Here is a 370,905-nt window from a genome sequence, read left to right on the forward strand (position 1 = left end):
ACATCTTAACCAAGCCAAGGTAAACGATAATGAACTTCACAACAGTCGGCATAAAACAGAAATTCATTCATTCTGTGGCACTTTTAGTACTAGCGGTTTCACCTGTTTTCGCATCGGCCGCCACGGCACAGCTGCCCGGAAAAGGGGTATCAATCACTCCCATTTTCCCGTCAATCGCCGAAGAGCGATTCCGCGGAGAGATTGCAATGGCGGGTCTCAAGGAATTGGGCTACGACGTTGAGACACCCAAGGAAACCGAGTACTCCACCATGATGGTAGCGATTTCCAATGGTGACGCTGATTTCTCAGTACATCTGTGGGAAGAGCTGCACAAATCTTTCTACCAGAAGGCCGGCGGCGATGAGACGATGGTGAAAACCGGCGACATTATGCCGGGTGTGTTGCAGGGCTACATGATCGATAAGAAAACGGCTGATGAGTATCACATCACCAATATCGAAGATTTGAAAAAGCCAGAAATTGCCAAGCTGTTCGACAGTAATGGCGACGGTAAAGCCGACCTGACAGGTTGCAACCCCGGTTGGGGCTGTGAGCTGATCATTGCCCACCATATGAAAGCCTATGGCCTGGAAAAAAGCGTCACAAATAACCAGGGCTCCTACTTTGCATTGATGGCTGACACCATCGCTCGTTATAAACAAGGCAAGCCGATTCTCTATTACACCTGGGTGCCTCAGTGGATCTCCGGTGTTCTGGTCGAAGGCAAAGATGTTGTCTGGTTAACCGTGCCGCGTACTGATCTTCCAGGTGGCAAAAACGATGTCAACACTACCTTTAATGGTAAAAACCTTGGTTTCGCCGTAGACAGTGTCAAAGCGGTAATCAACAAAGAGTTCGCCGAGAAAAATCCGGCTGCCGTGAAGTTCCTGTCTGAAATGCAGATCACTACCGACGATGAAAGCGCGCAAAATCTGAAAATGCACAACGGTGAAAAAAGTGCAGCTGACATAACTCGTCACGCCAAAGAATGGATCGCAGCCCATCGCGCGAAGTACGACAGCTGGCTGGCTGATGCACGAGCCGCGGCTAATACCGCCACCGTAAAAAACTAGTCCCTTCATTTAAATCTGCATAAAAGGTTGCCCTTCCCCGGCAACCTTTTATCCGTTTGGGCGTTCATCATTCAGGAATCATGAAATGCAGTTGTATTCATTCGTCCAGAATTTCAGTTACAAGGACGCGCCCCTGCATACACGCGAGCTGGTTAAAACTTGCCTGCTCGACATCATTGGTGTGGCCGCCGGTGCCCGCAACAATCAAACCAGCGTGATGCTCAAAACTTACGCTGACACCCACTACTCTGCCAACAAGCTGTCCAGCCGCCTCTGGTTCGACGGCAGAGCCGTACATCCATTGGGCGCCGCGTATGCAGGCGGCTTCTGCGTTGATAGCCTGGATGCACATGAAGGTCACTTCACCTCCAAGGGGCATGCGGGTGCAACCGTAGTCCCGGCCATTGTTGCATTGGTAGACGCGTATCGCAGTCAGGGCAAAGACATCAGCGGCGAGGAATTCCTCAGCGCACTGTGCATCGGTTACGAGACCGCCTTGCGGGCGGGCCAGGCATTGATGGCCACGGCCCCTGAATATCATGCCTCAGGCGCCTTTTCCGGGATCGGGGTCGTTTGCGCTGGCGCCCGCTTGCTGAAGCTTGATGAAACGACGTTCCGTCATGCACTGGGTATCGCGGAATACTTTGGCCCCAGGTGTCCGATGATGCGCCTGGTGAGTTTTCCGACGATGTTGCGTGACGCTCACGGTGCCGGGGCGTATGCCGGACTGAACGCACTACTGATGGCACAGCTCGGTGTCACCGGCGCTCCAGCCGCCACCGTTGAACCTTTGGAGATTTCCACTTTCTGGCGGGACATCGGAGCCCGCTGGGAGATCGACGAACAATATTTCAAACCGTGGCCGGTATGTCGCTGGGCGCAACCGGCACTCACGGCCATGACCGATTTGATGCGAGCACATCCGGTCATCACTGCTGAGTTGATCGAGGCCATAGAGGTCGAAACATTCCATGAGTCTGTGTGCTTGCAGGGGCATTTTCCGAAGAATGCGGACGAGGCCCAATATGCGCTGGCGTTCCCGCTGGCAGCCTTGATCGTTCGCGGGAAGCTGGGGCCAAAAGAGGTCACCGGCGATTCTATTCATGCGCCAGACATCTTGAGTATCAGCGAGAAAATAACCCTTCATGAGGCGCCTGACCTGTCTGCCAGGTTCCCAGAGGAAATCCTCTCCCGCGTCACGGTTACCCTGAAAGACGGCACGCGTCTTACGAGCCCAACCGCGACGGCCAAGGGCGACCCCGGCAACCCTATGTCGAGTGACGAACTCACTGCCAAGTACCATTTACTGGCTGATGACAGCTTGGGAACCACACTCAGCAATGCCATCAAGAACAGTGTTGAAGCATTGCCCGGTAGTGAAGACTGCCAATCATTCTTTGATTTGTTGCTGTCCGCTCCAAAAGCCGCTGCCTAGATTCCGCATCGGCTTCTTAGCTATTCGTTCAGGTGTCAAAGAGGATTTATGCCATTCGTATTCGAGAGCGTGCTCAAAGACAAGAACATGGGGTACTCCTATACGGCGGAGAAACCAATAAAGCCGCAGGCGGTGACTCGTGTAGCTTTCGTGCTTTTGAACAATTTCTCGATGATGTCATTTACCGGTGCTATCGATGCGCTGGTGACCGCCAACCTGATTAGCGAAACACCGGCGTTTGAGGTGTTGACTGTCGGCATCAAGAGCCGTTTGGTAATGAGCGATCTTGGAATTGCGATTTCAGCAGACCTGGAGCTATCACAACTACCGGGTCGTATCGACGTTCTCATCGTCGCCGGTGGTTTGCGAGTGAAGCTGGTCAGCGACCCGCTATTACGGCGCAAGCTACGTAACGTCGCCTCTCTTGGCGCGACCATGGGCGGTTTGTGGAACGGTGCATTTTTCCTGGCGGAAGCTCAGCTGATGGACGGTGTCGAGTGCGCCTTCCATCCAGATGGGCGAGCGATGATGGAGGATGTTTTCCCCAAAGTCCTGGTCTCTTGTCGAACTCACGTAATAGACAGAAACCGTATCACGTGCGCTGGCGCCAGCAGCTCGTTACGCATGATGCTGGAGCTCATCACCGCTAAACAAGGTGTGTCGCTGACCCATGCTGTCGAGGAAATACTCAGTTGTGATCAAACCACTGAAGTCTCTGGGATATCGACTGTCATAGTTGACTCTGACCCCACCTTGCCACAAACCCTGAAGCTCGCTTTAGAACTGATGCAAAAGAACATCGAAGAGCCCTTATCGATCGACGAACTGGCTGAGTGTGTGAACATTTCCCGACGACAATTGGAGCGTCGCTTCTGCCGTTTCGTGGGTGCCACGCCCACACGCTACTACCTTGAGCTGCGCTTGACTCGAGCACGACAGCTTATTCTGCAGAGCAATCGGCCGATCACCGATATCGCGATTGCGACCGGCTTCTGTAGTTTCGCCAACTTCCATATGCGCTTTCGTGACTTCTTTGGCGTCGCGCCAAGCAGTTATAGAGCAACGTATGAGCGCAGACGTTAAGTTTTCCGATACCCGGGCTCGCGACAAACATACAAAACCCGCACCGTCTAAGCCGAGTAAACGATGGCTAGCATCATCGATAAGGATTACCGAGAATTATGAATGCTCCATCGCCGGTGTTGGTACCCACGGCTAACCACAGCGAGCGGATGTCTACACGCATCGCCTTCCTTATCGCGGGCTTACTCATGTCCGCATGGGCACCTCTGGTCCCATTGGTTAAAGCCCGCGCTGGCCTGGACGATGGTGGCTTGGGGTTGCTGCTGCTTGGCCTGGGCGGTGGATCTATTGTGGCCATGCCCTTCGCTGGTTATCTCACTGCACACTATGGATGCCGCCCGATCGTAATCTGGGCGACGATTGTCTTGTGCGCCGTTTTTCCGCTGTTGAGCACCGTGGTCTGGCTGCCCGGCCTGGTCATAGCCGTCATTATCTTCGGTGCCAGTATGGGCATGCTTGATTGCGCCATGAACATACAGTCCGTCATCGTCGAGAAAAACAGCGGACAGGCACTTCAATCCGGCTTTCATGGCCTTTACAGCGTCGGAGGCATATTGGGCGCCGGGGCGATGACTGCTCTACTGACCTTCGGCCTGGATCCGTTGATTGCTGCGCTCTGCATCGTTGCCACCGTTTTGGGAGCGCTTTACAAGGCAGCGCCTGCTTTTCTGACTTATGGCACCGAACGGGGTGGGCCATTGTTCGCGGTGCCCAGGGGTATCGTGCTGTTTTTAGGGGCGCTCTGTTTCATCGTCTTCCTCACTGAAGGCGCAATCCTCGACTGGAGCGCGGTTTTCCTTGTCTCGAGCCGAGGGTTAGAGCCGAGCATCGCCGGCTTGGGCTACGCATCCTTCGCCGCTGCGATGACGCTGGGCCGCCTGACAGGAGATGCCATCGTCAGCAAACTAGGCGGCGTGCGCGTCGTTTCGCTTGGCGGACTCTGCGCAGCCGCAGGCATGATCGTGTCGCTTGGAATCGATGGTTGGGCCGCGTCCTTGATTGGCTACGCGCTGGTCGGGGCTGGATGCTCAAACATTGTCCCTGTGCTCTTTACCGCTGTAGGCCGCCAGCAACGTATGCCACAGACGGTAGCCATCCCCGCTGTCATCTCGATGGGCTACGCGGGCATTCTGATCGGTCCCGTATTTATCGGAGCGGTCGCCCATCTGAGCACCTTGTCATTCGCTCTTGGCTGCGTAAGTGTTCTGCTGGTTTTTGTCAGTACGACAGCTCGATTACTTCGCAATTAACCGAGTTTTTTCAGGCGTGATTCAGCATTGACCATTGCGAATCGAGCTCAATCGTTCAGAGCCGGGAGACATCTCGATGGATGTTTCACTGAATTCTGAAAAGTGACCTGCCCTTACCTGAAACCCACGGTAGTGCAGGCATTGACTGATGCTCCCCCAAAGGAACGGGACTTCAAGATTTTACTATCGGCGCTTGAGGTCCTGCTGTCCAGTAGTCGCTCGATACAGCGATCCGCTTCAGAAGCGGACGATGACGCGTTCGAAGAAAAGCACCGACATGTGCTGATTCTCGGCAACGGCGCGCTGTTTGAATGTTCAACTATGACTGTGGGGTTGGCGGTGATGGAGCCCGGACTTTGTTATCCGTACCACAAGCATCCTCCGGCATAGTGTTATGTCGTTTTATCGGAAGCTTAAACGGCAAATAATTGGAGTGAAGTTTGCCACCGACATACCTGACAACCAGCACCGAACCCCGCCCTCCACTTCGATACAAGGCGCCTATGTCTCGTTTGATGCCATCACCGGCGCCCCTGTTCCCGTGTTCGCGAGCCGCCATCATTAGCTATAAAGGTAAAGTTGCTCCCCGAGAAGCAGTGCAACGAATTCCGCTATCGAGGGTATGAGTTTTCAGCAGTCCGCTGAGTTTGTAAGTTGTCGTGTCGCCCGCCAGCATATGAGCGAACCGGCAGTTACCAGCAGCGCGCCCTGCCAAAACTGCGCTTTTAAATCGACCCCCAGCCATACAGCCGCGAATGCCGATGACAAGACCGGTGCGGAGTACGACAAGGTAGCCAGCAACGTGAGATCTCCCCGCGAAATACCAACGTTCCATAGAGCGTAACCACCTGCCATAGCGATGCCAGCGACAATCAGCTCCAAGCTACTGCCGATAGTGAAAGCGGAAATCTTCTCACTGCTAAAAGCGTACTTCAGCCAAAGTATGCCCGCTGTCAAAATGAAAAACAAAACGACAAGATTCGCCCCTCCCCCATACTTTCGTGTGACATTGCAGTACAAAGCAAACGTAATCGCGCACGCTAATGCGAGGCTGTAACTGAGAGGGTTGGACTCAACATTAGAAACGAGGCGAGGCAGTGATGCCCCATCGCCACTCACCACCCACACGATGCCGAAAAGAGCCGGCAGCGTACCTGGAACGATAATCCAGCGTGTCTTTTGTCCGTTCATGATGATGGCAAGCAGAACGGTCAGACAAGGCCACAAGTAATTCACCACACCCAGCTCGATTGCTTGTGTTCGATTGCTGGCAAAGCCTAGAGCGAGTGAAAGGCACACCTCGTTCGCAACAAAAAGGGCGCTTCCCACTATGAGATAAAACGTGGATGTCGAACGCAACTGCGGTCGTCCCAAAAACCCAAGAAACATGAGTGCACCCACTGAAAAGATCATTGCCGCACCGCCCACTGGGGCAAAATCTTCGCTGACGCTCCTTAAAATTCCGGGGGCAGTGCTCCACATCGCTATCGCCGCTAATCCACACGCAGTGGCTGCACGCTCACCTCTAATCTGCATCTTTCCCTCTCGCTCTAATAGCGGTGAGTCTATGTGTTTTGCTTTCCTGTGGTCGCCTAGTTAATGGAAACTAAAGGCCACTTTTCCAGACAGATCGACGGTCTATGGGAATGCAGTGCCCATTCGGGCGCAACTTCAACCCCCAACAGGCGCAATATCGCCTATGAAAAGCTGGATTTAGAAACGCCGAAGTCGGCATGCTGAATCGACGGCACGGCGGGCGGGACCCTCTTGATATGCTCCGAAGTCTTCACCATCACCGGTCGGTTTCGCCCGACTACCTGATGCTCAATTTCCCGCCAGATGCCGCTGAACGTCACCCCGGAAATGGGGTGAGTATCGTGCGGAGCAAGCATGGAGATCGGCAGCATGACGTAGGGACTTTCGACAAGATCACGTCTTGGCAAAACACCCCCCTTGAATTCACCGACATAACGGCCGTACAGAAGCACGTCAATATCAATAGGCATGACCAGGAATGGCTTACATCGACGGAGGTATTTCGACTCGAAGCGTTTTATCACTCGAGAGAGTTTTTCCAGCGATAGATCGGTTTTCCCGCACATCACCAGATTGAAAAAAGCACGACCGCGTGCACCCACCGGCGCGGAGGAGTACACCGGAGAACATAGCCCATCACTCAGTAATGCAAAGAGAAAATCCAGCGCGTACTGCAGGTTCAATTCCCGTTCGTGATTACTGCCCAACCCCAGATACACCAGCGTCGACATGGCAGTGAATTTCCTCGTAGGTGTTAGGTTTCGATTCTTACTTGCCCAGCCATTTATTCAGCGCTTGCCAAGCCCATCGGTACACAGCGGCCATACAACAGCCACTGCGATTTAATCGACTTGTTTTTTGTCTGTCACGCTCACTGCCCCGTTCACCGGGACAGGACAGCGCGAATATGTCAGCACTTGATGTTTGTCATCTCTGGATCATAGAAAGCGCGCAGGCTGGCTTCTACCTCGTATTTTTGCGCCGCAATTTCAATTTCATACTTGCCCTCCTTGACCCAATCAGCACTCACACCTGTGCCATTACACACATATCCCATCGCCACGTTGCCGCCGATGAAATGACCGTACATTCCGGACGTGGTGCGGCCTACGATTTCTCCGTTTCGGAAGATCGGCTCCTCGTGGTAACTGGTGGCCTCGGGGTCCAGGAACTTAAACAACACCATACGTTTTTTAACGCCTTCGGCTTTCTGCTTGAGCAACGCTTCCTTGCCAATAAAACCACCCGCCTTATTGAAATCAGAAGCGAAGGACAGGCCGGCCTCAAGTGGGGTGTCTTCCTCCATCACGTCGTGACCGAAGTGGCGATAACCCTTCTCGATGCGCAACGAGTTCAACGCATGGTAGCCACAGAGTTTCAGACCATGCGGTTCACCGGCGGCAACGATACGGTCGAACACATCAGGGGCAAATTCGGTAGGGATATAAAGCTCCCAGCCCAGCTCACCCACGTAAGTGATCCGCGAGGCGCGTACTCGGGCGTAGCCCAACTCGATCTCTCGCGAGGTCGCGAACGGGAACCCTTCATTGGAAAGGTCATCGGTGGTAAGTGGTTGCAACAGATTGCGGGCGTTGGGACCCATGACACTAATTACAGCCATCGATGAGGTGACGTCGGTGATCACTACATTGGCCTCCGCCGGCGTATTGCGGCGCAGCCAATTCAATTCACGGCTCTGTGTCCATGGGCCGGTGACGATCAGGAAAGACTCTTTCTCCAACCGTGTTACGGTCAGGTCCGCTTCGATGCCACCGCGTTCGTTGAGCCACTGGGTGTAAACGATCTTGCCGGGTTCGACATCGATATTGTTACTGCAGATGCGGTTCATGACCGACATTGCATCACGCCCTTGCACCAGGATTTTGGCGAAGGAACTCTGATCGAACAACCCCACGGTCTTGCGCACTGCCAAGTGTTCGGCAGCCGACCAATCGAACCAGTTCTGCTTGCCCCAGCTGTAGCCGTATTCAGGCTTCACGCCTTCAGGGGCGAAGAAGTTTGCGCGCTCCCAGCCGACCACTTCGCCATAGCAGGCATTTGCAGCGACGAGGCGATCGTGAAGGATACTCTTACGGGCGTTTCGAGCGGTTTCAAACTGACGGAATGGCCAATGCATCGCATAGAGCAATCCGAGGCCTTCGGTGGTGCGGTCGTACAAGTATTGCGAGTTGCCCTGGAACGGCAGGTTGCGCTTGATATCCACGTCCCACAGATCCATCGGCGCATGGCCCTTGGCGATCCACTCGGCCAGCACTTTGCCGGCGCCACCTGCCGACTGGATGCCGACCGAGTTGAAACCGGCAGCGACAAAATAGTTACGCAGTTCCGGTGCCTCACCCAAGTGATAGCGATCGTCCGGAGTAAAGCTTTCTGGCCCATTAAAGAATACTTGCAGGCCGGTTTTTTCCATTGCCGGAATACGGCGGATGGCCGCTTCAAGATAGGGTTCAAGATGGTCAAGATCAGGGGGCAGCTCATCGAAGCAGAAGCTGTCGGGAATCCCTTCGTGGCCCCAAGGTTTGGCGTTCGGCTCGAATGTACCCACCAACAGTTTGCCGGCGTCGGTCTTGAAGTAGTTATAGTTATCCAGGTCGCGCAGTGTGGGCAGCATGATGCCGTTGATTTCCGGCATCGGCTCGGTCACGACATAGAAGTGCTCCGCCGCGTGCAGTGGGATGTTGACTCCGGCCTTCTTGCCAAAATTGCGTGCCCACATACCGGCACAGTTGACGACGAACTCGGCGTCGATATCACCTTGAGCGGTCACCACACCTGCGGCTTTCCCGTCCTTGATCTTGATGTCCAGAACCTGGGTGTTCTCGATGATCCGCGCACCGCCCATGCGAGCTCCCTTGGCCAACGCCTGGGTCACGTCCACCGGATTCACTACGCCGTCCAAAGGCAGATAAACACCGCCGACGATGTCATCGATGTTCAGTAGCGGCCACAGATCCAGCGCTTGCTCAGGGTTCACCACCTCGCAAGGGAAGCCGCACAACTTTGCCATCGAGGCGCCACGCTTAAGCTCGGTGAATCGCTCCTGGTGGGTGGCGATGCTCAGCGAACCATTGCGAACGAAGCCAGTTGCCTGCCCGGTTTCCGCTTCCAGGCCTTCGTACAAGCCGGCACTGTATTTGGCCAGCATGCTCATGTTGTAAGTCGCACGCAGAGTCGGCACCAGGCCGGCCGCATGCCAGGTGGTACCGCAGGTCAGCGTCTTGCGCTCCAGCAACACCACATCTTTGATGCCCAGTTTGGTCAGGTGATAGGCGACGCTACAACCGATTACCCCACCACCGACGATGACTACGCGAGCTGAGCTCGGAATATTATTGCTCATGTAAAAACTCCATGGTCGGCGCCCTCAGCGGGCAACCGACTCGACGATTGGGGTTACAAAACGACGGTTTTATTGCCGTACACCAGTACGCGGTCTTCAAGATGGTTTCGAAGCCCTCGCGCCAGTACGGTTTTCTCGACGTCCTTGCCCAGCCTGACCAGGTCATCGACGGTTTGCTCATGGCTGACCCGTGCAACGTCCTGCTCGATGATCGGCCCTTCATCAAGCTCTTCGGTGACGTAGTGACAGGTCGCACCGATCAGCTTCACCCCGCGGCGAGAGGCCTGGTGGTAGGGCTTGGCACCGATGAATGACGGCAGAAAGCTGTGGTGGATGTTGATGACCTTGTGTCGGTATTTCTCGCACAGGTTTTGCGGAAGAATTTGCATGTACCGCGCCAATACGATGCAGTCGGCGCGGTACTCATCGATCAGTCGTTCGGTCCGGGCAAAACCTGCTGACTTGTTGTCCTTGTCCACCGGGACGTACTCGAAAGGAATGCCGTACCACTCCACCAGGCTGCGCAGGTCTTCATGGTTTGAGATCACGCAAGCAATGTCACAGACCAGATCGCCGGTCTTCCAGCGGTCCAGCAGGTCAGTCATGCAGTGCGAGCCTTTGCTGCACATCAACACCACACGTTTGCGTTGATCACTGTCCACCAGCCGCCAGTTCATGGTCATTTCCTGAGCCAGTGGTTCAACCTTGCGGCGTAGTGCCTCCATATCAAAGGGCAGCGAATCGGCTCGCACCACCATACGGCTGAAGAAGCGGTTGCTTTCTTCATCCGAGAACTGAGAAGCCTCTTCAACCCAACCGCCGTGGTTGGCAAACAGACCGGCAGTGCGGGTGATGATCCCTACACGATCAGGACAATCGAATGCGAAGGTGTAGGTACGCTTAGTATTCATTTCAGGCTCCTCAAGACAGTGCAGCTTCAAGCGCGGGGACGGCTTCAAACAGATCAGCAACCAGGCCGTAGTCGGCGATACGGAAAATCGGTGCGTCTTCATCCTTGTTGATCGCAACGATGATTTTTGAATCTTTCATGCCCGCCAAATGTTGGATGGCGCCCGAAATACCCACAGCGATGTACAGCTGTGGCGCAACGATCTTGCCGGTCTGGCCGACCTGCATGTCATTGGAAACAAACCCGGCATCGACGGCGGCCCGGGATGCTCCAACCGCCGCGCCGAGCTTGTCGGCAACTTTTTCCAACAGGGCGAAATTCGCCCCACTGCCCATTCCACGACCACCCGCAACGATGATCTTGGCGGAGGTCAGCTCGACCCGCTCAGACACGCTGAAGTCGGCACTGACAAACCTGGAGAGGCCAGTTTCGTGGGCAAGTGTGAGAGCCGTGACAGCAGCGCTGGCTGTGGATTTTTCTGCTGCCGCAAATGCCGTGGTGCGTACCGTCAGAACTTTTACCGGATCAGCACTTTCAACGGTGACCAAGGCATTGCCGGCATAAAACGGACGCACAAAGCGACTGGCTGAAATGATTTCCACCACGTCGCTGATCTGGGCCACGTCGAGCAACGCCGCTACGCGTGGCAACAGGTTTTTGCCAAAAGCGGTTGAAGCGGCCAGCACATGGCTGTAGGCCGACGTTGTCACCAGCTCAGTTATCAGTGCCGCCACGTTTTCGACACCTTGGTCAGCGTAGGCAGGGGCATCAGCGATCAACACCTGATTGACTCCGGTGAAGGTTGCGATTTCTTTCGCAACGCGACCGGCATGCTTTCCGGCGACCAGAACTTCAACCGACGCGTCAAGGCGTGCAGCGGCGGTCAATGCATTCAAGGTTGCCAGCTTGAGCACTCCATCGTGATGCTCAGCAATCAACAAAACAGCCATCAGATCACCCCCGCTTCGTTCTTCAGCTTTTGGACCAGTTCTTCCACGCTACTCACGCGAACACCTGCCTTGCGCTCTTGAGGTGCACTCACCTTGATGACTTTCAGCCGTGGAGCAATGTCGATCCCCAGCTCATTGCCCTCGATAATTTCCAGAGGCTTTTTCTTGGCCTTCATGATGTTGGGCAGCGATGCGTAGCGTGGCTCGTTCAAGCGCAGGTCAGCAGTTATCACGGCAGGCAGATGAAGGCTCCGGGTTTCCAGGCCACCGTCGACTTCGCGGGTCACGTTGACCCATTCCCCGACCACCTTGATGTCCGAGGCGAAAGCGCCTTGAGAACTGCCCATCAAAGCGGACAACATCTGGCCGGTCTGGTTGTTGTCCCCATCGATGGACTGTTTACCCAACAGCACGATGCCGGGTGCTTCGCGCTTGACCACTTCGTTGAGCAACTTGGCGATGGCCAGCGGTTCAAGATCGCTCGCCGATTTGATCAGCACGGCGCGGTCCGCCCCCATGGCCAGCGCTGTACGCAATTGTTCCTGGCAAACATCCGGTCCCACGGAAACTGCGATCACCTCACTGGCTTGCCCGCTTTCCTTCAATTGCAACGCCGCCTCGACCGCGATCTCACAAAAGGGGTTGATCGACATCTTTACGTTGCTCAACTCCACGTCAGACTCATCCGTCTTGACCCGGACCTTGACGTTAGCGTCCAGGACCCGCTTCACCGCCACCAGCACCTTCATATCTACCTCCGAATAAGTCCATGACTGCTTCAGACGGATGCTATAAGCCTCAATAACCTCTTACAAACGATCTATCTAGCACTCATGAATAAGGTGTGCTTATTCATATTGCTGGTGCAGCGCGCAAAAAAAACCCGGCATACGCCGGGTTAAAAGCCATCCAATCCTCTCGTTTTCACAACCCTCTCTCGCGATATGCGAAGCGTCTGATTTCCTTACATGCTGGTGTAATTAGGGCCACCGCCCCCTTCGGGAGCGCGCCAAGTAATATTTTGGCTCGGGTCCTTGATGTCACAGGTCTTACAATGCAAACAGTTTTGCGCATTGATCTGGAAACGCTTTTGCTCCGCATCCTCAACCACCTCGTACACCCCGGCCGGGCAGTAGCGCTGTGCGGGTTCGGCATAGGTCGTCAGATTGAAAGCGATCGGCAGCTGCGCATCCCTGAGCATTAAATGGCAGGGCTGATCTTCTTCGTGGTTGGTGTTAGACAGATAAACCGAAGAGGTCTTGTCAAAACTCAGCACATTGTCCGGTTTGGGGTAGTCAATGGCCTTCGCTTGATCGGCGCGCACCATAGTCGAGTAATCGGCACGCGTGTCACGCAAGGTCCAGGGTGTTTTTCCCTTAAGCAGATTTAAGTCGAACCACGCATAAGCCGCGCCGATCAGGCTGCCGAAGCGATGCAATGCGGGACCAAAATTACGTTGCTGGTGCAACTCCTCATGAATGGAGGAGTTTTTGAATCGGATCGCATAGTCTGCCAGATCCTGGCCAGCCGCCTCATCAACGAGCAGGGCTTCAAAGATTGTCTCCGCGGCCAGGATTCCGGACTTCATCGCCGTGTGCGAGCCTTTGATTTTGGCGAAATTCAAGGTGCCAGCGTCACAACCGATCAACAAACCACCCGGAAAATGCATCTTGGGCAGCGACTGCAGCCCGCCTTTGGCAATCGCTCGGGCACCGTAGCTGATGCGCGATCCACCCCGCAGGAATTGCTCATAGAGCGGATGGTGTTTGAGTTGCTGCAGCTCGTCGAAAGGAGAGAGAAATGGATTGCGGTAGTTGAGGTCAACGACTTGGCCGATCACGACCTGGCGATTGTCGAGGTGATACATGAAAGCGCCACCTTGGGCGCCACTCACGGTCAAGGGCCACCCGGTACTGTGAATCACCAAGCCCGGGACATGTTGCTCGGTCGGAATCTCCCAGACCTCTTTGATACCCAGACCGTAATGCTGAGGGTCAGAATCAGCGTCGAGCCGATATTGATGGATCAATTGTTTGCCCAAGTGACCTCGGCAACCTTCAGCAAACACCGTCTGCTTGCCAATCAACTCGATACCTGGGGTGAAACTCCCTTTTTGATTGCCGGATCGATCGACGCCCATGTCAGCAGTGACCACGCCCTTGATTCGTCCCTGCTCGTCATACAGAACATCGGCGGCGGGAAAGCCGGCAAACACATCGACTCCCAGTGCTTCAGCCTGCTGACAGAGCCAACGACAGACGTTCCCCAGGCTGACAATGTAATTGCCTTCGTTGTGCATCGTCTCGGGAGCCAAGACACCCGGCACCCTGATCGACAGGCGCGACGACGACAGATAATAAATCTCGTCCGAACTCACCGGCGATTGCAGCGGTGCGCCCATCTCGCCCCATTCGGGAAACAACTCGTTGAGAGCCGAAGGCTCGAACACAGCGCCGGACATAATGTGCGCACCGATCTCGGCGCCCTTTTCCACCAGACACACAGAGAGCTCTCGCCCTGCTTCCAGCGCCAGTTGCCGCAGGCGAATCGCGGTGGACAACCCAGCGGGTCCGCCACCCACTACGACTACATCGAATTCCATTGCATCGCGTTGCATCACAGCCTCCAGGCATTGAATCGTGCCTCTGGAGCCCATGCTACGAGCGCCTCTGACGTCGCAACAAACGATGTATCCATCACTGATTAATAAGCGGAGCTAATTCGTTACCGAAGTTCAGATTCCAGCCAGGTACAAAATGCCTGGGCTGCTCCCGACAGGGGTTTGCTAAGTGGCTTGAGCAAATAGAACCCCGCCAGGCTCTCGATGCTCTGGTCCAGCGGAGAAACGAGTTGACCGCGAAGCCTGGACTTCTCGACCAGTTCCTCATTGAGCAAGCACACACCCGCGTTTTCGATGGCCATGCTGGCGGCAATGGCATAGCTGTCTACATAGAACCGCTGGTAGTTCTCCGCCTCGCCCTGGGGATGCGAGGCCAGCCAATCGCTCCAACCGTTGGGCGTACCCAATACATCGATAAGCGCCAGGCTCAGCAGGCCGCCCGCGCTGCGCAGCATGGCCGCAACATCCAGTGAGCAGTAGGGCCGCAATTCGGTGGAAAGCAGTTGCTGGACATCATATTGCTGCCAGTTGCCGGAGCCGTAGCGTATCTCAAGCTCTGCGCTACTCGGCGGCGCATCGGCTTCCCAGTTCACGCCATACATGCGCAGTGAGATTTGCGGATACAACTCGGCAAATCGCTCCATTCGCGGTGCTAGCCAGAGCTGCGCGAAGGAGTTGTTCACGCTGATCTCAAGAACGCCCTGCGCCACCGAGCTGAAGATATTGTTCATACCCTGATGCATGTGCCAGAGGCCCTCTCGAACCACCGCCAGGTACGCTCGGCCCGATACGGTCAGTTGAATCGAACGGGTCTGACGCTGAAAAAGCGGCTTGCCGAGCTTGTGCTCCAGCAACTTGATCTGTTGGCTGACTGCCGACTGACTCATGTTCAACTCGATGGCCGCCGCGGAAAAGCTCAAATGACGACCTACCGACTCAAACGTTCGCAGCCAGTTCAGCTGAAGGTTGGTCAAAGACATGGACAATCTCCCATTAGCCCTACTTATAAATATAGGCCGTATACATCGTTTGTAGCGGCTACTCAACCACCTTAGCATTCACCGCACCTGCCCTGATCGCCAGCGACGGTGTTTTCCAACCACCCTCTCAAAAGATGGCATTGGGTTGCCTCTTCGGAGGAGCTAGCGGCTCTGGGAAAGGGAACTTGCCGTGCAGATATTGAGTGAAACATATCCGGCAAAGATGATTCGTGGCTGCCTGTATGACTCAAAGGGCAACGCCTGAAGGCTTGAATGCCGTTTTTTCTGACCGCTGACAGGATAGGACAAGATGAAGATGACTCAACTATTGGATCAAACCCTAAGCCCCCAGGCCCATATCATTGACGGCAAGGGTTTTGCCGAAACGCTGCGCAAATCAGTTGCCATAGGTGCGCGGACGTTTCGCGAAAAACGCGGAAGAGCTCCGGGTCTTGCTGTGGTGCTGGTCGGTCAGGATCCTGCCAGTCAGGTCTATGTCAAAACGAAAATGAAAAAAGCCTTGGAATCCGGTATCGACTCATTTCCACACTTGCTTGACAGCGCGACATCGCAAGCTGAGCTACTGCAACTGATCGACAAACTGAACAATGATCGCTACGTCCACGGGATCCTGGTGCAGTTGCCATTACCCGCCCATATCGATGAATCGAAAGTCATTACCGCGATCGATCCAGCAAAGGACGTCGATGGTTTTCACCCGATTAACGTTGGACTGCTAGGCCAGGGCAAAGCGTCCCTCATTCCATGCACACCGCTGGGTTGCTTGATGATGCTCAGGGACCAACTGGGTAATTTGAGCGGAAAAAAAGCAGTCATCGTGGGCAGGTCGAACATTGTCGGCAAGCCGATGGCCAATCTGCTTCTCCAGGAAAACTGCACCGTGACGATCGTGCACTCCAGGACCGAGGACCTGAATAGCGAATGCCGTCAGGCTGATATTTTGATCGTTGCCATGGGTAAGGCGGAGTTCATCAGTGCCGAGGCCATTAAGCCGGGTGCCATCGTGATCGATGTGGGTATCAACCGTGTTGAAAAGGATGGGCGCTCAGTACTTGTTGGCGACGTCGATTTCGAGTCGGTCAGCCCCGTCGCAGCGGCCATTACGCCTGTGCCTGGGGGCGTCGGCCCCATGACGGTGGCATGTCTGATGCGTAACACGCTGGTTGCGGCTGAAGCCATCGAAAGCGACAGGGCCGACCGCTATTGAAGTGCGTAGGTTGAAAAGCGTGGCCTGTGCTAGCTGCACAAGCAGCGAAGCGTTTAACAAAACTTACTGACTGGTTGCCCCCCCGCAGTGCAGTGGCCTCGGCCTCTCTCTTCAAGCAGCTTTGACCTTAATTTCGAGGAACGACGATGACGACTATCGAACATTTTATTAATGGCGAATCTTTCGCCGATGACGCCCGCACCAGTGACGTCTTCAATCCCGCCACAGGTCAGGCGATCCACAAACTTGGCTTGGCCTCCCGCGCCACGGTTCAACACGCAATAGATGCGGCCAAAGCTGCGTTCCCGGCGTGGCGCAACACCCCACCGGCCAAGCGTGCCCAGGTCATGTTTCGGTTCAAACAATTGCTGGAGGCCAACGAGCAACGCATTGCCTTGCTGATCAGCGAGGAGCACGGCAAAACGATCGAAGACGCCGTGGGTGAACTCAAGCGTGGCATCGAAAACGTTGAGTTTGCCTCGGCCGCGCCGGTTATCTTAAAGGGCGAATACAGCCGCAACGTCGGCCCCAATATTGACGCCTGGAGCGATCTGCAACCCATAGGAGTCGTTGCCGGTATTACTCCGTTCAATTTCCCGGCCATGGTGCCGCTGTGGATGTATCCACTGGCCATCGCCTGTGGCAACACCTTCATTCTCAAACCGTCCGAACGCGATCCGAGTTCTACGCTGTTGATCGCTCAATTGTTGCATGAAGCTGGTTTGCCAAAAGGCGTACTCAATGTGGTGCATGGCGACAAGGAGGCGGTCGATGCACTTATCGAAGCTCCGGAGGTCAAGGCATTGAGCTTCGTCGGCTCTACTCCGATCGCTGAATACATTTACTCAGAAGGCACCAAACGTGGGAAGCGCGTGCAGGCGTTGGGTGGTGCAAAAAACCACGCAGTGTTGATGCCCGACGCAGACCTGAATAATGCCGTAAACGCGCTGATGGGCGCTGCCTACGGCTCGTGTGGTGAACGCTGCATGGCAATCTCTGTAGCCGTGTGCGTCGGGGACCAGGTAGCCGATGCGCTTATCGCCAAGCTGGAGCCCCAAATAAAAGCATTGAAGATCGGTGCGGGATCCTCCTGTGGACTTGACATGGGACCTCTGGTAACGGCGGCTGCTCGGGACAAGGTGGTCAGCTACATTGACGATGGTTTGAATTCGGGGGCGACACTTGTGGTCGATGGTCGCGGCTATCGTGTCGCCGGCCACGAAGATGGGTATTTTCTCGGTGGTACGTTGTTCGACAATGTGACCCCGGAAATGCGTATCTACAAAGAAGAAATCTTCGGCCCGGTACTGTGCGTCGTGCGAGTTAGCAGCCTGGAAGCTGCCATGCAACTGATTAACAGCCACGAGTATGGCAACGGCACCTGCATTTTCACCCGCGATGGTGAAGCTGCTCGTCTGTTCTGCGATGAAATTGAAGTGGGCATGGTGGGGGTCAACGTACCGCTGCCGGTGCCCGTCAGCTATCACAGCTTCGGTGGCTGGAAACGCTCTCTATTCGGCGACTTGCATGCCTACGGTCCGGATGGTGTTCGATTCTACACCCGCAAGAAAGCCATCACTCAACGCTGGCCAAAGCGCACAAGTCATGAAGCCGCACAGTTTGCCTTCCCTAGCAACAGCTAGGGGTAATGCGTTTGAGCAGCGTTGCCATCAACTCTTCTGTCGGGGAAAGAAGATGGAAGCGCGGCTTCCACCGTAGAGGGTTTACGGTTGACTCAGCCCCCCTGGGAACGGGGCTCGTGTTCGTCATTACTGAGCTTTCGTCGATAGCCTTGGTCGGGCTTGAGACCTGGCCGCTTGCACACTGGCGGCCTTCTTTTTTCAGCGCGTTAACGTACTGCGCATGCTTGTGCATCCATATCTATTGCAAAAGACATAGTCAAAACCAGTTGGCGCCTTGTACCTAACCATGGTGCACGCCAATCCTAGCCCCAAGAACCAGACCCAAGTGGTAAGCAAGTGTTCCGATACGATGGAGACCCCTTTCTCAGAGCCGCCATCGCACCGGACAGTCATCCCTTAGCTGAAAGTACGATGTGGGTCGATGACAAATTTTTTCGGCACTCCGGCATCAAATTCACCATACCCTGCCGGCGCCTGATCCAGACTGATCACCTGCACGCCCACCACCTCAGCGATATTGATACGGTCCCACATGATGGCCTGCATTAGCGCGCGGTTGTACTTCATTACCGGAGTCTGGCCGGTGTGGAAGCTGTGGGATTTCGCCCAGCCTAGGCCAAAGCGAACGCTCAGGGCACCGATCTTCGCGGCAGCATCCACCGCACCCGGGTCTTCAGTGACGTAAAGGCCAGGAATACCAATTTTGCCAGCCACTCGAACCACGCCCATTAACGAGTTGAGCACAGTGGCCGGAGCCTCATGCTTCACGCCGTCATGGCCGTGACCGCGTGCTTCAAAGCCTACAGCGTCGACGGCGCAATCCACTTCCGGTTCGCCGAGCAGTGCAGCGATTTGCTCGTGCAGCGGTGTGTCCAGGGACAGGTCGGCGATTTCGAAACCCTGGGCCTTGGCGTGGGCCAGGCGCACGGTGTTGACGTCACCGATGATCACCACCGCCGCCCCCAACAGGCGCGCGGAAGCGGCGGCAGCCAGACCGACAGGGCCGGCACCAGCGATGTACACGGTGCTGCCTGGACCAACGCCGGCCGTCACCGCGCCGTGGTAACCGGTTGGTAGAATGTCGGAGAGGCAGGTCAGATCGCGGATTTTTTCCATTGCGCGATCGCGATCTGGCAATTTCAGCAAGTTGAAATCGGCGTACGGCACCATCGCATATTCCGCTTGGCCACCTGTCCAGTCGCCCATGTCGACATAACCATAAGCACCGCCTGGACGGGCCGGATTTACGCTCAAGCACACGCCGGTGTGCATTTCCTTGCAGGAACGGCAGCGCCCGCAAGCGACGTTGAACGGCACGGACACCAGATCACCGATTTTCAGGTTCTCGACGTCACTGCCCTTCTCGATCACTTCACCGGTGATTTCATGACCGAGAACCAGACCGACCTGCGCGGTGGTGCGCCCACGTACCATGTGCTGATCAGAGCCGCAGATGTTGGTCGAGACCACCTTGAGTATGACGCCGTGTTCGATCTTCTTGCCGCGTGGGTCCTGCATTTTGGGGTAGTCGATATTTCGCACCTCGACCTTGCCAGCGCCCAGGTACACCACCCCTCTATTATTTGCAGTCATGTGTTTCTCCGCGTCAAATTATGCTCACAGGTATCTGCGAGCTGTTTTTTAACTCACTCGCCAATTAAGGCCTTTTGTCATTTGCATTTGATTGTTCGTGCGGTGTGGTGCGGTGCGCTTGGCCTTACGACCACCATCGACCGTCCAGACCTGTTCGGTCGCTTCGAGAGCGGAAAGCGAGTTGGGAAAGTTGTCAGAATGTGTTCGCACGCGTCATTCAGTTCACGCTGGGTGGGTGAGCACGATGCCCCTTCTACGTCATCCTGCGCGCGATCAACTGGCCAATACCATGGCCGCCCCGCGTACCCACTAGGCAACATGCCAAGCCTGAATGACCTTGTCTGCTTTCAGGTGTGCATCAATCCCCACAGAGCCAGGAGCGGTCCCGTGCCCGCTTTCACCGCATGTCTGATCGACGGCGGGTTGTAAACCACTCCGCCAGGCCCCGGCCTAAACCAACCGGCGCCCTCCTGATACCACTCCCCCTCCGAGAGCACGAGGTAAAACTCTCTGGGAGGATGATTGTGAAAGGGATAACGGACATCGGGTGCCATGACCATCAGCCCCAGCGTAATTGAGTCACAATGAACGACGCTTCCTTTGCCAATGAGCAATGCGTGCCGGTGCATATCCACGAAGTGATCGTCTTCATTCGAGGCCGCATGTCGCTTGATCCATACCGCATCAGGTAACAGCCGTTCAATGCATTCCAACAGTGCGCCATCAACCAGCGAAGACTCTTTTGCGTTCGCCAGGCTTTCCATCAACCAGCCACGAATACAACTGTCGTCTTCGATGTGCGTCTGAAGATCCGAATTGAGTGATAATTGCGCGGACTGAACAGATTGTCGGCTCGTGGAAATTTCGTGCGCCCAATCTTGCCCGCGATAAGCCCCGAGATTTTCGGCCACGCGAGCCATGAGCTGATGAGCATGATCCAAATGCCCAGCGTCTTGGCGTCGGGATTCAGCAAAAACCATGGGGACCTCCATCCTCAATGCCTTGAGTAAGCAGATAACCGCTCCGGTGATCAGAGATCGATGACAAGGTCAGACGTGGGTCTGCTGCAGCAAAGCAACCGAAATCCTTTGTCAATTTCTCGTTGTCGAATGCCTCCGTTCGCTTTCATGTCGACAGAACCTTCCAGGACTGCGGTTTTGCAGGTGCCACAAATACCTTGGCTGCATGAGCTGGGGACGACCGCTCCGGCGCGCTTGGCCGCCGAAAGGATTGTGTCGTCGCCGGTCATCTGAAAGGTTTTCCCCGATTTCGCCAGCGTGATGGTAAACGCGTCTACTGACGCTACCAGCGGAGGATCTACGGGCACCACTACCGGACTCGATGGCTCACCCAGATCGAAGCTTTCCTGGTGGTAATGATCCATGTCGAACCCTGCACCGGCGAGCAGCGCTTGCACGGCGTCCATGTAGCCTTTAGGTCCACAAGTGAAGACCTCGCGCTCCAGAAAGTCAGGAACAGATTGTCGCAAGATCTCTAGAGTGAGGCGCCCAATAGGGCCGCTCCACTCGCGTTCGGTTTCGGTAGTTTCGCAGACAGCAAGTACCTGAAGGTTGGGTTTAAGCGACTCGAGTAACTGCAGCTCTTTCCTGAAGACGATGTCGACCGGAGACCGCGCACTGTGGACGAACGCAATGTCGACATCCGCCGCAAGATCATGACTTGCACGCGTCATCGACATCAGGGGTGTGACCCCCGACCCTGCCGAGAGATACAGCAGCTTGCGGGCGTCGCTGCAGGTCGAAGTAAAGGCCCCGGCAGGACCGTACGCCGTCAGTTGGCCACCCGTATGCAAGTTATCGTGCAACCAGTTCGATACCAATCCGCCAGGCACACGTTTCACCGTAATCGAAAAGGTGAATGGCCGAGCTGGAGAGGATGAAAGCGTGTAGCAGCGTGAAATTGCTTGCCCGTTGATACTGGGCACGATCGTGATGAACTGCCCAGGTTCGAAAGCCAGTGCCTGGAAGTCGCCGCACTGGAATGTGAAGGTCTTCACATCGTGGGTTTCATCCCTAACATCACAAACCGTCAGGGTTTTCGGCTCACCACTGCTCCAACCGGTATCGAACGCAGACCACACGTCAACATCATTGAAGCGCAGCTTTTTCATCGGCACAGAAACTGTCTGATAAGTACTCATCGAACCATCTCCCATTCAAGCACTATGCGCAATGAGTCGTGCGGTGTACCAGCGGGTGAACTGGTGAACGTAGGCTTCGACGAGGTGTGAAAACGGGCCCGGCACGTACGCTGGATCCTGAGTGCCACTGTAGGTAATTTTGACCAGACTGGCATCCTGCTGATTGGTCGCGATCCACACTTCGGTCAAGCGTTGCAGGTCGTAATCCTTGCCCTCGACCGCGTCTTTGTGTACCAGCCACTTGGATCGCACCAGTGTCTTGCCTGGAGACAGCGGGATCAGCCACGAAATGACGGCATGGTCGCTCATTACATGGGTCCACGAGTTATGCGTCCAGAAGTGCGTGTCGCCCAGGTCGGGACGGTTCAGCTCGCCGAATAGCTTCGTGCAGGCGACGCGGGTGTCCAGGGTCTGTGATTCGCCATGACCAGAGATCACCAAACGTTGCGCACGGAATTGAGTGACAGCGTCCTCATCCAGATACTCGATGGCGTCACAGATCAACCCTTCGCTTTCCCAGCTCTCTTTGGCGATTACGCTTTTCGCCTTGTGAGCTTCCAATGCACGTAGTGATTCCTCGGTCATGCCCTCGGTGCTGCCGGCAAAGTCTTCAGGCAGGAATGAAACATTGAGCTCTGGATGACCTGCCGCGCAGTGATAGCACTCACGGTTGTTTTCGATCACCAACTTCCAATTGCCCTCCTCGATGATCTCGCTTTCATAGGCAATTTTCGTGTTGGTCAAATCGTAGGGGGCAAAACGCGGCGCCATATTCTCGACCAGAAAATCGATGTCGGCAGGCGGTTCATCGCTGAGACATGCCAGAATATGTGCACCCACGACACGACAGGCTACAGGGATAAGACTGCGACATTCGGGGTCAAAGTCTTTACCCATGTCACGCGTGTGCTTGAGAGAGCCATCGAGGTCGTAAGTCCATTGGTGATAAGGGCATACCAACATCCCAACGGTAGAAAGCCCAGCCTCCTTGAGGCGAGCGCCGCGATGACGGCAAACATTACGAAATGCCCTGACCTGCTCGTCATCATCTCTAACAAGAATAATCGATGACTTTCCAATGTCGACGGTGGATACATCACCTGGCTCAGGGATTTCGGTGGTGACACCAACAACTATCCAGTGCTTGTGAAAAAATATATCCAGGTCATTTTCGAATATGTCTTCGCGTCCAAATACAGCGCCATCCAGAGCGGTCCACGGAGCACGTTCCTTTACAACTTCAAGATGGCTTTTTTGTTTTAAGTTATTCATAGACACCTCACGAGCAGGCCTTATTGCCAACGATGCGTGACAGTATCTAAACACCTATAAACATTGGTCAATGCGGTTTATTTTCAAGTTACCATGAGTCAAAGTTATAAGTCGTCGGCTACCCTAGCGAGGCTCGATATCGTCGGCGCGCAGGCAATCCATCAACTGGTCTATGACCGCTGTTTTAGGCCGTCCAGCAGCGAGAAAAATGTAGTAAGCATCACTAGGTACAATGACGTGACTGGATACACGAACGAGCCGACCGGACGCCAGGTGGTTTTCCAACAGCCGCCCCCAACCCAATGCAATGCCGTGCCCCTGAACCGCAGCGAGAACTGCGTCGCCGTACATCGCGCAACGGAGGCTGAACTCCAGCTTGGGCGGTGTATACCCCAGAGCCCGAAACCAGGTATTCCACGTCATCCAACCCTCCAGCGTTGCGTCCGTGTCAATGAGCTGGTTATGGGCAATCTCCTCCAGTGAGGTCGGTGGACAATGCCGAGCGAGCCACGACGGAGAACACACCGGGAAAATCTCCTCATCGAACAGAAAAACTGCTGTGCCATCATCCCACTTGCCGTGACCGAAGCGGACCGAAAGGTCGGCATCACGATCCGAGGGTGTGGTGAGTCGCAAACGGAGTTTCGGTAACTGCTCTCTCAGAAGATGTAAACGCGGCATGATTCGCAGGTTTGAGAAATCAGCAGTACTGGCCAGTGCGATAGCCTCCTCGCCTTGCCCTTCCGCATATTTGTCGAACACGCCGGCAATACTCTGCATTGACTCAGACATCGCGCCGTAAAGAGCAATGCCCTCTGTTGTCAATTGATTGGAACGGTGCAGGCGATAGAAAAGCTGAGCGCCGAAAGTATCTTCAAGAAACTTTACGTGTTTGCTAACCGCCGCCTGGGTGACGCCCAGCTCCTGTGCCGCAATAGTGAAACTGCCGTTTCGAGCAACCGCCTCAAATGCCACAAGCGCGTTCATCGACGGGATGATCCGGCGATATCCCTTATGTTGTCGAGTTTTCAACGGCTGATTCATTTTGACTCCCACTGATACTATGCCAAACCGGCGCCTGCAATCAGCCGGCGCCGGTAACGTGGGCATTGTAAAGGTGCCTCCTCTACATCAAGCAGGATCACGGCCAGACGCTATCACTTCCCGGACATGACGGCCCATTGATTGATCAGCTTGGTGTTGGCGTCCCACCATTTTTGTACGGCTTGTTCCATGCTCATCCCATCATTGATAGACAGGTTGATGGCCGTGATGTCATCGAGCGGTACAAAGACGCTTGCGATAGCTTCCCGGGCCCGAGCGTTGTCGTTGGAAAAGCCTTTCTTGGCGATCCAGTAATAGCTTTGCGGCGCAGGGAATACACCTTTTGGATCTTCCAGGTAGCGGACCTTGAATTTCATGTCCATCCAGGACGGCTGCCACAACATGGTAACAATGGGGGCCTTGCGTTCAATGGCCGATTGCAATTGGGCAACCATTGCGGCGGTGCTGCCGTCAACCAGGGTGTACTGCAAGTTGTACTGTTTGATGGCGTCAGCGGTCTGCTGCATGAGGCCGGCACCCGATTCGATACCAATGATCTTTCCACCGACCTGATCCTTGATTGAGTTCAACTCCTCAATCGACTTGATCGGCATGTAGTCGGGTACCACAATCCCCTGGTGCAAGCCGTGGGAAGCAACCGAGACCTTTTCGAGACGCTGGTAGTTTTTCTTCCAATAGTCGGCGGTAATGTTATTGATGTGCGAAACCATCAAGTCGACATCCCCCCTCGCGAGTGCAGCGAAGCCAATCCCCCAATCCGGAAAGGTCGTCAGCTCGACAGTAAATCCTTGTTTTTCCAGAAATTTCTGGGTAATTTCGGAGATTGGCATAACATCTTCCCAAGGAAGCGAACCAATCTTGATAGTTGTTTTTTCCGCTGCGTGGCTAAAGGAAGCGAACAGACACATCAGTGAAACGGCCAGGACCTTCAACAGCTTATGCATAGTTTGACCCTTTTTTTGTGCATGAAATATAAGCGCAGATTCTTCTGCAGCTATTGGTTTCGATATGGCGTTGCTGTCCCTACCTGCTCCAGGTGGGGCCACGTCCCTGTGTGGTTGCCCCTCCTACAACTTGGGGCACACCTGGCAAGTCGAACCGATCTCGCCAGAATCATGGTTTGCGCATGCGACAGACTCAGCTGCTGCCTAATGCGGCTCTCTGAGAATGATTCACTCCACTAACGGCGAGCTGGGCATGCGCGGTCAGCGGCAAGGAATGTGAAAGGCCACAGCCCCCGTTCTCTGAGCCACTTGGTTCAAGCCAAGGTTGGCTGAACTCGAAATCCAGGCGCCTGAGAAATTTTTCGTGCAAGGTTGCGCAAAGCGCGCGTAAAGGAAGGATGAAGCTTTTCGTTATCGTCACTGGGCACCCTCTTTTTGTTATTGGAGTTAGGCCACACGTTGAACACCAATTAGACGGACACAACTTGTGATGGAGATCCGATTGGTGTCGATTGCATCACTTCTTAAAGTGGGACATTAAGCCTTTTCCACGGCGTACTTATATTCACAGGAAGCGACGAAATTCCGATATTGCTCGGTACTTATCGCTAGCGCTTCATCGCTCAGACTCTCCAGTCCACACAGAAAGAAGCCAGGTTGATAGAGCATCTCAACTCGGAAGGCCAGCACCTCAAACGGACTGGTTAACTCGTCAAGCGTGCGACCATAGCGGCCGCCTTTTTGATAATCAGAGGCCTTGGAATAAGTGGAGACGGCAATGCACAAGGTCTTGCCCGCAACCGCCCTGCCACCGCCATAGGCCCAGCCAGCGGCGAAGACATCGTCGATCCACTGCTTGAGCAATGGCGTGCAGTTGTACCATTGCATCGGAAACTGCAAGACGATGCGATCATGCGCCTCAATCAATCGCTGCTCGGCAACGATGTCGATCTTGCCACTTGGGTATCGCCCATACAGATCAATCACGGTCACACCCGCGAGGCTTTCGATGGCCTTGCACCAGGTGGCGTTGATACGTGAGCTGGACAAGTCCGGGTGCGCCACGACTACCAATGTGTTCGCCAAAACTGACCTCCTCGTGCCCAACGGTCGCCGAGCTTTTCAACCTGGATAATGGTGACGGCCGCGTGAGGACCATCGAGTGGTAAAACTTACTTGATATACCAACCCCAAGGATCCCGACTCACATAGGCGGTGACCTGCTTGGTTTCGAGGTAATTATCCAGGCCCCACTTGCCGAGCTCACGGCCGATGCCGGATTGCTTGTAGCCTCCCCATGGCGCTTCGGTGAAGGTCGGCTGAGAGCAGTTGATCCAGACAATGCCCGCACGCAGCGCCGCTGAAACCCGATCAGCGCGGGCGTCATCTTTTGTCATCACCGCAGCAGCCAGGCCGTAACGGCTATCATTGGCCAGACTCAACGCTTCGCTTTCAGTGGAGAAACGACGAACGCAGACCACCGGGCCGAAGATCTCTTCCTTCCAGGCATGGCTGTCCAGCGGCACCTCGGTGAGGATGGTCGGTTGGAAGAAATACCCTTGGCGTAGCTCCTCAGGCCTACGGCCGCCAGCAACCAGTTGCACCCCATCCTCCTGAGCACGCGCCACAGCAGCAATGACCTGTTCATGCTGCTGTTTGGACACCAACGGCCCGAGAAGAATGCCGTCCTCCAGACCATCACCTATGGTGATCTTGTTTGCTTCCTCGATCAGGCGCGCCAGTAGCTTGTCGTAAACGCCATCCTGCACCAGCACTCTCGATGTAGCTGAGCAGACCTGCCCCTGGTTCCAGAAAATGCCGAACATGATCCATTCGACGGCGCCCTCGATGTCGGCATCGTCAAATACAATCAGTGGCGACTTGCCCCCCAGTTCAAGGCTTATGCGTTTGATGTCCTTCGCCGCCTCGGCCATGATGTGCGAGCCGATGCGACCTGACCCTGTGAACGCCAACTTATCCACCTGCGGATGGCTAACTAACGCCTGACCGGCTTCACCGCCGAGGCCAGTTACGATGTTCAGCACGCCTGCCGGCAGCTCCGCTTCCTGTGCGATTGCAGCCAGTTCCAATGCGGTCAGTGAAGTGTTTTCGGCGGGTTTGAGCACGATGGTACAACCAGCTGCCAAAGCCGGAGCGACCTTCCAGGACGCCATCAACAGCGGGTAGTTCCACGGGATGATCCCGCCGACTACGCCGACCGCCTCCCTGCGGACCTTCGTGCGGAAGCGGTCATCGGAGATAGCAAGATCTGCAACACTGGTGTCGTCGAGTTGCTCGGCAAGGCCTGCGTAATACTCAAAGCAACCAGCGGCGTCACCGATGTCCCAGCGCGCCTCAGGCAGCGGCTTGCCATTGTCCAAAACCTCAAGACGCGCCAGCGCCTCGGATCGCTCGCGGATCAGCTCAGCAATGCGTCGCAAATAGGCGCCACGCTGGGCGCCTGTAGTGTTCGGCCAGCCGTCCTTGTCAAATGCCCGGCGAGCTGCTCTGACGGCCAGGTCGACGTCTTCAGCAGTGCCTTTGGGGATGGCATGAATGACTTGCTCGGTGGCTGGGTTGATAACGTCCAGGCTGCCTTTATTGACCGGATCGGTCCATTCACCGTCGATGTACAATTGAGTACGCATGCTCTCTCCAAATCTTTCTTGTCTATGAACAACCGCTACTGTTTTTCGAGCCAGCATTGATCAGTGTTTAAGAAAGCGTGCCGGAATTGTCCCGCGGCACACCCGGTCAATGATCAACGCAAGGATCACAATGGCGAGGCTTGCGCGCACGCCCAAACCAAACTCCATGCGGCTCAATCCACGAGTCACCTCAGAACCAAGCCCGCCAGCCCCGACCAGCCCCGCCAGCACTACCATCCCCAAGGACAACAGAACGCATTGGTTGACGCCGACCAGCAGGGTCGGCAATGCCGAAGGCAGTTCGATCTTCCAAAGGATTTCCCGTGGGCTTGCGCCGATCGCGGCGCCGAGCTCAAGTCGATTCGCTGGGATCTGGCTCATCGCTAAAATGGTCAGGCGAATCATTGGCGGGATGCCGAAGATGATGGTGGCCAGCAAGGCTGGTACCGCGCCCAGTCCGAACAGCACCACCGCTGGCACCAGGTAGACCCACGGCGGCATGGTCTGCATGACATCCAGAATCGGTCGCGAGAAGATCTTCAGTCGCTCGCTACGTGACAACAGCACACCTAAAACCATGCCGATCGACAGCGAAAACGCCACGGCGATAATGATCAGCGCAATCGTATGCACTGCCGGAGCCCACATCCCCAGCGCAAAGCAGCAGGCAAGACCAATGAGGGTCATTAGCCCTACCCGCCAACCCGCGACCAGCACACAGATTAAGGAAAGGCAGCCAATGACTACTTCCGGCGAGCCAAGGGAGAGCAGAGTGACAATGCCACCAATCAGTACATCAAAGAACTGCGCAATGGCCATGAAACCGTCATGGAAATTGCTGTTCAGGTAGCTTAGAAATGGTGCAACTATAGAGCCGGGAGAGATGCTGAAGTCCATCACACTGCTCCTTTTTCAGTGGTGCATACGGCCTGGGAGATGCGGTCGAGAATGATCGTCAGCACCACGATGGCGATACCTGCATTGACGGCCAGATCGATCTTCAGGGTTCGCACAGCCTCATAAATGGTCTGCCCCAACCCGCCAGACCCCGCGATGCCGGCAATCACGACCATGCCAAAGCTCAACATCAGACTCTGGTTGATCCCCGCCAGGATCGAAGGAATAGCGAATGGCAGACGAATCTTCAAAACCTGCGACACGGGTTTCATGCCCACGGCCGAGCCCAGTTCACAATACTGCGCCGGCGTCATGAAAATGCCATGTGCGGTAAGACGTAAAGCGGGTGGAATCGCCACCAGGCAAGTCGCCCAGATTGCTGTCGCGGATCCATATCCAAGTAAGGCGATACCCGGCAACAAGAAGATGTACGGCGGCATAGTCTGGATGAAGTCCAGCACAAGCTCGGCACTGTGCTTCCACCTCGCCGACAGCCCCACCAGCACACCCAGCGGAATAGCGATCAACAGTGCAAGCAAGGTTGAGCTGAACACCAGCGTGAGCGTGGCTATGGTCTCGGTCCACAAGCCCATGGCTTGGCACAACCAAAGGCCCGCCGCGGCGGTAATTGCGAACAACACACCATTCACTCGCCAGCCGATCAGAGCCACGACCAGGACCACCACCCACCATGGGGCGAACATCAACAGGGTATTAAGCGCACCATAGGCAGCTTCCATACCCGTGCTCATCGCTCCGAAGAACCCAGACGCCTCATCGATCAGCCAAGCCAGAGACGTATCGACGATGGCGTCGAATGCCTCGATGATTGTATTCATACTCTCCTCCCAAAACCCGTTCTAGGCTTCATGACTCAAGCCAGATCGAGGCCGCGAACGGCCCTGAGCAATGTTTCACGGCACACGGTGCCGACGATCTGGCCATCCTGCTTGATGGCAACCACGTCTTCGCGTTTATCCACGGCTACATCGATCAGGGTCTCGAGATCGTCATCGATGTCGACACTGGCCAGAGCGTCCAGCGAACGCCCACCAAACTGAGTGAGGTCATGACCGTCGATACGCTTGAGCATTGAGCGCGCCTTGAGCAGCTTCAGCCGAGAAATACCTTCCATGAAACTGGCGACGTACTCGTCAGCCGGGTTGAGCACCACTTCTTCCGGGGTACCGATCTGGATCATCTGGCCCTCTTTCATGATTGCGATGCGATCACCGATACGAATGGCTTCGTCGATATCATGAGTAATGAAAATGGTGGTCTTGCGTAGCTCAGTGGAGAGCTTTTTGAATTCGATCTGCAGTTGCTTGCGGATTAACGGATCGAGCGCACTGAACGGCTCGTCCATCAACAACACATCAGGATCGGCGACCAATGCTCGCGCGATGCCTACGCGTTGTTGCATGCCTCCGGAGAGTTCCTGTGGGTATCGATTAGCCCAATTGCCCAGGCCAACCTTGTCCAGTGCTTCCTGACTCTTGCGCACGCCATCGGATTTATTGATGCCTTGCACTTCAAGCGGCAGCATCACGTTTTCAAGCACCGTGCGATAAGGCAACAGAGCAACGTTCTGAAATACCATTCCCATTTTCCGGGAACGCAGGTCTCTCAGGTCGCCAGCCCCCATCTTGCAGATGTCTTGGCCATGGATCAGTACCTCACCACAGGTAGGTGCGATCAGTCGGTTGAAATGCCGAATCAATGTCGATTTGCCGCTACCCGACAAGCCGATGATGCAGAAAGTCTCACCCTGCTGCACGGTAAAGGTCGCATCTGCGACCGCTACGACTGAGCCGTGTTGCTTCAGTAACGCATCCTTGCCTTCGGTAAAGCGCTTCGCGGCGTCTATTGCCACAGGGCTCTGATTGCCGAATATTTTCCAAACGCCGCGACACTCCACGATTGGGGCTGCGACTGCTTGAGTAGGTTGAGTAATCATGTTCATAGGCCTATCCGGAAGCTGATTATTGTTTTTCGGCCGAGCGCCATCAGTTGCGTCAACCGGGCATCGTCTATTGCCTGACATCTGCGCCCACTTTCCGGCGAGCTCCCCGTTTATCCTTCCACCAGGTATCAATCGCCCGTTTCTTTTTACCGACAAACGAGGGGGCCTAGCGTGTCGTCCCAGACCATCGCGCCGACTTAAATTTTCTCATCGGCGCTCACGAGGCTGAAAAACCATAGAAAATCAGTACTGCAAGCAATCTTCAGACAACGCAAAGAGTGGTCTCTGGATGACTGCAAGGAACCGATTTTCAGTGCTCCAGCCCTCCGAATTAGCCATTGAGAAGCGGCTGAAGAACGGCTTTGAGTACAGTCGCTTCCTGCTCGGTGATGCGCCGTTGCGGTTTGCGCAAATTACCGGTGCCGAAGCCCCGCAGGTGTGCCGCATACAGCACAGACGGGATGTAGTTGGTGGTCTGAACCAGCAGCAACGACGGCAACATACGGTTCCACAGGGCGAATGCGTCGTCGTAGCGCTTTTCCTGAACCAGGTTGTACAGATCCACCGATTCGCGGGGCATGTAGTTGGCAGCGCCCCAGATGGCGCCCTTTGTGCCCGCCAGAAAGGCGTACAAAGTGAGGGTGTCGCCACCGTTCAACACCCCGCCTCCACTTTGAAGGTACTGCTGCTGAACGGTGAAATCGCCGCTGCTGTCCTTAATATAGTTAAAGTTTTTTAACTGCTGCAGACGACTGAGGAGCTGCGGAGAAATCGATATCTGAGTAGCGTATGGAATGTTGTAGCCGATAATGTCGATATTTACGGCTGCGTCGATCTCGCTATAAAACTCGAACAGACCATCCTCATCGGTCGGACCTTCCAGGTACGGCGGCAGAATCATGAGCGCATCGGCGCCTATGCTCTCGGCATGTTTGGATCGGCGCACGACTTCATCGATATTCAATGCCGAGGTTTGGCAGATGACGTTGACACGACCGTTGATGCGCTTGATGCCCACTTCATAAAGTTTGTTGCATTCGGCTTCGGTCAAATAGGGGTGTTGACCGGTACCCGCACCGAGTACCAGACCATGTACACCCGCCTCGATGTATTGGTCGATGAGATTCTCGAACGCGGCGTAATCGATCTCGCCGCGGTCGTTAAAAGTGGTTTGCATCGCAAGGTTGATGCCGGCCAGATTTGCCATTGCAAGTTCTCCTGTTTTTAAATTTCTTGTCCAGCTTCTTTGAAGCGACGTCCGGTGACGAACTTCACACCCAACGACGTAATGATTTCCGGATAAGCTCGTGAGGGAGCCTTACGGCGCTTGAGGATTTCGATGGTGGTGGAGTTCATGCCTGAGGCGAGTTCGGCCAGAGCCTTCCCGAATGCAGTGCCGCGGGACACGCCCGTACCGTTGCAGATACCCGTACCGTAAACATTTTCGGCCAGTTCACCCCAGATCATTCCGCCATTCTGGGACAGGGTCAGCAGCCCCCCCCAGCTGGACTCGAACCCCATGGAGGCGAGTTCTGGATAGCGCCTGTCGAAAGACACCTGCTGCTGCAGGCTTGCCTGATGCACATCATCGGTCGTGGTTTTGTACTTCTTGGCGTATGAATAAACGTTGCGAAAGATCAGTCGATTGTCGTTGGTTCGGCGGACTGTAGTACCAAAGCTGTTTGCCGGAATAAGCCCGAACGGACCAGCTCCGCAGCCCGCGAGCTCCTTCTCGGTCAGCTGACGCGTCATACTGGCAAATGTGTAGACCGGGATTGCCGAGTTCTTGTAAAAACCGAAGTTGGTCAGGTAGCCCGATGCGCAAATGATCACTTTATTCGCTTTGATCACGGCGTTCCGGGTTTCGAACACATGGTGCGGCTTGCCGAATTTGGCAGACGTAATAATGGTGTTCTCGTGAATCCTGACGTTTTTTGGAAGTGCGCGCGCCGCATTCATCAAGTATTTGGCCGGCTGAAGAAGCACAGTACCGGGGTGATGCAAGCCTTTGATGTAATGCTTGCTACCGGTCAGCTCGCGCATCCCCTCGGACTCGACCCAGCTGTACTTCTGCCCCATAACGTCAAGGGCTTTGGAGAAATGTACGAGGTCAGCCACGCCGTGCTGGGTTGCCGCACTGTGATATTTGCCCTGAGGATCCCAGTCGCAATCCACACCTGCTTCAACCGCACTCTTCATGTATGAGGTGCCTTCCAGGTTGACGTGAAGTTCTTCCCGGTTGCCTTGTAAATCTTCGACAAAGTCACGCTTACGGGGGTTGTGTGCCAGGTCAATGGCAAAGCCCATGCATCGACCGGACGCGTTGTTGCCAATTCGACCGGCATCCACCAACAGCACTTGGGCATTGGGATTGAGTTCGGCGTAGCGACGTGCAGCATGCAACCCCATCCAGCCCGCACCAATCACCAGGCATTCACATGTCACATTTGTGGTGAGCGGATTGAGCGGCAGTTCCACTCCGCTAGCCAGGTACCAACCTGAATCGGTCGGTTCAACCTGAGGCGGCGTCACGTCGATGCGTTTATCAGATGAAGAAGCCACTTGTGTATCTCCTGAAATAAGAAAACCGTCGTATCGACATCTGTTTAATCGAACTTTCGATTCGAGTAGGCAATTTTATTGAGCCCCACTCTGTACAGAGCCTTTTCTTTTTATACACTTACACCAAGCGCTTTATTTCAGGTCTAGAACTTCAGCGCCATTCTTGATTTTGTTTAAGCCTTAGGCTGCGCCTGACAAATTATGGATGCACGAACCCACAACCCTGATAAAGGGACGTTTCAAACGTTACTTATTACCTCTGCAACTTGTTGATACGACAAATGATCAGTAGGTCGGTGGAGCTATCACCCAGAGAATCTTAACTTCTGTGTCGCCGGTATTGACCCAGCAGTACGATTCACGAACTATTCGAAAACTATCACCCGCTTTCAGGCTGTACTTATTCCTGCCCAACCAGATATCGAATTGCCCACTGATAACGTAGAGCTCTTCCTCTGTATTACGCGGCGTCGCTGGCGGGCGAACTGCACCTATCGCAAAGCTGGTGAGAAACATTTCGAACATCCCACCTATATCCGGCGACAGCAGTTCTTCGGTAATACCATCGAGAAATCCGCCTAAGCGTCGACGACTATCGGCACGTACAACACGCCCCATCTCTGCGGCTGGCTTGCTATCGGCGGTAAAAAACCAACCCAGGGTCACACCCAGTACCGTTGCAAGTTTTTTTAAATCTGTAATGGAAATCTCGGTGTTTCCGCGCTCTAGCTGACTGAGGAAGCTGGGCGATCTACCTGTTGCCAATGCAAGCTCGACAAGTGTCTTACCACGTGCTTTACGGAGCTTGCGAATTTCATTGCCCCAAGCGATGCGGTCCCCAGGCGTTTCCATCCCAAGATCCATTTTCGCTATGCCAGCGACATCATTCACCTTCAGACCCTCATCTCAACCCTGCAATTACCGTCTGTAATTTTTCTCTCAAAAAACTTTATGACCTGATTATGCATCCTGAAAAAATTAATGCACTAAATTTTTTATTAGAGCGAAGCATTGATCGATAGTCCCGTTCAATGGGCATGCTTCAGATAGGGCCATTGCTGTCGACGCAGGTCGAACGGGCCACGAAGGAATTACGTGAGATGCCCGCTTCGAGGACAGCGCGAATCGAGGGATTGCCAGGTCTCTTTAGCGAACGATACGCGGACCTGTGGGAAGCGACTTCCACACCTGCCCTCGACCCTATTGTGCGTCGAGGCAGTACATCCACTTTGGAGATTTGAAGAGACGAGGATAGAGCGCGTGAGATGAGTCAACTCTCCGAACAGCCCCAGACTGCCAGCGTTACTGACCCTTTACACCAAAATGAAATAGCGGTTGCCCCAAGCAATCTGTTAGAAGGCTGGCGGTGCAATAACCCAAATGACAACGGCATCGATCTCACCGGGGTTTTCCCAGCGATACGGTTCATTGGCGATGCGAAAACTGTCTCCTGCACTCAGACTGAAAGGATGCTCACCTATCCAGAGATTGAGCTGTCCAGAAACCAGAAAACCCTCTTCTTCAGTCCCGCGGGTGCTCTTGGCTTCGAAGGTGGCACCGGGACCAATCGTACTGAGGAACATTTCGAACGCGCCTCCGATAGAGGGTGATAACGATTCCTCCGTCAGCCCGCCGGCCACCGAACCCAACCGTCGACGACCACCTGCACGAACCACTCTCCCGGTCTCTGCCGCTGGCTGCTCATTTGCCATGAAGAACCAATCCAATGGCACCCCAAGAGTAAGTGCGATGCGCTTCAGATCGGAAATTGGAATTTCAGCACGACCACGTTCTAGCTGGCTTATGAAACTGATCGACCGGCCAGTGGCCAAGGAAATTTCGGCCAAGGTCTTTGAGCGAGCTTTGCGCAATTTGCGAATTTCTTCGCCCAACGCAACGCGATCCCTAGTGGAATCAAAATCGCCATCACCTGAATCAGCGTTGTCGATCGGCATTTACTTTCCCTCTGGCCGTAGAGCATATTTAGGCAAAAAATTTTGCCCATCATTGTCCTTGAATAAAAAAAAAACACTATTTTTTTGGTTGAGCATGTGAAGTATTTGGCAAACACATGATGGAGTCATTTCTCCGTCCTGTTGATAGCGAACCCAGAGCACTACGTCGTGATGGTCCGCTTGCGGATTGCCCGAGACCGTCGCAGCGTTTCAGGCCCAGACTGAGGCGTTATTTAGTCTGATCAAGCCAGAGAATACCGGCTGCTGTTCCCATCACTGTGTTCGATGCCGTGCTGACGGTTGTTGAGTGAGCACTTGAAACAAGCGTTGTGAGCGCTGGCCGCATCCTGAATGTTCTGGCTCGACCGCCAACGAAAGCAGCACCTCGCCCAGTGTTCTAACGTGAGGGCTTGCCGCCATAGACGGCAGACCGCCGAACGAAAGCCACCCAGACGACGTGGTGGGCAAGTTGAGTCAGGCTTGGCTGCAAATGGGTGCGAACGTTGTTTATGACATCGATTTGTGCCTGAGGCTCACCGCCGGTGATTGAAACTATGACAGGTGATGAATGATCGCCTTCCAGGCCCGGGTCTCTGGCATCAACCTCGATTGGCCAGTCAGGTGTTTCAAGCTCAAGCAGCACTCGTTGCTCCTCAACCGGTATTGAAGCGGCGCGCCCGTAGTCAGCAACCCATTGTGTAACTGCCGGATGGTCATGGCGGATCATCCGCCCGCATTGGCTGTGCGCGGCGAACACTGGATCGGCGCCACCATAGGTCAAGCAGTCCACCACACCCGGTTGCTGTCCTGCGGTTTGTTCCGTAACGCTGATGGGCCGTTGTTGCTCGTCGAACTCGGTATGAGGCTGACTGCCCCACGTATTCCAGAAGGAACAGGGCAACCCTGCCTAACCAGCAACCCCAACTGCCACCCGGTATCAACACTGTCTGTCAGCCACGCATGACCTTTCAAGCCATAGAGAGTTGTCAGGTTCGGCATCGGCGCCGCGCCCTCAAGCGTGGATCCCAGGATTGAGTCAAACGTCCCGCCACATCGAAGCGTTGCCGAGTGATGCGCGGATCGATGACCGACAGCATGAGTGTCGCAGTTTGGGGGTGAGCCTTCACGGCGTTGACGGTCCATAGCTTTCACTGGCGAAAGACTGGCCCTTTTGGAGCCGGACCGTAACTGTAAGAAGTAACAGGTCGGCGCCTTTGAAATCGTCTTCGCATGCAGGCCCGCTCCCGCACTTGACCGCGCCGAACAAAAGATAGGTGCTCGCCACCGATCTACTATGGGCTTGCTCGCGTAGAGGCCGGCACATTCAATGAAGATGCCACCCGCCCCACCGCCTTCGCGAGCCAATCGAACCGTCGCACCGCCGCCCCCATAGCTTTTGATCTTCAGTGAACAACACTTCTGCGCTCTCCATGTTTCGCCCGTGGTGCCGGTGCTGCGGTTCCCTGATCAATCTGCGCCATGCTCAAGTGCGCCGTTTCCCTCAAGAAGAACGAGCAAACCGCCACAATCGCCAGCGCCACCGAACCGTATACGGCAACGCCGAGTGCATTGTGATCGGTGGCAATCAGGATCGCCGTGGCCACGCTCGACGCCGTACCGCCGCCCAGTGCAGCGCCGATCTGGTAGGCCGCGGACATCCCCGAATAGCGCATTTCCCTGGGGAACTGTTCCGCGAGAAACGCGGGGATCGGTCCCTGGGTCGCGCCCATGAACGCACCCACTGCGATATAGGCCAAGGTTGAAACAAGCAGGCTCTTCATGCCAACCAACGGGAAGAAGGTAAAGAACCCGATGGCCATGATGATTGCGCCGAGGATCATAACCTTGCGTCGGCCGATCCGGTCGGACAGCAGGGCAAACAGCGGCGCGGTCACCACAATTGCCACGGACAACGAAAAGTCGAAGAGCAGTGCGTCCGTGCTGCCGTAGCCGAGTTGGGTGGCATACGACAAAAAGAACGTACTGCCGATGTAGGCGATGGTCACGTAGCCAAACGCGATCCCGGTGCACAGCAGCATTTCCCTGGGGCGCGCCCGCAGTGCCGCGACCAGCGGAATGCGTGCCTGTGTCTTGTGTTCGACGGGTTGCGCCACGGGCTTTTGTAGCCGCGCATAGAGCCCGATCAACACCAGCACACCGCCCAGCCAGAACGGAATGCGCCAGGCGAAATCGGCGAGGTTATCGTTGGAGACGACACTGACGACGCCGAACACGGCCGCGCCGAGGATGCCGCCGATGCCGATGCCCATGCTGGTGAAACTGCCCCACAGCCCTCGTCGACCGGGGGGCGCCGATTCGATGCCGAACAGCGCCGCCCCGCCCCATTCGCCGCCGGCCGCGAAACCTTGAATCAGTCGCAACAGCACCAGCAGTGCCGGCGCTGCCAGGCCTATCGACGAGTAGCCCGGAAGGCAACCGATCAACAAGGTGCTCAGCCCCATCAGCAACAAGGTGATCACCAGCATTTTCTGCCGACCGATCCTGTCACCGTAGTGCCCGAACACCATACCGCCCAACGGACGGGCAAAAAAGCCCGCGCCAAAGGCGCCGAAGGCAAACAGCGTGGCGGTGAGCGGGTCCATCTGCGGGAAGAACACCTTGGGAAACACCAGCGCCGCCGCCGTGCCGTAGATAACGAAGTCATAGAACTCCAGCGCGGTGCCCATGCCGGAGACGAAGAACGCTCTGAGGGCGGATTGCGAACCCGCCGTGGAGTTTCCGTTACTAGCCATATCGAGTGCTCTTTTTGTTGTTATGGAGGACGTCGGTTCAGAAACGCTGGAAGCCGTTGCGGGCCAGCAGCATCGGGTTGCCGGCGGCGTATTCGAGGACGCCGTGTTCGCTGTCGATACCGATGGTCAGCAGGGTTTCCCAACGCTCGGTGGCCGGCATGCTCAGGTCCGGATGGAAACAGATCGGCGCATCGTCGCCGGCGGCACCGCACATGGCCGCTGCCCGGCGATTCAGGTCTCCATGGATCATGTCGAGCCGCGCCGCATTGACATGGGCCAGGCGTGCGTAGGTGGTCGACGCGTCCGGCGTTCGCTCGCCAAGGCTCAGTGTCGCGTCGAGGAAGTGGTTGGTGTGGGTGATCCATCCGTCTTCGCCAGGCAGCACCACGGCGGTGCCGGCGGCGGACATTTCAATGCTCGCCGCACGGGGCGATGCATCGCTGCGGGAGAACACGGTTAGCACCGTCGAGGCACTGACCCGCGCCGATCGCGCCAGGGCAATGGCCTCTTCAACACTGCTGGCCTCTTCCAGGATCCGCCGGGCAATCGCGTGCACCGGCACCCCGACAACGGCGTTATCGCTGGCGTGGTGGAGGATGTTGAAATGCAGCCCGATGCCTGCGCTGTTAACGCCGATCTTGCCGAGCATGCCGAACTCGGTGAACAGCTTGACGGTCATGCCGGAGCCGTTCGTCAGTTGCAGCAGCATGCCGTGGGGCACCAGTGAATCGTGCCAGTCCCAGGTCTGGATGGTTTTAGGTGCATCAGGCCCCGACGGTGCGAAGACCGCCGTCGAGCATTCGCCTTCGAGCGATGCCGGCATCACCGCGAGGATTTCCGTGCGGGCGTTCAGGCTCGCCAGTTGCCACAGGGGAATCCCGGTGCCTTCGGCCGTGGCCACCAGTTCCTGGGCCAGGCAAGGGCTCCAGTCTGTGAGTGCTTGCAGGCTGGCTTCGCCGATCGAGCGAACCTGTTCGGGCGCAACACCGACCTGATTGAAAAAATCGAGATAGAGCGCCACCGTCTTGCCGATTTGAGCCGCCCAGGTTTCGCCGATTTGCTGGCCTCGAATCTGTGGGTTGTGGGTGTCGGTGACGAAGCAATGCAGTTTCACGAGCGGTGTTCCTTTTTTACGTTGGTATTGAACGTGTAGGAGCGGGCTTGCCCGCGAAGAGGCAATCAGCTTCAACATCGAAGCCAGCTGACACACCGCTTTCGCGAGCAAGCTCGCTCCTACAGTTTTTTGCTCTGTGGGGATCAGGGATTGCGGGCGTAGATCTCGCGGCCGGCGAACCAGGTCTGCAGCACCCAGGTATCGCGCAGGGCTTCGGGCTTGACGGCAAAGACATCGCGGTCAAGGACGATCATATCGGCCTGCTTGCCCGGCTTGAGCGAACCGATCCGGTCCTCGAGGCGCAGGGTGCGGGCCGCGTTGAGGGTGTAGGCCTGGAACATGGTCTGGCGGTCGATGTCTTCGGCGCCGTTGAGCACACCTTTCGGGCCTTTGCGGCTGACCGCCTGGTAGATCGCCTTCCACGGATCCGGCGTGGTGATCGGCCAGTCGCTGGCGCCGGCAATGGTCGCGCCATTCTTGAGCAGCGAGCGGGCCGGGTACGAATACATGAAGGCCATGGCGCTGACATAGGGTTTGACCAGGTCCATGCTCGACTCATCGGCCATGGCCCAATACAACTGAATCGAGGCAATCACGTTGAGTGTCTTGAAGCGGGCGAACTCCTTCGGATTGACCATTTGCAGGTGCGTGATGGAGTGCGGGATGCCACTGTGCCGATCCTTGCGCGCCTGCTCGATGCCGTTGAGTGACTCGCGCACCGCGCGGTCGCCAATCGCGTGGATGTGCACCAGCCAGCCGCGGGCGTCGGCGGCGCTGACCAGCTCGCCGAAGTGCGCGGGGTCGATCAGCAGCTCGCCGGACTTTTTCGAGTTCTTGTAGGGTTCCAGCATGGCGGCGCTTTGTGCCGGGACTTCCGCCACGCCATCGGCAAACACCTTGATCCCCGGCAGGGTCAGGTTGGGCACGCCGAGAAACTGCTGACGAACCTTGTCCAGTTCATCGAGATCGGCCGGCGTGGCTTTCGAATCGGCCATCAGCAGCGCGGCCACATGAGCAGTCAGCTCGCCGCGCTCGGCCAGCGCCTTGTAGATCGGCAGTACACCCACCGACTGATTGTTCACATCGCCGCCAGGGATTTCGTTGGCAATCGGGTCCATCCAGCCGGTGATGCCCAGGCTCTTGTAGTAGTCCAGTGCTGCGCGCGCGCCCGCCATTAACTCTTCGGTGGTCGGGGGTGGAAGCAGCGCCTGCACTGGATACAGGCCGGCATCGACCAGGAAGCCATTGGGCTGTCCATCCTCGTGATGACCGATCGTGGCCTGCTCTTCGTCCTTCAGCGCCTTGACCCGCGCGGCATCGACCCCGGCTCGCTGGAGCATGGCCCGGTTGGCCCAGCCCGTGTGCAGGTCCCAGCCCAGAAAGAGAATCGGCATTTCCGCCCATTCGCCCTGATTGAAACGCTGCTCAAGGGCCTCGATCTGGCTCCAGTAAATCGATGGCAAGCCGCCGACACTGAGGACGTCACCGCGTTTGGCCTTGCCGTCTTCGCGCCACTGACGCAGGCGCTTTTCCAGCTCGTCGAGGGGCAGCAACTCGCCGTCCAGGTTGGCCTGACGCAATTGCAGGCCCCCCTTCACCGTGTGCGAGTGCGAGTCGATAAACCCCGGCATCAACACCTTGCCGCCAAGGTCGACGATGCGCGTGCCCGGCTGTTTGAGGCGCAGCACCTGGGCATCGGAACCCACCGCCGCGACCCTGCCGTTCTCGACCGCGATGGCCTGCTGCAAAGTCTGGCCGGGTTCGGCGGTGTATACCCGGGCGTTGTGCAGGATGAGATCGACAGCGGCCATACTTTCCATCGAGGAACAGGCCAGAGCAAGCGACGCGGCCAGGGTCAGAAGCTGTTTCATGGGATAGCTCTTTATTTTTATTGGTCTGTAGCCAAGACTATCCACGCTAAATCGAGAACTGAATGCCTGCTCCCGCACAACTTCTGTGCCTATCAGGAATAGATAAATGGACAAAATGAGTGCCCTGACCATGTTCGTCGCCACCGCCGAACAGGGTAATTTCAGCCGCGCCGCCGACCTGCTCGGCAAAACCCCCTCCGCCCTGACCAAGGCCGTGGCCCAACTGGAGGAAGAACTCGGCACGCGCCTGTTCGACCGCACCACCCGGCGCATGGCGTTGACCGAAGCGGGCCGCATCTATCTGGAAGGCGCACGCCAGGCGCTGATGCAACTGCAACTGGCCACCGAGGACGTGGAGCAGTTGCAGCATGAACTGCGCGGCGACTTGCGGATCACCGCCCCGCCCTCCTTCGCGCCGGCATTTCTCAACCAGGTGTGCTGCCGTTTTTTGACCGCGCATCCGCAGGTCAAACTGGAAGTGGACCTGAGCGATAACTTCGAAGACCCGGTGGATGGCGGCTACGACCTCGCGCTGCGGGACGGCCCCATCGACTTGCCCGGCGTGATCGCACAGCCGCTGGTGGAAAACCAGATGTTGCTGTGTGCCAGCCCGGCTTACCTGGCGCGCAAGGGCGAGGACGTTTCACTGGAAAATTATCAGCAGCATGACTGGCTGATCTTCCGCCATCCGCTACTGAATCGTCACTTCTGGTGGGCCAAGCAAGGCGAGCAACGGATACGTCTGACCCAACCGACGCCGCGGGTGGCCAGTGATAACTACGACTTTCTCCTGGCCTGCCTGCTCGATGGCCAGGGCTTGCAGTTCATTCCGCAATGGAGCGCCGCGCCCTATCTGGCGCGCGGCGAGCTGGTCGAGCTGATGCCTCAGTACTGGCGCGAACCGAGCGCTTTCGGTCCATGGATCTATGTGCTGTACCTGGCTCACCGGCGCAATACGCGCAAGGTGAAAGTGTTCATCCAATACCTCAAGGCGCATTGGCAACAGCCCAACCCATGACCGTTCAGCGCGGCCGCAACACCAGCGCAAACTACTCGCCATGCCCGTTGACGTTGAGCTTGCGATAGAGGTTGCGCCGATGCACTTTCACCGTTTCCGGGGAGATGCCCATTTGCTGGGCGATGGCCTTGCTGGAAGAGCCCTGAAGGATCAGGCGCGCGGTTTCGATTTCCCGCAGGGTCAGGCGTGCATCGAAGCGATCGAGCAAGGTCGCCAGCCGGTGATTCGGCTTCCGGTCCTTCCAGCGGCAGTAAATCCAGGTGCCGGCGCATCGTCGCCAGCACCCAATCACGCACGCACAGCAGGCGACCCTGCTCCTCAAGGCTAAAGCGCGTCGAGTGACCAAGGGACAGGCCGAGCACGGCGCCGTCGACAATATGGGATTTCGCGCCAACCTGGCGGTGTCGCTGTCGGCCTTTGCCGTCGAAGCCATGGCCACCCTGCTCACCCTCCAGCCCCAGGCCGACTACCGAGCGAGTGTGGACGCGGATCTGGAGCAAGGTCAGGAACGGTCAATGATCACACACCACAAATCCCTGTTGGAGCGGGCTTGTTCCGGGCGGCGTTCCGACGATGGGGTCATCACATTCAACATCAATGTTGCCTGACATACCGCTAGTTTCGGTACGAAGGTAGTGATTCCGGCTTGCTCGCAGGCAAGTATTTCCAGCTCCTTGTAATAGCCTCGGTCGGCGACCACCGTTAAACGATTCAACACCGATCTCCTCACACGCCCAATCGACCATAATGCTGATCTACGCTCGGTCATTTCAAACAGAGCGCTCAGCCAAACATAAAACTTGCTCAATTCCTGAACTGTACATCGCAAGCGCTGTACTCCACAGTGCCGAGGTCATTATCCACAGAGTTACCCACCCTTTTTGTGGATAGCTTTAAGGGGAATTTGCGCACATAAAAAGCACAATTCAGAGCAACACTGAAGGATGCACAGGGAAGCTCCGTCAGTCATCGGTCATCGGGCAACCGCTGTCGCTCACCAGGTATATGCGAGCAAGGCAAAGGACTAGGAAGCAGCTTGCGAAGAACTCCGATCAACGCCGTCAAAACTTAGTGCGCCAGATTGAGTTCCTCAACCAAAACGTCGACCATGCGCACTGATTTTTGGGGACTTCATGTGGACGTAAATGTGGTGAGCAAACAGATGGGTGATCGCCAGACCCGATTCAAAAACCGCAGGCCCTCTTAAGACGGCGCAGTTAAAGTATCAATGGAGAAGCCAACAAATAGTACACGAATTGATCTGTATATCGGCGCTGATTGAAAATTAACTCCCTTCTCACAAACCGCTCTCACTCCGCCCTGCCACCCAGCAGAAACAGTAAAGACACTAACATCAGAATAACCCACACGAGCAGTTAGCTTGCTATAACGAGCAAAACGCTCTATGCAACAAGCTATTTGCCAACTGGCACCTGTGTATTGGCGGTGTAGCATTGAGTGAACAACATGACACCAACTACCACTACAAAAAAATAACTCAAAGAATGAAATAATGAAAATAATATCTTCTCACTTTGTTGCTGTTGGCTTACTTACACTCGGCACTCAGGCTTTCGCTGCACCGCTGCTACAGGAGTACAATTTCAAGCAGGACGTGAATGCAACAATAGGCCAAACAAACGCCTGGTTAGAGATCAGTAAATCTGCTTTCAAGCAAAATATCGAATTCGTAAAAGGCGGATTATCGAAAGGCAGTAGTTTGTGCGCTGTGATGAAAGCAGATGCTTATGGTCACGGTATTGCATTATTGATTCCGACGATCATGGAAGCGGGTATTAATTGCATCGGTATTGCGAGTAATGAAGAAGCGCGAATTGCCAGAAAAGAGGGCTACACAGGAAAAATAATTCGTGTTCGGCAAGCCACGGAGGGAGAAATCGTCAGCGCATTGCCTTATGACATTGAAGAGCTTATCGGCAATGCACAGGTAGCCCGAGCCATCAGCACGCTGGCAGAACACAATGGCAAGCCCATCAAAATTCATCTCGTTACCAATGCAGGCGCCATGAGCAGGAATGGCTTGGAGCTTGCCACCGAGCAGGGCAAAAAAGACGTACTGGAAATCACCTCAATGAAGGGACTGAAGGTCACCGGGATCATGACGCACTTCGCCGTCGAGGATAAGGCCTTCGTCATGGAAGCCTATGACAAGTTCATGTCGGAGCAGGACTGGATCATCAAGACAGCCCACTTGAACCGTGACGAAATCACCGTTCATTGTGCCAACTCGTTCGCAACGCTTGACGTCCCGGCAACACACTTGGACATGGTGCGTGTAGGAGGAGCCCTTTACGGCGATTTGATCGGCCGTGCCGAGCTGAAACGCGTCATGTCACTCAAAAGCAAGGTTGCTGCGGTCAACACCTATCCTGCCGGAAACACAGTGGGTTATGACCGCACCCTCACACTGACTCGAGACTCCAGGCTCGCCAACATCCCAGTAGGTTACTCAGATGGCTACCGCCGAGTGTTTACCAACAAGTCTTTTGTCGTCATCAATGGCGTGAAAGTGCCCACGGTCGGAAAAATCTCGATGAACACAGTTATGGTAGATGTGACCGACATAAAAAACGTCAAGCCCGGCGATACCGTAACGCTCTATGGCAAACAAGGCGATGCCGAGATTACACAAGCTGAATTGGAAGACATCAATAACGGTGCACTGCTCGCCGATGTTTACACCATGTGGGGCACCTCAAACATTCGAATACTGGTCGACTAAAGCAAGAGGCCCGTAGCATGTGATGAAAAGCCACCTCATCAGGGTGGCTTTTCATTGCGGAGTTGCACTGATCCGCCAGTTGGCCAAAAACCGCACCAGAGTTCAGTTGGCAACGGAGCTTCGGCCTGGGCAGCGGTCATGGTTTTTTCAGGACGTCTGTTCCGTCTTTCAGCTGGCGGCATTTTTATCCGATGCACGCTGCCTCGTTAGGGCATAAGCACCATCGCCACACAGCGCGATAGCAATCAGCACCGCCGTCCAGAATGCTGGGTACTCCCAGCCCCCGCCGGTACTGCTGAACAGCCAGCCATTACCCGAGTGCGCCCAGGTGGCACCCAACAAAACAGGAATGGCCGCCAAGGCCGCATAGCGAGTTTTAAAGCCCAGCACCAGCATTGCACCCGTGGTGACCTCAACTCCGAGAACCAGCCACGCCAACACACCCGGCAAGCCAATCGACTCAAAAAAACCTGAAGTACCTGACATTGTAAAAACGAAAACCTTTAAATACAGAGAGTGCGCCAGCAACGCAATACCAGCTGTCAGGCGAAGCAATAAAACACCATAGGAGATACCTTTATAATCGTCCATACAACTTCCAAAATAACACTGACAGTGCACGTTGCGCTGCCTTCCGAATATATTGTTGCGAGTAATCAGCAACCCTACAATCTGCAATTTAGCTATTACGGACTGCATATATGCACACTTGGGACTGGGACGATCTGCGCCTGATACTTGCCGTTGCCGAACACAAGTCTTTTGCCGCTGCCGGACGCGCACTTCATCTTAATCACACCACCGTGCTGCGGCGTATCAATGCGTTCGAAAAACTTCATGCATTTCGACTATTTGATCGCCTCTCGACCGGCTACACAATGACTGACGCCGGAGAAGAATTACTGCAGACAGCACAAATCATGAATATCGCCGTCAGCGAACTGTCCCGCAAACTCGAAGGCAAGGATCTGCGATTGGAGGGCATACTCCGCATTACCACCTGCGATACTTTAATGGCATCCATTTTACCGGAGGCACTTGGAGGATTCAGTGAACTCCATCCCGAGATATCACTTGAAGTCACCACCGGCAATTTCATCAGCGATTTGGCCCAACGGCATGCAGATGTAGCAATACGAACCAGTGACAGTCCTCCCGACGCATTGATCGGTAGGCGTATCGCCGATGTCGGGTTTGCCGTTTACGCTGCCAGGGGATTTTCTGAGCGTCATGGGGGCGTTGATCCAGCACACTTCAATCGATGGCTTGCCCCGGATCTCGCGCTTGGTCAAATGGATATTGCAAAATGGCTGCGTGCCAGCGTTCCTGCAACGTCCATTGTTTTCAAGGCCGACTCTTTGGTCACCCTTAGGCAAGCAGCACTGGGGGGCTTGGGAATAGCCGCACTTCCCTGCTATTTGGGAGATTCAACCCCCGGGCTAGAGCGGGTCCCGTTCGTAGGACTCAACGCCCTCAAAACGGGACTTTGGGTCCTCACCCATCAGGACCTGAGACATACCGCTCGGGTGCAGGCCTTCACCCGCTTTGTGAATGAAGCACTTCAACGTTCCTGGCCTGGACCGATAACCACATGACCATTGAGCAGAGTGACGTACTTCAGATGGGACGTAACCTTGCGTACCTTTCAATTGCGATTTTTCCGGACAGTTTTACTTTCTTTATTCATGGGAGTCTTGCCGGGGAGGCAATCCCTGGTTGTCACCAGTGCCGTAATCATTGCGCTGGTGACTGAGCTGCTCCTGTTTCTCACTCACAAATGGTGCTGGATCGGGTAAGTACCACCTGATCTCAACCGACTCAAACCAGAAACTGTTCAACTAACCGAACCCAGTAACTAGCCCCCGTCCCCAGGCAGTCATCGTTGAAGTCGTACCCAGGGTTATGCACCATGCACCCCCCCTCCCCATCACCATTACCGATAAAGAGATAGCTGCCAGGACAATGCTCAAGCATCACTGCAAAATCTTCACTGGCAGCAATAGGTGCCATGTCTTGAATCACCCCCTCTTCACCCAACCAATCAACAGCGACCTGACGGGCAAACGCAGTAAGCTGAGGATCATTGATCAAGGGTGGCAACGATTCTTCCCTATCAACCTCCACGCTGACACTAGCGCCGAAGCTAAGCGCCTGAGCTTGGGCAACCTGGACAATCCGCTTGAGAAGGTCGGCTCGAACGATAGGCTTCAAGGCGCGAACACATAGTTGGAGTACTGCATGCCCCGGAATGACATTGGGCGCCTCACCAGAATGAAAGGAGCCCACAGTGATCACCGCCGTCTCCAGAGGATCCGTATTGCGCGACACAATACTCTGCAGCGCCATGACAATTGCCCCTCCAGTAAGTATGGGGTCAATGGCTTTGTGTGGCATTCCACCATGCCCCCCCCTACCATCAATTCGAATTTCCACAGTATCGGTGGAGGCCATGAACGGCCCGGCCCGAAAACCCAACTTCCCTACTGGCAACCCAGGCATGTTGTGCATGCCGAACAACGCATTACAGGGAAATCGCTCCAGGAGACCATCATCCAGCATTTTCTGCGCGCCCCCATCGCTTTCTTCGGCGGGCTGAAAGATGACCACCAGCGTACCGTTGAACTGCCGGCAGTTGGCTAGGTGCTGCGCGGCAGCCAGCAGCATTGCAGTATGGCCGTCATGACCGCAGGCATGCATGGCGCCTGGATGCTGGCTCGCATACGGCAATCCGGTCTGCTCCAGAATGGGCAACGCATCCATATCTGCCCGAATACCAATGACCTTACTTCCACAACCTTGCTGCAAACGCCCTACGACACCAGTCCCCCCAAAGCCACGATGCACCTCAAATCCCCACGACTCGAGCTTGGCAGCAACCAGATCTGAGGTTTTGAACTCCTTAAGGCTGAGCTCCGGGTAAGCATGAAGCTGGCGGCGCAACTCAATCATTTCAGCTTCAATGGCACGGATACCCGGCAGCATGGGTCGAACAGTCATGGAATTCACCTGTTTCATGTAAGGGAGGCTCGCCTGCAAAGGGCGAGGATATAAAGCTCATCAACGTTAAGTGCTGCAAACTCTGCTCAATCACAGGCAGGCAGCTGCATTGTCTAGGGAGTCGTGAAGCGCATCATGACGCGCCCACCTCGAGCGAGTTTGTAGCGCGCATTGGCAAATACCCACGCCGTCGCTGGTTGATCTGGGAGGTACGTTTCGCGCCTGCTATGCACGGCCAACAATACTTCTTGCAGCAAGTCCTCGATTTCACTTGGTTGACGCTGAAGTCTATTACGCAGAAATCTACGCGCATGAACACTTAGCTCCGACAAAAACGTGAGATAGGCTTTGTCGTTTCCGCCCAGGCCTGCGAGGAACAATGCTTGTAGGTGAATCTCTCGGCTGCGCAAGGCTTCATCATGTGTAGTTCGTTCCATCGTCAACTCTGGTTACGCGGAGGTCGAATATTGTTGATCAACTGGTTAGATTTGAATGCTTTGAGATAACTCCAATTGCTCATGGCTCTTCCGAATTGACCTCGTTTTTAGGCGAGGAGATACATCCGAAACGCGATGCGATTCAGTTTGCTCAATGTGCCCTCAGTATCAATAACTCAGGGTTCCCACTGAGCAGGAAAAACTATTAATAATCAGCAGCGCTTGATGTATTCAACTTAAGTACGGAAGCTATCCACCAGATACTTGAGTCGACTGGCTTGTTGCTCAAGGTCATCACAGGCGAGCAAGGTGGCCTGGAGATTCTCCACGCCTTCCTGGTTGAGGGATTTGATCTCGGTGATGTCCATATTCAGCGAGTCGATTACAGCGGTCTGCTCTTCAGTAGCAGTGGCTACAGACTGATTTATGCCATCAATTTCGCCAATACGCTGAGTAACGCTCCCTAGTCGCTCGCCAGCCTGGTTGGCGATAACCACACCTTCATGGCTATAGCGCTCGCTTTCGCTCATGGTGCAAACCGCCTCACGGGCGCCGACCTGAAGCTCCTCAATCATCGTATGGATTTCTTGTGCCGATGTCTGAGTGCGGTAGGCAAGACTGCGTACTTCATCCGCCACCACAGCGAAACCGCGACCTGCCTCGCCCGCCCGCGCAGCCTCGATAGCGGCATTGAGCGCTAGCAGGTTGGTCTGTTCGGAAATGCCCTTGATCACTTCAAGGATCCGACCAATGCTCACCGTCTTACCATTCAGCGTCTCTATGTTGCTGCAGGATGCACGAATTTTTCCTGACAACTCGTTCATGGCGTTGATCGTCTGTGCTACCACTTGCCGGCCACCCTCAGCCTGAAGGCGTGCATCTGACGCCTGAAGTGAGGCATCACCGGCATTACACGCGATTTCCTGAGCGGCTGCACCCAGCTCGTTGATCGCTGCTGCAATGCTGTTGGTGCGATTGGCCTGTTCGTCAGAGTTTGCTATGGATGAGCTGGAGGCAAGCATCACTCGCTTTGCCACTTCGTTGACTTGTTCGGTCGCTGATGAGACTTCGCGTATTGAATGTTGGATTCGCTCCACGAAAAGGTTGAAGTCGCAGGCCAATTCTCCAAACTCATCTTGAGAATGCACGGCCAAACGTCGGGTCAGGTCCCCCTTCCCCTGGGCTATATCGCGCATGGCTTTGCCCATTAACCTCAGAGGTTGCATCAGTACGCGGATTAGCATGCCCAATAGAAGTAGCGTGATTAGCACGGCTATCAGAGTGGCGCAAATAGCTGAAGCGCGAAAATCACCTAACGCCTCGTAGGCTTTTTTCTTGTCGATGGACAAGCCGATATACCAGTTGACCGAGGGCAGTCCCTTGACCGGAGAGAACATCAAAATATAAGGAACACCCGCCAGCTCAGTCTCACTGAAATGGGTGCTGATAGTGGGCGTGTCTTGCGGATAGATATCGACAAGTTTTTTCATCACCAGGTCTTTATCCGGGTGGGCAAGTATCTTGCCGTCGGCACTGACCAAGAAGGCATAACCGATGCCGCCCAGATCGAGCGAACTGACAATTTTCGCCAGGGTATCCAAGGTCAGGTCACCACCGACCACACCGAAAGGTTGGTTTCCATGGTGAACCGGAGTAGCGATGGTCATCATCAACTGGCCAGTGGATGCATCCAGGTACGGCTCAGTCAAAGTCGTACCACCATCTGCCATCGCATCCTTGTACCAAGGCCGGGTACGCGGGTCATAATCGGCGGGCAATTCGTCTTTTGGTCGCATCGCAAAGCTGCCGTCGATACCGCCAAGATAGGTGAAGTTAAATGTTGAAAGCAGCGTCTTCTGTTCCAGTAGGCGCACCACACTGTCCGGCGTATTGTCGTTGGCAACAGTCTGAGCGATGCTGTCTATCAGCAAAACACGTCCAGACAGCCAAGCCTGGACATTGCTTGCAGCAATTTTGCTCATCCCCTCAAGGTGGCTTTCGAGGTTTGTACGTATAGCGTCGCGCTGAAAATAATCGTTGTACAGTGTGAATAATGAGAATGCTGCAATGACTACGAGCGATGCGGCGAGCAGAACTTTGTGGCTGAACCTTAAGTGGACAGTCATTGGCAATTTACCCGAGATTAAAAATTTCTGTTTTTATTATTTAACTCCAACGGCAGTCTTTAAGACCTGCGCCAGCTCATCTCATGCGTAGCCCGTATCTTTTACACTGCACCGCTAGTCGTGGTGTGTGGACGAATGCTTAACAACAGCCAATTCAGGGTAGGCAACCAGTTTGTCGATACACAGGTCCTCATTCTCCAACCAAACTTCCGTAAGCGCACGATAGTGCTTCATATCTGTACAGTGCATACGCAGGCTGTAGTCGAACGGACCACTGATAAGATGGCATTCCAAGACCTGAGGACAGCTATCTACACATGCTTCGAAGGCTTTTTGTGCAGTGCGCCGATTCTGGCTCGATATAGCGACCAATACCTGTAGTGACAATCCCGGTGAGACCTTTTGCACATCGATAAACGCACCATAACCGCGAATCACCCCTAGCCTCTCCAACTTGCGTACGCGTTCTTGGCAGGGGCTTGCGGTCAGGTGCACAAGTGTTGCTAGTTTCTGGTACGTGATGCGCCCGTCATGGCGTAATACGTCAATGATAGCCTCATCAATACGCCCCAATGCTCGTGAAAAATCGGGATTTTTTTCCTTCCTTTTCATTGTTAACTCTATTCACTTCAGTCCATTAGACAGAAACTGTTGAAGGCGCTCGCTGCGCGGATTATCCAGAATCTCTGCCCCTCCCTGCTCCTCGACTCGGCCTTGATGCAGAAACAGTAACTGGCTCGACACCTTGCGGGCAAAGCTCATTTCGTGGGTCACCATGATCATGGTCCGGCCTTCTTCGGCCAGGCCCTGAATCACCTTTAGTACTTCGCCCACCAGTTCCGGATCCAGCGCCGACGTCGGTTCGTCGAACAGCAGTACCTCCGGCTCCATCGCTAATGCTCGTGCAATCGCCACTCGCTGTTGCTGACCGCCAGAGAGAAATGCTGGAAACTGCTCCGCAACACGCGCTGGCAGCCCCACCTTGTCCAGATAACGTCGGGCACGATCTTCAGCATCTTTTTTGCTGACACCCAGCACCCGGCGCGGGGCCATCGTGATGTTTTCCAGAACGGTCATGTGGCCCCACAGATTGAAGTGCTGGAAGACCATGGCCAGACGGGTGCGCAGCCTTTGCAACTCAACGGCATCGGCCACCTGCATGCCATGATGTTTTTTGACCATGCGAATCTGCTTGCCGTCCAAGCTCATGGCTCCGTCATTGGGTGTTTCGAGAAAGTTGATGCAGCGCAGGAAGGTGCTTTTGCCTGACCCACTGGCGCCGATCAAGCTGACCACATCACCGGTTTTGGCTTTCAGAGATACGCCCTTGAGTACTTCGTGGTTACCGTAACTCTTGTGCAGTTCTTCAACAGTCAATTTGTACATGTGCGCAATCATCCTCTAAGGGAAAATGTGGCGTCGCTGTGCAGCTGTGACAGCCGGCGACAAAGCCCGAGGCCTAATGAGCGGCCATATGGAGTACCAAGCCCTAATGAGCCGGACCAAGGAAAGCCAACCAACGGCGCTCGGCGATGCGAAATAGTCCGACAAGCGCGAAGGTAACCATCAGGTAAATCAGCGCAGTAATACCGAACGATTGAAAGGTCAGAAAGGTCGCCGAGTTGGCGTCGCGAGCAACTTTCAGAATGTCCGGGACGGTTGCAGTGAAGGCCACAGTGGTCGAATGCAGCATCAAAATTACTTCGTTGCTGTAGTACGGCAACGAGCGGCGTAACGCCGATGGCATTATCACGTAGGCATAGAGCCTCCAACCCGTCAGGCCATAGGCCTTCGCAGCTTCAACTTCGCCATGGGCCATGTTGCGAATTGCTCCGGCGAAAATCTCCGTGGTGTAAGCGCAGGTGTTCAGCGCAAACGCAAGGACGGTGCAGTTCATCGCGTCGCGAAAGAATGCATCGAGCACCGGTTGTGCACGAACTGCAGCCAGGCTGTAGATCCCGGTGTAGCAGATCAGCAACTGGATATAGAGCGGCGTTCCCCGAAACAGGTAGGTGTAGAACTGTACGGGCCAGCGTAGGTAACACTTGGATGAAACCCGGGCAATGGACAACGGGATCGACACCAAAAAGCCGATGAAGATTGAGGCACTGAGCAACCACAAGGTCATGGCCAGCCCCGTGATCTGGTGGCCGTCGCTATAGAGAAAAGGCTTCCAGTAATCTTGCAAGAGTTCGATCATCGTACAGCCTCCCGGGAACCTGCCGCATAACGCCGTTCCAACCAACGCAGGACATAGTTTGAAGTACTGGTAATCACCAAATAAATAAGCGCTGCCAAGACCAGAAAATAGAACAATTGATAGGTGCTTTTACCAGCGTCCTGGGCTGCCTTTACCAAGTCAGCAAGGCCTATGATCGACACCAGTGCAGTGGCTTTGAGGATGACCATCCAGTTATTGCCAATACCCGGTAAAGCAAAACGCATCATTTGCGGGAAGACCACAAAGCGAAAGCGCTGAGTGCGACTTAAACCATAGGCGGTGGCCGCTGCCACCTGTCCACGGGGCACAGCTAGCATCGCCCCGCGAAAGGTCTCAGTGAAATAGGCCCCGTAGATAAACCCCAGCGTGATGATCCCGGCAACAAACGGATTGATCTCTATGTATTCCCAATCCAGTGCCTGCGTGATCCCGGTCAACCAGGTTTGCAGGCTGTAAAAGATCAGTAGCATCAGCACTAGGTCCGGCACCCCGCGAATCAGGGTAGTGTAGAGCTGTGCTGGGATTCGCAGGAGTTTGACACTGGAAAGTTTGGCACTGGCCCCGATAAGACCAAGCAGCACGCTCAACAGCAGCGAGAGTATTGACAACTTGACGGTCATCCAGGCGCCCTCCAGCAACAGAGGACCGAACCCTTTCATGCTGTATGTGGGGAGCCCAAGGGCCTGCAACAGTATTTCGAACATAATTCAGGAACCTATCGCGATAATAAAGCGCCCGCCCCGAGGACGGGCACCGGGGCCTTACTTGCCGCTATAGAGATTCAGATCACCGAAATGTTTTTTCTGGATTAAGTCATAGGTACCGTCATCGTGTAACGCTTGGATGCCCTTATCCAAAAAGGCCTTGAGGTCTTTGTTACCTTTAGAGATACCAATAGCTGTTTTGGCTGGCAGTAACTCGCTGTCAACGGGCTTACTGACTTCATAACCAGTGCCTTGGGGGGAATTCAAAAAACCCAGCTGCGCTTGCAGCATGTCCTGGATCGCCGCATCGAGGCGACCGGAAACCAGGTCGTAATAAGCCTGATCCTGGTTCTGATAGGCCTGAGTTTTGACACCAGCCTTATCTAGAACCGCTTTGGCATAGGCTTCCTGGATACTTCCTTGCAAATAGCCTACGGTCTTACCCTTAAGGGAAGTAACCTCTTCGCTCAGACCAGAATTTTTCTTGAACACGTAAGAGGTTGCGCCGGAGAACAGCTCATTTGAGAAGTCGATGACTTTCTCGCGGGCAGGGGTCACCGTCATGGAGGAGAGAATGCCGTCAAACTTGTTGGCCTTCAGGCCAGGAATCGTGCCGTCGAAATCGCTCTCGACCCATGTGCACTTGACCTTCAATTTGGCACAGATCGCATTCCCCAGATCGATATCAAATCCCGTAAGACTGCCATCTGCGGCTTTAGACTCGAATGGTGCGTAAGAAGCATCAACGCCAAAACGCAGTTCTTTGTACTCCTTGGCCAACGCTACATTCGCGCAAAGAGGAAAAAGTGTAAATACGAAGAGCTTTCGAAGCGAAATCATATGAGAATCCCTAGATGTTGTAGTTTGATTTAAGGGCAGTTAACAATTTGACGGCTTTGACCATGTTTTTTTGGCAACTACTGTTCGGACATAAATCCTCAATAGTCGTACTTTACTGCTACCCGCCGACTGACGGACTACTGACAAACACTTCCCAAACACTTAGCAATAAAAATCCCGCTGCACCTCCATTTTTTTAAACATTCAAGAATTTTACATCCAGTCACGACAGGTATTTCACGGCCTCGTACTGGCTACGGAAATAGTACGCCGATGATCAGCTCAGCCAAATATGGCAAACAGATCAATATCATGAGCAAAACGCTTGCAACAGAGAGCAATTTGCTTGACTGAAAAACCATTTCGTAAAGCCAAACGAAGAAATAGAAACAGGGGATAGGCGGTCTCTATTGTTCCCGAGGGCGTAGCCTCCGCAAGGAACGTGTAGGCAAGCTCTACTCCTGCACGGTTGGCCCCTTCAATGAAGCCTCCCACTTGATGGTTTGCCCCCGAGAACGCATGTGCGATTTCATGTCCTCGATAGTGTTCGAATGCCGCAAGCGTCGTCAGTCCGGCGAATTCTGTAGCATAGGTATTTGTCTCATGGATAAATCCTGCTACTGCCAAACGGATTTTCGAGTCATTGGAAGTCAATGGTGTTACCTCTGTAAAAGATGTGCGCTTAGCGATTGACCTGTTTGGGATCAAAGCTCAATGAGATGAGCGTGCTAACCAAGAGACTACCCGGGATGAACAAGATAGCGGGAGACGAGCTATGGAGTGTGTCGAGAATCCAGCCGATCAAATAAGGACTCACGAACGGAACAGTAAATAATTCCGCACGCACAAACATCCACTTCCATCCTGCGTAACCGCCCACTTGATGGAGATGTCCCATGATCCAGATAGATAACGGACTACCTATAAGGTCAGCAAGCGGGATGACCGTCAGGAAGAAGGCGGTAATCTTTGCCCGATGATGACTGGGAAACCGGTACGTCAGATAGAGGATGACGCCAGGATAAAACCCTGCCTCGACCCAAAAAAAACACAATGTGTATAACTGACAAGGAGCGATGACCATGAGCGCGGAAAGCAATCCGCATGACACCATGATGCGAGCGCATCCACACCCGTACCTCGATCCCACGCATGATGAGGTTGCTCGGCACCTCAAACAGCATATAACCGATGAGAAAAAGCCCAGCGCCCAACCCGTAGGCGGCTTCGCTGAACTGCAAGTCAGTCAGCATATTCAGTTTTGCAATACCAATATTGATGCGGTCCAGGTACGCAACAACATAACAGACCATTAATAATGGAATGAAATGCAACCCTGCGGCATAGGGCATTGGCATTGACTGCTTCGGTAGGGGGTGGTGTGCAACGCTGGAGGCTGCGGCTGTTCTCTGGCTCATGGATAAGGGTCATTGTTTTTATAGTTTTATAAGGTTGATTAGTCGACCCAAAGCCATTTCGGGCGGGCGCTTCTTGCGATCAGTGAATATTCAGCAGGACAGGTCCTTCGCACGAGCCTGGAAGCTCACGTGTTCCTCCGGTGGCACCAACGACCCGCCCGTCGCCCAGATCAAATGCGTCGCGTCACTGATGTCGAGGTTGTTGTCACGCAGATATTTTTGCCCTTCGGATGTATGTTCCAGCCAACTTGGACCACCGATACCCGCTGCAGCGGAGGGCTCGAGCGAAACGTCAAGGGCGTGCTTCGTCTCGAGCAGTTGAGCGTAAAGTTGTTCGTCGCTGATGGTGAACACCCCGGCCAGCTGCGCAGCCATCAAAGGGCTTACGAAGCAAGAGGCTTGCCCGACTGCTAACCCATCGGCTTCTGTGCGATTGTCCAGGCCGATGTCGTAAACCGAAACCGGTTGCTCATTTCCGGCTGCCAATTGAACGAGCATACAAGGCGAAGCGACCGGTTCTGCAAAGAAACAATGCACGTTCGGCCCATACAACGCTTTCAGGCCATAGGTGATGCCCCCAGGAGCCCCCCCCACACCGCAAGGGATGTAGACGAACAAAGGGTGGGCGGCATCAACTGTGCGACCGGCTTCGGCCAATTGCTCGGCCAAATGCCCAGCACAGGCTGCATAGCCGAGGAACAGCAGGCTGGAGCGTTCATCATCAACGAAATGGCAGCGCGGTGTACTCAAGGCTTCCAAGCGCCCAGAGGCGACCGCTTGGGCATAATCGCCTTCGTGCTCAACCACGCGTACGCCGCGATTCCTAAGGCGGTCTTTCTTCCAAAGCTTGGCGTCGGTAGACATGTGAACCACTGCTTCAAACCCGAGGGCTGCGGCGATGACGCCGATGCTCAGCCCCAGATTGCCAGTGCTGCCGACTGCAACCACGTGCTTGGAAAACAATTCTCGAGCGGGCAGCGAGGCAAGAATGCGCCGGTCGCCGAGCTCCCCTAGCAAACCGTGCTCGATAGCGATGGATTCGGCGTGTGTCAGTATTTCATGGATACCACCGCGCGCTTTGATGGACCCTGCAACAGGCAACTCATCGTCACGTTTGATGAACCATTTACCTTGACTACATCCCAGGTTCTTTTGCAACTCGTCCGCAGGCATCAGTCGGGACTCGATCTGCCCGCCAGTGCTCTCAAGCTCGGGAAACAGCATCGCCATCAAAGGTTCGCATTGTTTGAGTCGTACTTGTGCGGAGGTGATCTGATCTGCTGATGGGGCGTCTTCGGGCAGGGGCTGCCCTACATTGGGATTGAGCCACAGAAGTGGTTCTCTCAATTGTAGTTTTTCTAATAAGTCAGTAGGTTTGAGCGCGAAGGTCATTGCGGTTGGCCTTTTTGTTGTAGATTCTGGCTGTTGAGCAAAATACTAGAACCGTTGACGTCGCAAAAACAACGTTATTTTTTAATGACTTCATTAGCCGGGCTAATATCTATGCACCTCTATTCTTCCATCCTTGGTGCGCTGAAATGCTTCGAAATGGCTGGGCGGCAGCTGAGCTTTACCAAGGCCGCTCAAGCGCTCAACCTGACCCAAAGCGCGGTTAGCCAGCAAATTCGTCAACTGGAAGACCGCCTCGGCTATCCGTTGTTCGTGCGTCAGGCACGGGGTATACAGTTGACTAGCAAAGGTCTGGTGCTCTTCGATACCACCTCGAAAGCATTTCTCGATATCGACCAGACGCTTCAGCAACTCAGTCTGTCGAATACACCATTGCAGGTAAGCTGCTTACCGTCACTAGCGTTGCAGTGGTTGTTGCCGCGTTTGACTGAGTTTCATTTCCAGCAACCAGACGTCTCGGTGCGCCTGAAAGCCGAATTTCAGATACTGAACCAACATGCGATGAACATCGACGATATCGATGTGGCCATCCGTTACGACCCGACCCATTACAGCCAAATACAAGCTGACATCATCCTTGATGAGTATCTTATTGCCGTGGCGAGCCCCGAGTACCTTGCACAGCATCCATCCTTCGCAAACGGCGAAAACCTGAATAGCGTCACACTGCTACACGACGCGGCACCGTGGATGGGAGCCCCCGAATTTGTCGAATGGCGCACGTGGTTAGAAGCGGCCCGCCCCGAGTGGATTGAGCAAATGGACGGGCTGCAATTCAATCTTTCCAGTCTTGCCATCACAGCGGCATTAAATCATCAGGGGGTAGCAATGGGCCGTACCGCCCTGATTTACGATGAGCTCAAAAGCAAGCGTCTCGTCAATGTATTCGGGACCTATGTGAAGGCGCCCGCCCGTTATGTGCTGTTGTCCCGTCAGCCGAAAGACCCACGCGTTATGGCTTTTACATCGTGGCTCAAAGCCGAGTGCAAGCGTTTCGATGGGCTAAGGAAGCTACTGCAATCAGCATGACAGGGATCCTTATCGTTCGAATCCCGCCTGTCGAGTGAACCGAGACTAACGGATTGAACTCAGCCTGAAACCGGCTATCGTCACAGTGGATGCCATGGCATCGACAGGTAAAACATCTGCCTTTCCGGACCCGATTTGGCAACGCAGATCCGACAGGCATAAGCAGGAAGGTCGCGCGAATTACCCTGGGAGATCTGCAGGTTTGCCATTGTGCTACCGAGCGTCGAGAGGCGACGGGATGAGCCTGCAGAAGTCAGCCGAGGCCGTAGTAAGTGGCGAGTAACCACGCCACCAAGGGCCGAACAGGTTATGCCGCCAGTAGGCGCCAGAGTCTCGTTGAATACCGAAATGCAGAAATTTCTCCCAGAGAAGACTGTTACCCGAGTCCCGGACAGAATCCGAGGACGACGGCTGACAGCGCACAGGTATCGGCGGTGTCTGTGACGTGGACGAACGCGGAGCCGGACACGCTGATGGCGCGGGTGCTTGCACCGGCCAACCTCAAGCGTGCGTATCAGCGCGTGGTCAGCACAAGGGTGCGCCGGGTGCCGATGGCCGGACGGTCGACGAATTGGCGGGCTACGTGAAACAGTATTGGCCGACCCTCAAGGCTCGGTTGCTGGCCGGCGAGTATCACCCGCAAGGTGTACGTGCCGTCGAAATCCCCAAGCCCAAAGGCGGGACAAGACAGCTGGGCATTCCCAGCGTCGTGGATCGCCTGATCCAACAGGCGCTGCTGCAACAGCTCACGCCGATCTTTGATCCGCTGTTCTCGGATTACAGCTACGGTTTTCGTCCGGGCAGAAGCGCCCACCAAGCCATCGAAACAGCCCGTGCCCATGTGGCGGCGGGTCACCGCTGGTGCGTGGAACTCGATCTGGAGAAGTTCTTCGATCGGGTCAACCACGATGTATTGATGGCCTATGTGCAGCGTCAAGTTGAAGACAAACGGGTGCTCAGGCTCATTCGCCGTTATCTCGAGGCAGGCGTGATGTCGGGCGGGATCGCCAGCCGACGGCAGGAAGGGACGCCGCAAGGCGGCCCGCTCTCGCCGTTGCTGTCGAACATCCTGCTCAACGAACTCGACCAAGAGCTGACACGGCGCGGCCATCGTTTCGTGCGTTATGCCGATGACGCGAACATTTGTGTGCGTAGTCAGCGGGCTGGCGAACGAGTGATGGCAAGCGTCGAGCGGTTCTTGAGGCAGCGTCTGAAACTGACGCTGAATCGGGAAAAGAGCCGCGTGGCACGGCCTTGGGTCTGTGACTATCTAGGTTACGGGATGAGCTGGCATCAACAACCGAGGTTAAGAGTAGCGACGATGAGTCTGGGTCGCTTACGCGACCGACTCAGAGACCTGCTGCGCGGAGCGCGGGGCCACAAGATGGCGAACGTCATCGAGCGGATTAACCCCGTACTGCGCGGCTGGGCTGGCTACTTCAAACTCAGTCAGAGCAAGCGACCCCTTGAAGAACTGGACGGCTGTCCAATCGGGTGATTTGCGAAGTGCAGCGATCAAACCAAACAAATTGTTGAATGGCTGTCCTGGCTTTACCCCTCGTAGTAAATCCGAGGCATTGAAAACCACCACTGTATCTGACAGGCCACAACGATAGACCGACCAAGCTTTCTAACGGCAAGCACCGGAAGTCGTACCCCATCGCGAAACCGGTGTGATTCTTGGCGTAATGAGCCCAAAGGGGCAAGGAATCCACGCGCTCAGTGAGCGAGCAGATTTTGTAAGAGTTTTGGAGCTGTCTGTTCATTCAGTGACGATCTTGGCGAGATGCCCTGCGTGACTATCCTTTATCCAAAGCCCTTCAAAGCCCAAGTCGTCCAGGAATGCCTGCAACCGGGCGCCTTTGTTGCCAGTGTCTCGATGAGTCACGGCATCAACGCCAACGTCGTGCGAAAATGGTTGCCGCTTTACCGCGATCAACAGCTCACGGACTTGCCCGCTTTCTTGCCGGTGAAGCTGGAACAAAACATTCAGAACGAAAGTCCGTCAGCATCGAGTTTCCGCATCTACTTGTCGCTCATTGCTCGCAAAGTGGGCACGATAAGACCCATTTCGTCCAGTTGAAATATCAAATCTTCCGTCGTACGCGAACACCTATTAGTCGGCGATCCCAAACAGAGAAAAGTGTTCGTTGCCCCTAAGTGACTGACTCTCCCCACCTCCCCTGCCCTAGTCGCACGGAACACCGTTTCGTGCCGCCGCTGTCGGATTGAGCCGTTGGTTTGAGCCGTTGGTTTGAAGCTCTTACCGCAGCAATTCGCGGCTTACGAAGCATCAAAAATCCTCACGAGCGGCGCTTGTAGATGTTTTTTATTGATGTTAGATTGATTACATCGAAGATCGAAATGTAACAATAATGGTAATTCGATAATCTTCAGGAGCACTGCCAATGAACACCTACGGATAACCAGTTTTGCGTTCGACCTGAGGCCCACCCAGCCTTCAGGGCTTCAAAAATAAAAAAAGACAAGCATCAGAAGCGTTTTTTCTGACGATGACTTGTGTCCCTCAGTGTGCGTTTGCACCACTGCCGTTATCTGATTTTCATTCGGAATAACGAGGAAACTTGCGATGACTCGTATGCATCTTGGCAGCTCCTGCTCTACTCCCAAATTTCGCATTCACCTGGCCTTTCTGTGTTTTGGCTTGCTACTTCAACCGACTGTCTTCGCCAGCAATGCGACTGATACTTTGGTCATCGGCAAAACCGTGGATCCATTGACTATTGACCCAGCTGTCACATTTGATACTAATGATTGGACGATTACCTATCCAGCCTATCAAAAGCTGATGCGTTATCAAGAGAAAGACGGCAAGGGCCTGACCAGCATTGAGGGTGACCTCGCACAAAGCTGGACCACAAGCGCAGATGGATTGATTTGGGAGTTCAAGCTAAAACCCGGCAATAAGTTCGACGACGGTGCTGCAGTCGACGCTGACGCGGTGAAGTTCTCGTTCGACCGCCTGATGAGACTCAAACGCGGTCCTTCGGGAGCTTTTCCCGACGATATGCAGGTCAATGTGGTTGACCCGATGACCGTACGTTTCACTTTGAGCAAACCCTACGCACCATTCGTCTTTACGTTGGCTACCAACGGTGCGGGCATCGTCAATCCCAACATATCAAGCAAGGGAGATGCTGATGCTTATCTCTCAAACCACACCGCTGGATCCGGTCCGTTTCGCCTGGCTGAATGGAAAAAAGGACAAAGTTTGACCATGCTGCCGAACAGCCATTTCGCAGGGCCAAAGCCCGTATTGAACAAGGTGGTGATCAGAATCATCGGCGAAAGCTCGGTACGTCGCCTACAACTTGAACATGACGACCTCGACATTGTTGAGAACATGCCGGAAGACCAGCTCGATGGAATGCAAGGCAAGCCCGGAGTAACGGTTTTTCGCGCACTGTCTCAACAAGTGTCCTATCTGTACCTGAACAACGGAATAGCACCGTTAAGCAACCCGGATGTGCGCCGTGCAATCGTCAGTGCGATCGATTATGAGGGCATCGTCAGTGGCATTCTTAAAAACAAGTCCCAGCGTCTGACCCAACCTATACCGACGGGTATGTGGGGCAACGATCCAAGCATCATCGCGGTAACCCAGGATTTAATCTCGGCTAAAGCCGCATTGGCCAAGAGCGGGCAATCCGTCAAAACGCTGACCTTCATGTACTCCGACAAGGATCCAACCTGGGAGACGATTGGCCTGACAATACAAGCCAATCTGGCCGAATTGGGCATCAACTTACGCTTGGAAAAACTGGCCAATGCACCCATGCGTGAGCGGCTCGACAAAGGCGACTTCGACATTTCCATCGGCTATTGGACCCCGGATTTCTCCGATCCTTTCATGTATATGAATTACTGGTTCGACTCCAGTAAAAATGGCTTGGCCGGCAACCGCTCCTTCTATCACAACGCAAAAGTCGATGAACTGATCCGCAAGTCTGCATCGCTCAGCGATGTGGAGGAACGCACGCGCCTGTATCAGCAAGCACAAAAAATCGTTATCGACGAGGCAGCCTACGCCTATTTGTACCAGAAGAATTATTCAATGGCGATGCGCGACTCAGTCAAGGGGTTCGTGTTCAACCCAATGCTTGAGCAGGTGTTCAACATCGGCAGCATCAGTAAGTAACTCTGCGTTTCCGGGAGCGCTGCGCTCCCCACCTACGACTATATTTTTATGAGGTCCACATGGGCTTTCTTACGTTGCTGCGCAAACGCCTGACAGGTTTGCTGTTGGTGTTAATCGGCGTCTCGTTGATAACTTTTTGCATCTCACATTTGATACCGGGAGATCCGGCAAGACTGATTGCCGGCGATCGGGCCAGCGAAGCCGTCATAGAAAGCATCCGACATCAACTCGGTCTGGATTTACCCATCTACGAACAGTACGGCCGCTATATGCTTGAGCTATTCAGCGGGGATCTCGGCACCTCAATCCGTACCGGTCGACCGGTGTTAGAGGATTTGCAAGTTTATTTCCCAGCGACTCTGGAACTGGCCCTGACCGCACTGCTGTTGTCGATCCTGATCGGCATTCCTTTAGGAGTATTGTCCGCTGTTTATCGTAATCGCTGGATCGATCAAGTGGCGCGGGCAATCTCCATCATTGGGATTTCGACGCCGACCTTTTGGCTTGCTCTCGGTCTAATCATGCTCTTCTACGGGCATCTCGGCTGGTTGCCCAGTGGTAGCCGAATTGACCCCGAATTCACGCCACCGCCGACCATAAGCGGCTTCTACCTTATTGATTCCTTGCTCGCAGGTGACTGGGCGCTGTTTGCCAATACCTGGCTGCATCTTCTATTGCCCGCAATAACGCTGGCATTGGTAAACCTTGGCGTTATTGCGCGGCAGATCCGTTCGGCAATGCTCGAACAACTCGACGAAGACTATATCCGCACCGCGCGTGCTTATGGGTTATCACGGCGAACAGTCATTCTTCGCCACGCCTTGCCTAATGCCATGATCCCAACAGTAACGGTCATCGGCCTAACTTTAGGCGACCTTTTATATGGTGCCGTACTGACTGAAACAGTATTTGCATGGCCGGGAATGGGTGCCTACGTGGTCGATGCGATTCAGGCCTTGGACTTTCCCGCAGTCATGGGCTTCGCGATTTTAGTGTCACTGGTCTATGTGCTAGTCAATCTACTCGTCGACGTGCTGTACGGCTTGATCGACCCACGTATCCGCGAGGTAAGCTGAGATGTCCGTAATCCCCACGTTTCTTATCTACCTACAATCCGGCCGGCAACGCCACAACGAACGTCTGAAGTACACCTTGCATCGGCTGCGGCAAAACCCGTTGGCTATGATCGGCCTGAGCATCGCATTATTGGTACTGTTCTGCGTGCTGTTTGCGCCATGGCTGGCGCCATTCAATCCGAATGCCATGAGTTTGGCTGAACGCCTGCAAGCGCCTTCCCTGAAGCATTGGTTTGGCACCGATGAGATCGGACGTGACCTGCTCAGCCGCGTGCTTTATGGCAGCCGACAATCCGTTGGAGTCGGTCTTTTCGTGGCCTTTGTTGCCGGAATCTCTGGTGCCCTGCTTGGCTGCATGTCCGGACTTGTCGGCGGCAAGTTCGACAGCATGATCATGCGCCTGATGGATATTTTGCTTTCGGTACCTTCGCTGGTATTGATCATGGCAATGACCGCTGCACTCGGCGCGAGCCTGTTCAATGCAATGCTTGCAATAACCCTCGTACGTATCCCGTTTTACGTGCGACTGGCACGTGGCCAGGCGCTGTCCATTCGAGAAATGGCTTATGTCAAAGCCGCTCGCACTTTCGGCGCTGGGCACATGCATATCATCAGCTGGCATGTGCTGCGCAACGCCATGGGGCCGTTGACCGTGCAAATCACTCTGGATATCGGCAGCGCCATTTTGATGGCCTCGGCCCTCGGTTTTATCGGACTGGGGGCTCAACAACCAGATGCCGAATGGGGCGCGATGGTTGCCAATGGTCGCAAGTACATTCTCGATCAGTGGTGGTATTCGACCTTTCCCGGTGTGGCGATTCTGATTACTGCCGCCGGTTTTAACCTGCTCGGTGACGGCATTCGCGATCTGCTCGATCCTCGGCAACAGGGTAAATGATCATGAGCGACCAAACTGTATTAAGCATCGACGATCTGAGTATCGAATTCCCGGCCTATAAAGGCAATGTTAAGGCCCTTAACGGCGTCAGCCTTCATGTAAATCCCGGCGAGATCGTCGGTGTGGTTGGTGAATCCGGCTCAGGTAAGTCGGTTACTGCCATGCTCAGCATGCGCTTATTGGTTCCTGGCAGCTATCGAGTCCGATCCGGCAGTTTGACGATGCTTGGCAGGGACATGCTAGTCGCCAACGAACAGGAGCTGCTGAAAATTCGCGGTCGCGATGTGGCCATGATTTTTCAAGAGCCAATGACCGCTCTGAATCCAACGCGGCGCATTGGCAAGCAGATGCTCGACGTGATCCGTCACCATCAATCGACTGACACCACGACAGCCAAAGCCAAGGCACTGGCCCTATTGCGCGATATGCACATTGCCGATGCCGAGCAAGTAATGCAGCGTTATCCCTTCGAGCTATCGGGTGGCATGCGCCAGCGCATCATGATTGCGCTGGCATTCTCCTGCGACCCCAAACTATTGATTGCGGACGAACCCACCACCGCACTCGACGTGACCGTACAGCGCCAAGTACTACTGCTATTGCGAGAAAAAGCTCGTCAGCGCGGTACGGCAATCTTGCTGATCACCCATGATATGGCGGTGGTATCGCAATTCTGCGACAGGGTATATGTGATGTACGCCGGCGCCGTAGTCGAACAAGGGCCTACCGCCGAGCTCATGGCGGCTCCACGACATCCTTACACCGCCGCGCTATTGCGTGCCTTGCCTGACCAGGCCCAGCCGAAAACACCTCTGCACACAATTCCTGGCCAGGTTCCCAACCTTTCGAACCCGATAGTGGGCTGTAGCTTCCGGGAACGCTGCGGGTATGCCAGCACTGTATGCGCAGAACGTCCATCTCTACAGGTACAGGTCGCGGGTGAAAAGCGCAGTACTGCTTGCTGGGTAGACACTCTGGAGATCATGGCATGAACCAGCCCGCAACCGCTGACGAGATCGTACTGAAACTCAACGATGTGCGAGTTCATTTCCCTGTTGACCATAATTGGCTGGGACGACCCACAGCCACCGTACATGCGCTCAACGGTCTCGACCTCGAATTACGCGCAGGCGAAACGCTCGGCATCGTTGGTGAATCCGGGTGCGGGAAAAGTACCTTGGCGCAATTACTGATGGGCCTGCAACACCCAACTCAAGGCAAGTTGCAATGGCGAACCCGGGAAGACCAGCGTAGTAACGTCCAGATTGTTTTCCAGGACCCTCAAGCGTCGCTCGATCCGCGTTTGCCGGTATGGCGAATTATCACCGAGCCTCTGTATGTACAGCGCCCCGCGCCGCGCGAAGAAATGCTTCGTAAGGCCCGAGCTGTTGCGTTGCAAGTCGGTATTCGCCCCGAATACCTCGACCGTTACCCACACCAGTTTTCCGGTGGCCAGCGCCAACGAATCGCGATTGCGCGAGCTTTGGTCAGTGATCCCGACGTTATCGTACTGGATGAGCCGACATCCGCACTCGATATCTCCGTACAGGCGCAAATCCTCAATCTTCTCGGCGAGCTGCAACGTAACCGGCAACTGACCTACGTGCTGATCTCGCACAACGTTTCAGTCGTTCGTCATATGAGCGATCGGGTAGCGGTGATGTATCTGGGCCAAATCGTCGAATTGGGCGACACATCCCAAGTTCTCGCACATCCACGACACCCCTACACAAGATTGTTACTGGATGCCATCCCCCGATTGGGAGGAGCCATGGATGCAGGCACCAGTGCGGAAGCAACCGACCTGCCCGGCAATCGTCGATTGCCCCAGGGTTGTTTCTTTTACGACCGCTGCCCGGACCGCACCGAGGGATGTGAGCACCCGCAAATTTTAGCGGCCAGTGATGATCGCCAGGTACGTTGCCATTTACAGACATGCGGGCATGAGAACGCCGCTGACCCAATTATTAAGTCCATTATCTAACCCGAGGAATATCATGCGCGCAAGAGATCTAGGCATCCGTATTGGAAATCTGAAACCCGGTCAACTGAACGCGATAACCGACGTCATCGGTGTCCGTGTCGGTCACCACACGCTCACTGCGGAAGTCGCAGGGAAAGACGTTCGTACCGGTGTCACCGTCATTGAACCGAGGTCCGGGAACGCACGGTTTGAGCCATGCTTCGCCGGGTGTCATGTACTTAATGGTAACGGTGACGCAACTGGACTGGAATGGGTGCGCGAAGCTGGATTATTGACCACGCCTATTGCTTATACAAATACCCACAGTGTTGGCGTGGTACGCGATGCACTAGTAGCAGCCGAGCGAGGATACGCCGCACAGGACAGATACTGGTGCATGCCCGTCGTGTTGGAAACTTTCGACGGCTTGCTCAATGACATCTGGGGTCAGCATGTGACCGCAGAACATTTGAAACTTGCCCAGTCAGCGGCAAGTTCCGGGCCAGTACAGGAAGGATCGATAGGTGGTGGCACAGGGATGATTTGTCACGAATTCAAGGGTGGTATAGGCAGTGCATCCAGAGTGCTTGACGTTGAACAGGGTGGCTGGACTGTCGGCGCGTTGGTACAGGCTAACTATGGCAAAAGACCGTCACTGCGTATCGCCGGTTATCCGGTGAACAAGCATCTTGAAGACCTGCATTCGCCGTTCGACCAAGGCGCCAATGCAGGCGACGCCGGTATGGGATCAATTGTCGTCACCATCGCTACTGACGCACCATTATTGCCGCATCAATGTACCCGCCTCGCTCAACGCGCAAGCATTGGCCTGGCTCGAGTAGGCGGTGGAACCGAGGATTCGAGCGGAGATATTTTCATTGCGTTCTCCGTAGGTAACAGTACTTTGCCAGTGGTGCGTTATGGCCATATCGGTAAACCCACCACGACAGTAGATATGGTTAACAATGACCATATCTCCAACCTGTTCACGGCGGCAGCTGATGCGGTGGAAGAGGCAATCATCAACGCGATGCTGGCCGCAACCGACGTCGAAGGCAATGGCAGCTGCGCCATCGCATTACCCCATGATCGACTGCTGTCCGCCCTGCGCGAATCGGGTTGGCAGCCATCGTTTTCCTGAGCCACTCAACGCGCTGATCACTCCTTTAGTGACCAGCGCATCGTACTGCAGAACAAGGTCATCATCTGGCTTGGCCAATTCTGAACCTTGAGCTCGGCGACTGGAGGCGTGTACTCAAAATCTTGAACACACGCTTTCATCGTGTTGTAGCTCTAAATCGATGATGTTAGCTTGATAACATCATCGATTGGATTGGCATTCAAACAGTGCAGGACGACTTATTTTGAGCAAACATACAACCGGGCTATTGGCCCAATTGGAAGAACGCTTCACCACACTGACACCAACTGGAAAACGCATAGCTAATTATCTGCTGGCCAATCCGGAGCATCTACCCTTCGCCACGGCGGACAGCATAGCTCAGCAGGCCGGGACCACGGGTGTGACAGTTGGACGCTTTCTGCGCTCACTTGGATATCGCAACTTCGAAGATGTTAAAGCCAGCCTACGCGGAGGGTCGACCTGGCTGATGACCGACCGACTCGGTGCATTCCGCCATCACAACGATCATGGCGACGGACTGGATCGCTCTTTAGCCAGTGAGCTTGAAGCCATCAAGCACGTCTATGCATTGGCCCGTACCCCTGTGTTCGCCACCATCGTTGAACATCTGGCCGAAGCCGAAGTCGTTTTCATTGTCGGTTTGCAATTAACGCGTGGCATTGCCACCGTACTCTCAAGTCACCTGGAGTTTATCCGACCCAAGGTTTTTTTTGTCGATGGACTCTCTGGGACTTTTGCTGAATCTCTGAATTCAGGTTTCGACCGTCCTTACGTTTTGTTCGCTGATACGCGAGCTTACTCGTCGACTACCCGAAAATATTGCGAACAGGCCAAGGAACTAGGTATTCCAATGGCTTTAATCACTGACTACCACTGCACTTGGGCACGTGACTACACTGTCGATCTACTGCAGGTCAAAATGGATGTAGGTCAGTTCTGGGATTCACTTTCTCCGTTAGCCTGTCTATTCAATCTCATGGTCTCTGGAGTGGTCGAGCGAAACAGCGAGCATCTCGAGTCCCGCTTGAAAAACAACAAACATCTGCAGCAAGTCTTCGGGCAATTCGAGTTGTAGGGCAGGTAAGGTCCCCTGATTCGGGGCAACGACGCCGGGGTCGAGACCCTCCTCATCGTCGCCAGTGCCCTGCCGACACTGGCAGCGATACTGGACGCACATCGATCAGAACAGTCATCGCGGTTCAGCCCGGCGACACCCTGGGCGAGCCGGCGGCCGTGCACGAGATCGACATCCAGGCATTGCCTGACCTGCCGTTGACTCGCTTCGTCGATGCCTTGCGCGAGGGCGGCACGCTGGCGTTTACACCGGTCGAGCTGACGGGCGATGACTTGCTCTTCCTGCAATACACCGGCGGCACCACCGGCCCCTCAAAAGGTGCCGCCCTGTCGCACCGCAACCTGATCGCCAACATCCTGCAGGCGCGCGCGTTTCTCCCTGACATGTTCGACACGGTCGGTGACAACGTCGTGGTCACGGCGCTGCCGCTGTTCCACGTGTTCGCGCTGACGATCAATCTGCTTTTCGGCCGGGGCCGAGAATTGGCTGATCGCCGATGCGCGCAACAGTGATGATCTGGTCGACACGCTGATCAAGGCCCGGCCGACGCTGCTGACGGGGGTCAATACCCTGTACGGCGCGCTGGTGCGCCATCCGCGCATCGGCGAGGTGGATTTCTCGCGCCTGCGCCTGGCCATTGGCGGTGGCGCCGCGGTGCTGCCGGCTACCTCGACGCAGTGGAAGACCATCACCGGCCAGGAAATCCTCGAAGGCTACGGCCTCTCCGAGACCTCGGCCATCCTGTGCCTGAACGTCATGGGCCGCAGTAATTTCTCGGCAGCAGTGGGTTTGCCTTTGCCTTCGACCGACATCGTGCTGCTCAAGGACGATGACCCACACGCTGTCACTCTCCATGTAAACAAAGGAACCGCACCATGATCGACTCACGCACCGCTCCGTATGCCGCACTGGTTATGCGCCTCGCCCTCGGCATCATGTTTATCGCTCACGGATTGACCAAAGTGCTTGTGTTCACCCCGGCAGGCACTGCAGGCTTTTTTGAATCCATCGGCTTTCCGGGCTTTCTGGCTTACCCAGTCATGGCCTTTGAAGTCGTCGGCGGTTTGATGCTGGTACTGGGTGTCTACTCGCGCTGGGTGGCCGCTCTGGCGGTGGTTCAACTGTTCATTGCCGCGACTGTCCACTTCGGCAATGGCTGGAGCTTCACCAACGCTAATGGTGGCTGGGAATATCCTGTCTACCTGGCGGCGACAACACTGGTCGTCGCGTTGCTGGGTGACGGCGCCTTGGCGACAAAAGCATCCAGCAAAGCGTAAGTCACTGCTGGCTCAAAGTCTGCCGACGTTCTGGGGGCTCCAGCGCGCCGGCAGTTCGCGTTCTTGATTCACCAGATCTTTATGGTACTCACAAACGAAGAGAGCTGCGGAAGGCTCCCTCCGTACATGTCGGTTCAATTCGTCAGGCGAGCGCTCGCCAACCCAACTGGGCGCGAGCCTCTTGAAGGTCGGACTGCATATCGTGATTCCACAGCCAGTCGAAACGCTCGGCGAGGGTTTTGCTCAGCAACTGTTCGTCATCGGCCACAGCTGGATCACGCAGTTCATAAAGCTCCCCGGCTTCCCAGGATGTGCGCTGCACACGGCAGGCACGGGGACGACGGATTGCGTCGTAAGCCGCGAGCACCGCTTGTGGCTGGCTATCCAGAACCTGCAGATCGGCCAGCAATCGCGCCAGAAGCCAAGCGTCTTCCAACCCCTGACCTGCGCCAGCGCCCTGGTGCGGCAACATGGCATGCGCAGCATCGCCGATCAGCCCTACGCGACCGTGCACGTAGCCTGGCAACTCATCGAGTTCATGCAGAGCCCAAAGGGTGGGTGCCGGAATGCATTCGAGCAGCACCCGTGCAGCGTCTCCCCAATGATTGAAGGCGGAGAGCATTTCTTCCTGGCTGGCATTGCGCACCCATGGAGAATTGCTTGGCCAGGTTGGATCTTGCAGCGGCGATTTCAGAGCGGTGCAGACCCAACGATGGGCAAAGATTCATAGCCCTTATGAGCGCGCAATCTGCACGAGGCGTTATGGAATTACGTGAGCTGGATCTCAATCTACTTCTGGTGTTTAACCAACTGCTCATTGACCGCAGGGTATCAACGGCGGCGGATAGCCTTGAGTTGACCCAGCCCGCTGTCAGCAACGCGTTAAAGCGATTGCGTGTCGCTTTGAACGACGAGCTTTTCGTTCGCACTTATCAAGGAATGGAGCCCACGCCCTATGCCCGGCAGTTGGCTGAGCCGGTTGCACTGGCCATTCAGACCTTACGTGATGCACTGAGCCGACAGGACACGTTTGACCCGCTCAACTGCAATCGCAGGTTTACGATGGCGATGACCGACATTGGTGAAATCTACTTCATGCCGCGGCTGATGGACGCTCTGGCTGAACGCGCTCCGGGTTGCTCGATCAGTACACTACGCAACACCTCCAATACCTTGGCTGAAGGGTTGCAGAACGGTGCGATTGATCTCGCCGTTGGATTACTGCCGCACCTGCAAGCTGGATTTTTTCAGCAGCGCCTGTTTCACCATCGCTACGTCTGCATATGCCGTAAGGACCACCCGGCTACCAGGGAGCCGTTAACGCTTGAGCGTTTTTGCAGCTATGACCACGTTCGCGTTGTAGCGGCGAACACGGGTCACGGCGAAGTAGATACGTTTCTGGCGCGGGCCGGCATCGAGCGCAACATACGCCTCGAGGTTCCCCATTTCGTCGCAGTCGGCCACATCCTTCAACGCACCGACTTGATGGCAACAGTGCCTGAACGATTCGCCAGCAGTTGCAAACAACCCTTTGGGCTCGCGGTTCTACCGACGCCGGTGGTACTGCCTAACATCGAAATAAATTTGTTCTGGCATGCACGCTATAACAAGGACCCAGCCAATCGTTGGCTTCGCCAGCTGATGTTCGAGCTATTTTCTGATTGAGGCGTGCCCTCAGTCCCAGTAACTTCTCAGTCTGCGCCAGGCAGGCGCGGTACTAATTCCAGGAAAAAGCCTTCTATAGATAGTTGAGGGCTCCTCATGAACATAAATCTGTGAACAAATGCACCTCTATTTGACCGTTGAGCCCACGGTGCTAGAGGCTTTGGACGACTCATGGACGTTCAACATCGCCCATAAGTTAAAAGCCCGCCTTGGCTCTACCGCCGTCGTCGAAGACGAATGGAAGACGTAGCTTTTGGTCGAGCGCAGTCATGGTCGGTGGTATCCCCTGAGCTGATTACTCGGTCGATAGATAACACCTTCGGCGCAGCCCTGTCGCCGTTTTTGGCGGCTGCATTTCCATCGGCCATCCTGCGATGAAGGTGCCTGCCTGGTCATGAGCATCGCTTATCGATTACCGGCAGTAGCCACAGCGAGTGCCTCCCAACATACTGTTCATATGTACAGCTAACAGGTTGCAATCATGACCCGCGAATTACCGTCCTTCGAGACGGTCACGAAAACGGAACTGCGTACCCTCTGGAAGCAGCACGCCGACCCCGACATACACCGCCTGATCCTTGAGGTCGTCCGCTATCGCGAGGTGATAAAGGAAATCGATGAGCTTTACAAAAGCACCCATCAAGCGTGGCGCGATCAGGTCGGCGGCAATCTAGTTGCCCTCCACATGCTGTTGCAGATAATGACCATCGAACGTCAACGACTGCCCTGAGTGGTGCGCAGCGCAAAGTTGTGGCCCGCATGTGCTGGCACTACAGTCGTGGTTTACCTGTTGACGCCCATATCGGGCATATCGACCGGGCAACCGGCCCGATACTCCTTCAACCCGCAAAGAGCGCGGTGGACTGCCGCAGGATCGCACTCATCACGAATTATCAACGTCATAGCTTCAATAAAGACTTGAGCCTTGCGCTGTTCGAAAGTCATTTTCCGAAACTCGCCATAACACGCGAACGAGGAACGCTGGTACGGAGTACCCAATCGCTGTTTATCCGGCCATGGCACAAGTGCAACGCTGGCGGTTCCCGGCGTCCAACAAAGCATGACCTCAGTTGCATCAAATACTTTTGGCATCTTGATTCCCGATCAGACTGGACGCAAAACCACGCCCTGGTACTGCATTTCTGCCGAAGCCCGAAGGACGGGGCAGTGGTGTGGCTTTTCCTGTTACCTGTCCCATTTTTTTGCGAGCAGTTCATTTTCATATTCAGGAGCTAGGTCGGATTGGTCTACTTCATGGCAGCGCCTAACAATCTCAACACAATCAGGACAAGTAACCTGCCCCAATCCTTCTTCAATGCCTTTGATTTCTGGGTGAAGCTCACGGGAGCACAGCGCGAACAACTCAGTATCCGTCGCATGCGTTCTCACCCAAGCAATCCCAGCTGTGTTGACTACCCGCTCTACAAGTATGATTGCCATTTTTTTTCTATCCAGCGGTAGTGTCTTAGTGAGTCTTGTCGCCCTGGCTGGCAGCAGCTACCAAGCCCATTGGCGCGGTAGGCTTTTTCCTATGCGCCGCCGCTGTCGCGGTAGCCGCCGATCCACCATGCCCGCAGTGGCGCGATTCACTGGCCTCAATTTCAATCGGGTTGGAATGTGGCTGAATCAGCTATTACTGAAAATACATAACCTGTTTGCTCAACTATCTCACTTTCAGATAATTCAGAATTTTCATCCTGTACAGATTTGATATAACTCTTAAAATCCAGATCACTAGTGCCTTCTACCTCATAGGCAGCGGCCCCATCATATATTTTCGGCAATACCTTCTCTATCTCACTTGAGTCGATGGTATTTTTTAGTATAGACATAACCTCACATAGTCCAGGCTCTGATTTATCACTTGCCTTATTCATACAATGAGCTTCTGTAATCATTGTAGACAGCTGCATGCTCGCCTTAGAGACGGAGATGGCAAGCTGCGGATTTTGCAATGAAAGAGCAATGGTTGGTCCAATAGTTTGTGAAGCATGTGCTCCGACGCTAATTAAGAATGCAAAACCAAGAATCGCTCTCATAAAATACTTCCTGTATTGAAATGGATAGTAGCTGTTTCACTTTCAGGTATAGCAGATAATGGTCATTTTGATTTGAATCACCCACTTTTCACTGTTGTTCATTGTGCGTTTTCCGTGATCAGTTCTGTGGTTGTGTGAGGTTGCGCGTTATAGCTCTAGCGATCACGTTCACCGGTAGCTTGCCTCTGTTGTCGCTGGTGTTCTCCAACCCAAGCATCGAGCACCCGACAGATGCCGCGTCGTCGTTTAGCTGCTGCTCACTCACAGAACCTGGTTCGTCACGCACGATTCTGAAACCGTGCTGACGTAGCTTGCGGATGGTTACGGCAATATCTTCCGCCGCCTCATTAATGCACCGAATATCCATGGCAACCCTCTCAGTGTTGTGGACGCAAACCACGTCCTGGTACTGCCAAAGCCCGCACTTGGGCGGGCTGAAATTACAGCGGCTTTTCCTCGATCACTTCGGCTCGGAGGTCAGGTTTTTGATTTGCACATCGGCAAGCCTGGAAAGCACGTCAGCAGCGCGCTCCTGGTTGCGTTGTTTGAATTTGATCGCGTCGACTCGCGCCTTACGCACTTGGTCCAACAGCACGAATATTTCGGCTTCCGGATCAGCCTCACTGGCAGAAACCGTTTCGAGCGCGGTTTGCAGTTCATCCAATTGGTCAAGGGTGAAATCCAAGCTATAGCGGGGTTCAATCATGGGTCGATTACCCTCAACTGAATTCCCGTCACCGCCCTTGGGGTAAAGCCGCTCCAGCTCTGCTTTATCCTGAGTGACGGTTTGTACACGCGGCGGAAACGTCTTGTGCATCTGCGCGGCGGCCTGGGCGAATACGTCTTGCTCGTTGTCTTTCATGGCGAGTTTCCGTGATCAGTTTGTCCGGGGGCTCGAAGCGGTATTATCAGCATCAAAAGCCACGATATTTCCATCTTGAAGCCCCGCGTGAACGCATGGCGTTTCATCTGCGCCTCCGTACCAATTAAGATCGATGATTACAGGGACAACTCCGGCAATAGATTTTTTGAGTTGCTGAGCTTCACTGATCCAGGTAGCCAATAAACTCTCATCACCCGGCAAGGTGAACAGTTCAACAGCAACATCAAGATCGCTGTTTGGCTGATGCGTGCCGCGAACCCGGCTGCCGAAGAGATACGCCTTCCGAATAAGCGGCTGGGTGCTGGCCCATTTCGCGACGGCAGCTGTCATAGCCTCGATATCCATGATTAATTTTCCCTCAACTGGTCATTCTTCAAATTCGGTGTACTTGCGTGGCTCCGGTGGGGTATCGCCGTTGTATCCGTCAACCTCATCGTCACGCGGCAGAACGTACAGCTTCTGGAATTTGATCAGGTCGGTAATGGTCGCGTAGCTGCCTACCGTCATGCCGTGAATCGCGTACTCCTCCGCGTCCCCGACCGGCGATTGCTCCAGCATCGCGTTTACCTGATCCTGAATATCTGACGCGTCCAATGTAGCGTCGATCCATACGCCGTGAAGGTATCCGCTGTTATAGGCGGCCAGATCAGCAACGTAAATTCTGGGTTCGGTGGTCATGGTCTTGGCTCCTTTCAGGGCTTCGGGTGCTGTGCGTGAGGTCGCACATGCACCCCTGCCCGTCCGCGAGACCGGGGAGGTAACGCAAGGGCTCGATGAAGGGAGGGGGATCACCCGGCCTGCACAAACCCATGCTTTTTATGGGTGCGGAAGGCCGGGGACACCCTTCATCGGGGCGAAGCTTTACCCTTGCGTTGCGCCAGGGGCAGCGCCCCTTGAGCCTCTTTTCGTTCTTGCGAAAGGGATCGTCACCGGATGGCCGGGACAAGGCTTTCCATTGGCCCGGTGCGCATTAAGCGCATAGAGCCCGGTCTGCCGGAGCAGCCGTCAGATTCGCCCATATTTTTCCTGGTTCTGATCTCGTTACCAGAGCGTTCATTTTTCTTTCTTCCTATCGGCACACCTCCCGCCCTTTGGTTTGAGCTGTAGCACTGCTCGTCTCCTCCAGCAGCAAGTCATGAATGACTCCTTCTCTCACGTTACGGCCCAGTTGGGGTGCTGCGTGGCCGACGCCTGTGCTGGCACAGCGTCACAAGGCCGCGAAGGGTGGCCGAAGACGTAGGAGACTTGAAATGAAACTGATGACGATCTTTGAACTGGCCACAAAATCTGAAAGCGAACTGCGTGTGCAACCGGGAGGTCTTCAATGTCGCAGTACGCGGTGACCGGGAAAGCCTGGAGCATCAGAATGCCCTGGCCTCGCTGGAAAATATCCACCGCGCGATGATCTCAAGGGCGTTGCGCCCTTGATGCTCCTGAAGTACTACGCCCTAGCGAACAGCATATCCCCTAATGGGAGAGCTCTTGATAGCTGGCTTTCAAAAACTTCGCAGTCTTTGTAAAGGCAGCGCGCTTCAACTTCTCCATATTCAACCGAAGACGCGAATGTATGTCTGCATCATATATTTTGTCGCTATTTAGCGTCAGAATGTATTGCTTTCCTGCCAAAGTTTTTTCGTTATCGCCGATATAGTTAAGGCTCTTTATGAGAGTGTCATAGTCAACATCAAAAATATTGTCGTGAACCAATAGTCCAGGGTGACGTTTTGCCGTTTCAGTGTTCGTCAATAGACCGATATCGTATAGGAATACCTTTTCGCGCTCATTGCTGTGGCTACCATCATCATAAATACGGAGCTCAAATTTAACGATTTCTTTTTTCTTCGAGACTTCTACTTCGAAGGAACTGAGACGGTTTCCAGCAACCACCTCATGTATATCGAGTATAGTTTGCTCAAGAGAATCTATTATGTCGGATGAGTTGGACACAAAGCTGTCGAGCAGAAAGATAAGCCCATCCCTCTCGTTAGTTTTTTCTTTTTTCTCGCGCTCGTAATCTGTGTGCTTCTTAATAAAAGCGGAAAGAGAGGCGTGATCCTCTACCTTCTTTTGGTATGTCGCAATAGTCTGACGAAGATTTTTCAAAGCGCCTTTTTGATCGATGAGCGAAAGTTTTTCTTTGTATAGCCGATCGAGACGGGTGATATTCGCGTCAATTTCCTTCAGGCTATCCCCAAGCTCTTTGCGCCGCCCATCAATAAGGGTCTTCTGGAAGTTATCAATCTTCTTCTTGAATGCAGTTACTTCTTCTATTTGCTTTTTAATTAGGTCGCCGAGGCCTGCCTTGAACTGGTTGTAGAGCTCAGCAACCTCCTGTTCATCAATATAGTTATCGCCACGGAAAAGCTTGATTTTTGAAAGCTCAGTTTTGATGACAGGGCGCCAAGAGATGCGGGAACATCGCTCTAGCCCATGAGGGTTAAGCCCGCACAATTCCCCCCCCGTTAGAGCGCCTCCTTTCGACGACTGATCCGACTCTGAAAATTAAATGGAGCCTGGCCAAGAAAAATTTAAGCTGACGCGAGCTTCATCATCACAAGCCCACTGATGATCAAAATAGCTGCAACCACACGCATAAGACTAGCCGGCTCGCCCAGGAGAATGATACCTACTGCAAACGCTCCAACAGCCCCAATGCCAGTCCATATCGTATAGGCAGTACCGAGAGGTAGGCTTTTCATAGAAAATGACAGGAGCGCAAAACTTGCCATTACCATTACCAAGGTAACAATAGTTGGTCCAAGCTTGGTCATACCTTCAGATTGTTTCATCGAAAAAGCCCAAACAACTTCAAGTATCCCTGCAAATATTAAACATATCCAAGCCATGACAAGCCTCCATTGAAAGATCCGTCGCCATTCAGACGAACAAAACCTACATGTATTGGGGCCGCGCCCCTAAAAAACAGAAATAATTGATCGTGCTCTTAAAAAAGCCCCCGCTGGTACGGGGGCAAAGGAGGGTTACCGACCAGACCAAATTTTGAGCAATGCCGTAAATTCAAACCTAAAGGTGGTACCAATTTTTAGGCGTTCAGATCATTTGAATGTCTCGTCCAAGGCTACGGAAATATCTTTGATCAAATCGTCCGGATCTTCGAGCCCTACCGAAAACCGAAGGTGACCGTATGTGCGAAACTCTTCAGGGTACTTGTCAAAGCCGCCTCGGCCCTCGGCCCCCACATGAACGATGAGGGACTCATCGTGCCCAAGGGATACTGCAGAAGTGATGATGCGTAGATTAGAAACGAACCGATTCTGAGTATCTGGATCGCCCTTTACTGCAAAAGCCATCATCGCCCCATATCCCTTGCCTGCGAATTGCCGACGAGCTAATTCATGCTGGGGGTGGGACGGAAGCCCAGGATAGTAGATATAGGCTATACGATCATCCGAGTTGAGAAACTCAGCCAATTTTTCAGCAGTATTTAGAAGTTGCTTCAGACGCAGAGGCAGAGTGACTGAACCGCGCATTATCATCCAGGCGTTAAATGGAGAAATAGTCGCGCCGAGGTCAACAAGAGCATCATTCTTGATCTTGGTAATCATCTGAGTGGAACCGATAACCACCCCGCCCATGGCATCACCATGGCCATTGATATACTTCGTCAGAGAGTGGACGACCAGATCGACCCCGTGCTGACTGGCACGGAAAAACGGAGGTGGAGTGAAAGTAGCATCGACGGAAATCAGTGCGCCGTGTGCATGAGCAATTTCAGCCAGTGCTGCGATATCTGCAACCTTAGTAGTTGGATTAGCAATCGTCTCGGTATGGATGAGTTTAGTATTTGGACGGATCGCTTGGCGCACTGCCTCTAGGTCACCTACATCCACGAATGTAGCTTCAATGCCATAACGCTCAGGTAAAAGCTCCGCGAAGAGACGCCATACGGCCTGATATGTAATATCACTGACAATGACGTGGTCACCGCTTTTCAAGAAAGAGAAAAACACTGAATGCAAAGCGGCAACGCCGGTAGCAAATACAACCGCAGCCTCGCAGCCTTCGAGTGCAGCAAGTTTCTTTTCAAGGCATACCTGGTTATGCCCCTGGTTCCGCGTGTACACAAGGCCGTCTGGGCTAGACCAGTCCATCGTGGCCGGATCTTCAGGCAAGAGATAAGAGTTAGCCATCACCAGCGGAGTGCGAACAGCACCAGTAGTGGTGTCGGTTACGTTACCACCATGAACTGCGAGTGTAGCCGCCGAAAGTGTGGACAGATTCTTTTTGTCAGGACGCATGTCTATTTCCTCCAAAGTTATTTTTTTGTTCGGTGTCATTGATTCTGAAGGTGAGTGAAAGAAGGACGGTTGGTCTGAACTGATCGGACCAATTCTTGATTTTCGTCAAAGACTAATTCACCACTCTCAATTGCACGAACACGGCCACGAACCATGTACCAACCAACAACAAGGGCGGCGGCATAAAACGGCAGCGAAGCAATCGAGTACGTACCTACGGGATAATCGAATGCGATCAGAACCAGAACCAAACCGAAGAACCCCAAAGTGGCGTAACCACTGTAAGGCGCAAACGGCATTCGAAATCCCGGACGCTCCAGATCACCTTGCTGGGAGTATTTGAAGAGCTTGATCTGACACAGGACGATTGTTGACCACGAACCGATCAACATAACGGCAGTGAGTGTCAGCGCGATTTCAAAGGCTTCCCCCGGAACAATGGCGTTAAGTACGACACCAATTAGTGAAGCAACGGTCGTCAGCATGATGCCAGCGAACGGAACACCTTGACGGTTCATCTTGGCCAGGAAGCTAGGGGCTGATCCGTTGATTGCCAGCGAGCGAAGCACCCGGCCAGTGGAGTAAATGCCAGCGTTCAGAGAAGACACGGCCGCGGTAATCAAGACCATGTTCATAATCGCGTCTGCACCCTTGATCCCCAGCGAGCCGAAGAACGTCACAAACGGGCTTACTCCCGCCGAGTACGCGGTGTGGGGGAGCAGCATTGCCAACAGCAATACAGAACCAACGTAAAAAACAATAATGCGGAAAACAACTGCCCGAATTGCTTTCGGCATGACTGTAGCGACGTCTTGGGCTTCGCCAGCTGCAGTACCAACCAACTCCACACTGCCATACGCAAATATCACCCCCTGGATCATGATTACGGCGGGCAAAAGGCCTGATGGGAACCAACCGCCATTGTCAGAAATCAGTTTGAACCCGACCTCATGGCCTGGCAGCGGAGTGCCGAACAAAACCATGTAAATGCCGATCCCAAGGAAAGTCGTTAATGCAGCTACCTTGATCAGGGCAAACCAGAATTCAAGTTCACCAAAAATTTTTACCGAGACAAGGTTAATCGCAGTAACAAAACCCAGTGCTCCTAGTGCCAAGGACCATTGAGGGATGTCGCCCATGAAAGGGACATAGGCTTTGAAGAAATTCAGGTAGAGCGCTGTCGCTGTGAGATCTGCAATGGCAACCATTACCCAGTCAGTCCAGTACATCCATCCCACGGCAAAAGCCCATTTCTCACCGTAGAACTCTCGAGCATAGGAGACGAACGAGCCCGAGGATGGGCGATACATCACCAGTTCGCCCATAGCCCGAATGATGAACCACGCAAAAAAGCCACAGATTGCATAGACAAACACAAGTGAGGGTCCGGCTTCAGCGAGTCGTGCGCCTGCGCCCATGAATAGACCGCTTCCGATTGCCCCCCCTATGGCAATCATCTGAACCTGGCGAGGCTTGAGCACTTTTTGATAGCCAGCATCTTCTGCGCTGAAGTCTCTCTTTCGAGTTGCACCAGACGATGGCACGCGTGTGGGATTAAGATCATTCACACTCATTTTGTTACCTTTTATTGTTGTATTGGGCAAGGCTCTACCGACCAGAAGAGCCTTGCCGAGGACCCGATTTAATCCTAGGGATTCACATCGATCCTTTAATCAACTTCCGCCAACACCGTTTAAGCAAATCACTTTTGGTTGTGTCATATCTTCATATGCAAAACGCACACCTTCACGCCCCATGCTGCCGTATTTGGAACCACCAAATGGCATTGCATCAAAACGATAGTCAGATGAGTCATTAATCATGACGCCGCCGGCTTCGAGCCGTTTAGCTGCTTTCATGGCGACATTCAAATTGCTGGTAAAAATACCCGCATGCAAACTGTACTCTGGCTCATTGGCCAGCGTCAGCGCCTCATCGAGCGAGGCCACGCTTTGAAGAATGACAACCGGACTGAATACTTCCTCACACCAAACTTTACAGCTTTGGCTAACATTCTCCAGGACCGTCGGTGAGTAAAGCGAGCCTTGGCGTACATTACCAAATAACAGGCTAGCCCCTTTATCGATTGCCTCGACGACTACTTCTTCAGTGCGTTTTGCAGCAGCTTCAGTAATCATTGGCCCAACATCCGTGCTTTCGTCAGCAGGATTTCCCACGACTAAAGCACTTGTCTTCACAACGAATTTCTTTTTGAACTCTTCATATATTGTCTCTTCAACAAGAATTCGTTGGGTACCGATACAATTTTGCCCGGCAGCCCAAAAAGCGCCTGATACACAGGACTCAACGGCTTCATTCAGATCACAATCGCCCATGACGATAACCGGGGCATTGCCCCCCAAATCCATCGCCAGTTTTTTAAGGCCTGCATTGCGAGAGATCTGCTCACCGGTAACAAAACCGCCCGTGAAGGAAACCATACGTACCGCTCGATGAGCGACCAGTGCCTTGCCCAGCGCGGCCCCTCCAGTTGCAATGGACACGACCGCAGGAGGGAGACCCGCAGCGTTCAGGCAGGCCACCAGCTTAATGGCAGATAATGGAGAGAGCTCAGAGGGTTTGAGTACAACAGCATTACCGCCAGCGATCGCAGGCCCCAACTTGTGAGCGACCAAGTTGAGTGGGTCGTTGTATGGGGTAATTGCAACAATTACACCCAAAGGCTCCCGAGTAAACCATCCTTGACGGGACTCGGATCCTACATAGGAGTCAAACGGAATCACTTCGCCAGCATTACGTTTGGCCTCCTCAGCGGACAGTTTCAGCGTATTGACGCAGCGTAAAACCTCCTTTCTCGCCTGCTTGATCGTTTTTCCCGACTCGGCAACAATCAGACTGGCAAACGCCTCCTTGTCGCTCTCGACCAAAGCAGCGGTTTTTTCCAGTATGCGAGCACGTTCATGCCTTGGAAGTTCTTTGGCGATCAGCGCACCAAGCTTCGCCGTATCAATGATCGCAGTGGCAAATGAAGCGGGTATGTCCGTCACCTCTCCAACTGCAGCGCCATCATACGGGCTCAAAACTGTTATGGTTTTATAATCAACAGCGAGCGAAAGACTCAAGCTATTCATGATCATTTACCTATCTTAGTTTTGTTCTTGTGAATGCTGACGATATCCGAGAGCAAGGCGAATGCTGTTTCAAACCGACCTGCACCCGCTCCGACAACCGTTACCGGCCCCAGAAGGTTAGTAGTGAAGGTAATTGCATTCGTTGCACCACTCACACCGGCCAGTGCGTCCCCCTGAGGTAACAATTGAGGACTAACAGATGCAGTGATGGAGCCATTGCTCATTTTTTCCGCGCTGCCAATTAGTTTCCACCGGGCATTGGCTTTCGTTGCTTCGGCGATATCTTTTGACGTGATCCCCGAGATGCCTTTGCAAAGGACATCGCTCGGAGTCAACTTCGCCCCCAAAAGCTCATTCGCCAAAATGACTACTTTAAGACGAACATCATGCCCTTCCACGTCTGCGGTGGGGTCAGCTTCTGCGTAACCGAGTTCCTGAGCCTTGGCGACTGCATCAGAGAAGTCGAGACCTTCTTCCATGCTAGAAAGTACGAAATTGGACGTACCATTCAAGATGCCCTTAAACCCGCTGATTTCCGAGCCGGCCAGCGACTCTTTAGCCAGACGAATGACAGGGGTGCCGCTCATTACCGAGCCTTCAAACTCGAATTGGGCACCGGTGCTTCTGGCCAATGCTTTCAGGCTTTCAGCGTGCAACGCCACCGGCCCTTTGTTGGTGGTGACCACACTGATACCTTTCTCCAGAGCCCAGCGACAGAAAGTCGTAGCTGGCTCTCCGTCTACAGGGTTGGTGAACGTCGCCTCGGCGATAAGATCGGCCCCCGAGAAACGGATAACCGTCTCATTGGCAGGCTCAGCACTGCCCGCTGGCAATGCTCTAAACCCCCCTTTTACAGCAGGAACTGCGGCCAATTCGTGGGCATCCAACCCGTTCTTGTTGATAATGGAGCCAAAGTAAAGATCACTAACACCAACAATTTTTAGCTTAAAACCAAATTCATTAGCCCAGTGCTCGTTCTTATCTGCAATGAGCTGCGTCAACGCACGGTTTACACCACCAAAACCAAGCAAAGCAATTTTATATTCAGTCACGACATGGGCCTCATTGTTATGTTTTCGGTACTGAAATACTAAACTGCAGCAGTGCTCATACGAATATGGCAAACCGATCATTGTTGCGAGCAAAATGCTCGAAGGAGAGAGCATTTTGATTTCCTAGCAACCTACTTCGTGCAAGACAATACAAATGACGTAACCGTATTCAGAACTCCTGGCAACGTGGATACGTCGCTCCAGACCCGATGAATACAATCCGAACTTGCCGCTTCAACTGTCACTACAATATCCAGGTCACCACTCATTACATTGCAGGACACGACCTCAGGCATTGAGACAATTGAACGCACTACTTCAGCACCGCGCATTCGGTCTTTTCGATACACAAAAATAAGGGCATTAATTGGCGCAACCTCGGAAGGTGGCCCACCTTTGATTATGGTATAACCCCTGATATATCCGTCCCGCTCCAACCGTTCAATCCTGAGCCTGACAGCATTCCTAGACAAATTAACTTTCATGGCAATATCGTTATGCGCAAGTCGAGCATTACGAGTAAGCTCTTCCAGTATTCTTTCATCCGTCTTATCTAAAACGCGTTTCATCTCTAACTCCAGGATTATAGCGAGCGAGACTTCGTGTCTTGGGATATCGCCTTGATGAGTTCCGTAAGGATGCCAACATCATTGGAAATTGAAATGCATTCGTCATTAGAGAAGGGGTGAGCACTCACCACACTCATTGGAGATTGAACATCGGCTTCAGCCAGAACAGACGCAGAGCTTGAAGGATGCGTCGTGGCCAAGCAGATCATTGGTGTCAGTAAGCTACGCCTGTTAATTCGCGCAGCTCGTAATCCAATCGCGGTATTAGGACTGATCAAGTAACCACTTTTAACAAAGACTTCATGAATACAGGAAAATGCCTCTGCATCCTCTACCGCCAAAGAATCAAATAGCTTTCGCGCCTCTAACCACTCATCCTGTTCCAGTTGAATTTGGCCATCCATCTCTAGTAGCTCCATATTTCTAGCCACTTTATCACTGCACCTATTGAGAATACTCCATTGCAGCCGCTCGAAATTAGAGGCTAACGACACATTCATGCAAGGCGTGTTGGTAGTACGAATCTCATTACGCCTATAGAGGTTAGACTGAAGAAAGTTATGCAAACCCGCGTTGGTATTCGTTGCTACAATTAGCTGCCTGATGGGCAACCCCATTTCCCTTGCAATATAGCCTGCATAGAGAGCACCAAAATTTCCGGTAGGCACACTGAACGCCACCTCTCTTTTAGGCGCACCTAATTGAAGCGACGAGTAGAAGTAGAAGGACAGATGCGCCAGCACCCTAACCCAATTCACCGAATTGAAAGATATTAATTGTTGACCTGTTTCGTTAATGCCTCTGTGAAATTTTTCGCACAGCTGATGACAATCGGCGTAATCACCCTCAACCAAAATATTTACAACATTTTCTTCGGCAGCGCCTAATAAGCGCCGCCGATGCTCATCTGTTATTCCTCTGGAAGGATGCAGAACAATCACAGTCACACCTTCCATGCCATTGAAGGCTTTGATGGCTGCGACACCCGTGTCTCCACCAGTGCAACCAACGACAAGCGCTTTCTTTCCGGACTTTAGTAAAGAGTATTCAACCAGACGAGACATCAATTGGAGACCGAAGTCTTGATAGACCCCTGCCGGACCATGGAATAGTTCTAATACCCACTCATTGGTAGCCGTCTGGTAGAGCGGCGCAACAGCGTTACTTTTAAAACGGTCAAATGTCTCCTCAAGAATTCGAGACAGTTCATCTTGAGGGATATAGCCACCTAGGAACGGCTCGATTACATGACGTGCCAGTTCGTGAAATGGTAGCCATTCAAGCTTCAGGAGATCTTCGCTTTTGAAGCGAGGAACGTTGCGAGGAACGAAAAGCCCACCATCCGGTGCGTACGCCCCCATGAGGACCTCGCTGAACTCGAATTCTTTACCAGGCGTCCGTGTGCTGACGTACTTCATGATTTGAGACACCCTCTCGCCATCTCTGAGCCTGCCACCCGTAAGGCGGCGCCCTTCTGAAATTCAGTGCTGCAGTGAGCCTTTCCTGTGCAGTGCAGGCCTTCTTCTGAAGCGTTGAGCGAGATCATCGTCATCTGCAAACGCAGATGGTGAGGGATCGCACATCGCCCGCACCAGGCCAATCACCCTTCACTCGGCTACCACATGGCCACTTTCGTCGCTTGCCATTCAAACTATCAGCTATTGACTAAAAAAGTCAATATACTGACCATTCCACCCATCCGACCATGCATGGCTATCCCCCTGCGGGAAGGAACCCTATCCGCACTCCCATCAGAAGGTCCAGGGCAGCCAGAAAATTAGAAAACCAGGAGAACACCATGAGTGCCACGAACCTTCTTCATTCGCTTTACAAATACAAGGCATGGTCTGAGGAGGAGCTGTTCAAGTGCTTGAAAGCCCCCGCGGCAAAAAAATTTCCAACGGAAATGGAGGAAGCACTCTACTGGCTAGCCCATATCAATATTGTTGACCAGCTGTTCATTGCCAGACTGCAGGGAAAACCGGATGAATTTGACTCCATCCTGACCGAACAGAAACAAGACCTGGGTCGACTGGAAGAGTGCTTTTCTTCAGCGAATCAATGGTTTGTGAACTACACCCAGTCGATCACTGCAATCGAACTGTCTGATCCGGTTGCGTTTATTTTCAAGGATGGAAACCCAGGCAACATGACGAAAGAGCAGGTTCTTGCACACGTGCTATCACACGGATTGCAGCATCGAGGAAGTGTGGCGACTATCTTGCCTCGTGAGCTCCTGCTGGATCACAAGGACCATTTCACAACGTTTTTGAAGCTCTAGGCACTGATGGGCCGGCCCATGTATGGCGATGATACGTAATAGGAAATCTTTCGATGATCTGCATACCCGATCAAGCATCAGTTGCCCCCAATATGACGAGCGCTGGATGCATAAAAGGAACCTGAGACAATTCCGCTCAAATGTCGAACGAGGCTTCGGTGTGATTCAAACTGAGTAAGCCGGCCCGCCGGCCCGAAGCAGCGATCTCAAAAAAATGCCTCAGCAAGCCACCTTCTTCTGACGCGTCCTCACTGCAAAGACAATTCATAAGTGCCGACGATTTTTATGAGGAGCGTCACGAATAGAAGTGCTCCTTTATTTCAGGAGGCGCCTTTTTGTAAGTGGGAAGGAAGATGCTAAATGTCTTTATTATCAGCGCACTCAAGCATGGCTAATCCAATTCCTCGCTCATTACGCGAGACCAAAGCATAGCCAGCACCTCGGATATCACGGGCTTCCTCATCCTGACCGAGCTTGAATTTCCCCGCTAGCCTCGTGATTTCGATCTCGACCCCTACAATTTTTTTCAGCATGGCATCTATGTACTCCTTGGGACTATCGGTCATTTTCCAAGGCGTGGGCTGAGTTGCTTCATGAGACTTGGTCAGCTTTGCTACGACACGACGCACGTACTGAGCATCATCGTGAAACGTCACACGACCAAATGCGTGCACGACCCGGTAGTTCCAAGTGGGGACTTGCTGATGGAAATCCTGTTTGCTCGGATACCATTGCGGCGATATATACGCATCTTGAGCTCGAAATATCACCAACACCTCGCTGCCCTGGGCGACTTCATGCCATAGGGGATTATTCCGCGCCACATGCGCCTGCAGCACCCCAAGCGCTCCGCTGCGGAGTACAAGTTCAAAAGGTAGGTGATTGGCGTCAATCCCATCACCCGAACAAGTGACAAGTGACCCAAGCGGATTTCGCATAATGACTTCTTGCAAAACGCCAACACGAGACTCTTCGAACTGAGGGGGGATGTACATTCACTTTGCTCCTATAACTGATCTGCTCGCCCAATATTAGGGTCACTGCGCCGGTCAAAGCCGACTCAACATCGGCCCTACCGCACCTGCTGAGCTGTATCATTGTAAAGACGCAGCTCGGCGTATCGGATGCGTTCGCAGCACTTACTGCTCAGCTCAGTTCGAGCTCGTCGATCACCGCAGCAATTTGCTGACGCCCTGCTCCACTTATGGTTCTGAGTGGCAATGGCAAGCTCGGAGAGTGGGTGAATCCACGAAGCTCGGCCGCCGTTGCAACAACGCGGAAGCTTCCCCCAAATTGTGTGAAGAGGGCCCATAGGGGCTTCAAAGATTCGGAAAGGCGAGTCGCTTCTTCGGCGTTACCCGACAACGCAGCACGCGTGATTGCCAGGGCTGTTTTCGGGAACAAGCCCCCAATGACGGAGTACCAGACCTCACAGCCTGCGTTCAATCCAGTAGCAGCAAATACATCCCCGCTTACCCCAATCGTTACGTGCTCCGGAATCAGTGCCCGAAGGCGATCGACTCGTGCCCTGGCCTGATCTGGTGCTTCGGGAACGCCAGGGATCTTGATCGAGTGCACATTCGGCAGGCGGGCAATTCGCCCGTGAAGCTCATCAGTAAATTCGAAATGGGTGGTGCCGGGGTTGTCATAGACGCATAGCGGGACGGAGATATTGGCGGTGACCGTTTCGTACAGCGAAAAAACATCTTCAGCTGATAGCTTCTGATAGGAAACGGGCGGCAGCAACAATGCTTTGACTCCCGCCTTTTGCGCATCTTCTGCCAACAACAGCACATCACGTGTACGCAGCGATCCTATGCTTACCATGACGGGAACATTCCCGGCTGCCTCTACTGCCAACTGCGTAACTCGTGAGCGTTCAGTCCGAGAAAGGTACGCATAGCTTCCTGTAGACCCGAGCGCACCGATAGAATCTACTTTCGCAGCCACCAGTTGCTCCACAAGGCGAGTAAATGCTCCTTCATCCACACCCTGCTCATTCATTGGCGTCAAAGGAAATGCGCTAAGACCGGTAAACATAGTTCATGACTCCATTGTGTGATTCTGCAATTAGATCACCACAGGACGGACTGACTCCGAAGCATACATCGCTCAATAATCGACACCATGCGCTATGGAGATTTCTTCGATTCAGCTGCAGGCTTTTCCAACGTGATGTGGTTGGGCATGATTGCCGCCGATCAAAAAGGCTGCGTGCGAGGCAAGATTGGACATAACCCCGTATGCATCCCCACAAGCAGCCCGTGCCGTCTCGCTTATTTACTAATTGGCACCTGGACCGATAAGTACACTCTCAATCTGAGCGCCTGGCATCATCAGTTGCAGGCCTTCTATCAGCTTGTCACCCGCTTCAGTCAATGCCTCGAGCGGCATTGTCGGCAGACTTTCCAGAATGAACCACATGTGCTTCGCATCTGCACTGAGCCGTGTTCTGACGCCCTGGCGCCAATTCCAACGACGGCAAGTCACCCCCTTATCGTCCCGCCAAACAACCTCGCCAGAATCAGGATATTCGTGGGCTGGAGCACCTTCTTTCATGGTGTCGAAAGGTTCCGACCCATCAGCTACAGCGAGTCGCGGCGAGCCCACATAGGCTTCGACGTTCTCACCGCCAACAGGAACTGCATACTCAATGCTGATGGCGTTATAGAGATCAACCACTGGATCGATACTCGGCAGACTACCGTCACGCAGGACTCGTTTGCGAAGAGCTTCAGCTGAGCAAGGAGTGCGCTGCGGCTTGGCACCGAATTTTCGGAAGAGATCCGCCCAAGCGGTCAGGTGAGCTTCCGCCCATAGAGCACCACCCGCCGTGACTGATTGACAGGCTCGAGACAAAGCGTCCTTGCCAATATCTGGATTGGCGATTGGTGCAGCTTCGACCACAATGCTGAGCGCTCTGAACTCAGGTGCCAAATTGATTACGTCTTGGTCGATTGACGGCAGTACGGACAGCATCAGAGAATCCCTTTAATCCTAAAATTCATTTCATACTAGCGACCAATGACCAAAATAGTCAATATACCGACCAACACCGGGGCCGACGTTCAAACCGTTAGCGAGGCAGTTTCCCGTAGGCTCAAAGAGGAACGAAAGAAGCGGAAAATCACTCTCGACGAGCTTTCCCGTCGCTCCGGTGTCAGCAAGGGCATGGTGGTCGAGATAGAGAAATGCACGGCTAACCCAAGCATCGCGATCCTTTGCAAAATCGCTGCTGCTTTGGGTCTTTCAGTTGCTGATGTCGTGAACGTGTCCGACGCCCCATCTGCCCACCTCATCGAAAGTAAGGATATCCCCACACTCTGGACAGGAAACTTGGGGGGGACGGCTCGGCTCCTGGCTGGAACCAGTGGTCCGAACATGATTGAGCTTTGGCGCTGGGAAATGTTTCCCGGCGAAACTTTTGCCTCCTCAGGGCATCCTCACGGCACAACTGAGCTATTTCACGTGGAGAAAGGGACACTTCACTTCACAGTAGGTGATACCGAACTGAGCATTTCTGCGGGTTGCTCAGCCGTAGCAAAAACAGACGTACCTCATGCCTACTCAAATAATGGCAAATCAAAACTGATATTCACCATGTCTGTAACGGAGATCCACCAATCCGGGCGTGAAATATAGCGTTCAGACAGCATCGCACTGAGGCTTACAGAGGAGTCCGCGCGGGTCGGCTCTTGTGGTCGTCCATCATCGCCCCGTCATAGGACTGCTAGCAACAGAGCCGCTGACTGGCATAGAACTTCGTTAAGGGGCTTTTAATGTCATTTGATTACCACCATCTCCTCCTCGTATTCACGGCCTATATTGTTGGAGCGGCGAGCCCTGGACCGAGCAACATGCGGATAATGGGCGTCGCGATGAACCAAGGCAGGCAGCCTGCGCTCCTGCTAGCAGCGGGTGTCATCAGTGGTTCGATTTTCTGGGGATCGATGGCAGCCACGGGCGTCTCAGCGGTCCTGGCACAATATGCGCAAGCGCTGGGCGTCTTAAAAACGGTTGGCGGTGCTTACCTGCTCTTCCTTGCCATCAAAGCAGGCCGCTCTGCTCTAACGTCCAATGAGCGGCTCGAGAAAGAGCTAGCGGCCGCGCCAAAAGTCTCGGGGTTCAGCCTGTATCAGCGCGGCTTGCTCATGCATCTCACAAACCCCAAGGCACTACTCGGTTGGATCGCTACCATGACCCTTGGCTTGGGGCCGCAAGCTTCGCCAAAAACAGTCGCGATTATTCTGGCCGGTTGCGCCGTGCTTAGCGTCACTATCTTCTGTAGCTATGCGATCGTCTTCTCCACCGCGCCTATGATTCGGGGATATCGCCGAGCACGCCGGTGGATCGAAGGCACCCTTGCGCTAGTTTTCGGAGCGGCTGGAGTAAAGCTGATGTTCTCCCACTCCTAGCCTTGGTCTCGGCTAGCTGCTGACGCTCGTCAATAAATAACGGAAGCACATTGGACGATCGCACCTTCTGCTGACTTTCCCCAATGAATCACGCGAATTACTTCTGGTTGACTGGAGCGTCTTCGCCCCTCCATACAACGCTCCCAAGACCTCACAGATCGACGCCAACGGCTCACTTGGTGATTTACTCTTAACTCACCCGATTATTGGTCCTTTGCTGCGGCGGAACAGAAGAGCAAGGATGCAACTGTTCCCTCCCCCATGCAGACCTGCCACCGGACGACTGAAAGTCATGCTGTCAACGAAAATTTTGGACATTCTGGACTCAGCATCACTTGCGGGACCGGCTTTACACGCATGACCGCAGAAGTCGCGCCCGGTCGCATCGGCATTGTTCTTAGGCTCGAGATCTCTCGCCTGGCGTGTAATAACGCTAACGGCGGCCAACTGTTCGACCATGGCCACGCATGCCCACGCCGCCGAAGGCGATTACCGCCTGGGCACTCAGGGCGAAGTGCTCGATGGCCGAGTGATGTACACCATCGGTGGTGACTCCGCAGTGGGTAGGCGTACGCCAATCAGGGCGTGACCTTTTTCAAGTGTCGCCGAGATTTCCCAATCGATGTAATTCCGCTTTGAGCTTTCCGCGCCAACAAATGCGATCGTACAAGACGTGCCGGTGATGTGATTTTCCCGAATACGGCGCATCACGTAATTGACGTCATCGCTATCGATGCTGCGCTCAAGGGAGTTGTCGTAGATCACATCGCAGGTAACATGAAATGCGTTTGAAAAAGCGTTGTAGCAAGCCTGGTCACTGTGGTGATGGTAGCTCACGAATACTTTGTGTTTCACCGGCGCCCGGGGGCGGTAAGCGCCACCGAAAATTCCATAACTCATCAGTGCTCCTTGGCATTTACCGTCGATGGTGAAATGCAATTTCGCACGTTATTCCCCCATGCCCATTCTAGAAGCAGCATTCGCAAAGTACCCCTACCGGCGGTAGACATCCTGTCCGCCGCCTGGCCCATAATAGTGATCAGCTCCACCTAATCACGAAGCTGCTCAGCATTGGCTGCCAGATATCCGAACCAATAGGGATCGTGGCTTAGCGGGAATTGCAGCGCAGTTGATGGACGATGCCGATCAGTGCGACGAGGATCCCCGCACCACCTGTAGACACAACCAGGACTTGGTATTCAGGCATGCAAGCCATGATCACGATGCACGCCAGAATGAACACAATCACTGCCCAGGTAAGCCAAGGATAGAGCCACATTTTGAGCGGGTTATCTTGGCTTTGGTCCTTCAGCTTGCGACGCATTTTAAGCTGCGAATACGCAATCACCAGATAAACCAGCAAAGCAATCATGCCGGTAATGTTCATCAGCGTATCGAGCACATCTTTGGGGCGCAGAGTTTCGCTGAAGTTAATGAGCGCTAGAACCACGGAAATCGCGCAAGAACCGATGACGGCATAGATAGGCACACCGGTTTTTTGCCAGGTAATTTTGAAAATAGCCGGTGCGTCACCACGACTCGCGAGCGAAAACAGCATACGGGACGCCGTGTAGTGGGCTGAGATCATGCAACTGCTCACAGATGTCAGCACCACAACATTCATAATCAGCTCAGCCCCAGGGATGCCAAGCAGTTCGAGAGTACGGCGGTACGAGCCGTAGCCGGATTCGCCCAGCATTGGGTCATTCCACGGCACCAGGCATACAATCAGGAAGATGGAGCCGACATAGAACAGTGCGACACGCCAAATCACCGATTTAGTGGTCTTAACAATTTGATGCGACGGGTTGTCAGACTCCGATGCTGCGATAGTCGCGATTTCCGCACCAAGGAAGCCGAACATAACCCCGAGCATGGCACCTACTACGGGATCAAAGCCATTCGGCATAAACCCGTGTTCGGTTAAATTGCTGATTCCGCTAACAGTGCCGAAACTCCAGATATTGAGTACTGCAAGGCTGCCAACTACCAGGAAGCAGAAAATGGCCACTACCTTGATCAGGGCAAACCAGAACTCGAATTCTCCGTAGTTTTTGACATTGAAGAAGTTGATGCTGATAAGCACCAGAGTCGTTGCCAGCACGAAGACGTTAACGCTTATGCCGGGTGCCCAGTTGTGCAGGATCTTTCCGGCCACGTAGGATTCCCAGGCCATGAGGATTACCCAGTAACCCCAATACAGCCAACCGATGGTGAATCCCGCCCAGCGCCCGATAGCGCGGTCGGCGTAGGTAGAGAACGATCCAGTATCGGGGGAAGAGGTTGCCATCTCACCGAGCATCCTCATGATGAGCATCATGAGAATCCCGCCAGCAAGATACGCTAGAACTGCCGCGGGGCCGGCACTATGAATGACGCTACCAGAACCCACGAACAGAGAACCGCCAATAACACCCGCGATAGACATCATCGTCAAATGTCGGGGTTTTAATCCCGCCTTCAGGCTGGTCTCCTGGCCCTGATCTTTACTTACAGCAAAACTTGTATCCATCGTACTACTACCTCTGATTGTTGTATTGGTAGGAGGTCAAGCCCATACATGTTTGGCACCGTTACCAAATTGAGTCAGGCAACTTTTAAAAAGACCTCTACAAGGAATAACTAATACCCCTTGGAGAGACCGACTTGATTTGTAAGCGCTCGACCTTCAAGAGCAAGTTTTATGTTCTTTGCCATTTGCTGGGAGGCACTATTCGGAGTTGAAAGTCCGGCAACGTGCGGAGTGATCAAAATGTCGGATCCCAAGGGGGGCTTTCTGCGGATAAGGGTTCGACAGAAACTACGTTCAACATCGCCCCGGCAATCAGTCCTGCGTGCAGGTCATACAGCAGGTCAGCTTCCACCAGGTGCGCACCACGCCCAATATTTATGAGCTGTACTGGACGTTTGAAGCACTCGAACAATCTGAGATTAAGAATTCCGTGTGTGGCTGGAGTCAGCGTTAGCACATTGATCAGCATGTCAACATTTGCAGCCAACTCTTCGAGGTCGTTAACTCCAGAATAGGACGTGATTTTTGGAAGAGATTTTGACGTAATGCTCCATCCCAGTACTTGGAATCCACCTCCGATGGAACCGACTGTTTTTTTCCAAGAGATGGAGCTCACGGTGACTCGGTGCCACTGGTTACTTGCTGGCCCAGGACATGAAGCGTTGCTCCAGGGATTCGCCGTTATCGGTCCAGAATTCGACGTCCATTTGCAACGCGTTCTTCATGTTTTCCGGATGCGTCGGCAGCTCACTGGCGAGCTTCTTATCGAGCAGTGCCGCAACTGCAGTGTTGGTCGGGCCGTACGCCATTTTTTCGGTGTACAGCTTCTGTTGTTCCGGCCGCATGGCAAACGAAATGAATTTGTAAGCCGCGTCCAGATTGGGAGTCCCTTTCGGAATGGCCCATTCATCGAACTGGTAGAGGTTGCCGTCCCAGACGATCTTCAGATTGGCCCCGTTCTGCTGAGCGACGTGGATGCGGCCGTTATAGGACGAGCTCATCACTACGTCACCGGACATGAGGTACTGCGGCGGCTGAGCGCCAGCTTCCCACCACTGAATGTTCGGCTTGATCTCATCCAGCTTCTTGAAGGCACGATCGACGCCCACCGGCGTGGAGAGCACCTTGTAAATATCAGCCGGAGCTACGCCATCCGCCATGAGGGCGAATTCAAGGGCGCCGCGCGCAGACTTGCGCAAACTGCGCTTGCCAGGAAACTTCTTCAGGTCCCAGAAATCTTTCCACCCAGTGGGCGCGACCTTGAGCTTGTCAGCGTTGTACGCAAGCACATTCGACCAAACGAAAATACCTACGCCGCATTCGGTCTGCGCGCCGTTGACCAGAGGCTCCTTGATCCCTAGACGCTTGTAGTCGAGCTGCTCGAACAGCCCATCGCCACAACCCCGCGCGAGATCGTTGTCCTCCACGTCTAGGATGTCCCAGTTCACGCTCTTGGTGTCTACCATGGCTTTCACCTTGGCCATCTCACCGTTCCACTCACCGGCGATCACTTCCGTACTGGCTTCCTTCTCGAACGGCTTGTAGAAAGCCGTGATCTGAGCATCCTTACTCGCCCCGCCGTACGAGATAACGGTGACGCTCTCTGCCATCGCATTCCCCGCGATTGCCAACCCACTCAGTGCCACAAGACCCAGTACTTTTGCGTTCATTGCTGCGCTCCTATAAAGCTGCAAGTATTTGTTTTAATTAGCAAAAAGTAGATTTTGAAGACAGGAAGATCTCTTGTTGTGAGTTGAAAACCTATTTTTCTCACGGCAGCTACGACAGAGATCTGGGTGGCACTGAAGCGAATAAAATTGCTTGCAGAAACCTAACTGTCCCGGTTGATCGTATTCAAATTATCTGGGGAGCAACCACGTACCTCCGTTACTAGACAGTGACCAAAATTTCCTAGGCGAAGTGGGAACATTTCGCGCCCCCACTCCGGCCTTGGCAGCGCTTACTTGAGATCGCCAAGTACGCTGTCGAGGGTTTCGATGAAGATGTCCGCCTGCGCTCGCTGGAAGATCAGCTGAGGACGAACCTTCAGAATGTTTTCCATCGGACCGGCAGAACTGATCAGCACGCCGCGCTCACGCAGCCCGTTGACCACCTGGCGCGTGGCGTCGGCATCGGGGGGTTTGGTGGAGCGATCGCTAACCAGCTCAACCCCTAGGAACAGGCCTGCGCCGCGAACGTCGCCGATGACTTCGTAACGCTTGGCAAGCTCCTCGATTCCAGCCTTCAGGTAAGCACCGACCGACGCGCAGTTGCGCAGCAGTCCTTCGTTCTGGATGACGTCCAACACGGCATTAGCCGCAGCACAGGACACCGGGTTGCCACCGAAGGTGTTGAAGTAGCGAGCGGTACGGCCGAACTCTTCGACGACATCAGAGCGCATGACCGCGGCGGCGATCGGCTGACCATTGCCCATGGGTTTACCCATGGTCACGATATCGGGCTCGACGCCGTGGCGCTGGAAGCCCCAGAGATGGGAGCCAGTGCGCCCGAAGCCGGATTGGACTTCGTCGGCGATGTACAGCAGGCCTTCCTGCTTCGCCAGGGCGATTGCATCCTTCGCAAAGCCGGCAGGGTCGGACAGTACGCCATCGCTGGCAAAAATGCCGTCGAAGAGAATGGCCGCAGGCTTGATGCCATTGGCGCGCATGTCATCGATGGCCGCGCGGACATCCTCCGCGAAGACCCGCGCAACATTTTCGACGCCTAGGCGGTAGGCATCAGGTGCGCGGACTTTGCGGACGAACGTGCCCAGCTCGACGCCTGCTCCCAACGAGGGAGAGACAGCAGACACCAGGTCAGTGATGCCGTGGTAGGCGAGTTCGGTGACGATCACGCCAGTACCGCCGGTGTACTGCTTGGCGATTCGCAAGGCCAGGTCGTTCGCTTCGCTGCCGGTACAGGTGAACATCACGTGATTCAAGTACGAAGGGAACGTCGCCAGCAGTTTGTCTGCATAGTTCAGGATGCCCTCGTGCAGATAGCGCGTATGCGTGTTCAGCACCTTCACCTGCTCGCAGATCGCGTTGACCACGTGCGGGTTGCAGTGACCGATCGATGCGACGTTGTTGTAGGCGTCCAGGTAGCGCTTGCCGTCGGCGTCGTAGAGCCACACGCCCTCCCCCTTCACGATGTGCAGGGGACGCTCGTAGAAGAGGCGATATGCCGGGCCGAGGGTCTGGTCGCGGCGCGCGATGAGCCCGCGCTCTTCCTGGGAGAGATGTTCGGCGTCGGTCGCCGTGAAGCCATTAACCATTGTCATGCCACTGCCTCCTTCGAGCAGATGCGAGCGATTTGTTCTTGAGCGAGTCCACGGGGAATGTTTGAGAAGCCACGGAGGCCGACCCACGCGGATGGGGCATTGCGCAGGATGTACGCTCGGTTTTCCGGATACATCGTCGCGCGCCAGTTCGTGATGGCGACGGTCATCACCATGCGTGCAGCAATGAGATCGAAGAGGATCTCCTGCTCAACCTCTTCCAGCGGGCATACGCTGTTGTACGCACCGATGAAGGGCAGCGCCTGGGATAGAACGTGCTCGCCAGCGCCCAACTGGTAGGAGGCGCCCACGGCCAGATCGTTTATCAGCGGCGCATGCACCATGTCGCCGAAGTCAAGGATATTGCGGATGTTCTCCGGACGATCACGTTCAACGATCACGTTGTGGAAGTTGAGGTCGTTGTGAATGACCTGACCACGGAGACCTTGAAGACGTGGGAGCGCGTAGGTTTCGAAGTTCTCGAGGAACCGGGCTACCAGGCTCCGGCCTTCGAGATCGGGAATCAGATCCAGCAAACTGCCCATGCGCGAACAGTGCTTGATGTCCCACAGAAGCTCATGGCCGGCAGCCGGATGGAAGAAGCCGCGCAGGGCAATGCCCAAGCGAGCCAGGTGTACGCCCAGGTTCTCCCTCAGCATTTGGCTGGGAGCTTCGATCCTGTTGAGCGGTACACCCTCGACGAAGGAGAGCAGGCGCACCAGGACCTGTTGTCCACCCAGTTCGACCGGAATCTGATAGGTGCCGGACTGATTCGGATAAACACGCGATACGGGCAGGGTGGGGTCCGTGCGCTCGACGTGAAGAAGCGCCTTGTTCTGGAAGTCGGCTACGTTGACGTCCTCTGCTGAGTTGGAAACCTTCAGCAGGAACTGACGGCCATCCTGGCAGCGAAGATGGAAGTTCAGGTCACGTTCGCCGGCGAGCAGTTGTGCCTGGCAGTGCAGACCGAACTGCTCCAACGCCACGGCCTGTGCCTGCTCGTCAGAGGCCTGCGGAACAGCAGCGGTGAGGACATGATCATTCGGCGCATTGGTTTGAGTTTTCACGGATCGTCACTCTGAATAAACATCGGAATCAGCGGCTGCTCTGCGCAGCGGAAGTGACGATAATGCAGATTGGACTGAAGTATTAGAGCCAGAGTTATCTAGCTTATAAGTCCACTTTTAGATCCCCTTCGAAAAGCGCCGGCACAACCTAAAGACAGTTCAGGCTGAGGTCCGGTTACCGGGGCCAGGATGCGCATGAGCGCGAGTTCCGGGCCGATTTTGAAATACAGGGCTGACATCGCTCGCTATTGGACTTACCTTTAAGGCGCAAATACTTGCTGAGCTTGGGTCCAGTTTATGAGCGCGCGAATCCACGACTTCTTGGTTGGGAAGCTTGATAGGAAGCCGAGTACACAGCAGCTCTGCTTTCGCGCCGCGGCTTGGCGATAACGTCCAGGGTCACTGGCCTCGCCAAGGCAGGTGGCGCCTTCGTGCCTGGTGTAGCCGATGCAGACCTCTTCCCCTTTCACATCTGGAAACGGCTGCAGAACAGGTACTTCGGGAAAAACCGTATGGAGCTCACCGGGTACGTTGAGCACGGAGGATACCGCCGGCTTCGTGAAGCGCTCGCCTCCTACCTGTACGCATCCAGAGCGGTGAAGTGCAGATCCGAGCAGATCATCGTCACGATGGGCACCCACCAGTCATTGGACCTAGTGGCAAAATTGTTGAGTGATCCGGGTGACAGCGTGCTGATCGAGACGCCTTGCCACTGGGGAGCTCCAGTCGTCTTTTCAGCCGCCGGCCTCGCTACTCAACCCATTGCAATCGACTCGGATGGGGCCTGCCTTCCTGAGTTGGCCAACGATGCTAATCCCCGCTTCGCGTTCATCACGCCATCGCATCAATACCCCACTGGCAACATCATGTCGCTGCAGCGCCGCCGGGAGTGGCTTGCGTTCAGCGATGCGCGGAACATCTGGATCCTCGAGGACGACTACGACAGCGAGTTTCGCTACGACACCGAGCCTCTGCCATCACTGCAGGGGCTCGATACCAAGCACCGAGTTATCTATCTCGGGACCTTCAGCAAGGTGGCTTTCCCTGGTCTGCGCTTGAGCTACCTGGTGGTACCTGAGCCCCTGGCTGACGCCTTCAGCAAAGGGATGACCCAGCTGTATCGCCCAGGCCTCCTCCCCGTCCAGGCAGCTATGGCGGACTTCATCCAGGAGGGGCACTTCGCGAGTCACATTCGGAAGATGCGGACCGTGTACGCTGGAAGAAGAAATCTCTTGCAGAGAAGTCTGCTCCAGCAGTTTGGCTCTAAGATTCAGTTCTCCGCAGGCGCTGCGGGAATCCACCTCGCAGTCACCGTTACCCCCAAAGGCATTGCCCGGGAAATGATTCGTCGTGCACCGGAGTTTGGCCTGACCCTGAGGGGCTCCTACCAGCTCGATGTAACCGTCGATGATGATCTTCTGGTGCTGGGGTACGGAGGCATCAAGGAGCCGGATATCGCCCCGGCGGTTCAGCGCCTGAGGCAGCTCTACGACTCGATAACAGCAGGATAAGTTCATGGATTCAATCGGTAGTCGGCTTCGAACGGAGCGCAAACGCATAGGCGCCAGCCAGCAAACGCTAGCGGTGCTTCTGGACGTATCGAGACGAACCCAATGCAGTTACGAGTCCGATGCCAGCGACCTGACTTCAGCGAAGCCGGAATCGAACTTTTCTCTTTGTTATTGAAAATAAAGGGAAATTTTGAGTTCGAAAAATTTTCTACCTCTATGTGTACCCTCAGTCTGCGAGCAGACTCGGTATTGAACATTGCTACCGGTTTCCACCGCGTAATCGCCATGGAAAATTCGGGTGCGGTCATCGACACGGAAGGGTCGTTCGGTGAGTGGATTTTTCCAATGGTACGACTGGAACGCAGTAGAGCACCGCATGAACGACAGCGAACCTAACTCCGGTTGGACCAGAAACGGGTCGCAGACCACCGATCTCATCGGATTTGATCAGCAGGGAACGGATCCTATCTGCGTTTGCAACCCACTATTTCAGCAAGCTTCGTCAGCTCACAGGACACTCTCAATGGTGCTTCCGCGAAGCATCATAATTGGCATGTCGATCTCCAGGTCGTCAGCAAGCAGGTTGGGGACCGCCAATCACGCTTCAAAAATCGCAAGCCGTTAGCACGTCGCCGACATGATGACACCCTGGTGCTGTCTGGTGGTTTGAATGGGGAATGGACACCGCATGACCTACGCCGTACGGGAGCAACCATGATGCAGGCCTTGGGTATCAGCCTGGACGTCATCGATCGCTGCCAAAATCATGTACTGGCGGATTCACGAGTGAGACGCCACTACCTGCATCACGACTATGCCGAAGAGAAGAAAAGCGCCTGGAACCTGTTGGGCGATCGACTGAGTGCCGTGTTGTCCTCAACTTACGAGCACGCGCCAATCAAGTCGATGTTGTCTTTTCCAGCGTACGCGGCGACAGAGACGCGGACACCCACGCCGATCACTCATTGTGCTCATGCTCAAAATTAACGCAGGAGCAGTTGGAAACTTGCATCAATTGTTGATCCCGACAACGCACCGAGAAACCTAATTTCTAACCATAAAACAAGGTGCTTACCAACCCCCCTTAGAGCGCTGAACTACTCGACATCTATCGGAAGCTCAAATCCAGCCTTCACCCTGTCCATTACTACTAATGTCTTGAAACTTTTAATGTCCGAATTCTCGTAGAAGAATCGCCTGGTGAATCGTTCGTAATCCTCCATATCCTTGGAGGTTATAACCAGTACGAAATCAGAGTCTCCTGTTACGTAGTAACCTGTCATAACCTCCGGAGTGTTACGGATAGATTTTTTGAATTTATCAATGATATCGGCTCGCTCTCGCTCTAGAGAAACAAGCACCAACATAAAGACGTGACGCCCCACTGCCTTAGGCGACACGATTGACACATCACCTTCGATAACACCGTCCTTTCGCAACGCTTTCAGTCGCCGTTGGCATGCCGTCGCAGACAAGCCCACAGTGTTGCCCAACTCCTCGGAAGTTATTCGATTATTTTTTTGGACTACGCCCAGTATGCTCGCATCAATTCTATCCAAAGAAATCATGCAGTTTTTCCTCCAGCATTCGTCATATAACGCGGCAAAAGCTAAAATATCAACAGAAAACGCCGCGATACATGCTCAGGATCTCATAAACCAATCTTTAGGGCAACGCCGCGTTTAGACCATAATATTGCTCATAAAATGCGCAAAACGGTTATAAACAGCTGTTTTTCTGCGTCAAAACATCCATATTGAATCAATTGGAATTGCGACACCACTAACCATAGCTGAGGCTGGGAAATTGGTCCCTTCGTCTCGCTTCACTTTTCGAAAATCGTAGTAAAACGCCTGCCACTGGCACGGCCCTCTGTCAGCTCACGGAGGTCTATCTGACTATTAACTAAGACACTGCGTTATTTACCGGAGTATGATTTCCGTGTAAATGCAATGAAACTCAAAACAACAAGGAGAGATTGATTCACAATTGCTACAAACGGTTGAAATATCATTTATTTCACGAATCATAGCGCAAATCAGTTTCTGTACCACAGGTGGTTCTTTATCCACGCTCGGGATGCAATACGTACCTTGGCAGCGCGCCCTATCGGCATCATTGCGGCAACTCACCAAATTTAATTGAACGAAAGCACAGGTAATCGACATCCCCTGACGGGTCAATTGACGCGTCGTCTTCGCCGAAAGACTAGCGTTTTTATTAGCGCGCCAACTCGGGGAAACGGCATAGAAATGGAACTATTGGCCTTGCCAGGTTAGGAACTACTGGCGCAGTAACTCCAACTACCAACTACTGAAAAGTCTAAAAACTTTTACCCAGCGCTCGTACCAGAACAACATTTGAAAGCTGACCCAAAACCTCTAGGGGGGGGGGAGGACGCAGTCCTCATTTAACGGATATTTTTGAACTTAAAACAATGCCGCCGCCGCCAACTAAACAAACCCGGTGGACTGATGGCATCGGCTTAAAAATGGCGGAAGGCGCGAACCGATAAATGGTTCAGCGCCTCCTTAAGAATCAGCGCAGAGCGCCTTCAGCAGTCAGTTCTTTGATAACTTTTTGTACCGCTTGATGGGCAAGATCAATAATCTGATCAACTTCTTTTTCGGTGGTCACCAGAGGTGGAGCGAAACCCAAGATCTCGCCATGAGGCATTGCCCGGGCAATCAGGTTCAGATCACGAGCAGCCTTAGAGACACGAGCACCTACTTTCAGGGCAGGATCGAAGCGCTTCTTAGTAGCCGGATCCGCGACAAACTCTAGTGCCGCCATCAAACCTACGCCACGAACCTCTCCAACAATCGGCAGGCTACCAAACACTTCCTTGAGGTTGTTCTGCAGATAAGCCCCTACTCGAGCGGCGTTGCCGGGGATATCTTCTTGCTCAACGATGTCCAGGACAGCATTTGCCGCAGCGACACCAATTGGATGGCCAGAATAGGTATACCCGTGAGAGAACGCACCGACTCGATCAGCCCCCTCCTCCATTACCTTGTACACTTTCTCGCCGACGATAGCTGCAGACAGCGGGGCGTATGCCGAAGTCAAACCTTTTGCGACAGTGATAAGGTCTGGCTCGATGCCGTACTTATCGCAGCCAAACATGGCGCCAGTGCGACCAAATCCTGTGATCACCTCGTCAGCAATCAGAAGGATGTCGTACTTCTTAAGGACTGGCTGGATCGCAGCCCAATAGCCAGCAGGTGGTGGAGTGATACCACCCGTGCCCAGCACGGGTTCAGCAATGAAAGCACCGATGGTGTCCGGATCTTCACGCAAGATCAGCTCTTCCAGCTCCTGTGCGCGACGAGCGGAGAACTGCTCTTCAGTTTCGCCTGCTTCAGCCCCCCAGTAATAGTGTGGAGCCCCGGTACGCAGGATGCCGGTGACAGGCAAGTCCATGTAATCGTGGTAGAAGCTCATCCCGGTCATCGAGCCCGAAATTACTGAGCAACCGTGATAGCCACGATCACGGGTAATGATTTTTTTCTTCCTTGGCAGACCACGCAGGTTGTTGTAGTACCAGACCAGCTTGGCTTGAGTTTCGTTAGCGTCCGAACCCGAAAGGCCGTAAAACACCTTGCTCATCTTGCCGGGTGCCATGCGTACAAGGCGATCGGACAGACGAGCCAGCTCGTCCGTCGTGTGAGCAGCATAACTATGGTAGTAGGCGAGCTTGTGAGCCTGGCGAGAAATGGCCTCAGCCACTTCAGTACGACCGTAACCAACGTTCATGCAATACAAGCCGGCAAAACCATCAATGTATTCACGACCGGTGGAGTCAGTGATACGGATGCCCTTACCAGACTCAACGATGGTGGGATCACCCAGTTTGCCAGTGGCGAAATCTTTCAGATTGGTAAACGGGTGCAGGACGGTATTACGGTCCTGAGCTGCAATCAAATCATGTGTTTGCTTATTCATATTGTTTCCTCAGTTCTCACAAGTTGCCGAAGCAGACGTATTTGAGTTCCATGTATTCAGCGAGGCCGTGTCTGGAACCTTCTCGGCCCAGGCCGGATTGCTTCCAGCCGCCGAATGGAATGGGGGCACCAGTAAACTTCGGAGTGTTGAGCGCGACCATGCCGTACTCCAATCGATCAGATAACCGAAGTGCCCGACGCAAATCATTGGTATAAACGTAGGCTGCAAGGCCAAATTCGGTTTTGTTAGCGCGACGGAGGACCTCCTCCTCTGTATCAAAAGGAAGAATCGCAGCCACTGGCCCAAAGGTTTCTTCGAATGCGATGTCCATTTCGTCGGTGACATCTGATAGTACGGTTGGAGTTACAAAGTTTCCCTGAATAGCCGCGCTACCAACCACAATGCGCGCACCTAAGGAGGTAGCGTTCTCAATATGGTCGCGGCACTTAATAGCGACCGAACGACGAGTCATTGGGCCGATATCGACACCTTTCTCAAGCCCATGCCCCACCGTCAACTTGTTGGTAGCAGCAGCGAAGGCTTCGATGAATTTTTCGTAATGGCCACGCTGAACATAAATGCGGTTGGCACCGAGACAGTCCTGCCCTGATGTTGCGAATTTGGCACCCATGCAGCCCGCAACCGCCTCATCAATCGACGCGTCATCAAATACGATGAAAGGCGCATGCCCGCCCAATTCGAGCGACACTTTTTTCACTGTGTCACCGGACTGCTTCAGCAGCAGCTTCCCTACCTCGGTAGACCCGGTGAAACTGAATCCACGTACCTCAGCGCGCTGCAACAGGCGAGCAGAGTGCTCGATCGCGTCACCGGTCAGGACCTGGAATACACCGGCAGGAATACCAGCCTCCTCCGCGAGCTTGGCCAGAGCCAGAGCCGATAGCGGCGTCTCAGGCGCCGGTTTCACGATCATCGTGCAACCTGCCGCCAATGCAGCACCCGCCTTACGAGTAATCATTGCGCTGGGGAAATTCCAAGGGGTGATCGCGGCGGTCACTCCGATAGGCTGCAATTTCGTCAGAAGCTGACTACCAGCCAAGTGGCTTGGAATGGTCTCTCCGTAGCAACGCTCGCCTTCAGCAGCGAACCAATCCAAGAACGCCGCACCATAGGAGATTTCCCCCAAGGACTCCGCAAGAGGCTTGCCTTGTTCGGCGGTCATGATCACCGCCAAATCCTGGGCATGCTCGCGAGTCAGTGCCGCCCATTTACGGAGAATTAGTCCCCGCTGAACTGGTAGCAAATCGCGCCAGGCAGGGAATGCTGCACCGGCTGCTTCAACGGCGCGATCAACCCAGATGACTTCACAATGGGCGACTTCCGCGATTTTTTCATTGGTGGCCGGGTCGATAACAGCTAGGCGAGAATCAACATCAATCCACTCTCCATTGATGTAGGCACGTGTTTCCAGGAGATCTGGGCGGGCAAGGTGACTCAGAGCACTTTTGGCAAGATTTTTCATGGATACCACTTGAGCATAATGTTGTTGGTACCAGTTTATTGATCTGAAACAGTGCCAAACATCAATAAACATCTGCCAAGTGGATAATTACTGCGTTTTTATATGTGACATCGATTATTTTATGCGCATCGGTTTTTCCCAAGGCAAACATGCTTGAGACACCGTGCATTACCAGAACTGGAGGTACGATCGGGGGTACAAGGGGGAACGGCAGCAACATCCGTACTAATACAGCAATAACGTCGTCGATCTACCGCGCCAACTGATCACAAAAGCGCCTGCGGCTATGCGGACGGCAATAGCGCCAGCACTATGTGTTGCGACCTATAGTTTAACTTGGGTGAGGAGTGCGCCGTTGGGCAAAGCCTATATGCTGGCCTCGGCCCCGACCTGTCGCATTTGGAGAAAAGCCTCAAACGCAAGCCGTCATACTTGCGCCACGTAAACCTTATTCGTGGTCTGCAAGATAGTACGCTGCGTCATAACGAATTGGCGACATTGATATCGTCGAACATTGAGGGGGTTGGCGCGCTATATTATCGAACATCAGAATTACGTGGCGCTGGCATCAATGTGTGAGCAGACGCCTTTAGTCGGCGTCCAGCACGCTACAACGACGCGTTTATCCGAGCAACTCGGCCTAAATCGTTACGACGGGCTGCGTCAACTCTATGCTGATGCCGTTCACAATAGATATACGGGATTGGCTGGGTCAGTTTTCGGTCAGCGGCAACAGTCCCAGCTCATCCGCGCATTGCTTATCTGCTACTTCATGGTCATTCGCTAGGTTTGTGGGACAAGGCCTGTGATGTAGCCAGCTTGCTGGGTGAGCACGATATTTTGCGCGGAGCAGGTGCGGACGTCAAAGCCCGCCCTACAGCGGGATAGTGGGGTATTCCCGGTCAGATAAAGCTTTGTTTCAGTGATGCTTGACTGTGGCAAGGCTGATATTCAGTTCTTTTGTGTAGTAACGATCTGTTTTGCTGCGCCTCTATCACTGCGCCTATCACTTGATAGTCGATCACGCTCGTGCTTTTGGTGGAGGGCGAGATACTCGTCCACATCTTCCTGCGTGCGATGATCCTGCCCCAAAAGCGACTCACTCAAGCAATTGAACCGCATTGACTCCTCGAGCGTCAGGCCAGCAAATACTTCGTTGCCCTGAAGGTCTGCGCTAAGGGCTCGTATTTTTTTAAGGTATGCGCGCTGCATGTCCGTAAGCACAAGCATTTAGACCTCCTATAAATTGGCAGTGTAAAGGTGTGCCGCAATACGCAGGGCCGAATAGATTTTGGCGATAAATATCATCCAGTGGCCCCTAGTGATAATTCAAGCTGAGTGCAGAGATGAACACGCATTTCAGCCGGCCAAGTTAAAGTGATCGCTGGTAGCGCGGGGCGCAGTTCTTAATGTTCAACACCTGGTCTTGGGCTGCCGTCATTCAAACTCGGCTAGGAATACAAATGTATCAAATTGACGCGGGCAAGATCAGCACGGCTGACGCTACTGCCTCCAGGCTAAGCCTGGCCGGACACTTATAACCCAAGAACAATGAACGAGCTAAACACCAGGGTCGACTAATAGACTAAAGACGAAATACGATGCCTTGAACGTGCCCGCAAATCAGAGACCCAACGCGCCTCAGATGTAATCTCTTTAAACATACGCAGCTACGCGAACACCGCCGAACGCTTACCCCCCTTAAAATGTAGCCATCGCCTGTGCATTCGCCAAAGTCGACGAACGCAGCTTAGCCACAAACGGACTGGGAGATTGCGCTCCTAGATTACCGTGAATCAAGGCTCCGGGAACGGCAATGGCACATCGGTGCCGCGGCGCACCGCAAACACGTTCAGGGTCATTGCCACCAATGCGTAGTAACCCAACACCCCGACCAACTCGACGACCGCTGGCTCGTTAAAGGTTTCGATGGCCTGCGCATACAGCGCATCATTCACACGACGATCCTGATACAACGCTTTGGCGACGCGGTAGACCACACGTTCGTCTTCCCGCTCAAAATCAGGCTCGGCTTGATGTCGTAGTGCTTCAATGACCGCATCGGTGACACCCGCCTGGCGAGCGATAGGTTCGTGGATCTGCCATTCGGCCTGGGACTGCCACCAACTAGCGGTGAACAAAATGGCCAACTCGGTCAGACGTAATTCCAGGCGCGTGCTGTAGCGACAAAACGCACCCAGTCGCTGAGCATGGCTGGCCAGTTCCGGACTATGAATCCAGGCAAGGAATGGACCATCGAGGTTGCCTCGAGGGCCACTGAGAATCTCCGTGAGTACCGCCCGCTGAGCATCATTGATCTGATCGTCGGCAAGTGCAGTGAGACGCGATTGAACGAACATCGGCCAAACTCCTTAAAGGTCCTTGAGTGTGAGGCGAATGGCATTCACCAGTTTGCTGGCGATCTCATCCAAATGACTGTCCTCGAGAATAAATGGCGGTGCCAGCAGGATGTGGTCGCCATACTGACCATTGACAGTTCCGCCCATTGGATAGCACATCAGTCCTTCTGCCATGGCGGTTTTTTTGATTTTCGCGTGTAGCTTGAGCGACGGATCAAACGGTTTTTTGCTTGTCCGATCGGCCACCAACTCCACCCCCTGAAACAAACCGCGACCGCGAATATCGCCTACGTTCGGATGAGTGCCCAGTAACTCGATCAGGCGATCCTGCAATCCCCGACCTAGTACATTGACCCGCGCCAGCAAACCGCGTTCCTCTATAGTTTTCTGCACTGCGAGTGCCGCCGCGCACGCCGTGGCATGGCCGATATACGTGTGTCCGTGCTGGAAAAATCCAGAGCCATTGGCGATGGCGTCGCGGATTTTCTTGCTCACCAGGGTCGCACCTATCGGTTGGTAACCGGCGCCCAGTCCTTTGGCAACGGTAATCAGGTCGGCGCTGATCCCTTCCTGTTCGGCAGCGAACAATGTCCCGGTCCGGCCCATGCCGCACATCACTTCGTCGAGAATCAATAGAACCCCATAGCGGTCACACACTTCGCGAATCGCCTTGAAGTAACCGGGTACCGCCGTCACTGCACCCAGCGTCGCCCCAACGACCGGTTCCGCGACAAACGCCATGACATTTTCGGCGCCCAAACGGAGAATTTCCGCCTCCAATTCCGCCGCCAGACGCAGGCCCATTGCTTGCTGTGTTTCGCCTTCGCACTGCTCGCGGTAGGCATAGCAAGGACTAACATGGCTGACATTGATCAACAGCGGTTCGAACTGTTTTCGACGCCACTCATTGCCGCCTGTGGCCAGAGCGCCAAGGGTGTTGCCGTGGTAACTCTGACGGCGCGCAATCAGATGCTTGCGTTGCGGCTGACCGATTTCGACGAAGTATTGCCGGGCCAGTTTAAGTGCTGCCTCCACTGCCTCCGAACCGCCCGAGACGAAATACACCGAGTCAATACCCTGCGGCGCACGAGACACCAGAAAATCGGCCAACTCCTCCATGACCTCGGTGGTAAAGAATGAGGTGTGAGCGTAAGCCAACTGTCCGACCTGCTGGCGGATCGCATCGATCACCTGAGGATCGCTGTGGCCAAGGCACGAGACGGCCGCCCCGCCACTGGCATCCAGATAGCGACGCCCAGCACTGTCGATAATGTAAGGGCCATCGCCCTTGACGGCGACAGGGTAATGTTGCGTGAGGCTGCGGTGAAATACGTGGCTCATGTTTCCCTCCGGTGCTTTATGCAAATAATAAATGCATTTAAATAATATGCAATTATTATTTGCTCATTATTCCTCGCCCTACTGGCAGGAAAGTCCAGATCTGGCTCCAAGGGGCAAGAGCTTCATGCGGCGCCGGTCATGTTGGACGACACAAAAGCACTTTTCTATTGCGGCATCTGCAAATGCCTGTGTACCTTGCCGAAAAGCATCGGGTTAGTGCATAACGCCTCCTGATGCCTTTCTCTTATCGTGAATGGACTGTCCAAATGACGAACACCCCGCCCCCCCTGCCCGATACCATCACCGGGTTGAAACAGCTGCTGGATTCCATCGAGCGACGCGAGGTGGACATTGCATTGGGTAGCAGCTCAAGGCGGGTGCTGATGGCGCTGATAGAATCACCACAACGGACAGCCGTGTCGTCCATCAGCGAATTGGCGCAACAATTGGCAGTCAACGCATCGACGTTGTCCCGGTTGGCCCAGCGTCTGGGCTATGGCGGATTCAGCAAGCTGCAGGATGTGTTTCGTCGAGAAATGACTGAGGGCAAACACTTCTACAGCGATCAGGCTTCGCGACTAGTGGTGAGCACTGGTGACATGGATAACATGAATCAGCTGACCCGCCTGGGTCGTCAGGAAAGCGCGAACATCGCCAGCATGATCGAGCAGGTTGACCCGGCAGTGTTCGTGCAAACGGTGGAGCTGCTGTCCAGTGCCCGCCGGGTTCGAATCCATGGCATGCGCCAGTTCAATTCCCTAGCAATGTTCATGTCCTACGGTCTGGGTATGCTGCGCCCGGATGTCTCGACCCTGGACAACAGCCGCCAAGGCGTTGCAGATGCCTTGGCGCAGATGGACGAAGGAGACCTGCTGGTAGTGTCCAGTTGCTTCCCCTACACGCCCAGTGTGCTGGCGACCGCGGAAGTTGCAGCGAAGCATGCAATAAAGGTGATTGCCCTAACGGATTCCGCCAGTTCCCCCCTGGCGAAGGTTGCTCTGTACAGTTTCTATGTGCCCAACCACAGTCTGTTTTTCAGTAACAGCATGTGTGCGTTTATGTTATTGGCCCAAGGCCTGCTGAGTGCCGTCGCCAGCAATCTGGGCGAATCCTCGGTGTCCGCCCTCAAATACCGCGAAACCCTTATCAGCGAGCTGAACACCTCCCTCTGACCCCCCCCCCCGGCGGATTGGGTCCGTCAAGGTGCCATGGGGGCCGTTTTTTTTACCCCGCTGATTGGTCTATTTGCCCCTTTATCGATTGCCCCGACGACCACTTCACCGGCATGGTCATGTACAGAGACCGACGTAAGCGCCCAGCTCTTCCGATCAGCAGAAACAGTTTGCCAAGCCCCAGGGGGTCTTTGCTTATCTCCCCCATGATTAGATGCAGAGTATGGCAGTAGCATTACCCACCACGCACCATAAGTCAGGATATTCTAGGCTGGGGCACCTTCTTTCATGGTGTCAACAAGGTTCAGAGCCATCAGCAATGACAAGTCGCGGTGAGCCCACTATGCTTCGACATCCCCCCCGACAGGAACTGCGTACTCAATACTGATTGCGTCGTAGAGATCGACCACGAAATCAAGTCTCAGCAGACTACCGCCCCGCAGGCCCCGTTTGCGAAGCGCTTCAGGGCGTTTCGGTACGAAGCTCAGGCCCACGCCATCTTCAAGGCCGCGGGCCTGAGCCAGCCGAGTCGGTAGAACTGATCAGGAACCAACTGCAGTACACCGGTCAGTAATCGCACCCCGGGCGGGTGCGATCATAAAACCTCCGCCCGGCGTATCTTTCTGAGCAAGTACCAAATAATGCATCAATCCCGACAGCTCGCTCACCTGAGTTTCGCCGCTTCCGAAATCAGCTCGAGGGTAGCGGCGCGGTATTTGTCTAAAGAGTCTTTTTTCAAACCAATGACGCTAACAGACATATTCAATGTCGGCGCGTATGCTACATATGCCCCCCACGCGCCACCATGCACATACACGGTAATATCTCCGACTTTCATGATCCGCACGCCATGACCATAGAGCTCCGCCCCCGGATCTCGGGGAGTAGCCGTATTGAAGACGGATGTCATGAGATTGATCGTTTCTGCCTTCTTGAAAACTTGCCCGTTAAACAAAGCGTAGAAAAACTTTGAGAGGTCCTTTGTGGTCGACACCATCCCCCCACCGCCGAACAGATCAAACGGAGTAGTGTCATAGATGTCCCAGCCGTTGGCTTTCGACGCTTTAGGGTCAGTGTACAGGCTATAACGGTATTGATGCGCCCGCGGTAGCACGCCTTCGGGCTTCGTTTCAAGCACTTCCCACCAAGTGTCGACAAGCCCAAGACGTTTGAAATCGACAAGCTTGCGCGTTGCCTCCGCCATGGATTGGCCTGTTGCCTTCTCAAGGATCGCGCCGAGCAGAATATAGCCGGTGTCGGAGTACTCAAACCTCTCTCCTGGCGCAAAACGCGGTCCGCCCTCCATCGCCATCTTAAGTTGCTCATCCACAGTGAACCGATGCTTGAGCTCGCCAGACATCAGTCTTTGCTCAATCTCAGCGTAGGCGCGTGTATCGAACACATCCAAAAGTCCGGCAGTATGCGATAGGAGTTGCCGGACGGTGATAGCATTAACATCGTAGCCGCCATCCGTAAGAATTTTTACCTGCGTCGGAGTAATATAAGAACCAATCGACTGATCCAGTTCGATTTTTCCGCTCTCCCACAACCGCAATATTGCAGCGGCCACGAAGGGTTTCGTAACACTTGAAACGACAACTGGATGATTAGTTGTCAATAGCTCATGTCCACCCTGTTCTGTCATGCCGGCCACCTCGCCGTACTCCATACAAAATTTAGGTGCTTCGACATACACGGCAGCTCCGAGAGCCGCATCGGGTCCGCTAGTGATTGCGGAAATGAGTGAGTGCGCCTTCGCTCGAAGCAACTCCCCGTTGTGCTGCTCAACGTCGCCCCCAACACATCCCGCCACCGCGTAAGGTACCAATAGCGCCGCCGTGAAAGACACCAATAACGGCGCTACGAGTCGCCGCATCATTCCCTTTCTTGTTAGTCGATCGGAGCTGATTTTCCCGGGTGTTCCATGAACATCTCGATTTTTTTTCATTTTTGTTGTTCTCCGGTTTTTTGAAGTTGGCCAGCTCGAGGTCACATCGTATTCGGTTGCAAGCCTAGTATTTATTAGCTGAAGGCTTTGCATATAAGTTGCAAAATTGAATGTTGAGCTAAAGCAGGCCAAAGGAAGGATCGGAAGATTCGCTTAGAGCGTGTCTAATACATGCATCCGAATCCAGGTCATGAAGAAAATGCCCGGATAAATCTATACGGGCATTTCCGCTATCGTCGTCACAGAACAATGCCCACTGCAAAAGCTGCCTTCAGAATAATCGCAGTGCCGACATTGTCTGACTGAAAATTCTTAACTTTCATTTGCGTCTCCTTTTTGTTTTTTATTTTTGTTTGGCGGGATAGCTTGATATGTTGCGCCTCGCCGCTGCAAAACTTTAGCTGCAAAGCAAAGTCATAATCCGTAAAAAAAACTATATGAGTGAAGTAAAAATGCGTTTTTCTTAGCTATAACGCATAATTACTTAGTAGGTTAATGCTAAGAGTTGCGATAAAGCGTCCTAGCGGTCTTCGGCTTCAGCGAGTTTCGACTCAATTGCTTGGCTGCATGTCACGGTTGATCCGGAGGTCAATGCGAGTAAAATCAAGCTTCGCGGCGGGAGACAATTTTCATCGCCGATGCCCCCACCAACCTATCCCCGTCGAGCGTTTTGGAAGTCTGGCCAGTCCCATGGAGCCCTTGCCTGTTTACTTCAAGGAAATGCCGTAACTAATGAGGAGACGATTTTCGCCAGTGCCACGGTCGAAGTCGGAACGATCGCTTGCGTTGCGCCACAGATGCCGAGGTTCGTCAGCGGTCCATCTTGGACGATGTACTGCAGCTCGATGTTGTGTTCCCACTCCTAGCCCTCTCAGTCGAGCCCTGGTTGCGGCGGACATCCTGATACGCCATCCACACCAGCGGCTTCGGTATCTCGAATGCTTTTCGCTGCACTAAAACGTCATCCTCGTTTGAGTTGTGTCCCGCACAACGAATGTGATCCCCACCCCTTCGCTCCAGCCCCATTACAGGTCTTTCATCACAACTACGGGTGAGTCCGTCCCTATCCCCACGATACGTGCCGAGGATAGATTCTCACGCCTCCCAAAATGACCTGGCTCAGGTTCTTGCTGCCTTAAAACGGGTGCCGTGCAGTCGGTAGACAGGTGTCCTCTGCACTTCTCGGGGCCCGGCTACACAAGCCCGTTTTGACACCAGTGGAGATTCGTCGCTTCATCAGTCAGTTCACTTGCGTTCACGATAGCCATTGAGCAGGCGTGTCGGCACCTCCTGCGCGCGGCTGGTGGAGTAGTCAAAAAGGATCACTGGTTTATCTGGCGGGCCGCCGGTTTGCACCCACATCCAGGACTGGCTGCTTGGGTCTCGGTCAGGCTCTTTCAACACCTGTAAGTTCCTGGACGGTCAGAACGATCGCCTCGTCGGTGGCGCCAGGCGATGTTTTGAATCGTTCGGACTCAAGGCGCTTGAGCCAAAGGCAGAAGCCGTTGCGCTCCCAACATAAAATCTTCCGATTGCGAGGCTTGTTGAGGAAAACGAAAAGCACGGGGTCAAATACTGCGACTTTAATATCCAGCTCGACTAGCGCAGCCAAGCCGTCGATGGTTTTTTGGAAGCTGACCGGCTTGGGGTACAGATACACTTTTTCGACTTTGGCATTGGGTCGCATCATGGCGAGCTGGCTCCTGAGGGAATCGGGAGCACAGCATCCGGAATCAGCTAAGCGCTTTGAATGTGGGGTCTATGGAGCGCTCACGAAAGACCCGGTTGGACTGAAAGATCCTGTAGATTTGGAGGGATAATAAACTGGGGGCGCTGATTACATAGCCACGAAAGTTTTTAAAAATGCGTAAAACAGCGTCTGCAGAAAGCAGCCGTTCCCTTTAGGAACCTGGAGCGAACAACAGATATGTGATTCAAGGCCGGGGTGTAGTGCTTCACCTAGTTGTTGCTTGCGACGAAGTCGATCTGTTACACATTAATTGCACCGCAAATATGTAGCCCCGACGGCAAATAGGTTTTCTATTCTATTTTTCAGAAATGTCAACTCTTGAGCAATCGGGGCGTTCGCCTTTATCTTAGGCCCTCTATCTATCAGACAGCCTGAAGATTCTCGTACTTCGTGGCTTCAACATAGCACTAAATCGGAGAACTCAGTGCCTCTAAAGCCTGCCTATGTACTTGGTGTGCTCGCCAAACAACCATTTCCTTCCAATCTATTTTCTGAGGATAGAAACAATGCTTGGTCGCCTGGCGAATTTTGCGCCCTAATGGCGCGTCAATCTCCTCAGGACGATACTTGTATAGCCATAGGTCATCGCGCTGTGCCTTGCGTACTGTATCGATGTCACAGGTACCAAATTCTAAGCAGACATAAGTATGTCGAGAACCTAGGAGCCGCTCCCAAAATTCATCCTGCGACCCGTGCAGCGGAACGGAGGTAGATGTACCGACATCAGGGGAGGTGGCGGAAACGCCAAAAATGTCGGTGGCGCGCTCATATCCTGCGATCCCTGAAACTTGCTCGCATTGTAGCTCGCCGTAACCATACGGACCCAAGCCTGTGTGGTAATCGATGATAATTACACGCTCCCTAGATGCAACATCGAAGTCGGTTGCAATTCTTTCTAGGGTTTGTCGTGCTTCGGACGGGGCTTGGCCTCCATAGGACATGCCGCCGGGCCTCGTAAATTGCCCAGAACTGCGAGCCTGCTGAAACTTCCGTCTGCCATGTTTTGAACAAAATTCTGCCACAGCATCTTCTGCTAAAGCTACCCCCTCTGCACTAATATCGACAGGGACAATATAATTAGCCAACTCTTCGTATGCAGAACTATCTGGTAATGGGAGCGTAAAATCGATGAAGTTTCGATTGAGATCTATGCCTTCCGCTGTGACGATACGATCCCAGGCAAATCCGTAGCAATTGAGTGCATGGATAATTAGGACGGCCGTATTATCAGGAAGCTGTTCATGCAATCTGGAAGCAATGAAGACGTTTTGACCGGCGGACCCACAATAACCTTCTGCACCATGAGTTCCAGAGACTAAAACCAAAAGATTTTTTGCCGTATTAGAACCGAAATAGGCGACGTCAGTATAGAGATCCTCGCCTGCTGGTCCTTTTGCACCGCAGGGGTAAGGAATAGCGTTAGGCGTCGCACTCAAAAACTTTCGCCGGGATTCAGCGTATGAGTCGGAAAATACTAGCGGGGCAAGCTCTACAGCGCTTTCTAAAGTCATTTGTTATACCTTTTTCGCTTGTGCAAATTGCTCAATAGAATGAGCTATTAGGCTATTCGAGAGAAATCCATACTGGCTAATTATTGCTCATATAATAGTAAAATTTTCATGTTTTTCATGCATGCTGCGCATTTTTTCGGCGCGAAATTTTGAATCAATGCAGATTACACGCGCCTCAAGGGGCTGCCACCTTAGAAAATTGGCACGAACAAGCACTATATTCGCAAATAATAGTAACGGTACGCGATTCTTCCAGCGAAGCTAAGTAGACACTAAACGGCTGCGATCGCAGCCCAAGAGGGATTGCAATAGTAGTAGACTGGCTGTTGGCGAATTGCTCTTTATTTCGCCTGCCTGAACACTGGTGCAACAAAAGATTCATTAACGCGAAAAAGATTATTCACAGAAAGCCGATAAAAGGATAGTTTTTACGGTAGCGGCATGTTTTAAGCGCGCAGGTGCTAGCTATTCAGCAGTGGTGCGACAAACTAAGTCTGCAGACTCAAACGATTCGTCAATCTTTCATGGCCACATGAGTAGCTGCAATGTGCGACAATAATCTGATCCAAGCGATGCTTTGAACTCATACCAACGTCTAGCACAAGCGTGCCCCATATCATCACTCGCTACGTCTCCCTCCACAGTCGCTGCGTGTCCTTATTGAGCACTAAGTTGTCCTTCCGCCCACCCGGAAATCCGGGGGGCGGGCGCAAGCTTATTTACACGCGATCCCCTGAGCTCCGAGCTTTCAAGATCGAGGCCCAGAACGCCAGGGGAATCGCGAGCGGGATCATCAGCATCAATAGTTCAATGGCTGAGGCGACTGACAATCTTAGTCGATCACAATAAGCTGTCGGGGTACTTTCGAGAGGAACTCCACACCATCCTCGGTCACCAAAAAGCTCTCGGTGATTTCAATGCCCCAATCGTCGTACCACAAGCCTGACATCAGGTGGAACGTCATCCCTGGCTGCAGCACCGTTTTATCGCCATCACGGAAGCTCGCAGAGTTTTCACCCCATGCAGGGGGGTAACCCATCCCAATCGAATAACCGGCCCTGTTGGACTTTTCTAGACCGTGTTTGGCCAAGACCCGCCCATACGCCTGAGAAATATCCTCACAGAGATTGCCCGCAATAGCCTTCTCGAGGCTGGCCTCCATGCCTTCAAGGACAGCCTTTTCGGCATCTAGCATGTGAGTCGTTGGCTTGCCCAAATAGTAGGTACGCGACAAGGGGCAGTGATAGCGCTTATGAACGCCGGCGAGCTCGAAAAAGATACTTTCATTGGCCCGAATGGGCTTATCTGTCCAAGTGAGATGAGGCGCCGACGCATCTGCTCCTGCTCCAAGGTTCGGAACGGCAGCAGGGTAATCTCCCCAAAAGCCGTCGACTCCGCGAGTGCCTACATACGACAGTTCAGCGATGACATCTGACTGTTTAACACCTGGGCGTAACACTTCAGTAACTCGTTCGTACATCGCTTCGACGATCTTGCCTGCCCCTCGCATATACTCGATTTCGCGCGGTGATTTGACAATTCGCAGCCAGTTGATTAATCGCATGGCATTTTTGAAGCGAGCATTAGGAAGCGTTGCCGTCAGTGCTTCAAAACCTGCCGCAGAAAAATAATAACTATCTTTTTCAACACCGATTGTCGCGGCACCATAACCTTCTTCGATGATAATTTGGCCCAGAACTGTCATCGGATGCAGGTGATCGGATTGCACGTAGTGGTCGGCGTATGATTTGATCCGGTCCTCGCCGATGTAAGCTGTGCGTCTACAGCCATTTGCATCCTGGCCTCGACCAAACCACAATGGATCTTTGTCTTTACTGACCACGACGCACTGCGGCACATAGAATGAGTTGCCTTCGTAGCCCGTAAGCCACCCCATATTGGCTGGATCGGTCACTACAAGCAGATCTATCCCGGCCTGCTCCATCGCTAACCGTGCCTTATCCAGACGCGTTTTATATTCGGACAACTCAAATCTCATAAACTCGGTATTCATTTTCGCTCCTGCCTAATTTTTAAAGCTGCTTATGAAAAGCAGTTTGCTCGACAGCTTTTTTTCGTATATTTCACAAAGCCGATCATCTCAAGACTTTAGGTCCTGAGTGACGCTAGCGTTAATCGGCAAAGATCGGTAATGTCGAAAACTGGCAAGCCAGTTGTGCGCCGCACCGCGGGAGCAACGCATGGAAACCCTGTGCACTCAAAAAGCACGGTACCTATCTCAGGATGTTCAGCACGAAGTTTGTCAATGCAAGCTTGCACTTCTAGCTCAATTTGCTCAACATCGGTTCGAATAAATGGTCTGGCCAGTGTGTTACGCACATAAATGCCACCCTCGATGCCGCCAATTATCACGCGAGCTAAGTCTGCAGGGTGCTCCACGCCTAAAATTTCTTGCGTGCAGTATCTAGCATCGGCAGTGATAACTGCCAACTTTGCGGAAGACGGCAGTAGCCTTAACAAAAGAGGGATCAAGAGAAGGCTCGATGTTGCGACTGGGATATCTACAACGGCACTGATCGCAGCTTGGTGACGAATGAAGAAGCCACAATCAGCAACTATGACCTGTGCACCGCGCTCCCTCAATCGTCGAGCCGCTGAAATACAATTGGCCTCAAGGGCCGGTTCGCCTCGGATGATGACTTCTGCAGTCGCTCCCTCAACCATCTCGGTGATAATCGGTCTGCCAAAGCTGGCGGGATCTAAAAGCGAACCAGCCCGAGGTGTCGCGTTGGGGCTGTCGGGTAGGATGCCTTCATCTAGTTCAAGGATGCCCAATGCGTGACCAGCCGAGTACATTAGTGACACTCCTGCTATTTCACAAATAGTTGACGTGGTGTATTGGTCAGTGGCTCAAAGCCGGTCTCTGTCACAGCGAAACTCTGAGTGATCGTTACGCCCATTGTGTCCAACCACAGACCAGGCATAAGGTGGAATACCATTCCCGCTTGCAAGATGGTTTCATCCCCCTTGCGAATGCTGGCAGTCCGCTCACCCGAAGCGGGGGGGAAGCTGATTCCAGTGGGATAGCCCACACGTGACTCTTTTTCCATGCCGTGACGAGCCAGGGCTTTCCTGAATGCGGCCTCGACATCAGAGCAGGTTAGACCAGGCCGGATACTCTCAAGACATGAGTTCAAGGATTCGACGGCAATATCTGCTAACTTCTGGAACGCGGCTGTCGGTTTACCCACGCAAATCGAGCGAGCCATGTTTACTTGGTAACGATGGCGGACGCCTGACAACTCAAGATTGACTACCGCCCCTTCTTGAATGGGACTGTCCGTCCAAGCCGCATGAGGGGCAATAGCCCGCTCGCCTACGCACAAATCCGGCGGACAGGCTGGGTAATCGCCACCAAAACAGACCTGTCCTGCAATTTGATGGTAGTAGATGACAGCTGCGATGTCGCATTCACGAACACCGGCCTCGACCATCTCGACCACACGCTTCATTGCTACATCAGCCAATCGGCCTGCTTCTCGCATGACAGCTACCTCCGCCGGGCTCTTTACCAGACGAATCCAACCCACCAGCAAATCCGCGTCGATGAACTGGGCCTGTGGCAATGCTCTTGTCAGGTCGGAATGAGCGCGTGCGGAGTAGTAGTATCCGCCCATCTCGACACCGATACGGGCTCGGTCGTTGCGTATCTCCTTGAGAATATCGGCAATGTACGCGTAGGGCGAAAGAGTGTTTGACTGCACATAAGTATCTGGATATGCCCTAATGTTTTCGTCATCCAAATACGTAGTCATGACGGCCGAGATACGATCCATGAACCGTCCCACCCATATCGGTTGATCATGATCTAGGGATACAATAACCATCTGGGGGGTATAGAAGGAATATGCATTATATCCAGTTAAATAGTTCTGGTTGCTGGGCTCGGACAGCAATAGAACGTCAATATTTCTGGCAGCCATTTCGCGCCTGACAGCAGACAGGCGCATTCCAAATTCTTCTAGTTCAAAATGCAGTTCTTTGATCACTTTGTCACCATCGTCCGAGTTGCTTGTGATACGTGAGATGGAATCACCTAACTAAAAATTTCCCAGCCTCTCAGCGGCTTATAATTCTCGTGCCGATAAAGGGCAAGTATGTTTCCTGTTATAAAGCTGTTGGCTTGCGGTATTTGATGCGCAACGCGAGAGCGATTTCTGAATGGCTTGCTTTGAAGTGCCGTGAAAATATCCCCGCTTATGCGTCACGAGACCCTAGCCACTAGTCATTCCGAATTGCGGCTTACGATGCTAACTAAGGTCACACTAATCACAATGTCATTATATGACCCCACCACTCAAAACCGTCACAAGGCGACGCGAGCCTCCTCATGACGTGGCTATTAGTGGCGGAGAATCTGACTAAGGAACAGTTTAGTTCGTTCATGCCTAGGATTGGTGAAGAAGTCTTGAGGAGCGCCCTCTTCTATAATTCTCCCAGCATCCATGAAAATGACACGGTCAGAAACAGAACGCGCGAACCCCATTTCGTGTGTGACGCAGACCATGGTCATGCCATCGCGAGCCAAGCTGGTCATTGTCTCGAGAACTTCGGCGACCATCTCCGGATCGAGTGCAGAGGTCGGCTCATCGAACAGCATGACCGCAGGCTCCATACAAAGAGAACGGGCTATGGCGACGCGCTGCTGCTGTCCTCCTGAAAGCTGAGCCGGATATTTATTCGCCTGCTCCGGAATTCGAACGCGCTCAAGGAACTCAAGAGCAACTTTTCTCGCTTCGGCCTCGGGAACACCCTTGATCCACATCGGCGCCGCCATGCAATTCATTAGGACCGTCATGTGCGGGAATAAATTGAAGTGCTGGAACACCATGCCGACATTTTTACGCACTTCGGAGATGTTGCGCATTTTGCTATGTAAGTTGATTCCATTGACAATAATCTCGCCCTCCTGATGCGCTTCAAGCCGATTGAAACACCGGATCAGTGTCGATTTCCCCGATCCGGACGGTCCACAGATGACGACACGTTCGCCTTTGCGGACGGTGAGGTTAACGTCGGTCAACGCTCTAAAGTTGCCGTACCACTTTGAGACGTTCTTTACTTCGATAATTTTGTCCGCGTTCACTACCGCGTGCTCCTTCCGAAATCGCGCCTGATCCGGAGTCAATCCAGTTCGGGTAACATCGGCATTTATGACCTCGTCAGTGCTTTGTCGCTTTGTGACGTTCGTCGATTCAAATGTGTTCAAGCTCATCTTGCCTTACTCCTGCCCAAATATTGCCAGATCGAAGTCGATTTAAATCGCGAAGCGTCAGTATTCACCGTGGTGAGTCTTTGCCACTTTGTAAACTTCGCCGCTTCGCGTGCACCCTCGTTCATCGCGTCTTATTCCGGGCGTAATGACTTTCAATCCTGGACTGAATTATTTCAAGGCAAACGGATAGAACCCAATACAGAATAGCCACAGCAACCAACATCTCCATGTGATTAAAGGTGCTCTGACCGAGCGTGCGCGCGAGAAATGTAAGCTCCCATACACCGAGGACAGAGACGAGTGAGCTATCTTTAAGCATTGAGATGAACGTGTTTCCCATTGGGGGAATGATGATAGGCAGCGCCTGCGGCATGATAATCTTGCGCATGGTGAGCCCAAAGCCGAAACCCAGTGAGCGAGATGCCTCCCACTGACCGCGATCAATGCTTTGGATACCTGAGCGAAAAATCTCCGTCATGTATGCACCAACGCACAACGAAAGCGCCAACACACCTGATGGCACAGCATCCATCACAATACCCAGCTGCGGCAACCCGAGATAGATGAGGTAAATCTGCATAAGTAGCGGCACGCCGCGGAAGAACGAAGTGTAAAAGCTAGCAATGCCGTAAGCGAAACCGTTAGTTGAAAGTTTTGCGACAGCCGCCGTAACTCCGAGAATTGATGCAAAGACAAGTGAAATCGCCGAAACATAAATTGTAGTAACCACGCCCTGCGTGATCAGGAAGGGCAGTTTTGTCCAAATAAAGGGTAGGCTTAGATCAAACGACTTGAAGAAGGCGAGAAATAAGAGAAGCAATTCAGACCACACAATACCGATTTGCCATATCAGAGAGACACAACCGATCAGCACGATGTTGATACATAATAGGAGCGCAATAACCAAGGCTGTTGCGAAACGCCCGTACAAACCGCTATTCAACGGATCGCCAATGACCGGTCTCATGAGCTCACCCATAGTGGTACCGGCAAGATTGAACACAAAGAAAACCACGAACACAACCGCAAAGATCAAGGCAACAAACCATGGGTTATGTACCAGCACCCTTGATTCAACTGTATCTTTATAAAGCATGAGAAATCCTCATCAAAAAAACGGCCCGACTAGCCTTGGACCGCTATGACATTATTATTTTTCGACAGAGAAATCTTCGCCGTACCACTTCATCGTCAGCTCAGAGAGCTTACCGTTATCCCTGATACCTTTGACGGCTAACGCAATCTCGTCGCTAAACTCCTTGTCGCCATGGAGAATTGCAATTGCTGCCGGGGCGGCGAACAAGGTCCCGGGAAGGATCTTTAATGGGTAGCCGGCTTTTATCGCATCCTGCGCTATCGGTGTGTCAGCGACGACTGCATCAAGCCGAACACCATCGCCAAGTCGAAGGTCGTCAAGCGCAGTAATGGAGCTTGAATAGCTCTTCACCTTTCCAGCTGTGAATTTGAATTCTATTGGCTGAGCGGCGACCCAGTTCGGTGTGAAAGTATGGTTGACATAGGACTCCGCCGAGGTGCCTGCCCCAACGCCAAACGCCTTGCCATCGAGATCAGAAAGCTTTGTCGCCTTGCTGTTCTTGTGAACAACGGCAGATACCGGCCCGTAGAAGTAGATAGCCGGGAAGTCAAATACTTTTGCACGCGCCGCGGTCGGGGTCATCTGACCCATGGCCATGTCCCAGCGACCCTGCCATTTGCCTCCGGCGATAATATCCCAGCCCGGTGTCACGAATTTCACCTGCACCCCCAAGTGGTCAGCGATGGCCTTTGCAACGGCTACGTCAGAACCATCGAGTTCTTGCTTGTCATTCAAAAATGACATCTTGCCCCAGTCCGTCCCAACCGCCACTGTGAGGGTTTTTGTGGCCAGCACGTGGTCGAGCACTTGACCGGCATTGGCTGCGGTCGACAGTACTGTAGACACAACTGTAAGCGATGCTGCCACTAACATCATGAGCTTGCGCATACTTGAGTTCCTTATATTTATTCTATGGTTTAAATCATCGAGCCCAGCACATCTCCGCACCGCAGGATCGTCTAAATCCAAGTACTTCGATTTGCCTCTTAGCGCATCCCTGCCATCGTTAATTTTTTACCCCTATCCTCCACGCGATACAACATATGCTTCTTATTTACCATTGAGATCCAGGTGGATCATTTCATCGCGATCGGCATTAATGAGCGTTTGGATCGCGAGGATCGAAATGGGCCGACGAGTACAGGTCTCGGTAACAATATTGACCCAATCGAGTAGTGAAAATGCTGCATTTTCTATAGATTCATGCATAAATACTGCACCAATACAGCGTTTTCTGCAGTTCACGGTCGATTCCGGGCGGCAGTTTAATTTTTTCTCCAGCCACCGCAGGCGGCAATCCAACATTGAATGAAACGGGCCCGGTCCAGTCGCGACAGCGCATCAGGTAATCCGGTAATCCGGTAATCTGATCCTTGGTTGCACTTTCAGGATTGGTAGGGGCTAAGACCGTCGGAGTGATATTGCTATCGGATCCCAGACGCCGAAATCCTGCAGCTTGCTCATGCCGCCAAGATGGCGGGCTCTCGGGGCATTGCATGTCGCGGCTTGTACCGGAAAACGAGGCGGCAGAAGTCGACCGCTTGATCGCAGAGCGCGGCCTTGTAATGGTCACCTTTCGATGATCCGAATGCAGGTCAGGCCGATTTCCGCCGGCCCCGCATCATCGGTGCGGCATAGGCCGTCAAGCGCTTCGAGGGATTGGGCATTCCGGCTCAATGTTTGCAGTTACAAGTTGAGCACCTGTGTATCCGAAGCCGACTGTTGATGTGCGTGGCCAACAGTCGGTGTGCCGGGTTATTTCAAGCTGCCGGTAAGGAACTGCTGCAGTCGCTCGGACTGAGGCCTGATCAGCACTTCGCGGGGGGTGCCGCCTTCTTCGACCCGGCCCTGATGGAGGAACACCAACTGGTTCGACACCTCGCGAGCAAAGCCCATTTCATGGGTCACCACCATGGTGCGGCCTTCCTGGACCAGGTCCTGCATCACCTTTAGCACTTCGCCGACCAGTTCCGGGTCGAGCGCCGAGGTCGGCTCGTCGAAGAGCATCACCTCCGGCTCCATCGCCGGCGCCCGGGCAATCGCCACCCGCTGCTGCTCGCCACCGGACATATGTGCCGGATAGGCACCCTTGCGGTGTGCGACGCCGACCTAGTACAAGTAGTGTTCGGCTTTTTCCCGAGCGTCTTGCTTGCTCATCCCCAGTACATGCGCCGGGGCATCCATGACGTTTTCCAGGGCGCTCATGTGCGACCACAGGTTGAAGTGCTGGAACACCACCCGCCTGCTGTGGCGCAATAACAACCGGCGGGAGCACCCGGTTGTCTATCGTTGGCTTGAGTCTGGCACTGAGAAAACGGGACTTACCCCGATGCAATCCCTGCAACAGACTTGTGAGCGGATCGGCCATCACCATTGCTCGAACAAAGGAATCGAGAATGGTAGTGGAAACGCTTGGGGGCTAAAGCTCCCAATAGGCAGAGGTCCCCATGGTTTCCGCAAAGGCTGTTGGCCGTCAGATCGCGATGATTGTTTTCGTTTCACTCGAACGAGATCGGACTGCTGACATTATCGATCGGCTCAAGGCCGCAAAACGTAAGACGCGCGCGGTGCGATCAAGTATTACGTCACGGGAACACGGATTTTATCCTCGTAGTGACCACCAAAGACCACTGTGGTCCAAGAGACAAGAACGATTTCAAGGCCTCCTCCCGTCACGCCTCGCAGTGGTAAAGATGTTCGTATTTTTCCAGCTCAAGTTCTGTCAATGTGAGGTTTGAGCGGCATATCGTCGCGGACCGGCACGGTTTGTCGTTCAATCTTGTGGTTGGTTTTGGGTGGGCAATCACCTCGGTGCAGCGCCTCGAGGCGCGCCACGATTTCAGCGTCAGCGTGCGTCAGCCTCTGATTATGGCGCACGTATTCGACCCACGTGGATACGTGATAACTCTCGGTCCACATTTCAGGCTTTTCCAGGTTGCGGAGCAGCTTCCATTGTCTGGCACCATCTCGAAGTCGCGCTTTTCGCCGGAGTGCCATTACGTTTAGAAGCTCGGCAACATCTCCCTGATCAATTAAATAATCCACTGTCACCGAGATTGGTCCTCTGCACGATCGCAGGTCGATTTTCAGCACCGGCTCACTGAATTTGTCAGTCGGATCGAGATTGTGCGCCTCAAAATCCGGCTGGGGAAGAATGATGCCGATCAGCCCACCGAAGACAAGAGCAAGGCTTGCAATGAGCAGGGCACCGGTAACACCCTGCGTGTCGGCCAGTTCGCCCCATATCCAACTCCCTGCAGCCATGCCACCGTATGTGGCCGTTTGGTAGAGTGACAAGGCTCTTCCGACAACCCACCGCGGCGTCGAAAGTTGGACCGTCACACTGAAGAGCGATAGTGCCTGTACCCATGCCACACCAGCAGGCATGAGAAGCAGACAGCTCAGCCAAACATACTTGCTCCATACCAGAAAGAAGCAACAGATGGCCAACATGAAAAATGCGCCGCGAACGACCCACTCATTGCTGAGGACTTCCTGAACCCGTCCAATGAGAAACGCGCCGCAAATCGCTCCGAAACCGAAGAAACCGAGCATGATTCCGTAGGTCGTGGCAGTCCCCCCAACCTGATCACGGGCAACGACGGGCAGCAGAGCCAGAATAATGATGGCGGTGAAACCGAAAACGAGGCTCCGAAACATCACCTTGAGAAGGTTCGGCGACAAGAGTACGTAGCGGAAGCCCGCAGCCATCGCGTTACTGAAAGGTTCTCGCGGGAGCAATTGATGCGCAGGCTCCGTCTTCCATCGCCAGAGCGTGGCGATCAAGGGAAGATAACAAAAGACATTGAAGAGGAAGGCGAAGGCCGCACCGGCTGTTGCGACAATCATGCCTCCAATCGCCGGTCCGATGCTGCGCATAAGGTTATAGCTCATGCTGTTGAGTGCGACCGCGCTTTGCAAATTTTGACGGGGAACTATGTCACCCATCGACGCGGACCATGGCGGGTCGAACAGTGCCGAGCCGCAGCCGATCAGGAAGGTCAGGCTCAACAGAACCCAGGGTGTCACTGCCCCCGCATAGACAAGAAACGCCAGGCCGACAGATACGCAGAACATCAGCAGCTGAGCCGCCAGCATGATCTGCCGACGATCAAAGTTGTCCGCGAGCGCCCCAGCTGCGAGCGAAACAATCACGACCGGCAGTGTGGTCGATGCCTGGACGAGTGCCACCAGTCCATGAGACGTGGAAATGCTTGTCATCAGCCACGCCGCACCCACCCCCCTAACGAGGCTGCCGAGATTCGATATAAGAGAAGCTGACCAGAGGGAACGGAACGTCTTATATTGAAATAGTTCGAGCGGGGAGATTCTCTTAGGCATTTTGGAGGTCGCAATACGAGCATTTTGGTGTTGTTGTGGGTGGTGCCGGATTGCCATGGATGCCGCCTCAAAAATTGCCGCATAGAGCATTGCTCGCGCAGAATTCCGCAGGGGGGGGAGTAATCATCCTCTCGGAGCCAGGCAAGCTGTGGCAAGATACTGCGGCATGGCCCATGCTCGTCTAGCATGGCAATGCGTTCTTCCACAGACGCCTCTCGACAATGAACGCTCCGCTTTCTACGGAGACTCCATAGCCCCTTCCCGAGATACTTGTGAAGAACAACTGCGAACCATTGCAAGCAAGGTACTGGTTTCACCATTGCGGCTTACGGTGTTTTTAAGCGGACTCATGCAGAATTCCTGCATCCTATCTAATAGCTGACATAGTTGATGGCTCCCAAGTGAGCGCAGCCTCAACGTGGCTCACATCAGCAACCGCTGTCTCCGGTCCTGAGCTCGACCAGCAGCACCTCATGTACTAACTATCTCTTTGCGCCGAATCTCATACCAATCGGTATTATTTCAGGCGCTTGAGGGTTCACAAAGTGCGATGAATCTGAATCCCTAGTGCAAACAGACGGCTTGGCATGGGGCAGCACGTTTGGCTTCGCACGGATGACATCGGCGATGACCTGCGCAAGTCGGCGCAGCTATCGAAGGAGGCTGCCCAGACGCTGTGGCTTCTGGCTTTTGCGCAGATTTATGATGGGGTGATGCTGGCGAGGCCGCTAGAATTGGTGGCGTGAACGTGCAGATTGTGCGGGACTGGGTCGAACGCGTTAACGCGCAGGACCTCGGGGACTTTTAAACGTCAAGGCTCCGGGCAAGCGTTCGCAACGGGCGCTGACCATAAAATACTGTGCCACCTCGGCATGGAGCCCGACCGTCAGTTCCAGTCACGATTGCGACTACATTGCGAGGGAGCGGCAATCGGTAAACCCCTGGCTTTCTGTCGGCTCTACGAATGACATCGATGACTCCCTGTCGATCTTGTTGGTTTGCTTTCGGTGCTATGGATATTCTCTGCCTCCCCTGTGGAGCGAGCCTGTTCGCGATGACGAAACGCTGGGTACGCGGAGTAAGCATCTGCCACTTATTGCTCTAGCCGTTGAGGCTGTGCCTCTGTCCAATTAACGCTGCTCATCGCAGCCTAGGTATGGCGTTGGGTAAGTGAGCACGGGGCTCACCCATCTCAGTCGCCTTGCGCTCGCGCTCAAAGTGACCAAACTCATTCAGCCGTTCTCGACCAGCCAAGCCCAACAGTCATGCAGTTGCCCACCCCTCCGTGCAATCTAAATGACCAACTGCGGATCATTCAAGTGCCTCACCAGCCGGCGAGCGAGATGAAATATCACATCGTCCGATACCACCGGCCACCAATATCAGCGCTGGCGTAAGAGGATATGAAGCGGGACGGCAAACTAACCTGAAGCGCAACTTGACGTCCACCTCATCTTGCGGACGTACGCTAAAGCGGTTGAGATCACCGTATCGATAGAGCTCGTCGGAAAACGCATCCAGCAGCCAATCTAGTGATGAGCCAGGATTGAACGTCGCAAACTGTCGAGCTGGTAATCCGGACTTGTCAGACACAGCTCACAGCATTCAACCACAAAGTCATCCTGTCGCGTGCTGGCCGCTTACCAGCCGGAACATTGTACATGATGAGGGAAACGCCTTTCGCTTCCCACTCGACGATCTTGCGATGTTCTTGTCCAGGTTCACAGTCGCCCAATGCCCTAGTTTGCGGCGCAATTTCGCCCAACATCGGTCGGCGGCCAGCGCATCCATCATGCAGCGCGGGAGCGCAACACTTGATCATTGATGCTGCACCCAACGAAGCGCACCACGTAGTTGCGAAAAAGCTCGCTCACGAAGCGTGCTGCCCAGCGTTCCATGAGATAGCCAAACCGAAATCGCCACCGGTCATTACCAACCAGTTTAATACTGCGTCATCTACTTTTTCGGCAGCAGGCTGTGGTGATAAACGAGACTGTTCTTTGGCATAGGTAGCATAGTCGCAGCCTACCCATGAAACGCTTGCCTCGTTCGCTTGGCTGCGGCCTTCTGCGGCGGCAGGCGCGTGAGTACGGAGGGTATGCAGGATTTTGTGTTACCGGGGTGAGGCTACTGTGGCAACCTGTCCTCGTAGATGCTCTCCAGCGCAGCCTTCCCGTTTCGGATCGGCATCGTCCATTTGCAGATGTGCGTGCTGCGTCTGCGCGATCAAGTTTCTGTTGCTTTCGAATCCTGAGGTTGATGAGAAAAAATGCAGGATTTTGTCATGCCTTCGCCCCATTGCGCCGCAAATCAACGGTCCAGCTGCCATACACTTCTGAAAAAGGTATTTACTGGGATTTAAAAAATGCAAGGTATTGCAAACATTGCAGTTCGCGCATTCAGATGGCCTGACCTTCTGGAAAAGTGCGCATTTCTTAACGGCGAATTGACTTCAGAATTTCAAACACTTCCAGTCATTGCCCCTGAAACCGGTGAAGATTTTGGATAGCAGACTGTTTGATATACAACCAATGTTGGTGATGTTGTCCGCTTTGGGAAGGCACCGTTCCTTAACTGCTAAAGCAGAAGAGAAAATGTCCATCGTATCCACTCGCAGCACCAACGCAACGGATGCCGAGGCGGTCGACCGTTTCATGCTCGATGAGCTCTCCAGCGGGAAAGCGCCCCCCCGACGTCGTCAGACAAAGGGCGCAGACAGTGCTTGCCGGTGCTGGCGTGGTCGCCGTGGTCACAAGTGCAGATGGCGAGCCGGTCGACATCATGGTACTGAACGAATGCATGACGATCCATTCGGGAGACAAGTTCGGAAAGTTTTCGGAGCTTTATGTTTGACCGGACATGCGCTCCGACGGGATTGCCCTCATATGCTTGAGGTCGCCTTGCAGGAAAGCCGCGCTCGTGGATGGACGCGACGGGAGTTTGAGCGCCCGGGCAATCAAAATGGAAGCGCACTCTTGATTTCTATGTGCGGAACGGGTTCGAGGAAGTCGGCTCTCGGCTTCGTCAGATGATGTAGGGATACTCATATGGAGGCCTTCTCGGGCTCAGTCAATCATCATGCTAGCGTGTGGCCCGATATGCAGGCAGACAAGCCCTGTGAGATCGGTGAGTCGCTACAGCTAACTGGATATCATCACGCAAGGTGTAATGCCCAGACGCTTACCCACCATCACGGTTCACGGTACTTCAGGTGGCACAGGATGGTGTCGCCCGAACCTTTCAGCACATTTGCCTGCTCAATGCCTGAAGGGGGCCGAAAAATGTCATGGTCGGCTGCCATGTGCGCCCCTGGCAACGGTCTGTGGGCGGTTTTGAGCCGTCATCGCAGGGCCCTGGAAGAAGAAGCGCAAACAGGTGAAATCGCCTACCGCTTGTTCAAATATGCGGCCATTGCGTCATTCACCGATTATCGCGTCGACAGTTTCGTCTACAGCCCACCAACTGGGCCTGAAATCGCCCGAGCCCTAGCCTCCGAGCCATGCTCGCTGGTCCTCGACGAGCCGTCCGCCGAAATGAATACCAGCAAAAAAAGCCCAGTTGTGCGGCCTGCTGGAAAAGATCCGTGACGATGGCCACACCCTGTTACTGATCAAACACCAATTTTACTACTTGAACCTTACCAGACATTTACCGTCTGGAATTGACCTGCGCCCCACTTTGCCCATATCCACATACCTCTCTGGTGGTGAATGGACGAGGTAAGCAGCTAGCGTCGTATCAAGGAAAAACAACGAATCAATAGGTAGATGGACTGACCTCACCGAGTGCCGAATCCGGAAGTACAGCTCCTGCGCTCAGCCTGGCTGACATAGTGATGCTCCACGGGAGGCCGGACCATCGGAAACGGAGGTCCGTTCGCATATGTCTGTATATATTTTCAATCCACAAACTAAAACCTTCTATAGACCGATTGAAGCAGCATTACGTTGGTGCAACCTCATTCGTCATGAAGCAGAAATAATAGGAGCTGATGAGATCTGCCCAGAGAGGCTTGGAAAAATATTCCCACAATGGCCGTGCCTGCGCGCGACTACTGAAGCAATTTATGACGCTGTACGTAACGGTGAGTTGCCTTATGGGTGTCTCGGTATTTCGGTTCGCATGGGGACTTACGTAGAACCTTTTCAGCTGACAGTACGCCACTCTGATCTGCGCAACTGGATGCAGGTTCACTATCCCGATCAAAAGCCTAGCTTTCTGTTTGAGCCCAGTAAGGATGCTGATGAAAAAGTCAGCCTAGGAACCTACCTAGCACTTAAAGCTGATCGGGATGTCATCCTGCAAGAGCTGGAAACGCTGCGGCGGCACCATCAAGATTTTTTAAAAGACCTTCAATCAATCGGGTTAGAGCGAGATGAGCTCAAAGCATTGGTCAAAACGCATGGCCACATCAGTGAGCGTAGCGAAATCACGTATCAGAATATTATTGGTGTTTTAGTCAACCTGCTGCTGGGCCATTCACCCGCTGGAAAGCCTCTCTCCGTATTCAAGAACCAAGCCGCAATCGTCGATGCTGTTCTCGCACGCTACAGAGATGTGCCTGGTCTCAGCAAACGAACGCTAGACGAAAAATTTGCCTCAGCCAACCGTAGTCTCAAGAAACACAAGTAATCGATGCATTGCACTGCAATTCCTTTGATTGCAGTGCAATGACTACCTCTGTTTTCTGCTATTCAATTCAGGTCACTTCCCACCACGCGCCAATCAGCGCCAGGAGTGACCAGCATGCCCAGCCAATCCTCACCCATCGTTGAAGTACCTCAACTGCAAGTAGAACGTCACATCATGCGGCGTGACGAGGTGGAGCGAAAAACCGGCTTCAAGCGTGCGCACATCTACAACCTGATGAAGGAAGGAAAATTCCCTCAAGCTAAGCGCATTGGATTGCGTGCCGTGGGCTGGGATTCGTTGGAGATCGAGCGCTGGGTCGTTGAACGCTTAGGTCAGCAGGCCTGATGTCATGCGTGTGGTATCGGTGGTATCGACTAAAGGGGGCGTGGGCAAGACCACGGTGACCGCCAACCTCGGCGGCCTTCTTGCAGATGCGGGCCTGCGCGTCCTTCTATTGGACCTGGATAGCCAGCCCACTCTCTCCAGCTATTACGCCTTGAGCCAGAAAGCTGTTGCTGGTGCGTACGAGTTCATAGCACTCAACCTGACAACTCCTGCACAGATTGTTTCCAGAACGGTGATTGCAGGGCTCGACCTGATCCTCTCCAACGATGATCAAGGCCGACTGAACACTTTGCTGCTGCATTCCCCCGATGGGAGATTAAGGCTGCACAATTTGCTGGACAATTTCCGTCTCAATTATGACCTGCTTTTGATCGACACTCAGGGCGCACGTAGCGTGCTGCTGGAGATGGCCATCCTCGCCTCAGATCTCGCCCTCTCTCCCATCACCCCGGAAATGCTCGCCGCCCGCGAACTGCACCGCGGCACCTTGAAGCTGCTCAGCGACCTCGAACCGTTCCGCCACCTGGGCATTCCACCGCCACCGTTGCGACTGCTTCTAAACCAGGTGAATTCCATTCGAGTGGACACACGGATGATCATCCGTGGCCTGCGCGAGACTTTCACTGGGGCTTACAACATCTCGGTTCTAGACACCGTCGTTCCAGACCGAGTGGCGTATCTCAATGCCGCCTCCCTTGGCCTGCCGGTCCACCGAATCGAGACGCGTCGCTTACGAGAACGACTAACGCCATCGGCGCTGGAAACCATACAAGCACTGGCCATCGAGTTGTTTCCGGAATGGCGCGAAGCGATCTCTACGGTGGGCAGGCGCGCGGAGGATCAATGAGACGAATCGATAATCCCACATTTCTCACCCCGTCATTGTGTTTGATCGACCTTGAGGCCAACAGTGTTTGGCAAGGAGTCTTTTGATGTTGGATCAGCTTCCCACCATCGTTCAGCCCCCCCTTCGAGCCCACCGTCCACCTTGCGACGAGTATTGCACCGTAGTCTTTCGCCTGCAGGGTGGGCGCTCGACCATGGGGTGGTTCCTCGCAGAACTCTCCCGACATTTCGAAGGTTCGGGCACTGCCGAGATCGTCAAATTCGAGGTCGGTGACCATTTGCGCAACCGGCGTTAACGGAGGTTGGTCAGATGAAGAGGCTCAGTCAGGAGCAGGTCACCGACAAGCTGCACCAGGACCACTTCCTACGAGGTCCAGAATTGGAGCGGGTATCCGATCCACTTACTGACACGCCGATGCTGGTCACTCTGGAGCAGTTGCGACCCTACGAACACAACCCACGCTTCATCCGTAATCCGCTATACGACGATATCAAGGCTTCGATCCGTGAACGCGGGCTGGATCAACCGCCACCAATTACCCGCCGCCCGGGTGAAACCTATTTCATCATCCGCAACGGCGGTAATACGCGCTTGGCGATTCTCGGCGAGCTGTGGCAGGAAACCCGCGACGAGCGCTTCTTTCGCATTCATTGCCTGTTCCGTCCTTGGACCAATGAAATCACCGCCCTACTCGGCCATCTGGCCGAAAGCGATCTGCACGGCCAACTCACCTTCATCGAACGTGCTCTGGCGGTAGCCAAACTCAAAACCATGCTCGAACCGGAGGGGACTGTGCTCTCACAACGTGAGCTGGCACGACGTCTTGCCGCTGGAGGCTATCCGATTTCGCAGTCGCACATCAGCCGGATGCTGGACACCCTTGAACACTTACTGCCCGCCATTCCACAAACCCTGTATGCCGGTTTGGGCAAGCCGCAGATCGAACGTCTAATCACTCTGCGTAGCCAGGCTGAACGTACCTGGAACCGTTATCCAACCGCCACCGTTGCGTTCACCGATTTTTGGCTCGAGACCCTGAGCTACTTCGATGCCGAACCTGAATCCTTCGATCTTCAGCAGCTCCAGGATGAACTGCTCGAACGCATGAGCCGCTTGCTCGGACAGTCCTACCGCATGTTGGCCCTGGAGCTGAGCGATACCCAACGGATAATCTCGACGCCTGGCGTTGTCGTCAGCACGCCCTCAGTGAACAACCATCTACCGAACGTTGATGAAGCCGCGTCAGGACCTCACTCCTCCGAGTCCCGCCCCCAATCAACTGTGACCAAGCCACAGAGCGAACCAACGCGAGAGGAACTGCTTTCACCACCTAAAACGAATGTCGTCTCAGCGGTCAGCCCTCCGTCACGTGTTCAACAGATTCGTGAACAAATCGAGCGCGACACTGCCACTGGAGTAACACCGACCGTTGAAACCTGTGCGATCGACGACGTCTGGATCATCGCACCAACACTGGATAACCCCGAACAACTGCGCTCAGCCATTGCTGGACTGGCGCGGGAAATGGCGGCCTATGCCGGACATCCCGAGAGCATCATCGATCAGCAGCTTGGCTTGGGCTACGCCCTGAACATCGAGCACCTTGATCTTGCTACACCGCGAGCGACCGGTATTCACCTACTGCTCCTGGCCCTATTACGCGCTCAAGACGACGTGAACTGGGAGGATCGCCAGCAACTGCCCTCCGCCCTGTTTGGCCAGCTGTTGCTGGGAATCTATCAACTCCCTCTGACCGATCGTCCCGCCGTGGACGTAGGACTGGAGCGGCTGCCCGACAGTTTGTTACTCAAGCTGTATCGCCTAATCCGCTTGGCTCGTCGTCTAATCGACTTAACGCTTGCCCCTGAAGACGACTCACCGGAGAAATTGCCATGAGCCCGTCCTTCAATGTGCTCAACCAGGCCATGCTGACTCAGGTGCTACACGAACTGCGCCTGGGTAATCTACAACGCTGTAAGGCACTCGGACTGGGTGAGGACGACATCTACCTGTTGCAATCCTTACCACCCACCACCCTATCGCGCCTGGCCCATGCCACCGTACCCTGGGTTGAGGTCAAGATTGACTCGCCGGTGCTACATCGGTTGATCGAGCAAGCCGAACGCGACGAGCAGAACGAACGGTTGATCAACCGAGCGCTCAAGCTAGGCGCCAGCAGCACCATCATGTATCAATGCTTCGGCTTGGCGCATTCGGAAACCGCCCTGCGTCGACGTCTGCTCAAGATAGAAACCCGTAAGGGCCGTCCTCAGCATTTGAGCGAAGCGCAGGAACATGCACTCTGGCAGCGATGGTGCCAGCTACGCGCTCAGGACGGTACCGAGGATCAGCTCGACGCCATGATGATGCTGGCCGAAGAACAACAGATCAGTTTGACCATCGTTTGGCAGCAGATTGACCAGTACAGCAATGGAACATGAACACTGCCCCTTCCAGTCGCTGGCAGCGTGTCCTGCAGCAATGTACCCAGCAGCTGAGTGAACGCTGGCCCGCACGCCCTACCACCGAACAACCGTCCAACCAGGCTCTGCAGGCTGGTTTTCTGTTCAGCGGCCAATCACACGAAGTCGTGCCGCGTCGCCTGCTGTTGGATAATCGTCTGACACCGTTGGAACGGAATGCCTGGCAGGTGTTTCGACTCATGCTGCAAGGCCAGGGTGTGGTGACTCCGCGCTATGAGGATTTGCAGCCTTACCTGTCCAGCGTGCCCTATGGTGCGTCAGCCTCCCGCGAAACCATTGCTCGCGTCTTGACGATGCTTAGGCTCACACGCTGGCTCAGCTTGGTGAGTCGTGGCCGCGATCAGCTCAGCGGGCGCCTACAAGGTTCGCTGTACGTCCTGCACGATGAGCCGTTAACCCCCGCCGAAGCCATGGAGCTGGATCAGGATTACCTGGAGCTGGTCGGACATGCCCTCGGCCATGCAACGAAGGCTGTGCGCATTGTCGCGCAGCATGTTCTGGAAGAAATTCGCCAGGACACCCGTATCGATTTAGGTCAGCTCCCCACCCGGCTCGACAGCTGGGGTGAACACTGGACGCAGCAAGGATTGGATCAGACAACTGATACCACTATGCACGATTCCGAACTGGGGGAAGATCACCTTGTTCGGAATCGTGCAAGCCCTCGTTCGGATTCCGAATCGGGTCTAAACGCCAGCATTTCCAGCGCAGTTCGGATTCCGAACGCCGCCTGTACTGTATTAAAAGAAAGTATATGTACTGTACCGCACGCGACCCCAGCGGTGGATAACCTGCACTGGCCCGATTCGCTGCACCTGAGTCCAAGCGAGCGTCAGGCCGTCGCCGTGGCGCTGAACAAGCTCAAACCAGCGGATCGTCAGGCGGTGCTCAACGAAGCGAGCGCACGCTGTACGGCAGGAGGTATCCGCAAGCCAGCGGCGTATCTGATGGGCCTGATCCAGCGCGCACTGAAAGGCGACTTTCGTCCTTGGGCAGGTCAGACAGAACCCTCACCCGTTGCAGAACCGCCCCCAACGGCATCCTCGCGCCCATCCCGAAAACAGGGCGAACCCGCCTCCGTCCTCGCCCAAGCGTGCCTGAATGAGCTACGCCAATTGCGCGGCAAACGCCCTGGACGTCAGTAGATTTGATGCCAGTGGCATCAAATCTACTGAGTTCTAATGTGAGATCGCAAAGGGCCGAACCTGCGCAATCCGAGCGCCATCGCCATCGCCATCGCCATCGATGGAAATGATGCCACTGGCATCACTCACGAACGTCTCTAAAATTAACCCTCTCAAACCGAATAGACCGCATTCAGCTTTTTGGCTGCCCTTGACCCTCATCTGTCGCAACGTTCCCGTCCAAGCTTATGCGAGGACAACACCGTGGCCGATCACTATCAACTCAACCTGGGATCATTGCGCAGCAGCATCACCCTGACCCTGCACACTCACCACGCCGCCCGCATCTGGCAAGGTCGGGCCGCACGCGAAGGCGTCCACTCGATCATGGGCATGGCCGGCTACATCAGTGTCACCAACCTGATCAAACAAACCGCGGCCCAGGACGATCCCTATGCCGACTGGGCCATCGTGCAACTCGAAGAAAAACTGATGCGGGCCAAGGCCGGGATGCTGGAACTGACCCAACAGCTGGATCGGATCAGACAAGAGCTGCCGACCCAGATCGACATGGGCGACAACCTCAACATCCACCCCGTCACCTTGCCGTTGTACATCGGCAGCCAGCTGGGTTTTCTGGCGGTCTACCTGTTGACCGACTACGACACCCTGGTGCGTCGGACCCTATTGACCCATCACACTGCCTTGATCGGTCGCAGGGACATGGAAGCCTGGATCGATGACGGTGCCCATCTGCTGCGCAGCCTATTCGGCCAGGCACAGCGCTATCGGCATGCTGGCGTCACGCGTGATGACATGGCGGCGAACAACGCCCGTGCCCTGGCAGCCATCGATAAATTGGGTTTGCCCCCCATGGACATCCTTGAAGGTCATCGCCGCTCCCAGTTTGCGCCACCGATCATTCGTCGTGGTGCTGTGGCAATGGATGACGGCAACGCGTTGGCAGAGCAAGAAGGAGAGCCGCCTGTGACGGTGGATGAGCCGGAGGATGAAGCATGAGTCCGATGATCCAGGCTCAGCCAATACGCCTAGAAGCGTTGACACCGGATGCCTATCGACAGCTCGAACACGCACCCTCCCTAAAAGGCCTTTTAAAGCCCTTTAAGGGTAAGGGAGAGTTGGAGCACCTGGCGCAGGTGGCGAGAGAAATCGAGGCGCAGTTATGTCACCTGATGGAGGCTGTGGTGCAGCAAGCCGGACAGCCCCCTTACTCACACTTGGATATTCGATTGGTGCTGCAGAACACCAGCGCGGGCAGCACCTTTTTGCGTTGGCGCACCCGTGACTTCGCCCGTATGGGGGTTGCGGTCTGGGAACGCCAGGTCAGCAACCAAGCCCTGCCGCAGGTCGTGCGCGAGGGACTGTACCAATTCGAATGCAACCGCATTGCACTGAACCTGCAAATGAGCGGGGTGCATTCGCTCTACCGCCAGGCATCAACCTGCGCGATCAAAATGGCCAGTGCCGAACGGTTACTGCGCCAATTCACAACCGCAGTGGAGGTATCAGGATGAGCACTTTTTTTGTCGGCGAAGGCAATATCGGCAGTGCGCCAGAGTTCCAGGAATTTCCATCAGGCAATGACGAGCCACGGCGTTTGCTACGGCTGAATGTGTACTTCGACAACCCCGTGCCACGCGAGGGCAGCTATGAAGATCGAGGCGGCTATTGGGCGCCGGTTGAACTCTGGCACCGCGAAGCTGAGCACTGGAGCACGCTGTACCAGAAAGGCATGCGCGTGTTGGTCGAAGGCCGCACCGTGCGCGATGAGTGGGAGGACAGCGAAGACAATGCGCGGGTCACCTTCAAGATCGAGGCCCGTCGAGTCGGCATGCTGCCTCACCGGATGCACAGCGTGGTCATGCGCGAACGCTCCAGTGAACCAGCGGCATCTGCGACACACGTCGGGCAAAACACAGAGCAGGCCAGCTCACCTGCGTCGAAACCCAAAAAACGCAGAGGGCCGCCATCTACGGACTGACAGACTTCAGGCATAAGAATTGCGCCTTTGCGCGAAGTTGCTGAGCTGTTTTTTTACTCGCTGCTCGTGAAGACCCACCTGTCGTCCACACTACAAGCCGCCCCGGCCCATTCAAGCCTGCCCTCACCGACTAATATGAGGAACCTGTCATTCAGGTTTCTCATATCTCGCCACTGCTGTTTCCAACCACGCTGCTCCGAACTCAATCCGGAGCAGTTCTATGCGCCTCTTCCTCTGCGAGAAACCTTCCCAGGGTCGGGACATCGCCAAGGCACTCGGGGTCAATCGGCGTGGTGATGGTTGCCTGATCGGCACCGACTCAATCGTCACCTGGTGTATCGGCCACCTGCTGGAGACAGCACCGCCTGAAGCCTATGGCGAGCAATTCAAGAGTTGGTCGTTGGATCATCTACCGATCATTCCCGCGCAGTGGCAGGTCGAGGTCAAACCCAAGACCGCAGCACAGTTCAACGTCATCAAGCGTCTGCTCAGCGAAGCCACCAGCGTCGTCATCGCCACCGACGCCGACCGCGAAGGTGAAATGATTGCCCGCGAGTTACTGGAACTCTGCCGGTATCGAGGCCCCGTTCAGCGCCTCTGGTTGTCCGCACTCAACGAGGCGTCGATTCGCAAGGCACTGTCCTCGCTGAGGTCTGGGCAGGAGACCTTCTCGCTCTACCACTCAGCCGTCGCCCGAAGCCGCGCCGACTGGCTAATCGGCATGAACCTCAGTCGTTTATTTACCCTTCTCGGTCGGCGGGTGGGTTACGACGGCGTACTATCGGTTGGACGTGTCCAGACACCCACTTTACGTCTGGTGGTCGATCGGGATCGTGCGATTGCCAGCTTCGTCTCGGTGCCCTACTGGGAAGTGGAGGTGCACCTGTCCTCAATGGGGCAACCATTCATCGCGTCGTGGTTACCACCCAGCTCAGGGCAGGACGAGGTAGGTCGTTGCCAGCAACAAGCGCTGGCCATTCAGGCGGCCCATGAGATTTCTAGCGGTAAGACCGCCACAGTACTCTCGCTGCAGACTGAGCATTTCCGAGAACCGCCGCCCCTGCCCTTCGACCTGAGCACACTGCAAGAAGTCTGCTCGCGCAAGCTGGGACTCGGCGCTCAGGAAACCCTAAACACTGCCCAATCCCTGTATGAAACCTACAAAGCCACCACCTATCCACGCAGCGATTGCCGCTATTTGCCGGATAGTATGTTCAACGAGGTTCCCGCGGTATTCGATGCCCTGCTCAAAACGGATCCCGCACTACGGCCCGCACTCGGAAGCGTCGATCGATCATTGCGCTCACGGGCATGGAACGATGCCAAGGTCACCGCGCACCACGGCATCATCCCCACCACCGAACCCGCGAACCTTGCGCGGATGTCTCAACAAGAGCGCAATGTCTACGAGCTGATTCGTTACCACTACCTCGCGCAATTTCTTCCGCATCATGAGTTTGATCGAACCCAGGTCGAACTGGAGTGTGGCGAAGAACGATTGACCGCTGCTGGCAAACAGATTCTGGTTCAGGGCTGGAAAGGCTTGTTCTACGAAAACACCGAGGAGGATGAGCCCAGTCAAAAGCATCAAGTATTGCCCGTCTTGCAACAGGGTACTCGGTGCGCAGTGAACGACGTCGAACTCAAGCCCATGCACTCCGCCGCTCCCAAACCGCTGACCGAGGGCGATCTGATCAAGGCGATGAAAAACGTGGCCAAACTGGTCAACGACCCCCGCCTGAAACAGAAACTTCGGGACACCACCGGTATCGGTACCGAAGCCACGCGAGCCGGCATCATCAAGGGATTGATTGATCGCGGTTATTTGCTGAAGAAAAAACGCGCCTTGATGGCCTCTGCGGCGGCCCATACCCTGATCGAGGCGGTACCCGCTGCAATCGCAGATCCGGGTATGACCGCGATCTGGGAGCAGGCCCTGGACGAAATCGAAGCAGGGCGTCTGACTCTGGATGAATTCGTCGCCAAGCAGGCGAGTTGGATTGCGCAATTGGTCGAACACTGTGGAGCGCTCACCTTGGCGTTACCGGTAGAAACCGGTCCAGCCTGCCCCATTTGCAACGCCTCAATGCTCAGACGTAAGGGAAAATCAGGGCCGTTCTGGTCGTGCTCCCACTACCCGGACTGCAAGGGCACTGTGCCGATCAGCAAAAATGTGCCTCGTCCATGACTCATCATTGAAGATCAACTTGAATATTGGGGCGACCTTTAAGTCAACGCACTCTGCCTTGACGTCATCCCATCCTCTCTGCTGTAGTGCCTCAGGATCATCGCCAATGGCGACCCAAGACCGATTCGCTCCGGGTAGTTCGGTCGGACTCCTAGAGTTCGGGGCCATTTCTTCTGGGGAATTTCGTTCCCGATTTGTGCTCGACCTGATCACGGCGGCGGATGACCACTATTGCCTCTGCCAGGCAATAGTGGTCATCCGCCTCGGCGATCGTATTCAGCCCCGGAGCCCACCGGGGAAACATTGGGCACCCTTTGTGCGCGGATGCGTGCCAACAGCTTCCGACCCAGGCCACGACAAGGGTCGGTTGGCGAATCATGGCGCAGTTAAACCAAGTTTTGCGAGGAGCTTGTCGACTGCGTAAGACCGCCAAAGGTGGCTTTTCTCTTCCTCGCCTGGCGACCCGTCAGGCTCACTCTTCACTTTCTTCATTCCAGTGACTGCCACTGAATTCCGGCCATAAAAAACTGGGTTGCAGCGTCTTGACGCTCCCCTGGGACAGGCTTATACAAAGGGCGTGGTTCGCTGTCGTCGACAGCCCAGCCCAGGTAGCTTGAACCTTCAAGGCTACGCCACGTTCGTGGTGGTTTACCCAAGTGCGATCAGCGTTCGGAAGCCCGCACGGTTACCGCTTCAGCGGTGATGAATGCTCACTACCCCATGTTTGCGGACCACTACCGCAGACACTCCTCAGTTGCACCGCTTTCCCCGAGATGCAACGTTCTGATCGTCATCGGCTTGCCAGTGGCGAGTCGTTCATTGCTCGCCTTCACCATACCCACCCTGACGGGGGCTCACTTCCCCATCAGGGGCTGTGCGTCGCCGTTTTCCCTTGAAACAGGAGAACCACCATGGCCCACGCCAACCACTCCCAAGAAGCGACCACTTACTTCAATCTGCACACCGTCGGTATCGGTTATCTCAACCGTGTTCGTGAAGTACAAGTCCGCCGCGGCCAGCCATTCATGGCTTGCGATATCGCAGCCCTGCACGGTGCCACCGATGCGGTGGAGTACACCCGCTTCGACTGCAAAGTCGCTGGGGGCGAAGCTGAACGCTTGATTCGTCTCTATATGGACGCCGTCAAGGCCGAGAAAAAGGTCTTGCTGTCGTTCCGTATCGGCGACCTGTGGATCGATCCGTTTCTCTACGAGAAAGGCGATAAACAAGGTCAACCGGGCGCCAGTCTGAAAGGTCGTTTGCTGTTCATCGACTGGATCAAGATCGACGGCACGTTCGAGTACAAAGCGCCCGCCAGGCAGGAAGCAACAGCACCTGCTGAGCAAGCGCCCACCAGTGAGTCATCCCCATCATCGGCTGATGCCGAAGTTGAGGAGAGTGAAAACCCAATAGAAACTCGGGTCGAACCTGAATCTCCAGCTGCTCCCCGCACGGCCCGCCGTGATGCCACCCGTACCGTTCAGTCCGCCTGAACAGTCCACGATGTTCCCCATCAAGGCGCTCCGTCGAGCGCCTTTTCTTCAATCCGCACAGGGGAACCCTCATGGAATCCTTCTGGCTTTGCGACGACTGCCTGTTCGCTGTGGCTTACGAGGACTACAGCACGTTATCGCTCTACTACACGGCGGATGAAATCGAGAAACGCATTGCAGCGATGCAACGTGGGCTGGTTCGGTTGATGCCCATCAGTGCCGACTTCGATCCCGAAACCAGCCGGGGAATAAGAACCTTTTCCTCATCGCCCTGCGACGGCTGTGGTTCACCCCTGCACGGCCAGCGCCATCGATTCACGCGGCTGTAAACAGCGCGCCATCGACTAACGCCGGCGACTTCTATATCCACCTCGGGGACACCGTTCCCCACGGGCGTGTACCCCCTGATTGTTCCCTTCGGAGGTACCCCCATGAGCACTCAACTCACGCTGATTGAAACCTCGGATGTCGAGGCTGATCGAATCAGCCAAGAAAACCAGGTGATCGACGAGGCACTGCATATTCTAGATCGTCGGCTGTTCGCCCGCGGCCCTAACCTGACGTCACCTGGCGCCGTGGCCTCATACCTAAAACTGCACCTTGTGCAACAAGAGCATGAAGTCTTCGGTGTGATTTTTCTCGATGCCCAGCACCGCGTGCTGGCGTTCGAAGTCCTCTTTCACGGCAGCATTGATGGCGCCAGCGTTTACCCCCGACAGGTCATTAAGAGGTCCATGGCCCATAACGCGGGCGCTGTCATTTTGGTTCATAACCACCCCTCAGGGTGTACGGAACCCAGCCAGGCGGATCGCGTCTTGACCGCACGGTTGAAGGAGGCCTTGGCCTTGATCGAAGTGCGCGTACTGGACCATTTTATCGTGGGTGAAGGTCGTCCCCTCTCTCTGGCCGAACATGGCTGGCTTTAACCCTAACAGGCGCCTTCGGGCGCCTTGTTCATTTTCATTCTGGAGAACCCTCATGAACCCCACATACCTAGCCCCAGCCCTGCTGGCGTGCTCAAACCCATTTGCTCGCGGCTACGACAACCTGCATATCGAACGGCTGCTACTGATCACCTACGAAGACGACTGCCCTCCCTGCTTTCGCCCCGTGCACGACTCACAGGCCCATCTGCCCGACCATGAGCTGCAACTGTTCCCCTGTCTGTTCTATGACGATTTCGCCTTGATCAGCGAAGGTCAATCCATTCCGGATGATTTGGATGAGCGCTGCCCGTCCAACGGGCTGGTGCGCCAAGTGATCTACGCCGTGATGGGCGAAATGCTCAACGAGCGGCATCACCTCGGTGACCTGTACTCCCTGGAAGAGGCCCAAGCCATGGTCCATCGCTTGCGCTTCGAAACAGGACACTACAGTCGAGCCTGGGAGATCAGTACCGCACACCTTCCTGCAGAAGCGATGTTCTATCTGGAGGAGTGGGTCAGTAATACCGCTCCGAGGCAAACCGGGCTCTTGTTCGAGCTTTTCGCGTTGCCGGATTGCCACGGAATCGGTTGCAAACTGATCGGCACTCCATGGACAGACGACAACCTGCTGAGAATTGAGAGCAAACCTTATACAAGCCTGAGACAAGAACAACTCGACGCCGGTACGCCGGAAGCCTTGATCAACGTACTGTATCTGGCGGCATTGGCGGATGTGCGATTGTTGATCTTCGATCCCGACGCTGCCGTCTTGGATGGGCTCGCCATTTTTGATGAAGAGCAACACGTTCTGCTTTAACACGACCCATCGTGAATCACCTTTCTCACTGAATGGCTCCTTCACCTCATGTCAGGTTCTGCACTGAATCTGACATGAGGTTTTTTCCATGGAGCGTTTTTTCACGCCTGTCTGCCTGCTGGGTTTGATGAGCGCCTGCACCGCGCAAATCCCCAACCCATTGCCGACCCATCCAGAGATCGACAGTGGCTCCAATCGAGCCCAATTCTCGAAGGGCACAGCCGCAGGAAGCCATCCGGCAGAACTCCGCTATGGCCGCTATACGATGGCCAGCACCGAGCCCACCACGGAACAACGCGATCTCCTCGCTCAAATCATTGACGTGAGCATCCCGTCCAGCCTGAGCCCCTCAGTGCAGGATGCGTTGCAGTACGTATTGCAGCGCTCGGGCTATTCGCTCTGTCCCGATGCCGCGGCGGTGAAGGTGCTTTTTACCCGGCCTCTGCCCGCAGCCCATTACCGGCTCGGCCCGATCTCTTTGCGCCGCGCGCTGCAAGTGCTGGCGGGCCCCGCCTGGCAACTCACAAATGATGAAGTCAGCCGTTCGGTTTGCTTCGCACAGCTGAAAACAGTGGCCAGCGTCACGCCAACCACACCCATCTCGCCCCATCAGTCGGAGGCACGCCCATGAAAGCCTCGACGTTTCAAACCCTCATCATTGGGCTGCTGTGCCTGGCGGCCGCCGGGCTGAGTGGTGGTTTGTATAACCAGTTTCAGCGCGTGGCCGAGCTACACAGCACGAACACCCAATACCGACAAACCCTGGACACACTGCAACGTGATTCAAACGCCCTCAAGGATACGCAGGAGAAGCTGCAGTACGCACTGAAAGACCTGAAGCAGATGGTCGATACCGGTGAGCAACAGGCCAATACCCTTGATCCGATGGTGGATCAGTGGGCGCATGAGATACAGGAACTGCGTGATGGCCTGACAGCCCGCGCCACCGCGGCAGACATGACAGCGCTACGCGCACGCCTTGAACAGGTCGAGCATCAACTCTTGGACCTCAGGCCCCAGCCGTCACCCCCACCGCCGACGCCTGCCGCGACCAGAGCGAAAAAAACCGCTCGCCCCAAGCCCATCCCGCTCCCGCCACCGTTCTCAGTGTTGAGTGTCGAGTCCCGCGGGGGTGAGCGTTTTTTGGCAGTCGCACCTCCTGACAGTCGCTCGCTTATGGATGTTCGGCTGCTGCATAGCGGTGAGCAGCTCGGCGCCTGGCAGCTGAAAGTGCTGGCGCCGAACTCCGCCATCTTCGCGGTGGCCACTCAACCAGACCAGACCGTGCAACTCCCTTGAGAAGCGATCATGAACCGACCGCTACTGCCCACCGTTGTCTGTCTCGTTTCGCTGCTAGCCATGGGCGCTGCGATGGGCAACCCCGCCACGACACCGTCACGGATCCAGGACACGCAGTCCGCTCCCCTGGCACGCTCTCATTCTGAACAGGCTGCAAACTGGGGTCTGACCGAGCAGGAGTGGACGCGCTTCGAACAGATCCAAGCCGGACCGCGCGGTTTCTGGAGCCCGAACCTCGATCCGTTGACCGCACTCGGAGTCGAGGCCGAGACCGACCAAGAGCGCCAGCGCTATGCCGAATTACAAGTTGCGCTGGAAGCCAAACGCGCCGAACGCGAGTTGGCCTACCAAAACGCTTACACCACGGCCTGGGCCAAGTTGTTTCCCGGGCTGCTGCCGATCCAGGGCATGGCATCCCCGGCCCCTGCCAACTCGGCGGTCGCGTTGCGCCAAGCCCTGTTTGTGGAGGACCATTGCCCAGCGTGCACCGCCGAAGCGCAGCGTCTGCAAAGCAGTGATAACGCCTTCGATATCTACCTGGTGGGCAGCCAAGGCGAGGATGAACGCGTCCGTCGCTGGGCTCGGCAAGCAGATATCGATCCGGCCAAGGTGCAACGTCGGCAGATCACCCTGAACCATGACCGTGGTCGCTGGTTCAGCCTGGGGGCCCCGGGGCCATTGCCTGCCACATTTCAACAGGTGAATGGACAATGGCAACGCCTCGACTGAGTGGTATTGCGCTCCTGCTGACGGTGCTCGCCGTCCAGGCGGATGAACTCCCGCCTCCTGCCTACCAACTGGCGGCGCATGACGCCGACATCCCTTCTACGGTGCTGTTCGCGATTGCCCTGCAGGAGAGTGGTATCCGCGTCCGTGGTCGACTGCGGCCCTGGCCTTGGACGCTGAATATTGCCGGTAGCCCTTACCGCTTCGCCACTCGCCAAGCCGCCTGTCACGCCTTACTTCAGGCACTCGCCCGACATGACGCCAAGCGGGTCGATGTCGGTCTCGGGCAAACCAACCTGGGTTACCACGGACAACGCTTCTCTAGCCCCTGCGAAGCCCTCGACCCCTACCGAAATCTCGCCGTGACCGCCGCGCTGTTGCAGGAACATCACGCCACCACCGGTGATTGGGTGTCAGCGGCCGGACGCTATCACCGCCCGGCAGGAGGCGCGCCGGCCGCACGTTACCGTGCTGGCTTTTCCCAGAGACTCGAACATCTGCTGATTTCCTTTGAACAAGGCACATCACCATGAAGCGAATCTCCATCACCTGCTATGTCACCCTGCTCTTGGCACCTTTCGCCCAGCCGGAACTGACCGAAGCCGGGGATCAGCCTAGCGACTTTACCCACCCCCATTTTCAGGCTGCCAGGCCGCCCATAAACAACAAGCCCCAGCCTGATCGAGCCATGCGTGCGGACTTGTCCACGTTTGCCGATGAAGCCTGGATACTGCCCGTGCGCAGCTCTCACTTGAGCCCCGGCCAGATCACGTCTCGCGCCCTGAACATGCCGGGCTTGCGGCCATTTTTCCTGGTGGGTGAGGATGCCCACTCACTGGCTTGGTTGCGTCAACGTGCGACTGAACTGCAGGAAATGGGCGCGGCCGGTCTCGCCGTCGAAGTAACCGATACCGAAGCTTTGGCCCGGATTCGAGCAGCCGCTCCGGGCATCACCATCCTACCGGTCAACGGCAACGACATCGCCACCCGCCTGCAGATTGAGCACTACCCCGCCTTGATCACCGCCACCTCACTGGAACAGTGAGTCCAGACCATGGCCGAGCATGCGATGGAGTCCAAGCTCCGGCCGGCGGTTGAGCTGTACACCGTGGCAATCTGCATCGCGGCCGCGGTGCTGTGCGTGTACTCACCCTGGGCGGTGGCCCTGTCACCCGAGATCGGGCTGGTGGCGGCGCTAGCCTATGCCCTGTTCGGCCTGATCCGCCTGCGACAAGCTTGGGAGGTGCTGCGCTATCGGCGCAATATCCGCCGGCTGCCCCGCTACGAGCTGACCAGCCGACAGATTCCGGTCAGTCGCAAGCGTCTGTTCATGGGCCGCGGCTTTCGCTGGACCCGTCTGCACACCCAGCGCTTGGTCGAGGCCCAGGATCCGGCGGTCGCCCATTATGTCGACCAACCGCCCCGCTACCGCCTGGCCCGAGCACTCGAACGGCGCCTGGAGCATGCACCGTTTCCGCTTTCGACCCTGGCCCGTGCCACCGCCTGGGACAGCGCCTTCAATCCGTTGCGCCCTCTGCCCCCAGTCGGTGGCTCATCGCTGCTGCACGGGGTCGAGCCCAAAGAAACGGAAGTCAGTTTGCCCCTGGGTGAACGGGTCGGACACACCCTGGTGCTCGGCACTACCCGTGTCGGCAAGACGCGACTCGCCGAGGTGTACATCACCCAGGACATACACCGCGTTGAACACGAGGTCGTCATCGTCTTCGATCCAAAGGGCGATGCCGACCTGCTCAAGCGGATGTACGTCGAAGCCAAACGCGCTGGTCGGGAAAAGGAGTTTTATGTGTTTCATCTAGGCTGGCCGGAGATCTCCGCGCGCTACAACGCCGTGGGACGTTTCGGGCGCATCTCGGAAGTGGCGTCGCGCATTGCTGGGCAGCTCAGTGGTGAAGGCAACTCCGCAGCCTTTCGTGAGTTCGCCTGGCGTTTCGTCAACATCATCGCCCGGGCTTTGATCGAGCTGGGCCGACGCCCGGACTACCTGCAGATCCAGCGACATGTGGTCAACATCGACGCACTGTTCATCGAATACGCCCAGCAGTTTTTCGCCAAGACCGACCCGAAGGCGTGGGAAGTGATTGTCCAGCTTGAAGGCAAGCTCACCGAGAAGAACATTCCCCGGCATATGGTCGGGCGCGAAAAGCGCGTGGTGGCCATCGAGCAGTACCTGGCGGTGAAACGGGTATTTGATCCGGTACTGGACGGACTGCGTTCGGCGGTACGCTACGACCGTACTTACTTCGACAAAATCGTGGCCTCGCTACTGCCGCTGCTGGAGAAACTCACCACCGGCAAGACCGCCCAGTTACTGGCCCCCAACTACACCGATTTAGATGACCCGCGGCCAATCTTCGACTGGATGCAGATTATCCGAAAACGCGGCATCGTCTACGTCGGTCTGGATGCGCTGACCGACGCCGAGGTGGCCGCTGCTGTGGGCAACTCCATGTTCGCCGATTTGGTCTCGGTCGCGGGGCACATCTACAAACATGGAATTGACCATGGCCTACCCGCATCGGGCAGCAGCAGTGACAAACTGCCGATTAATCTGCACGCTGATGAGTTCAACGAGCTGATGGGGGATGAATTCATCCCACTGATCAATAAGGGTGGCGGCGCAGGTATCCAGGTAACCGCCTACACCCAGACCCTCAGCGATATCGAAGCGCGAATCGGTAACCGCGCCAAGGCTGGCCAAGTGATCGGCAATTTCAACACCCTACAGATGCTCCGCGTGCGTGAAACCGCCACCGCTGAACTGCTCACCCAGCAGTTGCCCAAGGTCAATGTGCTGACCAAAACCCTGGTGTCGGGCGCCACCGACACCTCCGATCCAGAGGCCAACACGGACTTCACCTCGTCCTCACAGGACCGTGTCAGCAGCACCAGTGTGCCGCTGATCGAGCCTGCTCATATCGTCAGTTTGCCCAAGGGGCAAATGTTCTCCTTCCAGGCCGGTGGGCAGCTCTGGAAAGTCCGCATGCCGTTGCCAAAACCCTCCAACGACGACGCCATACCCAAGGACCTACAGGAGCTCACCCAGCGAATGCGGGCCACCTACAACGCGCAGGCGGGGAAATGGTGGAGCGCTAGTGGCGGTGGCCCAACAACAAACTTCGATCTGGATCAGGTGGGGTAGCCCGCCCCGCCACAGGTTTCAATTCAGCAGAAAACGATCCAGAAGGAGTCGTGCCCACATCAACTCTGCAGCGCGCAATGGAGTGAACTATGGCGACTTCCGCCCAGAACACGCCGCCACAACCCATCCAGCGCCCAGGGCTGATCATCTCGGCGATCAGTCTGGTACTGCGCATCATCGGTTTGCTGATCGCCTCGTTGCTGCTCTCGATTCTGATTGAGTTTGCTGGCTTGCTGCTGTTCTGGGGTGATCAGGGCTGGCGGCATAGTCAGGCCATGCTAACAAGTGAGTTAGGTTGGCTCAGCGAGCACTTCGAATATTCACTTCTCATCCAACAGCCTGGGCCAACGATTGTCCAGTGGCTGGATTTCCTCAATAAGTGGCTGTTGGTCAAGACTGGCTTTGCTGATTTTGCCATGCAGGCGCGGGTGTCGAGCCAGGGCAACGGCTTCTGGAGCTGGATCAATCAGCTCTACGTGAGCATTGAGGATTTTGTACTGACGGCGGTGTATGTGACCTTTACCTTCCTGGTGCGCTTGACCATTCTAGTCTTGGCCACACCACTATTTTTGTTGGCCTCATTCACCGGTTTTGTCGATGGTTTGACGCGCCGCGACCTACGCAAATTTGGCGCGGGGCGAGAAAGCAGTTTTGTCTACCATCGTGCCAAACGTGCATTGATACCATTGCTGATCGTGCCCTGGGTCATTTACCTATCCCTACCCTTTACGCTCAATCCCTTAGCTATTTTTTTGCCTTGCACAGTGATACTTGGAACAGCAGTGGCGATCACAGCGACGACGTTCAAAAAATATCTCTAAGTGCTTAGTTAAGCTCTTTCCTACTTTAGATCTTCATCAATCATGGTTCTAACCAGGCAGCGAGCTTTTCAATCTCCTCGATCGCCAAATGCAAATCAGAGCGGGTCACATGGATTGTCGGATCGATGAGTAGATTACCGTCGCCATTTTCCATAAGTGTTTTCTCATGGTCACTGATGAACAGTGGGCTGGGGTATTTACCGATTGCGCCAGGTGTGTGACTGGCCCTTGTGTGCGTGATTTGATTGACATGCTGACTTGCATTTCTGGCCAGCACCACCTGCTCCAAGACGTCAAAATCCACAGGGCAGTTCGTCCAGTCTACGCCGAGCTTCTCAAAGCAGATCCGGTACCCGCTTATAAATCCCTTCTTAAAAACCTTCGGACCACATTCAGTTTCGCAGTCCAGTCCAGCGTTGCGCTCCAAGGTACGAAGGTAAACTTTCAAGCTCTCTGAGAGCATAGAGACGCAGGTTTGGCCGATAACCTCCAGTCCAGTCTGGGCCTGGAGCCATTCGTTAAGAAATGGTGGCTCATCGCTCATCGTCTCGGGATCCCATTCGGGTTCCTCGAACGGCGCATCCTTGGCATCAATCTTCCGAATTGTCTCTCGAAATGGTGCTCCAGCTTCATCGAAGTAGTGACGGATGAAGGCGGTACGCAACCCAAGAAAATATCTGACATCCACTCGATCTTCTCCATGGCTGATTCATGTGGTGCTGCGTACACATTCGGCCCCGTGGCCTGTGGGCCTCCCAGCGCTAGGGTCGAGTAGGGGCGAATGCTCTACCAGCAGCGAGAGACGTTCGTTCTCATCGCAGCTCTCGTATACCTGCCTCCAGCGTCGAAAGTCGTTCACGGAGTTGAAGAGTCCGCGCAGGAAATCACCAGCGCTCTCAATGTTACTGCTGAAGTCTGTCTCTCCGTTGATCAATGCGGCAGATCGGCAATAACCTGCCAATTTCTAGCGTAGCGACAGACAGCAATCGGCCGAGGCTGTGTAAAAACGCAGCCCCCGTTTTGCAGCCTGCGTAGCTACGTAAAATCTGCCAGCGTTTGGTTGGTCAGCAGACCTGAAATTTGCGTAGGAACGCGATTTTCGTTGCGGTTCTGACTGTCAAACTCGCACTAAAACGTTTTCACACAGCCAGGCCCGGCCATTGAGTTTGAATGAAGGAAATATGGCAATTGATCCAATAGAAATCCATGGAGCATGGCACTTTGACGGTCGAGGTGCCATGTCGCCAAAGCGAGTGTGATTAACCGTTCCCGATGGAAAGCCTGAGCACTTCAGGCTGATCGGGTTTGCGCCGAGAATATTTTCTACTCAATGGCCAAGCGGTCCGTCAGCTTCGCGCGCTAACAACTCATAAATCCGGTCGTCTATCGAATGCGCTACATTGAAGCGCATCCAGGGCACTACTCGAGCATCCGGCATAAACAATTGCCCGGGTGCGAGCAGGATTTTTTCATCCTTGACCTTCATGGCGAGTTCGGTGGAGTCCTCGATCAGCGGATGACGAGCCCACAGAAAAAGTCCTGCGTGTGGTTTGGCGAATATTTCCATTCCCACGGCTTCCAGCCTGCAAGCCACGGTTTCGTGAGCTTGCGCCAGATTGCTCTGCAGTTGTTTGATGTGTTTGCGATGCCGTCCCTGCAGCAGTACATCGAGCACCAATTCTTCGGCTATTGCCGAAGTGGTCAGGCCGCTGACCATTTTTAACGGCACCAGTTCGTCGATCAGTTCCTGGTGAGCGGCGATAAAGCCGACTCGCAGCGCCGGGGCGATGGTTTTGGAAAAACTACCGATATAGATCACCCGCGACAACTGATCCATGCCGGCCAACGCCTGTTGACCGGTCGGGTCGAGGTCGGCGTAGATGTCGTTCTCGACGATCAGGAAATCGTATTTTTCCGCCAGTTGCAGTAGCCGATGGGCGACTGCCAACGACAGGCTGGTGCCGGTGGGGCATTGCAGGCGGGTGTTGGTGAAAAATACCTTGGGACGATGAAGGTGAATGAGTTCTTCAAGTACGGCAAGGTCAACTCCGTCGCGGGTGCGCGGTACGCCCAGTAGCTTGGCCCCTTGCATATGCAGGTTGAGGAACAGGTTGTGATAACCCGGCTCGTCGACCAATACGTTGTCACCGCGTTGCACCAGGTAGCGCACCACCAAGTCCAGCGCATGGCTACCGCCGCTGGTCAACATGATCTGTTCCGGGTGCGCAGCAATGCGCGTGTCTGCCAGTTTTTCAGCCAGCTTGGCCCGTAATCGTGCGCAACCCTTGGCGAGTCCGTAGCCGGAAAAATCGCTCAATTCTCTACGGCCTATGGCACGCAGGCTGCGTTGCAGGCCTTCGTGATCGGTCCACTGCTCGGGTAACAAACCGACGCCGGGACGCAGCTCCATGCCCATTGGTTGAAAGACTTTTTGCAGCAGCAGATAGGCGTCGAAATCAAATTCGTTGTCTGTCACGGTTGTCGCTGGTGCGGGCTCGGCAAGCGTCCCGCACGACATGTCGCGCACATAGAAGCCAGCATTACGCACTGGTGTCAGATAACCGAGCGCAACCAGCCGATCATAGGCCTCGACCGCGGTGAAGTGGCTGACTTTGTGAGTCTGGGAAAATTTGCGAATAGACGGCAATTTGCTACCGGGGCGCAAGCGCTGCTCTTTGATCGCCAGGCTGATACCGGTGACGATCTGGCTGACCAGTGACACCTCCGAGCTGGGGTCTAAAAACATCATAGAAACAACCGTCCAAGCGTGGCGTTCTGCGGTGGGTGTATCGGTAAAATGACCATAACAGTGATGCAGCCCAGAAGCCTTTTCTGTTCATGGTACACCGGTAAAGGGTGTTGCAAGATCACCTCATTGCCGGTCGACCAATTCGGTCGAAACATACCATGAACAAGGATGCGTAATGCACGACATCAGCTATCAAATCGATCGTAGCCGGATCTCCAGCGAAGAGTGGGAAACCCGATGCGATCTGGCTGCACTTTATCGATTGCTCGCACACTTTCGCATGACCGATCTGATCGATACGCATATCTCCGCCCGCGTACCCGGCGAGGAGGGGCACTTCCTGATCAATCGCTACGGTGTGCTGTTCCACGAAATGCGAGCTTGCGATCTGATCAAGATCGATCATGAAGGCAATGCCGTGGACTCACATTACGGCCCTGGGAGTGTCAATCGCGCTGGATTTAACATCCACTCGGCGATCCATGCGGCACGCCCCGATGTCGCTTGCATCGTGCATACCCACACTTCAGCCGGTATTGCGGTTTCCGCGCAGGAAGAGGGGCTGCTGCCAATCAGCCAGCATGCACTCAAGTTCTACCGACGGCTTGGATACCACGACTATGAAGGTATCGCGTTGAACCCCGAAGAACGCAACCGGCTGGTTTGCGACCTGGGTTTGCACATGGCGATGATTCTGCGCAATCACGGGTTGCTCGCCGCAGGCCGGTCCATCGCCGAAGCGTTCAATCAGATCTATTTTCTGGAGCGCGCTTGCCAGGCCCAGGTTCAGGCCCTGGCCGGCGGCCGGCCGCTGCGGACGCCCCCTGAGGCAGTATGCGAATTAACCGCGCGGCAGTCCGATGACGAGATCGATCAAGAGCTGCACCAACTCGCCTGGGCGTCCGCACTGCGCCTGATTGCCGGTGATCGAGTGGATTACCGGTGCTGAAGTACGGTCGACGGTCAGGCCGTTACCTATGACTGGAGTCACCATTCTACTGGCCCCAGAGTCAGGGATGGGATAGCTGTCAGTGATCACCCTGAACACTGCCAAGCGGGTTTCAAATCTGCCAAAACCAATAATCCTAGAGGTAGACATGAATAAGAAAGCAATCGTAGCCTTGTTCCTCACAGCCATCACGTCGAGTGTCATGGCGGGTGAAATGACCGTGATTTCGTTCGGCGGAGTGAGCAAGGACGTGCAGTCGGAAGCGTTCTATAAACCATTCGAAAAAGTCACCGGCAACAAGGTGGTGGCCGGTGAGTACAACGGTGAAATGGGCCGCATCAAGGTCATGGTCGACACTAACAGCGTCAATTGGGATGCGGTACAGGTCGAGGGGCCAGAACTGATTCGCGGTTGTGACGAGGGGATGTTTGAACATCTGGATACGGCACAGTTCGGCAAGCCGTCTGACTTCGTGCCCGGCACGTTCTCCGAATGCGGTGCCGGTATGCTGGTCTGGTCGATGGCGATAGCTTACAACGCTGACAAACTCAAGGTCGCGCCGACCGGCTGGACCGACTTCTGGGATACACAGAAGTTTCCTGGCAAACGCAGCCTGCGCAAGGGGGCCAAGTACACGCTGGAAGCCGCATTGATGGCCGATGGCGTGGCTTATGCCGACATCTACAAAGTGCTGTCTACCAAGGAGGGTGTTGATCGAGCGTTTCGCAAACTTGACCAGATAAAACCTGATATTCAATGGTGGGAGGCAGGCGCGCAGCCGATGCAGTTCCTTGCCAGCGGTGATGTGGTCATGAGTACAGCGTTCAACGGTCGGGTTTTCGCGGCCCAGGAGACGGGGGCCAACGTGCAGATCGTCTGGAAGGGAAGTATCTATGCCATCGACTCATGGGCGATCCCGAAAGGCAGCAAGAGCAAAACGATGGCCGAGCAGTTTATTGCGTTCTCCCTTCGCCCGGAAAATCAGAAGGTTCATACCGAAAAGCTCGGTTATGGTTCGACCAACCAGCAAACCGCGTCATTACTTGATCCGACCTTGGCGTCGCGCCTGAACACCGCCCCGAGTAACCTGGCGCAGGCGATGCCGATCGACAGTGAGTTCTGGGTCAACCATGGTGAAGAGCTTGAGCAGCGCTTCAATGCCTGGGTGGCTAAAACGAACTGACGGCGTGTTGTGATGGTAGCCGACAAGGTGACGATTGACTTGACGTAGAGGGGGCAGCGGTCGAGATCTAAGACCGCAGGAAACGACCTATTTGAATGCCTTGAGGAGGCGTGGTTCACCGCTCCTCAAGAACCTCGATTTAGGTTGACTGACTTCCTCAGGGCGTGAGGCGGTCGCTCTGAGATGTGGCCCTATCAGTGGAAGGGCGGGGCATCGGTTAGGGACTGTCGTGACGTGTGGGCTTAAGGACAATCACCCCATCCAATACCTCGATCGTCAACTCGTCCCCAGGGCTTAAGCCCATTTTCAAAAGCAGCTCTGGTGGTAAATCGACGATGAGGTCCCCACTTCCATCCGCAGCGTCTTGGCACTTCACAGTCCAGCGCTCCCCTGCGCTCATAGCTGTTCAACCTCAAATCATTGTTGGACGAACTTCATTATGGTCACTCTGCGCTCCCCCGTATTAGTTAGCGGCCGCCAACATGCGCTTGGGAATTGCTGTCGGCGGCAGTCTAGCTGCTGCCGCATTCGCAGTTTTGACGGCACGCGCTGAACGCCAGGCGCAATCTGTTCACCCGAAAGCTGTATGAGTTATCGACTGGCCGCTATTGGCCCAGAGTGTGTAAAAACGTCAGATTGGGTTTTCTATATCGATGCTTGGAGACCGTGCTCACGTTTCGCAAACTGATCAAGGTCACGACGTTTTCAGGAACAGTTAAAACGGCTCAGCAGCTGTTGCCGCTGACCGAAAACTGACCCAGTAAAGGCTGTTCTGCCGACTGAAATCTGAGCCCGGAAGCCTCTGCTCAATGTAAGGATTTCAATCTCAGACGCGTACTTTTCTGCCGTGGAATCCATGGCGGACTTTTTCAACAGAATTGGCCGTTCTCTGCCCATTGCTCCTCTGACGTCTGCGGGTCAAGTCGGATGCACAGGGGGCGGATTCAATGCAATCGGCTGGTCAGATGAGCGCAAATACGCGCCCATCGGCATGGCGCTCTGATCGCGGCGGAACCTCTGGACTGCCGCGCCGGATACCCAACCAGCGCTTACTTCGCATAACAGGCTTGCTCCAGCTTCTTCTTGACTGATGACTAATTTCCGTTCAAGACAGAGTGCCTTGTAACAGTTATTCAGTTACGAGGCGCTCTAACCTTGTGATCTGGAGCTTTCAGGAGTGGTAATACTCTAAAGGGTTACCTTTTTCACGGAAAAGGGGTTGTGACGATATCATCATCAACGAAAGTCATCGAGAGTGGAGCTTCCCTAGAGCCTCAACCATTTTCCACCAACGGTCGAAGGGCCACATTAGCTGTAATGCACATCCCCAGTCCTTCCCCAGAAAAAGCGATTCATCAGACCTCAGGTTTCTTACGGAATAATTCGACCTCTGACTTGATTCTGCTCCCCAGATCCATAAGGGCCAGCATCATGCCGACGACCATCATTCGTTGCTTACTACTCTCGCTAGCTGCCGTCGATAGCAGCGGCTATGCCGCATCTGAATATGAACAGGGTGAGCTCAGCCTAGTCCAGCAGCAGCTGGACATTATCGAGCGCCTAGCCGCTCAAGCCGAGACTTCAGGCAGCGCTCAACCAAATGAGCGCTACCGCTTCGACTACCCCCGACTGACCCAGGACATTCAGCGCATCCGCCAAGGTGTACAGAGCTATCTGTTCCCTTCCCGTGCGCAACCCCGAGATCCCAGTGAACTGGTCGGTGATTACCGCCTCGACACTCCGACTGCGGAGCCCTCGCCATGAGCATGACTGACGCCCAAACCTCAGCGTTCCAAAACGCCTCCGGCATCTCGGCGCAGAGCAGCTCAACGCTGTGGCTTTCCTTGGTTCTCGTCCTGGCTTTGCTGTGGTGCGCCTGGGTGATGTGGACGGCTTACCGGGGTTGGGCGACAGGCAGTGTGCGCTTTGGAGCCTTCGGCGGCAGTGCCGCGCGCGTCACGCTCACCCTACTCGTCCTGATGTTCTTCACCCTGTCTTAATCCAGGAGATCGCCGTCATGCTCAAGTGCCTTGCCCCGCTGAAAAAAAACCTGCGTGATCGTGCCAGTCAGCGCTTGATCGGTCTGCTGCTGGTGCTCGGTCCGAGCTTGGCGTTTGCCGAACTCCCCACCATGGAAGCCCCTTCGCGCGGCGAAGGGTCCGGGTTGATCGAGACGATCAAAAACTACGCCTACGACGGCGGCATCCTGCTCGGTCTGCTGATCGCCTTACTCGCTTTCTTGGGGGTGGCTTGGCACTCGTTGACCGTCTATGCCGACGTACAGAATCAGCGCAAGACCTGGAAGGATTTGGGTGCTGTAGTCGGCATCGGTGCCCTGCTGGTGGTGATCATCATCTGGTTTTTGACCAAGGCTGCCGCGATTCTGTGAGGTTGGCATGAACGACACTATCGAACGCCTTGCTGACGGCACCTTGGTCTTTCTCCCAGAGCGACTCAATCGTGATCCCGCCGTATTGCGCGGTTTGACCAATGATGAGATGTGGGTAGCGCTCGGTAGCGGTGCGGTCATTGGCCTGCTGCTGGGCGTTCCGCTGACGATTGCTACCGCCTCCATTGCCGTGGCGCCAACCAGCATGATCGCGAGTATGGCGGTGGTGCTATTCGCCGGTGGCACGCTACTGCGTCGGGTCAAACGGGCCCGGCCCGAGACCTGGTTGTACCGCAAACTCGAATGGGTACTCGCCAGCCGTTGGCGCCTGGGGCACGGAAGTTTGATTCTCCACTCCGGCGCCTGGACGGTTCGCCGTTCGCGTCGACTGCGCCCTGCCCTGTCCCGGTGGCAGCCATGAGCCGATTTCGAAACAAGGTCGATGCCCAACAGGCGCATATCTTCAGCCTGCGTCTGGCGGTAATGATCCTTGCCCTGGTCTGTGCCGGGCTCTGGTACGGCTGGCATACGGCACCGACCGATCTGACCGTGCATGTACCCCCAGATCTGCGCTCGGGCAGCACCCGCAAGTGGTGGGATATCCCCTCAGAGAATGTCTATGCCTTTGCCCTGTACATCTTTGGCCAGCTCAACCGCTGGCCCTCGGATGGCGAGCAGGATTATCGCCGCGCCATCTATGGCTTGCAGTCCTACCTGACACCCGCCTGCAAGGCCTTCCTCGACGGCGACTACGAGTACCGCAAGGCCGCTGGCGAACTGCGCCAGCGGGTGCGTGGCGTCTACGAAATTCTGGGCCGAGGTTACAGCGAAGATCCGGAGCTTAGGGTCAAGCAACTCGACCGCGACAGCTGGCTGGTCAAGCTCGACCTCAACGCCGATGAGTATTACGCCGCGGAACCGGTGAAACGGGTGGTGGTGCGTTATCCATTACGCGTAGTGCGTTTCGACCTGGACCCAGAACGCAATAAGTGGGGGCTGGCACTGGATTGTTATCAGGGCACTCCGCAAAAAATCTCCCTGCCTGGAGGTGAGCCATGAAACGGATTTCTACCCTGGGACTTACCGTCGTACTGATGCTATGGGGAGTTGCGGCGCAGGCCGTCGAGCTGATGCACTGGGAACGTCTTCCCCTCGCGGTCCCGCTGGTGATCAATCAGGAGCGGGTGGTCTTTGTCGATGAGAATGTTCGAGTCGGTGTGCCCTCATCCCTGACGGGCAAACTGCGTGTGCAATCAACCGGCGGGACGCTGTACCTGCGCGCATCGGAAGCCATTGCCCCGACCCGACTGCAACTGCAATCGGTCGCGACGGGCGAGATCATCCTACTGGATATCGCGGCCACTCCCGGCGATCAACCGCTGGAGCCCGTGCGTATCCTCAAGAATGCTCAGGTGCAAGCTACCGAGGCTGAATCTAGCACCGTCCTTGTTCCAGAACGTACACCGATCCCGGTCGCTTTGACGCGTTATGCCGCGCAGAGCCTTTACGCGCCGCTGCGCACCGTAGAATCCCTGCCCGGCGTACGCCGCGTCCCACTCAAGCTGCGCACCGAATTGCCAACCCTGCTGCCCACCGAAAACGTGTCCAGCACGCCCATCGCCGCCTGGCGACTCGGTGACTACTGGGTGACGGCGGTGAAGTTGCGCAATCGTGGTCCAGAGACGGTACAACTCGATCCGCGTCGGCTTCAGGCCAAGCTGTTCGCCGCGACCTTCCAGCATGCTTTCCTCGGGCCTGTCGGCAGCGCTGAAGACACCACGATTGCCTATCTCGTCACCCGCAGTGCCAGCCTCGAACACGCCGTGCTGCTTCCGCCCGTTGCGCGAGGTGCTGGCGATGAAGGCTAACGCGTTGCTCAAATGGCTGGTACCGGCTGCGCTGCTGGCCGTGGTGTTGATCATTCTAAAAAGCTGGGTCGCGGGTGGCAACACGCCCTCTCCAGAGCACCCAGTTGATCAGGGCAATATTCAGTTATCCGCCGAGCAAGCCAAGTCGCTCGGCATTGCTGGCGATACCCCACGCGACACGGTCGCCACCCTGGTCGGCCAGGTGAAGGCCATGCGCAGCGACATGCTCGGTTTGAAGAAACACAATGACTCACTGCAGACGGAAAACAACCGCCTACGCGAGCGGGAAAACAGTGTCGATTCGCGTATCCAGACCGCGCTTGGCAGTGTGACCCAGCAGGTCGACGAAGGCCGCCGCCAAGCCAACGAGGCCCGACTCAAAGCGGAACAAGACAGTCGTCAGGCTCGCGGCCTGCTGACGCAATTGCAGGAACAGTTGTCGGGGCTGACCGGCAAAGGCAAGGACATGCCGATCGGATTGGGGCTAGAGCCGGGCGATGGGGCTCAGTTCGAAGGGCGACACTCTGCCACTGATACGCTGCAGTGGATTGAACCCTCGGATGCTTCGTCCACCAACGCCAGAGGCAAAACCACGACTTTCTCCGCACTGAGCCTGCCTATCGCTTTCAACTCTCTGGAAGGCTTGAAAGACAACGCGATTGATCGCAGCCAGAAACAGCTACGTGCAGTTACCCAGGGTGAGCGCGACCTGACGCGATCCGTTGATCGTACCGAAGGCGCGAAGCCGGTCTACACGATCCCCGAAAACGCCACGCTGATGGGCTCGGTCGCCATGACCGCGCTGATCGGCCGAGTCCCTGTGGACGGCACCGTGAATGACCCCTATCCCTTCAAGGTGCTGGTCGGTCCGGAGAACCTGACCGCCAACGGCATCGACCTGCCGGACGTCGCGGGGGCCGTGATGAGCGGCACGGCGTCCGGTGACTGGACCCTGTCCTGCGTACGCGGACAGGTCGAGTCGATCACCTTTGTGTTTACCGATGGCACCATCCGCACGGTGCCTCAGCCGAAGGCGATAGCCAGCCGCACTGCCTCCACCACCCAGAGCCCGAACACCGACAAGATCCGTGGCGGGCTCGGTTACCTGTCCGATCCGTATGGCATTCCTTGCATCGCCGGCGAGCGCCGCTCGAACGCCCAACAGTACCTCGGCAGCCAGAGCCTGATCACTGCGGCCGGCGCCGGTGTCGCCGCCTTGCTCGGGGATGAGCAGAACAACAGCAGCGTGATCAGTTCGGGCGGCAGTACGCTCGGAGTCACCAACAGCACGGGCAACAGCGCGCTGAATTCAATTCTCAGTGGTGGGGTCAGCGACATCCGCGAGTGGGTCAACAAACTGTATGGCGAAGCCTTTGCTGCCGTGTACGTGCCACCGGCCGCACAGGTCGCCCTTCACCTCGACCATGAGATCACCATCGACTACGAGCCCAAGGGCCGGAGCGTTCGCCATGAAAAAGACCATGCCTCTATGCCTGACCTGGATTAGCGTGTTCTGCTGGGTCCTGGCGGGGTGCTCCACCAACAAGGAGACGCTGCTGCCCCATGGCAAGCAAACCATGCTGGACATCTGGAACGGCGCCAGTTCGCAAGGCACTCAGCAGCAACTGCTGGAGGCTCGGCAACAGTTACGCCGCCCGCTGGCTCAGGCAGATGTCTCCGCGTCTCTCCAGGAGTCGTACACTCGTACAGCGGCGAACGAGATCCGCAACCTGTTCCCGCGCCTGCCCAATCCCGATCTGGTGCTGTACGTGTATCCGCATCTGAGTGGTACCGAGCAGGCACCGGTCCCGGGTTACTCGACCGTCTTTCCGTTCTACCAACGTGTGCAGTACGCATTGCCTGGTGAACGTCAGGAAGACCTGTAGTGCGTAGCGGCGATGCGGACAACCGCACTTCTGCGTGGAAAGCCTGGCGCAGCCCATTGCGCCCTCGCGCCACCTTGGCCGATGAAGCGGAACTCTATGCGCACAACCCCAGCTTCACCGATCACCTGCCATGGGTCGAATACCTCGACACCGAGCAGTGTTTTCTACTGGATGACAATCGCTCGGTGGGTGCGGTGTTCGAGTTGCTGCCTATCGGTACCGAAGGGCGCGAACCCGATTGGCTGATGGCGGCCCGCGATGCCCTTGAGGATGCCCTGCAGGATAGCTTTGACGAGCTGGATCAAGCACCTTGGGTGGCGCAGTTTTTCTGCCAGGACGACAATGACTTCACCCCCTACCTGAACCGGCTCACTGGCTATATTCAGGACAGAGCGCGAGGCACCATCTTCACCGAGGCGTATTTGGAACTCAGCCGCCGTCATCTGAAGGCCATCGCCAAGCCCGGTGGTCTGTTTGAGGATAAGGTGGTGACGCGCCTGCCCTGGCGCGGTAACAACCGCCGAGTACGCCTAGCGGTCTATCGCTGGCTTGAGTCTGACGCTGAGGAAACGGGGCTCACCCCGGTGCAATCCTTGCAACAGGTCTGTGAGCGGATCGGTGCCTCGCTGCGTGCCTGTGGGGTGCAATCGAGGCGAGTCGATGGCCGAGGTCTGTATGCCTGGTTAGTGCCCTGGTTCAATCCGGCGCCCAGGCTCACCAATGAAGCACCCGAGGAGTTCTACCGCCGCGTGGCCTATCCGGAGTCGGGCGACGGTGAGTCGCTGGAACTGCCCTTCGACCATGACTTTTCCGAGCGGCTATTTTTCAATGAGCCGCGTTCGGATGTGCAGCGCGGACTCTGGTTTTTCGACGATCAGCCCCATCGGGTCATGGTGGTGGACAAGCTGCGGCGGGCGCCCTTGATTGGCCAACTCACTGGCGAAACCCGCAAGGGCGACGCGGTAAATGCCCTGTTCGACCAGTTACCCGAAGGCACGGTGATGAGCCTGACCCTGGTGGTCAAACCGCAGGATGTACTTGAGGAGCAGTTGAACCGCCTGGCGCGCAAAGCCATCGGTGAAAACCTGGCCTCGACCCAGACCCGCCAGGATGTCGAAGAGGCTCGCGCAATCATCGGCCGCCAGCACAAGCTTTACCGCGGCACCCTGACGTTCTACGTGCGCGGTCACGATGAACAGCAACTGCACCAGCGCTCAGTCAGCCTTGCCAACGCGCTGCTGGGTGCGGGGCTGCAACCTGTACGCGAAGGCGATGAAGTCGCCGCTTGCAACAGTTACCTGCGTTGGTTACCAATGGCTTACAACCCGGCCCGCGACACGCGCAACTGGTACACGCGCCTGATGTTCGCCCAGCACCTAGCGAACCTCGTTCCAGTCTGGGGCCGCAGCACAGGTACCGGCCACCCGGGTATCACCCTGTTCAATCGTGGCGGCTCGCCGTTGAGTTTTGATCCGTTATCACGCCTGGACCGAGCCATGAATGGTCATCTGCTGTTGTTCGGCCCCACCGGCGCCGGCAAGTCCGCCACCCTGGTCACCCTGCTGATGCAGATCATGGCCGTGTACCGCCCTCGCCTGTTTATCGTCGAGGCCGGCAACTCATTCGGCTTGCAGGGCGACTACTTCGCGACACAGGGCCTGTCGGTCAACAAGGTCCAATTGAAACCTGGCGCCTCGGTCAGTCTCGCCCCGTTCGTCGATGCTTGGCGCCTGGTCGAGCAGCCGGATCAGGTGGCGAGTCTGTCGATCGATGAGTGGGACGATGAGGTGGTAAGCAGTCGAGAAGACCATCGCGATGTTCTCGGCGAACTGGAAATCACCGCCCGGCTGATGATCACCGGCGGCGAAGCCAAGGAAGAAGCGCGCCTGAGTCGAGCCGACCGCAGCCTGATTCGCGAGTGCATTCTCGATGCGGCGCAGACCTGTGTCGCGGCAAGTCGTCGGGTACTGACTCGCGACGTGCGCAACGCCTTGCTGCGCGTCGCCGCCGACCCGCACTTACCGGAAAAGCGTCGCGAACGTGCCCAGGAGATGGGCGAGTCCATCGACCTGTTTTGCCAGGGTTTCGAGGGTGAACTGTTCGATCGCGAGGGCACGCCTTGGCCCGAGAGCGATGTGACCATTGTCGATCTGGCCACTTACGCTCGCGAAGGCTATGAGGCACAGATGTCCATCAGCTATATCAGCCTGATGAACACCGTGAACAACCTCGCCGAGCGCGATCAGTATTTGGGACGACCGATCATCATGGTCACCGACGAAGGCCATATCATCACCAAAAACCCGCTGCTGGCGCCATTCGTGGTCAAGGGGACGAAGATGTGGCGCAAGCTCGGCGCGTGGTTCTGGTTGTCGACGCAAAACCTTGCCGACTTCCCCACTGCGGCGCAGACCATGCTCAACATGATCGAATGGTGGATCTGTTTGAACATGCCGCCAGCGGAGATCGAAGAAATCGCTCGCTTCAAGAAGCTCACACCGGCACAGAAAGCCTTGCTGCTCTCCGCCAGCAAGGAACCGGGCAAATATACTGAAGGAGTGGTGCTGTCGAAGAAGCTCGAGACGCTGTTTCGGGCCGTGCCACCCAGCCTTTACCTCGCCCTGGCCATGACGGAGCCCGAGGAAAAGGCCGAGCGCTGGACACTGATGCAGGAGAACGGCTCCTCGGAATTGGAAGCGGCTTACCGGGTAGCTGAACGGATCGATAGAGCGCGAGGAATAGAACCAACATAGGAATAGCTATTCGGGTATCGCGCTCTCAGAGAGTGAGCTGCGAAATAGCATCGCAACTGACCGGACGTTTGCACGACAACTGAACAGTTGATTGCATTCGTATTGAACACCTAGCCGGGTGGTCAGTTGCTGGTCATCGCCCGCGTGGGGCTACTCTAAATAAAATTTATTTCTGTCAGTTTCAACACCACTTTCTATTGTTAATGATGCGACCCTGGCTGCGACCTTGCATTAGCAGCCTTCTTCACTTCCGACTCCAAGCTGTTTATCAGATAACTCAAGTCATGCTTCGATATACGTTTCGGTCTGACCATACGCTCTGGGTTATTAATTCGTGCTTTTGTTTCATCCGAAAGCGCACGATCTAGACAATTGGCAAAGTCCATTTCATCGTCGAATATAGCTTCTACTTTTCGAGCCTCATCACGAATCACAAGTGCTCTCAGAGGACAACTCTTGATGGCTTTTAACAATCCATCATCAAGCGTAGTTACAACAGGAATCATGAACTGATTGCCCTTTTTTTCTGTCATAAGCGTTTCACAATGTCGAAACATATAGAGGTCCCACGCAAGCGCGGAAATCCTGTCATTCGAATCTCCGTTTGGGTTCCGCAACGCGGGTTCGTCAAAGATGGGCATTCTACTTTGCTTATCAGCGAATCCGCTCAGAGCCTTCCATCCAAAATAAAGCTCTTTTAAGGGCATGAGGTCAAAATTATCAAGGCAGAAATCCACCAGGCAGCGAATACCGTCATCCACGCCTTGGCCATTCCAGCACTCCAGCATCGCGCGTAAAATTATTGACTGCATCATATCTCGCCGCTGGATACAGGCCCATGCCTCCCCATTCGTCAAGAATGCATCCCACATTTCCTCGGCTGCTGGTATATAGTCCTTAATCTGTTCAGCATGCCCTTTCAGCACTCTATCCCTAACCTCGGGAAGGTGCATCATGGCATCAAACATCTTTGCTGCCGCAACTTTCTGGTACGGCCATGGATTATTTGGCTTTACAACTTCACGTAGGTTTTCCAGTGTCGCAAACGTCCAATCAAAACCACGTCCGCTTTGATCTTCAATGAACTGCAAGGTCGCCCTCACCTTTTCGCGGTGTTTCGACTTTTCATGACGAAAAAAACCAGGTAACTCAGTAAGGAAATTTGTATCGAGTAGTGAGAAAAATGGAAACTCCAAGGGGGCACTGCCGCTCCTCATCTGCCTCTCGATAGCATCGGAAAATGCAAAAATGCCCTTTCCAGCAAATAGAGGAGCCACAGGCACATTTGGATTATCTGACCTGCCCAGAGCCTGCAATGGAACCCCTCCCTCATCGCTCGCGAACAACACACGAATGCCCGAGAACGCTTCACGATCAGAAGCGACGATGTCTGCGAGGGAGTCACCTGGCGAGCGAAGTAGAATGGCAGTCTTTACACGTAGCATCTTTTTCATTTCTTGACGCAGATCGAGTTTGTTTACCATCGTGATGTGCCCTCTAAAAGATATGCTGGTGCGGTTTCCCACGCAGAAAATGAGAGAGATCGGTGGGTTGCTGCCACATATCTGGGCTCCGTTGCGCAACCTGATGCCCGCTCGCTTTTTATCGAGGGCAGCGCGAGTCGCAGAGCAAAACATCGGGACAAAAACGCTGCACCTAAAAACCACAAGTGACTCAGGACTGTAACCTGCTGGTCTGTGCCAATGCGACAGGCTTGGCTAAATGTAAACGGGTGGTCAAGTCGATACAGGTATCCGTGTGCCGCGCTGAAGCCGCTGTTGAACCCTCAACAAAAAACCTGCTTCAAAAGCATCCTGGCAGTCACCGACAGGAAGGGTCTTGCGTGTTTGCGCCAGTTCCCACCACAGTGGAATCTCGCCGGGCGTGTCAAGCCAAGCCTGAGCACATTGCACGCCACGTTCGATCATCGAGGCAAACTCGTTGCCCCAAGGTGTCAGAAGACTTGGGCAACCATCCGCCGCAGGAATTGAAATGTAGTTTTCGTCCATACACACCCTAGATTTCTGATTTATTGTTAGACGTTGGGCCCAGCTTCGAAAAGCTTAACGAAGCCAAATGAAAGCTCGATAACAGGCATGAGCATCAAATGGCCTAGATCAATGCCAATGTAGACTATATCCCGTGGATTGAGAGTCCCTCAAGGCGCAATTTGCGCGCATGACTCAAGACTACGAACAGCTTCGTCTGCAGCTGGCGGAAAATATCCGCTTGATGCGACGCGTGAAAAACCTTACCCAAGAGCAGCTTGCGCTCATGGCCGAGGTGGATCGCACCTACGTCAGTCAAATCGAACGATGCACGGGTAATCCGTCGCTGTTGGTCCTGTGCAAGCTCGCCAATATTTTCGAAATTACCGCAGATCAGTTACTTGTGGAACCCGATATCCTGCGCAGTTCCCTTCACGTCAAATAATAGTCTCACGTATCACAAACCCGATAGATCCACCTTCATAATTTCCACTGACAGTCTTCAGTCCCTAACCGAACCTGCCCAGGCCATACACCAAGAGCCTGGATCATGCCTGTTGCCTACTCGTCAGTCCCGCCCACAAAGCTACGTCCCTTGGCGCTGAGCATCCTGCTGGCGTGCGGCCCAAGCGTGGCGCTGGACACCGCCAGCATCACTTCCTCCGTGCTTTCTCCAAGCTGTCTCGACTACAGGGTCGTCGGAATTTGTTTCTGGCTCCTCTGCACGCCCTTCGGCTGCACAGTCAAAACCTCCACCAAGGTTCGTCATTTCATTCCTGAGCTGGTGGTCTCGAGCTACGCCACCACTGGCAATAATCCCTGGACCGAGATGGCCACACTCTCCTCTCCCATCAGCGGAGCTGAAGGCGGCGGCAACCTGATCACGCCGAACATCCGCCGCGACAACCTGCCCCGCTTCAAGAACGTCGACGGTATTGGCCATCCCGGTGGCTGGGCCGCAACGCAATTGGCTTCTCAATCCGGCTATGCCTGCGCCAGCGGTGCAACTGCGTTCATGCCCTACTACCTGAGCACCCTGGACTCACTGGCCTGGCGCCATGGCATTCCGGAAAGTCTTTACCCCGAGTCGCTCATGCCGGGGATCCGTGAAATTGGTCGTCAGGCTTTGGGAAACATGTGGGGCAACGTTTATCCCCGGCAGGGCTTTCTGGTACAGCCCGACGATTTCAAGGCGGCCGCCGTCATGGCGCAACGGGCGGGTGATGTGATTACCCGCAACTGGCAACCACATGTGTATGTACCGCTCACACCCATACCACGCGACGGCTACTGGCCGCCTGGTCCTATCGTTGAAAACGATGCATCAACCCACAAATGGCAATTGCTCTCCCCCCAAATTCAACCGACGTGCGCCATCTTCCCCAGCGATTCGGTACAGAGCGCGGATGGCGCCTATGCCTGGTCGCTATGGCGTCCGTATAGCTGCTGCAAACGTGAGGGGCAGACCTTTCTGTTTAGTATCGACTTCGAAGGCGGTGCTTCATGAGCGGGCTTCGCGCGCGACCCTGGTTGGCCACGATGAGTCTGGTGCTCTACGGACTGCTTACCATGACCACGCATGCCGACGCCGCCGAAGGTGATTACCGCCTGGGCACTCAAGGCGAAGTGCTCGACGACCGGGTGATGTACACCATCGGTGGCGGCTCGGCAGTCGGCTCACCGAGTTCGCTCTACCGACCCAGTGGTCTCGGTGTCGGCGGGTCATGGCGAGCGAACATGATGTGCGGAAACATGAGCCTCACCAACACCCTGCAAAACCAACTGAACGGCGTGACCGAAGGTTTCCAGCAGATCATGGGCAGCATCATGCAGAACGCGACCCAAGCGGTGATGTCGCTGCCGGCGTTGATCATCCAGCGCGCCAACCCCGGTCTCTATGAGTTGCTGAGTAACGGGGTGATGCAGGGGCGCATCGACTTCGACCGCTCCAAGCTGACCTGCCAGGCCATGGCCGAAAAGATGGCGGACAAGGTCGGTCAAGCCGGCTGGGGCGCGCTGGCCAAGAACCAAGAAATGCAAGGCAACCTGGAGCAAACCGGCGGTGATGCGGTGGCTGCGGTGAAAAACACCGAGGCCCATAACGGCAACAATGGGGTGTCCTGGGTCGGCGGTTCAAAGGCCGGAGGTAATGGGCAGACGCCCATTCGGGTGACCTCCGACGTAGTGCGCGCGGGCTACAACTTGCTGCATAACCGGACGGTGGATGACAGTGCGTCGATCAGTAGCAGCGACTGTTTGGGTGGGGCCATTTGCCACACATGGGCTTCGCCCCAGGAGGAGTCCGAATGGGCCGTTCGCGTGCTGGGCGAGAGCGAAGTCGCGACCTGCGACACCTGCGAAACCCTGCGTGCGACCGCTGGCAGCGGATTGACGCCGCTGATCCAGGAGGCCTACAGCGAACGTCTCAAGGCCCTGCAAGGGCTGCTGTCGGGTTCACTGCCGCCTACCCCTGACAATCTGGCTAAAGCCTCGAGCCCAATACTGCCGGTGACCCGTGGCGTGATCGAAGCCTTGCGCGACGATCCCGACCAGGATCTGCTGGCGCGACGTCTGGCCAGCGAGACGGCCCTGTCCAGCGTACTCGATAAGGCGCTCCTGCTACTGCGCACCCTACTGGCAGGTAGTCACGAACCGAACATCGCTTCAGCCGAGCCAGCCCAGACAGCTTTGACGAAAAATATCGACGCCCTGGAGCGCGAAATACGTCTGCTACAAACCGAGCTGCAGGTCCGGCAGATGCTCGCCACCAATACCGCCAGCTTGGTGCTCGATCGGCATGCCGGCGGTGCTGATGCTTCGCGCACCGTCGAGCAAGGCGATCCTGAGCCGGGCCGACTCAATGACGCTGACGCCAGGCGCAAGTGAGCCATGAAACGCTCAGCGCTATTCACTTTGCTTTCGAGTCTGAGGATTGCCGCGATGATGATCCTGAGCGCCGCACTGGTCGCCTGGATCGGCCGCACTGCGCTGGGTAGTTTCGAGGCATGGCAGCAGGCATTCGAATCCGCACGACCTTATCTGCGGTGGTGGCGCGCCCTGCTCTACGGCGCTCTCTTTGCGCTCTGGTGGGACCTGCTTCGGCGCTACCGACATCGACCACAGGATCGACTGCGCGTGCAGCGCATTTGGGCAATGGGGCTCGCACTCTTCATCTGCGTCGAGTTCACCCGATTGTGAGGTTGTCACCATGCTCATGAGCACCAACAGCTACCTGGAGTTTTACCTCTCCCTGCTGGCCTGGATCATCAATAACGGCCTCTGGAGCGTCCTGTCCGACACTGGGCTATTCGCCGCCCCCTTTGGTGCAATCATCCTGCAAGAATGGCTGTCGGCCCGTCAGCAAGGCGCGGATGAAGGTAACAAGGGACTGCTCTCAGTGCCGCGGATCGAGAACCGGTTGTGGCTGGCCTACATCGTCGTGTTGTTCGGCTGTGCGCCGGTCTTTCCGTTGAGCCTCACGTCAATGGCATTCGATGATGCGTCGAGCCAGCGCTGCGGTGCCAGTGTGGCCAGGCCAGCGGAAACCGCTTGGGGGACCACCTTCAACACCATTGGCGAACGATCTGCCAACGTGCCGATCTGGTGGTTTCTGGTGCATGCCTTAAGCAAAGGGGTAACCGCGGCGGCCACCGCTTCCATCCCCTGCGCACCGGATATCCGACAAATGCGCATGGAGATCGACAGTTCGCGCATCAACAGCCAGGTCCTGCTGCAAGAAGTCGCCGACTTCACCCGCGACTGCTATGGCTATTCTCGCTCCCGGCTGTTCACCAACCGTCCCCAGTTGGACAAGGCTCAAAGTCATGATGCGTCCTGGATCGGCTCAAGCTATTTTCTTGATACGCCTGGCTACTACGATACGGATCGCTCACACACACCGCGCGTCAGCTGGCCGTATGACGAAAGCCGCGATGTCTCCTTGCCTCGGCTGGAGAATGGCGCGGGCTACCCCACCTGCAAGCAGTGGTGGAGCGCTAGCGGTGTCGGATTGCGTGAGCGCTTGATCGAGCAGGTCGATCCTTCGCTGCTGACTCAGCTGAAAGGTTGGTTGACTGGTCGTTCGAGCAACGAGATCGAGGATGCCACCCTGCGTGAGCTGGTCAGCCCGCGCCAGCAATCGATGTCCATGTCGCCCGGACAGGTGTACCAGGACTATGGCTCCAGTGCCCGCGGCGGCTCGATCAATCAGGGCCTCAATAACCTGGCCACCAATACCGGATTGGCACTGGGTTCCTTCAGTAATTTTCCCGCAATGAATGCGCTACGCGCCGCCCTACCGATGGTGCAGGCTTTTCTGATCATGGGCGTCATCATCAGCTTGCCGCTGATTCTGTTGGTCAGTACCTACCAGTTGAAGACCGTCATGACGGTGACGTTCGCTCTGTTCACGCTGCACATGCTGAGCTTCTGGTGGGAACTCGCCCGCTGGGTCGACTCCAGCATGCTCGATACCTTGTACAACCAAGTTTCGGCGTCCAATCAAGTGCTGTTATCGCTGCCCACATCCGGTTTTATGGATGGGACGGTCACGACGCAGGTCATTGAGTATGTAATGGGGGCGATGTTCATCGTGCTGCCGATGGTTTTTCTAGCCGCCATGAGTTGGGCCGGATATAGCGTAGGCTCCATAGCAGAAGGCATGCTAGGAAAAGGGACACTCAGTGCACAAAATGCAGGTTCGAAAGGTACTGATGCTCTGATCTCTGCAGGTACTTCAATCAGAAAAAGCTAACGACAACCCACTAATGCTCGTCCAGGTCAGGCTGTCCCGGTGCACGATTGAGTTCGTACTCACCATAAGGATCGCCGAATGCCTGAGCCCCGTAAAAGTCCTTTGAGGCGTTGGGTCGGCGATGGACGATTACCCAATACAAACCCATTAGAGTCATCAACGACAAGAACAGCCAAAAACTTACAAAAAGCAACGCTCCCACCATAGTGAACTTGGCGATCAGAAAGCTCCCGCGAACGAGTAAATTACCCGCAGGCACATCTGCCACCATCGCGCGCTCAGCTAAACGGGTCTCGAATGCTTTCAGTATGCGATACCCGCGCTTTATCGACATGCCACAGGTATATGCCCAGCGGTGGGCGTGGGAAATATGAACAGGGTTCTGCGTCGGCATGGTCTCGCCCTCTTCTGAGCGTTTTCATGGTTGAGACAGGAGTAACAGCCTACTACTGAAAACGGCCCGTGCCTGACCGTTTATCAGTATGCCCAGCCGAAAAATCTTCACTGGAAGACAGAAGACAAGCCCCGTGAAACAGCGTCTCTACAGTGATTGACCCATATCAGTCGTCCGGCTAAATACAAGGTACGGATCGCTGTTATCGACAGCACCTGCCCAGGTAGCCAGAGCCTTCAAGACTACGTCACTTCGGTGATGGTTCTCCCCAAGTGCGATTAGCGTTCGGTAGCTCGCACGGTGACCGTTTCTACGGTGATGAACGCCTACTGCTCTCCTGAGCGCCTTTCGAGCTCTACTCGTGAGGTAAGCCCTCTTGATTTTCTTCAACCCACAGCGGGGAAATCTTTCCCCGCACGGGACAGGTTTCTTCGCGTTTTCAACGGAGGCACACCATGTCCGACTCACTTACACCGGAAACACTGAATACCCTTCGGTTGGCCATCGTGTTCACCCCTGGCGCGTGGCAACGCGCAATACTGCTCGATCAATCCGATTACGCTGAGAAGCTACAGGTTGATCGGTTGAGCCACGTATTGCGCGCAGCCTTCGAAGCCCACCTGGCCTATCCACAAAAGCCCTATGTGCTGTTCGAGGTAGTCCACATTGAACCAACCGATCACTTCGACCACGACCCGTTGCTGCAATTGAGTCTCAGCCTACTTCAAGAACCGGGTCAGCCTAGCGTCTTGCTGATAGCGCTTGCAGGAGAACACCAGCGCTAAGCGCAATCGGCGGCGCCCACCTCCACATTCGGACGGCATACAAGACCTGCATCAAACCAGCACATCACCCAACCGGGGAACCCTCCCCGACGGGCACGGCGTTCCTCGGTTTTCTCTCGAGGAAATTGCCATGCGCGATATCTACCAAGACGTGACAGACAAGATCGTTAAAGCTTTGGACCAAGGCGTTACCCCCTGGATCAAACCCTGGTCTTCAAATGGCTCCGCCTACATCCGTCATCAACCCTATCCCATCAACGCAATCACGCGTCGTCCCTACTCGGGCATCAATTTACCGCTGCTCTGGGCCGAGGCCAGGTTGCAGGGGTTCACTCAAGACCGTTGGCTGACGTTCAACCAGGCCAAAAAGGCCGGGGGGCACATCCGTAAGGGTGAGCACAGCACTCTGGCAGTACTCTACAAGCCGATGGAGCGCGAGGAACAGACAGAGTCAGGTCTCCCCGTACTCGACGAAAATGGTCAGCCCAAGGTCGCTTACTTCGGCATTCTCAGAACACATTTTCTGTTCAACATCGAGCAAACGGAGGGGCTCGAAATGCTCAATGAAACCCTGCTCGAAACGGAACAGACTGATCCCTTCCAGCCCAACAGCGCCGCGGAAAACCTGCTGTTAAGTTCAGGTGCACGCATCGTTCATCGACCTGCCGACGAAGCCTTTTACCATCCGATCAGGGATTTCATCCAACTGCCGACAAAAGCACAATTTCAAGATGAAGGCGGGTACTACGCCACGGCACTTCATGAGCTGACGCACTGGACCGGGCATCAAGCTCGGTTGCAGCGCGAAGGCCTGACGTCAGCCTGTCCATTCGGCTCGCCAGGCTACGCGTTTGAGGAGTTGGTCGCCGAGATGGGCGCTGCTTTTTTATGTGCCTACGCCGGTATCCAGGGGCAACTGCGGCACGAGGGCTACATCGACTCCTGGCTAGGCCTACTCCAGGCTGACAAACGCGCGATCTTTCGCGCCAGTGGTCAGGCCCGAAGCGCCTCGGAGTATGTATTCAACCTGGAGCAGCAACTGAAGCAGGTGGTAATGGATGACTCACGATGCATGAACGATGGAGTTTGATCGTTAACTCACCATTGCAATCGCATCACAGGGCCCAACGCGAGTTGGGCCCTTTTTTCTGCGCCCAGAAAACCCATGTCGCGGGACTCTGATGCAATGGGTCAGGGATGGGCGCACACCCGCAGCCTGTCATTCCGCATCCAGATTCTGCGCCAGAAAATCCACCAGCTCGAGCGGACTCCGGCTGTCGATTACCTTGTAGATCAGATCGCGTTTACTGCGCGGCAACTTCTTGACCACGCTCTTCGCCGAGGCCCGGACGGCTTCGTCAGTTCCATGGATACGTGCCGCGAGCAGCAGCACGAGCGTGGCGTCAGTGAGGTTCATGGCAAGACCCAAAAAATATGCACCGCAGTGTACCGACTCTTGTCTTTGCCGTACTAGCCCCAACAAAACGACGCCTAGCCGTATCGATATTCCGATTGCCGCACAAAGGGACCCAAGCCAAAAGGACGGGTAAGGGTTGAAAGGGAATGGGGACTCAAGGGTAAGAGCCCTATCCGAAAAGGCTAAAAGGCCACTGACCCCGCCACTTCCCGGAGGTCACGATGCTCAGTCTGTTTCGCCACAAAAGGCAGAAGTTCCCTCCGCCACCGAGCGTGAGCGTCGCCGAAGGTTACCTGCCCATCGAGTCGGCCCACAGCTTGTTAGCAGCGGAGCACCGCCGCCAGTTGCTCGATCGTATCTGGCAGTACACTGCCCTCTCTCACGCGCAGTTCATCCAACTCTATTTAAATCCGATCCATCGCTATGCCGAACAGGTCCAGCAACTCCCAGCCAGCGAGACGCACCACCATGCTTATCTTGGCGGCATGCTCGACCATGGACTGGAACTGGTCGCTTGCAGTTTGAAACTGCGTCAGTCGTATCTGCTTCCCACCGGCGCCGCACCCGAAGACCAAGCCGCCCAGACCGATGCCTGGTCCGCCGGCATCGCCTATGGTGCCCTGCTCCATGACATCGGCAAGATCGCCGTGGACCTGCAGGTCGAACGTCAGGATGGCCGTCTTTGGCATCCTTGGCACGGCCCCCTGGATCAGCCCTACCGTTTTCGCTATGTCAAAGGTCGCGACTATCACCTGCACGGCGCCGCAACCGGCTTGCTCTACACCCAGATTCTCGACCGCCCGATCCTCGATTGGCTCAGTGGATTTCCGTCGCTGTGGGCCAGCTTGCTGTATGTCCTGGCCGGTCAGTACGAACGCGCCGGCGTGCTGGGTGAGCTGGTCATTCAAGCCGACCGTGTTTCCACTGCGCAGAACATTGGCGGTAACCCGAGCAAGGCGCTGCAAGCACCAATTCATTCGCTGCAACATCACTTGATCAGCGGACTACGTCATCTGGTTCAGCACGAGCTGAAACTCAACCAGCCGGGTGCCGCGGGATGGCTGACCCAGGACGCACTCTGGCTGGTCAGCAAGACGGTCACGGACAAGCTACGGGCCTATCTGCTGTCGCAAGCGATAGAGGGCATTCCTTCCTCCAACATTGCGGTGTTCGACGAGCTGCAGTCACATGGATTGGTTGAGTCCACGCCGGAAGGCAAAGCCATCTGGACTGCGTTTGTGACACAGGAAAATTGGCAGCAGAGCTTCACCTTTCTGCGTCTTCAGCCGGCACTGATTTGGGGAAACGAAGACCGGCCCGAGACTTTCAGCGGAACGGTGAGCATTGCGGCCCATGACCACTCAACCGACACCCCAGTATCAACACCAACGCTCGAGACAGTCCGTGCAAGATCAGGTCAAAGTCAACCGCAGCCGGATACCTTGACGGTAGAGGATGCCGATTACCTCGGCACGTTGCTGAACATGTTCGAGTTGGATGAGCCTGAGACCAGTGATTCACTGTCAGAAAGTGCTGACGATACTTCAACGCGTCCATCGGATAACCCAGGCCAGGCATTCCTGAATTGGGTAAAGGAAGGCATCCTGAGCCACAAGCTGATCATCAATGACAGCAAGGCTAAAATCCATATGGTGGGCGGTACTGTGTTCCTGGTCACGCCTGGCCTTTTTCAGCGCTACGTTCAGGAGTTTCCGGGCATCTCACTAGGGGCCGATTCCGCAGGTGAGGAATGGCGATGGGTGCAAAAGCAGTTTGAGAAACTGAAGGTCCACAGAAAGAGAGACAATGGCCTAAACATCTGGGCATGCCAAGTGCAGGGCCCTAGGAAGAGAAGCACCTTGAAGGGATATCTGATTGCCGAGCCGACGTCACTTCTAGAACCGATTCCGCCAGACAACCCATTTCTCGCACTTGTCGAAGTATGAGCAATGACAATCCCGGAGGCTTGACTTAAGAGCACAGCCCCCGCTACACGCCTGGGCAATAGCTTGATCATGGAACCCGACATGAACACTCCGTTTGAAATGAGCTAACTGGGTGGAAAAGGGCGATGGTGTCCGCATAAATACGCGGACACCATCGCCCTAAATGCCGGAGTTCGGAAGGTGACTTAGCTGGACGGAAATAATTACCTATCCAGATGCACCCGTAGACGCCTCGCCCGCTCTTGAAACGCTCCTTCGCCGCCCTCGAGAATATCGCAAACGGCTTTACGGATGTCCGCATTCTCCAGACCGCCAGACCGGTAGGTGATTGGAGGCAGCGCGCCATGTGGGTGCGGCCCAGACTCAGCAATGATGATCTGATCGGCGTCTGTGTTGATGACGAGGTTGGCATTGTGCGTCACCATGATCACCTGACGATGCGCTTTTGCCTCAACAAAAAGGTGGACCAGTTCATCAAAAACCGACTTCGGGTCCAGGTTTTCCTCAGGCTGATCGATCACTAGAGGACGGTTGTCGCTATCATCCAGTGCCAGATAGAGCAATAGCAGGACGATCCCTCGCGTGCCCGGAGACAGCTTTCGGATATCAACCCCGTCGTACTCAATACCATACCTGATCGAGATATGGTCAGTACTGAACAGCCATTGCGCGAATCGCTTCGACCAAGCGCGAAATTCTGCTTGGTCGTTTTGCGGTACAGGTGCGTGATCAAGCAGTTCCTTCTGATACAAGCGCCGGAACTCCTTCATTGCGGCACAAACTGCTATTGAGTCACCCGTTTCCCAAGCACTTTTGAGGACCTCGTTCGACTTTTGCAGAAGCGTACCCTTACCCCGAAATGCACCGCTCTTTCGGAGGTCGATTAATCCGTCTTCAGCAACTGAAGTCCATTGCTCCACATTAGCAATGCGCACGACAGAGAAAGATAGTTTTTTCAACGTTCCCGATGCCTTGGACAGTCGTACCATTAACGGAGCGTATAGGGCCTCCAACACCGACTGCTCAGCGATAAGGGCGTCAAATGCTCGCCCATAGGCCTCCTCACGGTCGGATTGCAGATCTTTGGCCCGCGCCTTCGCCCCTTGAGCATCCTTTAGCTTATCTGTCAGGATTTGGAGCGCTGCGGTTTCGGTCGCGATGCTACCGGACAGAGCGGTGTAGCGGCGCTGAGTCTCCTTATCGGCGCTCACAAGCTTCTCCAATCGTGTCATCTCTGCATCGAGCATTGCCTGCGAGAGCGTGCTCAGATCGGTATCATCGGGAAAATAGGGCGTGCTGGGTTCGCCGAGACCCGGAGCCGTTCCCTTTACAGCTGCGATCTTATCGTCAACCCACTTGATGAAGTCGGCGAGATTTCTGTCAACAGGTCCCTTGTAGTCCAATAAGAATTCCGACCACTGCTCATCCGACAAGCCGCTGTTGGAATGACGAGCCTGCGCCTGTCTTAGCGTCTCTGGTGCCTGGTTGCGGCGTTGATCTTTTACCTCGTCTTGGAGGGCGAGAAAGGTTTGCCGCTGCCCTGTGAAACGCCGTAGCTTTGTACGAAGGGTATTCACCATACTCGCCAGCTCAGTGTGGCGCGCAGCACGTTTCTCGCTACCGGGGGACACTAGCTTGGCGCGGTCAGTAGTGTAAGCGTCGACAAGCTTCTTTTTCTGAGCCGCATTGGACTCGTAGGTCGCAGCTACCTTCTCCTTTTCTAACTCGATGCTGATTCGGTCAGAAATTTGGGCAACCGCCTCTGCTTCACGTTCACGGGCAAGACGATGCCGCGTCGCGCGCTGTTCAAGCAATTCCTCAAAATCTAATGCGCCGTCACGTCCCTCGTCGGGATGAGCCTCAAAGATCACGCGTTCGATCTCACGTAACAACCCGTCAGTAAGCCCACTAGACGAGCAGAGCTCCTCCACAAATTGCTGTGACAGATAGCGTACTCGTTCATAAGCATAAGGACCGTTAGCGTCTGAGCCGTTAAGTGATCGAACACTCGGTTCCCCCGCCGCCCAACTTAACTTAACTTTGCTATCGCCGATCAGGGGCTGCGCCCGAACGAGAAACGAAGGGTTCGCCCACTCATCCGCAGCCCAAACCTCATCAGAAATAGAGTCGCACCCTGCTGCGATCATGTCGGCCAAGGCAGTCTTGCCCGAGCCACGCGCACCGATAATTGCGACGAGGCCAGGATTCAGTGGAATGACGGGGGTCGTTAGCCATGGCGCATTGAGGATTTCGATTTGAGAAATAACCTGTGAAGGCGTCGCTGAGGCTGGAGGCTCAGCTCCAACATGGGCTCGCCCCTCTGGGTCGATGCATGCCTGGCGCAGTGCATCGAACTCAAGACCACCCTTAACCCAAGAGAAACGATCTCCAAACGGATTGGCAACTTCTTCCAGCTTATGAGCGTCGCTGCCATGTAGGCAGGGTTTGAGGCCTCCGTATAGCGCACGAATTTCTGAGCGGCTTAGCTGACGTTGACCAAGCCAGAATTCGCGCTGGGCGGCACTGCTAGCGAAAATAACATGGGCAAAGCCTTCTATCTCACGTCGGATAGTCTGATCCGCAGCCTCACGCACTCCGGAGGTTCCATCGTTTGCTCCACCCGCAACGGCAATGAGAATATTCTTCTTTGCCCACTCGCTCTCTCCGAACACCTCGCGCAGTTTTTGGAAGTTGACCTTGAACTGGTTCGCTCCGTAAGCCAATGCTGCTTGGTCGTCCGTAATATTTGGGTCTGCTTTTTTGCCAAGTCGGATGAGGTCAGCTCGCGTGCAATCGAAGCGGTCGCGCATCACGTTAAATTGCAGGCGCGACAAAAGCCGTTGGAGCTCCTCGATATGATCAGGATCTTCTGGGCTCACAAAAAGGTGAAGGTTGACGAACCCACCTTTTGCGGTAGCTACGTCCAGTCTTAGCTCAACGTTCGGGAAGATGAGCTGGGTGTCCGGAAGGCGTCCAGCTGCCTTGTGGCGTAGGACCTCTTGATAAGTGTCCGTAACATAATAGTCAGTTACAGCGATCGCCTCGATCGCCGGTGACGCACGCTCCAGAGCAGCAAGATAGTCCTCCCAAGCTGTCGGGCCGGAAAACTGATTGTTCATAGCCGTGCCAGGAGCGTGAATGTGCGGCTCCCAGCGGCGCCACTCCGATCCGCGGTGCAATCCAGTCCCTGAAACCAAAACAACCTCCTCGCCAGCATTTGTAAATACTAGGTATAAGCGTCCTTGACAGCCTTCTATCCCGTCCTATCTTTCTCGGGCAAGGATGGCACCGCATTCGTTTATACCTGAGAAGGGTGCAATTAGCACCGCTTGGCCCGGACAGATTAACTATCTTAGAGCCATCCGCTTTCATCGCGAATCAAGGTACTTCTGGGGGATCACCCGTAACACCGCTCGGACGACAGTTTTTTGCGCCGCCAGCAACAGTTCAGTAGAAATTGCGTTTACGCTGGTCTTGGACCATAAGGCACGGCGAGAAGCCTAAAGCCTCATACTTTTTCCAAGCTTACGGCCTTTGCTTTTGACAGGATTAGGACAAACACATGGTTCAATTCAACGATTGGTGCGATTGGGCCGACACCCCTGTTGGTAATCATTATGTGCGAGTCATGAGGGGGCGAGCCGCAGATGCCCAAAACGCTATCGAGCTCTCCGCAGCAGCAATTCCCTCCCACTACGCGGCTGAGGATCGCATCGCTCATGCTCTAGCGCGATTGGGTAAAACAGGCGCCGCACATTTGATTAATGGACTGTTGCCGCAAACGCCTCAGATTCGTTCAGGTGACCTGGGTGAAATCTACGCCACCGAATGGATCAATGCTCATAGTGGGTATCGGGCGCCGATCAAACGGCTGCGCTGGAAAGATCACCGTAATATGGCAATGCGCGGAGACGACGTGATCGGCATGCTCCTCGACCCAGCCACCCTGCGCCTCAAGTTCCTAAAAACGGAAGCTAAGAGCCGAATTGACCTGCGAGCCCAAACACTCAACGAAGCGCGCGCAGGCCTAGACAAAGATGAGGGAAGGCCATCTGCACATGCACTATCTTTCATTTCAGCGCGGTTACTTGACCTCGACAATATCCCTCTAGTGGATGCCATTGATGACGCATTGGTGCGCCACGGCATCCCTCTCGAGAACGTGCAGCATCTGCTTTTCACCTTCTCCGGCAACGCGCCTGGGGCGATGCTTAGCCAATCACTCCAGGCCTATCCTGGCACCATAAACCAATGGGCCGTAGGGCTCCAGGTGGATGAACATGCGGCCTTCGTAGGCGCCGTTTATGACCGTGTGATCGCCGATGGCAACTAGTCGCGATGCGATCATCGCCGCGATCGAGGCCGCGTCAGCACCCGGCTTTCGAGGCAGATTGATCGCGCAGGGGCAGGCAAGGGCAATCATTTGGCGGGACGGCATTCTACCTGCGGGCGCTCCCGCGTTTGGCACGCAGCTTAGCTTCGAACTGCACAGTTACGCGTATGGCTTGCTCGGTCTAGGTCTGCGCCTACTCGAGATGGATGGCGATCCAATCCAAGCTCGCTTGGCGTTCGTACAAGCAGCAACTGCACTTGAAGCAGTGATGGCAAAAGGTGATCGTAGGGAGAGTGATCGAGACTTTCATTTCGTTATGGCGGCCGCGAGTTATCATCTTGCTCATCTCTCGGCGCGCGCTTACTCACTCCTCGCGATAGTCGCCAATGAGGAAAACTTCTCTCCGCTTGAACAAGCGCTAGCTCTTCTAATGCGTCGCGACATAAACGGCCTTCAGACGCTTATTTACGGCTATCGCCTTAGTGGTCGAGGATCTGATGTAAGGATCACGGCCCTGATACAAGAGCGAATGGCGCAAGGCGCCCCCGAAATCGACCGCGATGGCCATGACTACTTGTTTGAGGGTTTAGACCTAGCCCTCACCGACAACTTCTTCGGCGCACTCGCTACCTACATGTTGGCTCTCGATAGGGGTGAGCAGGAGCTTGTAGACCGCGCAGTTGCACGCCTGAGAGAGAATCTAGCTGTCTGCGCTGAATTCAACCTCCTTCCTCAGTGGTGGGCTCATCGCATAGCAATCCATCTGCTGTCCGACCTCTGGTCAAACACCTTTCATGAGAAGCTTCCTCTGATATCGGCGGGGGGCGCAGCACCAGGGTGGGTGGAGTTACGTAAACTTTTTATCGCCTCTCTGAGTCGCCGTCCTAAAGCTGAGATCGATCTCTGGCCATCACAGATTGAGGCTGCCGCCCGTGCTATCGATCAAACGGACAATCTTGTCGTTTCCCTTCCTACAAGCGCCGGGAAAACACGCATCGCTGAACTGTGCATCCTCCGCTGCTTGGCTGCTGGAAAACGCGTAGTCTTCATCACCCCCCTTCGTGCCCTTTCAGCCCAAACTGAGACCACGCTGCAGCGAACCTTCGGCCCATTAGGCAAAACAATCTCCGCGCTCTATGGCAGCGTTGGCGTATCGAATCTCGATGAGGATGCAATCCGGGGGCGCGACATCGTTGTCGCCACTCCGGAAAAGATCGATTTTGCGCTACGCAATGATCCCGCCCTGCTAAACGATGTCGGCCTGCTCATTTTCGACGAGGGACATATGATCGGCCCGGGCGAACGTGAGGTTCGCTATGAAGTGCAGATTCAACGCTTACTCCGGCGGCCGGACGCAGAGCAACGCAGGATCGTTTGCCTCTCAGCAATCCTACCCGACGGTCAACAAATGGAGGATTTCTCAGCATGGCTTCGACGCGATCAACCGGGCAGCGCGATCAAGGGTGACTGGCGTCCAACCCGATTGCGTTTCGGCGAGGTCGTTTGGAGTAGCCCAACAGCGCGTCTTAATCTCCGTGTAGGTGATGAACGTCCATTCGTACCTCGCTACATAACCGGTAGCGTCCCTCAACTTTTCGTGTCGCCAAAGAGGCCGCGCACGCGTCTGTTTCCCGATGACCAGCAAGAGCTAAGCCTCGCTACGGCTTGGCGCCTTGTTGAGGATGGTCAGACAGTCTTGATCTACTGTCCTGAGCGACGCAGTGTCGAGCCATTTGCGAAGATCATCGTCGATCTTCACGAGCGTGGTGCGTTGCGATCCTTACTCACAGTCGATCCGGCCGTGCTGCAGACTGCGATTGCCCTTGGTACAGAATGGCTGGGTGTAGATAGCGACATCCTCAAATGCCTGCGACTCGGCGTTGCGCTGCACCACGGGGCATTGCCCACGGCTTACCGTAAGGAAGTAGAGCACCTGCTTCGTAGAGGCAGCCTGCGCATTACGATCTCGTCGCCAACGCTAGCGCAGGGATTGAACCTTTCTGCCACAGCGATCGTGATGCATTCACTGTATAGACACGGTGAGAAGATCAAGATATCGGAATTTAAGAACATTATCGGTCGTGCCGGTCGCGCCTATATCGATGTAGAGGGTCTCGTCCTCTTTCCGATATTCGAAGATCGGCGAAACCAGAAACACAATGAATGGGTCGAGCTGATCGAGAACAAAGGCGCACGCGATATGGAGAGCGGATTAGTCATGCTTCTCAGCTCGCTGCTGTTGCGTATGCACAAACGGATAGGAGGCGACTTTAACCAGCTTATGGAGTATGTCGTGAACAACGCCGTTGCCTGGACTTTTCCGGTAGTAGTTGGTGAGAAACTGGCAAATGAGGATCGTGCTCGGAAGGATTGGGAGCGGAATATTGCGACGTTCGACACTGCGATACTCGGTCTGATCGGCGATTCCGATGTGCCGGATGAAGGGATCGAAGCCGCACTCGACGCGATCTTACAATCTTCGCTCTGGCAAAGACGTCTCATGCAATTAGACGAGCCGTCGCGCGCCATAATGAAGTCGGCGTTTTTGGCCCGAAGCCACTATATTTGGGCTCGCTCTACTGCTGCGACTCGCCGAGGCTACTACCTAGCAGGTCTTGGCTTGGAGGCTGGCCAATCGCTAGACGCCGTTGCAGTAGAAGCTAACGCATTACTGATCGAGGCTAATGGAGCCTTGCTTATCGGAGATAGCGAGACAGCCATACGAGCCATAGCAGGAATCGCAGAGCGGGTATTCACGTTCTATCCATTCGCGCCCGATCCCTTCCCTGCCAACTGGCGAGAAATCCTGCGCTCTTGGCTTCTAGGTGAATCATTGAGCGCTCTGATTGCTGGCCAGGAAGGGAACGCCCTGCAATTCATCGAAGGGGGACTCGTCTACCGCCTGCCTTGGGCGATGGAAGCGTTGCGTGTCCGCGCTGCCGCGAATGGAGACGTGGTTGGAGATTTCGGCCTTGCTTTGGACGACTACGAGCTTGGCCTCGTTATGCCAGCAGTCGAGACTGGCACAATGAATAGGTCGGCATCGATACTTATGCAAGCCGGATTTAATTCGCGGTTAGCCGCCATCAAAGCGGTCAACGATACAGGGGCTGCGTTTACAACGGCACATGAACTACGGGTGTGGCTCCAATCTCCCCAAGTCGTCGCTTCGTCAGTCCAACACGATTGGCCGACACCTGAAACGAGAGCACTGTGGCTCAGCTTTACCGAAGAATCCGTCCCCGCTCACAGTCGAACTTGGGCGGAACGTTACTATACGGCCAACGTTCTTTGGCACGCTGAACCCCCACCGCCTAATTCGGTATTATCTCTTCATATCTGGGAAGGCCTGCCGCACGTTCTTTCCGCCGAGGGATTAACCTTGGGTGTTCTGTCTCACCTGCTAAACCCGGCTCGCGGTGGTGTTTTACGGGCGACTGTAATACCACAGAGCGGACAACTAGCCCTCAGCTATCTGGGCCCAGATGACCTCTGGCTCGTCTGAACGGGAGCGGTCACATAGTTAAGGGTAACGATTCCCATGAATGATGCAAACATCACTAGGTACTGGTTGGCGTAAACCCTCCGCGCCCAGTGAGACGTCTCATCCCGTGCGACGAAACCCGGGGGGCGGTTGCTCAAGGAGGGAGGTCGGGAGCCCAGCAGCCAATCCTGGATGCGGGTTCAAACCGGCGGGCCGCCCGGGTACCCGGTGGTGCTGCTCGACTACGCAACCAACCGCGGGCAAGACGTGCCCGTGCGCTTGCTCCAGGGCTATCGTGGCCAAGTCATGACAGACGATTATGCTGGCTACAACGCCATCGCCCTGCGGGATGGCATCGAGCGCCTGGGCTGCTGGGCCCATGCCCGGCGCGAGTTAATCGATGCACAGAAAGTGCAACCCAAGGGCAAGACCGGGCGTGCCGTGCACGACGTGAGCGCGACGTGAAGGATGGGGATGATACCGAGCGTTTGGCTGTTCGCCAGGAGCGCAGCGTGCCTGTACTGCATACGGGAGAAAACGGCGCCCCTGGTTACGGCTCAAAACGCCTTGGGTAAAGCTGTGAGTTATGTCGCCAGCATCTGGATCAAGCTCGCGCGCTACGTCGAAGCCGGGGCACCTGCCAATCTATAACAACCCGGCCGAACGTGCGATCAGGCTGTTTGTCATCGGACGCAAGGCCTGGCTATTCAGCGCTCCCCCCAAAAGGCGCCACCGCCAGCGCACAACTTTACAGCCTGATCTAGACCGCGAAAGCCGATGGCCAGGAACCCTATGCGTGGTTACGCCATGTACTGGCGCGACTGCCGCAGCCCTTGTCGGTGGAAGACTACGAAGCCTTGCTACCGTGAAACTGCCGGCTGGTAACGCCTGACTAAATCCGCTTCATTGGCCGCCAACCGTGAGGACGGTGGATCGCTTACTGCTTAATAGCGTCATGCGCGGACGTGGAAATCGGCGTCGCAGAGGGAGCTGCCATCGAACGCGCAATCGAAACCTTCTCGGTATACATTTCGCTAGTTTTAGGAAGCTGCGTTCGAATAAACCCTTCAATAAAATCCGTCCCAGCGTAGCCGATGCCTACAACACCGAAGAACATTTGCATCGTGATGTTGTTGGCCACCTCATCCGAAAAACCCGTGAGGGTGAAGATGCCAATACCTCCGGCGATAGATCCGATAAACAGGCTAAAAAACATGCGAGACGTATCAAAGCCTTTCTCACGAAGCGATTTTCCCTGACTACTGGCCTCGTCATTGGCCTTTTTGACTCCGACTATTACGCGCAATCCTTGACCAAAAGCCCCCGCAATGGCGCCAAGTGCGATCAACTGCAGTACGTGTTGGGCAATCATGGGTTATCCCTCAGCATGAGCTTTGGATAGGTTTAGCACCCCATGTGGGATTAGCAATTGCTGCAAGTAACAACCTGCGACGCTACACAAATGAAAAGACTCTCAACCGTTGCGCCCCTCCGATACCGACCTTCTTCAATCACGGCTAAAAACTTGCCAAAACCTCTAACCACTCCTAGCTTTCCTACCTAACTGCGACGACCTCCTCGCAAGCTTTGCAGGTTCGTTATGGACGATGACAAGAACAAAGCCATCCGCGCCCCGTTCGAGCTGAACAGCACCGAAGTCATCCCTGGGCAACAGACCAATCCGGCAAAGATCGCTGAAGACCGCTGGCCAAGCGGGTGAACTGCTCGGCTGTTGCCGACGGCGGAATGCCCCCTGCACAGCCCTGATCTCTCAGGGCGCCTAACCACTCGACGAATGCACAGACCATGGAAGCACTCTTCAGCTCACCTGCGGATGTTTTGATTGGCAATACCTGGGCTCGCTTGAGCCTGAAGATCGAGGTGCAAGATCCTGGCGGCAACCAACGGATTGCCTTTTCGGTGGCTGATAAGGATGGAACGCAGCGTTCTTCCGTGTCGTTTGCGGTGACGGGCGACGACCTCAACGCAGGTTTTACGTACGACAATCTCACCCGGGTCGTCACCCTGGAGCTCGACTTCAACAACCCCCAGGGTGGTGCCGATCCAGCGGAAATACGCGAACTTGGCATCGCCGGCCTGTCGTTCCATGCCGCCGGCAGCGCCACCCTGGCCTCGATCAAGGTGGTGCTGCGCCCCCGGCCACCTGGCGGCGACTGGAGCGTGCAGGCACCCTGCTTCAGCCTCATCGCCTGCTGGGCGATCCAGGCTAAGGCAGGCGCCGGCGGGGTTGACTCAACATCGAGCGTCAAGATCGAAGCCGACGCCACTGTCGAAGCTGAAATCTGCACGTACCTGGCCGCCGTACTTCCCAACATGGGCGAGCTCGGTATCCCCAACCTGCAATTGAAGATCGATGTTCCCACCTTCGGGTTGTCCATGGACTGGGCCAGTCTGAGCCTGTTCGAAAGCGCCGATTCCTTGTTCCACTTCGACGGACTGACCAACTGGTTCGCAAAACTGACTAACTTCAAGCTGCCAGACGAAATCCAGCTTTCATTGCCCAACTGGACTCTGGACCGGCCTGTAAACCTGAGTATGCCACTGGGTATCGATGCACAGTACAAGTACCTGCGCGTGCATCCGAACACCGCGGACACCTATACGATCAGTGTCGCCGCGACGAACTTCTTCGTGACCTGGAGCGGTTCGCAGTTCGACGTGGGCGGCGCTTTGAACCTCGAGTGGGACAGCACTGGCCAATACAAGCTGGTGGTGACCGTATTCGAGAAGTATTACCCACGAAATCCGCAAGAAGCAGTCAAGCGTTGCGACTTCGCCCTGCCGTTCGATGTACTCACGCTCAGCGCGGCCTGTTGGCGGGTCCGCCTCGGCTATTTCGCCAAGAATCGTCCACAAGGTGGCTTCAGCGGCTGTTTCGAGCTGCTGCTGGAGATCGGTGACCTGCAGATTTCAAGCGCGCTCAAGGGCGGTGGCAAGAGTGCCATGCACACGACGGACCTGCGCCTGCTGGTTCGCGACGCCAAGGTGATGACCGATACGCTGCTCGCCGGCCCGGCTCTGTTCGAAGACGTTCCGGAGCCCTTTGCGAGTGCATACAGCAATTTCAAAGTCCCAGCTCTGAGTTTCGCCGCGGATCTGAAGGCAGCCCCGCCCCCCGTCAGCGGAACCCCCAACGACTACGGCATGACCTTCCTGGAAGGTGACTTCAGTGAAGGGCCGCGGCTATTCCTGGCCTGGCGTCAAGCCGGCGCGCGCTTTCTCAAGGCGCTGGCCCATGACCTGCTGGGTGACGAGCCTGCTGGCTCGCTAGGGGCTGACGAGGCGCAAACCCTCTTTGCACTGGAGATCATCAGTTCAGGCAGCGACCGACAATTGCGGCTCGACTGGAAATCGGTCAACGCGCCCCTCACGGTTTTGGCACAACAGGTTGCTCCACTGGCATCCTCCATAAAAAACGGGTGCCTGAATCTGCCTACCACAGGGCAGATGATTGCATTCCCGATTCCTCTGGAACAAGGTTCGACTGGTGTCGACGACACACCGCCACCGCAAGCTGTGCGCCACCGGCTGGCGGCCCTGGAGCTGACCATCGCGCGACCGGTCGAGCAGGCGATTGTTCTGGGGGCCGAGCAGGACAAGGGTGGTAGTGTCAGTCATCTGGTGTTCTTCCCGACATGGACTTCCGATCCCACACAAGCGTTGCCCGCTATCGCTGTCGCCCGCCTCGGATTCTCACTGACTGACCGAGCCGGCAACGAAACCCGTCAGGTGGCAGAAACCGGTCCGATGACAGACACTTCAGGTCAGGGCGACCAACCCTATCTCACTGTTGCGCTGGGCCATGCCGGTGCTACGCCCCTGGCGATCCGCACACTCGGTTGGCGTGTCGGCAGTGTGCCCCGCTTCCTTCAGGTTGTTCCACCAGACGCTGCTCCACTCGTATCGCTGCTTGATAACTTCCAGGAGCCTTCGCCAACGGGAACCGATCCCGGCTGTCCTGGACCGGCCAAAATCCGTATGCCAGCGGCACTTTTGGCCTTCGACGCGTTTCAGTCGCCCTCGTTTACCTCCGATGGCTGGCGGCTGGGAGTCAAGATCGCTGCCAGTGAGCAGCTCTTTAAGATGTTCGGCACCGCTGCCGACGCGGATCAAAAGGTGTCGTTCCGAATCGCCAGTATCTGCCAACCGCAGGGGGTGACGGGGTTCGACCTGCAAATCGAACTGACATTCCGCCTCGGCTCGGATTTTTTGGTATCCGGCAGAGTGATCCTGCGCTTCGATCCACGTGACCTGTCACTCTGCGTGGCCGACGATGCGCAGCTGGCGTTTCGCATCGAGTGTGACGATACCACTCCCCCCTGGGCCTTGACCGCGCCGTTGGACGCCGCGCCCGACGATTTCGAGTTCAGCACGGAAATCACGCTCTTCGGCCTGAAACTCACAGCGCTCAGACGCAAGCCGAAGCATCAAGAGCCTGCGCCACCTCCCACCCCAGAAATACCCAAGAGGATGGACGTCTTCAAGCTGACCCTCGACGGCGGCCGCTTCATGCTGACGTTGCTCGACGACTGCGACTTGGTGATTCGATACGACAACCTCGGGGGCGACAGCCTTGCCTTCCGAGTCGATAGCTTCTGCCTAGGGCCCGGCGGCCTGGACCTGGAGGCCGCACTGATCCCTGGCCCTCTGCGCCTGAAGGGGTTGAGCAAGTCGTTCGCGCTGGAGCAGGCCAGTCTGAGAATTCGCGCCAGCAAGCTCGATTACCTGACCATCCACGGTGACGGTGCGTTACCCGATATTCTCGATAACACGCCGATCAAGCTGATACTGGCATTGAAACAGACAGGCAACTCAATTGAGCTTGCCGACCTCGATTGCACACTAGGCAACAAGGGCCAGCCGATTCTCTCCCGTGGCACGCGCTTCAAGTTCGAGCTTGAACAACTTGGCCTGCACTACAGCAGCGGCGCCGACGGCGACCGGAGTTTCTACTTCGAGATCACCGGTTCCGCCTGCTTCAGCCCCGACGAAAACGAGTTCACCACCGGGCTGCTGGCAGATTTCAGGTCGATCCGCATCGAGTTCATCCGCGCTCCGCTTTCGGACAGCTTCATCGAAAATGTGCAGTTGGTGGTTGAGCTCAAGCAACCCAAGACCTTCGAGGTGTTCAAGCTATTCCGCATGACGGTCCGCTCCATCGGCTTCCATCCGAAGTTCGCTGGCTTCAAGGACCCGACCGCGGCAATCATCATCGGTGGCCAATGCGAATTTGCCGATATCGGCGACATCCTGTCAGCCAAGCTGGACTTCCATGCCATGTACATCGGGATGCCAGCCGGTGGCAAAGGCTTGCCGCAGATCTACTTCGATGGATTACGGGTCGATATTTCGTCGCCAGAGGGTTTTCGCATCGCCGGTCGCGTAGACCGTTACGACAGCACGACCCAAGAAGGTTTCGCCGGGGAAGGGACCGTACAGATACCCGGTTTCCCGGAGCTCTCGGCGGCCATTGCCTTCGTCAAGGTACGCGAGGATGAGCGCGCCGACTGGAAGCGCGCCTGGTTCATCGCCATCGAGGCCTCGAAGATCAGCTATCAGATCGCGCCGCTGCCGCTCTACCTGCGCCAGATCGGCCTGGGTTTCGGTTATCGCTACACCATCACGCTGGTCAAGGAGTTCCGCGAGCGCCAAACGATCCGCGAGCTATTGCAGGCAATGCTCAAGGCACTGGACCGCTACCAGTCGCTAGCACGGATCGATAGCTGGATCACTGACCTGTCAGGCAACGGCACGCCCTGGACCATCGCGATGGACGCTGTCTTCACCGTCGGCACCGGCCAGAGCAGCCCGCTGGCCTACCAAGCGGTTACCGAGAAGAAGGTGCAAACCCTCGTCGCCCAGGTCATCGCTGCGTTCCGCTCCGACTTCACCCTGGTGACAGCCGCCAAGCTCTGGTACCCGATCAGTGTCGACGACTTTTTTCGCGACGAGTCGGGTATGAGATCGCGCCCACTGGCTTCAGGCTTCATGATCTATTCAGCCCCCCAGAGCCGCTTCCTTGCGCATGTTGCCAAAGGCGCCAACCCCTACATGGGGCCAAAGGACCAGCCAGTACCCGAGGTCATCAAAGACATCCTCAAGCTCAGCCATTTCGAAGCCACTCTGCTGATCGAGCCTGGCCTGTTCCATGCCGAACTCGGTTGGCCGGACCGGCTGGCCTTCGGCTTCAAGCTCGGTGGGCTGAATCTGGAATGCCGGGGTGGCGTGCTCATGCGCATCGAGCGCGACCTGATGATCCAGGGCATTTTCTTCTCGGCCCGTGGCCAATTGAGCCTTTCTGGCGGGATTGACGCGGGGTTTATCGGCGCCAAGGTTGAGGCTCAGGCGATTATCCAGTTCGCCACTCGCATGCTGATCGGGACCTACCCCTCAAAGCCTGACCAGGGTGCCGTCTATGCCGCTCACGGGCTCGACATCTGCGTACGCTTCTCGGTTGCCGCGTGGTTTCGAATCAAGACCCAGTTCTTCTCCATCCGCATCGATATCGGCTTCGCCCTGGAGTTGCAGATCCTCGTCGCCCTCGAAATGGGCACACAAGGGCTCAATATGGGCTTTCGTGGCCGTGCGACAGTGCTGGTTGGCGCCTTCGGACGCAGGCTGGCGATCCATGTGGCGGTGGGGCTCAACGAAAGTGGCCTCGATGAGGCCCGAAACAGACTCAGCCCCTACATGGGTTCACTGCTGGAAGCCGGCAAGGCGCCACCCATGCCGGGGTTCGACAAGGTCGGTCTGGGTAATACCGAAGCATTGAAGGCGTTTGCCACGGTCACTCCGGGGATAGCTTTGGCAATGGACGACCTGCTCCCACTCGATCCGTCGGATCCTCGTCGGGATGACTTTGTGACCGTGCACGTGGACGGTGCTCGTGACGATGATCAGCAGATGTGGTTCGTCTGGATCATGCCGGGGCCTGTGGAATCGGTGTTCTACCCACCCGTCAACGATCAAGATGATCTTTATGCCTATCTCGATCTCACCGACTTGTCAGGGGATATTTTCGTACCGATCCTCGATAAGGCTTCAAACACTTGGATGTGGGTGGACACCGACACAGAACCGAAATGCGAGATCCGTTTGCGCAAGTGCGCCATTCCAATCGATGATCAAAAAACACCCTTTGGCCTCAACCAGCTGGTTGCCGGCTGCTGGCACCTCCAGAACCCGAGCGAGGTAGAAAAGGATCAACAGTCATTTCCGTTGAACTGGCCCGACTATTCACCCACGCTGGCCTGGCCTTACACCAGGACTGCGATGAGTCAAAAGGTGCGATCGCATCCGCCAACGCACAATGCACCTGGCGCCAATGAAGATTTCATCGCCGAGATGCTTGAGCCCGATGAAACCATCAACGACTCAAGCGACCAGGTCAAGGCCCAGGCCATGGGCAACCAGGCTCTACTACTCCAGGCGCTGCACGATGACCTGGTACGCATTGCGCAAACCACCCGCTTTGTCTCGGGCCGCCCGGATTCGCCCTCCCCGCCGCCCGATAAACCATCGCTGTTCCACCTGGGCATGATTGTGTGTGTGCGTGCCAAGAGCAAACCTGAGTGGATCAACAAACGTCCCGAGACCTCGTCTGCAACGAAGTACCCGACATTGAAGTTCGTCAAGACTCCCAAAGGTGCGGATGCTGTGCTTTGGGGCACCTTCGAGCTGGCACCGGTGATCGACTTCGACGCCCTCGACTTCGAACACAACTCACCGGACATTCCGCAGATCAATCCTCATTTCGACGAGGACAGCATCGGCGTCAGGTTCGACATCAACTGGGCAGGCACTGCGCCTTCCTTCGCCAAAGGTGCCCAACAGGACGTGGAGTCCTACCTGCGGTGCTACGAGATCACCTTCTCCGACGCGTCTCGCGGCACGACACTCAAGTGCGTCACAGTCAGTCCGGCCGACGTCGCCAGCAAGTCGACCTACCGGCGCACCTCCTATCAGTACCTGACCAGCACCCAACAGCTGTTGCCCAAAGGCTTCGCCGGGGTCCAGACCCTGGTCCAGGTGGGCGTCAGCATTGTCCCCATCAGCCAGACGGGCTCACGGGGCGCAATCTTCTCGAGCGTCATGACCTTCGAGCCGGTACTCACACCGCTGCCGCCGGAAGACCTGCACCTTAGGATGGGCCTGCTCAATGCCGCAGCGGTAAAAGCCAACGCGCCAGCGCAGATCAGCGCTGCGATCACCTGGCGGCAGCCCAGCTTGCCCACCACCCCAGGCGTTGCCGCCACCGCCGGCTGGCAGTTGGTCCTGCGCCCCCTGCGTGGCCTGCCACTGGGCGCCTACCCCGACGAGGCGCTTGACACCACCGACCGCGGCCTCATGAGCGTCACCGGGCAGGCGCTGGCGCCAGGCGATATTGTCATCGTGCTGCCTGAGCCGCTGCTGCGCTTTACGTCTGACTCCCAGCAATTCTTCTCCTATAGCGTGCCGAAACCGCCCGCCAACAACTCCCCTGACGAGCCCGCACCGGCTGATCGACTGCTCACCCTGGACCTCGATCGTTGCATCGATCTGCAAGGCCTTGATGTCTATGACCATCATGGCATCGCACTTCCCGACAAGAGCCCGCAACGTGAGGACGCATTGTGGTTCTTTCAACGGCGATCCGCTGCTGTCGACGGCGGGCGCGCGTGGCGACTGTTCGTGCGCGCGACCTCCTATGCCGGTACCCGCGCCGGGGAGTGGCTCGCGAAAGCGACAGGCCTGTCCGGCCTGACACCGGTGCAACTGCACCTGCTCGCTGCGAACGAAACCCGGGATGCAGCCAAAAGCAAATCCGCCCCACTGCGGATTCTGCCGCATTTCGAGTGGCCTACTCCTAATGCCGATTCAGGGCTGCCCCAGGTCAAGTGCGAGGATATTGTTGCGCAGGTCGCCGGCGTCAAGGTGCCTGTGATGCAGAAAGAGGTGCAAACGGAGATGGGGATACAGAAGGATCAGCTGGTCTTCGTGGACAGACCCGGACGTGCCCGTATGATCTCGATCACATGGAACGCCAAACCGTCTTCTGGCAATGCCCAACGTCCACTGACGGCCTATGCAGCCTACAACCTGTTCGAGTGCCCACTCGAATCCCTGCTCAATGCCGACCTTAAATCCAACAGCGGCTTCACCGCTCAATGGAAGCACGTGACGGAACTGGTGCCAAGCAACGCTGCCCTGGCACGGCAGACGCCCGCAACCCTGTCGGACGTGCCGAACTGGGAAGCACAGACGCCCCTCTTCGTCCTGACCCAGGATTTCCTCCACCAACGCGACGTCATGCCCGACGACATGAAAGAACAATGGCCCGTCTGGTTCTCATGGGCAGAATCGGAACTCCATTGGCCGACACCCATCTTCCTCACCGCCATGCGCGCCGGAAAGACAGACCTTGGAAAACTTGACCGATGGCGCGACCTGGGCCGCGTTACGACCAATGGCCTGCTTCACGAATACCTTGCGGTGCTGGTGGGCTGTCTTGTGGATGAGGCCGGACAGGGCTCGCAAGCCGAGCGCCAGGTCCAGGTTATCGCCGGCAAAGGCAGTGCGATCACTGACCCGTTGAAATGGCTCATGGCCGATACCGAAGCGCTCGACCCCTATGGCTGGGCAGCACTGGAGCGCCTCGGCCTGTCTGCTGTCATCACGCTGCGCGACCCCTACACCGGCATCCTGCTCGATGCCCAGGCTCATAAGACCGAGCTTCTGAATGCTATCGACAAGGTCATCAAGGAGGCACAACGGGTACAGGGAAGCGACATCGAGATCGAGCTTCGCAAACACCTGTACATCGATCTACCCATCCAGCATCCACACGCTTATCGGGCTGGCACCGATTCTGAATTGCTGGAGAATATCGGGCTTTCGATGATCCAGTTGTCCCTGCGCCCACTTCCCGATCGGGCCTTCACCGGCGAGGACGAAAAGCCGCTACAGGTCTTTTCTTATGAGGTCATCAGCCTCACGGGGCAACCGAAGTCAGGTGCCATCCTGAAGCTATCCGCTGATTGTGAGGTAGTTTTCAAAGATAGCAGCAGAGAGCCGCTTGTCCTGGCGAAGGCTATAGAGCACGACGCTTCGTTGCTCAAAAAAGGAGATGTGGTCTTTGTCCGTTTCGAAAACGGGAAAGAGAACTACGAAACCGTCTTTTCCGATGCCCTGCGCATCGCCCGGGTCACTTTCGAGCCTTACGAAGACTATGCGAACTATCCTCTCCCACTCTTGCCCAGTCGGATCAAGAACCTCGACACCACGCTCTCCCCGTTCGGTCGCTTCCCTGTCGACCCAAGGCTCTGGAAACAACGCCTGGTAGACCAGGGGAGCACCTCGTTGACGCGTTTGCTCGATTACCTCCAGTTCGCCTTCGCGAACACTCCCGAAGAACTGCAAAGCGGCCCCCAATCGACGCCTGGCAACATGCCAACCTGGCGCGGAGAATTGGCCCGCGTCGAAGCTTCAATGGATGACTTGCGGGCCGCCTACATGATCTGGTCCGCGCGCTTCTTCCGCTCGGCACCCATTGCCTGGTCGCTGGACTCGAAAAACGAGTACACCTATATCGGCACGGCGCAGCCCAAAAGCCTCTTGCCGCTGCGCATTGCCGTCGACGGTCGTGGCACGCTGATCCATTCGCGCTTGCTCGATGAGGAATGGGCCGGGGAACGCGCCTACGCGGTGGTACCGGTCGGTCGTTACGAACGGCTCTGGCGTTCCTGGCTGGGGATCGTGAACGGGGAACGCACCGAACCTCTGATCAAGCCGCCGTCCAGCGACCGCGACGTCGCCCATGTCATCTTCCCTCGCGTACGTAAACTGGAGCCGCCGAAGCTGCTGCACGCCTGGGCGCGCGCCGGTGAGAACGGGCGTCGCTATCACGATCTGGTCGTGGTTCACGGCGAACGGGACCTGGCGATTGGAAACAACCTGCCGACGAGACGCAAGATCAGCTTTGGCGCGATCTGGTACAGCTATACACGACGCTTCGCCGAGGAGGCTTGGATGTGCACCTTGACGAACGCCGAACTTTTGCACACGCCCATTACCGTCCAATTGCCCGAACCGCTGGACGCTGAAACTGCCGAGGCGATCGCGTTCGACAGCACCGCGTCCGCGCAGACCTTGCTGGCACAGACACCGGATGCGCGCTGGGGCGCCTCGCGCTATGTGGTCAGTGCCGAGCCCTACTACTACATCCAGTCGGTCAAGCTCTTCGCCGATGCTGGCGAGCGAATCTGGTCCAGCCAAAAGACCACCGTCCTTCCGGCCCAGGCACCCGATGTCCTGCGCCCCCTGCCTGAGTCGAAGGCGGTGGTGACCCGGGAGCCGCTGCCCTGGAGCATCGTCAATGATCACAAGACCGCGTTCGCCAGCGCCTGCACCTCACGGTTTGCGCAGAGCGACAGCCGAGTCCGCCCGCACCTCGCCCCGACCGGGGAAGTCCTGCGCATACGGCTCGCACGTCTGATCGAGAGCCTCGACCCATACGCACTTGCAAACCACTATGCCTACGAAGTGAAAACCAGGGACAGGATAGCGCCCGTTGGCCTGCTGCCAGACCCTCATGCCCGGGTGCTCCTCGTCGACCAAAGCGATGGCGTCACGATGCCTCTTGTCCAGGTGTCCTGTGTGTCCGCCAGCACCTCGCAGGTAAAGCCGGCCTCGGCCTTTCGCTTCGACTGGCTGAGCGGCGACCTGCAAAAGCTGCCAATCACCATCGAGGACCAGGCTACCTGGCCGACCGGCCTGCGCGTTCGAGTTCCCCTTGCGCCGGTATTCAGTGCCCGCTGCACGGGACCTGAAGCTGCGCAGATGCTGCCACTCGCTCACCCGCGTACCCTCGCTCAGGTGTGGCCGGACGTACTGCTGGCCGCCGACGAGTGGCCCGACACTCCGCGCATGCTTCAGCTCGCGCCCCTTGCCGTACGGTTGACGGTCATCAAAGACGCCACCTCCACGGTACTGACGCAGAATAGCCCGCTGATGGGCGGCCGCTACCTCGTACGACCCAGCACCGCACCCCCCGCAGACCCGCAGGTGCCCGCCGAGCCTATTACGGCTGACGACTTCTTCATTGGCGTGCGGCTAGTGCTTGATGTCGAACGTCGTCGCGCCGCCGGGTTGCTTGCCTTCGATGCTGCAATCGGACTGCTCCAGCGGGTTGAAACCGCGAGTTTCGCGATCCTGTTCGATGCCCGCATTCGCTCTCTGACTTCCTTTCCCCCCGCCTGGAGCAAGAAGGGCGTTCAGGTCTGGCGACGCAAGGAAACCTCGGCAGGCGTTGTCTGGGAACAGATAACTGAAGATCAGCGGAAGAACGACGATTTTCATCTGTTCATGATTGACGCTTTCGATCCCGAGGACGGTGATCCGACAGATGCATTGAACAGCCTGAACGAAAGGCTGGAAGGTGAACGAAAGGTGGGGATAACAAAATTACTGGCCACCAACACGCTCTGCACCGAGCTGGCTGCCGCGGCCTATCGATCCGTAGCCTACCGCCCACCTGTCGTTCAGGTATGCCGTGGGAACGGTGTGCCCCAGATCTGGCAGGACGAATAGGGAGACAAATCGTGGCCGAACCCTACATCTACAGAGCACTGTTTCCGCCGCACTTCACCCCACGTACCAAGGACTACGGCGGTTCGGCCAGTCAAGAATCGGCGCGTCAATGGACCACCCTGGAGCTGCCGAGGATCCGGCTGATGGGAGTGCTCTGGTCCTTTGGCATCACGCTGCACGAGGCGGTTGACCCGGCCCAGACTCCGGCGCTGCGCTTGCTGTTCGAGGAAGGCACGGCGCACACTCTCGGTGGCCTTGACGCCTACGCAACGCCCATTCTGCTCCGTGCTCAGGTCGCCAGCCTGCTCCAGGCCGACGACAGCAACCGTTCTGCAACGCGGATGAGCCTGTTGGCTGTTGATACCATCGCGAACGAAAATGTCGACGACAACGACACGGTGCGCAAGGTCAAGTTAACCGAGCTCGGCTTTATCAATGGCGCCAAGCCGACGGCCAGTACACCGCTCGTTGTTGCGCCGTTCGGTGGCCAACCGGTACCCGCTGGCATGACCAGGACCTTCCTGCCAGCAATGCAGTTGCTGCACGGTAGCCTGCGTTACCTTGTCGACGCGAGCTACATGAAAAACCTGCGGCTGAAGCTTGGCCTGGAGCCGCCTGAGCCGTCCTCAGCGGTCCCGCCGGAGCACTGGAACCAGATCGTGCTCCTACCCGACGGGTTCTGCCTGACAGGGTGCCGAGCCATTCCGTGGATGAGCGACAAGGACAAGAGCCCACTCAAGGTAAGCGGTTGGTTCAAGGCTACCGTGCGAGTCGATCCGGACACGGGTGGATCGGTACGCGGTCTCACTCCATGGATCGATCCGCAGACCGGCTACGATCCCTGGAAGGACACGACCCGGCAGCTGGAAGCCATACTGCGCCGCAGCGACGAGGCGCCTGGCCGGCCTAACTGGCTGCAGGTCGCACCCAACGCTCCTGTCCTGCCCGAACACCTGTTCTGGCAGGAAGCGCAGGCTGAAGGCCCGCTGCTTGGCCGCATCGGCCAGCCCCTGACGATCACCTGCCCAGGGCTCGACATTCGGCTCTCCGATCAGCCCGACGGTGCAGGCGCCCTCTCGACGCTGACCATCCAGGCAAACGGTGTCCGGTGCGTACCCGGTCCCAAGGGATCAGGTCGTTTCGACCTGTCGGTCACCGTCGGCGACCCCGCCACCGCCGAGGGCATCGTGGCCCTCTACGACTTTTCGAAGGACAAGGGCGAGAGCTTCAGTTTCCGCCAACGCGCCGCATCGCAGGAGACACCAGAAATAACGCTGGCCCTGCCAATCATCGAAACGGCGCAGACAGTCCGCCAGGCGGCGGGCCTGTCGCCTCCCGTCGCGCATATGCCGCTGGACCTTCTGTGGGCCTTTACGCCGATTACCGGAGGCTGGCTGCATTGGCCACTGCCCAACGCCATCGCCGGTAATCTCGCGACGTTGCTGACTGCCCTTGGGCAGAGGGCGGAACCGCAATCCGCAGCGCCAGAGCTTTCAATGCCCAGCGGGCTGTCGGGTGCACTAACCTTCGGCAATCGTCCGGAGCGCCGCCATCATGACCCGGCACAACGTATCTGGGGTTTGAGCCTGGGCTCGGCGACCGCCTGCACCGCCAGACTTGCCATCCATATCGAAAGCAGCGTAGTGGTCAGCGCCCAAGTGAATGTGTCCGGAGCCACTGCGTCGTTCGATAACCTTTTTCTTGTGACGCCCTTTGCCCAGACCTCCGAACGTCTGCTGCCCGATCACGCCGAGCGTGCGCTGCGCACTATTGGCCTGCGAGCCGTATCCGCGAGCCTGCTCAGGGGCATCGAGGCGCAGCTGTGGCAACAGGGGCGGACCCTCGCGGGACCTGCGATCCGTCTCGAAGCCTCACTGTCAGGTTTCAAGATCAACGCCAATGACAGTGGGCAAGCTCAAGTCGCGTCGGGGGCAACAGTCACGCTGACGACACACCTGGACGTTCGGCCTCGGGACCAGGACTGGCCTGGTAGCCTGCAACCCTGGATGTGGTTGGCCCACGCAAGCCTGCCGACTATCCAGACACTGCCGCTGGCTGTCACCGGGACGCAACGGACACTACCCTCCGGCGTCCGGGCCCTGGCCCCGCTGGTCGTCAACGAGCGTCCGCTGGCCGCCCGCTTGAGGTATGAGGCGCCCCTGGCATTCGATACCCCCACGATGGCAATCACCATCAAGGGGGAGTGGACCCAGCTCGGCGCCTTCAAAACCGCAACCCTGACACGCCCGCTTGCACCGCTCATGAAGACGCAACCCTGGTTTGACGAGATCGCCATGGCGGTCACAACGTTGCCAAGCGTATCGCTGCAAGTCGGCGAACGGGAGCCAACAGGGCTGGAGCTTGGAGCCGGCTGGGGCAATTACGATACCACCGGGGTGTGCGCCTTCTTCCGGCACGATCTTGCACTGCGTGACGAACGCTATGCCCTGGCATCGGCACCACCGGCTCCCGCCCCTGATCTTGCCGGTCACAATGGAACATTGCCGCCGGTCAGTGAGGCGTGTTTCACCCCTCTGGAAGGCAACGGCCCCAGTTGCAGGCTGAAAGTCGATAATGCCGATCCCAATCAACTCGATTACATCACCTCGACCAATGGTTGGGACCGGGTGCGTCTCGACCTGAACCGTCGGGCGGCCCTCGCCGCCCTCGATGGTCGGACGCTGCTTCGCAGGCTTTCGAAGGATAAATGGACCCTCGAAGGCGTCTTCGGCGAGATGAGCTACCCGCTGAGCCAACCACCGTCGGTCGCGGCCGAGGTGACGGTTGCGAAGAAAAAGCTGACATCAATTGGCCGCTATCAATTCAATCTGGCGAGCGCCTCTAAAACTCCATGGCAGTTTGCAGGATTGCCTGCGTACAACGATCTGGTTGGTCTGGAGGGCAGCTTTTTGCGCGATTCAGAGAAGATTGAGCTGCGATTCGGCGTGGCCGACCTGTTCCGCCGTCGCGATGGCGGCTTCATCGACCAATACGGACTCTCATCCGAACCGGCAATCCCCGGCGAAGTGCTCATACGAACCGTCAAAGACAATGCACAAGGGCCCGACAAAAATAACGCAGGGGAAAAGGAACCTGTAAGGCTCATGACCCTGATCGATCCCATCGTCGTGATCAACGCTGGCAAGGCAAGTTTTTGGTGCGCAGACGTTCCCGTCGTAACGGGGTCCGGCGAAGAAACGAACTTCCTGGACTGGTTCGGCACTGGCACCGCGGACTCGGTGCAGCGCGCCAACAGCGCCAGCCGGAAAAACAATCATCTTGCGGGCTTTCGCTGGTCGTTGGCCTACAAGGACTTGCGTGACGCTTCAATCATCGTCGACGGTCTCGTTTTCGAAGCGATGGAGCTGAAGCAAGTTGTGCAGATCGGCACTGCCCTGCCGACCAGGATCCAGATCCTGGGGCGCCTGCGCGTGCCGGTTTCCAAAGCCCTTCCGGCGGCCCGGGGAAAGGTCGCATTGACGCTGGAATTCACTGGCCACGGCAACCAGTACAAAGCAACACTGGCGGTAGATGGCAAGATCGAACTCCCTTTTGCAGGCCCAGACGCCCTCCTCGCGCCACGGGTGATCCTTGATAGCCTACCTGGGCTGGGCGGTAACACAACGGCCACCATAGAGTTCGTGGTCGGCGGTGAGGCGTTCAGCGTGAAGCGCACGCTCAAGCATGATGCGCGCGGATTGATCATTGAGTCAGGCCCTCAATCGTCGCGATACCTGATGGACCAACTCACCCCGACCAGGCTGGCCGCGACGCTGCCAGCGGCAGAATATGACGCGGACAACAATATTGTTCCAACCACTGGCGCCTCGGCCACCCTCCACTACAGCCTCCTTCTCGGAGAACCTGGCGCTAGCCTCAAAGGTGAAATCATCTACGACCTGGTCAGTCAATCCTCCACGGCGTCCGGTCTGGTCCATGAGTTCTCCGACAAGACGACGGTAGCAGCCGATGTATCGGTCCAGAGCGACCTTGTGCTTGATCAAAGCGTGCTGACACTGCGCTGGGTGGCGAAGAAGATCAAGAACAAGAAGGTCAGATTATTCGGTGGTTTCACCCTTAAGCATGCAGTCGGCACAGCTCTGGCGGCGCTCATCCCGGTGAAGGGTACAGACGGTCTGCCCGGCTTCAAAGTCCTGGACAGACGCTTGCGTGCAAACTTTACCTTCAAGGGTGTACGCAGGGCCGGCATCGAGTTGAGCCTTGACAGTCTCGACGCTCACCAACAGGGGGCAATCCCGTCACTTGGCTATCGGCTGCACGGCGAGCTCGAGCTGAATAACGCACTGAGTTGGCCGGTGATCAAGGAACAAGCCGAGCGCGGTGGGCGTTCGGCGGATTTCGCCGTCGACAACGGCAGCTTCCAACACCAGGTCCGGCTGGTGTTCGACGGTCAGGCGATCTCGCCCGATAGCCTCAACAAACACGATGCGGAGCAGCGACGCCTACCCTTGATGATCGAAGTGCACCACAAGCTTTCGCGGGTAACCAAAGATGGTCATGAGCCGCTTGAGATGTGCTGGAAGGTCTATCAGGTCGTCTGGCTATCCTCGGCAGAGGTTTTCGCGGCTGCACTGTCGGAGCGGATAGCGCCGGCATTGCCTTCGGAGATCAGGCTCTCGCGTACCGGCTTCGCGCCACTGGTCGGTGACCTTGCCAAGCGCCTGAGGGCTGCTCCCCATGTTTACCACGCCGCCGTGGTTGATTGCGGCGGTCTCGCCGGGCCGCTCGCCGCAGGTGTCAAGGCAGCCGTCTCTACCTGTGAAGCGCTGGCGATCGAGTTTTCCAACCACGTCCTGCTTGCCTTCGACCGCTCAAGTCCAGACACCGCAACGCTGGCCAAAAGTGTAGCCGCCCCCTTGCTGCTGGGGCTGCCAGGGTTCGGTTTGTGGGCCAGAGGCCCCGCGCCACTCGCGGCATCTCCTGCCCTGGAGCGCATGCTCGCGTCGCGGCTGGAAGCCGGAAAACACACCACGCGCTGGCTGCCGGACAGCGACGCTTATGAGGCCCATCGATTTCCCACCATCGAAGCCGCGCTGAGCAAGCTGGCACGATCGCCCTTGACCAGCCGCGCCGTTGCCGATCGCGCCAGCGCAGTCACCGCGTTCAACGCTGACAAGGCGCACCGGGCGGTGTTCCAGCCACTGGTGCGGAGCCCCGGTGGTGCCCTGCCCGACGGTGAACTGCCCACTGCCGGAACGGCTTTCATCCTCTCCAGTCTCTTTGCTGACAACAACGCGGGCGCAGCAGCCGACACGCATCCGTTGGCCTTCGGCTTCGCCGGTTCGCAGCGCATCGAGGCCGCCGACTTCTTCGCTAGCTTGAAGGATGCCAACGACAACGACCTCAAAAGGGGTACTGACTTCAAGCTATCGGTCTATGCCAATGCGCTGCGACGCTTCCTCGAGAATGCCGCCGCCAATCTTGTAGTAGTGCCGAGCGACGAACCAGACTTGAATGCAACATCCCCGAAGGCAGAGATCCCCTTTATCCTGCAGGTCGAAGCCATCTCCAGGGACAGGCGGAGCATCATCAGTGTGGCGACGCGAGCGTTGCAGATTGACAGCGAGACTACAGAGCAGGTGTTACGCGAAAAAGTCCTGCTCTGGGCCAGGCGGGCCCAGCAGTTGAGCGCGCCCTGGGCCAGCCAGGCCCTGCTGATGATCCGCAGGCAGGATTTCGGCCTGCTACCCGATATCCCCCTCCCGCGCACTTACCTGCTTAGATCTAACGACCCTGCCGACGATGCTCTCCAGTCCCACCGAGCGTTGGTCGACATTGCGGCGCCGCAGCCACAAGCGCAGCTCGAGGCCGGGCCAGTGGCGCCTGCCAGTGAGCGCCTGTTTACAGGCTACTCTCCGCTGCGGGTCCGACCGGCGCTTCTGGCGAGCGACCCGCTCCCATCCGGGCCCGATGCGTCCTGGACACCGCGTCTTACGGCGACGGGGGTGGAAACAAGCTGGACCTTGAGCGAAGGAGCACACGCATTGCTGTCCTGCGAGGCAGGTAAAACCTATTGGCTCGCTGACCGGGAAACGGTTGCTTTGCGTCCTTTTGCATTGGCCCCAGACAAAGGGCCCTATGAGCTGACTTTCGCTTTGCCATCAGGTTTTGGTGCGGCAACACCCCGCGGCCTGTTGCCTGCATCACATGCAACGGGTACGCCCCCAGAGGTGAAGTCCGAGGGTACAGAACGGGGCTTTGCCCCGGCCTTCTCGAGCACCACCCGTATTTCGCTTCGCCCGGGCTCCTGGTCGGCGTCGCGCATGGGTCTTTCCCTGGAAGAAAGCACTCTGCAAGTCCATAAACGCGCTCGGGCCAGTGAACTGCCGGTGCACACTCGGCAGCCCAGGCCACCCCTGCTCGCAACCAATGATCGGCCACGTGCCAGCTCCCACGAGCTCGGCCATGTCGTCGTGGGCACGGCGCAATCCGTGCTGGTGCATGGTGAACGCGTGTCCAGAGTCGGCGTAAGTAGCGAGCCGCCGGGCCTGAACCGCGCTCCGCGTTCGCGCTGGGCATCGAAGATCCAGATGAACGCGCCAGCCAAAGGTATTCTGCGGGGCGACTGGGCAGGTTCGATCACGCTCAAGACCATGGAGGATTATGGGGAAGTGCCCAATGAGGCTTGGTCGATCGAGATGGCGGCCTTGGTGATCGGAGCCAACCGCTATACGATCGTCAAAGCCAACCTGCCACCGCTACCGAGGGCCAGCGACTCACAGGCACAGCCGGTGGTCCTGCAGGGGTTCACAAACACCCTCACGGGGGCCACTGCCCTGGAAGCGGTCCGCAGCTCACCACCGGGAACACCGGTTTTGCTTGAATTGCTGCTGAGTATCGAGACGCAGGCCAGCGGGTTCCGGCTGCATCGCCGCGCACGCTTCGCACTAATGACCGGCGCAACAGCGCAAGGCGAGGTCGAAACGCCTGTGTATGTTCGGTTCGACGACCCGGAATACAACGACCGCCTGACCTCACTCGCGCAAGTGAGCCGACAAACTTCGCCCGCTAACCCGCGCAACGATATCGTTTTGGCGGCAGACCTTTCCAAACTCGCACCCGGCGAACGTATCGAAGCTGCCCTGGCAATTCGGTCTGCGACGCCTGGGGACAAAGTTGCGCCTCTATTTCAAAGCGTCACCTTCAAAAGCGAAGAGGTTGCTGGCTACCCGCCGACTGCAACTGAAGGGGCACCGCTACAGTGCGTCAAACTTCATCTGGAACGTATCCGCATCAACGAACCGGACGCTACGCGCTTGTTCCAAACCGATGCAAACAACCCGGCCATTATCGGAGCAATCTACGATGCCGACAGCATGGCGTTCATGCTCAAGCTCAATCATGATCGCTCGGTCGACACCCTCACGTTCTCCATCGAAACCGATCGTCTATCGCAGATCAAAGAGCAACCAGAGTCCTCGCCTGCCCTGCAGGCTGGCGATATCCTCATGCTTCGCGTGGTATTGGTCGAAGACACGGACGGTAGTCGTCCTCTGGCAAGCCTGTCCTTCAGCATGCTCGCCACCCCTGAACTCACGCCGAACCCAGCCAGCTTCGCGCTGCTGACCCTTGACGGTTGGGACACCAATGCGATGAGCGATACCAAATGGACACCGAAAGGGATCAACGTCGGCGTCTCCTTGTATGCCGACGGCCCGGCCCCAACAGACATCGAACTGGTCGACCCACGCGATCTGCTGGACGGCATCGTGCGCCGTCGGGCGGTCTATCACTGGCAGACTTTTTCCCCAGGCACTCTCGAAGCTTCACGACGCTATGCGGTGCAAAAGATCAACGCCGTCGGTGGAACATGGTTGCCGGACGATCCCGAAGTCGACTGGCCCACTACGCACGTGCCTTCAAGTTCGTGAGAGAAAACACCCACTCGGCCTTAAGTGAGGAAAAATATGCCAAAGCATCGAAGCCCCAAGACTGAAAGCCAAGCAAGCAAGTCCACCGACTCGGGGGAGCTCCAACGGCTCAAGCAACAGTTGACGGATCTGCAGGAAACGGTCGACAGGCTCCAGGGCCGTCTGTTGAGAGGGGAGATACCCGAGCAGGCCTCTTCACAACCTGCCAGCCTGCTAGCACTGAAAAAGTTCATACCGGCCACGACAGATGGCTGGATGGGCGTCAACATGTCCGGCACTCGGACATCGTTGCCATCCGGGATAGCCGTCACCGTGACCTCTCAGGTGGATGGTCGGGATTTCGGTGTAATCAATGAAGGCATCTATGCCAACAACACATTCGATATCAAACAGGGCAACCTCAAGGAAACGGCAGAGCGCAAATCCAGCGTGGAAGTGCTGTTTGATGTCGCAACCAGTCCAGTGGTCATCGACGGAAAAACCTACGATCGACGCGTCACAGTGACTTGGGCTGAGGGAGGAACCTCGAAGTCGGTGGGACCGTTTCCCGCCAGGACCAAATCAACCTCCCCGCCTCCCAAAGGCACGCACGATGTCGAGATCGCTGACTTTCCCCATGACCTGGGGCTGCCTTACGGCGAATTTGCTACCGTGTGGTTTCGAATCGGGCATCAGGGCGACAGGTACATTCACCCTGGGCGTGAATCCGATGGGTGTATTACCTGTGCTCCTGGAAACTGGTCTGCGATTTACGCAGCCCTTAACTTCGGTCGAGTGGGCGATGGCAAGAGCGTTGCCAAGCTGAAGGTGGTCTAGTAACGCGCCTGCACAACACGTTCAGGACATTCAACTCTCGAACGAGTCATCTGTGAACGAGTCCCCACGCCGAAGGAATCGCCCGCCCCGCTCACCAGTGCGGGGCCTCTGACTGAACGACAACACCCCGTTGACCCATACCGTTTCAATGCCTTGCGGTTGCGGCATCGGTAACCCGCCTCGACATCCATTGCCAATCACCGGAGTACTGATCTGAGAACGACTATGTCTGCCCTCACTACCGACTGACGGTCCAACCATAAGGAAAGTGAACTCTTTCGGTGCCCTCGCGTGCGAACGACAGATAGTTGATGCACAGCAGATGTGGTGCCACCACCATCTGCTCAGCAAGCCGTGCCTCAAACTTGTCTATCGTTAGCCGCTCGCGCATCGGTGGATCGCCAGGCTTCGGCTCATAGTCTTCGTCTTCAACCCATAGGATGTCCTCACCCCCGTGGTGTACTGCGGAAAGTATGTGGTGCCCTTCACGGGCACCAGGAGCAGTAACGACGTCGACCACTACCTCATGACGCTTGCCCGGGATGGCATGGAAACGAGCTGCATCTGGCAACAGGCATTCCGCGATGAAGTCGAAGCTCGAGTGAAGACTCTTGTGGCGCTGCAAGGCAAATAACGGTCCAAACTTGCGCAGTTTGAAGCGTTTACGTAGCTTCCCGTCGCGATCATAGAACGCCTCGAAGAGCATGCCATCAAGAAGTGCCTTCCGCTTTTCTTCTTTGATGCCAGCTGAGCGAGTCGCGAAATCGCTAATGTATGCCACAGCCGCGTTAGACTCACCGCAAGCCGCCTGATACAGGTTACGGCCCAACACGAAGAGACCGTCGACGGAAACTCGATTGGCTACCGCGGAGGTGAGCTCAAGCACGGCCGGGTTCTGGCGCGGCCACGTGCTGCTCTTGAGTTCCCGGATCATGCGGTGCGAGGCCTTGGCATCATCCAGTACGAACAGGCTGTCACTAAGCGCCGTCTCGTCATAGAGATCGATGCGCACTCCCAGGCTCAGGTTGAAAAAGAACTCGGTGGCCAGGGATGTGTGCTCCCAAGAAATCTGCTTGCCTCTCGTCGCAGCGCTCAGCGAGTTCCGCACTCGCTTGAACATGTTCTCGATAGAGCAGTCGGGCGTAGCCAGGTGCTGCAGCAGCGCAGCCGTGTAGGCACCGTTCCGACCTGCGCCATCGCTGGCATTCTGGCCCGGCGAAGTTGCGAAGGCGATCAGCGTGCCGCGTGGCGCATACACCGGTGCCAGCCCGCGAGAGGCAATCGCGCGCGTCCAGGCCCGGCCGAACGGATTGCGGCGACACGCATCAAGAATAATGATACTGGTCGCGCAGCCAGAGTTCTCCATGACTTCGATCACCCGGTTGAGCGAGAGCGAAGAGTGTTTGAGCGAGATCTCATCGCTCGCGTCCGTATCTACCGCTGCGAGATAGTTCTCCCCCTGGACCTGTACCCCGTGCCCAGCGAAGAAGAATAGCCCCACATCGCTGCCCTTCAGCGTGCGTTGGAATCGCTTGAGGACGCGATCCATTCCTTCGCGGTGGCAGTCGGTCTTCTCGATCACCGTGAAGCCGCACTGCATCAGGGCGGCCGCCATGTCCTGCGCATCGTTGGCCGGGTTCTTAAGTACATCACCGTCTTCGTATTCCGCATTGCCGATCAAGAGCGCATTCATGGTCCGGCTCATTGCGCGTCTCTCTTTTCTTCGCCCAGCACTTCTCGCAGAAATAGTGTTTTGGCTGCACTGCCCGGCACGGAGCGCCTCGGAGTTGACAGCAGCACGTCCACGCCCGTTCTGAGGGCGTCGACGGCGACCCTAAGCTGCCGGCTCGCCGGCTCCAAGTCCAGCGGTGACGGCAGCAAGGCAGGCCTCAAAACCGAGAGATCGCGTATCTGTCGCACGGCTTCGGCAAGCAGTTGCCCACTCTGTGTACCTTGGCGCTGCTCGAAAGCATCGTGCGCGGCCATCGGCCTGTCCGGTGCGTTACCCGCGAATCCGAAGCTCAAACCTGACGGACGAGAGGAGGCGAGCATCTTGCGCAGCGATTTGGCCATCCGAGCGTCGAGCGGCTCCTCAGCCTTCTCCGCGAGTGCCAGGAGATCACTCAACAACCAAGTCGCTTCGGCGAACAGTGGAATGCCGCGATCAAGGAAATGCGACAGTGTTTCCACCGCAAGATTGGCAGCATCGCCGATTGGCATCCCACGCTCGATCCGGCTAGCGGCACGGATCAATTGGGCATCTGGAATTCCTTCATACCAGTGTGCAAGGTTATCCAGCCAAAGGGGGGGCAGCCGATCCCAATCTCGCTTGCGAAGCAGGTAGTAGGCTGCCGCGGTCGCAGCGATGGGATCCTCAACCTTGAGGTGCAGCAGCCGGTGCGCGAGCTCGCTTCCGGGGTCGAGTAGCGTTTCCACCGAGCCTAGCCGGCCAGCTCGCAGGAACTCCATGATGGCTTCGGCATTCGGGCTATACCCGCCAACAACCACCCGAGGCTTCACCCTTCCGGAGAGCGTCCGCAACATCATCACGAGCACGCTCGTTTCAAAAATCGGCAACGACACGATCTGGGGACTATCGCTGTCGAGACGCACCACCAGAGCACGAGGATACTGCGAATATCCAAGCTCCAATTGGATAGCCTCCCGCGAGCGGTGAAGCTCGCGTAGTCGCAATTCAATCGGGACCTGACGCCAACGCACGGCGTCCGGGGTCTTTTCCCAAAGTTGAAACCATGCGTCCTCCATGCCAGGCTGGTTTAGCAAGGCGCCACCTTGGCGCTTCACATCAAGTCGCGCGGCAGACCAAGCCATCCAATCGGACGTAGCGACATCGTCACCAACTCGGAACGTCACTTCGTCGTGCCATATTCGGTCGCCCGTCAAAAGTGGTCGCGTCTCCGTTGTGCCATTGGGCAGGTTCAATCGGACGAAGACAGGGTTGTCTCCGCGCTCGTAGCCCAATTCTGTAGGTCTCCGCGACGTGACCGTGCCCGTGCTGAGCACTTGACCTCGGGCGTCAACGATGCTCACGGGAAGGAAAGATCGTGAGTAACCGCGTTCACCCCGTATCACCAATTGGATCTGCAGCGATTGCCGGCTCATGGTTGCACCTCGACGGGCAAATGATAGTGCGGCGGCTCGAAAAACTGGGCACCACTTGCATAGGGCTTAGTCGATGCGATACGGACCTCATACATGCCTTTGCGGGCTTCCGTGCGCCAGATGCCGGCGACCTGACCACCAATGATGGGCGGTACCGTTGCATCGACTAGGTTATGGATCTCGTATCGGCTCAGCACTCGCAGCGCCTCTGGCGAGAGCTCAATCTCAACCTTGACCTTGGGGATCTGCATGGTCTGATGCAACGGCGCATCAACAGCCCCCGAGGGATGGGGCGCGCAGGCCTGCGGCTCACCGCCGCGCTCCTTGTTCACCATCGCCAGCAACTTGGGCACGGCTTGCGACAACGCACTACCGTTGACCAGCCATACGGGGGTACCCGGCTGCGGGGCACCGCAATAGCCGTCCAGTGCTTGTAGCAAGGCATCTGTGAAGCGGGACACACCGTTGACGTCGCCATAGGCTGGCAAACCCTCACCCGTGGATTCGATCCAGGTGGTGCCGCGATTAATGTTAGCCGAGGACGCTCCGTCGTCCAATAAGGGAGCCGGTCGGGCTCCCATCCGGTCGCCGACGCGCCGGTCATAGGTTCGGCAGGCGTCGATGAAGATGTAGAGCTGGGCACTCACCTGGCGCCACAACGCACGCACGGTGTTTGACAGATCGAAGCTACCGGTCTGGAAAGGCCGATTGCGGTTGGCACCATGATCATCTAGCAGCAGGATGTGCTCCGGGCCATTGCCCATCACGCCGTGTCCGCAAAAATACAGCATGCCCACGTTGTTGGGATGGCGTCGGACCTCTTCCAGCCAGCGATCGAACCCGCTTTGGACCTGCGGCAGCGACGCGCGCTCTATCGCATACTGCGCACCGGCCACATCTAGCTGTTCGCTCTGCTGCGAAGAAACCAGGATCTCCAGCGTCGTGAGTGGCGCGTTTGGGTTGTTCAAGCCGCCACCGATGCCATCCCCTCCGATTATCCAACGGGCCAGGTCCATGGCGGAGGCCGGCGGCGACTCCAGCACATTGAGCCCCAGGTGAACCCTATCGCGCGAATCAGGTCCTCCTCGCAGGTGCTGGTAATACCCGACACCGATAATTAATACATGAGTGCCTGGAGCATCGGACGACAGTAACAGTCGAATCTGGGTCATCAGCTTAGGCTCTCCCACTGATACGTTGTGCCAACCTCTTATAGAAGCTCGGCCACTTGAAATACCCGGAATGCGCGCCAGTAACGGGGAAGCCGGTGTTGTATTTGAAATCATGCACGGTAGCGGACACAGCCCCTGTGAACGTCGGCAGGACAAGGAAGCCAAGTACATCATTGGTGTCGACGATATTCAGCCAGCGCTTCGCACGCTTTGGCGATGCGATGGCCTCACGAGGAACGGCGGTGGGGTCTGTTCGTCCGGGACTAGCCCAGAGCAGCGACATCTCCTCGAACAGCCCGACCTGTGACCCAACCGTAACCCAGACATCGATCTCGAGATCCGAACCTTCGGCGTAATGTGTGAGGATGTCGTAGACGATTTCACCGCCGAAGCTATGGCTGATGACCACCAAGGGTTCGCCCTTTGCGCGGGCTAAGGCGGAGGCCTCACGCAGCGACTCGAGGACGGCAGCAGCGATCGGGCCAGGCGTCGTGCCATCGCCGCGCTCCGCCAGATACCTGAACGCATCTCCAATGAAGGTGGCGACTTTGCGCGTCAAGGGCCGGCGCGACGCGGCCACGACAGCATGGGAAAGCTGATCAGGACCGAGCAGCGTCAGGCGTTTTGCGCCTTCCTCTAGCATGCCCCACAGGCCACCGCCGCCGAAAGTCTCGACGTTCCCGGCACTCTCCACCGGGTTAATACCATCGAACACTTGATCCAGCACGTTGTCTTTGGTGCACTCAGCCAGCCATGGCGCATCGAGATCAGCCAATCGATCCTGAGCCAATTGATAGGCCTTGGCCACAGCGCGGATGTCCGCATCGGTCTGGGCGTCCTGGATGACGGCGTCGAACAGCAAGTCGATAGCCACATCGGGACGACGTCGCGCCAGCGCATCGAGGGTATCGCCGTTCTGTACGACACCGTCCGCCACGCTGATACCCAAGGATGGGGGGAGCTCGCTGCCGCCGCCCCCAAAGGTTTCCACCTCGCTACCCTTCGGGATCACCTCTAGGTCTCGCCAGAAGCTGACTCCGTCTCCCCCCCAATACGGCGCGTAGACAGAGTGCTCCGGATCAATTCCGACGACAGGTGCGACAATTTTCCGGAGAAACGCTGCTCTTACCTGTTCCTCCCGATCGTATTCAGCGCCTTTCCGATTGTTAACGCCATGAACGAAGACGAATGGCATGACCGCTCCCTTAATTGCTCACTTTTTATCGATACATTGCAGTCGGGAATACCGATAGCAAGTTCGTCTAATATCCAAGGATTGCCGCTGCTGAGCGAAACAAAGGTAATCATGCTCGTAGCCTCAAACGTCAAGCATCCTGCGTTGAGGAGCCCCAGGTACTGCCCTCTGGAATGAGGAAGCGGTAGGCTTGTGAGCAGTAACGCAGCAAACGTAAGGCCGAACTCGAGTCGATGAAAACCACTAAGTGCCATACTGGAATGCAGTCAGCATAAGCGAGCTCCTTGAACGGAATACAAGCAAGTATCTCAAAAGGGGCATCGTGATCTTGAAGCCACGATCCCCTCATTTTCAAAAGCGTAAGGCTTGCTGCTGTGCCGCCGTGTCTGCACGCTCGGAGTCAGCATCCCAAGATTGGGCAATACGCTGAAGCATTGCGCTGGTACGTACAAACTCCGAGGACACTTCTGCCCACTCACGAGATTGACGGGCCAGGGCACGCTCTTGGTCACCGCCCTCCCCGATCTGCTTACTGAATACACCCCGCATATTGATCCTTTCGATGCTGATGCCACGCTCAATCTCCGCGGATGCCAATAACTCAATGACACTACGCACGGCCTCATGAGGCCATGCCTCGTCTTTTAGACTCAACGGAGCATGAGCCAATACTTGACCGATCAATTGATCAGCAATGGCCTGACGATTTTGCTCTTTAGCCAATCGTCGAACGTCTAAGCACCATCCCAGCAGCGCAGGCTCGTCCACCTCTTGATCGGTTTGTCCGGGCAGCGTCTTAAGGCTCTTGAGCAAGCGATAAGCGTTAGTAGCGTATTTTCGATCATGTTCGGAGACTTCCCTTGGATCCTCATCTTTCGCCCTGAAAACCTTACAGAGCATTTCCATAAAGAAACTGGGTTGTTCAAGCAGCATTCTATGCAGGGCTCGCGGATCGTTACGAAGCGCAGGAAGGTAGATGAATTCCAAGCCCGCCAATTGCTGAAGCGTGACATCCGATCGCTCGGACAAATCGCTGATGACTTTCTCAATGTCAAAGAAGCTAGACGCCATCCGAGCTCCTGGGCTGGAATTTCGCTCTGCAACGCCATCAGCCAGTAGAGACACGACATCATTTGTTGGGATTTCACTGAGCCGACGCGATACAGCACTCAATGCAGCAGTAGGGCGTTCCACAGCGCGGTATTTTTCGACGGCAAACAGAAGCTCTTCTGTGCCAGCAGCAATGGGGTATGGTGATTTTTGCGTCCAATAGGCACGTTCAATCTCCTCGCCAAATGACGCTACGTACAGCCAAGTTTGCATCTGCTCCGGCAGAGACTCAAACATTCGCCCGATACGATCGGGACTTAGTACGCCATTCTGTAGAGCCGCGCGTGCGGCCTTTTCCCATCTCTGCCCATAGCGAGCTATTCCATCCGCCATCGCCGAACCCGCCGCTAGTTCCAGTTCTTGAACAGAGCTGCTGATAAGGCTGCTGAACAGTTCGAAGAGCTGGTCATAGGGCAGCTCAAGACCTCGGGCTGAATAGATAACCAGCCGTGGAACCTTCACGCACCCCATCAATTTCAGGAATCCCTGGACTCCCAGCGACTCGTGGATTTCCTTCAAAGCACTCAGGCGAGCGCAGTCAACAACCTTGATCGGATCAGCATCCTCGTCATCAACCCCTTCAACAGGTGGCATGAAATCATCGAAGAGCCAACTGTAGGTTTCCACCAGCGTTGTGGGCAAGTACTTGTCGATTAGGTGCGCCAGCCTTTCCACTCGCTCCTGCGGCATCGCCCAGTCGAAGCTAGAATATTTTTGGTGACGCTTAACCTCTCGATGCAAAGCCTTCCAGATTATCGTTCGGGCGTCCCCCTCCAAAGCGCTCAGCACCTCGTCGAGACGGTCGACAACCGCTTCAAACGGGTCATTTTGAAGGTTGGGCAACGCGTCAACTAGTGTGCTCCAACGCTCCGCACTCAGGCCGACTTCATCGATCGCCAGTGCCACGATTTTAGCTTCACTTTCCCAGACCAAACCGTAAGTCAGGGTTTCACCGTGATCCTGCTCGTACTCTCTAAACTTTGGTTTTTCCGTAGGTGAACTGTTGTCGCTAGATTGAGGCAGCAGCTTAGCGAGCAGTGGCCAAGCGATACTCGGAACAGCTTGCACAGTTGCCTGCAAGACAGCCAACCGGCGCTTTGTTTTGACCGCGGTCCCTGGTACCCACGAGAGGAAAATGGCTCGCAGGCTATTGATAGGCCGATTGTTCAGTTTGCCACCTGGGTCAATTGCAGCAAGCTTCGCAAGGCAGAGCACTGCTCGATCAAGCAACACGGAATCCCAAGCAAGCACCTCCAACGCCCACAGCAGACCGCAGTGATATGTGACAGGGGTGAGCATCCCAGGATGCTCGTCAAAAATGGGACGGATCGAAGGCGATGCGCCCTCAAGCTGACGCTCAAGGGCCTCTAGAAAAGAATTAGGAGATGCCTCCGCCAGCAACGCCAGATCTTGTCCCAAGCTTGCCATCAGCCTGTGATCGGACGATAAACCCGGGAGCGAACGAATTAGGTCATCTACGAAAGCTTGAGGGTGACCACCTGCAATGGTGAACCCTGCTGGCTCGTGCAGTACAGCCATGTGAAGCAGTGTGGTCATCAAACCGTTTCTAAGGTGGTCGCTGTGTGAGGTCTCGCGCTCACGCTTATCGTGGAGCACGAACGGCTCATCCGCACTAGGGGGGGTGTGCGACTGTGCTGCTTTGTCAAAGACGGTGGCCACAGCATCTTTGAACAGTTGAAGGTGCCTACGCCCAATTAGGGGGGCAAGATGCAGGAATGCATCAACTGACGCCTTGGTTGCCCACAGATTGCCTACGCACTCGATGGGCGAGTCCTGCATGACCAGGTACTTGCGCAGTTCGTCCTCCGCTTCGTCGTAGTCCTTCTGACTCAGAGAGCTGAAAACAGACTGATCAAGTTCGCTACCGGACACCCATGCGCCCGCGAGCATTACCGGTATTAGCGGTTTTGCATCTTCGAGCCACGTAGGCTTTTCAGCGGTGCCGCCAGGGCACTGCCTTGCCAGCACTGCCAGACTTCGCCCACATTTGCGTGCAGCCTCGTACCCCTCGTCGTCCGACATACCCATCTTGACGAAAGCTTTACCAAGTTCACGGCTAGTTGGTCGACGCAATTCAACGTGATCGTGCTTTTTTTCGTCTGCGCCGGCACTTATAACTGTGGGCCCATAAGACTTGAGCTGCCCCGCGCAGCTGCGAGCAGCGTTTCGAGGCAAATAGATGAGATTTGATGTGTTAATCAGAAATCTCGCAGCGTCCTCTGTCTCCACGATCACGGTACGTGCTTCGAGCGGTCTGCGTACCGCCTCGGGAGCCATGCGTATAGCGGCGACGGTGAAAGCTATAACCTCATCGGGGGTGTCAGCAGCAAATGCCAGGCGCCCGCCCTCTTGGGTAATTTTCTGCAGCAGCTCCTCGGCTTGAGTTTCGCGTCCGGCGAGCAAGACATCTTCCACGAGTGGAGGTGCGAAGCGACTTGAGAAGGACTGCCAAAACTCCTCCGTACTGAGAACACCATTCTGAGGTGCGATTCTGAGCTCGCAACTCGCCCACCGAGATGCCACGGCCGGGCATTTGGCAAGCCAATCCTCCAGCAAAGGGCCGTCAAGATAGACAACACTCTTCCAATCCTTGAGACCGTTTTTCTCAGCAAGCCAGTCCTCCACTTTCTCGGTCGGCGTATTCCAAGTCCTAGGCGTCACGATAACCAATGTGCACTTGGTCCTGGTTTTCTCATCGACCTCATCAGTGCGCTTCTTGTAATCCGATTCAGCCTTGGATTTTCCGGCGCCGTTGGTTCCAAACTCCCAAATAGACATCCCATCAGGCACAAAGGAGGAGATTGAGTCGACGTCAAGAAATCCGTCAAAACCACGAACTTGGCCCTTGTCACCCTGCAGGAACCTCAGCCTCCTGACTTTCGAAGCAGTACCCCAAATCAACTCGGCCACGAGGCCTGGCATTTTATCCTTAGCTTGGAGCGTATCGGCCCACTGCTCCAGTTCGAGCGCTTTGATCCACTTCAACGTCAATCTCCTTTGAATGTCCCAGCAATGCTCGCTGAGTAAAAACGCCTCCAGGTGGCAGAGAGCCACTCTACTCTACGTCGGAACGGAGTTGCCACCACCGAGGAGATTAGTAATGACAGGTGCGCGGACTGAAATGAGGTGCGTGTAGCAAGGATCTTAACGTCGCAAAAAGTGACCAATGAACACAAGACGCGTCACCTGTGTAGCTTGTTCTAGAGGTATGGATTGCCGGGCGGCTACGAACCATTTTTTTCACTCGAACAGCACTCAACTGGAAAACGACCAAGATGACTGACTTAGGTATGGCCTGCAGGAAGCAAACCTATACGCGCGGCGCATGGTAGTCCAACTGACTGGAAGTAATGGTCAGCTGGCCAGCAGTCAGCGACCGCTCATCATGGCGCTCGACCAGCCACGCATTTGGCTACGAGCGCAGAAAGATTTCACCGCGCGCCTGCAACATGCGATCAATGACGATCATTCCGGGCGTACCTGCCAATTTCAAATGGGGCGTTCCACCGAAAACCACCAAGTGCCATACTGGATCACTGTCAGTGATACCCGTTCGCAATCGCTCGTGTACTGAGTGCGAGTGGGGGCAAATGCATGGGCATAACCGGCAATTTTCGGCCTAAAACTATCGAAATAGAGCCTCATTCAGATGTTCTTTGGCGACCCTGAGAGTCTCTAGGCTTCGTCGGGCAGGCTGTTTATCTGATTGCCACACCCGGGGGTGTCTGAGGGCATGCTTTGGATGGTTTGAAAAGGATGCCCCCAGCCTAAGGCCAAGCATGCCATTGATGAGGACAGCTCCTACCGGACTCTCTGCGAGTCGATAGACCGGCCTGAGGCTTTCAGCGGAACGGTGCAGGATGGACAAAAGCGCCGGCATCGTGGCTACTCAAAGTGCCCGAGACGCCAAACCAGCTAACGCGGTGAAGGGCCTGATCGACCACACGATCAAGCGCTTGAAGAAGCACCAGAGAATGCCGAAGTCGATAGCTATGAGGTGCTCGCCAAGAGTGCTTGTAGTGATTTCAGAATCATCGTGGAGAAAGCGATCGAGTACATTCTGCTGGCAGATGTGGTGGGCCGCTTCCGCCGCGCGATTAATACCCAGGGCAAGCTAGATAAAGTTGCCAAGGTAACCGCTGATGACTGCTCATTTATTGATGATTTGATGACCCGCTACTCCGTGTTCGAGCATGCTCAATCAGGAGAGCTGCAGAGCAGCGCGCTTGAACTGGCGGTGTTTGAGGCTGACGTTACAGCGTTGCACAACTGGATAGCTGAGTTTTCGGCGCGTAAGTAAAACCGCTAATAGCTTGGCCAGAACCGGGCGTGCTACCTGATTCTGGTCAGGCTCTAGCATGACCGCATAACGCGGAATGCTAGTAAGATTAGACGGCAAAAATACCAAACACCATACCATTTCCTATCAAGCTACCGGCGATGATCGGAGTGCCCACCGCACACCTACCGCAATCAGAACAAAACCAAAGAAGAGCGCGCATTTGAAATTGACTGATCGCGCTCACTCTGGAGTTTTACTTAACTGCTTATATCCGTTGGTTGCTACCTCATCATCGAACAATACTGCTAATCGGTGAAATAGCGGCAGCTTTACCAACGCTTACTTAATTACTCTTCAATAGCACCAGGTAAAAACTCTTTAGATTGACCATTGGCCTCATCTTTCGCCCATTGTATCATTTTAGGCTTGCCACGCTCAAACCAGACGACCCCTTCAGAACGCCTCCAGGCAGCATCCTCGTTAGATCCCCCGGGCCACACACTCCTCTCTGCAACGAAGATCCAAACACACGTTAGACCATGCTGCTTAAGGAAATCTTCAAAAAGCTCCCTGTCGACAAATGCATAAGACCCATCATTGGCCGCATCACTACTAATGAATTGAACATTACCATCAGTAGTGCAGTAGCTACCCAATGTGCCGCGAGCAGGGTTCAATTTTAAATCTCGCGCAAGCCAAGGAGCTGGCAAAATTGTGTCAGTCCCGCTCGGCAAAGAGCGGTCCAGATGTGATTCCCATAAGTATCTCACACAAGGAGTCGCCACTCTTATTGATTTTCCGTTGCTGAAATTGAAGTCAGAGTACATCTCCTGAGGCCAAGTGGAACGCCATGGAGCTTCAAGAAGAAATCCTGCGTCCGTACGCTGAGTCGGAGACCAACTGTCAACATCAATACTTTTTTCGCCTTCAAGGTATTGAATAAATTTACGCCTATCCTTTTTATCTATTACAGCCGGCAGCAGGAATCGCCACTCTTCCTGCCTCAACCCATGCTGAGTTACTCGACCATCTTCGTACCTTATTCTGTTCGAAGCATGCTCATACAGCGTCAACCAATGTCGCCCACTGGCATCAATCCGAGAAATAAAACTGGGAAACTCAGTTGTAAAATCAGCAGAGAATGGCCACGCAGATAATTCATCCTCGCTTGTTGAGCCAACATCTATCGCACAGAGATCTACGCCATAGAATTTTGATGGAGTTTTCTGTTCATCCGTTGGAGGCATAAGTATTGTGGGATCAATATCTCTGTGAAAACCAACATCGAGCGGATTTTGATACACCCTCGCGTCTTCATTGAACGACTCAGCAAGCCAGTAGTTATCCGCCAGCCGACACAACAACTCATCAAGCGCCAGCCACTGATATTTTTTCCCAATCCTTTCAGTTAAAGCTCGCTGCCTCGTATCACGTCCATCGCTCCTAGATCTATCATCCGGAAACAGCTTGGACGTCCAACCAAATCTATAAGCTCTTTGGGCAACCCACCGCTGCGCGCTTTCTACATCTATTCTGGCCAGCTGCCGAGTACCCCTAGATTTAAGATCAAAATTGTGACTGTACTCAAGGGTGTACCTAGTTTTTTCATCATCGGACAAAAGCGCCATCAAATCTGCCTGGTAGGCCTCCATGGCTTTTATAGCTTCGTCGATGTTGGCTTTCTTCTTATTACCGGCCTTTAAAAGCTCAGTAAAAGGATTACTACCCCATTTTTGCTCCTGCATCTTCTCAAATATTTTTGCTCTCTTAGCGTACGGCGCTATGACCTCCGCTTTGAATGATTCCTCAATTTTTCTGGGTGACTTCGGTGCAGGAGAGGTCAGCACAGCGTCCAAAAAATCTCTGACCCGAGGCTTAACCTCGTAACTAGCAAAATCCCCCATCAAGCACGCGCATGAATAGTAGATTGTATCGTCCCCGGCTGCAGAGGCTACACGCTTCAGCTTTGCGTCCGAAACATTCAGTTTGGCAGGCGCCGATGAATATGGAGGTCGACAGGCATTCAAATCCACGCCCTCATCTAAACAATCCAGCGATACTGCCCTTTCCACTATCCCCAGTGCATAGTCGCGAACAAGCAGGGAAAGAGGGACGTCTTTCGTGTTGAACACGTAATTATAAGCAGTTCCGGCGTACGATTTGAGACGATGAATGGTTGGATCAATACAAGACGCCCCGTATCCCGCAGCATGCACGCGCTCCAGAATATACAAATCATCCACGCTGGAAAACGCCGCGCACAATCTGTCATAAAGCCTAACTTCAGCGACAAACAAAGAAGTCAAGGCTTTAGTGCAGTAATCGCGAACCTCTCGATTGGAGGCCGTTGTGAGCCAAGCTAGAGCTAGAGAGCACAAATACTGCACCTCTCCGTCTGTCTTGGGCGTCTGGTCTTGAATACTCCAGCTCCAAAGCCGCTCAACAGCACCTCCTTCGTCGAGATAAAGTTCATTTACCCTAACCGTCCAGAAGGCGTCTCGATCAGCAAGCTTCCTTTCAATTAAGTTGTCATGAAGAAACTCAGCGTTCCATGGATGCTTTTTACCCGCGCAAAGCTCAATCAAAATAAAGAAATATTGTTCATCCTCTAGTGCCAGCTCATTAAAAATCTCTAGAGTTCTCTCGGTAAACGCATCGGTATCTCTCCAGCGAATGCTTTCAGCAAACGCCTCGCGGAGCACACGATTAAACAACCACTTTTTCGAGTTGCCCGGCATCACATCAAAAAGTTCAACACCAAATTTTTTGGGAACTTGGATAGACAGAGCCTCAACTAAGCCACTCCACTCCCATCTAACTTTAGAGTCTTTTAGCACAAAACTCAAAATCCCCGCTTCGAGCTCAGCAGAGATATCAGTAGTGGCGTCAAGCAGAGACTCTGCAATTAAATGATCTTGCAGCCGTTGAAAGCTGAAACGGATGACATCATCAGCTAAAGCAAACGGATCATCTGACACTACCAACGGATTTGGATCAAGACGAACTAACCCATTGCGAAGCAGCACAGTCAACCAAGTCAAACCTACAGGGATAGGAAAACCTGCAAATGCAGCATTACTAATGGCTTCAGCACTTGCTTTCGATATGAAATCATTTCGACCAAAAGCCATGGCCTTCGCGATCCCCAACAATGATTTCAACATCGACGGGTATAATTCACTACTTCCGTCATAGCCCGCCCCCAGATTCACAGCGACGCTTTTTAAGTAAAAACTAAATATACTTTTTGCGCCGTGAAGCCCGACAGGAAACTGCTTCGCGCCTAACTGCACCAGTGCCATGCATGCACTGCGCAGAAACAATGGATTTACAAACTCAGATGCCAACCAAGGATTGTTCGGATGAGAAATCCCATAATTACTCAAGTACACCTTGGCCGCTCGTCTTTGTTCACTAGGACTTGCAAATCCGTAGACCTTGAATTTTTCTACGCTTTTTAATACTGCCTCACTCACAATGTAATTTGTATATTCCGCTCGACAACTAACCACAATTGCCAAATTAGGATATTTACGAACCCGCGAGAAGAACTCTGCCAGTTCGTTCTTCCATAGAGCTGCTCCAGCACCCTCATTGATTGCATCAACCAGTATCAGACCGCGACAGCTTCGCGCCTCTGCCTTAGCATTAAGAGCTTGCAGCAACGCCTCTGGAGAAATATCAGTGAGCTCCAGGCGGGATGTAATCTGCTGCCAAACATTGCCCAAACTCAGTTGCTGCCCAAGTACAAGAAGAACGGGCTGATCATTTCGCAGACATTTCTGCGCAGCATTTCCTAGAAGGTGAGACTTCCCAGTTCCAGCCCTTCCATCAATCAGCGCACAGCGATCACTCTCTGCCTGGAAGTATTTAGAATCCAACAAGCTAATTAGACCATCTATCGCGTCCACCACCCCGCTACATTTTTCTAGCGCGAATTGATACGTGGACTTATCTAGGCTTGAGTTGTCGTTCCCGGAGTGCTGCGAAATAAGCTTACGCTGAAATTCTCTGATCTTCTTAACCAGTTCGCGCGCCATCTCAATACTAGCTACAATTGGCCAGGGGTCGAAGTTTTCTAAACCAGCAAAACCTAGAACCCCCTGCAACTCACTAACAATGTGGCCAGCAGCAGCAACATCAGGCTGCAAATCCGCGATGGACCTTGAAGTTGACGAAGACAGCCGAGTAAAATTATCTTCAATCGTCAGAGCAAAATCTTGTATTTCGCTTTTTACAAGCTTGCTTCGACCAATAACTTCAAATAATCTTTCAATTTCCACCTCAACATGATCTTCAGGGTGATATCTTTCCTCCAGTGATGTCAGCGCTCGTTCGACATGGTCTTTGAACCAAGAATCAGAAAACTCAACGCCTCCGAACCAGTAACGACTCACCCCTTCACAATCTGGCGCCATCAATTTATCTGAGATTTCAGACGCCGGCCATGCGACAAAATCAATATCATTTAAACCCAACTCAGCCCGGCGAGCATTCCACTTAGCAACACGTGTTTGCCAGTGTTCCCACCCAGTAGTTCCCTTTCCCTTCACGCCTGCCTTGTCGGTTAAATCACATGCCAGGGCAACGACATACTTGATCAAGGTTGGATGAGTAGTGATTGCCTGCTCAACGGACTCATCGATCTGCCCCCAATCAATATTACCTGTGCGAGTAAAAAATTTAGCCTGATAGCCGATTTTCGAGCCGTTAGTAAGTAGCCAGTAGGCTTCTACACCTCCATCCCCACCTGCCCCCTCTACCCGTCTAAACTCCTTCGCCTCGGCCGGCCTGTCTCTTCTTGCCAGCTGACACATTAGCGACTCGAAAGACTGACGCTGACCTGTTTCCAAACCCCTGATTTTGGAAAAATCCATATCTGTATATTGCCTTCCATTCTTAACCGAGAACTGAATTTCGTAGCTGGTAGAAGTTTTTATTTATCATTAGGAAAAATGGCTCCCACAATACTAACATTCAGTCAATGTGACTGAAAAAACAAGACTGGCGATTCCATTTGGAATACAGATTTCTGCCATCCCAGTAATCAACTTTTCCTTGATCGTCGACAGTTCGCTTAGCTCGAAAGACGGTGGCGGCGTTCCTCGCTGCGAGGATCCGGTTGTCCAGGATAGGTACCTCATGCCCCTCGAGGCCATGTCCATCCTGACTGACGATCCGTCTTGGTAAGCGCATCAACAGAGCCGCATGCCTGGTTTCTTTGAGCACAAGCGCGAAGGAGTTGGTGATCGTGCGGTATCCGGTATCTGCATGAAGAACCAGGGCATGACTGCCACCTTCAATACAGCGCAATGCCGACAGCAGGTGCTGATCGGACACAAGCAACGACTTGTCACGAATAATCCCTTCTTGGGCTTGCCTACACCAATCAGCAATATCTGCTGAAGTCCTTAAATCCAGCTTTCCCTCGCACCGCCCGGCGAAAGCTTCAACTCCTGGGAGATACCGTGAAGTAGTCACAAAAATGCCGCGCTCCGCCTTCTCAAGAGACACTACACCGAACAGGGCCTGGACTGCCTCGAGACGTATTGGCCACTTGGGATCGTAACGCTTGGCTTGAACCAATGTGAGCGTGTCGCCTAGAGGGCCTCGTTGAAGGAGGCGAACGTCTACACCTCCATCACCGACCCCAGGCCCAACCTGCGATTCATATCCCAAGGTCTGGAAAACACGGGAGAGCAGGATTTCGAAATCTCGAGGGCTAAGGTTGTGGAGTCGTTCAGGACGAGCTTGGAAATACTGGTAAAGCTCGGCGTACACATCACCAACGTCTTCGACGATCAGGCTGCACACCCACTTCCAATGGAAATACTGATCGTAAGCGGCCTGCACTTCGTCCGTAGTTGCAAAGAAATAGTAGGAGCAACCGTCGTTGTTCTCGAACCAGAACCCATGCGACTCGCAGATATGATCAAGCTCAGCCCGCAAGGGAGGATCAAGATCTTCATCCAGCAAACGAGCTAAATCTCCACTGCTGTAGAGGATGAAGACCACTGCCTCCTCTCCTGGCTCACCCTGCACACGCTCTGCGTAGGACGTAAAGCCGCTGTCGTACCAGAGGTCATTTCTCTCCGCCCACAACTTGATATAGTTCTGAGCGTTGAGAATTCGTTGCTCGAGATCGCGATCGGAAAATGCAGACACCGGCATACCCTCGTTTACCTGGTCTAGAGATCGACATCGTCAAAGATGTTTCGGCCGCCCTCCTGTGCAGATGGCCGCATCAGATCGCTTCGGCCAACTGCTGGCTCTTCTCCCCGCTCCTGTGATACTTCACTCACCCAATCGTCGACTCGGCGCCTTTGGGTTTCGACCACATCCTCCACCCTGGGCCATTCTGGGAAAGCCGCACGTATTCCCTCTAGCTGATCAATAAAATCAGAAAGGTGGTAATCAGGATCATCCTCATAGCTATACGTTTCCTGCTGAGACTGGCGAATCCTGTCTAGGTCAGGCAAGACATGCTTCTGTACATCGCTGTAGAAGTCTTCCCGCTCCTGATCACCAAAGAATTCATGCATGTCCTCATCGTAGATGTACCCTAGGTCATCCTCATCGAACACAAAGCCGTGAATCTTGGTCGAGATAGCATCTCTGACTGACTCCGGTAAATGACCTTGCCGAAGCAAGCGCAGAGCCAGGTCAGACGACTTCGTGAATAGGTTTCTCGCGAAATCTCGAGCCAGGCTGGAGGTCAACTCTCCATCAGTTTTCGAGTACATGGCCAGGAATACGTGGTCAGTCCTGCGCAGCAGGAAAGAGTACAGTCTGCCCCGCCTCATGCGCTCCACGTCGGCCCCAAAAGTGACGTACTGATAGCATCGTTGTACGATCGCTGCAAACATGCTCGAGGGCAAAATCGTCGCATTCTGAATGCCCGTATCGCCGCACGTCACAAGTTCCATCAACTGCTCAAGAGGTGTGCCATCTACAAAAATCTGCAGATGATCAGGACTCTGGGCGAGTATTAACGCAAATGCATCTCCAATCGTTGGGTGCTTGTACCGCCAAAAGCGTCCTTCAGCAGTATCTGCCACTTGTACAAAGCTTCCCCGGAGACTCTCAAGCGCACGGATGCAACCGGCTTGGTTACCACCCAATCTTTCAATTGTCTTCACCTCATCCCCTGAGAGGTTTATCGGGCTTTCGATTGCTCCGTGCTTCATGTAAAGCAAAGCCAATGCGGCCTGGCTTTCGTCATCCATGCCCTGCATTGTCTCAACGAGCCATCGCTCCTGCTTGGCGACAAACTCATCGATACTTCTTTGGTCGATCTTGAGGGCCCTGGTGAATTCAATACTGCCCAAGCGCCGAGCTGTCTCGGGAGCGAACCGACTGTGAGCTGCCACCGCAGGAAGAAACTCCTTTAAAGCCGTCCGAACCCGCCGCGGTTGGTTGCCAAGCTTCACATGGTTGTAGAGGATTTCTGACTTTTCTCGTGGGGTCAGCTCTTTCACGTCGATGACCACCTGGCTTTCCTCGATCAAAGGAAATGCCGTTCTCTTGAGATCACGCCGTGCGCTGTTGTAGATGTAATCACGGCTAGTCAGGACTACCCGATGGCCCGCTCGGATCATCGTCGAGAGCGCAGGGAGTATCCGGTTCCATTCCATCACCAGGTCGGCTTCGTACTGCATCGCCCCAAAGGCGTCATCAACCCAGATGAACTGCGATGCTTCGTCCGTATTCCAGTGATCTCGAATTTGCTCGGGCTTTTCCAGCTTCAACACCCTACTTCCCCACTTATCCATCGCACACATGGCCATAAGTGAGGCAATCGTCGTCTTTCCTGCAGCGGGCTCTCCAACCAGGAGAACAAAACCATGCTGCTGAAGGGCCTGGAGTGCTTTGCGATAGGTGCCAGTCACAACAAGCTTTGAAAGCTCAGGAAGCTCCGTCAGCAGCGCCTTCGTCTGTTTGTACCGTCTTTCATCCAAGATCTGACTGAGGTCACCCAGACCATAGAGCCGAGGCACATTCATGCGCAGGTTACTGTTTAGCTGGATCTTCTCGCAGATCCATGTGGAGCCCAGCAGCAGAACGTGCTTGACCCCAGCATCTTCAAACGCCTGCTTGATCTTGAGATGGCTCTCCCCAGTCCAGTCGCCGTTCGTCATCAGAACATAGACATCACACTGTCCCTTGGCGACGAGTCTGCGCACTTTTTCACGCTCACCAGCTACATCTGACAGCGTGAGATTATGATCACGGCGCGATGTGAACTTGCACTGGAAGACGAACGCGCCTTCATACAACTCATTTGGCTGAGGAGACCACGTCCCCTTGAACCCACCGTCGCGACCTCCATCATTTCCCTCAAGGAACGTCTCGACCGTCTGACCCAATACCGTAGAGGCTACGGCCATGCATAACTGCTGAAAGCTATGCCAACCCAGGAGGTGAAGGTCGTATTTAGGGACGCTCATCTGACGTTCGATCCTTGCAGCCAAGTCCTGATGCCGGACAAAGTGCCATCATAGCGGAATTGTCGAAATGCCGTGCCTGGAGATAGCGGCAGCACTACTTTCTAATCTGGATCTCGGGACCTGATCCTTCGATGCAGACGTAGCTCATCCGTTTTCACTCCGGTGAGGAGTAGCAATCGAATGCCTACTGCCTAGTGACCTCATCGAGATAGCGATACGCCTTTTGCGAAAACGCGTCAGCCCTCAATCAGAGATCTATGTACTCAACCGATCTGCGCTTCTGAGCCGTCAGAATGATTCGGCTATTCGCCCAAACGACGTATAACTCCGAAACCTGCTGCTGCCCCTGCGCGTAGGCATAAAATCGTGTATTCAGGCGCCTAGGTCTCGTACGCCAGTGCGCAGCGCTTGCTCCCGACTCAATCTGACGGTAAGGCTCGGCGCGCTCAATGAGGCGTTTTCTGAAGTACTTCTCAACAGTGCTCTGATTGGAAAGGAGATGCATGCCACCAGGGTTCGGGAAAAGCACCGCTACCAGCTCATTTTCTTGAGCAATGCTGACGGCGACATCAAAAAACGCGTTGACGATGCTGTGTACCGTATGAGTAGCCAACATCTCATCCATCGGGTTGATCGCGCGAACGATCAGGCAACGCTTGGTTGGATGGAGCTCCGGGATTGATTCGAAATAGATCATGGCCATACCAGCAAGACGACGTTGCACAGGGTCGAACACCACCATATGCGCGTGCCGCTCCTCCTTCCACATGTCCGTGTCATCGCGCGTGCACAGGTTCGCGGCTTGCCTGGCGAAAAACGCTGCCGGATACTTTGACACGAACGCCTGCAATTCAGTGACTTCGTCGTTAGCAGGCATAGCGGTGAACTTGCCCTGCTCGCGCTTCAGCCAGCTTGCACATGTCGCGAGCACAATTGCTTGGGTGTGTCTAAGCGCGGCCTGCAATCTTCCACGGCCAGTTTGCGACCCGGCCAGATTAGCCTCACCCACCATTCGCTTGGCCAGGCTATCAGCCTGCTCATCGTTGAAGCTCATAACAAACGCCGGCATATGCGCCTCAAGAGCGTCCGGCAAGTTGCTGGTGAACAGCGTGTCGAGCTGCTCCAGCCCCTCGGCGATGTCGGCACTGAAATCCTCCAAGGCAGTTATCTGTCCGAGGTCGGTTTCGAGCCACGACCCGATCAATGAGTCCTCACGACTCGTCGCGAACAGTACACCTAGATGGGCCGCCACGGACTGAGGATCACGCGACTTGTCGTATAGCCGCTTGGAACGGATGGCCAGGCACACGTCGGTGAAGTCCTTCTTTGAACAGATCTTCGCGCTGATCGTCTTTGCCTGAATCAGCGCTTGCAGACTACTGCGCTCAAGGCGCTTTTCCATGCGACGAATCGAGCGCGCCCAGCGCATGGGGTAACCATCCCACAATTTCAATCCAGCCAGGTGCGATTCGAAACCCAGGACATTCTTCCACTGTGACCTGACGCTGTGGCTGTCAGCCTTGTAGATCATGGATATAGCCTCAGCCTCCTGAGCCTGCAGCTCAGCGCCTGATGGTCCGCGCCCCATTAGCAGGTTCTCTACCAACGGCACCAATGCGTCCATCTGTTCTTGTAGCTGCTCAGCTGACGACCACGCATGGCGAACCATGCTCGGCAGCAGGACGCCACCCGTTTGGTTCAGGATGGCTGGTAAACGAGGCAAAAGTTTTAGACACTCGGCCTGAGCAAGCACTTCCCTTCGTTCGTCGTAGCGCTTGCGTGCCGCGTCGTCCGGTTGCTTATGGCGATAACCGATGTCCGCTAACACCCGATCATCAATGGCCCTCATGACACAGCTCAGGTTCTCAGTGAAAGCAGCAAAGTGGTTACGACGGAAGGCATCGTCCAGCAGTACACGAGATGTTGAATTCAGGTCCCAGCAACAAAGCGTATGTACGCCACGTGCCTTGTAGTACCAGTCCATGATCGCTTTGAATGAGTTCAATCCCTTGTCCTCGACCAAGTACTGCAAAGTGCCTAGTCCAAACCGTACCACGCGCTCCGCTTGGCACAAATGACTGAACTCTGGCATGGGCACGGCGGTGAGCAGATAGTGATACGGTTGGGCGGTAAGAGTGCCAGCACAGCGCATGATCCAGTCAACCAACTCGCGCTCTTTACGCGGTTTACGCTGCCCTTTGATCTCAAGCCAAGTTTCAAGGCTCTGGACACCGATGCCGGTATACGCATGCTGAAAACCCAGAACTGCCTCAGGGTAGCCATACCCATGTCGCTCAAGCACTGCCAAGTATTCCAGCAATGCACCGGGGCGCGCCAGGTAAGTGCAACACTGCCCTATCTGCTCGAAGCTCAAGCAGTATGGAGCACCGGCCAACAGCGCGATCTCGGCAAGCGGTTCGCCCTCTCCCTCTCTTTTGTTGAGCTCCAATATGAGCGTCTGGCAATGCGCGAGGTCTTCGACGCTCGCGCCCAGAGCAATCAAGTGCTCGACCAACAATGAAGAAGGCTTGCAGTAGTGGGCCAGCATACGCTTGAAGTGTTGAATCTGATCAGCTGAACGGGCCTTAACCACATCCAATACAAAGGCCCAATTTGCGCTGGAAGCTCGCCAAAGCGACTCGCCAATGACCTCGTAGATCGCCTCTGCGCCTGCTGCGCCAGAAGCAACAATCAGTTGCAAGTTTACCTCCAGCCGATCCGGGTCTATAGCATCCAGGTCATGACGAAAGATACCCGCTACCTGCTTGCGCTTAACACCATTGGCCAGCAATAGATCAATGGCCTGTTTGAAGGTGCGAAGGGCTTCAGGGGTGATCTCGGGCGCGTGATAGCGCTCTTTCATTTGATAGTCTAGCCAGGCCAGCTCCGCTTCTGTCTGCACCACGTTGGTTAGCACCAGCAGATTGGCGAGTGAGCCCTTCAACCTGAAGCTGCCATAGCGAGCATAATGCTCGATCCTCGCAAAGCTCTCGACGCCAACCTTACGCACGGCCATGAACCAGCCAGCATCCAGTCTGTCGAGTTGTCTTGCGCGTTCATAGGAGAGCAGCGGTATGCCTTGTATGGCCTGATCAACGGCTGGGGTGTAGCGGTTCAAGCGACACGTCACGACTCGTTCGTAAAAGGTCTCGTAAAGAAAGGAACGTCCTTCGTAGGTGCGTGTTTTTGCTAACTGCCTACGCGTGTATTGCCATGTCAGCCAATGCGGGACGAAGAATATCCCCAATTTGCCATACCAGGGCCACGCCTCTGGTTTAACCAGTGACTGCGAAGCGGGTATGCCAAGCATTCGGCGGATATGAAGTGCCTGGTCAGAGTCTTCGGCAAGCAGATCGCTGACATTGTTCTGCACCCAACGCCGCGCAGCTCTTAAGGCAATCCGCTGAGTATATCTGGAGTGAACGTCGGCACTTTCATCGTAATCGGAAATGACCAGTCGTTTAACCGCATCTCGCCCTTGCTCTATGGCATGGGTACGAAATGCCCGATACCCGCTTTGATCACTCATTGTCATTCCTTTTACGTGGCGGTGAGATCGTGCAAACGAATGCGGTTGAATCAGTTTTGTAATCGATGGCGGGACAAGACTGACACAGACCCGATGCGCGGCTCAAACAGAGCCGGCCTTCATATTTTTGCGACCTAGTGGATTGCCAGCCGCCAGCTACTGGTGCCGGTGATACTGCAATCGGCGGCCGAGGTCCAACAAGCGTCAGGCGCTGATAGCCTACGCAGTTGACTGCAATCCCGACGTCGTGCCATTTGACAACTGCTGGGAACTAGCACGCGTCGCGCTGGGCGGCGAGTTCTTCGACCCGAACGAAGGCATGCTCACGCGTATCCTTAAAAGCACTGACGACCTAGAACTGTCGGTCACATACATGCAATTTCCCTGCACGGACTGGCATCAACTGACGAGAAGCACTGCATCCGTTGATACCAAAAGTCTTCGCCTGTCAAAGGCTCCGCTTCTTTGGCTGAGGTTAACGCGAGAGCCGGCCATTTCCTATTGGTCGTGGCGAACCTTCGCGCGCAGTGTGACGCTCCGCCCTTGCCTGCGGACGTAGCCAGTGACATGCCAGGCAACCATCGGTCTTAAAAGTTACGGCGCAGCACCCGGTACGTAACGACGCCAGTTCGCATCACATCCTTTCGCAATTTGCTCCCTAGAGCTGAATTGCTAGGGCTGGTAGTCAGCCTTGCGGCTGGAGGGTTCAAAAACACCTTTCATGGGTTGGAATGGGTCTTTCCTGGACATGCGAACAAAGGACCTGGTACCTACAACCAACGAATAGTTTTGTGCACAGGTACCGACAGACGTGTGTTTGCACATTAGCCTTGGCACATCTTCTACACCTCAGGTGAACCGAACGATGACAACCACCTCACAAGCTATTCAAGTCTGCGAAGCAGTTCTTCGAGCGGATTTGGAGTACAACCAGACTAACAAGATATGGCCAAGCGTGAATCGCGTGATTGAGCGTATGCTCAGTCGACGCAATGAGCTGTGCGACGCTTACGAAGAACTTCATGAGTCGCTCGCGCAACGCCCTCATGCCTTAAAGTCGTTCTTTGACATCCTCACCTCGACTCCGGTGGCATGGAGTCCGGAAAAGATCACCGAAGCGCGACAAGCGCGCAAAGAGCTCACGGGTATCAACGCACAGATCGCCGCCGCTGCAGAGGCACTTGCGCTACTGCTCACGCGTCGTGACGAAATCAAGGAAGGCTCAAGCTTTAGTTGCGACACCTTCTACCACCCACTTGATGTGCTGAACGCTGCTGCTGAACATGAGAACCATCACCTTTTCGAGTCCTACGTCAAAGATGGTTTGGAAATGTTGCAGTATCAGTACGACCTGAAATACTGGCCCTCGCTGAGCTCACTCGTTGAGGCTATTGGCGAAGATGCTGAAAATGCAGAAGTATATGCACAGGACCCTGCCACTGACTCGGCGACAGAGGGTCGCCGTCCTGGGCTCTCCGATTTCCTGAAGGCATTCTTCACTCGCTTGAAGGAAAACAGTGTAAGGGAAGCCGGCTTCATTCCGAATAACCTCAGCGTGTCTGATAACACTGTGGCTTCGTTGGTCAATTGTGTCCTTGATCTCAACGCAGACAAACTGATCGATGGAGATTTCATCAAGCGCTTCCGGCAGCGCGAGCGTGAACGCTAGAGCACCCTATATCACCTCGAAACACTTAATTCTGGAATTACCGTTAGCAGCTGAGGAGATTCGCTTCAGGTGAGTGCCCACCGAGATTTTTCTTAAGAGAGATTTGAAAGCGTCAATATTTTTCTGCGACAAACGCACGGAACCATCAGCGTTCAATTCACAGTCCGCACAGTCGTCTCTGAAAAATACCGCATAGCTGCCAGAACCGCGACACTGAAACCATTCATGGAGGAAGCATGCAGATCACATTGCAAAGTGAGGACGACCTGGAACAGGCGCTTCGCGAGATACATCGACGAGCTTGCACGTATGAGGGGCCGTTGATGCACCAGTTCATGGAGCTGGCCAAGCTCAGCGCGCCAGTCGAGCCTGATGAGCCCCTTGGAGAGGAATTCCAGGATAATAAGTTAAGCAATGCCAACGCGGAACCCGCGAGGCGCAGCGAGACCAAAGAGCGATTTGAAGAAGCCCTGTCGTTACTGATGGTGCTCGCTTTTCCGGTGAACAGCGGAACCGAGCAAGCAGTTCGCCGCGAACTCAACGAGGTGCTCGCACGCGATCAGCAGGTTGAGTCAATGCAAATGCGCGTCGGCAACCGAAAATCCAGCCTACGACGTAATCTTGGACGGCGCCCGACGAAGCAGCAAATTGCATTGCGGGGAGCGTTGCTCGAATTTCTCCCTCGAGAGACCAAGGAGGATTTATGAGTACGACTACATCCCACGCGACAGGCGTCAAGAAGAAAAAGAAGAACCAACCGGCACCACCGGAACTGGTCAAAGCGGTAGGCGCGCTCTTCGACATTGCCGCGAAAGCACCTCCCCCTCTTCAGCTGCAAGCGATGACCCGCGACAAGCTGTACGAAATGCTGGTTCTAGCTCGTTTACTGAGGGTATTTCGGCGTGCACACCCAAAAGGGTCAATCATTCATAGGCCACCATCCAAGGGAGGCAAGACGTCAGAGGTGGTCGTGGCGAGTAAACCAGCTCTGGCCGATCGCAAAAGGTTCTCGCATTTTGATCTGCTCGACGCCGCTGGACAGTTAGTAGGGGAAGCTTGGACCTCGGTCGAGTTTGAGTCGCTGAGTTGGGCACATAACGGCGGAGCTCCGGGCAAGGCCCCCCCGCCAAGCCCGACACGAGCTTGACGTTTGTGTACTTGAGCCTGGCGCGGGAGAGCGTCCGTCTCACTTGCAGGTCTTTGCGGGCATCAGTTGCAAAGACGTGCGCAGTTCCTCGAAGGAGAACGTACGTGAGGCATTGGGGCTGCGGCGCGAGACGGCGTTCCTGCAGACGCCTGTGCAAAGCCTCGCCCCTTGGTTGGTCACTGAGGTTCCCGCGGAACCGAGTGCACCGATCCTTCTCATCAGCTCCGACGTCGGGGTAAGGAAATACTCATCACCAGTTGACGCCCTGGGCGTCTATGTCCGATTCGTGCGTCGCCCTTGGGAAGCAGAGGTTTAAGTCTTTATTGATCAAGCAGCCAAGCCTGGAAATCTAAGCGGCATGCCATTACTTTTGTCGCCACCGACTTTTCGGTGGCGAGAAGCCACTCCGTTTCACCCCCCGTACCGGCATAGGTTGCTCTGGGTCAACATAAACCCTCAACAGCTGCATTGGGCTATTGCTCCTCAAGGAGAGGATTTTCAGTCTGCATCTGCTGGTCTTCTGGGACCTGATCCCGTTGAGCCACGCTTGCAAGGCAACAGTCGATAAATTCAAGCTCTTGGACAAGGTCGGCGGCACGCTTTTCGAGCGCGCTCAATCTCATCTGTTGCTCCTGCTGGACATGGTCCGGTGCGCGAGCAAGCGACGCCATTTTTCTCTTGCCCCACTCGATTTTTCCATTGATGTCCGCAAGGAATTTTTCCCCGGAATCTTTTTTCCTCGCGGTGAATAACTGACACTCTAGCAAGCGGATTGCATCATAAATCCTGACTACCTCCTTGCTGGTTTTGGAGTGCACGAAATTCAGACTACCTTCATCGAAAGCATGATGTTCCTGGTTCTGCCCACCCCAGTTCACGAGATCATTCTTGATAACGTCAAAATGAGTAAGATCGTAATCAATATAGGGTTCAACGAGTGAAAACGTCGATTCAAGACTGACTTGTAGATACATACTCTTTTTAAGCTGAGACTTATTGAAGTGAGCAGTGACACTTACACCCTTTTCTATGCAGTACTCCAGCACCATTGACTCAAACCAGATGCGACAATATATTAACGCCTGCCTGATATCGTAGACAGCTAATGCGCGGTATACCTTCTCTTGAAAGCCTCCCGCGTGATCAATAACCACGATGCCCTTATTCGTATAGCTCAGCACGTTGCTGGTGTGTTGATCGCATTGGGTATGACGCTCCGCAATGATGCAAAACCTTTCCCAGAAAAGTCGATCGTGGGTGGTAACCACCATTTGAATTTGGCGGAGATAGGGGTCAGAGAAAAACAGATCGATGATATTCGAGCGATGATCGCTATCGATGGCGTTGACCACGTCGTCGAAGACTATCAAGGGAAATTTATTCTTTTGAGCCATCGCGAGCAATAACGACAACCCGAGCGCTCTTAGATGCCCTTCGCTCAATATTGAGAACGCATCTAACGAGGATCCGTCTGCATTTGATATCTTAATCCTGTAGCTGTCAGCTACCTTGTCAAAGCTCAACGAATCGATTTGCTCATGCTCATCGTCGTGATTATTGATGGCTCGATAGTACTCTGCCGCTTTAGCTTCGATCCCGGAGATGCGGGATTTTTCCAATGTCAGTTTGTAAGTCAGAAAATCGCGATAAAGGTTGCCGTACTCAATCTCAAGATTTTTTAGTAGCAGGTTAAAGTGACTATTGTCAGTTGCATCATTCATCAGCTCAGCTTTTTGCGCTGAGAGATCAGCCATCTTATTGCTAACGATCTTAAACTCGCTCTCGGCGGTTCTCTTTTCATCGAATAGGCGCCTTAGCACCTCGCCAAGCTGACTCAGCTCCTTGGCCTGAAGTTCGAGTTCTGTTGCTTGAGCTTCAGACTGAGCCACTTCATTGCTCTTGCGTTGGCAGGCTTGGAGATACGCCTCAAGCTCGCTGGTGTGTTTACCTCGGAGTTCCAGAAATAAGCGGAGAACGATCGACGCTATCTCGGCACGATCCGTCGCTGCGTGAAAGTCCGAAAGTGCCACTTGAAGATCATCTGTAAGCAAAACGCATGGAACGCCAGCTTGCTCATTGGCTTTCACGATGGTCAACCCTGTAGCAACCCTAGACGCCAAGTACGCGATTCGTTCGTCATTCCGTCGTTTCGAATGCTTCAATTGCTCTAAAGCACTTAACGCCTGAAGCTCATGCCGCGCCCTCTCGAAAGGGTTCACAGAAACTCTATCCAATGGGGTCAAACAAGCCGGGCAAGTGTCGCCTGTTTCCGAATTTTCGATTGCCTCAAGGGCTTGGTAAATCGCCCGATAGTTTACATCCGAAGCTCGTCGAAGAAATTCTGCTTCGATTGTCGCCTTGTGTCTAAACAGCCGGTTAGCGATGGAACAGGCACGACTCACTTGCTTCAGGGAAATGACGCTCGGGCCTTGCGCTACTCGTAGGCGCTCGGCTTTACGAATCCTCAACTCGATTAATTTAGGTAGCCTCTGGTATCTGAGACGCACATCGTAATCTTGGTCAGCTCGCAGCCCCAAAAGCGCACAGACTTTTGAGATAGAGGCTCTCACTGCAGCGGCATGAATTCGTCGCGTCTTTCCAAGAGCAACCCGGTCGCGCTCTAAAGCTGCCAGGGAATCAGTCTGGTCAGGGCGCATGAAGGGCTTGAGGACGAAACTCTCAGGCCTGACAAATCGGGAAAGGACCTCCTGGAACTCTTCCAGCCCAAACAAGGTGGCCAAGACGTCTCCCTCGGCGCTTCCCGTGTCCTTCGAGCCCAGCAGCGAAAATTCTTGAAGACGGTTGCGGTCGATAAAGCAACTCGACCAACTGAGGCTCTGCGTCACCGGTGCCTTGTTTGTGTCGATCAGGCTTAGCTGAGGTCTGGTTGCTCCACGCGCAACATATTGTTTGACCTTGGTCTTGCGGCGTCCGGCCTCCTTGATATTCCCGGTGGTGCCGATTTCCAATGCTTCACACAGCGATGATTTGCCGCCACCATTAGGGGCGTAGAAGATGTTCTTGAGAGGGCTGAAGTGAAGGAGAGTGCCTTTATCATCGGAGCCGAACTCTCCGAACCCTCGAAAATTCTTTACTCGCAGATTAGCCAGCGGATTCAGACCTGACGGTGCCACCCAATCCAATTCCGGTCTGCTATCGAGAACTCTTTTGAAGCGTGCAGCAGCCCGTTGATAGTTACGGCCCAGCAGCTCATCAGCCGCCGTGGTGATGTGCGATTTGATGTGGTCGGAGTAGCGCCCTTTACTCTGATTAGCCTTAAACATACACCAGAGGAGCATGAGGTAAGCATCAGGCTTTCCTTCAAGGTTCTGCCTTGCGAAACTCAAAAGATACTGGCTCATTACACCTCCTTGTTGGTACGCACCAGCCTAGCCATGCTGAAATCAGAAAGCCATCACTGCTACTTCTTTTTACGCTTCAACTGAGTTTGATGTCAGGCCAATACTAAACGTGGGAATCTGCCAGCGCGATTCGCAGCTTGAGCAGAGGTGAACTTGACCTGTAGGAGGTCTACTAAGCCGTCTGCGCGCTCGACGACAACGTCATCCAGCCCCGTCGTCGCACTCAAATCTAACTAAGGGTGTTGCGAGCTGGCCCGGCAGATCAATCGCAAATGACCCGGAGGTCTTGCCGGCTCTGGCAGATGTAACCTGAGGCGGTGATCGCGTTGTTCTTGATGTCTTCAGACAGGTTAACCTAGACGAAATTTTTTGGCTGAAGAAACAGGCTATGGAAAAGGAAGTTCCTTTCATCCCGCGTACTCTGGTGCACCAAGATGGGCGACACGGCCCCCTTCGTGATAACGAGCTTGACCCGCATCAAGCCCCGATCGTGATACTGGGCGAGGCTGGAATGGGGAAAAGCCGCTTACTCGCACAACTGGCCGCACAAGCAGGTTGGCACATCGTGCGAGCCGACGAGATCGAGCTGGTTGGCGACGCTACCTCGACAGTCATGCTGATAGATGCGCTCGACGAGTCAACAGACGCTGCCACCGGAACTGCGCTGAAGGCGGTGTTGCTGGAACTGAAGAAACGCAACTACCCACCCTTCATTCTGTCCTGCCGTGCCTCGGACTGGTCGCGCGCGAAGCATGCACACTTGATCGAGGCCGCCTACCGCCAGAAACCCACCGAGCTGCACCTGCAACCACTCGATGACGAAGATATCCAGGCACAGTTGCATGCATACCTTCCCCCGGAGCGGGTCATCACTCTTCAGTCGCACCTCGAGCGCTTCGGCCTGACCCACTGGCTTGGCAACCCACACACACTGAAACTGATTGCCGAAAGCGCCATGCATGGCGAACTCCCCCGCAGCCGCTCCGAACTGTTCCGCAAGGCCGTGGAGCAACTGGTGAGCGAACATAATGACCTGAAGACAAACAACGCGTTCGCCATCAAGGAAGCGTTCGAGTTGGCCGGCGCAGTCTGTGCGGCACTTCTGCTAACGGGCCACACAGCTATTTCACGCCAAGCACAACCTGCCCGATCAACCGATGTCTCCATCATCGAACTGAGGCAACTGCCAAACGCCGATCGGGTCGAAGACTTGCTGGGTACCCGCCTGTTCAGGGCGCTAGATGCCAATCGCTTCGAATGCATCCACCGCAGCATTGCCGAATACCTGGCCGCTCACTGGCTCGCACACGAACCGTTGCCTCGCAGAACCCAGCGCCGGCTGCTTGCGATGTTCCATCAGCATGGCATCGTGCCCTCTGGCCTGCGCGGCATGCACGCATGGTTGTGCATGAGCCCGAATCTGGCCCAAAGAGTGATATGCATGGACCCAGCAGGCGTCATCGAGAACGCGGACCTGGCCGGGCTTGATCCAGCCTCAACCACCCTGTTACTAGAACGATTAGAAGAATGCTATTCGAGTAACCCAATGGCACTTTCCTGGTGGCGCACCGGCGCCGCCGTTGAACTGGCCAGCAAAGGCCTGGTGGGCGAGTTGGTAAACATCGGTACAGATCGAAGCAAGCCAGTGCATCTGCGCCTTCTTGTTCTCGAATCGCTGGACGCCTCGGCGAAGCTAGAGCCGTTCAAGAACCGGTTGTCGGCCGTCATACTCGACAGTACGGATGTGTATGGCGCTCGTCGAGCAGCACTACAAGCACTGCTTGCCCTCTTGTCAGGTGATGAGTCCCTTGAGTGCATTCGCGCCCTGCACGCAGATGCCGATCCGGACTCCGTCAGGCTAGCCTTCGACCTTGCTTGCCTGGTCGATTTCGACGGTGTCGAAAATGAACTCCTCGCCGCGCTGATCATTGGCTGCTCAGACCAGAACGACCGCTTCGGTGAGCTGTGGGACAAGTTCGCCCCGCTCAAGTCCGACTTCCCGGCGTCGCGACGCACGCCACTGTTGAATTGCCTGATCGACCAGGCTCCCGCAGGGCTGTCCTGTACCGAGTTCTATACCCGGCAGGTTGACGAGTTTCGCGAACTGCTTACTGCCCTGACCTTGGCGGCGATGACGGACAATACGCTCTCTCCGGCGCAAGCTTGGCGTGCGTTCAGCTTCTCCTGTTCAGTTCCGCTTTACCCAATGCTGGACCCCACCATCATTGAGCGTCTGGCCGCAGACCACGCCTTTCGCCACGCCGTTCAACAACATGTGATGTTCGACTGCACAGATGGTGAGAGCCTTGGCCAACGGCATGAGCGGCTGCAAGAGATCGGTCTTGATTGCTCGGAAAGCGACGCGATCGAGATGCTGGCGAGGCTGGACGCCGACGATCTAGAGGACGAGCGCTGGAAGGCTCTGGTAAGCCTCATACATCACGACAACGAGCACGGCGTGCAACTGCGCGCCGCCGCGCTGCGGTTTGCCGGCAGCCACCCGCAAAGGCTGGCCTCGGCAAGCAACATCGAACTGGACTCCCGTCGGCAAGCGCATTGGGAACGTCAACTGCGCGAAAACCAGACCCGTGTGGAACAGGACCGTCACGACGCCACTGCCCGGCTGAATGAGCACAAGGCAGCAATTGCCGCCATGAGCAAAGGCGATCACCGGTACCTGACGATACCGGCGCAAACCTACCTGCGCGGATCTCGCCATAGCCTTGATGCAGGGGCCGGAAATGGCGCTGTCGTGCAGTGGGCAGGTCACGAATTGGCAGCCGCAGTTTTCCAAGGTTTCGAAAACTACCTACGAAACATTCAAGCACGCCTATCGGCTGAAGCGATCAGCCAGTACTTCGCCCGATTCAGCCAGTACGAACGCAACGACCAAGACGTGGCGCTGGCAGAGCTTTCCGCAGAGATCATCCTGGCTGCGGCAATCGAGCACGTGCGCACCCGAAGCTCTTTGGCATGCTTAACGACCGAAGCGCTGTTCGCCATCTTTCTTTCGCTCAAACAGCTCCCCTTCAAGGCACCCGACACGCTGGAAACGCTGGTGTACAAGACGCTAGGCGAACGCAAACTTCTGATGGAGGCCATAAAGCTCTGGTTCGAACCCTGCCTGCTTATCGGCGAGTTCATCCCGCAGCTTTATCCAGATGACCCGGAGCTCTACAACCAAACCGAGAAAATCCTGACGAAACTGGCAAGCGACTGGCTGGAGTGCCGACCGGACCTGCCCGAGGCATCGCAGTACTGGTGCTTGCAGCATCTGGCCCACAATGAGCCAGACACAGTCCCCCGTGCTCTGCGGCATTGGGGCTCGGGAAATTCTCGCCCCATGCCGCTATTCATTGAAGCTGCGCAACTCATCGTGAACTTCGAGGAAAAGTCGGCGCTACTCGACTGCACACCGGTGAACCCTGAACTGCTGCTGGCACTTAGTAAGTTTCAGATGCTCACTCCAAGCGTGGACACCACCAGCTGGATCATCGAAAGATTCCGGGGCTGGTATCCCATGATCGGCTGGCTCAAGGGCAACCTGATCGATGAAGACTGGTCGAGACCGCAAAGTGAATACCTGCAACGCCTGATCTTCCAGCTAAGCGAGCAGCAAACCCACGAAGCACACTCGGCCATGGACCTCCTGTGCGAAGCCTCCCGTGACAGTTACACCGATTACCTGTGTGAACGCCGTACCCTGCAACGCCAGCAAGGCCAGGGATTGGCATACCAACCACCCACGTTGGAGACGTTGCTGGCAATCAAGCGTGACGGACCACCGCGCACCGGAGCCGATTTGCTGGCCTGCATCCTCGAACAGCTGGAAGATGTACAGCGCCGGATCAAGAATGACGAGCTCAACTCTTGGAAACTGTTTTACATGGACGACGGCAAGGCGCCACAACGAGAAGAATGTTGCCGAGATCGTTTGATCGGTATGTTTGAACATATAACGGCAGATATCCGATTCGATCCCGAAAGACACGTGGTCGGCCAACGACGCGTGGACATCATGTGCGAAACCATGGACATCACACTGCCCATCGAAATCAAACGTGCCTGGAACGGGCAACTCTGGGACGCGGCCGACCAGCAGCTCGATGCCGCGTATGTCAGCTTCCACCGTGGCTCGGGCCTAGGCATATACCTGGTGCTGTGGTTTGGCGAGCACTCCAAGAAACCGCGCCGCCCAGCAGATGGAAGCCCGTCCCCCAGCTCCCCGGAGCAGCTGAAGACGATGCTGGTCGAGCGTAGCAAGGCTGCCACGCAGGGACGCGTGGCGGTGGTGGTGCTGAATATGACACGTAGCCAGCCCGCGAAGTGACTCGCAACCGCCCGGACAGCTTTTCGTCGCTTGAGGCCGCGGCGGGAACGCTGGCCATCCTGCGCTCTCTGTAGAGCAAATCGTCGACCAAACCTTCCTACCGGACAATGCTCTCTCACGAACTGATGCAGGAGCTCGCCGATGCGCTGCCGCTGGAGATCTAGGAAGCGGCATTCACACCAACAGTCTCACCGACGGGAGAGCTCGAGCTGCTACAGGCCGATCGGCGGAGGCTTCGTACCCATCCATCGGTTGTTCAGCCTGGCTAGGCAAATTTCAGAGAAAGCGTGCTGGCGCGGTATGGCGGAGAGTGCTGCATCAGCGGGTGCAACTTCGCCGCGCTGGTCGAGACGGCGCACATCATTCCGTACAGGGAAGACCAGTCAGATGATGTGAGCAACGGATTACTGCTGCGGGTAGACCTACATCGGTTGGCCATTCAAGTGAGGCGCATACCGGGCTGCGGCCGCTCCGCTTCGCATGGTAAATACGCACTTTTAGTTAACGATACCAAAGCCGCTTGGTATCTCACCGAACTGACAGGCACGCTCAATCTGAATCTGAGCCATGATGATCTGGATCACTCACGTGCTCTTGTCATTTGCAATACCGTGACTTGATACCCCCGCCACACCCAAGCGCAATTGATCACGGGAGCAGGCCGCCACCTCCATCACCACCACAAAGGGTAGAAAAAACCGCATTCACTGAATAGAGTCTTGCATCCATATCAGATCAGAAGGTGTTAGAGCCGAATGAGCACTTCATCAGCAATACTGGACGAGCTTGTTGAGTCCTTGAAGACGCAAGCTTCATTGCTGATCGCTGCATCAGAAATGGAGGCCAAAGGGCCAAATGATCTTCGCGACGAATTTGCTCGTCGACAGCTGAGGCGCTCAGCGGAGCTCGTGAGCGGAGCAGCGGCATTAGGGGCAGTGGCAAATTCCGCCTCCTTGGGAGTCTTAAGCCGCAGCTTACTCGAGCAACTGATAATGGTTTTGTGGGGCATTCGATCTATTGACAATGCGAAGTCCCAAAGCGACGCGGGTACTGCTGAATTGGCGAAAGCACTAAAGATGAACTTAAAAGCAGGCACCGCCAAGGTCTTTGACCGGCGCACTGGCGAGGAAGTAACAGCCAGATATCTCGAGAGGGAGCAGGCAAAGGGGAGTCCGCGACGTAAGAGTGTTGAGGAGCAAGCCAAAGAGGCAGGCGTTTTGGACCTGTATACCGTTTTCTATAGATTTTTATCGCTTGAGACCCATGGCCACAACGAAAGCCCCAAAGAAAAATCAGAAATCGCAGCTCTGTGCGTCACCCACCTTCAAGGGATTGGTTGCATCAGTCGCGCCATCGGTCAGGCAGGTGTTTGGTGGCTGATGCATCGTCACTGGCCAGACAACGAGTCACTACGTGAAGTGTTGGGCCTAAATGCAAAGGCTTAGAAACAAAGCTCGACGACACACTGCCCTTTCTTGGACAAATACTCTCCATCCAATCCCAAAACGCAATAACACTGAAAGCCACCCCGCACCATCTTGGTATTCTGACAGGAATCGCCATTCGAGATCGCTCGCAAACCAGTGCGAGTGGGGGCAAAAATGGGGGCATAACTGATCTTTTTTGACCTAAAACTACCGTCCTAGAGCCTAGTCAAAATGTTGGCTGGGGATCCGGACAGCCTGTGAGAAGCCTTGCCGAATGCCTCTCAGAGACGTGTATCACTTGGCCTGGACGCCTTTAAACTTTCCGGTGCCGCTGTATAGAAGTTGGAGAAGACTGCCTGACGAGCCGTCAACTAGGTCCATCCCTGCCCTCCATCGCCAAACTTCCTGCGGGGGGCATTGGCACACAGAAATCTTGCGTCCATCTCCTCCGAAAGAGGTGAGGACTCCACCGAGAGCCAGTCGTTTTGTAGGGGTAAAAACGATCAAAATCGGCATAGGAGACGGCCTTCATAGGCCGTTCCCCTGCCACACCACCCGGCATGCGGGTCCGCACCGGGCGGTTCGAGAGATTGAGGTTATGAGAGTCGCACCAGACTCAACCTGTCGAACCACGCCACATCCAGCACTCGATTGAGCTCAAAGCGGCTGTTACGCCACCAGCTATACGAGTTGGCCGCCACTTTCCGTGCGGTTTGGGCACTGGCCCCCAGACCCCGCAGCTCGCGGTAGATCGTCGGACCACGTCTCCATTGTTTAAGCTGGATCGCTCGCAATCGGTGTCGCATCCACTCATCCAGCCCTCGCCAGATTTTCGGCGCTTGTGACAACCCAAAGTAAGTTTTCCAGCCCAGAAGATAGGGGCGTAGGTTCTCGACAACTTGTCGCAGACTGCGGCCACCTGAGCGACGGGTGAGTTCGCGTAGTGGCTGCAATACCTGCAGCAACGCTTGCTGGATCAAGCGGTCGGTGACCGCTGGAATACCCAACTCGCGTTCGCCGCCGTCAGGCTTGGGGATGACCACGCGGCGTACCGGATTGGGCCGGTAGACACCTGAGAGAAGCTGTTCACGAATCGCGGCCCGGCTAACGCCGTCGCCCTTTCAGGCGCGAGGCGAGATCTCCCCAGGTAAGAGCGCAATCCTTCCCCGCACAACCGCCGGATTTACGTTGCCGCCCCTTTGACCACAAGAACTTCGCGGTTTGCTGCCCGCTCGCCCTGATCGGCATCGCCTTGCATCCGGTTCTTGTCCATCGGCTCGCGGCTTTGCTCCACGCTTCCTCCCCACACTCGGTCGCCCTCATGCAGTTGCGCTTCACTTCGTTCGCTGTGGTCAGCTTACGGCGGGACTTTCACCCACAAGATTGCGCCCATGCTGGGCGCACAACAAAAAGGGGTCGCGAGATAAAGTCTCGCAACCCCTTGAATTATATGGTCGGGACGGAATGATTCGAACACTCGACCCCCAGCACCCCATTTAAGAAGGTAGAGAAATATTTAAATTTTTCTGCTGGCTGTGGTTGGCTTGTAAATAAAAAACCCGACACGAAGGCCGGGTTACCCACCCTCTCCGAGACGCAGCCCCCAAATGAGAGGGATGGAGAGCTGAAAAGAGAGTGTGGGGGGCGAGATATTGCTAAATGGTGCTCTTCTGCGCAATAAAAAATCCGACTCAAGTGCGGTATATCGTGATCATTAGCCCGTAGAAATCAGATGCTGACCGTCATTTTTCGAGTTTTTCCCGATGCCTCAGGTGGCATGTGAAGCCCAGCACTCCAGTGGCAACTCGAAGAACAACAAACGCCTCAACTGTAACGGTAACATCCTTTGCCACCGCTCGAAGTTAACACCTTAGCTTGAGCCCAGGGCTCTGCACACGAACCGCGTGGTCACGTCGAAATTATCCGGAGTGAGGACATCAATTGTCGAACGACCTTTTAATCGCCACCCCCAACGAAGCATTACCGGTACGCTTACTTCATTGCGCCACGTTTTACTTTTAACCGAGTGACATTCTCGCCGGCCTGATTCGCAAACTCGTGAGGGGTGACATGCTCCTGAAGATTGGCCTCAAGGTACCGACTCCACCAGTTCATGATCAGCCTGCGCTCTTCAATGAACTCTGCCTTGTGAATGTAGGCGGCACGAACGCTGTTCCGCTCTCGATGGCTCATCTGTCTTTCAATAGCCGTCTCTGACCACAGCCCTGACTCAACCAGTGCGCTGCAGGCCATTGAGCGGAAGCCGTGACCACAAATCTCTGTCTTCGTGTCGTACCCCATCGTGCGCAACGCTTTGTTCACGGTGTTTTCGGACATCGGCTTCCAGGCCCTAGCATCACCGGCAAATACCAGGTCGAATGTGCCAGTGAGGGTGTGGATCTGTTCAAGCACGGCCACAACTTGCGGCGATAAAGGCACAAGATGGACATCACCCGCCATTTTCGTCCCCCGCGTTGAATGGCGTACGTCCTCCAGCTCCGGCCGAGTATCCGGGATCTCCCATACGCCACGCTTGAGGTCGAACTCGCACCAGCGAGCGAAACGTAATTCACTCGAGCGAACAAACACGTGCAGCGACAGCCTGAGCGTTAGCCGGGTCAGCTCTCGGCCTTTGTAGGCATTGATTCGTGCCAGCAATTCAGGCAGGCGTGATAGGGGCAATGCAGGCCGATGGGTGACTCGCGGCGCTTTGATCAAGCCCTGAAGATCGTACGCAGGGTTTATCGGAATAAGACGAAGGCGTTTTGCCTCACGCATAATACTTTGCAGGTATCTTTGTACCCTTAAGGCGACGTCAATCGTTCCTCGTTTTCTGATCGCCTCCAAAGGTTGCATCAGATCATAAGTATCGAGATTAGCAATCGCGCGGGCACCGATAAACGGGAAAACATAGTTATTCAGACGGTTCAACACATTCTTGGAATGGTCCGGTGTCCATCTGGCCGACATGTTCTTGTGCCAGTCCAACGCAACGCTTTCAAAGGTACGCCCGTTGACAGCATCTTCCGTTTTGGCTTTACGCTTGTTCTCAACGGGATCAATGCCGTCTGCGAGCATCCGCTTCGCATCTAAACGCTTCTGGCGCGCATCGGCAAGGCCAATCACAGGATAGCTGCCGAGGGAGGTCAACCCCTCCCGGCCGTCAGGCTTTACGTACCTGAGACGCCAGCCTTTACGGCCATTGGGTTGGATTAGGAGATAGAGACCGTCGCCGTCGAAAAGCTTGTAGGGACGGTCTGTTGGCTTGGCTAAACGGCAAGCAGCGTCGGTAAGCGGAGCAGTTGTGCGCGACATAAGGGTACTATCCTTAATCGAACCAAAGACTACCCCTAACTTTACCCTCTAAATGACCGGATTCCAGAAGATTGGACAAGAATCCGACGGAATGCTAAAACGAAAAAACCCGCCAGAAGGCAGGTTTTTCAAGGCCTCCAAAGAACTCAAAAGCGCTCTGTGGAATGCAAGATGGTGCCCGAAGCCGGAATCGAACCGGCACGCCCTTACGAGCGGGGGATTTTAAGTCCCATGCGTCTACCAGTTTCGCCATTCGGGCGGTAGCGCGGTGAAGCGTCCAGGTTCTGTCAAATAACGATCTGGCAGTTCTGACGCTTGTGCAGCAGAGGTGGAAATATATACATCCCGCCCCGGTGAAGCAAGTTCGCAAATACCCTTTTCAAGACTAAATCTTGCAGGCTACTGCAAATAAAAAAGCTCCGTAAATCATAGATCTACGGAGCTCGTTTATTAGTGGAGGCCGAGGTCGGAATCGAACCGGCGTAGGCGGATTTGCAATCCGCTGCATAACCATTTTGCTACTCGGCCTCAAAACATTTGGTGTCTAGTAGCGCGACATCAAATGCGTACAAACTTGGAGCGGGAAACGAGACTCGAACTCGCGACCCCGACCTTGGCAAGGTCGTGCTCTACCAACTGAGCTATTCCCGCGTCTTGGTGTGGCGCATTCTATAGAATCCAGAAGCCCCGTCAACCCTTTGATTCAAAAAAGTTTTATTTCTTTTCAACGTCGGTCTTCAGATGTGGCCAGGCAGCCCGCAGGTACTGGACCATCGACCACAAAGTCAGGCCAGCCGACACCATCAGCAAGGTGTAGCCCAGCAAGACCCAGAAACTGAATTCCTTGGGATTGGCCAGCAGGATCACCAGCGCCAGCATTTGCGCGGCGGTTTTCCATTTGCCCAGGTTCGATACGGCGACGTGGGCACGAGCACCCAGTTCGGCCATCCATTCGCGCAGCGCCGAGACGACAATCTCGCGACCGATGATCACGGCAGCAGGCAGCGTGAGCCACAGGTTTCCGTGTTCCTGCACCAACAGTACCAGTGCAACCGCAACCATCAGCTTGTCGGCAACCGGATCGAGGAAAGCCCCGAACGGTGTGCTTTGTTCCAGACGGCGGGCCAGGTACCCGTCCAGCCAGTCGGTGGCGGCAGCGAATGCGAAGACCGAGGCGGAGGCCAGGTAGCTCCATTGGTAAGGCAGGTAGAACAGTAAAATGAAGATCGGTATGAGTAGAACGCGTAGAACGGTAATCAGATTAGGGATATTCATCGGCACAACTGGCTACGAGGTGAGGGGGCATTCTACTCGCTGTGCAGATTTGCATAAATCAACTCTGCGAGCTTTTTACTGATCCCGGGGGCTTTGGCAATTTCTTCGATGCTTGCACGAGACAGCTCCTGCAATCCACCAAAATGTTTCAACAAATCCCGCCGACGTGTGGGTCCGACGCCGGCGACGCCCTCCAGTGTAGACGTCCGACGGGTTTTTCCACGCCGGGCGCGGTGCCCGGTGATGGCAAACCGGTGGGCTTCGTCGCGAATCTGCTGGATCAGGTGCAACGCGGGAGAATCGCCGCGCAACGTGAACTCATGTGCAGCGTCGTTCAGGTACAGGGTTTCGAAACCGGCCTTTCGCGTCGCGCCTTTTGCCACGCCCAGCAGAATCAGGTCGGGTACGGCCAATTCATCGAGTACGTCGCGGGCCATGGACAACTGGCCTTTACCGCCATCCACCAACAGGATATCCGGCAGTTTGCCCTCCCCGTCCTTCAGCTTGCTGAAGCGTCGGGTCAACGCCTGATGCATCGCCGCGTAGTCATCGCCGGCCGTAACGCCCTCGATGTTATACCGGCGGTAATCGGATTTGATCGGGCCTTCGGGGCCGAAGACCACGCAGGACGCCACCGTCGCCTCGCCACTGGAATGACTGATGTCGTAGCACTCAAGTCGTTGAGGAGGCTCATCCAGCTTCAGCACCTCGGCCAGCGCATCGAAGCGTGCCGTAATGTGCTGACGATTCGCCAGGCGCGCACTCAGTGCTTGCTCGGCATTGGTCACCGCCAATTGCTGCCAGCGCGCCCGCGTACCACGCACACGATGGCTGATGGTCAGTTCACGACCGCGCAACTCGTCGATGGCGGCGATCAGTGTTGGAAAGTCGTCGTGGACCACATTGACGATCAGTTCACTTGGCAAGTCGCGCTCAGGACTGCTGATAAAATACTGGCCGAGAAATGCGGCCATGACTTCGCTAACGTCTTCTTCAATACCAACCTGAGGGAAGAAGTTCTTGCTTCCCAGTACCCGCCCGCCCCGCACGCTGATCAAGTGAACACAGGCACCGCCCGGGTTGACGAAGGCGGCAATCACATCGACGTCCCCGGTCCCGCCTTCCATGCTCTGCTGATCCTGAACCCGGCGCAGTAACGCAATCTGGTCCCGCAACTCGGCTGCTCGTTCGAACTCGAGATTGATCGCCGCCTCTTCCATCCCGGCGGACAACTCGTCTGTCAGAGCATTGCTGCGCCCTTCAAGAAACATCACCGAGTGGCGCACATCTTCCGCATACACCTGGGGCTCCACCAGCCCGACGCAGGGCGCCTTGCAGCGCTTGATCTGGTATTGCAGGCAAGGACGGGTGCGATTCTTGTAAAAACTGTCTTCGCATTGCCGAACGAAAAACGTCTTTTGCAGCAGGCTCAGGCTTTCGCGAATCGCGCCAGCGCTCGGGTAAGGACCGAAATATTTACCCTTGGCCTTTTTCGCGCCGCGATGAATGCTCAGTCGCGGAAACTCTCCGTCGGAGAGAAAGACGTAGGGGTAGGATTTATCGTCGCGCAGCAGGATGTTGTAGGGCGGACGCCATTCCTTGATCAGCGTCTGCTCAAGCAGCAAGGCTTCGGTTTCGTTGGCCGTGATCGTCGTTTCGATCTGGGCGATACGCGCTACCAGTGCGGCGGTCTTGGGGGCGAGCCCGGTCTTGCGAAAGTAACTCGACAGGCGATTCCTGAGGTTTTTCGCCTTGCCGACGTAGAGCAAACGCGCTTCGCTGTCGAACATGCGGTACACGCCGGGGCGCCCGCTAACGGTGGACAGAAAGGCGCTCGGATCAAAGGTGTCGGTCATTTTCAGAGGCTGGCGTCGACCATACCGTGACGAACCGCCAACAGCGTCAATTCGACATCACTGCTGATCGAAAGCTTTTCGAAGATGCGGTAACGGTAGGTGTTCACGGTTTTCGGGGACAGGCACAACTTATCGGAAATGATCTGTACTTTCTGGCAGCCGACGATCATCAGCGCGATCTGGATTTCCCGCTCCGACAAGGCATCGAAAGGCGAATCGTTGGTGGGCTGGAAGGACTTGATCGCCAGCTGCTGGGCAATTTGCGGGCTGATGTAGCGTTGTCCGGCGAATACCAGGCGGATGGCCTGGACCATTTCCGGCAAACCCGCCCCTTTGGTCAGGTACCCTGCCGCCCCAGCCTGCAACAGCCGCGTAGGAAACGGGTCCTCTTCACACACGGTCACCGCGACGACTTTGATATCCGGATGACTGCGCAATAATTTGCGAGTGGCTTCAAGACCGCCGATACCCGGCATCTTGACGTCCATCAGCACCACATCGGGTTTCAGCTCACGCGCCTTGAGCAGGGATTCCTCTCCCGACTCGGCCTGGCCGACTACTTGCAGGCCATCGATGTCAGCCAGCATTCGTGTAATGCCTGTACGAACGAGATCATGGTCATCGACTACTAGCACCCTAATCAAGCAGACACCTCGCAATATGGTCTTATTGGATTGCCAGACACCTTAGCAAAAAGCATCTGGCAGACCTAGCGGAAAGCATCAGATTAAAAGTTTCAATTCATCTTGAAAGGCTTGTTGCAAACGTGTTGCAGCAATCCCGACCGGAGAAATCCAGCTGCATCCTCAAGAAACATTCGTCCTTGCCCACCACCCTTAATCCCTTGCGCCCGTACAACGCTTGCGCCGGGTTGTTTTCGAAAACCGTCAGGCGCAACGCCGGACGCCGCTCCTTGCACGCCAGAGCCAGCACCTGATCGATCGCCCAGGTTCCAGTGCCCTGCCCACGAAACGCTTCGACAATATGCAATTCGCGGATGTACAAGGCTCTGGCATCACGGCTCAGACTGACATAACCCAGGACATTTTCGCCGCATACGATCAACCGGTTGTCGCGCCCTGCCCAGGCCACATCAAACGCCTCGTCCTGCCACAGCAGATCATGCTGAATGTAGTAGCGCAGCATGCCACTACAGGTCAGTTCGCGGGCGAACTTCAGGGCATCAGGCGATGCCGGACGCCATTGACGCTCCATCATTCCAGCTCCACTGCAAGGGACAGTACCGTCATGAAGCGTCCTTGTGACGATGTGTTTTTTGTTGAGGCGCAGAGTGTGTCACAACCTTCGGGGCACTCAAGCGATAGAAAGCGGGGTCGTTGGCCGATAGCATTTTCTGATTGAATCTGCGTACCGGCCTCTAGTAAGCTCGACCCATCCATCGGAGACAGACCATGTTCAACACCCTCTTACAGCCTCGTACCGCCAGCGCCCTGCGCTCGGTTGCGGCTGCCCGGGTGAACGACGGTTGCGCTCCGGTCAGCTTTTATTTTGGGTATTGGTTTAGCCACTGGCGCGCCTGATACCCACACGGCGCCCACTTTAAACGGGTCGCCACCAGAGAATTCTCAACCCCCGGTCGGCCTCCCGACCGGGGGTTTTGTTTTTTCAGTCCCAGCACATTTAGCGACACACCAGACATTTAGAGGATTCAGCACATGAACTACGCCACTGATTACCGTTACGACAGTTTTACCGCCTGGCGATTTACCACCCTCCGCTCGGGACAGCCTGCCGCCTCCGATCGGTCACCCACAGGTGGCAAGCACACACACGCAGCCAATCTGGCCAATTGTCGAACACCCCAGTAGGGCCGAGCGCGCGGGCACGAACCCGCCACCAGCCCAGGAAGCCTTGAATATGAATTCGTCCGTCTCCGCACTGCCGCTGTCCACCATGAGCCCTGCCAATGAAGCGCTGACCCTGCGCCTGCCCAGCTCATTGCAACTCAAACAGCAATTACCCCTCAGCAATGCCCTGTCCCGGCAAGTCACCGCCCACCGCCAGGCGGTTCGCGCGATCCTCAACCGTGAAGACTCCCGCTTGCTGGTCATCGTCGGCCCATGCTCGATACACGATCCCAAGTCAGCCCTCGAATACGCTGGTAACCTTGCCCGCCTCGCCGCCGAAGTCAGCGACGAAATGCTGCTGGTGATGCGCGCCTACGTCGAAAAACCCCGTACCACGGTTGGCTGGAAAGGCCTGGCCTACGACCCACACCTGGATGGCAGCGATGACATGGCCGCTGGCCTGACGCTATCCCGCGAGCTGATGTGCGAAATGCTCCGCCTGGGCCTGCCCGTTGCCACTGAACTGCTGCAACCGATGGCGGCCGGCTACTTCGACGATCTGTTGAGCTGGGTGGCGATTGGCGCCCGGACCACGGAGTCGCAGATCCATCGGGAAATGGCCAGCGGCCTGGGGATGCCGGTCGGTTTCAAGAACGGAACTGACGGCGGTGTCGGTGTCGCCAGCGACGCCATGCGTTCCGCCGCCCATCCCCATCGCCATTTCGGTGTCGATAGCCAGGGACATCCGGCGATCATTCAAACCCCGGGCAATGCGGACACTCACCTGGTATTGCGCGGCGGCCATCGCGGGCCGAACTACGACAGCGCCAGCGTTGTCCAGGTAAACAGCGACCTGACCAGGCTCAAAATTCCGGCTCGAATCATGGTCGATTGCAGTCACGCCAATAGCGGCAAAGACCCGTTGCGCCAGCCAGCCGTGTTCAAGGATGTACTTGAACAGCGTCTGCAAGGTGACCGTTCGCTGATCGGCATGATGATCGAGAGCCATTTGTTCGAGGGCTGCCAGCCGTTGAGTTCGTCATTGCAATACGGTGTGTCAGTGACTGATGGCTGCCTCGGTTGGACCGGGACAGAACGACTGTTGCTTGATGCGGCAGATCGGCTGCGGGCATCAAACAACGCCCGATAATTGGCATCATCCTTTCGCCCTCCGGCCTTCATGCGAAGACTGGAGGGCAAATGGCAATCAATGCCCCATCAGGGACTGCACCTGAACCAGTGTCACTCCGGATTGCTGGCGGGTGCCGTCAAGGCGCTCGACTGAATAGGAAACACGGATCGCGGAATCTCGATGCTCCCTCCAGAACCGGTAGGGAACGATGAACACCAACGGCTCGCCCGCAGTGTCTCTGGTTACTTCGCGCTCGTTACAGTGATTGAATTTCTCCCCGTCGCATCTCAGGTAAATCAGTTCACCTTTATCAGCCCTGGCGTTTTCGATGACGACAGTCACGCCATCCTGTGCATCATGCAGATCCACCCAACCTTCGTCGGCCTCCAGCACAATGGGCCCTGGCAGTGGTCGCCGTTCCAGGATGTCAACCATCAGTGCCGTCACTTCAGAGTAACGAGGCCCCTGACCTGCTTGCTTGACGCAATAATCGATGGAAACGGAGGAGCCCAGATTCGACGCAATGCACTCCGGGCTGACCCAAAACGACAGCTCCTCCCCCACAGCAAAGGACTCGACCTTGAGTGCATCACTGAAACTTCCTTCGACCGAAACGCCAGCCCAGGCCAGCAATACCCAGTCGCCCGCCGCCATGCGTGCATAGGGTTTGATCGTAACGATCGCCCCTTCTTTCACCCGATCCGGATCAAGCGTTCTACCCACCGCGTCGTTCACTGTCGCAGGCAACAGGTCGGATTGCACATCACCCACACTCAGTTGCAAACGGTGGGAGTGCAAGGGCTCGGCAAAACGGGTGCTCGTGAGTGAGTAACTGATTTCGAGTGAACCACCGTCAAGCGTCGCAATATGTGCGCTAACCACGGCAAAGATCATGTCCTCGCCGACCCGGTCCTCAGTGACAAAGCGCGCGACCTGATGATTGCAGGCGACGCCATCAGCATCCAGACCCGCCCAACTCAATAGCAATTTGTCGCCGCAAGTCATGCCCGGATAAGGCTGGACCCTGATGACGGCTTTTCTGTCAGAGGGGTTCAGAACGCCGTTTTCCGCCTGTTCAAGAATTGGAGGTGGTAATGGTTGCTGCGCGAGATTCAAGGCATCGGGTTCATAAACAGTCATTCATTCGCTCCAGTCCTTGGAATAAACACCGAACAGGTGGCCGGCTTTGGATGACGACTATTTAACCTCACGGCAAACAGCCGCGATGTCGGCCTCTCACCCCGGCTCACTCGGAAAATCGATACATACGAAGTAGGTCTTTGATCAGCAGCAACCTGATTGCCGTGAAAAGTCATCAATTTATTCCGACTAAGGCCTCAGCCGCTCTTGAGCATTCGCACTTGTTCTATTCCGCTTTCCGCAAGTTTCGGCGGACTTTTCATACATCGCGCCAACCACGAGTGTTTTAGAGTGAAACGCCATGCAGTCCCAACGAACTTCTGTGCAAAGGTATGAACATGCAAAGGAATGCAAGCACTTGTTATCCAATACTGCTGGCCCACGGCCTTTTCGGCTTCGAAAGAATCGGCAAATTCGAACTCTTTCACGACATCAGGCAGGCGCTGAGGAACGCCGGAGCAAGGGTGTTCGTCCCCTACTTGTCGGCCACCCATGACAACGAGGTACGCGGTGACCAATTGCTCACGCAGATCGAGCGGGTACTTGAAGGAACCGGTGCACGCAAAGTCAACCTCATAGGTCATGGCCAGGGCGCACTGACCGCACGTTATGCCGCAGCGATTGCGCCACACAGCGTGGCGTCGGTGACCTCCGTCAGCGGGCCGAATCATGGCTCGGAACTGGCCGATTTCCTGCGCAAGGCATTGACACCAGGCAGTCTGCCGGAACAGGTGGCCGAGACGGTGGTGACCCTGTTCGCCGACTTCCTGGCAGCATTAAGCGATAATCAGTACCAACCGAAAAACGCCATTGCGGCCCTCAATGCGCTGACCACCGAAGGCGTAGGCGCATTCAACGACAAATACCCGCAAGGGCTGCCCACCATCTGGGGTGGCAAGGGGCGCGAACGGGTCAACGGTGTGCGTTACTACTCGTGGAGCGGCGTGCTGCAGTCGAATGTACTCGAAGCAGGGCTCAATGCGTTCGATCCGCTCAACGCGTTCTGCCGGGCCCTTTCCGGTTATTTCGTCACGGAAAGCGAGCAGAACGACGGGTTGGTCGGTCGCTTCAGTTCCCATCTGGGTACGGTTATCCGCTCCGACTATGCGCTGGATCATCTGGACACCATTGGTCAACCGACCGGCCAGTTGCGCACAGGTGTCGACCCAATCGAACTGTATGTCCAGCATGCCAAACGCTTGAGAGACGCTGGCCTTTGAGGTGCCACCTGCCGTGATCCCGTGTGGAACGGAACTTTGAGGAGAAATAGCTCACGGAATCCGGTAGGCTCAGCGCTTTATCGAATATTGAAAGGAGAATTTTTCCATGGCTAAAGCCACTGCCCGTCACATCCTTGTTGCCTCGCAAGAAAAGTGCAACGAACTCAAGGCCCAAATCGAGGCTGGCACCGATTTCGCTGAAGTTGCCAAGGCAAACTCCACTTGCCCTTCCAGCCGCCAGGGCGGTGACCTGGGTTCGTTCGGCCCGGGCCAGATGGTCAAGGAATTCGACACCGTGGTTTTCAGCGCACCAATCAACGTGGTTCAGGGCCCGGTCAAGACCCAGTTCGGTTTCCACCTGCTGGAAGTGACCAGCCGCCAGGACTGATCGACGCTTGAGTTATTCTCACAACGGCCCGCCTTTTGGTGGGCCGTTGTGTTTCAGGTGCGTAATTCGGCTGGCGAGGGACGCGCCGCTAGCGTACAAATTGTCGTTAACGACCACCCGGCTCCAAGGCTGACAATGCGACTGGCTTTCCCTACCTTGTTATTCACTGCCGTGACCCTGCTGATGGCTGCCGCGGGTGTGAATGCAGCACCGCAATCGGCAATGACCGTGTACGGCGAACCGGCGAAATACCCTGCCGGCTTCAGTCATTTCGCCTACACCAACCCGCAGGCCCCCAAGGGCGGCACGATGCGGCGCTCGGCGATCGAAATCGGTCAGTTCGACCACGTTTTGCCTTACATCGACAAAGGCATCGGCGTCACACAGATCGACGGTTTGCTCTATTCACCACTGGCCCAACGTTCACTGGACGAGCCTTACACCGTGTACGGTCTGGTGGCAGAGAAGATGGAGCGCTCCGAGGACGGCCTGTCCTTGCGCTTTTACCTCAACCCCAAGGCGCGTTTTGCCGATGGCAAACCGATTACCGCCTCAGACGTGCGTTACACCTTCGACCTGCTGATGACCCAGGGCAGCCTGCGTTACCGCACCCAGTTCGCCGACGTCAAAAGCGTCGAAGTGGAATCGCCACTGACCGTGCGCTTTGATTTCAAGAACAACGAAAATCGCACCCTGCCCCTGGATATCGCGACCTTGCCGGTGTTTCCCGAACACTGGTGGAAGAGCCGCGATTTCGCCGGTGGCGGCGGCTATGAAGCGCCGTTGGGCAGCGGCCCCTATAAAGTCGGCAAGATCGATTCCGGACGCAGCATCACCTTCGAGCGCAATCCCGATTGGTGGGGCAAGGACCTGCCGGTCAGTCGTGGCCTGTACAACTTCGATCACTTCAGCATCGAGTACTTCGGCGATACCGACGTGGCGCGCCAGGTCCTGCGCGGCGGCGCCTTTGACTACAACCGGGAATTTTCCGCCACCGGCTATTCCATCGGCTACGACAGCCCGGCCCTGAGCGACGGTCGCCTGCAAAAGGCCCACCTCGCCACCGAGGCACCGCAGCCGGCCCAGGGTTTTGTGTTCAATCTGCAAAAGCCCATGTTCCAGGACCGTCGCGTGCGCCAGGCGCTGGTGATGTTGTGGGACTTCGAGTGGAGCAACCGGCAGATGATGCGTGACATGTACATCCGTCAGCAGAGCTTCTTTTCCAACACCGACCTCGCGGCCCGGCAACTGCCGGATGCCGGTGAGCTGGCGATTCTCGAACCGCTGCGCGGGCAGATTCCCGACGAAGTCTTCACCCAGGTGTTCGAAGCACCGAAGACCGATGGCAGCGGCGTGATTCGCGACAAGCAGCTGCAAGCCCTGGACTTGCTCGAACAGGCCGGCTGGAAACCCGTTGGCGACCAACTGGTCAATGCCGACGGCGAGCCGCTGAGCTTCACCTTCCTGGTCAGTCAGAACGGCATGGACCGCCTGCTGCTGCCCTATAAGCGCACCTTGAAACAGATCGGCATCGACCTGAACATCCGCCGCATCGACTCGTCCCAGTACGTCAATCGCCTGATGAACCGCGACTACGACATGATCGTCACCGGCTACCCGGTCACCACCTCTCCGGGAAACGAACTGCTCAATTATTTCGGCTCGGCGGCAGCCACCGACCCTGGTTCCAACAACTACATGGTGTTGAAGAACCCGGCGGTGGACACGCTGATCACCGGGCTGATCCGCGCCAATACCCAGGCTGACATGCTGCATTACGCCCATGCCCTGGATCGGGTGCTGCAATGGAATTACTACTGGATTCCCAACTATTACCCGCCGGGCACCTCGACGGTGTGGTGGAACCGCTTTGGCATCCCGAACGTGCAGGCGAGCAATGACGAAGCCATCGAGAGCTGGTGGGAGATGAGCACCACGCCATTGACCAACCAACAGATGACGGCCGAGCGTATCAGCCGTGGCAAACCCGGAGGGCCGCACTGATGTGGGCTTACATATTGCGGCGCCTGCTGCTGATCATTCCGACGCTGGTGATCATTCTCCTGGTCAATTTTGTCATCGTCCAGGCAGCGCCGGGCGGGCCGGTCGAACAGGCCATCGCACACCTGCAAGGCATTGGCGGCGCCGCAGTCGGCGGCGGTTCCGGCGAAGCCATGAGTGGCAAGTCCCGGGCCAGTCGCGGGCTCGATCCGCAGCTGATCAAGGACATTGAAAAACAGTACGGCTTCGATAAACCGGCACACGAACGCCTCTGGCTGATGCTCACCAGCTACGCGCGCCTGGACTTCGGCAAGAGCTTCTTCCGCGGTGCCACCGTCACCGACCTGATCCTCGAAAAAATGCCCGTGACCATTTCCCTCGGGCTTTGGGCGACACTGATCACCTATCTGGTGTCGATTCCCCTGGGCATCCGCAAGGCCGTGCACCATGGCAGCCAGTTCGACATCTGGAGCAGTACCGCGATCATCATCGGCTATGCCATGCCGGCGTTCCTGTTTGCGATGTTCCTGATTGTGGTCTTTGCCGGTGGCACTTCGCTGAACTGGTTCCCGGTTCGCGGGCTGGTCTCGGACAACTTCGAATCGCTGTCGACCATAGGCAAAGTGGCCGACTACTTCTGGCATCTGGTGTTGCCGGTGACTGCGCTGGTGATCGGCGGTTTCGCCACGCTGACCATCCTGACCAAGAACTCGTTCCTCAATGAAATCACCCGCCAGTACGTGGTCACCGCCCGGGCCAAGGGTTTGAGTGAACGGCGGGTACTGTATGGACACGTATTCCGCAACGCCATGCTGCTGGTGGTGTCGGGCATTCCCCAGGCCTTTATCAGTGTATTTTTTGCCGGTTCCCTGCTGATCGAAGTGATCTTCTCCCTCGACGGCCTGGGCCGCATGAGCTACGAAGCGGCGGTATCCCGGGACTATCCGGTGGTGTTCGGTTCGCTGTTCATCTTCACCCTGTTCGGCCTTTTGATAAAACTGGTCGGCGACCTCTGCTACACCCTGGTCGACCCGCGTATCGACTTTGCCGCGAGGAACGCCTGATGCTCAAGCTTTCACCGCTGGCGCGTCGGCGCTTCGAGCGCTTCAAGAGAAACCGCCGGGGCTGGTGGTCGCTCTGGCTGTTTGTCGGCCTGTTCCTGATGACCCTGGGCGGCGAACTGATCGCCAACGACAGACCGCTGATGGTCAGCTATCAAGGCCAGTGGTACTTCCCGGTCTTCAAGCGCCACACCGAACTGGAGTTCGGCGGGCATCTGCCGTTCCAGGCCGACTACCGCAGCGACTACGTGCAGAAGTTGATCAAGAAGGACGGTGGCTGGTTGCTGTTTCCGCCGATTCCGTTCAGTGACGACACGCCCAACTATGACCTGGATAAACCCGCCCCCAGCCCGCCCTCCAGCGTCAATTGGCTGGGCACCGACGACCAGGCACGGGACGTTCTGGCCCGGGTGATCTTCGGTGCCCGGGTGTCGATCCTGTTTGCCTTGATGCTGACCTTTGTCAGTGCCCTGATCGGCATCGCGGCCGGGGCCCTGCAAGGCTATTACGGCGGCTGGGTGGATTTGCTCGGCCAGCGCCTGCTGGAGGTGTGGTCCGGGTTGCCGGTGCTGTATCTGCTGATCATCCTGTCGGGCTTCGTCGAGCCGAATTTCTGGTGGCTGCTGGGGATCATGGCGCTGTTTTCATGGCTGGCCCTGGTGGACGTGGTGCGCGCCGAGTTCCTGCGCGGGCGCAACCTGGAGTACGTCAAGGCCGCGCGCGCGCTGGGCCTGACTGACCGCAAAGTCATCGTGCGGCACATTCTGCCCAACGCCATGAACGCGACCTTGAGCTACTTGCCGTTCATTCTCACCGGGGCGATTTCCACCCTGACGGCGCTGGACTTCCTCGGCTTCGGCATGCCTGCGGGCAGCGCTTCCCTGGGCGAACTGATCGGCCAGGGCAAGCAGAACCTGCAAGCGCCGTGGTTGGGCCTGACGGCGTTCTTCACTTTGGCGCTGATTCTTTCTTTACTGGTGTTCATTGGCGAAGCGCTGCGCGACGCTTTTGATCCGCGATCTTGATCCGCGATCTTGATGCACGCTCTTGAAAACGGAATGTTGATATGACCAACCTGATCGAAATCCGTGACCTCAGCGTGGCCTTCAGCGGCCAGACCGTGGTGCGCAATCTGTGCCTGGACATCCGCCCCGGCGAATGCCTGGCGCTGGTGGGTGAATCGGGCTCGGGCAAGTCGGTGACGGCCCACTCGATCCTGCAACTGCTGCCACAAACCGATACCGAGACGACGGGCAGCATCCGCTATCGCGGCCAGGAACTGGTGGGCGCCGATGCCGGCAAGTTGCGAAAACTGCGCGGCAATCGCATCGCGATGATCTTCCAGGAGCCGATGACCTCCCTCAACCCGCTGCACAGCATCGAAAAGCAGATCGGCGAAACGCTGCTGGTGCACAAAGGCCTGGCGGGCAAGGCGGCGCAAGAGCGGATTCTTGAATTGCTGCATCTGGTGGGCATCCAGAAACCCGAGGAACGCCTCAAGGCCTATCCCCATCAATTGTCCGGCGGGCAGCGCCAGCGGGTGATGATCGCCATGGCCCTGGCGTGCGAACCGGAACTGCTGATCGCCGACGAACCGACCACTGCGCTGGATGTGACAGTGCAGCGCAAGATCCTGTTGCTGCTCAAATCCCTGCAACAGCGACTGGGCATGTCGCTGCTGCTGATCAGCCATGACCTCAATCTGGTACGCAGCATCGCCCAGCGCGTGTGCGTGATGAAGGCCGGGGAAATCGTCGAGCAGGCGCCTTGCGAAGTCCTTTTCACCGAACCGAAGCACCCTTACAGCTGCGTATTGCTGCACGCCGAACCCGAGGGCGAAGCCTTGCCCCGGGACGAGCGCGAAAACGTACTGGAGGTGGACAACCTGCAGGTGCGGTTTCCCGTCGGTGGCGGCCTGTTTCAACGCAAGACCTGGCTGCGCGCGGTCGATGGTATCAGCCTGAATATTCAGCGCGGCAAAACCCTGGGCATCGTCGGTGAGTCCGGTTCCGGCAAGTCCACGCTCGGTCAGGCGATTCTGCGTTTGCTCGACTCCGAAGGCAGCATCCGCTTTCAGGGCCAGGCGCTGGACGACCTGACGCAAAAACAGCTGCGACCGTGGCGCAAGAAAATGCAGGTGGTGTTCCAGGACCCCTTCGGCAGCCTCAGCCCAAGGATGTCCGTGGCGCAAATCATCAGCGAAGGCCTGGAAGTGCACAGCCAGTTGAGCACTGAAGAGTGCAATGCCGAAGTGATCCGGGCACTGAGCGAAGTCGGGCTGGACCCGCAAAGTCGCCATCGCTATCCCCACGAGTTCTCCGGGGGGCAACGCCAGCGCATCGCCATCGCCCGGGCGCTGGTGCTGAAGCCGGCGCTGATCCTGCTCGACGAACCGACCTCGGCGCTCGACCGCACGGTACAGAAACAAGTGGTCGCCCTGCTCCGCCAGCTTCAGGAAAAACACGGTTTGACCTACCTGTTCATCAGCCATGACCTGGCGGTGGTGCGCGCCCTGGCCCACGACATGATCGTGATCAAGGATGGCAAAGTGGTGGAGCGCGGCGCCAGCCATGAGGTGTTTGACTCACCTCAGCATCCGTACACCAAGGAGCTGTTGGCGGCGGCGATGCTTGGGCAGGCATAATCCTGACTCTGGACCGAGTCGCAGCCTTCGCTGGCAAGCCAGCTCCTACAGTTGATCTGTGTCGTTCACAAATCCCCTGTAGGAGCTGGCTTGCCAGCGAAGAGGCCAGCACAGCCAACACATCATCAGGACCAACACCCATGAACACCACCGAAAGCCTCAAGGACTACCAGCGCGTTCGCTTGCTGGCGATCCGCTCGTTGTTCGAGATCATCGAGCAGTCGAGCGAGGGCACGGTGATTGTCGATCGCGACGCCAACATCGTCTGGATGAATGAACGCTACGCCCGGCGCTTCGGCCTGCAATCGGCGGAAATTGCAATCGGCAAGCCCTGCGAAAGCGTGATCCCCGGCAGCCTGTTGCGTGAAGTGGTGCGCAGCGGCCGGCCGATTTTGCTGGATATGCAAGACACCCCCAAAGAGCCGCTGGTGGTCATGCGCCTGCCGATTCATGACGATGCCGGCGTGGTGATCGGTGCCATTGGTTTCGCCCTGTTCGACGAATTGCGCAGCCTGTCGCCGATGCTCAAGCGCTACATGAGCATGCAGGAAGAACTGGCCTCCACCCGCTCGCTGCTGCGGGCGCGGCAGACCAAATACAACTTCGCCCATTTCATCGGCACCAGCACCGCCAGCCTGGAAGTCAAACGCCGCGCCCGGCGCAGTGCGAGTACCGAATCGCCGGTGCTGTTGCTTGGTGAAACCGGCACCGGCAAGGAGTTGCTGGCCCAGGCGATCCACAATGCCTCGCCCCGTGCACACAAGGCGTTTGTCAGTGTCAACAGCGCGGCGATTCCCGAATCGCTGCTGGAGGCCGAATTCTTCGGCACAGCCCCTGGCGCATTTACCGGTGCCGACCGCAAGGGCCGCGCCGGCAAATTGCAGATTGCCCAGGGCGGAACGCTGTTCCTCGATGAAATCGGCGACATGCCGTTGCCCCTGCAAAGCAAACTACTGCGAGTATTGCAGGAAAAGGAATTCGAGCCGGTGGGCTCCAACGAAGTGATCCAGAGCGATGTGCGGGTGATCGCCGCGACCTCGACCGACCTGGAAGCGGCCATCAAGCGCGGCGAATTCCGCGCCGACTTGTACTACCGCCTCAATGTGCTGCCGATCCAGGTTCCACCCCTGCGCGACCGCCTGGATGACGTGCCGGCGCTCAGTGAAGCCATTCTTGAGGAACTGCGCAGCCAGCATGAGTTGCACCACGAGGCCCTGGAACTGTTGGGGCAACACGCCTGGCCGGGGAACATCCGGGAGCTGCGCAATGTGCTGGAGCGGGCCGCACTGCTCAGTGATGACTTGCGCCTGACGGCGGCGGACATCCGCGCGGCGATTGGTACGTTCACCCAGGTGGAGCGCGTGGCGCCCTTGACCATCGAACCGCTTGCCCATGAGACGTTCAGTGCGGCGCGGGAGCGATTTGACCGGCAATTGATTGAGTCCACCCTCGCGCAATGCGGGGGCAAGGTGATTGATGCCGCGGCGCGGCTGGGGCTGGGTCGGTCGACGTTGTACAAGAAAATGGTGGCACTGGGGATTGCAGAGTCTCCTTAACGAGATACAAATCTCTGTTTGTAGAAAGCATTTTCAAGATCAAAAGATCGCAGCCTTCGGCAGCTCTTACAGGGTTTTTCGCGTTTCCCTGTAGGAGCTGCCGAAGGCTGCGATCTTTTCAGGCACAAAAAGTCTCAATAAATAGACAAGCACGCCACAAACCCATCTTAAAATTAATTTATATCCTTATATTTCAACAACTTAAACATCTGGCACAAAACTCGCTATACGCCTCTCCTACCAGGCTTCACCCAACAAAAATAACAACCCAGGAGAGACACACGATGAGTGTGATCATTGCCTTGGCAGCCCTCGCGCTGCTGATGCTGGCTGCCTACCGTGGCTACAGCGTTATCCTTTTTGCCCCGATTGCCGCCCTCGGCGCTGTCCTGCTGACTGACCCGTCTGCCGTCGCCCCCGCTTTCACCGGGGTGTTCATGGAAAAAATGGTCGGTTTCATCAAACTGTATTTCCCGGTATTCCTGCTCGGCGCGGTGTTCGGCAAGCTGATCGAACTGTCCGGTTTCTCGCGCTCCATCGTCGCGGCGGCGATTCGCCTGCTCGGCACCCGCCAGGCGATGCTGGTGATCGTGCTGGTCTGCGCCCTGCTGACCTACGGCGGTGTGTCGTTGTTTGTGGTGGTGTTCGCGGTCTATCCGTTTGCCGCTGAAATGTTCCGCCAGAGCAACATCCCCAAGCGGCTGATCCCGGCGACCATTGCCCTGGGCGCCTTCTCGTTTACCATGGACGCCCTGCCCGGCACGCCACAAATCCAGAACATCATCCCCAGCACCTTCTTCAACACCACCGCGTGGGCGGCGCCGTGGCTGGGGGTGATCGGCACAATCTTCGTGTTCTGTGCCGGCATGCTGTTTCTCCAGCGTCAGCGCAACAAGGCCCAGCGTGCCGGTGAAGGCTATGGTTCTGACCTGCGTAACGAACCGGAAACCGCCGCCGACCTCAAGCTGCCCAACCCGTGGCTGGCGCTGTCGCCACTGCTGGCGGTGGGCATCATGAACCTGCTGTTCACCCACTGGATTCCGCAGGTGTACGGCAAGACCCACAGCCTCGCGCTGCCAGGCATGGCCGCGCCAGTGACCACGGAAATCGCCAAGCTCACGGCGATCTGGGCGGTCCAGGCAGCCTTGCTGGTCGGCATCCTCATGGTGCTGGCGTTCGGCTACAAGGCGATCAGCCGCAAGCTCGCCGAAGGCAGTAAAAGTGCAGTCAGCGGTGCCTTGCTGGCGGCGATGAACACCGCCTCGGAATACGGTTTCGGCGCGGTGATCGCGTCTTTGCCGGGCTTTCTGGTGCTGGCCGACTGGCTCAAGAGCATCCCCAACCCACTGGTCAACGAAGCGATTACCGTGACCCTGCTGGCCGGCATCACCGGTTCCGCCTCGGGTGGCATGAGCATCGCGCTGGCGGCGATGTCCGAGCAGTTCATCAGCGCCGCCCACGCGGCGAACATTCCGCTGGAAGTGCTGCACCGGGTCGCCGCCATGGCCAGCGGTGGCATGGACACCCTGCCGCACAACGGCGCCGTCATTACCCTGCTGGCGGTCACCGGGCTGACCCACCGCGAAGCTTACAAAGACATTTTCTGTATTACGCTGATCAAGACCCTGGCGGTTTTCGTAGTGATCGGCACCTTCTACGCCACTGGCATTGTGTGAGGTATTCATGACGACTCTTTCGGGCAAGACCGCACTGGTCACCGGTTCCACCAGCGGCATCGGCCTGGGGATAGCCCTCAGCCTGGCCAAGGCCGGGGCCAACCTGATCCTCAACGGCTTTGGCGATGCATCCAAGGTGATTGCCGAAGTCGAACAGTTCGGCGGCAAGGTCGGCCATCACCCGGCCGATGTCAGCGATCCGGCTCAAATTGCCGACATGATCGCCTACGCCGAGCGCGAGTTTGGCGGCGTCGACATTCTGGTCAACAACGCTGGCATTCAACACGTGGCAGCGGTGGATGAGTTCCCGGTGGAGCGCTGGGATTCGATCATCGCCATCAACCTGTCGTCGGTGTTCCACAGCACCCGTTTGAGCCTGCCGGGCATGCGCGCCAAGGGCTGGGGCCGGGTGATCAACATTGCTTCGGTACATGGCCTGGTCGGCTCGGTGGGCAAGTCAGCCTATGTCGCCGCCAAGCACGGGGTGATCGGCTTGACCAAAGTGGTCGCGCTGGAAACCGCGACCACCCAGGTCACCTGCAACGCGATCTGCCCAGGCTGGGTATTGACGCCACTGGTGCAGAAGCAAATTGATGATCGTGCCGCCAGAGGGGTTGATCCGCAGCAGGCGCAACACGATTTGCTCGCAGAAAAGCAGCCATCGCTGGAATTCGTGACACCGCCGCAACTGGGTGAACTGGTGCTGTTTTTGTGCAGCGAAGCCGGCAGCCAGGTGCGGGGCGCGGCATGGAATGTTGATGGTGGGTGGTTGGCGCAGTGACCATCTGCTAGACCGCGTTATCGTTCATCGCGAGCAAGCTCGCTCCCACAGGATTTGTACCGTTCCCAAATTCGGCGTCAAACACAAAACCTGTGGGAGCGGGCTTGCCCGCGAAGGGGCCGGAACATTCAATACACCTGCCAGCAAAAAACGCTCAAGCCTGCACCACCTCGATCCCCAACGCCCGGTAGTCCTCGACATTGCCTGACGCCACATGCCGTTCGGTGATCAACGTGTGCACACGGTTACAAGGCGCGACGACAAAGGGCTCCACCGCACCGAGCTTGTCCGCGGTGGTGACGGCAATCACATGGGAAGCACCGTCGAGCATCGCCTGTTTCACCGGCACTTCATCGAAGTGCAGTGAGCTTAAACCCACCTGCGGGTGTATCGCGCACACCCCGGTAAACAACAGGTCGGCCTTGATGCCCGCCAGCAGCCTCAGCGTTTCGTGGCCGCCGGCCGACATCGTCGCCGGGTTGAGCTGGCCGCCGGCCAGGATCACCTTGATGCCTTGGTATTCAGACAAGGTAATGGCCGTCATCGGCGACGCGGTGATCGCGGTGATGGCGATGTCCGCCGGCAGCGAACGCGCAATCTGCAAGGTGGTGGTGCCGGAATCGAACACCACGATCTGACCGTCCTGCACCCGTCGCGCGGCCAGTTGCGCCAGATGGGTTTTCACCTCGTCGGTTTCGCTGATCCGGGTGAAATAGTCCTTGCCCGTATCCTTGGGCCGCGGCAACGCCCCGCCGTGCACCCGTTGCACCAGGCCGGCGCTGGCCAGCTCCGCCAGATCGCGGCGGATGGTGTCTTCGGATACCGCGAAATGCTGGCTCAACTCCGAGGCCATGACCTTGCCGTCACGTTCGAGGATCAACAGGATTTTTTGTCGGCGCACCGATGGAAGTTCGGCAGCAGAATGGTTGTCGTGCATGTTTTTGCTCGTTTATGCATGTAACTGCGTGTTACACGAGAGTATCTGCAACCCGGAGCAAAAACAACGAACCGGCCAAGTATCATTTTTTTCGATCTTTCAAATCATTACAGCGAATTTTTTATTTTTCTGTGACCTGTTCAAGATGGCGCCGTCACTCATGTTTTGGATGGAAACTTCATGAATATCAATTTTGCCTTTGCGTGCATGATCGTGGTCTCGTTTACGATTGCGCTGGTTCACGCCTGATGGCCTGCAGCAGGAGCCGGCCTGGGCTGGCTCCTGCCCGATGCAACGATCAGAATTTTTCCTGAATGTACTTGTATGGATAGTTCGGCTCCCGGTAGTTACCGGGGTCTTGCCGTTTGGGCAGTTTCACTTTTGCCCGCGGTACTTCCTCGTAAGGAACGCTTTTCAGCACATCGCTGATGATGTTCAGCCGCGCCCGCCGCTTGTCATTGGAGTTGGCGACCCGCCAAGGGGCGAATTTGGTGTCGGTGTACTTGAACATGTCGTCCCGGGCACGGGAGTAGTCGTACCAACGGTTGTAGGACTTGAGGTCCATGGGTGACAGCTTCCAGATTTTGCGCCCGTCGGTGATACGTGCCTTGAGGCGACGGGTCTGTTCCTCCTCGCTCACTTCAAGCCAGTACTTGATCAGGATGATTCCCGATTCGACCAGTGCCTGTTCGACGCGCGGCGCCACGGTGAGAAACGTGCGCACCTGCTCTTCGCTGCAAAATCCCATGACCCGCTCGACCCCGGCGCGGTTGTACCAGCTGCGATCGAAGATCACCACTTCACCGGCCGCCGGCATGTGCGGCAGATAACGTTGCAAATACATCTGGCTTTTTTCCCGGTCGGTCGGTGCCGGCAACGCCATCACCCGGAACACTCGCGGACTGACCCGTTCGGTCAGTGCCTTGATGCTCCCGCCCTTGCCGGCGCCATCACGGCCCTCGAAGATGATGCAAATCTTCGCGCCCGTGTGCTGCACCCACTCCTGCAGTTTGACCAGCTCGACATGCAGCTTCGCCAGTTCCTCGAGATACACCTTGTTCTTGAGCTTGTCGCCTTCGACCGGTTTGCTTTTCGGTGCAGCCTTCTTCTTTGCCATGCCCGTTACCTCCTTCAATGCGTCACACAGCGTCCGGAGTGCGCCCGGCCGCGTTCATTCAGCCTCGACTGCGCTGGTAATGTTCAACCGCCTGCTCCAGGTTCAGGAACATGCGCGCTTCACCCAGCGTACGACCCAACGGTGCCTTGGTGACCATGTCCCATACGCCAGGGCTCATGCCCACCAGCCACAGTGAAATGCCTTTTTCCCGCAGTTGCTGTTCCGCCCCGGTGAGCATTTTCAGGGCGGTGTACTCCAGGTCGAACACGCTGCGCAGGTCAAGAATCACCACGGCGGGCCTTGCATCTTCGATCAGGGGTCGCATCTTCATGCCGATGCGCTGGGCGTTGGCGAAAAAAATCCGCCCTTCAGGCCGAAGCAACAGCAGCCCGTCAAAGTGTTCGTCATCGAGGTGTTCGGCGGACTGCGGCCGATACACATTGGTGCCAGGCTTGCGCCCGAGGACATGCACGGGCGGGTCCGAGACCTGATAGGCCAGGGCCAGCAACGAGACGATAATCGCCACGACGATCCCTTGCAGCGTGCCCAGCAACATCACGCCGATCATGGCCACTACGGCCCAGGCAAATTCGGTACGGCGAACCGACAGGATCTCGCGAAATTCCGCCGGCTCGATCAGGCCCACCGAATACACAATCACCACGGCTGCGAGCGTGGCATTGGGCATCAGGCCAATCAGCGGCGCCAGCAGCAGGCAAGTACCCAAAGCCAGTGCTGCGGTGACCAGTGCGGCCAGTTGCGAACGGGCACCGGCCAAACGGTTCACCGCCGTTTGAGTGGTCCCGCCACCCGCGACCATTGCCCCGAGAAATGCGCCGCCGATGTTGGCAACGCCAGTGGCCAGCAGCTCCCGATTCGGCTGTGGCACGGGCTCGTCACTGCGGGCGAACGCGCGCCCCGCCGCGATGGTTTCGGTGAAGCTCATCAGCGCGATGCCCATCGCCGAAGGCCACAGGGTTTCGGCCAACGACCATACCGGCAGGGTCGGCGCGGGCAATCCGATCGGCACCAGGCCGACGGCGGACACACCAAAGCTCTCCAGGCCAAACAGGCTCATGCCAATGATGCCCAGCGCCACCGCAATCAACGGTGCGGGCAGCCGCGGCGTAAAACGCTTCATGCCGACCAGCAGCAGTACCATGAACACACCGACCGCCACGGTGGGCAGCGAGGCATGACCGATGCTCTGAACCGTGGCCAGCAGATTGTGCAGGAAGCCACCTTTGTCGATGTGAGTACCGAGCAATTTGGGTAGCTGGTCGAGCACGATGACCACACCGATGCCGGCCTTGAAACCCACCAGTACCGGTTCAGAAATGAAATTGGCGACGAAGCCCAGGCGCAGCAACCCCGCGACGATCAGGATCGCGCCCACCATCAGGGCCAGCGTGGCGGAACCCGCGAGCAAGGTCGCCGCATCGCCGTCCGGGCTGATCTGGCCCAACGCGGAGCCAGCGAGAATGGCCAGGGTGGTCGTGGTGCTGACACTGAGCGGGCGCGAGGTACCGAGCACGGCATAGATCACCATTGGCACCAGCACCGTGTACAGCCCGACCTGCACCGGCAGGCCGGCAATCGTGGCGTACGCCAGCGCCTTGGGTATGACCACGGCCGCTGCCGTCAGCCCGGCGACCACATCGCCTCGCAGCCAGTCGGGCCGATAACTGCCGAGCCATTGCGGGATCAACAGGCTGCGCATGGTACCCCGCGGTGGAGTGCCTGGACTCCGCTCTTGCGGATGGCTGCCTTGTTGATTCATGAGTCACTCCAGTCGCCAATCGTCCCATGCGGATGATGAGTAGACTCAACTGACCGCACAATCCTTTAACTGCACGCGTAACCACTGCAAACCTTCATTGGGATCCAGGCGCGTGTGCCAGCAGGCAATCCGCGCAGGCTCGACCAGTTACAAATGTAGCCGGTTTGCACGGCTACGCCGCCATATGGCTGGCGAAGGGGACAGACGCCCCACCATCACCGGTCAAAAATGGAAAGCCTTATATGGACGACGTCATGAAAGCGATAAATGAGCTATACCGGCTAACTCCCCCCCATTGCAGTTCTTCAGCTCAGGAGTTTGGCAATGAAGCTCAAAACCTCACTGGCAGCACTCATGGTTGCGGCAAGCCTGTTTGGCTGCACCACTTCATCGACCCACGGCGTGAACGTTACCCTGGTCGCCACCCGGCAAAACGCCGGTCAGATCGGCACCGTCACGTTGACCGACTGGGACAAGAAAACCGGGCTCAGTTTCTTCGTCAGCGGTGTTCCAACCGGGGTTATCCTGCCCTTGCGTCTTTACTCTTTCATCAATAACGGTAGCTGCCAGCAACCCGGGTCAGTCGCCTACGCGATGAACGACACCGTCAACACCGAACGCCAAGCCGTACGCGGCTGGTCTTTTACCAGAACCGCGCCTGTGCCGTTGCAGACGTTGCTTGACGGCAAGTATTCGGTGGTCGTGCGCACGGCAGCGACCGATGGCAACGTCGATATTTTTTGCGGGGATATCAAGCCTGAAGTGCCAGCGAAATAGCCGCGACCCTTTCAGGCCGGCCCTCGGTACCGCTCGTGCCACCGGTTGTCCGGTGCGAGCGGTGGCGTCTGGTGAGTGCAAATGGGGCCGGTAGAAGCTGCGGTCACGAACCTGTCATTACTCATTGATAACGTCCTGGCGCTTTTGCGTGTCCGTGTAATGTCCGGCGATCAAATTCCAGTTGCAAAAAACCCGCCTTTCAGCGGGTTATGGGCTTTTCAGAAACTGATGTCTACAACCGCGAACTCAATGGGATTTTTTCGAGGTCGACAGTCCGGCTTTACTCAAGCCTTTGGTGTTGTGATCACCTGGCGTCGAAGCCGAAATAGCCCTGGCCTTGGAGATGCCGCGAGTATCCTTGGAATGGGCGAGGCCTGAGGTCGTGGTGCCATGACCGTTGTCATCGTTGCGCTCACTACCGTAGTGGTTCCCGCTCAGGCCATGGTCGCGCACGGATTTGCCAGCATGGTCGCTGTCCAGCCCGTTGCCGCGGCCGTTACTGCCAGAGTGGCCTGTACCGGCGTGTCCGCCACCCATACCGCCGCCGTGGCCTGCGCCGTTTCCGCCACCATTTCCGCCGCCGTTTCCACCGCCGCCACCGCCGCCGTTTCCGCCGCCACCGCCACCGCCACCGCCGTCCTTCGCGTATGCGGAACCCATGATCGACAGGCCATCAGGGAGTAACGGGGCGGCTGCAAGCATCATGGCGCATGACATTACAGCAACGAGACTCTTGTTTTTAAAAAGCATGATTGCTTCCGTAGGAGGTTGATATCGCGTGACGTATGACGCGATATCCCTCCAACAGTTCAAGCACTACGACAGACGGCTGGAGCACCTTGAGTCAGCGGGAAGACTACCTTCCACACTTTAATCAAACGCACCGTCGAGAATTTCATAGACAAGCCCGGTGGCCAGCGCAACTAGGATCAGATCCGTGCCGACTTGCTGCCATTCGTAGCCATCATAGTGGGGCAGCCGGCCGACCAGTCGGCCATCCAGTTTTTTCGCAATGCCGGGTGGAAGCGGCTTGCCTCGGGCAAGGTTCTTTTGAATACCCGGTGGCAGGTCAGGCCCGGGGCTCCAGTAGCCCGTATTCACGCCAATGATCTCGAGCACGCTACCACGGTTGATGCTCGGGCCGTTGCTCCAGTCCCCGCCGCCGGAATTCTTGTTCTTGTTGCCATGACCACCCTGGTTGCCATGATTGACCTTCCCGTTGCCCTGTCCGTTACCGGGATCGGCCAGCGCCGTCACCGAGCCGCTGATCAGGGTCAAACAGGTAATCGCTGCAATCAATGATCGAGACTTGTACATGAGTCGTTCCTTCGTGGTGGGGAAGATTCTCTGAAATTTAGACGCTATTGACGGTGTTGGTTCCATCAAGTCACCAACCGCCAAACCGTCTACGCTCATCCGATCGAAGCCTTGCAAGCGTTTGCCGAAGGATGGGGCTTGTCGATTATATGCATCTCACTGCGCCTCCCTGGAGACATCGCCATGATCCGCCCGCTGCTGAGCGCCCTCACCCTGCTTGCCCTGAGCGTCGCCGCCCACGCCGATGTCACGCCGTTCCCGGCGTCTTTCCACACCCAGGACATCCCCGTCGACGGCGTCACGATGCACGTTCGCGTCGGCGGCAAGGGGCCGGCGGTGGTGCTGTTGCATGGATTTGGTGACACCGGCGACATGTGGGCACCGCTGGCGGCCGATCTGGCGCGGGACCACACCGTGGTGGTGCCGGACCTGCGCGGCATGGGCTTGTCATCGATCCCGCAAAGCGGCTACGACAAGAAGACTCAGGCGGCCGATATCCGTGGCGTGTTGAGCGTGCTGAAGATCGAGCACTCGGTGGTCGTCGGTCACGACATCGGCACCATGGTCGCCTTCGCCTATGCCTCGCGCTACCCGGAGCGCACCGACCGTCTGGTGGTGATGGATGCACCGGTGCCGGGCATTCCACCGTGGAACGACATGCAGCATTCGTCAGGACGCCGTGGACAACGAGGCGTCGATGGCCAAAAAGCTGAGCATGCCGGTGCTGGCGGTCGGGGGTGAGAAATCCTTCGGCGCCAATGAAGCCATCGTGATGCGCAATGCAGCGGACAAGGTGACGGAAGTGGTGATTCCTGGGGCGGGGCATTGGCTGATGGAGGAAGCGCCGACGCAGACGATTGCGGCGATTCGCGGGTTTATCGAGAAGTGACGTCGCGACCAGCGAGCTATTGAGCCGGACGCCCAAAAGCAGCGCAGGCACTCCTCTGTCGTGGTGAGGGAGCTTGCTACAGGCACAACTCTAATACCTTGTATGGAATTCCATTCGGTAAGTGCCCATTCGGCCCGAGATACTCGCCGCAACCTTCTTCGATGTGAATCCACGCTTGATACGTCGCAGATACTTCAACGCGTGGCGCTGTTTCCCGATTGTTACCTCAGCGCCGCAGTTGTCACTTCTGCGCCGTCGAACTGGCCAATAGAGTATGGCCGTCGGTGTGGAACAGGGTCGTCGACTTGTCGGCCCGCGCTGGCACCGATCCCCCCATCACGGAAGAGGTGAATCATGAGTTTCGTCAAAGTGGAAAAAAACCAGAGCAGCGCCCCGTCGGATGCCGACATGAAAAAAGCCATGGTCGAGTCGGGCGGCAAGCCGGGCGAGGTCACCGGGACCAATGCCGCCCGCACCCTGACCTACACCGGTGTGGTCAATCACACGGTGTATGAGAACAAGCTGATCGAGATCGCCAAGGGCAAACGCACCAGCTGGAACTTCGTCTGGGCCGATGCCCGGGCCGCCTGAGTTCAAGACGGGGCGGCCGATCGGCTGCCCCGCTCAGCCCCTGACACAACCCCGATACCCGCTTGTAACACCAAGACACTTAGCCGCCCTGCCCCTCGCCCCTAGAGTGAAGCCATCAATGGACTGCGGCGCCAAGCGCCAGCAGCCCATTGTTTGCCCAACACACCACCAAGGAAGAGGGAAACCATGAGCAAATCAATCGCTGTCAGCCAACAGAGCCAGCAGCTTCACAATGATGTGCAAGAAGCCGTCAAGTCGATCATGGGTGCAACGCAACTGAAGGCGGCAGATTACGGCCGGGTACTGAGGTCGGCCCTGGCGGCCTCGCAAAAAACCGTCACCATCGAAATCGCCGCCGGCGACCTGACGCTGCTGAAGAAGTCCGGCTACAAGCTGTGCTTTGCCAAGAAGGTGGGTGACGCCGACTACAACGTGGTCTGGCAGTCCTATGACGCTTACCTGAGCAACAACGAGTTCAGCTGGACGCCACAGTATCAGCTGTTCGCCTCCAACGTGTTCAAGGACAACGTGCAAGTCAAAGTCTCGACCAACGTCGTCAACATTGGCCTGGGGCAAACCTCGACACTTGATGAAAGCGGCCTGCTGAGCCAGGCGGTAACCGGTGGCCCGGACATTTCCCTGACTTTCGTGAACGACTACGCGCCGATTCATCCGGGGGTCAACCAATTGTCCACCGGCATCGATGGCACTCAGGTCAGTACGCCAATCTACGTGGCCGTAAACCAGGTCGTCACCGGCAATACCGTGCTGACGCCGGTGGAAACCATCCTCGTGTGGTTCGAACAGAACGTACAGACCAGCACCATGTTCAGTACCTCACGCTCCAAGGCGATCGAAATCGACCTGACGTTCGATAACACCGCAGATCGCCTTTACGAAGGCGGTCAGTGGAAAACCGTGTAACCGTCATGCCAGGGCAACCTTGTGGTTGCCCTTTCACTCCTCTTTGCCCGCCGTGGTGAAGTAGCCCGTCAGCGAGCGACAGATCGACTGCGCGAGGTCCTCCTGGGTGGCGATGCCATAGGGTCGATCACGATCGAACTGCGCCGACCAGCGAATCCGCCCCTGCGCCACATCCACCAGGCGCAATGACGCTCGCACCCGCGAAGGCTCGACCCGCACGCTGCCCTCCAGGCAATAACTGTAACGCCCGCCACGCTTGAAGTCCGGTACCGGCTCGCTGTTGCGTGCCACCCGCATCAACACATGATTGGTCCCGGTCTGCGCCTGCTCGAACGACTCGAACAGTCGGCAGCTCAACTCCTCGCACAAGCCCCGGGTAAAGTCATTGCCATCGCGGGTGAGGCAGGTAAACGGCTGGATCTGGACCACAGGATGGCGAGTGCCGACGCCCTTGGGCCGCAGCCGCTGATAGGTCAAGCGATAACACCCGGGTGGAATGCTGAAGCGCACCGGGTCCTGCTGGCCGTTGCCGGCGTAATGCGCTGCGAGCTTGCGCCGCAAGCGCCCCACCTGCACTCGCACCACCGGATCGTCGCCCGTGCAATACACTGCCGGGTCACGACGAAACACCTCGATGCCGATGGCGTGTTCGGTCAGCGGCGTTTTGCAAGCCTGAAGGTCGTGCTCGACCAGAAAGCGCAACAGACTGCCCATGCGCCTGGACTTGGCAAACAACGGGCTGACCAGCAACAACGCCAGCACCCGCTCGATTTCTTCCCGATCGAGCGGCTCGGGAACCCCCGCCGCAGTCGAATCGGCCATGCTTTTGATCACCATCGCCTGCCTCCGTGCAGGTTGCCGACAGGAATGGATGTCGCACTCCGTGATAACCCTTGCAGCGTGAGCAGGAATGGGGCTCGGGCACTGCAACGACCAAGCGTAGCAGCCGTGTTGATATCGGCAGGCAATTGCGATGGTAGCAACCCGCCATCCGACGAACGTTCAATCTTGACGTCTGAAAAATTTTTAGGACTTGTCCCTTTGTGGCGAGGATGCTTGTCGGATCGCCGCACCGTCCCGCTGGGCTGCGAAGCGGCCCTGATCCTTTGTAACTCATTTCCTCAGACACACCGCAGTGCCCGGTTTTACGGCGGCAGAGCCGCCGAACGGGACGGTGCGGCGATCCGACAAGCATCCTCGCCACAGGGCCATTTGGGGCCTACAGGACGGTTGCAGCCGTCGAAGTCGATGCCTAATGTGCGCCCGTCGCTGACTTGAATTGGCGACAGGGTTTCGCAGCCCTGTAGTTTGAGGTGATTGAGCAGCGGGGATTTGAAGTGTCCAAGTCGCAATAAGCAAATTCCAGTCGTAAAAAACCCGCATTAATGCGGGTTTCTATCGCCTGATCCTGGTGGGTTCTGTCTGGAGGAACCGATTGCTCGGTCTGACAAAGCGTCACCGGGACAAACTCTATTAGAAGTTGGCCGGGGTGTTGGCACTGATGATTTCCGCCTCATCCGCCCCGATATTGCGAAATCTGTGCGGCAAGGTCGTCGGGAAGTAATAGCCGTCCCCGGCGTTCAGCACACTCACCTGGCCATCCACGGTCAATTCCACCGTGCCGCGTGTCACCAACCCGCACTCTTCGCCTTCGGAATGCACGATCGGCTCTTCACCGGAACTGGCGCCCGGCGCGTATTGCTCGCGCAGCAAGCGCATCTGCCGGCTCGGCACGGACGCGCCGATCAGCAGCAGGCGCAGGCCATGCCGGCCGAGGTCGGGCTGTTCGTTGGCGCGGAAGACGTACTGGTGTTCGCGAGGTGGCTGATCGAAGGTGAAGAAGTCGGCCAGGGACATGGGGATGCCCTCCAGCAATTTCTTCAGGGAGCTGACGGAAGGACTGACCCGATTCTGTTCGATCAGGGAGATGGTTGCATTGGTGACGCCGCTACGCCGGGCCAGCTCGCGCTGGGACATTTTGTAGCTTTCGCGTACTAGTTTGAGTCGTGAGCCCGTGTCCATGACAGCCTTATGTGCCAACCCGTAGGAGCGAGCTTGCTCGCGATTGCGATCTGACCTTCATCATTGATGTCGACTGAATCAACGCCATCGTCGGATCGCCGCCCGGAGCAAGCTCGCTCCTACAGGGATAATGGAAGGGTGGAGTGCAGGCGCGGATCACGCCGTTTTCCGGTCCCGGAAACGTGAAAGGCGGCTATTAAATCACGTTTGTTCGTAATGCTCAGCAGGTTCGATAAACGGCAGAAAAAAACGACCTGTAGGAGCTAGCCTGCTCGCGATGGCGGTGTGTCAGGCGACATCAATTTTGGCTGATATGGCCTCATCGCTAGCAAGCTAGCTCCTACAGGGGGGCTGCAGTGTTTCAGGTGTTAAAAAGCCGGCAGCACCCTTTGGGCAGAAGCCACCGGCGAGGTAAAGCTTAGATGCCGAAACGGTCGCGCAGCGAGTAGTACACGGCGCCGAGGGCGGTCAACGGCGCCGAGAAGGTGCGCCCGCCGATCATTGGCATGTGCGGCAAGGATGCAAACGCGTCGAAGCGCTCGGCGTCGCCACGGATCATTTCCGAGATCAGTTTGCCGGCCAGGTGCGAACAGGTAACGCCGTGGCCGCTATAGCCCTGCATGTAGTAGGCGTTCTTCTCGATACGGCCGAATTGCGGCATGCGCGACATGGTCAGCAGGAAGTTGCCGGTCCAGCGGTAGTCGATCTTCACGTCCTTCAATTGCGGGAAGGTCTTGAGGATTTTCGGGCGGATCAGTTGTTCGATGTCGTCCGGCTCGCGCGCACCGTAGACCACGCCACCGCCGTACAGCAGGCGGTTGTCAGCGGTCAGGCGGTAGTAGTCGAGCAGGTAGTTGCAGTCTTCGACACAGTAGTTGTTCTTGATCAGGCTGCGGGCCTGCTTTTCCGACAACGGCTCGGTGACGACGATCTGCGAACCGCACGGCATGCTCTTGCTGGTCACGCGGTTGTCCAGACCCTGCGGCAGGTAGGCGTTACCGGCGATCAGCAGGTACTTGGCCTTGACCACGCCTTTTGCAGTGCGCACGGTGATCGGCTCGCCGTAGGTGATTTCCACCGCCGCCGATTGCTCGTAGATCTTGCCGCCCAGGCCGATGATGGCCGAAGCCTCACCGAGTGCCAGGTTCAGCGGGTGAATGTGGCCGCCCTGCATGTCCAGCAGGCCGCCAACGTAGGCATCGGAACCGACTTCGCGCTTGATGTCGGCCGCGTCGAGCATTTTCAGGTTCTTGTTGCCGTAGCGTTCCCAGCTCTTCTTCTGCTCGGCCAGGCCATTGAGTTGCTTCTTGTTCATCGCCGCGAAGATACCGCCGGGACGGTAGTCGCACTGGATGTCGTAGTGCTGTATGCGCTGACGGATGATGTCGGCGCCTTCGAAAATCATGCTGCCGAGGATTTCGGCGGTCTTGTCGCCGTAGCGCTCTTCGATGACATCGACGTCGCGGCTATAGGAGTTGACCAGTTGGCCGCCATTGCGACCACTGGCGCCGAAGCCGACCTTGGCCGCTTCGAGCACGGTCACGCTGTAGCCCGCTTCGGCGAGGAACAGCGCCGAGGACAGGCCGGTGTAGCCGGCGCCGATCACGCAGACGTCGCAGTCCACCGCCCCTTCCAGCACCGGGAAATCGCCGGTGAAGTTGCGGGTGGCGGCGTAGTAGCTGTTTACATGTGTCTGTTTCATAAAATTCTCCGATGGCCGCTGCAAGTTGCCGGCGACCGCCGCTTTATTGTTGTTAGAGCTTGATCCAGGTCGCCTTGAGTTCGGTGTACTTGTCGAACGCGTGCAGCGATTTGTCCCGACCGTTACCCGACTGCTTGAACCCGCCGAACGGCGCGGTCATGTCGCCGCCGTCGTACTGGTTGACCCAGACACTGCCGGCACGCAGGCCACGGGCGAAGGTGTGGGCCTTGCTCAGGTTGCTGGTCCAGACGCCGGCGGCCAGGCCGAAGATGCTGTCGTTGGCAATCACCAGGGCTTCATCGAAGGTGTCGAAGGTGATGACCGACAGCACCGGGCCGAAGATTTCTTCCCGGGCGATGGTCATGGCGTTGGTCACGCCGTCGAAAATTGCCGGTTCCAGGTACAGGCCACCGGTGTCCTCGAGGGTGCGGCTGCCGCCGGCGATCAGTTGACCGCCCTGCTGCTTGCCGACTTCGATGTAGCGCAATACGTTTTCCAGCTGACGCTGGTCGACCACCGCGCCAACGGTCGTCGCAGGATCGAGTGCGTGGCCCGGTTTCCAGGCTTGCAGGGCTTCCACCAGCAATGGAATGAACTGCTCGCGAATCGAACGCTCCACCAGCAGGCGCGAACCGGCGGTGCAGACTTCGCCCTGGTTGAAAGCAATGGCACCGGCCGCGGCTTGTGCGGCGACGCGCAGATCCGGCGCGTCGGCGAACACCACGTTGGCGCTCTTGCCACCGGCTTCGGCCCAAACGCGTTTCATGTTGCTCTGCCCGGCGTAGACCATCAGCTGCTTGGCAATCGCCGTGGAGCCGGTGAAGGCCAGCACGTCGACGTCCATGTGCAACGCCAGCGCCTTGCCCACGGTGTGGCCGTAGCCCGGCAGGACGTTGAACACGCCTTTCGGGATGCCCGCTTCCAGTCCAAGCTGCGCGATGCGGATCGCGGTCAGCGGGGATTTTTCCGAAGGCTTGAGGATGAACGAGTTGCCCATCGCCAGGGCCGGGGCGAATTTCCAGCTGGCCATGATCAGCGGGAAGTTCCACGGCACGATAGCCGCGACCACGCCGGCCGCTTCGCGCGTCACTAGACCAAGCTGATCGTGGGGCGTGGCGGCGACTTCGTCGTAGAGCTTGTCGATGGCCTCGGCGGTCCAGCGGATCGCGTTGGCGGTCGCTGGAATGTCGATGCTCATCGAATCGCTGATCGGCTTGCCCATGTCGAGGGTTTCGAGCAGGGCCAGTTCTTCCTGGTTCGCCAGGATCAGATCAGCGAAGCGGATCAGGATGCGCTTGCGCTCGGCCGGGGCCAGGTTGGCCCAGACGCCGGATTCGAACGCGCGGCGCGCGACGGCGACCGCGGCGTTGGCGTCGGCCTCATCGGTGCTGGCAACGTTGGCCAGGAAACGACCGTCCACCGGGCTCAGGCATTCGAACGTGGCGCCACTGGCGGCCGCGCAGTATTGGCCGTCAATGAATGCGCGACCTTCGATTGTTAGGGACTGGAAGCGCTGCTCCCAATCGCTGCGAGTGTTTGTCATTGTTGTGACTCGACGCAGGGGAATAGGTGATCGTCGGACGAACGCCCGCCCAATCAAAAAATGAAATGCGATCCCTGTAGGAGCTGGCTTGCCAGCGATGGCGGTGGATCAGACGCCATCAATGTTGACTGTCATGACGCCATCGCCAGCAAGCCGGCTCCTACAGGGGTCGGCGGCGGACACAGGTTTGGTGTACGCCGCCAACGCCATCAAACGGTATGCAAGTACCAGTTGTACTCAAGGTCCGAGATGGAGTTCTCGAACTCGGCCAGCTCGCTTTCCTTGCATGCCACGAACACGTCGATGTACAGCGGGTCGATGTACTTGGCCATGACTTCGCTGTCGTCCAGCTCGCGCAGGGCATCGCGCAGGTTGTTCGGCAGGCTCTGCTCGTTTTGCTCGTAGCTGTTGCCTTCCACCGGGGCGCCCGGTTCGATCTGGTTGGTCAGGCCGTGGTGCACGCCCGCCAATACCGAAGCCATCAGCAGGTACGGGTTGGCATCGGCGCCCGCTACGCGGTGTTCGATGCGCACCGAGTCTGGCGAACCGGTCGGTACACGCACCGCTACGGTGCGGTTGTCGATGCCCCAGCTCGGCGAGTTCGGCACGTAGAACTGTGCGCCGAAACGACGGTACGAGTTGACGTTCGGGCAAAGGAACGCCATCTGCGCCGGCAGGGTCTCGAGCACACCGCCGATCGCATGACGCAGCGCGGCGTTCTGCTCGGGATCCTCGCTGGCAAAGATGTTGTTGCCTTCTTTATCGAGAATCGAAATGTGCACGTGCAGACCGTTGCCCGCCTGGCCCGGATACGGCTTGGCCATGAAGGTGGTGTCCATCTCATGGTCGTAGGCGATGTTCTTCACCAGACGCTTGAGCAGGACGGCGTAGTCGCAAGCCTTTATAGGGTCAGCCACGTGATGCAGGTTGACTTCGAACTGCGCCGGGGCGCTTTCCTTGACGATGGCGTCGGCCGGGATGCCCTGCTCTTTCGCGCCTTCGAGGATGTCTTGCAGGCAATCGACGTATTCGTCGAGGTCGTCGATCAGGTACACCTGGGTCGACATCGGACGCTTGCCGGACACCGGCGAACGTGGCGATTGCGGACGACCGTTCACATTGTCCTGGTCGATCAGGTAGAACTCCAGTTCGAACGCGGCGCAGATGGTGAGGCCCATGTCGTCGAACTTGCGCACGATATTGGCCAGCACTTCACGCGGGTCGGCGAAGAATGGCTCGCCTTCGAGTTCGTGCATGGTCATCAGCAGTTGCGCAGTCGGGCGCTTCTGCCAGGGTTCGATGCTGAGAGTGCCGGGGATCGGGAAACAGATTCGGTCTGAGTCGCCGATGTCCAGACCCAGGCCGGTGCTTTCCACCGTAGAACCGTTGATGTCCAGAGCAAACAGTGACGCCGGCAGGTTGATGCCTTTTTCGTAAACCTTATGAAGACTGGTGCGCTCGATGCGCTTGCCGCGCACCACACCGTTCATATCCGCAATCAGAAGGTCGACGTACAAAACCTCAGGATATTTCTTAAGGAATGCGTTTGCTTCGTTGAGTTGAACGGCACGCAGAGGGACCGACATGATGCACCTATTTTTTAGCTGTTAATTATTATGTTCACTACCCTTTCACGAACCCAGTCAACCCGAACGACAAAGTGAAGTCAATAGCGAACACTCAGCCTTTAAGCGTTTATTTTCGGGCCTCCAAGAAGGACGAGAGTGCCAGACGCGCCCTCAAACACGCGTAAACCCCGAACATCGGAGGTGCAGCGTTTAGAATTTTTTACATGAGAGTTGTTAATTAAAATCAACAAGGCTAAGCTCCAGAAAAGCTCGTTCAAGTGTGAAACTTCGAGGTGATAAAAATGGCACTCAAGCCATTGATCGGCGTTACTGCATGCGTCAAACAGATTGGCCTGCACCCCTACCACATCAGCGGTGACAAGTACTTGCGTGCTGTCAGCGTTGCGGCGCTGGGGCTGCCTGTCGTTATTCCTTCCTTAGGCGACCTGACCGAAATCGATGACCTGCTGCCGCAGCTCGACGGTCTGTTGCTGACCGGCTCGCCGTCGAACGTGGAACCCTTCCACTATCAAGGCCCCGACAGCGCCCCCGGTACGGATCATGATCCGGCGCGGGATGCCACCACCCTACCCCTGATCCGCGCCGCTATTGCAGCGGGCGTGCCGGTCCTCGGCATCTGCCGTGGCTTCCAGGAAATGAACGTGGCGTTCGGTGGCAGCCTGCATCAGAAAGTCCATGAACTGCCTGGCTTCCTCGACCATCGCGAGGCCGACCATCCGGACCTGGCCGTGCAATACGCTCCCGCTCACGCGGTGAATGTGCAGCCTGGCGGTGTGTTCGAAGCGTTGGACCTGCCTGCGGTGTTCCAGGTCAATTCGATTCACAGCCAAGGCATCGACCGACTCGCTCCCGGCCTGCGCGCCGAAGCCGTCGCGCCCGATGGCCTGATCGAAGCGATCTCGGTCGAACACAGCAAGGCCTTCGCCCTCGGCGTGCAATGGCACCCGGAATGGCAAGTGCTGGATAACCCTCCTTACTTGAGTATTTTCCAGGCGTTCGGCGAAGCCTGCCGGCAACGGGCGGCACTGCGTCACTCGCGCTGACGACCTGATACCCACATTCAACGATTAACTGCCCAACGCGAGCGGGCAGGCGCTTGTGCGTGCCCCGCTGACGAAAACAACACACTGCAATAACAACAAGTACGACCAGGCAGCCAGGATGGCGGCGCCGAATAAACCCGAGCCGACGGGGTATCCCCTGTAGGAGCTGCCGAAGGCTGCGATCTTTTGATTTTGCTCTTCAACATCAAGATCAAAAGATCGCAGCCTTCGGCAGCTCCTACAGGGATCGAGATCCACTGACGGAACGGGTTTGCAATCCACTATTAAGCCGGGCCGTGTTGGCCGGGCGACTGAAACCTGTTGGGAGTTTCACATGGCAAACGCCTCCAGCATCTACAGGAAGGCTCTTGAAGGTCACCAGGCACCGAAAAAGGTGTTGGTGAAAGTCGATCGCGTCACCAAGAAGTTCGACGAAACCACCGCGGTGGACGATGTGTCCCTGGAAATCCACCAGGGTGAAATCTTCGCCCTGCTCGGCGGTTCCGGCTCCGGCAAATCGACCCTGCTGCGCATGCTCGCCGGTTTCGAGCGCCCGACCGAAGGCCGGATTCTGCTCGACGGTGTCGACATCACCGACATGCCGCCGTACGAACGACCGATCAACATGATGTTCCAGTCCTACGCGCTGTTCCCGCACATGACGGTGGCGCAGAACATCGCCTTCGGCCTCAAGCAGGACCGTTTGCCAGCGGCCGAAATCGAAGCCCGCGTGCAGGAAATGCTGCGCCTGGTGCACATGACCCAGTACGCCAAGCGCAAGCCACATCAACTGTCCGGCGGCCAGCGTCAGCGCGTGGCCCTGGCCCGTTCCCTGGCCAAGCGTCCGAAACTGCTGCTGCTCGACGAGCCGATGGGCGCACTGGATAAAAAGCTGCGTTCGCAGATGCAGCTTGAGCTTGTCGAGATCATTGAGCGCGTCGGCGTGACCTGCGTGATGGTGACCCACGACCAGGAAGAGGCCATGACCATGGCCGAACGCATCGCGATCATGCACCTGGGCTGGATCGCCCAGATCGGCAGCCCGGTCGACATTTATGAAGCACCGGTCAGCCGCATGGTCTGCGAATTCATCGGCAACGTGAACGCCTTCGACGGCACCGTGGTTGAAGACCTGGAAGGTCACGCGATCATCCACAGCCCGGACCTTGCGCAGAAGATCTACGTCGGCCACGGCGTCAGCACCTCGGTGCAGGACAAGTCGATCACCTACGCGATCCGCCCGGAAAAACTGCTGGTCAGCACCGTCAAGCCCGAGCACCGCTACAACTGGTCCAGCGGCAAGGTGCATGACATCGCCTACCTCGGCGGCCACTCGGTGTTCTACGTCGAGTTGCCTGGCGGCAAGATCGTCCAGTCGTTCATGGCCAACGCCGAACGCCGTGGTGCGCGTCCGACCTGGGACGATCAGGTCTACGTGTGGTGGGAAGACGACAGCGGCGTGGTACTGCGCGCATGAAAACCTTCAATCAGCAATTTCTGAGACTGGTCCCCAGCGGGCGCAAGTTCGTCATCGGGATTCCATTCGTCTGGCTGTTCCTGTTCTTCATGCTGCCGTTCTTTTTGGTGATGAAGATCAGTTTTTCGGAAGCAGCGCTGGCCATTCCGCCCTACTCGGAGATCTACACCTTCGCCGAGCAGAAATTTCAACTGCTGTTGAACCTCGGTAACTACAGCCTGCTGACCCAGGACGAACTGTACATCTCGGCGTACCTCGGCTCGTTGAAAGTAGCGCTGCTCAGCACGATGATGTGCCTGGTGATCGGTTTCCCGATGGCCTACGCGATCACCAAGGCCAGCAAGGAAGCGCAAAACGTCCTGCTGCTGTTGATCATGATGCCGACCTGGACCGCGATCCTGATCCGCGTTTACGCGTGGATGGGCATCCTCAGCAACAACGGTTTGCTCAACGCATTCTTGATGTGGACCGGGCTGACCTCGGCGCCGATCGAGATCCTCAATACCAACACCGCCGTCTACATCGGGGTCGTTTACGCCTACCTGCCGTTCATGGTGTTGCCGCTGTACGCCAACCTGGTGAAGCACGATGGCAGCCTGCTGGAAGCCGCGTCGGATCTGGGCTCGAGCAATTTCAACAACTTCTGGAAAATCACTGTGCCGTTGGCCAAGAACGGGATCATCGCAGGCTGCATGCTGGTGTTCATTCCGGTGGTTGGTGAGTTCGTGATTCCGGAACTGCTGGGCGGCCCGGAAACCCTGATGATCGGCCGTGTGTTGTGGCAAGAGTTCTTCAACAACCGCGACTGGCCGGTGGCGTCTGCCCTGGCGGTGGTGATGCTGTTGATCCTGATTGTGCCGATTCTGCTGTTCAACCGCAGCCAGGCCAAAGAGATGGAGGCACGGGGATGAAACGCTTCGGATTTTCAAAGTTCATGCTGATTTTCGGCCTGTCGTTTATCTACCTGCCGATGCTGATTCTGGTGATTTACTCGTTCAACGCCTCGAAACTGGTGACGGTGTGGGGTGGCTGGTCGATCAAGTGGTACACCGGCTTGCTCGACAACTCGCAACTGATGGGTTCGGTGGTGCGCTCGCTGGAAATCGCCTGCTACACCGCCGTCGCAGCAGTCGCACTAGGGACGTTAGCCGCGTTCGTCCTGACCCGCGTCACCCGTTTCAAGGGTCGCACCCTGTTCGGTGGCCTGGTCACCGCGCCGCTGGTGATGCCTGAGGTGATCACCGGTCTGTCGCTGTTGCTGCTGTTCGTGGCCATGGCGCAGTTGATCGGCTGGCCGCAGGAGCGCGGCATCGTCACCATCTGGATCGCCCACACCACGTTTTGTGCGGCCTACGTGGCGGTGGTAGTCTCCGCCCGCCTTCGCGAGCTGGACCTGTCCATCGAAGAAGCGGCTATGGACCTGGGCGCCAAGCCTTTCAAAGTGTTTTTCCTGATCACCATTCCGATGATCGCGCCGTCACTGGCGGCCGGCGGCATGATGTCGTTCGCCCTGTCGCTGGATGACCTGGTGCTGGCGAGCTTCGTGTCCGGTCCGGGTTCCACGACCCTGCCGATGGAAGTGTTCTCGGCGGTGCGCCTTGGGGTTAAGCCCGAGATCAACGCCGTGGCCAGCCTGATCCTGCTGGCGGTATCGATCGTGACGTTCATGGTCTGGTACTTCAGCCGCCGTGCCGAAGCCACCCGTAAACGCGCGATCCAGGAAGCCATGGATCAGACGGCAAACGAGGCGTGGCAGCCGCAACGCGCCGCCACCGCCTGAACCTGTAGGAGCTGCGGAACGCTGCGATCTTTTGATTCTGCTGTTCAAGATCAAAAGATCGCAGCCTCGTTTCTCTCGACAGCCCCTACAAAAACGGGCTCAGTCGATCAGTTTTGGTGTTGTGTTTTTGAATAAAAAAAATGGAGTTGTACCGATGAAAATGTTTGGCAGGACTCTGCTGACACTGTCCTTATTGGGCGCAATCGCCACTGGCGCCCAGGCCAATGACAAGGTTCTGCGCGTCTATAACTGGTCGGATTACATTGGCCCGGATACCGTCAGGAAGTTCGAAGACGAGACCGGCATCCAGGTGACCTACGATGTCTTCGACAGCAACGAAACCCTTGAAGCACGCCTGCTGGCGGGTAAATCCGGCTACGACATCGTCGTGCCGTCCAACAGTTTCCTGGCCAAGCAGATCAAGGCCGGGGTCTACCAGACGCTGGACAAATCGAAGCTGCCGAACTGGAAAAACCTCAACCCGGTGCTGCTGAAAAATGCCTCGGCGAGCGATCCCGATAACGCCCACGCCATCCCGTACATGTGGGGCTCGATCGGCATCGGTTTCAACCCGCAGAAGGTCAAGGAAGTACTCGGCGCCAACGCCCCGACCAATTCCTGGGACCTGCTGTTCAAACCGGAAAACGCCGAGAAGCTCAAAGCCTGCGGCATCAGCTTCCTCGACTCACCGACAGAAATGATCCCGACCGCCCTGCACTACCTGGGCTACCCGGTGAACGATCAGGACAAACAGCACATCGCCGAAGCCGAGGCGCTGTTCATGAAGATTCGCCCGAACGTGGCGTACTTCCATTCGTCGAAATACATCTCGGACCTGGCCAACGGCAACATCTGCGTGGCCGTCGGTTACTCCGGCGACGTGCTGCAGGCCAAGGCCCGCGCCCAGGAAGCCGGAGACAAGGTGAAGATCGACTACAGCATCCCGAAAGAAGGCGCCGCCAGTTTCTACGACATGCTCGCCATCCCCCGCGATGCCGCCAACGTCGAGAACGCTTACCTGTTCATGAACTTCCTGATGCGCCCCGACGTGATCGCCGACATCACCAACAACATCGGCTACAGCAACGCCAACGCGGCGGCCACGCCGCTGGTGGATGAAGCCATCCGTAACGATCCGGGCTCCTACCCGCCACAAGCGGTGATGGCCACGCTCTATGCCGTGCCGGACCAGCCGATTGCCATCCAGCGGATCATGACCCGTGGCTGGACCAAGGTGAAACTCGGACAGTAATTCACCTGCTTTTTTCAGAGTGATGTGTTCGATCAAGTACGATGTTCAAACCCTTTCCGTTCACGCAGCGCCTTACCACCGCTGCCTCTCCTGCAGTAGAACGGCCTCACCTGGCTCCCTCGGTTCAGGTGAAGTTTGGCGCCCTCGGGCGCCTTTTTTATTGGGGATCAATCAACGGCCATTCGGCCAGCGCCCGATAACGGCCCTTGTGGGATTCGAACAGGGTGAATCGGTCGGCACGCAGGAAGAATTCCGGTGCGGTTGTGGACTCCGGCACCGGCGCCCGATACTGTCGTGCCAGGGTCAGGTGCGGACGATATTCCCTTGGTGCTTCCTCCAGCCCGAACGGCAACATCGCCTGTTCCAGGGCATACACCAGGCGCAGCAATGCCGGGGGCGCCTGCTGCGGCGCGAGCACCAGCGCCCCTGCCCTGCGCCACACGTCCAGCCGATCCAGCACCACCGTCAAGCGCTCGCCCGGTGTACGGATGGACGCCGCAGCGGTGCAGAGCTCGGCGATCTGCGCCACACCCACCGCCCCCAAAAACTTCAGCGTCAGGTGAAAGTTTTCCGTCGGCACCGGCCGTCCGTTGCGCAGTTGCAGCGCACTGCGCCACTGGGCGATCTCCCGGCGCATGGCCGGGGCACAGTTCAACGCAAAGAACAGGCGTTTGAACGGCTCGCGGGATTCGTCGTTCATGCCGGACACCTCCTGGATAAGACTGCCTGAGTGTACTCAACACCCGCGTTCCGGCCAGCGCATTTCTGGCGCCGTGGGGCAGGCGCGTTATAGTTCCAGGGGGCGTTCTCAATTAGTTTTCCCGCCGCGCCGGGTCTGCTGTTGTGCAGGGCAAGGCGCGAGAAGCGTGGTTTGGTCATTCCAAATAAGCTTCGAGCAACGCAGCCCTGCACAACAGCAGGCCCGGCCCTTCGGGTTGTGCCTTAAAGCGGGCCAGGCTGCGTTGCAGGCCTTGGAAAGGGAACAACCATTCCCAGCGGCCTGCGCCTTGCCTGGCCCGCTTTAAGGCAACAACGCGACGGGAAAACTAATTGAGAACGCCCCCTAGCATCCCGAAAAACCGGAGGGGGCCATGCGACAGATCATCAGCAAGGAACCATGGTGGGCCAGACCGCCCGAGCCCGGCCAGGATGAACTCAAGCTGGAATGGGGCTGGCTGGTGCATTACAGCGAAGGCGAGCCGCGCTTCGAGTTCATCCGCGAGCGGCCGACGGACGACGAGATCCGCCAGCGCAAGAGTTGCAGGATCACCCCGACGCCGGAGTGATCCCGCGTGCAGCGTCAGGCCTGGAGTAGCACTTCGAACCCGCCGTAGACCATGCGCTGGCCATCGAAGGGCATTGGATTGACGTCCGGTTTCATGCGCGGGTCCTGCATCATCCTGCCCATTCCGGCATTGCGGGTGGCCTTGTCAGGCCAGATGATCCAGCCAAAGGCAACGGTTTCGCCTTCCTTGAGCTTCACCGACATTGGAAACGAGGTGACCTTGCCTTCCGGGACATCCTCGCCCCAGCATTCGACCACGCTCAAGGCACCGTTTTCCTTGAAGACCAAGGCGGCGACTTTGGCGTGCCTGATGTATTGCTCACGGTTGGCGGTGGGTACGGCAGCGATAAAACCATCGACGTAAGACATGCGTTTTTCTCCTGGGGTCATGGGGTGTGCTGCTGGGTAGTCGATTGCGCTGGCGTCCGATCGACAGTGCCGGTGCTCAAACCGACCGGCGGTGCAGTTCGTTCCGCCAGGCTGCCTTCGATCTGCGCCGCCATGTAAAGCGTGCAGGCCATGACGCCGCTGGTCGGGCTCTGCACCAGTTTGGTCCAGGCCTTGTCGAAGGTATTGCCCAGGCTACGGCGAATCAGCGCCTCGCTATCGGGCCGGTCAAAGGCCTGGATGAATGCGCGAATGCCAGCCACCCCTAGCGTGATCAAGCCACCGGCCAGTTTCCCGGTTGCTGCGGCCACGGCGCTGGCGGCCCCGCGCGGGGCCATTTCGGCTTCCATCCGCCGGCTGGCGCGCCTGGCCACCGGCGCCATCGCGGTGTCGGTCGAGCCCACCCCCTTGTCGCCACCGGCCTTATGGACTTTGTCGATCAGCGCGGCGAAGGCCGGCAAGGAGTTCAGCGGTTCGGTGTGCACGACCTGGTACAACGAGGCGTCCCTCGTCGGCGGAGGCCCAAGGGCGATGGCCGGGACTTTCTGGATGCGCCCGTTGAGCTGGGCCATCGGCACGCCGTGGCGGTTGGAGATTTTCTGCAGTTCTTCCTTGAGGATGTCGACATAGAACGCCGCTGCCAGGCCGAGAATCGCATCGGGATCGATTTCCACGGCCACCGGGGCCAGGACCTTATCCTGATAGGCTTCGAGCAGGTACGCCGCCAGGCGTTTTTCCACGGCGTCCTGCTCACCCTTGGCGCTGATGGTGTACCAGCTGACCTTCATCGACAGCCATTCCTGGGTCCAGTAACTGCTGAACCACGGAATGAAATTCTGTTCGGTCAATTCATAGACCCGTGTGCGCCAGTAATCCATGGCGCCGCGGGCGTAGATTTTGCTCTGCTCGGTGGCCGCCTGCGACGCGATGACGATCTCCCGGTCCACTTGTTGCCAGGTGCTGGCAGGAACGATGACCGGTGCCACTTCCACCGGCGCGCGCACAGATGTGGCACACCCCGCCAACACCACCAGCACGGCAATGATCAGCGAACGCAGGTTCAAGATGGCGGCTTCCTGAAGTTGGCACCGGGCGAAATGCCCGACACGCAAAACTTTCGGTTTAAGTATAGGTGGCGATGTCCCGGAGCCCGCGAAAGGGCCCGCATCAACAGCGAAAAAACCGCCATCACTTGCATCGATAATCACCATCGCCGCGATTGCCTTCCGCTTGATGGCCGTCAGCGTAGGATCGATCTCAAGCCAACACGAAACCCCGAATCGGAGGGGAACATCATGCTGATCCATCTGCTGACCTGCCTGGCCCTGACGGCGTTCACTTTGGGCGTATTTTCCTGGTACGTCCTGAGTGAGGAGCAAACATCATGATTCACACCGTTACCCTCGCCGTGCGTTTTCCGGTGTTCGGCAACAATTTCTACGCGCAGAAATTCGAGTCGCGTAAAGAGTTGACTCTGCTGTTCGACGAGAAGTTCGAGGCGTTGCTGATCCCGGCAGCCGATCATCACTTCAGCAACGAAGTGGTCGGGCTCAATGATCAGTTCCGTTTCTTGAATGACGTGCTGGTCGAGCATCTGCTGGATGTCGAGCTGGTAAAAGGCTCGACCCGTTCGTTCGGGTTCTGACAGCGACCGCCGGTCGCCTGGGCTCACAACGTTCGCTGGCTATTGCCAATCCCCTTGGCAATATCGATCCCCCAATCCATCGCCGCTTCCATGTCCAGCATGTGCGGCCGTGGGTCGTGGTTTTCATCGATGGCCGAGCCGTCCGGCCGATAGACACCGATGAACATGCCCAACGAACCGTCCTTCAATATCTCGGCCTTGACCTTGATGTTGCATCCGTTCGATAGCGTTTCCTTGTGTTCCATATGGCGCTCGGTCATGACTGCATTGCTCCCCTGACTGAATTCAAACCCTACTGGCCATGCTAGCTCAGCCCCCGGAACTGCGCCGACCCGCTGGACCGGAGGGCCTGCCCTGACAGCGGCGCAATGCCACCTATACTGAAAACCACCTCCCCCAGAAGGGGTCTGCACGTCCAACAATAAAAAGCAGAGGTGGAACATGGTCTGGCAGCAAGTCTACGATCCGTTCGGTAACCCGGTGCTTTCAACGCTCATGGCGGCTGTGCCGGTGGTGGTGATGCTGGCGTCCCTCGCGTTTTTCCATGTCAAGGCGCACCTGGCGGCGTTGCTCGCCCTGACCTCGGCCTTGCTGATCGCGATCTTCGCCTTCGGCATGCCGGCGAACATGGCGGGGTCGGCTGCGCTGTTCGGTGCAGCCAACGGTCTGCTGCCGATTGGCTGGATTGTGTTGAACATCATCTTCCTGCACCGCCTGACCACCGAGAACGGTTCGTTCAAAGTGTTGCAAGACTCCCTGGCGCGCATCACCGATGACCGACGCCTGCAATTGCTCCTGATCGCTTTCTGCTTCGGTGCGTTTTTCGAAGGCGCGGCCGGTTTCGGTACGCCGGTGGCGGTGACCGGGGCGATTCTGATCGGACTGGGCTTCTCGCCCCTCGCCGCTTCAGGGCTGGCGCTGATCGCCAACACTGCCCCCGTGGCGTTCGGCGCCCTCGGCACGCCGATCATCACCCTGGCCAAGGTCACCGGGCTGGATGAAATGGAGCTGTCGATGATGGTCGGCCGGCAGTTGCCCTTCTTCTCGGTGCTGGTGCCGTTCTGGCTGATCTGGGCCTTTGCCGGCTGGCGCAAGATGCTGGAAATCTGGCCGGCGATCCTGGTGGCCGGGGTCAGTTTTGCCGTGCCGCAGTTCTTGGTGTCCAACTATCACGGGCCGATGCTGGTGGATGTGATCGCCGCGCTGATTTCCATGGCCTGCCTGACTGGCTTTCTCAGGGTGTGGAAACCGGCCACCGTGCACACCTCCGCGGCGCTGTCCGGCCGGGTCGACAATTCGAAGATCGACGCCGAGCACGACGAGAAACCCGTACCCACTGCAACCTTCGCCAACGAGGCGAAGCCGGCGGTGATGCGCGCGTGGATGCCGTGGATCATCTTGACGATCTTCGTGTTCATCTGGGGTACGCAAGGCTTCAAAAACACCTTCGACACCCGTCCGGCGATTGACCCGCAAACCAGTGCCGCCAAGCTCGATCCTCAGGGCAAACCGCTGCGCGAGGCCAACCCGGTGTTCGCTCCGGTCGTGACCTTCACCACCCTGCACTTGCAGGTCGAAAAAGTCCCGCCCGTGGTGCCTGCGCCGAAAACCGAAGAGGCGGTCTACAAGTTCACCTGGTTCACCGCCACCGGCAGCGGCATTCTGCTGGCGGCGATTGTCGGCGGTTTGCTGATGGGTTACTCGATCCCGCAACTGATTCGCCAGTACCTGCGCACCCTGTGGGTGGTGCGTTACTCGCTGATCACCATTGCGGCGATGCTCGCGCTGGGCTTCCTCACGCGCTACTCGGGCCTGGATGCGACCATGGGCCTGGCCTTCGCCGCGACGGGCATCTTCTATCCGATGTTCGGTACCTTGCTCGGCTGGCTCGGCGTGGCGTTGACCGGTTCGGACACGGCGTCCAACGTACTGTTCGGCGGCTTGCAACGGGTGACGTCCGAGCAGTTGGGCATCAGCCCGGTGTTGATGGCCGCCGCCAACAGTTCCGGCGGGGTCATGGGCAAGATGGTCGACGCCCAGTCGATCGTGGTTGCCTCCACGGCCACCCGCTGGTACGGCCATGAAGGAGAAATCCTGCGCTACGTGTTCTTCCACTCGATTGTGCTGGCGATCCTGGTTGGCGGGCTGGTGTCGTTGCAGGCCTACGTCGCGCCGTTCAGCCATATGGTGGTGGGCGGACATTGAGTCTGCGCACCCTGCTCACCACGCTTGCAACGCCCGGGCTCCATCGCCCGGGCGTTGGCATTTTCCGCGCGGATTTATTGAATGAAATTCTCCTTCAGGCTGACAAATACCCCATGGACAGTCGGCTGTATCAGGCCAATGATGAAGGTCGGTGGCCTCCAGCGAGAATCGTGATCCCATGAACATTCTCTACGATGAGCGCGTTGACGGCGCCTTGCCCGACGTCGACAGACAGGCGCTGTTGCACGCCCTGAAAACCCGGTTGCCGAATCTGGAAATCCTGCATCAGCAGGAGGAACTCAGGCCCTACGAATGCGACGGACTGTCGGCCTATCGCACCACGCCGATGCTGGTGGTGTTGCCCCGATATATCGACGAAGTGCAAGGGGTGCTGCGCGTCTGCCATGAGTTGCACGTCCCCGTGGTGGCCCGTGGCGCGGGCACCGGTTTGTCCGGCGGCGCGCTGCCCCTGGAGAAAGGCGTGCTGCTGGTGATGGTGCGCTTCAACAACATCCTGAGCATCGACCCCGCCGCCCGTACCGCACGGGTTCAGCCCGGTGTGCGCAATCTGGCGATTTCCCAGGCGGCGGCACCGTTCGGCCTGTATTACGCGCCGGATCCGTCCTCGCAGATCGCTTGCTCCATCGGCGGTAACGTCGCGGAAAATGCCGGTGGCGTGCATTGCCTGAAGTACGGCCTGACGGTGCACAACGTGCTCAAGGTCGACATCCTTACCGTCGATGGCGAGCATTTGAGCCTGGGCTCCAATGCCCTCGACTCTCCCGGTTTCGACCTGCTGGCGCTGTTCACTGGCTCCGAAGGCCTGCTCGGGGTGATCACCGAAGTCACGGTCAAACTGCTGCCCAAACCGCAGACCGCCAAAGTGCTGCTGGCTGCGTTCGATTCCGTGGAAAAAGCCGGGCGCGCAGTCGGCGACATCATCGCCGCCGGCATCATCCCCGGCGGCCTGGAAATGATGGACAACCTGGCCATCCGCGCCGCCGAGGACTTCATCCACGCCGGTTATCCGGTGGACGCCCAGGCCATTCTGCTGTGCGAACTCGATGGCGTTGAAGCCGATGTCTGCGATGACTGCGAGCGGGTGCGCCAGGTGCTGCAACAGGCCGGCGCCATCGAGTTGCGGCAGGCGAAAGACGAAGCCGAGCGCGTGCGTTTCTGGGCCGGGCGCAAGAATGCCTTCCCGGCGGTGGGCCGCCTCTCCCCGGACTACTACTGCATGGACGGCACCATCCCCCGTCGAGAACTGCCCGGCGTACTGCACGCCATCGCCGAACTCTCGAACGAATACGGCCTGCGGGTGGCCAACGTGTTCCATGCCGGCGACGGCAACATGCATCCGTTGATTCTGTTCGACGCCAATCAACCCGGTGAACTCGATCGAGCCGAAGCCCTGGGCGGCAGGATTCTGGAGTTGTGCGTGAAAGTCGGCGGCAGCATCACCGGTGAACACGGTGTGGGCCGCGAGAAAATCAACCAGATGTGCGCGCAGTTCAACAGCGATGAACTGACCCTGTTCCATGCCATCAAGGCCGCCTTCGACCCCAGCGGCCTGCTCAACCCCGGCAAGAATATTCCGACCCTGCACCGCTGCGCCGAATTCGGTGCCATGCACATACATGGCGGTCAATTGCCCTTCCCTGAGCTGGAGCGTTTCTGATGCGCAGCCCTGAAGATTTCGATGACAGCCAGTCACTGCTGGAACAGGTCAATCAGGCGCTGGAAAACGCCACGCCGTTGCGCATCCAGGGTTCCAATAGCAAAGCCTTTCTCGGCCGCACCACGGCCGGGGAAATTCTCGACACCCGCTCGCACCGGGGCATCGTCAGTTACGACCCGACTGAACTGGTGATCACCGCCCGTTGCGGCACGCCGTTGTCGCAACTGACGCAGGTGCTGGACGCCGCGCAACAGATGCTGCCCTTCGAACCGCCGGCCTTTGGCGACGGCGCCACCGTCGGCGGCATGATCGCCTGCGGGCTGTCCGGGCCACGACGCCCGTGGGTCGGTTCGGTGCGGGACTTCATTCTTGGCACGCGGGTGATCACAGGGCAAGGCAAGCTGTTGCGCTTCGGTGGCGAAGTGATGAAAAACGTCGCCGGCTACGACCTGTCACGCCTGATGGCCGGCAGTTATGGCTGCCTCGGGCTGATCACCGAAGTTTCCCTCAAAGTGCTGCCAAAACCCCGGCAAGCCTTGAGCATCAGCCTGGAAATCGACGCCGAACGGGCGTTGCTGCGCCTGGCGGAATGGGGCCAGCAGCCGCTGCCGATCAGCGCCGCCTGCCACGACGGCGAACGCCTGCACCTTCGGTTTGAGGGCGGTGAAGGTTCGGTGGCGGCGGCCCATGAGCGCCTTGGTGGTGAGCAGTTGGACTCTTCCTGGTGGGACGATCTCAACGAACAGCGCTTGGGTTTCTTCGATGAAGACCAGCCGCTTTGGCGCCTGTCCCTGCCGCACAACACGCCTTGCCTGTCGCTGCCGGGTCGCCAGTTGATCGACTGGGGGGGCGCCCAGCGCTGGCTGAAATCCGATGCCGACGCGGCGTTCATCCGCCAGGTGGTCGACGAGGTCGGCGGCCATGCCACTTGCTTCAGCCACGGCCTGACTGACACCCCGTTCCATCCGCTGCCGCCAGCGCTGATGCGTTATCACCGCAACCTGAAACAACAACTCGATCCACGGGGCATTTTCAACCCCGGACGCCTGTACGCGGAGCTTTGAACCATGCAGACGACCTTGAGTGAAAGCGCCAGCCATCTGCCCCGCGCCGCAGAAGCCGAAAGCATCCTGCGCACCTGCGTGCACTGCGGGTTCTGCAATGCCACGTGCCCGACCTATCAATTGCTCGGCGATGAACTGGACGGTCCACGGGGCCGTATCTACCTGATCAAGCAAGTACTGGAAGGCAACGACGTCACGCAAAAGACCCAGCAGCACCTGGATCGCTGCCTGTCGTGCCGCAACTGCGAAACCACCTGCCCCTCGGGCGTCGACTACCACAACCTGCTGGACATCGGTCGAGCGGTGGTCGATGCGGCGGTGCCGCGCCCGCTCGGTCAGCGCCTGTTGCGCGAGGGGTTGCGGCAGACCGTGCCGCATCCGGACTTGTTTAAAAGCCTGGTCAATAGCGGTCAGGTGTTCCGCGCGTTGCTGCCCGGCACCCTGCAAAGCAAGTTGCCGCGAACTGTCTACCCGGCCAAGCCGCGGCCCATGACCCTGCGTGAGCGTCAGGTGCTGATGCTCGAAGGTTGCGTGCAGCCCAGCCTGTCACCCAACACCAATGCCGCGGCGGCGCGGGTGCTGGACCGGTTGGGGATCAGCGTCATCGCGACCCGCGAGGCCGGTTGCTGCGGCGCCGTGGATTACCATCTGGACGCCCAGGCCGCCGGCCTCGATCGCGCCCGGCGCAACATCGACGCGTGGTGGCCGGGCATCGAAAAAGGCGCCGAAGCGATTGTGCAGACTGCCAGCGGTTGCGGCGCCTTTATCAAGGATTACGGCCATCTGCTCGCCAGCGACCCGGCCTATGCCGACAAGGCAAAAAAGGTCAGCGTGCTGGCCCGGGATCTGGTGGAAGTGTTGCGCGACGAGCCGCTGGGAAAACTTGGCATCCACGCCTCCCAACGCGTGGCCTTCCATTGCCCCTGCACCTTGCAGCATGGACAGAAACTCGGCGGTGCCGTGGAAGCACTGCTGACCGAACTCGGTTTCAACCTGACGTCAGTCCCCGACGGGCACCTGTGCTGCGGCTCGGCGGGCACCTATTCGCTGACTCAGCCCGAACTGTCGCGACAACTGCGCGACAACAAGCTCAACGCCCTGGAAAGCGGCCATCCCGAGGTGATTGTCACGGCCAACATCGGCTGCCAGACGCACCTCGACGGCGCGGGCCGAACCCCGGTGCGGCACTGGATCGAACTGGTCGAAGACGCCCTGCCTTAACTAAACCCTGGAGATGTCCATGAACCGCAAAGCCGTGCTGAGCCAGACCGAAGTCCAGCAGATCATCAAAGCCGCCCGCGCCGAAGCACAGGCCAATCAATGGGCCGTGACCATCGTGGTAGTCGATGACGGCGGCCACCCGCTGGCCCTCGAGCGCCTCGACGGCTGTGCGCCGAGCAGCGCGTATATCGCCACCGAAAAGGCCCGGACCTCAGCCCTCGGGCGGCGTGAAACGAAAAGCTATGAGGACATGGTCAACGCCGGGCGCTACGCTTTCCTGTCAGCACCGTTGCTGACCTCGCTTGAGGGTGGCGTGCCGATCGTTTTCGATGGCCAGGTGATTGGTGCTGTCGGGGTATCGGGGGTCAAGCCCGGGCAGGATGCGCAAGTGGCCAAGGCCGGGGCGCAGTGCCTGAAATGAGATTTTGGCATGACCCCAGATCCCTGTAGGAGCGGGCTTGCCCGCGAAGACGGCGGCACATCCGATACTTTTGTGCCAGACACACCGCTTTCGCGGGCAAGCCCGCTCCTACAGGGGTCATGTTGAACCAGCCGAGAGGAGTTGCAGCAATGAACCGTCTAACTGCCAAAGACTTCGCCCCTGAACTGCTGGAACTCTACGACTACTACGCCCACGGCAAGATCAACCGCCGGGAGTTTCTCGACCGTGCGGCGCTGTTTACTTTCGGCGGTTTGACGGCTGGTGCCCTGCTCGCCGCGTTGAGCCCCAACTACGCACTGGCCGAGCAGGTCGAGTTCACCGATCCGGACATTCTTGCCGAATACATCACCTACACCTCGCCCAAGGGCCACGGCCAGGTTCGCGGTTACCTGGTGCGTCCGGCCAAGGCCACCGGCAAGGTGCCGGCGGTGGTGGTCGTGCACGAAAACCGCGGGCTCAACCCGTACATCGAAGACGTGGCCCGACGTCTGGCCAAGGCCGGTTTCATCGCCCTCGCCCCGGACGGCCTGAGTTCGGTCGGCGGTTATCCCGGCAATGACGACAAGGGCCGCGAACTTCAGGCCACGGTCGACCCGGAAAAGCTGATGAACGACTTTTTCGCCGCCGTCGAGTGGATGATGAAACACCCCGCCGCCACTGGAAAAGTCAGTATCACCGGGTTCTGCTACGGCGGTGGCGTGACCAATGCCGCTGCCGTGGCCTATCCGGAACTGGGTGCCGCCGTGTCGTTTTATGGCCGTCAGCCAACGACCGAGGAAGTGCCACGGATCAAGGCACCGGTGATGCTGCACTACGGCGAACTGGATACGCGGATCAACGAAGGCTGGCCGGCCTATGAGAAAGCGTTGAAGGCCGGGGGCAAGACCTATGAGGCCTATATTTATCCGGGCTGCAATCATGGCTTTCACAATGATTCGACGCCGCGTTATGACGAGGCGGCGGCGAAGCTGGCGTGGGAGCGGACGTTGGGGTGGTTTCGCAAGTATCTGGTTTGATTAAAGTCCTGGGCCAGCAGGACCGGCCCCATCGCGAGCAGGCTCGCTCCTACATTGGGGTTCTGTCGAACACAAATTTTGTGTTCACTGAAGTTCCCTGTGGGAGCGAGCCTGCTGGCGATGGCGATCTCACTGCTGGTGACTACTTCGGCTGAGCCACGGTCCGCAGATACGGCTTCAAGGTCTTGAAGCCATCCGGGTATTTCTTCTTCGCGTCTTCGTCAGACACCGAGGTCGGGATGATCACATCGTCACCCGGCCGCCAGTTCACTGGCGTGGCAACGGTGTGTTTGGCATTCAGTTGCAGGGAATCGAGCAGGCGCAGCACTTCATCGAAGTTGCGCCCGGCGCTCATTGGGTAGATCAGCATGGCCTTGACCTTCTTGTCCGGGCCGACGATGAACACCGAACGCACCGTGGCGTTGTCCACTGCCGTGCGCGCGCCGCCGCTGGCATTGGGATGGATCATGTCGTAGAGCTTGGCCACCACCAGGTTTTCGTCGCCGATCAGCGGATAGTTGATCGCCGTGCCCTGAGTCTCGGCGATGTCACCGACCCAACGGTTATGGTCACTGACCGGGTCGACGCTTAGCCCGACGACCTTGGTGTTGCGCTTGTCGAACTCGGGCTTGAGTTTGGCCAGGTAACCCAGTTCGGTGGTGCACACCGGGGTGAAATCCTTGGGATGGGAAAACAGGATGGCCCACCCATCGCCGATCCATTGGTGAAAGTTGAGGGTGCCTTCGGTGGTGTCGGCGGTGAAGTCCGGTGCTTCGTCGCCAATACGGATAGCCATGTTCGATCTCCTTGCAGTGATGGACAGGGACGCCGTCAGGGCAGCGAATGCGCTTTCAACGGCATGGACGCGAAACAGTATAGGAGAGGTTCCGGGACTCGCCGGCCTGCGTTGGGTGAGTCGCTAGCCCACCAGCGCAATCAGCTGCTGGCGCTGGGCATCGGTCAGCATCGGGCCGAAACCGGCCCGGGCATTTTCCGCCATGTAGCGCGGATTGCCGGTGCCCGGAATCACGCAGGTCACCGCCGAATGCGACAGCAGGAACTTCAGCGCCAGTTGCGGCCAGCTCTTGACCCCGACTTGCGCCGCCCAGCCTGGCAGCGGCTTATCCCTCAGCCTGGCCAGCAAGCCGCCACCGCCGAACGGCCGGTTGCAGATCACCGCTACCCCACGCTCACGGCACAACGGCAGCAGGCGTTTCTCGACTGCGCGATCATCCAGGGCGTAGTTGATCTGCAAAAAGTCCAGTGGCTCGGCCTTGAGTACCGCTTCCACTTCTTCATAGGCTGATGCGGTGTAATGGGTGATGCCGATGTAACGAATACGCCCTTGTTCCTTCCAGTGGCGCAGGGTCGGCAAGTGCGTCTGCCAGTCCAGCAGGTTGTGGATCTGCATCAGATCGATCCGGTCGGTTTGCAACAGGGCGAAGGATTGTTCCATCTGCGCGATGCCTTCTTCGCGGCCCCGGGTCCACACCTTGGTGGCCAGGAACGCCGGTGAGCACGGCTCATGAATCGACAGCAGTTCGCCGATGGTCTGTTCGGCGCGACCGTACATCGGCGAGCTGTCGATCAGCTTGCCACCCTTGTCGAACAACGCATCGAGCACCGCGGGCAAGTCTTTGTAGGCCGGTTGCGCAGGCTCGACATCGAATCCGCGATAAGTGCCCAACCCTACGATCGGCAAGGACTCGTTGCTGGAAGGAATGGCGCGGGTCTGCATGGTCTTGCCTCCTGTTCCCGTCGACGGCTCGGGTTGTGCACCCGCCGGACCGAACGTGAAGACCGCCGAAGCACCGGCAGCCAGCGTGAGTACTTCTCTACGGGTGTAACCCTCAGGATGGCTCATAAAACGCTTCTCACCAGTCGCCGGGGTCCGGGCTGTTGCGCCGACAACCCGGAAAACCCGCGCCAAGGGTCGATTGACTACACTCAGAAAGCCTTGCGCCAGCCACTTTCAAACCCCGAGCAGTCAATGCCGCCCACTAACGTTAGTCGAATGTTGCGCACCCTGTTGTTACTCGTCGTCATCGTCGCTGCGTTGTACCTGGCGCTGTGCGCGGCGCTGTTCGTGTTCCAGCGGGCGCTGATTTACTACCCGCAACCGCGCGCCATCGGGACCGCCTCGACGCTGCTCACCCTGCCCGTCGCCGACGCACAGGTGCTGGTCTCCATCCGACCGCACGAGGGTCCCAACGCGCTGATCTATTTCGGCGGCAATGCCGAAGACGTCTCGCGCAACCTGCCCGGGTTCTCCCAAGCCTTCCCTGACTACGCGCTGTATCTGCTGCATTACCGTGGCTACGGCGGCAGTTCCGGCTCACCTTCCGAAGAGGCCATTGCCCGCGATGCCATCACCTTGTTCGACCAGGTGTATGTCAGCCATCCGCATGTGGCGGTGGTCGGACGCAGCCTGGGTTCCGGGGTTGCCGTGCGCCTGGCCAGCGAACGCCCGGCCGCGCGACTGGTGTTGATCACGCCCTATAACAGCCTCGAAGGGCTGGCTGCCCGTCAATTTCGCTGGTTTCCGGTGCGCTGGTTGTTGAAGGATAAATACCAGTCCTGGCGCTACGCCGCCCGCATCACGGTGCCGACTCGTCTGATTGCCGCCGAGCATGATGAAGTGATTCCGCGCTCAAGTACCGAGCGTCTGTTAAGTCATTTCACCCGCGGTGTGGCGTCATTGCAGGTGATACCGGGGACAGGACATAACTCGATCAGCGACAGCCCTGAGTACCTCAAGAGGCTGGGGGATGGGTTGTAGCAAGCAAGGTAGAACATACCTGTGACCTGTGGCGAGGGAGCTTGCTCCCTCGCCACTTCCCCCTTAGAGCCCCCTCAACTGCGCCGCTGCCGGTGGCCGTTCATCCGAGAATTCACCAGCACTCAATAAAAACATATTTTTATGCCTATATTGATATTGTCGAACGTTCCCACTCTCAGAGGGTGCCGTCATGAATATCAAAACCCTGGCTTTGCTCCTGCTGGCTTTCTGTGCGCAACCGGTCTGGAGTCAGACGCCCGCCGCCTCACCTGCCGCTGCCGACAGCCCCGCGCTGACCACGCGCCTGGCCGAGCGTGACCTTTGGGTCGAACACATTTTCTGGATCAGAAACTACGCGCTGGCCAATCAATCCGCCGACAAAAAGCAAGCCAAAGTCGCGGCGGACCAAGTCGTCGACAACGCGACCAAAATCGCCAACAGCATCGCCCCGCTCTACGGCCAACCGGCGGCGGATCAACTGCTCAAGCTGCTTGCCGGTCACTGGGGCGCGGTGAAACACTACAGCGATGCCACCGTCGCGAAAGACGCCAAGGGCAAGCAGGCTGCCGTCACCGAGTTGACCAGCAATGCCAAGGCGATTGCGGCGTTTCTGGCTACGGCGAACCCCAATCTGCCTGAGGCGACACTGGTGACGATGTTGTCGGCCCATGGCGGTCACCACGTCGCCCAGATCGATGAGTTTGCCGCCCACGATTACGCCGGCGAAGCCCGTACCTGGGCGATGATGCGCACGCACATCCTGGCCCTGGCCGACGCGCTGACCGCCGCGCTGGTCAAGCAATTCCCTGACAAGTTCTGATATCGCGCGAGGGCATCCCATGCTGGAAGGACTGGGCCGAACACAGCAGGACCTGCTCAATGCACTGCTGCACCATGCGGGCGGCATGAGCATTGACGAGTTGGCTGAACACCTGGCCGTCACGCGCACGGCGATCCGCCAACACCTGGCGGCGCTGGAGCGTGACGCTCTGGTGCTGCGCGGCGACACCCGTCCGACGGGCCGGCGTCCGGAGCAGCTGTATCGGCTCACCGACCACGCGCGGGAGCAGTTCCCTCGCCACTATCAGCTACTGGCCAGCATATTGATTGATGAAGTGGCGGGCATCATCGGTCCTGAAGCCCTGGCCTCGCTGATGCGCAGCATGGGCCGAAAACTGGCTTCGGACCTGGAACAACAGGTCGTGGATGAAGCCAGGATCGTGCAGCACATGAACCAGACGGGCTACGAAGCCGAGGTGTTTTTTCGCTCAGGAGGCACCCCGGAAATCGTCGCGCATAACTGCGTGTTCCATCGCCTGGCCGCCGCCCACCCGGTGGTCTGCGAACTGGACCTGGCCTTGATCGGCGCACTGGGCGGCGGTGAAGTCGAACACAGCGAATGCATGGTGCGCGGCGGGCATGTCTGTCGTTTCAGGCTGCGACCGAGCGAGGACCAGGATCCCGTTTAAACGGCGCACCACGCCTTACCCTTCGTCGGACGTCTCGGCTGGACGACAGGCAGCTGTTTGTCCGCCGTGAACCTTATGTCGAGTCACCAGTCATACCCAGCGCTTTCCCCCCACTCCTATCGTCGTCATCTCATCCGAGTTGCCCGTCCCATGCGCCAAACTGTCGTTGCCTTGCGCTTTTCTTCGCTGTGCCTGTTTTCCCTGCTTCCGGTTTTTGCAAGCCCCGCCCACGCCGATGGGCAACGGCAACTGGTAGACGCCATCAACGACTATCGCGCCCATCCGCAACGCTGCGACCGGCGGCCGACGCAACGCTTATCACCCCTGAAGCTCAAGTCGAACCTGGCCCTGCCCGTTGGCTATGGTGGTGGGTTGCGGGACCGGTTAAAGGCTTCCGGCTATCAGGCAACCATGGTGCGGTCCATCCGCGTGGTGGGTGCACGGGATGCCGAAGAAGCCTTCGATATGTTCCAGGACGAGCACTGCGCCGCGCTGCTCGACAACCAATACGCCGACATCGGTGTCAGCCGCGCCGGGAGCGAGTGGCAAGTGGTACTCGCCAAGCCGGTACTCGACGGGCAAACCAGCGATCCACGCAGCGCCGCACAGGCGTTGCTGGCGCAGGTCAACGCGGCCCGGGCCAAGCCGCGACTTTGCGGTCGCCAGCGTTTTGCCGCCGCACGGCCGCTGTCCTGGAGTGCTGCCCTGGGCTCCGCAGCACAAGGCCACAGCAAGGACATGGCCTACGGCAATTATTTCGCGCATCAAGATCCCGACGGTGACATGCCCTATGACCGTGCAAAGGCCGCCGGCTACCGTGGCCGGCAGATCGGTGAAAACATCGCCGCCGGGCAAGGTTCACCCAACAAGGCCATGGCCGGCTGGCTCGCCAGCCCCGGGCACTGCGCCAACCTGATGAACCCGATGTTCACCCAGGTCGGTGCCGCGTACGCCGCCAACGCGCGCAGCGACAACGGTGTTTACTGGACGATGCTGTTTGGCGCGCCCTGAGCCGCTGACCGGACCCACCTTGCGGGCATTAAAAAGCCCGCACTGGGCGGGCTTCGTGGGTGAATGTAATAAGTAGGTGGCCGGCGCTGGTCTCCGGCTTACAAGGTTTATCAGGCCTCCCACAAAAGAGCCGTGAAACTGTAATGGAACTCTTCTGCTTCACACGGCATAAGGGCTGGATCCCAGCGCGGGGATCTTTCTAACCGTGTACCCTTCGGAACGCGCCCCACGTCTCCTTGCTATCCTTTTGCGCATCAGTCTGCGTCTTCACCTACAAGGTTGAGGATAGCAAAACAGACACGATTGCCAACCAGGCTTTTAGACCGATTTCGACCAGCAGAAAACATGGCTGGACGGAAAAAAACTAAGCCCGCAGCGCGGTTCGAAAGGGGCTGCGCATCCAACATTGATGGCGCCTGACACGCCGCCTTCGCTGTGTAGGAGCGAGCTTGCTCCGGGCGGCGTTCCGACGAAAGCGGAGTATCAGTCAGCATTGATGTTGAAGCTAACGGCCCCTTCGCGAGCAAGCTCGCTCCTACACAGCGAAGGGGCCGGCACATCCAACATCGGTGCCTCAGGCAGGCCGGCGCACCACCCTCACCTTGCCGCTATCGCCGCCACCGCAGAACAACCGCTCGCCACCATCGGACTCAAGCCCCGACACGCCCACGCCTTCGGGCATTGTCAGGCTTTGCAGCACTTCGCCCGATTGCGGATCGATCCGGCGCAGCTCGCTTTCATCGCCTTCCCACGTGCCGTGCCACAGCGCGCCGTCCACCCAGGTCACGCCGGTGACGAAACGGTTGGATTCGATGGTGCGCAGGATCTTGCCGGTCTCGGGGTCGATCTGGTGGATCTTGCGTTCGCGATACTGGCCCACCCACAACGTCCCTTCGGCCCAGGTCAGTCCCGAATCGGTGCCTGCGCCGGGGGCAGGAATGGTCGAGAGGATACGACCGGTGCGGGGGTCTATCTTGTGGATGCGGTCTTCGGCGATCTGGAACAGGTGTACTCCATCAAACGCGGTGCCGGCATGGGCAGCGACATCGATCGAGCCCAGCACCTTGCCACTTTCCGGGTCCAGGGCGTTGATTTTATTGTTGCATGCGAACCAGACCTTTTCGCCGTCCCAAGTGACGCCGCACACATGGTCGACATCGGCAAACGGGCCATATTCACGAATGATTTCAGCAGTTGCGTGTTTCATTCCGGCATTCCTCATTGGGGTTGGTGGCGTTCATCCTAGCCACCGGGCAGCGGCGCCGGGAGTAACAAGGTCGTCGTGAATCCCGGCACGGGCGGCGTCATCCAGCGCCGCGCGCGGCCACGGCCAAACCATTGCACCTTGCCCTCCTCCGCCAGTGTCTCGAGTGTCCGCTGTACCGTGCGCTGGCTGGTACCCAGCGCCAATGCCAGGGCGGAGCTCGACCACGACTCGCCATCGGCGAGGCAGGCAAATACCGCGGCAAATTTTTCCTCGACCGGCGGCGCCAGTGTCACCACCTGTGTACACACCGGTGATTGCAGGGCAAAACCGCGAGCCGTCGCGGTGATGCCGGCCAAGGGCTTGAGTGCTTGACGCAGCCTGCCGATTTCCACGCGAAGCCGTGCGCGATGGGATTCATCCGAGAGTTTCAAGCGGAACGCCCGGGCGATCAGCGTTTCCCGCGTAACGTCGGCGGGCCACGCCTCGGCCAATGTGCGGGCGAGTACGAACAGGATCGGCCTTGTAGCGAGCGACACCGACATGCCACAGCCGTGCACAACGTACCGGCAGGCATCCACCACCAGTGACGTTGAACAGAACAACGCTTCAACGTCATCGAGCAACAGCGGCCGTACTTCACCCCGCGCAATCAGGCGCGCCGCCGGGGCATCGAGCAGGCGCGCAGCGTGTTCGACCTCAGCCATCAGCGCGGCAATCCCCGCTTGACTGGCAGCTTGCCCGGCCCTGTTCAACGCCTCCCGCGCCGCGTGCGATTGCAGGCGGCGAATGGCGATCCCCGCCAGCACCAGTTCATGGGTTGCCCGCAAGGCTGGCGGCAATGGGTCGGGGTCGAGTTCGGCCAATAACTGCTGCGCCTCGTCGAGCTGACCGATCAGCAGCAACCGGCGGATTTGCAGATACCGCGCATGGGCGGCATTGACCCGGTCACCGTGGTGTTCAAGGGTGACCCGCTCCGTTTCGAGCGCCTTGACCGGCCAGCCGAGTTCCCGCGAAGCCAGAGCGATTTCGGCCTCGGCCACCACACATCGGGCACGGGCCAGCACTTCCCTGGGCGCAAAGGCCCGTTGCGCACGCTTGACCAGCGCCCTGGCCCGCACCAGATCGCCCAGTTGCGCCATGGCGATACCGCGCAGGGCCAGCGCCGGCGCATCGTCGCGCAAGGCCACGCGGTCCAGTGCGCCCAGCGGATTGCCCGCCGCCAGCGCCTGGGCGGCGGCCGCGATCATCGAGTCCATCGAAATCCCGCCACGCTTGTCACTCCCCTCATTCGATACCCGGGTTTAGTCTAAATCACGACCTTTCACCAGGAGCGTACAACGATGAACACGCACAATACCGCGACCCGGGAACAATGGCTGGCAGCACGCTTGCAACTGCTCGAAGCGGAAAAGGCCCTGACCCGACGCAGCGATGAAGTCGCCAGGCAACGCCAGGCATTGCCATGGGTTCGTGTCGACAAGGCGTATCGCTTCGATACCGACAACGGCAGCGCAACCCTGGCCGAGCTCTTTCAAGGGCGCTCGCAGCTGCTGGTCTACCACTTCATGTTCGGGCCCGACTACACGGCCGGTTGCCCGTCCTGCTCAGCCATCGCCGACAGTTTCGACCCCGTCGTCATCCACCTGGCGAACCACGACGTGACCCTGATGGCGATATCCCGCGCGCCGTTGGCGAAACTGCGGGCCTACAAACGTCGGATGGGCTGGACCTTTCCCTGGGCCTCGGCCGCCGACAGCGATTTCACCGCCGACTTCAACGTTTACTTCACCGAAGCGCAGCAGCGTGAAGGGCTGGTCGAGTACAACTATCAACGCGGCGGCCATGCCATGGACGCCAGTGAAATACCGGAACCGGTGAAACAGTTCGCCGCGACCTGTGGCACCGATGCGCCGACCTACACCCGCGACCGGCCGGGGTTGAGTACGTTCGTGTTGGAAGACGGCGAGATCTATCACACCTACTCCACCTACGCCCGGGGCCTGGACGGATTGTGGGGCATGTACCAATGGCTCGACCGCGCGCCCAAGGGGCGCAATGAAACGGGGCCCTGGTGGCGCCGGCATGATGAATACCAGTGAGCGCCAGCGGCGTCACTGACCGTCGATGAAGACATCCGCCAGTTTGTCCACCGACGCAGGCTTGGTCTGGGACTGGAGCCCATGGACCAGCCGCTGGTATGGCAGGGGAACGTTGCAACCGCTGGCGGATGCCTTGCGGCGCTCTATCTTGTGGGATGGCTGGTCGAGTCCTGGTTCGATGTCGACAAACGCCGCGCGACGCTGCTCCCTTTTCTGCCAGCTGGGCAGCAAGAGCTCTATGATGCCTTGATCGGGCTCAGCATCCGACAAGGAGAAGTCAGCTCATCAGTAGAACTCGTCTAGCAAACAGTAAAACGCTATACGTTGCTGATCTGGCTCTACACCATAGGCGCGAAAAAATGGCGCTACCCATGCCTGTCCAAGGTTGCGCTCTATGCTTCGGACAGCCAGTGCAAGATCTTGATAGATGTCACTGATGCCTAGCCGGCCGCAGTCGATGTAGCCGGTAAAGCTGCTTCCTTCGACCATGAAATTCGGTAGGCAGGCATCGCCGTGGGTGACCGCAAGATCATAGGTTTCAGGGAGCGTCGACAGCATCTCTGCGAAAACACCCTCAGCGGTCCGACCCAGCCGCTCATCGTCAAAGTCTGCCTCGTCAACGAGCCCGGCACTCACTCGACTCCTGGCGGCGGCTATGCGCTGCTCCAAGGGGTGATCAAAGGGACATGTATCAATTGGCATCTGGTGCAGAGTACGTAGTGCCGCCGCCAGGATGCTGATGACTTGGGGTGGAGACAAATCGTTGGCACTGGCCAGATCATGTCCAGGGACGGCACTCATGAGTAACCAATGGCGATTATTTTCTGTCGTAGCATCAAGAACTGTTGGCCCAGGCAGGTCAAGCCGGTTCATCCAACGAAGACGCTCAATCTCTTGCGGCAGCTCACTGTGTGCGCCAATGGGCTCGGACTTCACGAACAGGTGTTCCCCATTGATGCAGCGGATGCGAGAAACCTCGGCTCCTGACTCTCCGATAGTTTGTCGTTCAATAGGCGCCCCACTGAATGTTTGGGACCATTGGGTAGGAATGTACATACTGTCACTTACTCAAGTGTTGGCGGATTTACTGCCAGTCGGTTGCATGACAAGCAAGACTCAAACCCTGCTCACTTCGAAGCCAAGGCAATCACCACCGCGGACAGGTAGAGGCCAACACCAAAGACGGCATGATTTATTGAACTGCGCATGCAGTTCTTGGCCGGCGTCGGCGTCTTGGAGGATACAAATCCTGCCCCCATGGCGGGCTGTATAACAAAAAGCGGGACTGCCACTGTTGCCACGCCCAAAGCGATTGCTGGCAGGAAAGTTGGTTCCTGCAGCCAGGCGACGCCTTGAATGCACGCCAGTAACACCGCGAAAGCAACTCCCGTGGCGTAGTGCACCACCCAGCCCAGGACCACTTCACCTCGCACCGGCATCGCTTGTCCAATGCTGGCATGAGCGAATTTGCCTTGGCATACATGACCTACCCAGCGCCCGACGAAAGCGAAATTCAGCGTTGGAACGCCAAAGGACTTCATGAGGAACATCCACAAATCCATGACGACGGTAGCGCCAACCCCCAACAGAAAAACCTGTGCAACCACTTCCAGCGATGCCATACCTACCTCTTGTTCATGGACCAATTAATCTTGCCGATGCATGATAGAAGTTGAAGTCAACTTCAAGTCAATGGGCTGAAAATGGATATCACTGAGGTCGTCAAACGCACGGGAATTCCTGCCCACACATTGCGTTTCTACGAGAAGAAAGGCTTGATCGCGTCAGTCAGCCCGCGCGGGGCTCGCCGCCAGTTTGCGTCTGCCGTGGTTGAGCAGTTGGCTGTTATCGCACTCGGACAGGCAGGCGGTCTCTCGCTGGACGAGATACATGCCATGCTTTCCCCGAATGGTAAGGCAGTTGTTGATAGAGACGTGCTTTTGGCCAAGGCGGATGAGATTGATGCGACCGTCAAGCAACTACAGGCGATGAGTCGGGGATTGCGGCATGCGGCCGCATGTCCAGCCCCTAGCCACGCAGAATGCCCGAGATTTCATCGGTTACTCAAGGTCGCAGCGGCTGGTGTCTTTAAACGGGGCAGGCTTTCGGCGCCACATCCTGCGCCCGTTCGGTCTTGAGCACACCGCACGAGCGCAATGGAGTTCCTGGCATCCTTGGAATATGGCAGGCCCTATCTCGAGCTGGAATGTGAGTACGACCTGGATCTGACAGCCCCCTCAGCGTCAGTATTCCGACATCACCACCATCACTTCAGCATCGGCGCCATCCTCGCCTTCAGCCAGATAAATATGACCAATCGAGCTGTTGAAATAGGCTGTTTCGCGACAGCCGATGCTGATTGATTCACCCGTTTCGAATTGAATGCGCACACGACCTGAAAGGACGACGGCGAACTCTTGTCCGGGGTGACGGATGTAGTCTTCGAACTGATTCAGTTCGCGCGCACAGATCCGCGCGTACATGGGCGTCATGCTGCGTCCGGGGAAATCCCCCGCCATCGGGTGATATTCGTAATTGCCCGTGCTGTAACCCGCCGCACTGTCGATGGCGGTGCTGACCACCGTGGGCTGTACAGCACTGACGCCCGCCTTGGCCGGACTGAAAAGCTGGGCAATGTCCACACTCAGGGCCCGAGCTGCGGCCGCTAGTTTTTCGTAACTCACCGACACTTGCGCCAGCTCCATTTTCGACAAGGTCGACAGCGCCACGCCTGAACGCTCGGACAGCTGCTTAAGCGTCAACTTCTGGTTTTTGCGGATGACACGCAGGCGGGCACCGACCTGGGCGCGATCTATCAAGGGATGGTCCGTGGGACACGAGACTCGATCGGAACTCATGCAGACTCTCTATCGTACAAAAAACGGTGCCCGGAACTGAGCCAAGGCAGGGGCTGGAATAATACCTCAAGGTAATGGGTTGACCGGGGAATTCTCATATCTTACATTTCTCTTATCTGAGAATTATAAAAATAAAGGGAAGAACATTTCTTTCCCATCCCCAGAGACAGGAGGTACTTCGGTATGCACGACAGCGTATGTTTCGATTTCGCCATCATCGGCGGTGGTATTGCGGGGGCCTCCCTCGCCTATCGCTTGGCCGGGCAAGCCAGCGTTGTGGTGCTCGAGCGTGAGAGCCAGCCGGGTTATCACGCCACCGGACGCTCCGCCGCGATGTTCATGGAAAGCTATGGCACACCGCAGATCCAGGCATTGACCCGAGCCAGCCGGGACTTCTATGAGCAACCGCCAACTGACTTCACCGAGCATGCGCTGCTGGAACCTCGCGGCTGTCTGTATGTCGCAGGCGAGGGGCAGCAATCCCTGCTGAAACAAACCTTCGAAGTCGGCCGGGCACAGGCTGGCAATGTTTCATTGATTGATACCGAGCACGCCCTCGCGTTAGTGCCGTGCCTGCGCCCAGAGGCGATTGTCGGGGCGATGCTCGAAACCGACGCCCGTGACCTGGACGTCCACGCGCTGCACCAAGGTTTTTTGCGGGCCATGCGCCGAGCCGGTGGCGTGCTGCAGTGCGACGCCCAACTGAGCGTCGCCACCCGCGAAGGTCGACACTGGCACCTGACACTGGCCGACGGCCGCCAGTTGCGCGCACGCAATCTGGTGAACGCCGCAGGTGCCTGGGCCGACCAGGTGGCGCAGCAGTGCGGTGTGAAGCCCATTGGGATGCAGCCCTGCCGACGCACCGCCTTTACCTTCGACGGCCCTGAGGGCATGGACTTCTCACGCTGGCCTGCGGTAATCGGCATCGACGAAAGTTTTTACTTCAAACCGGACGCCGGCCAACTGCTGGGCTCGCCGGCCAACGCCGATCCCGTCCCGCCACAGGACGTGATGCCCGAAGAGCTGGACATCGCCACCGGGATCTACCACATCGAAGCCGCCACCTCCTTGACCATCCGCCGCCCACGCCACAGCTGGGCCGGCCTGCGCTCGTTCGTCGCTGACGGTGATCTGGTGGTCGGCTGGGACGATCACTGCGAAGGCTTCTTCTGGCTGGCGGCACAGGGCGGTTATGGCATTCAGTCCGCGGCCGGCGTATCGCAATTGGCCTGTGCCCAATTGCTCGATCAACCCCTACCCGAAACACTGCGCCGCCAGGGCGTCGAGCCACAACGCCTGGCACCTGGCCGCCTGCGTTAATCATTCATCCCGATGAGGTTCCATACCATGTCTGACAATCTCCAGCGTTACCCCAGCCACCTGCCCTATCCGTTCTCCAAAGCCATTCGGGTCGGCGATTTTTTGTTCCTCTCAGGGCAAGTACCGATGACCCCTGCGGGCGAGGTGGTGCTCGGTGATATCCGCGAGCAAACCGAGGCCGCCATGGCCCGCATCGGCGAGACCCTGGCCGAATGCGGGGTGGGTTTTGATCAGGTGGTGAAGGCCACAGTGTGGCTGACGGACATGCAACATTTCGCCGGTTTCAACGAGGTGTACAAGCGCCACTTCGAGAATGGTTTCCCGGTGCGTTCCACGGTCGGCGGCGCCCAGTTGGCGCTGGGGGTCGACGTGGAAATCGAAGTCCAGGCCTGGGTCGGCGCCCGCTGATCCACCCCTGCCGTTTGCCAGTGCGATGCCCCGGGACGGCCATGAACAGTGGTCGTCCCCATAAGCCATAACAAAAACAATTTGAGGGAAATCGTCATGAAAGAAAGTCTGAAAATAGCCGGTGCATTTGTCGGTGTGATTGTCGGTGCAGGATTCGCTTCCGGTCGGGAACTGCAGATGATGTTCGTGGATTTCGGCGTATGGGGACTGCTCGGGGCGGTGGTCAGCGCCGCGCTCTTCACCTTTCTCGGGATGGCATTGGCGGGCATGGGTAGCCGACTGCGGGCAAGGTCCCATAAGGACGTGGTGTATGCACTGTGCGGACGCTACCTGGGCACCTTTGTCGACCTGATGATCACCTTCTTCATGTTTGCGGTGACCGTGGTCATGTTGGCCGGCGGCGGCGCCTTGCTGGAACAACAGTTCGGCATTCCCGCCATGTTCGGCAGCGTGGCGGTGACCCTGATCGTGGTCGCCATCGTGTGCCTGGATGTGCAGAAGGTCATTGGCATGATCGGCGCCGTCACTCCGCTGTTGATCCTGACGGCGGTAGCGGTGGCCCTGTATGGCGTCGCCACCCGGGGTTTGAGTTTCGGTGAACTCAATCAACTGGCCAGCCAGCAAGACGCTGGCGCAAGCCATTGGCTGCTGGGAGCGTTATTGTACGTGTCTTACAACATCGTGGCCGGGGTGCCGTTTCTGGCGATCATGGGCGGCGCTGCGAAATCCGAGAAGCAAGCCATCTGGGGTGGCATCTTCGGTGGCGCGTTGCTGGGGCTGCTGATGCTGGTGATGAGCCTGGGATTGCTGTCACGCCTGGACAGCGTGGCGGATTTGCCAATGCCCATGCTGTCCATCGCCACGGAGGTTTCGCCAGTCCTCGGTCTGCTGATGGCGGTGATCATTTTCCTGATGATCGTCAACACGGCCGTCGGTACCTTGTATTCCTTTTCGGCCCGGCTACTGCCGGCAGGCACTCGCAAATTCCGCGTCGGCTCAGCGGCCGCTGGCGCACTGGCTTTCGTCGGTAGCCTGGTCGGGTTTGTCAACCTGGTGGGCCAGGTCTATCCACTCTTTGGCTACCTGGGCTTTTTGCTGATTGGCGCAGTGGTCGTTGGCTGGTTACGCGTAGGACGCCTGGCCCAGGCTTAATCAGTCGATAGTGGCGTGCTGAGCAAAAAAACGATCAGTGCGACCATGACCATCAACGGAATCGGCAGGCCGTACGGGGCGATACTCATGCCAGCGGCCCAAATAGACTGTCAGCGTCCAGAGCAAACCGGTGCTGGCGTTGGCGGTCACAGTTCCAGCCCCATGTATGGCTGATCGATCAGAATCAGTGCCAGGTAGATCTGCAAACGGAGGACCGTTGCGCGGAGCACGCATTTGGCACAATGTTTTCTTCCTGACTCAATCGTTGAGGTCTCATGATCCGCGACTTTCGAAACGTTGACCTGGAGCCCGTATTGGACATTTGGCTACGAGCGTCAATCCAGGCGCATCACTTCATAGCCCCCGAATTCTGGCGTAGCCAGCTTGCTGCCATGCGTGAGGTCTACCTACCCGGCGCCATGTCCCGAGTGTTTGAGGCAGACGGGACGGTAGTAGGATTCTGCTCTGTGTATGGAGACACACTTGCGGCGCTATTCGTATCGCCTGAGCGTCAGGGGGACGGCATAGGTACGCAGCTTCTCGCGGACGTCATGGCATCCAAGTCAACTCTACAGCTGACTGTGTATTCGGCGAATGCGCCCAGTATCCATTTCTATGAGAACCAGGGCTTTGTAGTTCTCAATGAACAACTGGATGCGCACACTGGCCACCTTGAGAAGGTGATGCGCTGGGTCGCCTAATCTGACTAATGTAGCTATAGGCGAAAGGAAAATGACAGGTCGCGCTAGCTTCAGCGTATGTGTCTGCCCAACTGACCTTGTGTCGTTAAGGGCCCGTGATTTTCGATGGGAAGACGGACAAGGAGCAATCAATAGCTGGCGCAACCCCGGCGCGTACTCCGTACCATCCGCGATCTCAAACCGTAACGCCGATGAAGATCAGCAGCTCCAGAAGCGATTCAGTCCATTGCCCGCGTCGTAACTTCGACGTTTGATCGCGCCTGCCCCGGGCGTTCAGAAGCGAAAGCGCAACTTATCTATCGTGCAGATGTTTTTTCAAGAACGACCGGGTTCGTTCCTGGACAGGGTTTTGCAGGATCTCTTGCGGTGCCCCCTCATGCCTGAAACGCACACCCGCAATCAGCTTGCTGGACCTGCTTGCGCAAAACTCGCAGGTACGACGAGTCTCCTCGGTCAGTGGCCAGCTCGACCTGGTCATTGAGGTCGAATCGCGAACCATTGATGATCTGAACCGGGTCAGAGATGCAGTAGCCAGTCACGAATCCGTTGAAGACATCACCACCGCTGTCGTTCTGCGACGCGATATTGATCGGCAGAGTTCCTGATTTGCCTGGGGGAGAGGTCTTGAGACCGGCTCCCCGCCAAAGCCCCCTCGATTCATGAGCAATCCGGCAACAGTGTTTATCCCGCCGACCGATTTTTGCGCCCCCGCCAAACGCCTAATATCGGCTCTACCCAAGTGAGCAAACCCAGTCAGATGCAACCCGCTCACAAGGTTAAACACCCTTGCAGGACAACGCTTCAACCACGAGGTGAAGATCATGAAACTGTTGAACATCGCACTCTTTGTTGCCCTTGGCGCCGCCGGTGCCCAGGCCTTTGCAGAGGACAGCCACTCAACTGCCGCCACCAGCCAACCGCCGGTTGAAACCTACACATACGGCACCAGGCTCGATATCAAGCGCGTCATCGAAGTATCGGAAGTCGCCGATGAATGCGGACCGGTCCCGGCGCGCATGACCTATGAAGATTCCCGGGGTCAACGCCGCACCATTGAGTACCAAGTAATGGGCAGCGGTTGCTCGAACGGTTGAGCACTGTATGGACGATGGAGGGTCGACACTCCATGCATACAGCGCCAACCACAACGCTATACAGATGCACCGACAATTTTTTCATCAGCCGCGAGCAAACCCGGAATGGAATGCTTCAGAAATTCCACCCAGGTTTTTATTTTTGCATCCACGAACTTGCGTGACGGGTAGATCGCAAACAGGTTCAGCTCTTCAAGCCGATACCCTGGCAGTACCCGCACCAAAGTCCCCGCCCGCAGGCCCTCGACGGCCGAAGCAATCGGTTGAATACCAATCCCCATCCCGTTCTTGATCGCGAAAGTCATGGCGTCGGCTGTGTTGACGTGAAAGGGCGACACCGGCGTGCTGAACGTTTCTATCCCAAGCGGGCCTTCAAACACCCAGTTCTCGGCTGGCATGACCGTGTTGACGATTCGCAGGCAATCATGGCCTTCCAGATCACCCGGCGATTCGGGCGTCCCGCGTTTTTTCAGGTAAGCCGGCGAGGCGCAGAGAATGCTGTAGGTGATACCCAGCCGCTGGGCGACAAACCCGGAATCGGGCAGGTCCCGCGCCAGCACAATCGACATGTCATAGCCTTCCTCCAGCAAATCCGGCAGCCGATTGGTCACGGTCAGGTCAAACAGAACCGAAGGATAGGTTTCTCTGTAGCGGGCAATGGCGCCGATCACGTAATGGTTGCCGATGGCCGACATGGCATGGATTTTCAGCCGGCCTGCGGGCATGACCTGCGCCGTACCCGCCTCTTCGTCGGCCTCGCGCATGTCCTGCAGAATCCGCTCGCAGCGCTGCAAATAACGCACACCGGCTTCGGTCAGTGCCAGGCGCCGGGTGGTGCGGTTGATCAGCCGCGTTTGCAGCCGGGCCTCCAGGCTGGAAACGGCTTTTGAAACGTTGGTCGTGGTGGTGTCCAGCATCGCGGCCGCTGCCGTGAAGCTGCCGCTTTGGGCTACCGCCGAGAAACAGCGCAGGGTCTGGAAAACATCCATCGTTTTCACCTCAAGGGATAGGCAAGCAGGACGGCCCCGTGACGGACCGCCCTGGCGTCAGTAACTACTGCTTGCGCGGAATGAACCCGGGGACGCCGGTTTCAACCACCGAGTTGAAGCGTATACGGGTTGTGATGTCTTGCTGGATTTCAACCATGGCCCTGAGCGGCAAGGTCGAGATATCGATATTTTCCCGGATATGGCTCGGCGTTGCCGAGGTGGTCAGGAACGCTACCCCACGTTGTACCGACCAGGCCAGCGCCACCTGGGCCGGGGTTTTCTGCACACGCCGGGCGATGCCGGCAAGCACCGGGTCCTGCAGCACATTCGGTTCCATGCCATGCCCCAATGGCGCAAACGCCAGCAGGATAATCCCGTGCGCCTTGCAGAACTCCAGCAACTCCCACTCCGGTAAATAAGGGTGAGACTCGACCTGCACCACGGCGGGTTTTATCCGGGCGTCGGCAACCAGCGCCTTCAGCGCCTGCAGCGTGATATCGGACACCCCGATGGACCTCACCCGCCCCTCATCCACCAGCCGCTCAAGTGCCCGCCACGTCTCGATCAACGTCACGCCGTCGTCGTAGATGACATTGCCCTGCTCATCCCTCGGGTCCTGGTTGTCGCCGGGTTGAAAGGCAAACGGCGTGTGGATCAGGTAGCAGTCGATGTAGTCCACTTGCAGGCGTCGGCAACTGGCTTCGAACGCGGGTTCTACGCGCTCGGGACGATGGTTGGTGTTCCACAGTTTGGTGGTGATGAACAGCTCCTCGCGCCGGACTTTGCCGGCCTCCTGCACTTCCTTCAATGCAACGCCAACCTGCGCTTCGTTGCGATAACGCTCGGCGCAATCGAAATGGCGGAAACCGGCGGCCAGCGCCTCCTTCACCGCTTCAGTCGTGGTGGCGAGATCGCGCAACAACGTACCGAACCCAACCGCCGGCATCTCGACCGCCCCATGGTTGAGCAGGAATCCAGTATCGCGCAGTCCGTCGTGAAAGGCTTCATAAGTCATGTCATTACTCCAGGCCGCAGCCATTATTGATACGAAGGTTTCTGCCCGTCGCCCGACGCAACGCGTTGCTCGAAGGCACCGACCGAGTTGCCGCCCAGCGCAATGAACAGTTGCACGGTGTCGAGGTACTGCGCGGTTTTCACGCGGATCTGTCCCAGCAGTGCCTGCTCATAGGCACGCTCCGCTTCCAGGACCTGGAGAATGCTGTTCTCGCCTTGCGCGAAGGCCTGCTGGTTCAACTGCAAACTGGTTTCGGCCGCGCGCAATGCGTCGGTCTGGGCCAGATGTTCCTCGGCGTCATGGTTGATCGCCTGCAAGGTGTCGGCGACCTGGCCGAACGAGGTAATGACCGTCTGTTGGTAACCGGCGAGTGTCGCTTTGTAGCCGTCGACGGCAGCTTGTTGTTCAGCCTTGAGCGTGCCGCCATCGAAAAGCGGTCCGGCCAACCCGGCAGCGAAACCCCAGAGTGCCGCGCCGCCATTGCCGGAAGCCGCCTGCGCCAGGGACGCGGACAGCGTGACGTGGGGATAGAGATTCGCCGTCGCCACGCCCACCGCTGCGCTGGCCATGTGCAGTTGCGCCTCGGCTTGCAGCACATCCGGCCGGTCGTGGGCCATTTCCGAAGGCAGGCTCACCGGCATGTTCGACGGCAGGGCAAACTCGCTCAAGTCGAAGTCGGGAGCGATCCAGTCCGCCGGCCCCTTCCCCGTCAGGATTGACAGCGCATGGCGTGCGGCATCGCGTTGCTGAGCAAGAGGCGGCAACAGCGTGCGGTCCTGGGCGAGACGGGTCTCGGCCAGCGATACATCGATCTGCGTGGTGCTGCCATTGAGGTGGGCCATGCGCACCAGCTCAAGGTTCCTTGCGTCATTGGCCAGCAGCTTTTCCACGGCCCGTATCTGTGCGTTGGCGGAGGCCACCAGCAACGCCTGGCTGGCGACGTTGCCGGTCAACGTCAGGTACGCCGCTTCGAAGCGGTGTTTTTGCAGCTCGGTAAACGCCTGCTGCTGTTCGACCAATCGCTTGTTGCCACCAAATACATCGAGGTCGAACCCCACCCGCGGCCCAATCGCATAGAAATTGGCGATGGAGGGTTCCTTGGTGTTGTGCAGCCGTTGACGACCGGCCACGCCAGCGAAATCGACCTGCGGATACAGCGCACCCTGCGCCGCCGCCAAAGAAGACGCGGCTTGCCGGATCGTGGCATCGGCGGCCACCAGATCGAGGTTGCCGTCGATTGCTCGACGAACCACATGGTCGAGTTTCTGCGAGCGAAAGGCAGTCCACCAGTCACCACTGACCTTCCTGCCGAGGTCGATGCGAGGGTTGCCACCCTGGGCCAGACGCTGCTCGGCCTGTGGGTCATAGTGCTGCGACGTACTCGCCGCCGGTGTTTGGTAGTCGGGGCCAACGGTGCAGGCCGTCAGCAATACCAGCAGCGACAACGCCACGATCTTCGTTTGCATCCAGTAGCGGTTGATGACCAGCGCATAAGATTTCATTTGGCAAACTCCACGAAAACTAATTGGCCGCAACGGGCTTGCGAAGCAACAACACCAGCGGGCTCACCACTAGCATCACCACCATCAGGATCTTGAACTGGTCGATCACGGCGATGAACGCGGCCTGGCCGGTGATCATTTCGTTGAGCCCGTCGAGCACCTGCAACGGCGCCGAGGTCAGCGAATGCGCAGCCGCGCGGTATGGCGTCAGGTTGCTGACCAGCGCCATGTGCATCGCCTGGGTGTTGTTGAAGAAGAACAACTGCACGATGGCCACGCCCAGCGTGCTGCCGTAGACACGGGCCAGATTGAACAGGCCGGTGCCTTCGGGGCGCAGCGTGGGGTCGAGCGTACTGAACGCGACCTTGGTCACCGCCGGCATCAGGATGCCCAGGCCCACGCCCTGGATCGCACCGGCGACGGCCACGGGCCACTCGTCCATCAGCGGCGAATAGCCGAGCATCAGCCAGTTGGCATAAACCACCACCGCCACGCCTGCCGCCACGAAGGGACGACGGTCAAAGCGCTCGGGCAGCCGCCCCATCAGCAGAAAAGCGCCAACCAGGCCCATGCCACGGGGAATCGTCAAGGCGCCGGTAGTGTCCGGCGGATAGCCGAGAATCTCGTCCAGCATGGGTGAGGTCAGGGCCATGGTCGACAACAGCACGAAACCGAGGGCGAAAAAGATCACCGTCGACAACACGAAGTTGCGGTCCTTGAGCAGGCGTTTGTTGAGGAAATGCACATTCGAGGTCAGCACATGCACCAAGAACAGATAGGCCCCCAACGCAGACGCCACGGCTTCGAGCCAGATCTCGGGCGAAGCGAACCAGTCCAGGCGCTCACCCCGGTCGAGCAACATTTGCAGGCTGATCAGGCCGAGGGTGAAGGTGCCGAAACCGAAGAAATCGAACGCAGGAGGTTTCTCGGCCTTCTTCTCGGTCAGCAACAGCGCCGCCACCAGGAAGATAAACGCCGACAGTGGCACGCTGAGGTAGAACATCGGCCGCCAGCCAAAATGTTCGGCGATCCAGCCGCCGATACTCGGGCCGCTGACGATGCCGAACAGCACAATCGCCGTCCACTTCGCGCCAAACGTTGCACGCTTGTCCTGCGGCAAGGTTTCCATGGCAATCACCATCGACAGCGGCGCCAGTACGCCACTGGCGATGCCTTGAATGATGCGCGCCCCCACGAACTCCAGCGGCGTCGCCGCCACCGTGGCGAGCAACAAGCCAAGGACGAACATCGCCAGCGCCGCCTGATACACGAGCTTCAAACCAAAGCGTCCGGCCAGCCATTGCGCGAGCGGCATGCTGATCGCACTCGCGGCCAGGTACGAAGTGAAAATCCAGCCCGCCTGATCGTCGCTCATCGACAGGCTGCCCTGAATCAACCTGAGTGCCGCGTTCGGCAGCGGCAGGTTCGCCGACTGCATGTAGGTCGCCAGCAAGGCGGCGAACCTGAGCGAGCGCCCACCCTCCCCTCCGGGGTTTACCACCGATTGGGTGTTCATCAGAAGTTACCTGCGGTCAGCAATGCCTTGAGCGGGTGCCACCAGGGGCTTTGAAACTGGGTATTGATCCGCACCGTGGCGCTGGTCCCGGAGAACAGCGGCAGTGCCGGGTCGACTTCGTCGAGTTCAAGCCGTACCGGCACCCGCTGAGTCACCTTGACCCAGTTACCGGTCGCGTTTTCCGGCGGCAGCAGCGCGAAATCCGACCCGGCCCCCGGGCTCATGCTGGTGACGTGGGCCTTGAACACGCGATCCGGGTAGGTATCGATGCGGATGGTGGCTTCCTGGCCCGGGCGCATGTGGGTCACGTCGGTCTCGCGGAAGTTGGCCTCGATCCAGATCTCGTGACCGGACAACAAGGCAAAGGCCGGCGCGCCGTTGTTCACATGGTTGCCCACCTGCAGGTCGTCAACCTTGGCCACGATGCCATCCTGCGGCGCATACACCGTGGTGTACGAGAGGTACAACTGCGCCTCGTCGAGCTGCGCCCGGGCCTCGCGCACCGTCGGGTGACTGTCGGCATCGATGTCCGGATTGCCGTTCAAGGCAACCACGGTGCTGGCGATCTGTTGTTCGATGGACGCGATCCGTTGCCGCGCCACCTTCACGTCGGTGTCGGCACGTTCGTAAATCGACTTCGAAACGAACTCAGTCGCAACCAAGGCCTTCTTGCGGGCAAAATCCTTTTGGTCGAAGTCAGCCGACTCTTTCGCCGATTGCAGTTCAGCTTGTTGCTGGCGATAGCTGGCCTTGAGCCCGTCAATACGCAGCCGCGCCACGCCCAGTTGTGCTTGCGCGCGGTCGACGGCGATCTGGAACGGTTTCGGGTCGATCCGGAACAACACCTGGCCCTTGCGGACCTGCTGATTGTCCTCGACGGCGATCTCTACCACTTGTCCAGAGATCCGCGCATTGATCGATGCCTTCGCCACTCGGGCGTAAGCGTTGTCGGTCGAAACATACGCCTGCCCCGACACGTAGTGGGCATAGCCCAGCGCCGCGAACAGGATAGGAACACCCACCATCAGCCAGGGGCGCAACCTCTGTTTCAGTGGTTTGTTGATACGCGAGTCAGCCGGGATTGGGCCTGGGTGCTCGAAGGTCTGCGAAGCCGGGATATCGAACGATTTGGTCATGATCGAGTTCACCTTTAGCCGGGTAATCGGGCCGGCATCGGCAACAAGCGCCAGCGGCCCGCAGGTCAATAAATGCTGTAAACAAACAAGCCCGTGCGCGGTCAGGAGGATCGCTCCCACCGCGTCGGTTTCGTCGCCGCAACACTCAGTTCGCGCTCGGCTACCACAAACCCTGGAACAAGGAATTTCTGATTCCTTAATTTTGTGCAATGGTGTAAGAATATCCCTCGACCCACCCTCCTACAAGGATTTTGTACTACATGGCACAAAATAAATCGACAGAGGGCAAAGCCCGCGGCCGCCCTCGCGCCTACGACCCGCAGACAGCGTTGCAACAGGCGCTCGGTGTGTTCTGGAACACCGGCTATTCCGGCGCGTCGCTCGATAGCATCGCCACCGCCGCCGGCATGAATCGCCCCAGCCTCTATGCGGCATTCGGCGACAAGCACGCGCTCTATATCAAAGCGCTGGAGCAATATTGGGAGTTTGCCGCGGCGTCCATGCGCGAGGCGCTGACGGACCTGGAGCTGCCGTTGGCCGAGGCCTTGCAGCGTTTCTACGAGGGGCAGTTATCGATTTACTTCTCGGGAGACGGCCAGCCGCGCGGTTGCTTCGCCATCGGCACGGCAACCACCGAAGCCGTCGAAGACCCGGAAATTCGTGAAGTGCTGTCCGACCGCTTGAGCCGGCTGGATGCCGACCTGGAAGTTCGCCTGCAAGCGGCGAAAAATGCCGGCGAGTTGAAAGGCGATGTCAACCCCGCGGCCCTTGCCGTGCTCGCCTCGTCTCTGCTGCACAGTATTTCGATACGAGCCAGGGCCGGTAAATCCCGAGCCGAGCTGACGGAGCTGGCACGCAATGCGATCAGAGTCATCTGCGGTGGGTGAAAAACTCGAAGACATTCTTGCCGGGCAGTTGGCCGTGATCTTCTGCGGCATCAATCCCGGAATGACTGCCGCCAGCCAAGGTCACCATTTTGCGGGGCGCGGTAATCGTTTCTGGCGCACGCTGCATCTCGCCGGGTTTACCCCGGAGCTTGTGCGGCCGGAAAACGATCGAACGATCTTGAGCTATCGATGCGGATTGACCGCGGTGGTCGAACGGCCGACGGCCAGCGCGGATCAGTTGTCCGTGGACGAGTTCACCGCCGCGGCCGCGGCCTTCGAACAGAAAATCGCACGCCATGCGCCGCGTTTCGTGGCGTTTCTGGGCAAGGCGGCGTATGCCGCGCTGTCCGGTCAGCGCGACATTGCCTGGGGCCTTCAAGCAAAAACCTTCGGCAATGCCTCGGTCTGGATCCTGCCCAACCCCAGCGGCAGAAATCGCGGGTTCAACCTCGAGCAACTGGTGACGGCCTACCGCGAACTGCGCCTGGCCGTCGACGACCAACAGCGGGTGTAATCACGCCGGAGGAATCGTCGCGAGCATACCGATCAGGATGGTCAACAGCAGAAAACCGCCGAGAAAAATCGTCATCTTGGCCATGCGGCCTCCCACACTATGAATTGGCGGTACAGGAGGCGCCGAGCGCTGCCGTACCGGAAATTTATTGTGGGCTGGTGGCTGTATCCGTTACAGAGGCAGATTGCGCTGAAAAATACGGATCAGATCCGTTTTCAGGCCGTGCTTTCGCGCGTTTCCCATAGAAAAGTTTGCGCGCGATGTCCACAAACGGCGTGACGATCAAACCGTGCAGCGTCAGGTAACGCTCGTGATCCTGCTCACCGGTGCCGTATTGAATGGCCTCGGGTGTGGACCGGGTGACGTACAGCGTGCCGAACATCCAGTCCCACAATGACAAATTGATGCCGAAGTTCTTGTTGAAGTGTCTCGGTGCATCGCTGTGATGAATCTGGTGTTGCGCCGGGCTGCTCAGCACCCGCTCAAACACCGGCCCGAAGGAAAACCAGACATGGCTGTGGCGCAGGTTGGCCGCCAGGCTATTGAAGATAAAAACCATGTAGGTCACGCCAAACAGCGTATAGCGGCTGATCTCCCCGCCGCAGGCGTACCAGAAGACACCGGCAAAGGCGCCGACGCAGATGATGTCCGTGAGCTTTTCGACCACTTCTTCCAGAAAGTGCACGCGGCTGGCCGTCGCCGGCACCAGCACGGGCGCCGAATGATGGACTTTGTGGAACGCCCACAGGTACCGCGAATGAAAAGCGCGGTGGCCCCAGTAATGGCTGAAATCCTTGACCAGAAATACGCCCAGCCCATAAAGCAGGGTCAGCGCCAGGTGTTCCTCCACTTGCGTGCGCGCGCCCCACAGGTGGGTGAAGAACGCGATGTAGTCCGCTGAACGCAAGACATACGGATCGACCAGGCCGACGATGGGCAACACCAGGGCAACCTTGAGGATGGCGAGTACGAAGTAATAGCGGTAGTCGAGCAGCGCCGAGCGGTGCAGGTAAACCCGACGGCCGCCGATGAACTGGCCGAACGAGCGTGCGTCGGTCAAGCCCCGGGATTTGCGCCAGCGGAACAGGCAATAAGCGGCGCCGTAAGACATGCAGAGAAAGGATAGACCGAGTCGACCGTTGACGTCGAAAATGCCCAGGAACTGCCGGGTGACCGGCTCGATCACCCACTGGAATAAATGAAAATGGATTGCGGCAAGAACATCCATACCAGGCTGCCCGACGTAAATGGAAGGGCAATAGTAAATGAGAATGAGTCTTTAGTGTGTTGAATTATGCCCAGTTGTCAGCCACCCAATGCAATGATTGCAAGGATCAGCACGCCCCCCGTGGCAGCCATGATCACCCCACCCTGCCATTGCGTGGCGCCAGCGTATCTGGCGAGCATCCAGCCGGCGATGAACAGCACCACGAGGCCGATCAGGTTGGACAGGCGGATGGCGAGTGCCGTCTGATCGAGCAGTATGAACGGCACCACCAGTGGAAATGTCGAGCACACGACCAACAGGAAAACACCGAGCGCACCCTTGAAGTCGTTCCAGCCCAGGCCCGCCCTGGTCGGCAAGGGGGGCTGCTCGAGCAGTCGACGGCGCAACAACTCCAGGCCCTCGCTGCCGGCCGCCACCGCCAATTGCAATGGCAACACTTGCGCAATGAGTGCCTGACCGGCCGCGGCGTCCGTGCCATTGCGCAGGGCGAGGTACAGCTTGATCCTGCGCGTGCGCTCGACCAGTGCGCGCAACAGGTACATGACTGCATCGGCCAGTCCCCAGGCGAGATTGCAACCGAGTGCGGCAATCATCATCGAGCGCTCGGCTGCCTGGTCTGCCGTGGCCACGCTGATGGTGCCGGTGAACGTCATGGCCATCAGCAGGCCGAAGATCACCTCGGTAATGCGCTCGACAGGGTCAAGTACAGGCGCCCTTTCGAATTGACCTTGGGTTTGCATGAATTCACCTCGCCCGGGGGTACCTGCACGATATCGGTCAACGCTTCGCCCAGGCAGCGGGTGCTCAAGCTGGATATCCGCGTCCCCGTCAAGTGTAGATTGAACGGCTACACTCATGCGCACACGTCACCTGTTTCAAGAGGAGTGATTCATGCTTGATTACTTCGCGCTGGGCCTGCTGATCTTTGTCGGGCTCATCTTGTTCTACGGGGTCATCCTGCTCCACGACATCCCCTATGAAATTGCCGTCCACCGCAACCACCCTCACCAGGATGCGATCCACGCCACCGGCTGGGTCAGCCTGTTCACCCTGCATGCGCTCTGGCCATTCCTGTGGATCTGGGCGATGGCCTATAGAGAGGACCGGGGCTGGGGTTTCAGTGACGGACACTCACCCAAAAGCCATGTGGTTCACCTCGAACAACAGGTCGCCGAACTGCAAGGGCGGATCGAGCGCCTCGAAGCGGCGACGGGCACGACACAGAGCAGGCTGCCAACGGACAATCTCGGCGAGGGCATTTGAGCCATGGATCTCTTACTCATTCTGACGTATGCCGCTCTCTGCGTAGCCATCTTCAAGATCTTCCGCATTCCCCTGAACAAATGGACGGTGCCCACGGCGGTGCTGGGCGGGATCGTGATCATCGGCGCGCTGATTTTCACGATGAACTACAACCACCCCTACTCCGAGGTGGCGCGTTCCTATTTCGTATCGGTTCCGGTAATACCCGTGGTCAGCGGCCAGGTGATCGACGTGCCGGTGAAGACCAACCAACCCCTGGAAAAAGGCGATGTGCTGTTTCGCATCGATCCCGCGCCTTTCGAATACCGGCTGAAATCCCTCAAGGCACAACTGGTTGCCGCCCAGGCTGATCGCGCCCGGATCACCGAGCTGATCAAGCGTAATTTCGGCACCCAACGGGAATTGGATGCGGTGGTCGCTCGCAGTGATGACCTGAAGGCACAACTGGACAGCGCGCAGTACGAACTCGACAACACCACGGTCCGTGCGCCGAGCAAAGGCTTCGTCACTCACGTTTCGTTGCGTCCGGGCATGATGGCCACCAAGTTGCCACTGCGCCCGTCGATGGTCTTCATTCCCGCCGAAGGGCATTACTTCGCGGCGTGGATGCGCCAGAACAGCCTGTTGCGCCTGACCGAGGGCGACGAGGCCGAAGTCGCTTTCGACGGCATTCCCGGAAAGGTTTTCGAAGGCAAGGTCAAAACCGTGGTTTCGGTCATCGCCGAAGGCCAGGTTCAACCTTCGGGCACGCTGCTCGGCTTCACCGGTTCACCACCGGCCGGCCGGGTCCCGGTGGTCATTGAAATCACCGATCCCGACTATGCCCAGTACGCCGACCAGATGCCCGGCGGCGCCTACGGCCAGGCGGCGTTGTACAGCCAGCATTTCCATCACATCGCGATGATGCGCAAGATCCTTCTGCGCATGGCCGCGTGGATGAACTACATCTTTCCGTTCCACTGATCGGGTAGCGACGGCAACTGGCTCAATCCTTGAATTGGGTCAGTTGCCGGTTCAGCGGACCGAACTGATCGCGTTCATGACTGGCATTGGACCGCTGCTTTTCCAGTCATCCCATTTTCCCTGCATCAAGCGGCTAGAGGCGTGTTAGTGGTTGTGCTCGATGGTATCTGTTGGAGATAGCTCCATTCATTTCACTTTCAGGACGAGAATCAATCATGCGGATGTGGATGGGGGGCACGGCGCGGCCCATCAGCCAATTGATGATGGCAGCGGGTATTAGCCTTATCGCAATCGTCACTAATGGGCAGGTTCAAGCCACACCTCAAGCCTCTCAAGAGATAAAGGGCTTGCTGGACTTTGTCGAACACAGTGAGTGTCAGTTTGTGCGCAACGGGAGCGAATACCCAGGTCCCCGCGCTCGGGCGCATCTGGAGAAGAAGCTGAACTATCTCGAAGGCAAGAACATGGTGAACAGCGCAGAAGACTTCATCGATCTTGCTGCCACTAAAAGCAGTATGAATGGCCGCGCCTATGAGGTGCGATGTTCAGAAGGCGTAGAGCCGGCAAGCACCTGGTTGAAGAGGGAACTACAGAGGCAACGGCAACTTCATTGATTTTGTCTCAAGTCCAATAACAGTCAGGATGGCGTTGGGCTTTTTTACTTACATAATGTGAAGCACCCGGTGAAAAAAACGCGTTGCTTGCCTTGTGGGGGCTTCATATCGGATTTAGCCAGTGCATTCTTGTCTCGCAGGTAGTCGATAAGGCTCCCACGGAACTCAAGGGTAGGGCCTTCGGCATTTTAAGTCTTGTCAGTGGTATATGCATGTTGATCGTCAGCGTCCTTACGGGCTGGTTCCTTTGCGAAGATCCAGAATTTCAATCTCGGACGCGTACTTTTCTGCCATGAAAAACAAGACCGAGTTTTTCAACACAATCTGTCAAAAGCACTCTCTGGCGACGAACCCGGCCCTAACGCAGTAGTCAAAACAAGTGTTGGCGTCGCGACTCGCTATCACCGGCCTCACAAAGAGGGGGTCTAATGAATCTACTAGCCACATGTAAGGGTGCATGTATTCCTCTGGTTCTGTGCGTGGCTGTGCTCCTGGCATTTGTGGTTTCCTGCAGTACATTGCCGAGGATAGTGCCCGATATGGCTCGCGCGCCCTCTGTGCCAGTGCAGCTCGACGGGATACACGGACCTCTGTCAGCCGAGCGCAGCAAGGCCATTCTCGAGCGACTCAAGTCCACCGGCGCAGAGACCGACATCTTCGACGTGCACCTCGCAATCGAAGAGTCCATCGTCGGCAGCCCGCTAACGGAAGGAAACAAGGTCGACTTGCTGCAGGACGGCCCCACCACCTACCAGTCGATGATCAAAGCCGTTGAAGCAGCGCGCGACCACATCAACATGGAGACCTACATCCTCGACGATGATGAAGTCGGCCAGCGCTTCGCCACCGCGCTGATCGCTCGGCAACAGAAAGGCGTACAGGTCAATCTGATCCGTGACAGCGTCGGAACCCTTGGAACACCATCAGCGTTTTTCTCTCAATTGACCGAAGCGGGCGTCAAGGTGCTGGAGTACAACCCAGTCAATCCGATGACGGCCAAAGCGGGCTGGGACGTGAACCAGCGCGACCACCGAAAGCTGCTGATAGTGGACGGCCGTATTGCCTTTCTCGGCGGGATCAACATCAGCAGCGTCTATTCGGGGGGCTCGTTCAACTCTCACTCGAAGATTCGCCCAAATGGTGATTTGCCCTGGCGCGATACCGACTTGCGCATCGAGGGGCCTGTGGTCGCGGAACTCCAGAAGCTGTTCATAGGAACCTGGACTACCCAGAAAGGCGAACCGCTCGCGGCTCGCCACTACTTTCCGCCACCTGAGCGCAAAGGCACCGAGGTGGTGCGGGCCATCGGAAGCTCACCAAATGAGCCGTTCAGCCTGATCTATGCCACGCTGATTTCGGCGCTGCGTAGCGCGCAGTCTGAGATATGGCTGACTAACGCCTACTTTGTTCCCGACCCGCAGTTACTGGCGGCACTCAAGGAGGCTGCAGCACGTGGAGTCGACGTCAAGCTGGTGCTGCCCAGCAGCACCGATTCGTGGCTGGTTTTCAATGCTGGACGCGCCTACTACAGCGAGCTGCTGAAAGCCAACGTCAAGCTTTACGAACGCAACGACGCGCTACTCCACGTCAAAACAGCAGTAATCGATGGCGTGTGGTCGAGTGTCGGCTCCACCAACCTCGACTGGCGTAGCTTCCTGCACAACGATGAAGTCAACGTTGTTGTGCTGGGCACCGGGTTTGGAAAAAAAATGCAGGCGGCATTCCTGGCTGATCTGGCCAGGTCGAACGAAATCAAGCTGGAAAAGTGGCAGCACCGCTCGCTCGGTGTGAGAGCCAAGGAGCAGATGGCGCGACTTTGGGAGTACTGGCTATGAGTTGATTGGCGTGTCACTGGGATGCGCTGTTCTGCACCCTGATTGGTATGTCGCTAACCCAAGCCCAAGAAGCAACGTAAGCTTTGAAAACTCGCTACGTCGCTTGAGTGTGCGCTGCCGGTGAAGGCGATCTTGTCGACCTGCGGGTGTTCGGCCAACGTGGCCAGTCACCCTCGTCAAACGCCCTGCGCGCGGCCGCCACGGCCAGATCGATGTCCTCTGCAGTTGCCGAGGCAACCCGCGCCAGCACCGACTCGTCACTCGGATCGAGCGTGTCGAAAACACCGCACTGAACCGGGGCGATCCATTCGCCGCCGTTGCAGAAATTGATGTCCAGCTCCTGCGGGCTGGTCACTCATCACCATCCTCCTGTGTGCATCCCGGGTTCAGGCCGGATCGCGATAGAACACGTCGTCGGCGTACGGATACCACCAGTCCTGAATCTTCGGCTGGTGGTCGATGATGACCATTTTCGAGCGGCGGAACGCTTCCAGCCCCTGACGCCCGAGTTCACGCCCCAGACCCGACATCTTCCAGCCACCGAACGGCAGCGCATCGTTGTCGATCAGCGGATTGTTGACCCAGACCATCCCCGCTTCCAGACGCTCGGCAGCCTCCATGGCTTCGGCCAGGTCCGTGGAAAACAGCGAGGCGCCAAGGCCGAACGGCGAGTCGTTGGCCAACCGCACCGCCTCGTCGAAATCGCTGACCCGGCAGATCGCCGCCACCGGGCCAAAGCACTCTTCCTGCAGAATCGCCATGTCGCCGGTCACCCCGGTGAGAATGGTCGGCTCATAGAACCAGCCCACCGCGTGCTGCGGCGGAATCCGTCCGCCACAGACCACTTTCGCGCCCTTGGCCACGGCGTCATCGACCAGGCGCATGACTTTATTGCGCGCCGCCTCGCTGACCATCGGCCCGATCTCCGAGCGTTCCAGGCCATGGCCAATACGCAAGGCACGGGTACGCTCGGCGAACTGCGCGACAAACTCGTCATGGATTTCATCGACGACGTAGAAGCGTTCCGCCGAGGTGCAGATTTGCCCGCTCAAGTGGAACGCCGCCGTCACCGCCCCCGCCGCTGCCACTTCCAGCGGCGCATGCCTGGAGATGATCAGCGGATCGCTGCCACCGGCCTCGATCACGCAAGGCTTCATCCGTTCGGCGCAGGCCACGGCGACCGCTTTGCCTGCCGTCACACTGCCGGTGAACGCCACCGCGTGGGTCTGCGCCGACTGCACCAGCAACTGTGCGGTCGCTGCATCGCCCGGCAAGCAAGACACCAACCCCGGCAACAACGCGGTGAAATGCTCCATGAACTTGAGGGTGCACAGGGTCGTGGCTTCCGCCGGCTTGATGATGCAGGCATTGCCCGCCGCCAAAGACGCGGCGACCGTCCAGCACATCAGCAGGATCGGAAAGTTGAACGGCATGATGTGCACGCTGACGCCATAGGGTTCATAACGCACATGCTGGAAGGAACCGATCTGCGTGGTGCCGGCGACCTTGCCGGCATCGTCCCGGGCCATTTCCGCGTAGTAGCGAAAGATCGGCGCGCAGTTGGCCAACTCGCCCATGGCTTCGGGAAACGGCTTGCCCATTTCCAGGGTCATCAGGCGCGCGACTTCACGGTTGCAGGCCACGTTCTGTTCGATGGCGTTGGCCAGTTGATGCAGGCGCGCGGCGCGGCTTTTCGCGTCGACCAGGCGCCATTGGCGCTGCGCGGCCGTGGCGGCATCGGTGGCGGCTTGCACATCGGCTTCGCCACACACGCCGACTTGCCCGACCGGTTGCAGGGTCGCCGGGTCGAGCACCTCGCGCACACGACCTGCGGTCAGCGGCAGGAACTCGGGGTTGATGAAACGCAATGCAGTGTCAGTGTTGAACGTGGCCATGGGATGATCCTTGAACCAATCGATAAGGGGTTTCGCGCAACGTCGCCAGGGTCTCGGCGGGCAGTTCTTCACGCCAGCCCGGCACCTGCCGGTCGAGCCACTGGCGCAGCGGCGCAAAGGCCTCGGCGCCCAGGGCGCGGACAAACAAACCCAGGGTGCGCGGCAAGTGCGCCAGGTAACCGTGCTTGCCGTCACGGCCGGCCAGGCGCACGAAAATTCCCAGCACCTTGGCGTGACGCTGGGCGGCCAGACGCCGGTAGTCTTCGAGAAAACGCAGCGCATCCAGCTCCGGGCGCTGCAACAGGTAATGGGTGATCAGTGCCTCGCGCAACGCCTCGGGCACATCGCGCCGGGCGTCTTCGAGCAGTGACATCAGGTCATAGGCCGCCGCCCCGACCAAGGCGTCCTGAAAATCCAGCAAGCCACAGGCCGCGACGCCTTCACGGCCTTGCAGCAGCATCAGGTTGTCGACGTGAAAGTCGCGCAGCACCAGCGCTTCGCGGCGTTTTTCAACATCTCGACAAGCGTCGGCGAACAACGCCAGATACTCATCGCGCACGTTCTGCGCCGCGTCCTTGCCAATCAGCAGCGGCACGTACCAGTCGATAAACAGCGCGTACTCGTCCGCCAGTCGCTGCCCGTCATAAGGCGCCAGTTCCGTGGCTGGCGTTGCGCGATGCAACGCCACCAGCGTATCGACCGCCAGGTGATACAACGCCGACTCCGAATGCCCGGCCAGCAGCAGGCGGGTGTAGGTGTCGTGACCGAAATCCTCGATCAACGCCAGCCCCGTCGCCTCGTCCACTTGCAGCAAGGCCGGCGCGGACAGGCCCAGCCCCTGCAACTGCCGGGCGATCCGCACGAACGGGCCGATGGGCTCACTGTCGGGCGGCGAATCCATCAGCAACAGGCCGGCACCGTCCAGACGGAAATAACGCCGGGGCGAAGCATCCGCCGGCAAGGCGACCAGCAAGGTCCCGGCGTAACCGGCGCGAGCCAGAAAGGCGGCGCGCTGGTCCTCACGGGTTGGCAATGACGCCAGTGCATCTGTCATGGCAATCACCGGATCATGTAGACCTTTTTGATGGTCTCGTGGACGGTGCACACACCCTTCCAGTCCTTGCCGAAGAAAGCGGCGGTGTCCGGCTTGATCTCGACCACTTCGCCGGACTCGTGGACGTAAGTGCAGCGACCTTCGAGAAAGTGGCAGAACTCGTCGCTGGTCACATGGCAAAACCACTTGCCCGGGGTGCAGATCCAGATGCCGCATTCGGACTGGCCTTCGGGGCCTTTGTGCAGCACCACGCCGGAGACACGGGATTCACCTTCAAGCATGGTCGGGATCACGCCCCAATCCTTGACGTCAGTGATGCTCAGCGGGTCGTACAGAAACGGGGTTGTCATTCTTTTTCTCCAATAAATAGTCAGTATCCAACCTGTAGGAGCCGGCTTGCCGGCGAAGACCCACTAACAGTCGACACAGATGTCGCCCGGCGCACCGCATTCGCCAGCATGTACACGTTGCGCAGGGTTTCCCGGACGTGGCATTCGCCAGTCCAGCCGGCCGGGAACAGCACCAGGGTGTTGGGGCGCACTTCGATCACTTCACCGTTGTCGTTGCGGTACGTGGCGTGCCCCGCGATGAAGTGGCACAACTCGTCCCGGGGAATCGACAGCCGCCAGCGTCCGGGAGTACACACCCACAATCCGGTTTCCGGGCTGTTGTTCGGGCCCTTGAACAGCAAGCGGCCGCTGGAATGCGAGACGCCTTCGACGGCGTCGCTCTGCACGCCCCAGTCCACCAGGTCGGTGCGGCTGCTGACGGCTTCGAGGTACGGCGTGATACCCGCCGTGGTGGATGAATCAGGCATGGTTAAGCACCTTGTCGAGAATCGCGGCCGCGTCTTGCGGCCCCTTGCGAGATTGCATTTGCGCGCTGGTGAGCTGCAGGCGTTGGCGCATCGCCCCGTCGTTGAGGCACGCGTGGAGTTTTTCCGCGAGCTGCTCTTCGCTCCACTCATAGCGGTCGAGCTTGAAGCCGTGGCCGCTTTCTTCGGCGCGCATTGCGTTGTCGTGGCCGTCCCAGACGTAGGACATGACGATCGCCGGTTTGCCGAAGAACAGGCACTCGGTGAAGCTGTTGTTGCCGCCGTGGTGGATCACCGCATCGACCTGGGCAATCACCGACGGCTGCGGGAACCAGTTGGAAATCTGCACGTTGTCCGGCAGGTCCGGGTACTCATCCAGGTGTTCGCCGACGTTGAACAGTGCCCGATACGGCAGCTTGCCCACCGCATCGATCAGGCGCTTGAGCAACTCGACATCGCCGGAACCGAGGCTGCCGAAGCTGGCGTACAGCAGCGGCTTGTCGTTGTGGGCGCGGAACGGCGGAATCTCGTACGGCGTGTCGTGGCGCACGCAACCTTGCAGGTAATGGAAACGCTCGGCCGGCAACGGATGGCGGCGGTCGAACTTGACCGCATCCGGGTACAACAACAGGTTCATGTACGGTGAGGCTTCAAAGAAGGTGCCCAGCGGATAGGGCTGCTCGCCATGGGCCTGCAGAAACTGGTTGAAGTCCTCGTGAATCGGCCCGACCACTTCCTCGAAACGCTGGCGGAATTGCGCATGGCCCGCCTTGTCGTCGATGCTCATGCCCGACAGGTGCGGCGGGATATCCGGGTCTTCGATCTCGTTTTCCGAGCAGGAAATGATCCGCACCCACGGCTTGCCGTATTGCTTGATCGCCGGGAACAGGATCACGTTGTCGACGCAGATCAGGTCAGGCTTGACCTTGTCCAGCACCGCCGGCAGGTCCTTTTGCGCCCACTTGGCGGTTTCGACGATGGCCGCCCAGCATTCCTTGACGTAGTTGTCGATCTGGCCCAGCGGAGACTTGCGGAAATTCGGTATGTGGCCGTTGATGAAGTCCACCCAGTAGCGGGCCATCTCTTCGGCCGGCATCGGCGCCGACATGTTGACCATGTGCTCTTCAAAACCATAACCGGCGTACACACCGCTCATGCCCGGGTCGGTGAGGAACACCGCTTTATGACCCAGGGCTTCACACGCCTGGGCGATACCGACTGAGTTCAGCGCCGGGCCGTAGGCGGCTTCGGGGAAGAATGCGATCACTTTCTGTTTCATCGAGTGCTGCTCCTGCCTGGTCTTTTTATTGTTCAGCGCGTCAATACGCGGGCATGCCGGGCCTGCCAGCCCAGCCGGATGGTCGTGTCGATTGCAAAATGGGCGAATTCGAACTGTGAAGACGGCACGCGCACGATCAGCGGTTTGTCGCTGAGGGGGGTCTGCACGTGCAGGTTGGTGTCGAGGCCGTGGTAGGCGACTTCGACGATCTTGCCGCTGACCTGATTGGCGCAATCGCCGCCCTGCTCCGTCAGCACTTGCAGGCGTTCGGGGCGCACCACCACGGCGACGGATTGGCCGGTCACCAGCGGCGCGTCGGTTTCGACGCTCAGCTCCTGGCCATTGACCCGCACCGAGTGCTGGCCCGAGCGCACGCCTTCGAGCAAGTTACTGACGCCGATGAAGTTGGCGACAAAACGGCTGTTGGGGTTTTCGTAGAGTTCGGCCGGGCTGCCGCACTGGCAGACCTTGCCGCCGTCGAGCACCGCCATGCGGTCGGACATCACCAGCGCTTCTTCCTGGTCGTGGGTGACGATGATGAACGTGATGCCACTCTCGTGTTGCAGGCGCTTGAGTTCCAGCTGCATCTTTTCCCGCAGCTTCTTGTCGAGGGCGCCCAAGGGCTCGTCGAGCAGCAACACCCGAGGACGCTTGACCAGTGCCCGGGCCAATGCCACTCGCTGGCGCTGGCCGCCGGAAAGCTGATCGGGCTTGCGCTCGGCCAGTTCGCCGAGCTGCGCGGTGCCCAGCACTTCATCGACCCGACGACGGATTTCGCTTTCCGGCAGGCGCTCCATTTCCAGGCCGTAGGCAATGTTCTTGCGCACGGTCATGTTGGGAAACAGCGCGTAGGACTGGAACATCAGGTTCAGCGGACGCTTGTTGGCCGGCAGCGGCGAGATGTCATTGCCGTCCAGGTAGATGCAGCCACCGCTGGGGGTCTCGAAACCGGCGAGCATGCGCAGCAGCGTAGTCTTGCCGCAGCCGGACGGCCCCAGCAGCGCGAAGAACTCGTTCTCGCGGATGCTCAGCGACACCTCGTTGACCGCCAGGCCGTTGCCATAAGACTTGCTGACCTTATCCAGGATCAATACTGCAGATGAATTATTCATGGGTGCGAGGAGCCTTGTTGAGACGCTGCGAAGCCAGCAGCGCGGTGATGCTGACCAGCATCACCAGCGTCGCCAGAGCGTTGATTTCCGGGGTGACGCCGAAGCGGATCATGGCGTAGATCTGCATGGGCAAGGTGGTGGACGCCTGGCCGGAACCGGAGTTGAAAAAGGCGATGATGAATTCGTCCACCGACAGGGTGAACGACAGCAAACCGCCCGCCAGCACGCCGGGAAAGATCACCGGCAACAGCACTCGACGGAACGTGGTGAACCAGCTCGCGCCGAGATCGATCGAGGCTTCGAGAATCGAATAGTCGAAGTGCTTGAGCCGCGTGCGCACCACCGCGCAGACGAAGGCGATGTTGAACACCGCGTGGCTGATGATGATCGAGTGCAGCCCCAGGCCGACCTTGAGCAGGTTGAAAAAACTCAACAGCGCAATCGCCAGCACGATGTCGGGAATGATCATCGGCGCCATCAGCAAGGTGTCGACCACCTGGCCTTTGTCGTTGTCCTTGCAGCGCAACTCGATGCCCAGTGCCAGGAATGTGCCAAGCACGCAGGCAATGAAGGTCGCCGACAACGCAACGATCAGGGTGTTGAGCGCCGCCGACAGAATTGCTGTGTTGTGCGCCAGTGCCGCGTACCACTTCAGCGATACGCCGCCCCAGGCGGTGGGCAATCCGGACTTGTTGAACGACAGCAGGATCAACACCAGGATCGGTATATAAAGGAAGGCGTACACCAGACCCAGGTGCGAACCCAGCACGGTGCCGCTGACAGAACGAGACTGACTCATGAACGCGCCCCTTCTGCACGACGGGCCACCAGTGCCTGGATGAACAACAGGATCAACATGATCGCGATCAGAAAGAAGCTCAGCGCCGCGCCAAACGGCCAGTCCCGCGCCGTGAGGAATTGCGAATAGATCAGGTTGCCGACCATCTGCACCTGCTTGCCGCCCAGCAGGTCGGCAGTGATGAAGTTGCCGATGCTCAGCACGAAGACAAACACCGCGCCCGCCGCGATACCCGGCACGCTCAGCGGCAGGATGATCCGGCGAAAGGTCATCCAGCCCGAGGCGCCGAGGTCTTTCGAGGCGTCCCACAGTTCGTTGTTGATCCGCGACAGCGATGAGAAAATCGCCAGGATCACAAAGGGGATGTAGTTGTAGACCAGCCCCAGCACCACGGACGATTCGGTGTACAGCAGGCTGATGGGGTCGCCGCTGTAGCCGAACACTTGCAGCAGGCGGTTGATCAGGCCTTCGCGGTTGAGCAGGACGATCCAGGCGTAAGTACGGATCAGGTAATTGCTCCAGAACGGCAGCATCACCAGAAACAGATACACCGCCTGACGCCGCCGTGGCGCGCGGGCAATCGCATAGGCCGCCGGGTAGCCGATCAACACCGCGAACACCGTGGCCAGCCCGGCGATCTTCGCCGACTTGAGCAGGATGCCGAGGTACAGCGGATCGAACGCGCGCTGGTAGTTTTCCCAGGTGAACAACCAGTCGATGCCGCCATACGCGCCGCGTTCGACAAAGCTGTAGACCAGCACCAGCAGGCACGGAATCACCAGGAACATCAGCAGCCAGCCGAAGCCGGGCGCAAGAAGCCAGGCCGACAGACGCCTGTCAGCATGCAAAGCACTCATTACCCATATCCTCCCGCCTCAGGGCAGAGGCGGCTTGCGAGCGTGGCGAGGCGTGCCGGGCATGCCTCGGGTCGACGTGGCGTTAGTTCTGCGCCGCCATGATTTCGGTGACGGCGCGGGTGTAGGCCTTTTGCGTGGTGCCGCCCAGGTCGCGCAATTGCTCCATTTTCAGCAGCTCGGCGGGGGCGATGGTCAGGTTGGGGTATTGCTTGAGCAAGTCAGCGGACAACCCGGCCATGGCCGCCTGGTTGGGGACTTTGTAGAGGATGTTTTCAGCGACCCAGGCGTGGTTGTCCTTGGCCAGCATGAAGTTGATGAACTTGAAGGCTTCGTCCTGGTGCCTGGAATTCTTGAGCACCACCATGGTGTCCACCCACAGGTCGGAACCTTCCTTGGGCACCACGAACCTGATCGCCGCGTTGGCCTGGGTGCCGTAGTTGCACCAGCCGTCCCAGGCGTGGGCCATCAGCGATTCGCCGGAGGCCAGCTTGGAATAGAAGGTGGTGTCGTCGAAGGACAGAATGCGTTTTTTGGTGGCGATCAGTTGATCGCGAACAGCGGCGATTTGCGCGGGGTCACTGTCGTTGACCGACCAACCCTTGGCGAGGAAACCGGCGCCGAGCATCCAGCGGTCGGTGGCGAGCATCGTCACCTTGCCCTTGAGGGCATCGCTCGGATTGAGCAACTCGTTCCAGCTCTGCGGCGCCGGCGTCACCTTGTCGGAGCGATAGCAGATGCCTGTGGTGCCCCATGTGTAAGGCACGGAGAACTGGTTGCCCTGGTCATATTCCAGGTGAGTGGCTTCGGGGTAGAGGTTTTTCAGGTTGGGGACCTTGACCGGATCGATGTCCGCCAGCAGCCCCTGTTTGTGCAGGACTTCGGCGAAAGGCGAGGAGACGAACACCACGTCATACCCTTCACCACCGGACGCCATCAGCTTGCCCATGATTTCTTCGTTGGTGGCGTGCAGCGCCTTGTCGACGTCCACACCGCTGGCAGCCTTGAACTTCTCCAGCGCATCCGGAGCCATGTAGCCGTCCCAGATGGAAATCACCATGTCTTTCGCACTTGCAGCCTGTGAAGCGATCGCCAGGGAAACGGCCAACCCCACGCACAGAAGATCATTCAGCTTGCTCATCAATACTCACCCGACGATTGTTTATTGTTGTGTTCGAAGGCAGTACGGCAAAACGAGAAACGATTACTGGTGTTTTTTTTTATAAATTAGGACCAGTATCAAAAGATGTCAACGCCTTTTTCCGATTCTTCACCCAAAGCCCTGCAGGAGCTGCCGCAGGCTGCGATCTTTTGATCTTGCTTTCAAAAATCAACGTCAAAAGATCGCAGCCTGCGGCAGCTCCTACGGAGGAAAGCGCATGACCACAGCATTGGGTATGGACAACCTGACCATTGAGCGGCGCATGGCATAAGATGAGCACCTGATTCGCCAGCGACCGAACCGAGACAAGACGCTTGAGCACAACAGCCGAGAAAAAACCCCGCACCAATCACCTGGAACTCGCCCGGCGAATTCTGGAGCACACTCAGGAAAGCGGCCTGATGGCCGGCGACCCGGTGGCCGAACAGGCCCTGGCCCGGACCTTCCAGGTCTCGCGCACGCTGATTCGCGGCGCACTGAAAGTGCTGCTGGAAGAAAACCTGCTGAGTCATGAAGCCGGCAAGGGCTACCGATTGCTGGCCTCGCCGTCGGGCCAGGCCTTCAACGCCGCCCTGCCGCAAGCCGAGGAAGAAGAACTGGCCGCCTCGGTACTGCGCGACCGCATGGCCGGGCGCCTGGGCGACAGCATCAGCATCAGCGAACTGATGCGCCGCTACGACATCGGCCGGCCAGCGGCACAAAAGGCCCTGCAGCAATTGAGCGAAAGCCAGGCCATCGAGCGCGGCCCCGGCCAGTCCTGGCTGTTTCGTCCGTCGCTGAACAGCCTCGCCGCTCTGGAAGAAAGCCTGAAGTTCCGCCTGATTCTCGAGCCCGAAGCCTTGCTCAGCCCGAGCTTCAATGCCGACCCGCAACGCCTGGCGCTGTTGCGTAGCGCCACGCAAAGCCTGCTCTCAAGCCCGGTGGAAGATTTCGATATCCAGCAGTTTCGCGAACTGGACATCAGCTTCCACGAACTGCTGGCCCAAAGCTGCGGCAACCGCTTCATCAGCGACGCCCTGCTCCAGCACCAGGGTCTGCGGCGCCTGCCGAACCTGCTGCCATCGGTGAGCGTGCACCGCCTGCAGGAGGCGCTGCGCGAACACCTGCAGATCATCGCGCAGATCGAACGCGGGCAGATGGAGATCGCCGCCGACCTGCTGCGCCTGCACCTGCGCCTGAGCGCCGCGCAACGCCCGCAAACCGCCAACCGTGGCATCCCGCAAAGTCATCTGTTTGGGCGTCGCTAATCATCATGTAAAAAACATGATGATTTTTTTTTGAAAATAAGACAGCATCCAAAACACCTTCAGGAGCGGCGGGGCTGACCCGCCATGGACAGTCCCTCGCCATGCAAAAACAAAAACTGATCGCCCTGTTTCCGGAAGCCAGTTTCGGCGCGGCCCTGAACTGCATTGGTATCGCCCAGTCGCTGCGCGAACTGGGCGCCAGGCCGGTGTTCATCTGCCATGAACATTTCCAGGGGTTGTTCGCCGAATACGGTTTCGATGAATACCCGATTCCGCAAGCGAGCCCGTTGTCGGCGGCGGAACACCAGCACTACTGGGAGCGCTTCATCGAGCGCAGCATTCCCTACTTCGACCAGACCCCGCTGGCGCAGATCGACAGCTACGTGGCGCCGGCCTGGGAAGCCATCATCGACACCGCCATCGAAGCGGAAAAACCCTTGCAGCAGTTGCTCGGCCGCCTCAAGCCCGACGTGATCGTGCTCGACAACGTGGTGATGTTCCCGGCCATTGCCAACGCCGGTTGCCCGTGGGTGCGGATGGTGTCCTGCGCTGAAACCGAGCTGCCGGATGCGGCCGTCCCGCCGTACCTGTCCGGATGCCTGGCCAGTGACACGAAGGCCTGCGAGCGTTACTCCGAGCATTACCTCAAAGCCGTCGCACCGGCCCATGAACGCTTTTCGCAGTTTCTCCTGAGCAACAATACGGCGCCGTGTCCTGCAGGGCAGTTCCTCACTGACTCGCCATGGCTGAACCTGCTGCTGTCGCCGACGCCAGTGCGCTATGAACGCCAGCAACCGCTCGACCCGCAGCGCTACGTCTACCTCGACGGTTGCGTGCGCCGCGAAGCGCCGTACATCGTCCCGGACTTTCCACGGCACAATGACGCGCCGCTGATCTACCTCAGCTTCGGCAGCCTCGGCGCGGCCGACACCGGGATGATGAAGCGCCTGATCAACACTATCGAAACCTTGCCGTACCGTTTCCTGGTCAACGTCGGTGCCTACCGCGACATGTACACCACCGTGCCGGACAACGTGTACCTCGACAGCTGGTTTGCCCAGCCGGCGGTGCTCAAGGAATGCCATGTGTTCATCCACCACGGTGGCAACAACAGCTTCTGCGAGGCGCTGTATTTCGGCTTGCCGTCGCTGATCATTCCGTATTGCTGGGACGGCCACGACAATGCCGCCCGCGCCGAGGGAGTCGGTGTCGGCCGCTATCTGCCGCGCTTTGCCGATCCCCTGGCCGCCCTGCCCGCCGCCCTCGAACAGCTGCTGGCGGATAAACCGATGAAACAACGCCTCATAGCGTTCAGCGAACGCATGCAGGCGACCCGCGGCACCGACATTGCCGCGCGCGCCATTCTTGATCTCTAGCCAAAACAACAAAAACCCGTCGGGCAACCGAACGCAATCGTCGCTGCCCGACACACCGCCGGAGTTTCAGCATGAATGCCCCACCGCGTCTCGATTCCCTCGACCATGTCCTGCCCCATCCCTTTTGGCAGGACACTGTCACCCCACCGCCCGCTGCACCTTCCGTCACCGGCACGGTGCAATGCAACCTGGCAGTGGTCGGTGGTGGATTTACTGGATTGTGGACGGCGTTACTGGCGCGCCAGCGCAACCCCGGGCTGAGCATCGCGATCATCGAGGCGCGACGCTGCGGCGGCGAGGCCAGCGGGCGCAATGGCGGTTTCTGCGCACCGAGCATTTCCCATGGGGTGTCCAACGCGCTCAAGCGCTGGCCGGATGAAGCACAGCAACTGATCCGCCTCGGCCGGCAGAACCTTGATGAACTGGCCGCCGACCTGCAACGCTTTGGCATGCACGTCGAGTTCGAACGCCAGGGCAAACTCAACGTCGCCAGCCAACCGTGGCAGATCGACGGGTTGCGCTCGATGCAGCGCAACTATGCGCAGTTCGGTATTGACTGCCAGTGGCTGGAAGGCAGCGATCTGGCACAGAAACTCGACTCCCCGGCGTATGCGGCGGGCCTGTTCGAGCCCAATTACGCCCTGCTCAACCCGGCGAAAATGGCCACCGAACTGCGCCGCGTCTGCCTTGAACAAGGGATTCAACTGTTCGAAAACAGCCCGGTTCTGCAACTGGATGCCCGCAACGACAGCCTGCGCCTGCGCACTGCCGACGGCGAAGTCAGCGCCGGGCAAATCGCCCTCGCCACCAACATCGCCCCGCCGCTGCTCGGCCATCTGGCATCAAGCGTGATCCCGGTCTACGACTACAGCCTGGTCAGCGAACCCTTGAGCGATGCGCAGCTGCAAGCCATCGGCTGGACCGGCCGCTACGGCATCGCCGACGCCGGCAACCGGTTCCACTACCTGCGCAAGACCGCCGACAACCGCATTCTCTGGGCCGGCTTTGATGCCATCTACCATTTCGGCGGACGCCGCGACGAGGCACTGACCCAGCGCCCGCAAAGCTTCCAGCGCCTCGCCGAACAATTCCAACAGACCTTCCCGGCCATGGGCGATGTGCGTTTCAGCCATGCCTGGGGCGGCATCATCGACACCTCCGCACGCACCACGATGTTCACCGGTTGCGAGCACCAGGGCCGCGTCGCCTATGCCTTGGGCTTCACCGGGCAAGGGGTGTCCGCCAGCCGCTTTGCCGCACTGAACATGCTCGACCTGCTGGCCGGCAAGCGCACCGAACGCACCGAGCTGCTGATGACCTCCAAGGCGCCATTCCGCTTTCCGCCCGAACCCTTGCGTTACGTCGGGGTGAAACTGGCCCAACGCTCACTAGCGCGCGAAGACCGCGACGGTCACCGCGACTGGCTGCTCAAGTCCTTCGATGCCTTTGGCATCGGCTTCGATTCCTGATCCGGAGACCACCATGTCCACAGCCCTGCCCCGGCATGTCCTCGACTTCGCCAGCGACCTTGCCCCCCGTGAAACTGAAATCAACGACCCGGCCGTGGTCGACGCGCCTTATCGCAGCAAAAGTTGGCGGCACTTTGTGGCACCCGGGAAAAACGCCGTGGCCGGCATCTGGGAGGCGGGACCGCATCGGGAGCGCTGTCAGTGCGATTACGATGAGCTGTGTCACATTCTGCAAGGCACGGTGCGTCTGACCGATGCCGAGGGCGTTGCGCGCACGTTCGGCCCCGGTGATTCTTTCGTCGTAGCCAGCGGGTTCAATGGCACCTGGGAAAACCTCACCCCGGTGCGCAAGGTCTACTTCATCCTCGGCTAACGTACCTGATTACGCCCGCTGCGCTTGGCCTGATACAGCGCATCGTCGGCACGGGTCAGCAGGGTTTCCGGCGTGTCACCGGGTTGAGCATGAGCCACGCCGAACGACGCGGTGATGGTGTCCAGCACCGTGTCAGTACCTCGGGCCTTGACCCGCAGCGCCTGGATTTTCAGGCGCAGGCGCTCGGCAAAAGCACCGGCGGCCGCCAGATCCGGGCAATCCTTGAGCACGACACAGAATTCTTCACCACCGTAACGCGCGGCAATGGCCTCGGCCGGCAGCGAGTCTCGCAACACCTGGGCGACATGCTGAAGCACGCGGTCACCCAAGGGATGGCCGTACTGGTCGTTGAAGTGCTTGAAGTGGTCGATATCCAGCATCACCAGGGCCACGCCGGTCGCCGCGTTGTTCATCGCCTGCTCGAGCTTGCGATTGAAGGTGGTGCGGTTGAGCAATTCGGTCAGGCCATCGAGGGTCGCGGCCAGTTGGGCGCGCTCCAGTTTGTCGCGCAGGCTTTTGATTTCATGCTGCGCCGACTGTAACTGGGCGAGGAAGTGTTCCTGCTGCCCTTGCATCAGCCGGGTGCTCTGTTGCAGCTGGACCAGGATGCTCGGCAAGTGCTCGCTGGCGGGCTCTTCGAGCATTTTCAGGTATTGGCCAAGGTTGGCCTGGAAATTCTGATTGCCCTTCACGCTGCGCGAAACATCGCGCTCCATGTCGTCGACCAGGTTGATCGCTTCCTGTTGCCCGGAACGGGCGTCCGTCAGTTCATCGCGGATGATGTACTCGCGAAACAGTTTGGCGGCCGACTCCGGCGGGAAATAGTCGAAGTCGCTGACCACCCGGTCCAGGTGCCGATTGAGTTCCGGCTCCTGGCCTTTGCTGTAGGTGTACCAGAGCGCGTAGTGCACCGGGTTGGGCGCAATGTTGTGACGAACCATCAGCGGCACTGCCTGCTTGAGCAACGCCGCTGCCTCGCGGGAGTCTTCCGGATACAGCGCTAGAACAGTCGCACGCGTGTCTGATTGGCTCATGGTTTCACTGTGGTTGTTATCATCGGCGATTGGCAAACTCGCTGAGCATAGCCATACGCCCGACAGACGACCATCCCGAATCACACAATCATTTCAACCCGGTACGCCTGTCCCACAGGCCCGATCAACTGTTGGTCGGCATCAAACCGGCCATGTTCTGGCGCCGACGGTACGCGGTATCGCAATTGGCCAGCCTGCTTTTGGTGGGAACGAGCCTGCTCCGGGCGGCGTTCCGACGAAGACGGCGGCACATCCAACATCGATGTGACCGACATACCGCCTTCGCGGGCAAGCCCGCTCCCACAGGTTTTTGTGAACGACATAAATCACTGGGGGGCTTGCCCGCGATGAGGCCAGCACAGTCATTTGTTCAGCCTGAGGGCTTGCTGCACCGCTCCATCCACGCTAAACCCACTCAGCAGCACCCCGCTAACCTCCACCTGCGGCAACGCCGCCAACGCCGTTTGTGCGTCGTCCTTCAGACGCGCCAGAATCAGCTGTTTGCCTTCCTGACGCACCCGCACAAAAAACTCCTGCAACGCCTCGATGCTGGTGCCATCCAGATCGGGCGATTCCTCAAGACTGAGAATCACCGTATGAATCGGCGATTGCGAATGCCGGATCAGACGCAAGGCGCCGCCAAGAATCCGCTCGACGTTGGCAAAGAACAACGCTTCCCCCGGCCGCACAATCATCACGCCAGACACTGCTTGCGCCGTTGGGTGGCGTTGCAGGTCGACAAAGTCGTGACCGCCATCGATGCGCCCCAGAATCTGGATATCCGCCGCCGACATCTGCTTGAGCATCAGCAACATACTGATCGCCACCGCTACCAGCAAGCCGTCCAGCACCCCCAGCACCAACACCGCACCCACGGCGCAGATCACCAGCAAGCGGTCACGGCGCCAGATGAAATACCGTCCCAGCGGCTGCAGGCTCAAGCCGCGCCCCAGGGCATGGATGACGATGGCGGCGAGGATCGGTTCCGGGGTCAGGGCGATGTAAGGCAGAACCGTCACGACAATGATCAGCACCACCAGCGCCGCCACTACACCGGCCAGGCGCGAAGTAGCACCCGCCGCCTCATTGGCCGACGTTGCCGAATACCCTGCCCCCGCCGGCATGCCGTGGAACAGGCCGGACAACAGGTTGGATGCCCCCAGCGCAAGCAGGTCGCGGTTCGAGGTGACGCGATCACCGTGCTTGAGCGCATAGGCACTGATCGAGCCATAAGACTCCGCATACAGAATCATCACCATGGCGAACGCCAATTCACCGAGACGCAGCCAGTCGGCAAACGGCAGTACCGGCAATTTCGGCACCTCCAGGCTCAGGTCGATCACGCCGATAAGCTTCACGCCATAAGCCGGCAGGTCCAGCCACTGCCCCGCCGCAATGCCGATCACCACCACCAACAAACCACCTGGCAGGCGCCGCAAGCGCGCGAACAGCCATAACAAGGCCAATGCCACGGCGCCGACGCCAGCCGCCGCCCAGTTCCATTGCGGCAGTTGTTCCAGCAATTGCGGCAGAAAACCCACCAGGTTGGCCTCGGTCAAATGCACGCCGACCACGCTGGCGACCTGTTTGAGAATGATGGTCGCCGCCAGGCCAAAGGCAAAACCGCGCAGCACCGGTTTGGCGATGAACGACGTCACGCTGCCGAGCTTGAACAGCCCGGCCAGCAAGAAAAACACCCCGGTCACCAGCACCAGGCCGATGGCCAGGGTCGAGCGAAGCCCGGGATCGCCATTGGCCAGGGTGGCGGTCGCGGCGGCCAGCACGGCGGCGGAAGATGAAGTGGCCGAGACAATCGCAAATCGGCTGGTGCCGAACAGGCCATAACACAGCAACCCGGCAAACAAGGCGATCACCCCGGCCTGGGGCGCCAGTGCGGCGATGCTTGAATAGGCGACCGCTTCGGGCAGCAACAGGCCGGCAATCGACAGCCCTGCCAACAGGTCCTGCCAGCGGTTGGGTTGCTCGGTGGGATTAGCGTTTGGGGCGCTCGACAATCCAGTGTCTCCAGGCGAAAAAAAACCGCTGCACGTATCACGTGCAGCGGCCACTGTAGCTGAAAATCAAAAGATCGCAGCCTTCGGCAGCTCCTACACCGGCCGCGAACCGCTGCGATGTATCGGTCAACCCGATCTCTTGATCTTTAACGTCAGGCAGTCAGCGAGTAAATCAACGCCGTAATCGCCACCAGGCCCACCGCCGTCACGAAGACGTTGGACGCCTGACCGCGATAGCGTGCCATCGCCGGCACCTTGCGGATGGCGTACATCGGCATCAGGAACAGGATCGCCGCAATCACCGGGCCACCCAGGGTTTCGATCATGCCGAGGATGCTCGGGTTCAGCGTGGCGACGATCCAGCACACCACCAGCATGAACGCGGCGGTCATACGGTCCAGGCTCTTGGCGGATGGACGCTTGCCGCTCTTGACGATCAAGCCCTTGAGACCTTCGCTGGCGCCGATGTAGTGGCCCAGGAACGACTTGGAAATGGCCACGAAGGCAATCAACGGCGCCGCAAAGGCGATGGTCGGATTGCTGAAGTGGTTGGCCAGGTACGACAGGATCGACAGGTTCTGCGCCTTGGCTTCAGCCAGTTGCGCTGGCGACAGGGTCAGCACGCAACTGAAGACGAAGAACAGCACCATCACCACCATCAGCAGGTGGGCGCGGGACAGGATCTGCGAGCTGCGCTCCTCGGCGTGCTCGCCGTAGCGACGCTTCTGGTCCACGGCGAACGCCGAGATGATCGGCGAGTGGTTGAACGAGAACACCATCACCGGAATCGCCAGCCACATCGTGTGCAGCAATGCCGACGGCGCCGGCACGCTGCTGGCGGTGGCGAGGATGCCGCCGTTCCAGTGGGGAACCAGGTACACCGCCAGGAACAGCAGCGCAACGATGAACGGGTAGACCATCAGGCTCATGGCCTTGACGATCAATTGCTCACCGCAACGTACCACTGCCAGCAGGCCGAGGATCAGCACCAGCGACAGCACGGCGCGCGGTGGCGGCATGATGTGCAGTTGATGTTCCATGAAGCTGCCGACCGTGTTGGTCAGGGCCACGCTGTAGATCAGCAGGATCGGGAAAATCGCGAAGAAATAAAGCAAGGTGATCAGGGCACCGGCCTTGATACCGAAATGCTCTTCCACCACTTCAGTGATGTCGGCGCCTTCGCGACCGGACAGCACGAAACGGGTCAGCCCGCGGTGTGCGTAGAACGTCATCGGGAACGCCAGCAACGCCAGGATCAGCAGCGGCCAGAAACCGCCCAGGCCTGCGTTGATCGGCAAAAACAGAGTACCCGCACCAATCGCCGTGCCAAACAGGCCCAGCATCCAGGTGGTGTCTTGGCGATTCCAGCTCGACAGTGTTGCTGGTGTCGCGTCTACATAGCGTTCGTTAACGCTATTGGCCTGATCATTCATCCGGTGGGATCTCCACATTCCGGTCACTTGCCACCCGGCCTGGACGCGTCGGAATACCCGACAGGCGGCGTCCGGCCGAAACAGGGGCGCGATTCTGGAGGATTCGTGAGCAGAAGCAAAGACTTAGGTGAGGAACGGTGGTGCCAGATCGCCGATAAATTCACCTGTACGAAACCCGATTTGCAGGAGCTGGCTTGCCAGCGAAGGCGTCCCAAAGTTCGGCACACGGCTTGAGGTCGCCTTCGCCGGCAAGCCGGCTCCTACAAGGGTATGCGGTGATTTCGACACTTGCTCTTGATCGTCTGAGTGCAATCCGCACTTGATAAAGGTCTAGCGTAATGTATTTTTAATTGACCTGTATCCTCCGGAGTCTTCCCATGCCACTGGTTCGCGTCGACATCAAAAAACATCAGGACCCCAACTACGCCAAGCGCATCGGCCAACTGATCTATGCCGCCATGCACAACACCATCGGCGTGCCGGAGAACGATAATTTCCAGATACTCGCCGAACACGATACGCAGCATTTCATCTTTGATCCCGGTTATCTGGGCATCAACCGCACGGACCAGTTGGTGGTGATCCAGATCACCATGAGCGAAGGCCGGACCGTCGAGCAGAAAAAACTCCTCTACAAAACCATTGCCGAGAGCCTTCATGCAGAGCTCGCGGTGCGTCTGGAGGACGTTTTCATTAATCTGGTGGAAGTGAAAAAAGAGAACTGGTCGTTCGGCAACGGGATTGCCCAATACGCCCTCTGATACTCAACCTGCAACCCCGAGAATGCCCCATGCCCCGAGTTTCCCGCAAACAAGCCGACCTCAACCGCGAGACCATAGTCGAAGCCGCCACACGGCTGTTTCGCGAACGCGGTTTGCACGGGATCAGTGTGGTCGATGTGATGGCTGCCGCGGGCCTGACCCACGGCGGCTTCTACGGGCACTTCGACTCCAGGGAAGCCCTGGCGCAAGAGGCCAGCGGCAGGGCCTTCGAGCAGTCCGCGCAGCGCTGGCAAGCGCGGGTGGCCGAGCATGACAGCAAGGACGCCGCCCGCCGCGCCGTGGTCGGACTGTACCTGTCTCGCGAAAGCCGGGACCATCCGGGCGACAGCTGCCCGGTGGTGGCCTTCGCCGGGGACATGTGCCATGAGACCGCCGAGAGCGGCTTGCGCCAAACCTACCTGCAGGGCCTGAACAACCTGCTCGATTCCCTCGGTTCGCTGCTGGACACAGAAGACGAAGCCGGCAAACGGCAGCAGGCGCTGGTGCAGTACTCGCTGATGTTCGGTGCGCTGATGCTGTCCCGGGCCACCCGCGGCGACCCGCTCTCGGACGAGATTCTCGAAGCCGCCCGTGCCACCCTCATGTCGTCGAAACAAAGCGACGTTCAAGCCGAATTTTCGATGCCCACAGGGAGCCAAACATGCCCGTAACCGTTCTGGTACTGGTTGAAACCATCAATGATTACCTGCCCATCCTCGAGCATCAGGGCTTCCATCTGATTCTGGCCCCGACACCCGCCGAGCGCGCCGAAGCCATCGACCGGCACGCCGGACAGATCGACGCCGTCCTCACCCGTGGCCCATTGGGGCTGTATGCCGATGAAATCGCCGCGCTGCCCAACCTCAAGATCATCTGCGTGATCGGTGCCGGCTATGAACACGTCGACCTGCAAGCCGCTGCCGACCGGGGCATCACCGTCACCAATGGCGCCGGGGTCAACGCCTCGTCCGTCGCCGACCATGCCATGGCGCTGCTGCTGTCGCTGGTGCGCGACATACCCCGCTGTGATGCCGCCGTACGGCGCGGCGAGTGGCCGAAGATCATGCGCCCTTCCCTCGCCGGCAAACGCCTGGGCATCCTAGGCCTCGGCGCGGTCGGCATGGCCATCGCCAAACGCGCCAGCGCCGGTTTCGACATGACCATTGGTTACCACAATCGCCAGCTTCGCAGCGATGTGCCCTACACCTTCTACTCGACCCCGACCGAACTGGCGCGCACCTCGGACTTCCTGATCGTCGCCACGCCCGGCGGCCCGGCCACCAGGCACCTGATCAATCGCCAGGTGCTCGACGCGTTGGGCCCCAAGGGGTTTATCGTCAATATCGCCCGGGCCAGCGTGATTGCCACCGCTGACCTGATCAGCGCCCTGGAGCACCGCCGGATCGCCGGTGCCGCGCTGGATGTGTTCGACGCCGAACCGAAGGTGCCGGATGTGCTCAAGACCCTGAGCAACGTGATCCTCACGCCCCATGTCGCCGGGCTGTCCCCGGAAGCCACCCAAGGCACCGTCGAACTGGTGGGCAAGAACCTCGTGGCGTTTTTCTCCAATCAACCGGTACTGACGCCGATCGACTTGCCACCCACCATGAGCCAGGTCGCCCAGTGACGGCGATTCAAACATCTGTATCAAAAACAATGATTGGCCGGCAACACGCTCACCTATAAGAGCCGTTCGCGGTTGTGGGTGCGCCGTGCGCGCATTAGATTAGCCAATAGTTTCAGGCCTCCAGAATAAGCAGAAGGGATAAGCATGGCGCTTAATGACCAGTCCACCCGTATCCGCACCGGCGAAGAGCTCGATGCCAGCCTGATCGATCCATACCTCAAGGCCCATATTCCGGGGCTCAGCGGTTTGCCGCAGATCAGCCAGTTTCCGGGCGGCGCTTCCAACCTCACCTACTTGCTGGAATACCCCGAACAGGAATTCGTCCTGCGTCGCCCGCCCTTTGGCCACAAGGCCAAGTCGGCCCACGACATGGGCCGTGAATTCCGCATCCTCAATCAACTGCGCGACGGCTTTCCGTACTGCCCGAAAGCCTATGTGCACTGCACCGACGAATCGGTGATCGGTGCCGAGTTCTATGTCATGGAACGGGTCAACGGCATCATCCTGCGCTCGGACCTGCCGCCGGAACTGGGCCTGGATCCGGCGAAAACCGAAGCCTTGTGCAAGAGCTTCATCGACAAATTCGTGGAATTGCATCGAGTCGACTACAACGCCTACGGCCTGGGCGATCTGGGCAAACCCGAAGGTTACGTGGCGCGGCAAATCAAAGGCTGGAGCGATCGCTACGAAAAAGCCCTGACCCCCGATGCGCCACAATGGCAAACGGTGAAAGCCTGGCTCAACGACAAGATGCCGGCCGACCATCCGGTCTCCAGCATCGTGCACAACGACTACCGCTTCGACAACGTGATCCTCGACCCGAACAACCCGATGCAGATCATCGGCGTGCTCGACTGGGAACTGACCACCCTGGGCGATCCGCTGATGGACCTGGGCAACACCCTCGCCTACTGGATCGAAGCCGATGATCCGGCGCCGGTGCAGATGATGCGCCGCCAGCCAAGCCACGCGCCGGGCATGTTGACCCGCCGCGAGTTCGTCGATTACTACGCCGAACGCTCGGGCATCCGCATCGACAATTTCGACTTCTACTACACCTACGGCCTGTTCCGTCTGGCCGGCATCGTGCAGCAGATCTACTACCGCTTCTACCACGGCCAGACCCAGGACAAACGCTTCGCGCAGTTCATTCACATGAACAAGCTGCTGGAGCAAATGAGCTTGCAGGTCATCAACAAATCCAGCCTCTGACCGTACGCGATCCCTTGTAGGAGCGAGCTTGCTCGCGAAGGTCGTTAACGATGACGCGCATCTACTGGCCAAAACGCAGCGCCCTCGGAGTAAATTCGCCCCTACTGAACAGCATTAGCCACACCCCGGCATTTGACTCAATAACAAGACTTTTTATAAGGGAATCCCATGTCCAAGACCCAGTTGTTCGACCTCGACGGCAAGATCGCTTTCGTCTCCGGCGCCAGCCGTGGCATCGGTGAAGCCATCGCCAAACTGTTGGCCCAGCAAGGCGCCCACGTGATCGTCTCGAGCCGCAAACTCGAAGGCTGCCAACACGTCGCCGACGCGATCATCGCCGCCGGCGGCAAGGCCACCGCCATCGCCTGCCACATCGGCGAAATGGAACAGATCAGCCAGGTCTTCGCCGGGATCCGCGAACAGTTCGGCCGCCTCGACATCCTGGTCAACAACGCCGCGACCAACCCGCAGTTCTGCAACGTGCTGGACACCGACCTCAGCGCCTTCCAGAAAACCGTCGACGTGAACATCCGCGGCTACTTCTTCATGTCGGTCGAAGCCGGCAAGCTGATGCGCGAAAACGGTGGCGGCAGCATCATCAACGTGGCGTCGATCAACGGTGTTTCGCCGGGGATCTTCCAGGGCATCTATTCGGTGACCAAGGCGGCGGTGATCAACATGACCAAGGTGTTTGCCAAGGAGTGTGCGCAGTTCGGGATTCGTTGCAATGCGTTGTTGCCGGGGTTGACGGATACCAAGTTCGCTTCGGCACTGGTGAAGAACGAAGCCATTCTGAACAGTGCTTTACAGCAGATTCCGCTGAAGCGGGTGGCGGATCCAAGCGAAATGGCGGGGGCAGTGCTTTATTTGGCGAGTGATGCTTCGAGTTATACGACTGGGGTTTCGTTGAATGTGGATGGGGGGTTCTTGTCCTGAACGGGGACACTGGATGAACAAAAGGCAGTCTCTGACTGCCTTTTGTTATTTGCCGTCGATCAATTACATAGGTGAATCCGGTGGGTCGATATTTTCCAGTGCCTAATACACCTCCAGCCTCAATAATCCTACAAAATTTGGTGCTTATCCTTTTTCCGAAAATGCATCTAAATTACCAATTCTGCACATCCAAACGTAACGATGCCGTGTACGGTTTTCCATCCAGTGTCGATACTGCTAATAGGTCATACTCACCAACGCCAAATCCTACTGTGCCATACATGATCCCGGCGGCATTAGTTATGCCCGTTGTTGGCGAAGTGGCGGAGCAATCAACCGTCACTGAAACACCCGCTATGGGGGAGTTGTCCGGTCCGGTAACCCGAACATGCGTGAAATAAACACCCATCGGGATTTTCACCACGGCTGGGGGAACAGGTAGCTCCACGAATTCACTACCCCCATCTCCATCCCCACGCTTCCTCATGAACCTCAGCTTATAAACCCCTTCCAATAATCTGTTAATCGGCGTAAGAAGCGCCGCCGCCTCTCCCGCGCTAAACAACTTCAACTTGAACGTTCCATTCTTCGCTGCGCCTGTGAGCGCCCACTCGTGCGTTGTGGATAGTTGGCGAAGAGGCGGCTGACTGGCAAGATCGCCATGTACAAGAGGGCTATCAGGAACCCAGTCAAGGGCCAAGGGAACGCCCTTCAACACTTCTGCGTTCTTGTAACCCAAAGTGAGTGTTTTGGTTTCCCCCCCGACGAAATCCGCCCCGTTTGCCGGTATCGCAACGCCGTCCAACAAAACTGTCGCCTCATCAGCCAGGTTGGTCGACAGCAACTTGCTCACCGCCACGCTGATCGGCGTGGTCATGCCCTTGCCCGCCAACGCCAATTGGAACGTTCCGCTTTTGGTGTTCCCCGTCACCGCCCAGCTATACGTGGTTTGCTCACTGCCGAAGGCTGGTGCACTCACCACGTTGGCGGCATCCAGGCCGCTTTTGATGGTACAGCTCAGCGTGACCGGAAGACCGGCCAGCGGGCTGCCGGCTTTGGGCGTGATGATCAGGGTCTGGGCCGCTCCCCTGTAGAACACGTTACCCGTCGCTGGAACCGGCAGATTGGCGATTTTAACGTCGGCCTCATCGGCCAGGTTGGTCGATACAAGCTTGCTGATCGACAAGGTAATCGGCGTGGTCATGCCCTTGCCCGCCAATGCCAGCTGGAACGTTCCGCTTTTTGTGTTCCCCGTCACCGCCCAGCTATACGTGGTTTGCTCACTGCCGAAGACTGGTGCACTCACCACATTGGCGGCAACCAGGCCGCTTTTGATGGTACAGCTCAGCGTGACTGGAAGACCGGCCAGCGGGCTGCCTGATTTGGGGGTCAACGTAACCGTTTGCGCCTTACCGCGGTAAAACCAATTACCTCCGGCGGGCACGGCGACGCCGCCAATTTTCACGTCGGCCTCATCGGCCAGGTTGTTCGAAATCACCAGGCTTCGATGGTCCCACGACACCAGCACTTCCCGGCTATAAAAACTCAGGGTGATACGACCGCTCTTGCCAGCGTCCGGCGTAATCTTCCACTTGAACCGGCCATCGACGGGAGACACCCAATCGCCAAAATTTGGCAATGCTACGATGTTCAAACCGCCACCCTCAACCAGCCCCAGATTGAGCTCCCTGGCGATTTCGGGTGGAACCTCCACCGTCACATCGTTCTCCTGCCCACGGAGTAAAACGAGCTCCGCCCCCCATTCCACTTTCTTGCCGTTGATCAACAATGTGGCTTGTTCCCAAGGGCTTTCTGCAACGGTTGCAGCGTTTAGTTCGGCGGTCATGACGACGATTCCTTTTCAGCGATGGACATAAAAACAGTCCGTTAACTATCAGGAAAAATCGGCACGCTGGAAACTGTCATAACTGACAGGTCAGCTAGAACATGGTGCGATAAAAACCCAAACTCTCGTATCAAAAGTCATATAGAGAATGAAATCAGTACTCCACTCAACAGCGGGATCACTCTCGCATTCAGTGCCTGCCACATCGGCGAAATGGAACTGATCAGCCAGGTCTTCGCCGGGATCAAGGAACAGTTCGGCAACCTCGACATTCTGGTCAACAACGCCGCGACCAACCCGCCGTTCTGCAACGTGCTGGACACCGACCTCAGCGCCTTCCAGAAAACCGTCGACGTGAACATCCGCGGCTACTTCTTCATGTCGGTCGAAGCCTGCAAGCTGATGCGCGAAAACGGTGGCGGCAGCATCATCAACGTGGCCTCGATCAACGGTGTTTCACCGTAAGCGATCCATCACCTACACATTCAAAGCCTCCAGTTGAAATCTGATGCTGTGCTCCCGATCCTTTCTGGAGCCAGTCCGTCAGATGCGTCCCGACGCCAAAGTCGAAAAAGTGTATCTCTATCCCAAGCCCATGGACTTCCGAAAACCCATCGATGGCCTCGCCGCTCTGGTCGAGCTGGACATCAAACATCGTCGACCAGAAAGAACAGATCGAGTTGCTGCGCGACCGCTTGCTCGGGCGCAAGTCCGAACAGACCGTCGAGCCCAATACGCCGCAACTGGCGCTGCTCAACGAGCCCGAAAGCGAACCGATGCCGCTCGTTGATAACCCTGACGAAGAAGCCGTTGCGCCGACACCGCGCCGTGGCAAGCGCAAGCCGTTGTCGGCCGATCTGCCGCGTATCGAAGTCATCCTCGAACTGCCCGAACACGAACTGACCTGTGCCTGCGGTTGCCGCAAATACGCCATCGGCGAAGAGACCAGCGAGCAGTTGGACATTGTGCCGATGCAGATCCGTGTCATCAGGCACATCCGCAAGGTCTACGGTTGCCGGCGCTGTGAAACCGCACCGATCACATCTGACAAGCCTGCCCAACTGATGGAAAAAGCATGGCCAGCCCCAGCGTGTTGGCCATGCTGCCCTGCGCAGCGCCAATCATTCATGGGTATATAACCCATGCAAACGACGGAAGGGACGGAAGGGACGGAAAGTTAACAAATGCAACCAGGTGGAAGTTCCTGTTTTTTTTTGGGCGGGGGCAACCAAGCAGGTTAGGATTGAGGAAAACCCTGCAGTAAAAAACTGCAGGGTATAGTGGCTTTTAACCTTGAATCGAGACCTTCTAATGGGTGTCCCCTTCCTATTTAATCGGATCTATTTAGTCGTCCACTAGTGCTTCTATTCGGGTTGTTTCGCAGGCCTGCCTCGCGCTCGATGCGATATTCGCAATCCAGCAATGTGTTTAATCTCATTCGTGAATTGATTAAATAAATCTTCACTACCCCCTTCCCTCATTCAATTACACGAAAACTCGCCGTCACGCTCATATCATCAACGCTTGCGTTCAGTATAAAATGAGTACCAACATAAACATTCTCTTTGAGGGATACAATCATTGTTACACCGTTGGCTGTTATGGGTTGAGAACTGACAATTGGTGGCGAAGAATTCATATACATTTCCCAATATACCCCCCCACTTAATTCGAGGGGGGCACTGGTGGAAATATCCGGCTTTAACTTGAAAGTCAGTGGCAATCGGGTACCTTTTTTGATGTCAATAAATAATCCAGACCGTAGCTCTCCGTTGTAGTAAACATCAAGATCATGTCGCATAGCCATAAAGTTAGCCGCCGTTAGGAGCATCACCGTTTCTGTAGCATTGAATAGCTTTAGCTTGAATGCGCCCTGTTTACGCCTCGCGCCTATGAACTTCCATTCATGCTTCGCGGATAATTGGCGAAAAGGCGGTTGGCAAACAATATCACCATCTTCAAGGCCCGATTCAAGAACCGCATCAAGGGCCAAGGGAACATCCCTCCACACTTCCCCGCTCTTGTAATTCAAAGTAACTGTATAAGTTGTACTTCCTTGGAACGTTGCATGGTGTGTTTCTGGCCACAGTCTGCCGTCAATTACAGGTGTCACCTCATCATACAGGTTGCGAGACGACAACCTGCTCACTGCCACAGTGATCGGGTTGGTCATGTCCTTGCCCGCGAGACGCAGCTGGAACGTTCCCTTGTTGGCCGAGCCAGTGACGTCCCAACGATGAGGAGTGGTTTGCGCGCTAGCAAATGCAGGCACACTCACCACATCGTCCGGATCAAGGCCGCTTATGATCGTGCAGGTCAGCGTTACCGGATACCCGGGGAGCGGACTGCCAGGTTTGGGCGTCAGCGTAACGGCTTGGGCTTGCCCCCAGAAAAACTGATTGCCATCAGGAGGAACCGCCACGCCATTGATCTTGACTTCGGCTTCGTCGGCCAGGTTGGTCGACAGCAACTTGCTCACCGCCACCGTGATCGGGCGGGTCATGTCCCTGCCCGCAAGACTCAGCTGGAAGGTTCCGCTTTTGGTCGAGCCGGTGACGCGCCAGCTATGAGTTGTTTGCTCACTGCCAAATGCAGGCGCACTCACCACATTGACCGCATCAAGGCCACTTTTAACCTCGCACATCAGCTTCACCCGATGCCCGGCGATCGGACTGCCAGGTTTGGGCGTCAGCGTAACGACCTGTGCCTGTCCCCTGAAAAATACATTGCCACCGGGAGGAACCGCTACGCCATTGATCTTGACGTCCGCCTCTTCCGTCAGGTACCGCGACATTACCTTGCACACGGGCAGCGTAATGCCAGTAGTCATGTCCGCACCGTTCAACTCCAGTTTGAACGTGCCGCTGTTGGTATGGGATTTGACTGCCCAGGTATTCTTGCCTGACGCGGTGACCGTCAGATTGCCAGGTTGCACGCCAGTGAGCGGCGTGCCTGTCAGCTCCAACGGATAGTCTTGCAGGGGGCTGCCTGGCTTGTAGGTCAGGGTGACGGTCTGCGGCTCATTCCTGAAAAACACGGCACCGGCGGCCGGGGAAGCAACACCGCCCACCAGGACCTGATCCACTTCATCCGCCAGGTTGCTCGAAATCACCAGGCTTCGATGCTCCCACGACGCCTCCACTTCCCTGCTGTAAAACGCCAGGGTGATAACACCGCTCTTGCCAGCGTCCGACGTAATCTTCCAATTGAACCGGTCATCGACGGGAGCCACCCACTCGTCAAAATTCGGCGATGCGACGATGTTCAAACCGCCACCCTCAGCCAGGCCCAGATTGATCGCCCTGGCGATCGCGGGTGGAGCCTCCACCGTCACATCGTTCTCCTGCCCACGGAGCAAAACGAGCTCCGCCCCCCATTCCACTTTCTTGCCGTTAATCAACAATGTGGCTTGTTCCCAAGGGCTCTCCGCATACACATTGATCGTAAAACTCTGCTCTACCGTTGTGTCGTCATAAGGGCTGTGAACCTTTGCAGTCATCGTATGCTCACCCACGGTGGTGACGGCATGTTCGAACTTGCTCCACCCCCGACCGGTAGTCGGCACCTTCTGCACAATCTCCCCGCCGTAGTACCACTCGACCTCAACGCCCTCCACTTCCTTGCCTGTATAAAATGAACCGATTTGAACCTCCGCGGCCACTTTGTCCCCCACCACCGGAGCGCTGATCGGGTCACGTTTACTGAGAATGGCTCGCCGATAGTCGCCCAATTTCAATGCGACTTTACAAGGCGCGGCGGTAAATTCACTTTGCAGCTGAAGATTGAAATCGATGTCCGTTCCATTCGCCGGGCAATTCAACTTCCACTCAGTGCCCGCCGCCAGAAACTTCTGATACTGGCCCAACTCAGGATCGGTAGTGATCGGTGAGGACTCCCCCTGAACCTGATTGAAACTCACTCCCTGATTCACCCACGGGCTATCCGACCCGGCCGCAATCTTGAAGTCATGTTCAGCTCCGTGACAGATGTACACGGGTTCGTTTCCTGTGGCTCCGGCTTTAAATTCGATGGTCATGGCGGGCTCTCGATGCTGGCAAGTGAATGATCAGGGATGGTCATTCAACTATCAGGAAAAATCGGTACGCCAGAAACTGTCAGAGTTGACAGTTTCTCTAGAACCATTTGCGATAAAGAAGCGCTTCAAAAGACCGATGGCTTTCGGCAACTGCCAGCCGAACTGCACCGACAGCACTCGCAATGACCAACACGACGGCACGCACGAGCGGCGGCAGCATCCGCGCATCGCGCGGTTCGCGCCTTCGATTTCCTCAACACGGGCCGACTGAAGGCCGCGCTGGGGTTTACTGCGTCACGCAGCGAGTCGTGGTGGTGACTCGGGTCACCTCCCCGTCTTCGCCCCGTACATCACCGAGGACATCGGTTTTATCCATGGCCTGGCAGGTACGTTCAGGAGGTGGTGGAGTGACTGTTGGAGGGGGTGGCGGACTGGCACAGCCGCCGAGAATCGCCACGCACAATGCCAGCGACAAAGGTGAGATAACGCGTTTCCCAAGAGTTTTCATCGGTTGACCCGCGATAAGTGATCGACACATTTTTGTGACAACAGAACCGGCGTGTAAAATCCACACGCCTGTCACAAAAATAAATATCCGCGAATCACTTATGGCCCGGCCGGTGGCATTTGCACCTTACCGTTGCCCCTTGGGCCGCCATTCGCTGGAGAACAGTCCCCGCTCCCGCGCCCAGACAATCGCTTCATTGCGGCTGTGCACATTGAGTTTGGAATACACCGCCGCCACATGGTTACGCACTGTATTCGGCGCGAGTTTCAGGCGCGCGGCGATTTCCTTGTCGGCCCGGCCTTCGCATATCAGGCCCAGCACTTCGCGCTCACGGGCAGTCAGGTCGGTGAAGGACACGCTGGGCAACTTCGGTGAATTGACGTTCTTCACCTTGGCCAGTTTTTCGATCAGCGTGCGGCTGAACCATGAGGCGTCCTTCATCGCTTCCTCGATGGCCGACACCAGTTCCAGCTCGGTGCGCCTGCGCTCGGTGATGTCCACCAGCACCAGCAGATAGCAGGGGTTGTCTTGAATGTTCACAGTGTCCGCCGACACGGTGCAATCGATCAGCCCGGCGTCTTTTCTGCGCACGCGCACATCGATGCGGTCCAGGCTGCCGGTTTTCTCCAGCGCGGCGAACAGCCAGATGCGCGCGTTTTTGTCGTCGATGAAATCGATCTGCGCAATGCTGATCCCAAGCACTTCCTCACGGGGATAACCGAGGGTATCGAGGAACGCTTCGTTGACGTCCAGCACCCGTTGATCAGCCGCGTAGCACAATAGAATCGGCACCGGGGACAGGCGAAACGCGCAAGCGAAACGTTGCTCGGCGCTGACCCGGTCGGTGACATCGTCCATGATCAATACCAGCGATTCCGGCTCGCCATGGCTGTCGGTCAATACCAGGCCGCGCACGCGATGGACCCAGGTACGCTCTTCGTCCGCCGCCGAGGTCACCTCCACCAGCACATCGCTGAACGTCTCGCCACGGGCCACCCGGTTGATCGGATAGCTGTCGGCTGGCACCCCATGATTGTTGCGATGGCGCAAGGCGAAGCGTTTGGCATACGCCTCGGCGTTGGCACCCAGTTCGCTGACTTGCGAGACACCGTGCATAGCCAGCGCCGCCTCGTTGGCCCACAGGATGCTCTGGTCGGGGTCCAGCAGAATCACCCCGTCGGACAGGCCGGCGATGATTTGCTGCAACTGACGGCGATTGGTTTCAGTGGTCAGGACGTCCTGGCTCATAGGATCTCCCCGCGTGCGGCGGCGCAGTCATGCGCCGGCCTGTGAAGATTACGACCGCGGGCGTTCATGATCGTGCAGATGTAGGAGCTGCCGAAGGTTCGGGCCGCGTAAGCACGCGATTTTTTTGGCGTATTTGAAATATTTCGCAAATGCTTTCAACCATGGCGTCCACGCTAACGGCTAACGTTCATCTGTCAATACATTTCAAGGAGGGCAAGGAATGCCTGTCGCTGCAAATGGATGTCGCCTGCGCAACGCTCGATTTTCGGAATCAGGTCGTATTTATCTACTGACCGCTGTCGCCCATCGACGAGAGCCGGTGTTCGCAGATTGGCGGATTGGACGGCTTCTGGTCGATCAACTACGTTGTGCCGATGAAGCATCGCTAGTGACCTCCATGGCCTGGGTTGTCATGCCGGATCATCTGCATTGGTTGATGGAATTGAAGCACGGCACGTTGGCCGAGCTGATGTTCCGAATCAAATCCAGAAGCAGCCGCTCGATCAATCTTGTGCGTGGTGATATGGGCCGTCTGTGGCAGCGTGGTTACTACGACCGTGCTTTGCGCCGGGAAGAAGACATCAAGGACGCTGCCCGCTACATCGTCATGAATCCGTTGCGTGCGGGGTTGGTGAAGCGCATTGGCGATTACTCGCTGTGGGATGCCATTTGGGTTTGAAGATCAAGATCAAAAGATCGCAGCCTTCGGCAGCTCCTACGGGGTACACAATTCTCTGTAGGAGCTGCCGAAGGCTGCGATCTTTTTAGGCTCAGGCAGTCAACTCGCCCTTCGCCACCGCCGCCGAAGCCGCCAGCATCGCTCGCAACAACACAGCACACCCCGCCGCCAGATCGTCCGGCGCGGCGTTTTCGATTTCGTTATGACTAATGCCGCCTTCGCACGGCACGAAGATCATCCCGGCCGGGCCGAGTTCGGCGAGAAAGATCGCGTCGTGCCCGGCGCCGCTGACGATGTCCATGTGCGAAAGGCCCAAGTCTTGGGCGGCGCCGCGCACGGCTTCAACGCAGCCTTTGTCGAAGTACAGCGGCGGGAAGTCGGCCGTTGGCGTGAGCTCGAAGGTCAGGCCGTGTTCGTCGCAGGTGGTTTCGATGACTTCGCGCACTTCGTCGATCATCGAGTCCAGGCGCGCCGGTTCCAGGTGCCGGAAGTCCAGGGTCATGCGCACTTCGCCGGGGATGACGTTGCGCGAGCCGGGATAGGCTTGTAGGCAACCGACGGTGCCGCAGGCATGGGGTTGATGGCTGAGGGCGGCGCGATTGAGCGCTCCGACGATCACCGCGGCACCGACCAGGGCGTCCTTGCGCAGGTGCATCGGAGTCGGGCCGGCATGGGCTTCGACGCCGCGCAGTTTCAGGTCGAACCATTTCTGCCCGAGGGCGCCCATGACCACGCCTATGGTCTTGCGTTCGTCTTCAAGGATCGGGCCTTGCTCGATGTGGGCTTCGAAATAAGCGCCGACTTTGTGGCCACTGACTTTACGCGGGCCAGCGTAGCCAATGGCATTCAGCGCTTCACCCACGGTCACGCCATCGGCATCGACCTTGGCCAGGGTTTCCTCGAGGGTGAATTTTTCCGCGAACACGCCGGAACCCATCATGCACGGGGCGAAGCGCGAGCCTTCCTCGTTGGTCCAGACCACCACTTCCAGCGGCGCTTCGGTTTCGATGTTCAGGTCGTTTAGGGTGCGCAGCACTTCGACGCCCGCCAGCACACCGAAGCAACCATCGAACTTGCCGCCGGTGGGCTGGGTGTCGATGTGGCTGCCGGTCATCACCGGCGGCAGGTCGGGGTTGCGCCCGGGACGGCGAGCGAAGATGTTGCCGACGGCGTCGATGCTGACGGTGCAGCCGGCATCGATACACCACTTGACGAAGATGTCCCGGGCCTGGCGGTCGAGGTCGGTCAGGGCCAGGCGACACACGCCGCCCTTGACCGTGGCGCCGAGCCTGGCCAGTTCCATGAGCGATTGCCACAGGCGGTCGCGGTTGATGTGCTGATGGCTGGACTGCAGAACGTCTACGGCTGCGTTCATGATGATCTCCTCAGGCTGTTCTTATGTATTTCTTCAGGCAGTTCTTCGGTGGATTTGAGATCGTCTTCGCTGGCAAGCCAGCTCCTACAGGGGAATGCGTTTGCAATGTAGGAGCTGGCTTGCCAGCGAAGGGGCCATTCGCTACACCGCGGATTTCGCGACAGACGGGCTGGGCCGCATCACACTCAACCCGTAATAAATCACCCCTCCGAGGGCCGAGCCGGTGAACCAGCCATAGCTGTAGAACCAGCTGAACGCATCGCTGCCCAGGGACAGCAACGTCAACACCACCGGCACGCCAAAGGCCATGAAACCGCACCAGTTCCACGCCGGATACACGTCATCGCGGTACAGGCCGGCAAGGTCGAGTTGCTGTTTCTTGATCAGGAAATAGTCCACCACCATGATCCCGGCAATTGGTCCCAGCAGGCTGGAATAGCCAAGCAACCAGTTGGAATAGACGGTTTCGAGACTGACGTCCGAGACAATCAGGCCCAGTTTTTTCAGCAGTTCATGGGCCATCAATGCCAACCCGACAAACCCGGTGAGCAATACTGCCTTGGTACGGTTGATCGCCTTGGGCGCGATGTTCTGGAAGTCATTGGTCGGCGACACGATATTCGCTGCGGTATTGGTCGACAGCGTGGCGATGATGATCAGCGCCATCGCCAGTGCGACCCAGACCGGGCTCTGGATATGACCGATCAGGGTCACCGGATCGGACACCGTGACCCCCACCAGTTTCACCGAGGCGGCGGTCATCACCACGCCCAGGGACGCGAACAGGAACATGGTCAGCGGCAACCCGATGATCTGCCCGACGATCTGGTCCTTCTGGCTTTTTGCATAGCGGCTGAAGTCCGGGATGTTCAGTGACAGCGTGGCCCAGAAACCGACCATCGCCGTCAGCCCGGCAGCGAAGTAGCTGGCCACGCCGGCGCCTTCGGGACGCTTGGCCGGAATTGCCAGCAATTCGCTCATCGACACATTGGGCATGGCCCAGACCAGCAGGCCTGCGCCCACCAGCACCAACAGCGGCGCCGACAGGGTTTCCAGCCATTTGATCGACTCGGCGCCGCGAATCACCACCCACAGATTCAGCGCCCAGAACACCATGAAGCCGATGACTTCGCCGGTGCCGCCCAGGGATTTCCAGCCCTCGAACACCGAACCGAGGAACAGGTGTATCGCCAGCCCGCCGAACATGGTCTGGATGCCGAACCAGCCACACGCCACCAGGGCGCGGATCAGGCACGGAATGTTGGAACCGAGCACGCCGAAGGACGAGCGCAGCAACACCGGAAAGGGAATGCCGTACTTGGTGCCGGGAAAGGCGTTAAGCGTCAGGGGAATCAATACGATGATATTGGCGAACAGAATCGCCAGCAGCGCTTCGCCGACGCTCAGGCCGAAGTAGGCGGTCAGCACACCGCCGAGGGTGTAGGTCGGCACGCAGATCGCCATGCCGACCCACAGCGCGGTGATGTGCCATTTGTTCCAGGTGCGTTCGCGCACCTTGGTCGGTGCAATGTCGTGGTTGTAACGGGGACTGTCGAGGACATCGCTGCCGGCTTCGAGCTCGAACAAGCCGTCGCGCTCGGTCACTTGCGATCTGATCTGTTGCATGGCCGCTCCACTGTTCTTTTGATTATTGTTGCTCATCAGGGTCTGGCGGCATCAATAAACGTGCCGTGTGCCCCGATTACGCATCGGGCAGTTCCATAAACACATTGCAACCAACTGATATTTATCAGTTTTATTCGCTGACTCGACTATTTGTCAGGCCACTCAGGCCGAATGCCAGGCAAGTTGTCCGGACAGTCAGGACTCAAACTGGTGCGTTGATCTTTTTTTCAATGGCTGCGCATCAACCATAGACCATACTCAAACAGCTGATTTCACATAGGAAATCTTGACTATTTTTCGATCCTGTCAAGTGCGTCAAAATGGTGAGCGGTCTCACCATTTTGGTGATTGCTATATTTATTCTTTAAATATCAAATAGTTAACAATTGCATAAGCTTATAAAAAATATTCTTGCCGATTCTGATAAGTGCAGCTAGCGTTTATTCCTGACAGTGCTGACAGGAATAAATCTGTCCGGGCTGTTTTTATATAGAACATCTAGAACCGGCATAAGCCGGTCATTGCCTGCGAGGAACTCGGAATGTCTCTGTTGATCCGTGGCGCCACCGTTATTACCCATGATGAAAGTTATCGCGCCGATGTGTATTGCGCAGACGGCGTGATCAAGGCCATCGGCGAAAATCTCGATATACCTGCAGGCGCCGAAGTGCTCGACGGCAGCGGCCAGTACCTGATGCCCGGCGGCATCGACCCGCACACCCACATGCAACTGCCTTTCATGGGCACTGTGGCCAGCGAGGACTTTTACAGTGGCACGGCGGCGGGACTGGCCGGCGGCACCACCTCGATCATCGATTTCGTGATTCCCAATCCGCAGCAATCCTTGCTCGAAGCCTTCCATCAGTGGCGTGGCTGGGCCGAGAAGTCGGCGTCGGACTACGGCTTTCACGTCGCCATTACCTGGTGGAGCGAGCAGGTCCGCGAGGAAATGGCCGAGCTTGTCAGCCAGCACGGCGTCAACAGCTTCAAGCATTTCATGGCCTACAAGAACGCGATCATGGCCGCCGATGACACCCTGGTGGCGAGTTTCGAACGCTGCCTGGAACTGGGCGCGGTGCCGACCGTTCACGCGGAAAACGGTGAACTGGTGTATCACCTGCAACGCAAACTGATGGCCCAGGGCATCACCGGGCCGGAAGCGCATCCCCTGTCGCGCCCTTCCCAGGTTGAAGGCGAAGCCGCGAGCCGGGCGATCCGCATCGCCGAAACCCTGGGCACGCCTCTGTACCTGGTCCACGTCTCGACCAAGGAAGCGCTGGACGAAATCACCTACGCTCGGGGCAAAGGGCAACCGGTCTACGGCGAAGTACTAGCCGGGCACCTGCTGCTGGACGACAGCGTCTACCGCGATCCGGACTGGCAAACCGCCGCCGGTTACGTGATGAGCCCGCCGTTCCGCCCTCGCGGCCATCAAGAGGCGCTCTGGCATGGCCTGCAATCGGGCAACCTGCACACCACCGCCACCGACCACTGCTGCTTCTGCGCCGAGCAAAAAGCCGCCGGCCGCGACGACTTCAGCAAGATCCCCAACGGCACCGCCGGCATCGAAGACCGCATGGCGGTGTTGTGGGATGAAGGCGTGAACAGCGGACGCTTTTCGATGCAGCAATTCGTCGCGCTGACGTCCACCAACACGGCGAAGATCTTCAACCTCTACCCACGCAAAGGCGCGATCCGCGTCGGTGCCGATGCCGACCTGGTGCTGTGGGACCCGCAAGGCACGCGGACCATTTCCGCCAAGACCCACCATCAGCAGGTGGACTTCAACATCTTCGAAGGCAAGACCGTGCGCGGCGTGCCCAGCCACACCATCAGCCAGGGCCGCGTGGTCTGGGCCGACGGCGACCTGCGGGCCGAACGTGGGGCCGGGCGCTACATCGAACGGCCGGCGTACCCGGCGGTGTTTGATTTGCTGAGCAAGCGGGCTGAGCTGCACAAGCCTGTTGCCGTGAAACGCTGAGAGCGGCCTTCGGCCTTTCGCTGGCAAGCCAGCTCCTACAAGGGAAATGTATTCCAACCTGTAGGAGCTGGCTTGCCAGCGAAGGCGTCGTCACAAACACCGAAAAAACAATGCCCATCAGAGGCAGCACCTCAAATAACCGTGAGGCCAATACCGTGATCAAGACCCTGGACCACCTCCCGCATCCCGTTGAGAATGCGGCCGCCCTCGCCGGCCATTTCACCGATCTGGCGCCGCCGCTCAACGAGCGTCAGGCGCACCTGGAAGCCTCGCGCTGCCTGTATTGCTACGACGCGCCCTGCGTCAATGCCTGTCCGAGCGAGATCGACATTCCCTCGTTCATTCGCAACATTGCGCAGGACAACGTGCAAGGTGCCGCGCAGAAAATCCTCTCGGCCAACATCCTCGGCGGCAGTTGCGCCCGGGTGTGTCCGACGGAAATTCTTTGCCAGCAAGCCTGTGTGCGCAACAACGCTCACGAATGTGCACCGGTCATGATCGGCCTGTTGCAACGCTACGCCGTGGACAACGCCCACTTCAGCACGCACCCCTTCCAGCGCGCTGCCGCCACCGGCAAACGCATCGCCGTGGTCGGTGCCGGTCCGGCCGGTTTGTCCTGCGCCCACCGCAGTGCCATGCACGGGCATGACGTGGTGATCTTCGAGGCGCGGGAAAAGGCTGGTGGCCTCAACGAATACGGGATCGCCAAATACAAGCTGGTGGATGACTACGCACAAAAGGAGCTTGAGTTCCTGTTGCAGATTGGCGGGATCGAAATCCGCCACGGGCAGAAACTCGGAGAGAACCTGACCCTCAGCGAACTGCACCAACAGTTCGATGCGGTGTTCCTTGGCCTCGGGCTCAACGCCAGCAAACAGCTGGGCCTGGCCCACGAAGACGCGCCCGGCCTGCTCGCCGCCACCGACTACATCCGCGAACTGCGCCAGGCCGATGACCTGAGCCAACTGCCCCTGGCCGACCACTGCATTGTCCTCGGCGCAGGCAACACCGCCATCGACATGGCGGTGCAAATGGCCCGCCTCGGCGCCCACGATGTGAATCTGGTGTACCGCCGTGGCGTCGAGGACATGGGTGCCACCCATCACGAACAGGACATTGCCAAGGCCAATCAGGTGCGGCTGATGACCTGGGCACAACCCGAAGAAGTGCTGCTCGATGACCAAGGCCGCGTGCGCGGCATGCGTTTCGCCCGAACCCATCTGGTGGAAGGTCGCCTGCAAACCACTGGTGAAACCTTCGAACTGGCCGCCGATGCGATCTTCAAGGCCATCGGCCAGGCCTTCGACGGCAGCACCCTCAGCGATCCGCTGGCCCGTGAGCTCAAACGCCAGGGCGAGCGCATCGAAGTCGATGAAAACCTGCGCACCAGCATCCCCGGCGTGTATGCCGGCGGCGACTGCACCAGCCTCGACCAAGACCTTACCGTGCAAGCCGTGCAGCATGGCAAGCGCGCCGCCGAGGCAATCAATGCTCAACTGATGCTCAATGTGGAGGCTGCGTAAATGGCCGATCTGTCGATTGTCTTCGCCGGCATCAAAGCACCCAATCCCTTCTGGCTGGCCTCCGCGCCCCCCACCGACAAAGCCTACAATGTGGTCCGCGCCTTCGAGGCCGGCTGGGGCGGCGTGGTCTGGAAAACCCTGGGGGAAGACCCGGCGGCGGTGAACGTGTCGTCGCGCTACTCGGCGCACTTCGGGGCTAACCGGGAAGTACTCGGTTTTAACAACATCGAGCTGATCACCGACCGCTCTCTGGAGATCAACCTGCGGGAAATCACCCAGGTCAAAAAGGATTGGCCGGACCGCGCGCTGATTGTGTCGTTGATGGTGCCCTGCGTCGAAGAGTCCTGGAAAAACATCCTGCCGCTGGTGGAGGCCACCGGTGCCGACGGCATCGAACTGAACTTCGGCTGCCCCCACGGCATGCCGGAACGCGGCATGGGCGCTGCAGTCGGCCAGGTGCCGGAATACGTGGAACAGGTCACCCGCTGGTGCAAGACGTATTGCTCGCTGCCGGTGATCGTCAAGCTCACGCCGAACATCACCGACATCCGCGTCGCCGCCCGCGCCGCCCATCGAGGCGGTGCCGATGCGGTGTCGTTGATCAATACCATCAACTCGATCACCAGCGTCAACCTCGAACGCATGGTCGCCAACCCCATGGTCGGCAGCCAAAGCACCCATGGCGGTTATTGTGGTTCGGCCGTCAAGCCGATTGCCTTGAACATGGTCGCCGAAATCGCCCGCGACCCGCAGACCCAGGGCCTGCCAATCAGCGGCATCGGCGGCATCGGCAACTGGCGCGACGCCGCGGAATTCATCGCCCTGGGCAGCGGCTCAGTGCAGGTGTGCACCGCGGCGATGTTGCACGGTTTCCGGATTGTCGAGGACATGAAGGACGGATTGTCGCGCTGGATGGACAGTCAGGGCTACGCCAGCATCTCGGAATTTTCCGGCCGCGCGGTGGGCAACACCACGGACTGGAAGTACCTGGACATCAACTATCAGGTGATCGCGAAAATCGATCAGGAGGCGTGTATTGGCTGTGGTCGTTGCCATATCGCTTGTGAGGACACATCGCACCAGGCCGTGGCCAGCCTCAAGCAAGCGGACGGCACTCACAAGTATCAAGTGATCGATGAGGAGTGCGTGGGCTGCAACCTGTGCCAGATCACCTGCCCGGTGCAGGACTGCATCGAGATGGTGCCGGTGGAGACGGGCAAGCCGTTCCTGGACTGGAATCATGATCCGAGGAATCCGTATCACGTTGCCGTTTGATCGCTGAAGATCAAAAGATCGCAGCCTCGTTTCACTCGACAGCTCCTACAAGGGAACGCGCAATCCTGTAGGAGCTGTCGAGTGAAACGAGGCTGCGATCTTTTCGGACAATGCAAATCCTGTCGGTCTAAGGCTCCAACCCAATCCCCCGCAAAATCACACTGGTCACCGTCTGCACTGCTTTTTCGAACTGCATGTCCGACAGCGGCTGATGATCGTTGAGAATATTCACCTGGTGATCGAAGTCGGCATAGTGCTGGGTCGAGGCCCAGATCATGTACAGCAGGCTCGAGGGTTCCACCGGCAGGATGCGTTTGTCGTCCACCCACTGGCGGATTTTCGCTTCCTTCATCTTGGCCCAGTCGTACAGGCTCGCGTCCAGCGCTGCGCCGAGGGTCGGCGCGCCGTGGATGATTTCATTGGCCCAGACTTTCGAACCATATGGCCGGCTGCGGGAATGGTTCATCTTGGCGCGGATGTAGCTGCTGAGTACCACGCGTGGGTCATCGAACATCTCGAAGCACAGCGCGTCCTGCTTCCAGACTTCCAGCAAGTCGAACAGCACGGCGCTGTACAGTTCGGTCTTGGTGCTGAAGTAGTAGTGCAGGTTGGAACGCGGCAGTTGCACCTCGGCGGCGATGTCGGCCATGGCGGTGCTGCCGAAGCCCTTTTCAGCGAAGACCTTTTCCGCCCCCAGCAGGATTTTTTCGACGTTACTGCGACGAATCTCGATCTTGTGATTGCCCATGCGGATCCCCGACAACAACGTTGGGCAAGACTAGCATCCGCTCTGGACCGCGGCGACAGGGGAAAACGAAACTTCGTACAACCGCTGTCGTAAAGCTAAACTCTGCGCACTTGGAAACTGCCTGAGGTCCCCACGATGCTGCTCAAGAAAACCCTGACCGTCACTGCCCTGCTCGGCTCCCTGCTCGCCGCTTCTTCGGTGTTTGCCCACGCCCACCTGAAAAGCCAGACACCGGCCGCCGACAGCACCGTGGCCGCGCCAGCGCAATTGCGCCTGGAGTTCTCCGAGGGTATCGAGGCCAGTTTCACCAAAGTCATGCTGACCCGGGATGGCGCACCGGTAGCGATCAAAGCGCTGACCACCGAAGGCAGCGATAAAAAGACCCTGATCGTCACCCCGGCTGCGCCGTTGGCCGCCGGGGCCTACAAAGTCGAATGGCACGCAGTGTCGGTCGACACCCACAAAAGCGAAGGTGCCTACGCCTTCAAGGTTGGCCAGTAATTCATGGCGAGCGCGCTGGTGCTGTGCCGCTTCCTGCATTTCATCGTGGTGTTGATGCTGTTCGGGGGCTGGGTGTTCAGGCCCTTGCTTGCAAATGGCGAAACGGCACTGGATCAGCGACTGGCACGGACCTGCCGGTGGCTGGCCGTGGTGGCGCTGGCCAGCGGGGTCTGCTGGTTGCTGCTGATTACCGCGAGCATGGCCGGGGCGTGGGACGCGGCCTTCGATCCGTCGACCCTGGGCCTGGTGCTGGGCAACACCTTTTTCGGCCAGGTCTGGCGCTGGCATTTGCTGATCAACCTGCTGCTACTGGCGTCGCTGCTGACCCCACTACGCGCCAGCCTTGCGCTGCGCCTGATCCTCAGCGGCTTGCTGGTGGCCACGCTGGCCCCGGTCGGTCACGGCGCCATGCTCGATGGCACCGCCGGGCATTTGCTGATCCTCAATCAACTCATTCACTTGTTCTGCGTGGGTGCCTGGCTCGGCGGCTTGATGCTGCTGGTGATGATCTTGCGTCAACCCGATGGGCATTCGATCCGCGTGATGTTGCAGCGCTTCAGCGGCGTCGGTTACGGCCTGGTCGCCGGGTTGCTGATCACCGGGCTGATCAATGTGCGGGTACTCACCGGGGCATTCTGGCCGACTCCGCTGTTCAGCGGTTTCGCCTTGATCCTGTCGATCAAGGCATTGTTGGTGGCCTCGATGCTGGGCCTGGCGTTGTTCAATCGCTTGCGGATCAATGATTGCGAGCAGCGTCTGCCAACCTTGCGCGCCAGCGTGATGCTGGAGTGGATGCTGGGGCTCGGCGCAGTGGCGGCGGTCTCGCTGCTAGGCACCCTGCCCCCCATGATTTCCAACTAATAACCTCATCTCCTGTAGGAGCCGGCTTGCCGGCGAAGCGGTGGTGGCCGTGATGACGCCTTCGCTGGCAAGCCAGCTCCTACAGATCGGCTTTGTTCAAAAAATGCTGGATGGCATCAATCAATCTCCTGTAGCAGGCTCGCTCCCACAAAGTGCCATCCCTCAGTCCCTACCCTCGCAAGTCATCGTATAACTTCCGATTGACAACCCTCGAAAATCCCGCAAATATCGCCGCCAACGTTGTACGACGACATATGACAACGATAAAAACAACAAGAAACAATGGAGCGTCACAGTGAGCAAGCTCGTCCGCAATTCCTCCGCCCGTTCTTCGCGTCCAGACTTTACCCGTCGTCATACCCTGAGCCTGATCGGCTGCAGCGGCCTGGCCCTCGTCCTGCCCATCACCTGCCAGGCCGAAGGTTTCACTGACGACGCCAAGGCCACGCTGAACCTGCGCAACGCCTACATCAATCGCAACTACACCAACCCGGCCTATCCCCAGGGCAAGGCTGAAGAGTGGACGCAAAACTTCATTCTCGACGCCCGGTCCGGTTTCACCCAGGGCACCGTGGGCTTCGGTGTCGATGTACTGGGCCTGTACTCGCAGAAGCTCGATGGCGGCAAAGGCACCGGTGGCACGCAGTTATTGCCGATCCACGACGACGGCCGCCCCGCCGACAACTTCGGCCGGCTCGGCGTGGCGCTCAAAGGCAAGGTCTCGAAAACCGAATTGAAGGTCGGCGAATGGATGCCAGTGCTGCCGATCCTGCGTTCCGACGATGGCCGCTCGCTGCCGCAGACCTTCCAGGGCGCTCAGGTGACCTCCAGCGAAATAAGCGGCCTGACGCTGTATGGCGGTCAATTCCAGAAAAACAGCCCGCGTAACGACGCGAGCATGGAAGACATGTTCATGAACGGCAAAGCGGCGTTTACCTCGGACCGTTTCAACTTCGGCGGCGGTGAATATGCGTTCAATGAAAAGCGCACGCAGGTCGGCGTCTGGTACTCGGAACTCAGTGACATCTACCAGCAGCAATACTTCAACCTGACCCACAGCCAGCCCGTCGGCAACTGGACCCTGGGCGCCAACCTGGGCTATTTCATCGGCAAGGAAGACGGCAGTGCCAAGGCCGGTGACCTCGACAACAAGACCGAGTTCGCCCTGCTCTCGGCCAAATATGGCGGCAACACCTTCTACGTCGGCCTGCAAAAGCTCACCGGTGACAACGTCTGGATGCGGGTCAACGGCACCAGCGGCGGCACCCTGGCCAACGACAGCTACAACTCCAGCTACGACAACGCCCGGGAGAAATCCTGGCAAGTGCGCCACGACTACAACTTCGTCGCCCTGGGCGTTCCGGGCCTGACCCTGATGAACCGCTACATCAGTGGCGACAATGTGCACACCGGCGCCATCACCGACGGCAAGGAATGGGGCCGCGAATCCGAACTGGCCTACACGGTGCAGAGCGGCCCGCTGAAAAACCTCAACGTGAAATGGCGTAATGCGAGCATTCGCAAGAGCTTCAGCACCAACGAGTTCGATGAGAACCGGGTGTTCATCAGTTATCCGATTTCGTTGTTGTAACCCGCAAGGTTCAACACACCCCCTGTAGGAGCTGGCTTGCCAGCTCCTACAGAGATCGAGCATTGCGATGACCCTCCGTCAATTTCCACCAATGTCGCGTTGACAAGTGCCGGAAACCCTAAGGATACTCCAGCACAGTCATACGACAACCTACAACAAACCAATAACAACAACCGCGTGTCCAGGATTCCCATGACGACCACAGCAACCGCCCGCCCCCCTTTCAATCGCCTGCTGCTGACCGGCGCCGCCGGTGGCCTCGGGAAAATCCTGCGCGAAAGCCTGCGCCCCTACGCCAATGTGATTCGCCTGTCGGATATCGCCGATATCGCGCCGGCTATCGATGACCGCGAAGAAGTGATGCCCTGTGACCTCGCCGACAAGCAGGCGGTGCATCAACTGGTCGAAGGCGTGGACGCGATCCTGCACTTCGGCGGCGTGTCGACCGAGCGCTCGTTCGAAGAGATCCTCGGCGCCAACATCTGCGGCGTGTTCCACATCTACGAAGCGGCGCGCCGCCACGGCGTGAAGCGGGTGATCTTCGCCAGCTCCAACCATGTGATCGGCTTCTACAAGCAGGACGAAGTGATCGACGCCCACTCCCCTCGCCGCCCGGACAGCTACTACGGCCTGTCCAAGTCCTACGGCGAAGACATGGCCACCTTCTACTTCGACCGCTATGGCATCGAGACCGTCAGCGTGCGCATCGGCTCCTCGTTCCCGGAACCGCATAACCGCCGGATGATGAGCACCTGGCTGAGCTTCGGCGACCTGACCCGACTGCTCGAACGCGCCTTGTACACGCCGAATGTCGGCCACACCGTGGTCTACGGCATGTCCGACAACAAGGACATCTGGTGGGACAACCGTTATGCCACGGCCCTGGGTTTTGCCCCGCAGGACAGTTCCGAAGTGTTCCGCGAAAAAATCGAAGCCCAGCCGATGCCAGCCGCCGACGACCCGGCGCGGCTCTATCAGGGTGGCGCCTTCTGCGCAGCCGGTCCGTTCGGCGACTGAGCCCGCGCCGCTCACTTGATCCCCACGACAAAAACCAAGGGAATGAGTTGCCATGCAAGCCGAATTGATTGTCGACGCCCGCAACGCCGTCGGTGAAAGCCCGGTCTGGGTGCCTGAGGAAAACGCGCTGTACTGGGTCGATATTCCCGCTGGCGGTTTACAGCGCTGGAGTGCCGAAACCGGGCAGGTGGATGCCTGGAAAACCCCGGAGATGCTCGCTTGCATCGCCCGTCATCGTGACGGAGGCTGGGTCGCCGGCATGGAAAGCGGGTTCTTCCACCTGCATCCGCGCAACGACGGCAGCCTCGACAGTGAACGGCTGGCCCGCGTCGACCATGCCCGCACCGACATGCGTTTGAACGACGGCCGTTGCGATCGTCAGGGACGCTTCTGGGCCGGCAGCATGGTGCTGAACATGGGCGCCAACGCCGCCGAGGGTAGGTTGTATCGCTACAGCGCCGGGCAGCGCGAGCCGCTCGACGCCCGACTGAGCGGTTTCATCGTGCCCAACGGCCTGGGCTTCAGCCCGGACGGACGCACGATGTACCTGTCCGACTCCCATCCCCAGGTCCAGCAGATCTGGGCCTTCGACTACGACATCGACACCGGTACGCCTTCGAATCGACGCGTGTTCGTCGACATGAATCAGTACTGTGGGCGTCCCGATGGCGCGGCGGTCGACGCCGATGGCTGCTACTGGATTTGCGCCAACGATGCCGGGTTGATCCACCGTTTTACCCCCGACGGCCGACTTGACCGCTCCCTCGCCATACCGGTCAAAAAACCCACCATGTGCGCCTTCGGTGGCCCTCGACTGGACACGCTGTTCGTGACCTCGATCCGCCCCGGCGACGACCATGACCCGCAATCACTGGCCGGTGGCGTGTTCACCCTCAACCCCGGCGTAACAGGTTTACCCGAACCCCTTTTCAACGATTGAATGATGAGGGAGCTTCTGTGGCGAGGGATAAACCTCAAAAATCAAGTAGCAGGTCACTATGTCGCTGACACTGATCGAACTCGAAGACGAATTCACCCATCTCACCCTCGCCCCGGAACTCGGCGGCAGCATCGTCAACTGGACCGCGCGCAGCTCTGGCCAACCCTTGTTGCGCCGCGCCGATGCGCATGCCCTGAACACCGGCCTGCCCGGCAAGCTTGGCTGCTTTCCCTTGATCCCCTGGTCCAATCGCATTGCCGAAGGTGGTTTCGATTGCCCCGACGGCTGGCTGGCACTGACGCCCAACAGCCTCACCGATCCCCTGCCGATTCACGGCAGCGCCTGGCAGCAGCCGTGGCAGGTGATTTCCCGATCTGAAAATGAAGTAATCCTGCAACTGGACAGCACAACACCCTTCGCCTGGCGCTCCCGGCAACGCTTCCATTTGTACGCGGGCAAGCTGAGCATCGAAATGCACGTCACGCACCAGGCTGAAAACGCGGCGTGGCATGGTTTGGGGCTGCACCCGTACCTGCCGCGGACAGCGAACACCCGACTACAGGCACCGGCCAGGCACGTGTGGTTGTGCGACGGGGCAAAACTGCCGACAGAACTCAGCGCATTGCCGCTCGAGTGGGATTTTCAGCAACTCAAGTCATTGCCCGAAGCGCTGGTGGACAACGGTTTCTGTGAATGGGACGGCCACTGCCTGATCCATCAACCCGACCTCGGCTATGAACTCGACTGCCAGGCCACAGGCAGCGATTACTATTTGCTCTACTGCCCGGTGGGTCAGGGGTTTTTCTGTATCGAACCGGTGAGCCACCCGGTCAACGCGCACCACCTGCCCGGTCGGCCAGGCTTGCGTTTGCTGGAACAGGGCCAATCCACCGAACTGTGCTTTACCCTGCAGTATCGGCCGCTTCAGGCTGGCGCCGCCAACAGTTGACTCAACACCGCGCGCAACTTGCCGGGCTTCACCGGTTTGTTCAGCAAGGGTGCGTTGAGCCGCTGCAACGCACGCCGACAATGGTCGGTGCGGTCGGCGGTAATGATCACCGCGGGAATGTCCTGGTGGAAATGCTCGCGCAAATGTCGCACCACATCACAGCCGACCACCCCGTGATCGAGATGATAGTCCGCGAGAATCAGTTCCGGCGCCTGCCCTCGTAGCGCCGCCAGCGCAGCCGCTTCATCGGTGGCGGTCAGCACGTCGCAGCCCCACTGCCCAAGCAACGCGCTCATGCTTTCGAGAATGCTCACTTCGTTGTCGAGCACCAGTAAACGGCGGCCCGGCAGCGGGTTGCCGGTGCCCGGTTGTGGCACCGCCTGGCTCACGGGCAATGGAACCTCGTCGGATATCGGCACCTCGATGCTGAACATCGAACCCCGCCCCGGCAACGAGTACACGCCGATTTTATAGCCAAGGATCTTGGCGATGCGCTCGACAATCGCCAGCCCCAGGCCCACGCCCTTGCGGTCGGCGGCGCGGCCGACGTCCAGCTGGTTGAACTCGAGGAAGATCGAATCGAGCCGGTCCGCGGCGATGCCACGCCCGGTGTCCCAGACCTCCAGGCGCAACATCTCGCCCCGACGCCTTGCCCCCAGCAGTATGCTGCCTTCGTCGGTGTAGCGGCAGGCGTTGCTGAGGAAATTGCGCAGGATCCGCGTCATCAGCCGCAAGTCGGTGCTGATGGCGTAATCGGCCATGCGCACCCGAAGGTTCAAGCCGGCCGCCTGCGCGACGGACTGAAACTCCGAGACCAGCGGCCCGAGCAGTTCGTCGAGGCGGTACGGGGCGATGTCCGGCTTGACCGCGGCCTGATCGAGCCGGGAAATGTCGAGCAAATCCGTCAGCAGGTCTTCGGCCCCTTCCAGGGCCTGGTGAGTACGTTCCACCAGCAGTTGTTCGGCTTCCGGCAATTGGCGTTCGCGCAGGGTCGAAATCAGCAACCGCGCGGCGTTCAGCGGTTGCAGCAGGTCGTGGCTGGCGGCGGCGAGGTATTTGTCCTTACTGTGATTGGCGGCCTCGGCGGCATCGCGGGCGTCGCGCAAGGCCCGGGCGATCTGTTTACGCTGGGTGATCTGCTGCTGAAGGTTACGGTTGGCTTCGAGCAATTCATTGGTGCGCGCGACGACGCGCAACTCCAGTTCGTCATTGAGTTGCTGCAGGCGTTGCTGGGCCAGTTTGCGCTCGGTGATATCGGAAACGAACCCTTCCACCAGCCCTTCCTGGCCGGGCTTGAGCAACAGGTTCATCAATACATCCAGATGACTGCCGTCCTTGCGCCGCAAGCGGGTTTCATAGCCGTGCAGGCTGCGCTGGTACCTGAGGATTTCGCCGATGTTTTCCAGCTCCTGCGCGCCGTCGACAAACAGGGTGCTGGCCAGGTCCGTCAGGGAGAACAGCACCTCCTGCGGGTCCTGGTAGCCGAGCATGCGTGCCAGCGCCGGGTTGGCGGCGCGCATGCCATCGTGCAGGCTGACCTGGAAGATCCCGTGCACCGCGTTTTCGAACAGCCACTTGTAGCGGTTACGCTCGGCTTCCAGATCATCCAGGCGCGCGGCCAGTTCCGGGTAATGACTCTTGCGCGCCGAATGGCTGCCCAGCCCCAGCAGCCCGGCCAGGGCTCGTTGTTGCTCGTCAGAGGGCTTCGCCATAGACGACCTCGACATCACGCTGGCTGGATTCGCGCGGGTTGGTCAGGATGCATGGATCGTGCATCGCATGCTGCGACAGGAACGGAATGTCCGAGGTCCGCACGCCATGCAAACCGAGGGTTTCGTGAAAGCCGATGGCGTGCTTGAGGGCGATCAGGTGTTCGACCAGGCGCCCACAGATCTGCCGGTGATTCAGGCCTCGGCAGTCGATGCCGAAGGTCTCGGCGATCACCTTGAAGCGCTCCGGCGCCGAGTTGTAATTGAAGGCCACCACGTGCTCGACGAGCACCGCGTTGCACAGGCCGTGGGGCAGGTCGAGAAAGCCGCCGAGGCTGTGGGACATGGCATGCACCGCGCCCAGGATGGCGTTGGAAAACGCCAGCCCGGCCTGCATGCTGCCCAGCATGATTTTTTCGCGCAGGGCGATGTCGGTCGGGTTGGCGATCATTTGCACCAGGTTGCCATTGATCAGGCGCATCGCCTCCAGCGCATGGGGATCGGTCAGCGGCCCGTGGCCGGTGGACACGAAGGCTTCGATGGCATGCACCAAGGCGTCGATGCCGGTACAGGCCGACAGGAACGGGTCCATGCTCAGGGTGGTTTCCGGGTCGATCAGCGAAACGTCCGGCACCACGGCCTTGCTGACGATGGAGAACTTCATGCGCTCCTGCTGATTGGAAATGATCACGAATTGCGAGACGTCGGCCGAGGTGCCGGCAGTGGTCGGAATCAGGATCAGCGGCGGGCTGGGCACGCGGATGGTGTCCACGCCCTCGAAATCGAGAATGCTGCGGCCATGGGCGACGACGATGCCGATGCCTTTGCCGCAGTCCATCGGGCTGCCGCCACCGACGGCGACGATCACGTCGCAGTGGTTTTCCCGGTACAGCTCGGCGCCGAGCATCACCTCTTCGACCCGCGGGTTGGGCGAGACATCACTGTAGAGGCAGTATTCGATACCCAGGGCCTGCAGGCTGGCTTCGACATCGGCGACCCAGCCGGCGGCGATCACGCCGGGGTCACTGACCACCAGGACCTTGCGTGCGCCAAAGGTCTTGGCGTAATTGCCGACACTGTGCCGGCTACCGGCACCGAAGATGATTTCAGGTGAAACGAACTTGCGCAGCTGGTTGAGACTCTGGCTCATTGGAAAGCCTGTTTTTATTGTTTTGGAAGGTAGAAACCACACTAAACCATCCAGCTGTGAATGCAATCAGACCAATGGGTAGCACATTCAAGTTCACCGCAGCCCACTGTAAGAGCGAGCCTGCTCGCGATGGCGGAGTGTCAACCAACAAACATGTTGAATGTTCAACCGCTATCGCGAGCAGGCTCGCTCCTACAAGGGATTTGTGTCGCCAGACTATCCGCGATAGATCAGCTGCGAAGCCTTCGCGTTACGCAGCGTCAGATGCTCCATCCCCAACCCCGGTGCCTCGGCTTCCTCGCGGGCCTTGAGGATCACCCTGTGGTGGGGCGACTTGCTGCACACCGGGTCGGCATTGCCAGCATCGCCGGTCAACATGAAGGCCTGGCAGCGGCATCCTCCCAGGTCCTTGTGCTTTTCGTCGCAGGAGCGACACGGCTCCTTCATCCAGTCATCGCCGCGAAAACGATTGAAGCCGAACGAGTCGTTCCAGATGTGCGAGAGGCTGTGCTCGCGCACGTTGGGAAACGCTACCGGCAACTGCCGGGCGCTGTGGCAAGGCAAGGCTGTACCGTCGGGAGTGATGTCGAGAAACAGGTTGGCCCAGCCGTTCATGCAGGTCTTGGGGCGCTCTTCGTAGTAGTCCGGGGTGACGAAAATCAGCTTGCACGGGTGGCCCTGGGTTTCAAGCCGTTGGCGGTACTCGTTGGTGATGCGCTCGGCACGCTGCAATTGCTCGCGGGTGGGCAACAGGCCGACGCGGTTGAGTTCAGCCCAGCCATAGAACTGACAGGTGGCCAATTCGACGAAATCCGCTTCCAGCTCCAGGCACAGTTCGATGATCTGCGCGATCCGGTCGATGTTGTGCCGATGGGTGACGAAGTTCAGCACCATCGGATAGCCCTGGGCTTTCACCGCACGGGCCATGGCGAGTTTCTGCGCAAAGGCCTTGCGCGAGCCGGCGAGCATGTTGTTCACCGCCTCGTCGGCGGCCTGGAAGCTGATCTGGATATGGTCCAGCCCGGCGACCTTGAAGTCGCGCACCTTCTGCTCGGTCAGACCGATGCCGGAGGTGATCAGGTTGGTGTAGTAGCCCATGTCCCGGGCGGCCTTGATCAGTTCGGCGAGGTCCTGGCGCACCAATGGCTCGCCGCCGGAAAAGCCCAGTTGCGCGGCGCCCATGTCCCGCGCTTCGCGAAATACGCGAATCCACTCGGCAGTGCTCAGCTCCTCGCCATGCCGGGCAAAATCCAGCGGGTTGGAGCAATACGGGCATTGCAGCGGACAGCGGTAGGTCAGCTCGGCGAGCAGCCACAACGGTGGCCCGGGCAGCGTCTCACTCGATCCAGAATTGCGCATGGGCCACCTCCAGAAACGCCAGCACGTCTTCGTCGATACCGGGTACCCCGGGAAAATTCGCGCTCAATCGATCAATGATCGCCGCCACGCTGCACTGGCCATCCACCAGGTCGAGAATCTGACCGGCACTTGCGTTGAGCTTGATCATGCCTTCGGGGTACAGCAGCACATGGCAGTCCTGACGGGGCTCCCATTGCAGACGAAAACCGCGACGCAAGGCCGGTGACTGCTGGCGATCGATCAGGCTCACAGGGCAATCCCCCGGTGCCAGACGTTGTCGCCGGTGACCGTGTGATACGGCGGACGCGCAAGCTCGTAGGCCATGCTCATGGCATCGAGCATGCTCCACAGCACGTCGAGCTTGAATTGCAAGATCTCCAGCATGCGTTGTTGCCCCTGGGCCGTCACGTAATGCCCCAGGGTGATGCGCAAGCCATGCTCGACATCGCGCCGCGCCTGGCTCAGGCGCGTGCGGAAATAGACGTAGCCGGCGACGTCGATCCACGGGTAATGGGTCGGCCAGGCGTCGAGTCGCGATTGATGGATCTGCGGCGCAAAGAGTTCGGTCAGCGAACTGCTGGCCGCTTCCTGCCAGCAGGCGCGACGGGCGAAATTGACGTAGGCGTCCACGGCAAAACGAACCCCGGGCAGCACCAGTTCCTGGGAGAGGATCTGCTCGCGATCCAGCCCCACCGCTTCGCCCAGGCGCAGCCAGGCTTCGATGCCGCCCTCGCTGCCGGGGACGCCGTCGTGGTCGAGAATCCGTTGCAGCCATTCCCGGCGCACGTCGCGGTCCGGGCAATTGGCGAGAATCGCGGCGTCCTTCAGGGGGATATTGACCTGATAGTAGAAGCGATTCGCGACCCAGCCCTGGATCTGCTCGCGGCTGGCGCGGCCGGCGTACATGGCTTGGTGGAAGGGATGGTGGATGTGGTAGTAGGCGCCCTTTGCGCGCAGGGCGGCTTCGAATTCGCTGGGGGACATGGGGGTGTCAGTCATTTTATTCTCCGGGAGTTTTTGCGGTGCCCGCGCTGGCCCTATCGCGAGCAGGCTCGCTCCTACATTGAATCGGCGGTGTCCCCTGTGGGAGCGACGGTGCGGCGATCCGACCTGCTCGCGATGGGGCCTTTGGCTACAGCTCAAGACTCATGCCGTCATAAGCCACTTCAATCCCCAGCCGCTCCAGCAGCGCCCGCTCGGCCGAGTCTTCATCGAGGATCGGATTGGTGTTGTTGATGTGGATCAGCACCTTGCGCTGGCGGTTGAAACCCTCCAGCACTTCAAGCATGCCGCCCGGGCCGCTTTGTGGGAGGTGCCCCATTTCGCTGCCCAGGCTCTGGCCGACTTCGCAGATACGCATCTCGTCGTCGCGCCACAGGGTGCCGTCCAGCAGCAGGCAATCGGCACGCTGCATCCAGCCCAGCACTTCATCGTCGATTCGGCCAAGGCCCGGGGCATAGAACAGCGAGGCGCCGTTGCGCAGGTCTTCGATGAACAGGCCTATGGTGTCGCCCGGCTGCGGGTTGCCGCGATTGGGCGAATACGGCGGTGCGTTGCTCACCAGGGGAATCGCGCGAAACTGCAAATGCTCGCAGGCCGGGATGTTGAACGACTGACGCTCAAGGCCGACCGGTTGCCAGTGCAATCCGCCGTTCCAGTGTCCGAGCATGTTGAACAGCGGGAAACCACTGCTCAGGTCCTGATGCACGCGCTCGGTGCACCACACCGCATGCGGACAGCCTTCGCGCAGGCTGAGCAAACCGGTGCAATGGTCGATCTGGCTGTCCAGCAGCACGATGCCGGCGATGGCGCTGTCACGCAGGCGCCGCGCCGGTTGCATGGGCGCAAAACTCTCGAGTTGCGCGCGAATGTCCGGTGAAGCATTGCACAGCACCCACTCCACGCCGTCGTCGCTCAGGGCAATCGACGACTGCGTACGGCGCTGGGCCCGCAGGCTGCCATTGCGCACACCGGCGCACTGGCGGCAGTTGCAGTTCCATTGCGGGAAACCACCGCCAGCGGCGGAACCGAGAACGCGGATGTGCATGGCAGATGCTCCAGAAGGCAGGCCCGGCCAACGCAGCGGCTGGCCGGGTGATCAATCAACGGTTGGCGAAATACATCGTCACTTCGAAGCCAATGCGCAGATCGGTAAACGCGGGTTTAGTCCACATGGGTCATTCCTCTTCTTGTGCCGGGTGATTCCGGTAGAGCCATTAATGCACGGGGCGATGAGCGCCTGAATGCTACTTTCGAAGGAGCTTTGGGGGTGATTTGGTAGGGGGTGTTGCGCGGTGTCAGATACAGCCATTCGCTGGCAAGTCGGGTCGCCGCATCGCAGCTCCTACAGGTATTGCGCAAACCTGTAGGAGCTGCGA

Annotated in this window: 304 protein-coding genes, 3 tRNA genes and 20 pseudogenes; 158 read left to right on the forward strand and 169 right to left on the reverse strand. The window is 57.0% G+C overall.

Going from position 1 to position 370,905, the window contains the following annotated elements; genetic code table 11:
- Positions 1-29 precede the first annotated feature (29 nt).
- The 5 genes from proX to AC1D19_RS01365 all read left to right on the forward strand — a co-directional run bounded on the left by proX (position 30) and on the right by AC1D19_RS01365 (position 5,231).
- Positions 30-1,073, forward strand: coding sequence for a glycine betaine/L-proline ABC transporter substrate-binding protein ProX (gene proX / locus AC1D19_RS01345; RefSeq protein WP_458512341.1), 1,044 nt, complete (start codon positions 30-32; stop codon positions 1,071-1,073).
- A gap of 85 nt (positions 1,074-1,158) precedes the next feature.
- On the forward strand, positions 1,159-2,508 hold the full coding sequence (locus tag AC1D19_RS01350; RefSeq protein WP_477762076.1) for an MmgE/PrpD family protein: 1,350 nt from the start codon (positions 1,159-1,161) through the stop codon (positions 2,506-2,508).
- Between the two features lie 48 nt (positions 2,509-2,556).
- Complete coding sequence (locus AC1D19_RS01355; RefSeq protein WP_477762077.1) at positions 2,557-3,591, forward strand: GlxA family transcriptional regulator; 1,035 nt, start codon at positions 2,557-2,559, stop codon at positions 3,589-3,591.
- Positions 3,592-3,689: 98 nt separating this feature from the next.
- The gene (locus AC1D19_RS01360) at positions 3,690-4,841 is read left to right on the forward strand and encodes an MFS transporter (RefSeq protein WP_477762078.1); all 1,152 of its coding nucleotides are present in this window, start codon (positions 3,690-3,692) and stop codon (positions 4,839-4,841) included.
- Positions 4,842-4,973: 132 nt separating this feature from the next.
- Complete coding sequence (locus AC1D19_RS01365; protein ID WP_477762341.1) at positions 4,974-5,231, forward strand: dimethylsulfonioproprionate lyase family protein; 258 nt, start codon at positions 4,974-4,976, stop codon at positions 5,229-5,231.
- Between the two features lie 240 nt (positions 5,232-5,471).
- On the opposite strand, the gene yddG is transcribed toward AC1D19_RS01365, so the two are convergent.
- From yddG to AC1D19_RS01405, 8 genes are all read right to left on the reverse strand, one after another.
- Positions 5,472-6,377 carry an aromatic amino acid DMT transporter YddG gene (gene yddG, locus AC1D19_RS01370; protein ID WP_477762079.1) on the reverse strand — a complete coding sequence of 302 codons (906 nt, stop codon included), beginning with the start codon at positions 6,375-6,377 and terminating at the stop codon, positions 5,472-5,474.
- A gap of 161 nt (positions 6,378-6,538) precedes the next feature.
- Positions 6,539-7,108, reverse strand: coding sequence for a 2-amino-4-hydroxy-6-hydroxymethyldihydropteridine diphosphokinase (gene folK / locus AC1D19_RS01375; RefSeq protein WP_477762080.1), 570 nt, complete (start codon positions 7,106-7,108; stop codon positions 6,539-6,541).
- A 179-nt stretch (positions 7,109-7,287) separates the two neighbouring features.
- A complete protein-coding gene (locus AC1D19_RS01380; RefSeq protein ID WP_477762081.1) occupies positions 7,288-9,738 on the reverse strand; it encodes a GcvT family protein in 2,451 nt (816 codons plus the stop codon).
- Between the two features lie 53 nt (positions 9,739-9,791).
- Complete coding sequence (gene purU, locus AC1D19_RS01385; protein WP_123366517.1) at positions 9,792-10,649, reverse strand: formyltetrahydrofolate deformylase; 858 nt, start codon at positions 10,647-10,649, stop codon at positions 9,792-9,794.
- 10 nt (positions 10,650-10,659) lie between these two features.
- Positions 10,660-11,598, reverse strand: a complete 939-nt coding sequence (locus tag AC1D19_RS01390; protein WP_477762082.1) for an electron transfer flavoprotein subunit alpha/FixB family protein — start codon at positions 11,596-11,598, stop codon at positions 10,660-10,662.
- Entirely contained in the window at positions 11,598-12,347 is a 750-nt protein-coding gene (locus AC1D19_RS01395; RefSeq protein ID WP_477762083.1) for an electron transfer flavoprotein subunit beta/FixA family protein, read from the reverse strand. The genes AC1D19_RS01390 and AC1D19_RS01395 overlap by 1 nt, the downstream gene beginning before the upstream one ends.
- A 215-nt stretch (positions 12,348-12,562) precedes the next feature.
- Positions 12,563-14,215, reverse strand: coding sequence for an electron transfer flavoprotein-ubiquinone oxidoreductase (locus AC1D19_RS01400; RefSeq protein WP_477762084.1), 1,653 nt, complete (start codon positions 14,213-14,215; stop codon positions 12,563-12,565).
- 107 nt (positions 14,216-14,322) lie between these two features.
- A complete protein-coding gene (locus AC1D19_RS01405; RefSeq protein ID WP_477762085.1) occupies positions 14,323-15,198 on the reverse strand; it encodes a LysR family transcriptional regulator in 876 nt (291 codons plus the stop codon).
- A 310-nt stretch (positions 15,199-15,508) separates the two neighbouring features.
- Between AC1D19_RS01405 and folD the strand changes: the two genes are divergently transcribed.
- Together folD and AC1D19_RS01415 are read left to right on the forward strand one after the other, a co-directional pair.
- A complete protein-coding gene (gene folD / locus AC1D19_RS01410) occupies positions 15,509-16,426 on the forward strand; it encodes a bifunctional methylenetetrahydrofolate dehydrogenase/methenyltetrahydrofolate cyclohydrolase FolD (protein ID WP_259696329.1) in 918 nt (305 codons plus the stop codon).
- Positions 16,427-16,572: 146 nt separating this feature from the next.
- Complete coding sequence (locus AC1D19_RS01415; protein ID WP_477762086.1) at positions 16,573-18,069, forward strand: CoA-acylating methylmalonate-semialdehyde dehydrogenase; 1,497 nt, start codon at positions 16,573-16,575, stop codon at positions 18,067-18,069.
- 396 nt (positions 18,070-18,465) lie between these two features.
- Here AC1D19_RS01415 and fdhA read toward each other — a convergent pair whose 3' ends face one another.
- The 19 genes from fdhA to AC1D19_RS01510 form a co-directional block, all read right to left on the reverse strand.
- Complete coding sequence (gene fdhA / locus AC1D19_RS01420; RefSeq protein WP_477762087.1) at positions 18,466-19,662, reverse strand: formaldehyde dehydrogenase, glutathione-independent; 1,197 nt, start codon at positions 19,660-19,662, stop codon at positions 18,466-18,468.
- A 347-nt stretch (positions 19,663-20,009) separates the two neighbouring features.
- Positions 20,010-20,642 carry a dimethylsulfonioproprionate lyase family protein gene (locus AC1D19_RS01425; protein ID WP_477762088.1) on the reverse strand — a complete coding sequence of 211 codons (633 nt, stop codon included), beginning with the start codon at positions 20,640-20,642 and terminating at the stop codon, positions 20,010-20,012.
- 50 nt (positions 20,643-20,692) lie between these two features.
- A complete protein-coding gene (locus AC1D19_RS01430) occupies positions 20,693-21,823 on the reverse strand; it encodes an FAD-binding oxidoreductase (RefSeq protein WP_477762089.1) in 1,131 nt (376 codons plus the stop codon).
- Between the two features lie 15 nt (positions 21,824-21,838).
- Positions 21,839-23,095: an aromatic ring-hydroxylating oxygenase subunit alpha gene (locus AC1D19_RS01435; RefSeq protein WP_477762090.1), complete on the reverse strand. Its 1,257-nt coding sequence runs from the start codon at positions 23,093-23,095 to the stop codon at positions 21,839-21,841.
- A gap of 123 nt (positions 23,096-23,218) precedes the next feature.
- Positions 23,219-24,139: a LysR substrate-binding domain-containing protein gene (locus AC1D19_RS01440; protein ID WP_477762091.1), complete on the reverse strand. Its 921-nt coding sequence runs from the start codon at positions 24,137-24,139 to the stop codon at positions 23,219-23,221.
- Positions 24,140-24,252: 113 nt separating this feature from the next.
- Entirely contained in the window at positions 24,253-25,104 is an 852-nt protein-coding gene (locus AC1D19_RS01445) for a glycine betaine ABC transporter substrate-binding protein (RefSeq protein ID WP_457327355.1), read from the reverse strand.
- 537 nt (positions 25,105-25,641) lie between these two features.
- Entirely contained in the window at positions 25,642-26,190 is a 549-nt protein-coding gene (locus AC1D19_RS01450) for an NAD(P)H-dependent oxidoreductase (protein WP_477762092.1), read from the reverse strand.
- 86 nt (positions 26,191-26,276) lie between these two features.
- Complete coding sequence (locus AC1D19_RS01455; RefSeq protein ID WP_477762093.1) at positions 26,277-27,752, reverse strand: aldehyde dehydrogenase family protein; 1,476 nt, start codon at positions 27,750-27,752, stop codon at positions 26,277-26,279.
- Between the two features lie 60 nt (positions 27,753-27,812).
- Positions 27,813-28,649, reverse strand: a complete 837-nt coding sequence (locus tag AC1D19_RS01460; RefSeq protein ID WP_477762094.1) for an ABC transporter permease — start codon at positions 28,647-28,649, stop codon at positions 27,813-27,815.
- Entirely contained in the window at positions 28,649-29,488 is an 840-nt protein-coding gene (locus AC1D19_RS01465; protein ID WP_477762095.1) for an ABC transporter permease, read from the reverse strand. The genes AC1D19_RS01460 and AC1D19_RS01465 overlap by 1 nt, the downstream gene beginning before the upstream one ends.
- A 35-nt stretch (positions 29,489-29,523) precedes the next feature.
- Positions 29,524-30,612 carry a quaternary amine ABC transporter ATP-binding protein gene (locus AC1D19_RS01470; RefSeq protein WP_477762342.1) on the reverse strand — a complete coding sequence of 363 codons (1,089 nt, stop codon included), beginning with the start codon at positions 30,610-30,612 and terminating at the stop codon, positions 29,524-29,526.
- 331 nt (positions 30,613-30,943) lie between these two features.
- Complete coding sequence (locus AC1D19_RS01475) at positions 30,944-31,819, reverse strand: dihydrodipicolinate synthase family protein (protein ID WP_123366532.1); 876 nt, start codon at positions 31,817-31,819, stop codon at positions 30,944-30,946.
- Positions 31,820-31,836: 17 nt separating this feature from the next.
- Entirely contained in the window at positions 31,837-33,174 is a 1,338-nt protein-coding gene (locus tag AC1D19_RS01480) for an NAD(P)/FAD-dependent oxidoreductase (protein WP_221179058.1), read from the reverse strand.
- Positions 33,175-33,459: 285 nt separating this feature from the next.
- Positions 33,460-34,065, reverse strand: a complete 606-nt coding sequence (locus AC1D19_RS01485) for a helix-turn-helix domain-containing protein (protein ID WP_477762096.1) — start codon at positions 34,063-34,065, stop codon at positions 33,460-33,462.
- A 461-nt stretch (positions 34,066-34,526) separates the two neighbouring features.
- Positions 34,527-35,129, reverse strand: coding sequence for a helix-turn-helix domain-containing protein (locus AC1D19_RS01490; RefSeq protein WP_477762097.1), 603 nt, complete (start codon positions 35,127-35,129; stop codon positions 34,527-34,529).
- Between the two features lie 397 nt (positions 35,130-35,526).
- Positions 35,527-35,910: a hypothetical protein gene (locus AC1D19_RS01495; RefSeq protein ID WP_477762098.1), complete on the reverse strand. Its 384-nt coding sequence runs from the start codon at positions 35,908-35,910 to the stop codon at positions 35,527-35,529.
- Between the two features lie 622 nt (positions 35,911-36,532).
- On the reverse strand, positions 36,533-37,882 hold the full coding sequence (locus AC1D19_RS01500; protein WP_477762099.1) for an MFS transporter: 1,350 nt from the start codon (positions 37,880-37,882) through the stop codon (positions 36,533-36,535).
- Between the two features lie 37 nt (positions 37,883-37,919).
- The gene (locus AC1D19_RS01505) at positions 37,920-38,996 is read right to left on the reverse strand and encodes a C45 family autoproteolytic acyltransferase/hydolase (RefSeq protein ID WP_477762100.1); all 1,077 of its coding nucleotides are present in this window, start codon (positions 38,994-38,996) and stop codon (positions 37,920-37,922) included.
- A gap of 143 nt (positions 38,997-39,139) precedes the next feature.
- Entirely contained in the window at positions 39,140-40,867 is a 1,728-nt protein-coding gene (locus AC1D19_RS01510) for an amidohydrolase (protein WP_477762101.1), read from the reverse strand.
- 106 nt (positions 40,868-40,973) lie between these two features.
- On the opposite strand from AC1D19_RS01510, the gene AC1D19_RS01515 reads away from it, so the two are divergent.
- Positions 40,974-41,885, forward strand: a complete 912-nt coding sequence (locus tag AC1D19_RS01515) for a LysR family transcriptional regulator (protein WP_477762102.1) — start codon at positions 40,974-40,976, stop codon at positions 41,883-41,885.
- 31 nt (positions 41,886-41,916) lie between these two features.
- On the opposite strand, the pseudogene AC1D19_RS01520 reads toward AC1D19_RS01515, so the two are convergent.
- A pseudogene (locus AC1D19_RS01520) lies at positions 41,917-42,259 on the reverse strand (helix-turn-helix transcriptional regulator); the annotation flags it as partial.
- Between AC1D19_RS01520 and AC1D19_RS01525 the strand changes: the two are divergent.
- Positions 42,224-42,493, forward strand: a complete 270-nt coding sequence (locus AC1D19_RS01525; RefSeq protein WP_477762348.1) for a hypothetical protein — start codon at positions 42,224-42,226, stop codon at positions 42,491-42,493. The pseudogene AC1D19_RS01520 and the gene AC1D19_RS01525 sit on opposite strands and share 36 nt — an antisense overlap.
- Before the next feature lie 11 nt (positions 42,494-42,504).
- Here AC1D19_RS01525 and AC1D19_RS01530 read toward each other — a convergent pair.
- A pseudogene (locus AC1D19_RS01530) lies at positions 42,505-42,613 on the reverse strand (hypothetical protein); the annotation flags it as partial.
- A gap of 785 nt (positions 42,614-43,398) precedes the next feature.
- Between AC1D19_RS01530 and alr the strand changes: the two are divergent.
- A complete protein-coding gene (gene alr / locus AC1D19_RS01535; protein WP_477762103.1) occupies positions 43,399-44,628 on the forward strand; it encodes an alanine racemase in 1,230 nt (409 codons plus the stop codon).
- A 168-nt stretch (positions 44,629-44,796) separates the two neighbouring features.
- Here the strand turns inward: alr and AC1D19_RS01540 are convergent, their stop codons facing one another.
- A complete protein-coding gene (locus tag AC1D19_RS01540) occupies positions 44,797-45,219 on the reverse strand; it encodes a DoxX family protein (RefSeq protein WP_477762104.1) in 423 nt (140 codons plus the stop codon).
- A gap of 110 nt (positions 45,220-45,329) precedes the next feature.
- Between AC1D19_RS01540 and AC1D19_RS01545 the strand changes: the two genes are divergently transcribed.
- A complete protein-coding gene (locus tag AC1D19_RS01545) occupies positions 45,330-46,223 on the forward strand; it encodes a LysR family transcriptional regulator (RefSeq protein WP_477762105.1) in 894 nt (297 codons plus the stop codon).
- Between the two features lie 223 nt (positions 46,224-46,446).
- Here AC1D19_RS01545 and AC1D19_RS01550 read toward each other — a convergent pair whose 3' ends face one another.
- The 12 genes and pseudogenes from AC1D19_RS01550 to AC1D19_RS01605 form a co-directional block, all read right to left on the reverse strand.
- Positions 46,447-47,625, reverse strand: coding sequence for a M20 aminoacylase family protein (locus tag AC1D19_RS01550; RefSeq protein ID WP_477762106.1), 1,179 nt, complete (start codon positions 47,623-47,625; stop codon positions 46,447-46,449).
- A gap of 113 nt (positions 47,626-47,738) precedes the next feature.
- On the reverse strand, positions 47,739-48,062 hold the full coding sequence (locus AC1D19_RS01555; protein WP_477762107.1) for a sigma factor: 324 nt from the start codon (positions 48,060-48,062) through the stop codon (positions 47,739-47,741).
- 236 nt (positions 48,063-48,298) lie between these two features.
- The gene (locus AC1D19_RS01560; protein ID WP_477762343.1) at positions 48,299-49,084 is read right to left on the reverse strand and encodes a methyl-accepting chemotaxis protein; all 786 of its coding nucleotides are present in this window, start codon (positions 49,082-49,084) and stop codon (positions 48,299-48,301) included.
- Between the two features lie 72 nt (positions 49,085-49,156).
- Positions 49,157-50,188, reverse strand: a pseudogene (locus AC1D19_RS01565) (cache domain-containing protein); the annotation flags it as partial.
- 114 nt (positions 50,189-50,302) lie between these two features.
- Positions 50,303-50,800 (reverse strand): Lrp/AsnC family transcriptional regulator, encoded by a 498-nt coding sequence (locus AC1D19_RS01570; RefSeq protein ID WP_477762108.1) that lies wholly within the window; start codon positions 50,798-50,800, stop codon positions 50,303-50,305.
- Positions 50,801-50,812: 12 nt separating this feature from the next.
- A complete protein-coding gene (locus AC1D19_RS01575; protein WP_477762109.1) occupies positions 50,813-51,574 on the reverse strand; it encodes an ABC transporter ATP-binding protein in 762 nt (253 codons plus the stop codon).
- A 103-nt stretch (positions 51,575-51,677) separates the two neighbouring features.
- Positions 51,678-52,388, reverse strand: coding sequence for an ABC transporter permease (locus AC1D19_RS01580; protein WP_477762110.1), 711 nt, complete (start codon positions 52,386-52,388; stop codon positions 51,678-51,680).
- A complete protein-coding gene (locus tag AC1D19_RS01585; RefSeq protein WP_477762111.1) occupies positions 52,385-53,113 on the reverse strand; it encodes an ABC transporter permease in 729 nt (242 codons plus the stop codon). Before AC1D19_RS01585 ends, AC1D19_RS01580 begins: the two co-directional genes overlap by 4 nt.
- A 57-nt stretch (positions 53,114-53,170) precedes the next feature.
- Positions 53,171-53,953: a transporter substrate-binding domain-containing protein gene (locus tag AC1D19_RS01590; protein WP_477762112.1), complete on the reverse strand. Its 783-nt coding sequence runs from the start codon at positions 53,951-53,953 to the stop codon at positions 53,171-53,173.
- Positions 53,954-54,235: 282 nt separating this feature from the next.
- Positions 54,236-54,607: a M81 family metallopeptidase gene (locus AC1D19_RS01595; protein ID WP_477762113.1), complete on the reverse strand. Its 372-nt coding sequence runs from the start codon at positions 54,605-54,607 to the stop codon at positions 54,236-54,238.
- Between the two features lie 275 nt (positions 54,608-54,882).
- Entirely contained in the window at positions 54,883-55,371 is a 489-nt protein-coding gene (locus AC1D19_RS01600) for a hypothetical protein (protein ID WP_477762114.1), read from the reverse strand.
- A gap of 90 nt (positions 55,372-55,461) precedes the next feature.
- Positions 55,462-56,763 carry a D-serine ammonia-lyase gene (locus tag AC1D19_RS01605; RefSeq protein WP_477762115.1) on the reverse strand — a complete coding sequence of 434 codons (1,302 nt, stop codon included), beginning with the start codon at positions 56,761-56,763 and terminating at the stop codon, positions 55,462-55,464.
- 33 nt (positions 56,764-56,796) lie between these two features.
- Here AC1D19_RS01605 and AC1D19_RS01610 point away from each other — a divergent pair, with 33 nt between their 5' ends.
- The 12 genes and pseudogenes from AC1D19_RS01610 to AC1D19_RS01665 all read left to right on the forward strand — a co-directional run bounded on the left by AC1D19_RS01610 (position 56,797) and on the right by AC1D19_RS01665 (position 69,402).
- Entirely contained in the window at positions 56,797-57,810 is a 1,014-nt protein-coding gene (locus AC1D19_RS01610) for a LysR family transcriptional regulator (protein ID WP_477762116.1), read from the forward strand.
- A gap of 309 nt (positions 57,811-58,119) precedes the next feature.
- A pseudogene (gene ltrA / locus AC1D19_RS01615) lies at positions 58,120-59,293 on the forward strand (group II intron reverse transcriptase/maturase); the annotation flags it as partial.
- 312 nt (positions 59,294-59,605) lie between these two features.
- Positions 59,606-59,893, forward strand: a complete 288-nt coding sequence (locus AC1D19_RS01620) for a transposase (protein ID WP_477762117.1) — start codon at positions 59,606-59,608, stop codon at positions 59,891-59,893.
- 507 nt (positions 59,894-60,400) lie between these two features.
- The gene (locus AC1D19_RS01625) at positions 60,401-61,969 is read left to right on the forward strand and encodes an ABC transporter substrate-binding protein (RefSeq protein ID WP_477762118.1); all 1,569 of its coding nucleotides are present in this window, start codon (positions 60,401-60,403) and stop codon (positions 61,967-61,969) included.
- Positions 61,970-62,028: 59 nt separating this feature from the next.
- Complete coding sequence (locus AC1D19_RS01630; protein ID WP_477762119.1) at positions 62,029-63,045, forward strand: ABC transporter permease; 1,017 nt, start codon at positions 62,029-62,031, stop codon at positions 63,043-63,045.
- Between the two features lies 1 nt (position 63,046).
- Positions 63,047-63,943, forward strand: coding sequence for a D,D-dipeptide ABC transporter permease (gene ddpC, locus AC1D19_RS01635; RefSeq protein ID WP_477762120.1), 897 nt, complete (start codon positions 63,047-63,049; stop codon positions 63,941-63,943).
- Positions 63,944-63,945: 2 nt separating this feature from the next.
- Positions 63,946-64,935: an ABC transporter ATP-binding protein gene (locus AC1D19_RS01640; protein ID WP_477762121.1), complete on the forward strand. Its 990-nt coding sequence runs from the start codon at positions 63,946-63,948 to the stop codon at positions 64,933-64,935.
- Positions 64,932-65,927 (forward strand): oligopeptide/dipeptide ABC transporter ATP-binding protein, encoded by a 996-nt coding sequence (locus AC1D19_RS01645; RefSeq protein WP_477762122.1) that lies wholly within the window; start codon positions 64,932-64,934, stop codon positions 65,925-65,927. The genes AC1D19_RS01640 and AC1D19_RS01645 overlap by 4 nt, the downstream gene beginning before the upstream one ends.
- A 13-nt stretch (positions 65,928-65,940) precedes the next feature.
- Positions 65,941-67,047: a DmpA family aminopeptidase gene (locus AC1D19_RS01650; RefSeq protein ID WP_477762123.1), complete on the forward strand. Its 1,107-nt coding sequence runs from the start codon at positions 65,941-65,943 to the stop codon at positions 67,045-67,047.
- Between the two features lie 223 nt (positions 67,048-67,270).
- Positions 67,271-68,125: a MurR/RpiR family transcriptional regulator gene (locus tag AC1D19_RS01655; protein ID WP_477762124.1), complete on the forward strand. Its 855-nt coding sequence runs from the start codon at positions 67,271-67,273 to the stop codon at positions 68,123-68,125.
- Positions 68,126-68,283: 158 nt separating this feature from the next.
- A pseudogene (locus AC1D19_RS01660) lies at positions 68,284-69,004 on the forward strand (AMP-binding protein).
- A complete protein-coding gene (locus AC1D19_RS01665) occupies positions 69,001-69,402 on the forward strand; it encodes a DoxX family protein (protein ID WP_477762125.1) in 402 nt (133 codons plus the stop codon). Before AC1D19_RS01660 ends, AC1D19_RS01665 begins: the two are co-directional and overlap by 4 nt.
- Positions 69,403-69,544: 142 nt before the next feature.
- Here the strand turns inward: AC1D19_RS01665 and AC1D19_RS01670 are convergent.
- Positions 69,545-70,078: pseudogene (locus tag AC1D19_RS01670) on the reverse strand (FAD-dependent monooxygenase); the annotation flags it as partial.
- Between the two features lie 86 nt (positions 70,079-70,164).
- On the opposite strand from AC1D19_RS01670, the gene AC1D19_RS01675 reads away from it, so the two are divergent.
- Together AC1D19_RS01675 and AC1D19_RS01680 are read left to right on the forward strand one after the other, a co-directional pair.
- Positions 70,165-71,067 carry a LysR family transcriptional regulator gene (locus AC1D19_RS01675; RefSeq protein ID WP_477762126.1) on the forward strand — a complete coding sequence of 301 codons (903 nt, stop codon included), beginning with the start codon at positions 70,165-70,167 and terminating at the stop codon, positions 71,065-71,067.
- A 481-nt stretch (positions 71,068-71,548) separates the two neighbouring features.
- Entirely contained in the window at positions 71,549-71,797 is a 249-nt protein-coding gene (locus tag AC1D19_RS01680; protein WP_477762127.1) for a hypothetical protein, read from the forward strand.
- Positions 71,798-71,850: 53 nt separating this feature from the next.
- On the opposite strand, the gene AC1D19_RS01685 is transcribed toward AC1D19_RS01680, so the two are convergent.
- From AC1D19_RS01685 to thrC, 14 genes are all read right to left on the reverse strand, one after another.
- Positions 71,851-72,159: a hypothetical protein gene (locus AC1D19_RS01685; protein ID WP_477762128.1), complete on the reverse strand. Its 309-nt coding sequence runs from the start codon at positions 72,157-72,159 to the stop codon at positions 71,851-71,853.
- A 93-nt stretch (positions 72,160-72,252) separates the two neighbouring features.
- On the reverse strand, positions 72,253-72,507 hold the full coding sequence (locus tag AC1D19_RS01690; protein WP_477762129.1) for a hypothetical protein: 255 nt from the start codon (positions 72,505-72,507) through the stop codon (positions 72,253-72,255).
- A gap of 161 nt (positions 72,508-72,668) precedes the next feature.
- Entirely contained in the window at positions 72,669-73,106 is a 438-nt protein-coding gene (locus AC1D19_RS01695; RefSeq protein ID WP_477762130.1) for a hypothetical protein, read from the reverse strand.
- 460 nt (positions 73,107-73,566) lie between these two features.
- Positions 73,567-73,968 carry a hypothetical protein gene (locus tag AC1D19_RS01700; protein WP_477762131.1) on the reverse strand — a complete coding sequence of 134 codons (402 nt, stop codon included), beginning with the start codon at positions 73,966-73,968 and terminating at the stop codon, positions 73,567-73,569.
- A 15-nt stretch (positions 73,969-73,983) separates the two neighbouring features.
- Positions 73,984-74,334, reverse strand: a complete 351-nt coding sequence (locus tag AC1D19_RS01705; RefSeq protein WP_477762132.1) for a nucleotidyltransferase domain-containing protein — start codon at positions 74,332-74,334, stop codon at positions 73,984-73,986.
- Between the two features lie 21 nt (positions 74,335-74,355).
- Positions 74,356-74,667 (reverse strand): antirestriction protein ArdA, encoded by a 312-nt coding sequence (locus AC1D19_RS01710; protein ID WP_477762133.1) that lies wholly within the window; start codon positions 74,665-74,667, stop codon positions 74,356-74,358.
- A 789-nt stretch (positions 74,668-75,456) separates the two neighbouring features.
- A complete protein-coding gene (locus tag AC1D19_RS01715) occupies positions 75,457-76,440 on the reverse strand; it encodes a DUF2326 domain-containing protein (RefSeq protein WP_477762134.1) in 984 nt (327 codons plus the stop codon).
- Positions 76,441-76,517: 77 nt separating this feature from the next.
- The gene (locus tag AC1D19_RS01720) at positions 76,518-76,835 is read right to left on the reverse strand and encodes a DMT family transporter (RefSeq protein WP_477762135.1); all 318 of its coding nucleotides are present in this window, start codon (positions 76,833-76,835) and stop codon (positions 76,518-76,520) included.
- A gap of 210 nt (positions 76,836-77,045) precedes the next feature.
- Positions 77,046-78,248, reverse strand: a complete 1,203-nt coding sequence (locus AC1D19_RS01725) for a trans-sulfuration enzyme family protein (protein ID WP_477762136.1) — start codon at positions 78,246-78,248, stop codon at positions 77,046-77,048.
- Positions 78,249-78,283: 35 nt separating this feature from the next.
- Entirely contained in the window at positions 78,284-79,822 is a 1,539-nt protein-coding gene (locus AC1D19_RS01730) for an amino acid permease (protein ID WP_477762137.1), read from the reverse strand.
- Positions 79,823-79,921: 99 nt separating this feature from the next.
- On the reverse strand, positions 79,922-81,340 hold the full coding sequence (locus AC1D19_RS01735) for an aldehyde dehydrogenase family protein (RefSeq protein ID WP_477762344.1): 1,419 nt from the start codon (positions 81,338-81,340) through the stop codon (positions 79,922-79,924).
- Positions 81,341-81,342: 2 nt separating this feature from the next.
- A complete protein-coding gene (locus tag AC1D19_RS01740; protein WP_477762138.1) occupies positions 81,343-82,392 on the reverse strand; it encodes a homoserine dehydrogenase in 1,050 nt (349 codons plus the stop codon).
- A 131-nt stretch (positions 82,393-82,523) separates the two neighbouring features.
- On the reverse strand, positions 82,524-82,961 hold the full coding sequence (locus AC1D19_RS01745) for an Lrp/AsnC family transcriptional regulator (protein ID WP_477762139.1): 438 nt from the start codon (positions 82,959-82,961) through the stop codon (positions 82,524-82,526).
- 14 nt (positions 82,962-82,975) lie between these two features.
- Positions 82,976-84,379, reverse strand: a complete 1,404-nt coding sequence (thrC, locus tag AC1D19_RS01750; protein WP_477762140.1) for a threonine synthase — start codon at positions 84,377-84,379, stop codon at positions 82,976-82,978.
- Positions 84,380-84,759: 380 nt separating this feature from the next.
- Between thrC and AC1D19_RS01755 the strand changes: the two genes are divergently transcribed.
- Positions 84,760-85,242, forward strand: a complete 483-nt coding sequence (locus AC1D19_RS01755) for a DinB family protein (protein WP_477762141.1) — start codon at positions 84,760-84,762, stop codon at positions 85,240-85,242.
- Positions 85,243-85,598: 356 nt separating this feature from the next.
- Here AC1D19_RS01755 and AC1D19_RS01760 read toward each other — a convergent pair whose 3' ends face one another.
- From AC1D19_RS01760 to AC1D19_RS01770, 3 genes are all read right to left on the reverse strand, one after another.
- Entirely contained in the window at positions 85,599-86,237 is a 639-nt protein-coding gene (locus tag AC1D19_RS01760; protein ID WP_477762142.1) for an FMN-binding negative transcriptional regulator, read from the reverse strand.
- A 151-nt stretch (positions 86,238-86,388) separates the two neighbouring features.
- The gene (locus tag AC1D19_RS01765; RefSeq protein WP_429541880.1) at positions 86,389-87,282 is read right to left on the reverse strand and encodes a dihydrodipicolinate synthase family protein; all 894 of its coding nucleotides are present in this window, start codon (positions 87,280-87,282) and stop codon (positions 86,389-86,391) included.
- Positions 87,283-87,525: 243 nt separating this feature from the next.
- Positions 87,526-88,221, reverse strand: coding sequence for a B3/B4 domain-containing protein (locus AC1D19_RS01770; protein ID WP_108217380.1), 696 nt, complete (start codon positions 88,219-88,221; stop codon positions 87,526-87,528).
- 45 nt (positions 88,222-88,266) lie between these two features.
- Here AC1D19_RS01770 and AC1D19_RS01775 point away from each other — a divergent pair, with 45 nt between their 5' ends.
- Positions 88,267-88,884, forward strand: a complete 618-nt coding sequence (locus tag AC1D19_RS01775) for a helix-turn-helix domain-containing protein (protein ID WP_108217379.1) — start codon at positions 88,267-88,269, stop codon at positions 88,882-88,884.
- Positions 88,885-89,021: 137 nt separating this feature from the next.
- Positions 89,022-89,657 carry a LysE family translocator gene (locus AC1D19_RS01780; protein WP_477762143.1) on the forward strand — a complete coding sequence of 212 codons (636 nt, stop codon included), beginning with the start codon at positions 89,022-89,024 and terminating at the stop codon, positions 89,655-89,657.
- Between the two features lie 612 nt (positions 89,658-90,269).
- On the opposite strand, the pseudogene AC1D19_RS01785 reads toward AC1D19_RS01780, so the two are convergent.
- The 6 genes and pseudogenes from AC1D19_RS01785 to AC1D19_RS01810 form a co-directional block, all read right to left on the reverse strand.
- Positions 90,270-90,557 (reverse strand): annotated as a pseudogene (locus AC1D19_RS01785) (TIR domain-containing protein); the annotation flags it as partial.
- A 208-nt stretch (positions 90,558-90,765) separates the two neighbouring features.
- Positions 90,766-92,169 carry an amino acid permease gene (locus AC1D19_RS01790; protein WP_477762144.1) on the reverse strand — a complete coding sequence of 468 codons (1,404 nt, stop codon included), beginning with the start codon at positions 92,167-92,169 and terminating at the stop codon, positions 90,766-90,768.
- 235 nt (positions 92,170-92,404) lie between these two features.
- A complete protein-coding gene (locus AC1D19_RS01795) occupies positions 92,405-92,785 on the reverse strand; it encodes an NAD(P)-dependent oxidoreductase (protein WP_477762145.1) in 381 nt (126 codons plus the stop codon).
- A gap of 19 nt (positions 92,786-92,804) precedes the next feature.
- A complete protein-coding gene (locus AC1D19_RS01800; protein WP_108217373.1) occupies positions 92,805-93,839 on the reverse strand; it encodes an ABC transporter substrate-binding protein in 1,035 nt (344 codons plus the stop codon).
- Positions 93,840-94,129: 290 nt separating this feature from the next.
- Positions 94,130-95,449 carry an aspartate aminotransferase family protein gene (locus tag AC1D19_RS01805; protein WP_477762146.1) on the reverse strand — a complete coding sequence of 440 codons (1,320 nt, stop codon included), beginning with the start codon at positions 95,447-95,449 and terminating at the stop codon, positions 94,130-94,132.
- Positions 95,446-96,513, reverse strand: coding sequence for a phosphotransferase (locus AC1D19_RS01810; protein WP_477762147.1), 1,068 nt, complete (start codon positions 96,511-96,513; stop codon positions 95,446-95,448). Before AC1D19_RS01810 ends, AC1D19_RS01805 begins: the two co-directional genes overlap by 4 nt.
- A 512-nt stretch (positions 96,514-97,025) precedes the next feature.
- On the opposite strand from AC1D19_RS01810, the gene AC1D19_RS01815 reads away from it, so the two are divergent.
- Together AC1D19_RS01815 and AC1D19_RS01820 are read left to right on the forward strand one after the other, a co-directional pair.
- The gene (locus AC1D19_RS01815; protein ID WP_477762148.1) at positions 97,026-98,024 is read left to right on the forward strand and encodes an aminotransferase-like domain-containing protein; all 999 of its coding nucleotides are present in this window, start codon (positions 97,026-97,028) and stop codon (positions 98,022-98,024) included.
- Between the two features lie 464 nt (positions 98,025-98,488).
- A pseudogene (locus tag AC1D19_RS01820) lies at positions 98,489-99,011 on the forward strand (site-specific integrase); the annotation flags it as partial.
- A gap of 110 nt (positions 99,012-99,121) precedes the next feature.
- Here the strand turns inward: AC1D19_RS01820 and AC1D19_RS01825 are convergent.
- From AC1D19_RS01825 to AC1D19_RS01850, 6 genes are all read right to left on the reverse strand, one after another.
- Positions 99,122-99,592, reverse strand: a complete 471-nt coding sequence (locus AC1D19_RS01825; protein WP_477762149.1) for an Lrp/AsnC family transcriptional regulator — start codon at positions 99,590-99,592, stop codon at positions 99,122-99,124.
- 970 nt (positions 99,593-100,562) lie between these two features.
- On the reverse strand, positions 100,563-101,969 hold the full coding sequence (locus AC1D19_RS01830; protein ID WP_477762150.1) for an aminotransferase: 1,407 nt from the start codon (positions 101,967-101,969) through the stop codon (positions 100,563-100,565).
- A 16-nt stretch (positions 101,970-101,985) separates the two neighbouring features.
- Positions 101,986-103,452, reverse strand: a complete 1,467-nt coding sequence (locus tag AC1D19_RS01835) for an NAD-dependent succinate-semialdehyde dehydrogenase (RefSeq protein ID WP_477762151.1) — start codon at positions 103,450-103,452, stop codon at positions 101,986-101,988.
- Positions 103,453-104,403: 951 nt separating this feature from the next.
- Positions 104,404-104,682: a hypothetical protein gene (locus AC1D19_RS01840; protein WP_477762152.1), complete on the reverse strand. Its 279-nt coding sequence runs from the start codon at positions 104,680-104,682 to the stop codon at positions 104,404-104,406.
- A gap of 566 nt (positions 104,683-105,248) precedes the next feature.
- Positions 105,249-105,812, reverse strand: a complete 564-nt coding sequence (locus AC1D19_RS01845) for a carboxymuconolactone decarboxylase family protein (protein ID WP_477762153.1) — start codon at positions 105,810-105,812, stop codon at positions 105,249-105,251.
- Positions 105,813-105,824: 12 nt separating this feature from the next.
- Positions 105,825-107,153: an aspartate aminotransferase family protein gene (locus tag AC1D19_RS01850; protein ID WP_477762154.1), complete on the reverse strand. Its 1,329-nt coding sequence runs from the start codon at positions 107,151-107,153 to the stop codon at positions 105,825-105,827.
- A gap of 266 nt (positions 107,154-107,419) precedes the next feature.
- Between AC1D19_RS01850 and AC1D19_RS01855 the strand changes: the two genes are divergently transcribed.
- Positions 107,420-108,325, forward strand: coding sequence for a MurR/RpiR family transcriptional regulator (locus AC1D19_RS01855; RefSeq protein WP_477762155.1), 906 nt, complete (start codon positions 107,420-107,422; stop codon positions 108,323-108,325).
- A 269-nt stretch (positions 108,326-108,594) separates the two neighbouring features.
- Here the strand turns inward: AC1D19_RS01855 and AC1D19_RS01860 are convergent.
- The 13 genes and pseudogenes from AC1D19_RS01860 to AC1D19_RS01920 form a co-directional block, all read right to left on the reverse strand.
- A pseudogene (locus AC1D19_RS01860) lies at positions 108,595-108,801 on the reverse strand (hypothetical protein); the annotation flags it as partial.
- Positions 108,802-108,989: 188 nt separating this feature from the next.
- On the reverse strand, positions 108,990-110,273 hold the full coding sequence (locus AC1D19_RS01865) for a serine hydrolase domain-containing protein (protein WP_477762156.1): 1,284 nt from the start codon (positions 110,271-110,273) through the stop codon (positions 108,990-108,992).
- A gap of 1,257 nt (positions 110,274-111,530) precedes the next feature.
- A pseudogene (locus AC1D19_RS01870) lies at positions 111,531-111,683 on the reverse strand (IS66 family transposase); the annotation flags it as partial.
- Entirely contained in the window at positions 111,661-111,963 is a 303-nt protein-coding gene (tnpB, locus tag AC1D19_RS01875) for an IS66 family insertion sequence element accessory protein TnpB (RefSeq protein WP_477762157.1), read from the reverse strand. The pseudogene AC1D19_RS01870 and the gene tnpB, both read right to left, overlap by 23 nt.
- Positions 111,964-112,430: 467 nt before the next feature.
- On the reverse strand, positions 112,431-113,534 hold the full coding sequence (locus AC1D19_RS01880; RefSeq protein ID WP_477762158.1) for a DUF2817 domain-containing protein: 1,104 nt from the start codon (positions 113,532-113,534) through the stop codon (positions 112,431-112,433).
- 832 nt (positions 113,535-114,366) lie between these two features.
- A complete protein-coding gene (locus AC1D19_RS01885; protein ID WP_477762159.1) occupies positions 114,367-115,548 on the reverse strand; it encodes a M24 family metallopeptidase in 1,182 nt (393 codons plus the stop codon).
- A 95-nt stretch (positions 115,549-115,643) separates the two neighbouring features.
- Entirely contained in the window at positions 115,644-116,351 is a 708-nt protein-coding gene (locus AC1D19_RS01890; protein ID WP_477762160.1) for an aspartate/glutamate racemase family protein, read from the reverse strand.
- A 14-nt stretch (positions 116,352-116,365) separates the two neighbouring features.
- Positions 116,366-117,544, reverse strand: coding sequence for a M24 family metallopeptidase (locus AC1D19_RS01895; protein ID WP_477762161.1), 1,179 nt, complete (start codon positions 117,542-117,544; stop codon positions 116,366-116,368).
- Between the two features lie 353 nt (positions 117,545-117,897).
- On the reverse strand, positions 117,898-118,626 hold the full coding sequence (locus AC1D19_RS01900; protein ID WP_477762345.1) for an amino acid ABC transporter ATP-binding protein: 729 nt from the start codon (positions 118,624-118,626) through the stop codon (positions 117,898-117,900).
- Between the two features lie 265 nt (positions 118,627-118,891).
- Entirely contained in the window at positions 118,892-119,866 is a 975-nt protein-coding gene (locus AC1D19_RS01905) for an amino acid ABC transporter permease (RefSeq protein ID WP_477762162.1), read from the reverse strand.
- A gap of 54 nt (positions 119,867-119,920) precedes the next feature.
- On the reverse strand, positions 119,921-120,754 hold the full coding sequence (locus tag AC1D19_RS01910) for a transporter substrate-binding domain-containing protein (protein WP_477762163.1): 834 nt from the start codon (positions 120,752-120,754) through the stop codon (positions 119,921-119,923).
- A gap of 867 nt (positions 120,755-121,621) precedes the next feature.
- Positions 121,622-122,113: pseudogene (locus tag AC1D19_RS01915) on the reverse strand (ATP-binding cassette domain-containing protein); the annotation flags it as partial.
- Positions 122,114-122,578: 465 nt separating this feature from the next.
- Positions 122,579-124,297, reverse strand: coding sequence for an MFS transporter (locus AC1D19_RS01920; protein WP_477762164.1), 1,719 nt, complete (start codon positions 124,295-124,297; stop codon positions 122,579-122,581).
- A gap of 497 nt (positions 124,298-124,794) precedes the next feature.
- Here AC1D19_RS01920 and AC1D19_RS01925 point away from each other — a divergent pair, with 497 nt between their 5' ends.
- The 24 genes from AC1D19_RS01925 (at position 124,795) to AC1D19_RS02040 (ending at position 147,070) form a co-directional block, all read left to right on the forward strand.
- Positions 124,795-124,953: a hypothetical protein gene (locus AC1D19_RS01925; RefSeq protein ID WP_477762165.1), complete on the forward strand. Its 159-nt coding sequence runs from the start codon at positions 124,795-124,797 to the stop codon at positions 124,951-124,953.
- A 2,475-nt stretch (positions 124,954-127,428) separates the two neighbouring features.
- Positions 127,429-127,794 carry a hypothetical protein gene (locus AC1D19_RS01930; protein WP_477762166.1) on the forward strand — a complete coding sequence of 122 codons (366 nt, stop codon included), beginning with the start codon at positions 127,429-127,431 and terminating at the stop codon, positions 127,792-127,794.
- Positions 127,795-128,089: 295 nt separating this feature from the next.
- Positions 128,090-128,839 carry a hypothetical protein gene (locus tag AC1D19_RS01935; protein WP_477762167.1) on the forward strand — a complete coding sequence of 250 codons (750 nt, stop codon included), beginning with the start codon at positions 128,090-128,092 and terminating at the stop codon, positions 128,837-128,839.
- Between the two features lie 114 nt (positions 128,840-128,953).
- Complete coding sequence (locus tag AC1D19_RS01940) at positions 128,954-129,184, forward strand: AlpA family phage regulatory protein (RefSeq protein WP_477762168.1); 231 nt, start codon at positions 128,954-128,956, stop codon at positions 129,182-129,184.
- 4 nt (positions 129,185-129,188) lie between these two features.
- Entirely contained in the window at positions 129,189-130,031 is an 843-nt protein-coding gene (locus AC1D19_RS01945; protein WP_477762169.1) for a ParA family protein, read from the forward strand.
- 85 nt (positions 130,032-130,116) lie between these two features.
- Positions 130,117-130,326, forward strand: a complete 210-nt coding sequence (locus AC1D19_RS01950) for a hypothetical protein (RefSeq protein WP_477762170.1) — start codon at positions 130,117-130,119, stop codon at positions 130,324-130,326.
- Between the two features lie 14 nt (positions 130,327-130,340).
- The gene (locus tag AC1D19_RS01955) at positions 130,341-131,927 is read left to right on the forward strand and encodes a ParB family protein (RefSeq protein ID WP_477762171.1); all 1,587 of its coding nucleotides are present in this window, start codon (positions 130,341-130,343) and stop codon (positions 131,925-131,927) included.
- Positions 131,924-132,472 carry a DUF2857 domain-containing protein gene (locus AC1D19_RS01960; RefSeq protein ID WP_477762172.1) on the forward strand — a complete coding sequence of 183 codons (549 nt, stop codon included), beginning with the start codon at positions 131,924-131,926 and terminating at the stop codon, positions 132,470-132,472. The genes AC1D19_RS01955 and AC1D19_RS01960 overlap by 4 nt, the downstream gene beginning before the upstream one ends.
- Positions 132,469-133,659 (forward strand): STY4528 family pathogenicity island replication protein, encoded by a 1,191-nt coding sequence (locus AC1D19_RS01965; protein WP_477762173.1) that lies wholly within the window; start codon positions 132,469-132,471, stop codon positions 133,657-133,659. Before AC1D19_RS01960 ends, AC1D19_RS01965 begins: the two co-directional genes overlap by 4 nt.
- A gap of 243 nt (positions 133,660-133,902) precedes the next feature.
- Positions 133,903-134,658: a PFL_4669 family integrating conjugative element protein gene (locus AC1D19_RS01970; RefSeq protein WP_477762174.1), complete on the forward strand. Its 756-nt coding sequence runs from the start codon at positions 133,903-133,905 to the stop codon at positions 134,656-134,658.
- Entirely contained in the window at positions 134,655-135,173 is a 519-nt protein-coding gene (locus tag AC1D19_RS01975) for a DUF3158 family protein (RefSeq protein WP_477762175.1), read from the forward strand. Before AC1D19_RS01970 ends, AC1D19_RS01975 begins: the two co-directional genes overlap by 4 nt.
- Complete coding sequence (locus tag AC1D19_RS01980; protein ID WP_477762176.1) at positions 135,170-135,640, forward strand: single-stranded DNA-binding protein; 471 nt, start codon at positions 135,170-135,172, stop codon at positions 135,638-135,640. Before AC1D19_RS01975 ends, AC1D19_RS01980 begins: the two co-directional genes overlap by 4 nt.
- A gap of 220 nt (positions 135,641-135,860) precedes the next feature.
- Positions 135,861-137,828 carry a DNA topoisomerase III gene (locus AC1D19_RS01985; protein WP_477762177.1) on the forward strand — a complete coding sequence of 656 codons (1,968 nt, stop codon included), beginning with the start codon at positions 135,861-135,863 and terminating at the stop codon, positions 137,826-137,828.
- Positions 137,829-138,739: 911 nt separating this feature from the next.
- Entirely contained in the window at positions 138,740-139,321 is a 582-nt protein-coding gene (locus AC1D19_RS01990) for an STY4534 family ICE replication protein (RefSeq protein ID WP_477762178.1), read from the forward strand.
- A gap of 71 nt (positions 139,322-139,392) precedes the next feature.
- Entirely contained in the window at positions 139,393-139,650 is a 258-nt protein-coding gene (locus tag AC1D19_RS01995; RefSeq protein WP_477762179.1) for a hypothetical protein, read from the forward strand.
- Between the two features lie 102 nt (positions 139,651-139,752).
- Complete coding sequence (gene radC / locus AC1D19_RS02000; protein WP_477762180.1) at positions 139,753-140,247, forward strand: RadC family protein; 495 nt, start codon at positions 139,753-139,755, stop codon at positions 140,245-140,247.
- A 52-nt stretch (positions 140,248-140,299) separates the two neighbouring features.
- Positions 140,300-141,064: a DUF5983 family protein gene (locus AC1D19_RS02005; RefSeq protein ID WP_477762181.1), complete on the forward strand. Its 765-nt coding sequence runs from the start codon at positions 140,300-140,302 to the stop codon at positions 141,062-141,064.
- 88 nt (positions 141,065-141,152) lie between these two features.
- A complete protein-coding gene (gene pilL2, locus AC1D19_RS02010; RefSeq protein WP_477762182.1) occupies positions 141,153-141,695 on the forward strand; it encodes a PFGI-1 class ICE element type IV pilus protein PilL2 in 543 nt (180 codons plus the stop codon).
- Entirely contained in the window at positions 141,692-142,363 is a 672-nt protein-coding gene (locus tag AC1D19_RS02015; RefSeq protein ID WP_477762183.1) for a chemotaxis protein, read from the forward strand. The genes pilL2 and AC1D19_RS02015 overlap by 4 nt, the downstream gene beginning before the upstream one ends.
- A gap of 9 nt (positions 142,364-142,372) precedes the next feature.
- Positions 142,373-143,092: a TIGR03759 family integrating conjugative element protein gene (locus AC1D19_RS02020; RefSeq protein ID WP_477762184.1), complete on the forward strand. Its 720-nt coding sequence runs from the start codon at positions 142,373-142,375 to the stop codon at positions 143,090-143,092.
- On the forward strand, positions 143,074-143,622 hold the full coding sequence (locus tag AC1D19_RS02025) for a lysozyme family protein (RefSeq protein WP_477762185.1): 549 nt from the start codon (positions 143,074-143,076) through the stop codon (positions 143,620-143,622). The genes AC1D19_RS02020 and AC1D19_RS02025 overlap by 19 nt, the downstream gene beginning before the upstream one ends.
- A complete protein-coding gene (locus tag AC1D19_RS02030) occupies positions 143,619-144,134 on the forward strand; it encodes an integrating conjugative element protein (protein WP_477762186.1) in 516 nt (171 codons plus the stop codon). The genes AC1D19_RS02025 and AC1D19_RS02030 overlap by 4 nt, the downstream gene beginning before the upstream one ends.
- Positions 144,135-144,143: 9 nt before the next feature.
- Positions 144,144-146,249: a type IV conjugative transfer system coupling protein TraD gene (traD, locus tag AC1D19_RS02035; protein WP_477762187.1), complete on the forward strand. Its 2,106-nt coding sequence runs from the start codon at positions 144,144-144,146 to the stop codon at positions 146,247-146,249.
- A gap of 89 nt (positions 146,250-146,338) precedes the next feature.
- Positions 146,339-147,070 (forward strand): TIGR03747 family integrating conjugative element membrane protein, encoded by a 732-nt coding sequence (locus tag AC1D19_RS02040; protein WP_477762188.1) that lies wholly within the window; start codon positions 146,339-146,341, stop codon positions 147,068-147,070.
- A 40-nt stretch (positions 147,071-147,110) separates the two neighbouring features.
- Here AC1D19_RS02040 and AC1D19_RS02045 read toward each other — a convergent pair whose 3' ends face one another.
- Together AC1D19_RS02045 and AC1D19_RS02050 are read right to left on the reverse strand one after the other, a co-directional pair.
- Positions 147,111-147,758, reverse strand: a complete 648-nt coding sequence (locus tag AC1D19_RS02045; protein ID WP_477762189.1) for a hypothetical protein — start codon at positions 147,756-147,758, stop codon at positions 147,111-147,113.
- A gap of 639 nt (positions 147,759-148,397) precedes the next feature.
- Positions 148,398-149,819 carry an aminotransferase-like domain-containing protein gene (locus tag AC1D19_RS02050; protein ID WP_477762190.1) on the reverse strand — a complete coding sequence of 474 codons (1,422 nt, stop codon included), beginning with the start codon at positions 149,817-149,819 and terminating at the stop codon, positions 148,398-148,400.
- Positions 149,820-149,994: 175 nt separating this feature from the next.
- Between AC1D19_RS02050 and AC1D19_RS02055 the strand changes: the two genes are divergently transcribed.
- Positions 149,995-150,768 carry a class II aldolase/adducin family protein gene (locus AC1D19_RS02055; RefSeq protein WP_477762191.1) on the forward strand — a complete coding sequence of 258 codons (774 nt, stop codon included), beginning with the start codon at positions 149,995-149,997 and terminating at the stop codon, positions 150,766-150,768.
- A gap of 148 nt (positions 150,769-150,916) precedes the next feature.
- Positions 150,917-151,951, forward strand: a complete 1,035-nt coding sequence (locus tag AC1D19_RS02060) for an ABC transporter substrate-binding protein (protein ID WP_477762192.1) — start codon at positions 150,917-150,919, stop codon at positions 151,949-151,951.
- 217 nt (positions 151,952-152,168) lie between these two features.
- Here the strand turns inward: AC1D19_RS02060 and AC1D19_RS02065 are convergent, their stop codons facing one another.
- On the reverse strand, positions 152,169-152,351 hold the full coding sequence (locus AC1D19_RS02065; protein ID WP_477762193.1) for an AbrB/MazE/SpoVT family DNA-binding domain-containing protein: 183 nt from the start codon (positions 152,349-152,351) through the stop codon (positions 152,169-152,171).
- A gap of 1,031 nt (positions 152,352-153,382) precedes the next feature.
- On the opposite strand from AC1D19_RS02065, the gene AC1D19_RS02070 reads away from it, so the two are divergent.
- The 9 genes from AC1D19_RS02070 to AC1D19_RS02110 are packed head-to-tail and all read left to right on the forward strand — an operon-like array spanning position 153,383 to position 160,847.
- Positions 153,383-153,715, forward strand: a complete 333-nt coding sequence (locus tag AC1D19_RS02070) for an integrative conjugative element protein, RAQPRD family (RefSeq protein ID WP_477762194.1) — start codon at positions 153,383-153,385, stop codon at positions 153,713-153,715.
- Entirely contained in the window at positions 153,712-153,951 is a 240-nt protein-coding gene (locus AC1D19_RS02075; protein ID WP_477762195.1) for a TIGR03758 family integrating conjugative element protein, read from the forward strand. The genes AC1D19_RS02070 and AC1D19_RS02075 overlap by 4 nt, the downstream gene beginning before the upstream one ends.
- 17 nt (positions 153,952-153,968) lie before the next feature.
- Positions 153,969-154,340 carry a TIGR03745 family integrating conjugative element membrane protein gene (locus tag AC1D19_RS02080; protein ID WP_477762196.1) on the forward strand — a complete coding sequence of 124 codons (372 nt, stop codon included), beginning with the start codon at positions 153,969-153,971 and terminating at the stop codon, positions 154,338-154,340.
- A 7-nt stretch (positions 154,341-154,347) separates the two neighbouring features.
- A complete protein-coding gene (locus AC1D19_RS02085) occupies positions 154,348-154,761 on the forward strand; it encodes a TIGR03750 family conjugal transfer protein (RefSeq protein ID WP_477762197.1) in 414 nt (137 codons plus the stop codon).
- Complete coding sequence (locus AC1D19_RS02090) at positions 154,758-155,399, forward strand: PFL_4703 family integrating conjugative element protein (RefSeq protein ID WP_477762198.1); 642 nt, start codon at positions 154,758-154,760, stop codon at positions 155,397-155,399. Before AC1D19_RS02085 ends, AC1D19_RS02090 begins: the two co-directional genes overlap by 4 nt.
- A complete protein-coding gene (locus tag AC1D19_RS02095) occupies positions 155,396-156,208 on the forward strand; it encodes a TIGR03749 family integrating conjugative element protein (RefSeq protein WP_477762199.1) in 813 nt (270 codons plus the stop codon). Before AC1D19_RS02090 ends, AC1D19_RS02095 begins: the two co-directional genes overlap by 4 nt.
- On the forward strand, positions 156,198-157,715 hold the full coding sequence (locus AC1D19_RS02100; protein ID WP_477762200.1) for a TIGR03752 family integrating conjugative element protein: 1,518 nt from the start codon (positions 156,198-156,200) through the stop codon (positions 157,713-157,715). The genes AC1D19_RS02095 and AC1D19_RS02100 overlap by 11 nt, the downstream gene beginning before the upstream one ends.
- Positions 157,678-158,094 carry a TIGR03751 family conjugal transfer lipoprotein gene (locus AC1D19_RS02105; protein ID WP_477762201.1) on the forward strand — a complete coding sequence of 139 codons (417 nt, stop codon included), beginning with the start codon at positions 157,678-157,680 and terminating at the stop codon, positions 158,092-158,094. The genes AC1D19_RS02100 and AC1D19_RS02105 overlap by 38 nt, the downstream gene beginning before the upstream one ends.
- The gene (locus AC1D19_RS02110) at positions 158,094-160,847 is read left to right on the forward strand and encodes a conjugative transfer ATPase (protein WP_477762202.1); all 2,754 of its coding nucleotides are present in this window, start codon (positions 158,094-158,096) and stop codon (positions 160,845-160,847) included. Before AC1D19_RS02105 ends, AC1D19_RS02110 begins: the two co-directional genes overlap by 1 nt.
- Before the next feature lie 200 nt (positions 160,848-161,047).
- Here the strand turns inward: AC1D19_RS02110 and AC1D19_RS02115 are convergent, their stop codons facing one another.
- Both AC1D19_RS02115 and AC1D19_RS02120 read right to left on the reverse strand, forming a co-directional pair.
- A complete protein-coding gene (locus AC1D19_RS02115; protein WP_477762203.1) occupies positions 161,048-162,331 on the reverse strand; it encodes a hypothetical protein in 1,284 nt (427 codons plus the stop codon).
- A gap of 252 nt (positions 162,332-162,583) precedes the next feature.
- Complete coding sequence (locus tag AC1D19_RS02120; protein WP_123722476.1) at positions 162,584-162,856, reverse strand: LasR-specific antiactivator QslA; 273 nt, start codon at positions 162,854-162,856, stop codon at positions 162,584-162,586.
- Between the two features lie 169 nt (positions 162,857-163,025).
- On the opposite strand from AC1D19_RS02120, the gene AC1D19_RS02125 reads away from it, so the two are divergent.
- The 5 genes from AC1D19_RS02125 to AC1D19_RS02145 all read left to right on the forward strand — a co-directional run bounded on the left by AC1D19_RS02125 (position 163,026) and on the right by AC1D19_RS02145 (position 167,588).
- Positions 163,026-163,280, forward strand: a complete 255-nt coding sequence (locus tag AC1D19_RS02125; protein ID WP_123722475.1) for a helix-turn-helix domain-containing protein — start codon at positions 163,026-163,028, stop codon at positions 163,278-163,280.
- Between the two features lie 105 nt (positions 163,281-163,385).
- Entirely contained in the window at positions 163,386-164,342 is a 957-nt protein-coding gene (locus tag AC1D19_RS02130) for a TIGR03756 family integrating conjugative element protein (protein ID WP_477762204.1), read from the forward strand.
- The gene (locus AC1D19_RS02135) at positions 164,339-165,721 is read left to right on the forward strand and encodes an integrating conjugative element protein (RefSeq protein ID WP_477762205.1); all 1,383 of its coding nucleotides are present in this window, start codon (positions 164,339-164,341) and stop codon (positions 165,719-165,721) included. The genes AC1D19_RS02130 and AC1D19_RS02135 overlap by 4 nt, the downstream gene beginning before the upstream one ends.
- Before the next feature lie 3 nt (positions 165,722-165,724).
- Positions 165,725-166,033, forward strand: coding sequence for a hypothetical protein (locus AC1D19_RS02140; protein ID WP_477762206.1), 309 nt, complete (start codon positions 165,725-165,727; stop codon positions 166,031-166,033).
- Positions 166,034-166,043: 10 nt separating this feature from the next.
- Positions 166,044-167,588 (forward strand): conjugal transfer protein TraG N-terminal domain-containing protein, encoded by a 1,545-nt coding sequence (locus AC1D19_RS02145; RefSeq protein ID WP_477762207.1) that lies wholly within the window; start codon positions 166,044-166,046, stop codon positions 167,586-167,588.
- Positions 167,589-167,598: 10 nt separating this feature from the next.
- Here the strand turns inward: AC1D19_RS02145 and AC1D19_RS02150 are convergent, their stop codons facing one another.
- The gene (locus AC1D19_RS02150) at positions 167,599-167,982 is read right to left on the reverse strand and encodes a DUF3742 family protein (protein ID WP_477762208.1); all 384 of its coding nucleotides are present in this window, start codon (positions 167,980-167,982) and stop codon (positions 167,599-167,601) included.
- 455 nt (positions 167,983-168,437) lie between these two features.
- On the opposite strand from AC1D19_RS02150, the gene AC1D19_RS02155 reads away from it, so the two are divergent.
- Both AC1D19_RS02155 and AC1D19_RS02160 read left to right on the forward strand, forming a co-directional pair.
- Positions 168,438-168,767, forward strand: coding sequence for a hypothetical protein (locus AC1D19_RS02155; RefSeq protein WP_477762209.1), 330 nt, complete (start codon positions 168,438-168,440; stop codon positions 168,765-168,767).
- Positions 168,768-168,897: 130 nt separating this feature from the next.
- Entirely contained in the window at positions 168,898-169,857 is a 960-nt protein-coding gene (locus tag AC1D19_RS02160; protein ID WP_477762210.1) for an ArdC family protein, read from the forward strand.
- A 129-nt stretch (positions 169,858-169,986) separates the two neighbouring features.
- On the opposite strand, the gene AC1D19_RS02165 is transcribed toward AC1D19_RS02160, so the two are convergent.
- Positions 169,987-170,184: a DUF7740 domain-containing protein gene (locus AC1D19_RS02165; protein WP_007901093.1), complete on the reverse strand. Its 198-nt coding sequence runs from the start codon at positions 170,182-170,184 to the stop codon at positions 169,987-169,989.
- A 221-nt stretch (positions 170,185-170,405) separates the two neighbouring features.
- Here AC1D19_RS02165 and mobH point away from each other — a divergent pair, with 221 nt between their 5' ends.
- Positions 170,406-172,130, forward strand: coding sequence for a MobH family relaxase (gene mobH, locus AC1D19_RS02170; RefSeq protein ID WP_477762211.1), 1,725 nt, complete (start codon positions 170,406-170,408; stop codon positions 172,128-172,130).
- 203 nt (positions 172,131-172,333) lie between these two features.
- On the opposite strand, the gene AC1D19_RS02175 is transcribed toward mobH, so the two are convergent.
- Positions 172,334-175,327: a TrlF family AAA-like ATPase gene (locus AC1D19_RS02175; RefSeq protein ID WP_477762212.1), complete on the reverse strand. Its 2,994-nt coding sequence runs from the start codon at positions 175,325-175,327 to the stop codon at positions 172,334-172,336.
- 365 nt (positions 175,328-175,692) lie between these two features.
- On the opposite strand from AC1D19_RS02175, the gene AC1D19_RS02180 reads away from it, so the two are divergent.
- From AC1D19_RS02180 to tnpC, 3 genes and pseudogenes are all read left to right on the forward strand, one after another.
- Complete coding sequence (locus AC1D19_RS02180) at positions 175,693-176,463, forward strand: Hachiman antiphage defense system protein HamA (protein WP_477762213.1); 771 nt, start codon at positions 175,693-175,695, stop codon at positions 176,461-176,463.
- Positions 176,453-179,968, forward strand: coding sequence for a DEAD/DEAH box helicase (locus tag AC1D19_RS02185; protein WP_477762214.1), 3,516 nt, complete (start codon positions 176,453-176,455; stop codon positions 179,966-179,968). The genes AC1D19_RS02180 and AC1D19_RS02185 overlap by 11 nt, the downstream gene beginning before the upstream one ends.
- Positions 179,969-180,066: 98 nt before the next feature.
- Positions 180,067-180,816: pseudogene (tnpC, locus tag AC1D19_RS02190) on the forward strand (IS66 family transposase); the annotation flags it as partial.
- A gap of 68 nt (positions 180,817-180,884) precedes the next feature.
- On the opposite strand, the gene AC1D19_RS02195 reads toward tnpC, so the two are convergent.
- Positions 180,885-181,319, reverse strand: a complete 435-nt coding sequence (locus AC1D19_RS02195; RefSeq protein WP_477762215.1) for a hypothetical protein — start codon at positions 181,317-181,319, stop codon at positions 180,885-180,887.
- Between the two features lie 434 nt (positions 181,320-181,753).
- Here AC1D19_RS02195 and AC1D19_RS02200 point away from each other — a divergent pair, with 434 nt between their 5' ends.
- Genes AC1D19_RS02200 through AC1D19_RS02210 form a run of 3 tightly spaced genes read left to right on the forward strand, consistent with a single transcriptional unit; the run spans position 181,754 to position 201,243 of the window.
- Entirely contained in the window at positions 181,754-192,535 is a 10,782-nt protein-coding gene (locus tag AC1D19_RS02200; protein ID WP_477762216.1) for a hypothetical protein, read from the forward strand.
- An 11-nt stretch (positions 192,536-192,546) separates the two neighbouring features.
- Positions 192,547-200,427, forward strand: coding sequence for a hypothetical protein (locus AC1D19_RS02205; RefSeq protein ID WP_477762217.1), 7,881 nt, complete (start codon positions 192,547-192,549; stop codon positions 200,425-200,427).
- A 36-nt stretch (positions 200,428-200,463) separates the two neighbouring features.
- Complete coding sequence (locus AC1D19_RS02210; protein ID WP_477762218.1) at positions 200,464-201,243, forward strand: hypothetical protein; 780 nt, start codon at positions 200,464-200,466, stop codon at positions 201,241-201,243.
- A 238-nt stretch (positions 201,244-201,481) separates the two neighbouring features.
- Here the strand turns inward: AC1D19_RS02210 and AC1D19_RS02215 are convergent, their stop codons facing one another.
- The 5 genes from AC1D19_RS02215 to AC1D19_RS02235 form a co-directional block, all read right to left on the reverse strand.
- On the reverse strand, positions 201,482-202,936 hold the full coding sequence (locus AC1D19_RS02215) for a caspase family protein (protein WP_477762219.1): 1,455 nt from the start codon (positions 202,934-202,936) through the stop codon (positions 201,482-201,484).
- A gap of 8 nt (positions 202,937-202,944) precedes the next feature.
- Positions 202,945-204,366, reverse strand: coding sequence for a hypothetical protein (locus AC1D19_RS02220; RefSeq protein WP_477762220.1), 1,422 nt, complete (start codon positions 204,364-204,366; stop codon positions 202,945-202,947).
- A complete protein-coding gene (locus tag AC1D19_RS02225) occupies positions 204,363-205,538 on the reverse strand; it encodes a caspase family protein (RefSeq protein WP_477762221.1) in 1,176 nt (391 codons plus the stop codon). Before AC1D19_RS02225 ends, AC1D19_RS02220 begins: the two co-directional genes overlap by 4 nt.
- A gap of 4 nt (positions 205,539-205,542) precedes the next feature.
- Positions 205,543-206,733, reverse strand: coding sequence for a hypothetical protein (locus AC1D19_RS02230; RefSeq protein WP_477762222.1), 1,191 nt, complete (start codon positions 206,731-206,733; stop codon positions 205,543-205,545).
- Positions 206,734-207,084: 351 nt separating this feature from the next.
- A complete protein-coding gene (locus AC1D19_RS02235) occupies positions 207,085-210,849 on the reverse strand; it encodes a hypothetical protein (RefSeq protein ID WP_477762223.1) in 3,765 nt (1,254 codons plus the stop codon).
- A 1,012-nt stretch (positions 210,850-211,861) separates the two neighbouring features.
- Here AC1D19_RS02235 and AC1D19_RS02240 point away from each other — a divergent pair.
- Positions 211,862-212,164 carry a hypothetical protein gene (locus tag AC1D19_RS02240; protein ID WP_477762224.1) on the forward strand — a complete coding sequence of 101 codons (303 nt, stop codon included), beginning with the start codon at positions 211,862-211,864 and terminating at the stop codon, positions 212,162-212,164.
- 329 nt (positions 212,165-212,493) lie between these two features.
- On the opposite strand, the gene AC1D19_RS02245 is transcribed toward AC1D19_RS02240, so the two are convergent.
- From AC1D19_RS02245 to AC1D19_RS02260, 4 genes are all read right to left on the reverse strand, one after another.
- Positions 212,494-217,023: an NACHT domain-containing protein gene (locus AC1D19_RS02245; RefSeq protein WP_477762225.1), complete on the reverse strand. Its 4,530-nt coding sequence runs from the start codon at positions 217,021-217,023 to the stop codon at positions 212,494-212,496.
- Between the two features lie 100 nt (positions 217,024-217,123).
- Positions 217,124-218,317 (reverse strand): restriction endonuclease, encoded by a 1,194-nt coding sequence (locus tag AC1D19_RS02250; RefSeq protein WP_477762226.1) that lies wholly within the window; start codon positions 218,315-218,317, stop codon positions 217,124-217,126.
- Positions 218,318-218,334: 17 nt separating this feature from the next.
- Entirely contained in the window at positions 218,335-220,593 is a 2,259-nt protein-coding gene (locus AC1D19_RS02255) for an nSTAND3 domain-containing NTPase (protein ID WP_477762227.1), read from the reverse strand.
- 247 nt (positions 220,594-220,840) lie between these two features.
- Positions 220,841-224,122: a hypothetical protein gene (locus tag AC1D19_RS02260; RefSeq protein WP_477762228.1), complete on the reverse strand. Its 3,282-nt coding sequence runs from the start codon at positions 224,120-224,122 to the stop codon at positions 220,841-220,843.
- A gap of 199 nt (positions 224,123-224,321) precedes the next feature.
- On the opposite strand from AC1D19_RS02260, the pseudogene AC1D19_RS02265 reads away from it, so the two are divergent.
- From AC1D19_RS02265 to AC1D19_RS02280, 4 genes and pseudogenes are all read left to right on the forward strand, one after another.
- Positions 224,322-224,681, forward strand: a pseudogene (locus AC1D19_RS02265) (DUF3085 domain-containing protein); the annotation flags it as partial.
- Between the two features lie 306 nt (positions 224,682-224,987).
- Entirely contained in the window at positions 224,988-225,791 is an 804-nt protein-coding gene (locus AC1D19_RS02270) for a hypothetical protein (RefSeq protein WP_477762229.1), read from the forward strand.
- 236 nt (positions 225,792-226,027) lie between these two features.
- Positions 226,028-226,498 (forward strand): hypothetical protein, encoded by a 471-nt coding sequence (locus tag AC1D19_RS02275; RefSeq protein WP_477762230.1) that lies wholly within the window; start codon positions 226,028-226,030, stop codon positions 226,496-226,498.
- Positions 226,495-226,938: a hypothetical protein gene (locus AC1D19_RS02280; protein ID WP_477762231.1), complete on the forward strand. Its 444-nt coding sequence runs from the start codon at positions 226,495-226,497 to the stop codon at positions 226,936-226,938. The genes AC1D19_RS02275 and AC1D19_RS02280 overlap by 4 nt, the downstream gene beginning before the upstream one ends.
- A gap of 473 nt (positions 226,939-227,411) precedes the next feature.
- Here AC1D19_RS02280 and AC1D19_RS02285 read toward each other — a convergent pair whose 3' ends face one another.
- A complete protein-coding gene (locus tag AC1D19_RS02285; protein ID WP_477762232.1) occupies positions 227,412-230,300 on the reverse strand; it encodes an AAA family ATPase in 2,889 nt (962 codons plus the stop codon).
- A 388-nt stretch (positions 230,301-230,688) separates the two neighbouring features.
- Between AC1D19_RS02285 and AC1D19_RS02290 the strand changes: the two genes are divergently transcribed.
- The 3 genes from AC1D19_RS02290 to AC1D19_RS02300 all read left to right on the forward strand — a co-directional run bounded on the left by AC1D19_RS02290 (position 230,689) and on the right by AC1D19_RS02300 (position 236,075).
- Positions 230,689-234,630, forward strand: a complete 3,942-nt coding sequence (locus AC1D19_RS02290) for an NACHT domain-containing protein (RefSeq protein ID WP_477762233.1) — start codon at positions 230,689-230,691, stop codon at positions 234,628-234,630.
- A 287-nt stretch (positions 234,631-234,917) separates the two neighbouring features.
- Positions 234,918-235,250 (forward strand): HNH endonuclease, encoded by a 333-nt coding sequence (locus tag AC1D19_RS02295; RefSeq protein WP_477762234.1) that lies wholly within the window; start codon positions 234,918-234,920, stop codon positions 235,248-235,250.
- A 135-nt stretch (positions 235,251-235,385) separates the two neighbouring features.
- Positions 235,386-236,075, forward strand: coding sequence for a DUF5677 domain-containing protein (locus tag AC1D19_RS02300; RefSeq protein ID WP_477762235.1), 690 nt, complete (start codon positions 235,386-235,388; stop codon positions 236,073-236,075).
- Between the two features lie 578 nt (positions 236,076-236,653).
- On the opposite strand, the pseudogene AC1D19_RS02305 reads toward AC1D19_RS02300, so the two are convergent.
- From AC1D19_RS02305 to AC1D19_RS02345, 9 genes and pseudogenes are all read right to left on the reverse strand, one after another.
- A pseudogene (locus AC1D19_RS02305) lies at positions 236,654-237,154 on the reverse strand (group II intron maturase-specific domain-containing protein); the annotation flags it as partial.
- Positions 237,155-238,049: 895 nt separating this feature from the next.
- On the reverse strand, positions 238,050-239,372 hold the full coding sequence (locus tag AC1D19_RS02310; protein ID WP_477762236.1) for a tyrosine-type recombinase/integrase: 1,323 nt from the start codon (positions 239,370-239,372) through the stop codon (positions 238,050-238,052).
- A 172-nt stretch (positions 239,373-239,544) separates the two neighbouring features.
- Positions 239,545-239,631 (reverse strand) — tRNA-Leu (locus AC1D19_RS02315).
- 195 nt (positions 239,632-239,826) lie between these two features.
- Positions 239,827-239,900: transfer RNA gene (locus AC1D19_RS02320), tRNA-Cys, on the reverse strand.
- A gap of 47 nt (positions 239,901-239,947) precedes the next feature.
- Positions 239,948-240,023, reverse strand: a tRNA-Gly gene (locus AC1D19_RS02325).
- 63 nt (positions 240,024-240,086) lie between these two features.
- Positions 240,087-240,647, reverse strand: coding sequence for a CDP-diacylglycerol--glycerol-3-phosphate 3-phosphatidyltransferase (gene pgsA / locus AC1D19_RS02330; protein ID WP_477756494.1), 561 nt, complete (start codon positions 240,645-240,647; stop codon positions 240,087-240,089).
- A 32-nt stretch (positions 240,648-240,679) separates the two neighbouring features.
- A complete protein-coding gene (gene uvrC / locus AC1D19_RS02335; protein WP_477762237.1) occupies positions 240,680-242,503 on the reverse strand; it encodes an excinuclease ABC subunit UvrC in 1,824 nt (607 codons plus the stop codon).
- Positions 242,504-242,505: 2 nt separating this feature from the next.
- Positions 242,506-243,147 (reverse strand): response regulator transcription factor GacA, encoded by a 642-nt coding sequence (gene gacA / locus AC1D19_RS02340; protein ID WP_008015884.1) that lies wholly within the window; start codon positions 243,145-243,147, stop codon positions 242,506-242,508.
- 97 nt (positions 243,148-243,244) lie between these two features.
- Positions 243,245-243,718, reverse strand: a complete 474-nt coding sequence (locus tag AC1D19_RS02345; protein WP_477762238.1) for a GNAT family N-acetyltransferase — start codon at positions 243,716-243,718, stop codon at positions 243,245-243,247.
- 663 nt (positions 243,719-244,381) lie between these two features.
- Between AC1D19_RS02345 and AC1D19_RS02350 the strand changes: the two genes are divergently transcribed.
- Positions 244,382-245,461 carry a 3-deoxy-7-phosphoheptulonate synthase gene (locus tag AC1D19_RS02350; RefSeq protein WP_477762239.1) on the forward strand — a complete coding sequence of 360 codons (1,080 nt, stop codon included), beginning with the start codon at positions 244,382-244,384 and terminating at the stop codon, positions 245,459-245,461.
- Positions 245,462-245,518: 57 nt separating this feature from the next.
- Here the strand turns inward: AC1D19_RS02350 and AC1D19_RS02355 are convergent, their stop codons facing one another.
- Positions 245,519-246,583 carry a hypothetical protein gene (locus AC1D19_RS02355; protein WP_477762240.1) on the reverse strand — a complete coding sequence of 355 codons (1,065 nt, stop codon included), beginning with the start codon at positions 246,581-246,583 and terminating at the stop codon, positions 245,519-245,521.
- Between the two features lie 338 nt (positions 246,584-246,921).
- Between AC1D19_RS02355 and AC1D19_RS02360 the strand changes: the two genes are divergently transcribed.
- From AC1D19_RS02360 to AC1D19_RS02400, 9 genes are all read left to right on the forward strand, one after another.
- Complete coding sequence (locus tag AC1D19_RS02360) at positions 246,922-247,803, forward strand: esterase/lipase family protein (RefSeq protein WP_477762241.1); 882 nt, start codon at positions 246,922-246,924, stop codon at positions 247,801-247,803.
- A 106-nt stretch (positions 247,804-247,909) separates the two neighbouring features.
- The gene (locus tag AC1D19_RS02365; RefSeq protein ID WP_477756370.1) at positions 247,910-248,191 is read left to right on the forward strand and encodes a peptidylprolyl isomerase; all 282 of its coding nucleotides are present in this window, start codon (positions 247,910-247,912) and stop codon (positions 248,189-248,191) included.
- Between the two features lie 135 nt (positions 248,192-248,326).
- Positions 248,327-250,195 carry an extracellular solute-binding protein gene (locus AC1D19_RS02370; protein ID WP_477762242.1) on the forward strand — a complete coding sequence of 623 codons (1,869 nt, stop codon included), beginning with the start codon at positions 248,327-248,329 and terminating at the stop codon, positions 250,193-250,195.
- A complete protein-coding gene (locus tag AC1D19_RS02375; RefSeq protein WP_477756408.1) occupies positions 250,195-251,256 on the forward strand; it encodes a microcin C ABC transporter permease YejB in 1,062 nt (353 codons plus the stop codon). The genes AC1D19_RS02370 and AC1D19_RS02375 overlap by 1 nt, the downstream gene beginning before the upstream one ends.
- The gene (locus tag AC1D19_RS02380) at positions 251,256-252,278 is read left to right on the forward strand and encodes an ABC transporter permease (protein WP_477762243.1); all 1,023 of its coding nucleotides are present in this window, start codon (positions 251,256-251,258) and stop codon (positions 252,276-252,278) included. The genes AC1D19_RS02375 and AC1D19_RS02380 overlap by 1 nt, the downstream gene beginning before the upstream one ends.
- Before the next feature lie 41 nt (positions 252,279-252,319).
- Complete coding sequence (locus AC1D19_RS02385) at positions 252,320-253,897, forward strand: ABC transporter ATP-binding protein (RefSeq protein ID WP_477759959.1); 1,578 nt, start codon at positions 252,320-252,322, stop codon at positions 253,895-253,897.
- 140 nt (positions 253,898-254,037) lie between these two features.
- A complete protein-coding gene (locus tag AC1D19_RS02390; RefSeq protein ID WP_477762244.1) occupies positions 254,038-255,453 on the forward strand; it encodes a sigma-54 interaction domain-containing protein in 1,416 nt (471 codons plus the stop codon).
- 284 nt (positions 255,454-255,737) lie between these two features.
- Entirely contained in the window at positions 255,738-257,129 is a 1,392-nt protein-coding gene (locus AC1D19_RS02395; protein ID WP_150723644.1) for a GntP family permease, read from the forward strand.
- Positions 257,130-257,136: 7 nt separating this feature from the next.
- Entirely contained in the window at positions 257,137-257,910 is a 774-nt protein-coding gene (locus AC1D19_RS02400; protein WP_477759958.1) for a 3-hydroxybutyrate dehydrogenase, read from the forward strand.
- A 154-nt stretch (positions 257,911-258,064) separates the two neighbouring features.
- Here AC1D19_RS02400 and AC1D19_RS02405 read toward each other — a convergent pair whose 3' ends face one another.
- The 3 genes from AC1D19_RS02405 to AC1D19_RS02415 all read right to left on the reverse strand — a co-directional run bounded on the left by AC1D19_RS02405 (position 258,065) and on the right by AC1D19_RS02415 (position 261,744).
- Positions 258,065-258,847 carry a DeoR/GlpR family DNA-binding transcription regulator gene (locus AC1D19_RS02405; protein WP_477762245.1) on the reverse strand — a complete coding sequence of 261 codons (783 nt, stop codon included), beginning with the start codon at positions 258,845-258,847 and terminating at the stop codon, positions 258,065-258,067.
- A gap of 298 nt (positions 258,848-259,145) precedes the next feature.
- Positions 259,146-259,964, reverse strand: a complete 819-nt coding sequence (gene ppk2, locus AC1D19_RS02410) for a polyphosphate kinase 2 (protein ID WP_477762246.1) — start codon at positions 259,962-259,964, stop codon at positions 259,146-259,148.
- A 58-nt stretch (positions 259,965-260,022) separates the two neighbouring features.
- Positions 260,023-261,744, reverse strand: a complete 1,722-nt coding sequence (locus tag AC1D19_RS02415; RefSeq protein WP_477762247.1) for a SulP family inorganic anion transporter — start codon at positions 261,742-261,744, stop codon at positions 260,023-260,025.
- 324 nt (positions 261,745-262,068) lie between these two features.
- Here AC1D19_RS02415 and AC1D19_RS02420 point away from each other — a divergent pair, with 324 nt between their 5' ends.
- Positions 262,069-262,521, forward strand: coding sequence for a hypothetical protein (locus AC1D19_RS02420; protein ID WP_223457641.1), 453 nt, complete (start codon positions 262,069-262,071; stop codon positions 262,519-262,521).
- 246 nt (positions 262,522-262,767) lie between these two features.
- Here AC1D19_RS02420 and AC1D19_RS02425 read toward each other — a convergent pair whose 3' ends face one another.
- Both AC1D19_RS02425 and AC1D19_RS02430 read right to left on the reverse strand, forming a co-directional pair.
- Positions 262,768-263,271 (reverse strand): hypothetical protein, encoded by a 504-nt coding sequence (locus AC1D19_RS02425; RefSeq protein ID WP_477762248.1) that lies wholly within the window; start codon positions 263,269-263,271, stop codon positions 262,768-262,770.
- 120 nt (positions 263,272-263,391) lie between these two features.
- Positions 263,392-263,838, reverse strand: coding sequence for an anti-virulence regulator CigR family protein (locus AC1D19_RS02430; protein ID WP_108232172.1), 447 nt, complete (start codon positions 263,836-263,838; stop codon positions 263,392-263,394).
- A gap of 183 nt (positions 263,839-264,021) precedes the next feature.
- Between AC1D19_RS02430 and AC1D19_RS02435 the strand changes: the two are divergent.
- The 3 genes and pseudogenes from AC1D19_RS02435 (at position 264,022) to AC1D19_RS02445 (ending at position 266,242) form a co-directional block, all read left to right on the forward strand.
- A pseudogene (locus AC1D19_RS02435) lies at positions 264,022-264,727 on the forward strand (alpha/beta fold hydrolase).
- A gap of 354 nt (positions 264,728-265,081) precedes the next feature.
- The gene (locus tag AC1D19_RS02440) at positions 265,082-265,318 is read left to right on the forward strand and encodes a hypothetical protein (protein ID WP_090456158.1); all 237 of its coding nucleotides are present in this window, start codon (positions 265,082-265,084) and stop codon (positions 265,316-265,318) included.
- 186 nt (positions 265,319-265,504) lie between these two features.
- A complete protein-coding gene (locus tag AC1D19_RS02445) occupies positions 265,505-266,242 on the forward strand; it encodes a hypothetical protein (protein WP_477762249.1) in 738 nt (245 codons plus the stop codon).
- A gap of 33 nt (positions 266,243-266,275) precedes the next feature.
- On the opposite strand, the gene AC1D19_RS02450 is transcribed toward AC1D19_RS02445, so the two are convergent.
- From AC1D19_RS02450 to AC1D19_RS02470, 5 genes are all read right to left on the reverse strand, one after another.
- Positions 266,276-267,079, reverse strand: a complete 804-nt coding sequence (locus AC1D19_RS02450) for a hypothetical protein (RefSeq protein ID WP_477762250.1) — start codon at positions 267,077-267,079, stop codon at positions 266,276-266,278.
- Positions 267,080-267,715: 636 nt separating this feature from the next.
- Positions 267,716-268,264: a cupin domain-containing protein gene (locus AC1D19_RS02455; RefSeq protein ID WP_046042404.1), complete on the reverse strand. Its 549-nt coding sequence runs from the start codon at positions 268,262-268,264 to the stop codon at positions 267,716-267,718.
- Between the two features lie 418 nt (positions 268,265-268,682).
- Positions 268,683-269,966: an NAD(P)/FAD-dependent oxidoreductase gene (locus AC1D19_RS02460; RefSeq protein WP_477762251.1), complete on the reverse strand. Its 1,284-nt coding sequence runs from the start codon at positions 269,964-269,966 to the stop codon at positions 268,683-268,685.
- Positions 269,967-270,018: 52 nt separating this feature from the next.
- Positions 270,019-271,509 (reverse strand): aldehyde dehydrogenase, encoded by a 1,491-nt coding sequence (locus AC1D19_RS02465; RefSeq protein WP_477762252.1) that lies wholly within the window; start codon positions 271,507-271,509, stop codon positions 270,019-270,021.
- Positions 271,510-271,718: 209 nt separating this feature from the next.
- Positions 271,719-273,095, reverse strand: a complete 1,377-nt coding sequence (locus tag AC1D19_RS02470) for a glutamine synthetase family protein (protein ID WP_223456650.1) — start codon at positions 273,093-273,095, stop codon at positions 271,719-271,721.
- 284 nt (positions 273,096-273,379) lie between these two features.
- Here AC1D19_RS02470 and AC1D19_RS02475 point away from each other — a divergent pair, with 284 nt between their 5' ends.
- The 5 genes from AC1D19_RS02475 to AC1D19_RS02495 all read left to right on the forward strand — a co-directional run bounded on the left by AC1D19_RS02475 (position 273,380) and on the right by AC1D19_RS02495 (position 278,650).
- Positions 273,380-274,141 (forward strand): gamma-glutamyl-gamma-aminobutyrate hydrolase family protein, encoded by a 762-nt coding sequence (locus tag AC1D19_RS02475; RefSeq protein ID WP_477762253.1) that lies wholly within the window; start codon positions 273,380-273,382, stop codon positions 274,139-274,141.
- Between the two features lie 334 nt (positions 274,142-274,475).
- On the forward strand, positions 274,476-275,618 hold the full coding sequence (potA, locus tag AC1D19_RS02480; protein WP_477755345.1) for a polyamine ABC transporter ATP-binding protein: 1,143 nt from the start codon (positions 274,476-274,478) through the stop codon (positions 275,616-275,618).
- A complete protein-coding gene (locus AC1D19_RS02485; protein ID WP_477755344.1) occupies positions 275,615-276,529 on the forward strand; it encodes an ABC transporter permease subunit in 915 nt (304 codons plus the stop codon). The genes potA and AC1D19_RS02485 overlap by 4 nt, the downstream gene beginning before the upstream one ends.
- On the forward strand, positions 276,526-277,398 hold the full coding sequence (locus AC1D19_RS02490; protein ID WP_477762254.1) for an ABC transporter permease subunit: 873 nt from the start codon (positions 276,526-276,528) through the stop codon (positions 277,396-277,398). Before AC1D19_RS02485 ends, AC1D19_RS02490 begins: the two co-directional genes overlap by 4 nt.
- 154 nt (positions 277,399-277,552) lie before the next feature.
- A complete protein-coding gene (locus AC1D19_RS02495) occupies positions 277,553-278,650 on the forward strand; it encodes a polyamine ABC transporter substrate-binding protein (RefSeq protein ID WP_477762255.1) in 1,098 nt (365 codons plus the stop codon).
- A gap of 157 nt (positions 278,651-278,807) precedes the next feature.
- Here the strand turns inward: AC1D19_RS02495 and thpR are convergent, their stop codons facing one another.
- Positions 278,808-279,350, reverse strand: coding sequence for an RNA 2',3'-cyclic phosphodiesterase (thpR, locus tag AC1D19_RS02500; RefSeq protein WP_477762256.1), 543 nt, complete (start codon positions 279,348-279,350; stop codon positions 278,808-278,810).
- Positions 279,351-279,741: 391 nt separating this feature from the next.
- Between thpR and AC1D19_RS02505 the strand changes: the two genes are divergently transcribed.
- A complete protein-coding gene (locus AC1D19_RS02505; protein ID WP_056727280.1) occupies positions 279,742-279,936 on the forward strand; it encodes a hypothetical protein in 195 nt (64 codons plus the stop codon).
- 14 nt (positions 279,937-279,950) lie between these two features.
- Here the strand turns inward: AC1D19_RS02505 and AC1D19_RS02510 are convergent, their stop codons facing one another.
- Entirely contained in the window at positions 279,951-280,304 is a 354-nt protein-coding gene (locus AC1D19_RS02510; RefSeq protein ID WP_477762257.1) for a DUF1428 domain-containing protein, read from the reverse strand.
- A 17-nt stretch (positions 280,305-280,321) separates the two neighbouring features.
- Positions 280,322-281,386 carry a hypothetical protein gene (locus AC1D19_RS02515; protein WP_477762258.1) on the reverse strand — a complete coding sequence of 355 codons (1,065 nt, stop codon included), beginning with the start codon at positions 281,384-281,386 and terminating at the stop codon, positions 280,322-280,324.
- 320 nt (positions 281,387-281,706) lie between these two features.
- Between AC1D19_RS02515 and AC1D19_RS02520 the strand changes: the two genes are divergently transcribed.
- Entirely contained in the window at positions 281,707-281,967 is a 261-nt protein-coding gene (locus tag AC1D19_RS02520) for a hypothetical protein (RefSeq protein WP_477762259.1), read from the forward strand.
- Positions 281,968-281,990: 23 nt separating this feature from the next.
- On the opposite strand, the gene AC1D19_RS02525 is transcribed toward AC1D19_RS02520, so the two are convergent.
- Positions 281,991-282,227 carry a hypothetical protein gene (locus AC1D19_RS02525; protein WP_090456183.1) on the reverse strand — a complete coding sequence of 79 codons (237 nt, stop codon included), beginning with the start codon at positions 282,225-282,227 and terminating at the stop codon, positions 281,991-281,993.
- A gap of 181 nt (positions 282,228-282,408) precedes the next feature.
- On the opposite strand from AC1D19_RS02525, the gene AC1D19_RS02530 reads away from it, so the two are divergent.
- The 6 genes from AC1D19_RS02530 (at position 282,409) to yghX (ending at position 289,593) form a co-directional block, all read left to right on the forward strand.
- Entirely contained in the window at positions 282,409-284,172 is a 1,764-nt protein-coding gene (locus AC1D19_RS02530) for an L-lactate permease (protein WP_477762260.1), read from the forward strand.
- 178 nt (positions 284,173-284,350) lie between these two features.
- On the forward strand, positions 284,351-285,850 hold the full coding sequence (glcD, locus tag AC1D19_RS02535) for a glycolate oxidase subunit GlcD (RefSeq protein ID WP_477762261.1): 1,500 nt from the start codon (positions 284,351-284,353) through the stop codon (positions 285,848-285,850).
- Positions 285,850-286,914, forward strand: coding sequence for a glycolate oxidase subunit GlcE (gene glcE / locus AC1D19_RS02540; protein WP_477762262.1), 1,065 nt, complete (start codon positions 285,850-285,852; stop codon positions 286,912-286,914). The genes glcD and glcE overlap by 1 nt, the downstream gene beginning before the upstream one ends.
- A 3-nt stretch (positions 286,915-286,917) precedes the next feature.
- Positions 286,918-288,135, forward strand: a complete 1,218-nt coding sequence (glcF, locus tag AC1D19_RS02545) for a glycolate oxidase subunit GlcF (protein WP_477759954.1) — start codon at positions 286,918-286,920, stop codon at positions 288,133-288,135.
- A 19-nt stretch (positions 288,136-288,154) separates the two neighbouring features.
- Positions 288,155-288,556, forward strand: coding sequence for a heme-binding protein (locus AC1D19_RS02550; RefSeq protein ID WP_477762263.1), 402 nt, complete (start codon positions 288,155-288,157; stop codon positions 288,554-288,556).
- 149 nt (positions 288,557-288,705) lie between these two features.
- Positions 288,706-289,593 (forward strand): YghX family hydrolase, encoded by an 888-nt coding sequence (gene yghX / locus AC1D19_RS02555; protein ID WP_477762264.1) that lies wholly within the window; start codon positions 288,706-288,708, stop codon positions 289,591-289,593.
- 142 nt (positions 289,594-289,735) lie between these two features.
- Here the strand turns inward: yghX and AC1D19_RS02560 are convergent, their stop codons facing one another.
- Positions 289,736-290,389: a peroxiredoxin gene (locus AC1D19_RS02560; protein WP_477762265.1), complete on the reverse strand. Its 654-nt coding sequence runs from the start codon at positions 290,387-290,389 to the stop codon at positions 289,736-289,738.
- A 123-nt stretch (positions 290,390-290,512) separates the two neighbouring features.
- Entirely contained in the window at positions 290,513-291,457 is a 945-nt protein-coding gene (locus AC1D19_RS02565) for an aldo/keto reductase (RefSeq protein WP_477762266.1), read from the reverse strand.
- A 126-nt stretch (positions 291,458-291,583) separates the two neighbouring features.
- Between AC1D19_RS02565 and AC1D19_RS02570 the strand changes: the two genes are divergently transcribed.
- From AC1D19_RS02570 to AC1D19_RS02585, 4 genes are all read left to right on the forward strand, one after another.
- The gene (locus AC1D19_RS02570) at positions 291,584-292,372 is read left to right on the forward strand and encodes an alpha/beta hydrolase (RefSeq protein WP_477762267.1); all 789 of its coding nucleotides are present in this window, start codon (positions 291,584-291,586) and stop codon (positions 292,370-292,372) included.
- Positions 292,373-292,562: 190 nt separating this feature from the next.
- Positions 292,563-293,192, forward strand: a complete 630-nt coding sequence (locus AC1D19_RS02575; RefSeq protein WP_477759953.1) for a hypothetical protein — start codon at positions 292,563-292,565, stop codon at positions 293,190-293,192.
- A gap of 19 nt (positions 293,193-293,211) precedes the next feature.
- Positions 293,212-293,841 (forward strand): helix-turn-helix transcriptional regulator, encoded by a 630-nt coding sequence (locus AC1D19_RS02580; RefSeq protein WP_477755654.1) that lies wholly within the window; start codon positions 293,212-293,214, stop codon positions 293,839-293,841.
- A gap of 150 nt (positions 293,842-293,991) precedes the next feature.
- Complete coding sequence (locus AC1D19_RS02585) at positions 293,992-294,852, forward strand: CAP domain-containing protein (protein ID WP_477762268.1); 861 nt, start codon at positions 293,992-293,994, stop codon at positions 294,850-294,852.
- A gap of 574 nt (positions 294,853-295,426) precedes the next feature.
- On the opposite strand, the gene AC1D19_RS02590 is transcribed toward AC1D19_RS02585, so the two are convergent.
- Positions 295,427-296,059: a Vgb family protein gene (locus tag AC1D19_RS02590; protein ID WP_477762269.1), complete on the reverse strand. Its 633-nt coding sequence runs from the start codon at positions 296,057-296,059 to the stop codon at positions 295,427-295,429.
- A gap of 957 nt (positions 296,060-297,016) precedes the next feature.
- Positions 297,017-297,106: a hypothetical protein gene (locus AC1D19_RS02595; RefSeq protein ID WP_477762270.1), complete on the reverse strand. Its 90-nt coding sequence runs from the start codon at positions 297,104-297,106 to the stop codon at positions 297,017-297,019.
- A gap of 90 nt (positions 297,107-297,196) precedes the next feature.
- Between AC1D19_RS02595 and AC1D19_RS02600 the strand changes: the two genes are divergently transcribed.
- From AC1D19_RS02600 to AC1D19_RS02610, 3 genes and pseudogenes are all read left to right on the forward strand, one after another.
- Entirely contained in the window at positions 297,197-297,364 is a 168-nt protein-coding gene (locus tag AC1D19_RS02600; RefSeq protein WP_477762271.1) for a hypothetical protein, read from the forward strand.
- 35 nt (positions 297,365-297,399) lie between these two features.
- Complete coding sequence (locus tag AC1D19_RS02605) at positions 297,400-298,158, forward strand: DUF899 domain-containing protein (protein WP_477762272.1); 759 nt, start codon at positions 297,400-297,402, stop codon at positions 298,156-298,158.
- A 66-nt stretch (positions 298,159-298,224) separates the two neighbouring features.
- A pseudogene (locus AC1D19_RS02610) lies at positions 298,225-298,461 on the forward strand (DJ-1/PfpI family protein); the annotation flags it as partial.
- Here AC1D19_RS02610 and AC1D19_RS02615 read toward each other — a convergent pair.
- Together AC1D19_RS02615 and AC1D19_RS02620 are read right to left on the reverse strand one after the other, a co-directional pair.
- Positions 298,444-299,214 (reverse strand): APH(3')-II family aminoglycoside O-phosphotransferase, encoded by a 771-nt coding sequence (locus AC1D19_RS02615; RefSeq protein ID WP_477762273.1) that lies wholly within the window; start codon positions 299,212-299,214, stop codon positions 298,444-298,446. The pseudogene AC1D19_RS02610 and the gene AC1D19_RS02615 sit on opposite strands and share 18 nt — an antisense overlap.
- A 71-nt stretch (positions 299,215-299,285) precedes the next feature.
- On the reverse strand, positions 299,286-299,780 hold the full coding sequence (locus AC1D19_RS02620; protein WP_477762274.1) for a DUF2938 domain-containing protein: 495 nt from the start codon (positions 299,778-299,780) through the stop codon (positions 299,286-299,288).
- 81 nt (positions 299,781-299,861) lie between these two features.
- Between AC1D19_RS02620 and AC1D19_RS02625 the strand changes: the two genes are divergently transcribed.
- Positions 299,862-300,296 carry a helix-turn-helix domain-containing protein gene (locus tag AC1D19_RS02625; RefSeq protein ID WP_477762275.1) on the forward strand — a complete coding sequence of 145 codons (435 nt, stop codon included), beginning with the start codon at positions 299,862-299,864 and terminating at the stop codon, positions 300,294-300,296.
- A 105-nt stretch (positions 300,297-300,401) separates the two neighbouring features.
- Here the strand turns inward: AC1D19_RS02625 and AC1D19_RS02630 are convergent, their stop codons facing one another.
- Complete coding sequence (locus AC1D19_RS02630) at positions 300,402-301,016, reverse strand: helix-turn-helix domain-containing protein (RefSeq protein ID WP_477762276.1); 615 nt, start codon at positions 301,014-301,016, stop codon at positions 300,402-300,404.
- 183 nt (positions 301,017-301,199) lie between these two features.
- On the opposite strand from AC1D19_RS02630, the gene AC1D19_RS02635 reads away from it, so the two are divergent.
- The 4 genes from AC1D19_RS02635 (at position 301,200) to AC1D19_RS02650 (ending at position 304,597) form a co-directional block, all read left to right on the forward strand.
- Entirely contained in the window at positions 301,200-302,336 is a 1,137-nt protein-coding gene (locus AC1D19_RS02635; RefSeq protein WP_477762277.1) for an NAD(P)/FAD-dependent oxidoreductase, read from the forward strand.
- 27 nt (positions 302,337-302,363) lie between these two features.
- Positions 302,364-302,744, forward strand: coding sequence for a RidA family protein (locus AC1D19_RS02640; protein ID WP_477762278.1), 381 nt, complete (start codon positions 302,364-302,366; stop codon positions 302,742-302,744).
- A 96-nt stretch (positions 302,745-302,840) separates the two neighbouring features.
- On the forward strand, positions 302,841-303,896 hold the full coding sequence (locus AC1D19_RS02645; protein ID WP_150725381.1) for a YkvI family membrane protein: 1,056 nt from the start codon (positions 302,841-302,843) through the stop codon (positions 303,894-303,896).
- 275 nt (positions 303,897-304,171) lie between these two features.
- Complete coding sequence (locus AC1D19_RS02650; RefSeq protein ID WP_477762279.1) at positions 304,172-304,597, forward strand: N-acetyltransferase; 426 nt, start codon at positions 304,172-304,174, stop codon at positions 304,595-304,597.
- Positions 304,598-304,889: 292 nt separating this feature from the next.
- Here the strand turns inward: AC1D19_RS02650 and AC1D19_RS02655 are convergent.
- Positions 304,890-304,973 (reverse strand): annotated as a pseudogene (locus tag AC1D19_RS02655) (polar amino acid ABC transporter ATP-binding protein); the annotation flags it as partial.
- Positions 304,974-304,977: 4 nt separating this feature from the next.
- Here AC1D19_RS02655 and AC1D19_RS02660 point away from each other — a divergent pair.
- A pseudogene (locus AC1D19_RS02660) lies at positions 304,978-305,202 on the forward strand (Lrp/AsnC ligand binding domain-containing protein); the annotation flags it as partial.
- A gap of 216 nt (positions 305,203-305,418) precedes the next feature.
- Positions 305,419-305,691 carry a DUF2790 domain-containing protein gene (locus tag AC1D19_RS02665; protein WP_477762280.1) on the forward strand — a complete coding sequence of 91 codons (273 nt, stop codon included), beginning with the start codon at positions 305,419-305,421 and terminating at the stop codon, positions 305,689-305,691.
- Positions 305,692-305,747: 56 nt separating this feature from the next.
- Here AC1D19_RS02665 and AC1D19_RS02670 read toward each other — a convergent pair whose 3' ends face one another.
- From AC1D19_RS02670 to AC1D19_RS02690, 5 genes are all read right to left on the reverse strand, one after another.
- Positions 305,748-306,680 (reverse strand): LysR family transcriptional regulator, encoded by a 933-nt coding sequence (locus AC1D19_RS02670; RefSeq protein ID WP_477762281.1) that lies wholly within the window; start codon positions 306,678-306,680, stop codon positions 305,748-305,750.
- 64 nt (positions 306,681-306,744) lie between these two features.
- Positions 306,745-307,695: an aldo/keto reductase gene (locus AC1D19_RS02675; RefSeq protein WP_477762282.1), complete on the reverse strand. Its 951-nt coding sequence runs from the start codon at positions 307,693-307,695 to the stop codon at positions 306,745-306,747.
- Between the two features lie 23 nt (positions 307,696-307,718).
- Entirely contained in the window at positions 307,719-309,197 is a 1,479-nt protein-coding gene (locus AC1D19_RS02680; RefSeq protein WP_477762283.1) for an efflux transporter outer membrane subunit, read from the reverse strand.
- 19 nt (positions 309,198-309,216) lie between these two features.
- Positions 309,217-310,713, reverse strand: a complete 1,497-nt coding sequence (locus tag AC1D19_RS02685; protein ID WP_477762284.1) for a DHA2 family efflux MFS transporter permease subunit — start codon at positions 310,711-310,713, stop codon at positions 309,217-309,219.
- Entirely contained in the window at positions 310,713-311,849 is a 1,137-nt protein-coding gene (locus tag AC1D19_RS02690) for an HlyD family secretion protein (RefSeq protein ID WP_477762285.1), read from the reverse strand. The genes AC1D19_RS02685 and AC1D19_RS02690 overlap by 1 nt, the downstream gene beginning before the upstream one ends.
- A gap of 260 nt (positions 311,850-312,109) precedes the next feature.
- On the opposite strand from AC1D19_RS02690, the gene AC1D19_RS02695 reads away from it, so the two are divergent.
- Positions 312,110-312,736, forward strand: a complete 627-nt coding sequence (locus tag AC1D19_RS02695; RefSeq protein WP_477762286.1) for a TetR/AcrR family transcriptional regulator — start codon at positions 312,110-312,112, stop codon at positions 312,734-312,736.
- Positions 312,729-313,250, forward strand: coding sequence for a G/U mismatch-specific DNA glycosylase (gene mug, locus AC1D19_RS02700; protein ID WP_477762346.1), 522 nt, complete (start codon positions 312,729-312,731; stop codon positions 313,248-313,250). The genes AC1D19_RS02695 and mug overlap by 8 nt, the downstream gene beginning before the upstream one ends.
- Before the next feature lie 145 nt (positions 313,251-313,395).
- Here mug and AC1D19_RS02705 read toward each other — a convergent pair whose 3' ends face one another.
- Together AC1D19_RS02705 and AC1D19_RS02710 are read right to left on the reverse strand one after the other, a co-directional pair.
- Positions 313,396-314,478, reverse strand: coding sequence for a sterol desaturase family protein (locus AC1D19_RS02705; protein WP_477762287.1), 1,083 nt, complete (start codon positions 314,476-314,478; stop codon positions 313,396-313,398).
- Positions 314,479-314,555: 77 nt separating this feature from the next.
- Complete coding sequence (locus AC1D19_RS02710; protein ID WP_477753294.1) at positions 314,556-315,218, reverse strand: hypothetical protein; 663 nt, start codon at positions 315,216-315,218, stop codon at positions 314,556-314,558.
- Positions 315,219-315,369: 151 nt separating this feature from the next.
- Between AC1D19_RS02710 and AC1D19_RS02715 the strand changes: the two genes are divergently transcribed.
- The 4 genes from AC1D19_RS02715 to cls all read left to right on the forward strand — a co-directional run bounded on the left by AC1D19_RS02715 (position 315,370) and on the right by cls (position 319,153).
- Positions 315,370-315,741: a DUF3302 domain-containing protein gene (locus AC1D19_RS02715; RefSeq protein ID WP_477762288.1), complete on the forward strand. Its 372-nt coding sequence runs from the start codon at positions 315,370-315,372 to the stop codon at positions 315,739-315,741.
- 3 nt (positions 315,742-315,744) lie between these two features.
- Positions 315,745-316,704: an HlyD family secretion protein gene (locus AC1D19_RS02720; RefSeq protein WP_477759950.1), complete on the forward strand. Its 960-nt coding sequence runs from the start codon at positions 315,745-315,747 to the stop codon at positions 316,702-316,704.
- A gap of 215 nt (positions 316,705-316,919) precedes the next feature.
- Positions 316,920-317,318: a YfeK family protein gene (locus AC1D19_RS02725; protein WP_477762289.1), complete on the forward strand. Its 399-nt coding sequence runs from the start codon at positions 316,920-316,922 to the stop codon at positions 317,316-317,318.
- A gap of 539 nt (positions 317,319-317,857) precedes the next feature.
- Positions 317,858-319,153 (forward strand): cardiolipin synthase, encoded by a 1,296-nt coding sequence (cls, locus tag AC1D19_RS02730; protein ID WP_477762290.1) that lies wholly within the window; start codon positions 317,858-317,860, stop codon positions 319,151-319,153.
- 94 nt (positions 319,154-319,247) lie between these two features.
- On the opposite strand, the gene AC1D19_RS02735 is transcribed toward cls, so the two are convergent.
- From AC1D19_RS02735 to AC1D19_RS02780, 10 genes are all read right to left on the reverse strand, one after another.
- Entirely contained in the window at positions 319,248-319,508 is a 261-nt protein-coding gene (locus AC1D19_RS02735) for an aldehyde dehydrogenase family protein (protein WP_477762291.1), read from the reverse strand.
- Positions 319,509-319,539: 31 nt separating this feature from the next.
- On the reverse strand, positions 319,540-321,048 hold the full coding sequence (locus tag AC1D19_RS02740) for an aldehyde dehydrogenase family protein (protein WP_477762292.1): 1,509 nt from the start codon (positions 321,046-321,048) through the stop codon (positions 319,540-319,542).
- Positions 321,029-322,102, reverse strand: coding sequence for an aminoglycoside phosphotransferase family protein (locus tag AC1D19_RS02745; protein ID WP_477762293.1), 1,074 nt, complete (start codon positions 322,100-322,102; stop codon positions 321,029-321,031). Before AC1D19_RS02745 ends, AC1D19_RS02740 begins: the two co-directional genes overlap by 20 nt.
- 5 nt (positions 322,103-322,107) lie before the next feature.
- Positions 322,108-322,452, reverse strand: a complete 345-nt coding sequence (locus tag AC1D19_RS02750; protein WP_477762294.1) for a cupin domain-containing protein — start codon at positions 322,450-322,452, stop codon at positions 322,108-322,110.
- 20 nt (positions 322,453-322,472) lie between these two features.
- Complete coding sequence (locus tag AC1D19_RS02755; RefSeq protein ID WP_477762295.1) at positions 322,473-322,919, reverse strand: cupin domain-containing protein; 447 nt, start codon at positions 322,917-322,919, stop codon at positions 322,473-322,475.
- Entirely contained in the window at positions 322,912-324,195 is a 1,284-nt protein-coding gene (locus tag AC1D19_RS02760; protein ID WP_477762296.1) for a nucleotide disphospho-sugar-binding domain-containing protein, read from the reverse strand. The genes AC1D19_RS02755 and AC1D19_RS02760 overlap by 8 nt, the downstream gene beginning before the upstream one ends.
- 32 nt (positions 324,196-324,227) lie before the next feature.
- Positions 324,228-325,307 (reverse strand): ABC transporter ATP-binding protein, encoded by a 1,080-nt coding sequence (locus AC1D19_RS02765; protein WP_477762297.1) that lies wholly within the window; start codon positions 325,305-325,307, stop codon positions 324,228-324,230.
- The gene (locus AC1D19_RS02770) at positions 325,300-326,106 is read right to left on the reverse strand and encodes an ABC transporter permease (RefSeq protein ID WP_477762298.1); all 807 of its coding nucleotides are present in this window, start codon (positions 326,104-326,106) and stop codon (positions 325,300-325,302) included. The genes AC1D19_RS02765 and AC1D19_RS02770 overlap by 8 nt, the downstream gene beginning before the upstream one ends.
- The gene (locus AC1D19_RS02775) at positions 326,103-326,963 is read right to left on the reverse strand and encodes an ABC transporter permease (RefSeq protein WP_477753285.1); all 861 of its coding nucleotides are present in this window, start codon (positions 326,961-326,963) and stop codon (positions 326,103-326,105) included. Before AC1D19_RS02775 ends, AC1D19_RS02770 begins: the two co-directional genes overlap by 4 nt.
- A gap of 82 nt (positions 326,964-327,045) precedes the next feature.
- Positions 327,046-328,101, reverse strand: a complete 1,056-nt coding sequence (locus AC1D19_RS02780) for a polyamine ABC transporter substrate-binding protein (protein WP_477762299.1) — start codon at positions 328,099-328,101, stop codon at positions 327,046-327,048.
- Positions 328,102-328,130: 29 nt separating this feature from the next.
- Between AC1D19_RS02780 and AC1D19_RS02785 the strand changes: the two genes are divergently transcribed.
- The 5 genes from AC1D19_RS02785 to AC1D19_RS02805 all read left to right on the forward strand — a co-directional run bounded on the left by AC1D19_RS02785 (position 328,131) and on the right by AC1D19_RS02805 (position 332,587).
- Positions 328,131-328,343, forward strand: coding sequence for a hypothetical protein (locus AC1D19_RS02785; protein WP_477762300.1), 213 nt, complete (start codon positions 328,131-328,133; stop codon positions 328,341-328,343).
- A 93-nt stretch (positions 328,344-328,436) separates the two neighbouring features.
- Complete coding sequence (locus AC1D19_RS02790) at positions 328,437-329,369, forward strand: GntR family transcriptional regulator (protein WP_477762301.1); 933 nt, start codon at positions 328,437-328,439, stop codon at positions 329,367-329,369.
- Positions 329,370-329,470: 101 nt separating this feature from the next.
- Complete coding sequence (locus AC1D19_RS02795; protein WP_477762302.1) at positions 329,471-330,745, forward strand: nucleotide disphospho-sugar-binding domain-containing protein; 1,275 nt, start codon at positions 329,471-329,473, stop codon at positions 330,743-330,745.
- 71 nt (positions 330,746-330,816) lie between these two features.
- Positions 330,817-332,214 carry an NAD(P)/FAD-dependent oxidoreductase gene (locus tag AC1D19_RS02800; RefSeq protein ID WP_477762303.1) on the forward strand — a complete coding sequence of 466 codons (1,398 nt, stop codon included), beginning with the start codon at positions 330,817-330,819 and terminating at the stop codon, positions 332,212-332,214.
- 13 nt (positions 332,215-332,227) lie between these two features.
- Positions 332,228-332,587, forward strand: coding sequence for a cupin domain-containing protein (locus AC1D19_RS02805; protein ID WP_223550377.1), 360 nt, complete (start codon positions 332,228-332,230; stop codon positions 332,585-332,587).
- Here the strand turns inward: AC1D19_RS02805 and AC1D19_RS02810 are convergent.
- The 3 genes from AC1D19_RS02810 to AC1D19_RS02820 all read right to left on the reverse strand — a co-directional run bounded on the left by AC1D19_RS02810 (position 332,584) and on the right by AC1D19_RS02820 (position 337,069).
- Entirely contained in the window at positions 332,584-333,621 is a 1,038-nt protein-coding gene (locus tag AC1D19_RS02810) for a GGDEF domain-containing protein (protein ID WP_477753279.1), read from the reverse strand. The two genes, AC1D19_RS02805 and AC1D19_RS02810, sit on opposite strands and share 4 nt — an antisense overlap.
- Before the next feature lie 362 nt (positions 333,622-333,983).
- Positions 333,984-335,636 carry a SulP family inorganic anion transporter gene (locus AC1D19_RS02815; RefSeq protein WP_477762304.1) on the reverse strand — a complete coding sequence of 551 codons (1,653 nt, stop codon included), beginning with the start codon at positions 335,634-335,636 and terminating at the stop codon, positions 333,984-333,986.
- Between the two features lie 152 nt (positions 335,637-335,788).
- Complete coding sequence (locus AC1D19_RS02820; RefSeq protein ID WP_477762305.1) at positions 335,789-337,069, reverse strand: serine/threonine transporter; 1,281 nt, start codon at positions 337,067-337,069, stop codon at positions 335,789-335,791.
- Between the two features lie 377 nt (positions 337,070-337,446).
- On the opposite strand from AC1D19_RS02820, the gene AC1D19_RS02825 reads away from it, so the two are divergent.
- From AC1D19_RS02825 to AC1D19_RS02845, 5 genes are all read left to right on the forward strand, one after another.
- Positions 337,447-337,830, forward strand: a complete 384-nt coding sequence (locus AC1D19_RS02825) for a tautomerase family protein (RefSeq protein ID WP_477762306.1) — start codon at positions 337,447-337,449, stop codon at positions 337,828-337,830.
- 29 nt (positions 337,831-337,859) lie between these two features.
- Positions 337,860-338,501, forward strand: coding sequence for a TetR/AcrR family transcriptional regulator (locus AC1D19_RS02830; RefSeq protein WP_477762307.1), 642 nt, complete (start codon positions 337,860-337,862; stop codon positions 338,499-338,501).
- Positions 338,492-339,457 carry a 2-hydroxyacid dehydrogenase gene (locus tag AC1D19_RS02835; protein WP_477762308.1) on the forward strand — a complete coding sequence of 322 codons (966 nt, stop codon included), beginning with the start codon at positions 338,492-338,494 and terminating at the stop codon, positions 339,455-339,457. The genes AC1D19_RS02830 and AC1D19_RS02835 overlap by 10 nt, the downstream gene beginning before the upstream one ends.
- 144 nt (positions 339,458-339,601) lie before the next feature.
- On the forward strand, positions 339,602-340,669 hold the full coding sequence (locus AC1D19_RS02840; RefSeq protein WP_477762309.1) for a phosphotransferase family protein: 1,068 nt from the start codon (positions 339,602-339,604) through the stop codon (positions 340,667-340,669).
- Positions 340,670-340,837: 168 nt separating this feature from the next.
- Positions 340,838-341,605 (forward strand): SDR family oxidoreductase, encoded by a 768-nt coding sequence (locus AC1D19_RS02845; RefSeq protein WP_477762310.1) that lies wholly within the window; start codon positions 340,838-340,840, stop codon positions 341,603-341,605.
- A 172-nt stretch (positions 341,606-341,777) separates the two neighbouring features.
- On the opposite strand, the gene AC1D19_RS02850 is transcribed toward AC1D19_RS02845, so the two are convergent.
- Positions 341,778-343,451 (reverse strand): hypothetical protein, encoded by a 1,674-nt coding sequence (locus tag AC1D19_RS02850; protein ID WP_477762311.1) that lies wholly within the window; start codon positions 343,449-343,451, stop codon positions 341,778-341,780.
- Positions 343,452-343,592: 141 nt separating this feature from the next.
- Between AC1D19_RS02850 and AC1D19_RS02855 the strand changes: the two are divergent.
- Both AC1D19_RS02855 and AC1D19_RS02860 read left to right on the forward strand, forming a co-directional pair.
- Positions 343,593-343,913 (forward strand): annotated as a pseudogene (locus AC1D19_RS02855) (SDR family NAD(P)-dependent oxidoreductase); the annotation flags it as partial.
- 188 nt (positions 343,914-344,101) lie between these two features.
- Positions 344,102-344,556: pseudogene (locus AC1D19_RS02860) on the forward strand (IS66 family transposase zinc-finger binding domain-containing protein); the annotation flags it as partial.
- A gap of 372 nt (positions 344,557-344,928) precedes the next feature.
- On the opposite strand, the gene AC1D19_RS02865 reads toward AC1D19_RS02860, so the two are convergent.
- Positions 344,929-347,487: a hypothetical protein gene (locus AC1D19_RS02865; RefSeq protein ID WP_477762312.1), complete on the reverse strand. Its 2,559-nt coding sequence runs from the start codon at positions 347,485-347,487 to the stop codon at positions 344,929-344,931.
- 22 nt (positions 347,488-347,509) lie between these two features.
- Between AC1D19_RS02865 and AC1D19_RS02870 the strand changes: the two genes are divergently transcribed.
- Positions 347,510-347,758 carry a hypothetical protein gene (locus AC1D19_RS02870; RefSeq protein WP_477762313.1) on the forward strand — a complete coding sequence of 83 codons (249 nt, stop codon included), beginning with the start codon at positions 347,510-347,512 and terminating at the stop codon, positions 347,756-347,758.
- 363 nt (positions 347,759-348,121) lie between these two features.
- Here AC1D19_RS02870 and AC1D19_RS02875 read toward each other — a convergent pair whose 3' ends face one another.
- Positions 348,122-349,243: a helix-turn-helix transcriptional regulator gene (locus AC1D19_RS02875; RefSeq protein WP_477762314.1), complete on the reverse strand. Its 1,122-nt coding sequence runs from the start codon at positions 349,241-349,243 to the stop codon at positions 348,122-348,124.
- 220 nt (positions 349,244-349,463) lie between these two features.
- Between AC1D19_RS02875 and AC1D19_RS02880 the strand changes: the two genes are divergently transcribed.
- Positions 349,464-349,922 carry an REP-associated tyrosine transposase gene (locus tag AC1D19_RS02880; protein ID WP_477762315.1) on the forward strand — a complete coding sequence of 153 codons (459 nt, stop codon included), beginning with the start codon at positions 349,464-349,466 and terminating at the stop codon, positions 349,920-349,922.
- Positions 349,923-350,013: 91 nt separating this feature from the next.
- On the opposite strand, the gene AC1D19_RS02885 is transcribed toward AC1D19_RS02880, so the two are convergent.
- Together AC1D19_RS02885 and AC1D19_RS02890 are read right to left on the reverse strand one after the other, a co-directional pair.
- Positions 350,014-351,297, reverse strand: a complete 1,284-nt coding sequence (locus AC1D19_RS02885) for a Zn-dependent hydrolase (RefSeq protein WP_477762316.1) — start codon at positions 351,295-351,297, stop codon at positions 350,014-350,016.
- Between the two features lie 141 nt (positions 351,298-351,438).
- Positions 351,439-352,923, reverse strand: coding sequence for an NCS1 family nucleobase:cation symporter-1 (locus AC1D19_RS02890; protein ID WP_477762317.1), 1,485 nt, complete (start codon positions 352,921-352,923; stop codon positions 351,439-351,441).
- A gap of 541 nt (positions 352,924-353,464) precedes the next feature.
- Here AC1D19_RS02890 and hydA point away from each other — a divergent pair.
- From hydA to preA, 3 genes are all read left to right on the forward strand, one after another.
- On the forward strand, positions 353,465-354,904 hold the full coding sequence (hydA, locus tag AC1D19_RS02895) for a dihydropyrimidinase (RefSeq protein WP_477762318.1): 1,440 nt from the start codon (positions 353,465-353,467) through the stop codon (positions 354,902-354,904).
- A gap of 155 nt (positions 354,905-355,059) precedes the next feature.
- Positions 355,060-356,427, forward strand: coding sequence for an NAD(P)-dependent oxidoreductase (locus AC1D19_RS02900; protein ID WP_477762347.1), 1,368 nt, complete (start codon positions 355,060-355,062; stop codon positions 356,425-356,427).
- Entirely contained in the window at positions 356,428-357,702 is a 1,275-nt protein-coding gene (gene preA / locus AC1D19_RS02905) for an NAD-dependent dihydropyrimidine dehydrogenase subunit PreA (protein WP_477762319.1), read from the forward strand.
- A 127-nt stretch (positions 357,703-357,829) separates the two neighbouring features.
- Here the strand turns inward: preA and AC1D19_RS02910 are convergent, their stop codons facing one another.
- Positions 357,830-358,450, reverse strand: coding sequence for a TetR/AcrR family transcriptional regulator (locus tag AC1D19_RS02910; RefSeq protein ID WP_008017494.1), 621 nt, complete (start codon positions 358,448-358,450; stop codon positions 357,830-357,832).
- A gap of 135 nt (positions 358,451-358,585) precedes the next feature.
- On the opposite strand from AC1D19_RS02910, the gene copC reads away from it, so the two are divergent.
- The 6 genes from copC (at position 358,586) to AC1D19_RS02940 (ending at position 364,309) form a co-directional block, all read left to right on the forward strand.
- Complete coding sequence (gene copC / locus AC1D19_RS02915; protein WP_477762320.1) at positions 358,586-358,951, forward strand: copper homeostasis periplasmic binding protein CopC; 366 nt, start codon at positions 358,586-358,588, stop codon at positions 358,949-358,951.
- Between the two features lie 3 nt (positions 358,952-358,954).
- Positions 358,955-359,812, forward strand: coding sequence for a copper homeostasis membrane protein CopD (copD, locus tag AC1D19_RS02920; RefSeq protein ID WP_477762321.1), 858 nt, complete (start codon positions 358,955-358,957; stop codon positions 359,810-359,812).
- 295 nt (positions 359,813-360,107) lie between these two features.
- Positions 360,108-361,403: an OprD family porin gene (locus tag AC1D19_RS02925; protein WP_477762322.1), complete on the forward strand. Its 1,296-nt coding sequence runs from the start codon at positions 360,108-360,110 to the stop codon at positions 361,401-361,403.
- A gap of 192 nt (positions 361,404-361,595) precedes the next feature.
- Positions 361,596-362,420 (forward strand): NAD-dependent epimerase/dehydratase family protein, encoded by an 825-nt coding sequence (locus AC1D19_RS02930; protein ID WP_477754760.1) that lies wholly within the window; start codon positions 361,596-361,598, stop codon positions 362,418-362,420.
- A gap of 52 nt (positions 362,421-362,472) precedes the next feature.
- Positions 362,473-363,360, forward strand: coding sequence for an SMP-30/gluconolactonase/LRE family protein (locus tag AC1D19_RS02935; protein WP_477762323.1), 888 nt, complete (start codon positions 362,473-362,475; stop codon positions 363,358-363,360).
- A gap of 58 nt (positions 363,361-363,418) precedes the next feature.
- Positions 363,419-364,309, forward strand: coding sequence for an aldose 1-epimerase (locus AC1D19_RS02940; protein ID WP_477762324.1), 891 nt, complete (start codon positions 363,419-363,421; stop codon positions 364,307-364,309).
- Here AC1D19_RS02940 and AC1D19_RS02945 read toward each other — a convergent pair.
- From AC1D19_RS02945 to pqqA, 7 genes are all read right to left on the reverse strand, one after another.
- The gene (locus AC1D19_RS02945; protein WP_477762325.1) at positions 364,285-366,021 is read right to left on the reverse strand and encodes a PAS domain-containing hybrid sensor histidine kinase/response regulator; all 1,737 of its coding nucleotides are present in this window, start codon (positions 366,019-366,021) and stop codon (positions 364,285-364,287) included. The genes AC1D19_RS02940 and AC1D19_RS02945 overlap by 25 nt on opposite strands.
- Entirely contained in the window at positions 366,005-367,168 is a 1,164-nt protein-coding gene (gene ercA / locus AC1D19_RS02950) for an alcohol dehydrogenase-like regulatory protein ErcA (protein ID WP_116261192.1), read from the reverse strand. The genes AC1D19_RS02945 and ercA overlap by 17 nt, the downstream gene beginning before the upstream one ends.
- Positions 367,169-367,384: 216 nt before the next feature.
- Positions 367,385-368,527 carry a pyrroloquinoline quinone biosynthesis protein PqqE gene (gene pqqE / locus AC1D19_RS02955; RefSeq protein WP_477762326.1) on the reverse strand — a complete coding sequence of 381 codons (1,143 nt, stop codon included), beginning with the start codon at positions 368,525-368,527 and terminating at the stop codon, positions 367,385-367,387.
- Positions 368,505-368,777 carry a pyrroloquinoline quinone biosynthesis peptide chaperone PqqD gene (gene pqqD, locus AC1D19_RS02960; protein ID WP_477762327.1) on the reverse strand — a complete coding sequence of 91 codons (273 nt, stop codon included), beginning with the start codon at positions 368,775-368,777 and terminating at the stop codon, positions 368,505-368,507. The genes pqqE and pqqD overlap by 23 nt, the downstream gene beginning before the upstream one ends.
- Positions 368,774-369,526 (reverse strand): pyrroloquinoline-quinone synthase PqqC, encoded by a 753-nt coding sequence (gene pqqC, locus AC1D19_RS02965; RefSeq protein WP_477762328.1) that lies wholly within the window; start codon positions 369,524-369,526, stop codon positions 368,774-368,776. Before pqqC ends, pqqD begins: the two co-directional genes overlap by 4 nt.
- 133 nt (positions 369,527-369,659) lie before the next feature.
- On the reverse strand, positions 369,660-370,574 hold the full coding sequence (gene pqqB, locus AC1D19_RS02970; protein ID WP_477762329.1) for a pyrroloquinoline quinone biosynthesis protein PqqB: 915 nt from the start codon (positions 370,572-370,574) through the stop codon (positions 369,660-369,662).
- 55 nt (positions 370,575-370,629) lie between these two features.
- A complete protein-coding gene (pqqA, locus tag AC1D19_RS02975; RefSeq protein WP_003253598.1) occupies positions 370,630-370,701 on the reverse strand; it encodes a pyrroloquinoline quinone precursor peptide PqqA in 72 nt (23 codons plus the stop codon).
- Positions 370,702-370,905: the final 204 nt, after the last annotated feature.

Source organism: Pseudomonas sp. P1_C12 (genome assembly GCF_056406435.1).

Bases quoted from the DNA above. Each gene is read 5' to 3' on its own strand.
- proX (WP_458512341.1), top strand. From the start codon at position 30: ATGAACTTCACAACAGTCGGCATAAAACAGAAATTCATTCATTCTGTG.
- AC1D19_RS01350 (WP_477762076.1), top strand. From the start codon at position 1,159: ATGCAGTTGTATTCATTCGTCCAGAATTTCAGTTACAAGGACGCGCCC.
- AC1D19_RS01355 (WP_477762077.1), top strand. From the start codon at position 2,557: ATGCCATTCGTATTCGAGAGCGTGCTCAAAGACAAGAACATGGGGTAC.
- AC1D19_RS01360 (WP_477762078.1), top strand. From the start codon at position 3,690: ATGAATGCTCCATCGCCGGTGTTGGTACCCACGGCTAACCACAGCGAG.
- yddG (WP_477762079.1), bottom strand. From the start codon at position 6,377: ATGCAGATTAGAGGTGAGCGTGCAGCCACTGCGTGTGGATTAGCGGCG.
- folK (WP_477762080.1), bottom strand. From the start codon at position 7,108: ATGTCGACGCTGGTGTATCTGGGGTTGGGCAGTAATCACGAACGGGAA.
- AC1D19_RS01380 (WP_477762081.1), bottom strand. From the start codon at position 9,738: ATGAGCAATAATATTCCGAGCTCAGCTCGCGTAGTCATCGTCGGTGGT.
- purU (WP_123366517.1), bottom strand. From the start codon at position 10,649: ATGAATACTAAGCGTACCTACACCTTCGCATTCGATTGTCCTGATCGT.
- AC1D19_RS01390 (WP_477762082.1), bottom strand. From the start codon at position 11,598: ATGGCTGTTTTGTTGATTGCTGAGCATCACGATGGAGTGCTCAAGCTG.
- AC1D19_RS01395 (WP_477762083.1), bottom strand. From the start codon at position 12,347: ATGAAGGTGCTGGTGGCGGTGAAGCGGGTCCTGGACGCTAACGTCAAG.
- AC1D19_RS01400 (WP_477762084.1), bottom strand. From the start codon at position 14,215: ATGCAACGCGATGCAATGGAATTCGATGTAGTCGTAGTGGGTGGCGGA.
- AC1D19_RS01405 (WP_477762085.1), bottom strand. From the start codon at position 15,198: ATGTCTTTGACCAACCTTCAGCTGAACTGGCTGCGAACGTTTGAGTCG.
- folD (WP_259696329.1), top strand. From the start codon at position 15,509: ATGAAGATGACTCAACTATTGGATCAAACCCTAAGCCCCCAGGCCCAT.
- AC1D19_RS01415 (WP_477762086.1), top strand. From the start codon at position 16,573: ATGACGACTATCGAACATTTTATTAATGGCGAATCTTTCGCCGATGAC.
- fdhA (WP_477762087.1), bottom strand. From the start codon at position 19,662: ATGACTGCAAATAATAGAGGGGTGGTGTACCTGGGCGCTGGCAAGGTC.
- AC1D19_RS01425 (WP_477762088.1), bottom strand. From the start codon at position 20,642: ATGGTTTTTGCTGAATCCCGACGCCAAGACGCTGGGCATTTGGATCAT.
- AC1D19_RS01430 (WP_477762089.1), bottom strand. From the start codon at position 21,823: ATGAGTACTTATCAGACAGTTTCTGTGCCGATGAAAAAGCTGCGCTTC.
- AC1D19_RS01435 (WP_477762090.1), bottom strand. From the start codon at position 23,095: ATGAATAACTTAAAACAAAAAAGCCATCTTGAAGTTGTAAAGGAACGT.
- AC1D19_RS01440 (WP_477762091.1), bottom strand. From the start codon at position 24,139: ATGAATCAGCCGTTGAAAACTCGACAACATAAGGGATATCGCCGGATC.
- AC1D19_RS01445 (WP_457327355.1), bottom strand. From the start codon at position 25,104: ATGCATAAGCTGTTGAAGGTCCTGGCCGTTTCACTGATGTGTCTGTTC.
- AC1D19_RS01455 (WP_477762093.1), bottom strand. From the start codon at position 27,752: ATGCGTACTCAATTGTACATCGACGGTGAATGGACCGATCCGGTCAAT.
- AC1D19_RS01460 (WP_477762094.1), bottom strand. From the start codon at position 28,649: ATGGACTTCAGCATCTCTCCCGGCTCTATAGTTGCACCATTTCTAAGC.
- AC1D19_RS01465 (WP_477762095.1), bottom strand. From the start codon at position 29,488: ATGAATACAATCATCGAGGCATTCGACGCCATCGTCGATACGTCTCTG.
- AC1D19_RS01470 (WP_477762342.1), bottom strand. From the start codon at position 30,612: ATGAACATGATTACTCAACCTACTCAAGCAGTCGCAGCCCCAATCGTG.
- AC1D19_RS01475 (WP_123366532.1), bottom strand. From the start codon at position 31,819: ATGGCAAATCTGGCCGGCATCAACCTTGCGATGCAAACCACTTTTAAC.
- AC1D19_RS01490 (WP_477762097.1), bottom strand. From the start codon at position 35,129: ATGCCGATCGACAACGCTGATTCAGGTGATGGCGATTTTGATTCCACT.
- AC1D19_RS01500 (WP_477762099.1), bottom strand. From the start codon at position 37,882: ATGGCTAGTAACGGAAACTCCACGGCGGGTTCGCAATCCGCCCTCAGA.
- AC1D19_RS01510 (WP_477762101.1), bottom strand. From the start codon at position 40,867: ATGAAACAGCTTCTGACCCTGGCCGCGTCGCTTGCTCTGGCCTGTTCC.
- AC1D19_RS01515 (WP_477762102.1), top strand. From the start codon at position 40,974: ATGGACAAAATGAGTGCCCTGACCATGTTCGTCGCCACCGCCGAACAG.
- alr (WP_477762103.1), top strand. From the start codon at position 43,399: ATGAAAATAATATCTTCTCACTTTGTTGCTGTTGGCTTACTTACACTC.
- AC1D19_RS01540 (WP_477762104.1), bottom strand. From the start codon at position 45,219: ATGGACGATTATAAAGGTATCTCCTATGGTGTTTTATTGCTTCGCCTG.
- AC1D19_RS01545 (WP_477762105.1), top strand. From the start codon at position 45,330: ATGCACACTTGGGACTGGGACGATCTGCGCCTGATACTTGCCGTTGCC.
- AC1D19_RS01550 (WP_477762106.1), bottom strand. From the start codon at position 47,625: ATGACTGTTCGACCCATGCTGCCGGGTATCCGTGCCATTGAAGCTGAA.
- AC1D19_RS01555 (WP_477762107.1), bottom strand. From the start codon at position 48,062: ATGGAACGAACTACACATGATGAAGCCTTGCGCAGCCGAGAGATTCAC.
- AC1D19_RS01560 (WP_477762343.1), bottom strand. From the start codon at position 49,084: ATGCTTGCCTCCAGCTCATCCATAGCAAACTCTGACGAACAGGCCAAT.
- AC1D19_RS01570 (WP_477762108.1), bottom strand. From the start codon at position 50,800: ATGAAAAGGAAGGAAAAAAATCCCGATTTTTCACGAGCATTGGGGCGT.
- AC1D19_RS01575 (WP_477762109.1), bottom strand. From the start codon at position 51,574: ATGTACAAATTGACTGTTGAAGAACTGCACAAGAGTTACGGTAACCAC.
- AC1D19_RS01580 (WP_477762110.1), bottom strand. From the start codon at position 52,388: ATGATCGAACTCTTGCAAGATTACTGGAAGCCTTTTCTCTATAGCGAC.
- AC1D19_RS01585 (WP_477762111.1), bottom strand. From the start codon at position 53,113: ATGTTCGAAATACTGTTGCAGGCCCTTGGGCTCCCCACATACAGCATG.
- AC1D19_RS01590 (WP_477762112.1), bottom strand. From the start codon at position 53,953: ATGATTTCGCTTCGAAAGCTCTTCGTATTTACACTTTTTCCTCTTTGC.
- AC1D19_RS01600 (WP_477762114.1), bottom strand. From the start codon at position 55,371: ATGAGCCAGAGAACAGCCGCAGCCTCCAGCGTTGCACACCACCCCCTA.
- AC1D19_RS01605 (WP_477762115.1), bottom strand. From the start codon at position 56,763: ATGACCTTCGCGCTCAAACCTACTGACTTATTAGAAAAACTACAATTG.
- AC1D19_RS01625 (WP_477762118.1), top strand. From the start codon at position 60,401: ATGACTCGTATGCATCTTGGCAGCTCCTGCTCTACTCCCAAATTTCGC.
- AC1D19_RS01630 (WP_477762119.1), top strand. From the start codon at position 62,029: ATGGGCTTTCTTACGTTGCTGCGCAAACGCCTGACAGGTTTGCTGTTG.
- ddpC (WP_477762120.1), top strand. From the start codon at position 63,047: ATGTCCGTAATCCCCACGTTTCTTATCTACCTACAATCCGGCCGGCAA.
- AC1D19_RS01640 (WP_477762121.1), top strand. From the start codon at position 63,946: ATGAGCGACCAAACTGTATTAAGCATCGACGATCTGAGTATCGAATTC.
- AC1D19_RS01645 (WP_477762122.1), top strand. From the start codon at position 64,932: ATGAACCAGCCCGCAACCGCTGACGAGATCGTACTGAAACTCAACGAT.
- AC1D19_RS01650 (WP_477762123.1), top strand. From the start codon at position 65,941: ATGCGCGCAAGAGATCTAGGCATCCGTATTGGAAATCTGAAACCCGGT.
- AC1D19_RS01665 (WP_477762125.1), top strand. From the start codon at position 69,001: ATGATCGACTCACGCACCGCTCCGTATGCCGCACTGGTTATGCGCCTC.
- AC1D19_RS01675 (WP_477762126.1), top strand. From the start codon at position 70,165: ATGGAATTACGTGAGCTGGATCTCAATCTACTTCTGGTGTTTAACCAA.
- AC1D19_RS01680 (WP_477762127.1), top strand. From the start codon at position 71,549: ATGACCCGCGAATTACCGTCCTTCGAGACGGTCACGAAAACGGAACTG.
- AC1D19_RS01685 (WP_477762128.1), bottom strand. From the start codon at position 72,159: ATGCCAAAAGTATTTGATGCAACTGAGGTCATGCTTTGTTGGACGCCG.
- AC1D19_RS01690 (WP_477762129.1), bottom strand. From the start codon at position 72,507: ATGGCAATCATACTTGTAGAGCGGGTAGTCAACACAGCTGGGATTGCT.
- AC1D19_RS01695 (WP_477762130.1), bottom strand. From the start codon at position 73,106: ATGAGAGCGATTCTTGGTTTTGCATTCTTAATTAGCGTCGGAGCACAT.
- AC1D19_RS01700 (WP_477762131.1), bottom strand. From the start codon at position 73,968: ATGAAAGACAACGAGCAAGACGTATTCGCCCAGGCCGCCGCGCAGATG.
- AC1D19_RS01705 (WP_477762132.1), bottom strand. From the start codon at position 74,334: ATGGATATCGAGGCTATGACAGCTGCCGTCGCGAAATGGGCCAGCACC.
- AC1D19_RS01710 (WP_477762133.1), bottom strand. From the start codon at position 74,667: ATGACCACCGAACCCAGAATTTACGTTGCTGATCTGGCCGCCTATAAC.
- AC1D19_RS01720 (WP_477762135.1), bottom strand. From the start codon at position 76,835: ATGGCTTGGATATGTTTAATATTTGCAGGGATACTTGAAGTTGTTTGG.
- AC1D19_RS01725 (WP_477762136.1), bottom strand. From the start codon at position 78,248: ATGCGTCCTGACAAAAAGAATCTGTCCACACTTTCGGCGGCTACACTC.
- AC1D19_RS01730 (WP_477762137.1), bottom strand. From the start codon at position 79,822: ATGAGTGTGAATGATCTTAATCCCACACGCGTGCCATCGTCTGGTGCA.
- AC1D19_RS01735 (WP_477762344.1), bottom strand. From the start codon at position 81,340: ATGAATAGCTTGAGTCTTTCGCTCGCTGTTGATTATAAAACCATAACA.
- AC1D19_RS01745 (WP_477762139.1), bottom strand. From the start codon at position 82,961: ATGAAACGCGTTTTAGATAAGACGGATGAAAGAATACTGGAAGAGCTT.
- thrC (WP_477762140.1), bottom strand. From the start codon at position 84,379: ATGAAGTACGTCAGCACACGGACGCCTGGTAAAGAATTCGAGTTCAGC.
- AC1D19_RS01755 (WP_477762141.1), top strand. From the start codon at position 84,760: ATGAGTGCCACGAACCTTCTTCATTCGCTTTACAAATACAAGGCATGG.
- AC1D19_RS01760 (WP_477762142.1), bottom strand. From the start codon at position 86,237: ATGTACATCCCCCCTCAGTTCGAAGAGTCTCGTGTTGGCGTTTTGCAA.
- AC1D19_RS01765 (WP_429541880.1), bottom strand. From the start codon at position 87,282: ATGTTTACCGGTCTTAGCGCATTTCCTTTGACGCCAATGAATGAGCAG.
- AC1D19_RS01770 (WP_108217380.1), bottom strand. From the start codon at position 88,221: ATGCTGTCCGTACTGCCGTCAATCGACCAAGACGTAATCAATTTGGCA.
- AC1D19_RS01775 (WP_108217379.1), top strand. From the start codon at position 88,267: ATGACCAAAATAGTCAATATACCGACCAACACCGGGGCCGACGTTCAA.
- AC1D19_RS01780 (WP_477762143.1), top strand. From the start codon at position 89,022: ATGTCATTTGATTACCACCATCTCCTCCTCGTATTCACGGCCTATATT.
- AC1D19_RS01790 (WP_477762144.1), bottom strand. From the start codon at position 92,169: ATGGATACAAGTTTTGCTGTAAGTAAAGATCAGGGCCAGGAGACCAGC.
- AC1D19_RS01800 (WP_108217373.1), bottom strand. From the start codon at position 93,839: ATGAACGCAAAAGTACTGGGTCTTGTGGCACTGAGTGGGTTGGCAATC.
- AC1D19_RS01805 (WP_477762146.1), bottom strand. From the start codon at position 95,449: ATGACAATGGTTAATGGCTTCACGGCGACCGACGCCGAACATCTCTCC.
- AC1D19_RS01815 (WP_477762148.1), top strand. From the start codon at position 97,026: ATGGAGCTCACCGGGTACGTTGAGCACGGAGGATACCGCCGGCTTCGT.
- AC1D19_RS01825 (WP_477762149.1), bottom strand. From the start codon at position 99,592: ATGATTTCTTTGGATAGAATTGATGCGAGCATACTGGGCGTAGTCCAA.
- AC1D19_RS01830 (WP_477762150.1), bottom strand. From the start codon at position 101,969: ATGAATAAGCAAACACATGATTTGATTGCAGCTCAGGACCGTAATACC.
- AC1D19_RS01835 (WP_477762151.1), bottom strand. From the start codon at position 103,452: ATGAAAAATCTTGCCAAAAGTGCTCTGAGTCACCTTGCCCGCCCAGAT.
- AC1D19_RS01840 (WP_477762152.1), bottom strand. From the start codon at position 104,682: ATGCTTGTGCTTACGGACATGCAGCGCGCATACCTTAAAAAAATACGA.
- AC1D19_RS01845 (WP_477762153.1), bottom strand. From the start codon at position 105,812: ATGTTCGTTCAATCGCGTCTCACTGCACTTGCCGACGATCAGATCAAT.
- AC1D19_RS01850 (WP_477762154.1), bottom strand. From the start codon at position 107,153: ATGAGCCACGTATTTCACCGCAGCCTCACGCAACATTACCCTGTCGCC.
- AC1D19_RS01855 (WP_477762155.1), top strand. From the start codon at position 107,420: ATGACGAACACCCCGCCCCCCCTGCCCGATACCATCACCGGGTTGAAA.
- AC1D19_RS01865 (WP_477762156.1), bottom strand. From the start codon at position 110,273: ATGAAAAAAAATCGAGATGTTCATGGAACACCCGGGAAAATCAGCTCC.
- tnpB (WP_477762157.1), bottom strand. From the start codon at position 111,963: ATGATGCGACCCAATGCCAAAGTCGAAAAAGTGTATCTGTACCCCAAG.
- AC1D19_RS01880 (WP_477762158.1), bottom strand. From the start codon at position 113,534: ATGACTTTAGAAAGCGCTGTAGAGCTTGCCCCGCTAGTATTTTCCGAC.
- AC1D19_RS01885 (WP_477762159.1), bottom strand. From the start codon at position 115,548: ATGAATACCGAGTTTATGAGATTTGAGTTGTCCGAATATAAAACGCGT.
- AC1D19_RS01890 (WP_477762160.1), bottom strand. From the start codon at position 116,351: ATGTACTCGGCTGGTCACGCATTGGGCATCCTTGAACTAGATGAAGGC.
- AC1D19_RS01905 (WP_477762162.1), bottom strand. From the start codon at position 119,866: ATGCTTTATAAAGATACAGTTGAATCAAGGGTGCTGGTACATAACCCA.
- AC1D19_RS01910 (WP_477762163.1), bottom strand. From the start codon at position 120,754: ATGCGCAAGCTCATGATGTTAGTGGCAGCATCGCTTACAGTTGTGTCT.
- AC1D19_RS01920 (WP_477762164.1), bottom strand. From the start codon at position 124,297: ATGCTCTATGCGGCAATTTTTGAGGCGGCATCCATGGCAATCCGGCAC.
- AC1D19_RS01925 (WP_477762165.1), top strand. From the start codon at position 124,795: ATGGGGCAGCACGTTTGGCTTCGCACGGATGACATCGGCGATGACCTG.
- AC1D19_RS01930 (WP_477762166.1), top strand. From the start codon at position 127,429: ATGGTGTCGCCCGAACCTTTCAGCACATTTGCCTGCTCAATGCCTGAA.
- AC1D19_RS01935 (WP_477762167.1), top strand. From the start codon at position 128,090: ATGTCTGTATATATTTTCAATCCACAAACTAAAACCTTCTATAGACCG.
- AC1D19_RS01940 (WP_477762168.1), top strand. From the start codon at position 128,954: ATGCCCAGCCAATCCTCACCCATCGTTGAAGTACCTCAACTGCAAGTA.
- AC1D19_RS01945 (WP_477762169.1), top strand. From the start codon at position 129,189: ATGCGTGTGGTATCGGTGGTATCGACTAAAGGGGGCGTGGGCAAGACC.
- AC1D19_RS01950 (WP_477762170.1), top strand. From the start codon at position 130,117: ATGTTGGATCAGCTTCCCACCATCGTTCAGCCCCCCCTTCGAGCCCAC.
- AC1D19_RS01955 (WP_477762171.1), top strand. From the start codon at position 130,341: ATGAAGAGGCTCAGTCAGGAGCAGGTCACCGACAAGCTGCACCAGGAC.
- AC1D19_RS01960 (WP_477762172.1), top strand. From the start codon at position 131,924: ATGAGCCCGTCCTTCAATGTGCTCAACCAGGCCATGCTGACTCAGGTG.
- AC1D19_RS01965 (WP_477762173.1), top strand. From the start codon at position 132,469: ATGAACACTGCCCCTTCCAGTCGCTGGCAGCGTGTCCTGCAGCAATGT.
- AC1D19_RS01975 (WP_477762175.1), top strand. From the start codon at position 134,655: ATGAGTCCGATGATCCAGGCTCAGCCAATACGCCTAGAAGCGTTGACA.
- AC1D19_RS01980 (WP_477762176.1), top strand. From the start codon at position 135,170: ATGAGCACTTTTTTTGTCGGCGAAGGCAATATCGGCAGTGCGCCAGAG.
- AC1D19_RS01985 (WP_477762177.1), top strand. From the start codon at position 135,861: ATGCGCCTCTTCCTCTGCGAGAAACCTTCCCAGGGTCGGGACATCGCC.
- AC1D19_RS01990 (WP_477762178.1), top strand. From the start codon at position 138,740: ATGGCCCACGCCAACCACTCCCAAGAAGCGACCACTTACTTCAATCTG.
- AC1D19_RS01995 (WP_477762179.1), top strand. From the start codon at position 139,393: ATGGAATCCTTCTGGCTTTGCGACGACTGCCTGTTCGCTGTGGCTTAC.
- radC (WP_477762180.1), top strand. From the start codon at position 139,753: ATGAGCACTCAACTCACGCTGATTGAAACCTCGGATGTCGAGGCTGAT.
- AC1D19_RS02005 (WP_477762181.1), top strand. From the start codon at position 140,300: ATGAACCCCACATACCTAGCCCCAGCCCTGCTGGCGTGCTCAAACCCA.
- pilL2 (WP_477762182.1), top strand. From the start codon at position 141,153: ATGGAGCGTTTTTTCACGCCTGTCTGCCTGCTGGGTTTGATGAGCGCC.
- AC1D19_RS02015 (WP_477762183.1), top strand. From the start codon at position 141,692: ATGAAAGCCTCGACGTTTCAAACCCTCATCATTGGGCTGCTGTGCCTG.
- AC1D19_RS02020 (WP_477762184.1), top strand. From the start codon at position 142,373: ATGAACCGACCGCTACTGCCCACCGTTGTCTGTCTCGTTTCGCTGCTA.
- AC1D19_RS02025 (WP_477762185.1), top strand. From the start codon at position 143,074: ATGGCAACGCCTCGACTGAGTGGTATTGCGCTCCTGCTGACGGTGCTC.
- AC1D19_RS02030 (WP_477762186.1), top strand. From the start codon at position 143,619: ATGAAGCGAATCTCCATCACCTGCTATGTCACCCTGCTCTTGGCACCT.
- traD (WP_477762187.1), top strand. From the start codon at position 144,144: ATGGCCGAGCATGCGATGGAGTCCAAGCTCCGGCCGGCGGTTGAGCTG.
- AC1D19_RS02040 (WP_477762188.1), top strand. From the start codon at position 146,339: ATGGCGACTTCCGCCCAGAACACGCCGCCACAACCCATCCAGCGCCCA.
- AC1D19_RS02050 (WP_477762190.1), bottom strand. From the start codon at position 149,819: ATGATGTTTTTAGACCCCAGCTCGGAGGTGTCACTGGTCAGCCAGATC.
- AC1D19_RS02055 (WP_477762191.1), top strand. From the start codon at position 149,995: ATGCACGACATCAGCTATCAAATCGATCGTAGCCGGATCTCCAGCGAA.
- AC1D19_RS02060 (WP_477762192.1), top strand. From the start codon at position 150,917: ATGAATAAGAAAGCAATCGTAGCCTTGTTCCTCACAGCCATCACGTCG.
- AC1D19_RS02065 (WP_477762193.1), bottom strand. From the start codon at position 152,351: ATGAGCGCAGGGGAGCGCTGGACTGTGAAGTGCCAAGACGCTGCGGAT.
- AC1D19_RS02070 (WP_477762194.1), top strand. From the start codon at position 153,383: ATGCCGACGACCATCATTCGTTGCTTACTACTCTCGCTAGCTGCCGTC.
- AC1D19_RS02075 (WP_477762195.1), top strand. From the start codon at position 153,712: ATGAGCATGACTGACGCCCAAACCTCAGCGTTCCAAAACGCCTCCGGC.
- AC1D19_RS02080 (WP_477762196.1), top strand. From the start codon at position 153,969: ATGCTCAAGTGCCTTGCCCCGCTGAAAAAAAACCTGCGTGATCGTGCC.
- AC1D19_RS02085 (WP_477762197.1), top strand. From the start codon at position 154,348: ATGAACGACACTATCGAACGCCTTGCTGACGGCACCTTGGTCTTTCTC.
- AC1D19_RS02090 (WP_477762198.1), top strand. From the start codon at position 154,758: ATGAGCCGATTTCGAAACAAGGTCGATGCCCAACAGGCGCATATCTTC.
- AC1D19_RS02095 (WP_477762199.1), top strand. From the start codon at position 155,396: ATGAAACGGATTTCTACCCTGGGACTTACCGTCGTACTGATGCTATGG.
- AC1D19_RS02100 (WP_477762200.1), top strand. From the start codon at position 156,198: ATGAAGGCTAACGCGTTGCTCAAATGGCTGGTACCGGCTGCGCTGCTG.
- AC1D19_RS02105 (WP_477762201.1), top strand. From the start codon at position 157,678: ATGAAAAAGACCATGCCTCTATGCCTGACCTGGATTAGCGTGTTCTGC.
- AC1D19_RS02115 (WP_477762203.1), bottom strand. From the start codon at position 162,331: ATGGTAAACAAACTCGATCTGCGTCAAGAAATGAAAAAGATGCTACGT.
- AC1D19_RS02120 (WP_123722476.1), bottom strand. From the start codon at position 162,856: ATGGACGAAAACTACATTTCAATTCCTGCGGCGGATGGTTGCCCAAGT.
- AC1D19_RS02125 (WP_123722475.1), top strand. From the start codon at position 163,026: ATGACTCAAGACTACGAACAGCTTCGTCTGCAGCTGGCGGAAAATATC.
- AC1D19_RS02130 (WP_477762204.1), top strand. From the start codon at position 163,386: ATGCCTGTTGCCTACTCGTCAGTCCCGCCCACAAAGCTACGTCCCTTG.
- AC1D19_RS02135 (WP_477762205.1), top strand. From the start codon at position 164,339: ATGAGCGGGCTTCGCGCGCGACCCTGGTTGGCCACGATGAGTCTGGTG.
- AC1D19_RS02140 (WP_477762206.1), top strand. From the start codon at position 165,725: ATGAAACGCTCAGCGCTATTCACTTTGCTTTCGAGTCTGAGGATTGCC.
- AC1D19_RS02145 (WP_477762207.1), top strand. From the start codon at position 166,044: ATGCTCATGAGCACCAACAGCTACCTGGAGTTTTACCTCTCCCTGCTG.
- AC1D19_RS02150 (WP_477762208.1), bottom strand. From the start codon at position 167,982: ATGCCGACGCAGAACCCTGTTCATATTTCCCACGCCCACCGCTGGGCA.
- AC1D19_RS02155 (WP_477762209.1), top strand. From the start codon at position 168,438: ATGTCCGACTCACTTACACCGGAAACACTGAATACCCTTCGGTTGGCC.
- AC1D19_RS02160 (WP_477762210.1), top strand. From the start codon at position 168,898: ATGCGCGATATCTACCAAGACGTGACAGACAAGATCGTTAAAGCTTTG.
- AC1D19_RS02165 (WP_007901093.1), bottom strand. From the start codon at position 170,184: ATGAACCTCACTGACGCCACGCTCGTGCTGCTGCTCGCGGCACGTATC.
- mobH (WP_477762211.1), top strand. From the start codon at position 170,406: ATGCTCAGTCTGTTTCGCCACAAAAGGCAGAAGTTCCCTCCGCCACCG.
- AC1D19_RS02180 (WP_477762213.1), top strand. From the start codon at position 175,693: ATGGTTCAATTCAACGATTGGTGCGATTGGGCCGACACCCCTGTTGGT.
- AC1D19_RS02185 (WP_477762214.1), top strand. From the start codon at position 176,453: ATGGCAACTAGTCGCGATGCGATCATCGCCGCGATCGAGGCCGCGTCA.
- AC1D19_RS02195 (WP_477762215.1), bottom strand. From the start codon at position 181,319: ATGATTGCCCAACACGTACTGCAGTTGATCGCACTTGGCGCCATTGCG.
- AC1D19_RS02200 (WP_477762216.1), top strand. From the start codon at position 181,754: ATGGAAGCACTCTTCAGCTCACCTGCGGATGTTTTGATTGGCAATACC.
- AC1D19_RS02210 (WP_477762218.1), top strand. From the start codon at position 200,464: ATGCCAAAGCATCGAAGCCCCAAGACTGAAAGCCAAGCAAGCAAGTCC.
- AC1D19_RS02215 (WP_477762219.1), bottom strand. From the start codon at position 202,936: ATGAATGCGCTCTTGATCGGCAATGCGGAATACGAAGACGGTGATGTA.
- AC1D19_RS02220 (WP_477762220.1), bottom strand. From the start codon at position 204,366: ATGAGCCGGCAATCGCTGCAGATCCAATTGGTGATACGGGGTGAACGC.
- AC1D19_RS02225 (WP_477762221.1), bottom strand. From the start codon at position 205,538: ATGACCCAGATTCGACTGTTACTGTCGTCCGATGCTCCAGGCACTCAT.
- AC1D19_RS02230 (WP_477762222.1), bottom strand. From the start codon at position 206,733: ATGCCATTCGTCTTCGTTCATGGCGTTAACAATCGGAAAGGCGCTGAA.
- AC1D19_RS02245 (WP_477762225.1), bottom strand. From the start codon at position 217,023: ATGGATTTTTCCAAAATCAGGGGTTTGGAAACAGGTCAGCGTCAGTCT.
- AC1D19_RS02250 (WP_477762226.1), bottom strand. From the start codon at position 218,317: ATGCCGGTGTCTGCATTTTCCGATCGCGATCTCGAGCAACGAATTCTC.
- AC1D19_RS02255 (WP_477762227.1), bottom strand. From the start codon at position 220,593: ATGAGCGTCCCTAAATACGACCTTCACCTCCTGGGTTGGCATAGCTTT.
- AC1D19_RS02260 (WP_477762228.1), bottom strand. From the start codon at position 224,122: ATGAGTGATCAAAGCGGGTATCGGGCATTTCGTACCCATGCCATAGAG.
- AC1D19_RS02270 (WP_477762229.1), top strand. From the start codon at position 224,988: ATGACAACCACCTCACAAGCTATTCAAGTCTGCGAAGCAGTTCTTCGA.
- AC1D19_RS02275 (WP_477762230.1), top strand. From the start codon at position 226,028: ATGCAGATCACATTGCAAAGTGAGGACGACCTGGAACAGGCGCTTCGC.
- AC1D19_RS02280 (WP_477762231.1), top strand. From the start codon at position 226,495: ATGAGTACGACTACATCCCACGCGACAGGCGTCAAGAAGAAAAAGAAG.
- AC1D19_RS02285 (WP_477762232.1), bottom strand. From the start codon at position 230,300: ATGAGCCAGTATCTTTTGAGTTTCGCAAGGCAGAACCTTGAAGGAAAG.
- AC1D19_RS02290 (WP_477762233.1), top strand. From the start codon at position 230,689: ATGGAAAAGGAAGTTCCTTTCATCCCGCGTACTCTGGTGCACCAAGAT.
- AC1D19_RS02300 (WP_477762235.1), top strand. From the start codon at position 235,386: ATGAGCACTTCATCAGCAATACTGGACGAGCTTGTTGAGTCCTTGAAG.
- AC1D19_RS02310 (WP_477762236.1), bottom strand. From the start codon at position 239,372: ATGTCGCGCACAACTGCTCCGCTTACCGACGCTGCTTGCCGTTTAGCC.
- pgsA (WP_477756494.1), bottom strand. From the start codon at position 240,647: ATGAATATCCCTAATCTGATTACCGTTCTACGCGTTCTACTCATACCG.
- uvrC (WP_477762237.1), bottom strand. From the start codon at position 242,503: ATGACCGACACCTTTGATCCGAGCGCCTTTCTGTCCACCGTTAGCGGG.
- AC1D19_RS02345 (WP_477762238.1), bottom strand. From the start codon at position 243,718: ATGGAGCGTCAATGGCGTCCGGCATCGCCTGATGCCCTGAAGTTCGCC.
- AC1D19_RS02350 (WP_477762239.1), top strand. From the start codon at position 244,382: ATGAATTCGTCCGTCTCCGCACTGCCGCTGTCCACCATGAGCCCTGCC.
- AC1D19_RS02355 (WP_477762240.1), bottom strand. From the start codon at position 246,583: ATGACTGTTTATGAACCCGATGCCTTGAATCTCGCGCAGCAACCATTA.
- AC1D19_RS02360 (WP_477762241.1), top strand. From the start codon at position 246,922: ATGCAAAGGAATGCAAGCACTTGTTATCCAATACTGCTGGCCCACGGC.
- AC1D19_RS02365 (WP_477756370.1), top strand. From the start codon at position 247,910: ATGGCTAAAGCCACTGCCCGTCACATCCTTGTTGCCTCGCAAGAAAAG.
- AC1D19_RS02370 (WP_477762242.1), top strand. From the start codon at position 248,327: ATGCGACTGGCTTTCCCTACCTTGTTATTCACTGCCGTGACCCTGCTG.
- AC1D19_RS02375 (WP_477756408.1), top strand. From the start codon at position 250,195: ATGTGGGCTTACATATTGCGGCGCCTGCTGCTGATCATTCCGACGCTG.
- AC1D19_RS02380 (WP_477762243.1), top strand. From the start codon at position 251,256: ATGCTCAAGCTTTCACCGCTGGCGCGTCGGCGCTTCGAGCGCTTCAAG.
- AC1D19_RS02385 (WP_477759959.1), top strand. From the start codon at position 252,320: ATGACCAACCTGATCGAAATCCGTGACCTCAGCGTGGCCTTCAGCGGC.
- AC1D19_RS02390 (WP_477762244.1), top strand. From the start codon at position 254,038: ATGAACACCACCGAAAGCCTCAAGGACTACCAGCGCGTTCGCTTGCTG.
- AC1D19_RS02395 (WP_150723644.1), top strand. From the start codon at position 255,738: ATGAGTGTGATCATTGCCTTGGCAGCCCTCGCGCTGCTGATGCTGGCT.
- AC1D19_RS02400 (WP_477759958.1), top strand. From the start codon at position 257,137: ATGACGACTCTTTCGGGCAAGACCGCACTGGTCACCGGTTCCACCAGC.
- AC1D19_RS02405 (WP_477762245.1), bottom strand. From the start codon at position 258,847: ATGCACGACAACCATTCTGCTGCCGAACTTCCATCGGTGCGCCGACAA.
- ppk2 (WP_477762246.1), bottom strand. From the start codon at position 259,964: ATGGCAAAGAAGAAGGCTGCACCGAAAAGCAAACCGGTCGAAGGCGAC.
- AC1D19_RS02415 (WP_477762247.1), bottom strand. From the start codon at position 261,744: ATGAATCAACAAGGCAGCCATCCGCAAGAGCGGAGTCCAGGCACTCCA.
- AC1D19_RS02420 (WP_223457641.1), top strand. From the start codon at position 262,069: ATGAAGCTCAAAACCTCACTGGCAGCACTCATGGTTGCGGCAAGCCTG.
- AC1D19_RS02425 (WP_477762248.1), bottom strand. From the start codon at position 263,271: ATGCTTTTTAAAAACAAGAGTCTCGTTGCTGTAATGTCATGCGCCATG.
- AC1D19_RS02430 (WP_108232172.1), bottom strand. From the start codon at position 263,838: ATGTACAAGTCTCGATCATTGATTGCAGCGATTACCTGTTTGACCCTG.
- AC1D19_RS02440 (WP_090456158.1), top strand. From the start codon at position 265,082: ATGAGTTTCGTCAAAGTGGAAAAAAACCAGAGCAGCGCCCCGTCGGAT.
- AC1D19_RS02445 (WP_477762249.1), top strand. From the start codon at position 265,505: ATGAGCAAATCAATCGCTGTCAGCCAACAGAGCCAGCAGCTTCACAAT.
- AC1D19_RS02450 (WP_477762250.1), bottom strand. From the start codon at position 267,079: ATGGTGATCAAAAGCATGGCCGATTCGACTGCGGCGGGGGTTCCCGAG.
- AC1D19_RS02455 (WP_046042404.1), bottom strand. From the start codon at position 268,264: ATGGACACGGGCTCACGACTCAAACTAGTACGCGAAAGCTACAAAATG.
- AC1D19_RS02460 (WP_477762251.1), bottom strand. From the start codon at position 269,966: ATGAAACAGACACATGTAAACAGCTACTACGCCGCCACCCGCAACTTC.
- AC1D19_RS02465 (WP_477762252.1), bottom strand. From the start codon at position 271,509: ATGACAAACACTCGCAGCGATTGGGAGCAGCGCTTCCAGTCCCTAACA.
- AC1D19_RS02470 (WP_223456650.1), bottom strand. From the start codon at position 273,095: ATGTCGGTCCCTCTGCGTGCCGTTCAACTCAACGAAGCAAACGCATTC.
- AC1D19_RS02475 (WP_477762253.1), top strand. From the start codon at position 273,380: ATGGCACTCAAGCCATTGATCGGCGTTACTGCATGCGTCAAACAGATT.
- potA (WP_477755345.1), top strand. From the start codon at position 274,476: ATGGCAAACGCCTCCAGCATCTACAGGAAGGCTCTTGAAGGTCACCAG.
- AC1D19_RS02485 (WP_477755344.1), top strand. From the start codon at position 275,615: ATGAAAACCTTCAATCAGCAATTTCTGAGACTGGTCCCCAGCGGGCGC.
- AC1D19_RS02490 (WP_477762254.1), top strand. From the start codon at position 276,526: ATGAAACGCTTCGGATTTTCAAAGTTCATGCTGATTTTCGGCCTGTCG.
- AC1D19_RS02495 (WP_477762255.1), top strand. From the start codon at position 277,553: ATGAAAATGTTTGGCAGGACTCTGCTGACACTGTCCTTATTGGGCGCA.
- thpR (WP_477762256.1), bottom strand. From the start codon at position 279,350: ATGAACGACGAATCCCGCGAGCCGTTCAAACGCCTGTTCTTTGCGTTG.
- AC1D19_RS02505 (WP_056727280.1), top strand. From the start codon at position 279,742: ATGCGACAGATCATCAGCAAGGAACCATGGTGGGCCAGACCGCCCGAG.
- AC1D19_RS02510 (WP_477762257.1), bottom strand. From the start codon at position 280,304: ATGTCTTACGTCGATGGTTTTATCGCTGCCGTACCCACCGCCAACCGT.
- AC1D19_RS02520 (WP_477762259.1), top strand. From the start codon at position 281,707: ATGATTCACACCGTTACCCTCGCCGTGCGTTTTCCGGTGTTCGGCAAC.
- AC1D19_RS02525 (WP_090456183.1), bottom strand. From the start codon at position 282,227: ATGACCGAGCGCCATATGGAACACAAGGAAACGCTATCGAACGGATGC.
- AC1D19_RS02530 (WP_477762260.1), top strand. From the start codon at position 282,409: ATGGTCTGGCAGCAAGTCTACGATCCGTTCGGTAACCCGGTGCTTTCA.
- glcD (WP_477762261.1), top strand. From the start codon at position 284,351: ATGAACATTCTCTACGATGAGCGCGTTGACGGCGCCTTGCCCGACGTC.
- glcE (WP_477762262.1), top strand. From the start codon at position 285,850: ATGCGCAGCCCTGAAGATTTCGATGACAGCCAGTCACTGCTGGAACAG.
- glcF (WP_477759954.1), top strand. From the start codon at position 286,918: ATGCAGACGACCTTGAGTGAAAGCGCCAGCCATCTGCCCCGCGCCGCA.
- AC1D19_RS02550 (WP_477762263.1), top strand. From the start codon at position 288,155: ATGAACCGCAAAGCCGTGCTGAGCCAGACCGAAGTCCAGCAGATCATC.
- yghX (WP_477762264.1), top strand. From the start codon at position 288,706: ATGAACCGTCTAACTGCCAAAGACTTCGCCCCTGAACTGCTGGAACTC.
- AC1D19_RS02560 (WP_477762265.1), bottom strand. From the start codon at position 290,389: ATGGCTATCCGTATTGGCGACGAAGCACCGGACTTCACCGCCGACACC.
- AC1D19_RS02565 (WP_477762266.1), bottom strand. From the start codon at position 291,457: ATGAGCCATCCTGAGGGTTACACCCGTAGAGAAGTACTCACGCTGGCT.
- AC1D19_RS02570 (WP_477762267.1), top strand. From the start codon at position 291,584: ATGCCGCCCACTAACGTTAGTCGAATGTTGCGCACCCTGTTGTTACTC.
- AC1D19_RS02575 (WP_477759953.1), top strand. From the start codon at position 292,563: ATGAATATCAAAACCCTGGCTTTGCTCCTGCTGGCTTTCTGTGCGCAA.
- AC1D19_RS02580 (WP_477755654.1), top strand. From the start codon at position 293,212: ATGCTGGAAGGACTGGGCCGAACACAGCAGGACCTGCTCAATGCACTG.
- AC1D19_RS02585 (WP_477762268.1), top strand. From the start codon at position 293,992: ATGCGCCAAACTGTCGTTGCCTTGCGCTTTTCTTCGCTGTGCCTGTTT.
- AC1D19_RS02590 (WP_477762269.1), bottom strand. From the start codon at position 296,059: ATGAAACACGCAACTGCTGAAATCATTCGTGAATATGGCCCGTTTGCC.
- AC1D19_RS02595 (WP_477762270.1), bottom strand. From the start codon at position 297,106: ATGTGTGGTGGCCGAGGCCGAAATCGCTCTGGCTTCGCGGGAACTCGG.
- AC1D19_RS02600 (WP_477762271.1), top strand. From the start codon at position 297,197: ATGGCGATACCGCGCAGGGCCAGCGCCGGCGCATCGTCGCGCAAGGCC.
- AC1D19_RS02605 (WP_477762272.1), top strand. From the start codon at position 297,400: ATGAACACGCACAATACCGCGACCCGGGAACAATGGCTGGCAGCACGC.
- AC1D19_RS02615 (WP_477762273.1), bottom strand. From the start codon at position 299,214: ATGTACATTCCTACCCAATGGTCCCAAACATTCAGTGGGGCGCCTATT.
- AC1D19_RS02620 (WP_477762274.1), bottom strand. From the start codon at position 299,780: ATGGCATCGCTGGAAGTGGTTGCACAGGTTTTTCTGTTGGGGGTTGGC.
- AC1D19_RS02625 (WP_477762275.1), top strand. From the start codon at position 299,862: ATGGATATCACTGAGGTCGTCAAACGCACGGGAATTCCTGCCCACACA.
- AC1D19_RS02630 (WP_477762276.1), bottom strand. From the start codon at position 301,016: ATGAGTTCCGATCGAGTCTCGTGTCCCACGGACCATCCCTTGATAGAT.
- AC1D19_RS02635 (WP_477762277.1), top strand. From the start codon at position 301,200: ATGCACGACAGCGTATGTTTCGATTTCGCCATCATCGGCGGTGGTATT.
- AC1D19_RS02640 (WP_477762278.1), top strand. From the start codon at position 302,364: ATGTCTGACAATCTCCAGCGTTACCCCAGCCACCTGCCCTATCCGTTC.
- AC1D19_RS02645 (WP_150725381.1), top strand. From the start codon at position 302,841: ATGAAAGAAAGTCTGAAAATAGCCGGTGCATTTGTCGGTGTGATTGTC.
- AC1D19_RS02650 (WP_477762279.1), top strand. From the start codon at position 304,172: ATGATCCGCGACTTTCGAAACGTTGACCTGGAGCCCGTATTGGACATT.
- AC1D19_RS02665 (WP_477762280.1), top strand. From the start codon at position 305,419: ATGAAACTGTTGAACATCGCACTCTTTGTTGCCCTTGGCGCCGCCGGT.
- AC1D19_RS02670 (WP_477762281.1), bottom strand. From the start codon at position 306,680: ATGGATGTTTTCCAGACCCTGCGCTGTTTCTCGGCGGTAGCCCAAAGC.
- AC1D19_RS02675 (WP_477762282.1), bottom strand. From the start codon at position 307,695: ATGACTTATGAAGCCTTTCACGACGGACTGCGCGATACTGGATTCCTG.
- AC1D19_RS02680 (WP_477762283.1), bottom strand. From the start codon at position 309,197: ATGAAATCTTATGCGCTGGTCATCAACCGCTACTGGATGCAAACGAAG.
- AC1D19_RS02685 (WP_477762284.1), bottom strand. From the start codon at position 310,713: ATGAACACCCAATCGGTGGTAAACCCCGGAGGGGAGGGTGGGCGCTCG.
- AC1D19_RS02690 (WP_477762285.1), bottom strand. From the start codon at position 311,849: ATGACCAAATCGTTCGATATCCCGGCTTCGCAGACCTTCGAGCACCCA.
- AC1D19_RS02695 (WP_477762286.1), top strand. From the start codon at position 312,110: ATGGCACAAAATAAATCGACAGAGGGCAAAGCCCGCGGCCGCCCTCGC.
- AC1D19_RS02705 (WP_477762287.1), bottom strand. From the start codon at position 314,478: ATGGATGTTCTTGCCGCAATCCATTTTCATTTATTCCAGTGGGTGATC.
- AC1D19_RS02710 (WP_477753294.1), bottom strand. From the start codon at position 315,218: ATGCAAACCCAAGGTCAATTCGAAAGGGCGCCTGTACTTGACCCTGTC.
- AC1D19_RS02715 (WP_477762288.1), top strand. From the start codon at position 315,370: ATGCTTGATTACTTCGCGCTGGGCCTGCTGATCTTTGTCGGGCTCATC.
- AC1D19_RS02720 (WP_477759950.1), top strand. From the start codon at position 315,745: ATGGATCTCTTACTCATTCTGACGTATGCCGCTCTCTGCGTAGCCATC.
- AC1D19_RS02725 (WP_477762289.1), top strand. From the start codon at position 316,920: ATGCGGATGTGGATGGGGGGCACGGCGCGGCCCATCAGCCAATTGATG.
- cls (WP_477762290.1), top strand. From the start codon at position 317,858: ATGGCTCGCGCGCCCTCTGTGCCAGTGCAGCTCGACGGGATACACGGA.
- AC1D19_RS02740 (WP_477762292.1), bottom strand. From the start codon at position 321,048: ATGGCCACGTTCAACACTGACACTGCATTGCGTTTCATCAACCCCGAG.
- AC1D19_RS02745 (WP_477762293.1), bottom strand. From the start codon at position 322,102: ATGACAGATGCACTGGCGTCATTGCCAACCCGTGAGGACCAGCGCGCC.
- AC1D19_RS02750 (WP_477762294.1), bottom strand. From the start codon at position 322,452: ATGACAACCCCGTTTCTGTACGACCCGCTGAGCATCACTGACGTCAAG.
- AC1D19_RS02755 (WP_477762295.1), bottom strand. From the start codon at position 322,919: ATGCCTGATTCATCCACCACGGCGGGTATCACGCCGTACCTCGAAGCC.
- AC1D19_RS02760 (WP_477762296.1), bottom strand. From the start codon at position 324,195: ATGAAACAGAAAGTGATCGCATTCTTCCCCGAAGCCGCCTACGGCCCG.
- AC1D19_RS02765 (WP_477762297.1), bottom strand. From the start codon at position 325,307: ATGAATAATTCATCTGCAGTATTGATCCTGGATAAGGTCAGCAAGTCT.
- AC1D19_RS02770 (WP_477762298.1), bottom strand. From the start codon at position 326,106: ATGAGTCAGTCTCGTTCTGTCAGCGGCACCGTGCTGGGTTCGCACCTG.
- AC1D19_RS02775 (WP_477753285.1), bottom strand. From the start codon at position 326,963: ATGAGTGCTTTGCATGCTGACAGGCGTCTGTCGGCCTGGCTTCTTGCG.
- AC1D19_RS02780 (WP_477762299.1), bottom strand. From the start codon at position 328,101: ATGAGCAAGCTGAATGATCTTCTGTGCGTGGGGTTGGCCGTTTCCCTG.
- AC1D19_RS02795 (WP_477762302.1), top strand. From the start codon at position 329,471: ATGCAAAAACAAAAACTGATCGCCCTGTTTCCGGAAGCCAGTTTCGGC.
- AC1D19_RS02800 (WP_477762303.1), top strand. From the start codon at position 330,817: ATGAATGCCCCACCGCGTCTCGATTCCCTCGACCATGTCCTGCCCCAT.
- AC1D19_RS02805 (WP_223550377.1), top strand. From the start codon at position 332,228: ATGTCCACAGCCCTGCCCCGGCATGTCCTCGACTTCGCCAGCGACCTT.
- AC1D19_RS02810 (WP_477753279.1), bottom strand. From the start codon at position 333,621: ATGAGCCAATCAGACACGCGTGCGACTGTTCTAGCGCTGTATCCGGAA.
- AC1D19_RS02820 (WP_477762305.1), bottom strand. From the start codon at position 337,069: ATGAATGATCAGGCCAATAGCGTTAACGAACGCTATGTAGACGCGACA.
- AC1D19_RS02825 (WP_477762306.1), top strand. From the start codon at position 337,447: ATGCCACTGGTTCGCGTCGACATCAAAAAACATCAGGACCCCAACTAC.
- AC1D19_RS02830 (WP_477762307.1), top strand. From the start codon at position 337,860: ATGCCCCGAGTTTCCCGCAAACAAGCCGACCTCAACCGCGAGACCATA.
- AC1D19_RS02835 (WP_477762308.1), top strand. From the start codon at position 338,492: ATGCCCGTAACCGTTCTGGTACTGGTTGAAACCATCAATGATTACCTG.
- AC1D19_RS02840 (WP_477762309.1), top strand. From the start codon at position 339,602: ATGGCGCTTAATGACCAGTCCACCCGTATCCGCACCGGCGAAGAGCTC.
- AC1D19_RS02845 (WP_477762310.1), top strand. From the start codon at position 340,838: ATGTCCAAGACCCAGTTGTTCGACCTCGACGGCAAGATCGCTTTCGTC.
- AC1D19_RS02850 (WP_477762311.1), bottom strand. From the start codon at position 343,451: ATGACCGCCGAACTAAACGCTGCAACCGTTGCAGAAAGCCCTTGGGAA.
- AC1D19_RS02865 (WP_477762312.1), bottom strand. From the start codon at position 347,487: ATGACCATCGAATTTAAAGCCGGAGCCACAGGAAACGAACCCGTGTAC.
- AC1D19_RS02875 (WP_477762314.1), bottom strand. From the start codon at position 349,243: ATGAGCCAGGACGTCCTGACCACTGAAACCAATCGCCGTCAGTTGCAG.
- AC1D19_RS02880 (WP_477762315.1), top strand. From the start codon at position 349,464: ATGCCTGTCGCTGCAAATGGATGTCGCCTGCGCAACGCTCGATTTTCG.
- AC1D19_RS02885 (WP_477762316.1), bottom strand. From the start codon at position 351,297: ATGAACGCAGCCGTAGACGTTCTGCAGTCCAGCCATCAGCACATCAAC.
- AC1D19_RS02890 (WP_477762317.1), bottom strand. From the start codon at position 352,923: ATGCAACAGATCAGATCGCAAGTGACCGAGCGCGACGGCTTGTTCGAG.
- hydA (WP_477762318.1), top strand. From the start codon at position 353,465: ATGTCTCTGTTGATCCGTGGCGCCACCGTTATTACCCATGATGAAAGT.
- preA (WP_477762319.1), top strand. From the start codon at position 356,428: ATGGCCGATCTGTCGATTGTCTTCGCCGGCATCAAAGCACCCAATCCC.
- AC1D19_RS02910 (WP_008017494.1), bottom strand. From the start codon at position 358,450: ATGGGCAATCACAAGATCGAGATTCGTCGCAGTAACGTCGAAAAAATC.
- copC (WP_477762320.1), top strand. From the start codon at position 358,586: ATGCTGCTCAAGAAAACCCTGACCGTCACTGCCCTGCTCGGCTCCCTG.
- copD (WP_477762321.1), top strand. From the start codon at position 358,955: ATGGCGAGCGCGCTGGTGCTGTGCCGCTTCCTGCATTTCATCGTGGTG.
- AC1D19_RS02930 (WP_477754760.1), top strand. From the start codon at position 361,596: ATGACGACCACAGCAACCGCCCGCCCCCCTTTCAATCGCCTGCTGCTG.
- AC1D19_RS02935 (WP_477762323.1), top strand. From the start codon at position 362,473: ATGCAAGCCGAATTGATTGTCGACGCCCGCAACGCCGTCGGTGAAAGC.
- AC1D19_RS02940 (WP_477762324.1), top strand. From the start codon at position 363,419: ATGTCGCTGACACTGATCGAACTCGAAGACGAATTCACCCATCTCACC.
- AC1D19_RS02945 (WP_477762325.1), bottom strand. From the start codon at position 366,021: ATGGCGAAGCCCTCTGACGAGCAACAACGAGCCCTGGCCGGGCTGCTG.
- ercA (WP_116261192.1), bottom strand. From the start codon at position 367,168: ATGAGCCAGAGTCTCAACCAGCTGCGCAAGTTCGTTTCACCTGAAATC.
- pqqE (WP_477762326.1), bottom strand. From the start codon at position 368,527: ATGCGCAATTCTGGATCGAGTGAGACGCTGCCCGGGCCACCGTTGTGG.
- pqqC (WP_477762328.1), bottom strand. From the start codon at position 369,526: ATGACTGACACCCCCATGTCCCCCAGCGAATTCGAAGCCGCCCTGCGC.
- pqqB (WP_477762329.1), bottom strand. From the start codon at position 370,574: ATGCACATCCGCGTTCTCGGTTCCGCCGCTGGCGGTGGTTTCCCGCAA.